The 461,373-nt window shown below is 71.7% G+C and carries 406 protein-coding genes, 7 tRNA genes, 3 rRNA genes, 5 pseudogenes and 1 riboswitch (2 of these 422 running past the window's edge); of the genes and pseudogenes, 157 read left to right on the forward strand and 264 right to left on the reverse strand.

From position 1 onward, the window contains the following. The 3 genes from OG899_RS09815 to OG899_RS09825 form a co-directional block, all read right to left on the reverse strand. On the reverse strand, positions 1-641 hold the 5' end (the start) of the coding sequence (locus tag OG899_RS09815) for an XRE family transcriptional regulator (protein ID WP_125496785.1). The gene continues 658 nt to the left of window position 1, outside the view; only the first 641 of its 1,299 coding nucleotides appear in the window; it begins with the start codon at positions 639-641; its stop codon lies off the left edge, out of view. 434 nt (positions 642-1,075) lie between these two features. Then, positions 1,076-1,495, reverse strand: coding sequence for a DUF3017 domain-containing protein (locus tag OG899_RS09820; protein WP_125496784.1), 420 nt, complete (start codon positions 1,493-1,495; stop codon positions 1,076-1,078). Positions 1,496-1,544: 49 nt separating this feature from the next. After that, on the reverse strand, positions 1,545-2,399 hold the full coding sequence (locus OG899_RS09825) for a bifunctional methylenetetrahydrofolate dehydrogenase/methenyltetrahydrofolate cyclohydrolase (RefSeq protein ID WP_125496783.1): 855 nt from the start codon (positions 2,397-2,399) through the stop codon (positions 1,545-1,547). A 244-nt stretch (positions 2,400-2,643) separates the two neighbouring features. On the opposite strand from OG899_RS09825, the gene OG899_RS09830 reads away from it, so the two are divergent. From OG899_RS09830 to OG899_RS09845, 4 genes are all read left to right on the forward strand, one after another. Next, entirely contained in the window at positions 2,644-3,309 is a 666-nt protein-coding gene (locus tag OG899_RS09830; RefSeq protein WP_125496782.1) for an RDD family protein, read from the forward strand. 154 nt (positions 3,310-3,463) lie between these two features. Continuing rightward, on the forward strand, positions 3,464-4,198 hold the full coding sequence (locus OG899_RS09835; protein ID WP_168131402.1) for an FHA domain-containing protein: 735 nt from the start codon (positions 3,464-3,466) through the stop codon (positions 4,196-4,198). Then, positions 4,195-5,784 (forward strand): protein kinase domain-containing protein, encoded by a 1,590-nt coding sequence (locus OG899_RS09840; protein WP_125496781.1) that lies wholly within the window; start codon positions 4,195-4,197, stop codon positions 5,782-5,784. The genes OG899_RS09835 and OG899_RS09840 overlap by 4 nt, the downstream gene beginning before the upstream one ends. A gap of 174 nt (positions 5,785-5,958) precedes the next feature. After that, positions 5,959-6,318: a hypothetical protein gene (locus OG899_RS09845; RefSeq protein ID WP_125496780.1), complete on the forward strand. Its 360-nt coding sequence runs from the start codon at positions 5,959-5,961 to the stop codon at positions 6,316-6,318. Between the two features lie 220 nt (positions 6,319-6,538). On the opposite strand, the gene purH is transcribed toward OG899_RS09845, so the two are convergent. After that, positions 6,539-8,101 carry a bifunctional phosphoribosylaminoimidazolecarboxamide formyltransferase/IMP cyclohydrolase gene (purH, locus tag OG899_RS09850; protein WP_406310994.1) on the reverse strand — a complete coding sequence of 521 codons (1,563 nt, stop codon included), beginning with the start codon at positions 8,099-8,101 and terminating at the stop codon, positions 6,539-6,541. Next, positions 8,098-8,727 carry a phosphoribosylglycinamide formyltransferase gene (purN, locus tag OG899_RS09855; RefSeq protein WP_125496778.1) on the reverse strand — a complete coding sequence of 210 codons (630 nt, stop codon included), beginning with the start codon at positions 8,725-8,727 and terminating at the stop codon, positions 8,098-8,100. Before purN ends, purH begins: the two co-directional genes overlap by 4 nt. Before the next feature lie 307 nt (positions 8,728-9,034). Between purN and OG899_RS09860 the strand changes: the two genes are divergently transcribed. Next, complete coding sequence (locus tag OG899_RS09860) at positions 9,035-9,844, forward strand: hypothetical protein (RefSeq protein ID WP_125496777.1); 810 nt, start codon at positions 9,035-9,037, stop codon at positions 9,842-9,844. A gap of 76 nt (positions 9,845-9,920) precedes the next feature. Here the strand turns inward: OG899_RS09860 and OG899_RS09865 are convergent, their stop codons facing one another. Then, positions 9,921-11,837: a DUF6350 family protein gene (locus OG899_RS09865; protein ID WP_406310995.1), complete on the reverse strand. Its 1,917-nt coding sequence runs from the start codon at positions 11,835-11,837 to the stop codon at positions 9,921-9,923. Between the two features lie 202 nt (positions 11,838-12,039). On the opposite strand from OG899_RS09865, the gene OG899_RS09870 reads away from it, so the two are divergent. Beyond that, positions 12,040-12,942: an RNA polymerase subunit sigma-70 gene (locus tag OG899_RS09870; RefSeq protein ID WP_306467615.1), complete on the forward strand. Its 903-nt coding sequence runs from the start codon at positions 12,040-12,042 to the stop codon at positions 12,940-12,942. 192 nt (positions 12,943-13,134) lie between these two features. Here the strand turns inward: OG899_RS09870 and sucD are convergent, their stop codons facing one another. From sucD to OG899_RS09895, 5 genes are all read right to left on the reverse strand, one after another. Continuing rightward, positions 13,135-14,022, reverse strand: coding sequence for a succinate--CoA ligase subunit alpha (gene sucD / locus OG899_RS09875; protein ID WP_125496776.1), 888 nt, complete (start codon positions 14,020-14,022; stop codon positions 13,135-13,137). A gap of 21 nt (positions 14,023-14,043) precedes the next feature. Next, positions 14,044-15,225, reverse strand: coding sequence for an ADP-forming succinate--CoA ligase subunit beta (sucC, locus tag OG899_RS09880; RefSeq protein ID WP_125496775.1), 1,182 nt, complete (start codon positions 15,223-15,225; stop codon positions 14,044-14,046). A gap of 580 nt (positions 15,226-15,805) precedes the next feature. Beyond that, positions 15,806-17,080, reverse strand: a complete 1,275-nt coding sequence (locus OG899_RS09885; protein WP_229814493.1) for a VWA domain-containing protein — start codon at positions 17,078-17,080, stop codon at positions 15,806-15,808. 56 nt (positions 17,081-17,136) lie between these two features. Beyond that, entirely contained in the window at positions 17,137-19,761 is a 2,625-nt protein-coding gene (locus tag OG899_RS09890; protein WP_221886884.1) for a DUF5682 family protein, read from the reverse strand. A gap of 169 nt (positions 19,762-19,930) precedes the next feature. Then, on the reverse strand, positions 19,931-21,163 hold the full coding sequence (locus OG899_RS09895; RefSeq protein ID WP_168131401.1) for an AAA family ATPase: 1,233 nt from the start codon (positions 21,161-21,163) through the stop codon (positions 19,931-19,933). A gap of 132 nt (positions 21,164-21,295) precedes the next feature. Here OG899_RS09895 and OG899_RS09900 point away from each other — a divergent pair, with 132 nt between their 5' ends. Together OG899_RS09900 and OG899_RS09905 are read left to right on the forward strand one after the other, a co-directional pair. Then, complete coding sequence (locus OG899_RS09900; protein WP_125496773.1) at positions 21,296-22,645, forward strand: SWIM zinc finger family protein; 1,350 nt, start codon at positions 21,296-21,298, stop codon at positions 22,643-22,645. Between the two features lie 276 nt (positions 22,646-22,921). Beyond that, positions 22,922-24,538: a DUF5691 domain-containing protein gene (locus OG899_RS09905; RefSeq protein ID WP_189428007.1), complete on the forward strand. Its 1,617-nt coding sequence runs from the start codon at positions 22,922-22,924 to the stop codon at positions 24,536-24,538. 207 nt (positions 24,539-24,745) lie between these two features. On the opposite strand, the gene OG899_RS09910 is transcribed toward OG899_RS09905, so the two are convergent. Beyond that, positions 24,746-25,162: a cobalamin B12-binding domain-containing protein gene (locus OG899_RS09910; RefSeq protein ID WP_125496771.1), complete on the reverse strand. Its 417-nt coding sequence runs from the start codon at positions 25,160-25,162 to the stop codon at positions 24,746-24,748. Positions 25,163-25,809: 647 nt separating this feature from the next. Between OG899_RS09910 and OG899_RS09915 the strand changes: the two genes are divergently transcribed. Beyond that, a complete protein-coding gene (locus tag OG899_RS09915; protein ID WP_125496770.1) occupies positions 25,810-26,676 on the forward strand; it encodes a triacylglycerol lipase in 867 nt (288 codons plus the stop codon). 236 nt (positions 26,677-26,912) lie between these two features. Next, positions 26,913-28,562: a M23 family metallopeptidase gene (locus OG899_RS09920; RefSeq protein WP_168131398.1), complete on the forward strand. Its 1,650-nt coding sequence runs from the start codon at positions 26,913-26,915 to the stop codon at positions 28,560-28,562. A gap of 67 nt (positions 28,563-28,629) precedes the next feature. Here the strand turns inward: OG899_RS09920 and pcrA are convergent, their stop codons facing one another. Next, positions 28,630-31,104, reverse strand: a complete 2,475-nt coding sequence (pcrA, locus tag OG899_RS09925) for a DNA helicase PcrA (protein WP_406310996.1) — start codon at positions 31,102-31,104, stop codon at positions 28,630-28,632. A 573-nt stretch (positions 31,105-31,677) separates the two neighbouring features. Between pcrA and OG899_RS09930 the strand changes: the two genes are divergently transcribed. Continuing rightward, entirely contained in the window at positions 31,678-31,860 is a 183-nt protein-coding gene (locus OG899_RS09930; RefSeq protein ID WP_229814072.1) for a hypothetical protein, read from the forward strand. Here the strand turns inward: OG899_RS09930 and OG899_RS09935 are convergent. Then, complete coding sequence (locus OG899_RS09935; RefSeq protein ID WP_125496767.1) at positions 31,838-32,191, reverse strand: hypothetical protein; 354 nt, start codon at positions 32,189-32,191, stop codon at positions 31,838-31,840. The genes OG899_RS09930 and OG899_RS09935 overlap by 23 nt on opposite strands. Positions 32,192-32,598: 407 nt before the next feature. Here OG899_RS09935 and OG899_RS09940 point away from each other — a divergent pair, with 407 nt between their 5' ends. Then, positions 32,599-33,654, forward strand: coding sequence for a C40 family peptidase (locus OG899_RS09940; protein WP_125496842.1), 1,056 nt, complete (start codon positions 32,599-32,601; stop codon positions 33,652-33,654). 66 nt (positions 33,655-33,720) lie between these two features. Here the strand turns inward: OG899_RS09940 and OG899_RS09945 are convergent, their stop codons facing one another. Together OG899_RS09945 and OG899_RS09950 are read right to left on the reverse strand one after the other, a co-directional pair. After that, a complete protein-coding gene (locus OG899_RS09945; protein ID WP_125496766.1) occupies positions 33,721-34,443 on the reverse strand; it encodes a response regulator transcription factor in 723 nt (240 codons plus the stop codon). Beyond that, entirely contained in the window at positions 34,443-35,729 is a 1,287-nt protein-coding gene (locus OG899_RS09950) for an ATP-binding protein (protein WP_125496765.1), read from the reverse strand. The genes OG899_RS09945 and OG899_RS09950 overlap by 1 nt, the downstream gene beginning before the upstream one ends. 210 nt (positions 35,730-35,939) lie before the next feature. On the opposite strand from OG899_RS09950, the gene OG899_RS09955 reads away from it, so the two are divergent. Next, positions 35,940-37,469, forward strand: a complete 1,530-nt coding sequence (locus OG899_RS09955; protein WP_125496764.1) for a PspC domain-containing protein — start codon at positions 35,940-35,942, stop codon at positions 37,467-37,469. Then, positions 37,456-37,701 carry a hypothetical protein gene (locus OG899_RS09960; RefSeq protein WP_125496763.1) on the forward strand — a complete coding sequence of 82 codons (246 nt, stop codon included), beginning with the start codon at positions 37,456-37,458 and terminating at the stop codon, positions 37,699-37,701. The genes OG899_RS09955 and OG899_RS09960 overlap by 14 nt, the downstream gene beginning before the upstream one ends. Positions 37,702-37,760: 59 nt before the next feature. Here OG899_RS09960 and OG899_RS09965 read toward each other — a convergent pair whose 3' ends face one another. Both OG899_RS09965 and OG899_RS09970 read right to left on the reverse strand, forming a co-directional pair. Beyond that, entirely contained in the window at positions 37,761-38,252 is a 492-nt protein-coding gene (locus OG899_RS09965; protein WP_125496762.1) for a DoxX family protein, read from the reverse strand. Between the two features lie 268 nt (positions 38,253-38,520). Beyond that, a complete protein-coding gene (locus OG899_RS09970; protein WP_406310997.1) occupies positions 38,521-39,798 on the reverse strand; it encodes a hypothetical protein in 1,278 nt (425 codons plus the stop codon). Positions 39,799-40,300: 502 nt separating this feature from the next. Here OG899_RS09970 and OG899_RS09975 point away from each other — a divergent pair. Next, positions 40,301-40,777 carry a pyridoxamine 5'-phosphate oxidase family protein gene (locus tag OG899_RS09975; RefSeq protein WP_125496760.1) on the forward strand — a complete coding sequence of 159 codons (477 nt, stop codon included), beginning with the start codon at positions 40,301-40,303 and terminating at the stop codon, positions 40,775-40,777. Positions 40,778-40,796: 19 nt separating this feature from the next. On the opposite strand, the gene guaA is transcribed toward OG899_RS09975, so the two are convergent. Further along, a complete protein-coding gene (guaA, locus tag OG899_RS09980; protein ID WP_125496759.1) occupies positions 40,797-42,377 on the reverse strand; it encodes a glutamine-hydrolyzing GMP synthase in 1,581 nt (526 codons plus the stop codon). Between the two features lie 524 nt (positions 42,378-42,901). Here guaA and OG899_RS09985 point away from each other — a divergent pair. Further along, complete coding sequence (locus OG899_RS09985; protein WP_125496758.1) at positions 42,902-43,246, forward strand: chorismate mutase; 345 nt, start codon at positions 42,902-42,904, stop codon at positions 43,244-43,246. A gap of 166 nt (positions 43,247-43,412) precedes the next feature. Here the strand turns inward: OG899_RS09985 and OG899_RS09990 are convergent, their stop codons facing one another. The 8 genes from OG899_RS09990 to OG899_RS10025 form a co-directional block, all read right to left on the reverse strand. Then, positions 43,413-44,288, reverse strand: coding sequence for a hypothetical protein (locus OG899_RS09990; RefSeq protein WP_406310998.1), 876 nt, complete (start codon positions 44,286-44,288; stop codon positions 43,413-43,415). A 1,058-nt stretch (positions 44,289-45,346) separates the two neighbouring features. Then, a complete protein-coding gene (locus tag OG899_RS09995; RefSeq protein ID WP_125496459.1) occupies positions 45,347-47,152 on the reverse strand; it encodes a GMC oxidoreductase in 1,806 nt (601 codons plus the stop codon). A 154-nt stretch (positions 47,153-47,306) separates the two neighbouring features. Further along, positions 47,307-48,920 (reverse strand): succinic semialdehyde dehydrogenase, encoded by a 1,614-nt coding sequence (locus OG899_RS10000; protein ID WP_406310999.1) that lies wholly within the window; start codon positions 48,918-48,920, stop codon positions 47,307-47,309. Positions 48,921-49,061: 141 nt separating this feature from the next. Beyond that, positions 49,062-50,891 carry a serine/threonine-protein kinase gene (locus OG899_RS10005; protein WP_189428004.1) on the reverse strand — a complete coding sequence of 610 codons (1,830 nt, stop codon included), beginning with the start codon at positions 50,889-50,891 and terminating at the stop codon, positions 49,062-49,064. A 112-nt stretch (positions 50,892-51,003) separates the two neighbouring features. Beyond that, positions 51,004-52,701, reverse strand: coding sequence for a serine/threonine-protein kinase (locus tag OG899_RS10010; RefSeq protein ID WP_229814068.1), 1,698 nt, complete (start codon positions 52,699-52,701; stop codon positions 51,004-51,006). 125 nt (positions 52,702-52,826) lie between these two features. Beyond that, the gene (locus OG899_RS10015; protein WP_356848727.1) at positions 52,827-55,376 is read right to left on the reverse strand and encodes a serine/threonine protein kinase; all 2,550 of its coding nucleotides are present in this window, start codon (positions 55,374-55,376) and stop codon (positions 52,827-52,829) included. 200 nt (positions 55,377-55,576) lie between these two features. Next, positions 55,577-57,574: a serine/threonine-protein kinase gene (locus OG899_RS10020; RefSeq protein WP_125496464.1), complete on the reverse strand. Its 1,998-nt coding sequence runs from the start codon at positions 57,572-57,574 to the stop codon at positions 55,577-55,579. A 225-nt stretch (positions 57,575-57,799) separates the two neighbouring features. After that, the gene (locus tag OG899_RS10025) at positions 57,800-59,506 is read right to left on the reverse strand and encodes a glycerol-3-phosphate dehydrogenase/oxidase (RefSeq protein WP_125496465.1); all 1,707 of its coding nucleotides are present in this window, start codon (positions 59,504-59,506) and stop codon (positions 57,800-57,802) included. Between the two features lie 288 nt (positions 59,507-59,794). On the opposite strand from OG899_RS10025, the gene OG899_RS10030 reads away from it, so the two are divergent. Next, positions 59,795-61,003: a nucleotide sugar dehydrogenase gene (locus tag OG899_RS10030; RefSeq protein WP_125496466.1), complete on the forward strand. Its 1,209-nt coding sequence runs from the start codon at positions 59,795-59,797 to the stop codon at positions 61,001-61,003. Positions 61,004-61,209: 206 nt separating this feature from the next. Here the strand turns inward: OG899_RS10030 and OG899_RS10035 are convergent, their stop codons facing one another. The 4 genes from OG899_RS10035 to OG899_RS10050 form a co-directional block, all read right to left on the reverse strand. Next, positions 61,210-62,334: a GuaB3 family IMP dehydrogenase-related protein gene (locus tag OG899_RS10035; RefSeq protein ID WP_125496467.1), complete on the reverse strand. Its 1,125-nt coding sequence runs from the start codon at positions 62,332-62,334 to the stop codon at positions 61,210-61,212. A gap of 318 nt (positions 62,335-62,652) precedes the next feature. Continuing rightward, positions 62,653-64,158 (reverse strand): IMP dehydrogenase, encoded by a 1,506-nt coding sequence (guaB, locus tag OG899_RS10040; protein ID WP_125496468.1) that lies wholly within the window; start codon positions 64,156-64,158, stop codon positions 62,653-62,655. A gap of 169 nt (positions 64,159-64,327) precedes the next feature. After that, the gene (locus tag OG899_RS10045) at positions 64,328-64,915 is read right to left on the reverse strand and encodes a sigma-70 family RNA polymerase sigma factor (protein ID WP_125496469.1); all 588 of its coding nucleotides are present in this window, start codon (positions 64,913-64,915) and stop codon (positions 64,328-64,330) included. A 475-nt stretch (positions 64,916-65,390) separates the two neighbouring features. Beyond that, positions 65,391-66,002 (reverse strand): response regulator transcription factor, encoded by a 612-nt coding sequence (locus tag OG899_RS10050; RefSeq protein WP_003948568.1) that lies wholly within the window; start codon positions 66,000-66,002, stop codon positions 65,391-65,393. A 383-nt stretch (positions 66,003-66,385) separates the two neighbouring features. Here OG899_RS10050 and OG899_RS10055 point away from each other — a divergent pair, with 383 nt between their 5' ends. After that, on the forward strand, positions 66,386-66,721 hold the full coding sequence (locus OG899_RS10055) for a WhiB family transcriptional regulator (protein ID WP_125496470.1): 336 nt from the start codon (positions 66,386-66,388) through the stop codon (positions 66,719-66,721). 154 nt (positions 66,722-66,875) lie between these two features. On the opposite strand, the gene OG899_RS10060 is transcribed toward OG899_RS10055, so the two are convergent. Next, the gene (locus OG899_RS10060; RefSeq protein WP_125496471.1) at positions 66,876-67,778 is read right to left on the reverse strand and encodes a LysR family transcriptional regulator; all 903 of its coding nucleotides are present in this window, start codon (positions 67,776-67,778) and stop codon (positions 66,876-66,878) included. An 82-nt stretch (positions 67,779-67,860) separates the two neighbouring features. Between OG899_RS10060 and OG899_RS10065 the strand changes: the two genes are divergently transcribed. Together OG899_RS10065 and OG899_RS10070 are read left to right on the forward strand one after the other, a co-directional pair. Next, positions 67,861-68,529: an MOSC domain-containing protein gene (locus OG899_RS10065; protein ID WP_125496472.1), complete on the forward strand. Its 669-nt coding sequence runs from the start codon at positions 67,861-67,863 to the stop codon at positions 68,527-68,529. Between the two features lie 205 nt (positions 68,530-68,734). Next, positions 68,735-69,508 (forward strand): SDR family oxidoreductase, encoded by a 774-nt coding sequence (locus OG899_RS10070; protein WP_125496473.1) that lies wholly within the window; start codon positions 68,735-68,737, stop codon positions 69,506-69,508. Positions 69,509-69,621: 113 nt separating this feature from the next. Here OG899_RS10070 and groL read toward each other — a convergent pair whose 3' ends face one another. From groL to OG899_RS10085, 3 genes are all read right to left on the reverse strand, one after another. Beyond that, positions 69,622-71,247 carry a chaperonin GroEL gene (gene groL, locus OG899_RS10075; RefSeq protein ID WP_125496474.1) on the reverse strand — a complete coding sequence of 542 codons (1,626 nt, stop codon included), beginning with the start codon at positions 71,245-71,247 and terminating at the stop codon, positions 69,622-69,624. Positions 71,248-71,356: 109 nt separating this feature from the next. Further along, entirely contained in the window at positions 71,357-71,665 is a 309-nt protein-coding gene (gene groES / locus OG899_RS10080; protein ID WP_009190181.1) for a co-chaperone GroES, read from the reverse strand. A 242-nt stretch (positions 71,666-71,907) separates the two neighbouring features. Then, positions 71,908-72,858, reverse strand: coding sequence for a polysaccharide deacetylase family protein (locus tag OG899_RS10085; protein WP_189428003.1), 951 nt, complete (start codon positions 72,856-72,858; stop codon positions 71,908-71,910). Positions 72,859-72,969: 111 nt separating this feature from the next. On the opposite strand from OG899_RS10085, the gene OG899_RS10090 reads away from it, so the two are divergent. Both OG899_RS10090 and OG899_RS10095 read left to right on the forward strand, forming a co-directional pair. Further along, positions 72,970-74,169: a class I SAM-dependent methyltransferase gene (locus tag OG899_RS10090; RefSeq protein WP_189428002.1), complete on the forward strand. Its 1,200-nt coding sequence runs from the start codon at positions 72,970-72,972 to the stop codon at positions 74,167-74,169. Between the two features lie 236 nt (positions 74,170-74,405). Then, positions 74,406-74,831, forward strand: coding sequence for an MscL family protein (locus tag OG899_RS10095; protein ID WP_260604040.1), 426 nt, complete (start codon positions 74,406-74,408; stop codon positions 74,829-74,831). 118 nt (positions 74,832-74,949) lie between these two features. Here the strand turns inward: OG899_RS10095 and OG899_RS10100 are convergent, their stop codons facing one another. Then, positions 74,950-75,981 carry a LacI family DNA-binding transcriptional regulator gene (locus OG899_RS10100; RefSeq protein WP_125496477.1) on the reverse strand — a complete coding sequence of 344 codons (1,032 nt, stop codon included), beginning with the start codon at positions 75,979-75,981 and terminating at the stop codon, positions 74,950-74,952. A 171-nt stretch (positions 75,982-76,152) separates the two neighbouring features. Between OG899_RS10100 and OG899_RS10105 the strand changes: the two genes are divergently transcribed. From OG899_RS10105 to OG899_RS10120, 4 genes are read left to right on the forward strand one after another with little or no spacing between them, the layout of a single operon-like run. After that, the gene (locus tag OG899_RS10105) at positions 76,153-77,463 is read left to right on the forward strand and encodes an extracellular solute-binding protein (RefSeq protein ID WP_189428001.1); all 1,311 of its coding nucleotides are present in this window, start codon (positions 76,153-76,155) and stop codon (positions 77,461-77,463) included. Further along, positions 77,460-78,356 (forward strand): carbohydrate ABC transporter permease, encoded by an 897-nt coding sequence (locus OG899_RS10110; protein WP_125496479.1) that lies wholly within the window; start codon positions 77,460-77,462, stop codon positions 78,354-78,356. The genes OG899_RS10105 and OG899_RS10110 overlap by 4 nt, the downstream gene beginning before the upstream one ends. Before the next feature lie 4 nt (positions 78,357-78,360). Beyond that, positions 78,361-79,266: a carbohydrate ABC transporter permease gene (locus OG899_RS10115; RefSeq protein ID WP_168131390.1), complete on the forward strand. Its 906-nt coding sequence runs from the start codon at positions 78,361-78,363 to the stop codon at positions 79,264-79,266. Between the two features lie 44 nt (positions 79,267-79,310). Then, positions 79,311-81,623 (forward strand): glycoside hydrolase family 3 N-terminal domain-containing protein, encoded by a 2,313-nt coding sequence (locus tag OG899_RS10120; RefSeq protein ID WP_189428000.1) that lies wholly within the window; start codon positions 79,311-79,313, stop codon positions 81,621-81,623. 119 nt (positions 81,624-81,742) lie between these two features. Here the strand turns inward: OG899_RS10120 and OG899_RS10125 are convergent. From OG899_RS10125 to tsaB, 5 genes are all read right to left on the reverse strand, one after another. Further along, a tRNA-Gly gene (locus OG899_RS10125) sits at positions 81,743-81,812 on the reverse strand. 76 nt (positions 81,813-81,888) lie between these two features. Continuing rightward, entirely contained in the window at positions 81,889-82,146 is a 258-nt protein-coding gene (locus OG899_RS10130; protein ID WP_125496482.1) for a hypothetical protein, read from the reverse strand. Then, on the reverse strand, positions 82,143-83,267 hold the full coding sequence (gene tsaD, locus OG899_RS10135) for a tRNA (adenosine(37)-N6)-threonylcarbamoyltransferase complex transferase subunit TsaD (protein WP_125496483.1): 1,125 nt from the start codon (positions 83,265-83,267) through the stop codon (positions 82,143-82,145). Before tsaD ends, OG899_RS10130 begins: the two co-directional genes overlap by 4 nt. Positions 83,268-83,272: 5 nt before the next feature. Continuing rightward, positions 83,273-83,776, reverse strand: coding sequence for a ribosomal protein S18-alanine N-acetyltransferase (gene rimI / locus OG899_RS10140; RefSeq protein WP_125496558.1), 504 nt, complete (start codon positions 83,774-83,776; stop codon positions 83,273-83,275). Between the two features lie 41 nt (positions 83,777-83,817). Continuing rightward, complete coding sequence (tsaB, locus tag OG899_RS10145) at positions 83,818-84,471, reverse strand: tRNA (adenosine(37)-N6)-threonylcarbamoyltransferase complex dimerization subunit type 1 TsaB (RefSeq protein WP_125496484.1); 654 nt, start codon at positions 84,469-84,471, stop codon at positions 83,818-83,820. Positions 84,472-84,606: 135 nt separating this feature from the next. Between tsaB and OG899_RS10150 the strand changes: the two genes are divergently transcribed. Beyond that, the gene (locus OG899_RS10150) at positions 84,607-85,170 is read left to right on the forward strand and encodes a hypothetical protein (RefSeq protein ID WP_168131389.1); all 564 of its coding nucleotides are present in this window, start codon (positions 84,607-84,609) and stop codon (positions 85,168-85,170) included. Between the two features lie 494 nt (positions 85,171-85,664). On the opposite strand, the gene tsaE is transcribed toward OG899_RS10150, so the two are convergent. The 6 genes from tsaE to glmS form a co-directional block, all read right to left on the reverse strand. Then, positions 85,665-86,219 carry a tRNA (adenosine(37)-N6)-threonylcarbamoyltransferase complex ATPase subunit type 1 TsaE gene (gene tsaE / locus OG899_RS10155; RefSeq protein ID WP_125496486.1) on the reverse strand — a complete coding sequence of 185 codons (555 nt, stop codon included), beginning with the start codon at positions 86,217-86,219 and terminating at the stop codon, positions 85,665-85,667. Beyond that, positions 86,185-87,501 carry an alpha/beta fold hydrolase gene (locus OG899_RS10160; RefSeq protein ID WP_168131388.1) on the reverse strand — a complete coding sequence of 439 codons (1,317 nt, stop codon included), beginning with the start codon at positions 87,499-87,501 and terminating at the stop codon, positions 86,185-86,187. The genes tsaE and OG899_RS10160 overlap by 35 nt, the downstream gene beginning before the upstream one ends. Before the next feature lie 164 nt (positions 87,502-87,665). Beyond that, positions 87,666-88,886 (reverse strand): alanine racemase, encoded by a 1,221-nt coding sequence (alr, locus tag OG899_RS10165; RefSeq protein ID WP_189427999.1) that lies wholly within the window; start codon positions 88,884-88,886, stop codon positions 87,666-87,668. Between the two features lie 78 nt (positions 88,887-88,964). Then, positions 88,965-90,428, reverse strand: coding sequence for an NAD(P)H-hydrate dehydratase (locus OG899_RS10170; protein WP_125496488.1), 1,464 nt, complete (start codon positions 90,426-90,428; stop codon positions 88,965-88,967). 93 nt (positions 90,429-90,521) lie between these two features. After that, complete coding sequence (locus tag OG899_RS10175) at positions 90,522-90,893, reverse strand: holo-ACP synthase (protein WP_125496489.1); 372 nt, start codon at positions 90,891-90,893, stop codon at positions 90,522-90,524. Between the two features lie 67 nt (positions 90,894-90,960). After that, positions 90,961-92,808, reverse strand: coding sequence for a glutamine--fructose-6-phosphate transaminase (isomerizing) (gene glmS / locus OG899_RS10180; protein WP_189427998.1), 1,848 nt, complete (start codon positions 92,806-92,808; stop codon positions 90,961-90,963). Positions 92,809-93,010: 202 nt separating this feature from the next. On the opposite strand from glmS, the gene coaA reads away from it, so the two are divergent. Further along, a complete protein-coding gene (coaA, locus tag OG899_RS10185; RefSeq protein ID WP_168131430.1) occupies positions 93,011-93,979 on the forward strand; it encodes a type I pantothenate kinase in 969 nt (322 codons plus the stop codon). 63 nt (positions 93,980-94,042) lie between these two features. Here the strand turns inward: coaA and glmM are convergent, their stop codons facing one another. From glmM to rplM, 3 genes are all read right to left on the reverse strand, one after another. Then, positions 94,043-95,401: a phosphoglucosamine mutase gene (gene glmM / locus OG899_RS10190; protein WP_125496492.1), complete on the reverse strand. Its 1,359-nt coding sequence runs from the start codon at positions 95,399-95,401 to the stop codon at positions 94,043-94,045. Between the two features lie 273 nt (positions 95,402-95,674). Beyond that, positions 95,675-96,187 carry a 30S ribosomal protein S9 gene (gene rpsI, locus OG899_RS10195; RefSeq protein WP_125496493.1) on the reverse strand — a complete coding sequence of 171 codons (513 nt, stop codon included), beginning with the start codon at positions 96,185-96,187 and terminating at the stop codon, positions 95,675-95,677. Between the two features lie 42 nt (positions 96,188-96,229). Continuing rightward, the gene (rplM, locus tag OG899_RS10200; RefSeq protein ID WP_125496494.1) at positions 96,230-96,673 is read right to left on the reverse strand and encodes a 50S ribosomal protein L13; all 444 of its coding nucleotides are present in this window, start codon (positions 96,671-96,673) and stop codon (positions 96,230-96,232) included. A gap of 348 nt (positions 96,674-97,021) precedes the next feature. Here rplM and OG899_RS10205 point away from each other — a divergent pair, with 348 nt between their 5' ends. Further along, positions 97,022-97,897, forward strand: coding sequence for a hypothetical protein (locus OG899_RS10205; protein WP_125496495.1), 876 nt, complete (start codon positions 97,022-97,024; stop codon positions 97,895-97,897). Positions 97,898-98,057: 160 nt separating this feature from the next. Here the strand turns inward: OG899_RS10205 and truA are convergent, their stop codons facing one another. The 33 genes from truA to OG899_RS10370 all read right to left on the reverse strand — a co-directional run bounded on the left by truA (position 98,058) and on the right by OG899_RS10370 (position 116,467). Continuing rightward, on the reverse strand, positions 98,058-98,912 hold the full coding sequence (gene truA / locus OG899_RS10210; protein ID WP_125496496.1) for a tRNA pseudouridine(38-40) synthase TruA: 855 nt from the start codon (positions 98,910-98,912) through the stop codon (positions 98,058-98,060). A 75-nt stretch (positions 98,913-98,987) separates the two neighbouring features. Beyond that, entirely contained in the window at positions 98,988-99,494 is a 507-nt protein-coding gene (gene rplQ, locus OG899_RS10215; protein WP_125496497.1) for a 50S ribosomal protein L17, read from the reverse strand. Between the two features lie 133 nt (positions 99,495-99,627). Next, on the reverse strand, positions 99,628-100,650 hold the full coding sequence (locus tag OG899_RS10220) for a DNA-directed RNA polymerase subunit alpha (RefSeq protein ID WP_125496498.1): 1,023 nt from the start codon (positions 100,648-100,650) through the stop codon (positions 99,628-99,630). Positions 100,651-100,811: 161 nt separating this feature from the next. Then, the gene (gene rpsK, locus OG899_RS10225; protein ID WP_125496499.1) at positions 100,812-101,216 is read right to left on the reverse strand and encodes a 30S ribosomal protein S11; all 405 of its coding nucleotides are present in this window, start codon (positions 101,214-101,216) and stop codon (positions 100,812-100,814) included. 67 nt (positions 101,217-101,283) lie between these two features. Then, on the reverse strand, positions 101,284-101,664 hold the full coding sequence (gene rpsM, locus OG899_RS10230; protein WP_067397078.1) for a 30S ribosomal protein S13: 381 nt from the start codon (positions 101,662-101,664) through the stop codon (positions 101,284-101,286). Between the two features lie 195 nt (positions 101,665-101,859). Then, positions 101,860-101,973: a 50S ribosomal protein L36 gene (gene rpmJ, locus OG899_RS10235; protein WP_003974245.1), complete on the reverse strand. Its 114-nt coding sequence runs from the start codon at positions 101,971-101,973 to the stop codon at positions 101,860-101,862. A 79-nt stretch (positions 101,974-102,052) separates the two neighbouring features. Then, positions 102,053-102,274 (reverse strand): translation initiation factor IF-1, encoded by a 222-nt coding sequence (gene infA, locus OG899_RS10240; RefSeq protein WP_003948620.1) that lies wholly within the window; start codon positions 102,272-102,274, stop codon positions 102,053-102,055. A 151-nt stretch (positions 102,275-102,425) separates the two neighbouring features. After that, positions 102,426-103,262 (reverse strand): type I methionyl aminopeptidase, encoded by an 837-nt coding sequence (gene map / locus OG899_RS10245; RefSeq protein ID WP_168131386.1) that lies wholly within the window; start codon positions 103,260-103,262, stop codon positions 102,426-102,428. Positions 103,263-103,422: 160 nt separating this feature from the next. Next, entirely contained in the window at positions 103,423-104,085 is a 663-nt protein-coding gene (locus OG899_RS10250) for an adenylate kinase (RefSeq protein WP_125496501.1), read from the reverse strand. Then, positions 104,085-105,398, reverse strand: coding sequence for a preprotein translocase subunit SecY (gene secY, locus OG899_RS10255; protein ID WP_125496502.1), 1,314 nt, complete (start codon positions 105,396-105,398; stop codon positions 104,085-104,087). The genes OG899_RS10250 and secY overlap by 1 nt, the downstream gene beginning before the upstream one ends. A 183-nt stretch (positions 105,399-105,581) precedes the next feature. Continuing rightward, the gene (gene rplO / locus OG899_RS10260; RefSeq protein ID WP_125496503.1) at positions 105,582-106,037 is read right to left on the reverse strand and encodes a 50S ribosomal protein L15; all 456 of its coding nucleotides are present in this window, start codon (positions 106,035-106,037) and stop codon (positions 105,582-105,584) included. Between the two features lie 2 nt (positions 106,038-106,039). After that, positions 106,040-106,222 (reverse strand): 50S ribosomal protein L30, encoded by a 183-nt coding sequence (gene rpmD, locus OG899_RS10265; protein WP_125496504.1) that lies wholly within the window; start codon positions 106,220-106,222, stop codon positions 106,040-106,042. Between the two features lie 2 nt (positions 106,223-106,224). Next, positions 106,225-106,830, reverse strand: a complete 606-nt coding sequence (rpsE, locus tag OG899_RS10270; RefSeq protein ID WP_014674381.1) for a 30S ribosomal protein S5 — start codon at positions 106,828-106,830, stop codon at positions 106,225-106,227. A 42-nt stretch (positions 106,831-106,872) separates the two neighbouring features. After that, positions 106,873-107,256, reverse strand: coding sequence for a 50S ribosomal protein L18 (rplR, locus tag OG899_RS10275; protein WP_125496505.1), 384 nt, complete (start codon positions 107,254-107,256; stop codon positions 106,873-106,875). Between the two features lie 3 nt (positions 107,257-107,259). Beyond that, on the reverse strand, positions 107,260-107,799 hold the full coding sequence (rplF, locus tag OG899_RS10280; protein ID WP_125496506.1) for a 50S ribosomal protein L6: 540 nt from the start codon (positions 107,797-107,799) through the stop codon (positions 107,260-107,262). 24 nt (positions 107,800-107,823) lie between these two features. Continuing rightward, positions 107,824-108,222 (reverse strand): 30S ribosomal protein S8, encoded by a 399-nt coding sequence (gene rpsH / locus OG899_RS10285; RefSeq protein ID WP_028420766.1) that lies wholly within the window; start codon positions 108,220-108,222, stop codon positions 107,824-107,826. Between the two features lie 210 nt (positions 108,223-108,432). Further along, a complete protein-coding gene (locus OG899_RS10290; RefSeq protein WP_003956452.1) occupies positions 108,433-108,618 on the reverse strand; it encodes a type Z 30S ribosomal protein S14 in 186 nt (61 codons plus the stop codon). Between the two features lie 5 nt (positions 108,619-108,623). Then, positions 108,624-109,184 (reverse strand): 50S ribosomal protein L5, encoded by a 561-nt coding sequence (gene rplE, locus OG899_RS10295; RefSeq protein ID WP_125496508.1) that lies wholly within the window; start codon positions 109,182-109,184, stop codon positions 108,624-108,626. Next, positions 109,184-109,507: a 50S ribosomal protein L24 gene (rplX, locus tag OG899_RS10300; protein WP_125496509.1), complete on the reverse strand. Its 324-nt coding sequence runs from the start codon at positions 109,505-109,507 to the stop codon at positions 109,184-109,186. Before rplX ends, rplE begins: the two co-directional genes overlap by 1 nt. 2 nt (positions 109,508-109,509) lie before the next feature. Further along, positions 109,510-109,878 (reverse strand): 50S ribosomal protein L14, encoded by a 369-nt coding sequence (gene rplN, locus OG899_RS10305; RefSeq protein WP_003998823.1) that lies wholly within the window; start codon positions 109,876-109,878, stop codon positions 109,510-109,512. 98 nt (positions 109,879-109,976) lie between these two features. After that, positions 109,977-110,261: a 30S ribosomal protein S17 gene (rpsQ, locus tag OG899_RS10310; protein WP_125496510.1), complete on the reverse strand. Its 285-nt coding sequence runs from the start codon at positions 110,259-110,261 to the stop codon at positions 109,977-109,979. Continuing rightward, the gene (rpmC, locus tag OG899_RS10315; RefSeq protein WP_007494763.1) at positions 110,261-110,485 is read right to left on the reverse strand and encodes a 50S ribosomal protein L29; all 225 of its coding nucleotides are present in this window, start codon (positions 110,483-110,485) and stop codon (positions 110,261-110,263) included. The genes rpsQ and rpmC overlap by 1 nt, the downstream gene beginning before the upstream one ends. After that, on the reverse strand, positions 110,485-110,904 hold the full coding sequence (gene rplP, locus OG899_RS10320; RefSeq protein ID WP_125496511.1) for a 50S ribosomal protein L16: 420 nt from the start codon (positions 110,902-110,904) through the stop codon (positions 110,485-110,487). The genes rpmC and rplP overlap by 1 nt, the downstream gene beginning before the upstream one ends. Positions 110,905-110,909: 5 nt before the next feature. Then, complete coding sequence (gene rpsC / locus OG899_RS10325; protein WP_125496512.1) at positions 110,910-111,734, reverse strand: 30S ribosomal protein S3; 825 nt, start codon at positions 111,732-111,734, stop codon at positions 110,910-110,912. Beyond that, positions 111,734-112,081, reverse strand: a complete 348-nt coding sequence (gene rplV, locus OG899_RS10330) for a 50S ribosomal protein L22 (protein ID WP_125496513.1) — start codon at positions 112,079-112,081, stop codon at positions 111,734-111,736. Before rplV ends, rpsC begins: the two co-directional genes overlap by 1 nt. A gap of 40 nt (positions 112,082-112,121) precedes the next feature. Beyond that, on the reverse strand, positions 112,122-112,403 hold the full coding sequence (rpsS, locus tag OG899_RS10335) for a 30S ribosomal protein S19 (protein WP_125496514.1): 282 nt from the start codon (positions 112,401-112,403) through the stop codon (positions 112,122-112,124). 12 nt (positions 112,404-112,415) lie between these two features. Further along, positions 112,416-113,252, reverse strand: a complete 837-nt coding sequence (gene rplB, locus OG899_RS10340) for a 50S ribosomal protein L2 (protein ID WP_125496515.1) — start codon at positions 113,250-113,252, stop codon at positions 112,416-112,418. 39 nt (positions 113,253-113,291) lie between these two features. Then, a complete protein-coding gene (gene rplW, locus OG899_RS10345; protein ID WP_125496516.1) occupies positions 113,292-113,711 on the reverse strand; it encodes a 50S ribosomal protein L23 in 420 nt (139 codons plus the stop codon). Continuing rightward, on the reverse strand, positions 113,711-114,370 hold the full coding sequence (gene rplD / locus OG899_RS10350; protein ID WP_125496517.1) for a 50S ribosomal protein L4: 660 nt from the start codon (positions 114,368-114,370) through the stop codon (positions 113,711-113,713). Before rplD ends, rplW begins: the two co-directional genes overlap by 1 nt. Before the next feature lie 8 nt (positions 114,371-114,378). Beyond that, positions 114,379-115,023, reverse strand: a complete 645-nt coding sequence (gene rplC / locus OG899_RS10355) for a 50S ribosomal protein L3 (RefSeq protein ID WP_125496518.1) — start codon at positions 115,021-115,023, stop codon at positions 114,379-114,381. Positions 115,024-115,041: 18 nt separating this feature from the next. Continuing rightward, complete coding sequence (gene rpsJ, locus OG899_RS10360) at positions 115,042-115,350, reverse strand: 30S ribosomal protein S10 (protein WP_003948644.1); 309 nt, start codon at positions 115,348-115,350, stop codon at positions 115,042-115,044. Positions 115,351-115,908: 558 nt separating this feature from the next. Further along, positions 115,909-116,052 (reverse strand): hypothetical protein, encoded by a 144-nt coding sequence (locus tag OG899_RS10365; RefSeq protein WP_229814064.1) that lies wholly within the window; start codon positions 116,050-116,052, stop codon positions 115,909-115,911. A 286-nt stretch (positions 116,053-116,338) separates the two neighbouring features. After that, positions 116,339-116,467, reverse strand: coding sequence for a hypothetical protein (locus tag OG899_RS10370; protein ID WP_268245753.1), 129 nt, complete (start codon positions 116,465-116,467; stop codon positions 116,339-116,341). On the opposite strand from OG899_RS10370, the pseudogene OG899_RS10375 reads away from it, so the two are divergent. The 3 genes and pseudogenes from OG899_RS10375 to OG899_RS10385 form a co-directional block, all read left to right on the forward strand. Next, positions 116,466-116,900, forward strand: a pseudogene (locus OG899_RS10375) (toxin glutamine deamidase domain-containing protein); the annotation flags it as partial. The gene OG899_RS10370 and the pseudogene OG899_RS10375 sit on opposite strands and share 2 nt — an antisense overlap. A 47-nt stretch (positions 116,901-116,947) precedes the next feature. Next, on the forward strand, positions 116,948-117,622 hold the full coding sequence (locus tag OG899_RS10380) for a YrhB family protein (RefSeq protein WP_168131384.1): 675 nt from the start codon (positions 116,948-116,950) through the stop codon (positions 117,620-117,622). Between the two features lie 204 nt (positions 117,623-117,826). Then, the gene (locus tag OG899_RS10385; RefSeq protein WP_168131383.1) at positions 117,827-118,753 is read left to right on the forward strand and encodes a S41 family peptidase; all 927 of its coding nucleotides are present in this window, start codon (positions 117,827-117,829) and stop codon (positions 118,751-118,753) included. A 110-nt stretch (positions 118,754-118,863) separates the two neighbouring features. Here OG899_RS10385 and OG899_RS10390 read toward each other — a convergent pair whose 3' ends face one another. Then, positions 118,864-119,328, reverse strand: a complete 465-nt coding sequence (locus OG899_RS10390; protein ID WP_168131382.1) for a hypothetical protein — start codon at positions 119,326-119,328, stop codon at positions 118,864-118,866. A gap of 599 nt (positions 119,329-119,927) precedes the next feature. Between OG899_RS10390 and OG899_RS10395 the strand changes: the two genes are divergently transcribed. The 10 genes from OG899_RS10395 (at position 119,928) to OG899_RS10440 (ending at position 130,992) form a co-directional block, all read left to right on the forward strand. Next, positions 119,928-120,665, forward strand: a complete 738-nt coding sequence (locus OG899_RS10395) for a DUF6668 family protein (protein WP_308427052.1) — start codon at positions 119,928-119,930, stop codon at positions 120,663-120,665. Further along, positions 120,662-120,934: a hypothetical protein gene (locus OG899_RS10400; protein ID WP_168131381.1), complete on the forward strand. Its 273-nt coding sequence runs from the start codon at positions 120,662-120,664 to the stop codon at positions 120,932-120,934. Before OG899_RS10395 ends, OG899_RS10400 begins: the two co-directional genes overlap by 4 nt. Positions 120,935-121,010: 76 nt before the next feature. Then, entirely contained in the window at positions 121,011-121,280 is a 270-nt protein-coding gene (locus tag OG899_RS10405; RefSeq protein WP_168131380.1) for a hypothetical protein, read from the forward strand. Positions 121,281-121,292: 12 nt separating this feature from the next. Further along, positions 121,293-122,036: a hypothetical protein gene (locus OG899_RS10410; protein ID WP_229814062.1), complete on the forward strand. Its 744-nt coding sequence runs from the start codon at positions 121,293-121,295 to the stop codon at positions 122,034-122,036. A 1-nt stretch (position 122,037) separates the two neighbouring features. Next, positions 122,038-123,276 (forward strand): hypothetical protein, encoded by a 1,239-nt coding sequence (locus tag OG899_RS10415; protein WP_406311000.1) that lies wholly within the window; start codon positions 122,038-122,040, stop codon positions 123,274-123,276. Between the two features lie 120 nt (positions 123,277-123,396). Further along, complete coding sequence (locus OG899_RS10420; protein WP_168131378.1) at positions 123,397-124,890, forward strand: SCO6880 family protein; 1,494 nt, start codon at positions 123,397-123,399, stop codon at positions 124,888-124,890. A 47-nt stretch (positions 124,891-124,937) separates the two neighbouring features. After that, positions 124,938-126,440, forward strand: a complete 1,503-nt coding sequence (locus tag OG899_RS10425; RefSeq protein ID WP_168131428.1) for an ATP/GTP-binding protein — start codon at positions 124,938-124,940, stop codon at positions 126,438-126,440. Next, positions 126,437-128,212 carry a type IV secretory system conjugative DNA transfer family protein gene (locus OG899_RS10430; protein WP_168131377.1) on the forward strand — a complete coding sequence of 592 codons (1,776 nt, stop codon included), beginning with the start codon at positions 126,437-126,439 and terminating at the stop codon, positions 128,210-128,212. Before OG899_RS10425 ends, OG899_RS10430 begins: the two co-directional genes overlap by 4 nt. 841 nt (positions 128,213-129,053) lie before the next feature. Next, positions 129,054-129,395 (forward strand): DUF4913 domain-containing protein, encoded by a 342-nt coding sequence (locus OG899_RS10435; RefSeq protein WP_229814084.1) that lies wholly within the window; start codon positions 129,054-129,056, stop codon positions 129,393-129,395. Between the two features lie 331 nt (positions 129,396-129,726). After that, positions 129,727-130,992, forward strand: a complete 1,266-nt coding sequence (locus tag OG899_RS10440) for a DUF418 domain-containing protein (RefSeq protein ID WP_229814060.1) — start codon at positions 129,727-129,729, stop codon at positions 130,990-130,992. Positions 130,993-131,325: 333 nt separating this feature from the next. Here the strand turns inward: OG899_RS10440 and OG899_RS10445 are convergent, their stop codons facing one another. Beyond that, entirely contained in the window at positions 131,326-132,468 is a 1,143-nt protein-coding gene (locus tag OG899_RS10445) for a CHRD domain-containing protein (RefSeq protein ID WP_229814058.1), read from the reverse strand. Between the two features lie 416 nt (positions 132,469-132,884). Here OG899_RS10445 and OG899_RS10450 point away from each other — a divergent pair, with 416 nt between their 5' ends. Then, on the forward strand, positions 132,885-133,373 hold the full coding sequence (locus OG899_RS10450) for a hypothetical protein (RefSeq protein ID WP_168131376.1): 489 nt from the start codon (positions 132,885-132,887) through the stop codon (positions 133,371-133,373). Between the two features lie 352 nt (positions 133,374-133,725). On the opposite strand, the gene OG899_RS10455 is transcribed toward OG899_RS10450, so the two are convergent. After that, positions 133,726-134,757, reverse strand: a complete 1,032-nt coding sequence (locus tag OG899_RS10455; protein WP_168131375.1) for a hypothetical protein — start codon at positions 134,755-134,757, stop codon at positions 133,726-133,728. 307 nt (positions 134,758-135,064) lie between these two features. On the opposite strand from OG899_RS10455, the gene OG899_RS10460 reads away from it, so the two are divergent. Then, positions 135,065-136,111: a ricin-type beta-trefoil lectin domain protein gene (locus OG899_RS10460; RefSeq protein WP_373296047.1), complete on the forward strand. Its 1,047-nt coding sequence runs from the start codon at positions 135,065-135,067 to the stop codon at positions 136,109-136,111. Here OG899_RS10460 and OG899_RS10465 read toward each other — a convergent pair. Then, on the reverse strand, positions 136,089-136,646 hold the full coding sequence (locus OG899_RS10465) for a sigma-70 family RNA polymerase sigma factor (RefSeq protein ID WP_229814056.1): 558 nt from the start codon (positions 136,644-136,646) through the stop codon (positions 136,089-136,091). The genes OG899_RS10460 and OG899_RS10465 overlap by 23 nt on opposite strands. 538 nt (positions 136,647-137,184) lie before the next feature. Between OG899_RS10465 and OG899_RS10470 the strand changes: the two genes are divergently transcribed. Next, positions 137,185-137,478, forward strand: a complete 294-nt coding sequence (locus OG899_RS10470; RefSeq protein WP_168131373.1) for a WhiB family transcriptional regulator — start codon at positions 137,185-137,187, stop codon at positions 137,476-137,478. A 78-nt stretch (positions 137,479-137,556) separates the two neighbouring features. Here OG899_RS10470 and OG899_RS10475 read toward each other — a convergent pair whose 3' ends face one another. Further along, complete coding sequence (locus tag OG899_RS10475; protein ID WP_168131372.1) at positions 137,557-138,105, reverse strand: sigma-70 family RNA polymerase sigma factor; 549 nt, start codon at positions 138,103-138,105, stop codon at positions 137,557-137,559. An 859-nt stretch (positions 138,106-138,964) separates the two neighbouring features. Next, positions 138,965-140,005, reverse strand: a complete 1,041-nt coding sequence (locus tag OG899_RS10480) for a C40 family peptidase (protein ID WP_189343459.1) — start codon at positions 140,003-140,005, stop codon at positions 138,965-138,967. Positions 140,006-140,243: 238 nt separating this feature from the next. Between OG899_RS10480 and OG899_RS10485 the strand changes: the two genes are divergently transcribed. Beyond that, positions 140,244-141,161, forward strand: coding sequence for a hypothetical protein (locus OG899_RS10485; RefSeq protein WP_168131371.1), 918 nt, complete (start codon positions 140,244-140,246; stop codon positions 141,159-141,161). Positions 141,162-141,647: 486 nt separating this feature from the next. Here OG899_RS10485 and OG899_RS10490 read toward each other — a convergent pair whose 3' ends face one another. From OG899_RS10490 to OG899_RS10505, 4 genes are all read right to left on the reverse strand, one after another. Next, positions 141,648-142,961, reverse strand: a complete 1,314-nt coding sequence (locus OG899_RS10490) for a chitinase (RefSeq protein WP_240955538.1) — start codon at positions 142,959-142,961, stop codon at positions 141,648-141,650. Between the two features lie 929 nt (positions 142,962-143,890). Beyond that, positions 143,891-144,622 (reverse strand): zf-HC2 domain-containing protein, encoded by a 732-nt coding sequence (locus OG899_RS10495; protein ID WP_168131369.1) that lies wholly within the window; start codon positions 144,620-144,622, stop codon positions 143,891-143,893. Next, complete coding sequence (locus OG899_RS10500; RefSeq protein WP_168131423.1) at positions 144,619-145,179, reverse strand: sigma-70 family RNA polymerase sigma factor; 561 nt, start codon at positions 145,177-145,179, stop codon at positions 144,619-144,621. Before OG899_RS10500 ends, OG899_RS10495 begins: the two co-directional genes overlap by 4 nt. An 83-nt stretch (positions 145,180-145,262) precedes the next feature. Then, the gene (locus OG899_RS10505) at positions 145,263-145,778 is read right to left on the reverse strand and encodes a sigma-70 family RNA polymerase sigma factor (protein ID WP_168131368.1); all 516 of its coding nucleotides are present in this window, start codon (positions 145,776-145,778) and stop codon (positions 145,263-145,265) included. Between the two features lie 677 nt (positions 145,779-146,455). Here OG899_RS10505 and OG899_RS10510 point away from each other — a divergent pair. Together OG899_RS10510 and OG899_RS10515 are read left to right on the forward strand one after the other, a co-directional pair. After that, positions 146,456-147,577: a serine protease gene (locus OG899_RS10510; RefSeq protein ID WP_168131367.1), complete on the forward strand. Its 1,122-nt coding sequence runs from the start codon at positions 146,456-146,458 to the stop codon at positions 147,575-147,577. Positions 147,578-147,943: 366 nt separating this feature from the next. Next, positions 147,944-149,497, forward strand: a complete 1,554-nt coding sequence (locus tag OG899_RS10515) for an LCP family protein (protein WP_406311001.1) — start codon at positions 147,944-147,946, stop codon at positions 149,495-149,497. Between the two features lie 2,042 nt (positions 149,498-151,539). Here the strand turns inward: OG899_RS10515 and OG899_RS10520 are convergent. Further along, entirely contained in the window at positions 151,540-154,437 is a 2,898-nt protein-coding gene (locus OG899_RS10520) for a BTAD domain-containing putative transcriptional regulator (protein WP_168132489.1), read from the reverse strand. Between the two features lie 217 nt (positions 154,438-154,654). Next, complete coding sequence (locus tag OG899_RS10525; RefSeq protein WP_189343519.1) at positions 154,655-155,242, reverse strand: anti-sigma factor; 588 nt, start codon at positions 155,240-155,242, stop codon at positions 154,655-154,657. A gap of 1,578 nt (positions 155,243-156,820) precedes the next feature. Here OG899_RS10525 and OG899_RS10530 point away from each other — a divergent pair. Then, positions 156,821-157,090, forward strand: coding sequence for a hypothetical protein (locus OG899_RS10530; RefSeq protein ID WP_168131558.1), 270 nt, complete (start codon positions 156,821-156,823; stop codon positions 157,088-157,090). 441 nt (positions 157,091-157,531) lie between these two features. On the opposite strand, the gene OG899_RS10535 is transcribed toward OG899_RS10530, so the two are convergent. Next, positions 157,532-158,842 (reverse strand): ThuA domain-containing protein, encoded by a 1,311-nt coding sequence (locus OG899_RS10535; RefSeq protein WP_168131557.1) that lies wholly within the window; start codon positions 158,840-158,842, stop codon positions 157,532-157,534. A 75-nt stretch (positions 158,843-158,917) separates the two neighbouring features. After that, positions 158,918-159,106: a hypothetical protein gene (locus OG899_RS10540; RefSeq protein ID WP_189428141.1), complete on the reverse strand. Its 189-nt coding sequence runs from the start codon at positions 159,104-159,106 to the stop codon at positions 158,918-158,920. A 132-nt stretch (positions 159,107-159,238) separates the two neighbouring features. Between OG899_RS10540 and OG899_RS10545 the strand changes: the two genes are divergently transcribed. The 4 genes from OG899_RS10545 (at position 159,239) to OG899_RS10560 (ending at position 163,819) form a co-directional block, all read left to right on the forward strand. After that, a complete protein-coding gene (locus OG899_RS10545) occupies positions 159,239-160,168 on the forward strand; it encodes a lytic transglycosylase domain-containing protein (protein WP_229814194.1) in 930 nt (309 codons plus the stop codon). A 436-nt stretch (positions 160,169-160,604) separates the two neighbouring features. Continuing rightward, positions 160,605-161,357, forward strand: a complete 753-nt coding sequence (locus OG899_RS10550; protein WP_168131556.1) for a hypothetical protein — start codon at positions 160,605-160,607, stop codon at positions 161,355-161,357. Positions 161,358-161,390: 33 nt separating this feature from the next. Next, positions 161,391-162,347 (forward strand): hypothetical protein, encoded by a 957-nt coding sequence (locus OG899_RS10555; RefSeq protein WP_168131555.1) that lies wholly within the window; start codon positions 161,391-161,393, stop codon positions 162,345-162,347. Between the two features lie 788 nt (positions 162,348-163,135). Then, the gene (locus OG899_RS10560) at positions 163,136-163,819 is read left to right on the forward strand and encodes a hypothetical protein (protein WP_168131554.1); all 684 of its coding nucleotides are present in this window, start codon (positions 163,136-163,138) and stop codon (positions 163,817-163,819) included. Between the two features lie 512 nt (positions 163,820-164,331). Here OG899_RS10560 and OG899_RS10565 read toward each other — a convergent pair. Then, positions 164,332-164,826, reverse strand: coding sequence for a MarR family winged helix-turn-helix transcriptional regulator (locus OG899_RS10565; RefSeq protein WP_168131553.1), 495 nt, complete (start codon positions 164,824-164,826; stop codon positions 164,332-164,334). A gap of 355 nt (positions 164,827-165,181) precedes the next feature. On the opposite strand from OG899_RS10565, the gene OG899_RS10570 reads away from it, so the two are divergent. Next, positions 165,182-166,699: an MFS transporter gene (locus tag OG899_RS10570; RefSeq protein WP_168131552.1), complete on the forward strand. Its 1,518-nt coding sequence runs from the start codon at positions 165,182-165,184 to the stop codon at positions 166,697-166,699. A 90-nt stretch (positions 166,700-166,789) separates the two neighbouring features. On the opposite strand, the gene gdhA is transcribed toward OG899_RS10570, so the two are convergent. The 17 genes from gdhA to OG899_RS10655 form a co-directional block, all read right to left on the reverse strand. Continuing rightward, positions 166,790-168,148 (reverse strand): NADP-specific glutamate dehydrogenase, encoded by a 1,359-nt coding sequence (gdhA, locus tag OG899_RS10575; RefSeq protein WP_168131551.1) that lies wholly within the window; start codon positions 168,146-168,148, stop codon positions 166,790-166,792. A 287-nt stretch (positions 168,149-168,435) separates the two neighbouring features. Then, entirely contained in the window at positions 168,436-171,573 is a 3,138-nt protein-coding gene (locus OG899_RS10580; RefSeq protein ID WP_168131550.1) for a glycosyl hydrolase 115 family protein, read from the reverse strand. Positions 171,574-171,786: 213 nt separating this feature from the next. Beyond that, complete coding sequence (gene tuf, locus OG899_RS10585; protein ID WP_125496524.1) at positions 171,787-172,980, reverse strand: elongation factor Tu; 1,194 nt, start codon at positions 172,978-172,980, stop codon at positions 171,787-171,789. A gap of 166 nt (positions 172,981-173,146) precedes the next feature. After that, entirely contained in the window at positions 173,147-175,273 is a 2,127-nt protein-coding gene (fusA, locus tag OG899_RS10590; protein ID WP_189428142.1) for an elongation factor G, read from the reverse strand. 39 nt (positions 175,274-175,312) lie between these two features. Continuing rightward, complete coding sequence (gene rpsG, locus OG899_RS10595; RefSeq protein ID WP_125496526.1) at positions 175,313-175,783, reverse strand: 30S ribosomal protein S7; 471 nt, start codon at positions 175,781-175,783, stop codon at positions 175,313-175,315. A 2-nt stretch (positions 175,784-175,785) separates the two neighbouring features. Next, positions 175,786-176,157: a 30S ribosomal protein S12 gene (gene rpsL, locus OG899_RS10600; RefSeq protein WP_003948652.1), complete on the reverse strand. Its 372-nt coding sequence runs from the start codon at positions 176,155-176,157 to the stop codon at positions 175,786-175,788. A 1,035-nt stretch (positions 176,158-177,192) separates the two neighbouring features. Then, entirely contained in the window at positions 177,193-181,092 is a 3,900-nt protein-coding gene (locus OG899_RS10605) for a DNA-directed RNA polymerase subunit beta' (RefSeq protein WP_125496527.1), read from the reverse strand. A gap of 93 nt (positions 181,093-181,185) precedes the next feature. Further along, the gene (gene rpoB, locus OG899_RS10610; protein WP_189428143.1) at positions 181,186-184,671 is read right to left on the reverse strand and encodes a DNA-directed RNA polymerase subunit beta; all 3,486 of its coding nucleotides are present in this window, start codon (positions 184,669-184,671) and stop codon (positions 181,186-181,188) included. 662 nt (positions 184,672-185,333) lie between these two features. After that, positions 185,334-185,726: a 50S ribosomal protein L7/L12 gene (gene rplL, locus OG899_RS10615; protein WP_125496529.1), complete on the reverse strand. Its 393-nt coding sequence runs from the start codon at positions 185,724-185,726 to the stop codon at positions 185,334-185,336. Between the two features lie 111 nt (positions 185,727-185,837). Continuing rightward, positions 185,838-186,368: a 50S ribosomal protein L10 gene (rplJ, locus tag OG899_RS10620; RefSeq protein WP_125496530.1), complete on the reverse strand. Its 531-nt coding sequence runs from the start codon at positions 186,366-186,368 to the stop codon at positions 185,838-185,840. Positions 186,369-186,668: 300 nt separating this feature from the next. Beyond that, positions 186,669-187,547, reverse strand: coding sequence for an LppX_LprAFG lipoprotein (locus OG899_RS10625; RefSeq protein ID WP_168131549.1), 879 nt, complete (start codon positions 187,545-187,547; stop codon positions 186,669-186,671). 245 nt (positions 187,548-187,792) lie between these two features. Next, complete coding sequence (rplA, locus tag OG899_RS10630) at positions 187,793-188,518, reverse strand: 50S ribosomal protein L1 (protein ID WP_125496532.1); 726 nt, start codon at positions 188,516-188,518, stop codon at positions 187,793-187,795. A 94-nt stretch (positions 188,519-188,612) separates the two neighbouring features. Then, on the reverse strand, positions 188,613-189,047 hold the full coding sequence (gene rplK / locus OG899_RS10635) for a 50S ribosomal protein L11 (protein WP_125496533.1): 435 nt from the start codon (positions 189,045-189,047) through the stop codon (positions 188,613-188,615). A gap of 255 nt (positions 189,048-189,302) precedes the next feature. After that, complete coding sequence (locus tag OG899_RS10640) at positions 189,303-190,994, reverse strand: phosphodiester glycosidase family protein (protein ID WP_251504324.1); 1,692 nt, start codon at positions 190,992-190,994, stop codon at positions 189,303-189,305. 171 nt (positions 190,995-191,165) lie between these two features. Next, the gene (gene nusG, locus OG899_RS10645; RefSeq protein WP_125496535.1) at positions 191,166-191,993 is read right to left on the reverse strand and encodes a transcription termination/antitermination protein NusG; all 828 of its coding nucleotides are present in this window, start codon (positions 191,991-191,993) and stop codon (positions 191,166-191,168) included. 81 nt (positions 191,994-192,074) lie between these two features. Further along, entirely contained in the window at positions 192,075-192,362 is a 288-nt protein-coding gene (gene secE / locus OG899_RS10650; protein ID WP_125496536.1) for a preprotein translocase subunit SecE, read from the reverse strand. A 106-nt stretch (positions 192,363-192,468) separates the two neighbouring features. After that, a tRNA-Trp gene (locus tag OG899_RS10655) sits at positions 192,469-192,541 on the reverse strand. Positions 192,542-192,950: 409 nt separating this feature from the next. Between OG899_RS10655 and OG899_RS10660 the strand changes: the two genes are divergently transcribed. Both OG899_RS10660 and OG899_RS10665 read left to right on the forward strand, forming a co-directional pair. Then, positions 192,951-194,177: a pyridoxal phosphate-dependent aminotransferase gene (locus OG899_RS10660; RefSeq protein WP_406311002.1), complete on the forward strand. Its 1,227-nt coding sequence runs from the start codon at positions 192,951-192,953 to the stop codon at positions 194,175-194,177. A 127-nt stretch (positions 194,178-194,304) separates the two neighbouring features. Further along, positions 194,305-195,336 (forward strand): adenosine deaminase, encoded by a 1,032-nt coding sequence (locus OG899_RS10665; protein ID WP_125496538.1) that lies wholly within the window; start codon positions 194,305-194,307, stop codon positions 195,334-195,336. A gap of 6 nt (positions 195,337-195,342) precedes the next feature. On the opposite strand, the gene OG899_RS10670 is transcribed toward OG899_RS10665, so the two are convergent. The 7 genes from OG899_RS10670 to OG899_RS10700 form a co-directional block, all read right to left on the reverse strand. After that, entirely contained in the window at positions 195,343-196,071 is a 729-nt protein-coding gene (locus tag OG899_RS10670; protein ID WP_125496539.1) for a thioredoxin domain-containing protein, read from the reverse strand. A gap of 119 nt (positions 196,072-196,190) precedes the next feature. Next, positions 196,191-197,246, reverse strand: coding sequence for a UDP-N-acetylmuramate dehydrogenase (locus OG899_RS10675; protein ID WP_125496540.1), 1,056 nt, complete (start codon positions 197,244-197,246; stop codon positions 196,191-196,193). 94 nt (positions 197,247-197,340) lie between these two features. Next, positions 197,341-197,769, reverse strand: a complete 429-nt coding sequence (locus OG899_RS10680; protein WP_125496541.1) for a MaoC family dehydratase — start codon at positions 197,767-197,769, stop codon at positions 197,341-197,343. An 8-nt stretch (positions 197,770-197,777) separates the two neighbouring features. Then, complete coding sequence (locus tag OG899_RS10685; RefSeq protein WP_125496542.1) at positions 197,778-198,230, reverse strand: MaoC family dehydratase N-terminal domain-containing protein; 453 nt, start codon at positions 198,228-198,230, stop codon at positions 197,778-197,780. A 107-nt stretch (positions 198,231-198,337) separates the two neighbouring features. Beyond that, complete coding sequence (gene rpmG, locus OG899_RS10690; RefSeq protein WP_125496543.1) at positions 198,338-198,502, reverse strand: 50S ribosomal protein L33; 165 nt, start codon at positions 198,500-198,502, stop codon at positions 198,338-198,340. 90 nt (positions 198,503-198,592) lie between these two features. After that, positions 198,593-198,665, reverse strand: a tRNA-Met gene (locus tag OG899_RS10695). A 43-nt stretch (positions 198,666-198,708) separates the two neighbouring features. Continuing rightward, positions 198,709-198,781: transfer RNA gene (locus OG899_RS10700), tRNA-Thr, on the reverse strand. A 371-nt stretch (positions 198,782-199,152) separates the two neighbouring features. On the opposite strand from OG899_RS10700, the gene OG899_RS10705 reads away from it, so the two are divergent. Both OG899_RS10705 and OG899_RS10710 read left to right on the forward strand, forming a co-directional pair. Next, entirely contained in the window at positions 199,153-200,460 is a 1,308-nt protein-coding gene (locus OG899_RS10705) for a hydrolase (RefSeq protein WP_189428144.1), read from the forward strand. A gap of 187 nt (positions 200,461-200,647) precedes the next feature. After that, positions 200,648-201,304: an SDR family oxidoreductase gene (locus OG899_RS10710; protein WP_125496545.1), complete on the forward strand. Its 657-nt coding sequence runs from the start codon at positions 200,648-200,650 to the stop codon at positions 201,302-201,304. Positions 201,305-201,353: 49 nt separating this feature from the next. Here OG899_RS10710 and OG899_RS10715 read toward each other — a convergent pair whose 3' ends face one another. Together OG899_RS10715 and OG899_RS10720 are read right to left on the reverse strand one after the other, a co-directional pair. Beyond that, entirely contained in the window at positions 201,354-201,566 is a 213-nt protein-coding gene (locus OG899_RS10715; RefSeq protein ID WP_125496546.1) for a hypothetical protein, read from the reverse strand. A gap of 355 nt (positions 201,567-201,921) precedes the next feature. Further along, a tRNA-Tyr gene (locus tag OG899_RS10720) sits at positions 201,922-202,000 on the reverse strand. A gap of 318 nt (positions 202,001-202,318) precedes the next feature. Between OG899_RS10720 and OG899_RS10725 the strand changes: the two genes are divergently transcribed. After that, positions 202,319-203,107 (forward strand): NUDIX domain-containing protein, encoded by a 789-nt coding sequence (locus OG899_RS10725; protein WP_086792948.1) that lies wholly within the window; start codon positions 202,319-202,321, stop codon positions 203,105-203,107. On the opposite strand, the gene OG899_RS10730 is transcribed toward OG899_RS10725, so the two are convergent. After that, the gene (locus OG899_RS10730) at positions 203,091-204,098 is read right to left on the reverse strand and encodes a regulator (RefSeq protein WP_086792954.1); all 1,008 of its coding nucleotides are present in this window, start codon (positions 204,096-204,098) and stop codon (positions 203,091-203,093) included. The genes OG899_RS10725 and OG899_RS10730 overlap by 17 nt on opposite strands. 822 nt (positions 204,099-204,920) lie before the next feature. Between OG899_RS10730 and OG899_RS10735 the strand changes: the two genes are divergently transcribed. From OG899_RS10735 to OG899_RS10805, 15 genes are all read left to right on the forward strand, one after another. Continuing rightward, positions 204,921-205,184 carry a DUF6284 family protein gene (locus OG899_RS10735; protein WP_406311003.1) on the forward strand — a complete coding sequence of 88 codons (264 nt, stop codon included), beginning with the start codon at positions 204,921-204,923 and terminating at the stop codon, positions 205,182-205,184. A 67-nt stretch (positions 205,185-205,251) separates the two neighbouring features. Beyond that, positions 205,252-205,674, forward strand: coding sequence for an RRQRL motif-containing zinc-binding protein (locus tag OG899_RS10740; RefSeq protein WP_086792945.1), 423 nt, complete (start codon positions 205,252-205,254; stop codon positions 205,672-205,674). Next, entirely contained in the window at positions 205,658-206,776 is a 1,119-nt protein-coding gene (locus OG899_RS10745; RefSeq protein ID WP_067398691.1) for a hypothetical protein, read from the forward strand. Before OG899_RS10740 ends, OG899_RS10745 begins: the two co-directional genes overlap by 17 nt. 231 nt (positions 206,777-207,007) lie before the next feature. Continuing rightward, a complete protein-coding gene (locus OG899_RS10750; RefSeq protein ID WP_067398688.1) occupies positions 207,008-207,508 on the forward strand; it encodes a hypothetical protein in 501 nt (166 codons plus the stop codon). A gap of 10 nt (positions 207,509-207,518) precedes the next feature. Next, positions 207,519-207,794, forward strand: a complete 276-nt coding sequence (locus tag OG899_RS10755) for a hypothetical protein (RefSeq protein ID WP_067398686.1) — start codon at positions 207,519-207,521, stop codon at positions 207,792-207,794. Beyond that, complete coding sequence (locus tag OG899_RS10760) at positions 207,791-208,351, forward strand: hypothetical protein (protein WP_067398684.1); 561 nt, start codon at positions 207,791-207,793, stop codon at positions 208,349-208,351. Before OG899_RS10755 ends, OG899_RS10760 begins: the two co-directional genes overlap by 4 nt. Beyond that, positions 208,352-210,502: a hypothetical protein gene (locus tag OG899_RS10765; protein ID WP_301476695.1), complete on the forward strand. Its 2,151-nt coding sequence runs from the start codon at positions 208,352-208,354 to the stop codon at positions 210,500-210,502. It begins immediately after the preceding gene. A gap of 171 nt (positions 210,503-210,673) precedes the next feature. After that, positions 210,674-211,120, forward strand: a complete 447-nt coding sequence (locus tag OG899_RS10770) for a hypothetical protein (protein ID WP_067398680.1) — start codon at positions 210,674-210,676, stop codon at positions 211,118-211,120. Positions 211,121-211,135: 15 nt separating this feature from the next. Then, a complete protein-coding gene (locus OG899_RS10775; protein ID WP_067398678.1) occupies positions 211,136-211,810 on the forward strand; it encodes a hypothetical protein in 675 nt (224 codons plus the stop codon). A 23-nt stretch (positions 211,811-211,833) separates the two neighbouring features. After that, entirely contained in the window at positions 211,834-212,280 is a 447-nt protein-coding gene (gene ssb, locus OG899_RS10780) for a single-stranded DNA-binding protein (RefSeq protein ID WP_067398675.1), read from the forward strand. A gap of 89 nt (positions 212,281-212,369) precedes the next feature. Further along, positions 212,370-213,290, forward strand: a complete 921-nt coding sequence (locus OG899_RS10785) for a bifunctional DNA primase/polymerase (protein ID WP_406311004.1) — start codon at positions 212,370-212,372, stop codon at positions 213,288-213,290. After that, entirely contained in the window at positions 213,287-213,661 is a 375-nt protein-coding gene (locus OG899_RS10790) for a hypothetical protein (protein WP_406311005.1), read from the forward strand. The genes OG899_RS10785 and OG899_RS10790 overlap by 4 nt, the downstream gene beginning before the upstream one ends. Then, complete coding sequence (locus tag OG899_RS10795) at positions 213,658-214,914, forward strand: DUF3631 domain-containing protein (RefSeq protein ID WP_067398671.1); 1,257 nt, start codon at positions 213,658-213,660, stop codon at positions 214,912-214,914. The genes OG899_RS10790 and OG899_RS10795 overlap by 4 nt, the downstream gene beginning before the upstream one ends. 167 nt (positions 214,915-215,081) lie before the next feature. After that, positions 215,082-215,291: an AlpA family transcriptional regulator gene (locus OG899_RS10800; protein ID WP_067398669.1), complete on the forward strand. Its 210-nt coding sequence runs from the start codon at positions 215,082-215,084 to the stop codon at positions 215,289-215,291. After that, complete coding sequence (locus OG899_RS10805; RefSeq protein WP_406311006.1) at positions 215,288-216,652, forward strand: tyrosine-type recombinase/integrase; 1,365 nt, start codon at positions 215,288-215,290, stop codon at positions 216,650-216,652. The genes OG899_RS10800 and OG899_RS10805 overlap by 4 nt, the downstream gene beginning before the upstream one ends. Before the next feature lie 154 nt (positions 216,653-216,806). Here the strand turns inward: OG899_RS10805 and OG899_RS10810 are convergent. Next, a tRNA-Tyr gene (locus tag OG899_RS10810) sits at positions 216,807-216,888 on the reverse strand. A gap of 235 nt (positions 216,889-217,123) precedes the next feature. Here OG899_RS10810 and OG899_RS10815 point away from each other — a divergent pair. After that, positions 217,124-217,612, forward strand: coding sequence for a YajQ family cyclic di-GMP-binding protein (locus OG899_RS10815; protein WP_125496547.1), 489 nt, complete (start codon positions 217,124-217,126; stop codon positions 217,610-217,612). 290 nt (positions 217,613-217,902) lie between these two features. On the opposite strand, the gene OG899_RS10820 is transcribed toward OG899_RS10815, so the two are convergent. The 13 genes from OG899_RS10820 to OG899_RS10880 all read right to left on the reverse strand — a co-directional run bounded on the left by OG899_RS10820 (position 217,903) and on the right by OG899_RS10880 (position 230,252). Then, positions 217,903-218,169: a GlsB/YeaQ/YmgE family stress response membrane protein gene (locus tag OG899_RS10820; RefSeq protein ID WP_125496548.1), complete on the reverse strand. Its 267-nt coding sequence runs from the start codon at positions 218,167-218,169 to the stop codon at positions 217,903-217,905. A 129-nt stretch (positions 218,170-218,298) separates the two neighbouring features. Then, a complete protein-coding gene (locus OG899_RS10825; RefSeq protein ID WP_125496549.1) occupies positions 218,299-218,691 on the reverse strand; it encodes a YccF domain-containing protein in 393 nt (130 codons plus the stop codon). Beyond that, positions 218,688-219,551 carry a zinc metalloprotease HtpX gene (gene htpX / locus OG899_RS10830; protein ID WP_125496550.1) on the reverse strand — a complete coding sequence of 288 codons (864 nt, stop codon included), beginning with the start codon at positions 219,549-219,551 and terminating at the stop codon, positions 218,688-218,690. Before htpX ends, OG899_RS10825 begins: the two co-directional genes overlap by 4 nt. Before the next feature lie 347 nt (positions 219,552-219,898). Beyond that, complete coding sequence (locus tag OG899_RS10835; RefSeq protein ID WP_168131547.1) at positions 219,899-221,419, reverse strand: NADH-quinone oxidoreductase subunit N; 1,521 nt, start codon at positions 221,417-221,419, stop codon at positions 219,899-219,901. Next, on the reverse strand, positions 221,416-222,990 hold the full coding sequence (locus tag OG899_RS10840; RefSeq protein ID WP_125496552.1) for a NuoM family protein: 1,575 nt from the start codon (positions 222,988-222,990) through the stop codon (positions 221,416-221,418). Before OG899_RS10840 ends, OG899_RS10835 begins: the two co-directional genes overlap by 4 nt. A 6-nt stretch (positions 222,991-222,996) precedes the next feature. Next, the gene (locus OG899_RS10845) at positions 222,997-224,991 is read right to left on the reverse strand and encodes an NADH-quinone oxidoreductase subunit L (RefSeq protein WP_168131546.1); all 1,995 of its coding nucleotides are present in this window, start codon (positions 224,989-224,991) and stop codon (positions 222,997-222,999) included. Then, entirely contained in the window at positions 224,988-225,383 is a 396-nt protein-coding gene (gene nuoK / locus OG899_RS10850; RefSeq protein WP_125496554.1) for an NADH-quinone oxidoreductase subunit NuoK, read from the reverse strand. The genes OG899_RS10845 and nuoK (OG899_RS10850) overlap by 4 nt, the downstream gene beginning before the upstream one ends. Beyond that, the gene (locus OG899_RS10855) at positions 225,383-226,069 is read right to left on the reverse strand and encodes an NADH-quinone oxidoreductase subunit J (RefSeq protein WP_125496555.1); all 687 of its coding nucleotides are present in this window, start codon (positions 226,067-226,069) and stop codon (positions 225,383-225,385) included. Before OG899_RS10855 ends, nuoK (OG899_RS10850) begins: the two co-directional genes overlap by 1 nt. Continuing rightward, positions 226,066-226,581 carry a 4Fe-4S binding protein gene (locus OG899_RS10860; RefSeq protein ID WP_125496562.1) on the reverse strand — a complete coding sequence of 172 codons (516 nt, stop codon included), beginning with the start codon at positions 226,579-226,581 and terminating at the stop codon, positions 226,066-226,068. Before OG899_RS10860 ends, OG899_RS10855 begins: the two co-directional genes overlap by 4 nt. 110 nt (positions 226,582-226,691) lie before the next feature. Continuing rightward, positions 226,692-227,660, reverse strand: coding sequence for a complex I subunit 1 family protein (locus OG899_RS10865; RefSeq protein WP_125496556.1), 969 nt, complete (start codon positions 227,658-227,660; stop codon positions 226,692-226,694). Then, positions 227,657-229,135 carry an NADH-quinone oxidoreductase subunit C gene (locus OG899_RS10870; protein ID WP_189428145.1) on the reverse strand — a complete coding sequence of 493 codons (1,479 nt, stop codon included), beginning with the start codon at positions 229,133-229,135 and terminating at the stop codon, positions 227,657-227,659. The genes OG899_RS10865 and OG899_RS10870 overlap by 4 nt, the downstream gene beginning before the upstream one ends. After that, a complete protein-coding gene (locus tag OG899_RS10875) occupies positions 229,132-229,845 on the reverse strand; it encodes an NADH-quinone oxidoreductase subunit B (protein WP_189428146.1) in 714 nt (237 codons plus the stop codon). Before OG899_RS10875 ends, OG899_RS10870 begins: the two co-directional genes overlap by 4 nt. After that, positions 229,836-230,252: an NADH-quinone oxidoreductase subunit A gene (locus tag OG899_RS10880; protein WP_229814196.1), complete on the reverse strand. Its 417-nt coding sequence runs from the start codon at positions 230,250-230,252 to the stop codon at positions 229,836-229,838. Before OG899_RS10880 ends, OG899_RS10875 begins: the two co-directional genes overlap by 10 nt. Positions 230,253-230,783: 531 nt before the next feature. Between OG899_RS10880 and OG899_RS10885 the strand changes: the two genes are divergently transcribed. The 6 genes from OG899_RS10885 to rarD all read left to right on the forward strand — a co-directional run bounded on the left by OG899_RS10885 (position 230,784) and on the right by rarD (position 239,210). Further along, complete coding sequence (locus tag OG899_RS10885) at positions 230,784-232,016, forward strand: sensor histidine kinase (protein ID WP_168131544.1); 1,233 nt, start codon at positions 230,784-230,786, stop codon at positions 232,014-232,016. Positions 232,017-232,160: 144 nt separating this feature from the next. Beyond that, positions 232,161-233,618 carry a sensor histidine kinase gene (locus OG899_RS10890; protein ID WP_168131565.1) on the forward strand — a complete coding sequence of 486 codons (1,458 nt, stop codon included), beginning with the start codon at positions 232,161-232,163 and terminating at the stop codon, positions 233,616-233,618. Positions 233,619-233,850: 232 nt separating this feature from the next. Then, positions 233,851-234,510 carry a response regulator transcription factor gene (locus tag OG899_RS10895; protein ID WP_308293323.1) on the forward strand — a complete coding sequence of 220 codons (660 nt, stop codon included), beginning with the start codon at positions 233,851-233,853 and terminating at the stop codon, positions 234,508-234,510. A 383-nt stretch (positions 234,511-234,893) separates the two neighbouring features. Continuing rightward, entirely contained in the window at positions 234,894-236,819 is a 1,926-nt protein-coding gene (locus tag OG899_RS10900; RefSeq protein ID WP_125500412.1) for a 2-oxoacid:acceptor oxidoreductase subunit alpha, read from the forward strand. Continuing rightward, on the forward strand, positions 236,812-237,885 hold the full coding sequence (locus OG899_RS10905; RefSeq protein WP_125500411.1) for a 2-oxoacid:ferredoxin oxidoreductase subunit beta: 1,074 nt from the start codon (positions 236,812-236,814) through the stop codon (positions 237,883-237,885). Before OG899_RS10900 ends, OG899_RS10905 begins: the two co-directional genes overlap by 8 nt. A 272-nt stretch (positions 237,886-238,157) precedes the next feature. Beyond that, on the forward strand, positions 238,158-239,210 hold the full coding sequence (gene rarD, locus OG899_RS10910; RefSeq protein WP_125500410.1) for an EamA family transporter RarD: 1,053 nt from the start codon (positions 238,158-238,160) through the stop codon (positions 239,208-239,210). Positions 239,211-239,363: 153 nt separating this feature from the next. Here the strand turns inward: rarD and OG899_RS10915 are convergent, their stop codons facing one another. The 5 genes from OG899_RS10915 to OG899_RS10935 all read right to left on the reverse strand — a co-directional run bounded on the left by OG899_RS10915 (position 239,364) and on the right by OG899_RS10935 (position 245,419). Further along, the gene (locus OG899_RS10915; RefSeq protein WP_168131543.1) at positions 239,364-240,743 is read right to left on the reverse strand and encodes a tetratricopeptide repeat protein; all 1,380 of its coding nucleotides are present in this window, start codon (positions 240,741-240,743) and stop codon (positions 239,364-239,366) included. Positions 240,744-240,943: 200 nt separating this feature from the next. Beyond that, positions 240,944-241,834, reverse strand: a complete 891-nt coding sequence (locus OG899_RS10920; protein WP_125500408.1) for an ABC transporter permease — start codon at positions 241,832-241,834, stop codon at positions 240,944-240,946. Then, positions 241,821-242,792: an ATP-binding cassette domain-containing protein gene (locus OG899_RS10925; protein WP_406311007.1), complete on the reverse strand. Its 972-nt coding sequence runs from the start codon at positions 242,790-242,792 to the stop codon at positions 241,821-241,823. The genes OG899_RS10920 and OG899_RS10925 overlap by 14 nt, the downstream gene beginning before the upstream one ends. 34 nt (positions 242,793-242,826) lie before the next feature. After that, positions 242,827-244,053 (reverse strand): DUF2092 domain-containing protein, encoded by a 1,227-nt coding sequence (locus tag OG899_RS10930; protein WP_356848764.1) that lies wholly within the window; start codon positions 244,051-244,053, stop codon positions 242,827-242,829. 355 nt (positions 244,054-244,408) lie between these two features. Next, positions 244,409-245,419 carry a polyprenyl synthetase family protein gene (locus OG899_RS10935; protein ID WP_125496940.1) on the reverse strand — a complete coding sequence of 337 codons (1,011 nt, stop codon included), beginning with the start codon at positions 245,417-245,419 and terminating at the stop codon, positions 244,409-244,411. A gap of 605 nt (positions 245,420-246,024) precedes the next feature. Further along, positions 246,025-246,213: riboswitch (cyclic di-AMP (ydaO/yuaA leader) on the forward strand. 4 nt (positions 246,214-246,217) lie between these two features. Here OG899_RS10935 and OG899_RS10940 point away from each other — a divergent pair. After that, positions 246,218-246,703 carry a transglycosylase SLT domain-containing protein gene (locus tag OG899_RS10940; RefSeq protein ID WP_125496941.1) on the forward strand — a complete coding sequence of 162 codons (486 nt, stop codon included), beginning with the start codon at positions 246,218-246,220 and terminating at the stop codon, positions 246,701-246,703. A gap of 60 nt (positions 246,704-246,763) precedes the next feature. Here OG899_RS10940 and OG899_RS10945 read toward each other — a convergent pair whose 3' ends face one another. Next, positions 246,764-247,570 (reverse strand): HAD family hydrolase, encoded by an 807-nt coding sequence (locus tag OG899_RS10945; protein WP_168131541.1) that lies wholly within the window; start codon positions 247,568-247,570, stop codon positions 246,764-246,766. Between the two features lie 161 nt (positions 247,571-247,731). Next, positions 247,732-248,979, reverse strand: coding sequence for an ATP-grasp domain-containing protein (locus tag OG899_RS10950; protein WP_125497021.1), 1,248 nt, complete (start codon positions 248,977-248,979; stop codon positions 247,732-247,734). Between the two features lie 370 nt (positions 248,980-249,349). Between OG899_RS10950 and fahA the strand changes: the two genes are divergently transcribed. Next, on the forward strand, positions 249,350-250,561 hold the full coding sequence (fahA, locus tag OG899_RS10955; RefSeq protein WP_168131540.1) for a fumarylacetoacetase: 1,212 nt from the start codon (positions 249,350-249,352) through the stop codon (positions 250,559-250,561). Between the two features lie 310 nt (positions 250,562-250,871). Next, entirely contained in the window at positions 250,872-251,810 is a 939-nt protein-coding gene (locus tag OG899_RS10960; protein ID WP_125496944.1) for a M56 family metallopeptidase, read from the forward strand. Positions 251,811-251,905: 95 nt separating this feature from the next. On the opposite strand, the gene recQ is transcribed toward OG899_RS10960, so the two are convergent. The 15 genes from recQ to OG899_RS11035 form a co-directional block, all read right to left on the reverse strand. Next, entirely contained in the window at positions 251,906-253,933 is a 2,028-nt protein-coding gene (gene recQ / locus OG899_RS10965; RefSeq protein WP_229814198.1) for a DNA helicase RecQ, read from the reverse strand. Positions 253,934-254,283: 350 nt separating this feature from the next. Then, positions 254,284-255,933, reverse strand: coding sequence for an NADH-quinone oxidoreductase subunit NuoN (nuoN, locus tag OG899_RS10970; RefSeq protein WP_125496946.1), 1,650 nt, complete (start codon positions 255,931-255,933; stop codon positions 254,284-254,286). Then, entirely contained in the window at positions 255,930-257,543 is a 1,614-nt protein-coding gene (locus OG899_RS10975; protein WP_125496947.1) for an NADH-quinone oxidoreductase subunit M, read from the reverse strand. The genes nuoN and OG899_RS10975 overlap by 4 nt, the downstream gene beginning before the upstream one ends. Positions 257,544-257,548: 5 nt before the next feature. Next, on the reverse strand, positions 257,549-259,447 hold the full coding sequence (gene nuoL, locus OG899_RS10980; protein WP_125496948.1) for an NADH-quinone oxidoreductase subunit L: 1,899 nt from the start codon (positions 259,445-259,447) through the stop codon (positions 257,549-257,551). A gap of 15 nt (positions 259,448-259,462) precedes the next feature. Beyond that, positions 259,463-259,762: an NADH-quinone oxidoreductase subunit NuoK gene (gene nuoK / locus OG899_RS10985; RefSeq protein ID WP_125496949.1), complete on the reverse strand. Its 300-nt coding sequence runs from the start codon at positions 259,760-259,762 to the stop codon at positions 259,463-259,465. Next, positions 259,759-260,598 (reverse strand): NADH-quinone oxidoreductase subunit J, encoded by an 840-nt coding sequence (locus OG899_RS10990; protein ID WP_125496950.1) that lies wholly within the window; start codon positions 260,596-260,598, stop codon positions 259,759-259,761. Before OG899_RS10990 ends, nuoK (OG899_RS10985) begins: the two co-directional genes overlap by 4 nt. After that, positions 260,595-261,236 carry an NADH-quinone oxidoreductase subunit NuoI gene (gene nuoI / locus OG899_RS10995; protein WP_189428151.1) on the reverse strand — a complete coding sequence of 214 codons (642 nt, stop codon included), beginning with the start codon at positions 261,234-261,236 and terminating at the stop codon, positions 260,595-260,597. The genes OG899_RS10990 and nuoI overlap by 4 nt, the downstream gene beginning before the upstream one ends. After that, complete coding sequence (gene nuoH / locus OG899_RS11000) at positions 261,229-262,593, reverse strand: NADH-quinone oxidoreductase subunit NuoH (RefSeq protein ID WP_125496952.1); 1,365 nt, start codon at positions 262,591-262,593, stop codon at positions 261,229-261,231. The genes nuoI and nuoH overlap by 8 nt, the downstream gene beginning before the upstream one ends. After that, a complete protein-coding gene (locus OG899_RS11005; RefSeq protein ID WP_189428152.1) occupies positions 262,590-265,094 on the reverse strand; it encodes an NADH-quinone oxidoreductase subunit G in 2,505 nt (834 codons plus the stop codon). The genes nuoH and OG899_RS11005 overlap by 4 nt, the downstream gene beginning before the upstream one ends. Beyond that, a complete protein-coding gene (gene nuoF / locus OG899_RS11010; RefSeq protein ID WP_125496954.1) occupies positions 265,091-266,443 on the reverse strand; it encodes an NADH-quinone oxidoreductase subunit NuoF in 1,353 nt (450 codons plus the stop codon). The genes OG899_RS11005 and nuoF overlap by 4 nt, the downstream gene beginning before the upstream one ends. Next, entirely contained in the window at positions 266,440-267,357 is a 918-nt protein-coding gene (gene nuoE, locus OG899_RS11015) for an NADH-quinone oxidoreductase subunit NuoE (protein ID WP_168131535.1), read from the reverse strand. The genes nuoF and nuoE overlap by 4 nt, the downstream gene beginning before the upstream one ends. Next, the gene (locus OG899_RS11020) at positions 267,354-268,685 is read right to left on the reverse strand and encodes an NADH-quinone oxidoreductase subunit D (protein ID WP_168131534.1); all 1,332 of its coding nucleotides are present in this window, start codon (positions 268,683-268,685) and stop codon (positions 267,354-267,356) included. The genes nuoE and OG899_RS11020 overlap by 4 nt, the downstream gene beginning before the upstream one ends. Next, positions 268,682-269,464 carry an NADH-quinone oxidoreductase subunit C gene (locus tag OG899_RS11025; RefSeq protein WP_125496957.1) on the reverse strand — a complete coding sequence of 261 codons (783 nt, stop codon included), beginning with the start codon at positions 269,462-269,464 and terminating at the stop codon, positions 268,682-268,684. The genes OG899_RS11020 and OG899_RS11025 overlap by 4 nt, the downstream gene beginning before the upstream one ends. Then, positions 269,461-270,015 (reverse strand): NADH-quinone oxidoreductase subunit B family protein, encoded by a 555-nt coding sequence (locus tag OG899_RS11030; protein WP_125496958.1) that lies wholly within the window; start codon positions 270,013-270,015, stop codon positions 269,461-269,463. Before OG899_RS11030 ends, OG899_RS11025 begins: the two co-directional genes overlap by 4 nt. A gap of 13 nt (positions 270,016-270,028) precedes the next feature. Next, a complete protein-coding gene (locus OG899_RS11035; protein WP_125496959.1) occupies positions 270,029-270,388 on the reverse strand; it encodes an NADH-quinone oxidoreductase subunit A in 360 nt (119 codons plus the stop codon). Positions 270,389-271,265: 877 nt separating this feature from the next. Here OG899_RS11035 and OG899_RS11040 point away from each other — a divergent pair. Together OG899_RS11040 and OG899_RS11045 are read left to right on the forward strand one after the other, a co-directional pair. Further along, positions 271,266-272,885: an ATP-binding cassette domain-containing protein gene (locus OG899_RS11040; RefSeq protein ID WP_356848752.1), complete on the forward strand. Its 1,620-nt coding sequence runs from the start codon at positions 271,266-271,268 to the stop codon at positions 272,883-272,885. 393 nt (positions 272,886-273,278) lie between these two features. After that, on the forward strand, positions 273,279-274,103 hold the full coding sequence (locus tag OG899_RS11045) for a C40 family peptidase (protein WP_125496961.1): 825 nt from the start codon (positions 273,279-273,281) through the stop codon (positions 274,101-274,103). Between the two features lie 202 nt (positions 274,104-274,305). Here OG899_RS11045 and OG899_RS11050 read toward each other — a convergent pair whose 3' ends face one another. Beyond that, positions 274,306-275,598, reverse strand: a complete 1,293-nt coding sequence (locus OG899_RS11050) for a geranylgeranyl reductase family protein (RefSeq protein ID WP_125496962.1) — start codon at positions 275,596-275,598, stop codon at positions 274,306-274,308. A gap of 97 nt (positions 275,599-275,695) precedes the next feature. Between OG899_RS11050 and OG899_RS11055 the strand changes: the two genes are divergently transcribed. Further along, on the forward strand, positions 275,696-276,220 hold the full coding sequence (locus OG899_RS11055) for a GNAT family N-acetyltransferase (protein ID WP_406311008.1): 525 nt from the start codon (positions 275,696-275,698) through the stop codon (positions 276,218-276,220). 82 nt (positions 276,221-276,302) lie between these two features. Then, complete coding sequence (locus OG899_RS11060) at positions 276,303-276,665, forward strand: PASTA domain-containing protein (protein WP_125496964.1); 363 nt, start codon at positions 276,303-276,305, stop codon at positions 276,663-276,665. On the opposite strand, the gene OG899_RS11065 is transcribed toward OG899_RS11060, so the two are convergent. From OG899_RS11065 to OG899_RS11080, 4 genes are all read right to left on the reverse strand, one after another. Next, entirely contained in the window at positions 276,655-277,347 is a 693-nt protein-coding gene (locus OG899_RS11065; RefSeq protein WP_125496965.1) for a demethylmenaquinone methyltransferase, read from the reverse strand. The two genes, OG899_RS11060 and OG899_RS11065, sit on opposite strands and share 11 nt — an antisense overlap. Before the next feature lie 124 nt (positions 277,348-277,471). Further along, complete coding sequence (locus OG899_RS11070; RefSeq protein WP_125496966.1) at positions 277,472-277,918, reverse strand: imidazolonepropionase-like domain-containing protein; 447 nt, start codon at positions 277,916-277,918, stop codon at positions 277,472-277,474. An 11-nt stretch (positions 277,919-277,929) separates the two neighbouring features. After that, positions 277,930-279,129 (reverse strand): cyclic dehypoxanthinyl futalosine synthase, encoded by a 1,200-nt coding sequence (gene mqnC / locus OG899_RS11075; RefSeq protein ID WP_125496967.1) that lies wholly within the window; start codon positions 279,127-279,129, stop codon positions 277,930-277,932. 378 nt (positions 279,130-279,507) lie between these two features. Next, positions 279,508-280,356 (reverse strand): menaquinone biosynthetic enzyme MqnA/MqnD family protein, encoded by an 849-nt coding sequence (locus tag OG899_RS11080; protein WP_125496968.1) that lies wholly within the window; start codon positions 280,354-280,356, stop codon positions 279,508-279,510. 362 nt (positions 280,357-280,718) lie between these two features. On the opposite strand from OG899_RS11080, the gene OG899_RS11085 reads away from it, so the two are divergent. Together OG899_RS11085 and OG899_RS11090 are read left to right on the forward strand one after the other, a co-directional pair. After that, the gene (locus OG899_RS11085; protein WP_125496969.1) at positions 280,719-280,922 is read left to right on the forward strand and encodes a cold-shock protein; all 204 of its coding nucleotides are present in this window, start codon (positions 280,719-280,721) and stop codon (positions 280,920-280,922) included. A gap of 252 nt (positions 280,923-281,174) precedes the next feature. Next, positions 281,175-281,852, forward strand: coding sequence for a class I SAM-dependent methyltransferase (locus OG899_RS11090; RefSeq protein WP_125496970.1), 678 nt, complete (start codon positions 281,175-281,177; stop codon positions 281,850-281,852). Positions 281,853-281,915: 63 nt separating this feature from the next. Here the strand turns inward: OG899_RS11090 and OG899_RS11095 are convergent, their stop codons facing one another. After that, positions 281,916-283,871, reverse strand: a complete 1,956-nt coding sequence (locus tag OG899_RS11095; protein WP_125496971.1) for a long-chain fatty acid--CoA ligase — start codon at positions 283,869-283,871, stop codon at positions 281,916-281,918. Between the two features lie 344 nt (positions 283,872-284,215). Then, the gene (locus OG899_RS11100) at positions 284,216-285,508 is read right to left on the reverse strand and encodes an acetyl-CoA C-acetyltransferase (protein WP_168131532.1); all 1,293 of its coding nucleotides are present in this window, start codon (positions 285,506-285,508) and stop codon (positions 284,216-284,218) included. A gap of 98 nt (positions 285,509-285,606) precedes the next feature. Here OG899_RS11100 and OG899_RS11105 point away from each other — a divergent pair, with 98 nt between their 5' ends. Then, on the forward strand, positions 285,607-286,908 hold the full coding sequence (locus tag OG899_RS11105) for a 3-oxoacyl-ACP reductase (protein ID WP_168131531.1): 1,302 nt from the start codon (positions 285,607-285,609) through the stop codon (positions 286,906-286,908). Between the two features lie 3 nt (positions 286,909-286,911). Beyond that, complete coding sequence (locus OG899_RS11110) at positions 286,912-287,820, forward strand: MaoC/PaaZ C-terminal domain-containing protein (protein ID WP_168131530.1); 909 nt, start codon at positions 286,912-286,914, stop codon at positions 287,818-287,820. A gap of 52 nt (positions 287,821-287,872) precedes the next feature. On the opposite strand, the gene OG899_RS11115 is transcribed toward OG899_RS11110, so the two are convergent. The 6 genes from OG899_RS11115 to OG899_RS11140 form a co-directional block, all read right to left on the reverse strand. Next, entirely contained in the window at positions 287,873-288,196 is a 324-nt protein-coding gene (locus tag OG899_RS11115) for a DUF4229 domain-containing protein (protein ID WP_125496975.1), read from the reverse strand. A gap of 309 nt (positions 288,197-288,505) precedes the next feature. Further along, positions 288,506-289,669 (reverse strand): aminofutalosine synthase MqnE, encoded by a 1,164-nt coding sequence (gene mqnE / locus OG899_RS11120; RefSeq protein WP_125496976.1) that lies wholly within the window; start codon positions 289,667-289,669, stop codon positions 288,506-288,508. A 48-nt stretch (positions 289,670-289,717) separates the two neighbouring features. Then, positions 289,718-290,173: an Lrp/AsnC family transcriptional regulator gene (locus OG899_RS11125; protein ID WP_125496977.1), complete on the reverse strand. Its 456-nt coding sequence runs from the start codon at positions 290,171-290,173 to the stop codon at positions 289,718-289,720. A gap of 132 nt (positions 290,174-290,305) precedes the next feature. Continuing rightward, positions 290,306-290,977, reverse strand: coding sequence for a UbiX family flavin prenyltransferase (locus OG899_RS11130; protein WP_125496978.1), 672 nt, complete (start codon positions 290,975-290,977; stop codon positions 290,306-290,308). Between the two features lie 61 nt (positions 290,978-291,038). Continuing rightward, positions 291,039-291,941, reverse strand: a complete 903-nt coding sequence (mqnP, locus tag OG899_RS11135) for a menaquinone biosynthesis prenyltransferase MqnP (RefSeq protein ID WP_125496979.1) — start codon at positions 291,939-291,941, stop codon at positions 291,039-291,041. Continuing rightward, a complete protein-coding gene (locus OG899_RS11140; RefSeq protein ID WP_125496980.1) occupies positions 291,938-293,389 on the reverse strand; it encodes a menaquinone biosynthesis decarboxylase in 1,452 nt (483 codons plus the stop codon). The genes mqnP and OG899_RS11140 overlap by 4 nt, the downstream gene beginning before the upstream one ends. A 151-nt stretch (positions 293,390-293,540) precedes the next feature. Here OG899_RS11140 and OG899_RS11145 point away from each other — a divergent pair, with 151 nt between their 5' ends. Then, positions 293,541-293,747 carry a hypothetical protein gene (locus tag OG899_RS11145; RefSeq protein WP_125496981.1) on the forward strand — a complete coding sequence of 69 codons (207 nt, stop codon included), beginning with the start codon at positions 293,541-293,543 and terminating at the stop codon, positions 293,745-293,747. Between the two features lie 56 nt (positions 293,748-293,803). On the opposite strand, the gene OG899_RS11150 is transcribed toward OG899_RS11145, so the two are convergent. From OG899_RS11150 to hemL, 8 genes are all read right to left on the reverse strand, one after another. Beyond that, entirely contained in the window at positions 293,804-294,217 is a 414-nt protein-coding gene (locus tag OG899_RS11150) for an SRPBCC domain-containing protein (protein ID WP_125496982.1), read from the reverse strand. Between the two features lie 176 nt (positions 294,218-294,393). Continuing rightward, the gene (gene ccsB, locus OG899_RS11155) at positions 294,394-295,506 is read right to left on the reverse strand and encodes a c-type cytochrome biogenesis protein CcsB (protein ID WP_125496983.1); all 1,113 of its coding nucleotides are present in this window, start codon (positions 295,504-295,506) and stop codon (positions 294,394-294,396) included. Next, entirely contained in the window at positions 295,503-297,368 is a 1,866-nt protein-coding gene (locus OG899_RS11160; RefSeq protein WP_168131527.1) for a cytochrome c biogenesis protein ResB, read from the reverse strand. Before OG899_RS11160 ends, ccsB begins: the two co-directional genes overlap by 4 nt. A gap of 3 nt (positions 297,369-297,371) precedes the next feature. Then, positions 297,372-298,133 (reverse strand): cytochrome c biogenesis CcdA family protein, encoded by a 762-nt coding sequence (locus OG899_RS11165; RefSeq protein ID WP_125496985.1) that lies wholly within the window; start codon positions 298,131-298,133, stop codon positions 297,372-297,374. A gap of 6 nt (positions 298,134-298,139) precedes the next feature. Continuing rightward, positions 298,140-298,796, reverse strand: a complete 657-nt coding sequence (locus tag OG899_RS11170) for a TlpA disulfide reductase family protein (protein ID WP_168131525.1) — start codon at positions 298,794-298,796, stop codon at positions 298,140-298,142. A 66-nt stretch (positions 298,797-298,862) separates the two neighbouring features. After that, on the reverse strand, positions 298,863-300,152 hold the full coding sequence (locus tag OG899_RS11175; protein WP_125497022.1) for a hypothetical protein: 1,290 nt from the start codon (positions 300,150-300,152) through the stop codon (positions 298,863-298,865). A gap of 153 nt (positions 300,153-300,305) precedes the next feature. Beyond that, positions 300,306-300,998, reverse strand: a complete 693-nt coding sequence (locus tag OG899_RS11180; protein ID WP_125496987.1) for a histidine phosphatase family protein — start codon at positions 300,996-300,998, stop codon at positions 300,306-300,308. Then, positions 300,995-302,311 carry a glutamate-1-semialdehyde 2,1-aminomutase gene (gene hemL, locus OG899_RS11185; RefSeq protein WP_125496988.1) on the reverse strand — a complete coding sequence of 439 codons (1,317 nt, stop codon included), beginning with the start codon at positions 302,309-302,311 and terminating at the stop codon, positions 300,995-300,997. The genes OG899_RS11180 and hemL overlap by 4 nt, the downstream gene beginning before the upstream one ends. A 425-nt stretch (positions 302,312-302,736) precedes the next feature. Here hemL and OG899_RS11190 point away from each other — a divergent pair, with 425 nt between their 5' ends. Continuing rightward, a complete protein-coding gene (locus tag OG899_RS11190) occupies positions 302,737-303,390 on the forward strand; it encodes a hypothetical protein (RefSeq protein ID WP_125496989.1) in 654 nt (217 codons plus the stop codon). 72 nt (positions 303,391-303,462) lie between these two features. On the opposite strand, the gene OG899_RS11195 is transcribed toward OG899_RS11190, so the two are convergent. After that, on the reverse strand, positions 303,463-304,005 hold the full coding sequence (locus tag OG899_RS11195; RefSeq protein ID WP_125496990.1) for an MOSC domain-containing protein: 543 nt from the start codon (positions 304,003-304,005) through the stop codon (positions 303,463-303,465). Between the two features lie 197 nt (positions 304,006-304,202). Here OG899_RS11195 and OG899_RS11200 point away from each other — a divergent pair, with 197 nt between their 5' ends. Further along, positions 304,203-304,619 carry a hypothetical protein gene (locus OG899_RS11200; RefSeq protein WP_229814202.1) on the forward strand — a complete coding sequence of 139 codons (417 nt, stop codon included), beginning with the start codon at positions 304,203-304,205 and terminating at the stop codon, positions 304,617-304,619. A gap of 96 nt (positions 304,620-304,715) precedes the next feature. On the opposite strand, the gene OG899_RS11205 is transcribed toward OG899_RS11200, so the two are convergent. From OG899_RS11205 to OG899_RS11225, 5 genes are all read right to left on the reverse strand, one after another. After that, the gene (locus OG899_RS11205; RefSeq protein WP_125496991.1) at positions 304,716-306,263 is read right to left on the reverse strand and encodes a HAMP domain-containing sensor histidine kinase; all 1,548 of its coding nucleotides are present in this window, start codon (positions 306,261-306,263) and stop codon (positions 304,716-304,718) included. Next, positions 306,264-306,992 carry a response regulator transcription factor gene (locus OG899_RS11210; RefSeq protein ID WP_125497023.1) on the reverse strand — a complete coding sequence of 243 codons (729 nt, stop codon included), beginning with the start codon at positions 306,990-306,992 and terminating at the stop codon, positions 306,264-306,266. 178 nt (positions 306,993-307,170) lie between these two features. Continuing rightward, a complete protein-coding gene (locus OG899_RS11215) occupies positions 307,171-308,253 on the reverse strand; it encodes an LLM class flavin-dependent oxidoreductase (RefSeq protein ID WP_125496992.1) in 1,083 nt (360 codons plus the stop codon). Positions 308,254-308,370: 117 nt separating this feature from the next. Continuing rightward, the gene (locus OG899_RS11220; RefSeq protein WP_356850016.1) at positions 308,371-309,660 is read right to left on the reverse strand and encodes an MFS transporter; all 1,290 of its coding nucleotides are present in this window, start codon (positions 309,658-309,660) and stop codon (positions 308,371-308,373) included. Positions 309,661-309,843: 183 nt separating this feature from the next. Then, a complete protein-coding gene (locus OG899_RS11225; RefSeq protein ID WP_189343480.1) occupies positions 309,844-310,611 on the reverse strand; it encodes a TetR/AcrR family transcriptional regulator in 768 nt (255 codons plus the stop codon). Positions 310,612-310,725: 114 nt separating this feature from the next. On the opposite strand from OG899_RS11225, the gene OG899_RS11230 reads away from it, so the two are divergent. From OG899_RS11230 to OG899_RS11245, 4 genes are all read left to right on the forward strand, one after another. After that, the gene (locus OG899_RS11230; protein WP_229814204.1) at positions 310,726-311,286 is read left to right on the forward strand and encodes an ester cyclase; all 561 of its coding nucleotides are present in this window, start codon (positions 310,726-310,728) and stop codon (positions 311,284-311,286) included. A gap of 88 nt (positions 311,287-311,374) precedes the next feature. Next, entirely contained in the window at positions 311,375-311,716 is a 342-nt protein-coding gene (locus tag OG899_RS11235) for a YnfA family protein (protein ID WP_125496996.1), read from the forward strand. A 50-nt stretch (positions 311,717-311,766) separates the two neighbouring features. Further along, positions 311,767-312,540: an SDR family NAD(P)-dependent oxidoreductase gene (locus OG899_RS11240; protein ID WP_125496997.1), complete on the forward strand. Its 774-nt coding sequence runs from the start codon at positions 311,767-311,769 to the stop codon at positions 312,538-312,540. A gap of 3 nt (positions 312,541-312,543) precedes the next feature. Then, the gene (locus tag OG899_RS11245; RefSeq protein WP_168131522.1) at positions 312,544-312,702 is read left to right on the forward strand and encodes a hypothetical protein; all 159 of its coding nucleotides are present in this window, start codon (positions 312,544-312,546) and stop codon (positions 312,700-312,702) included. 311 nt (positions 312,703-313,013) lie between these two features. Here OG899_RS11245 and OG899_RS11250 read toward each other — a convergent pair whose 3' ends face one another. Further along, positions 313,014-314,207 (reverse strand): RtcB family protein, encoded by a 1,194-nt coding sequence (locus OG899_RS11250; RefSeq protein WP_168131521.1) that lies wholly within the window; start codon positions 314,205-314,207, stop codon positions 313,014-313,016. Positions 314,208-314,434: 227 nt separating this feature from the next. Here OG899_RS11250 and OG899_RS11255 point away from each other — a divergent pair, with 227 nt between their 5' ends. From OG899_RS11255 to OG899_RS11265, 3 genes are all read left to right on the forward strand, one after another. Then, positions 314,435-315,247, forward strand: a complete 813-nt coding sequence (locus OG899_RS11255; RefSeq protein ID WP_168131520.1) for a DUF3558 domain-containing protein — start codon at positions 314,435-314,437, stop codon at positions 315,245-315,247. Between the two features lie 131 nt (positions 315,248-315,378). Further along, positions 315,379-316,299 carry a DUF3558 domain-containing protein gene (locus OG899_RS11260; protein WP_406311009.1) on the forward strand — a complete coding sequence of 307 codons (921 nt, stop codon included), beginning with the start codon at positions 315,379-315,381 and terminating at the stop codon, positions 316,297-316,299. Positions 316,300-316,423: 124 nt separating this feature from the next. Beyond that, positions 316,424-317,815, forward strand: a complete 1,392-nt coding sequence (locus OG899_RS11265) for a DUF2637 domain-containing protein (RefSeq protein WP_229814515.1) — start codon at positions 316,424-316,426, stop codon at positions 317,813-317,815. A gap of 224 nt (positions 317,816-318,039) precedes the next feature. Here OG899_RS11265 and lysS read toward each other — a convergent pair whose 3' ends face one another. Then, entirely contained in the window at positions 318,040-319,794 is a 1,755-nt protein-coding gene (gene lysS / locus OG899_RS11270; RefSeq protein ID WP_125497001.1) for a lysine--tRNA ligase, read from the reverse strand. A gap of 259 nt (positions 319,795-320,053) precedes the next feature. Between lysS and argS the strand changes: the two genes are divergently transcribed. The 3 genes from argS (at position 320,054) to OG899_RS11285 (ending at position 324,196) form a co-directional block, all read left to right on the forward strand. Then, positions 320,054-321,823, forward strand: a complete 1,770-nt coding sequence (gene argS, locus OG899_RS11275; protein ID WP_125497002.1) for an arginine--tRNA ligase — start codon at positions 320,054-320,056, stop codon at positions 321,821-321,823. A 373-nt stretch (positions 321,824-322,196) separates the two neighbouring features. Beyond that, complete coding sequence (locus tag OG899_RS11280) at positions 322,197-323,168, forward strand: peptidoglycan-binding protein (RefSeq protein ID WP_168131518.1); 972 nt, start codon at positions 322,197-322,199, stop codon at positions 323,166-323,168. Beyond that, positions 323,165-324,196, forward strand: a complete 1,032-nt coding sequence (locus tag OG899_RS11285; protein ID WP_406311010.1) for a DUF2690 domain-containing protein — start codon at positions 323,165-323,167, stop codon at positions 324,194-324,196. The genes OG899_RS11280 and OG899_RS11285 overlap by 4 nt, the downstream gene beginning before the upstream one ends. 82 nt (positions 324,197-324,278) lie before the next feature. Here OG899_RS11285 and OG899_RS11290 read toward each other — a convergent pair whose 3' ends face one another. Beyond that, positions 324,279-325,871, reverse strand: a complete 1,593-nt coding sequence (locus tag OG899_RS11290) for a helix-turn-helix domain-containing protein (RefSeq protein ID WP_406311011.1) — start codon at positions 325,869-325,871, stop codon at positions 324,279-324,281. Positions 325,872-326,092: 221 nt separating this feature from the next. Here OG899_RS11290 and OG899_RS11295 point away from each other — a divergent pair, with 221 nt between their 5' ends. Together OG899_RS11295 and OG899_RS11300 are read left to right on the forward strand one after the other, a co-directional pair. Next, positions 326,093-326,791 carry a DUF4232 domain-containing protein gene (locus OG899_RS11295; protein WP_125497006.1) on the forward strand — a complete coding sequence of 233 codons (699 nt, stop codon included), beginning with the start codon at positions 326,093-326,095 and terminating at the stop codon, positions 326,789-326,791. A gap of 29 nt (positions 326,792-326,820) precedes the next feature. After that, positions 326,821-327,141, forward strand: a complete 321-nt coding sequence (locus OG899_RS11300; protein WP_125497007.1) for a hypothetical protein — start codon at positions 326,821-326,823, stop codon at positions 327,139-327,141. Here the strand turns inward: OG899_RS11300 and hemB are convergent. The 4 genes from hemB to OG899_RS11320 all read right to left on the reverse strand — a co-directional run bounded on the left by hemB (position 327,105) and on the right by OG899_RS11320 (position 330,379). Continuing rightward, positions 327,105-328,097, reverse strand: coding sequence for a porphobilinogen synthase (hemB, locus tag OG899_RS11305; protein ID WP_125497008.1), 993 nt, complete (start codon positions 328,095-328,097; stop codon positions 327,105-327,107). The genes OG899_RS11300 and hemB overlap by 37 nt on opposite strands. Before the next feature lie 97 nt (positions 328,098-328,194). Next, positions 328,195-328,395: a hypothetical protein gene (locus tag OG899_RS11310; protein ID WP_125497009.1), complete on the reverse strand. Its 201-nt coding sequence runs from the start codon at positions 328,393-328,395 to the stop codon at positions 328,195-328,197. A 101-nt stretch (positions 328,396-328,496) separates the two neighbouring features. Further along, on the reverse strand, positions 328,497-329,624 hold the full coding sequence (locus OG899_RS11315) for a helix-turn-helix domain-containing protein (protein WP_251504270.1): 1,128 nt from the start codon (positions 329,622-329,624) through the stop codon (positions 328,497-328,499). Between the two features lie 227 nt (positions 329,625-329,851). Beyond that, positions 329,852-330,379, reverse strand: a complete 528-nt coding sequence (locus OG899_RS11320) for an ATP-binding protein (RefSeq protein WP_373296706.1) — start codon at positions 330,377-330,379, stop codon at positions 329,852-329,854. Between the two features lie 159 nt (positions 330,380-330,538). On the opposite strand from OG899_RS11320, the gene OG899_RS11325 reads away from it, so the two are divergent. Together OG899_RS11325 and OG899_RS11330 are read left to right on the forward strand one after the other, a co-directional pair. After that, positions 330,539-331,372, forward strand: coding sequence for a helix-turn-helix transcriptional regulator (locus OG899_RS11325; RefSeq protein ID WP_125497010.1), 834 nt, complete (start codon positions 330,539-330,541; stop codon positions 331,370-331,372). Beyond that, complete coding sequence (locus OG899_RS11330; protein WP_125497011.1) at positions 331,369-331,563, forward strand: DUF397 domain-containing protein; 195 nt, start codon at positions 331,369-331,371, stop codon at positions 331,561-331,563. Before OG899_RS11325 ends, OG899_RS11330 begins: the two co-directional genes overlap by 4 nt. A gap of 57 nt (positions 331,564-331,620) precedes the next feature. Here OG899_RS11330 and OG899_RS11335 read toward each other — a convergent pair whose 3' ends face one another. The 4 genes from OG899_RS11335 to OG899_RS11350 form a co-directional block, all read right to left on the reverse strand. After that, positions 331,621-334,269, reverse strand: a complete 2,649-nt coding sequence (locus tag OG899_RS11335) for a ParA family protein (protein ID WP_406311191.1) — start codon at positions 334,267-334,269, stop codon at positions 331,621-331,623. Next, entirely contained in the window at positions 334,166-334,714 is a 549-nt protein-coding gene (locus OG899_RS11340) for a hypothetical protein (RefSeq protein WP_406311012.1), read from the reverse strand. Before OG899_RS11340 ends, OG899_RS11335 begins: the two co-directional genes overlap by 104 nt. Positions 334,715-334,976: 262 nt before the next feature. After that, the gene (locus tag OG899_RS11345; protein WP_125497013.1) at positions 334,977-335,825 is read right to left on the reverse strand and encodes a peptidoglycan-binding protein; all 849 of its coding nucleotides are present in this window, start codon (positions 335,823-335,825) and stop codon (positions 334,977-334,979) included. A 219-nt stretch (positions 335,826-336,044) separates the two neighbouring features. Beyond that, positions 336,045-337,745, reverse strand: a complete 1,701-nt coding sequence (locus tag OG899_RS11350; RefSeq protein WP_125497014.1) for a GH25 family lysozyme — start codon at positions 337,743-337,745, stop codon at positions 336,045-336,047. Between the two features lie 206 nt (positions 337,746-337,951). Between OG899_RS11350 and OG899_RS11355 the strand changes: the two genes are divergently transcribed. The 4 genes and pseudogenes from OG899_RS11355 (at position 337,952) to OG899_RS11370 (ending at position 341,767) form a co-directional block, all read left to right on the forward strand. Beyond that, positions 337,952-339,193 carry a DUF2690 domain-containing protein gene (locus OG899_RS11355; protein ID WP_168131512.1) on the forward strand — a complete coding sequence of 414 codons (1,242 nt, stop codon included), beginning with the start codon at positions 337,952-337,954 and terminating at the stop codon, positions 339,191-339,193. 408 nt (positions 339,194-339,601) lie between these two features. After that, entirely contained in the window at positions 339,602-340,582 is a 981-nt protein-coding gene (locus OG899_RS11360; RefSeq protein WP_406311013.1) for a Kelch repeat-containing protein, read from the forward strand. Positions 340,583-340,818: 236 nt separating this feature from the next. Beyond that, positions 340,819-341,145, forward strand: a pseudogene (locus tag OG899_RS11365) (nucleic acid/nucleotide deaminase domain-containing protein); the annotation flags it as partial. Between the two features lie 13 nt (positions 341,146-341,158). Beyond that, positions 341,159-341,767 carry an SUKH-4 family immunity protein gene (locus OG899_RS11370; RefSeq protein WP_168131510.1) on the forward strand — a complete coding sequence of 203 codons (609 nt, stop codon included), beginning with the start codon at positions 341,159-341,161 and terminating at the stop codon, positions 341,765-341,767. Between the two features lie 102 nt (positions 341,768-341,869). Here OG899_RS11370 and OG899_RS11375 read toward each other — a convergent pair whose 3' ends face one another. The 5 genes from OG899_RS11375 to OG899_RS11395 form a co-directional block, all read right to left on the reverse strand. After that, entirely contained in the window at positions 341,870-343,573 is a 1,704-nt protein-coding gene (locus OG899_RS11375; protein ID WP_125500315.1) for a bifunctional uroporphyrinogen-III C-methyltransferase/uroporphyrinogen-III synthase, read from the reverse strand. Continuing rightward, complete coding sequence (gene hemC / locus OG899_RS11380) at positions 343,570-344,580, reverse strand: hydroxymethylbilane synthase (RefSeq protein WP_125500314.1); 1,011 nt, start codon at positions 344,578-344,580, stop codon at positions 343,570-343,572. Before hemC ends, OG899_RS11375 begins: the two co-directional genes overlap by 4 nt. Then, positions 344,577-346,346, reverse strand: coding sequence for a glutamyl-tRNA reductase (locus OG899_RS11385; RefSeq protein WP_125500313.1), 1,770 nt, complete (start codon positions 346,344-346,346; stop codon positions 344,577-344,579). Before OG899_RS11385 ends, hemC begins: the two co-directional genes overlap by 4 nt. Continuing rightward, on the reverse strand, positions 346,343-347,116 hold the full coding sequence (locus OG899_RS11390; protein WP_189428164.1) for a redox-sensing transcriptional repressor Rex: 774 nt from the start codon (positions 347,114-347,116) through the stop codon (positions 346,343-346,345). The genes OG899_RS11385 and OG899_RS11390 overlap by 4 nt, the downstream gene beginning before the upstream one ends. Positions 347,117-347,446: 330 nt before the next feature. Further along, positions 347,447-347,731 carry a glutaredoxin family protein gene (locus OG899_RS11395; RefSeq protein WP_125500311.1) on the reverse strand — a complete coding sequence of 95 codons (285 nt, stop codon included), beginning with the start codon at positions 347,729-347,731 and terminating at the stop codon, positions 347,447-347,449. A gap of 130 nt (positions 347,732-347,861) precedes the next feature. Between OG899_RS11395 and OG899_RS11400 the strand changes: the two genes are divergently transcribed. The 3 genes from OG899_RS11400 (at position 347,862) to OG899_RS11410 (ending at position 351,895) form a co-directional block, all read left to right on the forward strand. After that, complete coding sequence (locus tag OG899_RS11400) at positions 347,862-348,788, forward strand: HAD family phosphatase (RefSeq protein ID WP_125500310.1); 927 nt, start codon at positions 347,862-347,864, stop codon at positions 348,786-348,788. A gap of 797 nt (positions 348,789-349,585) precedes the next feature. After that, entirely contained in the window at positions 349,586-350,425 is an 840-nt protein-coding gene (locus OG899_RS11405; protein ID WP_125500309.1) for an ECF subfamily RNA polymerase sigma factor, BldN family, read from the forward strand. 231 nt (positions 350,426-350,656) lie between these two features. Further along, a complete protein-coding gene (locus OG899_RS11410; protein ID WP_125500308.1) occupies positions 350,657-351,895 on the forward strand; it encodes a DUF5667 domain-containing protein in 1,239 nt (412 codons plus the stop codon). A gap of 270 nt (positions 351,896-352,165) precedes the next feature. Here OG899_RS11410 and OG899_RS11415 read toward each other — a convergent pair whose 3' ends face one another. The 12 genes and pseudogenes from OG899_RS11415 to OG899_RS11470 form a co-directional block, all read right to left on the reverse strand. Continuing rightward, positions 352,166-353,296 carry a lysophospholipid acyltransferase family protein gene (locus tag OG899_RS11415; protein WP_125500307.1) on the reverse strand — a complete coding sequence of 377 codons (1,131 nt, stop codon included), beginning with the start codon at positions 353,294-353,296 and terminating at the stop codon, positions 352,166-352,168. Positions 353,297-353,307: 11 nt separating this feature from the next. Next, positions 353,308-354,375: an NAD-dependent epimerase/dehydratase family protein gene (locus OG899_RS11420; RefSeq protein WP_125500306.1), complete on the reverse strand. Its 1,068-nt coding sequence runs from the start codon at positions 354,373-354,375 to the stop codon at positions 353,308-353,310. 237 nt (positions 354,376-354,612) lie between these two features. Then, the gene (locus tag OG899_RS11425; RefSeq protein ID WP_003948845.1) at positions 354,613-354,711 is read right to left on the reverse strand and encodes a 30S ribosomal protein bS22; all 99 of its coding nucleotides are present in this window, start codon (positions 354,709-354,711) and stop codon (positions 354,613-354,615) included. A gap of 165 nt (positions 354,712-354,876) precedes the next feature. After that, a complete protein-coding gene (locus OG899_RS11430) occupies positions 354,877-355,089 on the reverse strand; it encodes a helix-turn-helix domain-containing protein (RefSeq protein ID WP_168131507.1) in 213 nt (70 codons plus the stop codon). A gap of 129 nt (positions 355,090-355,218) precedes the next feature. After that, entirely contained in the window at positions 355,219-356,034 is an 816-nt protein-coding gene (locus OG899_RS11435) for a phosphatase (protein WP_125500304.1), read from the reverse strand. A gap of 227 nt (positions 356,035-356,261) precedes the next feature. Next, complete coding sequence (locus OG899_RS11440) at positions 356,262-357,434, reverse strand: acetoin utilization protein AcuC (RefSeq protein ID WP_125500303.1); 1,173 nt, start codon at positions 357,432-357,434, stop codon at positions 356,262-356,264. Then, positions 357,385-358,686 (reverse strand): annotated as a pseudogene (locus tag OG899_RS11445) (MFS transporter); the annotation flags it as partial. The gene OG899_RS11440 and the pseudogene OG899_RS11445, both read right to left, overlap by 50 nt. Position 358,687: 1 nt before the next feature. Then, a complete protein-coding gene (locus OG899_RS11450) occupies positions 358,688-359,377 on the reverse strand; it encodes a VC0807 family protein (RefSeq protein ID WP_125500301.1) in 690 nt (229 codons plus the stop codon). A 106-nt stretch (positions 359,378-359,483) separates the two neighbouring features. After that, positions 359,484-360,128: an HAD family phosphatase gene (locus OG899_RS11455; protein WP_168131505.1), complete on the reverse strand. Its 645-nt coding sequence runs from the start codon at positions 360,126-360,128 to the stop codon at positions 359,484-359,486. A gap of 67 nt (positions 360,129-360,195) precedes the next feature. Further along, positions 360,196-360,312: ribosomal RNA gene (gene rrf / locus OG899_RS11460) — 5S ribosomal RNA — on the reverse strand. Between the two features lie 75 nt (positions 360,313-360,387). Next, positions 360,388-363,512: ribosomal RNA gene (locus tag OG899_RS11465) — 23S ribosomal RNA — on the reverse strand. A gap of 301 nt (positions 363,513-363,813) precedes the next feature. Further along, positions 363,814-365,341, reverse strand: a 16S ribosomal RNA gene (locus tag OG899_RS11470). Together the 16S, 23S and 5S rRNA genes form the textbook arrangement of a ribosomal RNA operon. 859 nt (positions 365,342-366,200) lie before the next feature. Here OG899_RS11470 and trpS point away from each other — a divergent pair. Next, positions 366,201-367,196, forward strand: coding sequence for a tryptophan--tRNA ligase (trpS, locus tag OG899_RS11475; protein ID WP_125500598.1), 996 nt, complete (start codon positions 366,201-366,203; stop codon positions 367,194-367,196). Between the two features lie 58 nt (positions 367,197-367,254). On the opposite strand, the gene proC is transcribed toward trpS, so the two are convergent. From proC to OG899_RS11495, 4 genes are all read right to left on the reverse strand, one after another. After that, a complete protein-coding gene (gene proC, locus OG899_RS11480) occupies positions 367,255-368,064 on the reverse strand; it encodes a pyrroline-5-carboxylate reductase (RefSeq protein ID WP_125500597.1) in 810 nt (269 codons plus the stop codon). Between the two features lie 221 nt (positions 368,065-368,285). Next, complete coding sequence (locus OG899_RS11485; RefSeq protein ID WP_125500596.1) at positions 368,286-369,077, reverse strand: class I SAM-dependent methyltransferase; 792 nt, start codon at positions 369,075-369,077, stop codon at positions 368,286-368,288. A gap of 75 nt (positions 369,078-369,152) precedes the next feature. Further along, entirely contained in the window at positions 369,153-369,656 is a 504-nt protein-coding gene (locus OG899_RS11490; protein ID WP_125500595.1) for an EamA/RhaT family transporter, read from the reverse strand. 42 nt (positions 369,657-369,698) lie between these two features. Continuing rightward, complete coding sequence (locus tag OG899_RS11495; RefSeq protein WP_168132457.1) at positions 369,699-370,031, reverse strand: SH3 domain-containing protein; 333 nt, start codon at positions 370,029-370,031, stop codon at positions 369,699-369,701. 169 nt (positions 370,032-370,200) lie between these two features. Between OG899_RS11495 and OG899_RS11500 the strand changes: the two genes are divergently transcribed. After that, the gene (locus OG899_RS11500) at positions 370,201-372,741 is read left to right on the forward strand and encodes a protein kinase domain-containing protein (protein ID WP_406311014.1); all 2,541 of its coding nucleotides are present in this window, start codon (positions 370,201-370,203) and stop codon (positions 372,739-372,741) included. A 108-nt stretch (positions 372,742-372,849) separates the two neighbouring features. On the opposite strand, the gene ilvD is transcribed toward OG899_RS11500, so the two are convergent. Beyond that, the gene (gene ilvD, locus OG899_RS11505) at positions 372,850-374,703 is read right to left on the reverse strand and encodes a dihydroxy-acid dehydratase (RefSeq protein WP_125500593.1); all 1,854 of its coding nucleotides are present in this window, start codon (positions 374,701-374,703) and stop codon (positions 372,850-372,852) included. 162 nt (positions 374,704-374,865) lie between these two features. Next, entirely contained in the window at positions 374,866-375,690 is an 825-nt protein-coding gene (locus OG899_RS11510) for a sugar phosphate isomerase/epimerase (protein ID WP_125500592.1), read from the reverse strand. Between the two features lie 289 nt (positions 375,691-375,979). Between OG899_RS11510 and OG899_RS11515 the strand changes: the two genes are divergently transcribed. Beyond that, positions 375,980-376,774 (forward strand): hypothetical protein, encoded by a 795-nt coding sequence (locus OG899_RS11515; protein ID WP_125500591.1) that lies wholly within the window; start codon positions 375,980-375,982, stop codon positions 376,772-376,774. Between the two features lie 251 nt (positions 376,775-377,025). On the opposite strand, the gene OG899_RS11520 is transcribed toward OG899_RS11515, so the two are convergent. Beyond that, the gene (locus OG899_RS11520) at positions 377,026-378,741 is read right to left on the reverse strand and encodes a hypothetical protein (RefSeq protein WP_189427868.1); all 1,716 of its coding nucleotides are present in this window, start codon (positions 378,739-378,741) and stop codon (positions 377,026-377,028) included. Between the two features lie 314 nt (positions 378,742-379,055). Between OG899_RS11520 and radA the strand changes: the two genes are divergently transcribed. After that, positions 379,056-380,465: a DNA repair protein RadA gene (gene radA, locus OG899_RS11525; protein WP_125500092.1), complete on the forward strand. Its 1,410-nt coding sequence runs from the start codon at positions 379,056-379,058 to the stop codon at positions 380,463-380,465. A gap of 131 nt (positions 380,466-380,596) precedes the next feature. Next, on the forward strand, positions 380,597-381,721 hold the full coding sequence (gene disA / locus OG899_RS11530) for a DNA integrity scanning diadenylate cyclase DisA (protein WP_125500091.1): 1,125 nt from the start codon (positions 380,597-380,599) through the stop codon (positions 381,719-381,721). A gap of 181 nt (positions 381,722-381,902) precedes the next feature. On the opposite strand, the gene OG899_RS11535 is transcribed toward disA, so the two are convergent. Further along, on the reverse strand, positions 381,903-382,715 hold the full coding sequence (locus OG899_RS11535; RefSeq protein ID WP_189427867.1) for a hypothetical protein: 813 nt from the start codon (positions 382,713-382,715) through the stop codon (positions 381,903-381,905). Between the two features lie 203 nt (positions 382,716-382,918). On the opposite strand from OG899_RS11535, the gene OG899_RS11540 reads away from it, so the two are divergent. The 5 genes from OG899_RS11540 to cseC all read left to right on the forward strand — a co-directional run bounded on the left by OG899_RS11540 (position 382,919) and on the right by cseC (position 387,673). Beyond that, positions 382,919-383,857 carry an A/G-specific adenine glycosylase gene (locus tag OG899_RS11540; protein ID WP_125500089.1) on the forward strand — a complete coding sequence of 313 codons (939 nt, stop codon included), beginning with the start codon at positions 382,919-382,921 and terminating at the stop codon, positions 383,855-383,857. A 341-nt stretch (positions 383,858-384,198) separates the two neighbouring features. Beyond that, entirely contained in the window at positions 384,199-384,738 is a 540-nt protein-coding gene (locus tag OG899_RS11545; protein ID WP_125500088.1) for a SigE family RNA polymerase sigma factor, read from the forward strand. After that, the gene (locus tag OG899_RS11550) at positions 384,726-385,400 is read left to right on the forward strand and encodes a hypothetical protein (RefSeq protein ID WP_373296035.1); all 675 of its coding nucleotides are present in this window, start codon (positions 384,726-384,728) and stop codon (positions 385,398-385,400) included. The genes OG899_RS11545 and OG899_RS11550 overlap by 13 nt, the downstream gene beginning before the upstream one ends. Before the next feature lie 116 nt (positions 385,401-385,516). After that, a complete protein-coding gene (gene cseB, locus OG899_RS11555; RefSeq protein WP_125500087.1) occupies positions 385,517-386,218 on the forward strand; it encodes a two-component system response regulator CseB in 702 nt (233 codons plus the stop codon). Between the two features lie 12 nt (positions 386,219-386,230). Continuing rightward, the gene (gene cseC / locus OG899_RS11560; protein WP_125500086.1) at positions 386,231-387,673 is read left to right on the forward strand and encodes a two-component system sensor histidine kinase CseC; all 1,443 of its coding nucleotides are present in this window, start codon (positions 386,231-386,233) and stop codon (positions 387,671-387,673) included. A gap of 202 nt (positions 387,674-387,875) precedes the next feature. Here cseC and OG899_RS11565 read toward each other — a convergent pair whose 3' ends face one another. Continuing rightward, positions 387,876-389,459: an MDR family MFS transporter gene (locus OG899_RS11565; RefSeq protein ID WP_125500085.1), complete on the reverse strand. Its 1,584-nt coding sequence runs from the start codon at positions 389,457-389,459 to the stop codon at positions 387,876-387,878. 148 nt (positions 389,460-389,607) lie between these two features. Between OG899_RS11565 and OG899_RS11570 the strand changes: the two genes are divergently transcribed. Next, positions 389,608-390,207 (forward strand): TetR/AcrR family transcriptional regulator, encoded by a 600-nt coding sequence (locus OG899_RS11570; RefSeq protein WP_125500084.1) that lies wholly within the window; start codon positions 389,608-389,610, stop codon positions 390,205-390,207. Between the two features lie 321 nt (positions 390,208-390,528). Here the strand turns inward: OG899_RS11570 and OG899_RS11575 are convergent, their stop codons facing one another. Next, complete coding sequence (locus OG899_RS11575) at positions 390,529-391,110, reverse strand: M23 family metallopeptidase (protein ID WP_125500083.1); 582 nt, start codon at positions 391,108-391,110, stop codon at positions 390,529-390,531. Between the two features lie 916 nt (positions 391,111-392,026). Then, positions 392,027-394,552 (reverse strand): ATP-dependent Clp protease ATP-binding subunit, encoded by a 2,526-nt coding sequence (locus tag OG899_RS11580; protein ID WP_168132063.1) that lies wholly within the window; start codon positions 394,550-394,552, stop codon positions 392,027-392,029. A gap of 440 nt (positions 394,553-394,992) precedes the next feature. Between OG899_RS11580 and OG899_RS11585 the strand changes: the two genes are divergently transcribed. Further along, positions 394,993-395,601, forward strand: coding sequence for an SCO3374 family protein (locus tag OG899_RS11585; RefSeq protein WP_189427864.1), 609 nt, complete (start codon positions 394,993-394,995; stop codon positions 395,599-395,601). A 60-nt stretch (positions 395,602-395,661) separates the two neighbouring features. Here OG899_RS11585 and OG899_RS11590 read toward each other — a convergent pair whose 3' ends face one another. The 12 genes from OG899_RS11590 to OG899_RS11645 all read right to left on the reverse strand — a co-directional run bounded on the left by OG899_RS11590 (position 395,662) and on the right by OG899_RS11645 (position 406,781). Further along, positions 395,662-395,997, reverse strand: coding sequence for an Lsr2 family protein (locus OG899_RS11590; protein ID WP_125500080.1), 336 nt, complete (start codon positions 395,995-395,997; stop codon positions 395,662-395,664). A gap of 205 nt (positions 395,998-396,202) precedes the next feature. Beyond that, a complete protein-coding gene (locus OG899_RS11595) occupies positions 396,203-396,736 on the reverse strand; it encodes an amino-acid N-acetyltransferase (protein ID WP_125500079.1) in 534 nt (177 codons plus the stop codon). 9 nt (positions 396,737-396,745) lie between these two features. After that, complete coding sequence (locus tag OG899_RS11600) at positions 396,746-397,369, reverse strand: BlaI/MecI/CopY family transcriptional regulator (protein ID WP_229813942.1); 624 nt, start codon at positions 397,367-397,369, stop codon at positions 396,746-396,748. A 312-nt stretch (positions 397,370-397,681) separates the two neighbouring features. Continuing rightward, on the reverse strand, positions 397,682-397,864 hold the full coding sequence (locus tag OG899_RS11605) for a hypothetical protein (RefSeq protein ID WP_125500077.1): 183 nt from the start codon (positions 397,862-397,864) through the stop codon (positions 397,682-397,684). 150 nt (positions 397,865-398,014) lie between these two features. After that, positions 398,015-398,752 (reverse strand): hypothetical protein, encoded by a 738-nt coding sequence (locus OG899_RS11610; RefSeq protein WP_229813929.1) that lies wholly within the window; start codon positions 398,750-398,752, stop codon positions 398,015-398,017. 157 nt (positions 398,753-398,909) lie between these two features. Next, positions 398,910-399,707: a type III pantothenate kinase gene (locus OG899_RS11615; RefSeq protein ID WP_125500076.1), complete on the reverse strand. Its 798-nt coding sequence runs from the start codon at positions 399,705-399,707 to the stop codon at positions 398,910-398,912. 9 nt (positions 399,708-399,716) lie between these two features. Next, entirely contained in the window at positions 399,717-400,697 is a 981-nt protein-coding gene (gene nadC / locus OG899_RS11620) for a carboxylating nicotinate-nucleotide diphosphorylase (protein ID WP_125500075.1), read from the reverse strand. 5 nt (positions 400,698-400,702) lie between these two features. Continuing rightward, positions 400,703-402,436: an L-aspartate oxidase gene (locus OG899_RS11625; protein ID WP_168132065.1), complete on the reverse strand. Its 1,734-nt coding sequence runs from the start codon at positions 402,434-402,436 to the stop codon at positions 400,703-400,705. Then, complete coding sequence (gene panC / locus OG899_RS11630) at positions 402,433-403,500, reverse strand: pantoate--beta-alanine ligase (protein WP_406311015.1); 1,068 nt, start codon at positions 403,498-403,500, stop codon at positions 402,433-402,435. The genes OG899_RS11625 and panC overlap by 4 nt, the downstream gene beginning before the upstream one ends. Next, positions 403,497-404,426 (reverse strand): Rossmann-like and DUF2520 domain-containing protein, encoded by a 930-nt coding sequence (locus tag OG899_RS11635; protein ID WP_125499558.1) that lies wholly within the window; start codon positions 404,424-404,426, stop codon positions 403,497-403,499. The genes panC and OG899_RS11635 overlap by 4 nt, the downstream gene beginning before the upstream one ends. A 433-nt stretch (positions 404,427-404,859) precedes the next feature. After that, positions 404,860-405,519 (reverse strand): response regulator transcription factor, encoded by a 660-nt coding sequence (locus tag OG899_RS11640; protein ID WP_125499560.1) that lies wholly within the window; start codon positions 405,517-405,519, stop codon positions 404,860-404,862. Further along, complete coding sequence (locus tag OG899_RS11645; RefSeq protein WP_125499561.1) at positions 405,507-406,781, reverse strand: sensor histidine kinase; 1,275 nt, start codon at positions 406,779-406,781, stop codon at positions 405,507-405,509. Before OG899_RS11645 ends, OG899_RS11640 begins: the two co-directional genes overlap by 13 nt. A gap of 272 nt (positions 406,782-407,053) precedes the next feature. Between OG899_RS11645 and OG899_RS11650 the strand changes: the two genes are divergently transcribed. Continuing rightward, on the forward strand, positions 407,054-407,305 hold the full coding sequence (locus tag OG899_RS11650) for a hypothetical protein (protein ID WP_125499563.1): 252 nt from the start codon (positions 407,054-407,056) through the stop codon (positions 407,303-407,305). 562 nt (positions 407,306-407,867) lie between these two features. Here OG899_RS11650 and OG899_RS11655 read toward each other — a convergent pair. Continuing rightward, on the reverse strand, positions 407,868-408,803 hold the full coding sequence (locus OG899_RS11655) for a CPBP family intramembrane glutamic endopeptidase (protein WP_308293340.1): 936 nt from the start codon (positions 408,801-408,803) through the stop codon (positions 407,868-407,870). 176 nt (positions 408,804-408,979) lie between these two features. On the opposite strand from OG899_RS11655, the gene OG899_RS11660 reads away from it, so the two are divergent. Then, a complete protein-coding gene (locus OG899_RS11660) occupies positions 408,980-410,245 on the forward strand; it encodes a low specificity L-threonine aldolase (protein WP_125499565.1) in 1,266 nt (421 codons plus the stop codon). On the opposite strand, the gene OG899_RS11665 is transcribed toward OG899_RS11660, so the two are convergent. Continuing rightward, positions 410,238-410,486, reverse strand: a complete 249-nt coding sequence (locus OG899_RS11665) for a hypothetical protein (protein WP_125499567.1) — start codon at positions 410,484-410,486, stop codon at positions 410,238-410,240. The genes OG899_RS11660 and OG899_RS11665 overlap by 8 nt on opposite strands. Before the next feature lie 261 nt (positions 410,487-410,747). Here OG899_RS11665 and OG899_RS11670 point away from each other — a divergent pair, with 261 nt between their 5' ends. Beyond that, positions 410,748-411,854, forward strand: coding sequence for a DUF5937 family protein (locus OG899_RS11670; protein ID WP_125499569.1), 1,107 nt, complete (start codon positions 410,748-410,750; stop codon positions 411,852-411,854). Positions 411,855-411,928: 74 nt separating this feature from the next. Here the strand turns inward: OG899_RS11670 and OG899_RS11675 are convergent, their stop codons facing one another. The 3 genes from OG899_RS11675 to OG899_RS11685 form a co-directional block, all read right to left on the reverse strand. Next, positions 411,929-412,561, reverse strand: coding sequence for an AAA family ATPase (locus tag OG899_RS11675; RefSeq protein ID WP_125499571.1), 633 nt, complete (start codon positions 412,559-412,561; stop codon positions 411,929-411,931). A 41-nt stretch (positions 412,562-412,602) separates the two neighbouring features. Continuing rightward, positions 412,603-413,274 carry a response regulator transcription factor gene (locus OG899_RS11680; RefSeq protein WP_125499573.1) on the reverse strand — a complete coding sequence of 224 codons (672 nt, stop codon included), beginning with the start codon at positions 413,272-413,274 and terminating at the stop codon, positions 412,603-412,605. Between the two features lie 141 nt (positions 413,275-413,415). Then, entirely contained in the window at positions 413,416-414,615 is a 1,200-nt protein-coding gene (locus OG899_RS11685; protein ID WP_125499575.1) for a sensor histidine kinase, read from the reverse strand. A 163-nt stretch (positions 414,616-414,778) separates the two neighbouring features. On the opposite strand from OG899_RS11685, the gene OG899_RS11690 reads away from it, so the two are divergent. Beyond that, complete coding sequence (locus OG899_RS11690; RefSeq protein WP_373296034.1) at positions 414,779-415,849, forward strand: SAM-dependent methyltransferase; 1,071 nt, start codon at positions 414,779-414,781, stop codon at positions 415,847-415,849. Here OG899_RS11690 and OG899_RS11695 read toward each other — a convergent pair. After that, the gene (locus tag OG899_RS11695) at positions 415,814-416,965 is read right to left on the reverse strand and encodes an NADH-quinone oxidoreductase subunit D (RefSeq protein ID WP_125499578.1); all 1,152 of its coding nucleotides are present in this window, start codon (positions 416,963-416,965) and stop codon (positions 415,814-415,816) included. The genes OG899_RS11690 and OG899_RS11695 overlap by 36 nt on opposite strands. A 408-nt stretch (positions 416,966-417,373) precedes the next feature. On the opposite strand from OG899_RS11695, the gene OG899_RS11700 reads away from it, so the two are divergent. The 6 genes and pseudogenes from OG899_RS11700 to OG899_RS11725 all read left to right on the forward strand — a co-directional run bounded on the left by OG899_RS11700 (position 417,374) and on the right by OG899_RS11725 (position 423,792). Then, the gene (locus OG899_RS11700) at positions 417,374-419,884 is read left to right on the forward strand and encodes a hypothetical protein (RefSeq protein WP_406311016.1); all 2,511 of its coding nucleotides are present in this window, start codon (positions 417,374-417,376) and stop codon (positions 419,882-419,884) included. Beyond that, complete coding sequence (locus OG899_RS11705; protein ID WP_125499582.1) at positions 419,865-420,509, forward strand: pentapeptide repeat-containing protein; 645 nt, start codon at positions 419,865-419,867, stop codon at positions 420,507-420,509. Before OG899_RS11700 ends, OG899_RS11705 begins: the two co-directional genes overlap by 20 nt. A 205-nt stretch (positions 420,510-420,714) precedes the next feature. After that, a pseudogene (locus OG899_RS11710) lies at positions 420,715-420,813 on the forward strand (DUF397 domain-containing protein); the annotation flags it as partial. Positions 420,814-420,984: 171 nt separating this feature from the next. Beyond that, a complete protein-coding gene (locus OG899_RS11715) occupies positions 420,985-421,836 on the forward strand; it encodes an immunity 49 family protein (RefSeq protein ID WP_406311017.1) in 852 nt (283 codons plus the stop codon). 96 nt (positions 421,837-421,932) lie between these two features. Beyond that, positions 421,933-422,793, forward strand: a complete 861-nt coding sequence (locus OG899_RS11720) for an immunity 49 family protein (RefSeq protein WP_189427860.1) — start codon at positions 421,933-421,935, stop codon at positions 422,791-422,793. A 132-nt stretch (positions 422,794-422,925) separates the two neighbouring features. Then, the gene (locus OG899_RS11725; RefSeq protein WP_125499586.1) at positions 422,926-423,792 is read left to right on the forward strand and encodes an immunity 49 family protein; all 867 of its coding nucleotides are present in this window, start codon (positions 422,926-422,928) and stop codon (positions 423,790-423,792) included. A gap of 35 nt (positions 423,793-423,827) precedes the next feature. Here OG899_RS11725 and OG899_RS11730 read toward each other — a convergent pair whose 3' ends face one another. Next, positions 423,828-424,247, reverse strand: coding sequence for an ATP-binding protein (locus OG899_RS11730; protein WP_406311018.1), 420 nt, complete (start codon positions 424,245-424,247; stop codon positions 423,828-423,830). A 235-nt stretch (positions 424,248-424,482) separates the two neighbouring features. Here OG899_RS11730 and OG899_RS11735 point away from each other — a divergent pair, with 235 nt between their 5' ends. Beyond that, positions 424,483-425,334 carry a helix-turn-helix transcriptional regulator gene (locus tag OG899_RS11735; protein WP_125499589.1) on the forward strand — a complete coding sequence of 284 codons (852 nt, stop codon included), beginning with the start codon at positions 424,483-424,485 and terminating at the stop codon, positions 425,332-425,334. Positions 425,335-425,342: 8 nt separating this feature from the next. Further along, on the forward strand, positions 425,343-425,558 hold the full coding sequence (locus tag OG899_RS11740; protein ID WP_125499592.1) for a DUF397 domain-containing protein: 216 nt from the start codon (positions 425,343-425,345) through the stop codon (positions 425,556-425,558). Between the two features lie 52 nt (positions 425,559-425,610). Here the strand turns inward: OG899_RS11740 and OG899_RS11745 are convergent. Beyond that, positions 425,611-426,183: pseudogene (locus OG899_RS11745) on the reverse strand (ATP-binding protein); the annotation flags it as partial. Between OG899_RS11745 and OG899_RS11750 the strand changes: the two are divergent. Together OG899_RS11750 and OG899_RS11755 are read left to right on the forward strand one after the other, a co-directional pair. Continuing rightward, positions 426,109-426,561: a PH domain-containing protein gene (locus OG899_RS11750; protein WP_373296037.1), complete on the forward strand. Its 453-nt coding sequence runs from the start codon at positions 426,109-426,111 to the stop codon at positions 426,559-426,561. The pseudogene OG899_RS11745 and the gene OG899_RS11750 overlap by 75 nt on opposite strands. Before the next feature lie 11 nt (positions 426,562-426,572). After that, on the forward strand, positions 426,573-427,925 hold the full coding sequence (locus tag OG899_RS11755) for a PH domain-containing protein (RefSeq protein WP_229813923.1): 1,353 nt from the start codon (positions 426,573-426,575) through the stop codon (positions 427,923-427,925). Between the two features lie 125 nt (positions 427,926-428,050). Here OG899_RS11755 and OG899_RS11760 read toward each other — a convergent pair whose 3' ends face one another. Both OG899_RS11760 and OG899_RS11765 read right to left on the reverse strand, forming a co-directional pair. Beyond that, the gene (locus OG899_RS11760; protein ID WP_125499594.1) at positions 428,051-429,091 is read right to left on the reverse strand and encodes a hypothetical protein; all 1,041 of its coding nucleotides are present in this window, start codon (positions 429,089-429,091) and stop codon (positions 428,051-428,053) included. A 180-nt stretch (positions 429,092-429,271) separates the two neighbouring features. Beyond that, entirely contained in the window at positions 429,272-430,399 is a 1,128-nt protein-coding gene (locus OG899_RS11765) for an esterase family protein (protein WP_125499595.1), read from the reverse strand. A 219-nt stretch (positions 430,400-430,618) separates the two neighbouring features. Between OG899_RS11765 and OG899_RS11770 the strand changes: the two genes are divergently transcribed. The 6 genes from OG899_RS11770 (at position 430,619) to OG899_RS11795 (ending at position 435,885) form a co-directional block, all read left to right on the forward strand. Beyond that, entirely contained in the window at positions 430,619-432,427 is a 1,809-nt protein-coding gene (locus OG899_RS11770) for a phosphatidylglycerol lysyltransferase domain-containing protein (protein ID WP_125499597.1), read from the forward strand. A 185-nt stretch (positions 432,428-432,612) separates the two neighbouring features. Next, positions 432,613-433,515, forward strand: coding sequence for a dihydropteroate synthase (folP, locus tag OG899_RS11775; RefSeq protein WP_125500183.1), 903 nt, complete (start codon positions 432,613-432,615; stop codon positions 433,513-433,515). After that, a complete protein-coding gene (locus OG899_RS11780; RefSeq protein ID WP_125500184.1) occupies positions 433,512-434,024 on the forward strand; it encodes a nuclear transport factor 2 family protein in 513 nt (170 codons plus the stop codon). The genes folP and OG899_RS11780 overlap by 4 nt, the downstream gene beginning before the upstream one ends. A 288-nt stretch (positions 434,025-434,312) precedes the next feature. Next, the gene (gene folB / locus OG899_RS11785; protein WP_125500185.1) at positions 434,313-434,672 is read left to right on the forward strand and encodes a dihydroneopterin aldolase; all 360 of its coding nucleotides are present in this window, start codon (positions 434,313-434,315) and stop codon (positions 434,670-434,672) included. Next, the gene (gene folK / locus OG899_RS11790) at positions 434,669-435,280 is read left to right on the forward strand and encodes a 2-amino-4-hydroxy-6-hydroxymethyldihydropteridine diphosphokinase (RefSeq protein WP_125500186.1); all 612 of its coding nucleotides are present in this window, start codon (positions 434,669-434,671) and stop codon (positions 435,278-435,280) included. The genes folB and folK overlap by 4 nt, the downstream gene beginning before the upstream one ends. 113 nt (positions 435,281-435,393) lie before the next feature. Beyond that, positions 435,394-435,885, forward strand: coding sequence for a DUF3180 domain-containing protein (locus tag OG899_RS11795; protein WP_125500187.1), 492 nt, complete (start codon positions 435,394-435,396; stop codon positions 435,883-435,885). 67 nt (positions 435,886-435,952) lie between these two features. Here OG899_RS11795 and folE read toward each other — a convergent pair whose 3' ends face one another. From folE to dacB, 6 genes are all read right to left on the reverse strand, one after another. Then, positions 435,953-436,558: a GTP cyclohydrolase I FolE gene (folE, locus tag OG899_RS11800; RefSeq protein ID WP_125500188.1), complete on the reverse strand. Its 606-nt coding sequence runs from the start codon at positions 436,556-436,558 to the stop codon at positions 435,953-435,955. Positions 436,559-436,680: 122 nt separating this feature from the next. Next, entirely contained in the window at positions 436,681-438,708 is a 2,028-nt protein-coding gene (gene ftsH, locus OG899_RS11805; protein WP_125500189.1) for an ATP-dependent zinc metalloprotease FtsH, read from the reverse strand. A gap of 185 nt (positions 438,709-438,893) precedes the next feature. Next, positions 438,894-439,454, reverse strand: a complete 561-nt coding sequence (gene hpt, locus OG899_RS11810) for a hypoxanthine phosphoribosyltransferase (protein ID WP_125500190.1) — start codon at positions 439,452-439,454, stop codon at positions 438,894-438,896. A 112-nt stretch (positions 439,455-439,566) separates the two neighbouring features. Then, on the reverse strand, positions 439,567-440,715 hold the full coding sequence (gene tilS, locus OG899_RS11815) for a tRNA lysidine(34) synthetase TilS (protein WP_168132072.1): 1,149 nt from the start codon (positions 440,713-440,715) through the stop codon (positions 439,567-439,569). Between the two features lie 193 nt (positions 440,716-440,908). Further along, positions 440,909-442,006, reverse strand: coding sequence for a zinc-dependent metalloprotease (locus OG899_RS11820; protein ID WP_251505660.1), 1,098 nt, complete (start codon positions 442,004-442,006; stop codon positions 440,909-440,911). 162 nt (positions 442,007-442,168) lie between these two features. Further along, positions 442,169-443,767: a D-alanyl-D-alanine carboxypeptidase/D-alanyl-D-alanine-endopeptidase gene (gene dacB, locus OG899_RS11825; protein WP_125500191.1), complete on the reverse strand. Its 1,599-nt coding sequence runs from the start codon at positions 443,765-443,767 to the stop codon at positions 442,169-442,171. A gap of 79 nt (positions 443,768-443,846) precedes the next feature. Between dacB and OG899_RS11830 the strand changes: the two genes are divergently transcribed. Together OG899_RS11830 and OG899_RS11835 are read left to right on the forward strand one after the other, a co-directional pair. Then, positions 443,847-444,338, forward strand: coding sequence for an inorganic diphosphatase (locus OG899_RS11830; RefSeq protein ID WP_125500197.1), 492 nt, complete (start codon positions 443,847-443,849; stop codon positions 444,336-444,338). 472 nt (positions 444,339-444,810) lie between these two features. Next, on the forward strand, positions 444,811-446,445 hold the full coding sequence (locus OG899_RS11835) for a threonine/serine exporter ThrE family protein (protein ID WP_251505657.1): 1,635 nt from the start codon (positions 444,811-444,813) through the stop codon (positions 446,443-446,445). Positions 446,446-446,503: 58 nt separating this feature from the next. Here OG899_RS11835 and OG899_RS11840 read toward each other — a convergent pair whose 3' ends face one another. The 4 genes from OG899_RS11840 to OG899_RS11855 form a co-directional block, all read right to left on the reverse strand. After that, the gene (locus tag OG899_RS11840) at positions 446,504-447,613 is read right to left on the reverse strand and encodes a DedA family protein (RefSeq protein WP_168132074.1); all 1,110 of its coding nucleotides are present in this window, start codon (positions 447,611-447,613) and stop codon (positions 446,504-446,506) included. A 188-nt stretch (positions 447,614-447,801) separates the two neighbouring features. Further along, positions 447,802-448,569, reverse strand: a complete 768-nt coding sequence (locus tag OG899_RS11845; protein WP_406311019.1) for a MerR family transcriptional regulator — start codon at positions 448,567-448,569, stop codon at positions 447,802-447,804. 111 nt (positions 448,570-448,680) lie between these two features. Continuing rightward, positions 448,681-450,141 (reverse strand): aldehyde dehydrogenase family protein, encoded by a 1,461-nt coding sequence (locus OG899_RS11850; protein WP_125500194.1) that lies wholly within the window; start codon positions 450,139-450,141, stop codon positions 448,681-448,683. A 147-nt stretch (positions 450,142-450,288) separates the two neighbouring features. Next, positions 450,289-451,113 carry a helix-turn-helix transcriptional regulator gene (locus tag OG899_RS11855; protein WP_125500199.1) on the reverse strand — a complete coding sequence of 275 codons (825 nt, stop codon included), beginning with the start codon at positions 451,111-451,113 and terminating at the stop codon, positions 450,289-450,291. A gap of 388 nt (positions 451,114-451,501) precedes the next feature. Between OG899_RS11855 and OG899_RS11860 the strand changes: the two genes are divergently transcribed. Beyond that, entirely contained in the window at positions 451,502-452,017 is a 516-nt protein-coding gene (locus OG899_RS11860) for an ATP-binding protein (RefSeq protein WP_125500195.1), read from the forward strand. A 95-nt stretch (positions 452,018-452,112) separates the two neighbouring features. Here OG899_RS11860 and OG899_RS11865 read toward each other — a convergent pair whose 3' ends face one another. Next, positions 452,113-452,382: a DUF397 domain-containing protein gene (locus OG899_RS11865; protein ID WP_125500805.1), complete on the reverse strand. Its 270-nt coding sequence runs from the start codon at positions 452,380-452,382 to the stop codon at positions 452,113-452,115. Positions 452,383-452,712: 330 nt separating this feature from the next. On the opposite strand from OG899_RS11865, the gene OG899_RS11870 reads away from it, so the two are divergent. Together OG899_RS11870 and OG899_RS11875 are read left to right on the forward strand one after the other, a co-directional pair. Continuing rightward, entirely contained in the window at positions 452,713-453,336 is a 624-nt protein-coding gene (locus tag OG899_RS11870; RefSeq protein WP_229814458.1) for a hypothetical protein, read from the forward strand. A 100-nt stretch (positions 453,337-453,436) separates the two neighbouring features. Continuing rightward, complete coding sequence (locus tag OG899_RS11875; protein WP_125500804.1) at positions 453,437-454,006, forward strand: DUF4232 domain-containing protein; 570 nt, start codon at positions 453,437-453,439, stop codon at positions 454,004-454,006. Between the two features lie 81 nt (positions 454,007-454,087). Here OG899_RS11875 and OG899_RS11880 read toward each other — a convergent pair whose 3' ends face one another. Continuing rightward, positions 454,088-455,248, reverse strand: a complete 1,161-nt coding sequence (locus OG899_RS11880) for a DUF2786 domain-containing protein (protein WP_125500803.1) — start codon at positions 455,246-455,248, stop codon at positions 454,088-454,090. A gap of 156 nt (positions 455,249-455,404) precedes the next feature. Here OG899_RS11880 and OG899_RS11885 point away from each other — a divergent pair, with 156 nt between their 5' ends. The 4 genes from OG899_RS11885 (at position 455,405) to OG899_RS11900 (ending at position 459,508) form a co-directional block, all read left to right on the forward strand. Beyond that, entirely contained in the window at positions 455,405-456,199 is a 795-nt protein-coding gene (locus tag OG899_RS11885; protein WP_406311020.1) for a Clp protease N-terminal domain-containing protein, read from the forward strand. A 48-nt stretch (positions 456,200-456,247) separates the two neighbouring features. Then, positions 456,248-457,933 carry a bifunctional 3'-5' exonuclease/DNA polymerase gene (locus OG899_RS11890; protein WP_406311021.1) on the forward strand — a complete coding sequence of 562 codons (1,686 nt, stop codon included), beginning with the start codon at positions 456,248-456,250 and terminating at the stop codon, positions 457,931-457,933. 80 nt (positions 457,934-458,013) lie between these two features. Next, entirely contained in the window at positions 458,014-458,973 is a 960-nt protein-coding gene (locus OG899_RS11895; RefSeq protein WP_356846963.1) for a D-2-hydroxyacid dehydrogenase family protein, read from the forward strand. A 160-nt stretch (positions 458,974-459,133) separates the two neighbouring features. Then, the gene (locus tag OG899_RS11900) at positions 459,134-459,508 is read left to right on the forward strand and encodes a hypothetical protein (protein WP_125500697.1); all 375 of its coding nucleotides are present in this window, start codon (positions 459,134-459,136) and stop codon (positions 459,506-459,508) included. Positions 459,509-459,731: 223 nt separating this feature from the next. On the opposite strand, the gene OG899_RS11905 is transcribed toward OG899_RS11900, so the two are convergent. The 3 genes from OG899_RS11905 to OG899_RS11915 form a co-directional block, all read right to left on the reverse strand. Continuing rightward, a complete protein-coding gene (locus tag OG899_RS11905) occupies positions 459,732-460,016 on the reverse strand; it encodes a hypothetical protein (protein ID WP_189427855.1) in 285 nt (94 codons plus the stop codon). A 290-nt stretch (positions 460,017-460,306) separates the two neighbouring features. After that, a tRNA-Thr gene (locus tag OG899_RS11910) sits at positions 460,307-460,383 on the reverse strand. Positions 460,384-460,489: 106 nt separating this feature from the next. Next, a protein-coding gene (locus OG899_RS11915) for an alpha/beta hydrolase (protein WP_125498026.1) crosses the window boundary here: on the reverse strand, positions 460,490-461,373 show its 3' portion. The gene runs 796 nt beyond the window's last position; only the last 884 of its 1,680 coding nucleotides appear in the window; its start codon lies off the right edge, out of view; it ends in the stop codon at positions 460,490-460,492.

Consider the following 461,373-nt stretch of genomic DNA (forward strand, 5'->3'; position numbering starts at 1 on the left):
CGGTCGGGTCGTTGGCCGTCGGGCCGTGCGACGTCCGGTGTGCCCGCGGCGGCCCGCGGCGCGGGCGTCCGATTCTCCGGGGCTGTCGCCTCGTGCGGCGTCCTGCCGGTTGCGCCGGTGCGTTCGCGGGCGTCGGCGTCACCGGCCGACGGCTGCGCGGGCACCGTGGGGAACACCCCCGCCGGGCCGGCGATCGGCAGGACGGACGAGCCGGGCGCCTTGGCCGAGCCCTCACGCGGCCCACGGCCCGGGTCCACGGCGGAGCCGGCCGGGTCCGGTCCGGTGCCGGCCGTCCCGTGGTCCGCCGGGCCGAGCGCGGCGCGGGCCCGGGCGATACGGATGGCCTCCATGGTCCGGTCGTGGCGCAGTTCCGCGCGGCTCCAGGCGCGTTCGGCCAGCTCCCACATCGTGGTCAGATGCACCGGGTCGGTGCCGGTGACCTCGGCCAGCGCGACGACCGCCCCCTTGGGCGCCAGCAGCCGGCCGCCCAGATACCGCTCCCAGGAGGTCTTGCTGTAACCCGTGCGGTCGGCGAGCGCGGCGATCCCCATCCCGCTGCGGTCGACGAGCCGCCGCATCTGCACGGTGAACTCCTTGACCTGCGGATCGAGTTCGTCGGGCAAGGCCTTCCAACGAGGCATTGCTGCTTCCCCCTCTCCCCCGGACACTGTCGGCTGTGCCACTGACGGCCACGCTAGCCGGGCCACCGGGAGACGTCGTCCCGCATCGCTTTTTTGTCCACAGATCGACACAGCACCGGCGCAAACGGGATCGCTCACGCCACACGGATGTTCGACGCATCCTGGCGCATCCGGGGGAGTGCGCGGTGCGGAGCGGGCGCGCGACTGTGGCAGGGCGACGACAGACGTCGCGAGACGGTCACCGGCGTGCGACAGCGCGCGGACAGCTGTTGATCGGTGCGAGCACCGTGCAGCAGGCTGAACGGCGACGGCGGCCCGTCCTGCTCGGGGGAGAGGACGGACCGCCGTCGTGAACGGACGCCCTGAAGACGACCCGAAGACGCCCTGGAGGAGACGCCTTCACGAAAGGACGCCGACCGCGCGCTGCCGGGGCGTCAGCCGCGGATGGTGAAGTGCAGCGCGTCGTCCAGGAACGGGATCTCCAGCCACGGGTCGGGCTGGGCCATCAGCGCCAGCAGCACGATGGCCACGCCGAGGACGCCGTAGGTGGCTATGTCGGTGAAGCGGGAGCGCACGGCCAGCATGCCGACGCGGGGCAGCAGCCAGCGCAGCGTGGCCCCGCCGAGCATGGCGGCGCCGATCAGCAACAGCCCGACACGGAACGCGTCGAGCGCGGTCACCAGCAGTCCGATGCCCGCCGTGGCCAGCACGGCGAGCAGCGGCCACTGCCGCACCAGCGCCGAGGTGTCCCACGGTCCGATCCGGCCACCGCCCTCGAGGCGGCGCAGCGCGTCCTTCAGCGCCGGCGCCACGCGGCGCAGCGGACCGAGAAAGGGGCCGTGAACGTTCCGCATCCGCACGTGGGGCTTCGCGCGGGCGGATCCCCGCGCGGAGCCGTCCGTCTCAGCCGACACTGCGCTCCGCCGCCTCCACCACGTTGACCAGCAACTGGGCCCGGGTCATGGGACCGACACCGCCGGGGTTCGGGGACAGCCAGCCGGCCACCTCGGCGACGTCCGGGTGGACGTCACCGACGATCTTGCCCTCGGCGTTGCGGGAGACCCCGACGTCCAGGACGGCCGCGCCCGGCTTGACGTCCTCAGCGCGGATCAGGTGCGGGCTGCCGGCGGCGGCGACGATGATGTCGGCGCGCTTGAGGTGGGCGGACAGATCACGGGTGCCGGTGTGGCACTGGGTGACGGTGGCGTTCTCGCTGCGCCGGGTGAGCAGCAGCGGCATGGGGCGGCCGATGGTGGTGCCGCGGCCCACGACCACGACCTCGGCGCCCTTGATCTCCACGCCGTAGCGGCGCAGCAGGGTCAGCACGCCGTTGGGGGTGCAGGGCAGCGGTGCCGGCTCGTTGAGGACGAGACGGCCGAGATTCATCGGGTGCAGGCCGTCGGCGTCCTTGTCCGGGTCCATCAGCTCCAGGATGCGGTTCTCGTCGATGCCCTTGGGCAGGGGCAGCTGGACGATGTACCCGGTGCACGCCGGGTCCTCGTTCAGCTCCCGGACGACCGCCTCGATCTCCTCCTGGGTGGCGGTGGCGGGCAGCTCGCGCTGGATGGAGGCGATGCCCACCTCGGCGCAGTCGCGGTGCTTGCCGGCGACGTACTTGCGGCTGCCGGGGTCGTCCCCGACGAGGATCGTGCCGAGACCGGGCGTGACCCCCTTCTCCTTCAGCGCCGCCACGCGGGCGGTCAGATCGGACTTGATCGCGGCTGCGGTGGCCTTGCCATCGAGAATCTGGGCGGTCATGGCTCCATCCTCCCGGATGGAGGGGCCCGGGTTCCAATCAGGGGCGCCGCTGTCGCCGTGCCGTGGCGGGCGGGATTGCAGGTGCACAACGCCTCGCTGTCCGGACTGGACAAGATCTTGCCGTGTCTAGAACGATGCATTGCGCAAAAGCGCGGTTCGTTTCGGGGGGGCGAATCCGCTCAGATGTGTCGCTCCTCCGCATGTTCCGCACCGTCCCCACAGACGTCGACGGAGGAATCCGGCCATGAGTTTCGGCTCGCCCCAGAATCCCTACGGGGCGCCGCAGAATCCGCAGCAGAGCTACGGCTACCCCCAGGGGCAGCCCGGGTACGGTCAGCCGCAGCCCGGGTACGGGCAGCCTCAGCCCGGATACGGCTACCCGCAGCAGACCGGCTACCCGGGCGGTGCGGGCGGCCCCAACCCCCGGATCGCCTCGATGGGCCGCCGCCTGGGTGCCCGTCTGATCGACGGCCTCATCCTGGCCGTCGTCTACACCATCCTGGTGTTCATCGGCCTCGTCGGCGCCTTCTCCGCCGCGAGCGACTGCGGTGACCCGGGCAGCATCGGCTACGACGCCTGCATCAACGACGCGGGTTCCGACTTCGCGCAGCAGTTCGGTGCCATCCTCGGCGGCGTGTGGGTCCTGACCCTGCTGTACGAGTGGCTGATGATCGGTCTGGTGGGCCGCACCCTGGGCAAGATGGCCGTCGGGCTGCACGTGGTGAACGCCGAGACGGGGGCCAAGCCGGGCCTCGGCAAGTCCTTCATACGCTGGATCGTCACGATGATCGGCAGCGTGGCGTGCGGCATCATCACGCTGCTGGTCTACCTGTCCCCGTTCTGGGACAAGTCGGGCCGCCAGCAGGGCTGGCACGACAAGGCCGCCGGCACCATGGTGGTCATGAACTGACAGCCGGCTGCTTCCGCCCGGACGCTGCGCCCCGGACGGAACAGTTCAGGCCATTCGACACGACAGGGCCGTGTCTCACCCGTCCAGGGGGACACGGCCCCGTCGTGTCCCCCTACTCTGGCGAAGGCAGCCGTCAGGCACGGGGAGACGCACCTTGTACAGCATCATCGTGATACCTCCGCCGACCACGGAGGACGAGCGGCCCGGCGAGCGCTTCGAACTGGCCCCCGGCGAGCGCCTGGCCTTCGGGCGCAGCACCGGCAACGATCTGGTGATCGCGCACGACGGGGTTTCGCGGCGGGCCGGGGAGATCACCGCCCAGGGGGCGTTCTGGCTGCTCAGCAATCTCTCCGCCCACCAGACCTATGTCGTGGACAATCCGGAGGGCGCGGGCGAGCACGTCAAGATCGGGCCGGGCCGGCTGGACGCGCCGATCCCTTTCGAGTTCTCCCGGATCGTGCTGCCCGCGGCCGGTGACCTGCTGCCCATCGAGGTGTGGGCGCCGCGGCACGACTATCTGTGCGGCCCGCACGGAGCCGAGGGCGACCCGACCGCGCCCGCCTTCTGCCTGGACCGCAGCAAGCGCTACTACGCGGTGCTCACCGCGCTGTGCGAGCCCCGGCTGCGCGGCGACCCGCACGCCCCGCTGCCCACCGTCGACCAGGTCGTGGAGCGGTTGCGCCCCACCTGGCCGGCCGCCTCCCGGACGTCGGTGCAGTGGAACATCGACTATCTGGCCGTGAAACTGCGCCTGAAGCCCGCACCCGAGTCCGCCGAGACCGGGCCGCGCCTGAACGGCAAGAAGGAGGCGCTGGTCTCCCTGGCGCTGCGGTTCGACCTGGTGCGCGAGGACGATCTGGCGCTGCTGGCCGCCCGGACGGTGCGATGAGCGAGCCGTACGCCGTGCCGGTGCCCCGCGGGTACCGGGTGGGGGTCTGGGAGGTGCGCCGGCCGCTGGCCACCGGCGCGTTCGGCAGCGTGTACGAGGCCCGGCGCACCGGCGAGGCCACCCGCTCGCCGGACGGCGTCGACCTGCCGGACACCGTCGCGCTGAAGTTCCTGCCCACCGGCACCGGCACCCCGCGCCGCCTGAGCCATCTGCGCGAACTCGTCGAACGCGAGGTGGAGCTGCACCGGCGGCTGCGCCGCCCGCGGCTGATCCGGATGTACCAGACGCTCACCGTCGACGACCCGGAGCAGCCCGGCCTGGACGGTGCCACCGTGCTCGTCCTGGAGAAGGCCGAGGGATCGCTGGACGCCCTGCTGGACGACGACCCGCGGCCCGCGGCCGGGCCCGTGCTGCTCGCCCACATCTGCGAGGGCCTGGCCCAGCTGCACCGAGCGGGCTGGGTGCACGGCGACCTGAAACCCGCCAACGTGCTGCTGATGCGGGACGGTTCGGCCCGGTTGGCCGACTTCAACATGGCGGCGGAGCTGGAGGGCACGCACGCCTACTCCCCCGCCTTCTCCACGCCCGACTACACGCCGCCGGAACTGCTGTGGACCGAGATCGGCACACGCGGCCGCCGGATCCGCCCGTCCGCCGACGTGTGGGCCTTCGGCGTGCTGGCGCACCTGGTGCTCACCGGCTCCTTCCCGCTGCCCGGCGGCACCCCGAGCGCCCGCCGCGACGCGGCCGTCGCCTACGCCCGCGGCACACAGGAGCTGCGGCTGTCCCCCGAACTGCCCGAGCCGTGGCAGGAGATCGTCCGCGCCTGCCTGGCCCCCACCCACGCCGACCGCATCGGCACCGAGGCCCTGCTGCGCCGGGTGGAGGCGGTCGCGGGCACCGGGCGCACCTCCCGGTCGACGCGTCCCCTGTTCCGGCGCGGCCCCCGGTCCGGGCTGCGGCCTCCCCGTGCGCTGCGCAGCCGCCGTGCGGCGGTCGTGGCGGCCGCGGCCGGCACCGTCGCCGTGGCCGCCCTCGGCTACGGGATCGGTCTGCCGTCCGGCGGCGGAGGGGACGGCGACGACAAGGTGCCGGCCACCTACGGGGCCGCGGACCTGAGGACGGACAAGGACATCCCGGTGCGCTACCGCCGGCTCATCGTCGACGCCGCTCACCACTGCCCCCGGCCCGGCGTCACGCCCGCGCTGATCGCGGCGATGCTGAAGGTCGAGAGCGACTTCGACCCCGACCTCGCCGATCCCGGCCACCAGGAGTACGGCATCGCCCGCTGGACCCCCTCCGTGCTGCGCTGGTGGATGCGCGACGACGGCATCCCCGCCTCGGCCACTCCCACGCCGCCCCTGTCGCCCTCGGTGTCCATCCCGGCGATGGGCCGCTACCTGTGCTTCATCGAGAGCCGACTGGAGCCGGACCTGCCGGGTGACAAACGGCTGCTGATCGCGGCCGGTTACCGGACCTCGTACAAGAAGGTGAACGAGGCCGGCGGCGTTCCCCCTGGGTACCGGGGCTACTGCGCCCGGGTCGAGCACTACCTCAAGGAGTACACGCCCACGGGCGCCAGGTGACCCTGAGAGTTCTGAGGTACCGCGCGGGCCGGAACCAGGGCACGGTGGAGACGTCCACAGCGGACGGCAGGACCAGGGGTGTCCGGCTCGTTCGGGGGAGAGCCGGACACCCCGCCGCCCGCACCGTCTCCCCCGTGCACCACCGAAGCGACACCTGTTCAGGGGGAAAGACTGATGACCGTCTTCGGCAAGGCCCTGGCTCTGACCGCTGCTGCCGCCACCGGTGTGGCCGCGCTGACCCTCTCCGCCGCCGGCAGCGCCCAGGCCGCCAACCCGTGCTGGAAGAGCGGCTCCGTGTGGTACTGCAACAACGCCACCGGCGCGAACGTCTACGCCAGCACCAACACCAGCAGCGGCGTGGTGGGCCGCATGTACTCCAACCCGTCGTTCTTCGTCTGCAAGTTCGACGGCGGCCAGAACCACGGGGGACCGCACCCGACCCGCTGGGTGTGGACGCAGGCCGACAACGGCAAGTGGGGCTGGATGAGCGACAACGACATCGCCTCGGAGACCAACCCGCTGCCGTCCTGCTGAGGCTGACGCCGGATCACCGGCTGAGGACTGTGCGGACTCCGGAGCCGTCGGGCTTCCGGTGACAGGGAACACGGCCTCCGGCCCCTCTTGCGCGGGAGGGGCCGGAGGCCGCCGTGCTGTGCGGCCGGCGTCCTGCGGCGCAGGTGCCCGGCCCGTCGGCCGCCGTGCTCGGTGACACGTGTGCTCCGCGGGAGCGCCGTGCTCCGTGGGAGCGCCGTGCTCAGTGGAAGAAGTGCCGGGCGCCGGTGAAGTACATCGTCACACCCGCCTTGCGCACGGCCTCGACGACCTCGGCGTCGCGGATCGAGCCGCCCGGCTGGACGATGGCCTTCACCCCGGCCTCGATCAGGATCTGCGGGCCGTCGGGGAAGGGGAAGAAGGCGTCCGAGGCGGCGTAGGAGCCGCGCGCCCGCTCCTCGCCCGCCCGCTCGACCGCCAGCTTGCAGGAGTCGACCCGGTTGACCTGGCCCATGCCGACGCCGACCGAGGCGCCGTCCTTGGCGAGCAGGATCGCGTTGGACTTCACCGCCCGGCAGGCCTTCCAGGCGAACGCCAGCTCGGCCAGCTCCTCCTCGGACAGGGCCTCGCCGCAGGCGAGCGTCCAGGCGGCCGGGTCGTCGCCCTCGGCGTGCAGCCGGTCGGCCACCTGCACCAGGGCGCCGCCGTCGATCGGCTTGACCTCGAGGGACTGCGCGGGGCCCTCGGGGCAGCGCAGCACCCGGATGTTCTTCTTCCGGGTGAGGACCTCCAGGGCGCCGTCCTCGTAGTCCGGGGCGACGACGACCTCGGTGAAGATCTCGGCGACCTGCTCGGCCATCTCCTTGCTGACGGGACGGTTCACGGCGATCACACCGCCGAACGCGGACAGCGGGTCGCAGGCGTGCGCCTTGCGGTGCGCCTCGGCCACGTCGGCGCCGATCGCGATGCCGCACGGGTTGGCGTGCTTGATGATCGCCACGCACGGCTCGGCGTGGTCGTACGCGGCACGGCGGGCGGCCTCCGTGTCCGTGTAGTTGTTGTACGACATCTCCTTGCCGTGCAGCTGCTCCGCCTCGGCCAGGCCGCCGGTGCCCGCGGTGTACAGGGCGGCGGGCTGGTGCGGGTTCTCGCCGTAGCGCAGGGTGCGCGACCGCTCCAGGCCGGTGGCGAGGAACTCGGGGAACGGGGAGTCGTCGGCCGGCGCGTAGGACGAGGCGAACCACGAGGAGACCGCGATGTCGTACTCGGCGGTGTGCCGGAACGCCTCGGCGGCCAGGCGCTTGCGGGCGGCCAGATCGAACCCGCCGTCCTTCACCGCGGCGAGGACGTCGGCGTACCGCTCGGGGCTGGTGACCACCGCGACCGACGGGTGGTTCTTCGCGGCGGCGCGCACCATCGAGGGGCCGCCGATGTCGATCTGCTCCACGCACGCGTCGGGGTCGGCGCCGGAGGCGACCGTCTCCCGGAACGGGTAGAGGTTCACCACGACCAGGTCGAAGGGCTCCACGCCCAGCTCGGCCAGCTGCCGCCGGTGGTCCTCGAGGCGCAGGTCGGCGAGGATGCCCGCGTGCACCTTGGGGTGCAGGGTCTTGACGCGGCCGTCCAGGCACTCGGGGAAGCCGGTCAGCTCCTCGACCTTGGTGACGGGCACACCGGCCGCGGCGATCTTCGCGGCGGTGGAGCCGGTGGAGACGAGTGCGACGCCGGCCTCGTGCAGCCCGCGCGCCAGCTCCTCCAGGCCGGTCTTGTCGTAGACGCTGACGAGCGCGCGCCGGATGGGCCGCTTGTTGCTCTCGGCGGTCACTGGATTACTACCTTTCGTCCCTCGATGCGATGGCCGTGGCGGGCGAGCCGCCCCACGACCTCGACGAGCAGCCTTCGCTCGACTTCCTTGATGCGCTCGTGCAGTGCGCTCTCGTCGTCCTCGTCCCGGATCTCCACCGCGCGCTGCGCGATGATCGGCCCGGTGTCGACGCCGTCGTCGACGAAGTGGACGGTGCAGCCGGTGACCTTGACGCCGTACGCGAGCGCGTCACGGACGCCGTGGGCCCCGGGAAAACTGGGCAGCAGGGCGGGATGCGTGTTGACGATGCGCCCGCCGAACCGTGCGAGGAACTCCTTGCCCAGGATCTTCATGAACCCGGCGGAGACGACGAGGTCGGGTTCCCAGGCGGCCACGGCCTCGGTGAGCGCCGCGTCCCACTCCTCGCGCGTGCCGTGGTCCTCGATGCGGCGGACGAAGGTCGGCACCCCGGCGCGCTCGGCGCGCGCCAGCCCCTCGATGCCGTCACGGTCGGCGCCCACGGCGACGATCTCGGCGCCGAAGGCCTCGGCGCCCGATGCGGCGATCGCGTCGAGGAGCGCCTGCAGATTGGTGCCGGATCCGGAGACCAGCACGACGAGGCGCTTGACCACGGGCTTGGCGGCCACGACGGGGCCCTTTCTCGGGGAAGCCTGTTCGGTACGGTCGACGCGTTTGTACGGTCGTACGAATGCTTCGTGCCCTCCGATACGGGGAAGCCTACGAAGCGGCCGACCGTCAGCAACGATACCGGCACCGCCGACGGCCCCCATGGGACGGGGGCGGGGCCGGAGGGTAGCGTCGGGGAGGAAGGGACTCGGGAACGCGGCCGCGCCGCGGCGCGTTCTCGCTGTGACAGCTTCGTCCGGCCCATGCCGGCCGGGTGCCCGTCAGCAGTCTCGTCAGCCGTAACCACAAGGGGAAGACGCTTACTCGATGCCGGACCGCAGCCTGCGACTCCTCATGCTCCCTCCGCAGTCGGCGCGGGGAGGGGAGCGCGGCACCGTGTTGCTGCGGGAGCGCCCCTCCTCGCCGCCGGACGGGAAGGACACCCGGGGCAAGGACGCCGACCCGAACAACTCCGGCCGGCCGGGCGCCGGGACGGACGACAACCCGTTCGCGCCGCCGCCCGAGGGCGCCCCGGACCGCCCCTGGCAGCCGCGGCGCCCCTCGGGGGGCGATGCCTCCGGCGAGGAGGGCCGGGGCGAGGGCGGCGACCGCTCGCCCTGGGGCCGCTGGAGCGACCGGCAGCCCGACCGCTCCCCCGGCGGCTTCGGCGAACGCCCGCAGCTGCCGGGCGCCGGCGGCGAGGGCCCCGGCCGACGGCCCGGCCCGGGCACCCGCTGGGACCCCACCGATCCCGCGCAGCGCCGGGCGCGCTACGCGCTGCTGTGCGGCATGTGGGCGTTCTTCTTCGTGCTGTTCGGCTGGCCCTATGTGGCGCTGCTGCTCGGCGCGCTCGCCCTGTACTGGGGCATCAGCTCGCTGCGGTCCGCGCCGCGCCGCCCGGATCCGGACCGGTCGGCCGCACCGCAGCCGCAGGGCCGCCCGCAGGCCACGGCGGCGGTCAGCGGCCTGGTCACCGCCTCGCTGGCGCTGGTGCTGGTCGCGTCGGGCTTCGCCGCGCAGTTCGTCTACCGCGACTACTACGCGTGCGTGGACGACGCGCTCACCCATCAGGCCAGACAGTCCTGCGACCAGCATCTGCCGCAGCAGCTGCGGGGGCTGCTGGACGCGGACGGCTGAGGTCCGCGGGCGGTTCAGGCGGCCTCGGCGCTCGGGCGGCCGGGGTCGTGCCGCCCGGGCGGCCGGTGGCCCGTGGTCAGCCGGGCCCGGGTGTGCTGCCCGGAGCGGGTGCGGCATCGGGGTCGTCCGGAGCGGGTGCGGTTGTGCGATCGCCCGGTGTGACGCCTGCCGTGCCGGGCCGGGGGACGGTTCCGGTGTCGTGCGGGTCCTGCGGCGCGGGTGGTGGGACGGCTTGCGGTCCGGGACGGGGCCGGGGGGCCGTCGGCAGGTGCGCCGGCCGGGACGAGGACGACGGCGGCACCGGGGCCGGCTTCTGCTCGCGTCCGGCCCGTCCCTCCTCCCCGTCCTGTTCGTCCGCCGCACGGCCCGGCTCTCTCTGGGGTGCCCGCGGTTCCGGCGCCGGGTCGGCGTCCTTCGGTGACCACGGGGTGTGCGGGAGGCCCGGCCGGTGCGGGCGGTGTGCGGCGTGGTCGTCGGGCCAGGCGGTGGGGTCGCTCACGGCCGGATCGAGGGGCAGCGCGTCGTACGGCTCGGCGGAGGCGTCGTCGTAGCGCGGGGGCACCCGCACCGCCGCGGCCTGCGCGGGCCCGGCCGGCTGCGCGTCGCCGTGGCGCGGCCCGACGGTGTCGCCGTGGCGCGGCCCGACGATGCGCACCGCGCTCCGGGCGCGCCGGAACAGGCGGCTCGCCCAGCGCCGCCACACCCAGACCAGCAGCGCCGTCGGCACGGCCACCGGTACGGTCCACAGCACCGCGGCCCCGGCCACCTGCCAGCCGGCCGGACCGAACCGCGCGAGCACGCCGTGGCCCAGCGCGCCACCCGCCAGCTGCGCGGCCGCACCGAGGCCGAGCGCGCACACCAGGCAGGCCAGGGCGGCACCGCCCGCGGTCCGCCGCCAGGACCAGGCCCGGCCGTCCCCGTCGGCGTCCCGCACCTCGCCGGTCGCGGCGTCGGCGACGAACCAGCCGATGGTCGCTCCGGCCGCCACCGGCACCGCCGCGCACGCCCAGTGCAGCCGGGTGCCGGGGCCCGCGTCCGGCACGGCCGCGAGCAGCGGGAACGGCGGCAGCAGCGGCGCCGGTGCGGAGCCGACCGGGGTGACGAGGTGACCGGCGCCGAGCTGGAACCCCGGCCCGAGGGTGTAGGCCACCGCCCACAGCACCGCGTTGGGCAGCAACGCCAGGCACAGCAGCAGCACCGCGAACCGGCCCGCCCAGCCCTCCGTCAGCCGGACGAAGCCCGCCTGGGCCGCCCCGGAGTGCCACACCAGGGACACCCCGAGCACCAGCGCACCGCCTCCGGTGAACATCAGCGCACCGGCTCCCGCGGCCCGGGCCGAGGGCCCCAGCCGCGCCCGCGGGCCCGGCATGAGGAGCAGACGGCGCACGCCCGGCGACAACCGGCTCAGTGCCCGCTCGAGCGGCGCGCGGGGACAGCCGTACGCCGCCCAGACGCCGCTGCCCGCCGCGACCGCGGTGACCAGCGGCACCCACAGCACGGCCCAGGGCCAGGAGGGGCGCAGCGGCCCGTCCTGGGCGTATCCCGCGGCGGCGCCGACCACGGAGAGATAGCCGGCGACGACACCGCTCCAGGCGGTGCGCGGCGGGACCAGCGGGCCCCCGTCGCCGGGGTCGGTGGCGTCCCGGCCCGCCCGGTGCAGCAGCACCGTGGGCAGCAGGAGCAGCAGCAGCGGGGTGACGCCGAGGGGGACGTCCGCGCCGGTGAGTGTGCCGGTGCGGACCAGTTCGGCCCCGTGCGCCAGCAGCCACAGGGCGGCGGCCACGCGCAGGGCGCTGCCCGGTGAGCCGTCGGGGTCGGGGGAGCTGATCCACAGGACGATGACGAGGACGGCGGTCGCACCGAGGCCGAGGCCCGCAGCGACCGCGCCGCCCAGGAGACCGGCGCCGAATCCGGGCGACCGGGAACGCAGACGGGCGGGCGGGGAGGCGAGCGGCGGTCGTCGACGGTTCTTCGTCTGGATCACGCCCGCCATGCTCCCAACGTCACTCGCTTTCCGGGCGTAACGGGCGCTTCTCCGTAGTGTCGCTCAAGATACGCTTATGCGACGGTTCATGCGGAGGGAGGACGCGGAGGGAGGCACGGTGCCGGACAGCCGCGCGACTCCTCTGCCTCCGCCGCCGCACCGCCGGTGTCCGGGGGCTCTCGCAGGCCTGACAACCGCTCAGGAGGCGTACGTGTCCGGGGTGGAGACCGAAGGCAGGGGCGGTTCCGGAACGAGGGGCGGGGCCGGAGCCGGGGCACGGAACGGTTCCACGCGCGCCGTCGGCCGTCGGGCCGGGGCGCGACCGACTCCCGCTCAGGCCTTCGACGCGCTGCACGCCTACTGCGCCCCGGCACTGCAGCGCCAGGCCTATCTGCTCACGGGCCGTCACGACCACGCGCGCGACGCCGTGGCGCGGGCCTTCCGGCTGGCCTGGCAGCGCTGGCCCGAGGTCGCCCGCGACCCCGACCCGCCGAGCTGGGTGCGTGCGGCGGCCTACGATTGCGCCCTGTCCCCCTGGCGGTCGGCCCTCCGGGTCGGCCGGCGCCCCGATGTCCCGCCCGATCCGGCCGACCGGGCGCTCCAGGCGGTGCTGCTCCGGCTGCCGCCGTGCTACCGCCGCACCCTCGTCCTCCACGACGGCGTGGGCCTGAACCTGCCCGACACGGCCGCGGAGACCGAGGCGGGCACGGCCGCGACGGCGAACCGGCTGCTGCACGCCCGCGAGGCCGTGGCGGCCCTGCTGCCGGACCTCGCCGACCCCGCCGAACTGCACCGGCGGCTGGTGAGCCTGGGCTCCGCGGAACGCGGTCCGGTGCCCGCGGCGAAGGACCTGCGCGCCGCCGGGGAACACGGAGTCCGGCTGTGGACCCGGTCCGCCCTCGCGCTCACCGCGGCCGTCACCGGGGCGACCGCGCTGACCTGGCACACCGCCCCCACCCACTACGAGGCGCCGGTGTCGCCCGGCCACGCCGTGGAGGGACTGCCGGTGCCGGGCACGCTCGGCCCGGTGTCCCGCGACGCCCTCCGTCCGAGCACCAAGCTGCGCAAGGGGCCCTTCGCCGGCCCGGAACGGCTTCTGCCACTGGCGCGTTAGCGGCCGACGCCCGTGACACGAGCCGGCACCCCCGTCGTCCGGCATCGCCGGTCACCCGTGTGACCCGTCGTCGAACGGGCCCGAGAACGGCGGTGGGCCCGCCCCTGGTGCAGGGGCGGGCCCACCGGCCGAGCGCCGTGCGGCGGATCGGCTCGCGCTTCGGAAGGCTCGGAAGGCGACGAGACCGGTCGCTCAGGAGGCGGCGAGGATCTCGCGCGCCAGCTTGGCCGTCTCGGTCGGGGTCTTGCCGACCTTGACGCCGGCGGCCTCGAGGGCCTCCTTCTTGGCCTGGGCGGTGCCGGAGGAGCCGGAGACGATGGCGCCGGCGTGGCCCATGGTCTTGCCCTCGGGGGCGGTGAAGCCCGCGACGTAGCCGACGACCGGCTTGGTCACGTTCTCCTTGATGAAGGCCGCGGCCCGCTCCTCGGCGTCGCCGCCGATCTCGCCGATCATGACGATCAGGTCGGTCTCGGGGTCCTCCTGGAACGCCTTCAGGGCGTCGATGTGGGTGGTGCCGATGATCGGGTCACCGCCGATGCCGACGCAGGTGGAGAAGCCGATGTCCCGCAGCTCGTACATCATCTGGTACGTCAGCGTGCCGGACTTGGAGACCAGACCGATGCGGCCCGGCTTGGTGATGTCGGCCGGGATGATGCCGGCGTTCGACTGGCCCGGGGTGATCAGGCCGGGGCAGTTCGGGCCGATGATGCGGGTCTTGTTGCCCTTCTTGCCGGCGTACGCCCAGAAGGACGCCGTGTCGTGGACGGCGATGCCCTCGGTGATGACGACCGCGAGCGGGATCTCGGCGTCGATGGCCTCGATGACCGCGTCCTTGGTGAACTTCTCCGGGACGAAGATCACGGTGACGTCGGCGCCGGTCTTCTCGATGGCCTCCTTGACGGTGCCGAAGACCGGGATCTCGGTGCCGTCGAAGTCGACGACCTGGCCCGCCTTGCGCGGGTTCACGCCACCGACGATGTTCGTGCCGGAGGCGAGCATGCGGCGGGTGTGCTTCTGACCCTCCGAGCCGGTCATGCCCTGGACGATGACCTTGGATTCCTTGGTGAGGAAGATAGCCATGGTGTTGTGTGACCTCGTCCCTTACTTCGCGGCAGCAGCCAGCTCGGCGGCCTTGTCGGCCGCGCCGTCCATGGTGTCCACCTGCTGGACCAGCGGGTGGTTGGCGTCCGTCAGGATCTTGCGGCCCAGCTCGGCGTTGTTGCCGTCGAGGCGCACGACCAGCGGCTTGTTGACTTCTTCGCCCTTGCTCTTGAGCAGGTCCAGGGCCTGCACGATGCCGTTGGCGACGGCGTCGCAGGCGGTGATGCCGCCGAAGACGTTGACGAAGACCGACTTGACGTCGGGGTCGCCCAGAATGATCTCCAGGCCGTTCGCCATGACCTCGGCCGAGGCACCGCCACCGATGTCGAGGAAGTTGGCGGGCTTCACGCCGTTGTGCTTCTCACCGGCGTAGGCGACCACGTCCAGGGTGGACATGACCAGGCCGGCGCCGTTGCCGATGATGCCGACCTCGCCGTCGAGCTTGACGTAGTTGAGGCCCTTCGCCTTGGCCGCGGCCTCGAGCGGGTTGGCCGCCGCCTTGTCGTGCAGCGCCTCGAACTCCGGGTGGCGGAACTCGGCGTTGTCGTCCAGGGAGACCTTGCCGTCCAGCGCGATGACGTCACCGGAGGCGACCTTGGCGAGCGGGTTCACCTCGACCAGGAGGGCGTCCTCCTCGACGAAGACCTCCCACAGCTTCACCAGCACGTCGGCGACCTTGTCGGCGACCTCGGCCGGGAACTTCGCGGCGGCGACGATCTCCTGGGCCTTCGCCTTGTCGACACCGTCGATCGGGTCGATCGCGATCTTGGCGACGGCCTCGGGACGGGTGGCCGCGACCTCCTCGATCTCCATGCCGCCCTCGACGGAGGCGATGGACAGGAAGGTGCGGTTCGCACGGTCGAGGAGGAAGGAGACGTAGTACTCCTCGACGATCTCCGGAGCGGTCTCGGCGATCATGACCTTGTGGACCGTGTGGCCCTTGATGTCCATGCCGAGGATGTCCGTCGCGCGAGCGACCGCCTCGTCCGGAGTGGCGGCCAGCTTCACACCACCGGCCTTGCCGCGACCACCGACCTTCACCTGCGCCTTGACGACCGACTTGCCGCCCAGCCGCTCGGTGATTTCGCGCGCCGCCTCAGGCGTGTCGATGACTTCACCGGCCAGCACCGGTACACCGTGCTTGGCGAAGAGGTCCCTCGCCTGGTACTCGAACAGGTCCACGCGCTTCCGTCCCTATCAGTGATCTAGCGGTTCGTTGAATGCGTGGGCGTGCCGCGAAGGGCAACGTGACGTCCGCTTGTCACAAGGGAGGCGCACACGGTGTCCGAGCGCGCGGCATGTCCACCTCGCAGGTTATCGCCGCCCGCGGGAGCGCCCTAAATCCGGGGTCACACCCGAGCGGTGATACCTGTCACATGATGCCGCGCCTCTGGCACGGCGTGCCAAGAGGGGGCCGGTCCGTGCGAGCCCCCGGGCCGGGGCTCGTCCCCGCGCGACCTGCCGGAACGGCCGCGCCGTTCCGGAGCGGCCGGTCGCCGGGCCGCGACGGCCGGCGGAGCGCCCGACGGTGACCGTCCGTGCGCCGGAGCGGTGGACCGGCACTGACGGACCGGTGGCCGAGCGCCCGACGGACCGACCGGTGGCCAGGCGCCGACGGGCCGGTGGCCGGGTGCCTCGGGACCCGCGCCGGCCACCGGAGGCAGCCCGTTCGCCAGGCGGCCCGCGCGCTGTCGCCCGTGACCCGCTGTCACCTCACCCGGCCTGCGGGCGCCCGGCAGGCGGGCTGCCTCCGGTCCGTGTCTCATGCGGCGTCCGGCACCGGCAGGGGTCGCTTCTGCAGCGCCGCCGCCATCACCTCGGGGAACAGGTCGGGGGTGCAGGCGAACGCCGGTGCGCCGAGGGCCGCGAGCGCGGCCGCGTGCTGCCGGTCGTAGGCGGGGGCGCCCTCGTCGGACAGCGCGAGCAGCGCCACGAACTGCACCCCGGACGCCTTCATCGCCGCGACCCGCTTGAGCATCTCGTCGCGTATGCCGCCCTCGTACAGGTCGCTGATGAGAACGACGACCGTCTCGGAGGGCCGGGTGATCTGCGACTGGCAGTAGGCCAGCGCGCGGTTGATGTCGGTGCCGCCGCCGAGCTGGGTGCCGAAGAGCACGTCGACCGGGTCGTCCAGCTGGTCGGTGAGGTCGACGACCGAGGTGTCGAACACGACCAGCCGTGTGTCGAGGGACCGCATGGACGCCAGCACCGCGCCGAACACCGAGGCGTACACCACGGACGCCGCCATCGACCCGGACTGGTCGATGCAGAGGATGACCTCCTTCTTCACGGACCGGGAGGCGCGGGCGTAGCCGATGAGCCGCTCGGGCACGACCGTCCGGTACTCGGGCAGATAGTTCTTGAGGTTGGCCGCGATCGTGCGGTTCCAGTCGATGTCGTGGTGGCGGGGCCGGTTCACCCGGGCGCTGCGGTCCAGGGCGCCGGCGAGGGCGGACCGGGTGCGGGTGGCGAGCCGCTTCTCCAGGTCCTCGACGACCTTGCGGACGACCGCGCGTGCCGTCTCCTTCGTCGTCTCCGGCATGGCCTTGTTCAGCGACAGCAGGGTGCCGACGAGATGGACGTCCGCTTCCACCGCCTCGAGCATCTCCGGTTCCAGCAGCAGGGTGGACAGGCCCAGCCGATCGATGGCGTCCCGCTGCATGACCTGGACGACGGAGGAGGGGAAGTAGGTCCGGATGTCCCCCAGCCAGCGGGCCACCGAGGGTGCCGAGGCACCGAGTCCGGCGGACCGCTCCCGGCTCGCCCGTCCCGCCCCGGCCCCGCCGCCTCCGTAGAGCGCGGTGAGCGCCGCGTCCATGGCGGCGTCCCGGCCCGACAGCACGCACCGGGTGCCGTCCGCCCCTTCCTCACCGCCGAGCACCAGCCGCCAGCGCCGCAGCCGCTCCTGGGCCGGATCCTGCCCCTCTACCTCGTGCCGGTCCTGCGCCGGATCCTGCCCCCGTACCTCGTGCCGGTCCTGCGCCGGATCCTGCCCCCGTACCTCGTGCCGGTCCTGCGCCGGGTCCTGCACCCGCATCTCGTGTCGCTCCTTCCCGGACGCCGTCACGTCCCCCGTCGGTTCACCGGACGCCATCACGCCACCCCCGCCGGTTCGCCGTCCGCTGCCCGGGCCCGCGCGCCGGCCGCGGAACCGGACGGGCCGGCCGCAAGAGGCGTCCTCGGGTCGTCCAGCCCCAGCAGCAGCCGCACCACCGGCAGCACCGCGTCGGCCCGCTCCCGGTCGAGCTCGGCGGCGAACCCCGCAGCTCCGGCCGTCCCGGCCGCGGCGTCGCCGGCCTGTCCGGGACCGCGCCGCACCAGCTCACCGAGCGTCCGGCGCACCCCCGGCTCGTACGTCGAGAAGGTGCGCCGCAGCAGCGGCAGGACATCCTCGAACGCCTCCGCGGGCACCCCGGTCAGCCAGGTGTCGACCAGGCCGAGCAGCCGCTCGTCGTGCACGAGCAGCATCCCTCCCCCGCCGCCGGCGAATCCCTCGATCCATGCGGCGGCGTCCGCGGGCGGTGTGCCCGGGGAGAGCGCCAGGCCCATCAGGCGCGCCGCCTGTTCCTGCTCGAGGCTGCCGTCGTCGAGCAGGAGCCGTGCCGCGCGTCCGCGCAGCAGCCCGGGCACGGTGTCCCGGCCGGACAGGGTGCGCAGCACGCCGTGCCAGCGGGCGCGCAGCTCGTCGCGGCGGTCCGGGAGGGTGTCGCCGAGCATCCCCGTGGCGGGGTGCACGGCGTCCAGATGGCGCCGCATCTGTGCGGCACCGTCCGCGTCGAGCACGGCGCAGGCCGGCGGCAGGCCGACGAAGATGCGTTCGGCCAGGCCCGCGGCGACCTCGGCCAGCGCCTCGGTCGCCGTGCCGCGCACGTCGCCGTAGCGCAGCGAGCGGACCAGGGCCGGCAGCGCCTGGGCGAGGTGCCCGACGTCCGCGTCGAGCGCGGCCTTGTCGGCCAGCACCTGCATGACCACGGGGAGCGCCGCGGGCAGCTGGGCGAGCAGGCAGTGCTCGGCGAGCGCGGTGACGTCGGCGAGGGTGGCGGCGCCGAGGGCCTCCGCCTCCGCCTTGGCGGTCGCGGCGGCCACGACGGTCGTGCCCCACGCCCCGGCCTCGGCGACCCGCACCGACAGCTCCGGCTCCCAGCGCAGCCACCAGCTCTCCCGGAACGTGCCCGTGCTGCCGGGGGCACCGGCCGGCTCGCCCCAGTTCACGCCCAGCAGCCGCAGCCGGTGCAGCAGACGGCTCCGCTCGGCGTCCGTCTCCTTGCGCAGGTCCAGGTCGACCCTCCGTTCGTGCGCCTCCGGCTTGAGCCGCAGCCGCCGCTGGAGGCGGGTCAGGTCCCGCTGCAGGGGCACCGCGGGCGCCGCGTCGGGCACCTCGCCCAGCTCGTCCCCGACCACCAGCCGGTCGTGCACCAGCGCCAGCGGGACGTCGGATCCCTCGCACATCACCGCCCGTGCGGCGTCCAGGGTCTCGCCCAGTCCGGGCAGCGGGCGCCCGCGCATGGCGGCCAGTGTCTCGGCCAGCCGTACCGCCTCGATGACGTGCGCGGTGGAGACGGTCCGGTCCTCGGCGCGCAGCAGTGCGGCCACCTTGGTCAGCCAGCGCTCGACCGGCCGGTCCGGCGCGTCGAACAGATGCGCGTACCAGCCGGGTGCGTCGATGCCCGCGCCGTAACCGCCGGCCCGGGACAGCCGCCGGTGCGTCCAGGGCACCCACGTCATGTCGGTCTTGACCTTGGGCAGCCCTTTCAGCAGGGCGCGGTCGGCGGTGACGGTGGCCTTCCGGCGCAGTGCGGGCACATGCCACGCCCCGCACACCACGGCCACGCTCCCGCCGGACTCGCGCCGCGCCGCGCGGATCTTCAGGCGCATGTGGGCCTCGCGCACGAGATCCCGCTCGTCGTCGCGGTCCGCGTACGTCTCCCGCAGCGCGGTCATGGCCTCCTCCAGCACCGTGAACGGCGCCAGCGGGTCCCCCTGTCCGGCGCCCCGGTGCTCGACCACGTCCTCCCACCAGCGCTCCGGGTCGTCGTAGCCGGCGGCAGCGGCGAGCGCGGCGAGCGGATCGACGCGCACGTCGTCGCCGGCCGGGTGCCCGGTGGCCGGCTGTGCCCCGTCCGGGTGCCCGGCTTCGGGTGCTCCCCCGGCTGCCGGTGCGGGCGCGTGCGGGCCGGCGGCCTCCGGTGGCTCCTGGGCGGGACCCGGGCCGGCGGCGCCGGTTCCGGCGGGTCCGGAACCGGTCGCCACCGTCGCCTCCGCTCCGGTCCCGGCCGGCGGCTCCGCGGTCCCCTCCCCCGCGGAGCCCCGGCCGTCACCGGGTCCCTGGTCCGCCTTCCCGGAAGCGGTCCGGTGCCGGTCCCACGCCAGGGTGTGCGCGGCCGGCAGGTCGATGAAGCGGACCTCGGCCCCGTGCTCCAGGGCCCACCGGACGGCCACCCACTCCGGGGAGAAGGCGGCCAGCGGCCAGAACACCGAGCGGGCCGGCTCGTCCACGGCGTGGGCGAGCAGCGCCACGGGCGGCCGCATGCCCTCGTCCGCGGCGAGCGGGAGCAGCGCATCGGCCTCCGGCGGGCCCTCGACGAGCACCACGTCCGGCCGGGCCGCGTCGAGCGCGGCCCGCACCGCGCGCGCCGACCCGGGGCCGTGGTGCCGCACTCCGAGCAGCAGCGGCTCCGCGGCCCTGCCGCGGCCGCCCGCCCTGTCAGCTCCGGTCACACCGTCCCCCTCGCCGTCAGCCGTTCCCGCCCCGCGTGCCGTCCGCACCGCGTGAGCCGTCCGCCTTTTCCGCCCGTCCAGCTGGGCTCCTCGCCGGAGCGGGCCCGCACCGCCCCGTCGCCGCGCACGGGCACCGTCCTCCGTCTCTCGTCCGTCCTGGCGCAGCCGGTCATGCGCTCACCTCCCGGCAGGCGCGGTAGAAGTCCTTCCAGCCGTCGCGTTCGCGCACCACCGTCTCCAGGTACTCCTGCCAGATGACGCGGTCGGCCGCCGGGTCCCGGACGACGGCGCCGACGATCCCGGCGGCGACGTCACCGGCGCGCAGCACTCCGTCGCCGAAGTGGGCGGCGAGGGCGAGACCGTTGGTGACGACCGAGATGGCCTCCGCCGTCGACAGGGTGCCGCTGGGCGACTTCAGCTTGGTGCGGCCGTCGGTCGTGACGCCGTCCCGCAGCTCGCGGAAGACCGTCACCACCCGGCGGATCTCGTCGATGCCGTCCGGCACCGCCGGCAGGTCCAGCGAGCGGCCGATCTGCTCGACCCGGCGCGTGACGATGTCGACCTCCGCGTCCGGGGACTGAGGCAGCGGCAGCACCACTGTGTTGAAGCGCCGGCGCAGAGCGCTGGACAGGTCGTTGACGCCGCGGTCGCGGTCGTTGGCCGTGGCGATCAGGTTGAACCCGCGGACCGCCTGCACCTCTTCGCCCAGCTCCGGTATGGGCAGGGTCTTCTCCGACAGGATGGTGATCAGCGTGTCCTGCACGTCGGCGGGGATGCGGGTCAGCTCCTCCACGCGCGCGGTCATGCCCTGCGCCATGGCCCGCATCACGGGGCTGGGCACGAGGGCGTCACGGCTCGGACCGTGCGCGAGCAGCTGCGCGTAGTTCCACCCGTAGCGGATCGCCTCCTCCGGCGTGCCCGCCGTGCCCTGCACCAGCAGGGTGGAGTCGCCGCTGACCGCCGCCGCCAGGTGCTCCGACACCCAGGTCTTGGCGGTGCCGGGCACGCCCAGCAGGAGCAGCGCACGGTCGGTGGCGAGGGTGGTGACCGCGACCTCGACGACGCGGCGCGGCCCGACGTACTTCGGCGTGATCACCGTGCCGTCCGGCAGGGTGCCGCCGAGCAGGTAGGTGGCGACCGCCCACGGCGACAGCTTCCAGCGGGCCGGCCGCGGCCGGTCGTCGTGTGCGGCCAGTGCCGCCAGCTCGTCGGCGAAGGCGTCCTCGGCGTGCGGACGCAGCGCCTGCCCCTCCCCCTGCGCGGACGTGGTCGCGGTGTCGGTCCGCTCGCCGTTCGCGGGCGCGGACTGCTCGGTGTTCACGGGCGCGGACTCCTCGGTGTTCGCGGACGCGGAGCGCTTGCGGCGCGGTGCGGCGGACGTCGTCCCGACGGAAACAGACATGGCTGAGGCCCCCTCCAGCTCGGCCGGTGCGAATGTGGTCCCACCGTGCACCACCCCACTGACAATCCGTTCTGACCTGCGGAAATGCCGTCTCGGGGCCGATTGTCAGTGGGGGGACCTACCGTCGACGGCATGACTCAGCAGGGGGTGCGCTGGAGCGCGGACCAGGTGCTGGCACTGGCGCCTGACGCCGCGTCGCGCAAAGCGGGCAGCAAACTCGGCACGGCGGGGCCGTGGTCCGAGACGGGTAGTTCGACCGAGGGAGCGGTGTGGGGGCTGTGCAAGGGCAGCGGCAGGACGCCGTACCGCACGGTGGCCGACATCGGGGACGCGTCCGGGCCGGCGTACTCGTGCACGTGTCCCAGCCGCAAGATTCCGTGCAAGCACGCGCTCGGGCTGCTGCTTCTGTGGTCGGCCGGCCCGGACGCGGTGCCGGAGGGGACGGCACCGGAGTGGGCCGAGCGGTGGCTCGAGGGCCGCAGGAAGAGGGCCGCGGGGAAGCACACGAAGGCCGCGGCCCGTTCCGCCTCCGCCGACCCGGAGGCGGCGCGGCGCCGGGCGGAGCGCCGGGCCGAGCGGATCACGGCGGGGGCGACGGAGCTGGAGCAACGCCTGGCCGACCTGCTGCGCGGCGGCCTGGCGCGGGCCGAGCAGGCGGGCTACGGGCTGTGGGAGGAGATGGCGGCCCGCATGGTCGACGCGCAGGCCCCGGGGCTGGCGGCACGGGTGCGCGACCTGGGGTCGGTGTGCGCGTCGGGACCGGGCTGGCCGGTGCGGCTGCTGGAGGAGTGTGCCCTGCTGCATCTGCTGGACCAGGGCTGGCTGCGGCGTGAGCAGTTGCCGGAGGAGCTGGCGGCCACGGTCCGTTCCCGGGTCGGTCTGCCCGGCTCCGCGGACGGCCCCGCGATACGGGACCACTGGCTGGTGCTCTCCCAGCACGACACCGTGACCTCGCGGCTGACCACCCGCCGCATCTGGCTGTACGGCACGGACACCGGCCGTACGGCGCTCGTGCTCTCCTACGGCGCCGCCGGCCGCGAGCCCGAGCAGTCGCTGCCGGTGGGCCTGCTGATGGACGCGGAGGTGTCCGCGTACCCGGGTGCCGGCCAGGCACGGGTGGCCCTGGGCGAGCGGTTCGGCCCGCCGGCTCCCACGCTGCGCCGCCCGCCCGGCGTGACGACGGCCGAGGCGGCCGCGCGGTACGGGGAGGCGCTGCACGAGGACCCGTGGCTGGAGTCGGTCCCGGTGACACTGCGGGCGGTCGTCCCGGTCCCGGACGGCGACTCCTGGCAGCTGGCCGACGCCGACACCGACACGGCGCTGCCCCTCAGCCTCTCGGCCCACTTCCGTCCGGGGCTGTGGCGGCTGGTCGCGCTGTCCGGCGGCAGGCCGGTCACGGTGTTCGGCGAGTGCGGTCACCGCGGTTTCACCCCGCTGACGGCCTGGCCGCAGCACGAGGCCCCGGCGGTGGCCCTGTGCTGACCGGTCCCTGCTCGGCCGCACAGCCTGGCCGCCGGCACGGGCGGACCGCCGGCCCGGCACGCCGCACCGGAGCACGGAGCCGGACGGGCACGTCCCGGCCTCCCGCTTCACCCGAACGGCGGACACCACGGTGCGGCCGCGGTGCACCCGCCGGCTGCCGTCCCGTCCGCCCCACCCGACTGTTCCGTCCCGGGCGAACGCCGACCCGGGTGGCCCTCCGGCCGCCCGCAGGCACCCTGCAGCAGCCCGCAGGCACCCGGCTAGGGAAAGGAAGCCATGGTCATGACCTCCGCCCCGGTGGGGGCGTCCGGCTCGGGCGTCTGGCAGGAGCTGGTCACCACCGCCCTGCTCGGCACGGACCGGCGTGCGCTGCCCGACGGCGTCGGCGACGGTCCGGCTGCGACGGCGCTCCTGGACACGGCCGCCGTGGAGACCGTCCGGCGGCGGGCGGGGCTGCTCCCGGCACCGGCGGCGCAGCGTCCCCGACCGGCACCCGAGGATCCCCGCCCGGCCCTGCCCGCGGCAGCGGCCCGCCGGCTCGCGATGCTGCTGGCCGACCGGTCCGGCACGGACCGTGGCGCACGCCGGGGCCCCGTCCCCGACCTGAAGGGGCTGCTGCCCCAGTGGCTCTCCCTGGCGAACGCCCACGGCTACGCCCCGCCGCCGGAGACGCTGCCCGCGCTGCTGGACGCCGCCCGGGCCCACACCGACCTGCGGCCCGCCGCACTGACGTTCGCCGGTCCGCGCGCCCGGTGGCTGGCACAGCTGAACCCGGAGTGGCGGTTCGTCCTGCGGGAGGCACCGGCCGGTGCCGCGGGCCTGCCCGGCCCGGACGACACGGACCGCATCCGGCAGCTGTGGGAGGAGGGCCTGTTCGGCGAGCGGGTCGCGCTCCTGACGGCGCTGCGCGACCGGCGCCCCGCCGCCGCACGCGAGCTGCTCGCCTCCGGCTGGACGCGTGAGCGGGCCGAGGACCGGCTGCTCTTCCTCGACGTGCTGCGCACCAACCTGGGCCCGGACGACGAGCCGTTCCTGGAGCAGGCCCTCGGCGACCGCAGCCGCAACGTCCGGACCACCGCCGCGCAATTGCTGTCGGCGCTGCCGGGCTCGGCACTGGCCGCGCGGATGGCCGAGCGGGCGGCGGCCTGCGTGGCCGTCGACCGCACGAGCGGCACGCCGACGCTCGTGGTCGAGGCGCCGCACGAGTGCGACGCGGGCATGCAGCGCGACGGCGTGGTGCCCCAGGCCCCCTCGGGACGGGGCGAGCGGGCGTGGTGGCTGGGCCAGCTGCTGGAGGCGGCCCCGCTGAGCACCTGGTCCGGCAGGCTCGGCGGGCGGACACCGCAGGAGATCGTGGCGCTGCCGGTGGCGGACGACTGGCGTCAGGAGCTGCACGCCGCCTGGTGCCGTGCGGCGGTGCGGCAGAAGGACGCCCGGTGGGCGCGGGCCCTGCTCGGCGCGCCCGAGTCCGGCGGGCCGGGCGCGCTGTCCCTGGCCGAGCGGTCCCGTCTGGTCGAGACCCTGGGCCCCGACGAGCGGGCCGAGTGGGTCGCGGGCTTCGTCGCGGCGCACGGGCTGGACGAGGCGTTCCAGCTGCTCGAGGTGTGCCCGGTTCCGTGGGCCGCACCGCTGGGGCGGGCGGTGGTCGACGCGCTCGAGATCGCCCGGGACGCGGGGAGCTACCCGTGGAGCTTCAGCGGGGTCATGGGGCTGGCCGACCGGTGCCTGGACCCCGCGGAGGCGGACCGGTTGGAGAAGCTGGTGGCGGTGCGGGAGGGGGCGCAGGACGCCACCTCCGCCCGCGTCGAGGAGCATTGGGCCGGGGAGTTCCAGCGTCTGGTGGCGACCTTGCGGGTGCGGTCCGCGATGGCCGAGGAGCTGCGCGGCGGCTGAGGCGGCGGTCCCCGCCGGGCCCGGCCCCGGCAGCGGCGGCCGCCGGGGGCTTCCTGCTGCCGCGGTGCCCCGGTCCGGGCGTCCGTGGCACGCGCCGGGCCGGCTCGCCAGAGCCTGCGCGACGGGCCGGGCCGGACCGCAGGGCCTTCACGACGGGCCCTGCGGCTCCGGCCCGCTGCGGCGGGCGGCCCGGCCGGGTCGAGCGGGTCAGGCCTGAGCGGGCTGGCGGACGTTCGCCCGGACCCAGTCCACGATCGACTGGGTGGTGGCACCGGGGGTGAAGATCTCCGCGACGCCCTTCTCCTGCAGCGCCGGGATGTCCGCCTCGGGGATGATGCCGCCGCCGAAGACCACGATGTCCTCGGCGTCCCGCTCCTTGAGCAGGTCGATCACGGCGGCGAAGAGCGTGTTGTGGGCGCCGGAGAGGATGGACAGGCCGATCGCGTCGGCGTCCTCCTGGATCGCCGTGTCCACGATCTGCTCGGGGGTCTGGTGCAGTCCGGTGTAGATGACCTCCATGCCGGCGTCGCGCAGCGCCCGCGCGATGACCTTCGCACCCCGATCGTGGCCGTCGAGCCCCGGCTTGGCCACCACCACGCGGATCGGACCGGCTGCCACACCCATCACTGCCTCCATGAAGCGACTACATCCATCCGTACCGACAAGTACCGCACAGGTCGAGCACGGGGCCTGCCGGGCGTCCCGGACACCCCCTGCGCTCCGCCGCCCACCGCACCGGGTGCGCCGCCCCGCGGCGGACACCCAGGACCGCGCCACCCCGGGAAGTGAACGAACGTTATCGCCAGCATCCCCCACCCGGCAGTTTCACGGTGCGGACAGAGGGGGAAATCACACGGTGAGACATTTCCCCGGAAGCCCTCGGGCCGAAGGGGACCCCGGTGCCGGGCACCGACCGCCTCGACACGGCCCGCGTGGCCGCCCCACCACCCCGGCACGGGGGCCACAGCGGGAACGAGCGTCATGGGAGCCGCGAGAAGGTCACCGCATCCCCGCCGCACACACCGGGCGCCGCGGCGATGCGATGCACCGGCGAGAGCACGAAGGACACACGGGCACGGACGAGGGACGACACCGGCCCGCACCGCCGCACCGGCGGGCGCAACCGCCTGCCGCCCGGTGCGCACCGCCAGATCCCCGGATTCCGGCCCTCGTGCCCCGCTCGAGCTCGGCCGTCCGCCTTCACCGCGAGCCGTCCACACGAGCACACAGGGGACGCCGCCGTCCCCCGGGGTGCGGACAGGAGGCCGGCCATGAAGGTCACCAAGGTCGCAGACCCCATCCTTCCGCTCTGCCGACGCCTGCTCGCGGTACGGATCGCCGGACTGTCGCTGGGCCTGCTGAAGGCGACCGCACTGGAGCTGGCGATCCTCGCCGGGCACGTCCTGCTGTACCCCTCCGGGATCGTCCAGGAGCGCCCCGGCCCCGACGGCGCGATCGACACGCCCGACGGCACCGCCCGGCTCCCGCAGGAGGCCAAACCCCCGGTGGTGCTGCTGCACGGGTTCATCGACAACCGCTCGGTGTTCGTCCTGCTGCGCCGCAGCCTCGCCCAGCACGGCCGGCACCGCGTGGAGTCGCTCAACTACTCACCGCTGACCTGCGACATCCGCACCGCCGCCGAACTGCTCGGCCGGCACATCGAGCAGATCTGCGAACGCACCGGCAGCGACCGCGTCGACGTCGTCGGACACAGCCTCGGCGGCCTGATCGCCCGGTACTACGTGCAGCGGCTCGGCGGCGACCGCCGGGTCCGCACCCTGGTCACCCTCGGCACCCCGCACGCGGGCACCCGCGTCGCACCGCTGGCCAACGCCCACCCGATCGTGCGCCAGATGCGTCCCCGGTCCGATCTGATCCAGGAACTGGCCCAGCCGGCCCCGGGCTGCCGCACCTACTTCGTCAGCTTCTGGAGCGACCTCGACCATGTGATGGACCCGCTGGAGTCGGCGTGCATCGAGCACCCGGACCTCAAGGCGGAGAACATCCGGGTCAGCGGGATCGGTCATCTGGCCCTGCCGCTCCACCCGGCCGTCGCGCACGGCATACGGCAGGTGCTGGACACCGTACGGCCGGGCGACGCGACCGGCGCGCACACCGGCGGCCTGACCGTGGCCTGACCCGGACCGCACCGACCGGGTGTGCGACGGCGGCGGGACACCGCCGGCTCGGCGCCCACACTCGAATCCCGCCTCGAACACAACACCAAGGCCGAGTCCGTGATCCGCCGGAACCAGGCCGATTGCCCGCTTCCCCTGTGAGGGAAACATGCAGAAGATTGTCGCGCCCGCATACCGCCGGGTACAGTCGCCGCACTGCTCTGGCAGCCCCTGTAGTCGAGGCGAAAGAGAAGTCGGTGAACGACCGTCAACCGTCGGGGACCGCGACCACCCCGGCTCCGGCCTCCGATGACGCCTCGGTGCCCTACGCGCCGTACGGCGCTCAGGGTGCCGCTCACGGCGGTTTCACCACGCTCGGCGGCCACGACCCGCACACCGGCACCACCACGGCCTTCGCGGCCGACTCCCTCCCCGGTGCCCCGGCCGCCGACGGCGCGCACACCACCGGCTCCTGGGACACCGGGAGCTGGGACACCGGTTCCTGGCCCACCGACGGTCACGGGACACCGGCCCACGGCACCTGGGCGACGTACCCGGCCCAGCACCCCGCCGCCCACGACACCAGCACCTACGACACCGGCGCCTGGGCCACCGGCTTCCAGGAGCCGGTGACCTCCGCCGAGGCCACGGGCCGGCGGGACACCACGGCCTGGCCCCAGCCCGGTGCGGCGGACGCCGCCGACCGGACCCAGCAGTGGAACTGGGACACGCAGACCTTCGACACCTCGGCCTTCCCCGCCGGCACCTTCGACACCGGCTCCTTCTCCACGACCGCCTTCGACACCACCGCCCTCGACACCGGTGCCGTCGCCACCACGGCCTACGCCCCGGCGGTCCACGACACCGGCGCCTGGGACGCCACCCAGTGGAACACCGGTGCGCAGGACGGCGGTGCGTCCGCCGCGACCGGCCAGTTCCCCGGGCCAGCCTCGCAGGACGAGTCCGAGACATGGCAGGAGACCCACGAAACCGGCCGGACCGGCGCTCTCGGCGAGAACGAGGGCGGTGACGACACCGGCGACACCGGCCCGGCGCACCCGGCGGACGACGCCCCGGCCACGGACGACACACCGGCGGCCGCACCCCTCCAGGAGCCGGACGCGGCGGCGCCCGGCGTTCCAGCCCCGCGCGCGGCCTTGCGCAGTGCGGGCCGTTCGCGTCGGCGTGCGCCGGCACGGCGTTCGGCGCTGCTGACCGTGGCCGTGCCCTCGGCCTGTGTGATGGGGGTCGCCGGGATCGCCGCCGGCTCGGTGGGTGTCTTCGGCGACGACGGCTCGGACGCGACGGCGTCCGCGGCCAATGTGCACCCGGTGCAGCCGGCCGCCGCCAACAACCAGCTGGACAGCCAGCTGCAGAGCCTGTCCGCCGGCGCCGACGACTTCGCCGACCGGGCCAGCCGCACCCAGGAGCGCATCGACCTCGAGGCGCAGAAGGAGGCCGAGCAGCGGAAGGCGGCGGAGGAGGCGGCCCGCAAGGAGCGGCTGCGTCCCAAGTTCCTGCTGCCGGTCGCGCAGAGGGGGCTGAGCGCCTACTACGGTCAGGCCGGGGTGAACTGGATGTCGGTGCACACCGGCATCGACTTCCCCGTCGCCTACGGCACCACGGTCATGGCCGCGACCGACGGCACGGTGCGCACCCAGTGGAACAGCGCCTACGGCAACATGATGATCGTGACCGCGAAGGACGGCACGGAGACGTGGTACTGCCACCTCTCCAGTTACCGGGTGCCGTCCGGTACGACGGTGAAGGCCGGTCAGCCCATCGCGTACTCCGGGAACTCCGGCAACTCCACCGGCCCGCACCTGCACTTCGAGGTCCGGCCGGGCGGCGGGGCGCCGATCGACCCGCTGCCGTGGCTGCGCAGCCACGGTCTCGACCCGACCTGAGCGACCGGCGGGAGCGTTCCTGACCGGCGTGCGCCCCGGCGGGTGAGCCGGGCGCGCACGCCGTGCGTCAGAGCTTCTCCACCGGCGCGTACCGGAGCAGCAGCCGCTTGGGCTTGTCGTCGCCGAAGTCGATGGTCGCCTCCGCGTTGGCGCCCGAGCCCTTGACCGCGACGACCGTGCCGAGCCCGAACTGGTCGTGGGTGACCCGGTCACCGACCGCGAGGGACACCGCCGGCTTCTCCTGGGCGCGTCGCGTGGCGAAGCCCGAGGCCCCGGACGCGGAGGAACGGGAGCGGGACGAGGACAGCGAGGCCGCCACGGCCGAGGCCGGACCCGAGGAGGCCGGTGCGGATCCGCCCGTCCGCCTCCAGTCCAGGTGCACCGGCGGGATCTCCTCCAGGAACCGGGAGGGCGGGTTGTACGCCGGCTGCCCCCAGGCGCTGCGCATCACCGCGCGCGTCACGTACAGCCGCTCCCGGGCACGCGTGATGCCGACGTAGGCCAGGCGCCGTTCCTCCTCCAGTTCCTTGGTCTGGCCGAGGGCCCGCAGGTGCGGGAAGACGCCGTCCTCCATGCCGGTGAGGAAGACCACCGGGAACTCCAGGCCCTTGGCGGTGTGCAGCGTCATCAGCGTGACGACCCCGTCGCCCTCGTCGGGGATCTGGTCGGAGTCGGCGACCAGCGCGACCTGTTCCAGGAAGTCGGCGAGCGTGCCCTGCTCGCCCTCACCGTGCTCCTGCTCGAACTCCAGGGCGACAGCGGCGAGTTCCTGCAGGTTCTCGATGCGGGTCTCGTCCTGCGGGTCGGTGGAGGACTGCAACTCGGCGAGGTAGCCGGTGCGTTCGAGCACGGCCTCCAGCACGGTGGCCGGGCCGGCACCCGACTCGACGACGGTGCGCAGTTCCTCCATGAGCGCGTTGAACCGCTTGACGGCGTTGACCGACCGGGCGGCCATGCCGTACGCCTCGTCGACCCGGCGCAGCGCCTGCGCGAAGCTGATCTTCTCCCGCTGGGCGAGGGCCTCGATCATCGCCTCGGCGCGTTCGCCGATGCCCCGCTTGGGCACGTTGAGGATGCGCCGCAGCGGAACGGAGTCCTCCGGGTTGGCCAGCACCCGCAGGTAGGCCAGGACGTCCCGGACCTCCTTGCGCTCGTAGAAGCGGACCCCGCCGACGACCTTGTAGGGCAGGCCGACCCGGATGAAGACCTCTTCGAAGACACGGGACTGGGCGTTGGTGCGGTAGAAGACGGCGACGTCGCCGGGCCTGGCCTCGCCCGCGTCGGTCAGCCGGTCGATCTCGTCGGCGACGAACTGCGCCTCGTCGTGCTCGGAGTCGGCGACGTAACCGGTGATGCGGGCGCCCGCGCCCGCGTCGGTCCACAGGTTCTTCGGGCGGCGCGACTGGTTGTTCTCGATGACCGCGTTGGCGGCGGACAGGATCGTCTGCGTGGAGCGGTAGTTCTGCTCCAGCAGGATCGTGGTGGCGTCCGGGTAGTCCTCCTCGAACTGGAGGATGTTGCGGATCGTCGCCCCGCGGAAGGCGTAGATCGACTGGTCGGCGTCACCGACCACGCACAGCTCCGCGGGCGGCACGTCCGGCTCGCCCTGCTGGTCGCCGGCGCTCCCCGCGGTGCCCACGAGTTCGCGGACGAGGGCGTACTGCGCGTGGTTGGTGTCCTGGTACTCGTCGACCAGGACGTGCCGGAACCGGCGGCGGTAGTGCTCGGCCACGTCCGGGAAGGCGCGCAGCAGATGCACCGTCGTCATGATCAGGTCGTCGAAGTCGAGCGCGTTGGCCTCACGCAGCCGCGACTGGTACAGGGCGTAGGCCTGGGCGAGGGTCTTCTCGAAGCCGTCCGTGGCCCGGGCGGCGAAGTCCTCCTCGTCGATCAGCTCGTTCTTCAGATTGCTGATCTTGGCACTGAACGACTTGGGCGGGAACCGCTTGGGGTCGAGGTCCAGGTCGCGGCAGACCAGGGCCATCAGACGCTTGGAGTCAGCGGCGTCGTAGATCGAGAAGGAGGAGGTCAGGCCGAGCTTCTTCGCCTCGCGGCGCAGGATGCGCACGCACGCGCTGTGGAAGGTCATCACCCACATCGCGTTCGCGCGCGGGCCGACGAGCTGCTCGACGCGCTCCTTCATCTCGCCCGCGGCCTTGTTGGTGAAGGTGATCGCCAGGATCTGGCCGGGGTGGACGCCGCGCTCGGCCAGCAGGTAGGCGATGCGGTGGGTGAGCACCCGGGTCTTGCCGGAGCCGGCGCCGGCCACGATGAGCAGCGGTGAGCCGGAGTGCACGACGGCGGCGCGCTGGTTGTCGTTCAGCCCTGCGAGCAGGGCGGCGGAGTCCACGACCGGGCGGGGCGCCCCGTCGCGGTAGTAGCCTTCCCCGCTGTCCGGGGGCAGGTCGAACTTCCCGCCGAACAGATCGTCCGGAACCGGCTCCGGTACGTGGTCGTCCTCGGGCGGCGGCGGGGGCTCCTCCTCGGGGCCGCGGGAGGCCTGGAGGTCCGCCAGGAAGCTGTCGTCAAAGAGGCTGCTCATCGCTCTCCGAGTCTAGGGCGCCCCACCGACAGCCCGGGCCGCCTCGGTCGGCCGGCCCCTGCGCCCGTCCGGCGGGGGTGCATGCCGGGGCCCCGCCGCAGCGGGCGAGCGGACGGGCGGGTGCGGGTCCCCGTCGGCTCGAGGGCCCGGCCGGCCCCTCCTCGCAGCCAGGGGGAAGCCTCCTCGGGACCAGAGGGAATGCTGCTCGCAGGGCCCTCGCAGGGCCGGGGAACCGCCGGGCGCCGGAGGGCAGGCGGGACCGTGCAGACCCGGCCCGGCATCGGGTCATGCCCCCTCCGGTTCCGGTGCCCGGGGTACCTGGCCGGTGCGGCGCCCGCCGGCCGCGGGAACCGCCTCATGGCGACCGGCATCCTCGCGGTCGGTCTGGAGACGGCGGGCCACCTGCTGCGGCTCTGGCCGCCCTGACGATGGCCTGCCTGTCCTGACCGGCGCCGGCCGTGGACTTCGCCGCCCGGCTGCTGCGGGAGCCGCGGCGCTGGAGGAGGGAGGCCGGGACGCCCGGGGCGTTGGCGGGGGTCGCCGCGACCGCGGTGCTGGGCGACGGTCTTCCCGATGGGCATGACCGCCGCGGCCGCGTTGTCGGTCGCCCCCGTGCTGGACGTCCCCGAGCTGACGGTGCCCGGGGAGGCGCTGCTGTGGGTGGCGGTGGCGGCGTGGCCGGCCGTCGCCGTCCGCGCGGTCGCCCGGGCGCGGGCGGAGGTCAGGTCCGAGGTCAGGTCCAGAGCACCGCGATGAAGATGTTCACCATGGTCAGCAGGCCCACCAGGCCGAACATGCCCTTGTCGACCTTCTCCTCGTCACGCTTCACGTAGACCAGCGCGAGGATCACGATCAGCACCGCCAGCTTGATGCCGATCTTGATGTTGTTGACGTGGGCGCCCTGGGCCTCGTTGAGGCCGACCAGGGCGACGCCGGTGACCAGCATGGTGAGCGCGCCGTGCAGCATGCCCGGCACGAAGCGGGCGGTGCCCTGACCCATGGCCTTCATCTGGCTGAGGAAGCCGCCGAGCAGTGCGGCGATGCCGATGATGTGCAGGCCGACGAAGATGTGGAGGAGTACGTCCATGGGGCCGGAGCCTAACCACCGGGTCCTGGGCCTTCGGACACCGGCCCGGGCGACCGGCACCGGCCGACGGCGGGTGGATGTGCCGCACGGTGTCCCGGTGGACTCCTCTGCCCCTCCGTCGCCCGCCGGAAGAGCCGTTCGATCATCACGGAACGTGAAGACGCAGATCCTCTGTGTGACCGATGGTCACAAACGGTCACGAGATGATCCTGTGGCACCAGTTTCGTACATGAGGTCACTCGGTCGGCCCGACCGGGCCTAGCGTCCTCGCCCAGGTGCCCGGACTCCCGTCGCCCACCCGACCGGGAGCGCCGGCACCACCGCCAGAAGTCCGGAGGCGGTCCGTGTCTGCCGCACGGGCGCCGCCGGACACCCCCGTGGTCGGACGAAGGGACGTGACCCTCCAGGTGGCAGTGCACCGCAAGCCCCGACAGCGCTCGCTCGGCGCCGGTACGACCCGCGCGGCCGTCACGATCGTCCTCGCGGGCGCCGCGACCGCGACCGCCCTGGACGGCACCGGGCAGGCCGCCCCCGCACCGACCTCCGCGCAGGTGCAGGCCCGGGTGGAGAAGCTGTACCGGGAGGCGGAGGCCGCCACCGAGAAGTACAACGGCGCCAAGGAGCAGGCGGACGCGGCCGCGCGGCGGCTGCGGACGCTCGGCGAGGAGGCCGCGCGCCGACAGCAGAGGCTGAACCAGGCCCGGGACGCGCTGGGCTCGCTCGCCGCCGCGCAGTACCGGCAGGGCGCGATCGATCCCACGATGGCCTTGGTGCTCTCCGGCGACCCGCAGCGGTTCCTGGACGACGCCGCCCTGGCCGAGCAGGCGAACGCCCGGCAGACGGCCCAGGTGGCCGAGGCGCGCCGCCAGCTGAGGGAGATCGAGCAGCTGCGCGGCGAGGCGCGCGTCACGGCGGCGTCCTTGCGCGACCGGCAGGCGGAACTGCGCCGGCAGAAGCGGACGGTCACCGGCAAGCTGGCCGAGGCACGGCGGCTGCTGTCCCGGCTCACCGCACAGCAGCGCCAGCGGCTCGGCGTGGACGAGGGCCGGCCCTCCCGCAAGGCCGCCGCCGCGCCGGAGACCCGCGCCGCCCGCAGCGCTCCCCCGGCGCCCACCTCCCGGGCGGCGGCCGCCGTCGCCTACGCCTACCGCAAGATCGGCAGCCCGTACGTGTGGGGCGCGACCGGCCCGAACGCCTTCGACTGCTCGGGGCTGGTGCAGGCGGCCTACCGCGCCGCCGGGATCCAGCTGCCGCGCACCAGCTACGCCCAGATCGGCGCCGGGCGCCGGGTGCCGCGGTCCGAGCTGCGCCCCGGCGACCTGGTGTTCTTCTACCGGGGCATCAGTCACGTCGGCATCTATGTGGGCAACGGGCAGATGATCCACGCCCCCCACCCCTCGGCCCGGGTGCGTCTGGCGCCGGTCGACTCGATGCCCTTCGCGGGCGCGGTGCGGGTGGCCTGAGCGGACACCCGCGGCCGGGGCCGGCCGTGCGGGGCACGCCGCCACAGGCGCCGTCACGGCACCGTGTCACACCAGCCGTCGTGCCGTCGCCCAGCGGGTCAGCTCGTGGCGGTTGGACAGCTGCAGCTTGCGCAGCACCGCCGAGACATGGGACTCGACCGTCTTGATGGAGATGAACAGCTGCTTGGCGATCTCCTTGTAGGCGTAGCCGCGGGCGATGAGCCGCAGCACCTCGCGCTCGCGCTGGGTGAGCCGGTCCAGGTCCTCGTCCACCGGCGGGGCGTCGGTGGAGGCGAACGCGTCGAGGACGAATCCGGCCAGCCGGGGCGAGAACACGGCGTCGCCCTCCTGGACCCGGTAGATCGAGTCGACGAGATCCGCGCCGGTGATCGTCTTGGTGACGTAGCCGCGGGCGCCGCCGCGGATCACCCCGATCACGTCCTCGGCCGCGTCGGAGACGGACAGCGCGAGGAAGCGCGTGGGCCGCTCGGGGTCGGCCATCAGCGCGGCGCAACGCCGCAGCACCTCCACTCCGCCGCCACCGGGCAGGTGCACGTCGAGCAGCACCACCTCGGGGCGGGTCGTGGTGATGACCGTGACCGCCTGGTCGACGTCCGCGGCCTCGCCGACCACCTCGACGCCGGTCTCCTCGGTCCGGCCGATCTCCGCCTGCACGCCGGTGCGGAACATGCGGTGGTCGTCGACGAGGACCACGCGCACGTGCCGCTTCCCGGCGTCGCCGGCCGTCTCCGTCCCCGCCGTGCCGTTCGTCTCGGTCGGGTCGCTCATCACGTGTTCTCCGCCCTCTCCATCTCCAGCTCGACCTCCGTGCCGCCGTCGGGCACCGCGCGCACCCGGGCCGTGCCCCCGTTGCGCTCCATGCGGCCGATGATCGATTCTCTGACGCCCATGCGGTCGGCGGGTATCGCATCGAGGTCGAAGCCGGGGCCGCGGTCCCGGACGGACACGAACACCGTCCGGCCCTCCACTTCCGCGTACACCTGCACGGGGCCGCCGTCGCCACCGTACTTGGCCGCGTTCACCATCGCTTCCCGCGCGGCCTGCATCTGCGCGCCGATCCGTTCGTCGAGCGGGCAGTCGCCGACCACGACCACCTCGATCGGGACGCCGTGCTTGTCCTCCACCTCGGCGGCGTTGCGCTTGACCGCCTCGGCGAGGGTGGCCGGCTCGTCGTCGTCCTTGCCGCTGCCCTGGGGCCGGTACAGCCAGGCGCGCAGGTCGCGCTCCTGGGCGCGGGCCAGGCGCCGCACCTCGCCCGGGTTCTCCGCGTTGCGCTGGATGAGCGTGAGGGTGTGCAGGACCGAGTCGTGGACGTGGGCGGCGATCTCGGCGCGTTCCTGGGCGCGGATGCGCATCAGCCGCTCCTCGGACAGGTCCTGGGTCATGCGCACCAGGTACGGGCCGGCCAGCAGCGTGATCCCGACCAGGACGGCGAGGGCCGCCTGCAGCACGGAGCCGAGGTGGGCGGCGGAACCCTGCAACACGAGGAGCGTGGACACCCCGGCCGTGACCAGCAGCACGCCCGCGCCGGCCCGCAGCAGCGTGAACATGCGCACCCGGCGCCCGGCCTCGACCCAGCGGGCGCGGCGGGCGTTGTCCGCCTGGCGCCAGACCACGGCGACACCGGCGGCGACGAGCACCGCCGGCAGCAGGTAGATCTTGGCCCCGGCGCCCAGGTTCACGTTGCGGACGAAGACCATCGCCACGACGATCATCAGGAGCAGGGCGACACTCTGGCCCTTGTCCGGTCTGCGGGCGACGATTCTGCGGCGGCCGTCGGACGAGACCTCGGTGGTGACGAAGGAGGGCGGTCTCTGCCCGCTCACCCCGCCCACCCCGAGCGGGACGAAGAACCAGAAGGCCGCGTACAGCAGAGCGCCGAGGCCGTCCGCCATGATCAGACCGGCGAAGACCAGCCGTACCCACACCACGGGCAGGCCGAGGTGCCCGGCCAGGCCCCGCGCCACTCCGCCGAGCCAGCGTCCGTCGCTGCTGCGGTAGAGCTTGCGCGGCGGCCGCGGGTCGTCGAGGGGCAGTGCTGCGGCGTCCGGCATGCCATCGATGGTCACATGTCCGCCGGGAAGGGTCATCAGGGTCCGCCCCGGAGACGCCCCTGATCTTCCATGTGGCTCGACGACGGCCCTGTCCGGCGGGATGCCCGGGGCCGGTCGAACACATCCCCGGCTCGTGATCAGGGGCGAATCAGGGTTCGGCCAGGGTCGTCCCGGCTGCCGCCGCGTCGGCGCGCCCGTCACCATGGACGCATGTCGAATCACGAGCACGCCGCGACGGGGCCGGGTCCGGAACCGGGCCCGGGCCGCTCCACGGGCGCCGGACCGGAGGACTCCGTGCCCGGCCCGGGTGCGCACCCGGGCGCCTCCGGCACGGGCGCGACGGCAGCGGGGGCGGCGGAGAACGGCTCCCCGGCCGCCGGCGCCGGACCCACCGCGTCCGGCGGCTCCACGGCGACCCCGGGTACCGGCACGGACGGCGCGGACGGCGCATCCGGTGGCCCGGCGGCCCCCGGGGCGCCCTGGCGGTTCCGCCGTGACCGGCGGCACAAGCTGATCGCGGGCGTCTGCTCGGGCCTGGGCCGGCAGTGCGACATGGACCCGGTCGTGTTCCGGATCACGCTGGCCGTGCTCGCCGCCACCGGCGGTATCGGCCTGCTGTTCTACGGCTTCACCTGGCTCTTCGTCCCGGTCGACGACGAGGACGAGAACGAGGTGCGCAAGCTCCTCACCGGCCGGGTGGACGGCCATGCCTTGACGGCCGTGCTGTTCGCGCTGGTCGGCTGCGGCGCGTTCCTGTCGATGCTGAACAACGGCAGCGTGCTGACCTTCGGTGTCGTGCTGTCCTTGCTGCTCGCGGGGGCCGGCTACTGGTCGCAGCACCGCCGTGCCGCCACCCCGGACCCGCTGGCCGCCCAGGCCGTGGCCGACGCCCCGCCGGAGGCCCAGGCGCCGCCGGTGCCGGCCTCCTACCCCTCCTGGTGGCGTGACCCGATCGTCAAGGACGGCACGCATGTCGGCGGCACCGGGTATCTGTGGGGTCCCCCGGACCCACGGGACCGGGACATCGCGGCAGCGGTGAACATCGGCAGGGGGATCCCCGGCCGCACGGCGGAGTCCGTGCCGCGGCGTGAGACACCGCGTCCGCGCGGGCCGCGCTCGATCGGCGGCTGGGTGTTCCTGCTCGCGCTGGTCGCCGGTTTCCTCGGGGTGCGCGCCACCTTGCCGGGCCACTCGTTCGGTACCGCGCTGCAGACCGGTCTGGCCTGCGCGCTCGGTGTCTTCGGCGTGGGCATAGCGCTCAGTGCCTTCCTGGGCCGGACCGGCGCCGGATCGGTCTTCCTGGCCCTGGTCACCGCGGCTCTGCTCACCGCGTCGGCGGCCCTTCCGCAGGACGTCACCGCCCACTGGTCGCACCCGTCCTGGCGGCCGGCCTCGGTGGCGGACGTCCACCGGAGCTACCGGGTGGGCACGGGCGACGGCACCCTCGACCTGTCCCGAATACGCCCCGGCGACAACCGGACGGTGACGGCACGGGCGCACGTGGGAGTGGGACGGCTGACAGTGATCGTCCCTCCGGACGTGACCGTGCGGGCGACCATCGACGTGGGGGTCGGCGACATCCAGTTGCCGGGCGACGACACCGAGGACGTGGACGTGGCGCCGGGCAGGCACGAGCGCGTGGTCCTGCCTCCGGTGACGGACCGCCCGAGCGGCGGCACCCTGTCCCTCGACCTGCACGTCGGCATCGGACAGGCGGAGGTGAGCCGTGCTGCGTCATGAGTTCCAGCCGGGGAGGCTGGTGGGCGGTCTGTTCCTGATCGCCGCGGGCATCGTGTACGCGGGTGACGCCCGCGGCCTGTGGCACACACCGTGGTTCGTCAGCGGACCCCTGGTCGTCGGCGGGCTCGTCCTGGCCGGCGCGGTCTCGGTCCTCTGCCGGGCCGTACGGCGGACCAGCCGCCGTGCCGGTCAGGGCGAGCACCGGCCGCCGCGGGCCGACGAAGCGGGCTGAGCCGGACCGCGGCCGGGCCGGCGCGGGTCACGACAGCCGCGCCCGCCGCGCCCCGGCGGTCAGTGCCTGCGCTGCCGCAGCAGCGCGTCCACGGACAGCAGCGGAGTGCCGGCGAGGACGAGGGGCAGCCAGGCCATCAGGTAGGCGAGATCGTTGCCGTAGTAGTAGGGGGTGGAGGACCAGCTGACGGTGAGCCACAGGCTGAGGGAGATCAGCGCGCCGCCGAGCGCGGCGACGCGGCCCAGCAGGCCGATCAGGATGCCGATGCCGACGGCGAGTTCTCCGAGGGAGATGGCGTAGCCGAAGCCGACCGGGCTCTTCAGGGCCAGGTCGACGAGGGCCGGGACGGCGCAGGAGTCGCGGACCGCACGCATGGTCTCGCCGATCGAGCCGGCTCCGGTGGCCCGCAGGAAGGTGCTGTCGGTGAGTTTGTCCAGGCCCGCGTAGACGAAGGTGACGCCGAGGAAGATCCGCAGGGGAAGGAGGGGGTAGCGGGCGATCATGTCCCGCCAGGTGCTGCTCCGGTCGACGTACGAGGTCCGTGTCCCCATCCGAAGGCCTTGGGTCATCGCTGCTCAGCCGCCTCTCCACCGTGCCGTTCACGCCTCGACAGGACGATACGCAGAGGGGAAACGTCCCGTTCAATCCAGCCGGGCCGTTTTGCGCAGCGCATTCCGACTTTCGTGCGACCTTGCCCTCGTCGGCGGGAAGGTCGTCGCACGGTGCGGGAGGCGCGCGGGGCGTGACGGCGGCGCGAGCGGCGTCGGGCGGCGTCGGGCGGCGTCGGGCGGCGAGGTGAGGGCCCCGGACGGGCGCCCCTCACTCCGTCACGTCGATGGTGTACCGGTTGGTCTCCACGCCCGCGGCGGTCACCAGTTGCACCTCGACCCGGCCGGGCTCCACATCGGCGGGCACGGGAACGGTCAGCGCCGTGTCCGTCGGATTGCTGAAGCCGCCGGGGACCGGGACGAGGGGGACGTGGACGTGGACGGTGCCGATGCGGACCACCATCCGGGCGAGCCGGTCGGCCCGCTGTGCCCCGGGCGGGACGAACCCGGCACCGCGGATCTCGATGTCGTCGCCGGTACGGATGGCCGCGTCCAGGTCACCCGCCTCGCGGGAGCGGACCACCGACAGGATCACCGGCTGGCCGCCCTCGGCGTACTTGCCCGCCATGTAGGTCGCCGCGGACACCAGCACCAGCACCGCGAGCCCCCAGGGCAGGTCGGGCAGCTGGTCGGGCCGCCGGGCCAGCCGCACCGCCGCGTACACCAGGGCGGCGGTGCTGACCACGACGTACTGGATGTCGGTGAAGGTTCCGCGTCCGGCGTCGTCGGTGAGCAGGTCGGCCGCGCGGGGCCGCTCGGCCCGCACCTTCTGCAGCCGCTGCCCGAGCACCCGCAGGGCGACCACCCGCCGCACCAGCACCGCGATGCCGCACACCACGGCGAGCACGGTGACGATGCCCGCACCCCGGGCCAGGTCCAGGCCGGCGATCAGCGCGTCCCGCTCGACGTGGTCCGAGGCGGCGGCCAGGCGGCCGGCCAGGACGAGCACCGCGTACACCACGAACAGCACCCAGCTCGCCGCGACCGCACGCGAGGTGGACAGCCGGTTGTCCTCGCCGATCACCGGGGCCAGCGCACCGCCCCGGGCCCGGTGGAACCAGGAGGCGGCCGTCAGCCCCAGGCCGACCACGGCCGCGGCCAGCAGGCCCGCGGTGCGCGCGGCGGTCCAGCCCGCGCCGATCGCGGTCAGCGCCTGCACGAGCAGCAGCAGGACGACCGCACCCCACACCGCGTACATCGTCCAGCGCCCGACCCGGCGCAGCCACACCTCGCCCTCGGCCCGTGCCCGGGCGGCGACTTCCTCCGCGGTCTGCGTCAGCTCTTCCGAGATCCACTGCCGGGAGGCCGACGCCGAGTGGGCCACGGCCGCCGGCAGGCCCTGGCCCGCGGCGAACTCGTCCCGTTTCGCGAGGAACTCGGCCACGGCCCGCCGGTGCCCGGCACGCGCCCCGTGCGGGCAGTCCCCGCACGTGCAGCCACCCGCGTGGGCGCCCGCCGTCACGTTGTCCCTCGCTTCCTGCACTGCCACGCCCGATGCCGCCTTCCCCGCCGGTCCGCCGCTGTCCGGCGGACAACACCCGTACGCCGACTGCGAATTGTGCCCCAATCGGCCCTCTCCGCGTCTGCCCGGCCGCATGCTCTGGTCAGTGCGAGTGACGGATGTGAAGCCGTGTTGACTCCACGGCGGCTGCGCGCAGCGGGCTCCCTGCCGTCCGGTGTTGCGGAAGGTGCAGGTGAACGGCTCGAGGGCAGAGCACCGGCCGGCCGACCGGTCCGCTGCGCGCCGTGGAGGGACGGCTGAAATCGGACGCTCGGCGGCGACCGGCGGATGGCCGAAACCGTTCCGTTCCCACATCCACGGCACGACGGACGGCGCCGCCACCCCGCGCGCACCCGCGCCCCGGCGCCGGTCCCAGCCGGCTGCCGAGCCGGCCCCGGCCGCAGGCGCAGCCCGGTCGGCGCCGGGATCGGGTCGGCCGACGGCGGCAATTCGCTGGAGACCGTCCCGTTCCGGCGGGACACTCACGGGCATGACGACGAATTGGGCGGCGTTCGCCGCGGCGGAACCGGAACTGGCCGGCATCGTGGAGCAGCGCTTCGGCGCCTTCCGGCACCACGTGCTGGCGACCCTGCGCAAGGACGGGTCGCCCCGCACCAGCGGTGTGGAGGTGCAGTTCCTGCTCGGCGAGCTGTGGTGCGGGATGATGCCGGGCTCGCTCAAGGCGCTCGATCTGCACCGCGACCCGCGGTTCGCGCTGCAGGCGAACCCCGGGGCCGGCACGGACATGGGCGGCGGTGACGTGCGGATCTCCGGACGGGCGGTGGAGGTGACCGATCCCGCGCTGAAGGGCGCGTATGTGAAAGAGGTGGAACCGCCGGAGCCGTTCCACCTCTTCCGCACCGAGCTGACACAGGTCGTGCGGACGACCTACGTCGAGGACGACCAGTTCCTGGTCGTCCAGGTCTGGAAGCCCGGAGAGCCGGTGCGCACTCTCCGGCGGACCTGACCCGGAACCGTGTCCGGGGTCACTCCCACTCGATGGTCCCCGGCGGCTTCGAGGTGACGTCGAGGACGACCCGGTTGACGTCCCGGACCTCGTTGGTGATCCGGGTGGAGATCCGGGCGAGGACGTCGTACGGCAGGCGCGACCAGTCGGCCGTCATGGCGTCCTCGCTGGACACCGGGCGCAGCACGATCGGGTGGCCGTAGGTGCGGCCGTCGCCCTGGACGCCGACGGAGCGGACGTCGGCGAGCAGCACCACCGGGCACTGCCAGATGTCCCGGTCCAGGCCGGCCGCGGTCAGCTCCTCGCGGGCGATGGCGTCGGCCTCGCGCAGCAGGTCCAGGCGGTCCTTGGTGACCTCGCCGACGATGCGGATGCCCAGGCCGGGGCCGGGGAAGGGCTGGCGGTGGACGATCTCGTCCGGCAGACCCAGTTCCTGGCCGACCATGCGGACCTCGTCCTTGAACAGCTTGCGCAGCGGTTCGATCAGCTTGAACTCGAGGTCTTCGGGCAGGCCGCCGACGTTGTGGTGCGACTTGATGTTGGCGGTGCCGGTGCCGCCGCCGGACTCGACCACGTCCGGGTACAGGGTGCCCTGCACCAGGAACTCCACGGCCGGGCCCTCGTCGGCGATGATCTCGGCCTGGGCCTGCTCGAAGACCCGGATGAACTCGCGGCCGATGATCTTCCGCTTCTCCTCGGGGTCGGTGACCCCCTTGAGGGCGGTGAGGAAGCGCTCCTCGGCGTCGACGACCTTCAGCTGGACGCCGGTCGCGGCCACGAAGTCCTTCTCGACCTGCTCGGTCTCGCCCTTGCGCATCAGGCCGTGGTCGACGTACACGCAGGTCAGCTGGTCGCCGATGGCCTTCTGCACCAGGGCGGCGGCCACCGCGGAGTCCACGCCGCCGGACAGGCCGCAGATGGCGCGCTTGTCGCCGACCATCTCGCGGATGGCCTGGACCTGCTCGTCGATGACGTTGCCGGTGGTCCAGTTCGGCTCCAGGCCGGCGCCGCGGTACAGGAAGTGCTCCAGCACCTGCTGGCCGTGCGTGGTGTGCATGACCTCGGGGTGGTACTGGACGCCGTAGAGCCGCTTCTCGTCGTTCTCGAACGCGGCGACCGGGACGACGTCCGTGGAGGCCGTCACGGTGAAGCCCTCCGGCGCGGCGGAGCAGGCGTCGCCGTGCGACATCCACACGGACTGCTCGGCCGGGGTGCCCTCGAACAGGGTGGAGGACGGCTTGCTGACCGTCAGCGGGGTGCGGCCGTACTCGCGCGCCCCGGTGTTGTCGACGGTGCCGCCGAGGGTCTGGGCCATCAGCTGGAAGCCGTAGCACATGCCGAAGACCGGGATGCCGGCCTCGAAGATCTCGCGGTCCAGACGCGGCGCGCCCTCCTCGTACACCGAGGACGGGCCACCGGAGAGGATGATCGCCGCCGGTTTCCTGGCCAGGATCTCCGACACCGGCATGGTGCTCGGGACGATCTCGCTGTAGACCCGGGCCTCGCGGACACGGCGGGCGATGAGCTGGGCGTACTGCGCGCCGAAGTCGACGACCAGGACGGTGTCGGGGGCGGCGGCAGCGGAGGGCGCAGATGACACGGGTTGCCTTCCGGCGGCTGGGCGGGGGCTTGCTGCTGTCCGATTCTACCGAGGTGCCGCACCGGCCCGGCCCGCGCCGCCGGTGCGCGGGCCCCACCGTCGCGCATCTCACGCCGTGCCGTCGCGCTCCTCACGTCTCGCCGTCGCGCATCTCACGCCCGCAGGTGTGCACCTCACGCCTCGCCACCGTCGTGCCTCTCACGCCCCGCCGTTGCGTACTTCACGCCCCGCCGTCGTCGCGCATCTCACGTCGCCCCACGGGCCGCCGCACGTCTGCGACGTCTCGGACGTCTCAGGATCCGAACCGGATTGGACGCCCGCACCGGGCAGGGCATACTGAGGGCATGCTCCAGCACCCGACCTACCTGTTTACCTATGGCAACCGGCCCGCCGGCTGCCATGGTCGTGCTGCTTGAGCACCTGACAAGCGACTTCCCTGGCGCCCCGGGCCGATACGGTCCGGGGCGCCAGGCGTTTTCCGGACCGTGCCGTTCCGGGGCACCCCGTGTGACGAGGAGCCCCTGATGACCGTGATCACCGACGCGAGTGCCGACCGCAGCAGCGCCTCCGGCCCGGAGGCCGACCGCACCGCGGGCCTGGACGCCACCGGTGCGCGCACGCCCGAGGCCGCCGGTGTGATCACCGACGCCCGCCGGCGCATCGACGAGCTCGACGACCGGATCATCGGACTGATCCAGGAACGCATGGCCGTCTCCGCCGTGATCCAGCAGGCCCGGATCGCCTCCGGCGGGCGGCGGGTGAACCTCTCCCGGGAGAACGAGATCCTCTCCCACTACCGGGACGCGCTCGGCAAGTCGGGCACGACCCTGGCGATGACCCTGCTGGAACTGTGCCGCGGCAAGATCTGAGCCGCCTGTGAGCCCGGCGCACGGCCGGCACGCAGGTACGGCCCGCACAACCGGCCCGCACAACCGGCCCGCACGTGCGGCCCGCGCACGCGGCCCGTACGGCCGGCCGGGCCACCCCCCGGCCCCGCGCCCCGCCCGCTCGCCGCCGCCGTTCCCCTCCCCGCCGTCAGCGGGCGAGGGAGGAGGCGTCGCCCATGACGACCACCGGGTGCAGTGCGGGGTCGAGGGCGCGCAGCAGTGCTCTCATGGCGTCCTTCTTCAAGGCCACGCAGGCGTGGGTGGGGCCGCCGTGGTCGACGTGCAGCCAGATGTTGCCGCCCTTGGCCGCGCCCTGCGGCTTGGTCTGGTCGAGGGGGGAGGTGCCGGGCACGCGGTTGTAGTCGATCGCCACGACGTAGTCGAAGGCCCCGGCGAGCGGTTCGCCGTCGAAGCCGGTGCCGGAGGCGATGAAGCTGTGCGACTGGTGGTACGGCAGCTTGGTGCCGGGGTCGGGCAGCAGTCCGCCGGCGTCGGTGAGGGTGAACACACCGACGGGAGAGCGGAGGTCGTCGAGGTGGTGGTCGTCGGTCCAGCCCCTGAGGGCATTGCGGGCCGGCCACGTCGCCTTCGGCTGCCACCCTTCACCGGTGCGCTCGTACAGGGCCACCTGGGAGTCGGAGGAGTTCTTGTCCCGGCCGGTGACCAGGACCACCTGGCGGGTGTCCGCGGGGATCTCGGCCTCGGTGTGCGGGCCGAGGCCGGGCAGGTGGGCGAGGGCCTGCGCGGCTGCGGACGGCGCGGCGCCCGCCGCCGGGCGGCCGGGCGCGGCCTGAGTGGTGCGGGAGGCCGCGGCCTGATGGTCCGTCGTCGCGGTGGTGTCCGGCCCGGAGCCCGCGCACCCGGCGAGGGCGAAGGACAGGGCCAGTGCGGCGGTGGGCAGGCCCAGCCGACGCGGGTCCGGGCGGAAGGCGGCCGCTGTCCGGGAGGTGGCGGAGGTCCGGGCGGCGTCGCGGCCGGTGGTGGCGGACGGCGACTGGGACCTGGAGCGCTGTCGTGGGGTCATGATCCTCAGAGTGCACGAGAGTTATGAGGATTCTGTCAGGACGTCGCCCGCTCCTCGGACTCGGCGGTGCCGGCGGCCGGCGCGGCGGGCAGCCGCAGGGTGCAGCCACTGCCCCGGCCGCGTTCACTCGTCGCGGTGACCGTGCCGCCGTGCGCGGTGGCGAGGCCGTCCCCGAGTCCTGACCACCACTCGCCCGTCCGCTGTCCTCACCGACCGCCGTCCTCACCGACCGCCGTCCTCACCCGTCCGGTGTCCTCACCCGTCCGGCGCGTGACCGGCCCCTGCGCCGCGTCGTTGGTCCCGGTGTCCGTGCCAGCCAGGGGCGGGCTCGACAGCCACGCGTGGCCCTCTGGAGCGTGTGGCGCACGGGTCGTGCCGTGCGTCGTGGGACCGCGCTCCAGGGACAGTGACCGGACGGCAGGGGACAGCAGCCCGGTCACCCGGAAACGGCCGGTCCCGGGGACGCCCGGGGCCGGCCGGCGGAGCCGGCACACCGGCACGACGGCGCCCGGCCTCCACACCGACAGCACCGCGACCAAGTGCGCGACACCCGCCGTCGCCCCGCACCGGTCCCTGGCCGCGCCTCGCACAGAACACCCGCACCACCCGGCGCGCGCCCGACACCCGCCCCCCGATCCGTCCCGAACGTCGGCCCTCGACGGCCACCGTCCCAGGGATGTCGGCGCCACCGTCCCGGAAACTCTCGCATCCCCCGTCCCGGGAACCGCCCGAAACCCCTCCCTCACCGGCCGCCACCACCGTCGTGTGACGCAGCGCACATCAGTTCCCGTCGGCATCCGTGCAACCGTGCGTCGGCGCGCCGTGTCCCAACCCCTGGATCCTCCGTCCCGCCCGCCTCGTCGCGGTGGGGACGGCACGGGACGCCGTCGTCGGCGCCGGGGTGCTGTGTGCCGCCCGGTGCCGCCGCGGTGGCGCGACGCGCCGTGCGCTGCCTCGCCCACCGCACGAAAAAGGGACCTGCGTCGGGAGGGGGGCGCAGGTCCCTCTCGTGTCGTGCCGGGCGGCGGCGGAACGGCGGACGCGCTCCCGCCGCGGCCCTACTTCTTCGGCGGCACCGTCGGCATCCCCAGGAACGGCAGCCGCAGCGCCCCGAACGCGTCCGCCGGGACCACCGGATTGCGGGGCTCGACCGGCGTCAGACGCCGGTAGGGCGTGCCCTGCGGCGGACGCGGGTCCTCCTCGCCCTTGTTCGGCCAGAACGACATCGCCCGCTCGGCCTGTGCGGTAATGGTCAGCGAGGGGTTCACGCCCAGGTTGGCGGAGACGGCGGCGCCGTCGACGACCGAGATGCCCGGGTGGCCGTACAGGCGGTGGTAGGGGTCGATGACCCCCGTCTCCGGCGAGTCGCCGATCGGGCAGCCGCCGAGGAAGTGCGCGGTGAGCGGGGTGCCCATCAGTTCGCCCACGTTGGAGCCGGCGAACCCGTTGATCTCGGCCGCCAGCGCGGAGGCGCCCTCGGTGGCGGCGCGGATCTGCTTGGGGTTGGGCGAGCCGTGGCCCTGCCGGGCGGTGAGCAGCCCCTTGCCGATGCCGTCGGGCTTCAGATACGTCGTCAGGGAGTTGTCCAGGGACTGCATCACCAGGCCGATGATGGTCCGCTCCGACCAGCGGCGGTTGGACAGCGACCGCAGCATGAGCAGCGGGTGCCGGGCGACGTTGGCCAGCCAGGCCGCGATCCGGGAGCCCCCGTCCACGTACGGCACCTGAAGGATCGACAGGCCGCCCATGGCGTTGGAGCCTTTGCCGTAGCGGACCGGTTCGATGTGGGTGTTCTCGTCGGGGTGGATGGAGGAGGTGATGGCGACCCCGCGGGTGAAGTCGGCCTTCGGTGCGCCGGTCGCCTTGCGGTAGCGGCGGTTGTCGGTCTGGGCGCCCACCAGCGCCTCGGAGTTGGTGCGGGTCAGCTCGCCCAGTCGCGGCGAGAGATAGGGCAGCTGCCGGTTCTCCTTCATCCGGTGCAGCAGCGTCTGGGTGCCGTAGGTGCCCGCGGCCAGCACCACCCTGCGGGCCCGGAACAGGCGGCCCCGGCCCTTCTTCCGGTTGTCGGTCGGCACCGTGGCGACCGCATAGCCGCCGCGGGAGTCGTCCGTGACGGAGACGACCGTCGTCATGGGGTGGACGACCGCGCCCGCCTTCTCCGCGAGATACAGGTAGTTCTCGTTGAGGGTGTTCTTCGCGCCGTGCCGGCAGCCGGTCATGCACTCGCCGCACTCGATGCAGGCCCGGCGCTCCGGTCCGGCCCCGCCGAAGTACGGGTCGGGCACCTTCGTGCCCGGCTCGGCCGTGACCGTGCCGTCCGCGTCCTTGCCGTCGCCGAAGAACACGCCCACGGGCGCCATGTGGAAGGTGTCGCCGACGCCCATGCGCTCGGCGGCGCCCTTCAGGTGCACGTCGGACGGTGTCATCGTCGGGTTCAGCCGCACCCCGAGCATGCGCTTGGCCTGGTCGTAGTACGGGGCCAGCTCGTCCTGCCAGTCGGTGATGTCCCGCCACTGCGGGTCGTCGAAGAAGGCCTTCGGCGGCACGTAGAGGGTGTTGGCGTAGTTGAGGGAACCGCCGCCGACGCCGGCACCGGCCAACACCATGACGTTGCCCAGCAGATGGATGCGCTGGATGCCGAACAGGCCCAGCTTCGGCGCCCACAGGTAGTTCTTCAGGTCCCAGGAGTTCTTCGGCAGGGTCTCGCGGGTGAAGCGTCGGCCCGCCTCCAGCACACCGACGCGGTAGCCCTTCTCGGTCAGGCGCAGGGCGGAGACGGACCCGCCGAATCCCGAGCCCACGACGATGACGTCGTAGTCGTACCCGTCCTCGTCCCGGGTGTGGTCGGACTTCTGCTGTGACACGTGCTCTCCTCGTTGCGAACGGTCGCGCTGCGGACGGGGGCTGACACAAGCGGGGGCCGGTATCCGGGCCGTGCCGTCGCCCGGCCGCCCGCACCGCCGCCCGAGGGCGGACGGCGCGGCGGCGGCGCACCGGCCCGACCGGTGAACGAGAGACCTAACGGAAGCGGAAGGCCTTCAGCAGCCTCAGGCTGCGGCTCATGAACGCCGCGTACGTCTCGTCGTCCATGCCCAGCGAGGGGGCCATGGGCAGCACCCGCTGGTGGGCGATCGTCTGGGCCTCGGTGTACTTCAGGATGCCCTCGGAGCCGTGCCGGCGGCCCAGACCGGAGTCCTTCATGCCGCCCATCGGCGCCTGCACACTGCCGTAGGCGGGCGCATAGCCCTCGTTGATGTTGACCGTGCCGGTGCGCAGCCGGGCGGCGACCGCACGGCCCCGGCGGGCGTCCTTCGTCCACACCGAGGAGTTCAGACCGTACGGCGTGGCGTTGGCGCGGTCGATCGCCTCCTGCTCGGAGGAGAAGCGGTACACCGACACCACCGGGCCGAAGGTCTCCTCGGTGCACACGGCCATCGGCGCCTGCACGTCGTCGAGGACGGTGGGCTCGAAGAAGTACGGTCCGGCGTCCGGGCGGGCGACCCCGCCGGCCAGCACCTTGGCCCCCTTGGCGACGGCCTCCTCCACGTGCCGGGTGACGGTGTCCAGCTGCCGCGGGCCCACGAGGGAGCCCATGTCGGCGCCGTAGCCGAGGAAGGCGCCCAGGCGCAGTGCCTTGGTCCGGGCGACGAACCGCTCCAGGAAGGCGTCCGCGATCCTGTCGTGCACATACAGCCGTTCGACGGAGATGCACAGCTGCCCGGCCGAGGAGAAGCAGGCCCGGACCGCGCCCGCCGCGGCCTTCTCGACGTCGGCGTCCTCGAGGACCAGCATGGCGTTCTTGCCGCCGAGTTCCAGGGAGACGCCGACCAGGCGGGCGGCCGCACCCTGGGCGACCTCCCGGCCGGTGCGGGTGGAACCGGTGAAGGAGACGTAGTCGGCGTGCCGGACGACCTCGGGGCCGACCACCGGCCCGTCGCCGATGACGACCTGGAACACGTCGGCGGGCAGCCCGGCCTCGACGAGCAGGTCACGCGCCCACAGCGCGGTCAGGCAGGTCTCGGTGTCCGGCTTCATCACCACCGCGTTGCCGGCGGCGAACGCCGGGAGCGCATCACCGACCGACAGCTCCAGCGGGTAGTTCCACGGGGCGATCTGGCCGACCACGCCCCGCGGATGGCGCAGCTCGGTGACCTTGGTGAGCACCGGGATCGCACCGGTGTGCCGCCGGGGCCTGAGATGGGAGGAAGCCGTACGGCCGTAGTAGCGGGCGGCCACGGCGACGGCCTGCACCTCCTCGTGCGCGTGCAGCCGGGCCTTGCCGGTCTCCAGCTGGATCAGGTCCAGCACCTCGGCCTGGCGGCGCAGCACGAGGTCGTGGAAGCGCAGCAGCACCGCGGCACGCTCCCTCACCGGGGTGCGCGCCCAGTCCTCCTGCGCGGCACGGGCCCGTGCGAACGCGGCGGCCACGTCCTCGGGGGTGGACTCGGGCAGATCGGCGAGCTTGTCCCCCGTGAAGGGGGTGTGGTTGGCGGTCCTGCCCGAGCCGGTGACGTCCCGGGTCAGCCGGGCGATCAGCTCCGGGGTCACCACGTCGGAGGCGGTGCGGACCCCCGCGGGAGCGGGGACCAGAGGGTTGGTGCCGGTCTGGGCCGGGGCCTGCGCGTCCGTCATGCAGCGCAGGGTATGCCGCGGACCACGGTTTGTGTACCCGTCGGTAACAGGGATTCACGGACCGCTCACACCCCGCCAGTGGCCGCTGGCAGCAAACGCGCTGATCAGCGAGGATGCGCCGAGCGCAGGCCCCGGAGGCGACTACAACTCGTCCACGTCCAGGTTGGCGATGGCCACCTCGGCCACCTCGCGGCCGCGCCGGGTGAAGTCGCCCTGCCCGGGATAGCCGATGGTGAGCTTGTACATGTCGCCGGCGGAGTTCTTGTAGTACAGGATGCGCAGCTCGCGCGGCAGCGGGGCGTCCGTGTCGTCGGTCTTGTACACGATCGTGTTCCCGGCGGCCTTCCTGCCGTGGAAGGTCACGTTCCCGTCCGGCTCGGTCCGGGGCTGCGGCGTGGAGGGCATGTCGAGGTGGTAGTCGCCCCGCTGCTTGTACACGGCGTCGTCCTCGTACATCTCGGCCGCCGCCGAGTCCGCGATGTCGTGGCCGGTGTCCTCCGCCTTCCGCTCGACCGACAGGGTCACCCAGACGCTGCCGCTCGGGTCGGTGTAGGTGACCCAGTGGCCGTCGTCCCGCTCCGGGTCCGGCACCGAGCGCGTGTACTGCCGCGGCACGGCGATCGTGGCGGTGACGTCCTTCTCGTGGTGCGTGGTCCACCCTTTGGGCAGCGGGCCCGCGAAGGGCTGCGCGATCAGCAGATACGCCCCCACCGCCGCCGCGACGACGGCCGCGCCCAGCACCGTCCAGGCCCGGCGGCCCAGCCGCGGCCGGGGCCTGCCGGCCCGGTCGGCGGGCACCGCCTGCACGACCGGCGGCGGAGGAGGCGGGGCCGCCGCCTGCTGCAGCAGCGCGCGGACCCGGGCGGCGTCCGGCCGGTGGGCGGGGTCCTTCTGCAGCAGACCGGTGATGACCTCGGCGAGCGGACCGGTCGCGGCCGACGGCGCGGCGGGCGTGGCGTTGAGCACCGACTGCAGGGTGGCCGGGGTGTTGCTGCGACGGAACGGCGAGACACCCTCGGTGGCCGTGTACAGGACCACGCCGAGCGACCACAGGTCGCCGGCCGGGCCGGGATGCCGGCCCAGGACCCGCTCGGGCGCGATGTACTCCGGGGAACCGACGAAGCCGCCGGTGTCGGTCAGGCGGGTGTCGCCCTCGATCCGGGCGATGCCGAAGTCGGTGAGGACGATCCGGCCGTGCGGGCCGAGCAGGATGTTGCCCGGCTTGACGTCCCGGTGCAGCACGCCCGCCGCGTGCGCGGCCTCCAGCGCGCCGAGCACCTCCAGGCCGATCCGGGCGGCCTCGCGCGCCTCCAGCGTGCCCTCCTGCAGGACGCTGCCGAGCGAACGCCCCCGCACCAGCTCCATGACGATCCACGGCCGGCCGTCCACCACGGCCACGTCGTGCACGGTGACCACCGCGGGGTGGTCGAGCCGGGCCGCGGCACGGGCCTCGCGCCGCATCCGCTCGTAGGCGTTGGCGCGCTCCCGCTCCGGCAGGCCCTCGGGCAGGCGGGGCTCCTTGACGGCGACCTCGCGGTCCATCGTCTCGTCCTTGGCGCGCCACACGGTGCCCATGCCACCGTGCCCCAGCCGGGCCAGCAGCCGGTACCGGCCGGCGATCAGGCGTCCGGCGCCGGCATCGGACGCGTCCGGCTGCGGCGGGACGGCCGCGGCGGGCGGCTGGGCGGCCTGCGCGGCCTGCGGCTCGCCGATGGCCTGCGGCGAGGGCTGCGAGGCCTGCTGCGGAGGCGACTGCGGATGCCGCTGCGGCTGCTCGTGGCCGGGCCGCATCTCCGGCGGGCCGGCCGGCCCGGACGGGGCCGCCGCGCCGGGCCGGTCCTGCGGGACACCGGCCGCCTCGGTGGCGTAAGGGTTCTGCGGAGACGGGACCCGAGGCTGCGGGGCCGGCGGCGGCAGCAGATAACTCGTCGGCTCACCGGCGCGGTCGCGAGGTCCCCCGTTGTCGTTCATGCGTCCATGCATAGCGTGACCGGTGCTTCCGCTTCCACCGAGGGCGCCGTGCGGTCATGAAGCCGTGACCTGACGGCACGATGCACGCGGCGCACCGGCGGCCGCCGCCCGGTCAGTTCCCGTCCGGCTGCCAGCTCATGAGGACCTGCTGGAACTGCTGCTCGGTGACCGTCCAGTCGTCGGCGGGCCCGGACATGTAGATCGCGTACTCGACGTTGTCGCGCGAGTAGTACATCTCCTCGACGGCGCGCCGCGGCCCCGCGAAACCGTCCTTCGGCAGCGACGTCCAGGTGTACTCCCACCGCGATCCCGGCCGGTCGCGGAAGGTGTTGGCCTTCAGGGTGATGCGCTGGTAGTCGACCAGCCGGTGCAGCTGCTCCTCCAGGTCGAGCTGGTGGTCGTGCGGGGTGGGGAAGTCCGGCGAGTCGTCGACGGCGATGCGGATGAAGTGCCGTCCGCCGTCCGGGGTGTAGTCGACCTGGCGGAGATCCGGGTCGGACACCACCCGCTGCCAGTTCTCGCCGGGTACGGCGATGCTGAAGCCGAACGGGTCGTGCCGGCGCACCCAGCCTGCCGGGAGGTCGCTCGTGGCGTCCCCGCCGGGCGTGGCGGCCGTGCCGGACGCGGAGGACGCACCGGACGGTGAGGTGGCCGCCGTCCCCGGCGTACCGTCCCGGCCGTCCTGCCACTTCAGCACCGCCACCGCGGTTCCCCCGCCGAGAAGGGCGGCCAGCACGAGGGCGAGGACGACATGGCGTCTGCGGCGGCGCCCGGGCACGGCGGTGCCGGACGGCACGGGCTCCGGATGGTAGGGCGTCGTGCCGCTCACGAACCGCCGGCCGGTTGCGTCGGGCCGCGTCGGGCCGTCGTACGGGAAGGTCTCCCCGCCGGCCGGGGCGGCGCCGGAGTGCGGCGCGGGCGCCGGCTCGGTGCCGGTGGGCCGTGCGGGTACGGACGCCCGGGGCTCGCCCGGACTGCGTCCCTCGGCGGCCTCGGCGAGCATCCGTTCGGCCGTCGCCGCGTCCGGGCGCGCCGTCGGGTCCTTGCGCAGCAGCGCGGTGATCACGGGGCCGAGCGGGCCGGCGTGCCGTGGCTCGGCGGGTTCCTCGTCGACGACCGCCTGCATGGTGGTGAGCGGTGAGGTACGGCGGAACGGCGACAGGCCCTCCACCGCGGTGTAGAGCGTGGCGCCCAGCGCCCACAGGTCGGAGGCGGGCCCCGGGTCGTGGCCGCGGACCCGCTCGGGAGCCAGGTAGTCGACGGAGCCGACGACCTCGCCGGTGCGGGTGATGGTGGAGTCGCCCTCGATCTGCGCGATGCCGAAGTCGGTGAGCAGCACGCGGCCGTCCCGGGCCAGCAGGACGTTGGCGGGCTTGACGTCACGGTGCAGGACCCCGGCCCGGTGGGCGGCGCGCAGGGCACGCAGCACCCACAGCCCGACCCGGGCGGCCTCGGCGGGCTCCACCCGTCCCTGGTCCTTGATCGCGTCGGCCAGGGAGCGGCCCTCGACCAGTTCCATCACGATCCACGGACGGTTGTCGTGCTCCAGCACGTCGTGCACCGTGACCACGGCGGAGTGGTTGATCCGCGCCGCGGCGCGGGCCTCCGCCCTCGTGCGTGCGAGAAGAACCGCCTGGTCGCTCTCGGACACGTAGAGAGCGGCGGTCAACTCCTTGATGGCGACCTCGCGGTGCAGCACCTCGTCGTGTGCGCGCCACACGCGCCCCATGCCGCCGCTGCCGATGGACTCGGCGAGCCGGTAGCGGCCCGCGAGCAGCAGGCCCTGCGTCTGATTCACGTTGCCCCGCATAGTTCTTGACAGGGTCAGCGTAAGGACCGGTGTGCCGGCGGGGAACCGGCGGGGTCCCATGGAGACAGCACTGTGACGGACGGGCACGGTGTCACGGGCCGTGCGCGGCGCGGCCGTTGAGTCGGTCAGCCGGTGAACCGATAGGTGCTCTGGGCCTGTTCGTACAGGCTGTTCACCTCGTCGCGCTGGGTCTGGGGGCCGCGTACCTGCACCACGTGGTAGCGGCCGTCGAGCAGGATGGCCGCGTTGCGCACGAACAGCTCACGGCCGTCGCTGCCCGTCCAGGTGAACTGGCCCTCGGCCATGGTGGTGTCGCCGACCTTGATGGTCCGCAGGCCGGAGGAGGTGGCCCAGCTGGATTCGCGGTAGGGGCGCAGCTCACCCTCCTTCTCCCGCTGGTAGACCATCGGGTCGCTGCCGTACTCGGCCGCGCTGTCCCGCCCCGGGACCACGATCAGCCGGAGGTCGCCGTGGGCATAGACCACCTGGTCCGGGCCGCTGCCGGGGGTGCGCTCGAAGTTCTCGGGCAGGGCGATCTGGAAGCCGGCGGGGTCCTCGCGCAGGGCGTATCCGTGGGCGAGTTCGGTGCCGGTGCTGCGGGCCTGGGCGGAGTGCGAGGACCGGACCGCGCCGCTTCCTCCGGGTGCGGCTGCCGCGTCGTTCTCGCCGTCGGGCCCGGAGGACGACGGGACGGGGCTCGCCTGCCCGGCGCTGCCGACGGGGCCGGCCGCGCCGTCCTGTCCGGCCTTGGGCATGAACAGCATCGCGTAGGCGAGGGCCCCGGCCACCAGCAGCAGGATCAGCAGAAGCAGGACGCGGCCGAGGCGGCGCGGGGAGCCTGCCGGGCGTCCGGCCCGCTTGTGCCGGCCGTGGTGGGCGGGCACCTGGGCGCGCCGGCGGCGCACCAGCTCGCCGCGCCGGCGCACCACGGGCAGCCGGCCCGTGGCCTCGGGCGGCGGCGCGGCGACCACATGGGTGCCGGCCTCCGGCTCGGGCGCGGACCGCACCAGCGAGCGCAGCCAGCCCGCGAGTTCCTCGACGTCCGGGCGTTCGGTGGCGTCCTGGCGCAGCAGCGACTCCACGACCGGGCGGAGCGGGCCGCACTCCTCGGCGAACGCGGGCGGCTCGGCGCACACCATCTGCACCAGCTCGGCGGTCGACTCCTCCGGGTAGGGCGGGTGGCCCTGCACGGCCCGGAAGAGCAGCGCGCCCAGCGCCCACAGGTCGGTGGCGGGTCCGACCGGGGCGGCGAGCTGCCAGTTGGCGTGCACGGGGCCGGCCTGCTCCGGGGCCCAGCGTTCGGTCACCGGTCCCACCACGGTCATGCGGGCCTGGCGCGCCCGTTCGGCGTCCAGCGCGGTGGCCGGGCCGCGCCGGGCCGGGGCGCCCGCGCGGTCGCCGGCGGGCGCGGGCCGCGGTGCGGGGACGCCGTACTGCGCGGCGGGGGCGCCCTCCACGACGGTGTCCGCGGTGCCGTGACCGGCGGCGCCCTGCGGGCGGGGCGCGGCGGCGCCCGGTGCGGCCTCGCGTCCCGCGGCGGGAGCAGCCGCCCGGCGGGGTCCGGCGGCCTCCCGGACGCCGTACGGGTCGGTGATCCGGCCCGGCGGTACGAGGCGGGGGTCGTCCTCGGCGGGCTGCCGGGCTCCGGGGACGGCCGGGTGCCCGGCCTGCCGGGCCGCCTGGGCGCGGGCCGCGGCGCGGGCGCCCTCGCGGTAGGCGGCGATGGCGTCGGCGCGGGCCGCGCGGACGTCGCTGCTGTGCGGCGGGACTCCCGCGACCGGGCCCGGTTGCTGCCCCGGGCCGGTGCGGCCGGGGGCCGGCGGCAGCGCGTCGGCCTGGTGTGCCTGGATCGCGGACCGCCGCACGCCCTCGGGGTCCGTCGCGACGGGGGCGGGGCCGGACGGGTGTCCCGGCTGCGGTCCGGTCTCCCACGGGGCGTGGCCGGCTTCCAGGGGACCACCGGCCGCCGGACCGTCCGCGGGCCGCCCGTGCCCGGCCGGGTCGCCGACAGGGTCGCCGGTCCGGTCGTCCGGCACGGGGTCGTATCCGCACAGGGCCTCCTCGGCCGCGCCGACCGCGAGGCCGCTGAGTATCACCCGGCCGTCGTCGCAGACCAGGACGGTGCGTGGGGTGATGTTGCGGTGCACCCAGCCGTGGCCGTGCAGCACCCGCAGCGCCATGAGGAGATCCGAGGCGACCTCGGCCGCCCGGTACGGCGTCAGCGGACCCTCGTCGAGCAGGGCCGCCAGCGGGCGCGCGGGGACCAGTTCACTGGCGATCCACAGCGAACCGCCCTCCGTGAACACGTCGAAGACCTGGTCCAGCCGGGGATGGTCGGGGATCCGGGCGGCGGCCTGCGCCGCCTCGACGGCCCGCCGCACGGCCGGATCGGCGGGCTGCCGGGGCGCCGGGCCGCGCCGTTGCGGCACGGCCGTGTCCCGGGCGGGTGCGGGAAGCCGCCAGGTGGCGCCGTCGCGGGCGGTGAAGCCGTCGGGCAGCCCGTCGGCGTCGAGCACCTCCGCCTCGACGACCTCCGGCAGCGGCACCTGCCGCAGCATGACCTCCTGCCCGCTGTAGGTGTCGAAGGCGCGGGTCTCGGTCAGTTCGTACGCGTCGGACGAAGGCAGCGGCAGCCGGTAGCGGCCGGCGAGCACCCGGCCCGCGTAGTCGTCCACGTCGCCCTCCCCCGGTGCCGCACGGCCGGTCGGTTCCTACTCCCCATGCGCCCCGTTTCCCACGTGCTCACGGTGCGCAATCCCTCACGATACGTGCCGAGGCGGTCCCCCACCGCCGGGTTGCCGTATCTGGCCAGGACCCGCGCCCGGTGTCCCGAGCGCCCGAGCCCGGAGTGTCCTCGTCGCCCGCGCCCGGTGTCCTACTTGCCCGCACCCTTGGGCCGGAACGACTCCGTGAGCGTGCGCCAGGTGTCGCGCCGCAGGTCGTCGTCCCAGTCGTCGGCCCTGGCCGTGTACATCAAGGCGTAGCCCTGATGGTCGTCGACCACGAAGCCCCGGTCCACGGTGCGGTACTCGGTCCCGCCGTCGACGTAGGTGAACTCCCAGTCGGCCGTGTTCCAGCCGCGGTAGTCGGTCTTCTCGATGCGGATGCGGTGGTACTGCTTGCGGACCATGTAGCGCTCCTGGTTCTTCCAGTCGGCCACAGGGTCGTCCTTGGGCGTGGAGGTCCAGGCGACGAGCAGTTTCTGCCCCCGGGGGCCGGTGAAGCGGTCCCCGGCGGAGTCCGACTCGGCGTACGACCAGCCCTCGGGCAGTCCGATGGAGTAGCCCTGGGCGCCGCGGTGGGTGCGTACGCCGTCCTCCGCGTCGCCGTCCGAGGCCTCCTCGTCGGACTCCTGGTCCGGGGCGGCGGCGGACGAGGCCGCGGCGGTGAAGCCCTGCGCGTCGCCGGTCGCCGTCGCGGGTGTGCCGGCCCGGCCGTCGGGGTGGCTGCCGCCGGCCTTGTCCTCGGTGGTGGCGCCGGCGGAGGCGACGGCCGCGGTGGGGGCGGCGCCCTTGTCGCCGCCCTCGTCGTCCCCGCCGTCGAGGGTGAGGGCGAGCACCGTGCCGATCACGGCGAGCACCACGACCACGGCGACGGCCACCAGGGTCCGCTTCGGCACCACGTCGGACAGCGGCGCGCGGGGTGCCGGCCGCGGCGGCAGGTCCAGGTCCGGCGGCGGCACCACGGGCCATCCGCCGCCGCTGCGGCCGGTCTGCGTGCCGCCCGCGGAGGCCGTACGCGTGCCGGTGCCGCCCTTGGTCGCGGCGGAGGTTGCCGCCCCGGCCACCGCCGCCGCCTCGTCGCGTTCGCGGGTGGCGGTGCCGGACGCGGCGGCTGCCTTGCGCACGGAGCGCAAGGCGCCGCGCAGCCGGTCGGCCGCCTCCTCGCTCCGCCCGCCGGCGGCAGCGGTGCCCGTGCGGCTCTCGTCGTCGCGCGGCTCCGGTTGCGCGGGCAGCGGCACCATCTTGGTGGCGTCCGCGGCCGGCTTCGGTCCGGGCTCCGCCTCGTCGGGCGCGTCGATGACGGCGTTGAGCAGGGCCCGGGCGCCGGCGTCGTCGAGACGCTTGGCCGGGTCCTTGGTCAGCAGGCCGCAGATCACGTCGCGCAGCGGGCCGGCGTTCTTCGGCTCCACCAGCGGCTCGGTCATCACCGCCGTCAGCGTGGCGATCGCGGACCCCTTGTCGTAGGGGGGCACGCCCTCCACGGCCGCGTACAGCAGGCCGCCGAGCGACCACAGGTCGGCGGCCGGGCCGGGCTTGTGGCCGCGGGCGCGCTCCGGGGCGATGTAGGAGGGCGCGCCGACCAGCATGCCGGTGGAGGTGATGGACGGGTCGCCCTCGACCTGGGCGATGCCGAAGTCGGTGAGCACGACCCGGCCGTCGTCGGCGATGAGCACGTTGGAGGGCTTCACGTCACGGTGCAGGATGCCCTGGCGGTGCGCCGACCGCAGCACGTCGAGGACGGCGAGGCCGACCTCGGCGGCCCGCCTCGGCTGAAGGACGCCGTCCTCGCGGATGACCTCGGCGAGCGACTTGCCCTCGATCAGCTCCATGACGATCCACGGCCGGTCGTCCTCGTCGACGACGTCGAAGACGGTCACCGCGCTGGTGTTGCGGATCCGGGCGATCGCCTTGGCCTCGCGCAGCGTGCGCGTGATCAGGCGCCGCTTCTCCTCCTCGTCGATGTTCGACGGGAACCTCAGCTCCTTGACGGCCACCGTCCGGCCCAGGGTCTCGTCCTCGGCACGCCACACCGTGCCCATGCCGCCGCGGCCGAGTACGTCCTTCAGCCGGTACCGCCCGGCGAGAAGACGCTCGGTGGTGTCCTGACGAGTGTCCTGACGGGTGGTCCCCGCCCGCTCCGCCTCCGACATGCGTCCCCTCATGCAACCCGCCCTGACAGAGCCTCCATTGTCTCTCACGCGACAAGTGCTCGGCGCCCAGGGTGGCCCTCGGGACACCTCGGGTGTCCGCTGAACAGCCCACACACGGCGGGTCGGTGAGGTTGCGTCGGCTGCGCGGCGGCACTGCGGGCACAGGTCCCGGTGAGGCCCGGGCCGGGTCCGGGACGCCCCTCTGCGCACACCCTCGGCGGCGGCCTACAGCGGCACGATGTCCGGCGCGCCCAGACGTGCGGCGTCGGCGGTGAGGTCGTCGGGCTGGCGCTGCGACTCCCGCTCGGCCTCGACGCGCTTGTGGTAGTGCTCCACCTCGCGCTCGACCTGGTCCGCTTCCCAGCCCAGCACGGGCGCCATCAGCTCGGCGGCCTCGCGGGCACAGCGCGTGCCCCGGTCGAAGGTCTCGATGGATATGCGGGTGCGCCGGGTCAGGACGTCGTCGAGGTGGCGGGCGCCCTCGTGGGAGGCGGCGTAGACGACCTCGGCGCGCAGATAGTCGTCGGCGCCCTGCAGGGGGTCGCCCAGCGACGGGTCCTCGGCGACGAGGTGGAGCACCTCCGGCACGGCCGAGCCGTACCGGTTGAGCAGGTGTTCGACGCGCACCACGTGCAGGCCGGCGCGGGCGGCGATGCGGGCCCGTGCGTTCCACAGTGCCCGGTAGCCCTCGGCACCCAGCAGCGGCACCTCCTCGGTGACGCAGTCGGCGACCCGCATGTCCAGGCCGTGCACCGCCTCGTCGACGGCGTCCTTGGCCATCACCCGGTACGTGGTGTACTTGCCGCCGGCCACCACGACCAGGCCGGGCACGGGGTGGGCCACGGTGTGCTCGCGGGAGAGCTTGCTGGTGGCGTCGGACTCGCCGGCCAGCAGCGGCCTGAGCCCCGCGTACACGCCCTCCACGTCGTCCCGGGTCAGCGGCACCGCGAGCACCGAGTTCACCCGGTCGAGCAGGTAGTCGATGTCGGCGCTGGAGGCCGCGGGGTGGGCCTTGTCCAGGTCCCAGTCGGTGTCGGTGGTGCCGACGATCCAGTGCCGTCCCCAGGGGATGACGAACAGCACGGACGTCTCGGTGCGCAGGATGAGCCCGGTGGAGGAGTTGATGCGGTCACGGGGCACGACCAGGTGGATGCCCTTGGAGGCGCGGACGTGGAACTGGCCGCGCTCGCCCACCATGGCCTGGGTGTCGTCGGTCCACACCCCGGTGGCGTTGACGACCTGCTGGGCGCGGATGTCGTAGTCCTCGCCGGTCTCCACGTCCTGCACCCGGGCGCCGACGACCCGTTCGCCCTCGCGCAGGAAGCCGGTGACGCGGGCCCGGTTGGCCGCCTTGGCGCCGTAGGACACGGCGGTGCGCACCAGGGCCACCACGAAGCGGGCGTCGTCCACCTGCGCGTCGTAGTACTGCAGGGCTCCGACGAGGGCGTCCTTCTTCAGGCAGGGGGCTATGCGCAGGGCGTGACGGCGGGTCAGATGGCGGTGCAGGGGCAGGCCGCGGCCGTGTTGGCGGGCCAGCGACATCGCGTCGTAGAGGGCGACGCCCGAGCCCGCGTACAGCCGCTCCCAGGCGCGGTGCCGCAGCGGGTACAGGAACGGCACCGGCCTGACCAGGTGCGGCGCCAGCCTCTCCAGCAGCAGGCCGCGCTCCTTGAGGGCCTCGCGCACCAGGGCGAAGTCCAGCATCTCCAGGTAGCGCAGTCCGCCGTGGATCAGCTTGCTGGAACGGCTGGAGGTGCCCGCGGCCCAGTCGCGGGCCTCGACCAGCCCGGTGTTCAGACCGCGGGTCGCGGCGTCCAGGGCCGTGCCCGCGCCGACCACTCCGCCGCCCACGACCAGGATGTCCAGCTCCTGTCCGGCCATGTCCGCCAAGGACGCGGCGCGCTGCGCCGGCCCGAGTGTCGCTGTCCTCACTGCCGCCTCCCGCTGTGTGCCGCGCCGGCCGCACTCGTCGGACGAGGCCCGTCCCTGTCCAGGACGGGCCCGCGTTTCCCTCCTGTCCTGATTGTCACCGCCTTGCCCGCCTTCAGCCACCAGTCGCACCGGGGCTGTGGACAACTCGGGTCGGTTCACCCGGAAACACGCAGGTCAATGCCACATAACGGTCATATTTACTCCTAGTCTGACAGTGCACTCGCTCGCCCTGCCGTCAGGGCTTGCGCGCCTGCCCCGCCTCGGTCACTGGGAAGGACGGCCCACGCCATGCCCGCAGATCTCGCCGTCATCGGACTCGGTCCACTCGGCCTGCCCCTGGCCCAGGCCGCCGTCAGCGCCGGCATCCCCACGCTCGGCTACCACACCGGGGAGGAGCCCGGTGCCCTCAGCCCCGCCGAACTGCGCCGGATGCTCGCGGGCGGCTTCCGGCCCGCCACCGACCCGGCGGCGCTCGGCCGGGTGCGCACCGTCGTGATCTGCGCGCCCACCCCGCCCGCCGCCGACGGCGGCCTGGACCTGAGCCAGCTGGAGACGGCCGCCCGCGCGCTCGCCGGGCATCTGCGCCCGCACACCACGGTGATCCTGGAGTCACCCGTGCTGCCGGGCACCACCGAGACCTTCCTGCGGCCGCTGCTGGAACAGGGTTCGGGCCTCGTCGCGGGCCGGGACTTCCACCTCGCCCACTCCCCCAGCCGCGTCGACCCCGGCAGCCGTGCCTTCACCCCGGCCAACACCCCGAAGGTGATCGGCGGCCTCACCCCCGCCTGCACCGAGTCGGCCGCCGCGTTCTACGGCCGGCTCACCGACAAGGTGGTCCGCGCCCGCGGGCTGCGCGAGGCCGAGACCGTGCAGCTGCTGGAGACCAACTACCGGCACGTGAACATCGCCCTGGTCAACGAGATGGCCGTGCTCTGTCACGAGCTGGGTGTGGACCTGTGGGACGTGGTGCGCTGCGCGGAGACCAAACCGTTCGGCTTCCAGGCCTTCCGGCCCGGCCCCGGCGTCGGCGGCCACGGCGTCCCCCAGGACCTGTCCGGTCTCACGGGCCGCGGCCTGCGCATGGTGGAGCTGGCCCGGAAGGTCAACAGCCGGATGCCGCGCTATGTCGTCCAGCGCGCCGCCGCGCTCCTGAACGAGCACGGCAAGTCCGCGCGCGGCGCCCGCGTCCTGCTGCTCGGCGTCACCTACAAGCCGGACCTCGCCGACCTGCAGGGCACCCCCGCCGAGGAGATCGCCGAGCGCCTGACCGGCCTGGGCGCCTCGGTCAGCTACCACGACCCGTACGTGCCCACGTGGAGCATCGGCGACCGCCCCGTCCCGCGCGCGGACGCACTGTACGAGGCGGTCGCCGAGGCCGACCTGACGATCTTGCTCCAGCACCACCGCACCTACGACCTGCAGGGACTGTCGGTGAAGGCCCAGCTGCTCCTGGACACCAGGGGCGCGGCACCGCAGGGGGCGGCGCACCGGCTGTAGCGGGGCGCACCGGCTGTAGCGGGGCGCACCGGCTGTGGCGGGGCGGCACGCCCGCGGTCGCAGGGTCGGCTCACCGGCTGCCCCAGGGCGCGGACGGGCGTGGATCAGGGCGGTCGACGGCGCGACGCCCGGACACGCGGCCTTCCGGGTGGAGGACCGGCCGTGTCCGGGCGTCGCTCGTCGCTCGCTTCAGTGGCTGCGGCAGCTCACCGCTTGTGCTGCGAGTCGGCCACCGTCACCTCGACCCGCTGGAACTCCTTCAGCTCGCTGTAGCCGGTGGTGGCCATGGCGCGGCGCAGGGCGCCGAAGAAGTTCATCGAGCCGTCCGGGGTGTGGGACGGGCCGGTGAGGATCTCCTCGATGGTGCCGACCGTGCCCAGGTCGACCTTCTTGCCGCGCGGCAGTTCGGCGTTGACGGCCTCCATGCCCCAGTGGTGGCCCTTGCCCGGCGCGTCGGTGGCGCGCGCCAGCGGGGAGCCCATCATCACCGCGTCCGCACCGCAGGCGATCGCCTTGGGCAGGTCGCCGGACCAGCCGACACCGCCGTCCGCGATCACGTGCACGTACCGGCCGCCGGACTCGTCCATGTAGTCGCGGCGGGCCGCCGCCACGTCCGCCACCGCCGTCGCCATCGGCACCTGGATGCCCAGCACGTTGCGGGTGGTGTGGGCGGCGCCGCCGCCGAAGCCGACGAGGACGCCCGCGGCACCGGTGCGCATCAGGTGCAGGGCCGCGGTGTAGGTGGCACAGCCGCCGACGATCACCGGGACGTCCAGCTCGTAGATGAACTGCTTCAGGTTGAGCGGCTCGTGCGAGGAGGAGACGTGCTCGGCGGAGACCGTCGTGCCGCGGATGACGAAGATGTCCACGCCCGCGTCCACGACCGCCTTGGAGAACTGGGCGGTGCGCTGCGGGGAGAGCGCGGCGGCGGTGACGACACCGGCGTCGCGGACCTCCTTGATGCGGGCGCCGATCAGCTCCTCCTTGATCGGCGCGGCGTAGATCTCCTGCAGGCGCCGGGTCGCGGACTCGGCGGGCAGCTCGGCGATCTCGTCGAGCAGCGGCTGCGGGTCCTCGTAGCGGGTCCACAGACCCTCGAGGTTGAGCACGCCCAGGCCGCCCAGCTCGCCGATGCGGATGGCGGTGGCCGGGGAGACGACCGAGTCCATGGGGGCGGCCAGGAACGGCAGCTCGAAGCGGTAGGCGTCGATCTGCCAGGCGATCGAGACCTCCTTCGGGTCCCGGGTACGGCGGCTCGGAACGACGGCGATGTCGTCGAACGCGTACGCCCGGCGGCCGCGCTTGCCGCGCCCGATCTCGATCTCAGTCACGTTGGTGGCCTTTCCCTGATGCGTTTCAGCGTCTTCCAGTATCGCCGACGCCCCTGGCGAGCGGCCGACCCCCAGGGCCCGCGCCGCCGACGGACGCCGGACCGGACGCCCGACGGACGCCCGAGAGACACCCAGGAGCACCCGAGGGAGCACCCACAAGGGGGCACCCACGGAAAGCACCCGGCAGATGTCCAGGAGGACGCCCAGGGACGTCCCACGGACGCACGGAGACACCCGAGGGGCGCCACGAACAAGGCGGCCCCGGAGGATCCGGGGCCGCCCTGGGACGTCCTCAGACGTGCGCCGCGCTCGCGCGGCTCACTTCTTGCTGTAGTTCGGCGCCTCGACGGTCATCTGGATGTCGTGCGGGTGGGACTCCTTCAGACCCGCCGAGGTGATCCGCACGAACTGGCCCTTGGCCTGCAGCTCGGGCACGGTCTTGCCGCCGACGTAGAACATCGACTGGCGCAGGCCGCCGACCAGCTGGTGGACGACCGAGGCCAGCGGACCGCGGTAGGGGACCTGGCCCTCGATGCCCTCGGGGATCAGCTGCTCGTCGGAGGCGACGCCCTCCTGGAAGTAGCGGTCCTTGGAGAAGGACTTGCGGTCGCCGCGGGACTGCATGGCGCCCAGCGAACCCATGCCCCGGTAGGACTTGAACTGCTTGCCGTTGATGAACAGCAGCTCGCCCGGCGACTCCTCGCAGCCCGCGAGCAGCGAGCCCAGCATCACCGTGTCGGCGCCGGCGACCAGGGCCTTGGCGATGTCGCCGGAGTACTGCAGGCCGCCGTCGCCGATGACCGGCACACCGGCCTCCTTGGCGGCCAGCGAGGCCTCGTAGATGGCGGTGACCTGCGGGACGCCGATGCCGGCGACCACGCGGGTGGTGCAGATGGAGCCCGGTCCGACACCGACCTTGATGCCGTCGGCGCCCGCGTCGATCAGCGCCTGGGCACCGGCCCGGGTGGCGACGTTGCCGCCGATGACGTCGACGCCGGAGTGGTTCGACTTGATCTTGGCGACCATGTCGCCGACCAGCTTGGAGTGGCCGTGCGCGGTGTCCACGACGATGAAGTCGACACCCGCCTCGATCAGCGCCTGGGCGCGTTCGAAGGCGTCACCGGCCACGCCGACCGCCGCACCGACCAGCAGGCGGCCCTTGGCGTCCTTGGCGGCCTTGGGGTACTGCTCGGCCTTGACGAAGTCCTTGACCGTGATCAGGCCCTTGAGGATGCCCGCGTCGTCGACCAGCGGCAGCTTCTCGATCTTGTGGCGGCGCAGCAGCTCCATGGCGTCCGCACGCGAGATGCCGACCGTGCCGGTCACCAGCGGCATCGGGGTCATGACCTCGCTGACCCGGCGGGACCGGTCGGTCTCGAAGGCCATGTCGCGGTTGGTGACGATGCCCAGCAGCTTGCCGGACGGGTCGGTGACCGGGACGCCGCTGATGCGGAACTTGGCGCACAGCGCGTCGGCCTCGGCGAGCGTGGCCTCCGGGTGGATGGTGATGGGGTCGGCCACCATCCCGGACTCGGAGCGCTTGACCAGGTCGACCTGGTTGGCCTGGTCCTCGACGGACAGGTTGCGGTGCAGCACGCCGACGCCGCCCTGGCGGGCCATCGCGATGGCCATGCGGGACTCGGTCACCTTGTCCATCGCCGCCGACACGAGCGGGATGTTGAGCCGCACGTTCTTGGAGACGTACGAGGTGGTGTCGATCTCGTCGGGCGCCATGTCCGACGGGCCGGGCAGCAGCAGCACGTCGTCGTAGGTCAGCCCGAGTGTCGCGAATTTCTCGGGCACTCCGTCGACGTTGGCAGTCATGACACCTTCTCCACATGGCCTTGATCGGTGCGGACGTCCATGCTAACGGGAAGCGGAGGCGTCTCATTCCACGATCACGGACGCCTTCCCGCTTCGTACGTTCCTCCCAACGTCCTTCCGATGCCGGTGCCCCACCCCTCGGACCTGCCAAGTGGCGGGCGCGGGGCGGCTACTGCTCGGCCAGGGCCCGCAGACGGCTCAGGGCCCGGTGCTGGGCGACCCGGACCGCTCCCGGTGACATTCCCAACATCTGTCCGGTCTCCTCAGCGGTCAGGCCGACGGCGATGCGCAGCAGCAGCAGTTCGCGCTGGTTCTCCGGGAGGTTGGCCAGCAGCTTCTTGGCCCACTCGGCGTCGCTGCTGAGCAGGGCGCGCTCCTCGGGGCCGAGGGAGTCGTCGGGCCGCTCGGGCATCTCGTCCGAGGGGACGGCCGTGGACCCGGGGTGGCGCATCGCCGCTCGTTGCAGGTCGGCGACCTTGTGGGCGGCGATGGCGAAGACGAACGCCTCGAAGGGGCGGCCGGTGTCCCGGTAGCGGGGCAGGGCGAGGAGCACGGCCACGCACACTTCCTGGGCCAGGTCCTCGACGAAGTGACGCGCGTCGCCCGGCAGCCGGGACAGCCGGGTGCGGCAGTAGCGCAGCGCCAGCGGATGGACCCGGGCGAGCAGATCGTGGGTCGCCTGCTCGTCGCCGTCGACGGCGCGGTGGACCAGCGCACTGATCGCACCCTCGGCACGTGCCGCCTCGTCGTCGAACATCGGTCCATCGTGCCTTGGTGTCGTGTGCTCCGTGGCACCCCCGTCACGGTTGTGCACCGAAGCGTTATGAGCGGATGCGCCGGAACCCATCCCCTGCGCCCTCCCATTCCGCTCGACCGACTCGTTCCCGAGGAACTCCACACCCTCAAGGATGCGGCATCCGCCGGAAAACGAGCAGCGGGCGATCGGCGGACCCTCCGGCCGTCCGGCGACGGCCGGTCCACGGGGCCACCGGCCCGTGGCCGGGCACGCGGGCCGTGGCCGGGCACGCGGGCCGTGGCCGGGGCCGGCCGCGAGGGCCGGGGTCCGCGCCGGTTTCTCTTTTCCCCCGCGGCACGCGGCGACCGGTGGGGCGCCCGCCGAGGAGAGGGCGGGGCGATGGACGCGAAGCGACCGCACCGCTGCCCCGGCGACGGTGCCGCCGGCGGCAGCGGTGCCACACCTGGGCGGGGCGGGCCTCCGCCCCGCGCGCGAGCTAGCGGACCAGGCCCCACCGGAAGCCCAGGGCCACCGCGTGGGCACGGTCGGAGGCGCCGAGCTTCTTGAACAGCCGGCGGGCGTGCGTCTTGACGGTGTCCTCGGAGAGGAACAGCTCACGGCCGATCTCCGCGTTGGAGCGGCCGTGGCTCATGCCCTCCAGGACCTGGATCTCCCGCGCGGTGAGCGTGGGCGCGGCGCCCATCTCGGCCGAGCGGAGCCGCCGCGGGGCGAGCCGCCAGGTGGGGTCGGCCAGGGCCTGCGTCACCGTCGCGCGCAGCTCGGCGCGGGAGGCGTCCTTGTGCAGGTAGCCCCGGGCGCCGGCGGCGACGGCGAGCGCCACGCCGTCCAGGTCCTCGGCGACCGTCAGCATGATGATGCGTGCACCCGGGTCGGCGGACAGCAGCCGCCGGACGGTCTCGACACCGCCCAAACCGGGCATGCGCACGTCCATGAGGATGAGGTCCGAGCGGTCGGCGCCCCAGCGGCGGAGGACTTCCTCGCCGTTGGCCGCCGTCGTCACACGCTCGACGCCGGGCACGGTCGCGACCGCGCGGCGCAGCGCCTCTCGGGCAAGCGGGGAGTCGTCGCAGACGAGGACGGATGTCATGGCCGCCCTCCGCAGCTGATGCGCGTCACCTTGAGCCTCCAGGCTGGTACGAAGTCGTCACCTGTGCGGTCGACCGTCTCGGACGCCTGCCCGAGCACTGGTGGTTTTCAACCGCCTCCGCACTCTCAACGACGGTCACTCGAAAGAGTTACGGGGCCGTACGCCGTTTTCGGCACTCTACGTGAGGGACCGGACACGGCGCAGACACAGACGTCATACCCTCAACTTTTCATCACAAGCTATGCCCCGTTCAGCCCCTTTTCTTCCCGTTTCACGGTGTCTCGGGATAGATTCGCAATGAGTCATATTTTCATCTCCTTAGATCGGAGATGTACGGTCGTTGGCACCGTATCCGCCACCGAACGGCTACAAGGGGTCACGCAATGGCAGATTTCTCCCGCCTTCCAGGACCGAATGCGGACCTGTGGGACTGGCAGCTGCTGGCTGCCTGCCGCGGGGTGGACAGCTCGCTCTTCTTCCATCCGGAGGGCGAGCGCGGGGCGGCTCGGAGCGCTCGAGAGAACTCGGCCAAGGAGGTCTGCATGAGGTGCCCGGTCCGTGCGGAGTGTGCGGCGCACGCCTTGGCGGTGCGCGAGCCGTACGGAGTGTGGGGAGGCCTGACCGAGGACGAGCGCGAGGAGCTCATGGGGCGCGCGCGCAACCGGCTGGTGTCGACCTCCTCGTCCGGCCGCCGGGAGTCCGACGCCCAGGACGACTGAAGGAACGTTTCTTCACGTCGCCGCACCGACCGACGCAGGACACAGAGATCATCCCGAAGGGCACGCAGGAGGCGTGCCCTGCGCGTGTGCGGGCCGGCACGCAGGAGGCGTGCCCTGCGCGTGTGCGGGCCGCCCCTGCTGCGCGACGGTCCGCTCAGCGGGCCGCCTGGACCAGCTCGTCCAGCGTGGCCGCGACCGCCGGCACCCGGGCCAGGTCGGGCAGGGTGAGGGCGACGATCTCCCGCCGCACGGCCGGTTCGATCTCCACGATCCGCGTGCCGCGGGGGCGGACGGACTCCACGGCCAGCTGGGGCAGGACGGCGACCCCCAGTCCCGCGCCCACCAGGCCGACCACCGCCGGATAGTCGTCCGTGGCGAAGTCGATGCGGGGGCTGAAACCGGCACCGGCGCACACCTCGACCAGCTGCCCGCGGCAGCGCGGACAGCCCGCGATCCAGGGCTCGTCGGCGAGATCGGCGATGCCGATCCGGCCGGCGCCGGCCAGCCGGTGGCCCGCCGGCACCAGCCCGACGAGCCGGTCGGTCAGCAGCGGCCGTACCTCGAGGTCCTCCCACTCCCGCGCGTCCTGGGCTCCCCCGGCGCCCTCGTAGCGGAAGGCGAGGGCCACGTCGCAGTCGCCCTGGCGCAGCAGCTCCACCGAGCGGGGCGGCTCGGCCTCCTCCAGGAAGACCCGGGTGCCGGGGTGGGCGGCGCGCAGCGCGGCCAGCGCGGTGGGCACCAGCGTCGAGCTGCCGCTGGGGAAGGAGACGAGCCGGACCCGCCCGGCCCGCAGCCCGGCGAGGGCGGCGACCTCCTCCTCGGCGGCGGTGAGCTGGGCGAGGATACCGCCGGCGTGCCGCACCAGGGCCTCGCCGGCCTCGGTGAGCCGCATCTCGCGGCCGGTGCGGACGAGCAGCGGGGTGCCGACGGAGGTCTCCAGGGCCCGGATCTGCTGGCTGACGGCGGGCTGGGTGCAGCCCAGTGCGCGGGCCGCCGCGGAGAAGGAACCGCCGACGGCCACGGCGCGCAGCACTCTGAGATGGCGGGCCTCCAGCACGCTGCAAGCATAAGTGACGCTTGGGGTGATCATCGGAAAAGCCGTCGACGCTTTGATGCCCCCTCGCCTACCGTGCGGCGGCATGAAGCTTCTCTCCGTCAACCTGGGCCGCCCCGTCGCCGTGCCGTACACCGACCAGCCCGAGGGGGTGACCGGCATCGCCAAACGCCCGGTGGACCATCCCGTGCGGGTGACGGCACCCGGGCCGAAGGGGGTCGGCGGGAGCGGTCTCGCCGGGGACGCGGTGTGCGACAGGCGGCACCACGGCGGCGACGACCAGGCGGTGTACGCGGTGGCCCGCGAGGATCTGGACGAGTGGGAACGAGAGCTGGGCCGCACCCTGCCCAACGGCTCGTTCGGCGAGAACCTGACCACGTCCGGCCTCGACATATCGGGTGCGTTGATCGGCGAGCGCTGGCGCATCGGGGAGTCGGTGCTGCTGGAGGTGACCAGCGGGCGCATCCCGTGCCGCACGTTCCAGGAGCATCTGGGCGAGCCGGGTTGGGTGCGGCGGTTCACGCTCCGGGGTGCGCCGGGCGCGTATCTGCGGGTGCTGGAGCCGGGCGAGATCCGGGCCGGCGATCCGGTCGAGGTGGTGCACCGGCCGGACCACGACGTGACCGTCGCCCTGGAGTTCCGGGCCTCCACCACGGAGCGTGCGCTGCTGCCGCGGCTGCTGGCGGCGGGCGCCGCGCTGCACCCGGAGTCGCTGGCCTCGGCGCGGGCCTACGCGGCCGCCCACGGCGGATGACGGCGGTGCGAGCCGTCCGTCCGGCGGGGCGGGCTGTGCCGTCCGGCGGGGCGGGCTGTGCCGTCCGGCGGGCGCCGGGCCCGGTGGCGGGCCCTCACCACAGTCCTCAGGCAGGCCCTCAGCCGGGTCCTCACCAGGTCGTCACCGATTTGCGGGCCTGGTGCAGAGATCGGGGACGAGCGGTTCAAACCCATAATCTTTCGCCATGACAACGGCTCTGATTACGGGATCGACGGCGGGCCTCGGCGCCGCGTTCGCGCGGCGGCTGGCGAGGGACGGGCACGACCTCGTGCTGGTGGCGCGCGACGCCGAGCGGCTGGCGGAGCAGGCCACCGAGCTGCACGACCGGCACGGCATCGAGGCCGAGGTGCTCTCCGCGGACCTGGCCACCGACGAGGGCATCGAGGCCGTGGCGACCCGGCTGGGCGACCGCCGCAACCCGGTCGACCTGCTGGTCAACAACGCCGGTTTCGGCAACAAGGGCCGCTATCTCGACGTCCCCCTGGCCGACGAGCTGCGGATGATCAAGGTGCATGTGGAGGCGGTGCTGCGGCTGACCTCTGCGGCGACCGGGACCATGCGCGAGCGCGGCCGGGGCGGGGTGGTGAACGTGGCGTCGGTGGCCGCGTTCGTGCCGCGCGGCACCTACGGCGCCTCCAAGGCGTGGGTCGTGCAGTTCACCCAGGGTGTGGCGCGGGACCTGGCCGGGAGCGGGGTGCGGCTGATGGCGCTGTGCCCCGGTTTCGTGCGCACCGAGTTCCACCAGCGGGCCGGGATGGGCACGGACAACATCCCGGGCTGGATGTGGCTGGACGCGGACGACGTGGTCACGGCGGCGCTGTCGGATCTGGCGCGCGGCCGGAGTCTGTCGATCCCCGACCCGCGGTACAAGGCGCTGATGGGTCTGGCGAAGCTGACGCCGCGGAGTCTGCTGGGCGGGATCTCCTCGAAGGCGGGGCGCAAGTACGGGCCGCGGTGACCCGGGGGAAGCGGCACCGCCCCGGGCGGTGCCCGCCCGTACGCACGCCGGTGCCCGGCTCCCCGTGACGGGGTGCCGGGCACCGGGTGTTCCGCTCAGGTGGAGGCTGCGGGTCAGTGGGCGTGGCCGTGGCCGCCCGCCGCGGGAGCCTTCTCCTCCTCTTCCTTCTTCTCGACGACCAGGGTCTCGGTCGTCAGCAGCAGGGAGGCGATGGAGGCGGCGTTCTCCAGGGCGGAGCGGGTGACCTTGACCGGGTCGATGACGCCGGCCTTGATCAGGTCGCCGTACTCGCCGGTGGCGGCGTTGTAGCCGTTGCCCTTCTCCAGCTCCTTGACCTTGGAGACGATGACGTAGCCCTCCAGGCCCGCGTTCTCCGCGATCCAGCGCAGCGGCTCGACGACGGCGTTGCGGACGACCGCGACACCGGTGGCCTCGTCGCCGGTCCGGCCGAGGTTGCCCTCCAGGGCCTTGGAGGCGTGGACCAGGGCGGAGCCACCACCGGAGACGATGCCCTCCTCGACCGCGGCACGGGTCGCGGAGATGGCGTCCTCCAGGCGGTGCTTCTTCTCCTTCAGCTCCACCTCGGTGGCGGCGCCGACCTTGATCACGCACACGCCGCCGGCCAGCTTGGCGAGGCGCTCCTGGAGCTTCTCGCGGTCCCAGTCGGAGTCGGTGGTCTCGATCTCGGCGCGGATCTGGGCGACGCGGGCGTCGACGTCCTCCTTCTTGCCGGCACCGTCGACGATCGTGGTGTCGTCCTTGGTGACGGTGACACGGCGGGCGGAGCCGAGCACGTCCAGGCCGACCTGGTCGAGCTTGAGGCCGACCTCCTCGGCCACCACGGTGGCGCCGGTGAGGATCGCCATGTCCTGCAGCATCGCCTTGCGGCGGTCGCCGAAGCCGGGGGCCTTGACGGCGACGGCGTTGAAGGTGCCGCGGATCTTGTTGACGACCAGGGTGGACAGGGCCTCGCCCTCGACGTCCTCGGCGATGATCAGCAGCGGCTTCGAGGAGTTCGCCTGGATGATCTTCTCGAGGAGCGGCAGCAGGTCCGCGATGGCGGAGATCTTGCCCTGGTGGATCAGGATGTACGGGTCGTCGAGGACGGCCTCCATACGCTCCTGGTCCGTGACGAAGTACGGCGACAGGTAGCCCTTGTCGAAGGCCATGCCCTCGGTGAAGTCCAGCTCCAGACCGAAGGTGTTGGACTCCTCGACGGTGATGACGCCGTCCTTGCCGACCTTGTCCATCGCCTCGGCGATGAGCTCGCCGACCTGCTGGTCCTGGGCGGACAGCGCGGCGACGGCGGCGATGTCGGACTTCTCGTCGATCGGGCGGGCCGAGGCGTGCAGGTCGTCGGAGATCGCCTTGACCGCGGCGTCGATGCCCTTCTTCAGGGCGGCCGGGGAGGCGCCGGCGGCCACGTTCTTCAGGCCCTCGCGCACCAGCGCCTGGGCGAGCACGGTGGCGGTGGTGGTGCCGTCACCCGCGATGTCGTTGGTCTTGGTCGCCACCTCCTTCACCAGCTGGGCGCCGAGGTTCTCGTAGGGGTCCTCGACCTCGACCTCGCGGGCGATGGTGACACCGTCGTTGGTGATGGTCGGGGCGCCGAACTTCTTGTCGATGACGACGTTGCGGCCCTTGGGACCGATCGTCACCTTGACCGTGTCGGCCAGCTTGTCGACGCCGCGCTCGAGGGCGCGACGGGCGTCCTCGTCGAACTTAAGGATCTTCGCCATGGCAGCGGGAGCCCTCTCGGAAACGTGGTGAACGGCACTGCGCCCCGGGCGCCCGGTGTCTCAACGGTCGCGGGGGCCAGGGGCGCAGCTCGGAGCAGGTATCGAGGTGTTACTTCTCGATGATCGCGAGGACGTCGCGCGCCGAGAGAACGAGGTACTCCTCGTTGTTGTACTTCACCTCGGTGCCGCCGTACTTGCTGTAGAGCACGACGTCGCCGACCTTGACGTCGAGCGGAAGGCGGTTGCCGTCCTCGAAGCGGCCCGGGCCCACGGCCAGGACGACACCCTCCTGGGGCTTCTCCTTGGCGGTGTCCGGAATGACCAGGCCAGAGGCCGTGGTCTGCTCGGCGTCCAGCGGCTGGACCACGATGCGGTCCTCGAGCGGCTTGATGGCAACCTTGGAGCTGGCGGTCGTCACGATCCGACCTCCCCCTTCGGAGATCTCACGGGGTCAACTGTCTGAGGTGGCGACCAGGTCGATCCGTCGTCGCGGGTGCCGGACCTGCCCGTCGCATTGTTGGCACTCTCCCTGGGGGAGTGCCAGAGCCGAGACTATGACCGTCGTTAGCACTCGGTCAAGCGGAGTGCCAATTGCCGCGCGCCGCGTCGACGGCGCGCGGCTGCGGCGCGCGACAGGCGGCGACGGCCCTGGCCAGGGCCTTACGCATCGTCCTCCAGCCGGTCCTCCAGATAGTCCTCCAGGCGCGCCACCGCGAACCCGTGGGCGGTGACGTGGTCGAGGAACCGGCGCATGTCGTCGACCATCGTGCCGTTCCACTCGCGGCGGCCCCGGAAGTGCGTGAGGACGATGTCGCCGGGGTGCAGCCGCTGGTCGGCCTCGCGGAACTCCCAGTGGTCGACGAAGACCTCCGCGTTCCAGATGGGGGCGTAGCGGATGCCGCAGGAGCGGGCGGCGCGCAGGGTGTTCTGGTCGTACGCGCCGTAGGGCGGGCGGAACAGCCGGGGGCGGGTGCCGAACTCCCGCTCCATGACGTCCTGCATGCCGCAGATCTCGCGCTCCTGCTCCTCGTAGGGGCGGCCCCGCAGGTAACGGTGGTGCAGGGTGTGGTTGTTGAGGGTGACTCCGGAGTCCTGCACGGCCCGGAAGTAGTCGTAGTCGTCCCGGACGAGGTAGTCGCTGAGGAACGTCGAGTACGGGATCTTCAGGTCCTTCATCATCCGCAGGAAGGCGGGGTCCTTCTCGGCGCCGTCGTCGATGGTAAGGAAGACGACCTTGTCCCGGGTGGGCACCGTGGTGAAGACCGGCGGCAGGTCCCAGTCCTCGTGGTGCTGCACCTCGAAGCCGGGGCGGGTGCGGATGCGGGGCTTGTCGGCGGGCGGGGCCGGAGGCGGCAGCGGGACCCGTTGCAGCCCCCAGCGGCGGGCGGCGGCCGCCCGGGCCGTGGTGGCGGCGCGCAGCCGGTCCGCGTAGTCCTGCAGGGCCTGGGCCGGGGGTGCGAGGTAGAGCTGCGGACCCTGTGCCGGCCCGGGCACGGCGTTGGGACGGGAGCAGCCCGCGGCGAGCACGGCGGCGACCAGGGCGAGCACGAGGACCCGGGGGCCGGACCCCCACTTCGCACCCTTTTTATCGTTTTGTACGACTGTGATCATGGCGCCGGATCCTCGCAGCCCGGCGCCCCGCACCCGTGCCGACACCACCGCACACCGCCGGCCGTCCCACCGACTGGCCGACACCGGCGGGCGGTGGCCGACAATGAGCCGGTGAACGACCCACAGGCACCGCCGGACGCCCTCGACTCCTTCGCCGCCCTGCTCACCGACGAGGGCCGCGCCCTCCTGGAGGAGGTGCACGGCACCGCACCCGCCGACGAACTCGCCGTCGCCACCCGCCTGCGCCGCACGCACCCGCCCGCGCTGGTGTCGGCGGCGCTCGCGCAGGCCCGGCTGCGGCAACGGGCGGAGGCGAAGTTCGGTGCCGAGGACGCGCGGCGGATGTTCTTCACCCCCCACGGCGTGGAGCAGTCGACCCGCGCGAGCGTGGCCGCCTACCGGGCGGCGCGGATGAAGGAGCTGGGCGTGACCTGCCTGGCCGACCTGTGCTGCGGGATCGGCGGCGACGCGATCGCCCTGGCCCGGCAGGGCATCCGCGTCCTGGCCGTGGACCGGGACCCGGTGACGGCCGCCGCGGCCCGGGCCAACGCCCGGGCGCTGGGGCTCGACGAGCTGATCGAGGTGCGTGAGGCGGACGTCAAGGACGTGGACGTCTCCGCGTACGACGCGGTGTTCGCCGACCCGGCCCGGCGGGGGCGCGGCGGCCGGATCTTCGACCCCGAGGCCTACTCGCCGCCGCTGTCCTGGGCCGTGGCGACCGCGCGGACGGTGCCGCACGCGGCCGTGAAGATCGCGCCGGGCATCCCGCACGAGGCCGTCCCGGCGCAGGCCGAGGCCGAGTGGATCTCCGACGGCGGGGACGTGAAGGAGGCGGTGCTGTGGTTCGGCACCGAGCCCGCGACGGTGCGCGCGACCCTGCTGCCCGGCCCGCGCACCCTGCGCGGCCGCGGCCTGCCCGACCCGGCGGTCCGGCCGGTCGGCCGGTACCTGTACGAGCCGGACGGTGCCGTCGTCCGCGCCCATCTGGTCGCCGAGGTCGCCGAGGAGCTGGACGGCGGGCTGATCGACCCCACCATCGCCTATGTCACCGCGGACGAGCTGCGGCCCACCCCGTACGCCACCGCCTACGAGATCACCGACCACCTCCCCTTCCACGTCAAGCGGCTCAAGGCCCTGCTGCGCGAGCGCGAGGTCGGCACGCTGACCGTGAAGAAGCGCGGCTCGGCCGTCGAGCCGGAGGAGCTGCGGCGCAAGGTGCTGCCCCGGCCGCACGGCCGCGCGACGGTCACGGTCTTCCTCACCCGGGTCGCGGGCGCCCCGGCGATGCTGCTCGGCCACCCGGTGCCCTGACCGGCCTGCTCACCGGCGCACCGGAGGCCGACGCACGCGGCGCGCGCCGCTCACCCGGACGGTCGAGCGCACTCCGGCCGGGTCCGGCCGCTCTCCCCCGAGCGGTGGCGCTCCGCGTGCGACCCGCCCGCGGCGCCGCCGAGAGTGGGGCGAGAAGCGGACGGGCACGTGCCGCCGGTGAGCCGGTGTGCCCGGTGAGCCGGTGAGCAGGCGCGTGCGGAGGCGAGGAGATCGAGGTGCGGGGCTTCAAGAACTTCCTGATGCGCGGCGACGTGGTCGTCGTGGCCGTCGGCCTGATCGTGGCCCTGGCGTTCAGCACCCTGATCAAGGCGTTCACCGATTCCGTGATCAACCCGCTCGTGGCCCGCGCCCAGGGCGGCAAGTCGCCGGGGCTGGGCTGGCAGCTGGGCGATCCGGGGAACAAGGCGACCTATCTGGACATCGGGGCGTTCATCTCGGCGCTGATCTACTTCCTCATCTTCATGGCGGTCGTGTACTTCCTGATCGTCCTGCCCTACAAGCACTTCCAGGCGCGGCGCGGGGTGGCGGCCTTCAAGGACCCGGTGCCGACGAAGACCTGCCCGGAGTGCCTGTCGGACGACCTGCCCGAGCCCGCGTCCAAGTGCCGCTACTGCGGCTCCGCGCAGCCGGCCCGCGGCTGACCCGCCTCCGCGTCGACGGCGACGCGGTGACCTGACGCCCCGGCCGCCGTGACGCGCGTCCGCGCCGCCCGCCGGACGAGGGGCGACGAACGTTCCGGCTGAGGCTGCGGAGCCGGGCTCAGGCGCGTGCCGGGGCGGCCGTGCTGCTGCGCACCACCAGGCTGGTGGCCAGTTCCACGCGGGTGGCCGCGGTGGTCTCGTCGTCGCGGCCGAGGTCGAGCACCAAGCGGGCGGCCGCCTCGGCCATCTCGGTCAGCGGCTGGCGCACCGTGGTCAGCGGCGGCCCCACCCAGCGGGCCACCGGCAGATCGTCGAAGCCGACGACGCTCAGGTCCTCCGGGATGCGCAGCCCCAGCTCGCGTGCCGCCTCGAACACGCCGAGCGCCTGCAGGTCGTTGCCGGCGAACACGGCGGTCGGCCGGTCCTCGCGGCGCAGCAGCTCGAGGCCGAGGCGGTACCCGGCCTCGTGGTGGAAGTCGCCGGTGACGATCAGCGAGGGGTCGACCGGCAGGCCCGCGGCCTCCAGGGCCGACCGGTAGCCGTCGACACGGGCGCGGGCGCACATCATGCGGGACGGCCCGCTGATCGCGCCGATCCGGGTGTGCCCCAGTTCGAGCAGGTGCCGGGTGGCGGCGAGCCCGCCCTGCCAGTTGGTCGCGCCGATCGAGGGCACGTCGGCGCCGGGGTCGCCCGCCGGGTCCATCACCACGAACGGGATCGAACGGCTGGTCAGCAGGGCCCGCTGGGACTCGTCGAGCTCGGACAGCACCAGCACCACGCCGTGCGGGCGGCGGGCGGCGACCTGGTCGGCCCAGGTCCGCCCCGGGGTGAGCCGGCCGGCGCTCTCGGAGAGCACCACGCTCAGGCCCGCGTCCCGGGCGACGTTCTCCACCCCGCGGATGACCTCCATCGCCCAGGCGCTCTCCAGTTCGTGGAAGACGACGTCGATCAGCGGGGACCGGGTCGCCTCGGCCCGCCGGCGCCGGTAGCCGTGGGCGCGCAGCAGGTGCTCGACCCGGCTGCGGGTCGCCGGGGCGACGTCGGCACGGCCGTTGAGGACCTTCGAAACAGTCGGAGCCGACACACCGGCCTCTCGGGCGATCTCGGCAAGTGTGGCGGTGCGGGTTTCTGCGGTCTTCGTCGGCTTCATGGTCCGGATCGTATCTCTGCACGACCCCTTGACGAAGACCCCGAGGCGCCTTACGTTCCCGGAACATTCGACATCACATGCGAAACATTCGGGTCGACGCTCGAGGTGTCCCGGCGTGCTCGCCGCACGGTTCGAGCAAGGCCCGACCGACTTGTGAGAGGTGCCGTCACGATGCAGTCCTACAGCAGGCGCTGGTTCCTCGGCGCCGGCGCCACCACCTTGATCTCGGCCGCCGGTCTGACCGCCTGCGGGTCCGGCAGCGGCTCGGGCGGCTCGGGCGGCACGATCACGGCGATGGTGTACGGCGACGACGCGGTGAAGGTCCAGGACAAGGCCGCGTCCCGGTTCAACGCCTCGGCGGAGGCGAAGAAGGCCAACGCCAAGGTCAAGATGGAGCGGATCCCGGCCTCCGACTACCCGGCGAAGCTGCGCACCGCCATGGGCTCGCCCAACGCCCCGGACATCTTCTTCAACTGGGGCGGCGGCTCGATCAAGGCCTACAAGGAGGCCGGCCAGCTGGTCGACCTGACCGACGTCATCAAGTCCGACGAGGTGCTCAGCACCGGCTTCCTGCCGTCCGTGGTCGCCGCCGGATCCCTGGACGGGCACGAGTACGGCATCCCCATGCGCGGCATGCAGCCGGTGCTGCTCTTCTACAACAAGTCGGTGTTCGCCGAGCACAAGCTGACCCCGCCCACCACCTGGGACCAGATGCTCGACAACGTCGCCAAGCTGAAGAAGGCGGGCGTGACGCCCTTCGCGCTGGGCGGTGTGGAGATCTGGCCGGAGCTGATGTGGCTGGAGTACCTGGTGGACCGCATCGGCGGCCCGCAGGTCTTCGACAAGATCAGGAACGGTGACGCCTCGGGTTGGGGCGACCCGGCCGTGCTGAAGGCCGCCCAGACCGTCAAGCAGCTCGTCGACGAGGGCGCCTTCGGCAAGGGCTTCAGCTCGGTGTCGTACAACAACGGCGGCGCGCCCGCCCTGCTCGCCAAGGGCAAGGCCGGCATGCACCTGATGGGCTCCTGGGAGTACTCCACGCAGCTGGGGAAGTTCCCGGACTTCGCCAAGAAGGACCTGGGCTGGTGTGCGTTCCCGTCGTTCGAGGGCGGCGCCGGCGACATCCGCAACGTGGTCGGCAACCCCTGCAACTACTGGTCCGTCAACGCCCGTACCGGCAACAAGGACGGTGCGATCGCCTTCCTGCGCGACTGCGCGTCCGAGGCGTACACCAAGGACCTGATCGACAACGGTGACGTGCCGACCACCACGATCGCCGAGAACATGCTGGACTCCTCCCCCAACCCGGAGTTCGCCAAGTTCCAGTACCAGCTGGTGCAGAAGGCCCCCAACTTCACGCTCAGCTGGGACCAGGCGGTGGACCCCGACTGGCAGCAGCCGATGCTGACGGAGATCAACAAGCTGTTCGTCGGGAAGTCCTCGCCGGAGCAGTTCGTCTCCGCGCTCAAGGGGCTGAAGTGACCAAGAGCACCACCGCGGTGCGCAAGGGCAGGACCGGTGAGAGTGCGCGGACGGGCCGTCCGCACACCGCCTGGGTCCTGCCCGGCGTGCTGTTCTTCGCCTTCTTCGCCGTCGCGCCGATGGCGCTGGCCTTCTATCTGTCGTTCACCAAGTGGAACGGCCTGGGCGACCCCGAACCGGTGGGTCTGGCCAACTGGGAGAAGCTGCTCCAGGACCCGCGGCTGACCCAGTCCCTGACGGTCACGGTGCTGCTGACGGTGGTCAGCTGGGCCTTCCAGACCGTCGTCTCGCTGCTGCTGGGGGTGTGGGCGGCGGGACGCCAGCGCAACCGCGCGTTCCTGTCCGCGGTCTTCTTCGTGCCGTTCCTGCTGTCCTCGACGGCCATCTCGCTGCTGTTCTACGCGCTGCTCGACCCCAACTTCGGCATCATCCGCCGCGACACGCTCGGCACCACCTCCGGTGCGTTCCTCGCCATCGTCTTCGTCGGCGGCTGGCAGTTCATCCCCTTCCACACCCTGATCTACCAGGGCGGGGCCCGGCAGATCCCCGAGGTGCTCTACCAGGCGGCCGCGATGGACGGCGCCGGGCGCTACCGGCAGTTCTTCTCCATCACGCTGCCGCAGCTGCGCAACACCATGACCACGTCCAGCGTGCTGATGATCGTCGGCTCGCTGACGTACTTCGAGACGGTGCTGATCCTCACCCAGGGCGGCCCCGGCACGGACACCGCGATCCTGCCGTACCTGATGTACGAGGCGGGGTTCAAGAGCTACGACTTCGGCTACGCGAGCGCCCTCGCCTCCTTCCTCGTGGTGGCCGCCACCGCGCTGTCGCTGCTGCTGGTGCGGCTGTCCGGGTTCGGCGCCATGCGCAGCACCAGGGAAGGGATGTGACGGCATGGCACACGACACCCTGCCGCGTCCGCACGACGTGAAGCGCGCCGAGCCGCCCGCCTCCCCGGGCCCCGCGCGGCGCCGCCGCCACTGGAGCAAGCGCCCCAACCCGCTCGCCGGCCTGGGCTCGGTGCTGTGGCTGGCGGTCGTGATCATCCCGATCTACGCGATGATCTCGGCCTCGCTGACCCGCCAGGACGAGGCGCTCGGCCACAACGCGCTCAAGCCGCCCTCCGAACCCACCCTGGAGAACTACAACACCGTCCTGCACAACGGCTTCGGTCATCTGCTGCTCAACACGGTGATCGTGGCCGCGGCCGTGGTGGTGATCGTGCTGGTGCTGTGCGTGCCGCTGGCCTATGTGGCCGTGCGCTCGCGCACCTTCTGGGCCGGCTCGGCCTTCCGGCTGTTCCTGCTGGGCGTGGCCATCCCCGCGCAGGCGGTGGTGGTCCCGCTGTACCTGCTGATCTCCAAGCTGAACCTGTACGACAGCCTGATCGCGATCATCCTGCCGACGGCGGCCTTCGCCATGCCGGTGTCGGTGCTGATCCTCACCGGCACCATGCGGGACATCTCCGAGGAGATGTACGAGGCCATGGCCCTGGACGGCGCCTCCACCACCCGGATGCTGTTCCAGCTGGTCATCCCGATGACCAAGGGCGGCATCAGCACGGTCGTCATCTACTCGGCGCTGCAGGCCTGGAACGGCTTCCTCTTCCCGCTGATCTTCACCCAGTCCGACGGCCCGCGCGTGCTGACGCTGGGCCTGTTCAACTACGTCAGCCAGTTCGGGGTGAACATCCCCGCCCTGCTCGCCTCGGTCGTCCTCTCCGGCATCCCGATCTTCGCCGTGTACCTGGTGGCCCGCCGGGCCCTGGTCAACGGCCTGATGGGCGTGGGCGGCAAGTGAACGACGCGACGGCCCCCTTCCCCGACCCCACTGACAGGAGCTACATGACCACCGCCCCCTGGCAGGATCCCGCCCTGCCCGCCACCGCCCGGGTCGACGATCTGCTGGCCCGCATGACCCTCGAGGAGAAGACGGCCCAGCTCTACGGCGTGTGGGTGGGTGCCTCCACGGACGGCGACGGTGTCGCCCCGCACCAGGAGCAGATGAACACCGACTACGACTGGGACGAGCTGATCACCCGCGGTCTGGGCCAGCTCACCCGGTCCTTCGGCACCGCCCCCGTGGACCCGGCCGTCGGCGCGCGGGCCCTGGCGAACGCCCAGCGGCGGATCGCCGAGGCCGGCCGCTTCGGCATCCCCGCCGTCGCCCACGAGGAGTGCCTGGCCGGTTTCACCGCCTGGGGCGCCACCGCCTACCCGGTGCCGCTGGCCTGGGGGGCGACCTTCGACCCACAGCTGGTCGAGGCGATGGCCGCGCGCATCGGCCGGGACATGCGGTCGGTGGGCGTGCACCAGGGCCTGGCGCCGGTCATGGACGTGGTCCGCGACCTGCGCTGGGGCCGGGTGGAGGAGACCATCGGCGAGGACCCCTACCTGGTCGGCACCATCGGCAGCGCCTATGTGCGGGGCCTGGAGTCGGCCGGGATCGTCGCCACGCTGAAGCACTTCGCCGGCTACGCCTCCTCCGCGGGCGCCCGGAACCTGGCCCCGGTGCGGGCCGGCGTCCGGGAGTTCGCGGACATCACCCTGCCGCCGTTCGAGATGGCCCTGCGCGAGGGCGGCGCCCGCTCGGTGATGGCCGCCTACACCGAGACCGACGGCGTGCCCGCCTCGGCCGACCCGCGGCTGCTGACCGAGCTGCTGCGCGAGCAGTGGGGCTTCACCGGCACGGTGGTCGCCGACTACTTCGCCATCGACTTCCTGCAGACCCTGCACCGGGTGGCCCGGAGCACCGCCGAGGCGGGCCGCCTGGCGCTGGCCGCCGGGATCGACGTGGAGCTGCCCACGGTGAAGGCGTACGGCGACGAGCTGGTGGCCGCCGTCCGCTCCGGCGAGGTCCCCGAGGAACTGGTGGACCGCGCGGCCAGGCGGGTGCTGCTGCAGAAGTGCGAGCTGGGTCTGCTGGACGCCGACTGGACGCCCGAGGTGCCGGAGGGCCCCGTCGACCTGGACTCGGCGGAGAACCGGGCGGTGGCCCGGCGCCTGGCCGAGGAGTCGGTGGTGCTGCTCGCCAACCCGGACGGTGTGCTGCCGCTGCCGGCCGACGGCCGGATCGCGGTGGTCGGGCCGCGCGCCGCGGACGCCCTGGCCATGCTGGGCTGCTACTCCTTCCCCTCGCACGTGGGCGTGCAGCACCCGGACGTCCCGATGGGCATCGAGATCCCCACGGTGCTGGACGCGCTGCGCGCCGAACTGCCGGACGCCAAGGTGACGTTCACCGAGGGCTGCGGGGTGTCGGACGAGGACACCTCCGGCTTCGCGGAGGCCGTCGCCCGCGCCCGGGAGGCGGACGTGTGCGTGGCCGTGCTCGGCGACCGCTCCGGCTTGTTCGGCCGCGGCACCTCCGGCGAGGGCTGCGACGTGGCCGACCTGAACCTGCCCGGGGTGCAGGGCGCGCTGCTGGACGCACTGGTGGACTCCGGCACCCCGGTGGTGCTGGTGCTGCTCACCGGCCGGCCCTACGCGCTGGGCCGGTGGGCGGACCGGCTGGCCGCGGTGGTGCAGGCGTTCTTCCCCGGCGAGGAGGGCGGCCCGGCGGTGGCGGGTGTGCTCTCCGGCCGGGTCAACCCCTCGGGCCGGCTCCCGGTGAGCGTGCCGCGACTGCCCGGCGGCCAGCCGTGGACGTATCTGCAGCCGCCGCTGGGCCTGGCCGGCGAGGTGAGCAGCCTGGACCCGACGCCGCTGTACCCGTTCGGGCACGGCCGGTCGTACACGTCGTTCCGCTGGGAGGACTTCGAGGGCTCGGGCGACGGGCGGATCGGCACCGACGGCTCCTACGAGCTGTCGCTGACGGTGCGCAACACCGGTGACCGGGCGGGCGCGGACGTGGTGCAGCTGTATCTGCACGACCCGGTGGCCTCGGTGACCCGGCCCGACGTGCGGCTGATCGGCTATCAGCGGGTGCAGCTGGAGCCCGGCGAGGCCCGTCGGGTGACGTTCCGGTTCCACACGGACCTGTCGGCGTTCACCGACCTGTCCGGCCGCCGGGTGGTCGAGCCGGGCGAGCTGGAGCTGCGGCTGGCCGCCTCCGCCGCGGACGTGCGCCACACCGCGCGGCTCACCCTGACGGGCGAGGTGCGGCAGGTGGGACACGACCGCCGGCTGCGCTGCGAGACGGAACTGTCCACCGCGGACTGAGCGGTTGTCGCGGGCCCGTCCCCGGCCGGGGGCGGGCCCGCCGCCCGACTCCGCTCGACGGCGGACGCCCGCAACGCGAAGACCCCGCTCCGGGCGACCGGAACGGGGTCTTCTCATCGAGCGCCGGGCAGGCCTTGCACCTGCATCTCCCCGCAGGAAGCGGGGCGTCTTGCCTTAGACCACCAACGCATTCGCTCGCCGGGCTGTCCTGCCCGCTTGCGTGTGATGATCATAGCGCACCCGGCGGGCGGTGTGCCACACGCGATCAGTCCTCGCCCGCGGACTCGAACCGCCAGCGGTGCACCGCCCGGGTGACCAAGTCCGGGTCGGGGTCCGGCAGTTCGGGCAGGTCGGCGTCGTAGGGGGCGTCCCACCAGGTGATGACGAGGACGCGGTCCTCCGGGGCGCGGAAGGTCTCACGGCGCAGGGGCCGCCGGGACAGGGTCTGCGCGCGGGCCCAGGACAGCAGTTCCTCGCCGCGGCCGGCGACCGCGCGGGCCTCCCACATCAGGGCGACGGTCACGAGTACAGGTTCTCCTTGCTCGTCTCGTGGACGTGGTCGTGGGAGTGGCCGTGGTGGTGCGGCGGCTGTTCGGCCGGGACGTGCGAGGCGGTGACCGGCAGGGAGGAGTCCGCCGACAGGTCCCAGGCGGAGGCCGCCCGGTCGCGCCGGACCATCTCGGCGCCGAGCGCCGCCACCATCGCGCCGTTGTCCGTGCACAGCTTGGGCCGCGGGACGCGCAGCCGGATCCCGGCCTTCTCGCAACGTTCCTGGGCCAGGGCGCGCAGGCGGGAGTTGGCCGCCACACCGCCGCCGATCATCAGGTGGTCCACGCCCTGGTCCTTGCAGGCGCGCACCGCCTTGCGGGTGAGCACGTCCACGACGGCCTCCTGGAAGGAGGCGGCCACGTCGCGCACCGGGACCTCCTCGCCGGCCGCCCGCTTGGCCTCGATCCAGCGGGCCACCGCGGTCTTCAGACCGGAGAAGGAGAAGTCGTAGGCGGCGTCGCGGGGACCGGTCAGGCCGCGCGGGAAGGCGATCGCCTCCGGGTCGCCCTCGCGGGCGTAGCGGTCGATGACCGGGCCGCCGGGGAAGCCCAGGTTCAGCACGCGGGCGACCTTGTCGAAGGCCTCGCCGGCCGCGTCGTCGATGGTGGCGCCCATGGGACGCACGTCGGAGGTGATGTCGGCGGACAGCAGCAGCGAGGAGTGCCCGCCGGAGACCAGCAGGGCCATCGTCGGCTCCGGCAGCGGGCCGTGCTCCAGCTGGTCCACGCAGATGTGCGCGGCCAGGTGGTTGACGCCGTACAGCGGCTTGCCGAGCGCGTAGGCGTACGCCTTCGCCGCGGAGACGCCGACCAGGAGGGCGCCGGCCAGGCCGGGCCCGGCGGTGACGGCTATGCCGTCCAGGTCCTTCGCGCTCACCCCCGCCTCCTTCAGGGCGCGCTCGATGGTGGGCACCATCGCCTCCAGGTGCGCCCGCGAGGCGACCTCGGGGACGACGCCGCCGAAGCGGGCGTGCTCGTCGACGCTGGAGGCGACCGCGTCGGCCAGCAGGGTGGTGCCGCGGACGATGCCGACGCCGGTCTCGTCGCAGGAGGTCTCGATGCCGAGGACGAGCGGCTCGTCCCGCATGTCAGCCATGGGTGTCAGGTTCCTTGTACGCCGTTGACGGGGGGTTGCGGGGCGGCGGGGGCCGCCGGGTCGGACAGGCGCATCACCAGCGCGTCCACGTTGCCCGGCTGGTAGTAGCCGCGGCGGACGCCGATGGGCTCGAAGCCGAAGCGCTCGTAGAGCTTCTGCGCGCGGACGTTGTCCACCCGGCACTCCAGCAGCACCTCGGTGCACTCGAAGGCGGTCGCGGCCCGCAGCAGCTCGGCCAGCAGCTTCGAGCCGAGGCCGGTGCCCCAGTGGTCGCGGGCCACCGCGATGGTCTGGACGTCGCCCTGTCCGCCGGAGGCGACGAGACCGGCGTAGCCGACGATCCGGTCGGTGCCCTGCTCGTCGCGGATCTCCGCGACGACGTACCGCCGGGTGGCCTCCGGGCCGCGGGAGTGCGCCAGCTCCGACCAGAACATGCCCCGGGACCAGGCGTCCTCGGGGAACAGGTCCTTCTCCAGCTCCAGCACCGGGTCGATGTCCCACCAGCGCATCTCCCGCAGCACGGGGGTGGGCCCGGTCGTCGTCCGCCCGCTCACCGAGGGGTGACCACCTTGTAGTTCTTGGGCACCTGCGCGTCGGGGCGGCGCAGGTACAGCGGCCGGGGTGCGGGCAGCTCCTCTCCGGCGGCGAGCCTCTCGGCGGCCAGCGAGGCCAGCGCGGCGGCGGACACGTGCTCCGGCTCGTGGGCCTGCGGGAACACCTCGGGGTACAGCAGCGCCCCCGCGCCGACCGCGGGCAGCCCCTTCACCTCGTCGGCGATGTCGGCGGGCCGGTCGACGGCCGGGCCGCTCACCCGGGTGCGGGAGTCGGCGTACCGCGCCCAGTACACCTCCTTGCGGCGCGCGTCGGTGGCGACCACGAAGGGACCGGGCAGGTCGGAGGCGTAGGCGAGGGCGTCGAGCGTGCACACGCCGTGCACGGGGACGCCGAGCGCGAGGCCGAAGGTGTCGGCGGTCATCAGGCCGACCCGCAGCCCGGTGTAGGGGCCGGGGCCGGTGCCGGCCACGATGCCCGTGACGGCGTCCAGGCCCAGCCCGGCCTCGGCGAGCACCCGGTCGACGGCCGGCAGCAGCAGCTCTCCGTGCCGGCGCGCGTCCACCTGGCTCAAGGAGGCGATGACGGCCTCACCGTCGTGCAGCGCGACGGTGACGGCGGGGGTGGCGGTATCCAGAGCGAGCAAGAGCACGCAAACAGCCTACGGCTCCGGCGTCCGCGGCACGTGCGCCCGGGGGCGGGGCCGCCCGGCTGCTACCGTCGCGCCTGCGGGGGCAGCCCCCTGACGACAGCCCTGCACCAGCGACCGGGACAGAGGTGGGCGAGCGTGGCGAGAAGCAGTTCGGTGTGCGTGGCCGCCCTCACCGCCGCCGCCGTCGCCACGGTGGGCTTCCTCGCCTACCGGGCGCAGGCGACCGTGCCGCCGGATCTTCGGGGCAGGCCGGGCGCCACGGCCTCGGCGGTGCCGAGCCCGAGCAGCGCCCCGCGCGAGGCGGGCGACCCGCGCGCGCTGCCCCCGGGGTCGGGCACCGGCGAGCGGGTGGTGTACTCGCTCGGCGCCGACCGGGTGTGGCTGGTGAGCGCGGGCGGCCGGGTGGAGGCCACCTTCCCGGTCGCTCCCGGCACCGTCGATCCGCCTCCGGGGACCTACGCGGTCACCTCCCGGTCGAAGGCGGTCACCGGCACCGACGGCGTGCCGGTGGAGCACGTGGTGCGGTTCACCAGCGTGGACGGGGTGGTCATCGGGTTCAGCGCGGCGGTGGACGGTGCCACTCCGGAGCCGGGCGCGGACACGGCGGTGAAGACGGGCGGCATCCGGGAGTCGCAGGCCGACGGCGTGACGATGTGGACGTTCGCCACGATCGGGCAGAAGGTCGTCGTGGTGCCCTGAGCCGGGGTCGGGCCGGAACCGGTCGCCGTGGCGGCGGACCTCCTGCGTCACCGTCGGACCGCCGCCTTTCACACGTCCGGGTGAGGCTGCGTCGCGCCGCCCTTCCTCCGTTCGGGGCTCGGTTCCAGGCCCGGTCAGGGCGCCGAGCGCGACGCGGGCGGGCTGGACGCCGGTGACGGCGTCCGGCCAGCCGGGTCCGGTGTCGTCCGGCGGTCGGCCCGCGGTGTCACGGGCTCGGCGTCCGGGGCACGCGGCGGGCGGGAGACGGCTGCCGCCGCGGCACAGGAGGCCAGCAGCTCGCTCATGCACACACCCGCGGCCCGGTGCGGCCGCGACGACGGTCCGGTGGCCGGCATGGACGCCTCCAGAGAGTCGAAGCTGGCAAGGTTAGGCAAACCTAACTGCAAAGCGCGACTCCATGGGAACACGTCCAAGGCGTCCGGCGCAATCGCCCGACCGAGCCCGTCTGCGTCCGGCCGGTTGACGGCCGTCCCTCACCGAGCGAGGACCTTCAGGTCCACGTCCTGCCACCGGCGGCCGATGCCGGTGACGACCACCTGCCGCACCTCGTCGGCGTCCGGTGCCCCGGAGACCTCCGATGCGTCGGGCGCCGTGCCCAGCGAGCGGTGGATGCGGACCTGGAGCCGCTCCTCGGTCAGCTCCTCGACCTTGCCCTCGCCCCACTCCACGACGACCACCGACTCCGGCAGCGACACGTCGAGGTCCAGGTCCTCCATCTCCTCCAGGCCGCCCGACAGCCGGTAGGCGTCGACGTGGACGAGCGGCGGGCCGTCGCCGAGGGACGGGTGCACCCGGGCGATCACGAAGGTCGGGGAGGTGACGGCGCCGCGCACGTTCAGGCCCTCGCCCAGGCCGCGGGTCAGGGTGGTCTTGCCCGCGCCGAGTTCGCCGCTGAGCATCACCAGGTCGCCCGCGCGCACGAGCGCGGCCAGGCGCCGGCCCAGCGCCCGCATCTCCTCGCTGGAGGCGACGGTGATCTCGACGGACACGGAATCAGCCGGGCTGTGCGGTGCTGCTGGTACGTCCATAACCGCCCACGGTAGTGCCTGCGGGAAGCGCGCCCGCACGGGTGAGCAGCGCGGCGAGCCAGCCGGTGACGGCATCGGGGTGCTCCAGCATCACCAGGTGCCCGGCGTCCGGGACCAGCACCAGCTCCGCCTCCGGCAGCAGCCCGGCGATGGCCTCGCTGTGCGAGCCGGGCGTGATCAGGTCGTCGGTGCCGGCCAGCACCAGCACCGGCAGGCCGCGGAGGCGGGCCAGCGCCTCGGTCTTGTCGTGGTCGGTGAAGGCCGGGTAGAACTCGGCGACCACGTCGATCGGGGTGGACTCGATCATCCGCTCGGCGAACCGGGCGACGGCCGGGTCGACGTCCCGCCCGGCGAAGGAGTACCGCTTGACGATCCCGGCGAAGAGGTCGGCGGTGGCCCGCCTTCCCTTCTCCACCAGCTCCGCGCGCCGGCCCAGCGCCTTCAGCACGCCCGGCAGCACCCGGCGCACCGCGTTGACCCCGGCGACCGGCAGCCCGAAGTCGACCTCGCCGAGCCGCCCGGCGGAGGTGCCGACGAAGGCGGTGGCCACGACCCGCTCCCGGATCAGCTCGGGGTACTGGGCGGCCAGCGCCATCACGGTCATGCCGCCCATGGAGTGCCCGACGAGCACCAGCGGGCCCTCGGGGGCGGCGGCGTCGATGACGGCCTTCAGGTCACGGCCGAGCTGGTCGATGTCCAGCGGCTCGGCGCCCTGCAGCTGGGCCACGCCCCGCCCGGAGCGGCCGTGGCTGCGCTGGTCCCAGTGGACGGTGCGCACCACACCGCGCAGCGCCGCGCGCTGGTAGTGCCAGGAGTCCTGGTTGAGGCAGTAGCCGTGGCTGAAGACGACGGTGACGGGCGCGGAGCCGGGGCGGCGGGCGAGCCCGGCAGAGGAGCCGTCCCCCGTACCGGAGCGGGGACGCGGGATCAGATCGCCCGGGCCGGCTTCGGGCATGGGGTCCTCGAGAGCCTCGGGGGCCTCGGGGGCCTCCGGGTCGGCCGGGGCGTCGGCCTCGTCCACCTCGAAGTACAGCTCGGTGCCGTCGTCGGCGACGGCCCGGCCGGGCGTGCCGCGCAGGGTGCCGAAGGGAGCGGCGGCGTCCAGGGCGAGCCGGGCCTGGCGGCGCACGTCCCGGCCGACGGTCATCCGTTCGACGGCGACGGTGGCGGCAGCACCGGCCGCCACCAGACCTATCGCGGCGCCCGCTATGCCGGTGGCCCGGCGCAGCCCGCCGATCGCGTCGACGACGGCGGCGAGCCCCGTCGCCCTGCTCTCGCTCACGTAGCGCTCCTTCTCGTCCCGTCCCTCCGCGCACCGGACGGCGCCGCGGCGGGTCGGTGGCCCGGCGGGGGTGCGGGGCACCGGCAGCCGCCGTCTGCCGGTCCCGTTCCCGTTTCTGCTGCGTCCACCCCCTGCAGAGCGTCTCCGGCGCGCGTCCCGCGCGGCTAGACGCCCCGGTTCTCGCGCCCGTCGTTCTCGGCGTACTCGGTGTTCTCGGCGTACTCGGCGTCGCGGTAGACCCGGGGGACGCGGGAGCCGATGCGGGTGACGATCTCGTAGGCGATGGTGCCGGACGCCTGCGCCCAGTCCTCCGCGGTCGGCTCCCCCCGGTCGCCGGGCCCGAAGAGCACCGCGGGCGCACCGACCTCGGGCTCGTCACCGCCCAGATCGACCACGAACTGGTCCATGGCGATCCGTCCCGCCACGGTCCGCCACTTGCCGCCGACCAGCACGGGTCCGGTGCCGGAGGCGTGGCGCGGGATGCCGTCGGCGTAGCCCACGGGCACCAGTCCCAGGGTGGTCTCGCCCGGGGTGACGTAGTGGTGACCGTAGGAGATCCCGTGCCCGCCACGGACGTGCTTGACCAGCGCGAGGGACGCCGAGAGCGTCATCACCGGGCGCAGCCCGAAGTCCGCGGGGACGCCCAGCGCGGGGCTGGGCGACAGCCCGTACAGGGCGATGCCGGTGCGGACCAGGTCGAAGTGGCTCTCGGGCAGCGTGAGCGTGGCGGGCGAGTTGGCGATGTGCCGTACCTCGGGACGCACGCCCTGGCCCTCGGCGTACCCGGTCATCTCCCGGAAGCGGTCCAGCTGGGCGGCGACGGACGGGTGCCCGGGCTCGTCCGCGCAGGCGAAGTGGGACCACAGCCCGGTGATCCGCACCAGCCCCTCGGCCTGGGCGCGCAGCGCCTCGGCGACCAGTTCCGGCCAGTCGGTGGGCTGGCAGCCGTTGCGGCCCAGGCCGGTGTCGGCCTTCAGCTGCACCCGGGCCGGCCGGCCGGCCCTCCGCGCCGCCTCGCGCACCTCGGCCAGCGCCCACAGCCCGCTCACCGAGACGTCGACGTCCGCCTCGATGGCCTCGCGCCACGGCCCGCCGGGGGTCCACAGCCAGCACATCACCCGTGTCTGCTCCGGGGACAGCCCGGCCGCGCGCAGCGCCAACGCCTCCTCGGGCGTGGCCGTGCCCAGCCAGGTCGCCCCGGCGGCCACGGCGGCACGCGCGCACGGCACGGCCCCGTGCCCGTAGGCGTCGGACTTCACCACCGCCATGAGCTGCGCCCCGGGTGCCCGGTCACGCAGGGCCCGCACATTGGCCCGCAGTGCGGCCAGATCGATCTCGGCGCGGGCGCGCAACGGGGCCGTCCGCGGGTGAGCTGTCTCGTTCATCGCGCCCAGTGTCTCAGAGACCACCGGCGGCCCCACGGCACCGTGAGGCCCACCTCACACCCGCACGGCGCCGGCACCTCACGCCCGCACGACGGCCTCCGGCACGCTCTCCCGCACGTCCCGCCACGCCCGGGGCAGCTGGTCCGCCACGTCGTGGGCGCCGGCGGGGGCACCGTGGGCGGCGTGACGGCCGGCCAGACCGTGCAGGTAGGCGGCGACACTGCCGGCGTCCAGGGCGGACAGGCCCGCGGCGAGCAGGGAGCCCGCCAGGCCGGACAGGACGTCGCCGCTGCCGGCCGTGGCCAGGTACGGGGTGCCGGTCGGGTTGACCCGCACGGGACCAACGTCGGGGCCGGCGACGAGCGTGGTGGAGCCCTTGAGCAGCACGGTGGCGCGGTAGCGGGCGGCCAGTTCCCGCACCGACGCCAGCCGGGCCGCCTCCACCTCCTCGCGGGCCACGCCGAGCAGGGCCGCGGCCTCCCCGGCGTGCGGGGTCATCAAGGTGGGGGCGGTGCGGGAGCGCACGGCGTCCGCGTCGGCCAGGCGCAGGCCGTCCGCGTCGAGCAGCACCGGCACGTCCGCCCGCAGCACCTGCGCCACGGTGTCGGCGTCGTCGCCGACGCCCGGCCCCACCACCCAGGCCTGCACCCGGCCCGCCCGGTGCGGTCCCTGATCGGAGACCAGGGTCTCGGGGAACCGGGCGATCACCGCCTGCCCGGCCGGGCCGACGTAGCGGACGGCGCCCGCGCCGCCGCGCAGAGCGCCCGACACGGCGAGCACCGCGGCCCCCGGGTAGCGGGCGGAGCCGGCCGCGATGCCGACCACGCCCCGCCGGTACTTGTCGCTCTCCGGGGTGGGCACCGGCAGCAGCCGGGCCACGTCCGCGTGCTGCAGGGCCTGAAGGTCCGGCTCGGCGGGCAGCTCGGGTCCGAGGCCGATGTCGACCAGGCGGACGGTTCCGGCGTGCGTGCGGGCCGGGTCGACGAGCAGCGCCGGCTTGTGGGTGCCGAAGGTCACCGTGACATCGGCGCGCACGGCGGCACCGCGCACCTCGCCGGTGTCGGCCTCCACCCCGCTGGGCAGGTCGACGGCGACGACGACGGCGTCCGAGCGGGCCGCCCGTTCGGCCAGCGGGACCGCGGCCGGGCGCAGTCCGCCGCTGCCGCCGATGCCGACGATGCCGTCGACCACCAGGTCGGCCCGGTCGATCAGCCCCTCGGCCGTGTCCGGAGGGGCGACGGTGCCGCCCGCCCGGCGCAGCGCGGCGAGTCCGCCGGGGTGGGCGCGGTCCGGTGCGAGGAGCACCGCGGCGACCCCGGCGCCGCGGCGGGCCAGCCGGGCTCCGGCGTACAGGGCGTCACCGCCGTTGTCGCCGCTGCCGACCAGGAGCACCACCCGGCTGCCGTAGACCCGCCCGAGCAGACCGGCGCAGGCCGCGGCGAGCCCGGCGGCGGCCCGCTGCATGAGGGCTCCGTCGGGCAGCCGCGCCATCAGGGCACGTTCGGCTGTTCTGACCGTCTCGACGCTGTACGCGGTACGCATGCCGTCGAGTCTGCCCCGCACGGTGCGCCGCCCGCACGACGATCGGTCACCGGTCGGTCGTTTCACGCCCGCAGAGGCGACCGCGCGGGCACCTCATCCCTCGGCGATCACCACGGCCGAGGCCACGCCCGCGTCGTGGCTGAGCGAGACGTGGAAGGTCCGCACCCCCAGCTCGGCCGCCCGTGCCGCCACCGTGCCCTTCACCCGCAGCCGCGGCCGGCCGCTGTCCTCGACGTACACCTCGGCGTCCGTCCACAGCAGCCCCGCCGGTGCGCCGAGGGCCTTGGCCAACGCCTCCTTCGCGGCGAACCGGGCGGCCAGCGAGGCCGCGCCGCGCCGCCCGCCGCCGGGCAGCAGCATCTCCTGCGGCACGAACAGCCGGTCGGCCAGCTGTGGCGTCCGCTCCAGCGACGCCGCGAACCGGTCGATGGCGGCGACGTCGATCCCGACCCCGATGATGCTCATGCGCAGCACCCTACGGCGGGCGCACCGGCGGCCCGCCCGCCCCGGGCGGTGCGTCCGGCGAGCGGCCCTACTCCACCGTCACCGACTTCGCCAGGTTGCGCGGCTGGTCCACCGCGTTGCCGCGCACGGTGGCCAGTTCGCAGGCGAAGACCTGCAACGGCACCGTGGCGACCAGCGGCTGCAGCAGCGTCGGGGTCGGCGGGATGCGGATGAGGTGGTCGGCGTACGGGACGACCGCCTCGTCGCCCTCCTCGGCGATCACGATGGTGCGGGCGCCGCGGGCACGGATCTCCTGGATGTTGGAGACGATCTTGTCGTGCAGCAGGGACCGGCCGCGCGGCGACGGCACCACCACGACCACCGGCAGCCCTTCCTCGATGAGCGCGATCGGCCCGTGCTTCAGCTCCCCGGCGGCGAAGCCCTCGGCGTGCATGTACGCCAGTTCCTTCAGCTTCAGGGCACCTTCGAGCGCCACCGGGTAGCCCACGTGCCGCCCCAGGAACAGCACGGTGTTCCGGTCGGCGAGCGAGCGGGCCAGCTCCCGCACCGGCTCCATGGTGTCCAGCACCCGCTCCACCGCGCCGCCGATCTGCGCCAGGTCGCGCACGACCGCCCGCACCTCGTCGCCCCACTTGGTGCCGCGAACCTGCGCCAGGTACAGCGCGACCAGGTAGCAGGCGACCAGCTGGGTGAGGAACGCCTTCGTCGAGGCGACCGCGACCTCCGGACCGGCGTGCGTGTAGAGCACGGCGTCGGACTCGCGGGGGATCGTGGCACCGTTGGTGTTGCAGATGGCCAGCACCTTGGAACCCTGCTCGCGGGCGTGACGCAGCGCCATCAGCGTGTCCATGGTCTCGCCGGACTGGGAGATGGCGACGACGAGGGTCTGCGCGTCCAGGATGGGGTCCCGGTAGCGGAACTCGCTGGCCAGTTCCACCTCGCAGGGGATCCGGGTGAAGTGCTCGATGGCGTACTTGGCGATGAGTCCGGCGTGGAAGGCCGTGCCGCAGGCCACGATGACGACCTTGTCCATCTCGCGCAGCTCGGAGGCGGAGATGCGGACCTCGTCGAGGGTCAGGTCGCCCTCCGCGTCGATCCGGCCCAGCAGGGTGTCGGAGACCGCCTTGGGCTGCTCCGCGATCTCCTTGAGCATGAAGGAGGCGTAGCCGCCCTTCTCGGCGGCGGCCGCGTCCCAGTCGACGGTGAAGGCGCGGGGCTCGGCCGGCCGCCCGTCGAAGCCGGTGACCGTGACGCCGTCCCGGCGCAGCTCCACCACCTGGTCCTGGCCGAGCTCCAGCGCGGAGCGGGTGTGCGCGATGAACGCGGCGACGTCGGAGGCGAGGAAGGCCTCACCGTCCCCGATGCCCACCACCAGCGGTGAGTTGCGGCGGGCGCCGACCACCACGTCGGGCTCGTCGGCGTGCATCGCGACCAGCGTGAACGCGCCCTTCAGCCGCCGGCACACCAGGCGCATGGCCTCGGCGAGGTCGGCGGTCGCGGAGAACTCCTCGGCGAGCAGATGGGCGACGACCTCGGTGTCGGTCTCCGAGGCCAGCTCGTGCCCGCGCTCCGTCAGCTCGCCGCGCAGCTCGGCGAAGTTCTCGATGATGCCGTTGTGGACGACGGCCACGCGTCCGGCGTTGTCCAGGTGCGGGTGGGCGTTGGCGTCGGTCGGGGCGCCGTGGGTGGCCCACCGGGTGTGCCCGATGCCGGTCCAGCCGGCCGGCAGCGGCCGCTCCGCCAGCTCCTTCTCCAGGTTGACCAGCTTGCCCGCCTTCTTCGCCGCCGCCAGCTGACCGTCGGCGAGCACGGCGACACCCGCCGAGTCGTAGCCCCGGTACTCCAGCCGCTTCAGCCCGGCCATCACGACGTCGAGCGCCGACTGCGACCCCACATACCCCACGATTCCGCACATGATCCGCAGCCTACGGGCCGGACGGCGCCCGAAGCGGGCGTTGCGTGCCCGATATCGGAAATTCCCACCGGGGTACGAACGGTGCGGCGGGCGGGCCGGGGGACGGGGGTGACGCACCGTCGGGGACGAGGGTGACACATCCCACCCTCCGGCCCGTTCGTACTCCGTTCACAATAAAACGGTGATCTCTCCGGTCCCCTCGATGCCCCGGAGCGCCCACCGGTCCCGGCCGGAGGCGACTCCTTACGTCGATCTCACCCGTGCCGAGTGGAGCAGGCTGCGCGACAAGACGCCGCTGCCGCTGACCGCCGAGGAGGTGGAGCGGCTGCGCGGCCTCGGCGACGTCATCGACCTCGACGAGGTGCGCGACATCTACCTGCCGCTGTCGCGTCTGCTGAACCTCTACGTCGGCGCCACCGACGGGCTGCGCAACGCGCTGAACACCTTCCTCGGGGAACGGGGCTCCCAGTCCGGCACGCCGTTCGTCATCGGCGTGGCCGGCTCGGTGGCGGTGGGCAAGTCCACGGTGGCCCGGCTGATGCAGGCGCTGCTGTCGCGCTGGCCCGAGCATCCGCGGGTGGAGCTGGTGACGACCGACGGATTCCTGCTGCCCACCAAGGAGTTGCAGGCCCGCGGCCTGATGTCCCGCAAGGGCTTCCCCGAGTCCTACGACCGGCGGGCGCTGACCCGGTTCGTCGCCGACATCAAGGCCGGCAAGGCCGAGGTGACGGCGCCCGTCTACTCCCACCTGATCTACGACATCGTCCCGGGCGAGAAACTCACCGTGCGCCGCCCGGACATCCTCATCGTCGAGGGCCTGAACGTGCTGCAGCCCGCCCTGCCCGGCCGGGACGGCCGCACCCGGGTCGGGCTGGCGGACTACTTCGACTTCAGCGTGTACGTCGACGCCCGCACCGAGGACATCGAGCGCTGGTACCTGAATCGTTTCCGCAAGCTGCGCGAGACGGCCTTCAAGGACCCGTCGTCCTACTTCCGCAGGTACACGGAGGTGTCGGAGGAGGAGGCCCTGGACTACGCGCGCAGGACGTGGCGGACCATCAACCAGCCCAATCTGGAGGAGAACATCGCCCCGACCCGCGGGCGGGCCACGCTGATCCTGCGCAAGGGCCCCGACCACAAGGTGCAGCGCCTCAGCCTGCGCAAGCTCTGACCCCCACCGCCGGTGCGGGCGCGAGGCGGGCCCGGACCGGACCCGCCCCCGCACACCCTCCGCTCAGCCCAGCGCCGACTTCACCACGTCGGCCAGCCGGCCGGCCACCGCCTTCGCCTGCTCCAGGTCCGCGGCCTCGACCATGACCCGCACCAGCGGCTCGGTGCCCGAGGGACGCAGCAGCACCCGGCCGGTGGTGCCCAGTTCGCGCTCGGCCTCGGCGACCGCGGCCGTCACGTCCGCGGAGTCGCGCACCCGGGACTTGTCCACGTCGGGCACGTTGATCAGGACCTGCGGCAGCCGCTCCATCACCCCGGCCAGCTCCTTCAGCGAGCGTCCGGTCCCGGCGACGCGGGCGGCCAGCAGCAGGCCGGTGAGGGTGCCGTCGCCGGTGGTGGCGTGGTCGAGGACGATGACGTGGCCGGACTGCTCGCCGCCCAGGGCGTAGCCGTGGGCCTTCATCTCCTCCAGCACGTACCGGTCGCCGACGGCGGTCTGCACCACCTGGATGCCCTCGCGCTCCATGGCCAGCTTGAAGCCCAGGTTGGACATCACGGTCGCGACGACGGTGTCGGAGCGCAGTGCGGAACGCTCCCGCATCGCCAGCGCGAGCACGGACAGGATCTGATCGCCGTCGACCTCCTCGCCCGTGTGGTCCACGGCCAGGCAGCGGTCGGCGTCGCCGTCGTGCGCGATGCCGAGGTCGGCGCCGTGCTCGACCACGGCGGCCTTGAGCTTGTCCAGGTGGGTGGAGCCGTAGCCGTCGTTGATGTTGAGGCCGTCGGGCTCCGCACCGATGGTGATCACCTCGGCGCCGGCCCGGGCGAAGGCCTCCGGCGACACCCGGGAGGCCGCACCGTGCGCCTCGTCCAGGACGATCTTCAGCCCGTCGAGCCGGTTGGGCAGCACGCCGACGAGGTGGGCGATGTACTGGTCGAAGCCCTCGGCGTACTCGTGCACCCGGCCCACGCCCGCGCCGGTCGGACGGTCCCAGGGGGCACCGGTGCGGTGCTCCTCGTAGACCGCCTCGATCCGGTCCTCCAGCTCGTCGGCGAGCTTGTGCCCGCCGCGCGCGAAGAACTTGATGCCGTTGTCCGGCATGGCGTTGTGGCTGGCCGAGAGCATCACGCCGAGGTCGGCGCCGAGCGCGCCGGTCAGGTACGCCACGGCGGGCGTCGGCAGCACGCCCACGCGCAGCACGTCCACGCCCGCGCTCGCCAGGCCCGCGACCACCGCGGCCTCCAGGAACTCCCCCGACGCCCGCGGGTCCCGGCCGACCACCGCCTTGGGCTTGTGGCCGGCGAAGGTGCCCGCCTCGGCCAGCACGTGTGCCGCGGCCACGGACAGGCCGAGGGCCATCTCGGCGGTCAGGTCCGCATTGGCGACGCCGCGCACGCCGTCCGTGCCGAACAGTCGTCCCACTTGTCCTCCTGAGAAAGCGTCGGTGCGTGGACGCGCTGCGCCGGCACCGGCCGGGGCCCGTCCACTGTTCGCTTGTTCGCTGGGTTGGATGTCCTCGGCGCGCCTGCGGGGTGAGGGACCGGGCAACAGCGGACGGACCTGGCATCCGATCGGATCAGCCGTCCGTCACCTTGTGCCGTTATACGCCAGGCACCTGTGATACACGAACGCCCCGACGGCACACGGGCGTGCCGCCGGGGCGTTCGAGGGAGCCTGCCCGCAGGCAGCTGCGCGTCAGCGCTTGCTGTACTGCGGAGCCTTGCGGGCCTTCTTCAGACCGGCCTTCTTGCGCTCGACGGCACGGTCGTCACGGCGCAGGAAGCCGGCCTTCTTCAGCGGGCCGCGGTTGTTGTCGACGTCGGCCTCGTTCAGGGCACGAGCGACACCCAGGCGCAGGGCACCGGCCTGACCGGAGACACCACCGCCGGAGATACGGGCGATGACGTCGTAACGGCCTTCCAGCTCCAGCACCTTGAAGGGCTCGTTGACCTCCTGCTGGTGCACCTTGTTCGGGAAGTAGTCCTCGAGGGTGCGGCCGTTGATCTTCCACCGGCCGGTGCCCGGGACGATCCGGACGCGGGCGATGGCGTTCTTGCGACGGCCCAGGCCGGCGGCCGGCTGCGGCTCGCCGAAGCGGGAGGCCAGGGACTCCGAGGTGTACTCGCCCTCGACGGGGACCTCGGACTCGGTGGTGTAGCTGTCGATGTCAAGCTCTTCGAGCGGCTGCTCGGCAGTGGTCTCGGCCACGATTCTCCTCAGCTTCTCTTCAGTCTTGGGGGGTGGCCGGACTTACTGCGCGACCTGGGTGATCTCGAACGGCACCGGCTGCTGAGCCGCGTGCGGGTGCTGGTCACCCTTGTAGACCTTCAGCTTCGAGAGCATCTGACGGCCCAGCGAGTTCTTCGGGAGCATGCCCTTGACGGCCTTCTCGATGGCCTTCTCCGGGTTCTTGTCGAGCAGCTCGTCGTAACGGACGGAGCGCAGACCACCCGGGTAGCCGGAGTGCCGGTAGGCCATCTTCTGGGTCCGCTTGTTGCCGGAGAGGTGCACCTTGTCGGCGTTGATGATGATGACGAAGTCACCGGTGTCGACATGCGGCGCGTAGATCGGCTTGTGCTTGCCCCGCAGAAGGGAAGCGGCGGTGGACGCCAGACGGCCCAGGACGACGTCCTGGGCATCGATGACGTGCCACTGGCGCGTGATGTCGCCGGGCTTGGGGCTGTACGTACGCACGGTTCGTAGCCTTCGCTTCTTCAGTGAATGGTCCTGACAAGGTCACCGAAGACGATCACGACAGCCTTGACCCACGGCGGTGACGCAAGCCGCGTACGTGGGGTCGCTGGTCATCGGCCCGGTGGACCGGTGTAAGGGCCCGTCCCGTGAGAATGAGCAAGCCAATACACAACGAACAAGCAGAATACCCACGGCGCCCACCCCAGGCAAAACGGGGGCGGCGGCGCTGTTTCATGCCTGTTCCGTCTCCCAGTGTACGGCCGTGCGGCGCCCCGGCGGGCACGGCCCCGGGCCCCGCCGCCCGCACGCCCGGCGGGTGTGAGACCGGCCACCGTTAAGATGCGCGGCATGAGTCATGGGCAGGGGGGCTCGCAGTCCCAGTGGGATCCGTGGACACCGCAGTCCCAGCAGGCGTGGACCGGCGAGGGCGCCAGCCGGACCCCGGACTGGGAGGCGCTCGCCGAGGCCTCCGAGGCACGTGCCAAGCGGCGTCGGCTGCTCTTCGTCGGCGGGGGCGCGCTGGCCACCGTCGCCGTGGGTACGGCCGTCGCGGTGGCCGTGATGAACGCCGGCGGGGGCGGCACCCCCGACGGACCGCCCTCCGGGCTGCCCTCCACCGCCGCCCTGCCCAGCAGCTCGGCCACCCCGTCCTTCGCGCCCACCAGCGCCCCGCCGCCGCTGGACCCGAAGGACTTCATATCCAGTGCCACGAAGGACACCGCCCCGCTCGGCCCGGACACGCTCTTCCCGGGCACCCGGGTGACCATGGGCTCCGCGCAGTACGCCAAGGGCCCCACGGCCGACACCACCGACTGCGCCTCGGCCGTCCAGGGCACCCTCGGCACGGTGCTCACCTCCAACGGCTGCACCCGGGTGATCCGCGCGACCTACACCCAGGACGGCATCGCGGTCACCGTCGGCGTCGCCGTCTTCGACACCGAGGCCCAGGCCACCAAGGCCAAGGGCCAGGCCGACACGAAGAGCATCGTCAAACCGCTCTCCGGCAGCGATGTGCCCGCCTTCTGCACCGGCGCGGTGTGCCGCTCCACCACCAACTCCTACGGCCGCTACGCCTACTTCACCCTCACCGGCTTCACCTCCGGCAAGGACGTGACCACCAAGGACACCGCGGCCTTCCGCACCGGCGACGATCTGGCCGCGTTCACCTTCCAGCAGATCCGCCGACGCGGCGAGGCCCAGGCGTCGGCGGCGGCGAACCAGTAGGCGGCCCGGCGGGCACGGCGGGCCGGCCGGACCGGCGGCCGCCGCCGACCGGAAACCGGAGCGGCAGGCACGAGGCGAGGCGCGCGCCTGACCGGCGGCCGCGGAAAACCGCCGGGCCGCACCCGCACCCCCACCCGGCGCGACGGGCCGCAGGCGGTGCTCAGCAGCAGCCCTCCGACGGCAGCGAGCGCTTGTTGCGCGCCTGCCGGCTGCGCTCGGCCAGCAGCTCGTCGGCCGGATAGCCGACCTCCTCCAGGGTCAGCCCGTGCGGCCGGACGACGTGCACCGCCGAGTCCCGCACCCGCGCCGCCAGCACCTGGCCGGGCCACTCGGGCGGGCGGTGGCCGTCGCCGACGAACAGCAGCGCGCCGATGAGCGAGCGCACCATGTTGTGGCAGAAGGCGTCGGCGCGGACCGTGGCGGTGATGATCCCGTCCTCGCCCCGGACCAGGCTCAGCTGCTGCAGGGTGCGGATGGTGGTCGCGCCCTCGCGCTTCTTGCAGTAGGCGGCGAAGTCGTGCTCGCCGAGCAGATGCCGGGCGGCCTCGTTCATGGCGTCCACGTCCAGCGGCCGGTCGTGCCAGAGCACATGGCCGCGCAGCAGCGGGTCGACGCCGCCGGGGTTGTCGGTCACCCGGTACGCGTACCGGCGCCAGATCGCCGAGAAACGGGCGTCGAAGCCGCTGGGGGCCGGGCGCAGCGCCCACACCCGCACGTCCTTCGGCAGCCGCCCGGCGAGCCGCTTGAGCAGCTTCTCGTGGTGCTCGCGCCACACCTCCTCCGGCAGGTCCACGTGCGCCACCTGGCCGCGCGCGTGCACGCCGGCGTCGGTACGCCCGGCCACCGTCAGCTCGAAGGTCTGCCGGGACCGCGTGACCGTCCGCAGCGCGTCCTCGATCTCCTGCTGCACGGTGCGCCGGCCGCCGGGCTGCTTGGCCCACCCGTGGAAGTCGGTGCCGTCGTAGGACAGGTCGAGGCGGATACGGACGTGCCCGGGCTGTACTTCGTCACTCACGGGGACATCCTCTCAACCGACGCGAAAGCGGGTCCGCCCCCTCGGGGGCGGACCCGCTCAGCGCGAGGGGGTGCCTCAGGCGTCCTTGGACTCCTCGGCGCTCTCCTCGGCCTTGGCCTCGGTGGACTCCTCGGCCTTCGCCTCGGCGGCCTTGGCCTCCTCGGCCTCCTTGACCGCACGCTTGGTGGCGGCCTCGGCCTCGCCCACGGCCTTCTGCTGCACCGTCAGCGCCTCGACCAGCTCGATGACCGCCATGGGCGCGTTGTCGCCACGGCGGTTGCCGATCTTGGTGATGCGGGTGTAGCCACCCGGACGGTTCTCGTAGCGCGGGCCGATCTCGGTGAAGAGCGTGTGGACGACGCTCTTGTCCGTGATGACCTGGAGCACCTGGCGGCGGTTGTGCAGGTCGCCCTTCTTCGCCTTGGTGATCAGGCGCTCGGCGTACGGGCGCAGGCGGCGGGCCTTCGCCTCGGTGGTGGTGATGCGGCCGTGCTCGAACAGCGACTTCGCGAGGTTCGCGAGGATCAGCTTCTCGTGCGCGGCGCTGCCGCCCAGACGGGCACCCTTGGTGGGCTTCGGCATGGTTCTTCTCCTGTGTGTCTGCCCCGGCCGTATCAGGTACCGGGGTCAGTATCTGAGCAGACGGTTGTCTGTCAGAGATCCGGGGCCCGCGGTGCGGGCCCCGGAAGTACGGAGACCTGTCCGTACTGCTCGGTCAGTACTGCTCGGTCTCCACGAAACCCGAGTCCGCGTCGTCGTCCGTGCCGAAGGCGTCGGCGGCGGCGGTCGGGTCGAATCCGGGCGGGCTGTCCTTCAGGGCCAGGCCCATGCCGGCCAGCTTCGCCTTGACCTCGTCGATGGACTTCGCACCGAAGTTGCGGATGTCCAGCAGGTCCGCCTCGGAGCGGGCGACCAGCTCACCGACGGAGTGGATGCCCTCACGCTTGAGGCAGTTGTAGGAGCGGACGGTCAGCTCCAGCTCCTCGATCGGCAGGGCCAGGTCGGCGGCCAGGGCGGCGTCCGTCGGGGACGGGCCCATGTCGATGCCCTCGGCGTCGACGTTCAGCTCGCGGGCGAGACCGAACAGCTCCACCAGGGTCTTGCCGGCCGACGCCATGGCGTCGCGCGGCCGCATGGCCGGCTTGGTCTCGACGTCGACGATCAGCTTGTCGAAGTCGGTGCGCTGCTCGACACGCGTGGCCTCGACCTTGTAGGTGACCTTGAGCACCGGCGAGTAGATGGAGTCGACCGGGATGCGGCCGATCTCCTGGCCCACCTGCTTGTTCTGCATGGCGGAGACGTAACCGCGACCGCGCTCGACGGTCAGCTCCATCTCCAGCTTGCCCTTGCTGTTCAGCGTGGCGAGGACCAGGTCGGGGTTGTGCACCTCGACACCGGCCGGCGGGGCGATGTCGGCGGCGGTGACCACACCCGGGCCCTGCTTGCGCAGGTACATCACGACCGGCTCGTCGTGCTCCGAGGAGACGACCAGCTGCTTGATGTTGAGGATGAGGTCGGTGACGTCCTCCTTGACGCCCGGCACGGTGGTGAACTCGTGCAGGACGCCGTCGATCCGGATGGACGTGACGGCGGCACCCGGGATCGAGGACAGCAGGGTACGGCGCAGAGAGTTGCCGAGGGTGTAGCCGAAGCCCGGCTCCAGCGGCTCGATCACGAACCGGGAGCGGAACTCGTCGACGACCTCTTCGGTCAACGAGGGACGCTGAGCGATCAGCATGAGTGGATCAGATCCTTCAGTCGGGGGCGCCCGCTATATGACGCCCGACTCAAGCCGCACCGCGGACAAAAGGTGCGGATACTGCAAGGGTACGGGCGATACGGCCACAGCGGCCGTACCGCCCGGATCCTTGTCGAGAGCCGTTGCCTCGCGGCCGCGGGTCAGACGCGGCGGCGCTTCGGCGGACGGCAGCCGTTGTGCGGGGTCGGGGTGACGTCCTGGATGGAGCCGACCTCGAGACCCGTGGCCTGCAGGGACCGGATCGCGGTCTCACGACCGGAGCCCGGGCCCTTGACGAAGACGTCGACCTTGCGCATGCCGTGCTCCTGGGCGCGGCGGGCGGCCGACTCGGCGGCCATCTGCGCGGCGAACGGCGTGGACTTCCGGGAGCCCTTGAAGCCGACGTGGCCGGCGGAGGCCCAGGAGATCACGTTGCCGCTCGGGTCGGTGATCGAAACGATGGTGTTGTTGAACGTGCTCTTGATGTGAGCGTGGCCGTGAGCGACGTTCTTCTTTTCCTTGCGGCGCACCTTCTTGGTCGCGCCCTGACGTCCCTTGGGGGGCATGTCTGAAACTCCTGTGGGAGGTGGTCGGTCCTGACAGCGAAGACCGCGGGCCGGTGTCCGCTGCGGACTACTTCTTGCCCGGCTTCTTCTTGCCGGCGATGGCGCGGCGCGGACCCTTGCGGGTACGAGCGTTCGTGCTGGTGCGCTGACCACGGACGGGCAGACCGCGGCGGTGACGCAGACCCTGGTAGCAGCCGATCTCGACCTTGCGGCGGATGTCGGCCTGGATCTCGCGACGGAGGTCACCCTCGGTCTTGATGTTGTTGTCGACGTACTCGCGGATCGCGACGAGCTGCTCTTCGGTCAGGTCGCGGACGCGGGTGTTCGGGTCGACGCCGGTGGCGGCCAGCGTCTGCTTCGAAAGGGTCCGGCCGATGCCGAACACGTAGGTGAGGGCGACCTCCACGCGCTTGTCGCGCGGGATGTCGACACCGGAAACGCGTGCCATTCAATGGCTCCTGGTGATCTTCGGAGGTCTTCCACAGGACCGGATCCCAGCCGCCGTACGAGGTACGAACTGGGTCCCCGGCCTCCGAACCGGGGGTGTCTCGCGATCGCCCGCGAGGGCCCTGCTTATGAACATTTCAGCTCGCGTCGCGCGAATCTCTGCGAAGACGGTGCAGAGGGTGCGGTCGGTCGTGCGTCAGCCCTGGCGCTGCTTGTGGCGCGGGTTGTCGCAGATGACCATGACCCGGCCGTGGCGGCGGATCACCCTGCACTTGTCGCAGATCTTCTTGACGCTCGGCTTGACCTTCATGGGATGTGAGGTTCTCCGGGTCAGTTGCCGGCGGCCCCGTGCACCGCCTGGCGGCACGCACACGGGACGTGGGCAAGATCTACTTGTACCGGTAGACGATCCGGCCACGCGTCAGGTCGTACGGAGACAGCTCCACCACGACCCGGTCGTCAGGGAGGATACGGATGTAGTGCATCCGCATCTTGCCGCTGATGTGTGCCAGGACCTGGTGGCCGTTCTGGAGCTCGACCTTGAACATGGCGTTCGGCAGAGACTCGACGACAGTGCCTTCGATCTCGATGGCACCTTGCTTCTTGGCCACGCTTCGCCCTTCGAATCGACTACCTTGATCGACTCCCCTGCACCGCGTCTGGGTGCATGCGGACATGCGGGTGCACAAGAGCCGACGCGTCAGTCTACGTCGACGCACCGCGAAAGGCGAATCGAGGAAGTCTGCCCTCCCGGGCGGAGCGCTATGCCAGCGGGTCGGGCGCGGCCGTGATGCCGTACTCGGCGAGCTTGGCCTTGCCGCCGTCCGGGGCGGTGAGGACCAGCGGGCCCTGCTCCGTCAGGGCGACGGAGTGCTCCCAGTGGGCGGACCAGGTGCCGTCGAGGGTCACGACCGTCCACTCGTCCTGCAGCACCCGGGTCTTCGGCGTGCCCAGGGAGACCATGGGCTCGATGGCCAGGCACAGGCCGGGGACCAGCTTGGGGCCCTTGCCGCGGCGCCGGTCGACGTAGTTCAGCAGGTGCGGGTCCATGTGCATCTCGGTGCCGATGCCGTGCCCGCCGTAGTCCTCGATGATCCCGTAGCGGCCGCCGCCCGGCTTGGGCTGGCGACGGATGTAGGACTCGATGGCCTTGGAGATGTCGACGAGCCGGTTGCCCTGCTTCATCGCCGCGATGCCCGCCCACATCGACTCCTCGGTCACCCGGGACAGCTCGATCAGCCCCGGGGCGTGGCCGGAGCCGACGAAGGCGGTGTAGGCCGCGTCGCCGTGCCAGCCGTCGACGATCGCGCCGCAGTCGATGGAGATGATGTCCCCGTCCTTGAGGACGACGTCCTCGGACGGGATGCCGTGGACGACGACCTCGTTCACGGAGGTGCAGATGGTGGCCGGGAAGCCGCCGTAGCCGAGGAAGTTCGGCTTGGCGTTGTGCTCGGCGAGCACCTTGCGGGCCACCTCGTCCAGGTCCTTGGTGGTCGCCCCGGGCACGGCCGCCTCCCGGGTGGCCGCGTGGATGGCGGCGACGACCAGCCCCGCCTGACGCATCTTGGCGATCTGCTCGGGGGTCTTGATCTGCACCATGGGGAATGCGGCCTTTCTGGACCGGGGCGTGTGCTCCGACGGGGGCTCGGGTCCCCGCGGGCGGGCGGACTCATTCAACGATACGGGGGCCGCGGGTGCCCCCACGCCGCAGCCGCGGCCCCCTCGGCCAGGGGACCGCGGCTGCGGGCGGCGCTCGAGGCTACTGCGCGGCGTCCTCGCGCTTCAGGGCGCCCAGCGCGCGCTGGGTGACCTCGCCCACCGGGCCCATCGAGGAGATCGTCACGACCAGCCCCTGGGCCTTGTAGTAGTCGATGATCGGCTCGGTCTGCGAGTGGTAGACCTCCAGCCGCTTGCGGACGGTGTCCTCGCTGTCGTCGTCCCGCTGGTACAGCTCCCCACCGCACACGTCGCACACGCCCTCGGTGCTCGGAGCGTTGTAGCTGACGTGGAAGACGTGGCTGGAGTCGTTGCGGCAGATGCGCCGGCCGGCGATCCGCTTGACCACCTCGTCCTCGGGTGCCTCCAGGTCCAGCACCGCGTCGAGCCGGATGTTCTCCTCCTGCAGCAGCCGGTCCAGCGCCTCGGCCTGGGCGACGGTGCGCGGGAAGCCGTCGAGCAGGAAGCCGTTCTCGGCGTCCGGCTGCTCCATGCGGTCCTTGGCCATGCCGATGGTGACCTCGTCGGGCACCAGGTTTCCGGCGTCCATGTAGGACTTCGCCAGCTTGCCCAGTTCGGTCTGCCGGCTGATGTTCGCACGGAACAGGTCGCCGGTGGAGATGTGCGGGATACGCAGCTTCTCGGCGAGCCGCACGGCCTGCGTTCCCTTACCGGCGCCCGGCGGGCCGACGAGGACGATTCGCATCAGCGGAGGAACCCTTCGTAATTGCGCTGCTGGAGCTGGCTCTCGATCTGCTTCACCGTCTCGAGGCCCACACCCACGATGATCAGGATGCTGGTGCCGCCGAAGGGGAAGTTCTGGCTCGCGCCGAAACCGACCAACGCCATTGTCGGTACGAGGGCGATCAGACCCAGATACAGCGAACCCGGCCAGGTGATCCGGTTGAGCACATAGGACAGGTACTCAGCGGTCGGTCGGCCAGCCCGGATGCCCGGGATGAAGCCACCATACTTCTTCATGTTGTCGGCGACTTCCTCGGGGTTGAAGGAGATCGCCACGTAGAAGAACGCGAAGAAGACGATGAGCAAGAAGTACAAAGTGATGTAAATCGGGTGATCGCCCTTGGTCAGGTTCTGCTGGATCCAGGTCTTCCACCCGGAATCGCCCCCGGAGAACTGCGCGATCAGCGCCGGGATGTAGAGCAGGGACGAGGCGAAGATGACAGGGATCACACCTGCCTGGTTCACCTTGAGCGGGATGTAGGTGGACGTACCGCCGTAGGACCGACGGCCGATCATCCGCTTGGCGTACTGGACCGGGATCCGGCGCTGCGCCTGCTCCACGAAGACGACCAGGCCGACCATGACCAGGCCGATCAGGATGACGGTGCCGAACTCGATCCAGCCGTCCGCCAGGGTGCCCTGCTTCTTGATGGCCCACAGCGCGGACGGGAACGTCGCCGCGATCGAGATGAACATCAGGATCGACATGCCGTTGCCGATGCCGCGGTCGGTGATCAGCTCGCCGAGCCACATCACCAGCGCGGTGCCGGCGGTCATGCAGATCACCATGACGATGGTGTTGAAGATCGCCCGGTCCGGGACGATGCTCTGCGCGACGGTGCACCCGGAGAACAGGGCACCGCTGCGGGCGGTCGCCACCAGGCCGGTGCCCTGGAGGATGGCCAGCGCGATCGTCAGGTACCGGGTGTACTGGGTGATCTTGGCGGTGCCGGTCTGCCCCTCCTTCTTCAGGGCCTCCAGGCGCGGGATCACCACGGTGAGCAGCTGGAGAATGATGCTCGCCGTGATGTAGGGCATGATGCCCAGCGCGAAGACCGTGATCTGGAGCAGCGCGCCGCCGCTGAACATGTTGACGAGACCGAACAGGCCCTGGTTGCCGGAGGCCTCGGTCACGCACTGCTGGACGGCCTTGTAGTTGACGCCCGGGATCGGGATGTGGGTGCCGATGCGGTACACCACGATGATGCCGAGCGTGAAGAGCAGCTTCTTGCGCAGGTCGGGCGTCCTGAACGCCCGGGCGAAGCCGGTGAGCACGGTGCCTCCTGCGACCCCCGCGCAAGTGCGTCAAGGGTGACGGTCTTGAGGTTCGACTATAAGGACAGCGCAGGCCACCTTACCGGCGACAGCGCCTCCCGTGGAACGACCGACCGGGGATACCTCATACGAGAGGTATCCCCGGTCGGGATGCCTACGTCATCGAGACGCGGTCCACAGGACTCAGACGAGCTCGGTGACGGAACCGCCGGCGGCGGTGATCTTCTCCTTGGCGGAGGCGGAGACGGCGTCCACCTTCACCTGCAGCGCCACGGAGACCTCGCCCTGGCCCAGGACCTTGACGAGGCTGTTCTTGCGCACAGCGCCCTTGGCCACCAGGTCCTCGACCGTGACCTCGCCGCCCTCGGGGTACAGCGCGGCCAGCTTGTCCAGGTTGACGACCTGGTACTCCGTCTTGAACGGGTTCTTGAAGCCCTTCAGCTTCGGGAGGCGCATGTGCAGCGGCATCTGGCCGCCCTCGAAGCGCTCCGGAACCTGGTAACGGGCCTTCGTACCCTTCGTACCACGACCGGCCGTCTTACCCTTCGACGCCTCACCACGACCCACACGGGTCTTGGCGGTCTTGGCGCCCGGGGCGGGACGGAGGTTGTGGATCTTGAGCGGGTTCTGCTCCGCCATGATCAGTCGACCTCCTCGACCGTCACGAGGTGGCGGATGGACTGCACCATGCCGCGGAACTCCGGACGGTCCTCCTTGACGACCACGTCGCCGAGCTTCTTCAGCCCGAGCGTCCGCAGGGTGTCACGGTGGTTCTGCTTGCTGCCGATGTAGGACTTGACCTGCGTGATCTTCAGCTGAGCCATGATTACGCACCCACCCCGGCACGAGCGCGCAGCAGGGCCGCGGGGGCGACGTCCTCCAGCGGCAGACCGCGGCGGGCCGCGATCTCCTCGGGACGCTGCAGGCCCTTGAGGGCCTCCACGGTCGCGTGCACGATGTTGATGGCGTTGTCGGAGCCGAGCGACTTCGACAGCACGTCGTGGATACCGGCGCACTCGAGCACGGCACGCACCGGACCACCGGCGATCACACCGGTACCCGGGGAAGCCGGCTTGAGCAGCACGACACCGGCAGCCTTCTCACCCTGGATCGGGTGCGGGATGGTGCCCTGGATCCGGGGGACCTTGAAGAAGTGCTTCTTGGCCTCCTCGACGCCCTTGGCGATGGCGGCCGGCACCTCCTTGGCCTTGCCGTATCCGACACCCACGGTGCCGTCACCGTCGCCCACCACGACCAGCGCGGTGAAGCTGAAGCGACGACCACCCTTCACAACCTTGGCGACGCGGTTGATCGCGACGACGCGCTCGACGTACGCGGTCTTCTCGGCGGCAGCAGCGCCGCCGTCACGGCCCTTCCGGTCCCGCCGCTCGCCGCCACCGGCACCGCTGCCGCGGCGCTGGGGTCCAGCCATTGGAATTACCTCTCTCTGTTTCCGCTAGCTAACGGAACCGGCTCAGAACTTGAGCCCGGCCTCGCGGGCGGCGTCCGCCAGGGCGGCGATGCGCCCGGCGTACTGGTTGCCACCACGGTCGAACACGACGGCCTCGACACCCGCGGCCTTGGCACGCTCGGCGACCAGGGCGCCGACCTTCTTGGCCTGCGCGGACTTGTCGCCCTCGCCCCCGCGGATCGAGTTGTCCATGGTGGACGCCGACGCCAGGGTGTGCCCCTTGAGGTCGTCGATCACCTGGGCCACGATGTGCCGGTTGGAGCGGGTCACGACCAGACGGGGACGCTCCGCCGTACCGAAGACCTTCTTGCGGATCCGGATGTGACGGCGCTTGATCGCGGCGCGCTTGTAGGCGTCGCCCTTGAGGATCTTCTGCCCGTATGCCATGGCTTACTTACCCGCCTTTCCGACCTTGCGGCGGATGACTTCGCCCTCGTACCTGACGCCCTTGGCCTTGTACGGGTCGGGCTTGCGCAGCTTGCGGATGTTGGCCGCCACCTCGCCGACCTTCTGCTTGTCGATGCCCTCGACCGAGAAACGGGTCGGGGACTCGACCTTGAAGGTGATGCCCTCGGGCGCCTGCACGGTGATCGGGTGGCTGTAGCCGAGCGCGAACTCCAGGTCCGAGCCCTTGGCCGTCACGCGGTAACCGACACCGCTGATCTCGAGCTTCTTCACGTAACCCTGGGTCACGCCGGTGATCATGTTCGCCACCAGCGTGCGGGACAGGCCGTGCAGAGCCTTGTTCTGACGCTCGTCGTTGGGGCGGGTCACCCGCAGGGTGCCGTCCTCGCCCTTGACGACCTCGATCGGCGCCGCGACGGTGTGGGTCAGCTCGCCCTTGGGGCCCTTGACCTTGACCGTACGGCCGTCGATGGTGACGTCCACGCCGGCGGGAACCGCGATGGGGAGCTTGCCGATGCGCGACATAGCTGTTTCCTCCGTTCCCTTCCGTTACCAGACGTAGGCGAGGACTTCCCCACCCACGCCCTTCTTGCCGGCCTGCTTGTCGGTGAGGAGACCGTGCGACGTGGAGATGATCGCCACGCCCAGGCCGCCGAGCACCTTCGGCAGGTTGGTGGACTTCGCGTACACCCGGAGACCGGGCTTGGAGATCCGCTTGATGCCCGCGATGGAGCGCTCGCGGTTCGGGCCGTACTTCAGCTCGAGAACGAGGTTCTTGCCGACCTCGGCGTCCTCGGTCCTCCAGCCGGTGATGAAGCCCTCCTGCTGGAGGATCTCCGCGATGTGCGACTTGATCTTCGAGTGCGGCATGGTCACGGTGTCGTGGTATGCCGAGTTCGCGTTCCGCAGACGCGTGAGCATGTCTGCGATCGGATCAGTCATGGTCATGAATTGGCCTTGGGCCTCTCTCGCCGGGGTTTCCTGGTGCGCCATCCCTCTCCCCGATCCGAGACGGGACGGGTGCGGCGCGGTGGACCTACGGCGTAGTAAGTCGTACGGGCGGCGGCAGGCGCCCAACCCCCCAAGCCTAAGCCATGGGAGCTGGGCGTCTGACCGCCCTGTCTGCTTACCGAGAGCCCGGTGAATCCCTGCCCGGGATTACCAGGAGCTCTTGGTCACGCCCGGCAGCTCGCCGCGGTGGGCCATCTCACGAAGGCACACACGGCACAGGCCGAACTTGCGGTACACGGAGTGGGGACGGCCGCAGCGCTGGCAGCGGGTGTACGCGCGCACACCGAACTTCGGCTTGCGAGCGGCCTTCGCGATGAGAGCCTTCTTCGCCATCTCGCTCACGCCTCCTTGAACGGGAAGCCGAGGTGACGGAGAAGGGCACGGCCCTCTTCGTCGTTGGTCGCCGTGGTCACCACGGTGATGTCCATACCCCGGACGCGGTCGATCTTGTCCTGGTCGATCTCGTGGAACATGACCTGCTCCGTGAGACCGAACGTGTAGTTGCCACGGCCGTCGAACTGCTTGGGGGACAGACCGCGGAAGTCGCGGATGCGCGGCAGCGCCAGCGACAGGGTGCGGTCCAGGAACTCCCACATGCGGTCGCCACGGAGCGTGACGTGGGCACCGATCGGCTGGCCCTCACGCAGCTTGAACTGCGCGATGGACTTGCGGGCCCGGGTGACGGCCGGCTTCTGGCCGGTGATCGTGGCGAGGTCGCGCACGGCGCCCTCGATCAGCTTGGAGTCGCGGGCGGCGTCGCCCACACCCATGTTGACCACGATCTTGACCAGGTTCGGAACCTGCATGACGTTGTCGTACTTGAACTCGTCACGCAGCTTCTGGACGATCTCGCCCTTGTACTTCTGCTTCAGACGCGGAGTCACGGTGGTGGTCGTCATCAGATGTCCTCACCCGTCCGCTTGGCAACGCGGATCTTGTTGCCGTTCTCGTCGAAGCGGTAACCGACGCGCGTGACGACCTTCTTGCCGTCCTTCTCCACGACCAGCATGACGTTGCTGACGTGGATCGGGGCCTCGGTGGTCACGATGCCGCCGGCCTGCGAGCCGCGGGCGGTCGGCCCGGCCTTGGTGTGCTTCTTGACCCGGTTGACACCCTCGACCAGGACGCGCTCCTCGCGCGGGTAAGCGGCAATGACCTTGCCCTGCTTGCCCTTGTCCTTGCCGGTGATGACCTGGACCAGGTCGCCCTTCTTGATCTTCATGCTCACAGCACCTCCGGCGCGAGGGAGATGATCTTCATGAACTTCTTCTCGCGCAGCTCACGGCCGACCGGGCCGAAGATACGGGTGCCACGAGGGTCGCCGTCGTTCTTGAGAATGACAGCGGCGTTCTCGTCGAAGCGGATGTACGAGCCGTCCGGACGGCGGCGCTCCTTGACGGTGCGAACGATGACCGCCTTGACGACGTCACCCTTCTTCACGTTGCCACCGGGGATCGCGTCCTTGACGGTGGCGACGATGACGTCACCGATACCCGCGTAGCGGCGACCGGAGCCGCCGAGCACACGGATGCAAAGGATCTCCTTCGCCCCCGTGTTGTCGGCGACGCGCAGTCGCGACTCCTGCTGGATCACGTCTATCTCCTGATCGTCTGCCGGTTCCCCGGGGGCCGCTCATCCCGAGCGGACCCCCGGAGCCTGGCGGAACTGACCTGCGGGTTTGCCCGCAGGAATTACTTGGCCTTCTCGAGGATCTCGACGACGCGCCAGCGCTTGGTCGCGGACAGCGGCCGGGTCTCCATCAGGAGAACGCGGTCGCCGACACCGCAGCTGTTCTGCTCGTCGTGCGCCTTGAGCTTGTTCGTACGGCGGATGACCTTGCCGTACAGCGCGTGCTTGACGCGGTCCTCGACGGCGACGACGACGGTCTTGTCCATCTTGTCGCTGACGACGTAACCCTCACGGGTCTTGCGGAAACCGCGCTCGGTCTTCTGCTCAGTCACGTTGTTCTCGCTCATCAGGCGTTCTCCACCGTCTCGATGCCGAGCTCACGCTCACGCATGAGGGTGTAGATCCGGGCGATGTCCTTGCGGACCGCCTTGAGACGGCCGTGGTTCTCGAGCTGGCCCGTCGCCGCCTGGAAGCGGAGGTTGAACAGCTCTTCCTTGGCCTCGCGGAGCTTGGCGAGAAGCTCCTCGTTGCCCAGCTCGCGCAGCTCGGACGCCTTGGTACCGGCCGACATCACGCTTCACCTGCCTCGCGCTTGACGATCCGGCACTTCATCGGCAGCTTGTGGGCCGCGCGGGTCAGCGCCTCACGGGCGATCTTCTCGTTGGGGTACGACAGCTCGAACATGACGCGTCCGGGCTTGACGTTGGCGACCCACCACTCCGGAGAACCCTTACCGGAACCCATGCGGGTCTCGGCCGGCTTCTTCGTGAGCGGACGGTCCGGGTAGATGTTGATCCAGACCTTGCCGCCACGCTTGATGTGACGGGTCATGGCGATACGGGCCGCCTCGATCTGGCGGTTGGTGACGTACGCCGGGGTCAGCGCCTGGATGCCGTACTCGCCGAACGCAACCTGCGTGCCACCCTTGGACAGACCGGTGCGCTTCGGGTGGTGCTGCTTGCGGTGCTTGACCCTACGGGGGATCAGCATGTCGGTCAGGCCTCCGTTCCGGTGCTCTCAGCCGGAGCGGCAGCGGTCTGGGCCTCGGCCTTGGGGGCCTCGGCGGCCTGAGCCTGCTGCTGCTGCGGCTTGCGACCGCGCCGGTCACCGCGACCGCGCGACGGGCGGTCGGAGCCACCGCGGGACGGGCGGTTGCCCGCACGAGCGGCGGCGTTCTCGGCGCGGACCTCGGCGATGTTCTTCACGTCGCCCTTGTAGATCCAGACCTTCACACCGATGCGGCCGAAGGTCGTCTTGGCCTCGAAGAAGCCGTAGTCCACGTTCGCGCGGAGCGTGTGCAGGGGCACGCGGCCCTCGCGGTAGAACTCCGAGCGGGACATCTCGGCGCCGCCGAGGCGGCCACCGCACTGGATCTTGATGCCCTTGGCGCCGGCCTTCATCGCCGACTGCATGCTCTTGCGCATGGCACGGCGGAAGGAGACGCGGGAGGAGAGCTGCTCGGCGACGGCCTGGGCGACCAGCTGAGCGTCGGTCTCGGGGTTCTTCACCTCGAGGATGTTCAGCTGCACCTGCTTGCCGGTGAGCTTCTCGAGGTCGCCGCGGATGCGGTCGGCCTCGGCGCCACGGCGGCCGATGACGATGCCCGGACGCGCGGTGTGGATGTCCACGCGGACGCGGTCACGGGTGCGCTCGATCTCGACCTTGGAGATGCCGGCGCGCTCCATACCGGACGTCATCATCCGACGGATGGCGACGTCTTCCTTGACGTAGTCCTTGTACAGCTTGTCGGCGTACCAGCGGCTCTTGAAGTCGGTGGTGACACCGAGCCGGAACCCGTGCGGGTTTACCTTCTGGCCCATTACCGGGTTCCTTCCTTGCTGCTGACGACCACGGTGATGTGGCTGGTCCGCTTCCGGATCCGGTACGCGCGGCCCTGAGCGCGCGGACGGAACCGCTTCAGGGTCGGCCCCTCGTCGACGTACGCCTCGGAGACGTACAGGCTGTCGACGTCCGTGTGGTCGTAGTTGTGCGCGGCGTTGGCGATGGCGCTGTCGAGCACCTTGCCGACCGGCACGGAGGCTGCCTGCGGAGCGAATCGCAGGACGGCCTGGGCCTCCGTGGCGCTCATGCCACGGATGAGGTCCACCACGCGGCGGGCCTTCATGGGCGTGACGCGGATGTACCGCGCCTGGGCCCTGGCTTCCATGGTTGTCCCTTCAGTTACTTGCGTCTCTGTTGCGATCCGCTTAGCGGCGCTTCGACTTCCGGTCTTCCTTGACGTGGCCCCGGAAGGTGCGGGTCGGCGAGAACTCGCCGAGCTTGTGGCCGACCATCGACTCGGTGATGAACACCGGGATGTGGGTCTTGCCGTTGTGCACCGCGATCGTGTGGCCGAGCATGGCCGGGACGATCATCGAGCGGCGGGACCAGGTCTTGATGACGTTCTTGGTGCCGGCTTCGTTCTGAGCGTCCACCTTCTTCATCAGGTGGTCGTCGACGAAGGGCCCCTTCTTCAAGCTACGAGGCATCTCAACCCGTCCTTAGCGCTTCTTGTTCGTCTTGCGGCGGCGGACGATGTACTTGTTGCTCGCCTTCTTGGGAGAACGAGTACGGCCTTCCTTCTTGCCCCACGGGGACACCGGGTGGCGGCCACCGGAGGTACGGCCCTCACCACCACCGTGCGGGTGGTCGACCGGGTTCATGACCACACCACGCACGGTCGGGCGGACGCCCAGCCAGCGCTTGCGGCCGGCCTTGCCCCAGTTGATGTTGCTCTGCTCGGCGTTGCCGACCTCGCCGACGGTGGCGCGGCAGCGCACGTCGACCAGACGGATCTCACCGGACGGCATGCGCAGGTGGGCCATCGTGCCCTCCTTCGCGAGCAGCTGCACCGAGGCACCGGCGGAGCGGGCGAACTTGGCGCCGCCGCCCGGCCGCAGCTCGATGGCGTGCAGCGTGGTACCGACCGGGATGTGGCGCAGGGCGAGGTTGTTGCCCGGCTTGATGTCGGCCCCGGGACCGTTCTCGACGCGGTCGCCCTGGTTCAGGCCACGCGGCGCGAGGATGTAGCGCTTCTCGCCGTCCGCGTAGTGCAGCAGCGCGATGCGCGCGGTGCGGTTGGGGTCGTACTCGATGTGCGCGACCTTCGCCGGCACGCCGTCCTTGTCGTGACGACGGAAGTCGATCACGCGGTAGGCGCGCTTGTGGCCACCGCCCTGGTGGCGGACGGTCACACGACCGGAATTGTTACGGCCGCCCTTGCTGTGCAGGGGACGGACCAGCGACTTCTCCGGCGTGGACCGCGTGATTTCGACGAAGTCGGCGACGCTGGCGCCTCGACGGCCAGGAGTCGTCGGCTTGTACTTGCGGATACCCATTTCTCAGTCCTCGTCCGATATCGGACGGTCAGGCCGCCGTCAGGCGGTCGGACCGCCGAAGATGTCGATACGGTCGCCCTCGGCGAGGGTCACGATCGCGCGCTTCGTCGCCGCGCGCTGGCCGAAGCCGGTGCGGGTCCGCTTGCGCTTGCCCTGACGGTTGATCGTGTTGACCCCGGTGACCTTGACCTCGAAGACCGCCTGGACGGCCTCCTTGATCTGGGTCTTGTTGGCACGCGGGTCGACGATGAACGTGTACTTGTTCTCGTCGAGAAGCGCGTAGCTCTTCTCCGAGACGACCGGCTTGATCAGGACGTCACGGGGGTCCGTGTAGGCCTTGCTCAGCGGGGTCTCGACAGTCTTCTTGCCCTCGGTGGCGTGACGGCGCGCCTTCGCGAGACGCGCGGCCTTGGCGGCCTTGGCAGCCTTGGAGGCGATGGAGGGGTGACGCGCAGCCATCAGGCCTCGCTCCCTTCGGTGTCGTTGGCCTTGTTCGGGCCGGCGACGAAGGACTCGAAAGCGGCCTTGGTGAAGACCACGTCGTCCGAGACGAGAACGTCGTACGTGTTCAGCTGGCCCGGCTCCAGGATGTGGACCTGGGGCAGGTTGCGGGCGGACAGCCACGCGGCCTCGTCGGAGCGCTCGGCGACGAGCAGCAGGTTCTTGCGCTCGCTGATCTTGCCGAACAGCGCCTTGGCGGCCTTGGTGGACGGGGTCTCGCCCTCGATCACGCCGGTGACGACGTGGATCCGGTTGTGGCGGGCCCGGTCGGTGAGGGCGTGGCGCAGGGCCGCGGCCTTCATCTTCTTCGGGGTCCGCTGCGAGTAGTCGCGCGGCACGGGGCCGTGCACGACGCCACCGCCGGCGAACTGCGGCGCGCGGGTCGAACCCTGGCGGGCACGACCGGTGCCCTTCTGGCGGTACGGCTTCTTGCCACCACCGCGGACCTCGCCGCGGGTCTTGGTCTTGTGCGTGCCCTGACGGGCCGCGGCCAGCTGCGCGACGACGACCTGGTGGATCAGCGGGACGCTGATCTTCTCAACGCCGAAGATCTCCGCGGGGAGCTCGACGGAACCGGCCTTCTCGCCCGCCGGCGAAAGGATGTCAACAGTGCTCATCGGTTACCTCAGGCCCCCTTGGCCGCGGTGCGGACCAGGACGAGGCCGCCGTTCGGACCGGGAACCGCGCCCTTGATGAGCAGCAGGCCCTTCTCCGCGTCAACGGCGTGGACGGTCAGGTTCTGGGTGGTGACCCGCTCGTTGCCCATGCGACCCGCCATGCGGAGGCCCTTGAACACACGGCCCGGGGTGGCGCAGCCGCCGATGGAGCCGGGCGAGCGGTGCTTGCGCTGGGTACCGTGCCCGGCGCCGAGGCCACCGAAGTTGTGGCGCTTCATGACACCGGCGAAGCCCTTGCCCTTGCTCTTGCCGGTCACGTCGACCTTGGTGCCGGCCTCGAACACCGCAGCGGTGATCTCCTGGCCGAGCGTGTACTCGGAGGCGTCCGACGTGCGGATCTCGACGAGGTGACGACGCGGGGTGACGTCGGCCTTCGCGAAGTGGCCCTTGAGGGGCTTGTTCACCTTGCGCGGGTCGATCTCGCCGAAAGCGAGCTGGACGGACTCGTAGCCGTCGCGGTCGTTCGTACGGATCTGGGTGACGACGTTGGGCCCGGCCTTGACGACGGTGACCGGGACGACACGGTTGTTCTCGTCCCAGACCTGCGTCATACCGAGCTTCTCGCCCAGGATGCCCTTGATCTGCTTAGCCATCTCTTCAGATCACCGGCCTCAGAGCTTGATCTCGATGTCGACACCGGCCGGGAGGTCGAGTCGCATCAGAGAGTCAACGGTCTTGGGGGTCGGGTCGAGGATGTCGATCAGGCGCTTGTGCGTACGCATCTCGAAGTGCTCGCGCGAGTCCTTGTACTTGTGCGGCGACTTGATGACGCAGTACACGTTCTTCTCAGTGGGCAGCGGCACCGGGCCCGCGACCGACGCACCGGTCCGGGTCACCGTCTCGACGATCTTCTTCGCCGAGGAGTCGATGACCTCGTGGTCGTAGGCCTTGAGCCGGATGCGGATCTTCTGTCCCGCCATGGCTACTTCGTAGTCCTGTCTCTTCTCACGCTCTGGAACCCGGCGGTTTCCGTTGCCCTCTCCTCCGACCCACGCGGTCGGGCGTGTCGCGCCTCCGCTGACACAGATGTCCCTTGCTCGAACATCCCTGCGGGATTGCGACGGCCCCTACCGGAACCGCGGACCGGGAGCAAAAGGCCCACCGGGTGCCTGGCCGGTGCCGCGCCCACGCTTCCCGGAAGATTCCCGTACTTCCAACCCACGCAAGGTTGACGAGTACCGTGGGACTCGCTTCCGGTCCTCCCGGCGGGAGGCGCGCAGCATCAACACTCGACCGAGCAACTCGGACAGTCTGCCATAGGGGACCGGGCACTGGCCAATCGGAGTCGAAGAGATTACCCCGCTGGGGGTCTTGATCAAACTTCGCGCCGCCGGAGGACGAGGACCGATGCAGACGTCTCGGCCATCGGCTCTCCTGTGACCGCCGGAAGGCGGCCGGGCCGAGACCGCGCGCGTGGCGCGGGACCCTCCCGCTGCGTCCTGCGCGATCACCTGGCCCGCCGGCGGCCGGCTCCGGCGTCAGGTGAGCGAGAAGAAGATCGTGTCCTGGCTGTACCAGTCGAGGTCCCGGGTGCATGTCACCCACTCGTCGTGCTCGAACTCCAGCTTCTCGATCAGTATCCCGAGGTCGTAGCGAAAGTCGGGATCGATCCGGTCGAGCACGGCACGGTAGGCGTCCGCGGCCGGCCCGGCCTCGGACAGCGTCAGGTGGCCGATGGCCGGGTAGCCGTCGACCGAACAGGGCAGGAACGGGAACTCCGGCGGCAGGCCTCCGTAGAGATAGCGGCCGGGCAGCAGGCCGGCCGGAACCCCGGCGCGACTCAGCTCCTGGTCCAGGAGACCGAAGAAGGTCGCCGGCTTCGAGTAGACGCTGAGGTCGGCCGGGTCGCTCGCATTGCTGTCGATGATGTGCTGCAGCGCTGCGTGGTAGGCGTTGGCGGCGGGCCGCTCACTGGCTGAACGCCACGTACGGCGGCCTGGTGCAGCTGGCCGCGCCGCAGCCGGTGCACGAGACCGCGGCGGCCTGGCTCATGGCCTGCCGGCCCCTGCCCCAGCCGGGGTATCCGGACACGCCCATGCTCGCGTCGTCCGTCGTGGTGCCGAAGGACGGCGGCTCCCCCTACCACCCGGCACCGAGCGCCCCGCTCGCGGACCTGGAACCGGTCCCGCCTCAGGAATCCGCCGCGCGCGCCGCAGGCCAGGGCCGCCGGATCAACGCGCGCGGCTGCGTGATCGCCGTGCACTCCGGCATGCAGGGGGCGCCGTCCGCCGTCCTCCCCTGGCGTCCCTCCGACGAGGCTCCCGGCTGGTGGGACCGGCTCCGCCACCGCTACTTCCCGGAGTTCGAACAAGTCGCCGTCAGCGACTGGGACGACGTCGTCAAGGCGATCGGCGAACCAGGTCCCGGCACCCGCGGAGTGATCTGGGTGCGCCGCGAGATCGGCGGGCACGAGGCCACCGGCAACCTGCTGTACGGGACGAACGACAAGGGCCGGGTCGTCTTCCTCGACGGGCTCACGGGCTCACGGGCTCGCTCGCCCGGCTCGACACCGCCCCGTTGCTGCGCGAACTGGTCGTCCTCCGTGCACTTCCCAGCGCGCCGGCGCCCCAGCGCGCCCCCTGGGAGCGGCCCGCGCCCGACTTCGCCACCGCGGTGCAGAAGGCCCAGCTCTGGCTCGACGCGTTCTATCGCGGCCAGGTCGTCCTGGGCAGGCCCACCGCCCATGACGAGACCCGGCGGGGCTGGGTCTTCTCCTGCAACAGCAGGCGCTTCCTCGGCGGAGGGGCCTGGCAGGACGCCATGCTGGACGCGACGGTGGTCGTGCCGAAGGACGACACGGCGCCCTTCGGCCTGCCGAACTCTGACCCGTGGGCCTGGTTCCACCGCTGGGACAACGGCGAGAACTTCGGCACCCCCACGATGCCCCCGCCTCCCGCACCGGGTCACCCGTCATGGTTCGAGCCCACGCTCGCCCAGCTCGGCCCGGTGCTGTCCGTCTCCGAGCACGCGGACTGGCCCACGACGATGAACGCCGTGTCGGTGCTCCCCATCGGTGCCCGGGCCCTGGTCTGGATCCGCCGCACGGACGGACGGGGCCGCGAGGCCGTCGGCCTGCTGGTGAACGCGGTGCGGCTGCAGGACAGGGTCGTCGTCATCGACGGCTCCTCGGACAAGCCGTTCGCCTTCGACCCGACGAGCGTCCACCGTCTGCATGTCATCCGGTATCGGTGAGCCACGGGAGCCATGGGGATCCCCGGAAACCAGCCCCCTTCACCGGACGATCACACACGATTAGCGTGGCCTGCCGTGGCAGGAGACGGGAGATGGACGGGACGGGGACGTTCCCGGCGAGTGCCGGTGTGCGCGGTACTGGCAGGGGTCGTCCTCGCGGCAACGGGGTGCACAAGTGGCGCGCGGGACTCGGCCGGCGACGGCATGGCTCCTGCGGCGCGGACGTATCTGTCGAAGGCGCTGGACATCATGGAGGAGCACTCCCTGCTCCGCCATCGGATCGACTGGTCCGGCCTGCGCGACAAGGCGTTCGCGCAGGCTCACGGAGCACAGAAGCCCGCGGACACCTACGACGCGATCACATCGGCACTGGACGCTCTGGGCGACCGGCACAGCACCTTCTGGGAACCGGCCCAGGCCAAGGAGGCGATGGACACGCCCGCGTCGTCCTTCGACGGGCTGGAGGGCCGTCGGCTGAAGGGCGGGATCGGTTACCTCTCCCTGCCCGGCGTGAACGGCTCGTCCCGGACGTACGACGCCTACATACGCCAGGGCAGGCAGGCCGTGGCGAAGGCGAACGGGGCGGGGGCCTGCGGCTGGGTCGTGGACCTGAGGCAGGAGACCGGCGGCGGCATGTGGCCGGCGCTCGCCGTGGCGGCGCCGATCCTAGGAGACGGCACGGTGGGCGGGTTCGTCGACGCGGACGGCAAGAAGTCGACGTGGACGATCAGGAACGGCGTGCCGTATCTGGACGGCGAAGCGCAGGGCGGCGACGCCACCCGTCCTCTGGGCGGCGGCAGGCTGCCGGTGGCCGTGCTCATCGGCCGGCGGACGGCCAGTGCCGGCGAGGCAGTGGCGGTGGCCTTCCGCGGACGGCAGGACACACGGTTCTTCGGGGAACCGACGAGCGGCGTCCCGACAGGAAACGCCACCTACCGTCTGACCGACGGCGCCCTGCTCATCCTCACCGAGGTCAGGGACGCGGACCGCACAGGCCGGACGTACGACAAGCCGATACCGCCGGACGAGGAGGTCCTCAAGGATCCCCGGCCGTCGGCCCGCACGGAGGACGCCGTCCTGGACGCCGCCCACAGCTGGCTGCTCCGGCAGGATGCGTGCCGCGCGAGGTGACCGGCTGTGCGCTCGGATTCCGCGGGCCGCCGCCGGACGCCCGGCCGGCAGGCCGCCGGGTCGTAGCAGCGACACCGTCCGGGACGGGCGGGCCGACCGGTCCGCGCCCTTCAGGGGGTCAACGGCGAGGTGCCCGCGACGTCCCGGAAGAGGGTGACACCGCTCACTCCCAGGGCTGCGGCGAGGCCTCGCTTCGTGTTGGCGACGACACCGTTCTGGGCGATGTAGGCACCGTCCGTGGCGCCGCCGTTGTACAGGGCGGCGTGAGGAAGGTGCGCCTGGAGGTAGGCCGTGGTGCCGGCAACGGAACCACCGATGAGAGAAATGTTCCACCCGGCCCCCGTGCCGATCTCCTGAGCGACCCTTCTGATGCCGGTGATGAGGTCCGTCGCACCCTTTCCGTGGGTGCCGGTGGAATCACTGTGGATCATGAAGGTCTTGTTCCCCTTCTGCCCGCAGACGGCGACGCAGGGGGCCAGGTCGGACGTGTAGAGAACGGCATCCCTCCTGTCGTTGACCCGGCCTTTCATGTTTCCCTGTTCGACGTAGATCCCGATAAGAGGAAGATCAGGCATCTCTTGCTCCTCAGTGTGAATCGATCATTTTCCTCGACACCCGAGCACGGGAAATCCAAGGCTGGGCGCCTTTCCCTTCCCACGGTCTTCAACGTGTTCTGAGCGACGAGGGTTCGATTGGTTTCGTCGACGGGATTCGGTCGCCGGTCTGCCCCGCCCCGGCGGCTCGCTGGTCAACCGATGGTGTCCCGCGGGGAGGGCGGCATGGGTGCGGCGCAGAGCGCATCACCTCGCGGCACACCGGCCCTCGGTGCGAAGCGGACGCCGGGACGGACCGGCGGGCGCGGGCGGGCCGGCGCTGCGGGCGTGTGACGGCACACCACCCCCTTTCGGAGACGGTTCACGGGGGCCGGCAGTTCACTTCGGCGCACCGGAAAAAAGCAGTGAACTGTTTCGTTCGGGGGGCCGTTGTGGTGGCTGGAAGCCTCACGGCCGGTCGACCGGTTCCGTGGCTCTCCCGGCGTTCGCAGAACCTGAAGAGACGCCGTTCGCGGATACGTCACGTGTGCACGGGCAGTGCGTCGACGGCGTTCGGCCATCCGGTCGCGGACCGTGCCGGGGCACGGCAGAGCCCATCAGCCAAGGGAGGAGACAACCCGATGACCGATCCTGCGGCGGCCTCCAGCGGGTGGGTGCGTGGTCCGGTGGCCGTACGTCCGGACGATCCGCCGCGACGATCCGGTTCCGCGCCCGCCCATCCGCCCGAGCAGCCGTCCGCGGGCTCCTGGCCGCCGCCTCCTCCGCGGCGTTCCGGCGCCCCCGCTCAGGAGCCGCCGTCGTACCCGGCCGAGAACCCCGGGGAGGGCGGTGCGGGTTCGTGGTCACCGCCGGAACGGCGGCGGCATGGAGCCGAGGGGTGGGAGCACGGCGGCCACGGCGACGCGGGGCCCGGCCCGGGTCCGTCCCTGCCCATCAGCTGGGTCAACGCGCATGGCGGCGCGGGGGCGACGACCTTCGCAGCCACCCTCGGCGGGTTCGACGCCGGCAACCGGTGGCCGGAAGTCAGCAGGGAGCAGCCCGGGAACATCTTCCTCCTGGCACGGACCCACGCGGCGGGTCTGCGATCCGCCTCCCGCGCTTTGAAGGCCCTGCACACCGGCAAGCACCCGGCAGGAATCACCTTGATCGCGCTCGTTCTGGTGGCGGACGCCCCCGGCCGTCTGCCGCTGCAACTGTCCAGGCGGGTGCGGGTGCTTCGCTCCGCCGTCCCGACCTTCACCGTCCCGTGGATCCCGGCCTGGCGCCTCGGTGAACCGGCCACCAAGCCCCCGCGGGCAGTCACCGACCTGGCCGCGCTCATCCGGTCCGGGTCAGCTGTTCAGGGAGAGAAACGATGACCGCGCAGGCCACGTTCAGCACGCTCGCCGACACCTTCACCCCCGGTTCCGACGCCGACTTCCTGCTCGGAGTCCTGTCCTGGTGTGCGTCGGCGGCCGGAGTCGCGGGAGTGCTCATCACCGGAATGCTCATGGCACTGCAGCTGCGCCACGGCGAGATGGGCGAGGGCGCCTCGTACATGCGGGGGCTGTTCTTCGTGATGCTCGGATGCATCCTCGCGACGACCGCGGGACCCATCGTGAAGTTCCTCGGTCCTCTGACCCTTTGACGACGGCTGCTGCCGACGAGCCACCGTCCTTGCTCCACCCCCTCTGTACCTCATCACCCCCTTCTGGAGATGTGTCATGCTCACCATGTTGCTGGCTGCTGCCGTTCCCAACCCCAGTCGTCAGGCACCGGCCGAGCTCACCAACAAGGTCGACCTCGTCCTCGGCATCGCGGCCTGGGCGGGCACCGCAGCGGGCGTGGCCGGGGTGCTGGTGACCGGGGCCATGATGGCGATCTCCCTGAAGCGGGGAGAGGGATCCGAGCACATGAGCCGGCTCGGCATGGTTCTCGGCGGCTGTGTGCTGGTGGCGACGGCCGGACCGCTGGTCCAGTTCGTGTTCAACTGACCGGGCCGGGCCATGGCGATGTTCACACGTACGGACGACGGTGGCGGCGAGACACGTTTCTGGCAGCGCGGCCGGCTGCTCTCCGCCGGCTTTCTCGCCGCTGCACTCGGCATCTCGTTGGTCTCGTTCCTGACCGGCGGACACGACGAGGAGCAGCGGCCCGCTGCCCTCACGGCCCTGGGACCGCTGGCCCAGGGCCCGGACAAGGCCACCGGACGGCCGCCCGGCTGTCACACCGACGATGCCTCGGACGCGCTGCCCAAGCGCGCCCCCTCCGATGTGACGTGGCGGATGGTGGGCGGCACCCGTGTGCCCACCTCCGCCTCGGCCGGACCCACACGCGCCGCGGGCCCGGTGCTGTGGTGTTTCGCCCACACCCCGATGGGAGCGGTGATGGCGGCGCACGTCATCCCGGCCCAGATGACCGGGCCCGCCTGGCGCGAGGTCGTCGACGAGCAGGTCGTCGCCGGCTTCGGCCGGAACCTGTTCGTCTCGCAGCGGTCGTCCCTCGACGACGCCGAACTGGAGTCGCAGCCGACCGGGAGCTACGCCGGCTTCACGCTCGAGGACTACGACAAGGACAGTGCGGACGTCGGCATCCTGGTCAAGAACGCGCAGGGGGGCCTCCTGAGCAGCACGATCAGACTCCGCTGGAGCGGTGGCGACTGGAAGGTGGTGCCGGGCAGCGACGGCGGACTGCACTCGCAGGTGAGCGCGGCCGACGGAACCGACGGCTACATCCAGTGGGGGGTGTGAGATGGCGTGTCCGTCCGGTAACCCGGTCAAGGACTTCGTGGTCGGCTTCTTCAGTTTCCTCGGCGACCCGATCGGCACCATCATCAAGGGAATCGCCAACCAGGTGCTGGCCGGTGCCATCTCCGTGTTCGGCGACCTGGCCACCAACATCCCCACTCTGGTCACCGACGGCTCGGCCAAGGACGTCAGCGCCGAGACCCAGTGGGTGGTCGTCTACACCGCCGTCGGCTCACTGATCTTCGCCGCCGGGCGCATGGCCCTGGAACGCAGAGGCGAGGCGGGGACGGTGGCCCTGAAGGGCCTGATGCGCGTCCTGCTCGTGGCCGGTGGCGCGACGGCCGTGATGACCGCCCTGGCCAGCCTCTCGGACCGCTACGCGGACCACCTCTTCGCGTCCGGCGCCCAGAAACAGCTCACCAACGTCGGGTGCAGCAGCGGCGGAAACGGGATCGAGGCGTTCCTGCTGCTCGTTCTCGCCTTCCTGCTGCTCATCGCCGCGATCGTGCAGACCGTCCTGCTCTATGTGCGGCTCGGCGTGATGATCGTCCTGCTGGGCACCCTGCCGCTCGCGGCGGCGGCGTCCATGACGGAGTGGGGCAGCGGCTGGTGGCGCAAGCACATCGGCTGGATGATCGCCTGGCTGCTGTACAAACCCGCGGCGGGTCTCGTCATCTACGCCGGCGCGGCGATGATCTCCACAGGCAGTGACAGCGGCATCCACGAGAAGATCGCGGGCATCGGCGTCCTGCTGCTCTCCGCGCTGGCGCTGCCGGCACTGCTCAAGCTCGTCGTTCCGGCGACGGCCGCGCTGGGCAGCGGCGGGCAGGGCGCCACGGCGGCCGCCGCCGGCTCGATCGCCTCCGGCGCCAGGTCCATCGGCACGTCCGCGCTGTCCGGCGGGGGCGCGGGCGGCGCCGCCGGACGCTCCGGGGCTGCGGGCGCCCCGGGGCCGTCCGGCTCCCGGGGCGGATCCGGAGGCGGCGGCGCGTCCGGCCCCACAGGTCCCGGCGGCGGCGCGTCCGGACCCACAACTCCCGGAGGCTCAGGCGGCTTTGGACCCATGGGCGGCCAGGGCGGACCCGGAGGCGGCGGTCCGTCCGGCGCCGGGGCCCGCGCAGCGGCAGCCGCGGGACCGGCAGGTGCGGTCGTCAGTGCCGCGGTCACCGCGGCCAAGGCGGCCGGAAACCTGGCCACCGGCGCGGTCGAGGGTGCGGACGGCAGTCGCGGCCACAACACCTGACCGCCGGGGCGCCGGGCCTGACCGGTCCGGCGCCCCCACACGCGGCACCGGGGCCGCTCCTCGCGGCCCCGGATTCCCCCCGGCACCAGACGTCCACTGAAGCGCAGAGAGAGGAAACCCATGTCCACAGAAGTGGCCGCACGTCCCACCTATGGGAACTGGCGGCGTCCCCGCCGCCCGGGGCTCGGGCCGTTCGGCCTCGTCGGCACGTTCGGTGTCTTCGGCGGGCTCGTGCTCACTCTGCTGGTCTCGCTCATCTCCCTGCTGGCCGCGCTCACCGTCATCGTCCCGCTCGCCTTCCTGCTCGTCCCGCTGATGGTGCGCACGCAGGACGGCCGCAACCTCTACCAGCTGCTCGCCCTGCGCATCGGCTGGTTCCGGCGGCGGGCCAAGGGCGCACACGTGTATGTCTCCGGTCCGCTCTCGCAGCGTCCCGGCGGACGGTTCCGTCCTCCGGGACTGCTGAGCCGGGTCACCATGGACGAAGGGCGGGACGCCTACGACCGGCCCTTCGGCGTGCTGCACCACCCCGGCCGCAATCTCTACACCATCGTGCTGGGCTGCGAACCGGACGGCGGTTCCCTGGTCGACCCGGACCAGGTCGACGTCTGGGTGGCGGCGTGGGGCCAGTGGCTGGCACGGCTGTCCCACGAACCGCAGCTGCGCGGGGCCGCCATCATCGTGGAGACCGCTCCCGACACCGGCACCCGGCTCGCCAACGAGGTGCTTCCCCGTATCAAGGAGGACGCACCGGCCGCCGCCAAGGCCGTGATGCGGGAAGTGGTCGAGCGCTACCCTTCGGCATCCTCCGAGATGCACACCTACATCGCGCTCACCTACGGAGTGCCGCCGGGGCAGAAGCGGAAGCAGAGCGACATCATCACCGAGCTGGCCATCCGCATTCCCGGTCTGCTCGCCGGACTGGTGGGGGCGGGCGGCGGCTCGGCGTACCCGTTGTCGGCCGAGCGCATCGCGGAGGTGGTCCGCGTCGCCTATGACCCGGCCGTCGCGGGCGAGGTGCTCAGCCTGCGCGCGCAGTACGGCGGGACCGGCCTGGAATGGGAGGACGCCGGGCCCGCCGCCGCCTACGAGGCGGTCAACGCCTACCAGCACGACTCCGGTGTCTCCCGCACATGGCTGCTGACCCTGGCCCCGCGCGGCACGGTCGGCTCCAATGTGCTGCGCGGTCTGCTGGAGGCCGCGCCGGGCACCCGCCGCAAGCGCGTCGCGCTGGTCTACCGGCCCATCGACCCGGCCACCTCCGCCCGCATCGTCGAGGCCGACCGCCGCGCCGCCCAGTTCATGGCCAACTCCGGCCGGGGCATGGTGCAGGCCAGGGCCGCTTCCGAAGTGCAGGCCGCCGAACAGACCGCGGCGGAGGAGGCCGCGGGCGCCGGCCTGGTGGAGTTCTCCCTGATGGTCACGGTCACCGTCGACTCCCCGGATCAGCTCAGCGACGCCACCGTGACCATACGCAACCTCCAGGCGGCGGCCCGCCTCTCCTTGCGTCCGGCCGACCGGATGCAGGCCGCGGCCTTCACCTGCACGCTCCCCGTCGGTCTCCTGCCGTGGGAGCACACCTTCGTCCCGCAAAGCCTGCAGGAGGCGCTGTGAGCGACAGGAAGCTCAAGAAGAACGACAGACAGCTCAAGAAGGACGCCCTGAAGCAGGCGCGCGCCGCGTCCAAGGCCGCTGCCGGAGCACGCGGCTGGCCGGGGCCGGGCGGCGGTGAGGTCGGTCATCTGGATCCGCCGACCATGTGGCGTGCGACCACCGTGCAGGCCTGCGGCCTGTGGCCGTTCGCGGCGGGGTCCGGTTCCCCCATGACGGGTGTGCCGCTCGGCCAGCACCTGGACACCGGGGCGACGGTGTGCGGGGACCCGATCTCCTGGTTCACCCGGGCCCGTTACATCTCCAACCCTTCGCTGTTCATGCTCGGCATGCCCGGCCTGGGCAAGTCCACTCTCGTCAACCGCATGCTCATCGGGCTGTCCGCGACCGGGGTCGTGCCGCTGGTGCTGGGCGACCTCAAACCCGACTACGCCGACACGGTGCGTGCCCTGGGCGGGCAGGTCATCTCCATCGGGCGCGGCGTCGGCGGCATCAACGTCCTGGACCCGGGAGCCATGGGTGCCGCCGCGGCCAGGATCGGCGGCGAGGCCGGGCGGGCACTGGCTGCCGAGACGCACGGCCGGGTGCTGAACATGGTGGCCGCCCTCATCTCCGTCGTCCGCAGCCGTCCGATGGACGATCATGAACAGTCGGTACTCTCGGCCGCCCTGCACCACTTGCGCGAACGCACCCCCGCGGGCCGGGCGCCGTTGCTGCCCGATCTGCTCGCGGTGCTGCACGAAGGGCCCGACCGGGTACGCGCGGTCACCCTGGACCGGGGCGACGACACCCGCTACCGGGAGGCGGTCGATCCGCTGCACCGGTCTCTGCTCGGCATCCTGGACGGACCTCTCGGCGACACCTTCGCCTCCGAGACCTCCACCAGGATCGACCCCAGCGCCCCCGCGGTGTGCATCGACATCTCCCGTATCGGCGAGGCCGACACCCAGCTCACCGCCGCGGCGATGCTCGCGGCCTGGTCCGACGGACTGGGCACGGTCGCCGCCTCGCACGCCCTCGCCGACGCCGGACTCATCCCCCGGCGCTGGTTCTTCGCCGTGCTCGACGAGCTGTGGCGGCCGCTGCGGGCCGCGTCCGGCATCGTCGACCGCATCGACGCGCTCACCCGTCTGAACCGGTCGCTCGGCCTGGGGGACGCGAAGATCACTCACACGTTGAAGGACGCGGAGGCCCTCGGCAGTGAATCCGACCGGGCCAAGGCGCGCGGCTTCGTCGAGCGCGCCGGCATGGTCGTGTGCGCCGGTCTGCCCCGTACCGAGATGGAGGAGCTGGGCCGGGTGGTCGGCCTGTCCGCGCGGGAGATCGACCTGGTCTCGTCCTGGTCGTCGCCGCCCGGCTGGGCGGTCAGCGGCCTGCAGGAGGAGCCGCCTGGACGCGGCCGCTTCCTGATCAAGGTCGGCGGCCGGCCGGGCATTCCCATCAAGGTCGCCATCACCGACACCGAGCGGGAGCTGCACGACACCAACAGCCGTTGGCTGGCCGGCGCCCCGGAGCCGAGGGCGGCCATGGGCGGCTGGGAGGGGGCGGCGTGAGCACGGCGCGGCCCGGATCGCGGATCTCCGGCAGTGACCTCGCGCCATGGGCGATCGTCGCCGTGGCCGCGGCGGCCCTGGTGGTCTTCGGGGTGGTGTGGCTGGGCGGGACGGTCGGCGCCGCGGTGTCGGGAGCGGGCTTCGATCCTCCGCCGTTCGCGCTGTCGTCCTTCGCCGGCCTGGTCAGCCACGGCCCGGGGCACCTGTGGCCGGGCGCCCCCGCCGTGGCGGTCTTCGGCGGCATCGCGGCCGTGCTCGCCCTCGTCACGCTGCCCGTCGTGCTCGTGCTGAACGCCGTGCGCCGGCGCCGTCCGAAGACGAAGGGACTGGCCGGCGTGCGCGAGCTGGCGGCCCTGGCACCCGAGGGCATCGCCCAGCGCGCCCGGGACCTGCGCCCGACGCTGAAGGGCGTGAAGGATCTCGATCCCGACGAGACCGGCAATCTGCTGGGCGATCTGGATCCCCACGGGCCCGAACTGCGCTCCTCCTTCGAGGACGTGGAGCTGGACCTGATGGCACCGCGCGCCGGGAAGTCCACCGGCATCGCCATTCCCCGTGTGCTGCGGGCGCGCGGTGCCGTGCTGCTCACCTCCAACAAGTCGGACGTGTACGCCGTCACCCGCGCCGAACGCGAAAAGGTCGGCCATGTGTGGACCTTCGACCCGCAGGGCATCGCCCACGCCCCGCGTGAGATGTGGTGGGACATGCTCGCCGACTGCGTCACCATCGAGGGCGCCCGTCGGCTGGCCGGTCACTTCGTGGCCTCCGTCAACGACGACGCGTCGAAGAAGGACTTCTGGATCTCGGCGGCGCAGAACACGCTCACCGCGCTCTTCCTCGCCGCGGCGGGCGGCCGGGCGTCGGTGACGGACCTGCTGGCCTGGCTCGCCGACCCGGCCGACCGCACCCCCATCGACCTGCTGCGCGACATGGGTATGTCCGCCCTGGCCGAACAGCTGCAAGGCACGGTGCGCGGCGCGGTGGAAACCCGCGACGGCATCTACGAGACCGCCCGTCAGTGCGTGGCCTGCCTGCTCGACCCCGAGATTCTGGCCTGGGTGACACCGGACCCCTACCGGGCGGAGTTCCGGCCCCATGAGCATGTGCTCTCCCGGGACACGCTCTACCTGCTGTCCAAGGACGGCGGTGGCTCCGCGGCGGGTGTCATCGCCGGTCTCGCCGACGCCACCATGCGTGCCGGTGTGGTGGCCGCCGAACGCATGGGCGGCCGGCTCGATCCGCCCATGACGGCCGTGCTCGACGAGGCCGCCAACGTCTGCCGCATCTCCGACCTGCCCGACCTGTACAGCCACTTCGGCTCTCGCGGCATCAACGTCGTGACTCTTCTGCAGAGTTACCGGCAGGGCAGCCGGGTGTGGGGCGAGGCGGGCATGGACGCGCTGTGGAGCGCCGCGACGATCAAGCTGCTCGGCGCCGGTCTGGACGACGCCGACTTCGTCGACAAGATCTCCAAGCTCGTGGGCCAGCACGACGTGAGCACCGTCAGCCTCTCCAAGAGCCGGGACGGCACCTCCCGTTCCGTCTCGTACCGCCTCGACCCGATCCTCCCGCCCGACCGCATCCGCGCCCTGCCCAAGGGCACCGCGCTGCTGCTGGCGACCGGGGTGAAGCCGGCTCTGATCCGCCTGAGGCCCTGGTACAAGGAGCCCGGCGCGGCCGCGATCTCGGCAGCGGCGAAGAAGGAGACCGAGGCCATCACCCAGCGTGCCGCACAGAAGTGGTCAGCACATGCCGCCGATCAACGCATATAACAACGGCGACCGGCACCGTGCCGGGTACGGCCCTGGTGCCCTGGGCGACAGCGGGTCTTCCGGCGGGCCGTACCCACCGCCGGGAGCGGACCCGGAATACGGCTCGTATCCGCCGGACACCGGTTCCGCGACCGGCATGTACGGGCGGCCCGGGGCGGCCGAGGACGACGACGCATGCCCGCCGGCCGGCTGGGGCCGTGCGCTCTACGCCCCTGCTGCGGAGGCGGCCGCGCACGGCCCGCATCCCGGACCGTCCGGCGGCGGCCTCCCCCGGGTGACGGCCCCAGTGCCTGCGCCCGCTGCCGTGCGACCGCCCGGTGCGCAGGCCGAGGCCCCCGGCGCCCCGTACGACGGCTCGGCGGTGCCGGCCGCGGACCTCGCCGCCGGGCCGCCGGCGGCGGCGCGGGCGCCGGAACAGCCCGCGCCGGGGCTTGCCGACGGCTCCTGGGAGCGTGGCACGGAGGGCGGGGCCGGTCCGCGGGAGCCGGCTGCCGCGACGGGTCCGTACGACGCGGCCGGCCCTTCCGGTCCGCTCTCCCCGCCGCCGCACCCCGGCCCCTCCGGCGCGCCCGCCGGCCCTCCCTCAGTGCCTGCCCCCGAGCGCTCCGCGCCCGTCGGGCCGGACGAGGCGCCGCAGGGCACAGCGGCCCCCTCACCGCCACCGGAGCCGGAGCCGGTTGACGCCGGTGCGCCGGACGACCGGCCGCAGCCGCCGGCCGGCACGGCCGCCCCTGCGCAACCGGACGGTACTGCGCCGCCCGACGCCGACGACGGGGAACCGGCCGAGCAGCCCTCCACCACCGACCCGGCGCCCGAGGACGACGACGCCTCACCGCCGTTCATCCTCTACAAGGCGGGCGAGGAGTTCCTGAGCGCTCTGCAGGAGCTGACCCTGTGGGTCGACGGTCTGCTGCTGCCGGTCTACGGCAGGGAGGTGACCTCCACGGCCCCCTGGTGTCCCCGGTGGTGGGAACACCTGGAAGCGGTTGCGCAGCTCTACGGTCTGTGGATGGCCTGGCAGGAGATGACGGGTCCCGGCTCACCGCTGTCCGGCCCGGCCGCCTGGCACCGGGACTGCCTGGGACCGGTGATGGCGTCGTTGCGTGATCCCGCGGGCCCGTTCGCCGGCTGCAAGCCCGGCAGTCACCGTGCGAAGGAACCGCCGCAGAGCGAGCAGCTGTGACGATGCGGCGCTGCCCCTTCCGGGGCGGCGCCGCGGTCCTCCGCGGGCGGAACCCCGATGGGCCGGCCCGCCCGTGTGTCACGAGGTGCCGTGAGGCCGGCGGGCATCCCTCCGACGCCGGTCACCGGCGGCCGGGCGAGCACGCACGGGAAGCCGGCCCGGATCGACCGGCCGGCACATGTCCGCCCCTTGGGCCGGGCGCGTTCGCCCAGTCCGCATCCGGCCCGAAGCAACCAGGAAGCAGTCTCGTGCAGCACTTCACGTCTCCGGTTCGGCGCCGCGGCACCTGTGCCCGGCGCGTCGCTCGCCCCTTTGCGCACGGAGCGGCCCGGTGAGCCGCTCCCCAGCCACCGCGTCCCGGGTCCCGACGCCCGAGCAGCCCGCGGGCGACGCCCCGGCCCGGACGGCGGCCACCCGGATCTCGGAGATCGACGCCCTCCGGGGCTTCGCCCTGCTCGGCATCTGCATGGTCAACGCCCCGGTCCTCGCCGGTGCCTCCGACCTGGGTACACAGCCGGGCGCCCCCCTCGCCGACCACGTCGCGGCCTGGCTCGTGACGGCGCTGTTCACCACCAAGTTCTACCTGATCTTCTCGTTCCTGTTCGGCTACAGCTTCACCCTCCAGATGCGGGCCGCCGAGCGGGATCATGTCCCCTTCGCGAGCCGGCACGGCCGCCGTCTGCTGGGGCTGTTCCTGCTCGGCCTCGCGCACGCGGTCCTGCTCTATGCCGGCGACATCCTGATGACCTACGCGGTGCTGGGCCTGGTGCTGTTCGCCGTACGCGGCCTGCGGGCACGCACGGCACTTCGTGCCGCGGCGCTCCTCGTCGTGTTCCTGGCAGCCGTCTTCCTGGCTGTCGGCGTCTTCGTCCTGACCCTGCACGCCCCCGAGCGGAGCGCCGCGGGTGTGTCGGCGGCGCGCGAGGCGGCGGCCTTCCGGGGCGGCCCGCTGTCCGTCGTGCAGGCCAACGTGCGTGCGTACCGGGACACGCTGGGCGGCGCGATACTGTACTCCGCACATCTGTTCGCAGCTTTTCTGGTGGGGCTCGCCGCGGGCCGGCACCGGCTGCTGGAGCGTCTCGACGAGCCCACGCAGCGGACCCGCCTGGTCATCAGGCGCCTGCTGAGGACCGGTGTGCTGGCAGGAGTGCCGGGCGGCGTGTTCACCGCCATGTGTGCCTACGGCCCGCTCGACAGCCGCCTGTACTACCTCGGCCAGGCCGTGGACCTTCTCACGGCGCCCGCCCTGGCCACCGCCTATGTCTGCGCCGTTGTGACGCTGCTGCAGGGCCGGTTCGGTCCGAGGCTGCGCCGGGCCCTCGCGCCGGCCGGGCGCATGTCGCTGTCCAACTATCTCTCGCAGTCCCTCGTCCTGGCCCTGATCTTCACCGGCTACGGACTGGGGCTGTACGGCAGGGTGGGCCCCGCCGCGCTCGTCGCGGTGTGCCTCGGCCTCTACGCCGCGCAACTCGCCTTCAGCGCCTGGCTCATGGCCCGCTCCCGCTACGGCCCCGCCGAACTGCTGCTGCGCCGCATCACCCTGGGCCGCCACGCCTGGCGTACGGCCCGCGGCCTCGTCCCGCACCGCGAGGGGTGAGCCGAAGCGGTGTGACCGGCCGGACGGCCCAGGTCTCACCGCGCGCGTGGGCGACGACCCGTCCCGCGCAGGAACGCGACACTCCCCCAGCCGGGTGTCGCCGCATGCTCGATGCCGCCCGCACATCTCCGCGCCGGACCGTGCCGGACCGTGCCGGCTCGGCCCGAGCGCCGGTTCACGGAGCTGAGGCCACCGCACACGCCGCGGTGCCCACAAGCCGGTCCAGGCCTGGAGAAAGACCTCCAGGCCTGGACCGGCCGGTGCGGCGCCTGCACGACGCCTGCACGCCGGCCGGGACGCTCATACCCGCATCACGTCCCGGCCGGCGTCCCGTCACACGTCGCCGAAGAAGACGGACGAGATCTTGTTGTCGAAGTTGACCGTCGAGAGGTCGTCGGTGGACTTCTCGATCACCAGGGACTCACCCGTGCAGCCCTTGCCGGACCACACCTTCACGGGCTTGTCGGTCTGGATGCCGGAGGCCACTCCCGGGCGGAACACATCGACGCAGCCCTGACCGGAGATGCCCTGCGAGGCGTTGTTCTCGGAGAAGTCACCCGGGTCGTCGAAGAGCGTCACGCTGCCCTGCCGCGGCGTGGCCTGCGCCCCGCCGCCGGTGGTGTCCTGGCCGTTGCCGCCGTTCTGGCCGTTGCCGGCGTTGTCCTGGCCGTTGCCGCCGTTCTGCCCGCTGCCGCCGCCCCGGGAGGGGCCGAAGAGCTGGCCGCGCACCGCACCGTCGGGGAATTCGGAGGTGTGCAGGTTGGAGTAGAAGTCGGCGGGGTCGTCCTGCAGCTGCTTCACCACCGCCGGGTCCTGGTTCGTCGCCGTGCCCGAGATGGCGAAGATGCCGTCGGGGACGGGCGTGGTGAACAGCGGCACCTTCACGTCGCCGTTCTTGCCGAAGGGGGCCTCGTGGATGTGGCCCAGGGTCGGGGCGGGGATGTTGACCCAGGCCATCGAGTAGCCCACGGAGGTTCCCCGCGGGTGCAGGAAGGTGATGGCGTGACCGTCCGGGTCACCCACCTTCTTGCCGGGGGCCTGTACCTCCTGGTCACCGTCCATGAGGGAGCGTTCGGACCCGCCCTCGACGATGCTGAGCGGGTTCACCTGGCCCCGCACCGGCTTGAGCTGGCCGCGCACCGCTCCGCCCGGGAACTCCTTGCTGTGCAGGTTGACGTAGAAGTCGGAGGGGTGCGCACGCAGCTGCCGGGCCAGTGAGGCGTCGGTGACGGTCACCTGACCGGCGGCGGCGTCCACGGTGTCCGGCATCGCCGTGGTGAACAGCGGAACCTTCACATCGCCGTTGACTCCTGCTGCGCCCTGGTGGATGTGCCCCAGGGTGGGCGCACCGATGCCGCGCCACTTCAGGGCGAAGGTGACACGGTCCCCCTTGACCTGCACCAGGGCCTGAGCGGAGCCGTCACGGTCGCCGACGGCCGGGCCGCCGGCGACGGGCACCTCCTGGTTTCCGGTCATGGTCGCGACGAACGACGCCGACGGCCCACGGGCCGGGGCAGTGGGCGCATGGTCCGCCGCCGCCCCACCCATGTTCATGCCGCCATGGGCACCGTTACCCGTGTGGGCGAAGGCCGGGGCAGCTGTACCCATGCCGACCGTCACGGCCGCGGCGGCGAGGACGAGAGAAATCTTGCGCACGTCTTCCCAACTTTCCGTTCGGAGTGTTGCCATTTCGGGATCCCGGCAACGTGTCCTACGGAGCAGGCCTCAGGGGAGTTCTGTGCCGGACGACACACTTTTTTTTCGCATCCGCGCGAACGGAACACGCGGTCGCTGCGTATGCCACGGATGACATCATCGGCCGCCGCGGCGTCCTCGCCATGCCCTCGCCGGGCAACGCCGGCCACCGTCTCGACCGAAGGACTTTCCTTTCCATGCGCACCCGCAATCTCGTGCTGGCGGCCACTGCCGTCTCCACCGCTGTGTTCACCCTGTCCGCCTGCGGCGGGAATGCGTCCGAGAAGGGGCAGCATGCGGCCGGGGCACCACGAAACACCACATCCACTGTCTCGGTGAAGCTCGCCGACTCGGAATACGGGCGCATTCTGGTGGACCAATCGGGGCGCACCCTCTACGCCTTCACCAAGGACAAGGACGGCGCCAGCAATTGCAGTGCAGACTGCATCGCGGTGTGGCCCGCCCTGACGACCGGATCGCAGCCTCAGGCAGGATCCGGCGCGCAGCGGCCGCTGCTGGCGGAAACGCAGCGCACCAAGGGCGTAGCCCAGGTGACATACAACAACTGGCCGCTGTACTACTACGTCGGGGACGCGGTGGCCGGCGATGCCAACGGCCAGGGAATCGACGGCCAGTGGTTCGTGGTCTCCGCGGACGGCAAGCTGGTGAAGAAGCCCGCGAACTGAAACCGCCGGCTTCGGGGATCGGAAGGCGGGGTGCGAGAGCTGTGCCGGCGGCCGGAGAGGCCTCGTCTCCCGCCCTCTGCGCCCCGATGCGGCCGTCTGCCGCGGGTCCGGGCGTCGTCCACGGCCCGGACCCGCGGCAAGCGGCCGCATCTCCGGCAGGTCTGCGCGTACGGCGCCCGGCGAGGGGCCGGCCGCTGCCGGCGGCACGGCGAGCCGGCCATCTGTCCCGTGGGACGTCGACGGCCGGGGATCCGCTCCGGCGGGGAACGCGGCGCGGCTGCTCGCCGCGGTGTCGCCTGCCGGCAGGCCGGGCACCTCGGCCGGAGGTGACCCGGCGGGGGCCGTCAAGCTCTCATCGACGCGGACCTCGGCCGGTGCGGGCGGATGCGGTGTACGCCTGGGATCCGACCGCGCGGGTGATCGCCGCAGTGCCGGAGGAGTTCGTGTTCCCCCTGCCGGAGCCGGCCGCTTGCCGGCTTCCGCGGATACTCAGGGACGCCACCTCCGCTCTGGTGTAGCTCTGTGCGGCGGAGGAGGCCGACGCCGCGCGTCGGCGCACGGCCGGCTCCTGCTCTCGGCGGGTACGCTGCCCTTCCGCTCCCCTGTCCGGCGCGAGCCGGGGAACCGTGGACGCCACCGCACTCGCACGGGACGGCGCATCGGGCTGCCGGTCGAGCGCCTTCAGCGCCAGCCGGGCTCCCTCGGCCGTCAGACGCCCCACCGTGGCGCCCAGCCCCGCCCCGGCGAACGCCCCCACCAGACCTGCGGGCGCACCTATCGCAAGCCCCACCCCGGCACCGACCATCATGGCCCCGCGAGGGTTGTTCGCGATGTACCTCAATACGGGAACGGCAAGCGCCTTGGCCTTGTCCAGCACGGCGCCGAACCGTTTCCTCGCGGAGGAGTCCGTGGATTCCGGCACCGATGTCCTCGCATTCGTCTCCTCGGCGAGGCGGTACTGCGGCCTGAGGGGGACATCCCAGAACGGCTCCTGGCGTGCACTGTGATCATGGGGTGGCGCACCGGAAGTCGAGGCGTTCGCCGTCAGCTTGTCCAGCGCCCCCTGAAATGCCATGATCCGCTCGGCCGAATGGTCCCCGGGAAGCCCCCAAGGGTTGCTCACGCGCGATGCGCGAGCCGACGGCACGGAGGCATAGGACAACCAGTCTCCGGAATCTCTCCGGCCGGCGGACTGCACGAAGTCCCGGTCGTCGGTATCCCATTCTTGCTGTGATTCGACGCCTGTCCGGTCCTGTCTGCGCGCCAGGCGCTCATACTGCTCCTGCTGCGCGAGCAGATAATTGTCCAAGCCGCCGCTCTCGTTGATCTCCTGGCCCAGTCCCTCAGCCCAGCCCGGCAGCCCGCCCTGCGGTGTATCAGCCATCTCTACCTTTTCTTTCGGCCTTTTCCCTCCTCCCCTCACCTACGTAAGGCGCTCGGTGACAGTTCACCGTGCACAGTGCACCGCCCGAGGCGGCACGGTGCTGCCGCGCAGCGCCCTCGGCCGCTCACACCGCAGTGCCAGGGCAGTCCGGCGGATGCAGGTCCCGGCGGCGCCGGGCGCGACCAGGGCTCTTGCGCCCGGCGGCGCCCCGGGTACCCGACGGTCCCCGCGATGTGAACTGTGCGCGGACGCCTTACGTAGCACGGGCGACAGCTCGTCTCAGTACCGCTGCTACGGAGTACCCGCTTTGACCACAGGCATCCAGCCCGACCGTCTCCGCCGCGCGGCCGGCACCGCTCTCGCCGCCGTCACACTGGCCAGTCTCACTGCCTGTTCCGGCTCCTCCCCCACGAACGATCCGGCCGCCCGGGCGCACACCGACACGTCGGTGACACGCAGCACGGCCGGCTACCGGAACGAGGCCGCGCCCGACGGCGCGCCGGGCGTCTTTGCCGTCCAGGCCGCGACCGGCCGCATCACCGGCCTCGCCGGCCAGTGCCTCGACGCGGCCGGGTCCGGTGACGGCGCCCCCGTGCGCATCCACGGCTGCAACGGCACCGCGGCCCAGGAGTGGACCGTCGAACCTGACGGCACCATCCGCGCTCTGGGCAAGTGCCTGGACGTCACCGACGGGTCCACCGCCGACGGCGCCACGGTCCAGTTGTGGACCTGTACCGGCGGCGCCCATCAGAAGTGGACGGTCAACACGGCCCACGACATCGTCGACCCGGCGGCGGACAAATGCCTGGACGTCACCGATCGCAACCCCGCCGACGGCACCCGCGTCCAGATATGGAGCTGCACCGGCGGCGCCAATCAGAAATGGACGGTCAACACAGCCCACGACATCGTCGACCCGGCCGCGGACACATGCCTGGACGCCACCGACCGCAACCCCGCCGACGGCACCCGGGTGTGGAGCTGCACGGGCGGAGGGGACCGCAAGGGCAGCGCACCGGCCGGACAGTCCGGAGACACCTGCTGGGCGACCCACTACGGGCCGGAGCCGGCCGGCGCCCTGACAGCCAGCGGCGAACTCTACGACGGCGACGCCGACACGGCCGCGACCTCGCTGAGCCGCCGGCCCCAGCTGCCCTTCGGTGCCCGGGTGCGGGTCACCAACGTCGCCAACGGCAGGTCGCTGGTGGTCCGTATCAACGACCGGGGCACCTATGCCTGGACCGCGCAGGAGCCCAAATGTCTCGACCTCACCGACAGCGCCTTCAGACGGCTCGGCGGACGTCTCGATCCCGACGACGGTCACATCGTCGTCACCGAGAAACTGCTGGACTGACCGTCGTCCGCCGGCCCTGTGACGTCACCGTGTCCTGCCCGGCGACCTCCAGCCGGGCCCGGAGCTTGCGCAGGGCGTAGTGCTGGCGGGACTTGACCGTCCCCGTGGGCACACCCAGCAGCTTGGCCGTCTGTTCGAGCGTCTGGTCCCGCATGTACGTGTGCACCAGCACCTCGCGATGCTCGGCCGACAGTGCGCGCAGCAGGCGCACGGAATCCATCGCGGCCAGCACCTCGTCCACATGGTCGCGGACCACGGGTTCGGCGAAGTCCATGGACACCGACTCCCTGCGGACGGCCGCCCTGCGCTGCCGGTCGATGACCAGGTTGCGGGTCACCGTCAGCAGCCACCCCCGCACGGATCCCCGGGTGGCATGGAGCCGCTCCACATGGGGCAACGCGCGCACGAAGGTTTCCTGGACGATGTCCTCGGCCAGGTGAGGGTCGCCGAGCAGTTTCTCCGCGTACGCCACCAGGGACCTGCGATGGCCGGCGACGAACGTCCTCGCCAGCTCGTCGAACGCACGGCTGGACACCGGGAGTCCGTGCACATCAGACGTCTGTGTCAACGGGTTTCCTACAAGAAGATGGGCAGTGGGGACCGTTCCGGTCGAAGCCGGCTGTCGGATGCCTGACCGTAGGCAGACCCGTGTGCCGAATCACTGCCGTCGCTGTGCCGTCCGTCGTCAGTCGCTCGGCACCATGGGCATCCGGCCCGCTCCCCCGGCTCCCGCGTGACGCTCGCGCTGAGGGCCTCCCGGTGCCCGCACACCACCTCTGCCCCGTCTCGGCACCTGCCACACCTGCTCTCAGCCGTCCGGCCGGACGCGCGCGTACCCCGTGCCCGGCGGCAGGTCCTCGGGGCCCGAGCCCCGGCGGACCGGACGTGCCGCGACAGCCACGAGACACCTGCAGGAGCCACGTGTGCTCACACCACAGCACCCCGGACTCTCCCCCTCACGGGTCCCCGGGTTCGCAGCACGGGCCCGGTCGCAGCACGTGAACTCGACACCTGCGACACACGTATGAGGTGTGGGAGACCACCTCGGCAGTGACAGGGAAAGGGGACGAAGGGTGCTGGTACTTTCCGGTTGGAGCAGCCGAGCAGCGTGCACGTCCGGCAATGCGGAGGCACTCTTCGCGGATGATCCCGTCCAGCGAGCGGCCACTGCGGTGTGCGCGGACTGTCCGGTGCGCACCGAGTGTCTTGCCTACGCTCTGGACAACCGCATCCATCACGGCGTCTGGGGCGGCATGACGGAACGAGAGCGTCGCGCGCTGCTGCGCAGCCGTCCTGCGGTGCCCTCCTGGCAGCGCCTCCTGGACACGGAGCATGCCGCGGACACACCTCTGCCGCGCGTGAGTTGACGCGGCATCGGAGGCCGAGCACGCCCGGCCTGGTGCCGGTCAGGGCCCTGCCCCACCTCGTCCTCCGATGCGGTCGTGTCACAGGGATGCGAGCTCTGCCTGTGCCTGCAGTTCCTCGCGAAGCGCCCGCAGGGCGTAATACATACGGGATTTGACCGTCCCCACCGGCACACCCAGCACTTCAGCGGCCTCTTTGATCGTCTGCCCCATGAAGAACGTCTCGTACAGCACTTCTCTGTGGGCCTGGGACAGATGTTTCATGGCCTCGTTGACGACGACGCCCGAGAGGGTCTGGTCGACACCGTTGTCCTCCGACGGTGTGAACTCGAGGACTTCGGGCACCTCGACCTCACGCGGCCGGACGCTCCGTTTCCGGTAACCGTCGATGACCAGGTTCCTGGCCACCCTGAAAAGCCACGGGCGAAGGTTTTGCCCGTGTCCCGGCAGCTGCTTCTCCCAGCAGCGCAGAAGCACCTCCTGGACGATGTCCTCCGCCAGATGACGGTCTCCGCCCACCAGTCGTGCCACATACCGCAACAGGTCCGGAGCCACCTCGTCGTATGTCGACTTCAGCAACCGCTCCCTGTCACTGAGCGATCCGTTGGAGCCCGATGTGACGTCACTCAAGGCAAGACCCCTTTCATCGCTTCGGCTTGACCCGGCTGGTACACCTGGCCGACGCGTCGGGCGGACAACGCCCGTTCGCTCAGTGCAACGGGTCTCGGCGACGCGCAGTTCACTGATCCCTCGGTGTGGTCGCCGGCATCAGGCGGCGGGCCGGAGAACGAGCGGATGCGGGATCCGCATGTGTCGGCCGCGCAGCACCGCCGGGCGGTGTTTCCGGCGGCGGCCGGTCGCGGCCCACAGTGCGCGCCCGGCGCAAGAGCACCTGAGGAAACTGCTCACCGCGGCCCGAGGAACCACTTACGGCTGTCATACGTAGAAAGAAGAGTGAGAGTGGACCAGCTTGATGGAGTGCCGCATGAGTGCGATCGATCCGGACAGAAGCGAGTCGGCATCAGGGCCGTCGAGCAGCAGGGAAGACAGTGAGATGCAGGTCTGGGAGGAGATCGAGAAGACCGCTCAGGAATATGAGAAATGGCTGGAGCACGGCCGGAAGCGGCCGGTCTCATCGGCGGCGGAAGGAATCAGCCGCATCCACGATTTTCTGCAGCACGGTGCCAAGCCGTCCCCGCCGGCTCCGAGCGGGCTGAAGTTCGTGGCGTCTCGGCCCGTCCCCGGGACTACGGCCGCACCCAGCAGCCGGCCTCAACAGCAGGCGCAGCGGGGCCGGGCTGCCGTGCCGAACAAGCCTGCGTCCCCGCGGAGGCGTGCGGCCCCCTGAGCCGCGCCAAGCGGAGCTGGGTCACGCCCCTCGGGCTCGGCGACCGTCGACGACGTTCCCGTCGACGACGCCAGGCGTGCGCCCGACCGATGGCGAGGCCGAGCGCACGCCTGGTGTGCGCTGCTGGGCAGGGGCCGGCCGTCATCGACCGGGCCGCACCACCCCGAGGATCTGCATGGAGGCAACCGGCGCCGTGGTGACCGTGCGGCCCGGCCTGGGCGCATGCACGATCTCTCCGCCGCCGATGTACATGCCGACATGGCTGGCGTCGGTGAAGTAGATGACGAGATCACCCGGCCGCATCTGGTCCATGTTCACATGCGGCAGCTGGCGCCACTGCTCCTGGGACGTGCGGGGAATGGGATGTCCGGCCGCGGCCCAGGCCTGTGAGGTGAGCCCCGAGCAGTCGAAGGAGTTCGGACCGGCAGCGCCCCAGACATACGGTTTGCCGATCTGCGCCGTGGCAAAGGCGACTGCCTTTTTGCCGGCCGCGCTGGTCGCACTGCCGAGCTTCTTGAGGATCCCCGAACTCGCCCATTGTGCCTGCGCCTTGGCGGCGCTTTCCGCCTCACGCTTCTGCAGGCTCTTCAGCTGCTCGGCCGCCAGATGCTCCTCGATGGCGTGCGCCTTCGCTATCCGGTCCTCAATCGTGCGCTTGGCCTCACTTTTCTTCTGCTGCACCGCTCGCAGTTCGCGCAGGCGCCGTGCGGCCTGCGCCGACTTGGTCTGCAGGGATTTCTTCTCCGCGTCCACCGAGGAGATCAGCTGTACGACACCCAGCTGGATCTGGTTCGTCTGGGCGGCGTTGTCGAGCGTGCCCTGCGGATCGGAACCCAGAATCAACTGGATCTCGGGCGGCAGCCCCGCACCGCTGTACTGAGCGCGCGCGGCGGCGCCCGCCTGGGCGGTGAGCTGCTGCAGCCGTGACTTGCTGCGGGCCATCTGTCTCTGCAGAGCGGTCACGCTGCGAGACTGCTGATCGGCCTTTTGCTTGGCGGCGTTGTAGGCATCCGTGGCGACTTCGGCACTGTGGTACAGGCCGTCCAGCTCTTGCTGCACCTGTTCGAGAGTGGCCGGTTGATTTCTGGTGGCGGGTGAGGCCCACGCCTGAAGCGGTGCCGCAACGGAGACGACGCAACTGATGGCGACAGTGGTGAGCAGCCGGTGGTTGTTGCTGAGCACCTTCCACCTCTCAAGGACGAGCAGGAGCAGGAATCAGGTGTGCCGAGACCGGCCCAGAAACGGGCAGGACGGCATCCGTGTCATGAAACGGCGCTCCCGCGCACCTGGTTCACACCGAAGGCGATTGAACCGATGTCCGCCGTCGTCCGTTCTGCTTCTCGAGACGTCCGACTGCCCCGCTTCCCGGATGTTCAGTGCGGTCGGTGAGCGTACTGATCGGTGCCTGATCGGAGTTGATGTGTCACTGTTCGGCCAGCTGAAGGTGTCGAAGCGAAGCGGAAACACGCCGCACGCCGGCACAGCCGCACCGAGGCGCACAGAAGTCCTCGTCCCCGACGTCGGCCCGGCGATGGTCGACGGGCAGCCGCTGTCGGTCGAGGGGCACCAGACGGCCCAGGACGCTGTGCTCGACCACCTGCACCGCCATGCCGCGGCTCTCGGAGGGACCGTGGAGGCCCGAGTGGTCGACAACGCTGCACAGGTCGTGCTGGAGCTGTCGGTGGCGCCGGACGGCTCCAGCCGCATCATCAGCGCCCGGCCCTCCCCTGCACCGGACCGTTCCTCTCGTCCTCCCGTCCGGCAGGCGGCTGCCGGCGAAGCACGGCCTGCTCCCCTGCCCCGCCGACCGGTGCAGCGGCGACGCGCGCCCGAGCGCAGGGGCACCGCTGACGCTCCCCTTCCCGAGGTGCTGGCCCCGCAGATCGGTGAGATCAACCGGCTGATCGAGGCGGGGCTGCTGCACGAGGCCCGCGAGAAGTGCAGTGCCCTGCGCGAACAGCTCACCTCCGAAGAAGGGGACAGCCACCCGCACGCCCTGGAGGCACGCTCCCTGGAGGCCTACGCCAGCTATCTGACGGGAGATCATCAAAGCGCCATCATGCTGGCCCTGGGGGTGGCCCGCGTGCGGTGCAGCCAGCAGGATCCGAAAGCGGCGGACGAGGTCGCGCGGGCCGTCGCGATCTGGCAGCAGCTGCCGGACAGCCAGGCGATCGCGGTCCGCGGAATGGAACTGCAGAACATGTGGACCCGCCTGGCCGAGACCGGCGCACTCAGCAGCGAGCACGCCAGGCTGGCCGCCTATGTCGACCAGCGTCTGCGTTCGCTGCGTGAGCGGAGTTACGCCCTCGGCGGAGCCCTCAGTCCCTTCACCGGCTGACCACGCCCGCGACGGGCGGGGTCCCTCCTCCTGGTCGGCGTCGACCGGAACCGCCGGAGGCCGGTCGGGGAACCGCGGCCGCACGGTGCGCGTCCGGTCCCGCCGGCCCGGCGCTTCCGCCTGCCTGATCCCAGGAACCGAGCAGGCCGGCCACCGCCTCCGCCGGAACGGATGCCGTGGCCGGCCCTTGCGCGCAGACGTCCGACGCCGCCACGGACGCCGCGTGCCGTCGTGGTCCGGTCTGCCGCGCACCCTGCCCCTCCGCCGCCATGGGGATGCCGGTCCGCTGCCGAGCCTCCCGCTTCAGCCGGCGCACTGATCGCCGGGCCGGGCAAGGGGCAGGACCGGGTGGGGGCGGCCCCGTCCGGGACTCGGCGTCAGCGCCGGACAGGCGCTCGGCCGGCCGACACAGCAGCCCTGCCGAACGCCTGTCCGTGAGGTGACGCAGCCGTGGCAGGGTGACGGGCCAGGGCTGCGTCGTTCTGGTCACTGCCGGTGGGTACAGGTGCCTCGCGAGGGGTCACCGTCGAGGTCGTTGCAGTCGAAGGAGTTGTGCGGACCCGTGTAGGTGCCGGTCATGTTCTCGCTGGCCCAGCTGGCGGGGGTGCCGCCACATCCGATGTGCAGGGAGTACCGCTCGTTCTTGGGGAGATCGGTCCACCAGTCGGCCGTGGAACCGTCTCCGAGGCCCCGCCACGCGGCGAACCGCGAGTCGGAAGCGGTGCCGGTCTGAACCCACACGCCTACGATCGGCCGTCCCGATTCGCACCGCACCTGGCCCGTGATGTGGTAGGGGCCGCTGCCGGTCGAGGCCGGGTTGCTGGTCCTGGCGCTCGGCTTGGCGTTCGGCTTGGTGCTCTGCTGCGGCTTCGGGTTTCCGGTGGACTTGGCCGGTGCCGACGGGGTGTGCGTGGGCGTGCTCGTCGCGTCGCCGGGCGACGGTGAGGAGACCGACGCATCGGTGACGCCGTTGATCTCCTTGGAGAACTGCCACTTCGCCTGCGACACACCGCTGCAGTCCGCAGCGCTGTTCCCACCGGATCCGCACTGCTGGTCACGGCCCAGCGCCCAGAAGGAGAGCTGCTGGATCCCGTGTTCGCGTGCGAACTGGGTGAGCGTCTGCGCGTCGTCCGACGAAAACACCTCGCTCTTGATGTCGTTGACCCCGATCATCGGGGTGTTGCCTTCCATCCGCCACAGTTCGGAATCCGACTTCTGCGGCCAGATCTGCTTCAACTGCTGGTGGACCGCGTTGGCGGCCTTGACGGCCGCATCACCCATGTCTTCCGGAGGGCCGTAGTCCATGGTCATGATGTTGACCAGGTTGACATCGACTCCATGGGCCCTGGCGCTCTTCAGCAGGTCCACGGCATTTCCCGGAAGTCCGGTGGGGTCTACCGGAAGGGTGTAGTTGACGTCCAGGTTCTTGCCCGCCTTGGCGTACTCCTGCTGGAGCCCGGCAATCGCTTCGTTCCGCCGGTCGACGGAGGCCTTGTCGCTCAGCGAGGCGCCCTCGATGTCGAAGTCGACACGCGTGAGCTGCAACGTGTCTATCACCCTCTTGTACTGAGCCTTCAACGAGTCGGCCGACTTGCAGGCCACGCCCAGCTCGGTGCCGTCGGCGCCGCCGAACGAGGCGATGACGTCTCCGCCTGCGGCCCGGTCCTCGTTGATGGCAGAGATCCACTGCGGGTCCGACACGTCCGTCTGCCCGTTGAATTTCGCCGTGCACCCGCCTCCGTCGAGGATGAAGGCGAGATTGAAGTACTTCACTCCGGAGGCGCGCCGCGCCTCCGCCATGTTCGACGGCGGCTTCCACGTCTCCACGTAGGGCGCCGCGTAACTCGACGGAAAGCCTGATCCGCCTCGGACGGAGTGGTCCTCACCGCTGAGGACCAAAGAGCTGCTGCCTATGAACTCGGACACGCCGGCCGATGTGGGACCCGCATCCAAGCCGTGGCCTTCTGCTGAGGGACTCTGAGATGCGGAAGAAGCACACGCGGAAAGCAACAAGGCGCTGCATCCCGTGGCGACCACCAGTGCGATCCGGTTTCTCATTCAACCTCTCTCTTTCTCGCGCCAGGCGTCCATCACGGCGTCGCCGGTTCCCGGCTCCCTGAAGGCTCTGCGTCAGGTTCCGGCACATCGGCATCCATCAACACCGTTACGTCCGCCAGCCGATGACTGGTGCGTCTCTCAAGCAGCAACGGGACGGAGAGGAGAACAGTTCAACCGGTCAGAAAAAAATTGCCGGCCTTGGGAAGAGCGCCACAGCCAAGGGTGCCTGCTGCGCGAAGAAGCCGTACACAACGGAAGAATCAGACGCACTCGGCGTGCCTCGCACCACGGACACGATGTCCCGGGTCTCCGCCGGACGGCACCGATGCCGCAGGGCGGTCACGGCCTGCGGCGCACGCATGAACGACCGGCACCGGTCTTGTGGCTCGGCATGCGGACCCCACGGAGTCCGCATGTCTCCTCGCACCGCACGAGCACACGCCCTGACCGGTCACGAGCCGGGGCGGCCTGTCCCTCCGCGCCGAGCCGCCGGCCGGCTCGGCCGCCGGCAGTGCGGCAGCTCGGGGCAGCCGGCGGCGACGTCCGCCCCGGCACCGGTGACACCGTCCCGTCGGGCTGGGGTGTCGCCATGGGAGCGCGTCAGCTCCCGGCGGTGCCCGCGACGGGACAGGGTCCGCCGGAGTGACGCTCCGGACGATGGAGGCCGGCCGTCACAGGGACACGGACACGTACTGTTCGCCTTCCTCGTTGACGATGGCGACGGACTGCACGTGGTTCGGAGCGATGGCCGCGGAACCCTCGAGTTCGGTGTCCTTGCCCTTGCCCGGGTCCTGTGTCGCTCCGGGAGGGACCACCCAGCTGCCGGCGGTCTCCCGCTCGCCGTTCTCGCCGACGACCACCAGTCGGCAGTGTTCGCCCACGGGCACCCCGCCGACCTTGGCGCTCAGACGGACCCATCCGGAAGCCGGGGTGAGCCGCACCGTCATCCGGGCTTTGGTAGCCGCGTCCGTGGCCGATACGACCCGGACACTCGCCTGCGAAGCGGACGCCGACACCGCCGGAGAGTCGGCCGCCTCCGTGTTTGCACCGGACGTACCCTGCTGACCGGCCAGGTAACCGCCCGCGAACAACACCGCCGCCGACGCCGCCACCCCCAGACCGATCCTCACCGAGCGCCGCCGCCACACCGCCGTCTGTTCGTCCCGGGCACGCCGCAGCACGCGTTGCAGCAGCAGATCGCCGCCCTCGGGAGGACCGTCGAGGAACATCTCGGGCGGCACCTCACCCAGCGCCGCCTCCATCTCCCGCAGATCCGTCAGCTCTCGCCGGCACACCTCGCACACATCGGTGTGCCGCTCGACCTCCGTCCGCTCATCAGGATCGAGGATGCCCAGCACGTACCCGCCGAGCAGCTCACCCTGCGGATGCTGCCGCGTGCTCACACCGCCACCTCCTTCAAACCCTGCCCACGGACGGATGTGCCGGCGTACACCTTCCGCAACGCCTTGAGAGCATGATGCGCCCGCGACTTTACCGTACCCTCCGGTATGCCCAGCCGGCCCGCAGCTTCCGAGGCCGTCCGCCCCCTGTAATAGATCTCCACCAGCACATCCCGGTGCTCGGGTTTCAAGCGCTCCAGCGCATCCAGGAGCACCACCGAATCGACCACCGATTCCGCATGGTCGCGCTCGACCGGCGCCGTCGACTCCGTCTCGGCCACCTCCGTCGGCCGCGCGGCTCTGGCCCGGTAGCGGTCGGTGACGATGTTCCGGGCGACCGTCATCAGCCAGCCGCGCAAAGAGCCCTGAGGGTTCGCCACGACCTCCGGATGCCGCCAGGCCCGGATCAATGTCTCCTGAACGACGTCTTCCGCGGCCAGTCGGTCCCCGGTCAACCGTGTCGCGTACGCCAGCAAGGCCCGCCCGTGCTCGGCGTATATCGCACGTATCAGCGCTTCATGACTCATGGCCTGCCTGGCCCGAGACCGTGGCATCGCCACCACCCACTCCCCGTCCTTCTTCGATTCCGTGAGGAACACGAGAAGCCGGAAATCGATGGTTCAAGGTTCAAGTGTGTCGGATGTCACGTCCCGGCGGGCAGGCGCGGCACCTGCACCTGGACGCCGCGTCGCGCCAGCGCCGTCCGCAGCGCGCGCAGTCCGTAGTGGACGCGCGACTTCGTGGTGCCGACGGGGATCCCGAGGATCCGGGAGGCCTGCTGGAAGGTATTGCCGAGGAAGTACGTCACATACAGGGCCTCGCGATGGGGGACCGACAGCGTCTTCATCGCCTGGACGACCACGACCGACGTCAACAGCGGCTCGGTCTCGTCCAGGTCCGTGCTCCCCTGGTCGAGCCAAGCGGTACCGTCCACCTCCCTGGGGCGGGCCTTCCTGCTCCGGTGCGCGTCGACGACCAGGTTTCTCGCCACCGTGAACAGCCATGGCCGCAGCTGCGCGCCGGCGGTCGCCCCGAAGGAGCGCCAGCAGCGGAACAGCGCCTCCTGCACGATGTCCTCCGCCCGGTGCCGGTCGCCTCCCAGCAGCCGGGTCACATAGGTGTGCAGTGCGGATACGTGCTCCTCGTGCTCCGCTGACATCCCTGTGCTGCGTGCGGGCGATGACACATCAGGTCCGGGGGTGATCCGGCTCATAGGGCTCCTTGCGTCTTCCCGGTTCACATGGCCGGCACCTCGTGTCCACGTGCGCCGTGCTGTCGGTTCGAACGGTCCGCGCTGCCGCGCACCGGCCGAGCCGGAAGGCGCGGGCGGCCGGCGGGCCGTGCCGCGCGGCTCGGCCGGACCGGGAGGGCGACAAGGGCAGAGGGCGCCATCGACCGGGTCCCCGGCCCACCCGGTTTTCCGCCTCGACGCCCGCGGGCGGGCACCGGTCAGCCGGCACCCGGCGCACTGCCGCACGCACGTACTCCCGTGCACACCTCTCCGCCGGCGAACGCCGCGTGCAGACCTGCGCCGGGACGATCCGATGTGCCGAGCCCGCCGGGCACCGTGCCGGGCCCCTCCTGATACGGGCCACGGTCCTCGATGCCGCTGCCCGTCCGTGCCACCCGGGGCTACGAGCGCGAGCACCCGGGCGGTTCACGATGACGCCGGGGAATTTTCCGGCCCGCCCGACCGCGCCCTGTGCCGGCCGGCCACCGCGAGCCGCGACGGCGCGCCGCTGCCGTACGTGAACTCTCCTGTCACCCAGGGGCGTATGTCTCCACAGACCGTCGTCGAGCACCTCCACCCCATACAGAGATTCGGAATGCCCTCTGATGCCCACGTCCCGACGCATCGTTCACGTCGTCGCACTCTCGGTCGCCGTCCTGGTGGTCGCGGCTGTGTCCTTCTGGCTGCTACGGGACCCCGAGGGCCCCGACGCGGTTTCCAAGCCGTTGCAGACATGGCTGTCGAGAGGCTGGAAGGACTGGAGCCCGGCCACATGGCGCAGCAAACCGGGCGATTTCTACAACCCGGCGATCAAGGGTCACTGGAGCTCCAGCCGGATGTCGGACTCCACCGACCCCAACGTGTCCCTGGACGCCGGAGACCCTGAACCAGGGGCATCGGACCCGGAACCGCGTCCGATCCCGGCGCTCCCGGTCGCCACGCCCTACCACAGCACCGCGGCGGTGATAGGGAAGGTGTTCTTCGACTCCCCCAACGGGCCTAAGGTCTGTACCGGCACGGCCGTGCAGGACCCTGCCGCGCCGGGAAAGTCGAATCTGGTCTGGACGGCCGGGCACTGTGTGCACGCCGGAGCGGGCGGCGGCTGGTACCGCAACATCGTCTTCGTCCCGTCGTACAACAATGACGGCTCCTCGGGAACGGCCGGGAACCAAGCGCCGCTGGACGAGGTCGCGCCCTACGGCACCTGGTGGGCGGACTGGGCAGAAACCTCCCCCCAGTGGATCTCCGAGGGGTCGGACACCGGTGGCAAGGGATCCGCGTTCGACTTCGCCGTGCTGCACGTGCGTCCGCCGTCCGGTGACGCCTCGTTGCAGGAGACCATCGGCGCCGCGGCACCCGTGCGCTTCGATGTCCCGTCGGCACAGTCCCTCCTGACCGCCTCGGTATGGGGGTATCCCGCGGAGAGTCCCTTCGACGGTGAGACGCTCTTCTCGTGCCAGGACCGGCCTGGTCGCCTCTCCGTCGACAAGGACGCGCCCACCATGTACCGGGTCGGCTGCACCATGACGGGCGGCGCCTCCGGCGGCGGCTGGTTCGCCCCGGGCCCCGACGGCTCCCTGGCGCTGGTCAGCGACACGTCCATCGGCTCGACGTCCCACACCTGGCTGGCAGGCCCGTCCCTGGGCAAGCAGGCGGAGAAGGTGTACGACGCGATCAGCCGGCGCTTCGCAGGGCAGAAGAACGGCACCGGCACCCCGGCCTCGTGACGACACTCGGTCGCCTGTGGCACGGACAGACGACGCACCCGCGCCGCGTGGCTCACGCGGAGTTCCGCACCCGCCCCCGGTGCCGTGTCCGCGGCAGCGGGCGGCGCATGGCCCGGGAAGCCCGGGTGACCCGGAACGACCTTGCCGTGCGTGTAGCAGGTTGCACAGCAGCCGGTTCGTGGAGGCAGGGAAGTGGCGCACAACGGCGCGTACAGGTCAGAACCGCACTCAGGCATCCGGCAAGCTCATGATCCGCACTGGTCGGACTGGACGGAGGCGCTGAAGGCGAAGAACGCCGAGGCCGCGGCAAGGACTGTCCGGTCAAGGCGGGACGGCCGGCCGAGCCACGGCCACGGACCCAACGGCGTGCGGCGTGGCGGCAGGGGAAGGCGTCCCAGATGGCGGGTGCTGCGCTGGTCGGCGACGGTCCTGGGACTGGTGATACTCAGCACCGCCGGTGCCGGTTACCTGTACTACGCCCACCTGAACGGCAACATACGCACCGGGCTGCGCAACATCGGCAGCGACTCCAAGGCGCACCGGACCAAGCCCAACGCGGCCGGCCAGACCCCGGTGAACATCCTGCTGATCGGCTCCGACAGCCGTAACTCCGACGAGAACGTCGCACTCGGCGGCAGCCGGGAGAACCGCGGCAACCCGCCGCTGGGCGACGTGCAGATGCTCATCCACCTCTCCGCGGACCGCAAAAGCGCCGCCGTGGTCAGCATCCCGCGCGACACCCGCGTCGACATCCCCGCCTGCACCGACCCCGCGACCGGCAAGCACTACCCACCGGTCAACACGATCATCAACGAGTCCCTGGCCCGCGGCGGCCCCGGCTGCACCCTGGCCACCTGGCAGAACCTCACCGGCGTCTACATCGACCACTGGATGACGATCGACTTCGCCGGCGTGGTGAAGATGGCCGACGCCATCGGCGGCGTCGACGTGTGCGTGAAACAGAACGTCTGGGATCGCCCGCTGCCCGGCGTGCCCGGCGGATCCGGACTCAAACTGACCGCCGGCACCCACACGGTCAAGGGCAAGCAGGCCCTGCAGTGGCTGCGCACCCGGCACGCCTGGGGCAGCGACCTGCTGCGGGCCCGCGCCCAGCACATGTACCTGAACTCGATGATCCGCACGCTCACCGCCCAGAACATCTTCACCGACACCGGACGCCTGATGGACCTGGCGGAGGCCGCCACCCAGTCCCTGCAGGTGTCGCAGGAGATCGGCACGGTCAAGAAGCTGTACGACCTGGCGATGCAGCTCAAGACGGTCCCGGTGGACCGCATCACCATGACGACCATGCCCAACGTCCCGGACCCGCAGAACAAGAACCACGTCGTCCCGGACGGCGCCAACGCCGAGAAGATCTGGCAGATGCTCCGCGACGATGTGCCCTTCGACTCCCACGGCGCAACCACCGGCACGAAGAACACGACCGGACACACCCCGCAGCCCGGGACCGGGACCGCTCCGGCGACGGCACCTCCCGTGCGCCCGGACGGTGACATCGATGTCCTGGTGCAGAACGGCACCCGCACCTCCGGCCTCGCCCCGGTCGACCACCGCGCGAGCGAGATCAGCCAGGTCCTGGCACAGAAAGGTTTCACCAGGGCCACAGCAGACCCGTCCGTGCAACTCTCCCTGGAGGAAAGCGTCGTCCGCTACCCCAGCACCGCACTCGAAGACGACGCCGAGCGCGTGGCCGCGGCGCTGGGCATCCCCGCCGGCGCGGTACAGAAGTCCACGGACGTCAGCGGCGTGACCGTGATCGTGGGCGCCGACTGGCGCTCGGGCACCAGCTACCCGCGGCAGAACACACCGAAGGCCGGCGACATCCCAGAGAACTCCGACGCCATCAACGGCGCCGACACCAGCCAGTGCATGGACGTCTACGCCCCCTACCGCTGGTGAGGCCCTGCAGCACAACGCCACGCATGGCCCATGCCTCGGCCGTCCCGGCCTTTGCGCCGGCTCGGGTCCGTCGGCCTGCGTCTGTCCGTCGTCACCGCCGGACAGGGCAGCGGCCCCGCCTCCGCGACGTCTCATGGAGGCGGGGCCGCCTTGGACCGCACCGGCATACCAGTCGGGGGAGCCGGTAGCCGGTGCGGGGGGACGAGGCCGCCCTCAACCGGGGAGTGGTCACCAGGACAGCCGTCCCTCTCCCCCGCTGCCGAGGTCACCGGACAGCGGGAGCCTTCCACTGCAGACAACGGGGCGACGCGGGAAAGAGTTCACCGGGGTCGGGGCAGTCCTCCTGCGCAGGCCCGCCACCGGCTCAGAGGTTCCCGGAGATCACGGGCCGAGCGAAGCCGGAACGACGAACCGCACCGCAAGACGGTTCCAAAGTGAACTCGATGGGCCGATGCGCCGTAGTACTTCCCGAAGGGGCTCTTCCCCAGCAGCACGCTGGGACAGGAGAGAACAGTCGCCCGACCTGTGACACTCGGGCCGGCTGCCCCTTGCTCGATCGGCTCGCCCAGGTGCTGCGAGCCGGCCGAGCAGCAGGGGTCAGTGCCGTGCGCGGCGTGACCCTGCTGATGTCCTACCTCTCCTGCACCGGAGGCAGGACGTGGCCGGCACGGCCGTCTCGGACAGGACGGCTGCCCGGTCCGCTTCTCGCCCGCTCTGCTGCCGTGGGGGGTGGCAGAGTGCGCGAGAAGCGGACCACCACCGCAGCACGGTGAAGGAAAGCGACGTGCGGCGCCGAGGATCTCAGACAGCAGCATCTCGATCACCCAGGGCCTGTCCTGACGCCCTCGCGTCTCTTCGCGCCGGCCTGCCGCTGGATGACGCCTTTCGCGCGCCGCCCAGCCGGCCGCTGCGCCGGCCGCCGGTCCCTGCAGCGTCGTTGTGATCAGCGAGACAACCGGACGTGAACGAACCGGCGCAGAAACACGTAGGACCACGTGACGCCCTCGGAGACGTACACATAGACAGGACAAAGAAATGGCACCTGCTCAGCCCGGCGAAAACGACCACGACGAAAACGGCCTGGACAGCCTGCTGCATTCCTCCATACGTCACCATGTCCCACTCGCGGGCAGAACCCCGCGAGAGAACATAGAGTATGTGGCGTCACGGACAGAAGCAGGCTGGCCCATCCCCGAGACGGTGCAAGTCCACGCGACGATCGACGTCTCTTCCGAGCGGGACTTCCGGCTCGGCGGTACGCGTACGCCCGGCGGAGACCCCGGTATCTCGTCACCCGACCTGGCAGGGAACGGCTCCTCGTTTCCCGCGCGGCACGCTCCGGGCAGAGTCGCGCCCTTCCCTGTTCGTCCGGTTCAGCGATCTCAGGCAGCGCACGACGACCAGAGGAAAGAATTTCTTCCGTCTCCTCGCTTCAGCGGAGTCCCGCTGTCGCAGAAAATCGCGGACCACATGCTGTCCAGGATGGCCGAGGCCGCGGCTCGTCGCGTTCCGGGCACAGCCGCACTTCCCACGCCGCACACAAGCGAGGAGGCCGACAATGCGCTGATGCTGAGGGCAGCCAACCAGGCGCGGGTCAACCGAGGGAAGCCGGGACATTCGCCCAGCGGACCCAGGCGGTGACCCGGACTCCGTATGTCACGCCCCCGCATGCGGTGTCCGAGGGCCCAGCCGGCCGCACCGTCGGCGGCTCTCCCGGACGGCAGCCCAGGCGGATGCCCAGCCCGCCGGTGCCACGGCACATCGTCGCCGACAGAGGTTGAACCATCGGCGGCTCCCGTGCGTCGTTGTTGTTGGAGTGCGGGCAAACCCGGCCGTGGACAAGGCGGCTGCCCGATGCAAGGGAAGGACGCGCACTCCGCCGGCCTCTGCACCTCCGCCGCGCATCACTGCCGTCGAGCAACCGACGTGGGTGAGGGAGCCAGGACGCGGCGGAGGTGTGCCTGACTCCGGGTGATCGGCTCCGATCGGGTTCCGTCCGCCCGGATCGCGGGGCGGGAAGAGCAGGAGTGGACCACGTGGCCTCAGGCTCCCAGCCGCTCCGTGTCGGCGTCCCCGGCCGCCGCGTGCCTGAACAACATCTCACGGACCTGGACGACGCGTGGATGACCGATCACTTGGAGGATGCTCAGTGCTTGGCTCCAGGCCAACGTCGCTCGTGCGCGGTGTCCGGCCGCGTGGTGGGTGGTGCCCATGTGCACGAGCGTGTCGGCCTCCAGGTAGCGGTCGCGGATCTCCCGGTACAGCCTCAACGCGCGGTCGTAGCAGCGGATCGCCCTGACATGGTCCTGCAGATGGTGGTATGCGTACCCCAGGCTGTCCCAGGCCGCTGCCTCGCCATGGCGCTCACTGGCGTCCCGGTGCAGGGTGATGGCGCGACGGCATGCATCGAGGGCCTCGTCGTAGTTGCCCATGAGGATGAACGTCCAGCCGATCTCGTTATACACACTCGCCTCGCCGCTGGGCCTGTCGGCCGCGCGGTAGAGACGGCACGCCTGCGCATAGCGTTCGAGGGCCGCCTTGTAACGGCATTGCTGATTGGCCAGGTAGGCGAAGTAACGATGGACCCGTGCCTGACCGATCGGGTCTGCGAGCTCGACGAACAGGTGCTGCGCTCTCGTCAGGTGTTCCGCTGCCTCGTCCCAGCGCTTGAGACGGCCGTTGGCGAAGCCGAGTGCGCGGTGTGCGTGCGCCTGACCCCGTATGTCGCCCAGTCGCTGCGACGTCGTCGTAGCCGTGGTCTGCACGACGAGTTGCTCCTGCCATCGGCCGTTGCGCTCCAGATACGTTTCCAGAAGCACCGCCAGCTGCCAGCTGTACCTGCCGTCGCCGCACCTGGCGTCCTGCTCGATCGCAGACAGAAGGGCGGGACGGTTCGCCTCCAGCCACTCCACCGCCTCGGCCGCATCGGCGAACTGCAGTACCGTCACACCGGTTGCGTGGGGATGCAGTTCGACGCGTTCTCGTCCGGGTGCCAGAACACTGTCCGCGGCATGGGCGGTGTGCAAGTAGTGCTCCAGCATCCGGCGGCGGGCCGTGCGCCTCTCGTCCGCCACGCCGTGGTCACGGACAAGCTCCGCGCCGTAGGCACGCAACAGTTCATGACAGGAAAACCGGCCGGGTGTGTGCTCGGAGACCAGGTTCGCCCGCACCAATTCCGTCATCACCGGGCGAATCCGTCGCGGTTCCTGTCCCGCGAGACTCGCCACGGCCGCGAGTGAGCAGTCGGAACCCGGATGCAGTCCCAGCAGGCGGAAAACGCGTGCGGCTTCCGGTGTGAGCAGCCTGTACGACCAGAAGAACGCACTGCGCGCATCGGCGATGGGCGCCTCTCCGGAGAACGCGTCCAGACTGCCCTGGCTTTCGCGCAGCTCAGCCACGATGGAAGCAAGCGGAAACGTCGGGTTCATCCCGGCACGGGCGCTGACGACGGCAAGCGCAAGCGGCAGGTGCCCGCACAACGCGACGATGTCCGCGGCCGCGTCGGGCTCGCGCATGATCCGGTTCCTGCCGAGCCGCTGAGAAAGGAAGTCCAGCGACTCCGCCTCATCGAGCAGGTCCAGCGTGACAGAGTGTGCGCCTCCGCCGGCCACCAAGCCGTAGAGCTGACTGCGGCTGGTGACGATGACCAGGCATCCCGCCGCTCCGGGCAGCAGCGGCCGGACGTGCTCGCTGTCGCGCGCGTTGTCCAGGACGATCAGCATGCGACGGTCGGCCAGCAGACTGCGGTAGAGTGCCGACTGCGCGTCCAGCCCGGACGGAATCCGGTGTGAAGGAACGCCGAGAGCGTCGAGAAAGAGCCGTATCGCCTCGCCCGCGTTCATGACGGAGCCGGAGGGGTGGAAGCCCCGCAGATCGACGTACAGTTGCCCGTCGGGGAAGCTGTCTGCCACTTGGTGGGCCCAGTGCACCGCCAGCGCCGTCTTGCCCACACCGGCCATGCCGCCTATCACACTGACCATCGAGGTCGGTGGCTTTCCGTCCTCGGCGGGCACGAGAGCGCCGAAGGCGTCCAGTTCGCTGCGTCGGCCTGAGAAGGTGGCCAGATCCGCCGGGAGTTGGGCCGGGCGCAGTTCCGCAGCGGTCCCGGGCGGCGTGTCGCGCGCATCGATCACCTCGGCGGTGACGCCGGCCGGCAGCGCCGGCTCCGCCGGAGGAGCCGAGACGGTGTGCCTGAGCACCTGCTGCTGCGCCGCGTGGAGCTCGGGGCCCGGTTCCACACCCAGGTCCTCCGTCAGCCGCGTGCGTACGGCGCGGTAGACGTCCAGGGCCTCCGCCTGGTGGCCGGTGGCCGCGAGTACCAGGATCAGTTTGGACTGCAGCATCTCGTCCAGCGGGTGGTGAGCCGTCGCCTGTCTGAGTGTCACCAGCACCCGCGCGCCGAGACGCGGACCGGCACGCAGCGCGTACTCGGCGGCTTCCTTGACCGTGGCCAGGTGTTCGGCGTCGACCGCGGCGAAAACGGGATGGGATCGGACATCGGTGGGGATACCCGAGGCCGTAGGGCCACGCCACAGTTCCAAGGCTTCGATCAGCAGCTTGGTGGCCTCGATCACGCATCCGTCGTCCGCCAGCCGACGCGCCTGCTGCCGCAGCGAGCGGAAGTGCAACAGGTCGAGGCCCTCGGCCCCGACGTCCAAACGGTAACCACCCGATCCACGCTTCAGCCAACGGGAGGCGTCCCTGGAGGGCAGGTCGGGCTCGAAAAGCCGACGCAGTTCGCCTATGTGACGTTGGACCACGTTGACCGCGCTGTCCGGGGGATTCTGCCCCCACAGCACATCGATGATCTCATGAGCGGTGACCGGGTGCCCTGCGCGAATGAGAAGCAACGCCAGGACCACTTGCCGCTTGGGCGGCCCCAGCTTCAGCTCAGCGTCACCGCGCCATGCTCTGACCGGCCCAAGAACGGCAAAACGCATACGCACGCGGCATCACCACTTACACACATCATGCACCCGACGAGCCCAGCACCTCGCGCGGTGCGGCTGCCGAGCATACGTCGCGCACCGGTCCCACGGCATCCGCTCGGCTCTCCGTCCACGCCTATCACTGCCGTCCGTCGCAGACCGAGCAAGCGGAGCCGCCCACTGCCGGATGATCGTGCCGCAGCGCCATCAGTGATTTACCTGGTGTGCCTCATACAACCACAAAACGGCCCGAGACATCGACCACGTCGCCCAGCGCCGGGTCCTGGAGAGCGGGGTTCACTTCGCGCCAGAGGACAGGAAGGACGCCTGCCACGAGGACTTCCGCAGCCTGCCGGCCGGACGGTGCCTGCGACCGGTCGGGAGCGGCTGGGGACCGGAGGGGTGCCGGTACCCGGTGGACGGGGCGGTCGCAGCCCGGTGACCAGGGCGCTGACGCGGAGGCGGGTGACGTGCGGAAGAGTTCGGCTGCCCCGATGACCTCCGGCTCGGCAGCGGTCGCAGCAGTCCGCTGCCCCGTCCTCACCGAGCGTCGTTGCCGCATCGCCGCCCACTCCTCCCGAGCACGCCGCAGCACGCGCTGCAGCAACAGATCACCGCCGTCGGGAGGACCATCGAGGAACATCTCGGGCGGCACCTCACCCAGTACCGCCTCCGTCTCCCGCAGATCTCTCAGCTCACGCCGGCACACTGCGCACACGGCGGCATGCTTCTCGAGCTGCGCCCGCGCATCACGAGCGAGATCGCCCAGAACATACCCGCGGAGCAGCTCACCGTGCGCATCCTGCCGCGTGCTCACGCGGCCGCCTTCTTCGCTTCCAGCACACGCGCCACTTCGCGCGTTCTGGTCCCGCAGCTGCCTCGTCCCTGCTGCCTCGACGCCCACCTTGCACCTTCGCTGTATTCCGTGTCCGAGATGTCACAGGAAGGCATCCGATGCCGCTCGATGCCGTCATGGCCGACGCTGCGAAGAGATGAGCCGGAGCGGCACGGAGCACTTCCACGCCTACTACGGATCCGGCCCGCAGACGGATGAGTTCTGCTGAGGAGAATCGATGGACTCATCCTGGGCGCACACAACGGGCGCAGTCGGGCACCGTGCCGGAGACCGCTGCGACGGCAGGCCTGCGGGTGCGATGCCCCCTCGTCCAGGCCGGCCGCTGCATGGTCCCCCTTGGCAGGCTGAGCATCCCGTGGATTCACGCATCTATCGGACCAGCCGGGCCGTACCCTCCGGCGGTCCGGTCAACGTCCACGCGTACTGCTTCTGACAGACTCCGAGCCGGCCATGGACCTCGGCGGGAGATAAGACGTCGGCCTGGACGAAACACTGCCGGCCCGCGGTGACGTCATGGCTGACACACGACTGAAGTCCTGATACGTCCCGTACTGAGGAGACGCGAAGCCGGGCGCTACGGGACTTGTGCCGTAGCGAGGCGAACCCACACTGCCCGGAACGGGAGAGCGGGGAAAATCAGACCCCACACTCGGCGCCACAGAACCCGGCCGGAACTGACCCGAAACCACACTCCCCGGAACCGGAGAACGCGGAAAATCAGACCCCACACTCGGCGCCACAGAACCCGGCCGGAACTGACCCGAAACCACACTCCCCGGAACCGGAGAACGCGGAAAATCAGACCCCACACTCGGCGCCACAGAACCCGGCCGGAACTGACCCGAAAATACACTGCGCGGATAATCGGAGGGCACACTCGGAGGTGCGGGGTACGGGGCCTGGTTCATGGGCGTGCTCCGGGAGGCGGGGTTCCCGTGATGGTGCCCGGACCGCCCCTGGCCGGGCATCACGACCTTGGCGCTGAATCTGAAAGTGGGCTCGCCGTGGTCCTGCAGGTGCGTCGGTTTTATGACCTTCTCCTGCAGAAGCAGATTGAATTGCTTCTTGAAGTCACTGCTCGAAAGTCCCCGCACCCTTTCCCTGAGCTGGTCCTTGGTGAAAGCTATGTACTGCGTCCCCCCGTCGGGCGCCATCTGCACGAACTGAGGGATGACGCCGAGCACGGCGACATCCATCAACGGGTCCGCATTCTGCGAAATCCCCATGGCCTTCTTGATGGTATCCATGACAATCCGATCTCTTCGGCGGTCGATTTCAGAAGCCGGAGTCAGGGCGAGCGCCCTCACATCGGCAGCGACGCCCTCAGCGAGCACCTCTCGCCCGGTTCTTCCGCTTCGTCGCCGCGGAGGCTGGGCTCCTGGCCGTTGTCCTGTACGAGACGGAAGGAGCGACGACATTCGCCCCAGGAGGAAAGCGCCGCGCCGCTCTGGAGACGGCATCCATCTCCGCTACTAGACCCTGGACACGGCCCTGAGGAACACTGTCGAGCAGAGCTGCGATGTCAAGGCTTCGCTGCACATGTCTGTCGCCGATCTCCTCCGACTGCAGCAACGCATCGTGCACAGCGGCTGCCTGCTGCCGGACGAGATCCGCTTCTTCCGGGCTCGGCGACTGCATTTCCAGGTGGTCCAACTCGGCCAGCCGGTGTCTCAGCCGCCACTCCAGAAGCGATTCCTGATCCTGGATCGCTTCTTCGGTGCGCAGCAGATCACGCAGCTCATCCGATGGATCGAAGGCGTAAGAAGCGTGGTACTCACCCTCAGGCACACCATTCACTACGGCCGATGACGCATGAAGGTTCAGGTCTCGTGCCGGACTTCACCATGAGCGGTCACCGGCTTTTCACTAGGCCGGCCGGTCGGGCGCAAAGGACGCGACCGCGGTGGCCGTCGGCGGGCAGGGGCACCGGCACACCGACGATCGTCCTGACGAGTCGCGGCGCCTCCCCTCGGCACGGAGCGGCGAGAACTCGGGGCCACGTCCTGGCGCGGCCGCGGTGGCGTCGGGCGGCGACGCCGGTCCTTTCCCGGGCGAGGCCGGACTTGACGAGGACGCCTCACAGATCCGCCCCCGCAGCCCGCCCCCGCGCCCACAGACACCCGCGCCCACAGACACCCGCGCCCACAGACCCGGGGCGGACGGGGCACCAGGCGGAAGACCGCGGTGTGAACCGCCTGCCTCCTCCCGGTGCCGCTCAGTTCATGACCGTGGCTGCGCAAGGCGCCGCTCTCAGGCAGGCAGGTCCCACTTCTGGTTGTCCGCTCCGGTGCACGACCAGATCTGCAACCGGGTGCCGTTGGCCGAACTGGGTCCGGTGGCGTCGAGACATTTGCCGGACTGCGGGTTGACCAGAGAGCCGTTCGGGCCCGGCCGCCAGACCTGCGATCCGGTCCCGTTGCAGTCGAACAGCTGCACCTTGGTGCCGTTGGCGGTGCCGGCCCCCGTCACGTCCAGGCACTTGCCGAGCGCGGTCAGCGTGCCGGCGTCGCTCCTGGTCCACCGCTGCGCCGCGGTGCCATTGCAGTCGAAGAGCTGCACCGCCGTGCCGTCGGCGGCGTTCGCCGCCTGGACGTCCACACATCTGCCGCCGTAGCCCCGCACGGTCCCGGTGGCACCGCCGGACGGCTCGACCTGCCCGGACCGGCCCGCCGCCCACCTGATCTCCTGGAGCAGCAGCTGGTTCTGCTGGTCACTCGCGAACGTCGAGGATGTCCGGGTGTTGGCCGAGTAGTTCATCGCGTTGTGCCCGAAATTGTTGTACACCATCCGGTAGTGCCGGTTGGTCCACACGATCGGGTAGTAACCGCTGCGCCACGTCTGACTGGGGTCGGTGCCGATGGGGAAGGTGGACGGATCCATCGACGCCAGGATGTCGATGTCAGGGTTCTGCCGCAGATCCTTCTGCCAGCTGTACCACTCGCTGACCGAGGACGTGAAGGTGCCCGGCAGCTTCGCGGTCACCGCGTGGCCGTGGTCCTCGATCTTCAGCTTCTCCGACGTCGGCCCCCAGGAGTTGCTCCGGAACTCGCCGGTCCCCAGGAAGGTGTTGTGGTACCAGGGCCAGTCGCCCGAGTCGCTGTTGAAGGCCGAGGAGTGGAAGCCGATGAACCCGCCGCCGTCGCTGACGTACTTCTGGAAGGCGGACTGCTGCGCCGCGTTGTGCGGGTAGTCGTCGAGGAACATCACCACCTGGTAGTCGGCCAGGTCCGGGCTGGTGAGCCTGTTCCAGTCCGTGGTCGCGGTGTACGTGAACCCGTTGCGCCCTCCGGCCTGCGGGAACCAGTCGTTCGCTTCGTGATCGAAGTCCACGTGCGCGGCGTCGTAGGTGCCGTTGTAGAAGGCGAGCACCTTGAAAGACCCTGACCGCTTCGAGCCTCCGGCCTCTGCGTCACCCGCGCGTGCTTCGATGCCGGCGCCGCGCTGGCTGCCGGTCCGAGCGGCTGTCTTGGTGCCCTGGCCGGGGGTGTGTCCGCCGGCACAGGCGGAGAGCAACAGCACACCGGCGACTGCGGCAGCGGCGGCACCTGTCCTGTATCGCATGCAACTCCTGTCGTTCGTCCGGGCATCGGCACGTCCGACCCCGCCCCGTGACAACGGACCGCGAAGGCGGAGAGATCAATCGTTCTTGTGCCGGTCGGTGTGATGAACCGGCGCGTGCACTACGTCCACAGGACGCGGCAGGCGGCAGGCGGCAGGCGGCAGGCGGCAGGCGGCAGGCGGCAGGCGGCAGGCGACCGAGCCCACACCGGCCGGCCGGGCGGTATCACCGGCCTCGACGGGGTGATCGCCGGTCACTGCGGTCATGGCGGGGCGCTCCCTCGTGCCGTCCACGGCCGGCAGCGGTCGGGCACGGCCCGCGCGAGATGTTGAACCAGCCGTACCGCAGCCTCGTAGTGCCGAGCGAGAGCGGTGGCGTCCAGCGCCCGGAGCGATGCCATGACGACGATGGCACGGGCGGAGGAGGGGACCCGGATGACGAGCGGCATGAAGCCCAGCACGATGGCCGTGGGGGCGGCAGGTGGTTGCGGATGCCTCGCCCTTCCTGTCGGAGTGACGCTGACGGCAGCGGTTCTCCTCATCGTGGGCGGACTCGGTGTGCTGCTGCTCCCCCTTGTCATCATCTTCATGATCTTCCACGGGCTCTCGCTCTCCGGTCTCGGAAGCATCGGTCATGTCAACGACGACCTCACGCCGGTCGAGCAGCTCTGCGAGAATGCGGAGCGTCAGCGTGACCAGTCCGACCAGCAGAACGCGGAAGATGTCGGCGCGATCGCCACCGGCGACGGACTCGGACAACTGGAGTTGTCACCCCCGGACGCCGATGGCAACAACGGCAACCAGCCCTGCACGGTGCCGGAAAATCTGTACAAGTCCATCGAGGACGCCGGTGGTATATGCGATGTCATCGGTCCGGTGATCATCGCCGCACAGATTCAGTACGAATCCGGGTTCGATCCGAAATACGTAGGCTCCAACGGAGCCGAGGGTATCTCGCAGGTGCCCCGCGACGTCTTCACGAAACTGATGGGGAACGACGCCGATCCCTTCGATCCGAAGCAATCGATCAAGGCGCAGGGCACCTACTTGTGCGAACTGGCAGGACAGGTGAAGGACCTGGAAGACCGCAACATGGTCACGGGCAATGTCCTCGATCTCACACTGGCCGCGTACGACGTCGGTCTCGACGCGGTCGAGCAGGCGAAGGGCGTGCCGGCGACCGACGAAGCACAGCGCTACATCACCGGTGTCCGGACATGGTTCGCACCGATGGAGGGCATCGGGCCGCCTCCGCGCAAACTGGCAGACATACCGGACCTCCGGCACAACGGTGGAGTCGGGCCGAGTGCGAGTTCCAGTCCGAGTTAGGGTCCGTCGTCCCGCCGCATCCTGCCCGAAGCAGGCCGGCCTGCGGCCGCACTGGTGGGTCGTCAGGCCACACCGTACCCGCTGAGGAAGCAATTGACGGTGGCGTCCACTCCTGCGACGCCGCCTTCCTGTACCGTCAGCAGCCGAGTCCGCCGCTCGCCCCTTTTCCGCCCTCGGCGACCACCTCATCGACCGGCTCCGCGGAAGCGCCGCGTCAGCCCCAGCGCGATCCGAACCGAACCGACAACCGGCCTCCCCGGCGACCTCCCCTGCCTCGGCCTCCCGCCGCGCACCCGGCCGAAAGCCACCCAACGCACGGTATGGCGTCCGCATCGGGTCTTCGGCCTTGGTGACGAAGCACAGCTGAACCTGCCCCTCGGCCGCAGCCGTTGTGATGGTGAAGCCGCGGCCCGCCGGGCCAGGCACAGGTAAGAGGGTGGTGTTCGTGCAGGCATCCCACATCGAAGAGCTGCACAAGCTCTACTTTGTGATCGAGAACAACGAAGGGCGAGCAGGATGGGATTTCGATGACCAGAGGCTCTCGAAGGTTCTGGCGCAGGCGTCAGGGGTGGATCTCCACGACGTCGAGAAGTACCTTCCGGTTCTCCGTTCGGCTTCCGGCAATCATCAGAGCCGGGATCTGACTGCCCACAGGAATGCGGTCCTGATGGCGCAGTACTACAGAGAAAATGGGTACAGCGAGAGGAACAGGGCGGAGGCAGAACAAGTCATCGCCCATGTAAGCCGCTACGAAGCACGGATAGACAACGCCGCGAAGAGGTACCCTGCGGCCACACACTCCCACGAAGGGGTGCACGGGATGGCCCACCATCATGACGCAGCCCCTCAGTACTACGGTGACACGCGACGGCCGGATGCGCCCGGGTATCACCATCCGCAGCAACCTGGAGCAGCTCAGGCGCGGTTCGGCACCGAACGCTTCCCCTATGCGCCGCAGTACCCCTCCCAGCCATCACCTTACGCAAACGGACAGCACGCGCATTACCCGTACCCCGCCGTGAATTATCCCGCTTATCCACAGGTATCCGCTGCCGCGTCCCGTCATCCGCAGCCCATGCAGTATCCAGGGTCCTACCATCACGGCTATGTTTCTGGCGGCCAGCCTGCTTATCCACATGCCTCCATGCCGCAGAACTACCCGGCGTCCGGCAGAGGCCGCACCAGGTAGCGATCAGCACCGATGGACGGTAAGCCGCCCACCATGATCCACGGAACAGGGAAGAACGGAATGAGAACGGAACCCACATCGCACAAGTCCGGCGTCGCCTCCGCGCAGACACACACTCATCGCACGCACACGCCGAGCGAGGTCAGCAGAGGCAAGCAGAAGCAGCCGGGACGTTCAGGTGCGTACGACAGCGACTCCGGACAATCGGATACGAGCGTCTCCTCGGCAAGCTCGATGTATTCCGTCGCGGAAGAACGAGCGGAAGGCCGCGGAAAGCGACTCTACGTCCACAACAAGCTCCGGGAGGGGCCGACGTACCCGCCACACACCGAACACGGCATATACAACCAGACGAACGGCACCTTCTATGCGCGCTTTGCGGACGCCGAGGTCGCCGAGTGGAGGGCACATCAGCAGCAGTGGAAGCAGGTCCAGAACGCTGCCGTGAGGAACATGGTTCTTGAAGCGGTTCCCCTGCTCGTACAGGGAGCGGGCAAGCTTGTCCCGCCGCCCGTCGGACCTGTGCTGTATGCCGCCGGCGTGGGGCTGTCGGGCGTGAAGGGCCTGCACAATGCCGCAGACGAGGCCTACAAGGCATACCGAGGGGAAGAATACAACCTGGCCAAGGGGCTCGGCGCCGCCATCGAGGCTGTCGGGGCTGCTGCCTACGGCGTGGGCAACGGGCCGACGCTCTCCACATCTGCCGCCAATGCGCTGCAAGGTGCTGGGGCGACGGCGATGGGCCTGGGAAGTGCGATGCAGTCGGCGGCCCCGCTGTTGCACAGCCGACCGCCCGGCACATTTCTGACCCCGAGCTCTTACACAGCACCCGCGGACAGGTATGACATGAGGAGCTATCCCGTGCGGCACCCGCAGGGTACGGCGGACGGCGTGCGCACGGAAGCGACCGCCACGCAGGCTGCGCGGCATCGGCCGGCACAGGGCGCGCCCAGCTCCTCGTCGAGGACCACGAACTCCCGCACACGGTAGTCACCGGATCGTGGTCTCCCTCACCCGCTGAGAGGGGACCGGTCTCCGCGGCTGCTTCACGAACGCCCGCCTGCAGTCGCCGGCTCGGCCCCGGCGGTTCGCGGACCACCTGAGACAGGCGCCCCGGCACGGTCACGAAGACCCGTGCCGGGGCGCCTGTGCGGTCTCCGGCAGGGTGAGAGGCCGGGGCGAGCGAGGCGTCCTGAGCGCCGTGGGCCGTCCCGGCGCGGCACCACCAGCTGCCACTCGCCCCGACGGCGACAGCCGGCACCGTCGGGCCCCGGCGTCCTCGCAGCGGCACGCGAGATCGTCGATCAGGGAGGACGGCACTCCGACGCGACTCGTGCCGATCTTCGGTCGCAGCATCCTTGACCGCTGGTGTCGCGTCTTCTTCTGCCGCTCCCGGCACACCGCCCACCGGGAGCGAGGGCCGGCGAACCGGCTTGATCCCACCAGCTGAGAACGCATGAATCCTGCGGGCAGATCCACCTGATAAGCGGGGGCGGGCCGGGGCTGAACCTCTGACTGCTCCTCTGCGTAGGTAATGGTGTATTGCTCATCTCTCCGGCGATGAAATCCGGAACAGGAACGAGATGCCGGTTCATCATCTGACCCCTGTCGCCGCAGACAGCACGGTGAGCAAGAAAGCCCGACCCGGCAACGCATGAAATGCACAGTGAGCTGTGACCGAACAGCTCGGAACCAGAACGCAAGAAGGAAGGCGAGCAACAATGCCTCAGGGTAGCAACGGTCAGCCGCCGCAGGACCGGCACGCGTACGAGCAGTGGGTGAAGCAGCAGCAGCAGCTGGCGTACCAGCAGCAGCAGATGGCGTACGAGCAGCAGAGGCAGCAGCAGCTGGCGTACCAGCAGCAGATGCAGCAGCAGAAGCAGAAGCAGTACCCGCCGCAGCCCAGCCTCCCCACGGCCGCAGCCAATATCATCGCACTCAATAGGGAACCCGTGTCGGAACACAGTTCCCGGCAGCGATCCGCCGCCTACATCCAGAACTACCTCGAAAATTCGGGATCGCATCACCACCCTACGGTGGGCGGGGAGACGCGAGACGCCAACGCCATGTTCGCCACCTTTGCAGGGGAGCATGGTTCCTATGACAGTTACAAGGCGTTCGAGCGGCCGGAGAACCATCCGTACTATTCGACGCCATCGAATCACCCTCAAGCCCCGTATGCGCGTGAGCAGATTGCCGCCTACGAGAACGCACAGTGGGACAGGATCTATCAGGAGACCTCCTCGAAGGGCGCGGACTTCGCGCGCAATCTTTCTCCGGAGCAGCGGGCGAAGTACATGGCGACCATCGGCCACGTGGCAGAGACCGCACGGAGCATGACACGGCACGCGCCGACCCAGATGAATCCCGCGGGCCTCTCGACAACGCCGCCGAAGGACACGAAGCACACCTACACCCACAGCGCAAGCTCCAGCAGCAAGACCCACGGAAAGGGGCGCTGACGGCTTCCGCCATCACTCGGCGCCAGGAGGATCTCGCTGAGGGATCACGGCGTCGTGGACAGTGCTCACGGCATCCGAAACGTCGATCCATGGTCGGCGCGTGACGTGAGAAGGGCCGCACGGGCTGGTGAGTTGTGATGCTCACCTGTCCCGTGCGGCCCTGTGCCATGTCCTGCCCTGTCCGGGGTCTCTCGCGCGCATCTCGGCGCCTTGCTCGAAGAACTCGCCCCGAAGTGGCAGGCCGCCCGAGAGCCGTCAGCGACAAGCAGGGCGAGCAGGGCTTCCGCGGTTCCGTCACGGTGGTGAAGCGTCCAGGCCTCCGGCCGCACCGTGATGCGGGCGGTGCGGACACGCAGGGGGCGCCAAAGCCGGCGGCCCGGCGGTGAAGGTCCCGGACGGGGATCGCCGGCGCCACGCCTCGGGGCGAGGGGACGGTGACGACGCTCACACCTCAGGCCAGCGGAGGCGACACGAAGATCGTCCGACCGGGCGTCATCGAACCCGCGCCGGGATCAGTCCGGCCGGCCGCAGTGCAACCGGCCCGCCGGGAGCATGCTGCCCGCGGCCTTACGGGCGCGGTAGATCGCCTGGAGGGCCTCGGTCAGGGCGCGGGCCGAGGCGGCGTCCAGGGGGGCGAGGAAGTCGCGTTCGACACGTTCGCGGGCCTGGTCCGCCTCGCGGAGGCAGGTGAGGCCTTCCGGGGTGAGGGTGACGACGTTGCGGCGGCGGTCACGGTCGCTGCGCCGGCGTTCCACGTAACCCTTCTTCTCCAGGGAGTCGATGACGCCGACCATCGTCGTGCGGTCCATGCCGATCTGTGCGGCGATCTCCAGCTGGGACGGCTGCTCCCGGGCGGCGTCGATGACCGTCATCACGGCCAGTTCGCGCGGGATGACGCTGAAGGGCGCGAGCGCCTCCTCCATTGCGCCCGCTATGCCGGCGTAGGCGTGTTTCAGCAGATACCCGAGCCTCCCGGCCAGGACATCGGGGAGACACACGTCCTTCATGGCCGCAGGCTACACTAGATGTACCATCAGCATTACTGACGATCTATGAGCATGACGGATCGGGGGGTCCGTTTGGCGTGCCGGGAGACGGGAGACCCGGCGCACCTCAGGCCGGCATGACGCCGGAGAGAAGTCCGCGGCAGGAGTCCGGCGGCTTCTCACCACCACGCACCACCACAACCACTCTTCGACGCGGGAGCAGCGACGCGCCCAGCGCCATCGCGCGCCCGGAGAGCGGCGTCCGTGCGCCCTCGCCCGGGCCACGACGGCATGCCGGGCGAGGGCGCCGTATGCCCCGCGCACCGACACAGACACGTACGCACACCCTCGTGACCAAGGAAGTGACGTCAACTTCATGACTGATTCGCCCACGGCCGCCCCGATACGGACGGCACCGGCCACCGACGCCACCGGTGGCGCCGCTCCCGACCCCCGCCGCTGGTGGGGGCTGGTGATCATCGCTCTTGCCCAGCTGATGGTCGTGCTCGACGCAACCATCGTGAACATCGCCCTGCCGTCGGCGCAGAAGGCGCTCGGCATGACCGATGGCAACCGGCAGTGGGTCATCACCGCCTACACCCTGGCCTTCGGCGGTCTGCTGCTGCTCGGCGGGCGCATCGCGGACCTGGTCGGCCGCAAGCGCACGTTCCTCATCGGCCTGATCGGCTTCGCCGTCGCCTCCGCGATCGGCGGTGCCTCGCAGAGCCCCGGCATGCTCTTCGGTGCCCGCGCCCTGCAGGGCGTCTTCGGCGCGGTGCTGGCTCCGTCGGCGCTGTCGCTGATGACGACGACGTTCACCGATCCGCGGGAGCGCGGCAAGGCGTTCGGCATCTACGGCGCGATCGCCGGCGCGGGCGGCGCGATCGGCCTGCTGCTGGGCGGCGTGCTGACCTCGTACGCGAACTGGCGCTGGTGCCTGTATGTGAACATCCCGATCGCGATCGTGGCCGTGATCGGCGCCGCGGTCCTGCTGCGGGACCGGCCGGGCCACAGCGACGTCACGCTGGACGTGCCCGGCGTGATCCTCGGCTGCGGCGGTCTGGTCGCCGTGGTCTACGGCTTCTCCGAGGCCGAGCCGCGGGGCTGGAGCGACGGTCTGGTGCTGAGCCTGCTGGCCGGCGGCGTGGTGCTGCTGGCGGCGTTCGTCCTGTGGCAGACGAAGGCGACGTCGCCGCTGCTGCCGCTGCGCATCCTCGCCGACCGCAACCGCGCCGGCTGCTTCCTGACCATGGGCCTGGCCACGATCGGCATGTTCGGGCTGTTCCTGTTCATGACCTACTACCTGCAGGACATCCTCGGCTACTCGCCGGTGCGCAGCGGTCTGGCGTTCCTGCCGATGTCCGCGTCGATCATCATCGGCTCCACGCAGATCTCCGCCCGGCTGCTGCCCCGCACCTCCCCGCGGCTGCTGATGGTGCCCGGCATGCTGCTGGCCGCCGCCGGTCTGGTGGTGCTGACCCGGCTCGGGGTCGACTCCGCCTATGTCACGCATGTGCTGCCGGCCGAGATCCTGCTCGGTCTGGGCATGGGCCTGACCTTCATGCCGGTGTTCTCCACCGCAACCCACGGGATCCGCCCGCAGGACGCCGGTGTGGCCTCGGCGATGGTCAACACCTCGCAGCAGGTGGGCGGTTCGCTGGGCACGGCGCTGCTGAACACCATCGCCGCCTCGGCCACCACGACGTATGTCGGCAGCCACCTGACCGACCCCTCCCGCAGGACGCAGGTGCTGCGCGCGGGCATCGTGCACGGGTACACCCAGGCCATCTGGTGGGGTGTGGCCGCGATGCTGATCGCCGCTGTGGTCTCGGCCGTGCTGATCGTCGCCCGTCCGGCCCGGGGCGGCGCGCCGATGGCGGCTTCCGCCCACTGACGGCCCGTCGGGACGGCACTACGGCCGCGCCCCGCTTCGTGCTGCTGCGGAGCGGGGCGCGGCCGTCGCGCAAGACGACGAGGCGGGCCGTCAGATGACGCCCTGGGCGATCATCGCGTCGGCCACCCGCTCGAAGCCGGCGATGTTCGCGCCGGTCACCAAGTCGCCGGGGACGCCGTAGCGCTCGGCGGTCTCCTGGCAGGTGCGGTGGATGTCGCTCATGATGCGCGCCAGCTCCTCCTCGACCTTCTGGCGCGGCCACGCCGTGCGGGAGTGGTTCTGCGCCATCTCCAGGGCGCTGACCGCGACACCGCCGGCGTTGGCCGCCTTGCCGGGGCCGAAGGCGACCCCTGCCTGCCGCAGCAGGCGCACGGCACCGGGCGTGGTCGGCATATTGGCGCCCTCGGAGACCACCTTCACGCCGTTGCGCACCAGCGTGGCGGCGTCCTGCTCGCCCAGCTCGTTCTGGGTGGCCGAGGGCAGGGCGACATCGGCGGGCACCTCCCAGACCCGGCCGCCGGGCACGAACGTCGCGGAGGCGCCGCGGCGTTCGGCGTAGTCGGACACCCGGCCGCGCTCGACCTCCTTGACCTGCTTGAGCAGCTCGACGTCGATGCCCTTGTCGTCGACGACATAGCCGCTGGAGTCCGAGCAGGTCAGCGGGTTGGCGCCGAGGGCGAGCAGCTTCTCCATCGTGTAGATCGCCACGTTCCCGGAGCCGGAGACGGCCACCGTCTGCCCCTCCAGGTCCTCGCCGCGCTCGCGCAGCATGGCCGCGGCGAACAGGACGTTGCCGTAACCGGTGGCCTCGGGACGGACGGCCGAGCCGCCCCAGCCGGTCCCCTTGCCGGTGAGCACGCCGGCCTCCCAGCGGTTGGTGATCCGCCGGTACTGCCCGAACAGGTAGCCGATCTCCCGTCCGCCGACGCCGATGTCACCGGCCGGCACGTCGGTGTGCTCGCCGAGGTGCCGGTGCAGCTCGGTCATGAACGACTGGCAGAACCGCATGACCTCCGCGTCGCTGCGGCCGTGCGGGTCGAAGTCGCTGCCGCCCTTGCCGCCGCCGATGCCCAGGCCGGTCAGGGCGTTTTTGAAGATCTGCTCGAAGCCGAGGAACTTGATGATCCCCAGGTCGACGGAGGGGTGGAAGCGCAGGCCGCCCTTGTACGGGCCGAGCGCGCTGTTGAACTCGACCCGGAAGCCGCGGTTGACGTGGACCCGTCCCTGGTCGTCCTGCCACGGCACCCGGAAGATGATCTGCCGTTCCGGCTCCACCAGCCGCTCGACGAGCCCGGGGTCGGCGTACTCCGGGCGCGCGGCCAGCACCGGGGCGAGCGTGTCCAGCACCTCGCGCACGGCTTGGTGGAACTCCGGCTGAGCGGGATTGCGGCGCTCGATCTCGTCACGGAGGGCGTCGAGCCGGGCCTGGATCTCGGTTCGCGTCGTCACATGGCCCCTTTCTGGCACGGTGGGGTGTCGGCGCTCGGCGCCGTTGCCGCGCGCGGGGACGTCCTAGTGTTACCCGCGTGCAAACGCCGAGCCCACACCGGGTGTTCCGTGGCCTCCGTCATGGAGACGCAGCTCTCCCAGGGCACAGACGTCGCTTCCCCTGGGCCCGGGACCGGCCCGGCGTCCGCTCCGCGCTGGCCGCGCCGTCCCCTCCCCCGCCCGAGAGCCCGGCCCGTCCGCCCGCGGCGCGCCGGCCGGGCGGCCCCCTCCGCCGCCCGGCCGCGCCGTCAGCGGATCCGCCGGCTCTCCGCGGGCCCCAGGTACGTCTCCGGCAGCCCGCCCGTGTCGATCAGCAGGCGCTGCACCACCACCGTGGGGTCCACCGCCCAGAAGACCAGGCGGTGGGTGCCCGGGCCGGTCAGCCGGTGCCGGGTCGCCGTGCGGTTGACGTTGTCGGAGGTGTTGCGCGCCCACTGGATGTTCATGGCCCCGTCGTCGGAGCCGGTGGCGGCGATGATGTCGACGGTCTGCGGCGGCGCGTCGTCGAACGAGACCGCGTAGCGCAGGGCACCGCCGGTCGGCAGGACCGGGTTGCGCGGGGACAGCTCCGCCCAGACGGTGACCTCGTCGCCCGGTGCCACGGTCAGCAGCGTCACCTCGTACTCCAGGCGGGGCGCCATCTTCCGCCCCGGGACCTGGGTCGGTGCCGTCACCGGCCACAGGGTCATGCCCGAGGTCGTCCGGCCGATGCCGTCCAGGCGGCGCCAGGTGCCCACCGCGCGGTCGTGGTGCTCGGCGTCGACGGCGACATAGCCGCCCGCCTCGACGAAGCCCTTCAGGCCCCGTCGGGAGGGGGTGCGGGCCGTGCAGGTCACGGTCACCGACTCGCCGGCGCCGGTGACGGTCAGGGTGGCCCGTGCGCCGTCGTGCGGGACGCGGTCGAAGTCGGCGCGGACCTCCAGGCGCACCTGCTGCCGCACCCGGCCGCGGGGCCGGTCCACCGACAGCCAGGGCGCGGAGGTCTCCACCCGGTAGTCGAAGGGGGTCCGGCCCCGGTTGAAGAGCTCCACGTACTGCTGCGGGCAAGTCTGGTACGGGCTGAACTCGGGCAGCTCGGCCCGCCTGCCGCCGGCTCCGCCCGGCCACCACAGGCCCGCGTCCTCCGCGCCGTCCACGGACACGCCGAGCGCGGCCGCCTCGGGCACCTCGATCCGCCGCACCGCCGGGAACAGCACGTCCGGCAGGGCCACGCTGTCCTTCTCCGGCTGCTGCCAGCCGGCGTCGGGGCCGTAGCGGTCCACGTCGCCGTAGTCGATGTGCGGCTGGGTCTGGAAGCCCTTCCATTTGCCGCCGGCCACCTGCTCGTTGAAGCGGCCGGCGAGGGCGAAGTCCCGCTGCAGCCCGTCCTCGGCCTGCTGGGCGAGGTCGTTGGTGGCGGCCCGGCCCTGGCGGGCGTAGAGGAGATTGGTGAACTCCGCCTGGCGCAGCGCGTACAGGTTGGCGGTGGCCTCCACCTCGTAGCCGACCAGCTCGAACCAGGCGTCCTGGAGCCGGCCGGGCAGCCGCCGCGCCACCCGGTCCGCCTTCTTCTTCAGGTCCTGCCACTCCTCGGTCACCCGTTCCAGCTCACGGTGGGCGAAGTAGTACGGCGTCTGCTGGTCGTCGTAGACGACCTCGCCGTCGCGCAGGGTGATGCGGCGGTTGAGCAGCTCCGGTTTGCGGCGGGCCTGGAGCCGGCCGTAGGCGGACAGGATCCCGGCGATGTCCTCGGCGGCCGTGTCGCCGAAGTTCTGCCGGGCGTAGCGCCGTTCCCACTCGGTGAGCCGGTCCTGCGGCCAGCGGTCGGGGTCCCAGGCGTAGGTGAGGAAGAACTCGGTGGGCAGTTCGTTGCCCTTCAGGTCGCCGACGTTGGCCACCCACAGGCCGTGGTTGCCGTAGGCGTGGGCCTGGTGCAGCTGGTCCCAGACGTTGGTGAGGTTGGCGGTGTCGACCCACTTGTAGTTGCGGCCGACGCCGACGTAGTCGAAGTGGTAGTACAGGCCGTAGCCGCCGCGGCGGGCCGGCTCGGCGGGGTCGGGGTGCTTGCGGATGTTGCCCCAGTTGTCGTCGGTGAGCACCACGGTGACGTCGTCGGGGACGCGCAGGCCGCGGTCCCAGTAGCGCTGGACCTCCTTGTACAGGGTCCACACCTGCGGGGTGCGGTCGGCGGGCTTGCCGGTGACCTCCTCGATGATCCGGCGCTGCGCCGCGATGATCTCCTGCATCAGCTCGATGCCGTCGCCGTCGGGCAGGCTGGTGTCGCCGTTGCCGCGCATGCCGAGGGTGACCACCCCCTCGAAGCCCTGGTCGACCATGCGCTGCATGCCGTCGCGCCAGTACTTCTCGATGGCCGCGGCGTTGCGGACGTAGGACCACTCGCCGGTGCCGCCGTAGGGGTCGTGGCCGGGGGTGACGATGGCACCGGAGGAGTCGCGCACGGCGGGCGTCGCGTGCCGGTTCCACTCCTCGATGCCGCGCATCATCGGCGCCTCGTGGGAGGTGCCCATGACGATGCCGTACTCGGAGGCGCGCCGGTGGTTGTCGGGGTCGTCCTCGGCGAAGGCCCGGCCCCACACGGCCGGCCAGAGGTAGTTGGCCTTCAGGCGCAGCAGCAGCTCGAAGACCTTGGCGTAGAAGTCGGCGGTGAAGCCGCCGGGGTAGCCCTCGGCCTTGCCGGGGCCGAAGTAGGCGGGTGCCCAGGTGCCGAGCGCCGGGTTCTCGTCGTTGATGAAGATGCCCCGGTACTTCACCGCGGGGGTGCCCTGGGTGTGGCGGCCCGGCAGGATCCAGATGCGGTCGCGGTGGACGGGCGGCACGTCGTCCCACCAGTACCAGGGGGAGACGCCGATGCCGTACGAGACGTCGTAGGCCCCGAAGATGGTGCCGCGCGGGTCGCTGCCCGCGATGACCAGGGCCTGTTCGACGCCGGGCATCGGGTGGTCCACGACGGTCTGCAGCGAGGTCTCCCAGCTGCCGCGCACGCCGCTGACATCCAGCTTCCCGGAGCGGACCAGGGCGTCGACCAGCGGGCTGCGGCCGATGGTCCCGACGAGGACGGCGCGGCGGGCGATCGTCCTGCCGGGCCGTACCCCGGTGACCCGGGCGATGTCGGCGCGCAGGTCCTCGGCGGCCCGGACGACCCCGGGATGGTCGTCGTCGCTCACCAGGACCGGGGCGCCGACCAGCGGAAAGGCGCCGGGGTGCGGGCGGTGGGCGGCGAAGGAGACGTACGCCCCCCAGTCCGTCACCCGCAGCCCGCCGGCCTGCTCCCGGCCGGTCTCCTCCCCCGCCGCCCACGCGGTTCCTCCCGCGGCCAGGGACGACATCGTCGGCACCGCGGCCAGACCGGCTCCCAGGACGGCTCTGCGGCTGACGTGCGCAGGCATGGCAGACCCCTCTCACCCGAATTTGGTCAGCGGCATGACAAATAGTGAGGGCAGTGACGCACGGGGACCAGGGGTCGGAGGAGTCGAATAGTTTCGAGACGCCGCCGTAAGACGCCGCCGTGCCCGCAGGCATGTGAAAGGGCCCGTACGACCGGGGTCGTACGGGCCCTGACAGGTGCTCGCAGGAGCGACCGGGTTTCAGACCGTCAAGGATTACTTGATGATCTTGGTGACCTGGCCGGCGCCGACGGTCCGGCCACCCTCACGGATGGCGAACTTCAGGCCCTCCTCCATGGCGACGGGCTGGATGAGCTCCACCTTCATCTCGGTGTTGTCACCCGGCATGACCATCTCGGTGCCCTCGGGGAGGCTCACCACACCGGTCACGTCCGTCGTACGGAAGTAGAACTGCGGGCGGTAGTTGTTGAAGAACGGCGTGTGGCGGCCACCCTCGTCCTTGGAGAGGATGTAGGCCTGCGCCTCGAACTCGGTGTGCGGGGTGACCGAGCCCGGCTTGATGATGACCTGGCCGCGCTCGACGTCCTCGCGCTTGACACCACGGAGCAGCAGACCGACGTTCTCACCGGCCTGGCCCTCGTCGAGCAGCTTGCGGAACATCTCGATGCCGGTGACCGTGGTCTTGGTCTTCTCCGGCTTGATGCCGATGATCTCGACTTCCTCGTTCACCTTGAGGACACCGCGCTCGATACGGCCGGTGACGACCGTACCGCGACCGGTGATGGTGAAGACGTCCTCGATCGGCATCAGGAACGGCTTGTCGACGTCGCGCTCCGGCTCCGGGATGGCGGTGTCGACGGCGTTCATCAGGTCCAGGACGGACTGGGTCCACTTCGGGTCGCCCTCGAGCGCCTTCAGGGCCGAGACCTTGACGACCGGGACGTCGTCGCCCGGGAACTCGTACTCGGTGAGCAGCTCACGGACCTCGAGCTCGACGAGCTCCATGATCTCCTCGTCGTCCACCATGTCGGCCTTGTTCAGGGCGACGACGATGTACGGAACGCCGACCTGGCGGGCCAGGAGCACGTGCTCCTTGGTCTGCGGCATCGGGCCGTCGGTGGCGGCGACCACCAGGATCGCGCCGTCCATCTGGGCGGCACCGGTGATCATGTTCTTGATGTAGTCCGCGTGACCCGGGCAGTCGACGTGGGCGTAGTGACGCGCCTCGGTCTGGTACTCGACGTGCGCGATGGAGATGGTGATACCGCGCTGGCGCTCCTCAGGAGCCTTGTCGATGTTGTCGAACGGGGTGGCCTCGTTCAGCTCCGGGTACGCGTCGTGCAGCACCTTGGTAATGGCGGCCGTGAGGGTCGTCTTACCGTGGTCGATGTGACCGATGGTGCCGATGTTGACGTGCGGCTTAGTCCGCTCGAACTTCGCCTTCGCCACTGGGGTCCTCCTGTGGAGTGGTTCTGTACGCCTTACTTCATCGGCGCCAGGTGATCTTTGCTGGATGGCCCGGAGTCGGGGGGCATTCCGGCCGCTTCCTCACGGTTCGGGCCGGAATGCCCCACGAGGCTCCGGAGTCAAGCCTAAGGGCTGGAGACCGGGTGGGTTACTCGCCCTTGGCCTTCGCGATGATCTCCTCGGCGACGTTCCGCGGAACCTCGGCGTAGGAGTCGAACTGCATCGAGTAGCTCGCGCGACCCGACGTCTTGCTGCGGAGGTCTCCGACGTAGCCGAACATCTCCGAGAGAGGCACGAGGCCCTTCACGACGCGGGCACCCGCCCGCTCCTCCATGGCCTGGATCTGGCCACGGCGGGAGTTGATGTCGCCGATGACGTCGCCCATGTACTCCTCGGGCGTGGTGACCTCGACGGCCATCATCGGCTCGAGGAGAACCGGGCTGGCCTTGCGCGCGGCCTCCTTGAAGGCCTGCGAACCGGCGATCTTGAACGCCAGCTCGGAGGAGTCCACCTCGTGGTAGGCACCGTCGAGCAGCGTCACGCGGACACCGGTCATCTCGTAGCCGGCGAGAACGCCGAACTGCATGGCCTCCTGGCAACCGGCGTCCACCGAGGGGATGTACTCCTTCGGGATGCGGCCACCGGTGACCTGGTTGACGAACTCGTAGGCCGTGTCGCCGCCCTCGATCGGCTCGATCGAGAGGATGACCCTACCGAACTGACCGGTACCACCGGTCTGCTTCTTGTGGGTGTACTCGACCTTCTCGACCGCCTTGCGGATGGTCTCGCGGTACGCGACCTGCGGCTTGCCGACGTTGGCCTCGACCTTGAACTCGCGCTTCATGCGGTCGACGAGCACCTCGAGGTGCAGCTCGCCCATACCGCCGATGACGGTCTGGCCGGTCTCCTCGCTGGTGTGCACCTGGAAGGAGGGGTCCTCCTCCGCGAGCCGCTGGATGGCGACGCTCAGCTTCTCCTGGTCGCCCTTCGACTTCGGCTCGATGGCGACCTCGATCACCGGCGCCGGGAAGTCCATGGACTCCAGGATCACCGGGTTCTTCTCGTCGCACAGCGTCTCACCGGTCGTGGTCTGCTTCAGACCCATGACCGCGACGATGTCGCCGGCGCCCACCGAGTCGATCTCCTCACGCTTGTTGGCGTGCATGCGGTAGATCTTGCCGATGCGCTCCTTCTTGCCCTTGACGGAGTTCAGCACGGCGGTGCCGGACTCCAGGCGGCCGGAGTACACGCGGACGAAGGTGAGCTTGCCCAGGTGCGGGTCGCTCATGATCTTGAACGCCAGGGCGGCGAGCGGCTCGTCCTCGGACGGCTTGCGCTTGATGACCTCCTCCGGGTCGTTGACAGCGTGGCCCTCGATGGCCTCGATGTCGACCGGGGACGGCAGGTAGCGCACGACCGCGTCGAGCAGCGGCTGCACACCCTTGTTCTTGAACGCGGTGCCGCAGAAGACGGGGGTCACCGTGGTGCCCTCGCCCTTGCCGGAGGCGATGGTGATGCGGCGGATGGCCGCGTACAGCTGCTCCTCGGTGGGCTCCTGGCCCTCGAGGTACAGCTCCATCATCTCCTCGTCGTTCTCGGCGACGGCCTCGACGAGCTTGCCGCGCCACTCCTCGGCGGCCTCGGCGTGCGTGTCCGGGATGTCGACGACGTCGTACATCTCGCCCTTGGCCGCCTCGGCGGACCAGACCAGGGCCTTCATGCGGACCAGGTCGACAACGCCCCTGAAGTCCGCCTCGGCGCCGATCGGCAGCTGCATGACCAGCGGCTGCGCGCCCAGACGGTCCTTGATCATGTCGACGCAGCGGTGGAACTCGGCACCGGTGCGGTCCAGCTTGTTGACGAAGCAGATACGCGGCACGCCGTAGCGGTCCGCCTGACGCCACACCGTCTCGGACTGGGGCTCGACGCCGGCGACGCCGTCGAACACCGTCACGGCACCGTCGAGCACGCGCAGGGAACGCTCCACCTCGACGGTGAAGTCGACGTGACCCGGCGTGTCGATGATGTTGATGGTGTGGTCGACGTTGTCCAGCGCCCAGTGACAGGTGGTGGCAGCAGAGGTGATCGTGATGCCACGCTCCTGCTCCTGCTCCATCCAGTCCATGGTGGCAGCGCCGTCGTGGACCTCACCGATCTTGTACGAACGACCGGTGTAGAACAGGATCCGCTCGGTGGTGGTCGTCTTGCCCGCGTCGATGTGGGCCATGATGCCGATGTTGCGCACCCTGGCCAGGTCAAGTGAAGTGGTAGCCATAAGGCTTCAGTCTTCTCTCGGTTCTCGATGGGGAAGCGACTACCAGCGGTAGTGCGCGAAGGCCTTGTTGGACTCGGCCATCTTGTGGGTGTCCTCGCGCTTCTTCACAGCGGCACCGAGGCCGTTGGACGCGTCGAGGAGCTCGTTGAGCAGACGCTCGGTCATGGTCTTCTCACGACGAGCGCGGGCGTAGCCGACCAGCCAGCGCAGCGCCAGCGTGTTGGCACGGCCGGGCTTGACCTCGACCGGCACCTGGTAGGTGGCGCCACCGACACGGCGGGACTTGACCTCGAGGGTCGGCTTGATGTTCTCCAGCGCGCGCTTGAGCGTGACGACCGGGTCGTTGCCGGTCTTCTCGCGCAGGCCCTCCATGGCGCCGTAGACGATGCGCTCGGCGGTGGAGCGCTTGCCGTTCAGCAGCACCTTGTTGATCAGGCTGGTCACCAGAGGAGAGCCGTAGACCGGGTCGACGATCACCGGGCGCTTCGGGGCGGGGCCCTTACGAGGCATTCTTACTTCTCCTTCTTGGCGCCGTAACGGCTGCGAGCCTGCTTGCGGTTCTTGACACCCTGGGTGTCGAGCGAGCCACGGATGATCTTGTAGCGAACACCCGGCAGGTCCTTCACACGGCCGCCGCGCACGAGCACGATGGAGTGCTCCTGCAGGTTGTGTCCCTCACCCGGAATGTAGGCCGTGACCTCGATACCGCTGGTCAGACGCACACGCGCGACCTTGCGGAGGGCCGAGTTCGGCTTCTTCGGGGTGGTCGTGAACACACGCGTGCAGACGCCCCGGCGCTGAGGGGACCCCTCGAGTGCGGGCGTCTTGTTCTTCTCGACCTTGTCCTGCCGGCCCTTCCGGACCAGCTGCTGGATCGTAGGCACTACTTCTCCGGTTTCTGTGTGCCGATGGGTACAGCTAACCTGGAACTTCGCCGACCCACGCGGTCGGGTGTGTCGAATCCCGCTGAACTCCCGCCGCTAGGCAGAAAGAAGGCGCAGATTGCGGTGGCCAATACAGGCTCTCCGGCGGTTTCAGGCACGCACGGGAGCCAGGGCACACCCCAGGCACAAGGTCTGAGCGTACCTACCTCATTCGCTGTGGTCAAAACAAATGGGTCTGCCCCTCCAGGCCGGATAGCCCACTCAGCGTCCCTCGATTCATCCCGACTTGTCCAGGGTCCCACGGATGACTGAATCGTGCTTGTTCCGGCCGCGTCGACTTGCCTTTGCACCCGCGACTCATCCATGACTTTCGTCACTTCGTGTGCGGTCGAGCCGCCGGCCGGCGCTCCGGCCGGTCCTCGAGGAGGCGGCGCACGGTCCTGACCGTGCGCCGTTCCCCCGGCTCCCCTGCCCCGCTCCTGCGCTGCTCAGCCGACGGCCGACCCTTCGGGCCCTGCCCCGCCCCGGCCGCGGCCCGCCGGTCGCAAGCCGTTCCGCACGGGACCGTCCAGCCCCCTCCGGCGGCCGGTCCACGGCGGCGGGGCACGGTGGACCTCCCGAGGCCCGTCCAGCCGCCCGAGAGCGCCTGCACGACGGGGCCGGGCCCGGTCGGGCAGGCAGGGAAACAGGGACTGCCATCACCCCGTTCATACCCTCCCGGAGCCGTGGAGCCGGCAGGTCTGCGGGGCGCCGGCGGGAGGCGCCCGGGGGGAGCCCCGCGCAGCACCCCCCGAGCGCTGCGGCGGACGAGACCTGCGGCCGGTGCGGCGCCGCACCGACCGTGAGGCGGGCAGCACATCGCAGCAGGACCGGACAGCGCTCCACCAGAGTCAACTACCGCTCGCTGTAAGCGAGTTGATCGCGGGGATGGACGCGGCGCAGGGACGGACACGCTCCCCTGAACCTCGGCGCCTCCCCGCGAACACGCCGAAGGGCGGCCACCCCAGGGTGACCGCCCTTCATGCTGCTGCTCGCTTACTGGTTGTACGGACCGTAGTCGTAGTCCTCCAGCGGCACGGCCTGGCCGGAGCCGGTGCCGAACGGCGAGTAGTCGATGTCGTCGTAGCCGACGGCCGAGTACATCGCGGCCTTGGCCTCCTCGGTCGGCTCGACCCGGATGTTGCGGTAGCGGGACAGACCCGTACCGGCCGGGATGAGCTTACCGATGATGACGTTCTCCTTCAGGCCGATGAGGCTGTCGGACTTGGCGTTGATCGCCGCGTCCGTCAGAACTCGGGTCGTCTCCTGGAAGGAGGCGGCCGACAGCCAGGACTCCGTGGCCAGCGAGGCCTTGGTGATACCCATCAGCTGCGGACGGCCGGAGGCGGGCTGGCCGCCCTCCTGGACCACACGACGGTTCTCCTGCTCGAACTTCGAGCGCTCGACCAGCTCGCCGGGCAGCAGCTCGGCGTCGCCGGACTCGATGATCGTCACGCGGCGCAGCATCTGCCGGATGATGATCTCGATGTGCTTGTCGTGGATCGACACGCCCTGCGAGTTGTAGACCTTCTGGACCTCCTGGACCAGGTGGACCTGGACGGCCCGCTGACCCAGGATGCGCAGCACGTCGTGCGGGTTGGTGGCACCCACGGTGAGCTTCTGGCCCACCTCGACGTGGTCGCCCTCGTTGACCAGGAGACGGGCGCGCTTCGAGATCGGGTAGCTGGTCTCGTCGCTGCCGTCGTCCGGCGTGATGACGATCTTCTTGGTCTTCTCGGTCTCCTCGATGCGGACCCGGCCGGCCGCCTCGGAGATCGGGGCGACACCCTTCGGGGTACGGGCCTCGAAGAGCTCGACGACACGCGGCAGACCCTGGGTGATGTCGTCACCGGCCACACCACCGGTGTGGAAGGTACGCATCGTCAGCTGGGTACCGGGCTCACCGATGGACTGGGCGGCGATGATGCCGACCGCCTCACCGATGTCGACCAGCTTGCCGGTGGCCAGCGAGCGGCCGTAGCACATCGCGCAGGTGCCGACCGAGGACTCGCAGGTCAGGACCGAGCGGGTCTTGACCTCCTCGACGCCCTGCAGGATCAGCTCCTCGATGAGCACGTCACCCAGGTCGGTGCCGGCCGGGGCCAGCACCTTGCCGTCGACCACGATGTCCTCGGCGAGGCAGCGCGCGTACACGGACGTCTCGACGTTGTCCGCCTTGCGCAGCACGCCGTTGGCGTCCCGCTCCGCGATCCTCAGGCGCAGGCCGCGGTCGGTGCCGCAGTCCAGCTCGCGGATGATGACGTCCTGGGAGACGTCCACCAGACGCCGGGTGAGGTAACCGGAGTCGGCGGTCCGCAGAGCGGTGTCGGCGAGACCCTTACGGGCACCGTGCGTGGCGATGAAGTACTCCAGCACGGACAGACCCTCACGCAGCGACGACTTGATCGGCCGCGGGATGGTCTCGTTCTTCGCGTTCGACACCAGACCACGGATACCGGCGATCTGGCGCATCTGCATCATGTTTCCTCGGGCACCCGAGTTGACCATCATGAAGATCGGGTTGGTCTTCGGGAAGTTGCCCGCCATGGCCTCGGCGACCTCGTTGGTCGCGTTGGTCCAGATGCCGATGAGCTCCTGGCTGCGCTCGTCCTTGGTGATCAGACCGCGCTCGTACTGCTTCTGGACCTTCTCGTCCGCCGCCTCCCACTTGGCGATGATCTCCGGCTTCGCCTCGGGGACGATGACGTCGGAGATGGCGACGGTGACGCCGGAGCGGGTGGCCCAGTAGAAGCCGGCCGCCTTCAGGTTGTCGAGCGTGGCCGCCACGACGACCTTCGGGTAGCGCTCGGCGAGGTCGTTGACGATCTCGGAGAGCTGCTTCTTGCCGACCTCGAAGTCGACGAACGGGTAGTCCTCGGGCAGCAGCTCGTTGAAGAGCGCACGGCCCAGGGTGGTGCGCAGGCGGAAGGGGTCGCCCTGCTGCCACTCCGGCTCGCCCTCCTCGCGGGCCGGCGGGGTCCAGCCGCGCGGCGGGATGGTGCCCACCGGGAAGCGGATGTCGACCGGGGCCTGCAGGGACAGCTCGCCCGCGTCGAAGGCCATGATGGCCTCCGCCACGGACGCGAAGGAGCGGCCCTCGCCCTTGACGTCCCGGCCCTCGTGGTCGGTGGTGAGGAAGTACAGACCGAGGACCATGTCCTGGGTCGGCATCGTCACCGGCCGGCCGTCGGCGGGCTTGAGGATGTTGTTCGAGGACAGCATCAGGATGCGGGCCTCGGCCTGCGCCTCCGCGGACAGCGGCAGGTGCACGGCCATCTGGTCACCGTCGAAGTCCGCGTTGAACGCGGTGCACACGAGCGGGTGGATCTGGATGGCCTTGCCCTCGACCAGCTGCGGCTCGAAGGCCTGGATGCCCAGGCGGTGCAGGGTGGGCGCACGGTTCAGCAGCACCGGGTGCTCGGCGATGACCTCTTCGAGGACGTCGTACACGACGGTGCGGCCGCGCTCGACCATGCGCTTGGCGCTCTTGATGTTCTGCGCGTGGTTCAGGTCGACCAGGCGCTTCATCACGAACGGCTTGAACAGCTCCAGCGCCATCGCCTTCGGCAGACCGCACTGGTGCAGCTTCAGCTGCGGACCGACGACGATCACGGAACGCGCCGAGTAGTCGACACGCTTGCCGAGCAGGTTCTGGCGGAAGCGGCCCTGCTTGCCCTTGAGCATGTCGGACAGCGACTTCAGCGGACGGTTGCCGGGGCCCGTGACCGGGCGGCCGCGGCGGCCGTTGTCGAAGAGCGCGTCGACGGCCTCCTGGAGCATGCGCTTCTCGTTGTTGACGATGATCTCGGGCGCACCGAGGTCGAGAAGCCGCTTCAGGCGGTTGTTGCGGTTGATGACACGGCGGTACAGGTCGTTCAGGTCGGACGTCGCGAAGCGGCCACCGTCCAGCTGCACCATCGGACGCAGGTCCGGCGGGATGACCGGGACGCAGTCCAGGACCATGCCCTTGGGGCTGTTGTTGGTGGTCAGGAACGCGGAGACGACCTTCAGCCGCTTCAGGGCACGGGTCTTCTTCTGGCCCTTGCCGGTGCGGATGATCTCGCGGAGCTTCTCGGCCTCGGCCTCCAGGTCGAAGGACTCCAGGCGCTTCTGCAGCGCGGCGGCGCCCATCGAGCCGTCGAAGTAGGTGCCGAAGCGGTCGCGCAGCTCGCGGTAGAGCAGCTCGTCACCCTCGAGGTCCTGGACCTTGAGGTTCTTGAACCGGTTCCAGACCTCGTCGAGGCGGTCGATCTCGCGCTGGGCACGGTCGCGCAGCTGCTTCATCTCGCGCTCGGCGCTCTCGCGCACCTTGCGGCGCACGTCGGCCTTGGCGCCCTCGGCCTCCAGCTCGGCCAGGTCGGCCTCGAGCTTCTTGGCGCGGGCCTCGAGGTCGGCGTCGCGGCGCTGCTCGATCTGCTGGCGCTCGACGGAGACCTGGGCCTCCAGCGAGGGCAGGTCGCGCTGCCGGCGCTCCTCGTCGACGTACGTGATCATGTACGCCGCGAAGTAGATGACCTTCTCCAGGTCCTTCGGGGCGAGGTCGAGCAGGTAGCCCAGGCGCGACGGGACGCCCTTGAAGTACCAGATGTGGGTCACGGGCGCGGCCAGCTCGATGTGGCCCATCCGCTCACGGCGCACCTTGGCGCGGGTGACCTCGACGCCGCAGCGCTCACAGATGATGCCCTTGAAGCGGACGCGCTTGTACTTGCCGCAGTAGCACTCCCAGTCCCGGGTGGGGCCGAAGATCTTCTCGCAGAAGAGGCCGTCCTTTTCCGGCTTGAGGGTGCGGTAGTTGATGGTCTCGGGCTTCTTGACCTCGCCGTGGCTCCACTGACGGATGTCGTCGGCGGTGGCCAGGCCGATCCGCAGCTCGTCGAAGAAGTTGACGTCGAGCACTATGCGTCAATCCCTCTCAGGGTCGTAAGTCTTTCGGTCTGTCGGGGGTCGCCGGGGTCGGCGGGCCGTGGGACCGGGCCCGCCGGGCTCCCGTCAGACCTCTTCGACGCTGCTCGGCTCGCGCCGGGACAGGTCGATGCCGAGCTCCTCCGCTGCGCGGAAGACGTCCTCGTCGGTGTCACGCATCTCGATGGACATACCGTCGCTGGACAGCACCTCCACGTTCAGGCAGAGCGACTGCATCTCCTTGATGAGCACCTTGAAGGACTCGGGGATGCCGGGCTCGGGGATGTTCTCGCCCTTGACGATCGCCTCGTAGACCTTGACGCGGCCGGTGACGTCGTCGGACTTGATGGTCAGCAGCTCCTGGAGGGCGTAGGCGGCACCGTAGGCCTCGAGTGCCCACACCTCCATCTCACCGAACCGCTGGCCACCGAACTGCGCCTTACCACCCAGCGGCTGCTGGGTGATCATCGAGTACGGACCGGTCGAGCGGGCGTGCAGCTTGTCGTCGACCAGGTGGTGCAGCTTCAGGATGTACATGTACCCGACCGAGATCGGGTCCGGGAACGGCTCACCGGAGCGGCCGTCGAACAGCCGGGCCTTGCCGGACGGGAGGACCAGGCGGTTGCCGTCGCGGTTGGGCAGGGTGTTCTCCAGCAGACCGGCCAGCTCGTCCTCGCGGGCACCGTCGAAGACCGGGGTCGCCACGTTGGTGCGCGGCTCGACCCGGTCGGCGCCGATGGCCTGCAGCCGCTTGGCCCACTCGTCGGAGAGGCCGGAGACGTCCCAGCCCTGGCTGGCGAGCCAGCCGAGGTGGATCTCCAGGACCTGTCCCGGGTTCATGCGGGACGGGACGCCCAGCGGGTTGAGGATGATGTCGACCGGGGTGCCGTCCTCCAGGAACGGCATGTCCTCGACCGGCAGGATCTTGGAGATGACACCCTTGTTGCCGTGGCGGCCGGCGAGCTTGTCACCGTCGGTGATCTTGCGCTTCTGCGCCACGTAGACGCGGACCAGCTGGTTCACGCCCGGCGGCAGCTCGTCGCCCTCCTCGCGGTCGAAGACGCGCACGCCGATGACCTTGCCGGTCTCGCCGTGCGGCACCTTCAGCGAGGTGTCACGGACCTCACGGGCCTTCTCACCGAAGATCGCGCGGAGCAGACGCTCCTCCGGGGTCAGCTCGGTCTCACCCTTCGGGGTGACCTTGCCGACGAGGATGTCACCGGCGACGACCTCGGCACCGATACGGATGATGCCGCGCTCGTCGAGGTCGGCGAGGACCTCCTCGGAGACGTTCGGGATGTCCCGAGTGATCTCCTCGGGGCCGAGCTTGGTGTCACGGGCGTCGACCTCGTGCTCCTCGATGTGGATCGAGGAGAGGACGTCGTCCTGGACGAGGCGCTGCGACAGGATGATCGCGTCCTCGTAGTTGTGACCCTCCCACGGCATGAACGCCACGAGCAGGTTCTTGCCGAGGGCCATCTCGCCGTTCTGGGTGGCCGGGCCGTCGGCCAGCACCTGGCCGGTGACGACGCGGTCGCCCTCGTTGACGATGACCTTCTGGTTGACCGAGGTGCCCTGGTTGGAGCGGGCGAACTTGGCCAGGCGGTAGGTGATGTACGTGCCGTCGTCGTTGGCGGTGGTGATGTAGTCCGCGGAGACCTCCTGGACCACACCGGGCTTCTCGGCCTTGACGACGTCGCCGGCGTCGACGGCGGAGCGGTACTCCATGCCGGTGCCGACGAGCGGGGCCTCCGCCTGGATCAGCGGAACGGCCTGGCGCATCATGTTCGCGCCCATGAGGGCACGGTTGGCGTCGTCGTGCTCCAGGAACGGGATCATGGCGGTCGCGACCGACACCATCTGGCGCGGCGAGACGTCCATGTAATCCACGTCCTCGGGGCTGACGTAGTCGACCTCGCCGCCCTTGCGCCGGACCAGGACGCGGCTCTCGGTGAAGCGCAGGTCGTCGCTGAGGGTGGCGTTGGCCTGCGCGATGACGAAGCGGTCCTCCTCGTCGGCGGTCAGGTAGTCCACCTGGTCGGTGACCTGGCCGTCGACGACCTTGCGGTACGGGGTCTCGACGAAACCGAACGCGTTGACGCGGCCGTAGGTGGCGAGCGAGCCGATCAGACCGATGTTCGGGCCTTCCGGCGTCTCGATCGGGCACATGCGGCCGTAGTGCGAGGGGTGCACGTCACGGACCTCGAAGCCGGCCCGCTCACGGGACAGACCGCCGGGGCCGAGCGCGGACAGGCGCCGCTTGTGCGTCAGACCAGACAGCGGGTTGTTCTGGTCCATGAACTGCGACAGCTGGCTGGTGCCGAAGAACTCCTTGATGGAGGCGACGACCGGCCGGATGTTGATCAGGGTCTGCGGCGTGATCGCCTCGACGTCCTGGGTGGTCATGCGCTCGCGGACGACGCGCTCCATGCGGGCCAGACCCGTGCGGACCTGGTTCTGGATGAGCTCGCCGACGCTGCGCAGGCGGCGGTTGCCGAAGTGGTCGATGTCGTCGGTCTCGACGACCACGGTCTGGCCGTTGTCACCGACCGTCTCGGTCTCGCCGGCGTGCAGCTTCACCAGGTACTTGATCGTCGCGATGATGTCCTCGACGGTCAGGATGCCCGCGTCCAGCGGGGTGTCCGTACCCAGCTTCTTGTTGACCTTGTAGCGGCCGACCTTGGCGAGGTCGTAGCGCTTGGGGTTGAAGTAGAGGTTCTCCAGCAGCGTCTGCGCGGCCTCACGCGTCGGGGGCTCGCCCGGGCGCAGCTTGCGGTAGATGTCGAGCAGCGCGTCGTCCTGGCCCTGGGTGTGGTCCTTCTCCAGGGTGGCGCGCATCGACTCGTACTCGCCGAACTCCTCGAGGATCTGCTCGTTGGTCCAGCCGAGCGCCTTGAGCAGGACGGTGACGGACTGCTTGCGCTTGCGGTCGATGCGGACGCCGACCATGTCGCGCTTGTCGATCTCCATCTCCAGCCAGGCACCCCGGGACGGGATGATCTTGGCGGAGAAGATGTCCTTGTCGGAGGTCTTGTCGACGGTGGAGTCGAAGTAGACACCCGGGGAACGGACCAGCTGCGACACCACGACACGCTCGGTGCCGTTGATGATGAAGGTTCCCTTGCTGGTCATGAGCGGGAAGTCGCCCATGAAGACCGTCTGGGACTTGATCTCGCCGGTCTCGTTGTTGGTGAACTCGGCCGTGACGAAGAGCGGCGCGGCGTAGGTGAAGTCGCGCTCCTTGCACTCGTCGATCGAGTTCTTCGGCGGCTCGAAGCGGTGGTCACGGAAGGTCAGGGACATCGACCCCGAGAAGTCCTCGATCGGGGAGATCTCCTCGAAGATCTCTTCGAGGCCGGACTTGGTGGGGACGTCCTGACCCTTCTCGAGAGCCTCCTCGACGCGAGCCTTCCACGCGTCGTTGCCGAGCAGCCAGTCGAAGCTCTCGGTCTGGAGCGCGAGAAGGTTCGGAACCTCGAGGGGCTCCTTGATCTTTGCAAAGGAGATGCGCAGCGGGGCGGTGCTGGCGCCGTTGTTCGTATTCGCGGTCGAGGCAGTGCGCGAGGCGGCCAAGAGGGGGTCCTTCCGAGGGCTCGGACTCACTACGCGCGTACCGGCCCCTCCCCCGCTCACCGGGACGGACGGTGTCCGAAATGGCGAAACGCCAGGTCAGACGCAGGTCGGTCGTCGATGCTCGAGTGAGGGCATGCCCCTGGTGACGGGCAGGGGACAGCTAACAGGCAGCGCAAAGTGACACTGTAGCCACTTGGCCCGCTGATGTCCAGTGCGGGGTGTTTGAGAACCTCGTCGTCGTCACCGCCTGCGGCAGGTCGCCCTCAATGCACGTTGATACTGCCCTCTTCGCCGTCGATCCATGCCTCGGATTCGGATCCTTGTGACGACGCGTCCTGAGAATTGCGCGCTGCGTGCAGTTCCGTCAAGGCCCCCTGTGTCCGAGCCGGACACCGCCGTCGTCACCTGCGGTTCGTCCACCGCGGCCCTCCGGGGGCACGACGAAGATCACCTTACCCCGCCCCGGCACCGGTGCAAGGCCGCCACAGCCACCCCCCGGAACGCCGAAGAGCGACCACCCGGATGGATGATCGCTCCTCGGTGCGTTCGCGTTACAGCCCCGGCGCGGTGTTTCTCCGCGCCCGGGCCGTCAGCACGCGGGAGTCCGTGACGGACCCGTCGAAGGCCGTGGGGCCCGTGCCGGTCGGACGACCGGACAGGTCTTACTTGACCTCGACGGAGGCGCCGGCGCCCTCCAGGGCCTCCTTGGCCTTGTCCGCGGTCTCCTTGTTGACCTTCTCGAGGACGGGCTTCGGGGCACCGTCGACCAGGTCCTTGGCCTCCTTCAGGCCCAGGGAGGTCAGCTCACGCACGACCTTGATGACCTGGATCTTCTTGTCACCGGCGCCGGCGAGGATGACGTCGAACTCGTCCTTCTCCTCGGCGGCGGCGGCCTCGCCGCCACCCTGGCCGGCACCACCGGCGACGACGACCGGGGCGGCCGCGGCGGCGGTGACGTCGAACTTCTCCTCGAAGGCCTTCACGAACTCGGAGAGCTCGATGAGGGTCATCTCCTCGAACTGGGCAAGCAGCTCGTCCTGGGACAGCTTCGCCATGATGGCGGTCCTTCCACTCAAGTCGGCAGGTGCCGGATGTACTGGTTGAGGCGGGCGTACGTCGGCCCGCTGCGACCCGTGCCGTGGGGCCGGGTCAGAAAGCGAGCCGAATTACTCGGCACCGCCCTGCTCGGCCTGCTTGGCGCGCAGCGCGTCCACGGTACGGACGAGCTTCGACGGCAGCGCCTGGAAGACGGAGGCAGCCTGGGACTGCTTCGCCTTGAAGGCACCGGCCAGCTTGCTGAGCAGAACCTCGCGGGACTCCAGGTCCGCGAGCTTCTTGATCTCGTCGGCGGAGAGGGGCTTGCCCTCCAGGACACCGCCCTTGATGACGAGATTCGGGTTGTCCTTGGCGAAGTCACGGAGACCCTTCGCCGACTCCACCGGGTCACCGGTGACGAAGGCGACAGCCGTCGGACCGTTGAACAGGTCGTCCAGCGTCGTGATCCCGGCCTCGTTGGCCGCAATCTTGGTCAGCGTGTTCTTCACCACGGCGTACTGGGCGTTCTCACCGAGCGAACGACGCAGCGTCTTGAGCTGCGCCACGGTGAGACCGCGGTACTCGGTCAGCACGGCAGCAGACGAGTTGCGGAACTTGTCCGTCAGCTCGGCAACCGCGGCAGCCTTGTCGGGCCTCGCCATAGAGCCTCGGCCTCCTTCCGGGTGATTCGGACCGCGCGGACCCGAAGGAGGACTGGGGAAAACGAAACGCCCCGGCGCAGGCGCACGGGGCGGACTCGACCGGCGGCACGCACGACACGCGGACGTACGTGTTCCGGGAGTTCTTCCACTGTCACCTGCGCGGGCCGTCCGCATGTTCAGCGGATCCTTCGGCCACCGCACGCACTTACGAGCGCACGGCAACGACCAGCGGTCTTTGGCTTCGGACAGGAAGAGTACGGGAACGGGGCGGGCCGGAGCAAATCCGCCCCGTTCCGGGGATCACTGCAGGCCGGAGCCCTCGGCGCCCTCGGCGGAGCCCATCAGCAGCTCCTCCAGCTTCGCGGTGTCCGAGGCCGCCGGGGCGGCCACGTCCACGGGCTTGTTGTAGTCGAGGAAGGTGAAGGTCATGTCGAACGGGCCCTCGTCGGCGTCGCCGCGCATGCGGAACTGCTTGGCGCGGTCCTCGCCGTCGACCCACAGGTCCATGGTGATCTTCTCGACGCCCAGGTCCTCGAACTGCTTCAGGCTCTGCTGGTGCTGCTCGCGCAGCGTCGCGTCCTTGTCCTTGTCCTGCTCCTCCATGGCCGTGCGGAGCTCGTCCAGGGTGGCGGTGCCCTGGTAGTGGGTGGTCTTGACGCCGTCGACGGTCTCGGTGCCGACCTCCTTGGTGTCCTTGGCGCCGGTGAGCATGCTGGTGTCCGCCGCCGGGTTCTGCTGGGCCTGGGCGGAGGCGCTGCTGAGCTGGTCCAGCTGCTCGCCGGCCTGGGTCCCGGACAGGTCGAACTTGACCCAGTGCTTGCCGTTCAGCTCCTTGGCGGCCTCGGCGCCGCCGTTGATGTACATGACCTTGTCGACGAGGCGGACCTCGGCGCTCTGCTGGGCGCCCTGGTCGGTCCCCGTCATCTTCATGCTCATGGCAATTGAAGGCTTGATCCGCATCGCGGCCTCGGCCGTGAACCGGCCCTGCTGCGGAACCTGGCCGGTCATGCGGTAGTGGGCGGAGGTGATGTCCTCCGCGTGGGAGGCCGCCTTGGCCACCGCGGCGGCCGCCGGCGACATCTTCGGCTCGTCCTCCCCCTTGCCGCAGCTCACCGCGCCCGCGGCGAGCAGCAGCGCGGCCAGACCGGCACCCCCGGCTCTGCGTACAGAAATCCCCACGGTCTCCCCCCTAAGGAAACAGACAGGCTGTACCTAGCAACGGCCTTAATCTATCCGAACATGATCGAAAATTCAGGAAGAATCCTTGACCGATGCATACCGCCCGTTGGTGAGGAGCGCGCAGGACAGGGTGCTGAGGACCGGGCACAGGGCGTCGCAGCAGGCCGCGGGGCCGCCCGGGAACGGGACGAGCCCCGCACCGGAAGAGGTGCGGGGCTCGTCGCCGACTGCCGGTGAGCCGTGACTCAGACCGCGGCCGGGTCCTCCTCGACGAGGAGGTTGCGGGTGCGGTTCGGGTCGACCGGGATGCCGGGGCCCATCGTGGTGCTGATGGCGGCCTTCTTGATGTAGCGGCCCTTGGCGGCGGACGGCTTCAGACGGAGGATCTCCTCCAGCGCGGCGCCGTAGTTCTCCACCAGCTTGGTGTCGTCGAACGACGTCTTGCCGATGATGAAGTGCAGGTTCGCGTGCTTGTCGACACGGAACTCGATCTTGCCGCCCTTGATGTCGGAGACGGCCTTGGCCACGTCGGGGGTGACGGTGCCGGTCTTCGGGTTCGGCATCAGACCACGCGGGCCGAGGACGCGGCCGAGACGGCCGACCTTGCCCATGAGGTCCGGGGTGGCGACGACGGCGTCGAAGTCCAGGCGGCCCTTCGACACCTCGTCGATCAGCTCGTCGGCGCCGACGATGTCGGCGCCCGCGGCACGCGCGGCCTCGGCACGGTCGCCGGTCGCGAAGACCAGGACCCGGGCGGTCTTACCGGTGCCGTGCGGAAGGTTCACGGTGCCACGGACCATCTGGTCGGCCTTGCGCGGGTCGACACCCAGACGGAAGGCGACCTCGACGGTGCCGTCGAACTTGGTCGTGGAGGTCTCCTTGGCGAGACGGACGGCCTCGAGCGGGGCGTAGAGCTTGTCCCGGTCGATCTTGGCGTCCGCAGCGCGGAGAGCCTTGCTGCGCTTGCTCACAACTGCTCCTGTGGGTTCTGAAAGGAGTCGTGGTACGGGCCGAGCAGACCCTCCCACGTGCGGCCCGGTCCGGCCGCGGGAGTGCTTCGGGGGCTCAGGCCTCGATGGTGACGCCCATGGAGCGGGCGGTGCCGGCGATGATCTTCTCGGCGGCGTCCAGGTCGTTGGCGTTGAGGTCGGGCATCTTGGTCTGGGCGATCTCGCGGATCTGCTCGCGCGTGATCTTGGCGACCTTGGTCTTGTGCGGCTCGCCGGAGCCCTTCTCCACGCCCGCGGCCTTGAGGATCATCTTGGCGGCCGGCGGCGTCTTGGTGATGAAGGTGAAGGAACGGTCCTCGTAGACCGTGATCTCCACCGGGATGACCCACCCGCGCTGCGACTCGGTCGCGGCGTTGTAGGCCTTGCAGAACTCCATGATGTTGACGCCGTGCTGACCCAGCGCCGGACCGACCGGCGGGGCCGGGTTGGCGGCGCCGGCCTGGATCTGGAGCTTGATGAGCCCCGTGACCTTCTTCTTCTTGGGAGGCATGTGCTCTCTCCGGGTCCTAGTGAGAGTGGTCGGCCTCCGGCGGGCGGTCCCGGATCGTCGTCCCGGATCCTCCGGACGGAGGCATACCGCACAACGATAACGGGTAGGCCGTTCGCTCCCCAAACCAGCAGGTGCCCCGGTACCGGGCCCCTGCGCGGGGCACCGGCCGGGGCCGCTGCGGGAGGCCGGGGTGCGGGGGCGGGGCCGCAGGGAGACCGAAGTGCGAGGGTCAGGGCCGGTGGCGGCCGGCGCCGGTCACGGGCGGCGCTCCGGCGGCAGCACCACCACCGCGTCACCGACGGGCCTCTCGCCCGCGGCGTCGGAGGGGTGCCCCAGGACCTGTCCGTGGACCGCCATGGCCGTCGAGCCCCCGCCGTCGAGGTTGACGGCCTCGACCAGTCCGAGCGACCGGGCCACGTCGGCGGCCTCCGGGATGCTCAGGCCCAGGTCGTCGGTGGAGCGCCCGTCGACGGTGACCAGCACGGTGCGCCCGTACACGTCCGTGCCGGCGATGGTCCGGGGGTTGCGTTTGGCCACCCAGCCGTAGGCCCAGCTGGGGTCGCCCGCGTGGTCCATGCCGTCCCGGCGCTGGGTGATCTCCTCCTGTCCCCGGTGCATGAGCTGGGGTCCGCCGTTGACGATCGTGGTGCGGCGGCTCACGGGCCGCGGCCTGCCGGTCGCCGCATCGGTCAGCTCGGTGTGCACCGGCACCCGGTCGCCGGCCCGGACGCCCGCGAGCAGGTCCGCGGCGGCGCCGGTGGCCTGCACGGAGGTGGTGCCGGGGGCGAGCGCGGTGCCGCGCGCGGCGGCCACGGAGATCACCCGCTGGTGTGCGTCGAGAACGATCTCGCGGCCGGGGCCGGACGGGGTGCGGGCGCCGTACTCGGGGGTGAACAGGACCAGTTCGCTGTCGTCGGTGCAGGTGATGTCGTGCAGGGGCCGGGACGTCGGGCGGTCGGTCGCGTCGCCGCCGCAGTTGCGGATCAGGCCGGGCACCCGGTTGATGCCGTCCAGCGGCACCGAGCGTCCGCCGAGCCGCACGCTGCCGCGCCAGGAGAGCCGTTCGACGCTGCTGCCGCCGTGCTCGTCCAGCACCAGCGCGGGGCGGTCGCCGACCGGCTCGGAGAGCAGTGCGCCGTCGTAGACGCCGACACCGGCGGGGTCGCCGGGTGCACCGGAGGCGGGGTCCAGGACGAAGAAGCCGGCGTTCACGGCGACCGTGGCGCCGGTCGCCCGGGCGAGCGCGGACGTGGTCTCGCGGCCCTGGAGGTCGGGGCCGAAGGCGGCGTCGAGCCGGCCGGTGAACAAGCGGGGGTCGATGGTGACCACGTCGACGTGCCAGGGTCCGCGCGCCGAGCGGTCGCCGTCCCAGCCGGTGTAGACGGCGGAGGCGGACTCGCCCGCCGCGGCCATCCGGGCGCGTTCCTGCTCGGCCTCGGCCCGGGTGCGCCAGGAGCCGACCCGGACCCGGTAGCCGAGCGTCCCGGGCGCCATGTCGGCGGCCCGGGGCCGGGCCACGGCCTCGACCCGGGCGTCGAAGCCCTCGGCGCGCAGCCGTTCGCTCTCCGCCCGGGCGTCGGCCTCGCCGGACAGCGCCAGGGGCGGCGCGTCCGGGTCGGGCGAGGAGGTGTCCGGGATCTGCACCTCCAGCGTCCAGAACAGGGCGTCGTCGGTGCCGCCGCGGGTGATCCGGGTCAGGCGCACGCCGGGCTGCAGCGTGGTGGTGGTACGGGTCTCCGGCAGGTCGGCGGGGCCGAGGTCGAGCCGGCCGGCGAGGACCGGGTCGGCGCCCGGGCCGGGACGGGCGGCCGCTTGGGTCGCGGCCAGGGCGTCGGGCTGCGCGAGCCCCGCCCAGACGAGCGCCAGCAGGGCGCCCGCGCGGAGCAGGGGAACGGCACGTCCGCGGCGAAGGGAAACGGCACGTCTTCGGGATGCGCGCTGTGTCATGTACGGGACGGTAGGGCGCCCGGGGGGCTTCCGACAGAGCACCGTACGGCGCGCGGGTGACGTCCGGCCGTCCTCACGGTGACGGCGGCCGCGGCCCCGCGCCCCTGGAGACGGCGAAGCCCCCGCCCGCGGGCGACCGCAGGGCAGGGGCTGAGCCGGACGGATACGAGGTCAGTTCTTCTGGATCTGGTCGAAGGACAGCTCGACCGGCGTCTCGCGGCCGAAGATCTCGACCAGGCCCTTGACCTTCTTCGAGTCGGCGTTGATCTCGTTGATGGTGGCCTGCAGGGTGGCGAAGGGACCGTCGGTGACGGTGACCGAGTCGCCGACCTCGAAGTCCAGCACCTGGACCTCGACCTTGCGCTGCGGCACGGGACGGCCCTCGGCCTCGGCGGCCTCGCGGGCGGCCCGCTCCTCGGCCTCCGGGGCGAGCATCTTCACGACCTCGTCCAGGGACAGCGGGTACGGGTCGTAGGCGTTGCCGACGAAGCCGGTGACGCCGGGCGTGTTGCGCACGACGCCCCAGGACTCGTTGGTCAGGTCCATGCGCACGAGGACGTAGCCGGGCAGCTTGTTCTGCCGGACGGTCTTGCGCTCGCCGTTCTTGATCTGGACGATCTCTTCCTCGGGGACCTCGGCCTGGTAGATGAAGTCCTCGACGTTCAGCGAGACGGCACGCTGCTCCAGGTTGGCCTTCACGCGCTTCTCGTAGCCGGCGTAGGTGTGGATGACGTACCACTCGCCGGGCAGGCTGCGCAGCTCCTCGCGGAGCTTGGCGACCGGGTCGAGCTCGGGCTCGGACTTCTCGGCCTCGCCGTCCTCACCCTCGGTGGCCTCGTCGCCGTCCTCGGCACCGGAGGCGGCCTGCTCGGCCGACTCGTCCGCCGCGGCCGGTGCAGCCTCGGCCTTGCCGCCCTCGTCCGCACCCTCGACGGTGTCGAGCTCGTCAGCCACGGACTCGGTCGGCTCGATGGCGTCGTTCAGGTTCGGGTCAGACACGGTGGCTGCTTCTTCCTGGTTACATAGGGGTGGAACATGCGAAAACGGGCGCCGGTCACCACGGCGCCCTTCGCTCGTGACTCAGCCGAAGACGTACTTGGCCGCGTGGTTGAGCCCATAGTCAATCACGGTCACCAGGGCGATCATGACGGCGACGAAGAAGATCACCACGGTGGTGTACGACGTCAGCTGGTTGCGCGTGGGCCAGACGACTTTGCGGAGTTCGGCGATGATCTGCCGGTAGAAGAGCGCAAGCCGCTTCAGCGGACCCTTCTTGGCCCGCTTGCCGCCCTTGCGCGGCTTCTTCTTGGACTCCGACACCTCGTCCCGGGCGTCAGGCGTGTCGAGGGAGCCCACGGCGTCCGTCATGCATCCTCACCTGATTCCCGGGTCGTGGCCGTGCCGCGCCCGGTCGAGCCGCACGGCGGTGCAATTGCAGTACGTACATGCGCACACATCCTGGCGGTGTGTGTAGCAGGGCCGGAGGGACTTGAACCCCCAACCGCTGGTTTTGGAGACCAGTGCTCTACCAATTGAGCTACGACCCTTTGTGTTCCCCCAACGTACCGCATCCGGCCAGATGCCCGGCGTGCACCGATGTCCGGCGCGGCTGCTGAAGGCCAACGAGGTGAGAGTGTACGTGCTCAACGGCCGGGCGTCGAACGGGAAGCGCACTTCGGTTTCCTCGAGGTGTCCGAAAGCCCACGGGTGAGGGGTCCAAAACGGGCGAGGAGCGGCCCGGAGGACGGCGCGCCCACGGCCGCCGCATGCGCCGTGGCAGGCACGCTGGGCGAGGGCGGGACGGCCCCGGCGGGCCCGGTGCCACGGGGCGCTGCGCAGGCCGGCGACGCGGCCGGCCCCGCGCGGGACCGCACGCGTGTTCACGGCGTAGGCCGCTTCCGCCCGCTTCGTGAAACCCGTGTGTCCCGGTGACCGGCTGTCTGGAACGATGGCGGTATGAGCGCTGCAACCCCTCCCACCGAGCGCCGGGTCTCCGCCCGGATCGGGGCGATCTCCGAGTCCGCCACCCTCGCCGTGGACGCAAAGGCCAAGGCTCTGAAGGCCGCCGGACGTCCGGTGATCGGCTTCGGCGCCGGTGAGCCCGACTTCCCGACCACGGACTACATCGTCGAAGCCGCGGTCGAGGCCTGCAAGAACCCCAAGTACCACCGCTACACCCCGGCCGGCGGCCTGCCCGAGCTGAAGGCCGCGATCGCCGCCAAGACGCTGCGCGACTCCGGCTGGGAGCCGGACGTCTCCCAGATCCTGGTCACCAACGGCGGCAAGCAGGCCATCTACGAGGCCTTCGCCGCGATCCTGGACCCGGGCGACGAGGTCATCGTGCCGGCGCCGTACTGGACGACGTACCCGGAGTCGATCCGCCTGGCCGGCGGTGTCCCGGTGGAGGTCGTCGCGGACGAGAGCACCGGCTACCGGGTGACGGTCGAGCAGCTGGAGGCGGCCCGCACGGAGAAGACCAAGGTCGTCCTGTTCGTCTCCCCCTCCAACCCGACCGGCGCGGTCTACTCCGAGGCCGAGACCGAGGCGATCGGCCGCTGGGCGCTGGAGCACGGCCTGTGGGTGCTCACCGACGAGATCTACGAGCACCTGGTGTACGGCGACGCCGTGTCGGTGTCGCTGCCGGCGCTGCTGCCCGAGCTGCGTGACAAGTGCATCGTCGTCAACGGCGTGGCCAAGACCTACGCCATGACCGGCTGGCGGGTGGGCTGGATCATCGGCCCGAAGGACGTGGTGAAGGCCGCGACCAACCTGCAGTCGCACGCCACCTCCAACGTCTCCAACATCTCCCAGGCCGCCGCCCTGGCCGCCGTCTCCGGTGACCTGGAGGCCGTGGCCGAGATGCGCGAGGCCTTCGACCGCCGCCGCCGGACCATCGTGCGGATGCTCAACGAGATCGACGGCGTGGTCTGCCCGGAGCCCCAGGGCGCGTTCTACGCCTACCCGTCGGTGAAGGCGCTCATCGGCAAGGAGATCCGCGGCAAGCGCCCGCAGAACTCCGTCGAACTGGCCGCGCTCATCCTGGAGGAGGCCGAGGTCGCGGTCGTCCCGGGTGAGGCGTTCGGCACGCCGGGCTACCTGCGGCTGTCCTACGCCCTCGGCGACGAGGACCTGGTGGAGGGCGTGAGCCGGATGCAGAAGCTGCTGGCGGAGGCCCGGGACTGACCCGTCCCGCTCCCCCTCGGGTGGCATCCGGGCACGACCCCGGGTGCCACCCGTTCGTCTGTGCGGGCAAGCCCCCGTACGGGGAAACGGCTACCGGGAGGCGGGGGGCGTGCGGCAGGATCCTCGGATGGAGCACGTACGCGATCTCTCCGAGCTGCCGAAGGCCCATCTGCACCTGCACTTCACCGGGTCGATGCGGCCCGGCACCCTGCTGGAACTGGCCGACAAGTACGGCGTGCGCCTGCCGGAGGCCCTGACGGACGCCCTGGTCAGCGGGGAGCCGCCGAAGCTGCGGGCCACCGACGAGCGGGGCTGGTTCCGTTTCCAGCGGCTGTACGACGCGGCGCGGTCCTGTCTGCGGACGCCGGAGGACATCCGGCGCCTGGTGCGGGAGGCGGCCGAGGAGGACCTGAGGGACGGCTCCGGATGGCTGGAGATCCAGGTCGACCCGACCTCGTACGCGCCCCGGCTGGGCGGCCTCATCCCGGCCCTGGAGATCATCCTGGACGCCGTGGAGACGGCCTCGCGGGACACGGGGCTGGGCATGCGCGTCCTGATCGCCGCCAACCGCATGAAGCACCCCCTGGACGCCCGCACCCTGGCCCGTCTCGCGGTGCGCTACCGGGACAGGGGGGTGGTCGGCTTCGGGCTGTCCAACGACGAGCGGCGGGGCATGGCGCGGGACTTCGACCGGGCGTTCGCCATCGCCCGGGCCGGCGGCCTGTTCGCGGCCCCGCACGGCGGTGAGCTGACCGGCCCGGCCTCGGTCCGCGACTGCCTGGACGACCTCCACGCCCACCGCGTGGGCCACGGGGTACGGGCGGCGGAGGACCCCGCCCTGCTGCGCCGCCTGGCCGAGCAGGGCGTGACCTGCGAGGTGTGCCCGGCGTCCAATGTGGCCCTGGGCGTGTACGACAAGCCGGAGGACGTGCCGCTGCGCACCCTGTACGAGGCGGGCGTCCCGATGGCGCTGGGCGCCGACGACCCGCTGCTCTTCGGCTCCCGGCTGGCCGCGCAGTACGAGATCGCCCGCCGGCACCACGGCTTCACGGACGCCGAACTGGCCGAGCTGGCCCGCCAGTCCATCCGTGCCTCGGCCGCCCCTGAGGGCGTCCGGGAGAAGCTGCTGGCCGGGGTGGACGACTGGCTGGCGGGCTGAGCCGGCTCAGTCGCGGGCCAGGGCGCCGATCACCAGCGGCAGCGTGCTCTTGTCGAAGATCTGGTTCAACCGCGCCCCGTCGACGAAGGTGCCGTCGACCTTCATCGCGGGCGTGCCGGTCGCTCCGGACCGCTCGAAGGCCTGCTCGGAGGCGGTCACGAAGGACCGGTACTTCATGTCCCTCACCGCCGCGTCGAACTCCTTGCTGCGCAGGCCCTTCACCTGGGAGGCCAGGTCCAGCAGGAAGGCGTCGGTGAATCCGTCGACGCTCTCCTCGGGCTGGTGGGCGTAGAGCACGTCGTGGTACTCGGCGAACTTGCCCGCGTCCAGGGCGGCCCTGAGGGCGTTGGCGGCCTTCTCGGAGCCGTGGCCGCCGAGCCGGTCGTCGAGGAAGGAGGCCAGGGTGTACTCGGCCCGGACCTGTCCGGAGCGGACCAGCTCGCGCAGGGCCTCGCCGCCGCCCTGTGTCTCGAACTGCCGGCAGACCGGGCAGCGGGCGTCCTCGTAGACGTGGACGACGGTCTTGGCGTCGGGCGAGCCGACGCGGACGGTGGTGCCGTCGGGTGCGAGCGACTCGGTGACGTCCGCCGCCGCCGACGCGCGGGCGGTCGGTTTCCCGTCGGCTTTCCCGTCGCCGCCGTCGTGGGCCGCCGAGCCGCAGCCCGTGGCCAGGGCGCCCAGCAGCACGCTCGCCACCGCCATCGCGGCCGCGCGGCCGGCTCGTCCACCTCGCATGGTCTTCCCCTCCTTGTCGGACGGGCACCGACCCTACGCGATCTTCGCCGGTGTCCTCGCCCACCGTCCGGAGCGGGGGCGGGGCGAGGCGGCGCGGGGCAGCCGGCCGGGCGGCCGGCCTACAGGTCGATGCCGACCGTGACCGGCTCGTTGACCAGGGTGATGCCGAACGCCTCGCGGACTCCGGCCACCACCTCGCGGGCCAGCGCCAGGAGGTCCTCGGTGGTGGCACCGCCGCGGTTGGTCAGGGCGAGGGTGTGCTTGGTGGAGATCCGGGCCGGGCCGGTGCCGTAGCCCTTGGGGAAGCCCGCCTTCTCGATCAGCCAGGCCGCGGAGGTCTTGGTCCGCCCCGGCCCCGCCGGATAGGCGGGCGGCTCGACGTCCGCGCCCAGCCGCTGGTGCACCCGGTCGCGGAAGGCGGCGAAGTCGGCGTCGGTGAGGATCGGGTTGGTGAAGAACGACCCGGCGGACCAGGTGTCGTGGTCCTCGGGGTCGAGCACCATGCCCTTGCCGGCGCGCAGCTTCAGCACGGTGTCCCGGGCGGCGGCGAGGGGGACGCGCTCGCCGGGCTCGACACCGAGGGCGCGGGCCGTCTCCGCGTACTTGATCGGGCCGGACAGGCCGCCGGCGTCCTCCAACCGGAACCTGACCCGGAGCACGACGTACCGGCCGGGGTCGGCCTTGAAGCGACTGTGCCGATAGGAGAAGGCGCACTCCTCGTTGGTGAGGGTGACCGTCTCGCCGGCTTCGCGGTCGTAGGCGACGACCTCGGTGATGGTGCTGGAGACCTCCTGCCCGTACGCCCCGACGTTCTGGATGGGGGTGGCGCCGGCGGAGCCGGGGATCCCGGCGAGGCATTCGATGCCGGCCAGCCCGGCCTCCACGGTGCGGGCGACGGCGTCCGTCCACACCTCGCCGGCGGCCAGCTCCAGCGCCGTTCCGCGCAGCTCGACGCCTCGGGTGGCGATGCGCAGGGCGGTGCCGTCGAAGCCCTTGTCACCGATGACCAGGTTGGAGCCGCCTCCGATGACCAGCAGCGGGGTGCCCGCGGCGTCGGCCTCGCGGACGGCGTCGATCACCTCGGCGTCGGTCTCCGCGGTGATCAGCCGGTCGGCGGGGCCGCCCAGCCGGAAGGTGGTCAGCGGGGCCAGGGGCGCGTCGTGGAGTTCCTGCACGCGCCCAAGACTACGAGACCTTGCCGACCGGGCCGCCGAGGACCATGCCGGCCGCCCGGCACGGCGGCCGGGCGGCCGTCGGTCCGTGTCGCCGTCAGGCCAGGCGCACGAGGGCGCGGGCCATGCCGAGGACCTTCTGCCCGGCGCTGACCGCGGTCAGGTCCACCCGGACGGTGCGGTCGTCCAGCTTGGCCGCGACCTTGCCGGAGACCTCGATGGTGGCCCCCTTGTCGTCGTCGGGGACCACGACGGGCTTGGTGAAGCGGACGCCGTACTCGACGACCGCGCCCGGGTCGCCCGCCCAGTCGGTGACCACCCGGATCGCCTCGGCCATGGTGAACATGCCGTGCGCGATCACGTCCGGCAGCCCGACCTCCTTGGCGAACCGTTCGTTCCAGTGGATGGGGTTGAAGTCCCCGGAGGCGCCCGCGTACTGGACGAGCGTGGCCCGGGTCACGGGGAAGGTCTGTGCCGGCAGCTCGGTGCCGACCTCGACGTCGTCGTAGGCGATGGTCGCCGTCATGTCGTTCCTCACGCCTCCTCGGCCGCGCGGGCCACGAGCTTCATCCAGGTGGTCGCCACGTGCTCGCCCGCCTCGTCGTGCACCTCGCCGCGGACGTCCAGGATGTCGTTCCCGGCCAGCGACTTGATCGCGTCGATGGTGGAGGTGACGGTCAGCCGGTCACCGGCGCGCACGGGACGGGTGTAGGCGAACTTCTGGTCGCCGTGCACCACCCTGCTGTAGTCCAGGCCCAGCTGCGGGTCCTGCACGACCTGCGCGGCGGCCTTGTATGTGATCACGAACACAAAGGTCGGCGGGGCGATCACGTCCGGGTGGCCGAGCGCCTTGGCCGCCTCGGGGTCCGTGTAGGCGGGGTGGGTGTCGCCCACCGCCTCGGCGAACTCCCGGATCTTCTCCCGGCCCACTTCGTACGGGGCGGTGGGCGGGTAGGACCGCCCCACGAAGGACTGGTCGAGCGCCATGGGCGCGGCACCTCCTGGTGTCATGCGTCTGGTGTCATGCGTCGGTCGGGTGCAAACAGCATGAGGCCGCCCCCTGCTGTGGGGACGGCCTCATGGCTGCGTCTGATTTATCGCGTCTCGCGGTGCGTGGTGTGCGCGTTGCAACGCGGGCAGTGCTTCTTCATCTCCAGACGGTCCGGGTTGTTACGCCGGTTCTTCTTGGTGATGTAGTTCCGCTCCTTGCACTCCACGCAGGCCAGCGTGATCTTCGGGCGGACGTCGGTGGCAGCCACGTGAGTGCTCCTTGACGAACGGTGGACTAGAAATAACGCACATGAAGAGTAGCCGATCGACGGACCGACCCGGCAATCGGCTACTGAGAGTAGCGGTGACCGGACTTGAACCGGTGACACAGCGATTATGAGCCGCTTGCTCTACCGACTGAGCTACACCGCTGCGATGCGATCAGAACGCCGGAGGCGGATACCTCTCGCATCAGAGCCCCAAAACGGAATCGAACCGTTGACCTTCTCCTTACCATGGAGACGCTCTGCCGACTGAGCTATTGGGGCGAGCGATGAAGACATTACACGGTCCGCCGCCGTTCGCCCAAATCCGTTTCCGGCATCCCGCCCGCGTGCCGCCCTCGGGCCGTCGCGCGGGGGCCGTGGCACCCGGTCCGGACACGGCTCGGCCCCCTCGCCGCTCCCGTCGTCGCTCCGGGCTTCGCGGGCTTCCCGGCGGCGCCGGTGACCCGCGCTACCGGGCACACCTGCCCGGCCACACCGGTACGACTATTGCGCTCCTCCGCGGTCCCGCGCGGCACCGACCCTAGGCTCGTCCGCACCCGCGCGCGATCGTGTGTGCGCGTCCGTCCTTGCGTCCTGCGTCCGCGTCCGTCCGCAGTCCCGCCGTCCCTGCCGTGCGTCACAGCTGGAGTGCGATGCCTCCCGGTCAGCAGCAGCCGCCCCCGCCGTCCTCCTCACCGGGTGCGCCGGGTCCGCCGGAGCCGGGCGTGCTGCTGCTGACCGGTGCCCGTCTGACCGACGGCCGCACGGTCGACGTGCGCCTGGCCGGCGGCCGCATCGAGGCGGTCGGCACGGCGGGCAGCCTGGCCCCGGCCCGGCGCACCGGCCGGCGGGGCGCGGGTCCGCGGGGCGGGGCGCGCGAGTCCGGCGACGGCTCCCGCGTCGACCTGAGCGGCTATCTGCTCCTGCCGGCCCCGGCCGAGCCCCACGCCCACGCCGACACCGCCCTGACCGGCGACACCGACGGACCGGTGTCGTACGCCCCCGAGGACGTCCAGCGCCGGGCCGTGGAGGCCGCGCTGCTGCAGCTCAGCCATGGCGCCACCGCCCTGCGCGCCCATGTGCGCGTGGGCGACGCCCGGGGGCTGGGCGCCCTGGGCGCGGTCCTGGAGGCGCAGCGGGCCCTGCGCGGGCTGGCCGAGCTGACGACGGTGGCGGTGCCCCGGGTGCTGACCGGGGCCGCCGGCGCGGAGGGCCTGGCGGTGCTGCGGGACGCGGTGGAGCTGGGCGCCGAGGTGGTCGGCGGATGCCCGGACGGGGACCCCGACCCCACGGGCCACCTGGAGGCCGTGCTGGGCCTGGCCGCGGAGCACGGCCGCGCGGTCGATCTGCACACCGACGGCACGGATCCGGCGCGGCTGGCCCGCATCGCGGCCATGGCGGGCGACCTGCGGACCGGGGTGGCGCTGGGACCGTGCGGCGGCCTGGAACTGCTCCCCGTCGACGTGGCGGCCCGCACGGCGGACCAGCTGGCGGCGGCCGGGGTGACCGTGGTGTGCCTGCCGCAGGGCGGCTGCGCGGGCGCCGAGGGCCTCGGCACGGCCCCGGTACGGCTGCTGCGGTCGGCCGGGGTCCGGGTGGCCGCGGGCAGCGGGGCCCTGCGGGACGTGGCGAACCCGGTGGGCCGCGGCGATCCGTTGGAGGCCGCCTATCTGCTGGCCGCCCGGCACGGCTTGGGACCGGAGGAGGCCTACGACGCGGTGAGCGCCTCGGCCCGGGCGGTGCTCGGCCTGCCCGAGGTGCGTGTCGAGGCGGGCTTCCCGGCGGATCTGCTCGCGGTGCGCGGCGAACGGCTGGCGGGCGCGCTGTCGCTCGGCTACAGCCGCGTGGTGGTGCACCGGGGGCGCGTGGTGGCGCGCACCAGCGCGGTACGGGAGTTCTGCGACACGGCGGCCTCGGTAGCCCTGGGGCTGCCCCGGCAGGGGCGGGGGGAGCTGCCGTAGCGAGCGCCGGGCGGCGGCGCCGGAGGCCGGGGATCACCTGGTGACGGACACCGGGCGGCTCTCCGACGGCCGGTCAGGCTTCCATGTGCCGTACGACGTTGTGCGCCAAGCCGTGAGGCACGGCACCGGGTGTGCCGGGTGACCCGTCGTGCGGCGGATGGGGCCGTCCGGGCGTACGGTCGGAAACATGCGGATTGTCATTGCTGGTGGTCATGGCCAGATCGCGCTGCGGCTGGAGCGGCTGCTCGCCGCGCGCGGGGACGAGGTGGCGGGCATCATCCGCCGCTCCGAGCAGGCCGAGGATCTGCGCGCGGTCGGAGCCGAACCGATCGTGCTGGACCTGGAGTCGGCCTCGGTGGAGGAGGTCGCGGAGCGGCTGCGCGGCGCGGACGCCGCCGTGTTCGCGGCCGGTGCGGGCCCGGGCAGCGGCGCGGCCCGCAAGGACACCGTGGACAAGGGCGCGGCCGTGCTCTTCGCCGACGCCGCGGTCCGGGCGGGCGTGCGGCGCATGCTGGTGGTCTCCTCGATGGGCGCGGACGCCCAGCACGAGGGCGACGAGGTGTTCGACGTGTATCTGCGCGCCAAGGGCGCGGCCGACGACTACGTACGCGCCCAGGAAGCCCTGGAGTGGACCATCCTGCGTCCCGGCGCGCTGACGAACGACCCCGGTACCGGCCTGGTCCGTCTGGAGGCCCGCACGGGCCGTGGTTCGATCCCCCGCGACGACGTGGCCAAGGTGCTGGCCGAACTGGTGGACACCCCGGCGACCGCCGGCCTGACGCTGGAACTCATCGGCGGCTCCACCCCGGTGTCGGTGGCGGTGAAGTCGGTGGCGGGGAACTGAGCGCCCTGCGGCCCCGATCACGGTGGCCGTCCGGATGCACGGTGACCGTCTAGAAGAGCGGAAGCTGACCCGGGAACGGGGGCACCACGTACCCGTCCAGGGTCGGCTGCGCCGCGTCCGACGGCACCGTCCGCCGCGAGCCCGGACAGGAGGTCAGCTCGCCGTTCTCCCGTGCACCCGGAGGGTCGTGACGGGCGAACCGCCCGGCGACGACAGCGATCTCCCGGCGGCACTCGGGGCAGTGTCTGCGACGCGAGGACATGAAGTCAGTGTGCACCGCGGCACTGACAGCGGCGGGGGGATCGCGCCGACCTGTGCACGCGGGCGGGCGGGGGGACTGAGTCTCCGTGGGGCCGGGGCGAGCCGGGCCCGCCTCACCGGGGCACACCTGGGGGACGGCGCTGGTCGGACGGGGAGTCCGGCAGGGATCTTCCGTGCACCGCCGACGGGCCGTGACCCGCTCCTGCCCCACGGATGCCCCGCAAGCGCTGGTCGGCGCGTGATCCAGGTCGAGAAGGCAACGGGCCGAGCCACACGTCACGACGCTCCCGTCACCCGACACGACAAGACCCCCTCCGCTCTGCGTTGCCGCAGTTCGGAGGGGGTCTTCCCCAGTGTGGCGGCGCTAGGATTCGAACCTAGGAAGGCTGAGCCGGCAGATTTACAGTCTGTTCGTCGCCACATCAGCAGATCACCTTTGACCTGCTGCTTTACACGGCTGCATGCAGGAGCAACTGCTTTCCGTCCACGCCTCGTCCTCACACACGGCTCTCCGAGAGGCCGAAACGGGGCACCTCGGGATATGGCGCTAGATGCCAGACTTCACCCTATATAGCCGATTCGCTCCATCCTTTTGGAAGACTCAGCCCATCAGGAAATTCCCAGCACTCTTCCTGGGGATCAGGATCGTCTTTGGTGATCTCATGCGCATACGCATCGTTGTAGCCACGCAGCGCTGTGTGTGCGGCCCGCTACGCTGGTACGCACCACGTCAGAACGGGGAGTGCTCCGCGGATGGGACCCAAGACGAGCAAGGTCTACGAGACGCTACGTGCACGGCTCGCTGCCGGCGAGTACGCGCCCGGGGACAAGTTCCCCTCGGAGCGCACGCTCGTCGAGGAGCTGGGCATCGGGCGGACGGCGCTGCGGCAGGTGCTTGCCCGGCTCGTGGCCGAGGGGGCACTGGAAGTGCGCGGGCGCAGCTCGTATCGGGTTCCGGGTGCTGTGAGCGTGAAGACGCCCGAGGGGCTGAAGCCGTGGACGATCCACGGTGAGCGGGATCTGTACGACAACCGCTGGGTCAAGCTCCAGCTCTGGGACGTCGAGCCCCCGGGCGTCGAGCGGTTCGAGCATCACGTGGTGAAGCTCCACCACGTCGCCATTACGGCTGTGGTCGACGACCGGGACCGCGTGCTGATGATGTGGCGGTACCGGTTCGTCCCACAGCAATTCGGGTGGGAGCTGCCCGGCGGCATCGTCGACGAGGGCGAGGATCCTGCCGAAACCGCGCTGCGCGAAGTCGTCGAGGAGACGGGCTGGCGGCCGAAGTCGCTGGAACACGTGGTCACCTATCAGCCCATGGTCGGCATGGTCGACTCGCCGCACGAGATCTTCGTGGGCTACGGCGCCGAGCAGGTTGGCAAGCCGACCGACCTGGAGGAGGCCGGCCATATCGAGTGGGTACCGCTGGCCGATGTTCCCGGTCTGATGGCTCGCGGGCAGCTCATGGGGTCCGGCACGCTCGTGGCCCTGCTGCACATCCTGGCGAGCCGCGGGAAGCAGGGCGTCACAGCTTCGAGCTGAGCATGTCGATGCGCCGCCGCTGCCGCACCGATCCGGTGCGGCTCGCCAGCAATCGAGCCTGCTGCAGGTGGGTCCGCGCATCGTCGTACTCGGCCCGGATCAGGTGTGCCTGGGTCAGGTCGGCATGCAGACCGGCCCGAGCCCGGACGAACGTCGGGTCCATCACTTCCAGTGCGTTGTAGAGGCTGGTCACCGCTTCTTCGTCACCGAGCAGAGCGAGCACATTGCCCCGCCACCGGGTGAGGTGAGCACCGTTCAGGAAGATGCTCACCATGTCCGGGTCTCGGTCCTCAGCCCCCGGAGGAATCTCGTTCATGGCCGCATCGAGGGCACGGCGGCAATCATCCGGCATGCCAGCGTGAGCGCATAGCTCTGCCTCTGCTGCATGGAGCCACGCTCGAAGCCGAGGCGAGCCGGCCTGCCCCAAGGTGCGCTGAGCGTCGCGCACCAGCTCGACACCGAGCGCCGGTCGTCCGGCCTCGCACAGGACGTACGCCTGCTCACCCATCGCGTGCGCCAAGTACATCGGTGCCTCAGCATCACGCGCGGCCCGCTTCGCAAGCTCGTAGTGCCGCCATGCCCGTTCGACCGCCCCTGAGTCGATCGCCTGCCACGCTGCGAGGGTCGACGCGCCAGCCAGCGCGAGGGCAACCGGCCGGCGAGCGGAAGGCAGGACGGCGAAGTTCAACGCCTCCTCCAGCGCCGCAAGGTGGCCGGTCATCTGGTCGACGAGGCCCGCGGCGCCCATCTGGCGATCCATGGTGCGCAGGAGTTCGGTCTGGTCGTTGAACGCCTTCACCATGGACGCGCTGACACTGCTGGCGGAGTCGATCCTGCTGAGCAGTTCGCCGTAGCCGTCTGCCATCGGTACGGCCTGAGCAGGGCCGGTGTCCCTCAACTCTGCGTCCGTAACGCCCAGGAGCCGCCGCAGGATGGCCGCGTAGCGATCCGAGATGACCCGCTTGCCGTTCTCCCACTCGGACACGTACACGCGCAGGCTGGCCTTCGACGCCACGTCGACGAGGTTCCGTCGGGCGTACTGCTCGATTTCGCGAACCAGTCGTTCCTGGGACCACCCGCGCGCCGTACGCGCGTTCCGAAGTCCTGCGTTCACAGGCCACCGTCCGGCGTTCGTTCCCTCCACTGACCTGCCCAGCATGCACGACATTGCCGCAGGTCAACAGGGGTTAACAGGCCGGAAGTTAAGGACTGTTGGCTACCGACGCCCCTGTCTCGAACGGTGTCCTGGAAGTGCGCCGCAGCGGGCGACAGCCCATCCGAACCGGCGAACCAGCCTTGACTCTGGTGCGCACCAGATGCACTCTACTGGTGCGCACCAGATTGGGTCGCTGGTCGGCCAGCTGTGCGCGTCACGAACGGGAGTCGTGTCTCCAGGACATGGCTTCAAGGGGCCCGGGACAGAGCGGGCCGAGGGCGCACCCGACCCTGGTCATTCGGGAGGGCTTAGACCGAAAGGTCACGTCTCCATACGCCTAAAACGGGAGCACGCTCCCGAAGGAGACACCTGAACCGGTCACTCAGCGACTCGAAGGAGTGACTGTGATCCGTCGACATCTCAAGGCGTCGTCCGTGCTGGACCGGCACGGCGACTACGCCCATTGAGTCACTCTCCAACCTCTCCCGCGGCTCTCTGCTGCGGCCGGTTGCCTCCTCCGCCCGTCCGGTCCGCGCACCGCGCGGCGCCCGTACGGGCGGAGTGTGGGGAGCCGGATCTACCGACTTCAACAACCGCGCGGCCCCGGTGTCAGTCCACCGGGGCCGCCGCCGTTTCCGTCTGAGAGGAACACGATCGATGAAGTCCGTCCGTGCACTTCAAGCCGTTGCTGTCGTCGACGGGAACGACCGCGAACCGACGGATGCCGAGCTGGACGCCATCGCACGCGAGACGCCGCTCATCACGGCGGAAGTCGAGTTGCTGGACGTCCAAATCGCCCTTTTGGACCGGCCTCTGTCGGAGCTGGACGAGCGCCGGCTGCGGCGGGCTCACCGCAGGGTGCTGGCCGCACGGCGTGAGCTGACCAACGAGAGGCCCACGACGACGGGTATCGGCGCATGAGCGCGAGGCTGGAGCCGGCGGCCAACGCCGACATCCCCGCCCCGACAAAGGCAGGGGTGGAGGTCTGATGTCGGGAGCGTTCGGCAAGTGCTTCGATCCGACCGGCGCCCGTTACGGCGTCCCGACGTACCCGTGGCGTTACGCCCCCGAGGGGCTGGCCACTCGGCGTCAGCTTCGCGCCCGCGGGTTACGGCCCGGTGGACAACCGGTCGCGGCACAAGTCATGCGGGTCAACCGGCGCACCGGCGGAGTGCAGGTCAGTTACCTGTACCGGATCGACCGGGCGAAGCCGGTACGGCCGATGACGTCGCGGAAGTGGGGTGCGCTGGCGTTGGCGATGCTGGCCCGCCGCACGTGCCCCGAGTGCGGGATCACCTACAGCTACTGCCTGCCGACCTCACTCGGCATGTGCCTGCTGTGCGCCCACGGCGGCGCGCAGCAGGCGCCTGAACCCTTCGAGGACAGGAGATTCGATGAACAACATCCCTGAGAGGTCCCTGAGCAGGGGCCAGGCAGCCGTACTGGGGGCCGCCGCGGTGCCCATGGTTGCCTTCGGCGGCCTGGGCGCGTGGGGCACCTACAGCAACATCACCTCCGTCTTCCACCGGTCGGCCACCGCACTGGGCGTGGTGGCCGCAGGGGAGGGCGCCACGCTGGTGCTGGCCCTGGTCCTGGTCGGACTGACCATGCTGGGACAGTCCGCCCCGGCGCCCGTGCGGGTCGGGCTGTGGACGCTGCCGGCGGTGGCGTCCCTGACCGGCGCGACGGTTGCCAAGAACCTCACCGAGGCGGTGGTGTTCGCCGTGACACCCATGGCCATGTGCGTGTCCGCAGAGGGCATGGGCCTGCTGGCGCGCCGCATCGTGGTCTACCGCACCGGTGTGGACGCCGAGGCACAGCGTCGCAATGCGACCGTCATGCAGCGGCTCGCCTACCACCGAGCCCGCGCCGCGAACCACCCCGACGCGGGCGCCCGCAAGGCGTCCGAGCTGGCGTCGTGGAAGCTGGCGAGGAAGGTCGGCACGGGGGATGCGCTGCTCGGGGCGCACCTGGTCGACGTCCAGCGCGAGCGGATGACGGCCGGCGCGGATGCCGCTCTGGCGAGCATGTTCGCCCTGCCCGTCACACCCCCGGTCGCCGAGGCGGTGGCCACCATCGCACAGCCTGCCGTCGGCAGCGGTGCCGAGGCAGGCGTCACACCCCCCGTGACGGCGGAAGACACGCAGGTCAAGGGCAGCATTGACAAGGCTGCGTCGGAGCGCGTCACGGCCGTCACGCCCGAGCCAGAACCCGCCGTGACGCCTGCCGCCGACGGCGGCGTGCTGGTGGAAGACGAACCGTCCGGGCGTGACGGGGGCGTGACGCTGGAGGAGATCGCGGCCGTGGCAGGTGTGCCGACGCCCGTGACGGGCGAGCCACTGAGCGACGCCCAGCTTCTCGTGGTCCTGCGCCACCTGCGCTACGCCGAGGATCCGCCGCTGTCCTACCGGCAGGCGGTGGCCGCCTTCCGCGAGGCGGGCTTCGTCGGCGGTGAGCAGCGGGTGCGCCGCGCGTGGGGCGCGCTGATGTCCCACGAGGAATCCGGCGCGTAAGCAGCGTCCGGCACCACCAGTGAGGGCCAGCCCAGGGGTAGTGGGCTGGCCCTCGTTGCGACTGCCGGAAGCAGTCGACCGCACCAGTGAAGCAGACCCGGTGAGCCCCGGTGAGCGGTACTCACGCAGACCCGGCGTGCAGACCCGGTGAGCTTGCCTCGGCACCCGCGAAGCGGACGTGCCGGGAAGCAGCACACCGCCTTAATCACCCCTTCGTCCAAGGAGTTCGCTGTGTCCAGCCGTATCCGCACTCGCGGCGTGAAAACGGCCGCCGGTGTCCACACCGTCCATATTCCGCGTCAGCGTGGACGCCGCGGCATGCAGCCGTTCGTGGTCGTGGTGCCCGAGCGCCCGTCGCTGGCATGGGAGTTATTCGGTTACCTCGTTCGGTTGCTGTGGGAGCACCGCGGCCGTCTGGCGCCGTTCGCCCTGGCCGTGACGGCGCTGGCCGTCACGGCGGTTCTGCACTGGTGGGCGTGGTGGTCCGGGCTGATCCTCGCTCCGGCCGCTGTGGCGCCGCTGGTGTGGCTGCTCATCGTGCAGCGTCGTCGTCCGGTCGGCCGCTCGGTCATCTGGTGGCGGATCGGCCTGACGGTGCTGGGCACCGTCGGCCTGGTGTGGCTGGCGCTGGCCGCGGCGTTCGGTCCGCTGGCCGGGCCGCTGCCGGTGCTGTGGCTGCTCGTCACCCTGGCCGCTCAGGTCGGGTGGCTCGTCGTCCGCCGCCGCGGCTGAGGGACGACTCGTGTTCGGCGCGCGCCGCGCCGCCTTGCTGGACCGCTCGTTCGCCTTCGGGCAGCGGGCGGCCCAGTGGGCGGGCGCCCTCATCCACGCTGCCGCCGGCCAGTTTCGGTGGCGTCCCACTGACCTGTACGCCGCGGCCGTGGTGGCACGGTTCGCGGCTTCCCATCGGCTCATCGAGCAGGCGGCCGACGCCGTCGACGACGGTTGGACCGTCGACCGCATCGTCACGTCGCCGCTGCTCGGGTCCGTCATCGTCTTCGAGGAGGACGACTCGTGAGCACTCCCCCCAACGGCGCTCCCGTCGGCGGTTCCATGGGCGGTGGCCCGTCCGGCGGCCGGACCCGGCACACGCACAAGGAACGCACCTGGAACGTCAACTTCACCACCGCCAACGGCGGCCCCGGCGGAGGCGCCGGCTTCAACGGCGCAGCCGGTGACGGCGGGGCGGCGGACCGGCACCAGGGCGACCGGCTGATCCACGCAATCGAGCGGATCGAGTTCCGCTCGGACAAGGACATCCTGGCGCTGGCCAAGGCCGTCAACCACCTGGGACGTGAGCTGTACCTGATCCTCGGCATGCGCGCCGAGGAGCTGAACGGCGTCCTGTCGCAGTACAAGGGCCGGTGGTACACCTTCGGCGCCCAGTCCCGCATCAAGGCCCGCCTGGTCTCCGCTCACCTCAAGGTGTCCGCGGAGGCGGCCAAGGCACTGGGCGTGGGAGCGCTGAAGATGGCGCATGCCTTCGACCGGCACTTCGTCAAGCCGGAGCGCGAGGCCAGGCAGCAGCGCGGTGGGAAGCACGCGCGCCCGACGTTCACGATCGGGGAGGACTGAATGGCCCGCCGCGACCGCGACCACTTCCCCGCACTGCACAGCCACGACGGCTATGCCCTGGCTGCCCTGCCCGCCGGGCGGGGCGGCATCCTGTCCACCATCGGCAACCACCTGGCGGCCAAGGCCGCGCCGTACCTGCCCCCGTGGATCGGCGCCGCCGTCCTCCCCCCGGTCGCCGGATGGGGAGTGCACGAGATGTGGGGCGGCTCTGCTCTGTCCGCCGGGCTCGCCTCCGCCGGCCTGGGCGTGGGCGGCGTCCTGCTGTCCGCCGTGACCTGGGCCGTCTCCGGGGGCAGCAACAAGTTCCGCCGCTACCGGCGCGCCCAGGCCACCGCCAGCGTGGCCGCTGGCATGGGCTGGCTGACCTGCGCCGTCTCCGCAGGTCCCTTCGGGCATCCGATGACGGATCTGTGGCTGCTCGGGGGCGGGCTGTTCGCCGCGTCGTGGAACGTGCGGCAGATCATGCGCAACGCCCACGACGAGACCGAGGAGACCGACTCCACCGGCCTGGCCAAGCTCGCCGAAGCAGTCGGCCTGGAGAAGGTGCAGGTCAAGAACGTGCGCGGCAACGGCAAGGGCATGGTCACCGCTGAGGTGGTCGTCCCGCCCAGCAAGACCATGGACGACGTGCAGACGGCCGCCCCCAAGCTCGCGGCTGCGCTGCACGTGCCGCCGTCCGCGGTCACCATCGGCAAGGACTCCGACAACGCCGCCCGCGGCACGCTCTCCGCCCGCGTCGCCGACCTGCTCAAAGACGGCGTCCCCTTCTTGCCGCCGAAGGAGCTGGGGCTGCTGCCCACCGAACCGATCCCGGCCGGCCAGTACGCCGACGGCGAGACCTGGTGGATCAACCCGTTCAAGGCCGAGATCCTCCAGCACCTGCTGGTCATGGGCGTCACCGGCTCCGGCAAGTCGGAGTTCGCCCGCACCGTGCTGGCCCACCTGATGACCCGCCGCAAGCTGTCGATCTGGCTGATCGACCTGGCCAAGGGCGAGCAGACGGTCGGGCACATGAAAGAGGGCATCGACTGGTTCGTCGACCGCAAGCGCGGCGGCACCCGCGAGGCCAAGGCCATGCTGCGCTGCCTGCCGGCCGTGATCGCCGAACGGGGCACCGCCCTGGCTGCGGAGGGCCTGGACCAGTGGACGCCCCAGTCGAAGCTCAACGCCATGGTGGTGTGGATCGAAGAGGCCGCCGACGTCGCCGACTTCTCGGTCCTGGACGAGATCGCCCGCAAGGCCCGCTCCGTGGGCATCTGGCTGGTGATCAGTCTCCAGCGCGCCACGTGGAAGAACCTCGACACCGACGTGCGCGCCAACCTCCAAGCCGCCGTCTGCTTCGGCGTGGACGAAGCCTCCGACGCGGCGTTCTGCCTGCCCGATCGGGTCACCGAATCCGGTGCCGTCCCGGACTGGGGCGCGGACCGGCCTGGCTACGCCTACGCCACCGGCATGGGCATTCCGGCCAAGCGGTGGACCACCGAAGTGCGCGGCTGCCTGACCAAGACGGTCAAGGAGCAGATCCGGGAGATGGTGCTGGCCGCCACCGCGGTCCGCGACCCGCTGGACGACATCTCCGCACGGGCCGCTGGCCTGGCCTACGAGCGGCGCACCCACCGCGGCACCAACCGCCTCGACCCCGGCCAGGAACTGGAACAGGCACCCGTCACCGCCCTGCGCGCCGTGCACGGCCCCGCACCCGCCTGGGACGTCCCGGACGGCGAGGAGACGGACGAGACGGACGCCGTAGACCCGGCGGCAGAGGAGGCCGCAACCATGGAACTGCAGGACGCCTACGAGGAGGTCATGGCGCAGATCCCGGCGGACCCGGAGCCGGACGCCCCCTACGCCCGCCTCCGCCTGGAGGACGACGTACCCGACACCGACCCGGACACGGACCTCACCTTCGAGCAGACGGCCAAGCCGTCCACCGAAGAGGCCCGCGCCATCCTCTACGGCCAGATCGACGCCTGGGCCGCACAGGACCGGCTCACCTTCGAACCGGGCGACCTGATCCCCGCCGCCGTGAAGGCCGGCCGCTCCCGCCCCTGGCTCCAGGGCGAGCTGAAAAAGCTCACCGAACAGGGCGTGCTCAGCCGCGACGGACAGGGCGAGTACACCATCGTCCGCCCGGCCTCCATCGCCGCCTGACACTACCCACCGTGACGCCCTGACTGTCAGGGCCGCGCTCTGACTCTGACAGTCAGGGCGCGGCCCGGCCTATAGGAAAGTCAGGGATTTCCGGCCTGACAAAGCCCCTGACACCTCGTCTGACTGTCAGAGCCGCACCCTCTGACAGTCACGATCCGTGATCGGAGACCGATCGTGACCCACCCCGAGCAGACCACACCACTCCCGGTGCACCGCCCCCAGCCGCTCACCCCCCACACAGTGGCACCGCTCGTGCCCGTCCAGCCGGGCAGCGTCCCGACGGTGGCGAGCGTCGTCCTGCCCGATGGCAGGGTCGTCACCGGCTACGCCATCGAACCCGCCAAGCCCGACCCGGCCGCCGTCAAGCCGCCCGTCTCCCGCACGGCGGTGAACATCGCCCTCGGCGGCGTCGGCTTCCTCGCCGTGTGCGGCGGGCTGTTCCTGCTGACGGCATTCATCACCGCCCTCACCGCACTGATCACCCAGCTCATCATCCTCGCCGCCGTCATCTTCGGCGGCTGGATTGCCGCACAGGTGTTCACCGCCAGCGGCCACAAGGGCGGGACCACGGTCCACATCCGCAAAGCCGTCATCAAACGCAGCCACTTCCACAGCTGAGAAAGGAGACCCCTTATGACGACCGTCCGCATGTGGTTCGAATCGCTCACCGACAGCGTGTTCGCGCTCGGGGCCGCAGCCCGTGAGACGCAGCGCGCGGCCCGTACCGCCGAGCTGGAGCACGCCGCCTACGACCCCGACCGCATCCGCCTGCTCGACGCTGCCGTCCACATCGACAACGCCCCCAGCTCCGTGCCGTTCCGCCCCCACGACGCCGCCGTGTTCACCATCGGCGACACGCTCAGCAAGACGGTCCGGGTACTGCGTGAGCTGTACCTGAACACCGCTCTGGCCTACGGCTACGGCACTGCATGGGCAATCGGACAGGTACTCGACGGCCAGCAGCCCCAGACGGTCAAGCTGGGCCGCACTGGCGACGGCCACTACAAGCTGCCCGCTGACCTGTGCCCGGTCCCGCCGGCCATGCCCGCGCTGGAACAGTGGAGCGGCTACCGCAAGTTCGAGCAGGCCCGCGCCCGCCTGCTCGACATTGAGGACGCCGGCAACGTTGCTGAGTACCTGGACCAGCAGCCATATCTCAGCGATCGCGACGCCACCGACCTGCACGCCGCCCTGGACATCGTGGCCGGGCACGCGGACGCCGCCTACGCCTACGGCGTCCTTGCCGAATCCGCCCTGCACTTCGTGCTGCTCAATGCCAAGGCCCAGCACACCCACACCCGGGCCTAACACCAGCAAAGAGGAGATACAGCATGTCGCTCGGAGAAACCCCGGTCACCATCATCGGCAACCTCACCGCCGACCCGGAGCTGAAATTCACCGCCTCCGGCCAGGCCCTCGCGCGCTTCACAGTCGCCTCCACACCGCGCGTGTTCGACCGCGAGGCGAACCAGTGGAAGGACGGCACCTCCACGTTCTTCCGCTGCGCCGCCTGGCGCACCCTCGCCGAACACGTCGCCGACTCCCTGGTGAAGGGCTCGCGCGTCGTCGTCTTCGGCCGCATCCGCCAGCACGACTGGCAGACCCCGGAGGGCGAAAACCGCTCGATGCTCGCCGTCGAGGCCGACGAGATCGGTGCCTCCCTGCGCTTCACCACCGTGACGATCAACGGCAAGCGCACCAACGCCGCTCCGGTCCGCGACGACATGTGGAGCACCGCCGACAGCTCCGCAGAGCCGGGCAACGAGCCGCCGTTCTAACCACGCCTGGGGCGACCGCCCATCTCGCCAAAGATCCGCGGTCGCCCCAGCCCAACCAGTCCGCAACAGACCTGTTGGAGGCATCCAGCATGACCCATCACCCCGCCGCCCGGCGAGCACGCCTGCTCGCCGCCGCCCTGGATGCGGCGGCTCGCGGCTGGCACGTCCACCCGCTGCGCCCCGGCGGCAAGGCGTCCGCCCTGCACGGCGAACGCACCTGTCCCGGCACCGGCGACTGCGCCAACGGACACCGCAAGTGGGAGCAGCGGGCCACCACCGACCCCGACCGCATCCGGGCCGCATGGAGCGCGGGCGCGTTCAACGTCGGCATCGCCACCGGTCCATCCGGCCTGGTCGTCGTCGACCTGGACATGCCCAAGGACAAAGGCAGTAGTTCGGACGCGCCTTGCGGCGCGGCCGTCTTCTTGGCGCTCTGCGAGCGCGCCGGCGAGCCGTGGCCGACCACTTACACGGTGCGGACGCCCTCCGGCGGCATGCACCTGTACTTCACTGCCCCGCCCGGGGTGGAACTGCACTGCACCGCGCGCACCGTCGCCCCGAACGTCGACACCCGCGCGTGGGGCGGCAACATCGTGGCCGCTGGCAGCATCACCCCGCACGGCGCCTACGAGGCCGTGAACACCAGCCCGGCGGCGCCGCTGCCTGTCTGGCTCCTGGAGCGGCTCCGACCGGCACACACGGCCCGTACGGCGCTGGCGCCGGTTATCGTCTCCGGGCCGATCACCCGCCGCGCCCAGGTGGCCCTGGAGCGGGAGACGGCCGCCGTCGCCGCCACGCGGGAGGGCGGCCGGAACAACCGGCTGCTGGCTGGCGCCCGTGCCCTGGGCCGGTTCGTCGCCTGGGGCGAGATCCCGCGCGACGTGGTGGAGGAGGCTTTTCAGGCGGCCGGAGAGGCGGCCGGACTCCCGCCGGGCGAGTGCCGGGCCACCATCCGCAGCGCCCTGAACTGGTCAATCCGCACCGCCCGCCCACGCGAGGAGGCGGCATGACCACCTCCCCCGCCCGCTGCAACCTGAAAAGCCCTCCTGACGCCCCGCCGCATCCCGGCCCCGCCGTCGCCGCGGCGGCCCCGGCTCCCGAGCGCGGCCGAGAAGAGGCCGCCCGTCAGGGCGTCCTTTCATCCCCTCTCACCGACCGGAACCCGAGTCGCCCGCTGGCCGGTGACGACCGCTTCCCCATGGCGTGGCTCCACGTCTGCGCACCGCGCGGCTCCACCCCCACCGCCACCTCGAAGTGCATGTGCGGCCGGGACAAAAGCGCCGTCGGTCGGCATCGGGTGCTCGCCCTGATCAAAGATCACGAAGCCCACCGCGACCTCTGCCCACTGCGCACCACTCAAGAAGGGAGGAACGCCGCATGACGCCCACTCAGGTGCCCGCGCCGTCCATCGACGGCGCCGCGCTGCTGGACGAGGTGGAAGCGTTCCACCGCCGTTTCAACGTCTTCCCCACCGAGGCCGCCTATGTGGCCGTCACCCTGTGGGACGCCCACGCTCACCTGCTCGACGCTTTCGACTCCACCCCCCGGCTCGCCTTCCTCTCCCCCGAGCCCGGGTCCGGAAAGTCCCGCGCCCTGGAGATCGTGGAAACCTTGGTGCCGCAGCCGATGGTCGCCGTCAACGCGTCCGCCGCCGCCCTGTTCCGGGCCGTCTCCGGCACCGAGGGACGCCCCACCATCCTGTTCGACGAGATCGACACCGTCTTCGGCCCCAAGGCCGGCGACAACGAGGAGCTGAGAGGCTTCCTGAACGCCGGACACCGGCGCTCTGGCGTCACCTACCGGTGCGTGGGCGACGGCTCCAGCCAGAGCGTGCAGGCGTTCCCCTCCTACTGCGCGGTCGCCATGGCCGGGCTCGGTTCCCTGCCGGACACGATCCTGACCCGCTCGGTCATCATCCGCATGCGCCGCCGCGCCCGGAACGAGAAGGTGGAGCCCTACCGGCAGCGCGTCCACGAGAAGGAGGGCCGCGCGCTGCGCGACCGGCTCGCGAAGTGGGCCGATACCGTCCGCGACGCCGTGGAGGGCGCCTGGCCGGCGATGCCCGAAGGCGTCACCGACCGGCCCGCCGACGTGTGGGAACCCCTGCTCGCTGTTGCCGACGCGGCCGGCGGCGCCTGGCCGGAGCGCGCCCGGGCCGCCTGCGTGGAGCTGGTGGCCGCCGCCGCACAGGACGATGAGGCGTCGCTGGGCGTGCGCCTGCTCACCGACCTGCGCGACACCGTGTTCTGCGGCGCCGACCGGATGCCCACCGCCGCCATCCTGGAATGCCTGCTCGCCATGGACGACGCCCCCTGGGTCGACATCGGCGGCAAGCCGCTCACCTCCCGCGGCCTGGCCCGGCTGCTGAGCCAGTACGTCACCGCGGCCAACAAGCCCATCAAACCGCGCCCCATCCGCACCCCGGGCGGCGCGGTCCCGCGCGGCTACTACGCGGAGGACCTGGCCGACGCGTGGGCCCGGTACTGCCCCCCGCCCCCCGTCAGATCCACTACATCCGCTACAGCCGCTACACCGCAGGTCACTAGGGGCGAATCCGTAGCGGATGGCCTCCCCGGCATCCGCTACACGCCCGCCGAAACCGCTACGTCCGCCACCGGCGGCGGCCCGGCGTAGCGGCACCGAGCCGCTACACGCCACGCATCCGCTACAGAAAACATGCCCCTGACCTGGGCTGTAGCGGACGTAGCGGATGTAGCGGATTCCTGGGAGGGGCCAGGGGCCCAAACACCCCTGGCCCCCTTTCGCTCTGTCCCTCCTCCTGCTCAAAAGGAGACCCAGGCATGGCAACCCCTTCTCGTCGACGGCGCACCCCCAAGGACCCGCTGGTGCCCCTGAGCGATGCCCTGGAAGAGATCGGCATCAGCCGCGCCACGTGGTATCGCTGGCGTAACCGCGGCTACGGGCCGGAGGCGCGGCGCACGCCGACCGGCCGCATCTGTGTGCGCCGAAGTGACCTGGACGCCTTCATCGACGAACTGGAAGCCGCGTGACTGAGTGGAGCTACACCGTACGCATCTGGGCTATCCGCAAGCGTGACTACCGGAAGCCCTACCAGCTCCGGTGGAAGGTGGGGAACCGCTCCCATTCGGAGTCTTTCCTGACGCTGGGCCTGGCGGAGAGCCGCCGGGCCCAGCTCATCACTGCGGCGCGTCAGGGTGAACCGTTCGATGTCGACAGCGGACTACCGAAGTCCCTGCTCACCGAGAAACGGAACACCACCTGGTACGAGCACGCCCGCCGGTACATCGAGATGAAGTGGCCGCACTCCCCGGCCTCCACCCGCAGGACTCTCGCTGAGGCCATGGCGACCGTCATGCCGGCGCTCGTGAAGGACACCAAGGGAATGCCGGACCCGAGAAACGCGCGCGCGGCCCTCTACGGCTGGGCGTTCAACAAGAACCGGTGGGACGAGGAACCGCCCCCGGAGGTCGGGAAGATTCTCCGCTGGTTCGAACGCAACTCGGTGCCCGCATCCGCGCTGGCCGACCGGATGCGCGTCCGGGCCGCCTTGGACCTCCTCACCAGGAAGTTGGACGGTACGACGGCCGCAGCGTCCACCATTCGCCGTAAGCGGGCCATTTTTCACAATGCGCTCGCGTACGCGGTGGATGCCGAACTGCTGGCGGAGAACCCTCTTCACAAGATCCAGTGGAAGGCACCTGAGCAGGTTGAAGAGGAGGTGGACCCGGCTTGCGTACCTGATCCTGCCCAAGCGGCGAAACTGTTAGCGGCCGTACGGGATCAAAGCGCCCGGGGACGTCGTCTGGTCGCCTTCTTCGGCTGTATGTACTACGCCGGAGCACGGCCGGCGGAGGTCATCGGCCTGCGCCTCCAGGACTGCGACCTGCCGCGACGCGGATGGGGCATGCTGCGGCTCCGAGAGACACGACCGCGCTCCGGCACCGCATGGACGGACAGCGGCGACGCCCACGACAGGCGAGGACTCAAGCACCGGCCGCGGAAAGCGGTCCGGCAAGTTCCCATACCGCCGGAACTCGTGTCCCTGCTGCGCTGGCACGTCATGGCGTACGGCGTCGCCCCGGACGGTCGGCTGTTTCGTACCCAGCGCGGCGGGCTGATCCAGGACACCGGTTATGGCGAAGTCTGGGCTGAGGCCCGGGCGCGGGCTCTCACTCCTTCGCAGTACGCGTCTTCGCTGGCCAAGCGTCCCTATGATCTTCGTCACGCCGCCGTGTCCACGTGGCTCAGCTCTGGTGTGGAGCCTCAGCTTGTGGCGAAGCGTGCCGGCCACAGTGTCGCCGTACTGTTCCGCGTCTACGCAAAGTTCCTGAGCGACGGAGACGAAGCGGCGAACGCGAAGATCTCGGCACGCCTGAACGGGTACGGCTGAGCGCTGTGGACGGCCGTCCACAGCCCGTCCACACAGCCCGAGACGGAGCGTTCCAGGACGAGATGCAGCGAGACAGTGCGCTGCTCTCTCAGCTACACGACTAAGGCCCGGTGACCTGCTGCTCTCGCAGGTCACCGGGCCCCGGTCGCTCGTGTGGCGGCGCTAGGATTCGAACCTAGGAAGGCTGAGCCGGCAGATTTACAGTCTGCTCCCTTTGGCCACTCGGGCACACCGCCTGGGATGCTGCAGGTCGCCCGCCTTTCGGCGTCGCTCCCTGGCAACGACGTAAACAATACCTGATGCCGAGGGGTGCTTCGCCACCTGATCGATCCACGCCCGGAGATCATGGGGGTGGCTAGGCTGGTCCGGATGCGCCCGGGACCCGGACACCGGACTCGGCGGCGGACTCCGGTGGACGCCGACACGCAGCTGGAACCCACCTCGACATCACGCAACAAGGAGCCACAGGACATGGCCGACTCCAGTTTCGACATCGTCTCGAAGGTCGAGCGGCAGGAGGTCGACAACGCCCTCAACCAGGCCGCCAAGGAGATCTCGCAGCGCTACGACTTCAAGGGCGTGGGTGCCTCGATCTCGTGGTCCGGTGACAAGATCCTCATGGAGGCCAACTCCGAGGACCGGGTGAAGGCTGTCCTCGACGTCTTCCAGTCCAAGCTGATCAAGCGCGGCATCTCGCTGAAGGCGCTGGACGCCGGCGAGCCCCAGCTGTCCGGCAAGGAGTACAAGATCTTCGCCTCCATCAAGGAGGGCATCTCGCAGGAGAACGCCAAGAAGGTGGCGAAGATCATCCGTGACGAGGGTCCGAAGGGCGTGAAGGCCCAGGTGCAGGGTGACGAGCTGCGCGTCAGCTCCAAGAGCCGGGACGCCCTGCAGGCCGTCATCGCGCTGCTGAAGGGCAAGGAGTTCGACTTCGCGATGCAGTTCGTGAACTACCGGTGACCCCTCCACGCCGCTGAGCGGACGGCACAGGGCACGACGGGGACCCATCGCCGGGAGTTCCGTCGGTGGGCCCGCGTTGTGCTCTTGTCGTCCGGTCGCTCGGGCGGGTCCCCTCACGGCGCCGTGCGGCCATCGCGACGGACGTCCTGGGCATGCCGTCGGGTTCGCCAGCGCGGTGACCGGCCGGTCCTGCGCCCCGGTTGCCGTTCCGTTCGACCGTCACCGCGTAGCCGTGTTTCTCGGTCGATCCGCTTCCTGTCGCACAGACACGGCGGCGTCCGGACCCGCCCTCAGTCCCGCGAGTTGCCGAACAGGATCCGGTAGACGATCAGCAGCACCAGGGAGCCGCCGATCGCGGCGGCCCAGGTGGCGCCGTCGTAGAAGTCGCGGGAGATGGGGTGGTCCAGCCAGCGGGCCGAGATCCAGCCGCCGATGAACGCCCCCGCGATGCCGATGAGCGTGGTGCCGATGAGGCCGCCCGGGTCACGGCCCGGCAGCAGGAATTTCGCGATGGCTCCCGCCAGCAGCCCCAGAAAGATCCATGCGATGACACTCATTGCCTGACCTGCCCTTCCCCGGCCGACGGTCTGCGCGGTCGCGGGTGCTCCGCGCGCTCGGGCCGTGTCGGTGCGAAGGACGCCATGACGGCGTGCCACGGTTGCCTGCCGGGCGGGAACGGGCTGGAGTCAGCGGGTCGCGAAAGGCTGGTCGGTGGGGACGATCTCGCGGCCCAGCGGGAACAGCGAGACCGGGATCAGCTTGAAGTTCGCGATGCCGAACGGGATGCCGATGACGGTCAGGCAGAGCATGACGCCGGTGACGATGTGGCCGAGGGCCAGCCACCAGCCGGCCAGGACGAGCCAGAGGACGTTGCCGATGCAGGAGGGGGCTCCGGCGTCGCGGCGTTCGACGGTGGTGTAGCCGAAGGGCCACAGGGCGAAGCGGCCGATGCGGAAGGCCGCTATGCCGAAGGGGATGCCGATCACGGTGATGCACAGCAGCACCCCCGCGAGGAGGTAGCTCAGGAACAGCCACAGACCGCTGAGCAGCAGCCAGATGATGTTCAGGATCGTCTTCACAGGGTGCGACCTGCCATCTGCTCGAGCCGGGCGATGCGCTCCGCCATCGGCGGGTGGGTGGAGAACAGCTTCGCCATCCCCTGGCCCGGGCGGAACGGGTTGGCGATCATCATATGGCTGGCGGTCTCGATCCGGGGCTCGGGCGGCAGCGGCAGCTGCTGAGCGCCCGCCTCCAGCTTGCGCAGAGCGTTGGCCAGGGCCAGCGGGTCGCCGGTGAGGCGGGCGCCGGACGCGTCGGCCTCGTACTCCCGGGAACGGCTGATGGCGAGTTGGATGACGGTGGCCGCCAGCGGGCCCAGGAGCATGATCAGCAGCATGCCGAACAGACCGGGTCCCTCGTCGTCGTCGGACCGGCCGATGGGGATCAGCCAGGCGAAGTTGACCAGGAACATGATCACGGAGGCCAGGGCGCCGGCGACGGAGGAGATCAAGATGTCGCGGTTGTAGACGTGGCTGAGCTCGTGGCCGATGACGCCGCGCAGCTCGCGTTCGTCGAGGATGCGCAGGATGCCCTCGGTGCAGCACACGGCGGCGTTGCGCGGGTTGCGGCCGGTGGCGAAGGCGTTGGGTGCCTCGGTCGGGGAGATGTACAGGCGGGGCATCGGCTGGCGGGCCTGCATGGACAGCTCACGGACCATCCGGTACAGGCCCGGGGCCTCGAACTCGCTGACCGGGCGGGCCCGCATGGCGCGCAGGGCGAGCTTGTCGCTGTTCCAGTACGCGTACGCGTTGGTGCCCAGGGCGACCAGGACGGCGACGACCAGCCCGGTGCGGCCGAAGAAGCCGCCGATGACGATGATGAGGGCGGACAGTACCCCGAGGAGTACTGCGGTCCTGAGCCCGTTGTGCCGGCGGTGCACGGTACGCCCTCCAAGTGGTGCGGCAGGGGAACCCTTCGCTTGCTGCGGACGCCACTGGACGTGACGTCCTCGTGGTGTCACGTCCAGTGACCCCTTTCGTCACTGGTCAACGCCGGGCGGTCGCCGAGGGTTCCCGGGTGCGGGGGGGCGGGGGCGGCCCGTCCGGGTGAGCGGTGCCGGGCAAAGGCCCGCGCGGGGTGGGGTGCGGACCTCCGCGGGCGTCCGCCGCCCGCGGAGTGCCGGTCCGCGTGGGTGGGCTGCCGTAACGAAGCGCCGGTCCCCGTGGGTGGGCTGCCGTCACGAAGCGCCGGTCCGCAGGGGTGCCCGCCGCCCGCGGGACGCCGGTCTCAGAAGAGGCTGCCGCCTGCGAAGCGGAGGACCAGCTGGGGAGCACCGGACAGGGCGACGGCCAGGACCGCGGTCAGGGCGATCGCGGCGGTGACGGGCGCGGGGACGCGCAGCCGTACGGGTTCGCCCTCGGGGGCGCGGAACAGCAGGGCCGTCCACTGCAGGTAGTAGTACAGGGCGACGACGACGTTGACGGCCATGACGACGGCGAGCCAGCCGAGGCCGGCGTCGACGGCCGCGGAGAACACGACGACCTTGGCGAACAGGCCGATCACGCCCGGCGGGAGTCCGGCCAGGCACAGCAGGAAGAAGGCCATGACCAGGGCGGTGAGGGGGCGGGAGGCGTACAGGCCGCGGTAGTCGGCGACGCGGTTGCGGGTGCGGCTGCGGCCGACGAGGGCGGCGACCGCGAAGGCGCCGAGGTTGACCGCCGCGTACATCAGGGCGTAGGCGACGGTGGAGCCGATGGAGGTCTGCGGGTCCTCGGCGTAGCCGGCGGCGGCGATCGGGACCAGCAGGTAGCCGGCCTGTCCGACGGAGGACCAGGCGAGCAGGCGGACGGCGCTGTGGGTGCGGGTGGGCTGCTGGCGCAGTGCGCCGACGTTGCCGACGGTCATGGTCAGGGCGGCGAGCACGGCGAGCGCGGGGCCCCAGGCGGCGGAGTAGCCGGGGAACGCGACGACGGTGACCAGGATCAGGCCGGTGAAGCCGACCGCCTTGCCGATGACGGACAGGTAGGCGGCGATCGGCAGGGGGGCGCCGACGTAGGTGTCGGGGACCCAGAAGTGGAAGGGGGCGGCGGCGGTCTTGAAGGCGAAGCCGACGAGGGTGAGGACGACGCCGGTCTGGGCGAGGGTCTGCAGGCTGCCGTCGACGTGCTGGATGCGGGCGGCGATCTCGGTGAGGTGGAGGGTGCCGGTGGTGGCGTAGACGAAGCTGACGCCCATCAGGCTGACGGCGGTGGCGGTGACCGAGGACAGGAAGAACTTCAGGGCGGCGTCGGTGGACCGGGCGTCGCCGTGCCGCAGGCCGACCAGGGCGAACGCGGGCAGGGAGGCGACCTCCAGGGCGACGATCAGGGTGGCCAGGTCGCGGGCGGCGGGCAGCAGGGCGGCTCCGGCCGCGGAGGACAGCAGCAGGAACCAGTACTCGCCCTCGGGCAGCCGGCCGCGGGCGTCGGTGAGGGCGGTGACCGACAGCAGGGCCGTCAGCAGGGCGCCGCCGAGCACCAGGAACTGGACGATCAGGGCGAAATGGTCGGCGGTGTAGCTGCAGACGCCGGGGTGGCCGGGGACGCAGAAGGTGCTGTGGTCGCCGTGGCGCAGGGGCAGCAGCAGGACAGCGGAGGCGGCGAGTGCGGCGACGGCCACCCGGCCGAGGAGGGGTTTGCGTGCCCGGGGCAGGAACAGGTCGGCGACGAGGACGGCCAGGGCGGCGAGCGCGGTGAGGGCGGGCGGGGCGACGGCGAGCCAGTCGACGGACTGGACCAGCGACGCGGCCGGCTGGGCCAGGGTGCTCATCGGGTGCCTCCTGCGAGGAACTGCTGCACGGCCGGGTCGGTCAGTCCGAGCAGGGCCTTGGGCCACAGCCCGGCGAGGACGGTGAGGACGACGAGCGGCGTCCAGGCCGCGAACTCGAAGCCGCGCACGTCGGGCAGGCGGGGTGCCTGTGCGGGTGCGGCGCCCATGCAGACGCGGCGGACCACGACGAGCAGGTACGCGGCGGTCAGCAGGGTGCCGAGGGCGCCGATGGTCATGAAGGTGAGGAAGGCGGGACGGCTCAGGCCGGCGGCCGGCCGGAAGGCGCCGAACAGGGCGAGCATCTCGCCCCAGAATCCGGCCAGGCCGGGCAGGCCGAGGGAGGCGACGGCACCGAAGGCGAGCAGGCCGCCCAGGCGTGGGGCGGTGCCGTACAGCGCGGCGCCGGTGTCCTGGGCGAGGGTGTCGAGGTCGGTGGTGCCGGTGCGGTCCTTCAGGCCGCCGACCAGGAAGAACAGCAGGCCGGTGATCAGGCCGTGGGCGATGTTGGCGAACAGGGCGCCGTTGACGCCGGTGGGGGTCATGGTGGCGATGCCGAGCAGGACGAAGCCCATGTGGCCGACGGAGGAGTAGGCGATGAGCCGTTTGAGGTCTCCTCGGGCGCCGCGCCGGGCGAGGGCGAGGCAGGCGAGGGATCCCCAGACGATCCCGACGACGGCGAAGGCGGCGAGGGCGGGCGCGAAGGTGCGGAAGCCGTCGGGGGCGACCGGCAGGAGGATGCGGACGAAGCCGTAGGTGCCCATCTTCAGCAGGACCCCGGCGAGCAGGACGGAGCCGGTGGTCGGGGCGGCGGTGTGGGCGTCGGGCAGCCAGCTGTGCAGGGGCCACATCGGGGACTTGACCGCGAGGCCGATCCCGATCGCCAGCACGGCGACGACCTGCACGGATGTGGTCAGTGACCGGCCGTTGTCAGTGGCGAGTGCCACCATGTCGAACGTGCCCGCCTCGATGCCGACGAGAAGGAGGCCGAGCAGCATGACGACGGAGCCGAGCAGGGTGTAGAGGACGAACCGCCAGGCGGCGGCGCGGCGTCCCTCGCCGCCCCAGCGGGCGATGAGGAAGTACATCGGGACGAGCACCGTCTCGAAGGCGAGGAAGAACAGCACGAGGTCGAGGGCGGTGAAGGTCGCGAGGGTGCCGGTCTCGAGCAGGAGCAGCAGCGCGACGTAGGCCTTCGGGGCGGGGCCGGTGGGGGGCTTGAAGTAGGAGTACAGCGCGCAGAGGAAGGTCAGCAGCGCGGTCAGCACGACGAGGGGGAGGGAGATGCCGTCGATGCCGAGGTGGATGCGCACATGGAGTGCGGGGATCCAGCTGACGTTCGTCGTGGCCTGCATCCTCGACGGGTGGGCGTGGTCGAAGCCCGCCGCGAGGGCGATCGCGGCGAGGAGCACGACGCCGGTCACGGTCACGCCGTGCCGGAGCACGGCCTGCTCGGGGGTCTTTCCCTTCAGTCCGGGCGGCGCGGGCAGCAGGGCGGCCAGCGCGCCCAGGAGCGGGGCGGCGACGACGAATGCCAGAAGGAACTGCATCACGGACTCGCTGATATCGATCACGCCTGCTCACGCTCCCGTGGCGACGAGGACGGCGGCGACCGCCAGGACGACGGTGCCGGCGAGCAGCGCGCTCACATAGGTCTGCACATTGCCGGTCTGGGCGCGCCGGACGGCGGCCCCCAGCAGCCGGGGCACGGCTCCCGCGCCGCGCACGTAGGTCTCCACCACCTCGCGGTCGAGGAACCGTACGAGGCTCGCGCCGGCCGTCACCGGGCGGACGAACACGGCCCGGTAGAGGGCGTCGAGGTGGAAGCCGGCGGCGGCGTGGCGGTGCAGCGGGCCGAGCAGCAGCCGTCCGGGGTCGGCGGGGTCGGGTGCGGAGGCGATGGAGCCGTAGGCGGGTTCGTGCCCGGCGATGGCCTCCGCCTCGACGAGGCCGGCGTCGGCCTGCGGGTGGGCGGCGACCGCGCCCAGGGGGGTGCGTGCGGCGCGGGCGGTGGTGTGCCGCCAGGCGCCGTAGGTGAGGACGCCGCCGGCCAGGGCCAGGCCGGTGCCGAGCACGGAGGTGGTCAGAGCGGGGGCGAGGCTGCCGCCGCCCAGCCAGTCGGGCAGGAGACGGTAGGTCAGTCCGCCGAAGGCGAGGGACGGCACGGCGAGCACCCACAGCACGGTGTTCATGGCCACCGGCTGCCGGCCGTGGCCGGGGGCGTCGGCGCCGCGGCCGTGGAAGGCGAGCAGCCACAGGCGCAGCGCGTAGGCGCCGGTGAGCAGCGCGGTGACCAGGCCGGCGACGAGCACCGTCCAGCCGGCCGCGGCGGGGACGTGGGGGGTGTGGCCCGTCGCGGCGTGCTCGGCCGCGGCCAGGACGGTCTCCTTGGAGAAGAAGCCGCTGAAGGGAGGGATCGCGGCGAGCGCGAGCAGCGCGACGGTCATCGTCCAGTAGGCGTCGGGGACGCGGTCGCGCAGGGTGCCCATGCGGGACATCGCGGCCAGCGAGTTGGTGCCGGCGACGTGGATGACCACGCCGGCGGCGAGGAACAGCAGCGCCTTGAAGGCGCCGTGGGACAGGAGGTGGAAGACGGCGGCACCGCGGTCGCCGGCGGCGAGGGCGCCGGTCATGTAGCCGAGCTGGCTGATCGTGGAGTAGGCCAGGACGCGTTTGATGTCGTCCTGGGCGAGGGCGGCGAGCGCCGACCCGGCCATGGTGACGGCGGCCATCACCGCGAGGACCGTCATCGCGGCCGCGGAGGCCTGGTAGACGGGCAGGAGCCGGGCGACGACGTAGACACCGGCGGCGACCATGGTCGCGGCGTGGATCAGCGCGGAGACGGGGGTGGGGCCGGCCATCGCGTCGGGCAGCCAGCTGTGCAGCGGGAACTGCGCCGACTTGCCGGCCACGCCCGCGAGGAGCAGCAGGGCGGCGAGGGTCGGATGGTGCAGTCCGCCTGCGGCCACGGTGCCGAGGACGGTGGTGATGCGGAACGAGCCCGCGTCGCCGGCCAGCACGAACAGGCCGATGAGGAAGGGGACGTCGCCGAGCTTCGTCACCAGGAACGCCTTGAGGGAGGCGGCGCGGGCCTGGGGGGTCTCCCAGTAGTGGCCGACCAGGAAGTAGGAGCAGATGCCCATGACCTCCCAGCCGACCAGCAGCACGATCAGGTCGCCGGTGTAGACGACGAGCAGCATCGCGGAGGTGAACAGGGAGACCAGCGCGGCGTAGGAGGGGTAGCGCGGGTCGTCGCGCAGGTAGCCGGTGGAGTAGATCTGCACGCAGGTCGCGACGACGCCGACGAGGACGGCGACGAGCGCGGCGGTGCCGTCGATGTGCAGGGCCAGTTCGACGGGGACCGAGCCGGTGGGGGTGAGCTGGGTGGCCGCGTCGACGGCGGGGCCGCCGCCCTGGTCCGCGGCGACGAGCACCGCGAGGACGAGGGAGGCGAGCGTCGGCAGGACGGCCAGCGGGCGCACGAACCCGGGGGCGGTGCGGCCCAGCAGCAGCCCGGCGACGGCGGCGAGGAACGGCAGGAGGGGGACGAGAACGGCGTTGGTGGTCGTGGTCACGCGGTGGCCTCAGCCTTCTCGGCACCGGGCACGGTGCTGTCGGAGCCGGCGGAGTCGTCGGAGCCGTCACCGTGGCCCTCGGCGGCGTCGCGGAGCCGGTCGATGGCCGAGGTGCCGCGGTTGCGGTAGACGGCGAGGATGATCGCCAGGCCGATGCCGATCTCGGCGGCGGCGATGGCGATGGTGAACAGGGTCAGGGCCTGCCCGGAGTGCAGGGTGTCGCGGGCGGCCTTGCTGAGCCAGACGTCGAAGGCGACCAGGTTGAGATTGACCGCGTTGAGCATCAGCTCGACGGACATCAGGACCAGGATCGCGTTGCGGCGGGCGAGGACGCCGTACAGGCCGGTGCAGAACAGCAGCGCGGACAGCACGGCGGGGTAGACCAGGTGCATCAGTGCTCCCCCTCCTCGGCGGACTGCCGCCCGTCGCGGGCCGCCGGGCCCTGCGGCGCGGCGCCGGCCGCCCGGACCCGCTGCGCGGCGGCGGCAGCCCGGGCCTGTCGCTGCGCGGCGTCGTCCGCCTTGGCCCTGCGGGACAGCACGATCGCGCCGACCAGGGCGGCGAGCAGCAGGACGGACAGGGCCTCGAAGGGCAGCACCCAGTTCTGGAACAGGCCGGCCCCGGTGACCTTGGTGGAGCCCGCGGCCGGGCCGTCGAGGTCGATCCAGGTGGTGCGGAACGCGTCGACGACCACCCAGACCAGGGTGACGGCCGCGGCGACGGCCACCAGCAGGGCGGCCCAGCGGTTGCCGGAGTCGGCGTCCGGGGAACGGCCGATGGGCGCCTTGGTGAGCATCAGCCCGAACAGCAGCAGCACGACGACGGAACCGACATAGATCAGCACCTGCACCCAGGCGATGAACTCGGCGGTCAGCAGCAGGTACTCGACGGCGAGGCCGCCGAGGGCGACCACCAGCCACAAGGCGGCGTGCACCAACTGGCGGGTGGTGACGGTGACGAGGGCGGCGCCGAAGGTGACCAGGCCGACCAGGAGAAAGGTGATCTCGACGCCCGTCGGCGACAGGAAACCGTGCTCGGCCGCGGCCGCGGCGGACACGGCGGCGTGGGAGGGGGTCACGCGTCGCCCTCCCGCGGTGCCGCCGGCCCGTCCTGGGCGGCGGCCTGCTGGGCGGCCAGCTTCTCGGCGCTGCGGCGGGCGGCGGCCAGCTCCTTCGCCTCCTCCGCGCCCGCGTCCAGGGCGGGCGGGGCCGGCACGGTCCACATCCACGCGCGCAGCTTGTCGCGCTCGTGGGTGAGGTCACGGATGTCGGTCTCGGCGTACTCGAACTCCGGCGACCAGAACAGCGCGTCGAAGGGACAGACCTCGACGCAGATGCCGCAGTACATGCACAGCGAGAAGTCGATCGCGAAACGGTCGAGGACGTTGCGGCTGCGCTCGCGGCCGCCCGGGGTGGCCGCCGGGATCGTCTCCTTGTGCGAGTCGATGTAGATGCACCAGTCCGGGCACTCACGGGCGCACAGCATGCAGACCGTGCAGTTCTCCTCGAACAGGCCGATGACCCCGCGGGTGCGGGGCGGCAGCTCGGGCTGGACGTCCGGGTACTGCTCGGTGACGGTCTTCTTCGTCATCGTGCGCAGCGTGACGGCCAGCCCCTTGGCGAGACCCGAGCCGGGGAAGGAGGCGCGGGGCCGCCCGGAGGGCGTCGTTGCGGGGCGGTGGCCCGGCGTGGGGCGGGACACTAGGAGATCACCACCTTGACGATGCCGGTGAGGGCGATCTGGGCGAGGGACAGCGGCACGAGGAGGGTCCAGGACAGCTTCTGCAGCTGGTCCTCGCGCAGCCGCGGGTAGCTGACACGCAGCCAGATGACGACGAAGGCGAGCACGGCCGTCTTCAGCAGGGTCCACAGCCAGCCGAGGCCGTCGGCGCCCCACGGCCCGTGCCAGCCGCCCAGGAACAGGACGGTGGTCAGGCCGCTCAGGACGACGATGCCGGCGTACTCGGCGAGCAGGAACAGAGCGAAGCGCAGGCCGGTGTACTCGGTGTACGCGCCGAAGATGATCTCCGAGTCGGCCACCGGCATGTCGAACGGCGGGCGTTGCAGTTCGGCGAGACCGGCCACGAAGAAGACGAAGGCGCCGACGATCTGCCAGGGCACCCACCACCAGTGGAAGGCGTCCAGGATGCCCACCAGCGACACCGTGCCGGCCGCCATGGCCACGGAGGCGGCGGCGAGCAGCATCGGCAGCTCGTAGGCGAGCAGCTGGGCGGCGGTGCGCAGACCGCCGAGCAGGGAGAACTTGTTGGCGGAGGCCCAGCCGGCCATGAGGGAGCCGAGGACGCCGACGCCCATCACGGCGAGCACGAAGAAGATGCCCGCGTCGACGACCTGCCCGACCAGGCCCGAGCCCGGCCCGATGGGGACGGCGAGCAGCACCAGCAGATACGGCAGCAGGGCCACGGCCGGGGCGAGCTGGAAGACACGGCGGTCCGCGCCCGCGGGCACCACGTCCTCCTTCTGCGCGAACTTCACTCCATCGGCGACGAGTTGAGCCCAGCCGTGGAAGCCGCCGGCGTACATGGGGCCCAGACGGCCCTGCATATGGGCCATCACCTTGTGCTCGGTCTGCCCGACGAGCAGCGGGAGAACGAGGAACGCCACGAAGACGGCAAGGAGCCGCAGGGCGACGTCGGCCACGCCGTTCACTGCGTGTCTCCTTCCGGTGCTGCGGGGGCTTCGGGGCTGTCAGGGGGTTCGGGGGCCTCGGCGGCCTCGGGCGCCGGGGAGGCCTCAGAGACCTCGGGGACCGGGGATCCCTGAGAGACGTCGGGCCGCGGCCGCTCCTCGGACTTCGGCTGCCGCCGCTCCTCGGTCTGCGGTTCCGTGCGCTTCTCGGGCTTCGGCTCCGACCGCTTGGCGGACTCCGGCCGCGCGTGGCCTTCGGGCTTCGGCCGTTCGGGCTTCGGCTCCGGCCGCCTTTCGGGCGCCGGACGCCGCTGCTGCTCCGGTTCGTCGAAGGCGGGGCGGGCGTGGTGCCAGGGGGCGTCCGGGCTGCGGGGCGCACGGCTCGCCGGTGGTTGGGCGGCCGCCCGCTGGGAGGCCGAGCCCTCCGACGCACTGCGCATCCGGCGCGGCCCCGCCGTGCCGGAGACACCGCCGCCGCGCTGCGACGCCGAGCCCTCCGACGCACTGCGCAGACGCCGAGGCCCCGCCGCCGTACCAGGGGCACCGCCGGCCCGCTGGGACGCCGACCCCTCCGACGCGCTGCGCATCCGGCGTGGGCGTGCCGGGGGCGCGGCGGGCGGCTGTGCGCCCGGTGCACCCGGTGCGTTCGGTTCATGGGCCACGGAGGCCTCGCCGGCCGGGCCCTCCCCCGCCGGAGCGGACGGCGCGGACGGCGCGGACCGCGCGCTCTGGCTCACCGAGCCCTCGGAGGCCTTCCGCATCCGGCGCGGCCGGGTGGCGCCGGCACGACCGGTGGTGTCCTGCGGCGCCCCCGCCGTGGTCTCCCCCGCCCCGGCGGTCTCGGTCCCGGCCGCCGTGCGGCGGCGCACCGGGCCGCCCGCGCGCCCAGCGCCCGCAGCCCGCGCGCCGCGGGCCGGGGCGGCCGGGAGCTGTCCCTTGAGGGGACCCCACTCGTTGGGGTCGGGTACGCCCGGGGGCAGCATCTGGCGGCGCCGGGGTCCGCCGTGGTCCGACTCGCCCGGTTCCTTGGCGCCGGGCCATGCCTTGGCGACCCGCGCGGCCAGCACGAAGTCCTTGCGCAGCGGGTGGCCTTCGAAGTTCTCCGGCAGAAGCAGATGCTCCAGGTTGGGGTGGCCGGTGAAGTCGACCCCGAACATCTCGTGGGTCTCCCGCTCGTGCCAGGCGGCACCCGGGTAGACGTCGACCGCGCTGGGCAGGACGGGCTCCTCGTGCGGGACCGTGGTGCGCAGCAGCAGCCGCCGCACCGGGGCGAGGGCGGCGACATGGGCGCAGACGCGCAGGCCCAGACCCGGTTCGTCGACCGCGCTGAGCCAGTCGAAGTAGGTGCAGCCCAGCTCGTCGCGGGCGGTGCGCAGGGCGGCGAGCCATGCGGTCGGGGGTACGTCCACCGTGAGGACCTCGTAGGACTCCTCGGCCGTGGCCTCGGGTCCGAACAGGTCCTCGGTGGGCGCGGGCAGCCAGCCGGCCCCGCTCATCGCGCGCTCCCCTCGCCCGCGGGTCCGGTGCCGCCCGGCCGGCCGGAGCCGTCCTCGGCCCGGTCGTCGCCGGCGGTCCGGTCGCCGTCCGCCGTCCCGTTCTCCCGCGCGCCGTGCGGCGCCGGAGGCTTCACCAGGTCGCTTCGCAGCGCCGCCACCGAGGCGCGGGCGGGTGCGCCGTAGCGTTCGCCCAGCGACTCGCGGGCGATCTTCTCCTGGAGCTTGAGGATGCCCTGGAGCAGCGCCTCGGGGCGCGGCGGGCAGCCGGGGACGTAGACGTCGACGGGAATGATCTGGTCCACGCCCTTGGTCACGGAGTACGAGTCCCAGTACGGGCCGCCGCAGTTGGAGCAGGCCCCGAAGGAGATGACGTACTTCGGCTCGGGCATCTGCTCGTACAGGCGCTTGACCGCCGGGGCCATCTTGTCGGTGACGGTGCCGGACACCACCATCAGGTCGGCCTGGCGCGGTCCGGGAGCGAACGGGATGACGCCGAGGCGGATGAAGTCGTGCCGGGACATCGACGCGGCGATGAACTCGATCGCGCAGCAGGCGAGACCGAAGTTGAACACCCACAGCGAGTAGCGGCGGCCCCAGTTCAGGACGACCTTCATCGGTTCGGGAGCGAGCCGGGACAGGGCCCCCAGGCGCTTGGGCTCGGGGAGCGGGACGGGGCCGGCGGCCGGCGGAGTCGAGGCGTTCACGTCCATGCCAGGACTCCCTTCTTGTAGGCGTAGAGCAGACCCACGGCGAGGAAGCCGAGGAAGAGGAACATCTCCACCAGCGTCGCCGCGCCGTAGCCGGGGGCGGCGAAGACGGTCGCCCAGGGGAACAGGAAGATCGAGTCCACCGCGAAGATCACGTAGAGGAAGGCGTACACGTAGTAGCGGACCTGGGTGTGGGCCCAGCCCTCACCGACGGGGTCGACGCCGCACTCGTAGGTCAGCAGCTTCTCGGGGGTGGGCACCACCGGGCGCAGCAGCCGGCCCGCGCCGAAGGCGACCGCGACGAAGAGCACGCCCACGACCGCGAGCAGCCCGACGACCGAGTAGGCGTGGAAGTAGTCGGCCGCGACGACGGTCGACCCCCGCACCGTGTCCGGCAACGTCTCAGGCACCGTCCCTCGCTCCCTGGTCTCGTGCTGTCGCGTGCTCCGTACGGATGTACGGACGGATGCGCACCTTGTGTACGCACGGGAGTCTAGGCCCTGATAAAGAGAGGGTAAGCGGCCCCGTCGCCCCGGGGACGAGGCGGCCGCGCATGTGAGACCACGGGGTCCACGCCTGTGCGGCCGGAGGCATCAAGCATGCGCATGACCAGGGAGCCGTGCACGACGACCAGACGGTCTGCGCACGTCCGACCGGAGGTGCCCGCGCGCGTACGACCAGAGGTGCCCGCGCACGTACCACCAGACGGTCCGCGCACGTACGACCGGAGGCGTGCGCACTGGGCCACCAGACGGTCCGCGCAACGTACGACCGGAGGCGTGCGCACTGGCCACCAGACGGTCCGCGCAACGTACGACCGGGGGCGTGCGCACTGGGCCACCAGAGGGTCCGCGCACGCTCGTCGAGGTGGGGTTTTCCCCCGCTCGCCGGGGCGGTCGACCTCATGGCGCCACCGCCCGCCGCGCGGCACGCTGAACCCTATGACCGCACGCACCCCTGTGACCGGCCGTGCCGCCGCCGGCGCCGAGGACACCGACCGCGACCGGCTGCCGAAGCCCGGTTTCGCCTTCCCGGCGGCCACCTGGAAGGAGATCGCCCACCTGCTGACGAACCTGCCGATGTCGACGGTCGGGTTCGTCTACGTGGTGACCGTGCTGAGCACCGGCGCCGGCATGGCCGTCACCGTGATCGGACTGCCGCTGCTGGCGGCCGGGCTGTGGGGTCAGCGGCAGCTGGGCAGGCTGGAGCGGCTGCGGGTCCGGGCACTGCTCGGGGTGCGGATCGACGAGCCGAGCCCGTTGCCGCTGCGCGGCCAGGGCGGCGGGCTGAGCGGGATGTGGCTGGCGCTGAAGGACCCGGTGGCCTGGCGCGGGGTGCTGTACGACGTCATCCGGTTCCCGTGGGGCGTCTTCACCTTCTCGGTCACCCTCACCTCGCTGTTCGTGCTGTGGCCGGTGCTGCCGTTCCTGGCGCGGGGCATGGCGAACGTGGACCGGGCGATGGCGCGGGCGCTGCTGTCGCCCTCCGACGAGCTGGAGCGGCGGATCGCCGAACTGGAGTCCGACCGGGGCGTGGTGGTGGACGCGGCCGCCGCCGACCTGCGGCGCATCGAACGCGATCTGCACGACGGGGCACAGGCCCGCCTGGTGAATCTGGCGATGGGGCTGGGCCTGGCCAAGGAGAAGCTGCTGGAGGACCCCGACGCCGCCGCGGCGATGGTGGAGGAGGCGCACGGCGAGGTGAAGCTCGCCCTGCAGGAGCTGCGGGACCTGGCCCGGGGCATCCATCCGGCCGTGCTGACCGACCGGGGGCTGGACGCGGCCCTGTCGTCGGTGGCCTCCCGGTGCACGGTGCCGGTGAAGGTGACCGTCGACCTGGACTCGCGTCCGGCGGAGGCCGTCGAGGGCATCGCCTACTTCACGGTGTCGGAGCTGCTGCAGAACGTCAGCAAGCACAGCGGGGCGTCGCAGGCGTCGGTGGACGTGTGGCGGTCGGGGGACCGGTTGATGCTGCAGGTCGTGGACGACGGTGTGGGCGGGGCCCGGCTGGACGGCGGGTCGGGGCTGCGCGGGCTGGCCGAGCGGCTGGACGCCGTGGACGGGCTGTTCGTCGTGGACTCCCCCGAGGGCGGCCCGACGACGGTCACCGCGGAGCTGCCCTGGCGGGACCGTGGTGCTCCGGCCCGGCGGGCGGGGGGCCGTCGCCGCCGCTGAGGTGGGGGAAACCCCCGGTGCGAGACGCCGACGCGCTCCATGGTCCGGCAGCCCGTTCCCGAGGAGCCTTGAAGACACGGCGGGGAACCGCAGGAACACGTGCACGACGAGGGGAACGAGGGGAACGGGACGACGCCGATGACCATGCACGACCGATCACCCGAGACAGCGCCGCACGCGCCGGGCACCGGCGCCCGCGGCCACGGCCACCGCCTCGGACACGGACACGGACGCGGACACGGACTCGGAGACGGACACGGCCCCGGAGAAGGACACGGACCGGTACAGGGACACGGGCTCGGCGTCGCGCCGGACCGGCGCCTCCGGCTGCCGGCGGGACTGCGGGCGCCGGTCGAGGGCCGCCACTGGCGTGAGCTGGGCTATGTGCTGCTCAGCCTGCCGGTCGCCGTCGCGCTGTTCACCTACGCCGTGACGATGGTGTCGCTGGGGGCCGGCCTGCTGGTGACGTTCCTGGGCATCCCGGTGCTGGCGGCGGCGCTGGCGGGGTGCCGCGGGTTCGGCGCGCTGGAGCGGGCACGGGCCCGGGCGCTGCTGGGCTGCGAGGTGGCCGACCCCGAGCCGGTGCGGCCGCGCACCGGCAACGGCCCGCTGGCCTGGTCGGGGGCGGTGCTGCGCAGCGGCGCCTCCTGGCGGGCGCTGCTGTACACGCTGGTGCAGTTCCCGTGGGCGGTGTTCTCGTTCTGCGTCGCGGTGACCTTCTGGGCGGCCGGCTGGTCGCTGCTGACGTACCCGCTGTGGTTCTGGGCCTTCCCGGTGTGGGGCGGGCAGGACGGCATCCAGCTCTACGGGGACGGGCAGCACGCGTTCTATCTGGACAACCCCTTCGAGATCGCCGTGACGGCGCTGGTGGGCCTGCTGATCGTGCTGGCCACCCCGTGGGTCGTGCGGGCGCTGACGACGGTGGACCGGCTGCTGGTGCACGGGCTGCTCGGTCCGTCGCGGCTGTCGGCGCGGGTGTCGGAGCTGGAGTCGGACCGCGGGGTCGTGATCGACACGGCCGCCGCCGACCTGCGGCGCATCGAGCGCGATCTGCACGACGGGGCGCAGGCCCGCCTGGTCAACCTGGCGATGGAGCTGGGCCTGGCCAAGGAGAAGCTGGCGGAGGATCCGCAGGCGGCGGCGCGCATGGTGGAGGAGGCGCACGGCGAGGTGAAGACCGCGTTGCAGGAGCTGCGGGACCTGGCGCGCGGCATCCATCCGGCCGTGCTGACCGACCGGGGGCTGGACGCGGCCCTGTCGTCGGTGGCCTCCCGGTGCACGGTGCCGGTGCGGGTGGACGTGGACCTGCCGGAGCGGCCCGCCCCGGCCATCGAGGGGATCGCCTACTTCACGGTGTCGGAGCTGCTGCAGAACGTCAGCAAGCACAGCCGGGCCCGGTCGGCGTCGGTGGAGGTGTGGCGGTCCGAGGACCGGCTGATGCTGCAGGTCGTGGACGACGGTGTGGGCGGAGCCCGGCTGGACGGCGGGTCGGGGCTGCGCGGGCTGGCCGAGCGGCTGGACGCGGTGGACGGGGTCCTGGTGGTCGACTCGCCGCCCGGCGGACCCACCCGGGTGACCGCGGAGCTGCCCTGGCGGCGCTGACGGCATACCGACGACCGATGGCGGCCTGCGGGCCGCGGCGTCACGGCCGCGGCCCGCAGGCCGGAACATGTGCGGGCGCCCCTGGTGCCGCGGGCTCCGCTCTCGGTGCGACACGCCGTCGTGCCGATGCTGGGATGCTGGACCCTGCCGCCACCGCCGTCACCGGCGTGCCGGCGGCCGTGGGAGGAGCGAGGCAGCGAGCACGTGGGGGCCGAGAATCGTGGAGGACAGGGTGCGGGTGGTCATCGCCGAGGACTCGGTGCTGCTCAGGGAGGGCCTGACCAGGCTGCTCACGGACCGCGGGCACGAGGTGGTGGCGGGCGTCGGGGACGCCGAGGCGCTGGTGGCCACCATCACCGGGCTGCACCGTGAGGGGAAGCTGCCCGATGTCGTGGTGGTGGACGTGCGGATGCCGCCGACCCACACCGACGAGGGGGTGCGGGCGGCGGTCCAGCTGCGCAAGGCGCACCCGGACCTCGGTGTGCTGGTGCTGTCGCAGTACGTGGAGGAGCGGTACGCCACCGAGCTGCTGGCGGGCTCCAGCCGCGGGGTCGGCTATCTGCTCAAGGACCGCGTGGCCGACGTACGGGAGTTCACGGACGCGGTGGTGCGGGTGGCGCGCGGCGGGACGGCACTGGACCCCGAGGTGGTCGCGCAGCTGCTCGGGCGCAGCCGCAAGCAGGACGTGCTGGCCGCACTGACCCCGCGCGAGCGGGAGGTGCTGGGCCTGATGGCCGAGGGCCGGACGAACTCGGCGATCGCCCGGCAACTGGTGGTCAGCGACGGCGCGGTGGAGAAGCACGTCAGCAACATCTTCATGAAGCTCGGCCTGGCACCGAGTGACGGGGATCACCGGCGTGTTCTTGCCGTCCTCACTTACCTCAACTCCTGATCCGTCGACACTGTGTCAGTAAGGCGTGTCGTCACGACGGCGCGCCACGGGTGCGCCGCGGGTGCGCCGGGTCCGGGCCGCTCTGCGGCGGGCCGGACACCGGCCGGTGCGGCGCGCCTGCCACCGGGCACGCCCGGGCGCACGCAGGGGCGCGGGAAGGATCGGGATCGCGAGGGAGGTGCACCAGGCCGGACGCGGGCGGAAACGCCCGCCGCGGCAGGACGAAGCGGGACGAGACAACAGGGACACCGGACCGTCTCATGACTGCGTCCACCATGCGAACGGCAGGCGGACGGCGATCGGGACGGTCGTAGGGTTGAAGCCGGGAAAGGTCTTCGGGGAAGGCCGCTCCCCCACAGCCGCCTCGAAGGAGGTCCAGTTCAGTGACCAGCCAGGTCAGCAGTCCAGCGGAGCAGGCCGACGGAGCCGTCGCGGGAGAGCAGCGCAGGGCGGGGACGAAGGACGTCCGCCGCCTGAACCGGGTGATCATCCGGTTCGCGGGCGACTCGGGTGACGGTATGCAGCTCACCGGCGACCGTTTCACCTCCGAGACCGCGTCCTTCGGCAACGACCTGTCGACGCTGCCGAACTTCCCCGCCGAGATCCGCGCCCCCGCAGGGACCCTGCCGGGCGTGTCCTCGTTCCAGCTGCACTTCGCCGACCACGACATCCTCACCCCGGGTGACGCGCCGAACGTGCTGGTGGCGATGAACCCGGCCGCGCTGAAGGCGAACATCGGCGATCTGCCGCGCGGTGCGGAGATCATCGTCAACACCGACGAGTTCACCAAGCGCGCGATGCAGAAGGTCGGCTACGAGACCTCCCCGCTGGAGGACGGCTCGCTGGACGGGTACAACCTGCACCCGGTGCCGCTGACCACGCTGACGGTGGAGGCGCTGAAGGAGTTCGACCTGTCCCGCAAGGAGGCCGAGCGCAGCAAGAACATGTTCGCGCTGGGCCTGCTGAGCTGGATGTACCACCGGCCCACCGAAGGCACCGAGAGGTTCCTGCGGACCAAGTTCGCCAAGAAGCCCGAGATCATGAAGGCGAACCTCGCCGCGTTCCGGGCGGGCTGGAACTTCGGCGAGACCACGGAGGACTTCGCGGTCTCCTACGAGGTCGCCCCGGCGGCCAAGGCGTTCCCCGTCGGCACCTACCGCAACATCTCCGGCAACCTCGCCCTGGCGTACGGGCTGATCGCCGCCTCCCACCAGGCGGACCTGCCGCTGTTCCTGGGCTCGTACCCGATCACCCCGGCCTCGGACATCCTGCACGAGCTGAGCCGGCACAAGAACTTCGGTGTGCGCACCTTCCAGGCGGAGGACGAGATCGCCGGCATCGGTGCCGCGCTCGGTGCCGCCTTCGGCGGCTCGCTGGCCGTGACCACGACGTCCGGCCCGGGTGTGGCGCTCAAGAGCGAGACCATCGGTCTGGCCGTGGCGCTGGAGCTGCCGCTGGTGATCGTGGACATCCAGCGCGGCGGCCCGTCGACCGGTCTGCCGACCAAGACCGAGCAGGCGGACCTGCTGCAGGCCATGTACGGCCGCAACGGCGAGGCCCCGGTCCCGGTGGTCGCCCCGCGCACCCCGGCGGACTGCTTCGACGCCGCCCTGGACGCGGCCCGGATCGCGCTGACCTACCGCACCCCGGTGTTCCTGCTCTCCGACGGCTATCTCGCCAACGGCTCCGAGCCGTGGCGCATCCCCGAGCTGGACGAGCTGCCCGACCTGAGGGTGCAGTTCGCGCAGAGCCCCAACCACACCCTGGCCGACGGCACCGAGGTCTTCTGGCCGTACAAGCGCGACCCGAAGACCCTCGCCCGCCCGTGGGCCATCCCCGGCACCCCGGGCCTGGAGCACCGCATCGGCGGCATCGAGAAGCAGGACGGCACGGGCAACATCTCCTACGACCCGGCCAACCACGACTTCATGGTCCGCACCCGCCAGGCCAAGATCGACGGCATCGAGGTCCCGGACGTGGAGGTCGACGACCCGGACCAGGCGCGCACGCTGGTGCTGGGCTGGGGCTCGACCTACGGTCCGATCACGGCGGCCGTGCGGCGGCTGCGCACCGAGGGCCTGCCCATCGCCCAGGCGCACCTGCGCCACCTCAATCCCTTCCCGAAGAACCTGGGGGCGGTGCTCGAGCGGTACGAGCGCGTGGTGATCCCCGAGATGAACCTCGGCCAGCTCGCCACCCTCGTCCGCGCCAAGTACCTGGTGGACGCCCACAGCTACAACCAGGTCAACGGCATGCCGTTCAAGGCCGAACAGCTCGCCACCGCTCTCAAGGAGGCCATCGATGCCTGAGACGTCCACGCAGGGCGCGGTCGAGGCGCTGTCCCTGGTGCCGAAGGCCGAGGCCCGGCAGACCATGAAGGACTTCAAGTCCGACCAGGAGGTGCGCTGGTGCCCGGGCTGCGGTGACTACGCGATCCTCGCGGCCGTGCAGGGCTTCCTGCCGGAGCTGGGCCTGGCGAAGGAGAACATCGTCTTCGTCTCCGGCATCGGCTGCTCCTCCCGCTTCCCGTACTACATGAACACCTACGGGATGCACTCCATCCACGGCCGCGCCCCGGCCATCGCCACCGGTCTGGCGACCTCGCGGCGGGACCTGAGCGTGTGGGTGGTCACTGGTGACGGCGACGCGCTGTCCATCGGCGGGAACCATCTGATCCACGCGCTGCGCCGCAACGTCAACCTGAAGATCCTGCTGTTCAACAACCGGATCTACGGTCTGACCAAGGGCCAGTACTCGCCGACCTCCGAGCTGGGCAAGATCACCAAGTCGACGCCGATGGGCTCGCTGGACGCGCCCTTCAACCCGGTGTCGCTGGCGATCGGCGCGGAGGCGTCCTTCGTGGCCCGCACCATCGACTCCGACCGCAAGCACCTCACCGAGGTGCTGCGGCAGGCGGCCGCCCACCCGGGCACCGCGCTGGTGGAGATCTACCAGAACTGCAACATCTTCAACGACGGCGCCTTCGAGGTCCTCAAGGACAAGCAGCAGTCCCAGGAGGCGCTGATCCGCCTGGAGCACGGGCAGCCGATCCGCTTCGGCGCCGACGGCAGCCGCGGTGTGGTGCGCGACCCGGCCACCGGCGATCTGCGGGTGGTGGACGTGACGCCGGAGAACGAGGCCGACATCCTCGTCCACGACGCCCACGCCGCCTCCCCGACCACGGCGTTCGCGCTGTCCCGGCTCGCCGACCCGGACACCCTGCACCACACGCCCATCGGTGTGTTCCGCTCGGTGGAACGGCCGGTGTACGACACGCTGATGGCGGACCAGCTCGACTCCGCGGTCGAGCAGCGCGGCAAGGGCGACCTGGCCGCCCTGCTGGCCGGCGGCGACACCTGGACCGTCGTCGGCTGACCGCCGCGAGGAAGCGCCGGCAGCACTCGGAAGGCCCGGGACCCCGTGTCCCGGGCCTTCGCGCGTACCGGGACGGTCCGGCGGCGAGGCGAGCCGCCACCGAGAAGGCGCTGCCGCCGCGCTGAACACCTGAGCCGGCCGTCCAGCCGCGTCCACCGCACCGGTGTCCCGCCGAGCGCCGCGCCTGTCATGACCGTATACCGGTACGGACATGACACGCGCGGCGCTCGGCGCTACCTTCGTGGAGGCAGTCACGACGTGGAGGAGGGCCCGTGGGCGGGACATCGAAGGGTGAGCAGCGCATAGGCCTGCTGAACGGCATAGCGGCATACGGGATGTGGGGGCTGTTCCCCCTCTTCTTCCCTCTGCTGGAGCCCGCCGGCGCCGGTGAGGTCCTCGCCCACCGGATGGTGTGGTCCTTCGTGATCGTTGCCGTCGTGCTGCTGTTCGTCCGTCGCTGGCAGTGGGCCGGGGAGCTGCTGCGGCAGCCGCGCCGGCTGGGGCTCGTCGCGGTGGCCGCGGCCGTGATCAGCGTCAACTGGGGCGTCTACATCTGGGCCGTGAACAGCGGGCACGTCGTCGAGGCCTCCCTCGGCTACTTCATCAACCCGCTCGTCACCATCGCCATGGGCGTGCTCCTGCTCAAGGAGCGGCTGCGCCCGGTGCAGTGGGCCGCGGTCGGCGTCGGCCTGGCCGCCGTCGCCGTCCTGACCGTCGGCTACGGCCGTCCGCCGTGGATCTCCCTCGTCCTCGCCCTGTCCTTCGCCACCTACGGCCTGATGAAGAAGAAGGTCAACCTGGGCGGCGTGGAGTCCCTGGCCTCCGAGACCGCGATCCAGTTCCTCCCGGCCCTCGGCTATCTGCTGTGGCTGGCCGCGCACGGCGACTCGACGTTCACCACCGAGGGCTGGGGCCACAGCGTTCTGCTCGCCACCACCGGCGTGGTCACCGCCCTGCCCCTGGTCTGCTTCGGCGCCGCCGCGATCCGGGTGCCGCTGTCCACGCTCGGCCTGCTGCAGTACCTCGCCCCGGTGTTCCAGTTCCTGTGCGGGATCCTGTACTTCCACGAGTCGATGCCCGCCGAGCGCTGGGCCGGGTTCGGCCTGGTGTGGATCGCGCTGATGATGCTGACCTGGGACGGGCTGCGCACGGCACGCCGGACCGCCCAGCAGCGGGACGCCCTGGCCCGGGCCGCCGCGGCGGCAGGCACGCGGCAGGGCGCACCGGCGGCGTCCGCGTCGGGCGGGGCGGTGGCCTCCGGTCCGGCGCGGGCGGCACAGCCGGCGGCCGAGCCGGTCGAGGCCCAGCGGGGTCCCGAGGCCTGACCCCCGCCGCCTCCCTCCGCCTTCCTCCGCCCTTCTCCGCCCTTCTCCGCCTTCCTCCGCCCTTCTCCGCCTGAACCGTTCCGTTCCTCCGGCACCGGACCGGACCGCCGGGCATCGCCCCGCCCGGCCGGTCCGGTCCGGTGCCGTTCGGCGTCAGTGGTCCGCCGGGGACGTCCGCGCGCCGGTCCGGGCGGCGAGGCGCTCCAGGCGGGCGCGGACGGCGTCGAGCCGGTCCTGGTCGTCGGCGGCCGGGCCGTCCTGACCGGCGAGCCGACCCCACACCGCGAGCAGCTCGCCGCCGAGGCGCAGCCCCTGCTCCGGTTCCCTCACCGCCCGCCAGGCCGTGACCGCGCTCAGCACATCCCCGTACGCCCCCCGGGCGTCCCCGTCCTGGAGGCGGGTGCGGGCCAGGTCCAGCAGCAGGGTGCAGGCCCGCAGCGGGTCGCCGTCCAGCCAGGCCAGGTAGGCCAGCAGTTCGCGCAGGTACAGGACCTCGGCGTGGTCCGGGCCGAGCGCTGCGGAGGCGTCGGCGGCGGTGCGCCCGGCGAGGTCCGCCGCCTCCTGGACGCGTCCGTCCCGCACGGCCGCGTGGACCGCCGTGACAGCCTCGGCGAACGCGGCCGGGCCCGCGCCGCCGGTCACGGCCCCGGGGTCCTCCCCGAGCACCGCCTCGGCCACGGCGTCGAAACCGCACACGGGTGCGGGGGCGGTGTCCGGGTGCGGCTTCGGCTCCTCGTCGGGAAGGGGGCCGACGGAGGCGAGGGGGCCGGTGACGGGGGCCGTCTCGGAGTCCTCGGCACCCTCGGACGTCTCGGAGACCTCGGAGACCCCGGTGGCCGAGGGCGTCGGCGCGGGCCGGGCGACGGGACCGACGGCGGGACCGGCGAAGGGACCGGCCTGGGCGGGCCGGGTGTCCGCGGCGGCCGCCGGGCCGTCCATCACCGGCGGCGGCCCGAACTCGCCCGTCGGCGGTGCGACGGTGCCGGGAGCGTGCGCCGTACCGGTCGTGACCGGGGCCGGTGGGACGCGCAGCACCACGGTCGGGTCGGTGGCGCCGGGCGTCTCCGGCGCCGCAGGCGGCATCGCGGGCATGCGGCCCTCGCCGGTGCTCCCGGCCCCGGTGGAAGCACCGCCCTGCGCCGCTCCCGGACGGACGGCCCCGGACGAGGTGGCGGCCGTGATGCGCACCGGCTCCGCCGTGAAGGTGCTGGAGCCGTCGCAGTGCACCCGCAGGGGCACCACATAGCCGCTGCGTTCGTCGGTGACCGTGGCGTGGACGGGGTGGCCGGCGGCCCGGGCCATGCGGTGCAGATGGTCCAGGACGGCCTGCTGGATCTCCTGGCCGGGCGCCGACCGCACCGGAACGCCGTCGACCAGCGCCCACGCTCCGGTCGCGGAGCCGGAGCCGGTGCCGTCCGGGGCGCCGGCCGCGGTGGCCGGTACGCGTACGGCGATCGGGGTGGTCCGGGCGAGGACCGTGGTGCGCTCGGCGCCGTCCTGGTCCGGGTTCTTCTCGCGGCTCGGTCGAGACATCGGCTCCCTCGCTCGGATGCGTGCCATCCGGTCGTCGTGGTCGTACGGAGAGTCTCGCCGCTCGACCGCGCCGTCCGCGTCACCGCGGCGTCACAGCCTCGCACCAGGAGCCGTCCCGGACGTCGCCCAGGTCACATCCGCAGCTCGTGACCGCCGGCCCACGTGCGCCCTGCCGGCCCGCCGCCCGCGCACACCGTCTGTCAGACGGTCACGTCCCGTGTGGTGAACCGCGCCCAGGCCGCCGAGCCGAACACGGCCGCGTACAGCGCCTGCAGCTCCAGGTTCTTCACCACGTCGTCCCAGAGGACCGGCTCGCGCATCAGATCGGCGAAGGACAGCCAGTAGTGGGACACGAGGAAGGGGTGGACGGCGTGCAGCTGGGGGATCTGGTCGACGATCTGCACGCCGATCAGCAGGCCCACGGTCGTCGCCATGGCCGCGATGCCGCTGTCGGTGAGAGTCGAGACGAACAGGCCGAGCGCGGCGATCCCGACCAGTGACGCGGCGACCACGAGCGCGATCAGCAGGGCCCGCCACAGCCCTTCGCCGAACCCGATCCGGACCCCGGAGATCGTCGTCGGATCGCCGAGCGGGAACAGCACCGCGCCCGCGGCCAGCGCCACCACGGCCACCGTGAAGGTGGCGGCCAGACAGAAGGCGAGCACGACGGCGGCCTTGGTGAGCAGCAGCCGGGTACGGCCGGCCGGGGCGACCAGCAGATAGCGCAGGGTGCCCGCGCTCGCCTCGCCCGCGATGGCGTCGCCCGCGACGACGCCCACGGCCATCGGCAGGAAGAACGGCAGGGTCGCCGCGAGCGCGGTGAAGACCAGGAAGAGGCCGTTGTTGCTGACCTGTGCGATGAACGGCGGCCCCTCGCCGCCGACCGGGGAGCCGTCCCGGGTCTCGATCCGCACCGCCACCCCGACGAGGACCGGCACGGCGGCCAGTACCCCGAGCAGCACACCGGTGCGCCGGCGCCGGAAGGTGGTCGCCAGCTCGCTGCGCAGCAGCCCGAGCGTCCACAGCGGGTGCGGGGCGGCCGAGGAGTCCGTCGTCCCGGCGGCCGGTCCGGCGGTCTCAGCCCGCGACATCGAACCCCTCCCCGGTCAGGGCCACGAACGCGTCCTCCAGCGAGGCACGTTCGACGCCGAAGCCCCGGACCCGCACCCCGGCGGTGACCAGGGCGGCGTTCACCTCGGCCAGGTCCCGCTCCGGCACCTGCCCGCTCACCCGGTCACCGGTGACCACCAGGTCGCCCACGCCCTGCTCCTTCAGCACCCGGGCGGCCTCCCCCGCATCGGGCGTGGTGACCACGAGCCGGCCGCGCACCCCCGTGGCCAGCTCGGGCACCGGGCCCTGGGCGACGAGCCTGCCGTGGGCCATGACCGCGGCGTGCGTGCACATCTGCTCGATCTCGTCGAGCAGATGGGAGGAGACGAAGACGGTCGTGCCGTCCGAGGCCAGCTGCCGCACCAGGGAGCGGATCTCCCGCATGCCCTGCGGGTCCAGGCCGTTGGTCGGCTCGTCCAGCACCAGCAGTCTGCGGGGCCGCAGCAGCGCGGCGGCCAGGCCGAGCCGCTGCTTCATGCCCAGGGAGTACGCCGTGGCCTTCTTGCCCGCGGCCGCGGTCAGGCCCACCCGGTCCAGGGCGGCGTCGACGCGGGCCGTGCGGGTGCGCGGGTCGGCGGTCGGGTCGGCGGCGTCGTAGCGCAGCAGGTTGTCCCGGCCGGACAGGAAGCCGTACAGGGCGGGGCCCTCGATGAGGGCGCCGACCTGCGGCAGCACGGTGCGGGCGGCGCGGGGTACGGGACGGCCCAGGACGTGCGCGGTGCCGGAGGTCGGCTCGATCAGGCCCAGCAGCATGCGGATGGTGGTGGTCTTGCCCGAGCCGTTCGGGCCGAGGAAGCCGAAGACGCTGCCCTCGGGGACCGTCAGGTCCAGTCGGTCGACGGCGAGCTGTCCGCCCCGGTAGCGCTTGGTCAGCGCATGGGTGCGGATGACGCCGTCCACCATCTCCGGCTGCCGCGTCGCGGCGGGCGCCTCGTCCATCGGCTCCCTCGATCCGTCGTGCCCCGAGCGGGGCTCACCGTGCCTCGTTCGCCGCCTTCACCAGCGTGTCCTTGGTGACGGCACCGGCATAGACCGTGCCGTCGTCGGTGACCAGGGCGTTGATCAGGCGGGTGGAGAACACCGTGCCCGTGCCGAACTTTCCGCCGACCTGGTCGCCGAGCGAGCCGAGGAAGCCGCTCGCGGCGCCCTGCCCGGAGGACGGCCGGGTGCCGCCGCCGAGGCCGGTGTCGAAGCGGACGACGGAGTTCCAGCCCTTGCCGACGACCCGCACACCGTCCTTCGCCGTCCCGTCGCCGGCGGCCTCGCCCGAGGGCAGCAGCCCCTCGGGGAAGGCGCCGAAGGGCAGGGAGTGCTCGCCGGCGTCCTCGCCCTCGGTGACCTTCGCCCCCTCGGGCGGGGTGAAGCGGAACGTGGAGGCGGCCGGTTGCGCGAAGCTGATCCGGGTGAAACCGGCGTCCACGACGGCGGGTCCGCCGCCGGCCGGGGTGAGCGTGAACTTCAGCGGCAGGCCGGTCGCGGAGTCCACCGCGATGGTGATCACGCCGACCGTGGTGCCGGAGGCGTGCCGGGGCGTGACGACCAGCCGGTAGGCGTCCCGGCCGGCCACCCGGGCGGTGCCGTCGACCTTCACCGAGGTGGTGTCGTCGACCGCCGCGAGGACCTTGTCGGCGAAGTCCTGGGGCGTGCCGGGCACCTGCTCGCGGTGCTGTGCGCCGTGCCGGGACGCGGTGGTGTGGTACACCTCGCCGGAGGCGCTGTCGTAGCCCCAGACGTCCTTGCCGTTGTGGACGATGCTGTACTCGGCGGCCTTCTCGACCAGCGAGACCTTCTGCCGGTCGGGGCCGTCGGCCGCGATCCGCAGCGTGTGCGTGCCCGAGGCCAGCTCGGCCAGGCGGGACGCCGGGTCGGCCGACCCCCCGTCACCGTCCTTGCCGGCGCCGGAGGCCAGACCTTCCGCCAGGCCGCCGAGGTCGGGCAGGCCGAGGTCGGTGCTGATCCGGACCGTGCCGGACAGCTGCTCGACGTCGGACGCGGCCATCGTGGCGAGGAGCTGCCGGGCGCTGACGTCGGGCAGGTCGGGATCGCCGGAGTCGGCGAGCGCGGGGACCAGTCCGATGGTCGCCGCGGCCACCCCCATCACCGCCACGGGGACGACGTACCGGGCGGCCTTGCGCCGCACCGGGTGCGGCACGCGCGTCTGCCCGGGGTCCGTGGTGCCGTCGGATGCGTACGGTGCCATGTGTGCCTTACCTCCGTCGTCGGCGGCGGCTCCCCTGTGCGCTGTTCCCACCCGAGCCGCCATTCTCACCCGAAACGGTGAGGAGTGGTGTGGTCCGTGTCTCCATCTGACCAGAACCGCACCCCGAAGACGTCAGACCTCGGGTCCACCCCCCGGTACGCCTGCGGTATGACGCGCCGGGCGACTCTCCCCCCGGGACCCGTAGGGGATGCCGGGGGCGGGGCTCAGGGCGACGGGCAGCAGGCAGGACCGGCCGACGGGCGGGCGGGACCGGCCGATGCGCGGGCCGGACGGCAGGACCCGGCCGACGGGCGGGCCGGACGGCAGGACCCGGCCGGTGCGCGTGTGCGAGGGGTCAGCCGGCCCGGTGCACCACGGCGTCGCACAGGTCGATCAGCGCGGCCTTGGCGTCGCAGTCCTCCAGCGGGGCGAGCGCGGCCCGGGCGTCCTCCGCGTACCGCACGGTGTCCCGGCGCGCCTGCTCCAGGGCCGGGTGGGCGCGCAGCGCGGCCAGCGCCTCGGCGTGCCGGGCGTCGTCGCTGAGGTCGGAGTCCAGCAGCTCGCACAGCGCGACGTCCTCGGCCAGGCCGAGCCGCGCCACCCGCTCGCGCAGCCGCAGCACCGGCAGGGTCGCGATGCCCTCGCGCAGGTCGGTGCCCGGGGTCTTGCCGGACTCGTGGGTGTCGGAGGCGATGTCCAGCACGTCGTCGGCCAGCTGGAAGGCGACGCCCAGCCGTTCGCCGTACTGGGTGAGCACGTCCACGACGGTCTCGTCGGCCCCGGACATCATGGCGCCGAACCGGCAGGAGACGGCCACCAGCGAGCCGGTCTTGCCGCCGAGGACGTCCAGGTAGTGGTCGACCGGGTCCCGGCCGTCCTGGGGGCCCGCGGTCTCCAGGATCTGACCGGTGACCAGCCGCTCGAAGGCCAGGGCCTGCACCCGGACCGCCTCGGGGCCCAGGTCGGCGAGGATCTGCGAGGCACGGGCGAACAGGAAGTCACCGGTGAGGACGGCCACGGAGTTGCCCCAGCGGGTGTTGGCGCTGGCCACGCCGCGCCGCACCGCGGCCTCGTCCATGACGTCGTCGTGATACAGCGTCGCCAGGTGGGTCAGTTCCACCACCACCGCCGAGGGGACCACGCCCGGCGCGTACGGGTCGCCGAACTGCGCCGCGAGCATCACGAGCAGCGGCCTGAACCGCTTCCCGCCGGCCTTGACCAGGTGCTGCGCGGCCTCGGTGATGAAGGGGACCTCGCTCTTGGTGGCTTCGAGCAGCCCTTCCTCGACAGCCGCCAACCCGGCCTGGACATCGGCTTCGAGAGCCTGGCCCCGCACGCTCAGCCCGAACGGCCCGACGACGGTCACGAGGGGTCTCCTGTCTGCTGGTGTCTGCTGGCGATTACACGGTTTGTCGATAGGTCGCTGCCATCACTCAAGTCAGCGTATCCGGTCATGTTTCGATCACCGATAGCGCCCACCGTTCCAGGCCGGGCGCTATCGGGTATCGCTCGATACGGCGCCGAATGCGACATATGTACAGATATGTGCCGTCTTGGTACCCCCTGCCAGAGGTTGCCCGCGCCCGCCATGCGTGCCCACCCATACACACGTTCACACTGGCCATAACGTCACCCGGCGTGACGATCGTCACGCCACGGCGCCCCACACCTCCCTTCATCGCCCGATTCAACCCTATTAGCACCCCAATTCCTGTTAGCCGTGAATACCCCTGCCCGGCGGGCGACCGTGAGGTGTATCACGTCCACGCCGGGCATACATCGCGCCACCCGCTCTTTATTCCCGCTTCACGCAGGCAAGTTGACCCTTGGCGGACGCGAAGGATCAAGCCCCTCATAAGCCCTTGATCATGGAATATCCGGGCGATGCGGGCGACGAGGACTTGTTCCGGACATGTGCTGTCGCATAGCTTCCCGCCACGCCGGGCGGAACGCCGAATCCTGCCGCCGCCCGGAACCCATCGACCGAACCCTCACGGCAGGAGCGGGGGACCCAGGTAAGTCGCCGGGCCGGAGCACCGGACGTCACCGGACGTCAGGCCGCGCCGGAACGGCTAGGGGTGAAGCCGCGCCCTTCGGGGCCGGCCGGGCACCTTTCCGCCCGAACCCGACAGCTCACCTCGCAGGCGGCGGAGAGGAAGAACCCATGTCTGTCCACGGACGTCCTACCCGTCGCAGCGCTCGACTGATGCGGGCCCTCGCCGTCGGCGGCGCGAGCGCCGCCGTTCTCGCCCTGCCTCTCGTGGGCGCCACCGGCGCCGTCGCGGCCACCCCGGCGGCGGCGCAGACCACCGCCACCGCGGTGAGCTACTCGGACAACCTCGACGGCTGGATCCGCGAGTCGCTCGCGATCATGCGGGAGCACGGCATCCCCGGCTCCTACAACGGCATCTACCGCAATGTGATGCGCGAGTCCTCCGGCAACCCCAAGGCCATCAATCTGTGGGACTCCAACGCCGCCAAGGGCATCCCGTCCAAGGGCCTGCTCCAGGTCATCCAGCCCACGTTCGACGCGTACCACGTGCCCGGCACCTCGTACGACATCTACGACCCGGTCGCCAACATCACGGCCGCCTGCAACTACGCGGCCGACCGGTACGGCTCCATCGACAACGTCAACGGCCCGTACTGACCGGCGCCCACGGCGCGTACCGGTGAGCGGTCGGCCGGCCGGGACCCGGTCGGCCGACCACTAGCCAAACAACCGTTCGAGGACGACGGCGACTCCGTCGTCCTCGTTCGACACGGTGACCTCGTCGGCCACCGCCTTCAGTTCCGGGTGGGCGTCGGCCATCGCCACCCCCCAGGCGGCCCACCGGAACATCGGGATGTCGTTCGGCATGTCCCCGAACGCCAGAGCGGCGCTCCGGTCCAGGCCCAGGTGCTCGGCGGCCAGCGCCAGCCCGGTCGCCTTGGTGATGCCGCGGGGCTGCAGCTCGACCGTCCCCGGGCCCGACATGGTGACCGTGGCGAGACAGCCCACCACGCCGCGGGCCGCCGCCGCCAACGCGTCGTCGGACAGCACCGGATGGCGCAGCAGCACCTTGGTGATGGGCTTGTGCCACAGCTCGTCGCGCCGCTGCACCCGGTGGGCGGGCAGGGTCGGGTGCGGCATGCGGTAGCCCGGCTCGATGAGCGTCAGCCCGTCCACGCCGTCCTGGTCGACCGCCGCGTACACCTCGCCCACCTCGGCCTCGATCTTGCCGAGCGCCACCTCCGCGGTCTCCCGGTCCAGGGTGACCGACGCCAGCAGCCGGTCCGCGCCCGCGTCGTAGAGCTGGGCTCCCTGCCCGCACACCGCGAGCCCGGTGATGCCCAGGGACGCCAGCAGCGGCTTCACCCGCGGCGCCGGCCGGCCGGTGACGACGAGATGGCGGGCGCCGGCCGCCGTCGCCCGCGCCAGCGCGGCTCGGGAACGCTCGGACACGCTGTCGTCGCCGCGCAGCAGCGTCCCGTCCAGATCGGTGGCGACGAGGGCGTAGGCAGGGGGTGCGGGCATGAGCGAAGAATACGGACCGTGCACCGTGCCGGGCCTGCCGCCCGTCCGAGGCACGCGCACCGGCCGCCGGGCGTGTCGCCGACGGCGGGTCAGCCGCAGGCAGCTGCCTCGACGCAGCCGCGGGTCCTTGCCGCGACCCGGCCGCGGCTCGTCGTTTCGGCTCAGCCGCGGGCCGAGGTGGCGCTGCCGCGGCGGTGGGTGCGCCACAGCTGGTAGAGGTGCTTGACGCCCGGCCGCACGAAGCGGGCGAGCATGGTGACGAACGGCAGCGGGTCGTCGGCCGCCAGCCAGGCCAGCTCCGTCCCGGTCGCCCGGGCCGGGGCGTGCGGCGTGGTGTAGCCGCTGCGGCGGTAGGCGAGCAGGGCGGGCAGGTCGATGTTCTCCACGACGAAGCGGTGACCGGAGCGCTGCTCCCCCGCCGGGACGGGACGCCCGGTGAGGTCCAGGTGCAGGGCGCGGACCACGTCCACGCCCGACTCGCTCTCGAACAGCCGGAACTGCGCGCCCATCCGCGGATTGAAGTCCAGCAGCTTGTACTGCCCGTCGCGCCGGTCGTAGCGCAGGTCGAGGTCGACGATCCCGGTGAAGCCGATCTGCTTGACGAACCGCTCGGCCAGATCGGCGAGTTCCGGATTGTCCACGACGTAGGCGTGCGCCGTCATGCCCGCGTGGGGCGGCCAGGAACGGACCTTCACCCCGGTGAACAGCGCCTGCGGGGTGGCGTCCTGGGCGAAGTAGGCGTGCACGATCCAGTCCTCGGCCTGCTCCCGCGGCAGGTACTCCTGCAGCACCACCCCCGGCCGCTCGCCCCAGTCACGGGCCAGGGTGAGCAGGCCCTCGCGGGTGGTGATCCGCGTGGTGCCGTTCACCGCCGGGCGGCTGCGGCGCACGAACGCCTCGCGGTTCTTCGCCACCACCGGGAAACGGGCCTGCTCGGCGAAGGCGACGACGTCCTCGTAGGTCTGCGGGAAGGACGTCGCGGGCGCGGGGACGCCGTGCTCCACGCACAGCTCGTACAGCCCCTGCTTGCTGGCCAGCTGCCGGGGCAGGCCGGGGGCCACCCGCGGGAAGAGGAACGGGCCGGCGAGCGCGTCCTGGTGCTCGGCGATCAGGACGGCGGCCTCCTCGTCGGTGGGCACCAGCACGGTGGGCCGGCCGATCCGGCGGCCGATCCGCAGCAGGCCCTCCACCAGATGGCCGGCGTCCTCGGTGCCCCGGGTCCGCCAGACGAAGGCCCGTGTGAGATAGCGGGAGCAGGCCGCGGGGGTGTAGGCGTCCTCGGTGATCGCGTACATCGGCACGCCGAGCCGGCCCAGGCTGCGGATCGCTCCCACCCCGCCGTGGTGCAGCGGATAGTCGCCGAACTTCACGATCAGGGCCGGCACATCGCGGTCGGCCTCGAACGGCACACCGGCGACTCGACTGCCCACGGGTCCCCCCACGTGTCCCCCTCCACGGAGCGGAGCGGACCCACCCCGTCCGCGTCCCCCGAACGACGCTAAGCCGGAACCGGAGACTCCCACAAGACGATTTCGGACATTACAAACTCTTTAGGCACTGCCCGACCAGGCGGCACCGCCGTAACGTGTGCCGCGACCACAGGACCGTGCGGCCGTCCACGGTCTTCCGTGCCGCCCGTACACGGCCTTTCGTGGGGTTCGCGCCGGTCAGGAAGATCGACCGGTGCCGTGCCGGACGATGACCGGGCCCGGGAACCGGGCATGATCCCCACGACACCCTCCAGGAACGCACGGCACACGACTCGGAAGGCAGTACCCCATGACCCCCTTCGAGGTCCCCGAGGGCGATCCCTTCGGTCCGCACAACCTTCCCTACGGCGTGTTCTCCCCGGCCGGATCCGACCACCGGACCGTGGGCGTCCGGCTCGGCGATCATGTCCTGGACGCGGGCGCCGCGGCCCACGCGCTCGGCTCCCCGTACGCCGCCCTGCTCGCCCGGCCGACCCTGAACCCGCTGCTCGCCGCCGGCCGCACCGCCTGGTCGGACGTCAGGCGCGCCCTGACCGCCTGGGTGACGGTGCCCTCCCACCAGGAGACCGTGGCACCGTTCCTGCATCCGCTGTCCTCGGTGACCCTGCATCTGCCGTTCGAGGTCGCGGACTACGTCGACTTCTACGCCTCCGAGCACCACGCCCGCAACGTCGGGCAGATCTTCCGCCCGGACGCCGCGGACTCCCTCACCCCCAACTGGAAGCATCTGCCGATCGGTTACCACGGCCGGGCCGGGACCGTGGTGGTCTCCGGAACGGACGTGGTCCGGCCCTCGGGACAGCGCCGGGTGCCCGGCGAGGACGCGCCGGTGTTCGGGCCGTCGGTGCGCCTGGACATCGAGGCCGAGGTCGGCTTCGTGGTGGGCGTGCCCTCGCGGCTCGGGCGGCCGGTGCCGATGACGGACTTCCGGGAGCACGTCTTCGGTCTGTGCCTGCTCAACGACTGGTCGGCGCGCGACATCCAGGCCTGGGAGTACGTCCCCCTCGGGCCCTTCCTCGGCAAGTCCTTCGCCACCTCCGTCTCGGCGTGGATCACTCCCCTGGACGCGTTGGAGGAGGCGCGGGTGCGGCCGCCCGAGCGCACCCACCCGCTGCTGCCGTACCTGGACGACTCCGAGGAGGAACCCGGCGGCTACGACCTCAGGATCTCCGTCGCCGTCAACGGGCACGTGGTGTCCGAACCACCGTTCTCCACCATGTACTGGACCGCCGCCCAGCAGCTGGCCCATCTGACGGTCAACGGCGCCGCTCTGCGCACCGGCGACCTGTACGCCTCGGGCACGGTGAGCGGCCCCGAGCCGGGCCAGCGCGGCTCGCTGCTGGAACTCACCTGGAACGGCCGCGACCCGCTGGAACTTCCCGAGGGCAAGCGGACGTTCCTGGAGGACGGAGACGTGGTGACCCTGTCGGCCTGGGCTCCGGGCCCGCACGGGACCCGGGTGGGCCTGGGCGAGGTGACCGGACGGATCGTGGCCGGCTGAGCCACCGGCCGTCCGGGCACGGGACCGTTCGGGCGCGGTGCTGCCGGTCCACCGGTGTCGGTGGGCTGCCGGTGGCGGCGGGCCGCCGGTGCCGACGGGCTTGTGGTGGCGGCCGGGTGCGGGTGCCGGTGGTGCGGGCCGGGTGTCGCGCGGCAACCGGTCGCCGCCGGGCGCTGACGTGAGGCGTCCACCGCCGTCATACTGAGGCTGGCCGTGTGCGCGGACCGTCCGCCGGGCGCCGCACGGCCCGCCGCACCACCGCACGACCCGACACCCGCCGACCTCCGATCAGGATCCCGGAGTCCGTGGCATGACCGTCTGTCTGCTCCTGCTCTGTGCCGTCGCGCTGACGGCCGCCCTGCCGGTGCCCCGCGCTCTGACCCGGGCGGCCTGGCCCGAACGGGAGCCCGTGGTCGCGCTGTGGGTGTGGCAGTGCCTGGTCGCCACCGTTCTGCTCTGCTTCCTGGCCGCCCTGGTGCTGGGCGCCGCCGCCCTCTTCGGCACCGTCCGCGACCGGGTGTTCGCCCCGGCACCGGAGGCCGTGGCCGCCGCCTACGACCTGTCGGCCACGCCCGCCTGGGCCGCCGTGCTCACCCTGCTGCTGGCCCTCGGCGCCGCCTGGACCACGGCGATGCTCGCCCGCGAGCTGGCCGACGCCCGCCGGCGCCGTCTGCTGGCCCGCGCGCATCTGCGCGAGCGCGCCCCCGAGCTGCCGGCCGGTCTTCCCGCCGCCCGCGGGCCGCTGCTGGTGCTGGAGGACGAGTACCCGGACGCCTGGTGGATGCCCGGCCACCCGCCGCAGCTCATCGTCACCACCGGCGCCCTGCACCGTCTGACCGGGCATCAGCTGGAGGCGGTGCTCGCCCATGAGCGCGGGCACGCCCGCGCACGCCACGACTGGCTGCTGCACCTGTCGACGGCGCTGGCGACCGGCTTCCCGCACATTCCGCTGTTCGCGCACTTCTGCGAACAGACCCGCCGCCTGGTCGAGCTGGCCGCGGACGACACCGCCTCCCGCCGCCACGGTCACCTCACCACGGCGCTGGCCCTCATCGAGCTGAACCAGCACCGCGGTGTGCTGTCCTGCGCCAACAGCCGTCGTCTGCTCGGCGAGCGCGTCGACCGCCTGCTGGAGCCCCCACCCCGGCTGGCCCGCCGGCGCCGTGCCCTGACCACGGCCGCGGCGGCCCTGGTCCCGCTGGTGCCGCTGCTGATCACCTTCGCACCGGGGCTGTCGGCACTGACCTGAGCGGCCCGGCCGGGCGGAGGCCGGCCCCGTGCGCCGACGGACGGCCGACGACGCACGCCGCGGTCACCCCGGTGGGCCGGTGACGCGCGGCCCGTTCACCACCGGTCGGCTGGTTCCGGCTCGGCGTCGTACCCGGGGTCGGTGGCGCACCCGAGGTCATCGCCGCGCCCAGGGTCCGAGGCGTACGGCTCGGCGTCCGCTGCGGGGCCGTCCCCGAGGTCCGGCTGCGCACCGGGCGCCCCGTCCAGGGAGGCCAGCACCGCCAGCACCCCCTCCCCATAGGTCGCGAGCTTCTTCTCGCCGACCCCGCTGACCGAGCCCAGCTGGGCCAGGGAGGCCGGGCGGGCCGTGACGATCTCGCGGAGTGTGGCGTCGTGGAAGATGACGTAGGCCGGGACGCCCTGCTCCCGGGCCCGCTCGGCACGCCAGGCGCGCAGCGCCTCGAACGCGGGCATCAGCTCCTCGGGCAGCTCGGCCGCCGCGGCCCTGGGCCTGGACCGCCCCGGCGCGGAGGACGCGGAGGATCCCGCGCGGGAGGCCGCGTGCCGCTTGGGGTCCTTGCGCAGCGGCACCGTCCGCTCGCCGCGGAGCACCGAGGCGCTGGCCTCGGTCAGCACCAGGGTGCCGTACTCGCCCTCCACCCCGATGAGGCCCTGCGCCAGCAGCTGCCGTACGACGGCGCGCCACTCGCCCTCGGTCAGCTCCTGGCCCTTGCCGAACACCGACAGCTGGTCGTGGTCGAACTGGATGACCTTGCCGGTGCGCCGGCCGAGCAGGATGTCGATGATCTGTCCCGCACCGAACTTCTGTCCGCGCTCACGCTGCAGCCGCACCACCGTCGACAGCACCTTCTGGGCTGCGACGGTGCCGTCCCAGGTCTCGGGCGGGGTCAGGCAGGTGTCGCAGTTGCCGCAGCCGGCCGGGTCCGGTTCCTGGCCGAAGTAGGCGAGAAGACGACCGCGGCGGCACTGCGCGGTCTCGCACAGCGCGAGCATCGCGTCCAGGTGGGCGGCCGCCCGGCGGCGGAACGCCTCGTCGCCGCCGCCCGACTGGATGAGTTTGCGCTGCTGGACGACGTCGTTGAGGCCGTAGGCCATCCAGGCCGTCGACGGCAGGCCGTCCCGGCCGGCGCGGCCGGTCTCCTGGTAGTAGCCCTCGACCGACTTGGGCAGGTCCAGGTGGGCGACGAAGCGCACATCGGGCTTGTCGATGCCCATGCCGAAGGCGATGGTGGCGACGACGACCAGGCCGTCCTCGCGCAGGAAGCGGGACTGGTGCGCGGCGCGGGTGGCCGCGTCCAGGCCCGCGTGGTAGGGCACCGCCTCGATGCCGTTGCGGGTCAGGAACTCCGCGGTCCGCTCCACCGAGCTGCGGGACAGGCAGTAGACGATGCCCGCGTCCCCCGGGTGCTCCTCGCGCAGGAAGGCCAGCAGCTGCTTCTTCGGGTCGGCCTTGGGCACGATCCGGTACTGGATGTTGGGCCGGTCGAAGCTCGCCACGAAGTGACGGGCGTCCGGCATGTTCAACCGCCGGGTGATCTCCTGGTGGGTGGCGGGGGTGGCGGTCGCGGTCAGCGCGATCCGCGGCACGTCCGGCCAGCGCTCGCCCAGCAGGGACAGGGCGAGATAGTCCGGGCGGAAGTCGTGACCCCACTGGGAGACGCAGTGCGCCTCGTCGATGGCGAAGACGGAGATCTTGCCCCGGGAGAGCAAGTCGAGCGTGGCCTCCAGCCGCAGCCGCTCCGGCGCCAGGTAGAGCAGGTCCAGCTCGCCCGCGAGGAACTCGGCCTCGACGACGCGGCGCTCGTCGAAGTCCTGGGTGGAGTTGATGAAGCCGGCGCGCACGCCGAGCGCGCGCAGGGCGTCCACCTGGTCCTGCATCAGCGCGATCAGCGGTGAGACCACGACGCCGGTGCCGGGCCGGACCAGGGCGGGGATCTGGTAGCACAGCGACTTGCCGCCGCCGGTGGGCATGAGGACCACGGCGTCGCCGCCGGCCACCACATGCTCGATGACCGCTCCCTGCTCGCCCCGGAAGGCCTCGTACCCGAAGACCCGTCGCAGCGTGGCCAGCGCCTCGCTGTCCGTCACTGGCATGTCGGTGACACCGCCCGTCCCGCCCATCGTCTCGTCCCCCGTGCGTCTGCTTCGACCATTTCCTCCACGATAGGGGGCTCCGCCGACAGCCCCGGAGTTGTCCACAGGCCGGGACGCAGGCACCGCCGGCAGGGACCACCGGCAGGCACCGCTCCGGCCCCGCGCCATGGACGCAGCGGTCGCTCACCCGCCCGCCGCACCGAGCGACAGTGACCACCGGGAACGCAGGAACGCAAGGATGCGGGAATGCGGGAGCACGGGAGCACGGCGAAACACGGAAGCACGGAAACGCGGAAACGGGGAAACGCGGAAACGCGTCTGCCCGGCACCCCCGCTCGCAGGGTGCCGGGCAGACGCGTGCCGCGCGGTCGGCGGGCTCAGCGGACGAAGACCGCGGCCTGGTCCGCCAGGTCGAGGAAGTACTGCGGGGCCACACCGAGGGCGATGGTGACCGCCACACCGACGCCGATCGCGGTCACGGTCAGCGGTGAGGGCACCGCCACCGTCGGGCCCTCCGGCCGCGGCTCGTTGAAGAACATCAGGACGATGACGCGGATGTAGAAGAAGGCCGCGACCGCCGAGGCGAGCACACCGACGACGACCAGCGGGGCCGCGCCGCCCTCCGCCGCCGCCTTGAACACGGCGAACTTTCCGGCGAAGCCGCTGGTCAGCGGGATGCCGGCGAAGGCCAGCAGGAACACCGCGAAGACCGCGGCCACCAGCGGCGAGCGCCGGCCGAGACCGGCCCACCGCGACAGGTGCGTCGCCTCGCCGCCCGCGTCGCGCACCAGCGTGACCACGGCGAAGGCGCCGATCGTCACGAAGGAGTACGCGGCCAGGTAGAACAGGACGGAGGAGACGCCGTCCTTCGAGGTGGCGATCACACCGGCGAGGATGAAGCCCGCGTGGGCGATCGACGAGTACGCCAGCAGACGCTTGATGTCGGTCTGGGTGATCGCGACGATCGCACCGACCACCATGGTCAGGATCGCCACGCCCCACATCACCGGCCGCCAGTCCCAGCGCAGGCCCGGCAGCACCACGTAGAGCAGCCGCAGCAGCGCACCGAACGCGGCCACCTTGGTCGCCGCCGCCATGAAGCCGGTCACCGGGGTCGGGGCGCCCTGGTAGACGTCGGGCGTCCACATGTGGAACGGCACCGCGCCCACCTTGAACAGCAGCCCCATCACCACCATGGCGGCGCCGATCAGCAGCAGCACGTCGTTGCCCATGGTGTTGGCCAGCGCCGGGTCGACGGTGCTCACCTTGCCCTCGACGACCTGCGCGATCGTGCCGTACGAGACCGAGCCGGCGTACCCGTACAGCAGCGCGATGCCGAACAGGGTGAACGCGGAGGCGAACGCGCCGAGCAGGAAGTACTTCACCGCGGCCTCCTGCGACATCAGCCGCCGACGGCGCGCCAGCGCGCACAGCAGGTACAGCGGCAGCGAGAAGACCTCCAGGGCCACGAACAGGGTCAGCAGGTCGTTCGCCGAGGTGAACACGAGCATGCCCGCGACGGCGAAGAGCAGCAGCGGGAAAACCTCGGTGGTGGTGAAGCCGGCGCGCACCGCGGCCTTCTCGCTGTCGCTGCCGGGCACGGCGGAGGCCTGCGCGGCGAAGGAGTCGACGCGGTTGCCGTGCGCGGCCGGGTCCAGGCGCCGCTCGGCGAAGGTGAACAGGCCGACCAGGCCGGCCAGCAGAATGGTGCCCTGCAGGAACAGTGCGGGGCCGTCGACGGCGACCGCGCCCATCGCGGCGACATGCGCCCGGGTGGTGCCGTACCCGCCCGCGGCGAGGGCGACGACCGCCGCGAACGCGGCGCACAGGGCCACCACGGAGACGAACACCTGCGCGTAGTACCGGGACTTGCGCGGGACGAACGCCTCGACCAGCACCCCGACGAGCGCGGCGCCCGCGACGATCAGGGTGGGCGCCAGCTGCCCGTATTCGATCTTCGGCGCCTCGATCTTCGCGATCGGGTCGGCCACGGTTGTCCACAGGCTGTGGACGGCTGCTGTGCTCACTTGGCCGCCTCCACCTCGGGCCGGGGATCGGTCGTGTGTACGTCGGACAGGGTCTGCTTGACCGCCGGGTTGACGATGTCCGCCACGGGCTTGGGATAGACGCCCAGGAAGACCAGCAGCACGATCAGCGGGGTCACCACCACCAGCTCACGGACCCTCAGGTCCGGCATCGCCGAGACCTCCGGCTTGACCGGGCCGGTCATCGTCCGCTGGTAGAGGACCAGCGTGTACAGCGCGGCCAGGACGATGCCCAGGGTGGCGAGGACACCGATCACGGGGTGGCGGGTGAACGTGCCGACCAGGACCAGGAATTCGCTGACGAACGGCGCCAGTCCGGGCAGCGACAGCGTCGCCAGACCGCCGATCAGGAAGGTGCCGGCGAGCACCGGTGCGACCTTCTGCACGCCGCCGAAGTCGGCGATGAGCCGCGAGCCGCGCCGGGAGATCAGGAAGCCGGCGACCAGCAGCAGCGCGGCCGTGGAGATGCCGTGGTTGACCATGTACAGCGTCGCACCGGACTGGCCCTGGCTGGTCATGGCGAAGATGCCCAGGATGATGAAGCCGAAGTGGGAGATCGACGCGTACGCCACCAGACGCTTGATGTCCCGCTGGGCCACCGCGAGCAGCGCGCCGTACAGGATGCTGATCAGGGCCAGCACGAGAATCACGGGCGTGGCCCAGCGGCTGGCCTCCGGGAAGAGCTGGAGGCAGAAGCGCAGCATCGCGAAGGTGCCCACCTTGTCCACGACCGCGGTGATGAGCACGGCGACCGGGGCGGTGGCCTCACCCATGGCGCCCGGCAGCCAGGTGTGCAGCGGCCACAGCGGGGCCTTCACCGCGAAGGCGAGGAAGAAGCCGAGGAACAGCCACCGCTCGGTGCTGGTCGCCATGGTCAGGGAGCCGTCGGCACGGGCCCGGGCGATCTCCGTCAGCGAGAAGGACCCGGCGACCACGTACAGGCCGATGACCGCGGCCAGCATGATCAGACCGCCGGCCAGGTTGTACAGCAGGAACTTCACCGCCGCGTACGACCGCTGGGCCGACGCCTTCTCCTCGCCGTGCTCGTGGGCCCGGTCTCCGAAGCCGCCGATGAGGAAGTACATCGGGATGAGCATGGCCTCGAAGAAGATGTAGAAGAGGAAGACGTCGGTGGCCTCGAAGGAGATGATCACCATCGCCTCGACGGCCAGGATCAGTGCGAAGAAGCCCTGAGTGGGCCGCCAATGGTAAGGGCGGCCGGTCTCCTTGGGGCCTCCCCTGCTCGAACGGAGTTGAGAGCTCGGAGAAGGGTCGGCGTCGTGCCAGCCGGCCAGGATCACGAACGGGATCAACAGGGCGGTCAGGCCGATCAGCGCCACCCCGATGCCGTCCACGCCCAGCTGGTAGCGCACCCCGAAGGCGGAGATCCACGCGTGGGACTCGGTGAGCTGGTAGCGGGCGCCGTCCGGGTCGTACCGCACCGCCACCGCGACGGCCAGGACGAACGTCGCGAGCGAGACCAGCAGGGCCAGCCACTTGGCGACCGTGCGCCGAGCGGCCGGGACGGCGGCCGTGGCGACGGCCCCGACGGCCGGCAGCACCGCCGTCGTTGTCAGCAGAGGAAAGGACATCGGTATCAGACCGCCCTCATCAGCAGGGTCGCGGCGATCAGGAGCGCCGCACCGCCGAACATCGAGACCGCGTAGGAGCGGGCGAAGCCGTTCTGCACCCGGCGCAGCCGCGCGGACAGGCCGCCCATCGCGGCCGCCGTGCCGCCCACCGCGCCGTCGACCAGGTGGTGGTCGACGTACACCAGGGAGCGGGTCAGGTGTTCACCGCCGCGGACCAGGACGACGTGGTTGAAGTCGTCCTGGAGCAGGTCGCGCCGGGCGGCCCGGGTGAGCAGCGACCCGCGCGGGGCGACGGCCGGGACCGGCTTGCGGCCGTACTGGGCCCAGGCGACGGCCACCCCGATCACCAGGCACACCAGGGTCGCCGCGGTGACCGTGGCCGCGCCGACCGGCGGGTGGCCCTCGCTGTGCCCGGTGACCGGCTCCAGCCAGTGCAGGAAGCGGTCGCCGACGGAGAAGAACGCACCGCCGAACACCGAGCCCACGGCCAGCACGATCATGGGGATCGTCATGACCTTCGGGGACTCGTGCGGGTGCGGGGTGCCCTCCGGGGTCGTGCGGTGGCGCCAGCGTTCCTCGCCGAAGAACGTCATCAGCATCACCCGCGTCATGTAGAACGCGGTGATCGCGGCACCCAGCAGGGCCGCGCCGCCGAGGATCCAGCCCTCGGTGCCGCCCTTGGCGAAGGCCGCCTCGATGATCTTGTCCTTGGAGAAGAAGCCGGACAGACCCGGGAAGCCGATGATCGCGAGGTAGCCGAGGCCGAAGGTGACGAAGGTGACCGGCATGTACTTGCGCAGGCCGCCGTAGGCGCGCATGTCGACCTCGTCGTTCATGCCGTGCATCACCGAGCCCGCGCCGAGGAAGAGCCCGGCCTTGAAGAAGCCGTGGGTCACCAGGTGCATGATCGCGAAGGCGTAGCCGATCGGGCCGAGGCCGGCGGCCAGCACCATGTAGCCGATCTGCGACATGGTCGACCCGGCCAGCGCCTTCTTGATGTCGTCCTTGGCGCAACCGACGATCGCACCGAACAGCAGGGTGACCGCGCCGACCACGGTGACGGCCAGCTGCGCGTCGGGGGCGGCGTCGAAGAGGGCGCCGGAGCGGACGATGAGATAGACGCCCGCGGTCACCATGGTGGCGGCGTGGATGAGGGCCGACACCGGGGTCGGGCCCTCCATGGCGTCGCCGAGCCAGGACTGCAGCGGCACCTGGGCCGACTTGCCGCACGCGGCGAGCAGCAGCATCAGCCCGATCGCGGTGAGCCTGCCCTCGGAGGTGTCCCCGACCTGGTCGAGGACCGGCCCGAAGGCGAAGGTGCCGAAGGTGGTGAACATCAGCATGATCGCGATCGACAGGCCGACGTCGCCCACGCGGTTGACCAGGAAGGCCTTCTTCGCCGCGGTGGCCGCGCTGGGCTTGTGCTGCCAGAAGCCGATCAGCAGGTACGAGGCCAGGCCGACGCCCTCCCAGCCGACGTACAGCAGCAGGTAGTTGTCGGCGAGGACGAGCAGCAGCATCGCCGCGAGGAAGAGATTGAGGTAGCCGAAGAAACGGCGGCGACGCTCGTCGTGCTCCATGTAGCCGACGGAGTACAGGTGGATCAGCGAGCCGACGCCGGTGATCAGCAGCACGAACGTCATGGACAGCTGGTCCAGGCGGAAGGTGACGTCCGCCTGGAAGCCGGCCACCGGGATCCAGCTGAACAGGTGCTGGGTGACGGTGCGGTCGTCGGCGCCCCGGCCCAGCAGACCGGCGAAGAGCACCAGGCCGATGACGAAGGAGACCGCGGCGAGCAGGGTGCCCAGCCAGTGGCCGACGGCGTCGAGCCGGCGGCCGCCGACGAGAAGGACGGCCGCTCCGAGCAGAGGCGCCGCGATCAGCAGCGCAATCAGGTTCTCCACGATTCTTCCGACCCCTTACAGCTTCATCAGGCTGGCGTCGTCGACCGAGGCCGAGTGACGGGTACGGAACAGCGACACGATGATCGCGAGCCCGACCACGACCTCCGCCGCGGCGACGACCATCGTGAAGAAGGCGATGATCTGGCCGTCGAGGTTGCCGTGCATCCGGGAGAAGGCGACGAACGCGAGGTTGCAGGCGTTGAGCATCAGCTCGATGCACATGAAGAGCACGATGGCGTTGCGCCGGATGAGCACACCGGTGGCGCCGATCGTGAACAACACGGCGGCGAGATACAGGTAGTTGACGGGGTTCACTGCGACGCCTCCTCGGTCCGCTTGAAGGTCGCCGGGATCTGGGGGCGCTCCAGGCGCTCGGCGGCGCGCCGCTCCAGGGCCTTCAGGTCGCTCAGCGCCTCGGCCGAGACGTCCCGGATCTGGCCGCGTTCGCGCAGGGTCCGGTTGACGGTCAGCTCGGACGGGGTGCCGTCGGGCAGCAGGCCCGCGATGTCGACGGCGTTGTGCCGGGCGTACACACCGGGGGCGGGCAGCGGCGGCACATAGGTGCCCTCGCGCACGCGCCGCTCGGACAGCTCGCGCTGGGTCCTGGCCCGCTCGGTGCGCTCGCGGTGGGTGAGGACCATGGCGCCGACGGCCGCCGTGATGAGCAGGGCGCCGGTGAGTTCGAAGGCGTAGACGTACTTGGTGAAGATGACGGACGCCAGCCCGGCGACGTTGCCGTTCGCGTTGGCCCGGCCGGTGCCGGCGAAGTCCTTCAGGGAGGCGTTGGCGATGCCCGCGAGCAGCAGGACGCCGAAGCCCAGACCGCACAGCGCGGCCAGCCAGCGCTGGCCCTTGATGGTCTCCTTCAGCGAGTCCGCCGCGGTGACACCGACGAGCATCACCACGAACAGGAACAGCATCATGATCGCGCCGGTGTAGACGACGATCTGCACGATGCCGAGGAAGTACGCGCCGTTGGCGAGGTAGAACACCGCCAGCACGATCATGGTGCCCGCCAGGCTCAGCGCTGCGTGCACGGCCTTCTTCAGGAAGACGGTGCACAGGGCGCCGATCACCGCGATGGTGCCCAGGATCCAGAACTGGACGGCCTCCCCGGTGGACGTGGTGTAGGCGGCGAGCTGTGCGGTCATCGGCTGATCACCTTCTTCGGCGCCTGCTCGTGACCGTCGGCGGCGGACGCCTCCTCGGGCGGCACCTCGCCCTGGGAGACGGCGACCTGACGCACCGTCCCCGGGGCGGCCTCGGTCACCAGGCCCCGGTAGTAGTCCTGCTCGTCGGTGCCCGGGTACATGGCGTGGGGCGTGTCGACCATGCCCTCCTCCAGGCCTGCGAGCAGCTGCTCCTTGGTGTAGATGAGGTTCGCGCGGCTGGTGTCGGCCAGCTCGTACTCGTTGGTCATGGTCAGCGCGCGCGTGGGGCAGGCCTCGATGCACAGGCCGCACAGGATGCAGCGGGCGTAGTTGATCTGGTAGACGCGGCCGTAGCGCTCGCCCGGGGAGTAGCGCTCCTCGTCGGTGTTGTCGGCGCCCTCGACATAGATGGCGTCGGCGGGGCAGGCCCAGGCGCACAGTTCGCAGCCGACGCACTTCTCCAGGCCGTCCGGATGGCGGTTGAGCTGGTGCCGTCCGTGGAAGCGCGGAGCCGTGGGCTTCTTCTGCTCCGGGTACTGCTCGGTCAGCCGCTTCTTGAACATGGCCTTGAAGGTCACGCCGAAGCCGGCCACGGGGTTGAGGAAACCGGGCTTGGTCTCCTTGGGCTCCTCAGCCATCGGACGCCTCCTTTCCCTCCGTAGGTCCGTCGTGGACGGTGTCGGGCCCGCCGCTGACGATCAGCTCGCGGTCGCGGCGGGGACGGCGCCGGGGCACCGGCGGCAGTTCCTGGCCGGGCAGCGGCGGGACGGGGAATCCGCCGGCCATCGGGTCGAAGACGGCGGGCTGGGGGGCGGGCTGCTCGGCCCGCCTGGCCTTCTCGCGGAACAGGTCGGCGACGAAGGAGATGAGCAGCAGCGCCAGGACGGCGCCGACGACATAGAGGGCGATGTCGGTGAAGCCGTAGTTCTCGTTGCGCAGGGTGCGCATGGCGGCGACGAGCATCAGCCAGGTCACGGAGACCGGGATGAGCACCTTCCAGCCGAGCTTCATCAGCTGGTCGTAGCGGACCCGGGGCAGGGTGCCGCGCAGCCAGATGAAGAAGAACAGCAGCAGCTGCACCTTGACGACGAACCAGAGCATCGGCCACCAGCCGTGGTTGGCGCCCTCCCAGAAGGTGCTGATGGGCCACGGGGCCCGCCAGCCGCCGAGGAAGAGGGTGGTGGCCACGGCCGAGACGGTCACCATGTTCACGTACTCGGCGAGCATGAACATCGCGAACTTGATCGACGAGTACTCGGTGTTGAAGCCGCCCACCAGGTCGCCCTCGGACTCGGGCATGTCGAACGGGGCGCGGTTGGTCTCGCCGACCATCGTGACGATGTAGAGCAGGAACGACACCGGCAGCACCACGATGTACCAGCGGTCGTGCTGCTGCTCGACGATCGCCGACGTCGACATCGACCCGGAGTACAGGAACACCGAGGCGAACGCGGCACCCATGGCGATCTCGTAGGAGATCATCTGGGCGCACGAGCGCAGGCCGCCCAGCAGCGGGTAGGTGGAGCCGGAGCTCCAGCCGGCCAGCACGATGCCGTAGATGCCGACCGAGGCGACCGCGAGGATGTACAGCATGGCGATCGGCAGGTCGGTCAGCTGCATCGCGGTGCGCTGGCCGAAGATCGAGATCTCGTTGCCGGCCGGGCCGAAGGGGATCACCGCGATCGCCATGAACGCGGGGACGGCCGCGACGACGGGCGCGAGGACGTAGACCACCTTGTCCGCGCGGCGGACGACGATGTCCTCCTTGAGCATCAGCTTCACGCCGTCGGCCAGCGACTGCAGCAGGCCCCAGGGGCCGTGCCGGTTGGGGCCGATGCGCAGCTGCATCCAGGCGACGACCTTGCGTTCCCAGACGATGGCGAACAGCACGGTCAGCATCAGGAAGGCGAAGCAGAACACCGCCTTGACGACGATCAGCCACCACGGGTCGGTGCCGAACATCGACAGGTTCTCTGCGGCGAGGTACGGGCTCACGCCTCCACCTCCTTCGGGGCCTCGGTGGCGCGGGGCGCCGGGCCGATACGGACCAGAGAGCCGGGCAGCGCGCCGGTGTCGGAGGCGACGCCGGAGCCTGCGGAGTTCAGCGGCAGCCACACGACCCGGTCGGGCATGTCGGTGACCTGAAGCGGGAAGTGCACCGATCCGGCGGGACCGGTCACGGCGACGGTCTCGCCGTCCCGCACGCCCGCCTCGGCGGCCGTGGCGGGCGACAGGCGGGCGCAGGCCGCGTGCCGGGTGCCGGCGAGCGCGTCGTCGCCCTGCTGCAGGACGCCCTGGTCGAGCAGCAGCCGGTGTCCGGCGAGCACGGCCTCGCCGGCGGCCGGCCGGGGCAGGGCGGCGGCGCGCTGCTCGGGGTCGGCGGCGCGCGGCCCGGTCCACACCCCGAGCCGGCCCAGCTCGGCGCGGGCGGTGCGCACGTCCGGCAGGCCCAGGTGGACGTCCATGGCGTCGGCGAGCATCTGCAGCACCCTGAGGTCGGACGGGTTGAGCCGGCGGGTCATCTGGTCCGGTTTCAGCGCGGCCTCGAACGGCCGCAGCCGGCCTTCCCAGTCGAGGAAGCTGCCGGCCTTCTCCGCGACGGCGGCGACGGGCAGCACCACGTCGGCGTGCTCGGTGACCTCGCTGGGCCGCAGCTCCAGCGACACCAGGAAGCCGACCTCCGCCAGGGCGGCCCGGGCCCGTGCCGGGTCGGGCAGGTCGGCGACCTCCACACCGGCCACCAGCAGCGCCTGCAGCTCGCCGGTCGCGGCGGCCTCGAGGATCTGGCCGGTGTCGCGGCCGTAGGCGTGCGGGAGCGCGGCCACGCCCCAGGCGGCGGCGACCTCCTCCCGGGCCCGCGGGTCGGTGGCGGGGCGTCCGCCGGGCAGCAGCGACGGCAGCGCGCCCGCCTCGATCGCGCCGCGTTCGCCGGCCCGGCGCGGGATCCACACCAGCCGTGCGCCGGTCGCGGTCGCGGTCCGCACGGCGGCGGTCAGTCCGCCGGGCACGCCGGCGAGCCGTTCGCCGACCACGATCACGGCGTTCTCCTCGCGCAGCGCGACCGCGGCGCGGGCACCGTCGCCCTCCAGGCCGACGCCGCCGGCCAGGGCGTCCAGCCACTTCGTCTCGGTGCCGGGCGCGGCCGGCAGCAGGATGCCGCCCGCCTTCTGAAGGCCCCGGGTGGCGTGCGTGGCCAGGGCGTAGACCGTCTGGCGGTGTTTGCGCCAGGCCTTGCGCAGCCGCAGGAAGACCGCCGGGGCCTCCTCCTCGGACTCGAATCCGACGAGGAGGACGGCCGGCGCCTGCTCCAGGGCGGTGTAGGTCACGCCGGTGCCGTCGAGGTCGCGGCCGCGGCCGGCCACGCGGGCGGCCAGGAAGTCGGCCTCCTCGCCGCTGTGCGCGCGGGCGCGGAAGTCGATGTCGTTGGTGTCGAGCGCGACCCGGGCGAACTTGCTGTAGGCGTAGGCGTCCTCGACGGTGAGCCGGCCGCCGGTGAGGACGCCGGTGCGGCCTCGGGAGGCGAGCAGGCCCTGGGCGGCGATCTCCAGCGCCTCCGGCCAGGACGCGGGGACGAGGTCGCCCTCGGGATTGCGCACCAGCGGGGTGGTGAGCCGGTCCTTCAGCTCGGCGTAGCGGAAGGCGAACCGCCCCTTGTCGCAGATCCACTCCTCGTTGACCTCGGGGTCGTTGCCGGCGAGCCGCCGCAGCACCTTGCCGCGCCGGTGGTCGGTGCGGGTGGCGCAGCCGCCCGCGCAGTGCTCGCACACCGACGGCGAGGAGACCAGGTCGAAGGGGCGGGAGCGGAAGCGGTAGGCGGCCGAGGTGAGCGCGCCGACCGGGCAGATCTGGATGGTGTTGCCGGAGAAGTACGACTCGAAGGGGTCGCCCTCGCCGGTGCCGACCTGCTGCAGCGCGCCCCGCTCGACCAGGTCGATCATCGGGTCCCCGGCGATCTGCTGGGAGAAGCGGGTGCAGCGGGCGCACAGCACGCACCGCTCCCGGTCCAGCAGCACCTGCGAGGAGATCGGGATCGGCTTCTCGTAGGTGCGCTTTCTTCCCTCGAAGCGGGACTCGGCGTTGCCGTGCGACATGGCCTGGTTCTGCAGCGGGCACTCGCCGCCCTTGTCGCACACCGGGCAGTCCAGCGGGTGGTTGATGAGCAGCAGCTCCATCACACCCTTCTGGGCCTTCTCCGCGACCGGGGAGGTCAGATGGGTCTTGACGACCATGCCGTCGGTGCAGGTGATGGTGCACGAGGCCATGGGTTTGCGCTGGCCCTCGACCTCCACGATGCACTGGCGGCAGGCCCCGGCCGGGTCGAGCAGCGGGTGGTCGCAGAACCGGGGGATCTCGATGCCGAGCTGTTCGGCGGCCCGGATGACCAGGGTGCCCTTGGGCACGCTGATCTGGATGCCGTCGATGGTCAGCGTGACCAGGTCCTCCGGCGGGACGGCCGCCGCGCCGCCCTGGGAGGGGGCGTTGGTGGTCACGGTCATGCGAGCACCTCCGTGTGCTTGTCCGCCCAGGCCGTCGACTTGGCGGGGTCGAAGGGGCAGCCGCGGCCGGTGATGTGCTCCTCGTACTCGGCGCGGAAGTACTTCAGGGAGGAGAAGATCGGCGAGGCGGCGCCGTCGCCGAGGGCGCAGAAGGACTTGCCGTTGATGTTGTCGGCGATGTCCTGCAGCTTGTCGATGTCGGCCTTGCTGCCCCGGCCGGCCTCGATGTCCCGCAGCAGCTGCACCAGCCAGTAGGTGCCTTCGCGGCAGGGGGTGCACTTGCCGCAGGACTCGTGGGCGTAGAACTCCGTCCACCGGGTCACCGCCCGCACCACGCACGTGGTCTCGTCGAAGCACTGCAGCGCCTTGGTGCCGAGCATGGATCCGGCGGCGCCGACGCCCTCGTAGTCCAGCGGGACGTCGAGGTGTTCCTCGGTGAACATCGGGGTGGAGGAGCCGCCGGGCGTCCAGAACTTCAGCCGGTGCCCGGGGCGCATGCCGCCGCTCATGTCGAGCAGCTGGCGCAGGGTGATGCCGAGCGGGGCCTCGTACTGGCCGGGGCGGGCGACATGGCCGGAGAGGGAGTAGAGCGTGAAGCCGGGCGACTTCTCGCTGCCCATCGACCGGAACCATTCCTTGCCGTTGCGCAGGATGGCGGGAACCGAGGCGATGGACTCGACGTTGTTCACCACCGTGGGGCACGCGTACAGGCCGGCGACCGCGGGGAAGGGGGGACGCAGCCGCGGCTGGCCGCGGCGCCCTTCGAGGGAGTCCAGCAGGGCGGTCTCCTCGCCGCAGATGTACGCGCCGGCGCCGGCGTGCACGGTGACGTCGAGGTCCATGCCGCTGCCGAGGACGTTCCGGCCGAGGTAGCCGGCCGCGTAGGCCTCGCGGACGGCGTTGTGCAGCCGCCGCAGCACGGGGACGACCTCGCCGCGCAGGTAGATGAAGGCGTGCGAGGACCTGATGGCGTAGCAGGCGATGACGATGCCCTCGATGAGGGCGTGCGGGTTGGCGAACAGGAGCGGGATGTCCTTGCAGGTGCCGGGCTCCGATTCGTCGGCATTGACCACCAGGTAGTGCGGTTTGCCGTCGCCCTGGGGGATGAACTGCCACTTCATGCCGGTCGGGAAGCCGGCGCCGCCGCGTCCGCGCAGACCGGAGTCCTTGACGTAGGCGATGACGTCGTCGGGCGCCATGGCGAGGGCCTTGCGCAGTCCTTCGTAGCCGTCGTGTTTCCGGTAGACGTCGAGCGTCCAGGACCGGTCCTCGTCCCAGAAGGACGACAGCACCGGGGCGAGCAGCTTCTCCGGGCTGGAGTCCTTCAGTTCGGCTGCCAAGGTCATCACTCCCCCTCCTTCGCGTCGGGTGCGGCCCCGCCGGACGTGCGGGGTGCGTCCCCTTCGTCCCGGACGGCGGGCGACGGGTGGTGCGGGTCGGAGGCCGAGGTGGGCCGCGGGCTGTCGTGGGAGCTGAGGTGCTCCGCGGGCGACGGCTCGTGCACGGTGCCGTGCGGGACGTCGTCCGGGCCGGTCTCGCGGGGGTGGACGACGCGTGCGGGGGCGGTCTGTCCCTTGGCGAGGCGCAGGCCCGCGAGCGAGGCCTCTCCCGCGCTGCCGCCGGCCTCGGTGGCTCCGGGCCGTTCGTCGGGGAAGCCGGCCAGGATCCGGGCCGTCTGCTGGAAGGTGCACAGCGGTGCGCCGCGCGTGGGGGTGACGGTCCGGCCCGCGCGCAGATCGTCGACCAGGCGCTTGGCGCTCTCGGGGGTCTGGTTGTCGAAGAACTCCCAGTTGATCATCACGACCGGCGCGTAGTCGCAGGCCGCGTTGCACTCGATGTGCTCCAGGGTGATCTTTCCGTCGTCGGTGGTCTCGCCGTTGCCGACACCGAGGTGGTCCTGCAGCGCCTCGAAGATCGCGTCTCCGCCCATGACCGCGCACAGCGTGTTGGTGCACACCCCGACCTGGTAGTCGCCGGAGGGTTTGCGCCGGTACATGGTGTAGAAGGTGGCGACCGCGGTGACCTCGGCCGTGGTGAGGCCGAGGACGTCGGCGCAGAACCGGATGCCGGTGCGGGTGACGTGGCCCTCCTCCGACTGCACCAGGTGCAGCAGCGGCAGGAGGGCGGACCGGGAGTCGGGGTAGCGGGCGATGATCTCCCGCGCGTCGGCCTCCAGCCGGGCGCGGACGTCGTCCGGGTAGCCGGGGGCGGGCAGCTCGGGCATGCCCAGGCTGACGGCCCGCTCCGAGGAAGGGGTGGTCACCGGTCGACGCCTCCCATCACGGGGTCGATGGACGCGACGGCGACGATGACGTCGGCGACCTGGCCGCCTTCGCACATCGCCGCCATGGTCTGCAGGTTGGTGAAGGACGGGTCGCGGAAGTGGACCCGGTAGGGGCGGGTGCCGCCGTCGGAGACGACGTGCACGCCGAGTTCTCCCTTGGGCGACTCCACCGCCGTGTACGCCTGTCCCGGCGGGACCCGGAAGCCCTCGGTGACCAGCTTGAAGTGGTGGATCAGGGCCTCCATGGAGGTGCCCATGATCTTCTTGATGTGGTCGAGGGAGTTGCCGAGGCCGTCCGGGCCCAGGGCGAGCTGGGCGGGCCAGGCGATCTTCTTGTCGGCGACCATGACCGGGCCGGGCTGGAGCCGGTCCAGGCACTGTTCGATGATCCGCAGCGACTGGCGCATCTCCTCCAGCCGGATCAGGAACCGGCCGTAGGCGTCGCAGGTGTCGGCGGTGGGGATGTCGAAGTCGTACGTCTCGTACCCGCAGTACGGCTGGGCCTTGCGCAGGTCGTGGGGCAGGCCGGTGGCCCGCAGGATGGGGCCGGTGGCGCCGAGGGCCATGCAGCCGGCCAGGTCGAGGTAGCCGATGTCCTGCATGCGGGCCTTGAAGACGGGGTTCCCGGTGGCGAGCTTGTCGTACTCCGGGAGGTTCTTCTTCATCTTCTTGACGAACTCGCGGATCCGGTCGACCGCGCCGGGCGGCAGATCCTGGGCGAGTCCGCCGGGGCGGATGAAGGCGTGGTTCATCCGCAGCCCGGTGATCAGCTCGTAGAGGTCCAGGATCATCTCCCGGTCCCGGAACCCGTAGATCATGATCGTGGTGGAGCCCAGCTCCATGCCGCCGGTGGCGATGCACACCAGGTGGGAGGAGAGCCGGTTCAGCTCCATCAGCAGCACCCGGACGACCGTGGCGCGCTCGGGGACCTGGTCCTCGATGCCGAGGAGTTTCTCCACGGCGAGGCAGTAGGCGGCCTCGTTGAAGAAGGACGTCAGGTAGTCCATGCGCGTCACGAACGTGGTGCCCTGCGTCCAGGTGCGGTACTCGAGGTTCTTCTCGATGCCGGTGTGCAGATAGCCGATGCCGCAGCGGGCCTCGGTGACCGTCTCCCCCTCGATCTCCAGGATCAGCCGGAGCACCCCGTGGGTGGAGGGGTGCTGCGGGCCCATGTTGACGACGATGCGCTCGTCGTCGGCGCGCGCCGCGGACTGGACGACCTCGTCCCAGTCGCCGCCGGTGACCGTGTAGACGGTGCCTTCGGTGGTTTCGCGCGGGGTCGCGGACGACGGGGTGTGCGTGCTCATGAGTACGACCTCCGCTGGTCCGGAGCCGGGATCTGGGCGCCCTTGTACTCGACGGGGATGCCGCCGAGGGGGTAGTCCTTGCGCTGCGGATGGCCCTGCCAGTCGTCCGGCATCATGATCCGCGTCAGGGCCGGGTGGCCGTCGAAGACGATCCCGAAGAAGTCGTAGGTCTCGCGTTCGTGCCAGTCGCAGGTCGGATACACGGCAAACAGCGACGGGATGTGCGGGTCGCGGTCCGGGACGCTGACCTCCAGCCGGATCAGCCGGTTGTGGGTGATGGAACGCAGGTGGTAGACGGCGTGCAGTTCGCGGCCCTTGTCGTGCGGGTAGTGGACGCCGCTGACGCCGGTGCACAGCTCGAAGCGCAGCGCCGGGTCGTCGCGCAGGGTGCGGGCGACGCGCACGAGGTGTTCGCGTTCGATGTGGAAGGTGATCTCGCCCCGGTCGACGACCGTCTTCTCGATGGCGTTCTCGGGCAGCAGGCCCTGTTCCTCCAGGGCGCCTTCCAGTTCGTCGGCGACCTCGTCGAACCAGCCGCCGTAGGGCCGGCTCGCCGGTCCCGGGAGCCGGATGGAGCGGACCAGGCCGCCGTAGCCGGAGGTGTCGCCGCCGTTGTTGGCGCCGAACATGCCGCGCTGGACGCGGATCTCCTCCCCGCCCTCGCCGCGCCGGCCGGGGAGGTTGGCCGCGGCGAGGTCCTTCTCCGGGTTCACCCCGTTCGCCGCGCCGTTCACGGCGTGGGGCCCGTTCGCCTTGCTGGTGCCGTTGGCGTCGCTCACCGCAGCAGCCCCTTCATCTCGATCGTGGGCAGGGCCTTGAGCGCCGCCTCCTCCGCCTCGCGGGCCGCTTCCTCGGCGTGCACACCGAGCTTGCCGGCGCGGATCTTCTGGTGGAGCTTGAGAATGGCGTCCATCAGCATCTCGGGCCGGGGCGGGCAGCCGGGCAGATAGATATCGACGGGGACGACGTGGTCGACGCCCTGGACGATCGCGTAGTTGTTGAACATGCCGCCCGAGGAGGCGCAGACGCCCATGGAGATCACCCATTTGGGATTGGGCATCTGGTCGTAGACCTGGCGAAGGACCGGCGCCATCTTCTGGCTGACCCGACCCGCCACGATCATCAGGTCGGCCTGCCGGGGCGAGCCCCGGAACACCTCCATGCCGAAACGCGCCAGGTCGTAACGGCCGGCGCCCGTGGTCATCATCTCGATCGCGCAGCAGGCCAGGCCGAAGGTGGCGGGAAAGACGGACGCCTTGCGCACCCAGCCCGCGGCCTGCTCGACGGTGGTCAGCAGAAAACCGCTCGGCAGCTTTTCTTCGAGTCCCATGTCAGTTGGCCCCTCAGTCCCATTCCAGGCCGCCGCGCCGCCAGACGTAGGCGTAGGCGACGAAGACGGTGAGCACGAAGAGCAGCATCTCGACGAGCCCGAACACACCGAGGGCGTCGAAGGTGACGGCCCACGGATAAAGAAAGACGATCTCGATGTCGAAGACGATGAAGAGCATCGCCGTCAGGTAGTACTTGACGGGGAAGCGCCCGCCGCCCGCCGGCGTGGGGGTCGGCTCGATGCCGCACTCGTAGGCCTCGAGCTTGGCGCGGTTGTACCGCTTCGGTCCGATCAGCGTGGCCATGACCACGGAGAAGATCGCAAAGGCTGCCCCGAGGGCTCCCAGTACGAGGATGGGCGCGTACGCGTTCACCGCTCCTCGCTCCTCTCAGTCGGCACTGACTGCTGGCGGTTGCGTGGACTCACGGCCGTCTCATGTGTCCCACCACCCCCGCTTGTCCCGGCGAAGATCGAGAACATGTGAAGCAGGTCACAAGCCCAACTGCAGGGCATCTTATGCCCGACACTCTGTGATCTGCGACACGGGGTATCGCACAAGCTTTGTGATCTTTGCCACCTGACGAACGATCACCAAGGCGGATCAGCGGTGATCTTCGCACGTGAAGCACCCGAGCGATCACTACTGGTCACATTTTACCGCGTCTTTGCCGGTAAAAGGCGGTCTGCATTATCAGATGACTGCCGTCCGGCGCAAAGTGGCGCTGGACGTCAAGACCTTGATATAGGGCTGCTTTTCACACCCGGGGACGAGGACACGGCGCGATGTGGACGTGTTCACACATTCACAAGCGTGCGGGGCGGTGCGGCGGCTCGATCGCTCCGGTCCGCAGGGGCGTTGTCATGGACTGCTTCGGTCCCGGAACCGGCCGCTCCCCGAGGGGCACGGCGACACGGCCCGGGGCGCCGGCGAGCGGGACGCGGGCGCGGGCAGGGGAGACGAAACGGGTGCCGGCGGCCGGTGCCGGACGCTACCGGGCCGTGGACCGCCACCCCGCTGCCGGGACGGTGGCCGCCCACCGCCGAAGACCGCCGACTGAGCGGAAAATCCTTTGACCTTCGGCGAGTTGGGTCCGAAAGTAGCGACCGCACCGCCCGCATCCCTGTCCCGGCCGCTCCCCTGCCGCCCGTCGGACGAACCGCCGCGAGGCCCGTGCCCGTCCCCGCGACGGGCCCGCACCGCGGCCGCGGGGCCCGCACACTCACCCGCCCACGGACAAGGACGCGCAGCGATGGGACACCTCGAAGCCTCGCACCTCGAGTACCGCTTGCCGGACGGGCGGGTGCTGCTCGACGACGTGTCGTTCCGGGTGGGCGAGGGAACGGTGGCGGCCCTGGTCGGCGCCAACGGCGCCGGCAAGACGACCCTGCTGCGCCTGCTGTCCGGCGAGCTGAAGCCGCACGGCGGCACGGTGACCTCCAGCGGCGGTGTCGGGGTGATGCGGCAGTTCGTCGGGTCGGTACGGGACGCGAGCACGGTCCGCGATCTGCTGGTGTCGGTGGCGCCGCCGCGCATCCGGCAGGCCGCCCGCGCCGTCGACGCGGCCGAGCACCGGGTGATGACGGTGGACGACGAGGCCGCCCAGATGTCCTATGCCCAGGCCCTGGCCGACTGGGCCGAGGCGCGCGGCTGGGAGGCGGAGACGGTGTGGGACATGTGCACCGTGGCCGCGCTCGGCGTGCCGTACGACACGGCGCAGTGGCGCGAGGTGCGCACCCTGTCGGGCGGCGAACAGAAGCGGCTGGTGCTGGAGGCGCTGCTGCGCGGCCCGGACGAGGTGCTGCTGCTGGACGAGCCCGACAACTACCTCGACGTCCCGGGCAAACGGTGGCTGGAGGACCGGCTCGCCGAGACCGGCAAGACGGTGCTGTTCGTCTCGCACGACCGGGAGCTGCTCGCCCGTGCCGCCGAGCGCATCGTCGCGGTGGAGCCGGGACCGGCCGGTTCCGAGGTGTGGGTGCACGGGGGCGGCTTCGGCACCTTCCACGAGGCGCGGCAGGAGCGCTTCGCCCGGTTCGAGGAGCTGCGCCGCCGCTGGGACGAGAAGCACGCCCAGCTGAAGAAGCTGGTGCAGGACCTGCAGCAGTACGCCGCGCGCAGCGACGACATGGCCTCCCGCTACCAGGCGGCGCGGACCCGGCTGCGCAAGTTCGAGGAGATCGGGCCGCCGCCGGAGCCTCCGCGCAAGCAGGACATCCGGATGCGTCTGCAGGGCGGGCGGACCGGGGTGCGGGCCGTCACCTGTGAGCAGCTGGAGCTGACGGGGCTGATGAAGCCGTTCTCGCTGGAGATCTTCTACGGCGAGCGGGTGGCGGTCCTCGGCTCCAACGGCTCGGGCAAGTCGCACTTCCTGCGGCTGCTGGCCGGGGAGGACATCGCCCACTCGGGAGTGGTGAAGCTGGGCGCGCGGGTGGTGCCCGGGCATTTCGCCCAGACCCATGCGCACCCGGAGCTGATGGGCCGCACCCTGGTGGACATCCTGTGGACAGAGCACGCCCGGGACCGCGGCGCGGCCATGTCCGCGCTGCGCCGCTACGAACTGCACCGCCAGGCGGACCAGACCTTCGACCGGCTCTCCGGCGGCCAGCAGGCCCGCTTCCAGATCCTGCTGCTGGAACTGGCGGGCACCACCGCGCTGTTGCTGGACGAGCCGACGGACAACCTGGACCTGGAGTCGGCGGAAGCCCTCCAGGAGGGCCTGGAGTCCTACGCGGGGACGGTGCTGGCGGTCACCCACGACCGCTGGTTCGCGCGGTCCTTCGACCGGTTCCTGGTGTTCGGCAGCGACGGCCGGGTACGCGAGAGTCCGGAGCCGGTGTGGGACGAACGCCGGGTGGAGCGTGCCCGGTGACGGGACACCAGGGACACAGCGGGGCAGAAGCCGTCGTCGCCGCCGGCGCGCAGGCCCGCCGACCGTCGCCCCCTCCACGGCGCGGCGGCCGGCGGGGGGTGGCCGCACGCACGGACGCCCCGGCCGCAGTGACCGTTCCGTGACCTTAGCCACACCCGCGAGAAGCGCACGGAAAGCGGGCTTGGCCAACGATCCCGACCGGTGGTAGGCGCGGAACAATTCGGGCGTAATGACGAAAGCCCATGATCACGCCCATGATCACTCCGGTCCGCCATGTCCGTTGTGGCGTCAATAAAGGCCCCCACACCCGGGCTTCACGGCCCTGACCGAGCAAATGTGGCGCATCACACGTTTGTTGAAGATCCGGAGGAGGCCCTGATACCGGTTGTTCCCATGTCCCACACCGCTCACATACGCAGCCACCGGAAGCCCCGCCGTAGCGCGTCCACGTTCGCGATGCGGGCCGGGGTTGCCGGTGGGGTTCTCGGCACGCTGGCAGTGACGGGCGCGTCGGCCTCCTCGGCGAACGCCGCCGAGCCGGTCACCCAGACCCTCGAACTGCCCACCCTCTCCGACGACCTGGCCGCCCAGGTCGCCCGGTCCGCGGACGCCACCGCTCTGGCGGCCGCGGCCTACGAGCTGCAGGCCGAGCGTGACGCGGCCGCCGCCAAGGCCGCACGGCAGGCCGAGGCGGACCTGGCCGAGGCCAAGAAGAAGGCCGAGGCCGAGAAGAAGAAGGCCGAGGAGGCCGCCCGCAAGGCCGCCGCCGAGCGTGCCTCGCGCAGCAGTGCGCGGACCGTGCTGGCCGCCTCGGTGAGCACCGGCTCCGGCGTCTCGGTGTCCACCGGTTCCTCCACCGCCACCGGTTCGGTCGCCGCCGTGATCTCCTTCGTCAAGGCCCAGGTCGGCAAGGCGTACGTCTCCGGGGCCACCGGTCCGTCGGCGTACGACTGCTCGGGGCTGGTGCAGGCCGCCTTCAAGCAGGTCGGTGTGGACCTGCCGCGTGTCTCCCAGGACCAGTCCACCGCGGGCACGCAGGTGTCGCTGTCGAACCTCCAGCCGGGCGACATCCTGTACTGGGGCGGCGCGGGCAGCGCGTACCACGTGGCCGTGTACGTCGGCGACGGTATGTTCGTCGGCGCGCAGAACCCCTCCTCCGGTGTCGTGGAGAAGCCGCTGTCGTACGACCCGCCGTCCGGCGCGGTCCGGGTGCTCTGACGGCACCGCGCACGCCGTACACGACGAAGGGCCGCAGCCGCTCGGGGGCTGCGGCCCTTCGGGCGTACGGAGCGGGCCGACGGCGCGCCGGTCCGCGCGGTGCCGCCGCGCCCGGCGCGCGCCCTCGGCGTGCTCGGCTTTCGGGGTCCGCTCGGGTCCCCAGGGTCCGCTCAAGCCGTCGGCTCGAACCCTCGGGCCCCGCTCAGGCCTTCGGCGCCACCTTGGACAGGCCGTTGATGATGCGGTCCATGGCGTCGCCGCCGGTGGGGTCGGTGAGGTTGGCCAGCAGCTTGAGGGTGAACTTCATCAGCACCGGGTGGGTCAGGCCGCGCTGCGTGGCGATCTGCATGATCTTCGGGTTGCTGATGAGCTTCACGAAGGCGCGGCCCAGCGTGTAGTAGCCGCCGTAGGTGTCCTTCAGCACCTGCGGGTAGCGCCGCAGGGCGAGTTCGCGCCGGGCGGCGGTGCCGCGGGCGTGCGCCTGGACGATGACGTCGGCGGCGATCTGGCCGGACTCCATCGCGTAGGCGATGCCCTCGCCGTTGAACGGGTTCACCAGGCCGCCGGCGTCGCCGACGAGCAGCAGCCCGCGCGTGTAGTGCGGCTGGCGGTTGAAGGCCATCGGCAGGGCGGCGCCGCGGATGGGGCCGGTCATGTTCTCCGGGGTGAAGCCCCAGTCCTCCGGCATGGAGGCGCACCAGGCCTTGAGGACCTCGCGCCAGTCCAGCTCCTTGAAGGAGGCGGAGGTGTTGAGCACGCCCAGGCCGACGTTGGAGGTGCCGTCGCCCATGCCGAAGATCCAGCCGTAGCCGGGCAGCAGCCGGTCCTGCGGGCCGCGCCGGTCCCACAGCTCCAGCCACGACTCCAGGTAGTCGTCGTCGTGCCGGGGCGAGGTGAAGTAGGTGCGGACGGCCACACCCATGGGCCGGTCCTCGCGGCGGTGCAGCCCCATGGCCAGGGACAGCCGGGTGGAGTTGCCGTCGGCGGCGACGACGAGCGGGGCGTGGAAGGTGACCTCGCGCTTCTCCTCGCCCAGCTTGGCCGTGACACCCGTGATGCGGCCGGTGCGGTCGTCGACGATCGGGCCGGAGACGTTGCAGCGCTCGAACAGCCGCGCACCGGCCTTCTGCGCCTGCCGGGCGAGCTGCTCGTCGAAGTCGTCGCGCTTGCGGACGAGGCCGTAGTCGGGGAAGGAGGCCAGTTCGGGCCAGTCCAGCTGCAGCCGCACCCCGCCGGCGATGATGCGCAGGCCCTTGTTGCGCAGCCAGCCGGCCTCCTCGGAGACGTCGATGCCCATGGCCACGAGCTGCTTGACGGCCCGCGGGGTCAGGCCGTCGCCGCACACCTTCTCGCGCGGGAACCGGGTCTTCTCCAGCAGCAGGACGTCGAGTCCGGCACGGGCGAGGTGGTACGCGGTGGTCGACCCCGCCGGCCCCGCGCCCACGACGATGACGTCGGCGGTGTTCTCGGAGAGGGGCTCAGTCACGACGGTCACGGCGGGATCTCCCCAAGTTCGGTTGCTGCGTGCCGAACGGCACTGGACATGGGCAGTCTATGCAGCGGTGCTGATCAACCGACCGAAGGGCTGTCCCGTGATGCGCGCACTTCCCGTGGTACGGCTGCGTGTTCCCACCGACGAGGACGCCGTCGCCTGGCACCGGGTCTTCCACGACCGTGAGGTCATGGAGTTCCTCGGCGGCGAGATCGCCGGCCTGTCGGTGTACGAGGAGCTGACCGCCCGCCAGCGCCGGCACGACGCCGAGCGCGGCTTCTGCCTGTGGACGGTCCTCGACGCCGAGGACCGGGTCGTCGGTTTCACCGGCGCCCAGCCGTGGGAGCGCGACTGGGGGCCCGAGGGCGAGATCGAGATCGGCTGGCGGCTCGGCCGGGCCCACTGGGGCCGAGGACTGGCCACCGCCGCCGCCCGGCTCACCCTCGAACGGCTGCGGGCGGCCGGTGTGCCGCGCGTGGTGGCCGTGGTGGACGCCCGCAACGCACGGTCGGCCGCGGTCGCCCGGCGCCTCGGCATGCACCAGGCCGAGAGCTGCCGGGAGCCGGTGTCCCGGCGGGAGCACCACTGCTACCGGCTCGACCTGCGAGGCGTTCACTCACGGTAGTGAAAAGTCATGGAAAGACACCGGACGCTTCCTGGCGGCACACCTGACGGCTACTCTGCCAGTACCGCTGGGGGTGACGCCCGTGTACCCGACACCCAAGACACCCGAAGTCCGTGTGCCGCGTCTGGTGGGGCTGATGGCGGTGGACGCCCGCGAGATCGCCCGGGCGCGGGGCCTGTGGCTGAGCGCCCCGGACCGGCCCGATGTCCACCGCACCGTCGTCGACCACGTCGTCCGCCAGTATCCGCAGCCCGGGGAGGAGGTGCCCCGGGACTCGATGGTGTACGTCTGGTTCGACTTCGGGCCCGGCGAGGGCGCCGGAGGCGTCCGCGAACCGCGCGTCCCGCCACCGCCCTCGGACGGCCTGCACCGTGCGCTGGACGAGCCGGGTGAGCCGTGCACCGTCGGCCCCGCCCGAGACGCCCGGGACCGCGTCAGTCCTTGAAACCCCGGTGCAGGGCCACGATGCCGCCGCTGAGGTTGCGCCAGGCCACCTGCGACCAGCCGGCCTGCTGCAGCCGTGCGGCCAGCGCCGCCTGGTCGGGCCAGGCGCGGATGGACTCGGCGAGGTAGACGTAGGCGTCCGGGGCGGAGGACACCGCCCGCGCCAGCGGCGGCAGGGCGCGCATCAGGTACTCGGTGTAGACGGTGCGGAACGGCGCCCAGGTGGGGTGGGAGAACTCGCAGATGACCACGCGCCCGCCGGGCCGGGTCACCCGGTACATCTCGCGCAGGGCCGCGTCGGTGTCCTGCACGTTGCGCAGCCCGAAGGAGATGGTGACCGCGTCGAAGGTGTCGTCCTTGAACGGCAGCCGGGTGGCGTCGCCGGCGGTGAACGGCAGCCAGGTGTGCCGCCGCTTGCCGACCTGGAGCATCCCGAGCGAGAAGTCGCAGGGGACGACGTAGGCGCCGGTGCGGGTGAAGGGCAGCGAGGAGGTGGCCGTGCCGGCGGCGAGGTCGAGGACCTTCTGCGCCGGGCGGGCGTCGACGGCGCGGGCGACCTCCCTGCGCCACCTGCGGTCCTGTCCCAGGGACAGCACGTCGTTGGTCAGGTCGTACCGTTCCGCCACGACGTCGAACATCGAGGCGACTTCGTGCGGCTGCTTGTCCAGGGATGCGCGGGTCACGGGCCCATTGTGGCAGGCGGCCGCACGCCGCCCGCCGGGCGCCTCGGCTTCCCGCACCGCCGCGTCCTGACCTGCCGTTCCGTCCGGCGACGGCACACAGGAGGGGACGGCGGCGTCCCCGGGGTCACCGACGGCGGTGGACCAGGCGTCCGGCGCACACGGTCGCCAGGCAGGTGCCGTCCGCGTCGAACACGGCGAGGTCCGCGCGCCCGCCCGGCACCACGGCCGCGGCCCGCACCGCCGGGAGCACGGCGACGTCGGTGCGCCGGGCCGCGTCCCGCAGGTCGGGGGTGTCGACGGCCGCGGCCAGCACGGCCGCCGCGCCGAGCTTGAGCACCGCGTGGACACGTTCCCGCGGGCTCGGCGCCTCGGGCAGCGGCCCCTCGTGCACCCGGGCGGGCCCGAGCACGCCGGGCCAGTGCCGCTCCCGTGCCCCCGGGAACCGCTGCCGCAGCTCGGCCGCCGGGCCCACGGCCGCGACCCGGGTGCCCTCGACGGCGACACCCGCGCCGGTCAGCGGGGCGGCGTCCCACGCGGTGCGGACGGCGTCGGCGAGGTGAAGCGTCAGCATGCGACGTCCCCTCAGTCGGCGGCGAGCAGCTTCAGTTCCGGGTGCGCGGTCCCGCCCTCGATCGCGGTGGAGGAGATGTGGGACATCACGCGGTCGTCGACCGGGTCGTGCGCCGGGTCGTCATGGACGACGAGGTGCTCGTACGTCGTGGACCGCTGCGCCGGGACCCGGCCCGCGGCGCGGATCAGCTCGATGATCTCCATCCGGTTGGAGCGGTGCTTGGCGCCGGCGGAGGAGACCACGTTCTCCTCCAGCATGATCGAGCCGAGGTCGTCGGCGCCGTAGTGCAGGGTCAGCTGGCCCACGTCCTTGCCGGTGGTGAGCCAGGAGCCCTGGATGTGCATGACGTTGTCCAGGAAGAGCCGGGCGATGGCGATCATCCGCAGGTACTCGAAGATCGTCGCCTGCGTGCGGCCCTTGAGGTGGTTGTTCTCCGGCTGGTACGTGTACGGGATGAACGCCCGGAAGCCGCCCGTGCGGTCCTGGACGTCCCGGATCATCCGCAGGTGCTCGATGCGCTCGGCGTTGGTCTCGCCGGTGCCCATCAGCATGGTGGTGGTGGACTCCACGCCCAGCCGGTGCGCGATCTCCATGATCTCCAGCCAGCGCTCGCCGGACTCCTTCAGCGGGGCGATGGCCTTGCGGGGCCGCTCGGGCAGCAGCTCGGCGCCGGCACCCGCGAAGGAGTCGAGACCGGCGTCGCGGATGCGGGTGATGGCCTCCTCGACCGACACACCCGACACCCGGGCCATGTGCGCGACCTCGGAGGCGCCCAGCGAGTGGATGACCAGCTGCGGGAACGCCTCCTTGATGGCGCGGAAGGCCCGCTCGTAGTACTCCACGCCGTAGTCCGGGTGGTGACCGCCCTGGAACATGATCTGGGTGCCGCCCAGCTCCACGGTCTCCGCGCAGCGCCGCAGGATGTCGTCCAGGTCCCGGCTCCAGCCCTTCTCCGTGTCCTTGGGAGCGGCGTAGAAGGCGCAGAACTTGCACGCCGTGACGCACACATTGGTGTAATTGATGTTGCGCTCGATGATGTACGTCGCGATGTGCTCGGTGCCGGCGAACTTCAGCCGGCGTGCGGCGTCCGCGGCGGCGCCCAGCGCGTGCAGCGGGGCGTAGCGGTAGAGATCGAGGGCTTCCTCGGGGGTGATCCGCCCGCCCGCGGCGGCACGGTCGAGAACGGACTGGAGGTCGGCCTTCTCGGTCACCGGCGTCCCCTTCGCTGGACTTCGCTGGATTCGTCAGGGTTGTGGACGGACCCGGCCAGCCTACGCCAGCGGTTCTTCCGAGCCGACGTCAGCCCGCCTCCGTCGGGCGGCAGGTCCGGGCGCGGTGCGGGGCGCGGTGCGGGGCGCGGTGGGGGACGCAGTGGGGGACGCGGTGCGGGGCAGGGGCGCCGGCAAGGGTGCGACGGCGCAGACGTGACGGAGACCGGCGGCCGGGTCCGGGCCTGGCGCGGCCCGGACGAGGGTGCGGAGGATGCCGGCGGTGCGGGGCGTGCGGGGATCGGGACGTGCGGGGATGTCGCACGGCCACGCTCCCCCCCCCCGGCCCCGGCCCGGACCCGGCCGCGGGTAGCCCTGCGGCTACGGCTGCAGCAGCTCCACCTTCACGTCCGCCGGGAAGCCCGTGGTCGGTCCGACCCGCCGGGCGAACTCCGCGACCGCGGACAGCTGCGGGGCGCCGAAGCTGAAGTCGAGAGTGGTGAAGTACTGCTCCAGCACCTTCTCGTCGAACGCCTCCCATCGCGCCGCCTGTTCGGCCACCTTGCCGACCTCCTCCAGGGAGAGGTTGCGCGAGGCCAGGAACGCCTCGTGCACCTGGCGGGTGATGACCGGCTCCCGCTCGAGGTAGTCGCGGCGCACCGCCCAGACCGCGAAGACGAACGGCAGGCCCGTCCACTCCTTCCACAGCTGCCCGAGGTCGTGCACATCGAGGCCGTAGCGGGGACCGTCGTGCAGGTTGGCGCGCAGGGCGGCGTCGCCGATGAGCACCCCGGCCTCCGCCTCACGCATCATCAGGCCCAGGTCGGGCGGGCAGGTGTAGTAGTCCGGCGTCACCTCGAACCGCTCGGCGAGCAGCAGCTGGGCGAGGCGGACGGAGGTGCGGGAGGTCGAGCCGAGGGCGACGCGGGCGCCGTCGAGCCGGTCCAGGGGGACCTGGGAGACGATCACGCACGACATCACCGGTCCGTCGCAGCCCACGGCGATGTCGGGGAAGGCGACCAGCTCGTCCGCGTGCTTGAGGAACTCGACGAGGGTGATGGGGCCGATGTCGAGATCGCCCCGCACGAGCTGCTCGCTGAGCTTTTCCGGGGTGTCCTTGGTCAGCTCGAAGTCGAGCAGCGTGCCCGTTCTCGCGAGACCCCAGTACAGAGGCAGGCAGTTCAGGAACTGAATGTGGCCGACACGCGGCCGGGAGCGAGAATTGTCCACATCGCGAGACTAGACCCCGGCCCGTCCCCGGCCGCCCGGACCCCCTCCCGGAGCCCGGCGCGCGGCCCGGCCTCACCCGACCGGCCGCTGCGTCAGCCTTCGCGTTGCGATTCCACTCGGTCAACCTCTGCCCAGAGCCTTCAAACATCCGGGTGACGTGATCTTGATCCCTCTTGCTTTCCGGGGCCCGCATGCTACGCTCGCAGCAAGTTGCAGTTTTGGTTTCCCTTGCAGTACAGAGCCTGCGGAGCATGTGACCGCGGGCTCTGGTCGTTTTCAGACCGTATGCAGTTGTGCGGCGATTTCGTTTCCACATTTGCAGGTTCTGGAGCAGGGCGACCCTTTGGGCCCAAGGAGGGCTTATGGCTACCGGAACCGTGAAGTGGTTCAACGCCGAAAAGGGCTTTGGCTTCATCGCCCAGGAAGGCGGAGGCCCCGACGTCTTCGTCCACTACACCGCGATCAACGCGACCGGTTTCCGCTCTCTCGAAGAGAACCAGCAGGTGAGCTTCGACGTGACCCAGGGCCCGAAGGGCCCGCAGGCGGAGAACGTCACCGCGCTCTGAGTGCAGTACCCAAGGAGCCCCGCGCCGTCAGGCGACGGGGCTCCTGCCCTTCCCGCCCCGCCCACGGACCGCCCCGCGGTACCGGTGCCGCGGGGCGGTGCTGTCCCGGCCCGGACGGGCGGTTTCCGGCCATTTCCCGGACGCGTACATCGCCGTGCACCCCTTCCCGGACGCGCCGAACGGCCGTTTCCCGGACACACACGCCTCCGCGTCCCGCAGCGGCGCCGGTGTCCTCCCTTAGGGTGCACCCCCATGTCGGACACCGCCGAAGCCACCGGCTTCCTGCACGCCACCCGCGCCTTCTACGACGCCATCGCCGAGGACTACGCCGAGCACTTCCGCGGGGACCTGGACCCCCGGCCGCTGGAGCGTGCCGTGCTCACGGCCTTCGCCGAGCAGATCGCCTCGGACGGCCTCGGCGGCGAGGTGGCCGACCTCGGCTGCGGTCCCGGACGGGTCACGGCCCTGCTGCACCGGCTCGGCCTGCCCGTGTTCGGGGTGGATCTGTCCGCGTCGATGCTCGCCGTGGCCCGCCGGGAGAACCCGCATCTGCGCTTCGAGCAGGGCTCCATCCTCGAGCTGGACCTTCCCGACGGGGTGCTCGCCGGCGCCCTGTCCTGGTACTCCTCCATCCACACGCCCGAGGACCGGTTGCCCGGCCTGTTCGCCGAGTTCCACCGGGTCCTCGCCCCCGGCGGGCGGCTCCTGGTCGCCTTCCAGGCCGGCGAGGCGCCGCTGCGCCTGGAGCGGCCCTTCGGCCGCCCGGTCACCCTCGACTTCCAGCGGCGGCGTCCCGAGCACATCGAGGCGCTGCTCACGGCGGCCGGCTTCGCCGTGCAGGCCCGGCTGGTGCGCGAACCGGACGAGACCCTCGGCGAGACCGCGCCCCAGGCCTTCCTCACCGCCCGCAAGCCGCCCGCCACCGCCTGACCCGGCGGCCCGCGCACCGCCCGCCACCCGTCGCCCGCCGGGCCCGGTCCCGGCTCGCGCCTCTCAGCTGCTGTAGAGCTCCTCGACCTGCCGGGCGAAGTCCCGCAGCACGGCCTCGCGGCGGAGCTTCATGGACGGGGTCAGATGCCCGGCCTCCTGGGTGAAGTCCACCGGCAGCACGGCGAAGCGGCGGATCGACTCCGGACGGGAGACCAGCTTGTTGGCCTCGTCCACGGCGCGCTGCAGCACGGCCAACAGCTCCGGGTCGTCGACCAGCAGCTCCGGCGGCACCGGATGCTTGCCGTTCATCCGGCGCCAGTGGGTGATGCCGTCCGGGTCCAGGGTGATCAGCGCGGAGATGTAGGGGCGGCCGTCGCCCAGCACCATGCACTGGGAGATCAGCGGGTGGGAGCGCAGCCAGTCCTCCAGCGGGGCCGGGGCCACGTTCTTGCCGCCCGCGGTGATCAGGATCTCCTTCTTCCGGCCGATGATCGTCAGATAGCCGTCGTCGTCCAGGTGACCGAGGTCGCCGGTCGGGAACCAGCCGTCGCGCGCCGCCGGGACGACGCCCCCGGCGTGCGGGTCCCAGTACCCGCGGAACACATGGTTCCCGCTGAGCAGCACCTCGCCGTCGGCGGCGATGCGCACCTTGGTGCCAGGCAGCGGCCAGCCGACCGTGCCCATGCGGGGCCGCTGCGGCGGCGTGACGGTCGCGGCGCCCGTCGTCTCCGTCAGGCCGTAGCCCTCGTAGACGGAGATGCCCGCCCCGGTGTAGAAGGCGGCCAGGCTCCGGCCGAGCGGCGAGCCGCCGGTGACGACATGGCGCAGGCGGCCGCCGAGCGAGTTGCGGATGCGCCGGTAGACGAGGGGGTCGTACACGGCGCGGGCCGCCTTCAGGGCGCCGCCGGGGCCGGGGCCGGAGCCGTCCCGGCGTGCCTCCATGGTCTCGGCCCAGCGGCGGGCCACCTGCGCGGCACGGTCGAAGGCGGGGCCCCTGCCGCTGCGCTCGGCGGCCGCGCGGGCGCTGTTGTAGACCTTCTCCAGCATGTACGGGATGGCCAGCAGGAAGGTCGGCCGGAAGCTCGCGAGGTCGGCGAGCAGGTCCTCCGACTTCAGGCTCGGGGCGTGGCCGAGGCGCACCCCGGCGCGGACGCAGGCGACGGCCACCATCCGCCCGAACACGTGCGACAACGGCAGGAAGAGCAGGGTGGCCTGTTCCTCGCCCGGCTTGCCCTTGAACACCGGGTGGAGCAGTTCGACGGCGTTGTCCACCTCGGCGAGGAAGTTGCCGTGGGTCAGGGCGCAGCCCTTGGGCCGGCCGGTGGTGCCGGAGGTGTAGACGAGGGTGGCGAGGGTGTCGGGACCCATGACGCCGCGGCGCACGTCGATCTCCTGGTCCGGGACGGTGGCGCCGCGCTCGGCCAGCCGGTCCAGGTGGCCCTGGTCGAGGACCCAGACGTGGCGCAGGTCGAGCAGCCGCTCGCGCTCCGGTCCGACGGCCGCCGCCTGGGCGGTCGTCTCGGTCACCAGGGCGACCGCACCGGAGTCCTGCAGGATCGCGCAGGTCTGGTAGAGGGAGGACGTGGGGTAGACGGGCACGCTGACCAGGCCCGCCGCCCAGGCCGCGAAGTCGAGCAGCGTCCACTCGTAGGTGGTGCGCGCCATGACCGCGATCCGGTCGCCGGGGACCAGCCCCTCCGCGATCAGCCCCTTGGCCAGGGCCGTGACCTGTGCGGCGAACTCGGCCGCGGTCACATGCGTCCACGTCCCGTCCTCGCCGCGGCGGCTGAGGACGTGGCGCTGCGGGTCCGCCTCCGCGTTCTCGAACGGCAGGTCGGCCAGCGACCCGTGGGTGACCTGCGGCACCAGCGGGGGCACATAGGCCTCCCGCACCACACCGTCCAGCCGCCGGATCTGCGGGGGCACGAGCGGCGGGGGAGCACCGGGATCGCGGTCGTCCTCCCCGGCGGCCGGCACCGGGAACGCGGACGGCGACGAGGACGAGTACTTGATGGGCATGGCAGCTCCTGGGGCCTGCAGCGGTGTGCTGCTGTGCTGCGCACGTACGCGCCGTGCGTACCGATGTGCTCTCCGGTGGTGCGAACTGTACGGGCTTGGGTGTTACCGCCGGTCGCAAGCGGGATCGTACGGCGCGCTCGTGAGGAATCCGTGCGGTTCCGGGGCAGATCGGGCGATGGTCCGGGGCCGGGTGTGTGCACGTGCACGGACGTCGGCGGACCGGCCCACGGGGGCCGGCCGGACGCCTGCGGCCGGGGCCGCTCCCGCACCCCCGTTCCCGACCCCGTTGCCGCCGCCGGGCCCGCCCTCTCCGGGGCGGACGCGGCGGCTCGCCGGACACGCCCTCAGTACCGTTCCAGGATCGCCGTCACGCCCTGCCCGCCGGCCGCGCACACGGAGATCAGCCCGCGGCCGGGACCGCCGCGCTCGGCGAGCAGCTTGGCCAGGGTGGCCACGATCCGGGCGCCGGTGGCGGCGAAGGGGTGCCCGGTGGCCAGGGAGGAGCCGGCGACGTTGAGGCGGGAGCGGTCGACCGGGGCCAGGCCGCGCTCCTGCCAGGCCGCCAGGGTGGCCAGCACCTGGGAGGCGAAGGCCTCGTGGATCTCGACGAAGTCGAAGTCCTCGATGCCGAGCCCGGCCCGCTCCAGCATCCGCGGCACGGCGTAGGCGGGTGCCATGAGCAGCCCGTCCTCGCCGTCGGCCACGTCCCCGTGCACGAAGTCGACCGCCGCCGTCTCGCAGGCCGTCAGATACGCCAGCGGTTCCAGGCCGCGCTCGCGCGCCCAGTCCTCACTGGCCAGCAGGACGGTGGCGGCGCCGTCCGTGAGCGGGGTGGAGTTGCCCGCGGTCATGGTCGGCTCCGGCTGGTCCAGGCCGAACACGGGCTTGAGCCGGGCCAGTTTCTCCACCGTGCTGTCGGGGCGGAGGTTCTGGTCGCGGGTCAGGCCGCGGAAGGGGACCACGAGGTCGTCGAAGAAGCCGCGTTCGTAGGCGGCGGCGAGCCGCTGGTGGCTGGCGGCGGCCAGTTCGTCCTGCGCCCGTCGGCCGATCCCCCAGGCGCGGGCGGTGACGGCGGCGTGCTCGCCCATCGACAGGCCGGTGCGCGGCTCGGCGTTGCGGGGGATGTCGGGGATCAGGTGGGCGGGACGGATCCGCGCCAGCGCCTTCAGGCGCGCCGCGGCCGTCCTGGCCCGCCGGGCCTGGAGCAGGATGCGGCGCAGCTGGTCGTTGACGCCCAGCGGGGCGTCGCTCGTGGTGTCGGTGCCGCCGGCGACCGCGGACTCGATCTGCCCCAACGCGATCTTGTTGGCGGCGGCGATCACCGCCTGCAGTCCGGTCCCGCAGGCCTGCTGGATGTCGTACGCCGGGGTGCGCGGGTCCAGGCGCGAGCCGAGGACGGTCTCGCGGGCGAGGTTGAAGTCGCGGCTGTGCTTGAGGACGGCGCCGGCGACGAACTCGCCGACCACGCCCGGCCCCGTCAGGTCGAAGCGCTCGACCAGGCCGTCCAGGGCGGCGGTGAGCATCTCCTGGTTGGAGGCGGTGGCGTAGGGGCCGTCGGAACGGGCGAACGGGATGCGGACACCGCCGACGACCGCCACCCGGCGCACCGGCCGGGCCGTGGGCTGAAGGGGACTCATCTCGACCTGCTCCTCACCCGTCTGTAGGCTTACCGCCGGTAACAGTAACGCAGCGCACGCGTTTCGCAGCACCTGTCGACCCGTGGGAGACGGACATCATGGCCGACCGCTACCTCCGCTTCACCGCCACCGCGCCCGGCCGCTTCCTCACCCGCCGCCTCGGCCTGCCCCAGCCGGCCACCCTGCGCCGCTGGTCACCGGAGCATCCCGGGCTCGACGGCCCGCTGCTGCACCTGACCGCGGGCACCTCCGCGCTCGATCTCGCGCCCGTCCTGGACCGCACCGGGCTGCCCGCCGGGGACCGCGACCCGGCCGCCGTGGTGCTGGACGCCACCGGGGTGCGGGACGTCGCCGCGCTCGCCGAGGTGCACGCCGCCCTGCACCCGGTCGTCCGGTCCGTCCGGGCCGGCGGACGGGTGGTCGTCCTCGGTGCCCCGCTCGATCCCGACGACCACCACCAGTCCGCCGCCCAGCAGGCGCTGGAGGGCTTCACCCGCTCCCTCGGCAAGGAGATCGGCCGGGGCAGGACCGTCAACCTGGTGCGGCTCGACGACGCCCGCGCCGCCGAGTCCACCCTGCGGTTCCTGCTCTCTCCGAAGTCGGCGTACGTCAGTGGCCAGGTCGTCCACGTCGCCGGTCACGAACCGACCGCGCCCGAGGACTGGTCGCGCCCGCTGGCCGGCCGCACCGCCCTGGTCACCGGCGCCGCCCGCGGCATCGGCGAGGCGGTCGCCACCACCCTCGCCCGCGACGGCGCCCATGTCGTCGTCCTGGACGTGCCGCAGGCGGAGGCGGACGCCCGGCGCGTGGCCGAACGGCTCGGCGGCACCGCGCTGCTGCTGGACGTCACCGCCGCCGACGCGGGCGCGCGGATCGCCGCCGCCCTGCCCGACGGGCTGGACGTCCTCGTCCACAACGCGGGCATCACCCGGGACCGGCGCCTGGTCAACATGCCCGCGGAGCGCTGGAGTCCCGTGCTGGAGGTGAACCTCGCGAGCGTCCTGCGCATCACCGACGAGCTGTTCGCGGCGGGCACCCTGCGGCCCGGCGGCCGGGTCGTGGCCACCGCCTCCATCGCGGGGCTCGCCGGCAACGCCGGGCAGACCAACTACGCGGCGAGCAAGGCCGGGATCGTCGGCCTGGTGCGTGCCCTGGCCCCGCGTGCGCTGGCCGAGCACGCGGTCACCGTGAACGCGGTCGCCCCCGGCTTCATCGAGACGGCGATGACGGCCGCGATCCCGTTGTTCATCCGCGAGGCGGGCCGCCGGATGAACTCCCTCGCCCAGGGCGGGCAGCCCGTCGACGTCGCCGAGACCACCGCCTGGCTCGCCCACCCGGCTTCCGGCGGCGTCAACGGCCAGGTCGTCCGCGTCTGCGGCCAGAGCCTGCTGGGGGCCTGAGAGATGACCGGCACCGACCCCCGCCGTTCCACGTCCGGACCGGCCCCGACCCCCGTCGTCCTCGGCCGGCCGCCGGCCCTCGCACCACTGCTGCTGCGGGGCGCACTGCGCTCGCCGCTGCGGCGGCCCCGCCCCGACGCCCCCTGCCCGCGCACCCGGCTGGTGCTGCCCTCCGTCCGGGCCGATACGGCACGGCTCGCCGCCTACCGGAGCATCTGCGGCTTCCCCGAGGACGGCACCCTGCCCGTCACCTATCCGCATGTGCTCGGCTTTCCGCTGGCGATGCGGCTGATGAGCGGCCGGGACTTCCCGTTGCCACTGCTCGGCCTGGTCCACACCTCGATCGGGATCACCCGGCACGCCGCCCTGCCCGCCACGGACGCCTACGAGCTGGCCGTGCACGTCGCCGGACTCGCACCGCACCGGCGGGGCACCGAGGCCACCGTCGTCACCGAGCTGCGCGCGGACGGCACCGTGGTGTGGGAGTCGGCGAGCACCTATCTGGCCCGCCACCGCACCCCGGACGGTGCCGCACCCGCCGCCGGCGGGTCCGGCGCGCACTCCGCCGCGCGGACGCCGCTGCCGGAGGTGGACCGGTGGACGCTCCCCGGCGACCTGGGACGTCGCTACGGTGCCGCGTCCGGGGACCGCAACCCGATCCACCTGCACCCGCTCACCGCTCGCCTGTTCGGCTTCCCGCGGGCGATCGCGCACGGCATGTGGACCGCGGCCCGCTGCCTGGCCGCGCAGGGCACACCCGAGGCCGCCGACGTGCGGGTGGAGTTCAAGGCCCCGGTGCTGCTGCCGGGCACGGTCGTCCACGCCGCCGACGGCACCGGACGCTTCGCGCTGCGCTCGGCCGACGCGTCCCGCACCCACGTGGTGGGCGAGGTGCGCGAGCTGTCTGTCTGAGCAGGGGGGTGCGGGCCGCTCGGTCCCGCCGTGAGGATGTGGACGCCTCGCGTCAGGACGCCTTGGACGCCTCGGAGCGTGCCGCCTCGGCCTCGCTCCGGGCCTGCTCGTCCGCCGCGTCCTCGACGCCCGCGCTGGCCCGCATGTTCGCCTTCATACGGTCCACGCGCTCGGCGACCTTCATCGAGGCCCGGTCGCGTTCCTTGCGCAGGACGACGAAGCTGATCGGCGCGGAGATCACCAGGGCCAGCAGCAGGACCCACCAGCCGTTGGAGCCGTTGCGGCCGGACGGGAAGATGCCGGAGTAGACGAGTCCCCAGACCACCACGAGGCAGCCCAAGAAGATCCCGAGGCGCATCAGCGTGTAGCGGAGCATCTCAATCCACTCTTCCGTTCCGTGGGGGGACGGCCCCTTGCGCGCGCGGCCGACCGGAGGTCCCGAAGGGCACTGTCCAGTGAAGCACGCCCGTCCGCGGGCCCCGCAGCGGGGTGGCGAACGACCCATCGCGGGACACACGGCCCAGGTCCGGCACGACATACGCCGCCGCCTGGGTGTTCCCGCGCCCGGTGCCCGCGCAACGGCCGTGCCGGGCCGGTGCGCACCCGGCACGGCGTGCGGTCCTTCTCACACCCGCCGGGGCCTTCTCGCACCCGCGGGGCTCGCCGGCCTCACGGCCTCGCGGCCTCACACCCGCATGGGCTGCGGGGCCTCGCGGCGGTCGGGGTCCGGGCCGTCGTACTCCCGGACGACCTCGTAGCGCGTGTTGCGCTCCACCGGGCGGAAGCCCGCGTCCCGGATCAGCTCCAGCAGGTCCTCGCGGGTCAGCTTGTTCGGGGTGCCGAAGTTGTCCGCGTCGTGCGTGATCTTGTACTCGACGACCGAGCCGTCCATGTCGTCCGCGCCGTGCTGCAGGGCCAGCTGGGCGGTCTGCACCCCGTGCATCACCCAGAACACCTTCACGTGCGGGACGTTGTCGAACAGCAGCCGCGAGACCGCGAACGTCTTCAGCGCCTCCGCACCGGTCGCCATCCTGGTGCGGGCCTGCAGACGGTTGCGGATCTTGCCGTCCTTCATGTCGACGAAGTCGTGCTGGTAGCGCAGCGGGATGAAGACCTGGAAGCCTCCGGTCTCGTCCTGGAGTTCCCTGAGCCGCAGCACGTGGTCGACCCGGTGGCGGGGTTCCTCGATGTGCCCGTAGAGCATGGTGCACGGGGTCTTCAGACCCTTCTCGTGCGCCAGCCGGTGGATGCGGGACCAGTCCTCCCAGTGGGTGTCGTGGTCCACGATGTGCTGCCGGACCTCCCAGTCGAAGATCTCGGCGCCGCCGCCGGTCAGCGACTCCAGGCCGGCGTCGATCAGCTCGTCGAGGATCTCGCTCGCGCTCAGCCCGGAGATCTTCTCGAAGTGGTGGATCTCGGTGGCGGTGAACGCCTTCAGCGACACACCCGGCAGGGCCTTCTTCAGCTCCCGCAGCGAGCGCGGGTAGTACCGCCAGGGCAGCGTGGGGTGCAGGCCGTTGACGATGTGCAGCTCGGTGAGGTTCTCCCCCTCCATCTCCTTGGCGAGCCGCACCGCCTCCTCGATGCGCATGGTGTACGCGTCCTGCTCGCCCGGCTTGCGCTGGAAGGAGCAGTAGGCGCACGACGCCGTGCACACGTTGGTCATGTTGAGGTGCCGGTTGACGTTGAAGTAGACGACGTCGCCGTTCTTCCGCGTCCGCACCTCGTGCGCCAGGCCGCCCAGCCACGCCAGGTCGTCCGACTCGTACAGCGCGATGCCGTCCTCACGGGTCAATCGCTCCCCGGAGCGGACCTTCTCCTCCAGCTCGCGCTTGAGCCCGACGTCCATGCGAACACCTCTTTCTCAACAGACTGGGACCACCGTACGCCTGGCGGCTCAGACCTCTTCGGGCAGATCGCCCACCCGGTTCTCCCACTTGGTGGACAGCACGATGGTGGTGCGGGTCCGCGAGACGCCCTTGGTGCCCGACAGCCGCCGGATGATGCTCTCCAGGCCGTCCACGTCCGTGGCGCGGACCTTGAGCATGAAGGAGTCGTCGCCGGCGATGAACCAGCAGTCCTCGATCTCCTGAAGGTCCTTCAGCCGCTGGGCCACGTCCTCGTGGTCGGCGGCGTCGGACAGGGAGATGCCGACCAGGGCGGTGACGCCCAGGCCGAGCGAGGCGGCGTCCACGGTGGCCCGGTAGCCGGTGATGACGCCGGCCGCCTCCAGCCGGTTGATGCGGTCGGTGACGCTCGGTCCCGACAGGCCGACGAGGCGTCCCAGCTCCGCGTAGGAGGCCCGGCCGTTCTCCCTCAGGGCCTGGATGAGCTGCCTGTCCACCGCGTCCATGCGTTCGAAGCCTTCCGCTGAAGAGATCCGGTGAGAGATCTGAGAGATGTCTGGAGGTGTCTGGCTGGAGGGGTCCGGGATCCTCGGTCCGAGGCGCTGCCCCCGGGTGCGCCGCCGCCGTCCGCGGCCGGCTCACGCACTCCGGGCGCCGCCCAGTGCACCCTCCCAGCGGTGGTAGAGGCGGTGGGGCACCCCCACCGCGTCCAGAGCACGGCCGGCGACGAAATCCACCAGGTGCTGGATGTGCGTCGCGCCGGCGTAGAAAGCGGGCGAGGCGGGCAGGACGGTGGCGCCCGCGTCGTCCAGCGCAACCAGCTGCCGCAGCGTCTGACCGTTCAACGGGGTCTCCCGAACGGCCACCACGAGCGGCCGGCCCTCCTTCAGGGTCACGCTCGCCGCCCGCTGCAGCAGGTCCTTCGACAGCCCGAGGGCGACCCCCGCCACACAGGCCGTGGAGGCCGGCACGATCAGCATGCCCTTCGCCGGGTACGACCCGGAGGACGGCCCGGCCGCCAGGTCACCGGCGGTCCAGTAGCGCACGCCGGTGACGTCCGCGTCGAAGGTGCCGGGCTTGCCGTCGGCTCCCCGGGACAGCCACTCCCGCAGATCGTCCTGCCAGTGGCCGTCCCGGAAGGAGATGCCGGTCTCGTCGCGCAGGGTGAGCCGCGAGGCACGGCTGACCACCAGGTCGACGCTCTCCCCCGCCTCGAGCAGCGCCCGCAGCACGGCAGCCGCGTACGGGGTGCCGGACGCGCCGGACACCCCCACGATCCAAGGCGTGCGCTGCGTTTCTCCTGCGTTCACATCTTGAGCGTACCGGTGCGGGTACGGCTCTCCGGACCGGTGGGCCGTCCCGGGGCCACGGCTACACCGTCAGTCCGCGCACCAGCAGGTCGATCAGCGCACACACGAACAGGGCGATGCCGATGAAGCCGTTGACGCTGAAGAACGCCCGGTTGAGGCGGGTCAGGTCGTGCGGGCGGACGATGGAGTGCTCGTAGACGAAGGCACCCGCCACGATGACCAGGCCCAGCCAGAAGAACGCACCGGCGTCGGTGGCCAGGGCGTACCAGACGAACAGGGCCGTGGTGACGGTGTGGCAGACACGGGCGCCCCAGATCGCGGCGGGGATGCCGAAGCGGGCCGGGACCGACTTCACGCCGATGCGGCGGTCGGTCTCGACGTCCTGGCAGGCGTAGATCAGGTCGAAGCCGCCGATCCAGATGCCGACGGCGAGACCGAGGATCACGGCGGTCCAGGACCACGCGCCGCTGATGGCGAGCCAGCCGCCGACCGGGCCCATGGCCTGCGCGAGACCGAGGATGGCCTGCGGGAAGTTGGTGAACCGCTTGCCGTAGGGGTAGACCACCATCGGGACCACCGCGACGGGCGACAGGGCCAGGCACAGCGGGTTGAGCAGGCCCGCGGCCACCAGGAAGACCGCGAGGGCGATCAGCGCGCCGGTCCAGGCGTGGCGCACGCTCATCGCGCCGGTGACCAGCTCGCGGTGGGCGGTGCGCGGGTTCCGGGCGTCGATCTCGCGGTCGATGATCCGGTTGACGGCCATCGCGAAGGTGCGCAGGCCCACCATGCAGATGGTCACCAGGAGCAGCCGGCCCCAGTGGATGTTCCTGTCCCACTCGTACATCGCCGTCAGGGAGGCGATGTACGCGAAGGGCAGGGCGAAGACGGAGTGCTCGATCATCACCAGGCGCAGGAACGCCTTGGTGCGCCCCGGCCGGGGGATCGCGGCGGATGCGGAACTCACAGCCCGTACTCCTTCCACCGGCGGTCGACCTTCGCCGCCGTCTCCGGGTCGGAGACCACCATCTCCGGCCAGCCGCCGTCGCGGGTGTAGCCCTCCTCCGGCAGCTTCCTGGTCGCGTCGATGCCCGCCTTGCCTCCCCAGAACTGCTGGTAGGAGGCGTGGTCGAGGTGGTCGACGGGGCCTTCGACGACCGTGAGGTCGCGGGCGTAGTCGGTGTTGCCCAGGGCCCGCCAGGCGACCTCGTGCAGGTCGTGCACGTCGCAGTCGGCGTCGACGACCACGATCAGCTTGGTCAGGGACATCATGTGCGCGCCCCAGATGGCGTGCATGACCTTCTGGGCGTGCTTGGGGTACTTCTTGTCGATGGAGACGATCGCGCAGTTGTGGAAGCCGCCCGCCTCGGGCAGGTGGTAGTCCACGATGTCCGGCACGATGATCTTCAGCAGGGGCAGGAAGAAGCGCTCGGTGGCGCGGCCCAGCGGGCCGTCCTCCGTGGGGGGTCGGCCGACCACGATCGACTGCAGCAGCGGGCGCCTGCGCATCGTCACGCAGTCGATGGTCAGCGCGGGGAAGGGTTCCTGCGGGGTGTAGAAGCCGGTGTGGTCGCCGAAGGGGCCCTCCGGCAGCATCCTGCCGGGCTCCAGCCAGCCCTCCAGGACGACCTCGGCGTGCGCCGGGACCTGCAGCGGCACGGTCTTGCAGTCGACCATCTCGATCCGCTTGCCCGCGACGAACCCGGCGAACAGGTACTCGTCGATGTCCCCGGGCAGCGGCGCGGTCGCGGCGTAGGTGACGGCGGGCGGGCAGCCGAAGGCGATGGCGACCGGCAGCCGCTCGCCCCGGCGGGCCGCGACCTGGTAGTGGTTGCGGCTGTCCTTGTGGATCTGCCAGTGCATGCCGATGGTGCGCCGGTCGTGGCGCTGCAGCCGGTACAGCCCGAGGTTGCGGATGCCGGTCTCGGGGTCCTTGGTGTGGGTCAGGCCCAGGTTGAAGAAGGAGCCGCCGTCCTTGGGCCAGGTGAACAGCGCGGGCAGCGCGTTCAGGTCGACCTCGTCACCGCGCAGGACGACCTCCTGGACGGGGGCCTCCTTGACCTTCTTCGGCGGCACGTGCGCCATCGCGCCGAGCTTGCCGAAGGCGTCCCGCACACCGACGAAACCGTGCGGCAGCTCGGGCCGCAGCAGTCCGCCGATCTTCTCCCCGATCTCGTCGTAGGAGGTCAGGCCGAGCGCCTTCAGCAGGCGGCGGTCGGTGCCGAAGACGTTCATGGCGAGCGGCATGGCCGAGCCCTTGACGTTCTCGAACAGCAGGGCCGGTCCGCCGGACTTCTGCACCCGGTCGACGATCTCACCGACCTCCAGGTACGGGTCGACCTCCACCTTGATGCGCTTGAGGTCGCCGTCGCGCTCCAGTGCCCTGAGCAGCGAGCGAAGATCGTCGTAAGCCATGCGTCCCAGTATCGGCCACGCCCCGCGCCCGCCGCGGCACCGGGGCCCCGCCTCGCCGTGACGGCGTCTCGCGGTCAACACCCTGTGTACAGAACCGGATTGGACCGTGCACACAGAGCGACACGTGCACGGATGAGAAGCCGTCAGTGATGTGCGTCACCCGCACCCGGCATCTCAGGGGCCCCTGGAACGGACCGAACCGCCCGGGCAGTACGGCCTCCCGCCGCCGCCCGGGGTGCCGCCGCAGCAGCGGCACCGGGCCCTGACGGCCGTGGCGGGCATCGCCGCGACGGTCGGTGCGGTGGGCCGACCGGTGGCCGAGGCGGTCGACCGGGTGCTGTCCCTGATCCCCTCCTGATCCGCCGGCGCGTTCCACGGGTCCTCAGCGGGGCCGGGCGGGCGTCGTTGCGCGCGTCAGTCCGGGCGTCCCTCCCCGCCCAGCTGCTCGATCAGCCGCTCGAAGCGGGCCCGCCAGCCCGCCTCCGAGGAGGTCTCGCCCCGGAACTCGTGGGTGAAGCGCAGCACGCAGGCGGTGTCGCCGTCCCGTTCCAGGTGGAAGCGGAGGCGGCTGCCGTCCTCCAGGGTGTACTCGGCGATCCGGTCGACGTCCCAGGCGGTGACCCGGCCGCTGCCCAGGCCGCGCAGCGTGACCGTGCCGCCGAGCCGCGGCTGGAGCTCCTCGGCGACGGTGAACCACGTCGCGAGCCCGTCGGGGGTGGACAGCGTCGGCCAGACCGCCTCCATGGGGCGGGGAAGCCGCACCAGGAAGTGGAGCAGGTGGGTGTTCCCGTGGACCTGGCTGGTGCCCTGTTCGACGGATCCGGTCATGACACCAGCGTGCCGCGCCCCGCTCCGGCGCGCACATGTGCGGCACCCGCACCGGCACGCGCACGTGTGCCGTATGTGCGGCGGGCCGGTCCCGCCCCCGCCTGCGGTGCGGGGGCGGGACCGGCCCGTCCGCCGGGCGCACCGGGCGCCCGGCGGGTGTCACACGCCGTGCGGGATCACACGCCCGCGTAGGAGTGCTTGCCGCCGACGAAGATGTTCACGCCGTAGTAGTTGAACAGCCAGCAGGCGAAGGCGACCAGCGCGATGTACGCGGCCTTGCGGCCCTTCCAGCCGGCCGTGGACCGGGCGTGCAGGTAGCAGGCGTAGGCGACCCAGGTGATGAAGGCCCAGGTCTCCTTGGGGTCCCAGCCCCAGTAGCGGCCCCAGGCGGACTCGGCCCAGATGGCGCCCGCGATGATCGTGAACGTCCACAGCGGGAAGACGGCCGCGTTCACGCGGTAGCAGAACTTGTCCAGGGTCGCCGCGGCGGGCAGCCGCTCCAGCACCGAGGAGGCGAAACGGCCGGGGGTGCCGCCGGAGGCCAGCTTGTTCTCGTAGGAGTCCTTGAACAGGTACAGCAGGGTGCCGACCGCGCCCACGTAGAACACCGCGCCGCACAGGATCGCGGTGGAGACGTGGATGTACAGCCAGTACGAGTGCAGCGCCGGGACCAGCTGGTCGCTGGCCGTGTACAGGACGGTGACCGCGAGGCCGAGGTCGAGCAGGACCGTGGTGGTCAGGAACAGGCCGAGCCAGCGCACGTTCTTCTTCAGGGCGAGCAGGGCGAGGTACACGCCCACCGCGACCGTGGAGAAGGTGATGTTGAACTCGTACATGTTGCCCCACGGCGCCCGCTCCACGGACGCCGCGCGGGCGACGACGCCGGCCGCCTCCACGACGAAGGCCAGCGTGGTCAGGGAGATGGCGATGCGCCCGTACAGGTCGCCCTGCTCGTCGCCGCCGTGCGCACCGGGGCCGTCGGGCACGTCCCGGGAGCCGGCCGCGGACCGGACGACGACCTTGGGCCGCTCCAGGACGGCGGTGCCGCCGGCGGACTTCACCGTCACCGCCGGGCCCTGCGCCGCGGCGGCCGTCTCCTGCTTCTTCGGCGCGGTCAGCGCGGCGGCGGTGCGGGCCACCTTGCTGCGGCTGCCGAAGAGCCATTCCGCGATGTACGCGAAGAACGCCAGCGTGTAGACGGCCATCGCGGAGTAGATCAGCGTGTTGCTGATCTGCGCGAGTTGCTCGTTGACCGTGGCGGCCAACTGGATGGGTGCGGCGAGTGTCACTTCTTCTGCTCCCCTTCGGCGGGTACGGGGGTGGCGGCGTCCGGCCTCCGGTCGGGGGCGGCGTCGGAGCCGGAGCCGGCGTCGGGGTCGGTGGCGGCGTCGGAACCGGCCTCGGAACCGGAGCCGGCCTCGGCGTCGGTGCGGGTGGGTGCCGTGTCGTGGACCAGGGCGGCCAGGTCGCCGATCTCCTCGGGCAGCTTGGCGGACTCGCTGCGGCCCAGGCCGGCGACCTCGACGACCGTCACGCCGTCGGCGCCGGGCACGGCCCGCACCCACACGCGGCGCCGCTGGATGAACAGCGAGCCGGCCAGTCCGGCGAGGGCGGCGACGGCGCCGGCCAGCGCCCAGCCCTGGCCGGGCTGCTGGACGATCTGGAAGCCGGCCCACTCCTTGATGTCCTTGTCGAAGGTGATGGAGCCGGCGCCGCCCGGCAGCTGCATGGTCTCGCCGGGCAGCAGGCGGGCCTTGAGGATGTTGCCCTTGTCGTCCGTGAACGGCTTCAGCTTCGGGTTCTTGGTGTCCAGCTGGTAGACGTTCTGCGGCACGCCCGCGTCCACGCCCAGGTCGCCGTGGTAGGCGCCCAGCGCCAGCACCGGGAAGTCCAGGCCGGGGAACTGCGAGAACATCGAGTCCTGGCCGACGCCCCCGAAGGTGGGCACGAAGAACGCGGCGAAGCCCAGCTGCTCCTTCTTGCCCTGGGGGTCGGTGTAGCCGTCCATGACCTTGATCGCGCCCTGCGAGGTCGCGTTGGCGTCGAGCGGCAGCAGCGGCACGGCCTGGTGGTAGATCACCTTGCCCTTGCCGTCGCGGACGGTGACGGTCGGGGCGTACCCGTGGCTGACCAGGTAGACCTTGGCGCCGTCGACCTCCAGCGGATGGTTGACCTTGATGGTCTTGTGCTGGGGCTTTCCGTCGGCGCCCTTGCTGTACTCGACGTCGGCCTCGAAGGTGCGCGCGGTGCCCTTGTTGGGGCCGCTGCGCTCGTAGGTGCCGGTGAACTTCTTCAGGGTGAAGCTGAACGGCACCAGACTGTCGTCGTCGAACAGGTTGCCCGACTTGAAGTCGTCGTACTGGGTGAGGGTGTTGGCGAAGCCGTCGCCCTCGACGATCAGCTTGTTGCCCTCGGTCTTGTACAGCTGACCGCAGGCGAAGGCGACCAGCATCACGATGAGGGAGACGTGGAACAGCAGGTTGCCGGCCTCGCGCAGATAGCCCTTCTCGGCGGCGACGGCGTCACCGGCGGTGTGGGCGCGGAACCGCCGCTGCTTGAGGATCCGCAGCGCGGCCTCGCGCACCTGCTCGGGTGCGGCGTCGGTGCGCCAGGTGGCGTACGCGGGCAGCCGGTTCAGCCGGCGCGGGGCCCTCGGCGGGCGGCTGCGCAGCTGGCCGACGAACTGCCAGGTGCGCGGGATGATGCAGCCGATGAGCGAGACGAACAGCAGGATGTAGATCGCGGAGAACCACACCGAGCTGTAGACGTGGAACAGGCCGAGCTTGTCGTAGATCGGCCCGAGGGTCGTGTGGGCCTGCTTGAACTCCTCGACCTTCAGCGCGTCGCTGCCGTTCTGCGGGATCAGCGAACCCGGGATGGCGCCGAGGGAGAGCAGGAACAGCAGCAGCAGTGCGACCCGCATGGAGGTCAGCTGCCGCCAGAACCAGCGCGCCCAGCCGATGGTCTCGCGCACCGTCCAGGCGAGCCGGCCGGCCGGGCCGGGGGCGCGGTTGCCGCCGAAGGAACCGGGGACCGCCGTCTCGGTGGGGGCGGTGGACAGCTGCGCGCCGGCCGCGTCCAGGTCGTCCGCGCCGGCGGGCGCGGTGGCCGGGTTCTGCTCGGCGCCGGTGTCCGGTGTCGTCTTGCTCATGGATCAGATCCCCACAGTGAAGCCGGTGGACCAGGTCTGCATCTGTTGCACCAGCCGGTCCCAGACACCGGTCAGCAGCAGCAGGCCGGTGACGATCATCATCGTGCCGCCGAGGCGCATCACCCAGACGTAGTGGCGCTTGACCCAGCCGAAGGCGCCGAGCGCCTTGCGGAAGGCGACCGCGGTGAGCACGAACGGTATGCCGAGGCCGGCGCAGTAGGCGACGGTCAGCAGGGCGCCGCGCCCGGCGCTGGCCTGGTTGGAGGACAGGGCCACGACGGAGGCGAGGGTGGGGCCGATGCACGGGGTCCAGCCGACCCCGAACAGGGCGCCGAGCACGGGGGCACCGACCAGTCCGGTGGCGGGGCGCCGGTGCAGGCGGAACTCCCGCTGGCTGATCCAGGGCAGCGCCCCCATGAAGAACAGCCCCATCAGGATCATGATCACGCCGAGGACCTTGGACAGGACGCCCTTGTAGTCCTGCAGGGTCTGGCCGAAGTAGCCGAACAGCGCGCCGCCGGAGACGAACACCACGGTGAAGCCGAGCACGAACAGCGCGGCACCGGTGGCCATCCGCCCACGCCGGGCCTCGGCCAGGTCGGTGCCGGTGACCCCCGTCACGTAGGACAGATAGCCGGGCACGAGCGGCAGCACGCAGGGCGAGAAGAACGACACGAGCCCGCCGAGCAGCGCGATGGGCAGCGCGAGCAGGAGGGCTCCGCTGAACACCGTCTGGTTGGGGTCAGTGGCTGCGGCCAGTAGCACGACGGCTCACTTCTCCGCGACGACCGGGTCGAGCATCTTGTGCAGCTTGTCCTCGCTGAGCGCCTGCAGCGCGCGGGCCGCGATCCTGCCGTCCCGGTCGATGACGAGCGTGCTCGGGATGAGCTGCGGGTTGAGCGTGCCCTTCTTGAAGCGGAGCATCAGCTTGCCCGTCGGGTCGTACAGGCTCGGGTACGGCACGTCGAAGTTCTTCTCGAACTCCCGGGCCGGCCGGGTGCTGGTGTCGCGGGTGTTGATGCCGACGAACTGCACCCCCTGGGACGCGGTCTCGCGGGCGACCTTGGCCAGGTTCGGTGCCTCGGCCCGGCAGGGCGCGCACCACGAGCCCCACACGTTGAGCACCACGACCTTGCCCTTGTAGGAGGCGAGGTCGAGGTGCTTGCCGTCGATGGTGGTGCCGGACAGGTCGGGTGCCGGCTTGCGCTCGTCCTTCTTCACCGTGGCGATGCCGTCGGAGCCGGTGATGAAGTTGGTGTTGCCTCCGCCGCCGGAGGTGCCGCCGGAGCCGCACGCGGTCAGGACGAGTGCCGCGACGGCTGAGCCGACGGCGAGCAGGGCGGCCCGGCTGCGGGCACGGGCGGTGCGCGGACGGAGCGAACGGTCTGCCCGGTTCGAACGCTCAGGGGCGCGGCATGCGGCACTCATGTGAAAAGTTTCGCATGCCCCATCCGGGGATCTTGGGCGCCCCCCTGCCGGGCGGAAAAGCGCATTTCAGGCGGTGTTTCGCGCCCCTTGTGCCCCGGTGGAGCCAGTGACCTGCGTCTCCTTGAGGAACTCTTTCCAGCCACCGGCCGGCTCCTGCCCGACGTCGAGGGTGCGCAGTTTGGCGAGCACCTCGGGCTTCTGCACGTCCAGCCAGTCGACGAGCTGCCGGAAGGAGACCAGGCGCACATCCGCGCCCTGCTCCTTCTTGCGCGCGATGTAGCGGACGGCCTCCTCCACGGCGTCCATGTAGATGCCGCCGTTCCACTGCTCGAAGTGGTTGCCGATGAAGAACGGCGCCCGGTTGGTCCGGTACGCGCGCTCGAAGCCCGCGATGTAGGCGCGGGCGGACTGGGTGCGCCAGTCGGGGTAGTGGTAGCTGGGGGCGTTGGTGGAGTTCACCGACTGGTTGGCCAGCATGTTGTAGTCCATCGAGAGGACCTCGAACGAACGGCCGGGGAAAGGTATCTGCTGCAGCGGGAGGTCCCAGATCCCCATCCGCTTCACCGGCCACACCTGGCGGCCGCCGGGCGAGGAGGCGTCGTAGCGCCAGCCCAGCTCGCGGGCGGCGGGCAGCAGCTGGTCCTGGCCGAGCAGGCAGGGGGTGCGGCCGCCGACCAGTTCCTTGTCGTAGTCGAACGGCAGGGCGGGCAGGTCGTGCCAGCCGGTGTGGGTCCGCCACTGCTTCACGAACGACTTCGCCTGGTCGATCTCGCTGCGCCACTGCGCCGGCGTCCAGTTCGCCACCGAGCCCGAGCCGGAGCAGAAGTGGCCGTTGAAGTGGGTGCCGATCTCGTGGCCCTCCAGCCAGGCGCGGCGGACGTTGGCCAGCGTGGACTTGATGTGCTCGTCGGTCAGGTAGCCGATGTCGGAGGCACCGCGCGGGTTGTTCGGCGGGTCGTACAGGCGCTTCTTCGACTCCGGCAGCAGGTAGAGCCCGCTGAGGAAGAAGGTCATGCTCGCGCCGTGCTCCTTGGCGAGGTCCAGGAAGCGCGGGAAGAGTCCGTTGCCGACCTCGCCGGCCCCGTCCCAGGAGAAGACGACGAACTGGGGCGGGGCCTGGCCCGGCTCCAGCGGCACGGGCGCGGCGGGCTGGTGCGGCTGCCGACCGGTGTACTCCGTCGAGCCGTCGCCGATCGGCCGGGCCGGCTGCACCGTGGGCGTGCCGGTCGCACCGGCGCCGGAGGTGCCGGTGCGACCGGATGCGCCGGTGGCGTGCAGGCTGCCGCAGCCCGCGAGCCCGGCGGTGGCGGCCGCCGCGCCGAGCCCGAGCATTCCCCTCCGGGTGAAGGTGCGCATGAGATCCCCGATCGTCGCGTCCTCTGCAGTGGTCACCCACACAGAGGACGCGACGAGGGCAGCGGTTGACCCGCTGATGTACGGAGATCGTAACGATCACGGGGTAGCCATGCGACGGTGACGCCGGGTGCATCGTCCCGTCACGGTGCGCGGCTACGCCCCGAACGCCTTGCCCTGGCCCTTCACCGGCTTGGCGCCCGCCAGCAGGTGGGCGGGCACCAGGTCGCGGGCCGGCTCGGTGTAGCCGACCGAGACGATCCGGTCGCCCTGGTACGTGAACGTGGTCAGCGAGGCCAGCGTGCACTGCCGCTTGCGCGGGTCGTGCCACAGCCGGCGCCGCTCCACGTAGGAGCGCACGATCCAGATGGGCAGCTGGTGGCTGACCACCACCGCCTCGTGCCCGCGCGCGGCGTCCTTCGCGGCGTTCAGCGCGGCGGTCATCCGCACCACCTGGTCGATGTACGGCTCGCCCCAGGACGGCTTGAACGGGTTGACCAGGTACTTCCAGTTGGCGGGCCGGCGCAGCGCGCCGTCGCCGACGCCGAAGGTCTTGCCCTCGAAGACGTTGGCCGCCTCGATCAGCCGCTCGTCGGTGGCGACGTCCAGGCCGTGCGCCTTGGCGATCGGCGTCGCCGTCTCCTGCGCCCGCTCCAGGGGCGAGGCCACCACATGGGTCACGTCCCGGGAGGCGAGGTGGTCGGCGACCCGCTCGGCCATCCGCCGGCCCAGGTCGGACAGGTGGTAGCCGGGCAGCCGCCCGTACAGGATGCCCTCGGGGTTCTCCACCTCGCCGTGCCGCATCAGGTGGACGACGGTGATGTCCTGGTTGTCCTTCTGCGCGCTCATGCCGTCGCCTCCGCTGCCGCCCGGGCCGCCGCCGGCAGGGCGTCGGCGATCCGCTCCAGGGCCCGCTCGTCGTGCGCGGTGGAGACGAACCAGCACTCGAAGGCGGACGGCGGCAGGTAGACGCCGTGCGCCAGCATCGCGTGGAAGAACGCGGTGTAGCGGTGCGTGTCCTGCGCCTTGGCGTCGTCGTAGTCGCGCACCGGACCGTCGGTGAAAAACACCGAGAACATGTTCGAGGCGTTCTGCACGGTGTGCGCCACGCCCTCCTTGGCCAGCGCCTCGGACACCATGGCCCGCAGCTTCTGCGAGACGTCGTCGAGGTGCGCGTACGCCGCGTCGTCGAGCAGGCGCAGCTGGGCGAGGCCGGCGGCGGTGGCCACCGGGTTCCCGGACAGGGTGCCCGCCTGGTAGACGGGGCCGGCGGGCGCGAGGTGCGCCATGACGTCGGCGCGCCCGCCGAACGCCGCGGCCGGGAAACCGCCGCCCATCACCTTGCCGAAGGTCATCAGGTCGGGCTCGACGCCGTCCACGCCGTACCAGCCGGCCCGGCTGGTGCGGAACCCGGTCATGACCTCGTCGGAGATGTACAGCGCGCCGTTGTCCCGGCACAGGTCGCGCAGGCCCTGGTTGAAGCCGGGCAGCGGCGGCACCGCGCCCATGTTGCCGGGCGAGGCCTCGGTGATCACGCAGGCGATCTCGTCCGGGTGCGCGGCGAAGGCGGCACGCACCGCGTCCAGGTCGTTGTACGGCAGCACGATGGTGTCGCCGGCCTGCGCACCGGTGACCCCGGGCGTGTCCGGCAGGGCGAACGTGGCGACGCCCGACCCCGCGGAGGCCAGCAGCGCGTCGACGTGCCCGTGGTAGCAGCCGGCGAACTTGATCACCTTGCTGCGCCGGGTGAAGCCGCGGGCCAGCCGGATCGCGGACATGGTGGCCTCGGTGCCGCTGGAGACCAGCCGCACCTGCTCCAGCGGTGCGACGCGGGCGACCATCTCCTCGGCGAGCGCCACCTCGCCCTCACCGGCGGTGCCGAAGGACGTGCCGCGGGCGACCGCCTCCTGCACGGCGGCGATCACCTCCGGGTGGCTGTGCCCGAGGATCATCGGCCCCCAGGAGCACACGAGGTCGACGTACTCCCGCCCGTCGGCGTCCGTGAGGTACGCGCCCTTGCCGGACACCATGAACCGAGGCGTACCGCCCACGGCGCCGAAGGCACGCACCGGGGAGTTGACACCACCGGGTGTGACGGCCGCCGCACGGTCGAACAGCGCCTGCGAGGCGGGGGCTTCGTATGGGTATGGCAGTTCGCTCATGACCTGCGACTTCTCCGATTCCTCGGGATTTCCTCGGGATGGTCCCGGACGACGTGCATCCGCCGGTGGGCAGTGACCCAGTTCAGGGTAGGCCAGCGGGGTCCGGGAGCCGGGAGCGGAGTGGGTGGGGGATGTGCCGCACGGGGGTGTCCGGCGGAGATCCGGCCGACGCCCGGCGCACGTCGGGCGGACGTTTCCCGGATGTGCGGAAGCACGGCGGAACCAGCCAATTCCCCGGTCCCATCTGAGAAACTGGACGCCGCGTACGTATGACAGGGCGAAGGGTCGTGTCGAGGGCCGCGCGGGTCCCCGTGGCGAGTTGCGGTGAGGCACGTTTCGGCGTGCGACCGCGGGGGAGGTCACTGACACGATGATCAGGTTGCGCGGCTGAGGGCACGCACCTAGAACAGCAGTCGGGTGGAGATATGCATCGCGGTGGCGGACTGGGCGGGGGGACTGACGACCTGGGTCCTCGACGTGCCCGGCGGGGAAGACACCGGCGCGACGCGGGGGGCTCGGCCGAGGCACGACAGGAACAGCAGGGCGCACCGAACGAGCCCGAGCGGCTCGACCGGCGGATCGAACACCGGACCGATCACCGGCTGGACCGGCTCGGAGCAGGAAGCAGGCATGGTGGTCGGGTGGGGGTGACGTACAAGTACTTCGGCGCGCCGGACGGCGCGACCGCGGCACGTGTCCCGCTCTCGATGCGCCCCGAGGAACTCGGCGGCGACGAGCTGGGCATGAACGGCATGTTCACCCGGATCAAGCCGGAGACCATGGCGGCGATGGTGCTCACCGGCATCGAGGGCGTCCCTCTGCACCGGGTTCCCCCGCTGGAGCTGGTCGTCCTGCACCCCGACTACGCGGTGGTCAAGCTGCCCATGACGGTCGTCGACCCGCTGCGCGGCATCGGCGAGGAGGCCGTCGGCGCGGCCGCCTTCATCTGGTCCACGGTCCCCGACCGGGGCGGCCCCCGCGACGCGTTCGACGTCTACCGGCTGCTGCGCGAGTGGCGGGACTTCAGCCGGCGGCTGCACGAGGCGGGGCACCAGCCGTACTGCCTGGTGTGGCCCTGAGCGGAGACGGCCCACGGCCCGGGGTGCGCGGACCGGCGGCGGTGAGCCGCGGCGCCCCGGCAGCCCGGGCGGTCAGACCCGCTCGAGCGGGCGGTGCGGCCCCTCGGGCAGCTCGGCCCGGACGGTGTCGCCGGGGCGGACCTCGCCGCCGCGCACGACGACGCCCATGACGCCCGCCTTGCGGACGAGCGTGCCGTCCTCCTCGCGGCGCAGCACCTGCTTGAGCAGTCCCGGCTGGAACGCGTCGATCTGCCGGCAGGGGTTGCGCAGCCCGGTGACCTCCACGACCGCCTCCGCACCGAGGTGCAGCAGTGTGCCCGTCGGCAGGGCGAGCAGGTCGATGCCGCTGGTCGTGATGTTCTCCCCCAGATCCCCGGGGGACACCGCGAATCCCGCGCGGGCGACCTCGTCGAAGAGTTCCTCGTGGATGAGGTGCACCTGGCGCAGATTGGGCTGAGTGGGGTCCTGGGCGACGCGGGAGCGGTGCTTGACCGTCACCCCGGCGTGGACGTCCCCCGCCACGCCGAGCCCCGCCAGCAGGGTGATGCTGTCCCGGTTCGGTTTGGTGAACGAGTAGGTGCCGTTGCTGCTGACCGCTGTGACGACAGCGCTCATGGGGTCCCCCTCATCGGCTCGCGGGCAGATGTGCCCGCGTCGATCCTATGTGCGGATGTGCGGCGGGGTACGGCGTTCCTGGGGGCGGCAAGGAGGGGATCCCGTGTCCGGCGGACGACGGCCGGTTTCACCCTTGGATGGGCTACTACGTACTGTAGGGTCCGGCTCGCCGTCATCCGTGAACGGGGGATCGAACCATGCAGGAAGCTCCGTGTCCGCCCCCGTCCTCCTCGTCCGACGAGGAGGACGGCATCGGGGTCGGTCCGACCGTCGCGATCCTGGTCGTGAGTCTGGTCGTCGCGGCCGTCGGCGTGCACGAGCTGTGCGGATTCGGCCTGCACGCCCTCGATCCGCGGCCGCGCCTGTTCACCAACGGCTTCACCACCGCGGGCGTGATCGTGGCCACGGTGGCGGCGGGTGCCGCCGTCGGCAACCTCGCCTGGCTGCTGACGGCGTCCCGCAGACGCGCCGCGGGCACCGCCCGGGACGGCGGCACCGGTGACCGGAACGGCACGGGACCGGACGGCACCGAGCGGGAGGCGGAACCCGCTGCCGTGCGCGGAGTCCCGTCCGCGGTCGGCGCGGTCGCCTCCTCGGCCGCCGCCGAGGACTGAGCGCCCCGCCTCGTCCGCCCTCTCCCCTTCTCCCGGCCCCGTTCCCGTCGGCTCCGTCGGTTCTGCCGGTGGCCGGGTCGGGTTCCCCCGGCTCTCTCAGCCCCCACGGGCCGCGTCGGCTGTCCCGTCGCTCTCACGCTGCCCCCGGTGCACCCGGTCCGCACCTGCCGCGCGCGGACGGTCACGGACGGCCGTCCCGTCCCCCTCGGCGCCGCCGTCCCGGCCGCCGTGCTGGTCCGGGAGCACGCCCACCGTGAAGCCGATCACCGCACCGCCTCCCTCGCGCCGGGAGGCGAACGGCACCCCGCCGTGCGCCAGGGCCACCTCCCGCACGATGGACAGCCCCAGCCCGGAGCCGGGCTGGGCGCGGGCGTCGGGGGCGCGGTAGAAGCGGTCGAAGATGCGCAGCAGATCGCCCGCGGCGACACCGGGGCCCCGGTCGAGGACCTCGACGCGGACGGCGCCGGGCAGCGCGGGCCCGGAGACGGCGATCTCGATGGGTGCGGTGCCGCCGGGGTCGAACTTGGCCGCGTTCTCGACCAGGTTGGAGATCGCCCGTTGCAGCCGGCCGGGCCGGCCGTCCGCCGTGGTGTCGCCGCTCGCCCGCACCACGATCTCGCGGCCGGTGCGGCGGCGGGCACGGACGGCCACCTCCTCGGCGATCTCGGCCAGGTCGACCCGCTGCGGCGGCTCGGTGTCGGACTGCCCAGCGGCCAGGTCGACCAACTCGTTGACCAGATCGGTCAGTTCGCGCGCCTCCTGGGTGAGGTCGGCGACCAGTTCGTCGCGGGTGGCGGGCGGCAGCTCGTCGATGCGGCGCAGCAGGGTGATGTTGGTCCGCAGCGAGGTCAGCGGGGTGCGCAGCTCGTGCCCGGCGTCCTGGACCAGGCGGCGCTGGTCCTCCTCGGACTGGGCGAGCCGCCCCAGCATGCGGTCGAAGGCCCGGCCGAGGCGCCCCACCTCGTCGGAGCCGGTGACGGGCACCGGGACGCCGAGCTGCCGGGTGCGGGCGACGTTCTCGGCGGCGGAGGTGAGCGCCACCAGCCGGCGGGTGATGCGCCGGGCCAGCCACCAGCCGCACAGTCCGGCCGCGACCACCACGATCGCCATCAGCACGAGGGTGCGCCGCTGCAGCTCGTGCAGGAGGTCCTCGGTGTCGCTGAACTCCTGGGCGATCTGGACGGCGCCGCGGCCGTCGCCGAGCGAGACGGTGGCGATCCGGTACATGCCGTCGCCGACGACCACGTCCGTGTGCTGCACGGTCCGCCCGGCCGCACGGGCGGCGGCGACGGCCCGGTCGGCGTCGGTGACGGGCAGCTGCGGGCTGCCGTGGTCCACGATCTGCCCCTGCGCGCCGAGCACCTGCACGTCGGTGCGGGCGGGCCTCACCACCTCGTGGCCGGGGCTGGTGGAGGAGAAGTCCACGGGATGCCGGTCGTAGCGCCGTACCTCGTTGCGGACGTCCTGCACGACCTGGGTGAACACCGACTGCTGGTCCACGCGCACCAGGCGGGCGGCGGAGTCGTAGGACAGGATGCCGACGACGACCGTGACGGCGGCCGTGACCAGGGCGAAGGTCACGGCGAAGGTGGTGCGCAGCGACGACAGCCGGGGGCGGGCGAACAGCCGCGCCGGGCGGCCCACTCAGGCCTCCCGGAGCACGTATCCGACCCCGCGCACGGTGTGGATGAGCTGCGGTGCGCCCGGCTCGTCGAGCTTGCGGCGCAGATAGCCGACGTACACGGCGAGGTTCTTGGAGCCGGGGCCGAAGTCGTAGCCCCAGATGCGGTCGTAGATGGTGGAGTGGTCCAGGACGATACCGGCGTTGCGGACCAGCAGGTGCAGCAGTTCGAACTCGGTGCGGGTCAGCTCGATCTCGCGGCTGCCCCGCCACACCCGGCGGGCCTGGACGTCGATGCGGATGTCCGCGGCCTCCACGTGCCGCCGCTCCGGTGCCGGCGCCTCCCGGGCGGCGGCCTCCTCCGCCGCGCCCGCCGGGGCGGCGGGAACGGCGGCGGGGCCGGTGCGGCGCAGCAGGGCGCGCAGCCGGGCGAAGACCTCCTCCACGTCGAACGGTTTGACGACGTAGTCGTCGGCGCCGGCGTCCAGGCCGGCGATCCGGTCCGCGGTCTCCACCAGGGCGGTGAGCATCAGGATCGGGGTGCGGTCGCCCTCGGCGCGCAGCTCCCGGCACACCTGCAGTCCGTCCATGCCGGGCATCATCACGTCCAGGACGAGGACGTCCGGCGGGTTCTTGTGCGCCTGCGCCAGCGCCTCCACTCCGTCGGCGACCGCCGTCACCGCGTAGCCCTCCAGGGTCAGCGCCCTCTTCAGTGCGTGGCGGATGGCGCGGTCGTCTTCGGCGAGCAGCACAGTCTGAGGCACGCGTCCAGTCTGCCAAGGCGGCCGCGCTCCCAGCAGGGCCCCGGTGGCTGCCGTGCGGCCGTTTCACCGGCCTTGCACCGGCCGTGACGGCGGGGCCGGGACGACGTGAGGCGGGCAGAGGACGACGGGGCGCCGTGTCCCGCGGGACGGGGGACGCGCCCCGGCGTCACTCGGCGTCGGCCCGGGCGGCCAGCCGCGAGGCGTGGGTCGGTGCGTCGGGCACACCGGCCGGGCGGGCCTTGGCGAACTCCTCGCGCAGCACCGGCACGACCTCCTCGCCGAGGATGTCCAGCTGTTCCAGCACGGTCTTCAGCGGCAGCCCGGCGTGGTCCATCAGGAACAGCTGGCGCTGGTAGTCGCCCGCGTACTCGCGGAAGGTCAGCGTCTTCTCGATGACCTGCTGCGGGGAGCCCACGGTCAGCGGGGTCTGCGCGGTGAACTCCTCCAGGGAGGGGCCGTGGCCGTAGACCGGTGCGTTGTCGAAGTAGGGGCGGAACTCGCGGACCGCGTCCTGGGAGTTCTTCCGCATGAACACCTGCCCGCCCAGGCCGACGACGGCCTGCTCGGGTGTGCCGTGCCCGTAGTGGGCGTACCGGGTGCGGTACAGCTCGACCATCCGCTTGGTGTGCTCGGGGGGCCAGAAGATGTTGTTGTGGAAGAACCCGTCGCCGTAGTACGCGGCCTGCTCGGCGATCTGCGGGGAGCGGATGGAGCCGTGCCAGACGAAGGGCGGGACGCCGTCCAGCGGGCGCGGGGTCGCGGTGAACCCGCGCAGCGGGGTGCGGAACCGCCCCTCCCAGTCGACGACGTCCTCGCGCCACAGGCGGTGCAGCAGGGCGTAGTTCTCGATGGCCAGGTCGATGCCCTGGCGGATGTCCTGCCCGAACCACGGGTAGACGGGGGCGGTGTTGCCGCGCCCCAGCATCAGGTCGACCCGGCCGTCCGCGAGGTGCTGGAGCATCGCGAAGTCCTCGGCGATCTTCACCGGGTCGTTGGTGGTGATCAGGGTGGTGGCGGTGGACAGGATCAGCTTCTCGGTGCGCGCGGCGATGTAGCCGAGCAGGGTGGTCGGGGAGGACGGCACGAACGGCGGGTTGTGGTGCTCGCCGGTCGCGAAGACGTCCAGGCCGACCTCCTCGGCCTTCAGCGCGATGGCGACCATGGCCTTGATCCGCTCGCGCTCGGTCGGCGTCCGGCCGGTGGTGGGGTCCGGCGTGACGTCGCCGACGCTGAAGATCCCGAACTGCATGGTCACCCGTCCTCTACTTTGTTCACTCTTCAACTTCGCCGGGGAACCATCCTCGCACCCGGGCGTATTCCGCGCGGCCGGCACCGCCGGCGGACGCCACGGGAGACGCCCCGCTCGTCATGCCGCCCGGGGCGCCCCGCCTCCCCGTGCCGCCTCCGCGGCCGGCGCGGACCGGTCGTCCGGCCCCGGTGTCGTGTGCCGGCGCCAGGGCAGCAGCAGCGGTGTGACCAGCAGAAGCAGCCCGGCCCATCCGATCGCGGTGCGCGGGGTGGTGAGCGCGGCCAGCAGACCCCACAGCGCGGTCAGCAGCGCGGTGGTCGCCTTGCCCGTGAGCGACCAGGCCGACAGCGTTCGGGCCACCCAGTCCGCGGGGGTCTGCTCCAGCCGGTGGGCCGCGAGCACCGGGTTGAACACCGCACAGCAGAAGATCAGCACCAGCTCGACCGCCATCACCAGCACCAGTCCGGGCACACCCGGCCGGACCAGGACCAGTCCCACCGGCCAGCACACGCGCAGCACACCCGCGGTGAGCAGCACCCTGCGCTGCCCGTACCGCGCGACCAGCCGCCGCGCCAGCCGCGCCCCGGCCAGGCCGCCCAGGCAGGGCACGGCGAAGGCCAGTCCGTACTGCCACGGCGCGAAGTGGAGCGGGCCGAGCATCAGCACGGCCAGCAGCGGCGAGGACACCATGATCAGGGCGTTGACCAGAAGGGTGTTGAAGAACAGCGGGCGCAGTTCGCGATGGGCGAAGATGAACCGCCAGCCCGCGAGCAGATCACCGGCCCGCAGCCGCGTGCGCTGACGGCCCGTGGCGGCCGGTGCGGGCTCGCTGCCGCCGATCGCACGGATCGCCGCGGCCGAGAGCAGATAGCTGACCGCGTCGGCCGCCACCGTCGCCACCGGCCCGAGCCCGGCGACCAGCGCACCCCCGGCCGGCGGCCCCAGCACGCTCGCCGTCCAGGTCGTCGACTCGAAGCGGCTGGACGCCACCAGCAGACCGTCGGACGGCACCAGGCTCTTGAGATACGCGCCGCTCGCCGCGGCGAACGCGATGTCCGCCGCGGCCACCACCACCGACACCGCCAGCAGCTGACCGACGCCGAGGCCGCCCAGCGCGAAGGCCACGGGCACGCTCACCAGCACGGCGCAACGTACGAGGTCGGCCGCGATCATGACCGGGCGTTTGCGCCGGAACTCGATCCACGGCCCGAGCGGCACGGCCAGCAGCGCGCCCACCGCCGGTCCGGCCGCGGCCAGCAGCGCCACCTCGGCCGGGCCGGCGTGCAGCACCACCACGGCGATCAGCGCGAACGCGTCGAAGGCCAGCCAGGTGCCGAACGTGCTGACCGCATAGGCCGTCCACAGCCATCCGAACTGCCGTCCCGGCATCCGCCGCGCCGCCGTCATCCGTACCTCGTTCCCTGCCGGCCGGGCCCGGCTGCCGTGCCGGACGGCGCGTGGCGCGCACCGCCGGGCGAGAGACCGACGGTAGCCCGGCACCCTCCGACGGCCGTGTTCCTGCGCCGAGCCCGGCGACCGGTCCGCGCGCCCGCCCTGGTCGGGCGGCACCGGCCGTCACCGTGCGGCGGGTCAGCCTCCGCCGTCGCCGCACCGTGCGTCGTGACCGGATCCCACGTCACCGCCTGAGCCCGCGTCACCCCTCGAGCCCGAGCGGCCGCCTGAGCCCGCGTCATCGCCCGAGCCCGGGCCCGGGCCGCCGCCTGAGTCCGCGTCACCGCTCGAGCCCGCGTACAAGGTCGCGGCCGCGGTACGGCGCAGGAACGCCTCCGCGGCCGGCCAGGACCAGCCGTTGTCGACGACGAGGGTGCGCCAGCTCGACGGGCCGAACCAGAACCACAGGGCGTCCGCGGTCTCCTGCTCCGTCAGCACGGGACGCGGCGTGAGCCGGTGAAGGCGGCGGGCCGCGGCGGCGAGCGCCTCCCGGTAGGCCTCGGTCGCCCGCCGCCACAGGGCCTCCCCGTTCTCGTGGACCGGCAGGGCCTTGTGGATCACCTGGTGGACGCGGAAGTGCGTCTCGTTGCCGGCGCGGGTGCCGCTCGCCAGGACGTCGAGAACGGCCGCGGGTGTGTTCTCGCCGAGGATCCGCCGCACAGCCTCCTCGTGCCCGGACGCCCCCACGCCCCGGTCCACGATCCGGTCCAGCAGGTCGCTCTTGCTGCCGACACTGGCGAACACCGTCTTCGGGGAGACCCCGGCGGCGGCCGCGATGTCGGCGACGGTCACCCGGCCGTATCCGCGCTCCGCGAACAGCTCGGCGGCGCAGTCCATGATCCGCTCACGGGTCTGCACGGCGGCCTGCTCTCTCAGCGGGGAGTGGTACGAGCGCTTGGCGGACATGGCGCCCCACCCTACGTGCTGCACAGGCCACGCATTCATTAGGTACTCTCTCACCTCAATGAGCCGCCCCGTCCGGAGGCCGGCGCCGACGAGAGGCATGTACACACCATGGGGATGGACATCGACGTCCTGGGCCGAGAGCTCTTCCGCGTCCTGGAGACCACCGATCCCGATCTGGCGGCCCGGGTGGTCGACGACGGCTTCCACAACCGGGAGGCGGCGGTGGCCCCGCCCGCCTGCGCGACCCCGGGGCCCGCCGGGGTGCTCGCCTCGTCCGCCTGGATGCGCTTCGCCTTCGACGACCTGCACTTCGAGATCCTCGGCGCGGCGCGCAACGCCGATCAGCTCTGGCTGCGGCTGCGCATGCAGGGACGTCACACCGGCCCCTTCGTCCGCTTCCGCGAGGGCGTCCTCGACCAGGCCCTCCCGCCGACCGGCCGCAGGATCGACTTCGAGCAGATCCATGTGCTCGGGGTACGCGACGGGAAGGTCGTCCGCCACGAGGCGGTCCGCGACGACATCACGATGCTGGGCCAGCTCGGCGTCTTCCCGCCCGCCCCGGCGGCCCTGCGGAGGGTCATCGGCTGGAAGCTGACCGGGCGGGCCGGCCGTGCGGCCGCTCAGGTCGCCGAGGAAGCGGCCCGGGCGGCGAGCCTGGCCGGCGCCGCGTCCTGACGGCGCGCGGCCAACGGGCCGGTGGCCCGCGCGGCGCACGGGCCGGTGGCCGTCCGGGCGGCCGCGGGCCCGTGCGAGGCTGTGGGGCATGCCTGTGCTTCTCCGCTCCGCCGCGCTGTTCGTCCTGGCCGCGCTCTTCGAGATCGGCGGCGCCTGGCTGGTGTGGCAGGGCGTGCGCGAACACCGCGGCTGGCTGTGGATCGCGGGGGGCGTCCTCGCCCTCGGCGCCTACGGCTTCGCGGCCACCTTCCAGCCCGACGCCCACTTCGGCCGCATCCTCGCCGCCTACGGCGGCATCTTCGTGGCGGGCTCCCTCCTGTGGGGCGTGGTGGCCGACGGCTACCGGCCCGACCGCTGGGACATCACCGGTGCGCTGGTCTGCCTCGCGGGCATGGCCCTCATCATGTGGGCCCCGCGCGGCAACGGCTGAGGTTCGCCTACGCTGGGCGGAGCCGACCGCCGACCGACGAGGAGTCCCGCATGGCCACCGTTCCGCCCGCCGCCTCCCGGATCGCCGTCGTCACCGGAGCGAGCAGCGGGATCGGCGCCGCCACGGCTCGGCAGCTCGCCGAGGCCGGGTACCGGGTCGTGCTGACCGCCCGCCGCAAGGACCGCATCGAGGCGCTGGCCGAGGAGATCAACGCGGCCGGCCACTCGGCGACGGCGTACCAGCTGGACGTCACCGACCGGGCCGCGGTCGACGAGTTCGCGACCGCCTTCACCACCGTCGGCGTGCTCGTCAACAACGCCGGCGGCGCGCTCGGCGCCGACCCGGTCGCCACCGGCGACCCCGCCGACTGGCGCACCATGTACGAGACGAACGTCATCGGCACCCTCAACCTCACCCAGGCGCTGCTGCCCAAGCTGATCGCCGGCGGCGACGGCACCGTGGTGGTCGTCTCCTCCACCGCCGGCCACGCCACCTACGAGGGCGGCGCCGGCTACGTCGCCGCCAAGCACGGCGCCCATGTGCTCGCCGAGACCCTGCGCCTGGAGATCGTCGGGCAGCCGGTGCGGGTCGTCGAGATCGCGCCCGGCATGGTCAAGACCGAGGAGTTCGCCCTCACCCGTTTCCGCGGCGACGCCGAGAAGGCGGCGAAGGTCTACGAGGGCGTCGCGGCACCGCTGACCGCCGAGGACGTCGCCGACGCCATCACCTGGGCGGTCACCCGCCCCAGCCATGTCAACGTCGACCTGCTGGTCGTGCGCCCGCGCGCCCAGGCGTCGAACACCAAGGTCCACCGGGAGAAGTGAGCCATGACAGCGGACGACGAGGCTGCCCGGGCAGCCGAACGCGAGAACCTCGCCCTGGAGAAGAAGCGCGAGCGGTACGTCTGGTACTACCTCGGCTACTTCCTCTTCGGCATCCACATCGTCGCCTTCGTCATGATCTACGCGGTGCGGCACGCCAAGTGACGCGTGCCGCAGGCGCGAGGACGCGGACGGCACACCGCACCCCGCGTGCCGTACGACGCACACCGCGTGCCGCATGACACGCACCCGCATGCCGTACGACGCACCCCGCGTGCCGCATGACACGCACCCGCGTGCCGTACGACGCACACCGCGTGCCGCATGACACGCACCCGCATGCCGTACGACGCACCCCGCGTGCCGCATGACACGCACCCGCGTGCCGCATGACGCGCACGACACGGGCAGCAACCGCGCGACGGGCCGGACACCCCCGTGCGGGACCGTGCGGGAGGCGCCCGGCCCGTCGGGCGTCAGCCCTTGACGCACACGAACTGCTTCAGCCGCGCCACGACCTCGACCAGGTCCCGCTGCTGCGCCATGACCTGCTCGATGTCCTTGTAGGCCTGCGGGATCTCGTCCAGCACACCGGCGTCCTTGCGGCACTCCACGCCCCGCGTCTGCTCCTGCAGGTCCTCCACGGTGAAGCGGCGCTTGGCCGCGTTGCGGCTCATCCGCCGGCCCGCCCCGTGGGAGGCGGAGTTGAACGCCTTCTCGTTGCCGAGGCCCTTGACGATGTACGAGCTGGTGCCCATCGAACCGGGGATGATCCCGTACTCCCCGTGGCCGGCCCGGATCGCGCCCTTGCGGGTGACCAGCAGGTCCATGCCGTCGTAGCGCTCCTCGGCCACGTAGTTGTGGTGGCAGGAGATCTCCGGCTCGAAGACCGGCCGGGCCCCGGCGAACTCCCGGCGCACGACGTCCTTGAGCAGGGCCATCATCAGCGTCCGGTTGTACCTGGCGTACTCCTGCGCCCAGTACAGGTCGTTGCGGTAGGCGTCCATCTCCGGGGTGCCGGCCAGGAACACCGCGAGGTCGCGGTCGACCAGCCCCTGGTTGTGCGCCAGCGAGCGGGCGACACCGATGTGGTGCTCGGCCAGCTCCTTGCCGATGTTGCGGGACCCGGAGTGCAGCAGCAGCCACACCGCGCCGTCGTCGTCCAGGCAGCACTCGATCATGTGGTTGCCGGATCCGAGCGTGCCCAGCTGCGCCGCGGCCCGCTCCCGGCGGAAGCGCACCGCCTCGGCCACCGTGTCGAACCGGCGCCAGAAGTCGTCCCACCCGGCCGTCGCCATCCCGTGCACCGCCCGGGGTTCGACGGGCTCCTCGTGCATGCCGCGCCCCACCGGGATGGCCTGCTCGATCGCCGCCCGCAGCCGGGACAGATCGTCCGGCAGGTCGTTCGCGGTCAGCGAGGTCTTCACCGCCGACATCCCGCAGCCGATGTCGACACCCACCGCCGCCGGACACACCGCGTCCCGCATCGCGATGACGGAGCCGACCGTGGCTCCCTTCCCGTAGTGGACGTCGGGCATCACGGCCAGACCCTGGATCCACGGCAGGGCCGCGACGTCCCGCAGCTGCCGCATCGCCGCACCCTCGACCGTCGCCGGGTCGGCCCACATGCGGATGGGCACGCGCGCGCCCGGCACTTCCACGTACGACATGTCGGCCTTCGCCCCCCCGTGAATCAGAAAAACAAGAACAAACGTGAGGAAGCGCAATACCGGCGCCAGGGACGACGAAACAGGACAACGGACCGGCGCTCACGGCAGCGCGTGCGATACACATTGTTCTCGGCACACGCCGTCGCCCGGCAACCGATTTACCGGCGGGGACCTGCGATCACTCACGCACGACCACCGTCGAACCGTTCGACGAGAGGAGCCCGTCCGTGCTGCGGAAGGCCTACGGATCCGGCGCATCCGCCCTGCTCGCGGCCCTGCTGCTGACCGGTTGCACGGGCGGCTCGTCGGGCGCCGGCACCACCGACGGCGCCAACCCGGACGGTGTGGGCGCCGCGCGGACCCAGGCGCAGCCGGGCAAGTACCGCACCCTGCCAGAGGCCTGCAACACGGTCGGCCACAGCACCCTCGACTCCCTGCTGCCGGGGATCCGGCAGATCGCGGACCCGGGGCAGCGCGACAAGGCCTACGAGGGCGAGAACACCCTCACCTACGACACCGACCGCAAGGTCGGCTGCCGCTGGACGGCGGACTCCGCCCAGGCCACCGACCATCTCTCGATCGACTTCGAGCGGGTCGTCTCCTACGACAACACGGTCAGCGACGCCGGCCAGGCGGAGTCGGTCTTCGCCGCCAAGCTGAAGGCGGCCGGCCTGTCCGGGGCGTCCACGGGCGGGGGCGCCGGCCAGACCTCCGACGGCCTGTCCGCCGACGGGACCGTCTCCCCCTCGGATTCCTCCACCCCCACCGCGCCGTCGTCCCCGTCGTCCTCCACGACCGACCTGCAGTCCCGCACGCTCGACGGCCTGGGCGACGAGGCGTTCCTCGACGACCGGCTCGGCAGCTCGGGTTCGACGGCCCGGCAGCGCACGGTGACTGTGGCGTTCCGCACGTCCAACGTCATCGTGACCGTCGTGTACGAGGAACAGCCGGCGGTCGTCGGCATGGTCCCGGACAGCGAGGAAATGCAGGACAAGGCCCGGAAAGTCGCGGCGCAGCTGGCGGATTCGCTGGGCGCCTGAGCCGTTGCCACCCGCCCCGCGCCCGGGTACGCACCGACGGATCAGTACGACCATGTGAGCGGCGCAGCGCGTACCGTGGCCCCGCGGATCTGTTCCGACCGCAGGAACCATTCGCAGGAACCACGAGTGTCATGAGTGAAGGAACCATGCAGCGAGCAGCTCACCGAGACCAGCGTGACCGGCGCCCTGTGCCAGGCAAGCGGCGGGGCCGTGTCCTTGTGGGTGCGGCGGTCCTCCCCGTCCTGCTGCTGGCCGCGGCCTGCTCCTCGGACTCCGGCTCGGGCGACAAGGCCGACGCGACGCAGTCCCGGACGGCGAGCGCCTCGGCGAGCCCCGGCGCGAGCGCGTCGCCGACGGTGCAGCCGGCCCGCTACGCCAAACTGCCCGAGGCCTGCAAGGTCCTGTCGGACAAGACCCTGGACGACCTGGTGCCCAAGGCCGACGACTCCGGCAAGGAGGGCAAGTCCAGCGACCTGTCCCGGCGGGCCAGCTGCTCGTGGGACAGCCTGGAGAACCACGGCGTGGACGGCTCCCAGTTCCGCTGGCTGAACGTGTCGTTGCTGCGCTTCACCTCCGAGCAGACGCGGGGCACCGGTGAGGAGCAGGCGCACGAGTTCTTCCTCAAGCAGGTCCAGGACGCGCAGTCCACGGACGGTGCGAAGAACACCGCCACCCAGCAGGTGTCGGCGACCGGCGACGAGGCGACCGCGGTCCGCTACGACCTGAAGAAGAAGGAAGGCACCTTCAAGCAGCAGACGGTCGTGGCGCGGGTGGCGAACGTCGTGGTCACGGTGGACTACAACGGTGCCGGCCTGGCCGGGGACAAGACCCCGGACGCCGACGAGCTGGTGAAGCAGGCCGAGAAGGCCGCCGCGGAGGCGGTGGCGTCGGTGGCGAAGGCCAACGGCGACACCCTCACGTCGGATCCGTCCGACTCGGGTTCCTCGTCGGACACGGCGTCGCCCTCGAAGGACGCCGAGGGCGGCACGGACAAGACGGACGGCTCGGCGAGCCCGTCGCCGTCCGACTCCGCCTCCTCGTCGGACAACTGATCCATCGGTTCGCCGGAGAACCGATCCGCCGGTGAACGGTGGGGGCATCCGGTCCGGACATCATGAGTCGCACAAGTGTGCCACCCTGGTGCGCGCAACAACACGCACTGGGAGGGGAGTACGAGTGGCCGCGCCACTGCAGCTGACTCGGATGCACCGCGTGCTCATCGGCGTGGTCGTGTCGGGCGCACTGATCATCGCCGGGATCGGCTTCGCGGGTTCGTACGCGGCGGTGCGCACACTGGCCGTCAAGAAGGGCTTCGGCACCTTCAGTTATGTGTTCCCGATCGGTATCGACGCGGGTATCTGTGTGCTGCTCGCAGTGGACCTGCTGCTGACCTGGATCCGGATGCCCTTCCCGCTGCTGCGTCAGACGGCGTGGCTGCTGACCGCGGCGACGATCGCGTTCAACGGTGCGGCCGCCTGGCCCGACCCGCTGGGAGTGGGCATGCACGCGGTGATCCCGGTGCTGTTCGTGGTGGCGGTGGAGGCCGCCCGGCACGCCATCGGGCGGATCGCGGACATCACGGCGGACAAGCACATGGAGGGGGTGCGGCTGACCCGCTGGCTGCTGTCCCCGGTGCCCACGTTCCTGCTGTGGCGGCGGATGAAGCTGTGGGAGCTGCGCTCCTACGACCAGGTGATCAAGCTGGAGCAGGAGCGGCTCGTCTACCAGGCGCGGCTGCGGTCCCGGTTCGGGCGGGCCTGGCGGCGCAAGGCTCCGGTGGAGTCGCTGATGCCGCTGCGGCTGGCCCGGTACGGGGTGCCGCTCTCGGAGACGGCCCCGGCGGGTCTGGCCGCGGCGGGCATCGAGCCGGTGCTGATCCCGTCGGCCCCGCAGACCGGACCCTCCACGGCCGAGCACACCGCCGTGCCGGCCGCAGCGGCACCCGCCGGCTCCCGGCAGCCGCAGCTCGGCCCCGCCCCGGCCGCCGGGCAGCAGGCGGCGGAGCCGGAGACGAGCCCCTGGTTCAACGCGCCGCGCCAGATCGAGTACCGCGGCGACTACGACCCCACCTACGACCCGGCCGAGCAGTACGCGCACTGGTACGAGGAGCAGCGGCAGGCCGAGCAGTACCGGGACCAGTACGAGGAGGAGCCGCCGCCGTACGAGCCGGCCCCGGAGGAGACGGGCAGCTTCCCGATCCCCCCGGAGTTCCACCAGCAGGTCCCGCAGGAGGCCCACCAGGCCCACCAGGCCCAGCAGCAGAACCAGGCCCACCCGCAGGTCCCGCAGGAGGCAGCGCAGCAGCCGCAGATCCCGCAGCAGCGCATGGCCGCCGGCCCCGAGCAGCAGGCCGAGGGCGAGGTGCCCGCGCAGGCGGAGCCGGACGAGGAGGAGCTGTACCGCCTCTTCCGGGAGTCGGTCGGTGACACCCTGCCCACGCCGGGCGAGTTCTCCAAGGTGCTGGAGGCGGCCTACGGCCTGGCCCTGCCGGTCCGCGAGGTCGCGCGCATGGTCAACCGGTTCGGCAACCGCTTCAACGCGGAGATGACCGAGGACCACATCTCCTGACGTCCGCGATCGCTGACGTCCGCGATCTCCGCGATCTCCTGACGTCCGCGATCTCCGCGATCTCCTGACGCCGGCGATCTCCTGTCCCCCGCGGACGTCACGCATCACGAACCGCACGAGAAGGCATGAGCAGAAGGGGGGTGCCCGGTGTCACCGGGCACCCCCCTGTCGGCTGTCCGCGTCTTCGTGCGCGCCCCGTGCGGGGCGCGGTCCGCGCGGTCTCCTTACGCGCCGAGCAGCGTGCGGACCCGCTCCTGGCCCACCGCGAGCAGCAGGGTGGGCAGCCGCGGACCGGTGTCACGGCCGACGAGCAGGCGGTACAGCAGCGCGAAGAACGACCGCTGAGCGGTCTTGATCTCCGGCGGCAGCTCCTTCGGGCCGGCGTCGGCGGAGAACCCGGCCTGGACCTTCGGTACGCCGTAGACGAGGTGGGTGAGCCCGTCCAGCGACCAGTGGTCGGCCAGACCGTCGAGCAGCAGCGTGATGGACTGCCGGGACGTCTCGTCGAGCGACTTCAGCAGCTCGGTGTCCGGCTCCTCGCGGACGATGGTCCGCTGGTCGGCGGGGACGTGGGTGTTGATCCACGCCTCGGCCTTGTCGTACCGGGGCCGGGCCTCGTCCAGCGAGGTCAGCGGGTTGTCCGGGTCCAGGTCGCGCAGGATGCGCAGCGCCTGGTCCTGGTGGCCGGCGGTGATGTCGGCGACGGAGGCCAGCGTGCGGTACGGCAGCGGGCGCGGCGTCTTCGGCAGCTCGCCGGAGGCGGTGCCCACGGCCCGCGTGTAGGCCGCGATGTCACCGGGGAGCGCGGTGCCGGCGGCGACCTTGGCGGTGAGCCGGTCCCACTCGTCGTACAGGCGCTGGATCTCCTGGTCGAAGGCGATCTTGAAGGACTGGTTGGGCTTGCGCCGGGCGTACAGCCACCGCAGCAGCTGCGGCTCCATGATCTTCAGCGCGTCGGCCGGGGTGGGCACGCCGCCCCGCGAGGAGGACATCTTCGCCATGCCGGTGATGCCGACGAAGGCGTACATCGGGCCGATGGGCTGCTTGCCGCCGAAGATCGGCACGATCTGCCCGCCGACCTGGTACGAGGAGCCCGGCGAGGAGTGGTCCACACCGGACGGCTCGAAGATCACGCCCTCGTAGGCCCAGCGCATGGGCCAGTCGACCTTCCACACCAGCTTGCCGCGGTTGAACTCGCTGAGCCGGACGGTCTCGGAGAAGCCGCACGCGCTGCACGCGTACGTCATCTCGGTGGAGTCATCGTCGTAGGAGGTGACGGTGGTGAAGTCCTTCTCGCAGTTGCCGCAGTACGGCTTGTACGGGAAGTACCCGGCGGAGCCGGCCGAGCCGTCGTCCTCGGCGGCGGCACCCGACCCCTCGGCGGCCTCCAGCTCGGCCTCGTCGACCGGCTTGGTGCGGGCCTGCTGCTTCTTCTGCTCGGCCGGCTTGGGCTTGGTGCGGTACTGGGCCAGGATCGCGTCGATCTCGGCGCGGTGCTTCATCGCGTGCAGGATCTGATCGCGGTAGGCACCGGAGGTGTACTTCTCGGTCTGGCTGATGCCGTCGAACTCCACGCCCAGCTCGGCCAGCGACGCGATCATCGCGGCCTTGAAGTGCTCGGCCCAGTTCGGGTACTGCGAGCCACGGGGCGCGGGCACCGAGGTCAGCGGCTTGCCGATGTGCTCGGCCCACGACTCGTCGATGCCCTCGACCCCCGCCGGAACCTTGCGGTAGCGGTCGAAGTCGTCCCAGGAGATCAGGTGCCGCACCTCGTACCCGCGGCGGCGGATCTCGTCGGCCACCAGGTGCGGGGTCATGACCTCGCGGAGGTTGCCGAGGTGGATGGGGCCGGAGGGGGACAGACCGGACGCGACGACGACGGGTTTGCCCGGGGCGCGGCGCTCCGACTCCTCGATGACCTCGTCCGCGAAACGGGAGACCCAGTCGGTGGTCTCGGTGCTCTGAGCCACGATCGGCACGTCCTCTGTGTCTGAAAGGTTCTCGGTAGGTGGCCGCGGCAGGCGTCCGGCTCCCCGCGGGCGCCCGGCGGGCCACCCGCCGGCCACGGCCTGGCCGGTGCCATTGTCCCAGGCGCCCCGACTTCCACGAAAACGCCATTTCACCGGCGGGGCGAGCCGCCCGGGGCAGGGCGGGCACCGGACGAAAAAACTCGCTTTGCCCCCCGTGGGATACTGGGCGCGTCTATCCATCCCCACGAGGAGAACGGCACCCATTCCTATGGCCTCGGTCACGTCCCTCACATCCGCCGTCCACCAGCGCCTCGCGAACGCCCTCACGGCCGCCCTGCCGGAGCACGCCGACGCGGACCCGCTGCTGCGACGCAGCGACCGGGCGGACTTCCAGGCCAACGGCATCCTGGCGCTGGCGAAGAAGGCGAAGGCGAACCCGCGGGAGCTGGCGACGCAGGTCGTCGAGCGCGTCGTCTCCGGTGACGTCGTCCAGCAGGTCGAGGTCTCCGGCCCCGGCTTCCTGAACATCACGGTCACCGACAAGGCGATCATGGAGAACCTCGCCGCGCGCGCCGCGGACCCGGCCGGCCGGCTGGGCGTGCCGCACGCCGAGCGCACCGGCACCACCGTGATCGACTACGCGCAGCCGAACGTCGCCAAGGAGATGCACGTCGGCCACCTGCGCTCGGCGGTGATCGGCGACGCGGTGGTCAAGCTGCTCGAGTTCACCGGCGAGAAAGTGATCCGCCGGCACCACATCGGCGACTGGGGCACCCAGTTCGGCATGCTCATCCAGTACCTGGACGAGCACCCGCACGAGCTGGACCACAAGGCCGACACGGTCAGCGGCGAGGAGGCGATGTCCAACCTCGACCGCCTCTACAAGGCCGCGCGCAAGCTGTTCGACTCCGACGAGGAGTTCAAGACCCGCGCCCGGCGCCGCGTGGTGGACCTCCAGGCCGGCGACCCGCACACGCTGGCCATGTGGCAGAAGTTCGTCGACGAGTCGAAGATCTACTTCTACTCCGTCTTCGAGAAGCTGGACATGGAGATCCGCGACGCCGACATCGTCGGCGAGTCCGGCTACAACGACATGCTCGCGGAGACCTGCCGGCTGCTGGAGGAGTCCGGCGTCGCGGTCCGCTCCGAAGGCGCGCTGTGCGTGTTCTTCGACGACATCAAGGGCCCCGACGGCAAGCCGGTCCCGCTGATCGTGCAGAAGTCCGACGGCGGCTACGGCTACGCCGCCACCGACCTGTCCGCGATCCGCGACCGCGTGTTCAACCTCAAGGCGGACACCCTGCTGTACGTGGTGGACGCCCGCCAGGCGCTGCACTTCAAGATGGTCTTCGAGACCGCCCGCCGGGCCGGCTGGCTCGGTGACGGCGTCCGCGCCCACCAGCTGGCGTTCGGCACCGTGCTCGGCAAGGACGGCAAGCCGTTCAAGACCCGTGAGGGCGAGACGGTCAAGCTGGAGGACCTGCTCGACGAGGCGGTGGAGCGGGCCACGGCCGTGGTCCGGGAGAAGGCCGAGAAGGTCGGCCTGTCCGAGGAGGAGATCGTCGAGAACGGCCGGTACGTCGGCATCGGCGCGGTGAAGTACGCCGACCTGTCCACCTCCGCCGTGCGCGACTACAAGTTCGACCTGGACCAGATGGTCTCGCTCAACGGCGACACCTCCGTCTACCTCCAGTACGCCTACGCCCGGATCCAGTCCATCCTCCGCAAGGCCGGCGACGCCCGCCCGGTCGCCCACCCGGAGCTGGAGCTGGCCCCGGCGGAGCGGGCGCTGGGCCTGCAGCTGGACCAGTTCGGCGAGACGGTCCTGGAGGTCGCGGCCTCCTGGGAGCCGCACAAGCTGGCCGCCTACCTGTACCAGCTGGCGACGCTGCTGACCGCGTTCTACGACCAGTGCCCGGTGCTGAAGGCCGACACCCCCGAGCAGGTGGAGAACCGCCTGTTCCTGGTGGACCTCACGGCCCGCACCCTGCACCAGGGCATGGCCCTGCTGGGCATCCGGACGCCCGAGCGCCTCTGATCCGTCACTTCCGCATCACTCATCACCCGACATCACTCATCACCACGGCGCAGGGCGGTGTCCTCCCCCGCAGGACGCCGCCCTGCGCCGTGTCCGGCTGCCGCGGCCGGCTCCCCGCGAACGAGACTGCACCAGGGCCGGTCCGGCCCGCCACAGCCCGGCGCCGGATGACGGCCGAACGGGACGTCCCACGCGCTGACCAGCGCAAACGCCACCTGAGGAGACGGCACGGCGGGACGGCGGGCACGGCGCCGGATGGCCGAATTCGCCCCGGTACGGGAACCACGAACCGGTACGAGCCTTCTCAGCCGGGGCAGTATCCGTACAGGTCCGGCACCGGGACACCGGGACCACAGGACGCGAGTGGGGGAACATGTCGCGTTGGAGTCAGCTGCCTGCCGATCTGCATCCACGGGTCCGTCAGCTCGTGGTGGCCCTGCGACGGCTGAAGGACCACAGCGGGCTGAGCCTGCGGCAACTGGCGGCGAAGACGGGATACAGCGCGAAGTCGTGGGAACGGTATCTCGGCGGCCGGTCGCTGCCGCCGAGGGACGCCGTCGAGGCCCTCGCCAGGATCGGCGCCGGCGACCCGACCCGGCTGCTGGCCCTGTACGAGGTCGCCGCGGACGCGTGGCAGCACGCCCGCGGGCGTACCGGCGCACCCCAGGAGACGGCCGGAGACCGGGCCGCACCCGACGCGGCACCGCGGGGCGGGACGGACGGCACCGCTGCCGTGGGCGCGGGCGCCGGCACCGGGACCGTGCTCACGGACAGCGCTGCGACCGTGGGCACGGACGGCTCCGCGACCGTGCTCGCGGACAGCGCTGCGACCGTGAGCGCGGACGCCGGCACGGGCCTGCCGGACGACGTGCTGACGGCACCGGCACCGCGGCGTCCGCATCCCCGCGGCCGCGCCCTGCCCATCGCGGCCGTGGCGGCGGTGGTCACCCTGGTGCTGGCCGTCTCCTCGGTGATCCTGGTGCTCACCCGGTACTCCGGCGCCGACGACCCCGAGAGCGCGGTCACCGCCGCCTCCACCCCCGCCTTGCAGGCGGCGGCATCCTCGCCGTCCCGGCCCACGTACACCTGCCGGTTCCAGCGGCACGACGGTGCGTGGTACGCGGGCAACAGCCGCACCCAGGACGCCATCCTCGACACCGGCCTGGCCGGTCCGGACATCGCCGAGGCCCAGTGCCTGCTGCGCCGGGCCGGGTTCGACCCCGGCGAGGTGGACGGCATCTACGGGCCGAGAACGCAGGGCGCCGTCAAACGCCTCCAGCAGCAGGCCGGGCTGGTGGTGGACGGCATCGTCGGCCCCCACACCTGGCGGGTGTTGCGGGGATGACGGCACCCGGCCGGCCGGCACCGCCGTCCCGCTCCTCGTCCGCCGCGTCCGCGCCGTCGCCGTCCCCGGAGCTGGCCCGGCTGACCGCCGCGCTCCGTCAGCTGCGGCAACGCACCGGCCTGAGCCTGGCGGCCCTGGCACAGCGGACCACCTACAGCAAGTCCTCCTGGGAGCGCTATCTCAACGGCAAGACGCTGCCGCCGCGTCGCGCCGTGGAGGACCTGTGCCTGCTGGCCCGCGAACCGGCGGGACGCTGTCTGGCGCTGTGGGAGATCGCGGAGTCCGAGTGGTCCCGCCGCTCGGCCGCGCCGCCCGCGACGCCGGCACCGACCCCGGCCCCGGCCACGGCCACGGCCACGGCCAAAGCCACCGCACCGCCGCCGTCCGGCTCCGCTGATGCGGCCGTCGACACGACCGCCGATAGGACCACGACCGCGGACACGGCCGCCGAAGGCGCCTCGGCCGACGGACCCGCCCGGCCGCAGCGGTCCGGGTGGTTCCGGCGGCGAGGGGGTGCGGCACTGGCCGTGCTGGTGTCGGTGTGCGCGGTGACCGTCGGCAGCCTGGCCGCCGCGCTGGCGGTGCTCCCGCACCGGGAGGCGCCGCCCCGGTCGTCGCCGTCCGCACCGCCCGTCGTGTCCAAGGCCCGCTGCCGCGGCGCGTCCTGCGAGGGCCGGGACCCGATGCAGCTGGGCTGCTCCCTCCACCTGGTCACCGTCGCCTCGTACCGCACGGCCACGGACGCCCGCCTGGAGCTGCGCTACCACGAGCAGTGCCGGGCCGGCTGGGCCCGGATCTGGCACTCCCGGATCGGCGACCGGCTCACCGTGACCGCGGGCGGGCCCACCCGCACCGTCACGGTGCTCGACAGCATCGACGCCGCGTCCTACGTGTACACCCCGATGACCGCGGCCGGCCCCGGCACGCTGCTGCGCGCCTGCTTCCACCCGGCGGACGGCGGCAGGACGGAGTGCTTCACCGGCCGGGTTCAGCCCGCGGCCTCGCACACACCGCCGACGACGGAGTGACACCGGCGCAGGGTCCCCGGTCCCCGCTGCGGACGCGGCACGCCCCCTGCGGCCCCGCACCCGGCGACCGGCCCCGGCAGGTTCAGAAGTCCTCGATCAGCTCCCAGTCGCTCTGCCCCAGCGGCATCGCGTAGTACGCCTTCCCGGAGGCGCTGGTGCGGAAGGGCTTGCCGTGGTCGTCGATCCGCACGGTGCCGTGCCGATCGCCGCTGGACCAGTCCAGTTCCAGGTACCAGCGCACGTCGTGCCCGCTGGTGTGGGCCTTGACGTAGAAGACCTCCGGGTCGGACTCGCTCACCTTGTACGGGAACGGACGCTGCCCGGCGACCGGCTGGACCAGCGGGTTGCCCGCGTCGAGCGCGATGTCGAAGGCCGCGGTGTCCACACCGCCGCCGCAGCCGTTGCCCATCGCGTACTTGTTCCACGTCAGCGGGGCGCTGCTGCCGACCACCCGCACATGCAGGTCCTGCAGTACGACGGTCTGCGCGCCGGTGCCCTGGACGGTCAGCTTCACCGTCTGGTGGTCGGCGGCGACCGCGCCCATCGCGGCGGCCCAGCCCTCCGCGTCCTGCTGCACCGGCGGCGGCGGCACGTTCTGCGGGCTGCGGTCGACCAGCATGCTCTGTTCGCAGGGCACGTCCCAGTAGTAGGGCGTGGTGTTCACCGTGACGGGCACCGCCGGCACCTGGTCCGCGTCGGCACCGCCGGCGGCTCCGGCCGGACCGCTCCCGCCCGCCCCGGGAGTCCGGTGCGCACGGTCGGACGCGGTGGCGGTCGGCGTGCTCCCGTCCGTCTCGGAGGGGGACGCCGAAGGGCCGGTCGAGGCGCTGTGCGAGCCGCTCGCGTGCGCGGCGGACGCGGTCACCGCCGCGTCCCGCACACTGGCCGCCCGGTCGGAGTCCCCCGGCACCAGGTTCACCACGAGGGCCGTCGCCGCGGCCACGGCCACGATCCCCGTCCCGGCGAGGACCGCCGTGGACCACTTCTTCCGGCCCCGCCGCGCGGGTCCCGCCGCGTCCCCGGGCCGTCCACCGGCCACGGTGGCCACCTCGACGGCCGCCTCGACGGCCGCCTCGGCGGCCGGCTCGCCGTCACGCTCCGGGTCCTCCGCCTTCCCGGTACCGTCGCCCGCCGCAGCACCGTCGGCGGCGATCACACCACCGCTGCCGGCGGCCGCGCCTGCGCTGCCGGCGGCCGCGTCGTCGCTCGCCGCGTCGCCGGCCGCCCCGCGGCTCTCCTCACGGCCCGTCCCGCCGTCTCCGGCGGTCCTCTCGCCCGTCTGCTCACCGTCCGTGCCGCCCGCACCGACGGGGTCCGCCTCACCCGCCGTGGCCCCGCCGGCTGCGGACTCGGCCGCCGTGCCGCCCTGCCGCGGCTGGGCGGCCACCGCCCCGCCCGAGGCCGGAGCGCTCTGCTCCTTGGCCGACCGTTCGACGCCCCGCAGCGCGTCCGCACGGACCCAGCGGCGGTGCAGTTCGACCAGTTCCTCGGGTGTCGCCCGGCAGATGCGGGCCAGCCGCTCGACGGGGGCGTACTCCGTCGGTACGACGTCCCCGTTGACGTAGCGGTGCACCGTGGACGCACTCATGTGCAGCCGTTTGCCGAGCGCGCCGTAACTCAGACCGGACCGCTCTTTCAGCTCGCGCAGAAGCTCGGCGAACTCCTCCCCCGCCACCCTTTTCTCCCTCCCCCCGTCTCACGCCCGCATTCCAGGCGGACCGTGTTTTCCCAGGTCAGAGCCATTCCAGCGTTCCAGCGTCCCGCATATCGCGTCGCTGCTGGCAGCTGGGACGGATCCTCCCACAAGCTGTTGGCCATCGAGGACGCCGCCTCGGCCAACCAACCGAACGGCACCTCACCGACCACATTTCCTTCACACGACCCGGGGGATTTCCCATGTCTGTTCGCACCGCACGCCGCATCACCCGCACCCGTCTCTTCGCGACCGCCGCGCTCTGCGCCGCCACCCTGTCCCTGACCGCCTGCGAGAGCGGGACGGACAACGCGGGCAGCGACGCCACCCCGACGGCCGCCACCGCGCCCGCCTCCTCCGGCGGCTCGGTCACGCAGACCAGCGCGGGCACGGCGGGCAAGGGCGCGGCCAACGCCTCCGACGGAACCGACGGCGCCAAGGGCAGCACGAGCAGCGGCGGCTCCGCCGTCCAGGGCGGCAGCGACGACTCCGGCAAGCCGGCCCAGTGCACCGCCGGCACCACGAAGATCAAGGCGACCGTGGTGTCCCGCCCGATCAACCACCTGCTGCTCACCGCGACCAACACCGGCTCGGCGGCGTGCGTGCTCCCCCAGTACCCGGCGGCCCGCTTCGGCGACGCCCAGTCGGTGCCGCCGGTGGCCGAGTCCACCAAGCCGCAGTCGCTGACCGTGATCGAGCCGGGCAAGTCCGCCTACGCCGGTGTCCTGCTGTCGGCCGCCGACGGCAGCGCCGACCACGGCCACACCGTGAAGTCCCTGACCATCCCGTTCGACGACGATTCCATCGCCACCGTCGACCTGCCCTCCGACGGTGTCTACGTCGACGACAGCCTGACGGTGACGTACTGGCTGCCGTCGATGGACAAGGCCCTGGAGTACTGAGCCGGCGCACGGAACGTCAGGGGAGCACCATGCCCGCGCACTGTGCCGACAGCCACGATGTCCGCACGCGCACCCGCGCCCGGTCCGGCTCGCACGCCCGTCTGCTCACCGCGACGGCGTTCGTGCTGGTCACGGGCGCGGCCCTGACCGGCTGCTACGACGGCCAGGGCCTGCGGGACGAGGGCCCGTCCACGGTGTCGGTGTCCCGGTCCATGGCGCGCTGGTGCCCCGCGCCCTCGGATGCGGCGGCACCGCGGCCGGACACCGACCGGCGCGTGGAGCGCGCCGAGCACCCTCGGCGCGCCCTCGAGCCTCAGTGCAGCTTCCGCGCGACCTCGACGGCCCAGTAGGTGAGGATGTTCCGCGCACCGGCCCGCTTGATGCCGGTCAGCGTCTCCAGGATGGCCCGGTCGCGGTCGATCCAGCCCTTCTCGGCCGCGGCCTCGATCATGGAGTACTCGCCGGAGATCTGGTAGGCCGCGACGGGCACGTCCACGGCGTCGGCGACCCGGGCGAGGATGTCCAGGTAGGGACCGGCCGGCTTGACCATCACCATGTCGGCGCCCTCCTCGAGGTCGAGGGCCAGCTCGCGCAGCGACTCCCGCAGGTTGGCGGGGTCCTGCTGGTAGGTCTTCCGGTCGCCCTGCAACGAGGATCCGACGGCCTCGCGGAAGGGGCCGTAGAACGCGGACGCGTACTTGGCGGTGTAGGCGAGGATCGCGACGTCCTCCCGCCCGATCTGGTCCAGAGCGTCACGGATCACACCGATCTGCCCGTCCATCATCCCGCTGGGGCCCACGACGTGGGCCCCGGCGTCGGCCTGCACCTGGGCCATCTCGGCGTACCGCTCCAGCGTGGCGTCGTTGTCCACCCGCCCCTGGGCGTCCAGCACACCGCAGTGCCCGTGGTCGGTGAACTCGTCCAGGCACAGATCCGACATGACGAGCAGGTCGTCGCCGACCTCGGCACGCACGTCGCGCAGCGCGACCTGCAGGATCCCGTCCGGGTCGGTGCCGGCCGTCCCCACGGCGTCCTTCTTGGACTCCTCCGGCACGCCGAAGAGCATGATCCCGGAGATCCCGGCCTCCACCGCCTCGGCGGCGGCCTTCTTCAGGCTGTCGCGCGTGTGCTGCACGACCCCGGGCATCGCCTCGATCGGCACCGGCTCGCTCACACCCTCCCGCACGAACGCGGGCAGGATCAGGTCCGCCGGGTGGAGCCGGGTCTCGGCGACCATGCGACGCATCGCGGGCGTGGTGCGCAGCCGACGAGGACGTGTACCGGGAAAGGATCCGTACTTCGTCATGACTTCTACGCTACGCCCGCACACCGTGTGCATTTGCCGACGCGACGTCGGCGTCCGGGGCCTCCCGGGTGCCGCTCGCCAGGTCGCTCGGCGGTCCTCACTCCGGAGGCGGAAGCGGACGTCCCTCGACGGCCGCCCGTATGTGCTCGGGCCGCAGTGCGTCCTCGCCGTACCGCTCGGTGAACGCCCGTACGCGACCGAGAGGCGAGTCCGGCGCGGGCCGCTCGTCGCTGATCGTGACGCCCAGCATCTGCGCCCAGAACGCCGCGTCGACGTCCTGCGGGTTGTCCATGTCCATGGGGCAACGGTAAGGGGAGGGTCTGACACTCCGGGTCTGCCGCTTCTCGGCCTTGGCTCCACGGCCGTCGACCACCGAACGGTCGCACCCTGAGCACCGGTTCACGCCGCGCACGCGGCCCCGCCCCTCGCCGCTCTCTCCGCGCGGCAGTCACGGCACATCCCGGGATGCGGGGCGCGGAAGGCGCGTTCGCAGCCGTCGCAGGTCTGGAACGGGTCCGGCCGACGCGGCACCTGTCCCGGCACGGCGCCGTCCGACGGCGGCGCCGGACGGGCGGGGAGTGGCATCGGCAGCAGTTCGGCCAGGCGGTAGGCGATCAGCTTCGCCGGGTTCCTCAGGTCGACGGGCAGGCCACCGGTGAGGGCCTGTTGGATCACCGCGGTCGTCGCCCCGCTGTCGAACCACGCGGTCACGGCCGGCACCAGCCGTTCCACGTCCCGGCGGGACAGGATGAGACGCTCGTCCGCACGCCGCAGCCCGGCGAGGAGAGCGACCGCCTTGTCGTACCGGCGATCACGAGGAGCCTGCTCGTGCGGGGGCTGGGGCGGAGGCTCGGCCTCCGCCGACGTCGCTGGTACGGCCTGGGGTGTCTGTGGTGCCGCTGCTGTTGATGGTGCTGGTGCTGCCGTGGGTGCAGGCGGCAGTGCCGCTGGTTCCGACGGCGCCGGAGCCGGCGGTGACGCCACCGGCACCGGCTCCTCCGGTTCGGACGGCGACAGCTGCGAGCACGGCGACGGGTCGTCCTCCTCGGGCGCCGCCGGAGGGTTGGCCTCCGTACCGGCGGCCTGCCGCTCGGCCCTGCGACCGCCCGCCGCAGGGCGTACGGCCACCCGCAGCGGCACAGCTGCGGCCGCGGCAGCATCGTCAACGGGCACGTGATGCACGTACGTTCGCGTGATCAGCCGGCCCGCGCCCGTGTGCTCACGGACCCGTTCGAGATACCCGTGCGCCTCCAGCTCGCGCAGCGCCGCCGCGATCCGGTCCCGCCCCTCGGGGAAGCGTTCGGCGAGGCTGCGGATGTCGACCGGGGTGCCCTCGGGCACCGACATCATGTGGGTCGCCAGCCCGATGGCGGTCAGCGACAACTGGCGGTGCTGGGCGAGGTGGTTGCCGACGATCACGTACTGCCCGGACTGGTACGTGCGTACGTGGGTGACACCGGAGTGGGTGGTGGATCGCCGAAGCGCCTGAAGCGGGCGCAGGGCAGCGCTAATCTTCTGCTCAGCCATGGGGAAGGTTTGGCTTCCTCGTCGGTCAGGCCCTCGCATCGGGAATGCCGCTCCCTGCGGGGGCCGATTTGCGTCTGGGGTCGTGAGTGCGGTGAGCGCCGTGAGCGCGATGCATATGCCTCGCCGCCTCGGGGGTGAGCCTGCACGCCCCGACCACCGCCCCGCCACCCGGTCCACCCACTTTCACCCGCCCGAGCGACGGATGCCAGGTTTGGTGGGTTGGTTGGTTATTTCCCCCGGTTCTTTGGTCTTTTACCGCCCGCGGCCCCGGCCGCAGCACCACCGGGTCCCCCACTTCCGGGCTCCGGTGCGACGTGCACCGACGCCCGGGCGAGGTCGAGTTCCGCCCACACCGTCTTGCACGGCACCGGACCGCTGCGCACACCCCACCGATCGGCCAACTCCTCGACGAGCAGCAGACCGTGACCGGATTCCACCGGCCCGACGACAGCGCGCCGACGCGCCGGGAGGACCTCACCGCGCGCGTCGGTGACCTCGATGCACAGGACACCCCGAACGGTCACCGAGAGACCGAGCCGGAAACTGCGCCCCGGAACTCGCCCGTGCAGCACGGCGTTCGCGGCCAGCTCCGCGACGATCAGGTCGGCCGGCTCCACCGGCAGCCCCCAGGCACGCAGACGCTCGGCGGCGAGCAATCGAGCGAGCCGGGCCCCACGACGGGTGGCGGACAGCGGTACGGCGAACTGGTGCAGGGGCGCCTGCACGGTGACGGTGCGCTGGTCATGCTGATTCACATCACTCACCGTGTCCGATCCGACGCTCATCGTGAAGAATGGCCGCCTGTGCGGTTGCTCCTTGTCCGCATCGCGTCCGTTCCCGTCCGGGCTGTACGGGGTGACCGGTCGCGAAGCGTGGGAGTTGGACCGGAAGGGACGCGGCGGGAGGGCGCGGACATGAGCATCGAAGGCGTGAACCCGGAGGACGAGGAAGCGGGCGCGGTGGTACGAGCGGTCGCCCGCCAGCTCAAGCTGTGGCGGGAGGCGGCCGGCCTCACCCAGTCGGAGTTCGGTGCGGCCATCGGCTACGGCGAGGAACTCGTCTCCTCCGTGGAGCGGGGCCGGCGCATCCCCCGGCCCGAGTATCTCGACGCGGCGGACAAAGTCCTGGGAGCGAACGGCAAGATCGCGGCGATGAAGCAGGACCTGGCCGAGGTCCGGTATCCGAAGAAGGTGCGGGATGTGAAGCGCCTCGAGGCCGAAGCCGTCCAGATCTGCTCGTACAACAACGTGGTCGTGGATGGCCTGCTCCAGACCGAGGAGTATGCCCGATCCGTCTTCGGTTCCCGACGGCCACCCTTCACACAGGAGGAGTTGGAACAGCAGGTGGCCGCGCGGCTGGCTCGCCAGGAGATCCTGACCAGCGCGCCCGCACAGCCTCTGTTCAGCTTTGTCCAGTGCGAGTCGACGCTACGACGGCTGATCGGAGGCAGGAGGGTGATGCGCGCACAGCTCGACCGGCTGTTGGAGATGGCCCGGTTGCCTCATGTCGACCTGCAAGTGCTCCCGTTCAGCAGTGAGGAGAACTCGGGAATCGACGGCCTCTTCCGATTGCTCAAACTCAAGGACGGTACGACCGTGGGTCTCAGCGAAGCGGCACTCATCAGCCGTGTTCTGAGCGACCCTGCGGAAACCACCGTCCTCGACATGCGTTATGGGATCATCCGAGCGCAGGCCCTCACGCCACGGGAGTCCTTGGCCTTCATCGAGCGACTGCGAGGAGAGACATGAGCCTCAAGCCCAACTCCCAGCTGCAGTGGATAAAGAGCAGCTACAGCACCGCCGACGGCCCGTCCTGTGTCGAGGTAGCGGCACTCCCGCAGCACATCCTCGTCCGCGACTCCAAGAACCCCACCGGCCCCCGCCTCACCCTCACCCCCACCGTCTGGGCGGCGTTCCTCGCCCACGCCGCCGATCACTGACACACCCTGAACGGCGGCCGCGCCCTCTGCCGGGGGCAGGGGAGCGACCGCCGCCCTTCAAAGACCCTTGACCACTCGAGCCCTTCCCTGGGTGCGGAAGCCCAGGGCGTGGCGATAGATCTCGGGCATGCGGTACCGCCCGTCGGCGTCCCGGGCCAGAGCCCCCCACTCCTCCAAGGCTTCCACGTCATCGGACTTCAGCCCCACAGCGGACGCCTCGAACGGCATCTTGACCTTCTCCGAGAAGCTCTCCATCTCCTTGAACAGCTTGCCCAGCCGGGGATTCTCCTGGTTGATCTCCTCGACCTTCGCCCGGCTGCACTCGCCCAGCGCCTTGCGCATCGCGGCCGGGGTGAGAACACGGTCGGTCCAACGGCTGTCCCCCACCGACGCCTTGGCCGCCTCGCAGAGGAAACGGACGACGTCCCGTGCCTGGATCTGCTTCTTGAAGTCGCCGAGCGCCGCCGGGACCCACCGCTCGGTCCATGCCTCCCGTGAGGAGTCCGTGCCCAGCTTCGCCCCCCACAGGGGGAGCAAGGAGCGGACGATCTCTTCGAAGCCCATGTCCGCGATCGGTGTGTCCGGCGCGGACACCGCGCCGGCGTTGACCGCCACCCACAGAGACAACCGCAGCGCGTCCTCGGTGTCCCAGCGCAGCTCGTAGGGCGAGTAGCGGTACAGGAACTGCCCGAGGTTCTGCCGGATCGCCGCACGGACGAGGTCCTGCCGCACGAAGACCACAAGTCCGAGCGAACGGCTGCGCAGCCGCCGCAGCCAGTCCGGGACCTCCCTGAGCAGCACACGCAGGGCGATGCGTTTGGCCTCGGAGTCCACCGTCTCCAGCCAGTCCTCCAGTCCGTCGACGACGAACAGGGTGCCCTCTCGCTTCTGGTTGACGTTGATGAGGAACGCCTCGGCGGGCTCGCCCTCAGCCGCTCCCGCCGCCCTGGCCAGGCACTCCAGCCAGCGGCTCCGCCAGAACTCCTCGTCCTCGGCGCGCTCGTGACGCAGTCCGGCGTTGAGATGGGTGCGGATCTCGTCGGCAGTGATGCCGTGTCCGTCGGCCGCCGCGTCACGCAGTTCCTGGGGTGAGGGCACACCCGGCCGGGGCTCCGACATGTTGGCAGGGTCGAGTACGGGCACGACACGCGCCTGGCGTCGAACGTGCTGGCCGTTCTCCGTGGCGAAGGCCTGCCAGGTCTTCTGCGCGCCCAGGCGCGCGAAGGTGAACGTCTTCCCCGACCCCTTCGCACCCACCACGACCGCGACAGGCAGGTCGGTACTGTGGTCGGCGATGAGCCGCCGGACCGGTTCGGTGGTCAGGAACGTCAGGCCGACGTCCATGCCTCGTTGCTCGGCATAGACCAGACGGTCCGCACTGCGCTCCAGACCACGCCGGCGGTCGTCCAGCGTCTCGGGCTCCTCCTCACAACCGCCGGCGAGCACCGTGCCGGGAGCGAACTCCTCCAGCAGGTCGGGCAGACCGCACCGGCGTACCACCTCCACCACGGCGTCCCAGCTCTCCGGCAGGGCCAGCAGTTCCTCACGGAAGCGGCTGAGCACCGGCTCGGTGAGCACCTGCTCGTCGACGGCCAGATCGTCGGGGTCGGCGGCACCGTCCGCGGCCTCCGGCGGCACGGTCAGCATCGACGACAGCGCGTCGGACAGCCGTGCCCGCGCCTGTTCGGCGTGGCCGTCGTGCACGTCCGGCCGGTACTGCGTGATGACGGCACCCGGCGCGGGATCCACCCCGGCACGGGCCGGTGACTGGGAGCCCAGCTGGCGGATCAGTTTTTCGGTGCCGTGGAGGGACTGGCTGCTGATCGTGGTGACGAAGACACGCATGACGCGCGGATCGAGCAGGATCGGCGCGGCAAGCTCCGACGCACCGGCACGGAGGTCGAGGACCACGGTGTCCGCTTCGGCCGCCACCGCGAGCTGAGCGAGTGATTCGCTCAGGAAGTACGGCGAGCGGTCCTCGGTCAGCAGGTCGGCAGGAGCGATCCGGGGCGGACCGAACCGGGCGCGACGACCGGCGGGCAGCACCGTCACACATCCGGTGCCGGGATACCTGGACACCCGCTGATTGGGCAGATAAGCGGCGGCGATCCCCACCGCCTCTGTCGCGTCTCCTTCCTGAGCGGAGTGCAGAAGAGCGAGCAGATCCTCGTACGCGATGTCACAACGGCCGCGCTGCGCCTGGTACATCCAGGTGATGCCCGGCGCCTCGAGGTCGGCGTCGACGAGAAGCACGTGCTGCCCGCGCTGCGCCAGGTGATCGGCCAGCGCTACGGCGTGCAGGGTGCGCCCCACACCGCCCTTGAAGGAGTGGAACGCGATCATCTGCCTGCCGCCGGGGAGTTCATCGCTCTCCGGACGCGGCAGCAGCTCCCCCAGTTCGCGGACGATCCGCCGCTCACCGAGCCGGGGACGCCGTGCGACGCGCGTGCGCCGGCTCTCCTCGATCAGCCGCACTTCCAACGCAGCAGGATGGTGAGAGGACGGCCGGTCGAGTGCCAGTTCGAGGACTCCCTCCTCTTCGGAGACGGAACCAAGTCCGAACAGACCGTCCAGCCATTCCCGGACCTCGGCCCGGGTGGTGTCAGGATGGACGAACAGCTCCAGGCCGTCCCACCAGGCATCGGCCTCCATCAGCCACGCGGGCCACCTGCCGTCGGCCGCGGACTGCGCCAGGCGGGCATCCACATCCGCCCAGGTGAAGAGCTTGTCGGCCACCCCGCTCACCTCCCCTGGCATCGTCCAGAAGCGCTTTCAGCGATTCCAGCGCCGCCTTCTGATCTTCCGCACGCAGTTCCGCACCATAACGCCAGGCTTCGTGCAGCTCACGGCACTCGATCCAGCCGCCGCCTCTGCGCCGCCGGCACCGCAGCGGGTCCGCCGCCTCGGGCGCCTTCAGCTTCAGCGCCTTGGCCAGTCGCCGCAGGTCGTGCGACCGCAGGTCACTGGGCAACCCGGACGTGTCGTTGCGGTGCAGAACGCCGCGCAGCAACTCCGCCTTCAGAGCGCACTCCACCGCGTAGAACAGCAGCAGCCCGCTCGTCGCCGGCCCCCCCGCGCCCTCGGCGGCCTTCGCCTGCCTCTCCAGTCTGTCGCGGCTGCGACGCAGCTCGCTCACCCCCACCTCGACCATGCCGCGAGAGTAGCCGGGGGCACTGACACCGCCGCGTGACCGGCGTCCGGGCTCCCGTAGCGGAGGACATGCTGTACCGGGCCGCAGCCGGGCAAGTCGCCGTGGCCTGGGCCGAAGCGGCTCGGCGCCCGACAGGTTGATGGTGCGGTCGCGACAGGTCCGTCCGTTCCGCGCCGTTCCCCCCCGTCCGAGCCGTCCCGCGCCGTCCCGCGTCGTCCCGCGTCGCCACGGCCGTCGCATGTCCGGCGCCGGGAGCGGCACCCTACGCCCCCTGCTGCCGCTCCTGGGCGGGGGTCACCAGCGCGGACCAGGTGTCCGGGCCGACGACGCCGTCGGGGGTGAGGGCGTGGGCGGTCTGGAAGGCGGTGACCGCCTGGGCGGTCGCGTCGTCGAAGGTGCCGTTCGCCGGCACGGGGTGGCCGTGGACGGTGAGCAGGCGCTGCACGGCCGTCACGGCCGGTCCGCGCTCGCCGGCGCGGACGGTGACGATCAGGGCGTGCCAGGTGTCGGGGCCGGTGATGCCGTCGTCGCTGAGGGAACGGTCGCGCTGGTAGACGGTGACCTGGCTCTTCGTCGCCGGGCCGTAGACCGCGTCGGCGGAGGTGCGGTAGCCGTGGGCGGTCAGGAGGAGCTGGATCGCGGCGACGGTCTCCCCGCGGTCGCCGGGCTTGACGACCGGCCAGCTGCGGCGGCCGGTGCCCGGCGTCTGCGCGTTCCCGGTGCCCGGGTCGGCGGACGCATCGTCTGTCCCGGGGCCGGGCGATGCGCCGGATGCGCCACCGGTCGTGCCGGGGTCCTGCGGGACGTCCGTCGGGTCGGCGGTCGGCGCGGGATCCTGCGTGTCCTGGGTGCCCCCGGTGGGATCGGTGGGATCGGTGGGATCCGGGTCGCCGAAGCCGTTCACGTTCTCGGGGCCGCAGGCGTCGTACGACACGCAGTCCTCTGCGGGTGCCGCCGGGAGCGGTGGGCTGTCGGCGCGGCCTTGGGCGTTCTGGTAGGCGGAGGCCGCCATGGTCAGGGCGGCGATGACGAAGATGGCCAGCACCAAGGGGCGGCTGCGGAGCCAGTCGGCCAGCCGCCGTGCGGCCGAGGCGGGGGCGTTGCCGGTCATGCGGTCCTCGGTCCTCTCCTGTGCGATCAGGGGCCGTGCAGGGGCCTGAAGCGGCCGTCCGGCCGGTAGGCGTGAAGGGGCCGTTGGGGGCCGTTGGGGGTTGGGGCCGGTAGTGGCCATACGGAACGGGGCGGGGAGGAACGAGGCGGGGCACCGGTGCGTGTGCGCGGTGCCCCGCCCGTTCATGTGCGAGATGTGGTCAGTGCTGCTGGAGACCGGTCACTTCCAGGCGCAGTGGACGTGGGTGCTGTGGCCCTTGTCGCCCGGGCCGAGGACCTCGGTCGCACCGAGCTTGCGGCAGGCCGCCATGAACGCGCTGTGCGGTGCGCCGCTGCCGACGTGGATGCCGTTGATCTCGTTGACGTCGAAGGCGAGACCCCGGTAGTGGCGGGAGTTCTTGCTGTGGACGCCGCCCACGAACTCGCTGATGTTCATGCGGTACCCGTAGGAGTTGCGCAGGGTCAGCAGTCCGCGCAGCATCCGCGGGTCGAGCTGGACGCGCTTGGCTCCGACGTGGCTCTGCGGGCTGGTCAGCGCGCCCTTGCCGGCGGCCATGTCGACGATGTTGGCGTAGGCGGTGGAACCGCTGTGCTGGGTCTCGGAGTGCGCCCGGGCGAAGGTGACGCCCGAGGTGTTCAGCAGCTGCTTGGCCAGGGCGACGGCGTCTCCCGTGGCGGGCGTGCCGGACCCGCCGCCGCTGCGGTCGGTGAGCAGGGCGCTCCACGTCCGGGGACCGGCGATGCCGTCGGTCTGCAGACCCTTCGCGCTCTGGAAGGAACGGACGGCGGCCGCCGTGCCGGATCCGAAGATGCCGTCGGTGCGCAGCTGGGCGCCGGAGTCGTTGAGCTGGTGCTGCAGGGCCGTGACCGCCGGGCCCCGGTCGCCCTGCTTGAGGGTGACGATCAGGGCTCCCCAGGTCTTCGGACCGACCATCCCGTCGGCGTCCAGACCGTGGGCGGACTGGAAGGACTTCACCGCGGCCACCGTCTTCGGACCGTAAATGCCGTCGGCGTCCAGGCGCGCTCCGGCGGCGTTCAGCAGCAGCTGCGCGGTGACGACGTCGGTGCCGCGGCTGTTCGTCTTCAGCACGGGCGCTCCGGTGACCGGTGCCTGAGCGGACGACGCGGTGCCGCCGCCGTTTCCGCTCAGGTGGGCGAGCCGGCGCAGTTCGGCGAGCGATCCACGGAAGACGTTCAGGTCGACGTGGCCGTCGGAGGGGATGCCCGGCACGCTGCCGGTCTCCGTGTACTGCCAGATCTTCCAGCCCTGCCCGGCACCCGGCACCGGCGCGGGCTCGTTGGAGCCGCTCTTGTACCTCGGCTGCCACATCACATGCCCGGCGAACACCGAGCCGTCGCCGCCCATGCAGGCGTCCACGAACCCCTTCGTGGTGTAGATGATCGGCTTCACGCCGAGCTGCGAGGTGACGGTGTCGATGAAGGTGCGCACACCGGCGGTGCTGAAGTTGGCGGGGCACTTGCCGTTCGTCTGCTCGAGGTCGAGCACCGGGGGCAGTTCGCCCGCCGCCTTGCCCGTGTAGCCGGCCGCCTTCACGGTGCTGATGAAGTTGCGGGCCTGGTCGGCCGCCGGGGTGCGGCCGTAGAAGTGGTACGGACCGTGGGGCAGGCCGGCCTGCCGTGCGCCGCGCAGGTCACGGGCGAACCACGGGTCCTGCACGTCGGCGCCCTCGGTGGCCTTGATGAAGGCGAACTGCTGGCCGGAGGAGCGGACCTTGTTCCAGTCGATGGCGCTGCCGTTGCTGTGGTTGTGGTGGCTGACGTCGACGCCCTTGACCGCGTACGAGGAGGGCGAGGCGGCGTCCGCGGGGAGCACGGTCATGCCCGCGAAGATCATCCCTCCGCTGGCGACCACGGCGCTCGCCCATCCGGCGGTCTTCTTCTTCCTGCTCGTCCAGTTCACGTCTCTTCCTCTCGTCGGCCCGCCCGGACACCCGGCCCAAGGGCCGTTGTCAGGGGACTGGTTGAGGTCGGTTCGCCGCGGTCCGTGCGGCTCGGAAGAGGAAGATGACCGTCCCGCTGTCCCAGCGCTAGAGTCTCGGTGAAAGTGGGTCACATTGGGACACACGAGTCTTTGACCAGCGTATTTCTGATGTGATGGGGGGATTCGTGGGACAGTTCGGGACGCCCGCGGGACAGGACGGGCCGGGTCAGGACGGGCCGGGTCAGGACGCGATCGACAACGGGACGGCCGACGGCACTCGGGACACCATGGCCGACGAGCCGTTGCCGGAACTCGTCGAACTGATCGCCGCGATCCGCCGGTGCATGGCCGAGCTGAGCTGGTCGTACCACGTGCTGGGCCGCAAGACGAACGCCTCCTCCAGCACCTGGAACCGCTGGTGCACCCAGACCCGGCTGCCGCGCCGCGACGCCCTGGTCAGCTTCGCCGAGGCCGCCCCCGAAGTCGTCGGCCGCCACCGGCTCCTCGCCCTGTGGGATGCGGCCCTGGCCGCGCAGGAGTCCGCACGGAGGACGGAGACCTCCGCGCGGAAGACGGAGATGTCCGCAGGCGAGCCGAAGACGGCCGCACGGCATACGGAGACGGCCGCACCACATACAGAGACGGGCACACGGCATACGGAGACGTCCGCACCATCTACAGAGACGGGCGCACGGCATACGGAGATGTCCGCGCGGGAGACGACCGCACGGAGCACGGACCCGCGGGCGGCATCACCGTCAGCGGCGCAGACCGCGCCCGCTCCCCCGCAGCCCTCCTCGCCCCCTCCGGCCACCCAGGCCGTCCCGGCTGCCGCAGCCACCCCGGCCGTCCCGGCTGCCGCAGCCGCCCCGTCGGCTCCGGCCGGCCGCCACTTCAGCCTCGGGTCGCTGCTGCTGGGCGCCGCCGGTGTGCTCGCTCTGGGAGCAGGGCTCACGGTGTGGATCATGAGCGCGAACGCCGACGACACGACCGGCGCACCGCCGGCCGCACCGCCCACCACGACGGCCGCGCCGATAACCGTCCAGCCTTCGCCCACCATCAGCTGCCACGGCACGACCTGCGCCGGGCTGGACCCGGCCCGCACGCACTGTGCCGACGACGCGGTCACCGCCTACAGCGGCCAGAAGTACGGGGCCACGATCGAGCTGCGGCACAGCCCGTCCTGCGGGACGGTCTGGGCGAAGATGAGCCGCACCTTCGCCGGCGACCGGGTCACCGTCACCCACCGGGACGGCCACTCGGAGGAGTACCGCCAGCAGTACGGCCGCGACGCCCACACCCTGATGCTCGTCGTCGACTCCCCGGAGGACGCGAAGGCCTGCGCCATCATCCAGGACCGCGGCACCTTCTGCGCCACCCACCGGGGCCCCGTGACACCCGCCGCCGTCGCGGCGACGAGCAGCTGAGGCGACGCGTCGCTTCGGGGCCCCACAGTGCGGTGCGCCGCGGGCGCCGTCACCGTCTCCCTGACAAGACCGGCACGGTCACTCGCCGCACACGGGCACCGGACGCCGACGGCGGACACCGGCCACGATCGTGGCCCGCACCCCGGCTTCCTCTCGGACAGGGGTGCGGGCCACACGTTCCTCAGCCAGCCCAGTCGGCGAATCAAACGTGTACGCGTCACATTCACTCACCGTTCACCTGACGCCGTGTCACATCAATCACGGTTGCAGAGCAGGGAGTCGGTGAAACACTCACCACAGGCGGGCAGAACAGCCCGACACCATCGCCCCTCTCCCGCCTCCTGAACTGCGCGATCGTGCACTCACACCTGCATTCCGCCGAGGAAAGGGAACCCTCCCGTGCGTCCCGTGAACCGCCTCCGCAGCGCCCGCTCACTCGCCGTCGGTGCCGCAGCCGGCGCTGCCGTCCTCGCCCTGACCGGGGCCGCCCCCGCCATGGCCGCCGACACGCAGGCCGCAGCCTCATGGTCCACCCTGCCTGCCTATCCGACCCCGATCGAGGACAACGTTGTCGGCATCCACGACGGGACCCTGTACTCCGTGTCCGGCACCACCGGCACCGCACGCACAACCGCCATGTTCGCCTACACCCCGGGCAGCGGCTGGACGCAGCGGTCCGGCATCCCGGTGTCCCGGGAGAACGCCTCGGGCGCCTTCATCGGCGACAGGTTCTACGTCACCGGCGGCTGGGACCTCTCCCTCCAGCCGACGGGCACGACCAACGTCTACGACCCGGCCTCCGACACCTGGAAGACCGCCGCGACCAACCCCGCCCCGGCCGCAGCAGCCGGGACAGCGGTCGTGAACGACACGCTCTACACGATCGGCGGCTGCACCGACAGCACCTGCACGATGACCGACACGGTGACCGCGTACGACCCGGCCACCGACACCTGGACCAAGAAGGCCGCCTACCCGGTCAAGGCCGCCTTCATCTCCTGCGCAACGCTCGCGGACAAGATCTACTGCGCCGGCGGCGACACCCGCACCTCCGTGCTGAACAGCGCCTACTCCTACGACCCCGCCCAGGACACCTGGTCGCCCATCGCGGATCTGCCCGCGAACACCATGGCCGCGGCATCCGGCGCGGTGCACGGCCGGTTCCTGGTCCAGGGCGGCCTCGCCGGCACCGGCCTGAGCTCGGTGACGCATCAGGGCTGGTCCTACGACCCGGCGACCGACACCTGGTCCGCCCTGCCCGCCTCGCCGGCAGCCGAGGCCCGCGGCGGCTCCACCAGCGACGGCTCCGCTCTCTACGTCGTCGGCGGCCGCCCCACGCCGACCGCCGACCGGATCTCCGACACGACGCAGGTGCTGCGCGCCGGCTGACGGCCAAGGTGACGGCGTGACACCTGCACACGGGGCGTGCCCGACAGCACGCCCCGCCTTCGCGGATCGGTGGCTCCGCAGCGGTCCCATCCAGACGAGGTCAGCGACCTAGCTGACGCTGTCCAACTGGCCCGCTACGCCAGGAAAGATTGCAGCGGAAGAAACTATGCTGCCGCTCACTACGTCGATTCCAACGGTGAACCTTTCACCCTTATCGGCCGCAGCGAAAGCAGCACTCCGAACGTGTAATCGGTTACCCCATACTCAAAGACGGAAATCCGGCCGGAGTGCAATCCGTCTATACCGAGCGTCAACCATGCCAGGACCGAACCTCATGGTGTGATCAGCGGCTCGCCTCGATGTTCAGGCCGAATTCTGAGGTGACACACTCACATAGCTACGATCAAACCCCGGGTCCTGACGGGAAACAAGACCCCAACAAGGACCGTGAGCACAAGGCATACATCAGAAACTTGCGAAAATGGCACAAACAGCATGCTCTCAACGCCGGAATGATGACAGAATCCGACGGAGCGGCTCTAAAGGCTGTCAGAAAAAGGTGAGCGAGGCCATCACATGCTCTTCGACATCACACACGACGGCCTGGTGAGCGTAGCCCCAATGACGCCCGTGCGCGTACCAGAGGCAACAGCCCGCCAGTACGGCTTCACAGGCGAAACATTGGACTTCCTCGTCCACGTCGGGCTCCCCAATGCCCCTGGGTCCTCATTCCCATTCAATCTGCCCGATGAATTCGACCCTCAACGCTTTTGGTACCGTGCGGCAGGAACGATAGAAGGTTGGAGAATCCCCGACGGAGCCGAGAATTTCGTATCAATCGGTTGCTTCCCGGTCAACGCTGCACTCATCGACCCGGAAACGGGAATAATCTATCAGCACACCTACGCCACTCGTGAGGCCATCCCAATCCACAGAGACATCTCGTCACTCACGAAAACGATAACCTCTTACCTCGATTTTATCGAATCACACAGAAATGAAGACGAAGATGAAGACGATGATGAGGACGCCGACGTCTACTACGAACTCTACTACGAACGCCTCAGGGGCGAAGTACGAGCTTTGAAGGAAGAGATTCAAAGCGTCGATCCCCTGCCCTTCGCCCATGAATACAGCGAGTGGGTCGGTCTGTTCGAAGAACTCGCAGACGGTATCCACATCTGACACCCGCCGAAGGACACAGCCCCCGCAACGCCCCACCCACCCCCACCCACACAAAAGCGGGGCGCGCCTCCCGGCACGCCCCGCCTCCCGGGTCCCGTGGTTTCACGTCGTCGTCGACCGCCTCCTGCGGGCGCCGGCCCGCCGTTCGCTGGGGCGGGTCACCGGCTCGCCGGCCTCCAGGGCGGCGGCACGGCGGCGGGCACCGAAGTCGGCCAGGGCCTCGGCGAGCTTGTGGACGGAGGGCTCGGGGGCCATGACATCCACGCGCAGGCCGTGTTCCTCGGCGGTCTTGGCCGTGGCCGGGCCGATGCAGGCGATCACCGTGACGTTGTGCGGCTTGCCCGCGATGCCGACCAGGTTGCGGACCGTGGACGACGAGGTGAACAGCACGGCGTCGAAGCCGCCGCCCTTGATCGCCTCACGGGTCTCCGCCGGCGGCGGAGAGGCGCGCACGGTGCGGTAGGCGGTGACGTCGTCGACCTCCCAGCCCAGCTCGATCAGGCCGGCCACCAGGGTCTCGGTGGCGATGTCGGCCCGGGGCAGGAAGACACGGTCGATCGGGTCGAAGACCGGGTCGTAGGGCGGCCAGTCCTCCAGCAGGCCCGCGGCTGACTGCTCGCCGCTCGGGACCAGGTCGGGCTTGACGCCGAACGCGATCAGGGCCTTGGCGGTCTGTTCGCCGACCGCGGCGACCTTGATGCCGGCGAAGGCGCGGGCGTCCAGGCCGTACTCCTCGAACTTCTCGCGGACGGCCTTGACCGCGTTGACCGAGGTGAACGCGATCCACTCGTAGCGTCCCGTGACCAGGCCCTTGACCGCGCGCTCCATCTGCTGCGGGGTGCGCGGCGGCTCCACGGCGATGGTGGGCACCTCGTGCGGCACGGCGCCGTAGGAGCGCAGCTGGTCGGAGAGGGACGCGGCCTGCTCCTTGGTGCGCGGCACGAGGACCTTCCAGCCGAACAGCGGCTTGGACTCGAACCACGACAGCTGATCGCGGCGTGCGGCGTCACCGCACTCGCCGACCACGGCTATGACCGGGCGGTGGCCCTCCGGGGAGGGCAGGACCTTGGCCTGCTTCAGGGTCTGCGCGATCGTGCCGAGCGTGGCGGTCCAGGTGCGCTGGCGGGTGGTGGTGCCGGCGACGGTGACCGTCATCGGGGTGTCCGGTTTGCGGCCCGCGGAGACCAGCTCGCCGGCGGCCGCGGCCACCGAGTCGAGGGTCGTCGACACCACGACCGTGCCGTCGGAGGCGCCGACCTCGGTCCAGCAGCGGTCGGTGGCGGTGCGGGCGTCCACGAAGCGGACGTCGGTGTTCTCACCGTCGCGCAGCGGGATACCGGCGTAGGCGGGCACGCCGACGGCGGTGGCGATGCCGGGGACGACCTCGAAGGGCACGCCCGCGGCGGCGCAGGCCAGCATCTCGGAGGCGGTGTCGGTGTCCAGTCCGGGGTCACCGCTGACCGCACGGACGACCCGCCTGCCGCCCCGCGCGGCCTCCATGACAAGATGTGCGGCATCCCGCGCAGCGGGAGCGCCGGTGGTCGCCGACGTGCCGTCGACGACCGTCAGTTGAGGCGTGCCCGGAGCGGCGTCGGACGACGGGTCCGGGTCCGTGTGCACCACGGCGACGCCCTCCCGGGCGTGCGTGCGGACGACATCGAGCACCTCGTGCTCGGCGACCAGAACGTCGGCGTTCGCCAGCGCCTCGACGGCGCGCAGGGTCAGCAGTCCCGGATCTCCGGGTCCGGCACCGAGGAAGGTGACGTGCCCGTGTTCCGAGCCGGCGGTAAGGGTGGTGGGGCTCAATGTGCTCGCTCCCCCATCAGACCGGCCGCGCCCTGGGCGAGCATCTCGGTGGCGAGGTCGCGACCGAGTGCCGTCGCCGCGTCATGCGTGTCGGGCACGGGACCGGTGGTGGACAACTGCACCAGCGTGGTGCCGTCGGGCGTACCGACGACGCCGCGCAGGCGCATTTCCTTGACAATCTGCCCGTCGGCATCGTGGTTCCGTCGCTCGAGGCACTCGGAGGACGGAGGAAGGTCGGCCAGCGCGCCCACAGGGGCGCTGCAACCGGCCTCCAGGGCGGCGAGCAGTGACCGCTCGGCGGTCACGGCGGCCCGGGTGACCGGGTCGTCCAGCTCCGCGAGCGCTGCGATCAGCTCCGCATTGTCCGCGGCGCACTCGATCGCCAGGGCCCCCTGGCCGGGGGCGGGCAGGACCGTGTCGACCGACAGGAAGTCGGTCACCTCGTCGCTGCGGCCGATCCGGTTCAGTCCGGCCGCGGCCAGCACGACCGCGTCCAGTTCCCCGTTGCGGACGTATCCGATGCGGGTGTCGACGTTGCCCCGGATCGGGACCGTCTCGATCTCCAGGCCGTGGGCGCGTGCGTACGCGTTGAGCTGGGCCATGCGGCGCGGGGCGCCGGTGCCGATGCGGGCGACTTTGTTCGGGGAGGACGCCACGAGGTCGCTCAGCTTCAGTCCGTCCCGGGCGACCAGGACGTCCCGCGGGTCCTCGCGCGGGGGTATCGCGACCAGGACCAGCCCCTCGGGCTGGGCGGTCGGCAGATCCTTCAGCGAGTGGACCGCGAGGTCCACCTCGCCCCGCAGCAGCGCCTCCCGCAGCGCCGCGACGAACACGCCGGTGCCGCCGATCTGCGCCAGGTGCTCGCGGGAGGTGTCGCCGTAGGTGGTGATCTCGACGAGTTCGACGGGCCGTCCGGTCACCCGGCGCACAGCGTCCGCGACCTGCCCGGACTGGGCCATGGCGAGCTTGCTGCGCCTGGTTCCCAGCTTCAGTGGGTTCTCACTCATGCCGGCCCTCGGTTCTTGCCGTTCTTCTTCGGGTCGTCGTCGGCCTGGGAGACGGAGGCCACCGTCTCCGGGTCGAGGTCGAACAGGGTGCGCAGCGCGTCCGCGTACCCGGCGCCGCCGGGCTCGGCCGCGAGCTGCTTGACCCGGACGGTCGGCGCGTGCAGCAGCTTGTCCACGACACGCCGCACGGTCTGCGTGATCTCCGCCCGGTGTTTGTCGTCCAGGCCGGGCAGCCGCCCCTCCAGCCGGGCGATCTCGCTGGCCACGACGTCGGCGGCCATGGTGCGCAGGGCGACCACGGTCGGTGTGATGCGCGCCGCCCGCTGGGCGGCCGCGAAGTCCGCGACCTCGTCCGCCACGATACGGCGGACCTGGTCGACGTCGGCGGCCATCGGCGCGTCGGCGGAGGCCTCCGCGAGGGACTCTATGTCCACCAGCCGCGCCCCGGCCAGCCGGTGCACGGCGGCGTCGACGTCTCGCGGCATGGCCAGGTCCAGCACGTACAGGACCGGCTCGGGGCGCGGGGCGACGGCGACCGGTTCGGGCTTGCGCAGCTCGGGCACGCGGCCGGCGCTGGCGGCGGTCGCGGCGAGCTGGCTGATCAGTTCGGCGTCGGCGTCGGTGATCTGCTCGGGCTGCTCCCGGCGGTCCGTCCCGGGCCCGCCCTCCAGCAGGCAGGTGCCGCCGTCCACCCAGGCGCCGTGCTGCTCCAGGGTGGCCGCGTCGATGCCGGCGACCGCGGACTCGCCCAGCAGGGAGAAGCCGGGCTCCACGGCGGCCAGGTCGAGCGGGCAGCCGTCCTCGGCGACGGTGGCGGGCGGCAGCGGCGTGTCCCGGGTGTCGGTGCGCGCGGCGGGCTTGGCCGCGGTGCGGCGGGCCTGCGTGTCGGGGCGGTCGCCGGTGACCTGCGCGGCGGGCGCGCCGGTACGGCCCTCCACGGCGGCGGCGATCATGTCGGCGGTCAGGACCAGTCCGGTCGCGCCGGTGCAGGAGACGGCGACGTCGGCCCGGGCGAGTTCCGCGGCCACGGCGCTCATCGGAACGGCGCGGGCGCGCGGGCCCGTGCCGTCGGTCTTGTCGAGGCTCTTCGCCAGGCGCTCGGCGCGCTCCTGGGTGCGGTTGGCGATGACGATCTCGGCGACCCCGGCCCGCGCGAGCGTGGCCGCGGCCAGCGACGACATCGAGCCGGCGCCGATGACCAGGGCCTTCTTGTCGCGCGCCCAGTCGCCGACGGCCTCGCCGGCGGCCAGCTGCTCCAGGCCGAAGGTGACCAGGGACTGCCCGGCGCGGTCGATGCCGGTCTCGGAGTGGGCGCGCTTGCCCACCCGCAGGGCCTGCTGGAACAGCTCGTTCAGCAGGCGCCCGGCGGTGTGCAGCTCCTGGGCGCGGGCCAGGGCGTCCTTGATCTGGCCGAGGATCTGGCCCTCGCCGACGACCATCGAGTCCAGGCCGCAGGCCACCGAGAACAGGTGGTGGACGGCCCGGTCCTCGTAGTGGACGTACAGGTAGGGGGTGAGCTCCTCCAGGCCGACGCCGCTGTGCTGGGCGAGCAGCGTGGACAGCTCGGAGACACCGGCGTGGAACTTGTCCACGTCGGCGTACAGCTCGATGCGGTTGCAGGTGGCCAGCACGGCGGCCTCGGCGGCCGGCTCGGCGGCGACGGTGTCCTGCACCAGCTTGGCCTGGGCGTCCACGGTGAGCGAGGCGCGTTCCAGGACGCTGACCGGTGCGCTGCGGTGACTCAGTCCGACGACGAGCAGACTCATGCCGGCATCACGGCGGGGACGTCCCCGTCGGGCCCCTGGTCTGCGGACACCTGGTCTGCGGACTGCTTGCGCACGGCGGCGGGCAGCGCGGTGTCGGCCGCGGCCTCCTCGCCGGCCTTGCGCTGCTCGTGGAAGGCGAGGATCTGCAGCTCGATGGAGAGGTCGACCTTGCGCACGTCCACGCCGTCCGGGACGTTCAGCACGGTCGGTGCGAAGTTCAGGATGGAGGTGACGCCGGCGGCGACGAGACGGTCGCAGACCTGCTGGGCGGCGCCCGCGGGGGTCGCGATCACGCCGATGGACACGCCGTTGTCCCTGACGGCCTGCTCCAGGTCGTCGCTGTGCTGCACCGGGATCCCGGCGACCGGCTTGCCGGTCAGGGCGGGGTCGGCGTCGATGAGCGCGGCGACCCGGAAGCCGCGGGAGGCGAAGCCGCCGTAGTTGGCGAGAGCGGCGCCGAGGTTACCGATACCGACGATCACAACCGGCCAGTCCTGGGTGAGCCCCAGTTCGCGGGAGATCTGGTACACGAGATACTCGACGTCGTAGCCCACCCCGCGGGTCCCGTAGGAGCCGAGGTAGGAGAAGTCCTTGCGCAGCTTCGCGGAGTTGACCCCAGCGGCGGCTGCGAGCTCCTCGGAGGAGACCGTGGGGACCGAGCGCTCCGACAGTGCGGTCAGCGCGCGAAGATACAGCGGAAGCCTGGCGACCGTGGCCTCGGGAATTCCTCGGCTACGGGTCGCCGGTCGGTGAGTTCGGCCAGTTGCCACGGTGCTCCTGCGGGTAGAGCGGGACTGTGGACGGTCGTGTCTCCCCTGACCGCCCCGTCGACAGCAGGCTATGTCTTTGTGAACGCGTGCACAAAGATGGTGTCCGATTTGTCCGGCCAACGTGACCGGGCTCACGCACCTTTGACGTGTTCCCGTGGAACCGACGCGTTCACACCGTCGTTCCTTATTTGTTGGGGGCAAAATCGCACACGCTCCTCTACGATCCCCACCCCCGAGACCAGAACGCCATCGATCCTAAGCCACTTTCGGCCACTTTGGACCGCCCGGTCAGTTCGCCGACGCCCCCCGCGAACCGCCGGCACCCCCTGGTCAGCCGCCCAGCGCCGTGCGCAGCCGCTGCTCGTCCACCCGCCAGAAGGTGTGCTGCTCGCCGTCGACGAGGACCACCGGAATCTGTTCCCAGTAGCGGTCGTACAACTCCCGGTCCTCGGTGATGTCCTTCTGCTCCCAGGGCACGCCGAGATCGGCGCACACCTTCTCCACGACGGCCTGTGCGTCGTCGCACAGATGACAACCGGGCTTGCGGACGAGAGTGACGAGCCGGTCCTGCGGCGCGGCCGGCCTGCGACGGAAGAGGGGACTCATACCGGCCATTCTCGCCCCGCCCTCGCGTCGGCATCCACGGCCGCGCTGTGCACCGCCGCATCCGGCCGTCACCCGGAGTTCACCCCGTTCGAACCGGGCGACGTAAGGAACTTGCGAACAAACTGGCTATGCTCACGCCATGGCCGCTCTCGGATGGCTCACCCACCGTAGGCGCTCCGCCACGGCGCGGAGCGTGTTGGCAGGCGAGGCCGCGGCTCAGGCCGCGCGCACGTCCTCACAGGATCAGGAGGCAACCGCTCCGCCGGAGCAGGAGCCGGAGTTCCCGGTCCGCGGCGACGACCGCGCCGCCGCGTTCTTCGACCTGGACAACACCGTCATGCAGGGCGCCGCGCTGTTCCACTTCGGGCGGGGGCTGTACAAGCGGAAGTTCTTCAACACCCGGGACCTGGTCCGGTTCGCCTGGCAGCAGGCATGGTTCCGGCTGGCCGGGGTCGAGGACCCCGAGCACATGCAGAACGCCCGCGACTCCGCTCTGTCCATCGTCAAGGGCCACCGGGTCGCCGACCTGAAGGCGATCGGCGAGGAGATCTACGACGAGTACATGGCCGAGCGGATCTGGCCGGGCACGCGCGCACTGGCCCAGGCACACCTGGACGCCGGCCAGAAGGTGTGGCTGGTCACCGCCGCCCCGGTGGAGATCGCCCAGGTCATCGCCCGCCGCCTGGGCCTGACCGGGGCCCTGGGCACGGTGGCCGAGTCCGTCGACGGCGTGTACACCGGCCGCCTGGTCGGCGAACCGCTGCACGGCCCGGCCAAGGCCGAGGCGGTCCGCGCACTGGCGGCAGCCGAGGGCCTGGACCTGTCCCGCTGCGCCGCCTACAGCGACTCCGCCAACGACATCCCCATGCTGTCGCTGGTCGGCCACCCCTACGCCATCAACCCCGATGCCGCGCTGCGCCGTCACGCCCGGGAGATGGACTGGCGGCTGCGCGACTACCGCACCGGCCGCAAGGCCGCCATGGTCGGCATCCCCGCCGCGGCCGGCGTGGGTGCGGTGGCCGGCGGCACCGCCGCCGCGATCGCCCTGCACCGCCGCCGCCGGTGACAGCCCGGCGGAGACAGCGACCGCAGCCCCGGGCGGCCGCCGGTGACACACGCGGCCGCCCTGCGCCGCGGCTGACGCATGGACCTCGGGTGACGCCCGCATCCCCGCGCCACGGGTGACGCCCGGGGCGGTCGCGCCGTCCCCGAGAGTCCTGCGGGTCTTCTGCGGCGCCATCCGCCACCGGCGGCAGGGGCACCTCCTCTGCCCGTCGCCTTCCGCGCGCCGCCTTCCCGCACACCGCCTCCCGCGCGCGGCCCGTCGCCGCCGGTTCGCCGCCGCCCGGATGCCGCCCGGATGCCGCCCGTCCGCCGGGACGTCGGCCGCCCACCGCCGCCGAACCCCCGCCGCATCTCCGCACGCCCCGGAGCCCGCCGGACTCCCCGCACACCCGGAGGCCGTCGGCCGTCCGGTCCTCGCGTCCGCTCGCGGAGGTCCGCCGGCCCCAGCCCCGGCACGGGCGCCGGGTCCGGGCCGCGCGCGACACCCGAATCAGCGGTCAAACGACGGAACGTACCCGGACGTCACTCCAGCCACTCCTCTTGGCGGTACACCGCCATAAGACGCCCGCGTTCCACACCGAGAGCGAACCAGTTCGATCAGCAAATGGTCACTCTCTGCCGTTCGACCGCACGCTATTCGGTTACGGAAGCGACGTAATCGATGATTTGAGCAACTCGGTGTAGCAGCGCCTGTACGAAGCGTTATTCTCCTCAGACGCAAACCGGTACCCCTCCGTCGCCACGACGGGTGAACGGTTCCGCTCTGCACGTGATGGAAGCTCTGCCTCTGGGAGTCCCGTGTACCCACACGTCGGGGTTGACGCCTCGGGCCTGGCCACGCTCCGCGCCACGGTCCTGGACCTGCTGCGCGGCCTCGTCCCCGCCGCGTACGCCGGTCCCGCACTCGCCACCGCCGCCCCCGCAGGCCGGTCCGTCCCCCAGCCCTGTTACGCGCTGGCCGAGAGCATGCCGCAGGGGCCGGCGCGCAGCGCCGTCGTCGACGGGCGACGGTCGGGCGAGGGGCGCACACTGGGGCGGCGAGGCCGCCCGTCCGCCTCGACGGCCGTGCGCCGGCCGGCGGCGGACAGCGACAGCGCCCGGATGATGGACCTCGTCGAGCGTGCCCAGGCCGGCGAGGCGGAGGCCTTCGGGTGCCTCTACGACCAGTACAGCGACACCGTGTACCGGTACATCTACTACCGCGTCGGCGGCAAGGCGACCGCCGAGGACCTGACCAGCGAGACCTTTCTGCGGGCGCTGCGCCGCATCGGCACCTTCACCTGGCAGGGCCGCGACTTCGGCGCCTGGCTCGTCACCATCGCCCGCAACCTGGTCGCCGACCACTTCAAGTCCAGCCGGTTCCGCCTGGAGGTCACCACCGGCGAGATGCTCGACGCCAACGAGGTCGAGCGCTCCCCGGAGGAGTCCGTCCTGGAGTCGCTGTCCAACGCCGCGCTGCTGGACGCCGTCCGCCGGCTCAATCCCCAGCAGCAGGAGTGCGTCACGCTCCGCTTCCTGCAGGGCCTGTCCGTGGCGGAGACCGCCCGGGTGATGGGCAAGAACGAGGGCGCCATCAAGACCCTGCAGTACCGGGCCGTGCGCACCCTGGCCCGCCTCCTCCCGGACGACGCCCGCTGAACCGCTCACCCGCGCGGTCCCAACTCACGCTGAAAAACGGCTCGTTGACCTCCGGCACGGATGCCGGTCCGTCCGTAACCGAAGTGCCGAGCCGCTCGTTGTGCGGGATACAGGCTCCCTGTGGTCACGCCTTGGCCCATGCTCCTCACTCGTCCGAGTGGCAGCGGCCGGGACGTGCAACCCTCAGGTCCCCTGGGGAGTCGACCGTCTTGACGAGAGGAGGTGCCGCCAGTGATCGCGAACGTATCGGCGCACCGGCGGACGAACGCCTTCGCCCAGGCCCTGGAGGAGCTGTCCGACCGGGGCGCGGCGGCCGAGCAGTCCGAGGGACCGGCGCCGGCCCAGGCAGCGGCGGACGAGACCGAGCAGGGCCGGCTGGTGGCCCTCGCCGCCGGTCTGAGCGCCCTGCCCAGACCGGAGCTGGATCCTCAGGTCAAGGTCGTCCAGCGGGCCCGCCTGGTGGCCGCGATGGAGGCCATGCTGCAGGAAGGCACCGCACCGGGCGAGGCAGACGATGCCACCGTGCCCGGGCAACGGGGCGCCAAGCGCGGCCACCGAGCGAGCGGCCTGGGGAAACTGCGGCCGCGCACACGGCTGACCAAGGGCCTGGCCGCCGGCGGGCTCAGCGTCGGCGTGGCCGCGGGCGCCTTCGGCGGGGTGGCCGCGGCCAGCTCCGACGCCCTCCCCGGTGACTCGCTGTACGGCCTCAAGCGCGGCATCGAGGACTTCAAGGTCGCCTACCTGACCGACGGCGCCGACGAGCGGGGCAAGGCCTACCTGGACCTGGCCGCCACCCGGATGCACGAGGCCCGCCGGCTGCTGGAGCGCGGCCGCGGCGGCCACCTCGACCACGAGTCCCTGGGCGCGATCCGCCGCACCCTGACCGGCATGCAGCAGGACGCCGCCGAGGGCCACCGGCTGCTGCACGAGGCGTACGAGCAGGATCCGGACTCCCTGGGGCCCATCCAGACCCTGTCCACCTTCTCCCGCACCCACCGGCAGGCCTGGGGCGCCCTGCGCGAGAAGCTGCCGGTGCAGCTCGGCGACGTCGGCGACCAGGTGTCGTCCGTGTTCGACGCCATAGACGAAGAGGTGGGCCCGCTGCGGTCGCTGCTGCCCCAGCACCCGGACCACACGGGCGGCAGTACGCGGCAGCCCGGCGCCGAACCCGGTTCCAGCCCCGGCTCCTCCGCCACCGGTCCCTCCGCCCGGCCCGGCAGCGGCACGCCCTCGACCGGTGACGCGTCCAGCAGCGGCAGCCCCAGTGCCTCGGCGGACTCCACCCAGCACAGCGGTGACGGCCTGCTCGGCGGCACCACCGGCGGTCTGCTGGACCCGCCCCGGATCGGCGGCAGCAGCGCCGCGCCGTCCGAGTCCAAGCCCCCCGCCGGGCCCCCGGACGTCACCGTCCCGCCGCTTCTGCCGGGCCTGCTGCCCGGCCTCGGCATCGACAGCGAGGACGCCAGGTAGAGGACGCGGAAAGGACGCTGGGAGCCGTACGACGACGGGGCGCCCCTCCGGCACAGGAGGGACGCCCCGTCGCTTCTGCGCGATGTTCCGGCGGGCGACGCGACGTGACGTTCCGGCGGGCGACGGGCGCCGTGCGGAAGACCACAGAAGACGCCGTGCGGAAGACCTCAGAAGACTCGGAAGACCGCAGACGAGAGGACCGCTGGAGCGAAGAAGACCGCGGGAGCGAAGAAGACCGCGGGAGAGACGACCGCAGCCGGGCGGAAGCTCTCAGAAGAACACGGAACGGCGCTGCACCAGCAGCTTGTACAGCGTGTGCTGGATCTCCTCGCGGACCTGGTCGGTCAGGTTGAACATCAGCATCGGGTCGTCGGCGGCCTCCGCCGGATAGCCGTCCGTCGGGATCGGCTCGCCGAACTGGATCGTCCACTTCGTCGGCAGCGGGATCGCCCCGAGCGGCCCCAGCCACGGGAAGGTCGGGGTGAGCGGGAAGTACGGCAGGCCGAGCAGCCGGGCCAGGGTCTTGGCGTTGCCGATCATCGGGTAGATCTCCTCCGCCCCGACGATCGAGCACGGAACGATCGGCACCCGCTGCCGCAGGGCCGTGGAGACGAACCCGCCCCGGCCGAAACGTTGGAGCTTGTAGCGCTCGCTGAACGGCTTCCCGATGCCCTTGAAGCCCTCCGGCATCACACCGACCAGCTCCCCCTGGCCCAGCAGCCGTTCGGCGTCCTCGGTGCAGGCGAGGGTGTGGCCGAGCTTGCGGGCCAGCTCGTTGATCACCGGCAGCACGAAGACCAGGTCGGCGGCGAGCAGCCGCAGATGACGCCGGGCGGGATGCCGGTCGTGCACGGCGACCTGCAGCATCAGGCCGTCCAGCGGCAGCGTGCCCGAGTGGTTGGCGACGATCAGCGCACCGCCCTCTTCCGGGATGTTGTCGATGCCCTTCACCTCGACCCGGAAGTACTTCTCGTACAGCGGCCGCAGCAGCGACAGCAGCACCTGGTCGGTCAGCTCGGCGTCGTAGCCGAAGTCGTCGACCTCGTACTCCCCGGTGAGGCGGCGGCGCAGGAACGCCAGGCCGCTCGCGATGCGCCGCTCCAGCCCGCCGTCGTCCTCGGCCGTGCCCCGTTCCTGCGGCGTGTCCTGTCGGGCCGCGTCCTGCTCCGCTTCCGCGCCCCGTGCTTCGGCATCCCGTGCTTCCGCGTCCCGTGCTTCCGCGTCCCGTCGCGGGGGCGCGCCCGGGGTGTCCCGGCTCGTGGCGGCCGGCAGCGGGTGCACGTCCCCGGCGCCCGAGGACTCGGCGCCGGCACGCCGGGAGCCCCGGCGGCGTGCCGGCCGCCCTGCGGAGCCCGACCGGGACCGGTCGTCGTCGAACGGAATGACCTTGGCGTCCGCCATGGCTGCGCTCCTCAGGTGGCGCTCTGCGTCGGAAGGTGGCCGCTGCCGCCGCCCCGCGGGGCCAGTGCGGCGATCCGGTCGACGGCCCTGGCAAGGGCCTCGGGCGGGAGCAGTCCGGTGCCCCGGCTGCGGGCGAAGTCCGCGAACGTCTCCGCGGTCGTGTACCGGGGGGTGAAGCCCAGGGTGCGCCGCATCTCGTCCGTGGCCACCACCCTGCCGTGGGTGAGCAGCCGGATCTGCTCGGGTGAGAAGTCCGTCATTCCCAGCGTACGCACCAGGGAGCCGGCCCAGGTGACCGCCGGAAGCAGCAGCGGCACCGTGGGGCGGCCCAGCCGCCGCGCGCACTGCGAGAGCAGCAGCACCCCGTCGCCGGCGATGTTGAACGTGCCGCTGTTGAAGGTGGAGCGGCGCGGTTCGTGCGCGGCGATCCGGAGCGCCTCGATCACGTCGTCCTCGTGCACGAACTGCAGCCGCGGGTCGTAGCCGAACACCGTCGGCAGCACGGGCAGCGAGAAGTAGGAGGCGAGCGGGGTGTCCGCGGTGGGGCCGAGGATGTTGGCGAACCTGAGCACGCACACGGCCACGTCCGGCCGCCGCCGGGCGAAGCCCCGCACATACCCCTCGACCTCCACGGTGTCCTTCGCGAAGCCGCCGCTGGGCAGCGACTTGGCCGGGGTGGTCTCGGTGAACACCGCCGGGTCGCGGGAGGCCGAACCGTAGACGTTGGTGCTGGACTTGACCACCAGCCGTGTCACGCTCGGGGACTTCTGGCAGGCGCCGAGCAGCTGCATGGTGCCGATGACGTTGGTCTCCTTGACCGTGGCCCGGCTGCCGCCGGCCAGCGCGGTCCCGGTGACGTCGAGGTGGACGACGGTGTCGGCGCCGGACTCGGCGAGCACCCGCGCGATGGCGGGCTGCCGGATGTCCGCCTGGACGAAGTCCGCGCCGCCGAGATGATGCTCGGGCGGCACCGCGTCCACGGCGACGACACGTTCCACCTGCGCATCACGCTGGATCCGCCGGACGAACCGGCCCGCGAGCGAGCGGGCCGCCCCGGTGACGAGCACGACCTGTCCCACGACCAGCGCCCTCCTTCCCGGCCAGGACCGCGTTCCCCGTGTGCGGCCAACCTATCGGGTCGGCGTCGCCCTGCGGCGACCGTCGGCTGCATGGCGTGACGTTCCAGCCGAAGGCCGGAGCCGGGACGCTCGGCGCCCCGCTGCCCGGGCCGGAACGCATGTGGCCCCCCACCTCACCGGGTGGAGGGCCACGGACACGCTCTCGCGGTGTCGCGCACTAACGAGTGGCGACCGGCGTCACTTCTTGTTGCGACGCTGGACGCGCGTGCGCTTCAGCAGCTTGCGGTGCTTCTTCTTGGCCATCCGCTTCCGCCGCTTCTTGATAACAGAGCCCACGACTTACCCTCGCTCACTTCTCTTCTGTCGGTGTTTGGGCGCCATGGGCCCACACGACCTTCGAGGGGTTAGCCTACCCGCCCGAGGGCCGAGGTCGTTAATCGAGGGACCGGGAGGGACCCGAACTGTCCGCACTTGCCCGATTCGGATCCCTCCTGATCGTCGTCAGGCGGACTCCACCCCCACATAGCTGTCGCGGAGGTACTCGTGCACCGCCTGTTCCGGGACGCGGAAGGACCTCCCCACCCGGATCGCGGGCAGATGACCGCTGTGCACCAGGCGGTACACGGTCATCTTCGACACTCGCATCACCGAGGCGACCTCCGCCACGGTGAGGAACTGAACCTCGTTCAGAGGCCTCTCGCCAGCTGCAGCCATGTCACACCTGCACCTTCCGCACTCGACGGCCACCGGCTTCCCCTTCCGGTGACTCTTCGTCGCTGCGTGCTCACTCCCCAGACTAGGGGCGGGTGATGCAAGTGGGGAAGAGGTGCACCCATCACCCGCTTACCGTGACAGACACGCTCGATCGAGTACGTAGCGGATGAGCGGACGGTAGTAGTCGGCCCGCACACCGTCATCAAGCGGAACGACGACGGACACGCGCCCCTCCGCCTGCCCCACGAACAGCGCGGGGTCGTCCGTATCTCCCAGACCCATGGCCTCGAACCCCAGTTGACCTGCTCCGCAGACCCATCCGTGGTCCCCGATCACCAGGGCCGGCAGCGGCCCGCCGGCGTCCGCGGCCGCCTGCAGCGCCAGCCGAACCGGGAGCGGCGAATGCGTGTGTGCGCCGGGCTCACAACCGGTGCGTCCGGGGCCGTGCGGCCGCACGAGGGCCACTCCGCGGACGTAGTCGATGACGAACGTGCGTAGACCGAAACGGGTCGTTATGTCGACACAGCGACCCTGCGCCGGGGTGAGGACGCCACATCCCGCCGCCGACAGCGCCCCCGCCAACGCGGCGTAGAAGCCGAGCAGCCGGTGCGGGTGGCCGGTGCCCAACAGCACGGGCCCGCCGCTGCGGGCGACCGTACCGAGGCGGTCGGCGAAGGCGTCCAGGGCGGCCAGCGTCAGCTCCGGATCGATCACATCCTGGCCGGAAGTGTGCCGCGGATCGGCCGAGACGCCGCACTTCTGCGCCATCAAAGCGATCACATCGCGTTGTGTCCAGGCCCATTCGGGATCGAGTCCGATCAGCAGGCGTGGGTCCCGGGCCGCGAACAGCCGGTAGCTGCGCAAACTCGTCTCCCGTGGCGTCGCCACGGTCCCGGCGAGACCGGCCCGCAGCAGATGCGCGCGCAGCGCAGCGGTGCTCATCACGGGCCGATGGTGGCGGACCCGGCACGCGCCCGGGACGGAAACCGCACAACACCGCCCGGTCGGCGTAACGGGCACGGCAACGCCCCCGCTCACGGCACCTGGCGCCCTCCGCCAACGGCACCCCTCGACCGCCGTTCTTCCGCACCCTCGACCGCCGTTCTGCGACACCCCTCGACCGCCGACTTCGGCACCGCACGGCCCGCGGACCCGGCCGCCGTGAGGGAGTGTCAGGCCAGCAGCCCCCGCTGCGGGAACACCGCCCGCCGCGTCGCCAGGATCGCCTGGTCCAGCCGGTCCGCGGGGTCGTAGCCCGCCTCCCAGTCGGCCCAGGCGACCGGCCACCGGCCGTCCGTCATCCGCAGCGGCCCCACCCGCCGGGTGCGCGCGTACACCTCCTGCCGCCAGCTCTCCGGGATCACCGTCTCCGGCTCGACCGGCCGGCCCGCGGCGATGCCCACCAGGTGCGTCCACGACCGCGGCACCACGTCCACGACCGCGTATCCGCCGCCGCCGAGCGCGACCCACCTGCCGTCGGCGCACGCGTGGGCCAGGTCGTGGCAGGCCAGTTGCACCGCCCGCTGCGCGTCCAGCGACACCGCCAGGTGCGCCAGCGGATCCTCGAAGTGGGTGTCCGCGCCGTGCTGGGTGACCAGCACCTGCGGCCGGAAGTCGGCGAGCAGTTCGGGCACCACCGCGTGGAAGGCCCGCAACCAGCCCGCGTCCCCGGTCCCGGCCGGCAGCGCCACGTTCACCGCCGACCCTTCCGCGTCGCCCGCCCCGGTCTCCTGCGGCCATCCCGTCTGCGGGAACAGCGTCCGGGGGTGCTCGTGCAGCGAGATCGTCAGCACCCGCGGGTCCTCCCAGAACGCCGCCTGCACTCCGTCGCCGTGGTGCACGTCGACGTCGACGTACGCGACCCGCTCGGCGCCCAGCTCCAGCAGCCGCGCGATCGCCAGCGCGGCGTCGTTGTAGACGCAGAAGCCCGAGGCGGCCCCCGGCATGGCGTGGTGCAGGCCGCCGGCGAAGTTCACCGCGTGCAGCGCCTCCCCGTGCCACACGGCCTCCGCCGCCGCCACCGACTGGCCCGCGATCAGGGCGGAGGCCTCGTGCATCCCGCGGAACGCCGGATCGTCCAGGGTGCCCAGCCCGTACGACGTGTCCGCCGCGCCGGGATCGGCGGACGCGGCCTTGACCGCCTCGATGTAGTCGGCCCGGTGGACCAGTTGCAGCGTCGACTCCCCCGCCGGCCTGGCCGCCGCCAGGTGCACCTCGCGGTCGAGCCCGAGGGCACCGATCAGTTTCCGGGTCAGGGCGAGACGGACCGGATCCATCGGATGGCCCGGGCCGAAGTCATACTCCGTCACCGCCTCGTCCCACATCAGCTGTGCGCGGCCGCTCATGCCCGCCACCGTATCGGTCCGGCCGCACCGCGAACGACCTGGCGCACGCCAGCGTCACCAGCACCAACGTCATCGGCACCAGCATCGCCCCGCGGTAGCTCCACGCATCCCCCAGCGCACCCACCAGCGGCGAGCCGACCAGGAAACCCACGTAGTTGAAGACGTTCAGCCGTGCGATCGCCGCGTCCGACGCCCCGGGCCCGCCGGCGTCCAGCGCGTGCCGTCCGGCCGCCGCGAAGGTCTGCGGCACCAGCACGCACAGTCCGAGTCCCAGCAGTGTGAAGCCGAGCATCCCCGTCCAGGGTCCCGGCGCCCCGGCCACCACCGCGAAGCCGAGCGCCGCCACCAGGGCGCCCAGCCGTACCACGGCCACCGCCCCGAACCGCCGCACCCCCAGGTCGCCGATGGACCGCCCCAGCAGCGTGGTGACCATGTACACGTTGTACGGCACCGTCGCCAGCTGTTCCGAACTGCCCAGCGTGTCCTGCAGGTACTTCGCGCTCCAGTTCGACACGGTGGAGTCCCCGATGTACGCGAACGTCATCACCAGGCACAGCGGCAGCAGCAGCCGCGCCCCGACGCCCGCGCCGCTCACCGCCCGGCCGTCCGCGCCGGGCGCGGCGCCGCCCCGCCCGTCGACGTACCACCGGCTGCCCACGAGCGTCGCCGGCAGCAGCACCGCCACCACCGGCAGGTACGACACCCACAGCGTCAGGTGCCAGTGGGCACCTGCCCAGGCCAGTGAGGCGCCCAGGATGCCGCCGAGGCTGTAGGCCGCGTGGAAGCCGAGCATGATGCTGCGGCCGTAGGCGTGCTGCAGGCTCACTCCGAGCATGTTCATCGCCGCGTCCAGCGCCCCGACGGCCAGCCCGAAGGCGGCCATCAGCGCGGCCAGGTGGGCCATCCGGTCGCCGGCTCCGGCACCGACCAGCGCCAGCATCGCCACCGGCTGGGACCAGCGCAGCACACGGCTGGGCCTCACCCGCTTGACCAGGTGTTCCGTGGCCACGCTGCCGATGCCGGCCAGCACGGGCACGGCGGCCAGGAACACGGGCAGGACGGCGTCCGAGACGCCGTAGCGGTCCTGGACGGCGGGGATGCGTGTGACGAGCAGCGCGAAGACGCAGCCCTGCGCGCCGAACGCGAACGCCAACGAGGCCCTGCCGCGCCGCAGCACATCCGTCATGGCGGCGAGCGTAGGGCCCCGGGAGCACCGGTGAACAGATCCGGTCGCGGACGTATCGGGCCGGTTCTCACCCGGCGTTCGCGGGCGTGCCGGCCACGGGGGAGGCCGTGGTGCGGGCGGCCTCGGTCTCCGCGATGACCATCCGCGCCATGGGGCGGGCGGCGATCGCGCCGCTGACGAAGAAGGCGAGCGCCATCGACACCGCGAGGATCACGGTGCCCAGCCACACCATGGTGTCGACCGGCAGCGTGTAGGCGCCCACCACGCGCACGACGCACTCGCTGAGCAGTGCCACGCCCCACACCAGGGAGAACGTCCGCTCCGCCCGGCGGAACGGCACCGAATGGGCCCTCAGCCGCCGCCAAGCGGCGTCGCGTTCGGCATCGCCCTGCACCAGCCAGGGCTTCATCACCTCGGACATCATCGGCCTGCCCAGCATCACCGAGACGAGGACGCCGATGCCGATGGCGCTGCTGACGCCGCTGTCCTTGGCGAGCATCAGCCGCGGGTCCCCGGTGACCGTGCTGAGCAGCACCCCGACCACGTTCACGAAGAGGATGAGCGCGGCGAGCGCGTTGAGGGTGCGCTCCCGCACCGCGCTCCACACGATCCGCAGGGCCGGCACCGCACTGCTCCAGCCGAGGGCGGCGAGCGTGCTCAACCCGACGGCGTCCTTCAGCAGGTAGTACCCGCCGACCGGCACCGCGACGTCCACCAGCAGAGGGACGAGGTTTCCGCGCTTCCTGTTCGTCGTCATGCTCTCAGGGTCGCGCCCGAGAGGGGTCCCGCAGTAGAAACGATCGTCCGGAGTACCGCATGACAAATGTCAATACGCCCGTCGTGCGGCCCGTCATGACGTGGTGTCAGGCCAGCAGGCCGGGCAGCTCGTGCATCTGTGAGAAGAAGTGACGCGCGCCGGTGAGGCGGGCCTCGGGTGTCATGGCGGTGAAGGCGAGCACGTCCATCCCGGCCGCCACGCCCGCCTGCACGCCCAGTGGTGAGTCCTCCACGACGACGCACCGCTCGGGGGCCACGCCCATCTGCCGTGCCGCGTGCAGGAAGAGGTCGGGCGCCGGCTTGCCCCGGCCCACGTCCTGGGCGCTGAAGATCCGGGTGTCGTCGAACCACCGGTCGAGGCCCGTGGTCCGGTGCCCGACCCGGATGCGCTCATGACTGCCCGAGGACGCGACACAGTACGGCGTCCCGTCCGCCGCCAGCTTCTCCAGGACGGCCTCGACGCCGGGCACGGGTTTCAGTTCCCGCTGGAACGCGGCGAACACACGGGCGTGGAAGACGTCGTCGAAGTCGTCCGGGAGACGCTTCCCGGTGCGCTCGAGCACGAGATCGTGGACCCGGTGCAGTGCGGACCCCATGTAGTCGCGGATGGAGTCCTCGTACGAGGTGGGGTGCCCCAGCTCGGTGAGGTAGGCGGCGAGCAGCCGGTTGGAGATGGGCTCGCTGTCGACGAGGACACCGTCGTTGTCGAATATCACGAGGTCGTAGCGCACGGACTCAACCCTAAGGGCTGAATGCAGAAAGGCCCACACCGTACGGTGTGGGCCTTTCCCAAAAATAGTCCGGCGGCGTCCTACTCTCCCACAGGGTCCCCCCTGCAGTACCATCGGCGCTGTAAGGCTTAGCTTCCGGGTTCGGAATGTAACCGGGCGTTTCCCCTACGCTATGACCACCGAAACACTATGAAACAATCAACCAACCAGCCATCGGCTGTTCATTGCTTCAGAACCAACACAGTGAACGCGAGCACCTGAGGACAAGCCCTCGGCCTATTAGTACCGGTCACCTCCACCAGTCACCTGGCTTCCAGATCCGGCCTATCAACCCAGTCATCTACTGGGAGCCTTACCCCATCAAGTGGGTGGGAGCCCTCATCTCGAAGCAGGCTTCCCGCTTAGATGCTTTCAGCGGTTATCCCTCCCGAACGTAGCCAACCAGCCATGCCCTTGGCAGAACAACTGGCACACCAGAGGTTCGTCCGTCCCGGTCCTCTCGTACTAGGGACAGCCCTTCTCAAGACTCCTACGCGCACAGCGGATAGGGACCGAACTGTCTCACGACGTTCTAAACCCAGCTCGCGTACCGCTTTAATGGGCGAACAGCCCAACCCTTGGGACCGACTCCAGCCCCAGGATGCGACGAGCCGACATCGAGGTGCCAAACCATCCCGTCGATATGGACTCTTGGGGAAGATCAGCCTGTTATCCCCGGGGTACCTTTTATCCGTTGAGCGACGGCGCTTCCACAAGCCACCGCCGGATCACTAGTCCCGACTTTCGTCCCTGCTCGACCCGTCGGTCTCACAGTCAAGCTCCCTTGTGCACTTACACTCAACACCTGATTGCCAACCAGGCTGAGGGAACCTTTGGGCGCCTCCGTTACCCTTTAGGAGGCAACCGCCCCAGTTAAACTACCCATCAGACACTGTCCCTGATCCGGATCACGGACCCAGGTTAGACATCCAGCACGACCAGACTGGTATTTCAACGACGACTCCACCCGAACTGGCGTCCAGGCTTCACAGTCTCCCAGCTATCCTACACAAGCCGAACCGAACACCAATATCAAACTGTAGTAAAGGTCCCGGGGTCTTTCCGTCCTGCTGCGCGAAACGAGCATCTTTACTCGTAGTGCAATTTCACCGGGCCTATGGTTGAGACAGTCGAGAAGTCGTTACGCCATTCGTGCAGGTCGGAACTTACCCGACAAGGAATTTCGCTACCTTAGGATGGTTATAGTTACCACCGCCGTTTACTGGCGCTTAAGTTCTCAGCTTCGCCGGCCCGAAAGCCAGCTAACCGGTCCCCTTAACGTTCCAGCACCGGGCAGGCGTCAGTCCGTATACATCGCCTTACGGCTTCGCACGGACCTGTGTTTTTAGTAAACAGTCGCTTCTCGCTGGTCTCTGCGGCCAACCCCAGCTCCGAGCGCAAGGCCCATCACCAGGACTGGCCCCCCTTCTCCCGAAGTTACGGGGGCATTTTGCCGAGTTCCTTAACCATAGTTCACCCGAACGCCTCGGTATTCTCTACCTGACCACCTGAGTCGGTTTAGGGTACGGGCCGCCATGAAACTCGCTAGAGGCTTTTCTCGACAGCATAGGATCATCCACTTCACCACAATCGGCTCGGCATCAGGTCTCAGACTCAATGGCATGCGGATTTACCTACACACCGTCCTACACCCTTACCCCGGGACAACCACCGCCCGGGATGGACTACCTTCCTGCGTCACCCCATCACTCACCTACTACCAGCTCGGGCCACCGGCTCCACCACTCCCACCAACAGCAAAGCTGAAGACGGGCGGCTTCACGGGCTTAGCATCACTGGATTCGATGTCGGGCGCTTCACAGCGGGTACCGGAATATCAACCGGTTATCCATCGACTACGCCTGTCGGCCTCGCCTTAGGTCCCGACTTACCCTGGGCAGATCAGCTTGACCCAGGAACCCTTGGTCAATCGGCGCACACGTTTCTCACGTGTGAATCGCTACTCATGCCTGCATTCTCACTCGTCAACCGTCCACAACTCGCTTCCACGGCTGCTTCACCCGGCAGACGACGCTCCCCTACCCAACCCAGCACCCGTTAAGGCTTCACGCTGGATTGACACGACTTCGGCGGTACGCTTGAGCCCCGCTACATTGTCGGCGCGGAATCACTAGACCAGTGAGCTATTACGCACTCTTTCAAGGATGGCTGCTTCTAAGCCAACCTCCTGGTTGTCTCTGCGACTCCACATCCTTTCCCACTTAGCGCACGCTTAGGGGCCTTAGTCGATGCTCTGGGCTGTTTCCCTCTCGACCATGGAGCTTATCCCCCACAGTCTCACTGCCGCGCTCTCACTTACCGGCATTCGGAGTTTGGCTAAGGTCAGTAACCCGGTAAGGCCCATCGCCTATCCAGTGCTCTACCTCCGGCAAGAAACACACGACGCTGCACCTAAATGCATTTCGGGGAGAACCAGCTATCACGGAGTTTGATTGGCCTTTCACCCCTAACCACAGGTCATCCCCCAGGTTTTCAACCCTGGTGGGTTCGGTCCTCCACGAAGTCTTACCTCCGCTTCAACCTGCCCATGGCTAGATCACCCCGCTTCGGGTCTTGAGCGTGCTACTCAAACGCCCTCTTCGGACTCGCTTTCGCTACGGCTACCCCACCCGGGTTAACCTCGCAACACACCGCAAACTCGCAGGCTCATTCTTCAAAAGGCACGCAGTCACGACTGACGGGAAAACCCGCCAGCGACGCTCCCACGGCTTGTAGGCACACGGTTTCAGGTACTATTTCACTCCCCTCCCGGGGTACTTTTCACCATTCCCTCACGGTACTATCCGCTATCGGTCACCAGGGAATATTTAGGCTTAGCGGGTGGTCCCGCCAGATTCACACGGGATTTCTCGGGCCCCGTGCTACTTGGGAATCACTCAAGCGAGCCGCACAGATTTCGACTACGGGGGTCTTACCCTCTACGCCAGGCCTTTCGCATGCCCTTCGCCTATCCATACGGTTTCTCACTCGCCCCACGGCCGGCAGACCGTGGAAGAGCAACCCCACAACCCCGCATACGCAACCCCTGCCGGGTCTCACACGCATACGGTTTGGCCTCATCCAGTTTCGCTCGCCACTACTCCCGGAATCACGGTTGTTTTCTCTTCCTGCGGGTACTGAGATGTTTCACTTCCCCGCGTTCCCTCCACACTGCCTATGTGTTCAGCAGCGGGTGACAGCCCATGACGACTGCCGGGTTTCCCCATTCGGACACCCCCGGATCAAAGCCTGGTTGACGACTCCCCGGGGCCTATCGCGGCCTCCCACGTCCTTCATCGGTTCCTGGTGCCAAGGCATCCACCGTGCGCCCTTAAAAACTTGGCCACAGATGCTCGCGTCCACTGTGCAGTTCTCAAACAACGACCAGCCACCCACCACCCCGAACACAACCGTTCGAGTTCACCGGGGCCGGCACTGAGGAAAACCTCGTTCCCTCAGGACCCAACAGCGTGCCCGACATCCCCAGCCCTCACACCCGCGTTCCACGCCCCGAAGAGCAGTACTAACCGTGCAAGCAAGCCACGAATGCCGAATAGTCAACGTTCCACCCATGAGCAACCAGTGCGAGACACTCGCTCACATACTGGCCTCTGGACTGCCGAAGCAGCCAAGAAGTGCTCCTTAGAAAGGAGGTGATCCAGCCGCACCTTCCGGTACGGCTACCTTGTTACGACTTCGTCCCAATCGCCAGTCCCACCTTCGACAGCTCCCTCCCACAAGGGGTTGGGCCACCGGCTTCGGGTGTTACCGACTTTCGTGACGTGACGGGCGGTGTGTACAAGGCCCGGGAACGTATTCACCGCAGCAATGCTGATCTGCGATTACTAGCGACTCCGACTTCATGGGGTCGAGTTGCAGACCCCAATCCGAACTGAGACCGGCTTTTTGAGATTCGCTCCACCTCACGGTATCGCAGCTCTTTGTACCGGCCATTGTAGCACGTGTGCAGCCCAAGACATAAGGGGCATGATGACTTGACGTCGTCCCCACCTTCCTCCGAGTTGACCCCGGCGGTCTCCCGTGAGTCCCCAGCACCACAAGGGCCTGCTGGCAACACGGGACAAGGGTTGCGCTCGTTGCGGGACTTAACCCAACATCTCACGACACGAGCTGACGACAGCCATGCACCACCTGTACACCGACCACAAGGGGGCACCCATCTCTGGATGTTTCCGGTGTATGTCAAGCCTTGGTAAGGTTCTTCGCGTTGCGTCGAATTAAGCCACATGCTCCGCCGCTTGTGCGGGCCCCCGTCAATTCCTTTGAGTTTTAGCCTTGCGGCCGTACTCCCCAGGCGGGGCACTTAATGCGTTAGCTACGGCACGGACAACGTGGAATGCTGCCCACACCTAGTGCCCACCGTTTACGGCGTGGACTACCAGGGTATCTAATCCTGTTCGCTCCCCACGCTTTCGCTCCTCAGCGTCAGTATCGGCCCAGAGATCCGCCTTCGCCACCGGTGTTCCTCCTGATATCTGCGCATTTCACCGCTACACCAGGAATTCCGATCTCCCCTACCGAACTCTAGCCTGCCCGTATCGACTGCAGACCCGGAGTTAAGCCCCGGGCTTTCACAACCGACGCGACAAGCCGCCTACGAGCTCTTTACGCCCAATAATTCCGGACAACGCTTGCGCCCTACGTATTACCGCGGCTGCTGGCACGTAGTTAGCCGGCGCTTCTTCTGCAGGTACCGTCACTTGCGCTTCTTCCCTGCTGAAAGAGGTTTACAACCCGAAGGCCGTCATCCCTCACGCGGCGTCGCTGCATCAGGCTTGCGCCCATTGTGCAATATTCCCCACTGCTGCCTCCCGTAGGAGTCTGGGCCGTGTCTCAGTCCCAGTGTGGCCGGTCGCCCTCTCAGGCCGGCTACCCGTCGTCGCCTTGGTGAGCCGTTACCTCACCAACAAGCTGATAGGCCGCGGGCTCATCCTGCACCGCCGGAGCTTTCCACACAGAGGAGATGCCTCCCTGTGTCGTATCCGGTATTAGACCCCGTTTCCAGGGCTTGTCCCAGAGTGCAGGGCAGATTGCCCACGTGTTACTCACCCGTTCGCCACTAATCCACCCCCGAAGGGGCTTCATCGTTCGACTTGCATGTGTTAAGCACGCCGCCAGCGTTCGTCCTGAGCCAGGATCAAACTCTCCGTGAATGCCTACCGGTGATCCGGTTCACACACACGGGAGCGGAACCAGAGGAAGGAATAATCCCTCCGGTTCACAGCGTCCTCGCTGTGTTTTCAAAGGAACCCAGTCACCGAAACCGAAGTTTCGGCAGACGGGGCATCAACATATCTGGCGTTGACTTTTGGCACGCTGTTGAGTTCTCAAGGAACGAACGCTTCCTTCGTACTCACCCTCTCGGGCTTTCCTCCGGGCGTTTTCCCTTCGGTGTCTCCGACTCTATCAGATCTTTCCGATCCGATGTCCTCGGTGCTTTCCAGGTTCCCGCTCTCGCGTTTCCCTTTCCGGCGTTTCTGACTCTATCAGATCTCTTTCGAGCTGATCCCCGGTCAGCGGGGTTCGTCCTCGCGGCCTTTCCGGCCGTTCCGACGTCGTGAGACTTTAGCGGATTCCGTGCTCCCGAGCGAATCGGGGGCCGCGTTTCACGCACGCGGATTCCGGCTCATTCCGTGATTGCACACGCCGACGACACGACGACAGACGGACAGAACGACTGCGGTCGTGTGGAGGGTGGTGCTTACGGAGTGGCTGTCCGGGGACCGACCGGAGTCGGCTCTCACGTCGGACAACTCGGAGAACCTTACGGATGCCGTCGACGTGTGTCAACTGGCGGTGCCAGGGGTGTTCCGGTGTTCCGCACACCCGTTTCCTGGGCGTACCGTGTCGGGCATGACGACGCGTACGTGCATCCAGCTGTGGTGGCCCGCCTGACGGCGGCCGCCTTCCACACGTACGCAGACGACGGCCGCCGCCCCGGCGGCCGTTTCTCGTCTCTGCTCCTCCTGACGCGGTGGCCGGCCGGGCGGCGGCATCTGAGGAAGGAGCGAGATGACACGGGTCTTCAGCGGGGTCAAGCCGACCGGGCACCTGACGCTCGGGAACTATCTGGGTGCCCTGCGGCAGTGGGCGGAGATCGACCAGCACCGGGCGGATGCGCTGTTCTGCGTGGTGGACCTGCACGCCCTGACCGTGCACCACGATCCGGCGCGGGTGCGCAGGCTCACCCGGCAGGCGGCCACGCTGCTGCTGGCCTCCGGCCTCGACCCCGAGCTGTGCACGGTGTTCGTGCAGAGCCATGTGGACGAGCACACTCGGCTGTCCTACCTGCTGGAGTGCGTGGCCACGGACGGCGAGATGCGGCGGATGATCCAGTACAAGGAGAAGTCGCCGCGCGAGCGGGCGCGGGGCGGCAGCGTACGGCTGTCGTTGCTGACGTATCCGGTGCTGATGGCCGCCGACATCCTGGCCTACGGCACGGACGAGGTGCCGGTGGGCGACGACCAGACGCAGCATGTCGAGCTGGCGCGAGACTTGGCGGTGCGGTTCAACCACCGGTACGGGCACACGTTCACGGTGCCGAAGGCGACCGCGCCGAAGGTCGCGGCGCGGGTGATGAACCTGCAGGACCCGACGTCCAAGATGGGCAAGTCCCAGGACGCGGGGCCGGGCGTCGTCCATCTGCTCGACGAGCCCGACGTGATCCGCAAGAAGATCATGCGGGCGGTGACCGACAGCGAGGAGGACGTCGTCTACGACCGGGGAAGTCGTCCGGGCGTGGCGAACCTGCTGGAGATCCTTGCCGCCTGTCGGGGCGAGGAGCCCGAGGCGCTGAGCGGTGGATACGACTCGTACGGGGCGTTGAAGAAGGACACCGCGGAGGCCGTGATCGAGATGCTCAGGCCGGTGCAGCAGCGGCACAGGGAGCTGTGCGCGGATCCGGGTGCGGTGGACGCCGTGCTGCGTGAGGGCGCGGAGCGGGCCCGGGGGATCGCCCGGCCGCGGGTGGACGCGGCGTACCGGGCGATCGGGCTGCTGCCTGCGTGAAGGGACCGTACCGTCCGGCGCGCCGCTCCAGATGCGGGGCGGCGGCCGGGCGGGGGCGTCAGTTGCTGCCGGAGGCCAGTTCGCGGCTGCGGTCGCGGGCGGCCTCCAGGGCGGCGATGAGGGCGGCCCGCACGCCGTGGTTCTCCAGTTCGCGGATGGCACTGATCGTGGTGCCGGCGGGCGAGGTGACGTTCTCGCGGAGCTTCACCGGGTGCTCGCCGCTGTCGCGGAGCATGACGGCGGCGCCGATCGCGGACTGCACGATGAGGTCGTGGGCCTTGTCGCGGGGCAGGCCGAGGAGAATGCCGGCGTCGGTCATGGCCTCGACCAGGTAGAAGAAGTAGGCCGGGCCGGAGCCGGACAGGGCGGTGCAGGCGTCCTGCTGGCTCTCGGGGACGCGGAGGGTCTTGCCGACGGCGCCGAAGATCTCCTCGGCGTGGGCGAGGTGGTCGTCGGTGGCGTGGGTGCCGCCGGAGATGACGGACATGGCCTCGTCGACGAGGGCGGGGGTGTTCGTCATGACGCGGACGACCGGGGTGCCCGGGGCCAGGCGCTCCTCGAAGTAGGAGGTCGGGATGCCCGCCGCGCCGCTGATGATGAGGCGGTCGGCGGGGACGTGCGGGGCGAGTTCGCCGAGCAGGGTGCCCATGTCCTGGGGTTTGACCGTGAGGATCAGGGTGTCGGCGGTCTTCGCCGCCTCCGCGTTGCTGGCCGGGGTGACGCCGTGGCGCGCGCGGAGTTCCTCGGCGCGCTCGGGGCGGCGGGCGGTGACCAGGAGGTCGGAGGGCGCCCAGCCGGCCCGGATCATCCCGCTGAGCAGGGCTTCGCCGATCTTGCCGGTGCCGAGGACTGCGACTTTCTGGCTCATGGGTTCATCCTTGCACCGGGGGACCTCCCGGCGGCCGGTTGTCCGGCAGGCGGACGCGTCGCGGTGTCGTACGCGGCCGGGTGCGTCGTAGGCGTCGGGTGTCGTGGGCGTCGTGGTGTCGTGGGCGTCGTGGTGTCGTGCGCGCCGTCGGGCCTACTCTGCGCCGTTGCCGCGTGCCGGTCGTGTCGCGCCGGGGCGGTCCGGATGTGCCGCCGTCGTGCTCAGGGTCTGGGGGCGACGAGCAGGAGGACGTCGTAGGTCTCCTCGACGACGCCGTCGGGGAACACCGTCAGCAGGTGGTCGCGCTCCTGGGCGAGGAACGCGGCCCTGCGGTCCTCGGGGGCGGTCAGCAGCAGCGAGTGGCTGGCGAGGTTGGCGAGGTGGGTGTCCACAGGGACACGGCGGCTCCAGCGGATCGTGCGGCGGGTGAAGGCGAGACGGCCGGACGGATCGGCCCGTTCCGCGCGGGCCTCCCACTTCTGCTCGACAGGGGCGTCGACGCCGAAGAAGCGGGCGGTGCGGCGCCGGGACTCGGTGATCCACTCGATGTCGAAGGCGTCGGTGTTCCACCACAGGGCGATCGCCCCGCCGGGACGCACCACGCGCAGGGCCTCCGGCACCGCGCGGGCGGTGTCGGTCCAGTGCCAGGCCTGGGCGTAGGTGAGCAGGTCCGTGGTGGCGTCGGCGAGGGGCAGGGCGTTGCCGTCGCCGCGGACCAGGGGGATGTCCGGGTGGGTGCGGCGGAACTGGGCGGCCATGCCGGGGCCGGGTTCCACGGCCAGCACGCGGGCTCCGCGCTCGTGCAGGAGTGCGGTGGCCATGCCGGTGCCGGCACCGGCGTCCACGACCCGGGCACCGGCCAGCGGGCGGCCGGACAGCTCCTCGATGGCGTCGAACAGGGCGGGCGGGTAGGAGGGGCGGTTGGCGGCGTACTGGGCGGCTGCGGCGTTGAAGGAGTGCGCTCGTGCGCGCACGGCATCGGGCTCCGCGGCGGGCGGGAGGGACGCGGTCATGCCGCCCATCATCGCGCGCGGCCGTGCGGGTGTGCCGGGGCGTTGGGGGGCCGCATCGGCCGGCCCGTCGCCGGGTCAGCGGCGGCGGCGCTTCTTCGTGGGGTTGCCGGAGCGGCGGGTGGTGCGGCGCTCGTGCTGCTCGACGGCCCGCCGGTACTCCTCGCGGTGCAGGGTCTCGCCGGGGGCCTCGGTGAGGGAGCGGACGAAGTAGGCGAGGAGGGAGCCGACGAAGCCGATGGCGAGCAGGCCGCGCAGGGAGGCCTGACGGTCGGGGTCGGGGCGCCGGGAGAAGCTCTCCCAGGTGTGCCGGAAGGCCAGCACGCTGCACACCGCGAACATGACGACGACCAGGCCGGTGACGAAGGGGCCGGAGTCCGCGATCTGGAGGCCCTGGTAGGCGACGGCGAGCACGAAGCAGGCGGCCGCGGCGGCGAGCAGCGAGCCGACGGCCACGCCGATGCGCCGGGCCGCGTAGCCGTGGTCGTGGTGCACCCAGGTCGTGCCGAAGAAGCGCAGCGGCTCGGGCCGGGGTCCGGCGGAGCCCGCGCGGGTGTCCGGGGTGCCGTTGTCGTCGCTCACCCGACGATTATCGCCCCCGACGGTGCGCGGGCTCCGGCGGGCTCAGCTGCAGCGGGGAGCGATGTAGCCGTCGCTGCCGGTGTACACGTACGCGTCGGAGACGTACTCGCCGTTGCCGATGCAGTCCCAGATGTTGGAGGTGCCGTAGTAGCCGGAGACCGTGGTGCCGGGGGCCTGGCAGCTGATCGGGACGTGGATCCCCTCGGGCAGGACCCGGATGATCCTGTAGCCGGTGCCGGGGCCGCTGCGGACGTTGAGCCGGACGCCGGGAGCCACCGGGTAGGTGCGTGCGGCGGCGGTGTTCGCGGACGCTGCGGTGGCGGCCGGTTCCTGGCCGGCGTCGTTTCCGGTGGTGCCGGCGTGGTCGGTGGTCATGGTGCGTTTCCCTCCCCGTTCCGGTGCGAGCGCCGAGGCTCGCACGTACCTGTGCGACACGCGTGTGCGGGCGCGAGGCCGCACGCTAGCAAGCCTCCTCGGGCCCCATCGAGTCGTCGATTAGGCTCCGTGCGTCGCGCGCGCGGACGAACAGCACGGGGGTGGTCCCATGACGCCACAGCGCAACGCCGGCCCGGGCGCGGAAGCGGAACTTCCGGAGTATGCCGGGCACTACCGCTTGGAGGCCTGTCTCGGCTCGGGCGGCATGGGCGTTGTGCACCTGGCCCGCAGCACCTCGGGGCTGCGGCTCGCGGTGAAGGTGGTGCATGCCGAGTTCGCGCGGGATCCCGAGTTCAGGGGCCGGTTCCGGCAGGAGGTGGCGGCCGCGCGGCGGGTCAGCGGGGCGTTCACCGCGCCGGTCGTGGACGCCGATCCGGACGCCGAACGGCCGTGGATGGCCACGTTGTTCATTCCCGGTCCGACCCTGTCGGAGCAGGTCAAGCGGAATGGTCCGCTGGCCCCGGCGCAGCTGCGTCGGCTGATGGCGGGGCTGGCCGAGGCGCTGCGCGACATCCACCGGGTGGGTGTGGTCCACCGCGATCTCAAGCCGAGCAATGTGCTACTCGCCGAGGACGGGCCCAAGGTCATCGACTTCGGCATCTCCCGGCCGAAGGACAGCGAACTGCGCACCGAGACCGGCAAGTTGATCGGTACGCCGCCGTTCATGGCGCCGGAGCAGTTCCGCCGGCCGCGGGAGGTCGGGCCGGCCGCCGACATCTTCGCGCTGGGCTCGGTGCTGGTGCACGCGGCGACCGGGCGGGGGCCGTTCGACTCCGACAGCCCGTATCTCGTCGCCTACCAGGTCGTGCACGACGAACCGGATCTGACCGGGGTGCCCGAGGAGCTGGCGCCGCTGGTGCAGCAGTGCCTGGCCAAGGAGCCCGAGGACCGGCCGACGCCGGACGAGCTGATGCGCGCACTGCGGTCACTGGCGGCCACGTACGACACCCAGGCCTTCATACCGGCCCAGCGGACGCGGGAGCCGTCGCCGCTGTCCTCGTCCGGTGCCCGAGCAGGCGGCGGGCACGGGGACGCGGACGATCCCGGGGCCCGGGAGCGCGACGGATCCGAGGCCCGGGACCGGTGGAGCAGCACGGACGAACCGGGGGCTTCGGAACAGCCGGTGCAGACACCGGACGAGCCGGACGCCGTGACGTCGGCGGACGCCCCTGCCCCGGCAGCGCAGTCCCGGAACCCGGCGGAGGACCGGGCCGGGGACCGTGCGGCGGTGGCGGCGCGGGACACAGACGCGCACCGGGACGGGGACGGGGATCAGGGCGCGGACGCGGACCGGGACCGGGACGGGGATCAGGGCGCGGACGCGGACCGGGACCGGGACGCGGACCGGGACCGGGACGGGCTCCGGGCGGAGCAAGAGGAGCAAGAGGAGGAAGAGGAGGAAGAGGAGGATACGGCGGCGCGGCGGTCCGGGGCCGCGTCGGGCGAGCGGGGGCGGGCGTCCGTGAGGCGGTTCCGGCTGCGTGCCGGGCTGGTGGCCGGGGCGGTCGGTGTGCTGGTGGCCGGCGGGTTCGGGGCGGTGCAGTGGGTGGGGCGGCCCGGGGCGTCGGGGGGCGGTGCGCACACCGCTGCCGCCGCGTTCGAGGCGTGGGCGGTCGAGCCGGTGCCCGGCTCGGCGGCGGTGCCGCAGTGCTCCTGGGGCGGTTCCTCCGGCGGCGCGGGCAGCAGCGCTCCGGGTGCGGGGCTGTTCTGTGCGCAGTCCGGTCAGGTCGTCGCGCTCGATGCGGCCGACGGTTCCGTGCGGTGGCGGCGTGCGGTGGCCGGGGCGGGCGACGAGACCCCCGTGGTCTCGGGCGGCCTGGTGTACGTGCCCACCGCGGACGGCCGGCGTCTGCAGGCGCTGGACGCGGCCTCGGGGCACCCGCAGCCGGAACTCGAGCTGCCCGCGCAGGGCGGGTGGCACATCGTGGGCGGCACGCTGGTGGTCGCCGGGGCCGACGGCACGGTCACCGGCGTGGACGGCGCCTCGGGCGGGACGCGGTGGAGCCGGCGGATCGCCGGGTACAGCCTGCCGACTCTCGCCTCGTTCCCCGTGGACGGCCTGGCCTGGGTGAGCAGTTCCTCCGCCGACGGGGAGCACACCCGGATCACCGCGCTCGACCCGGCGACGGGAGCGGTCCGCCGGGACGTCACGCTGCCCGGATACCTGCGGCTCGTCGGGGTGCAGGACGGCGACGTCTTCCTGCTGGGCCTCGATCCGGTCTACGGCGACGCCACGTCGGTGGTCCGCCACAGCGGCGGGTCGGGGGCGGTGCGCAGGGTGGCGCTGCCGGCGCGGCTGCAGAGCCCGCAGGCCGTGGTGCGCGGCGCGGTCGTCCATCTGCTGGGCGACGGCGGGTCCCTGCAGGCCGTCGACATGGCCGCGGGCCGGCCGCTGTGGCAGCTGGAGACGGCCGTGAGCAAGGCCTCGGCGCCGGCGTGCGACGGCCGGTACGTGTATCTGACCGCCGCGGACGGCCGGCTGCTGGCGGTGGACGCGCGGACGGGCCGGCTCGCCGGGCAGACCCGGCCGCGGATCGGCGGCAGGCCGGGCACGCTGGCCGCGCCGGTGGCGGCCGACGGCCGTGTCTTCGCGGGCGCGCCGGACGGCACCGTCTTCGCCGTGGACGCACGGGACCCGTCGGCGTGGTGACGTACCCGTCGGCGTGGTGACATGCCGAAGGGCCGCCCCTCGGCAGCGGCCCTTCGGTGGTCTCGGCCGGGCGGCGGACCCGCGGGTCCGGCCCGGGTTCTGCCCGGTTCAGCTCAGCTTCGTCACGTCCCGCACCGCGCCCTTGTCGGCGCTGGTGGCCATCGCCGCGTAGGCGCGCAGGGCCAGGGAGACCTCGCGGTCGCGGTTCTTCGGGGCCCAGGTGCCGTTCAACGCCTGCTCGCGACGGGCCAGTTCCGCCTCGTCCACCAGCAGTTCGATGGAACGGTTGGGGATGTCGATGCGGATCCGGTCGCCGTCCTCGACGAGCGCGATGGTGCCGCCGGAGGCCGCCTCCGGGGAGATGTGGCCGATGGACAGGCCGGAGGTGCCGCCGGAGAAGCGGCCGTCGGTGATCAGAGCGCAGGCCTTGCCCAGGCCGCGGCCCTTGAGGTACGAGGTCGGGTACAGCATCTCCTGCATGCCGGGGCCGCCCTTGGGGCCCTCGTAGCGGATGACGACGACGTCGCCCTCCGTGACCTGCTGGGTCAGGATCTTCTGAACGGCCTCCTCCTGGGACTCGCAGACGACCGCGGGGCCCTCGAAGGTCCAGATGGACTCGTCGACGCCGGCGGTCTTCACCACGCAGCCGTCCACGGCCAGGTTGCCCTTGAGCACCGCCAGGCCGCCGTCGGTGGAGTAGGCGTGGGCGACGCTGCGGATGCAGCCGTTGACCGCATCGGTGTCCAGGGCCTCCCAGCGTTCGGACTGGGAGAAGGCCTCGGCGGAGCGCACGCAGCCGGGAGCGGCGTGCCACAGTTCGACGGCCTCGGGGGACGGGGAACCGCCGCGCACGTCCCAGGTCTTGAGCCAGTCGGCGAGGGACGGGCTGTGCACCGCGTGGACGTCCTCGTTGAGCAGGCCGGCCCGGTGCAGCTCGCCGAGCAGGGCGGGGATGCCGCCGGCCCGGTGCACGTCCTCCATGTAGTAGGTGCGGTCCTTGGCGACGTTCGGCGCGACCTTCGCCAGGCAGGGGACGCGGCGGGAGAGCTGGTCGATCTGCTCCAGGCCGAAGGGGACGCCGGCCTCCTGGGCGGCGGCCAGCAGGTGCAGGATCGTGTTGGTGGAGCCGCCCATCGCGATGTCCAGGGCCATCGCGTTCTCGAACGCCTGGAAGGTGGCGATGCTGCGGGGCAGGACGGAGTCGTCGTCCTGCTCGTAATAGCGGCGGGTGAGGTCCATGACCGTGCGGGCCGCGTTCTCGTACAGGGCGCGGCGGGCGGTGTGGGTGGCCAGGACGGAGCCGTTGCCGGGCAGGGCCAGGCCGATCGCCTCGGTCAGGCAGTTCATCGAGTTGGCGGTGAACATGCCGGAGCAGGAGCCGCAGGTCGGGCAGGCGTTCTCCTCGATGCGGAGGATGTCCTCGTCGGAGACGGAGCTGTTGGCGGCCTCCGACATGGCGTCGATCAGGTCCAGGGTGCGGACCGTGCCGTCGACCAGGGTGGCGCGGCCGGCCTCCATGGGGCCGCCGGAGACGAAGATCGTCGGGATGTTCAGGCGCAGCGCGGCCATGAGCATGCCCGGGGTGATCTTGTCGCAGTTGGAGATGCAGATCAGCGCGTCGGCGCGGTGGGCCTGCACCATGTACTCGACGCTGTCCGCGATCAGGTCGCGGGAGGGCAGCGAGTAGAGCATGCCGCCGTGGCCCATGGCGATGCCGTCGTCGACGGCGATGGTGTTGAACTCGCGCGGGATGCCGCCCGCCTCGCGCACCGCGTCGCTGACGATCCGGCCCACCGGCTGCAGGTGGGTGTGGCCGGGGACGAACTCGGTGAAGCTGTTGGCGATCGCGACGATGGGCTTCCGGCCGATGTCCGCACCGGGTACACCGGAGGCACGCATGAGGGCGCGGGCGCCCGCCATGTTGCGGCCGTGGGTGACTGTGCGGGACCTCAGCTCGGGCATCGTCGCTCGCTCCTTCGGAGAGTTCTGACGCCTCGAGCGTACGCCGGTCATCCAGGAGGCGGGACGACTTGTCCGCGATGCGGGACGGGCGGCCGGGGCGCCCACAGGGGAGGACGGCGGCCGGGGCGGGTCAGCGGGGGAAGACGGCGCGGCCGGGGCGGGTCAGCGGCCGGGGATCTCGGCCGGGGCGGCCAGGTGGAGGCGGGCGAAGGCCAGGGCCTCGGCGAGGTCGGCCTCGCGCTCGGCACCGGACATGGCGCGGCGGGTGTTCACCTCGACGACGATGTGGCCGTCGTAGCCGGAGGCGGCGAGCCGTTCGAGGACTTCCGCGCAGGGCTGGGCGCCGCGGCCGGGCACCAGGTGCTCGTCCTTCGCCGAGCCCTTGCCGTCGGCGAGGTGGACGTGGCCGAGGCGGTCGCCCATGCGGTCGAGCATCCGCAGCGCGTCGGTGCGGGCGGTGGCCGCGTGACTGAGGTCGATGGTGAAGTGCCGGTAGTCGTCGTTGGTGACGTCCCAGTCGGGGGCGTAGGCGAGCATCTCGCGGTCGCGGTAGCGCCACGGATACATGTTCTCCACGGCGAAGCGCACGTCGGTCTCGTCGGCCATCCGGTGGATGCCGGTGACGAAGTCCCTGGCGTACTGGCGCTGCCAGCGGAAGGGCGGGTGGACGACGACCGTGCTCGCGCCGAGCCTCTCCGCGGCGGTGCGGGCGCGCTGCAGCTTGGTCCAGGGGTCGGTGGTCCACACCCGCTGGGTGATGAGCAGGCAGGGGGCGTGCACGGCGAGGATCGGTATGCCGTGGTAGTCGCTGAGCCTGCGCAGCGCGTCGATGTCCTGGCTGACCGGGTCGGTCCACACCATGACCTCGACCCCGTCGTAGCCGAGGCGCGCGGCGATCTCGAAGGCCGCTGCCGTCGACTCCGGATACACCGAGGCCGTGGACAGGGCGACCTTCGCTTCCGGGACTCGCACGACGGGTTGCACCACGAGGACAGGTTACGAGGTGCCACGGGCGGCTGCGGGGCGTGTCCCATCAGGTGTGGCGTTCGTCATGACGGGCGCGGGCGCGGGAGTGACGGGAAAGGTGCGGGCGCGGGCGGCCGGGGCGCCCTCCCGCGGCTGCCGCGCGTGTCGGGCCGTCGGCGGCGGCTTCGAGCGGTCCCGGCCGGACCGGTGGGCGTCTTACCCTGGACGCGTGCCAAAGACGAAAAAGGCGAATGCCGACATTACCGGCGATTCCGGCGCACCTGGCGAATCCACCGGTGCCGTGCCGGCCGTGACGTCGTCCCCGGGGCCAGGGCCGCAACGGGCACCGCAGGCCGAGGAGCCCGACGAGCAGGGCCTCGACTTTCCGCGCGCGTGGGTGGAGTTCGTGGACCCGGCGGACGAGGAGCAGGTCTTCCGCTGCGACCTGACCTGGCTGACCTCCCGCTGGAACTGCATCTTCGGCAGCGGATGCCAGGGCATCCAGGCCGGCCGTGCCACGGACGGCTGCTGCACGCTGGGCGCCCACTTCTCCGACGAGGACGACGAGCGGCGGGTCGCCGAGCACGTGGCCCGGCTCACCCCGGACATCTGGGAGAACCACGCCGAGGGCACCGCGAACGGCTGGGTGACCGAGGACGAGGAGGGATCCCGGCAGACCCGCCCGTACAAGGGGTCGTGCATCTTCCAGAACCGGCCCGGCTTCCCCGGCGGCATGGGCTGCTCGCTGCACATCCTGGCGCTCAAGGAGGGCCGGGAGCCGCTGGAGACCAAGCCGGACGTGTGTTGGCAGCTGCCGATCCGGCGCACCTTCGAGTGGATCGACCGGCCCGACGACACCCGGGTGCTGCAGGTGTCGATCGGCGAGTACGACCGGCGCGGCTGGGGCCCGGGCGGCCACGACCTGCACTGGTGGTGCACCTCGGCGAAGTCGGCGCACGGCGCGGGTGAGCCGGTGTACGTCTCCTACCGGGCCGAACTGACCGAGCTGATGGGCAAGGCCGGCTACGACCGCCTGGTCGAGCTGTGCGAGGAGCGGCTGGCCGCGCAGCCGCTGCTGGCACCGCACCCGGCGGACCCGGCGTGACACGACCTGATACGACCTGATACGGCCTGACACACCTGACTCCGGACCTGGCCCGGCCCGGCCCCTCATGATCCGGACCCGGCCGGATCCGACCGGGTCTGGCAGGCCTGGCGGGCCTGGCGGGCCCGGCCCGACCTGAGCCTCACCTGCCCGGTGTCCGACCCCGTCGGACGCCGGACCCTGCTCCTCCGGTGCGCCGTGACCGGTGACGGACGCCGTCGTCCGGCACCGGGGCCGACGTCCGGCGCCGGTCACGGACCGGCCGTGGCACCGCCCGGTCCCGCGCCGTCGTCGCCCGGCGGCCCGGAGGTGCCGCCGCCGGTGCCGGACGACGGTGTGGGGTCGGGCGGCGGCGTGGTGCCGTCACCGGGGGTTCCACCGCCCGGCGGGTCGGCGGGGGTGTGCGTGGGCCGCGGGGACACCGAGGGGTGCGGGCGCGTGCCGGCGGGCGGGGTGACCCGGTGCGTCGGTGTGGAGGGGGCGGGTACCGGGCCGTGACCGCTGATGGTGATCACGGCGCCCACCGGGCCGACGGTCACCTGGGCGCGCCAGCGGCCGGCGGGTTCGCGCAGCGGGTCGACGTGGATGCGGACGGTCGTCGAGGCGCCCGGCTGGAGGGTTCCCGACGAGCGGTTCGGGTACAGCCATGCGACACCGGTGGTCACCGACCAGTGGACGGGGTCCGGCCCGGAGGCGGTCAGGGTGACGAGCGTGGTGTCGCCGCTGCCGGTGGCGACGACGGTGAGCCGTCCGCCGCCACGGCCGGCCTCGTCGGCGTCACTGACCTGCACGGACACCTCGCCGGCGGTGACCGGCCCGCTGTCCGCGGAGGCACGCGCGGTGTCGCCGCCGGTGCCGGGGCCGGCGTTCCGCCGGCCGTCGGTCCCTTCCCCGGCCGGCACCCCGGGGCTGGGCGCCTCGCGGGCGGTGGCCGGCACACCGTCCTGTTCCCGGCCCGCCGGGCCGGAGCGGTGAGCGGCCCACAGGGCGAGCGCGGGGGCGGTGACCACGGTGGCGACGACGGCCGTGGTGACGGCACGGGTGCGCAGCCGTGCCCGGCGCGCGGCCCGGTGTCCGGGGTCCATCGGGAAGCCGCGCCGGTCGAAACGCGGGCCGCCGGTCCACGGCCGCGGGTGACGCGTCAGAGCGGCGCGCAGGTCCGCGCGGGGCGCGCGGAGCACGGGCAGTTCGGCCGGGGTGACCGAGGAACCGGGCCAGCGGCCGGGGACGGCGCGCTGAGCGCTGCGGCGGCAGCGCGGGCAGTCGTCGACATGGCGGACGAGTTCGTTCCGCAGGGCAGGGGTGAGCACGACAGGACGGTCACCGGTGAGCGCGGTGGTGCCCGGGCAGCCGCCGGCCTCGGCGACGACGAGCGCGGCGCGGGTGCGCTCCACCTCGCACGCCGCGGAGGCGAGCAGCTCCCGGGTGGCCACGGGATGCCGGCCGAGGACGGCGGCGACCTCCGCGGCGGTGAGCTGGTGGCGGACGGCGAGTTCGAGCGCCTCGCGCTGCTCGGGGCTGGTGCCCGCCGCCTCCGGCCAGGCCAGCCGGGCCAGTTCGCCCTGCCGCTGCTGCCGGACGTCCTCGGGCACGGCTGCGGGACGGCCGCCGGGCCGGGCGGCCCGCGTTCCGCCGTGACGGCCCGGGTGCGCGGCCCTGCGTCCGCGCCGGTGGCCGGCCAGGATGCGCAGGCAGGACCAGCGGGCCAGCGCGTACAGCCAGGCGCGCCGGCCGGCCGCGTCCGGTCCGGGGCGCCGGCCGCGCCGCTCGGCCACGACCAGGGCGTCCGCCAGGGCGGTGACGGCTTCGTCGTGGTCGCACAGCACGGACAGGCAGTAGGTGAACAGGCCGTCGAGATACGGCTCACAGGGCAGCGGCGGGTGCACGGCAGCACGGTCGTGCGCCTCGGGGTGCGCCCGGCGTGCACCGGTCGTGCGGGTCGAGGTCTCCGGACTGCTGGTCGTCACCTGTGTGACCGTAGGGGTGAGGGGTCGTCGCTTCTCACCCGTTCGGGCAATTTAATCCGTACGGGTGAAACGATCCCGCAGAGAGAAGTGGGCGCCTTCTGCCCGGTAAACGGACAGCGCCGGACAAGCAGGTGACCACGTTCCGCAGCCGACGGAGCGACACCGAACGGACACACCCGCACCCGAACGTACGGACGGACCGGCATCCGGCCGGCCGACCGCACCGGCGCCCTGCTCCACGGACGCCCGCCCAGGCCGGCGCCCCCCGACGGCCCCCGGCGGCGGTGTCGGTGCCGGGGGCTACGGTTTCCCCCATGGCTGCGCGCACCAAGACCTCCAAGGACCGGCCGTCCTACCGCTGCACGGAGTGCGGCTGGCAGACGGCCAAGTGGCTCGGCCGCTGCCCCGAGTGCCAGGCCTGGGGCACGGTCGAGGAGTACGGCGCGCCCGCGGTCCGCACCACGGCGCCCGGCCGGGTCACCGCCTCCGCACTGCCCATCGGACAGGTCGACGGCCGCCAGGCCACCGCCCGTTCCACCGGCGTGCCCGAGCTGGACCGGGTGCTCGGCGGCGGCCTGGTCCCCGGTGCCGTGGTCCTCGTCGCGGGCGAGCCGGGCGTCGGCAAGTCCACGCTGCTGCTCGACGTCGCCGCGAAGGCCGCCGACGCCGAGCACCGCACGCTGTACGTCACCGGCGAGGAGTCCGCGAGCCAGGTCCGGCTGCGCGCCGACCGCATCGGCGCCATCGACGACCACCTGTACCTCGCCGCCGAGACCGACCTGTCCGCCGTCCTCGGCCATCTGGACGCGGTCAAGCCCTCGCTGCTGATCCTGGACTCGGTGCAGACCGTCGCCTCCCCGGAGATCGACGGCGCACCCGGCGGCATGGCGCAGGTGCGGGAGGTGGCGGGCGCCCTCATCCGCGCCTCCAAGGAGCGCGGCATGTCCACGCTGCTGGTGGGTCATGTCACCAAGGACGGTGCGATCGCGGGCCCGCGCCTGCTGGAGCACCTGGTGGACGTGGTGCTCCACTTCGAGGGCGACCGGCATGCGCGGCTGCGCCTGGTCCGGGGCGTGAAGAACCGCTACGGAGCCACCGACGAGGTGGGCTGCTTCGAGCTGCACGACGAGGGCATCACGGGCCTGGCCGACCCCAGCGGACTGTTCCTCACCCGCCGGGACGAGCCCGTGCCCGGCACCTGTCTGACGGTCACCCTGGAGGGCCGCCGCCCGTTGGTCGCCGAGGTGCAGGCGCTCACCGTGGACTCCCAGATCCCCTCCCCGCGCCGTACGACGTCGGGTCTGGAGACCTCCCGGGTGTCGATGATGCTGGCGGTGCTGGAACAGCGGGGCCGCATCAGCGCGCTGGGCAAGCGGGACATCTACTCGGCGACGGTCGGTGGTGTGAAGCTGTCCGAGCCGGCCGCCGACCTCGCCGTCGCTCTCGCGCTGGCGTCGGCGGCCAGTGACACCCCGCTGCCGAAGAACCTCGTCGCGATCGGCGAGGTGGGGCTGGCGGGCGAGGTCCGGCGGGTCACCGGGGTGCAGCGCCGCCTCGCGGAGGCGCACCGGCTGGGCTTCACGCACGCCCTGGTGCCGGGTGACCCGGGGAAGATCCCGCCCGGGATGAAGGTTCTGGAAGTGGCCGACATCGGGGAGGCGCTGCGGGTCCTGCCGCGTTCCCGGCGTCCACAGGCCCCGCGGGAGCAGGAGGAGCGCCGGTAGACTTTGCCCTGGTCTCGCCCGTCCGCATGACCGAGTGTGCGAAAAGGGAGCGCCAGGAGAGCACGGTCGGCCTCGCGACACCGGCTTGGAGCGCCCCGGAGGCGAACGAGCATCCAAAGCGGAGGAGTGCAGTGGCAGCCAACGACCGGGCAGCGACTCCCGGAAAGTACGGCGGGAGTTCCGGCGCCGACAGCCTGATGCGCGCCTCACTGAGCGCCGTGGCGCCCGGCACCCCGCTGCGGGACGGCCTGGAGCGGGTTCTGCGCGGCAACACCGGCGGGCTGATCGTGCTCGGCTCGGACAAGACCGTGGAAGCGATGTGCACCGGCGGCTTCGTCCTGGACGTGGAGTTCACGGCGACGCGGCTGCGGGAGCTGTGCAAGCTGGACGGCGGCATCGTGCTCTCCTCGGACCTGTCGAAGATCCTGCGGGCGGGCGTGCAGCTCGTCCCGGACCCGACGATCCCCACCGAGGAGACCGGCACCCGGCACCGCACGGCGGACCGCGTGAGCAAGCAGGTCGGCTTCCCGGTGGTCTCCGTCTCGCAGTCGATGCGCCTGATCGCCCTGTACGTCGACGGCCAGCGCCGGGTGCTGGAGGACTCGGCGGCGATCCTCTCCCGCGCCAACCAGGCCCTGGCCACCCTGGAGCGCTACAAGCTGCGCCTGGACGAGGTCGCGGGCACGCTGTCGGCGCTGGAGATCGAGGACCTGGTCACCGTCCGGGACGTCGCGGCGGTCGCGCAGCGCCTGGAGATGGTGCGCCGTATCGCCACCGAGATCGCCGAGTACGTCGTGGAGCTGGGCACCGACGGCCGGCTGCTGGCGCTCCAGCTGGACGAGCTGATCGCCGGCGTCGAGCCCGAGCGGGAACTGGTCGTGCGGGACTACGTCCCCGAGCCCACGGCCAAGCGCTCCCGCACGGTCGAGGAGGCCCTCGCCGAGCTGGACAAGCTCACCCACGCCGAGCTGCTGGAGCTGACCACCGTCGCCCGTGCCCTGGGCTACACCGGCTCCCCCGAGGCGCTGGACACGGCGGTGTCCCCGCGCGGCTTCCGGCTGCTGGCCAAGGTGCCGCGGCTGCCCGGCGCGATCATCGACCGTCTGGTCGAGCACTTCGGCGGGCTGCAGAAGCTGCTCGCCGCGGGCGTGGACGACCTGCAGACGGTGGACGGCGTGGGCGAGGCCCGGGCCCGCAGCGTCCGCGAGGGCCTGTCGCGGCTGGCGGAGTCGTCGATCCTGGAGCGGTACGTCTGACGGATGCCGGGCGGACGGGGATCCCGGACGACACGTCATGCCCTCGGCAGTCCGTCAGGCACCTCGGATCACCGGCACGCGGCCGACACCGGTGCCCTGCCGGCAGGCGTGCCCTGCCCGCCCGCGCCGATCGGACGCCCACATCGGTCCCGGGACCGTACAGTCCCCGGACGGCACGGCCTCAGTCCTCGGACAGCACGAACGACGTGGGCAGCTTGTCGTAGCCCGGCACCTTCCACTCCACCAGGTAGGTGCCGGCGCCGGCCGAACCGTGCGGCGGCGTCGCGCACTGCGGTGCGCTCGGCTTGCGGTCCCAGCGCACCGTGTGGGTGATGCTGCTGTCGCCCGGCACCCGGTACCACTGGCTCTCGGACGTCTTCGGGCAGTCCGCGGACGACCAGTACGGGGTGGTGCTCCCCGCCTTGCTGATCGTCAGCACCGCGGTCTTCGGACCGAGGTCGATCTTGCAGTCGTGGGCGGAGGTGTTCTTCGCGACCAGCCGGATGGCCGGGGTCTCGGTGGGGGCGTAGGTGTTGTGCACGCTGCCCACGGACAGCGTGACCGTGCCGGCGGTGCAGTCGGGCAGCGTGGAGCCGGCCGGCAGCGCCGCGCCGGTGGTGTCGCCGTCCTGGGTGCCGGTGCCGGCTCCCCCGGCGGAGGGCGAGGAACCGGCGGCGGTGCCGCCGTCGTCCGTGCCGGACGAGGAGTCGTCGTCGCCCGAGGGGGATCCGGACGCGCCGGACTCGTCACGGCCGCCGGGGTGTTCGCTGATCGCGGGTCCCGACTCGGACGGGCCCGGGGTGATGGTGGACGGAGTGGGATGCTTGCCGTCGGAGGGACCGGCGGTGTTCTTGTGGTCGCCGCCACCGCCGAACGAGGTGACCACCCAGACGATCAGCAGGGCCACCAGAGCGATCACGGACAGCACGACGATCCTCCGTCGCCAGTAGATGGACGACGGGAGCGGCCCGACCGGATTGCGCAGAGATCCCACGCCCAAACTTTACGAGAGACCGCCGCCTTCACCCTCCCCACCCGCCGCTCGGAGCACAACTTTTCCGGATCATCATTCCGGCAACCCCCGCTTTCCGGACGGCTGTTGTGACCGTCGTGAGCGGACGGACACGCTCGGCGACGACACCGCCCCGCGCCGGATCACACGGGCGCCGACTCCCGCATGGCAGGATCGGAAACGCCATGACTGCGCCCACACTGCCCCCGCACAGCAGCACCACCGCACCCGACGCTCCCGGCACCCCGCTCGCCGAGACCCTGCACAGCCTGGTCATCAGCTGGTTCGACGACAACGCCCGCGACCTGCCCTGGCGGCGCCCCGACGCGGGCGCCTGGGGCGTGATGGTCAGCGAGTTCATGCTGCAGCAGACCCCGGTCAGCCGGGTGCTGCCCGTCTACGAACAGTGGCTCAAGCGCTGGCCCCGCCCCGCCGACCTCGCCAAGGAGGCGCCCGGCGAGGCCGTGCGCGCCTGGGGCCGGCTCGGCTACCCGCGCCGCGCCCTGCGCCTGCACGGCGCCGCGGTCGCCATAACGGAACGGCACGGCGGTGACGTGCCCACCGAGCACGCGCAGTTGCTCGCGCTGCCCGGCATCGGCGAGTACACCGCCGCCGCGGTCGCGTCGTTCGCCTACGGGCAGCGGCACGCCGTGCTGGACACCAACGTCCGCCGCGTCCTGGCCCGCGCGGTCACCGGCGTGCAGTACCCGCCGAACGCCACCACCGCCGCCGAACGCCGGCTGGCGCGGACCCTGCTGCCCGAGGACGCGCCGACCGCGGCCCGCTGGGCCGCCGCCTCCATGGAGCTGGGCGCGCTGGTGTGCACGGCGAAGAACGAGGCCTGCCACCGCTGTCCGATCGCCGCGCACTGCGCCTGGCGGCTGGCGGGCAAGCCCGAGCACGACGGGCCGCCGCGCCGGGGACAGACGTACGCCGGCACCGACCGGCAGGTGCGCGGCAAGCTGCTCGCCGTGCTGCGCGAGGCGCACACCCCGGTGCCGCAGGCGGTGCTGGACCGGGTGTGGCACGAACCGGTGCAGCGCGCACGGGCGTTGGACGGGCTCGTCGCGGACGGCCTCGTCGAACCGCTGCCCGGCGGGATGTACCGGCTTCCGCTGACCTGACACCCCTTTACTTCACGCAGTCTCACCGTGCTGTCGCGGCGGCGGCCGCGGGAGGTGACACACCCGTGTCACATGTCCCGGGTCGCCGCCGACCGGACATATCGCCTCGGAACGGGGCGACTTCGGGCGGCGTTCTGTCCGTTTTCTTCCTTCGTTACACAACCGACGGACAGCCGCGCGCCGACCGCAGGCCGGCTCGGACAACCCCGTGACAACCGCTCCCTACCGTCGATCCCGTGCTGCGACGAAGGCGGCACCGGGCGGCTGTCGACCACAGTCGCCCGTATGTGAGGCAGGACCCGGCGCGGCGGGCCGGGCCACGGGGACGGAGGCGGTCGATCATGGCGCAGGACGAGGTGCTCGAGTTCGAGGAGTACGTGCGCACCCGGCAGGACGCCCTGCTGCGCAGCGCACGCCGGCTGGTGCCGGACCCGGTCGACGCCCAGGATCTGCTGCAGACCGCACTGGTGCGCACCTACGGCCGCTGGGAGGGCATCGCGGACAAGCGGCTCGCCGATGCCTATCTGCGCCGGGTCATGATCAACACGCGGACCGAGTGGTGGCGGGCCCGCAAGCTGGAGGAGGTCCCCACCGAGCAGCTGCCGGACGCCTGCGTGGACGACGCCGCCGAGCAGCACGCCGACCGGGCTCTGCTGATGGACGTCCTGAAAGTTCTCGCTCCCAAGCAGCGCAGTGTCGTGGTGCTGCGACACTGGGAGCAGATGTCCACGGAAGAGACGGCCGCGGCCCTGGGCATGTCCACGGGCACGGTCAAGAGCACGCTGCACCGGGCGCTCGCCCGGCTCCGCGAGGAGCTTCAGGCCCGCGATCTGGACGCACGCGCGCTGGAGCGTGAGGAGCGGGAGCGTTGCGCGGCCTGAGCGGCAGGGCCGGTTCCGGCCCGAAGACCCCGTCACGGGGACCCCTGGCGGCGGTGATCACGGCGGCGGCCGTGCTCGCCGCCTCGGGCGTGTTGCTGTCCGGCTGCGGCACCGGCGGCACCGGAGCCCGCGACGAGGGGCCGGCCGACGCCAGCTCGGTGGCGGTGCCGCCCGCCGCCTCCTCCCCCGGCGCCGACGAGAGTCCGCAGCCGGCGGTGAACGCGGTCCGGCTGATCAAGGACGATCCCAAGGTGTCGGCCTCGGTCAAGCGGAGCCTCAAGCCGTGCGCGGGCGATCAGTACCCGGTCGACGTCTCCTACGGCAAGCTGACCGGCGGTTCCGTCGACGACGTTGTGATCAACGTGCTGACCTGCGACGACGCGGTCGGGATGGGGTCGTATGTGTACCGTGAGCACGGTGGCCGGTACGAGAACGTCTTCCGTGCCGAGGAGCCGCCGGTCTACGCCGAGATCGACCGCGGCGATCTGGTGGTGACCAAGCAGGTGTACGAGAAGGGCGACCCCGTCTCGAACCCCTCGGGCGACGACGTGATCACCTACCGGTGGTCCGGCACCGCGTTCGTCGAGATCTTCAGCACGCACAACGAGTACAGCAAGGCCGTCGGCGGGAGCCCCACCGTGACCCCCGCACCGGTCGGCTGAGCCGGGGGACCGCCGCCCGGCCGCGTCCCGCACCCGCCGCTCGGCCCCCGCCCCGGCGGCCGGCACCCCGCCGTCACCCGCAGCACCGAAGCAGACGAGGATCGGAAAACACCGGGATGGCAGAGCAGACCCATGTCCTGTTCGTCGAGGACGACGACGTCATCCGCGAGGCCACACAGCTCACCCTGGAGCGCGACGGCTTCGCGGTCACGGCCATGCCCGACGGGCTGTCGGGCCTGGAGGCGTTCCGGGCCAGACGGCCGGACATCGCGCTGCTGGACGTGATGGTGCCCGGCCTGGACGGCGTCAGCCTGTGCCGCCGGATCCGCGACGAGTCGACGGTTCCGGTGATCATGCTGTCGGCGCGCGCCGACTCCATCGACGTCGTCCTGGGCCTGGAGGCGGGCGCCGACGACTATGTGACCAAGCCGTTCGACAGCGCCGTTCTGGTCGCCCGCATCCGCGCGGTGCTGCGCCGGTTCGGGCACGCCGCGGGCGCCCGGGGCGAGGCCGGTCCCAAGGCGGCGGCCGGCGGGGTGCTCACCTTCGGGGACCTCCAGGTGGACACCGACGGCATGGAGGTGCGCCGCGCCGGGCAGCCGGTGGCGCTCACCCCGACGGAGATGCGGCTGCTGCTGGAGTTCTCCGCCGCACCGGGCACCGTGCTGTCCCGGGACAAGCTGCTGGAGCGGGTGTGGGACTACGGCTGGGGCGGCGACACCCGCGTCGTCGACGTCCATGTGCAGCGGCTGCGGCAGAAGATCGGCCAGGAACGGATCGAGACGGTCCGCGGCTTCGGCTACAAACTGAAGGGCTGACGGGGCGCCGCGATGCGAGGCACCACACGACTGCTGTCCGGGCGCCTGGAGCGCATGCGGGTGCACACCGGGGTGCGGTGGAAGCTCAGCGCGGCCATCGCCCTGGTCGGCGCACTGGTCGCGATCGCCCTGAGCCTGGTGGTGCACAACGCCGCCCGGGTGTCGATGCTGGACAACGCGCGGGACCTCGCCGACCAGCGGCTGCAGCTCGCGCAGGCGATCTACGACCGTCCGGGCCGCCGCCCGGCCAACGGCACCTACAAGATCGACGACCCGGCGCTGCCCGCCGCGCTGCGCGAGAAGGTGGAGCAGGGCCGGCGGGCCACCTATGTCACGGACCGCCCGGACGGCGTGCCGGACATCTGGGCCGCCATGCCGATCCGGGGCGGGCATGTGCTGTCCCTGCACACGCATGTCACCGACCGCAGCACCGACGTGCTGCGGGACCTCGACCGGGCGCTGGTCATCGGGTCCATCGCGGTGGTCCTGTGCGGCAGCGCGCTCGGCGTGCTCATCGGCGGCCAGCTCTCACGCCGGCTGCGCAAGGCCGCCGCGGCCGCGAACCAGCTCGCCAAGGGCGAGGCGGACGTGCGGGTGCGGGACGCCATCGGCGGCGTCGTCCGGGACGAGACGGACGACCTGGCGCGCGCGGTGGACGCGATGGCCGACGCGTTGCAGGAGCGCCTGGAGGCGGAACGGCGGGTCACCGCGGACATCGCGCACGAGCTGCGCACCCCCGTGACCGGGCTGCTCACGGCCGCCGAGCTGCTGCCGCCGGGCCGGCCCACGGAGCTGGTGCTGGACCGGGCCAAGGCGATGCGCACCCTGGTCGAGGACGTGCTGGAGGTCGCCCGGCTCGACGGCGCCTCGGAACGGGCCGAGCTGGAGGACATCATGCTGGGCGAGTTCGTCACCCGGCGGGTGGCCGCGAAGGACCCCGACGTCGAGGTGCGGGTGGTGCACGAGTCGGAGGTCACCACCGATCCGCGGCGCCTGGAGCGCGTGCTGTTCAACCTGCTCACCAACGCCGCCCGGCACGGCAGGCCGCCCGTCGAGGTGACCGTGGAGGGCCGGGTCGTCCGGGTCCGGGACCACGGCCCCGGCTTCCCCGAGGACCTGCTGGCCGAGGGCCCCCGACGGTTCCGTACCGGCAGCGCGGACCGGGCCGGCCGCGGTCACGGCCTGGGCCTGACCATCGCCGTCGGGCAGGCCCGGGTGCTCGGCGCCCGGCTGACCTTCCGCAATGTGCGGCCCCCGGGTGCGCCCGCGCACGTACCGGCGGAGGGCGCGGTCGCGGTCCTGTGGCTGCCCGAGCACGCGCCGACGAACACCGGCAGCTACCCGGTGCTGCCCAGCCAGCCCGGCCCGTCCGGCCCGTCCGGCCAGGGCGACGGTGCCGCCGGGAAGCCCGCGTCGCGGGCGAGGTGGTGGCGCCGAGTCCGTGAGCGTCCGTGAAAGGCCGTGAGCGGAGGCGCTGAGTCGGGGGCGGGGCGGGCCGCTCGGCCTCCGGGGGGCGGGTCCGCGATCCGGGCGGGCGGGTCCACGTCCGAGACGGGGCCGCAGGCGGCGGGCCGCGAGCGGGCAGGCGAGAGGCCCGGCACCGAGAGTGCCGGGCCTCTCGCGGTGCGGTGCGGGCGCCGGGGTTCGCCCGGATCGCTCAGACCGTCTGCTCGCGGACCGCCGCGCCGCTCTCCGGGCTCTGCGCCGCCGGGGCCACACCCGTGCCGCGCAGCGGGACCTCCTTGATGAACAGCGCCGCCACCAGCACGATCACCGCCACCACCGAGCCCAGCAGGAACGCCGCATGGGTCCCGGCCGACACCGCGTGCTGGTAGGCCTCGCGGACCGCGGCCGGCAGCTGCTGCAGGCTCTTGGCGTCCAGCTGCGCCGACTGCTCGGTGATCTTCGACCCCAGGGCGCCGGCCCGCTGGGCCATCACGTCCTGCACCCGGTGGTTGAACAGCGCGCCCATGACCGAGACACCGAAGGAGGAGCCGAGCGTCCGGGCGAGGGTGGTGGTCGAGGAGGCCACACCGATGTCCTTCAGCTCGACGCTGTTCTGCGCGACCAGCATGGTGATCTGCAGCAGGCAGCCCATGCCCGCACCGAGGACCGCCATGTACAGCCCGGAGGTCAGGCGGGTGGTGCCGGTGTCCATCAGGGACAGCAGATACAGGCCGACGACGATCAGCACGCCGCCGACCAGAGGGAAGACCTTGTACCGGCCGCTGGCGGTGGTGACCCGGCCGGCGATCAGCGACACGACCATCATCGCGCCCAGCATCGGCAGGAGCAGCAGGCCGGAGTTGGTCGCGGAGGCCCCCTGCACCGCCTGCTGGTACAGCGGCAGGAACAGCACCGCACCGAACATCACGAAGCCGGTGATGAAGCCGATCAGCGACATCAGGGAGAAGTTCCGGCTGCGGAAGATGTGCAGCGGCACGATCGGCTCGGCGGCCCGGGTCTCCCAGAAGAGGAACCCGATCAGCGCGACCACGCCGATCACGATCAGCTCCAAGATCCGTGCGGAGGTCCAGGCGTACTCAGTGCCGCCCCAGGTGGTGACGAGCACGATGGCGCAGATGCCGAGGGTCAGCAGCGCGGCGCCCAGGTAGTCGACCCGTGCCCGGGCGCGCTTCTTCGGCAGGTGCAGCACGGCGCTGATCGCGGCGAGCGCCACCGCGCCGAGCGGCAGGTTGATGTAGAAGGCCCAGCGCCAGCCCCAGTGGTCGGTGATGGTGCCGCCGACGAGCGGGCCGCCGATCATGGCGAGGGCCATGACGCCCGCCATCATGCCCTGGTACCGGCCGCGCTCGCGCGGCGGGACGAGGTCGCCGATGATCGCCATGACGCCGACGATCAGACCGCCCGCGCCCAGGCCCTGCACGGCCCGGAAGCCGATCAGCTCGCCCATGTCCTGCGCCATGCCGCTGAGCGCCGACCCGGCCAGGAAGATCACGATCGAGGTCATGAAGGCGCCCTTGCGCCCGTACATGTCGCCGAGCTTGCCCCACAGCGGGGTGGCCGCGGCGGTGGCCAGGGTGTAGGCGGTCACCACCCAGGACAGGTGCTCCAGACCGCCGAGTTCGCCGACGATCGTGGGCATCGCCGTGCCCACGATCATGTTGTCGAGCATCGCGAGCAACATCGCGATCATCAGAGCGAGCAGGACGACCCGCACGCTCCTGGGCTGGGTGCCGGACGAGCCGGCCTGTGTCGTTTCTATGTCTGCTTGCGTCATCCTCGTGCCTCCCCCTCGGTACGGAACCCCCACTTACTTGCCGCCCGGCAAGTTCGACTCGACGGTAGGTGCTTACTAGCCGGTCGTCAAGTAAGTTTGCCGACCGGTCGGCAGGTCAGTTTTTGGAGTGAGCGCAAGGAGGACGAGGATGGGCGTCACGATGGACGGCACCAAGCAGCAGCGCCGCGGGAACACCCGCCAGCGCATCCAGGACGTGGCGCTCGCGCTCTTCGCCGAGCAGGGCTACGAGAAGACCTCCCTGCGAGAGATCGCCGAGCGCCTGGGCGTCACGAAGGCGGCCCTGTACTACCACTTCAAGAGCAAAGAAGAGATCATCGTCAGTCTCTTCGAGGACCTGACCCGGCCGCTCGGCGAGCTGGTCGAATGGGGACGGCAGCAGCCGCCCACCCTGGAGACCAAACAGGAGATCATCCGCCGCTACAGCGCCGCCCTGGCCGCCGCCGCGCCCCTGTTCCGCTTCATGCAGGAGAACCAGGCCACGGTGCGGGAGCTGCGCATCGGCGACACCTTCCGGCAGCGGATGATGGGCCTGCGCAACATCCTCATCGACCCGGACGCACGCCTGGCCGACCAGGTCCGCAGCGTCAGCGCCCTGTTCACCCTGCACGCCGGCATGTTCGTCCTGCAGGACATCGAGAGCGACCCCGAGAAGCGGCGCGAGGCCGTGATGGAGGTCGCGATCGACCTGATCACCCAGGCGCACCAGGGCACCCGCGACCGGGACTGAGACTCCGGCTCTCCGACTCTCCGGCTCTCCGACTCTCCGGCTCTCCGGCTCTCCGGCTCTCCGGCTCTCCGGCTCTCCGGCTCTCCGGCTCTCCGGCGGGACGTTACCGGCGGATGCACGACCCCTGCGGAGCCCCCTGCCGGACAGACCTTCTGCCGGAGGGCCCCGCCGACGGCACCCTCCGGCGACTTCTGCCCGGAACGCGACGCACCGCCGCCCGCTGCGCGGGCAGCGGGCGGCGGTGCGGGGGCGGTGCCGGCGAACGGCCTCCGGGCGGCGTACGCCTCATGGGGCGGACGTCCCGGACGGACGAACCCTCGGTCAGACCTTCACGCCGTGGGCGCGGAGGAAGGTGACCGGGTTGACGGCCGAGCCGTAGTTGGGGGTCGTACGGACCTCGAAGTGCAGGTGCGGGCCGGTGCTGTTGCCGGTGTTGCCGGAGAGGCCGATGTGCTGGCCGGTGGTGACGACCTGGCCGACCTTCACGTCGACGCGGGACAGGTGGGCGTACTGGGTGTACAGCCCGTTGCCGTGCTTGATGACGATGGCGTTGCCGTAGGCGGGGCCGTCACCGGCGCCGTTCGGGCCGGCCTTGACGACGGTGCCGCCGTGGGCGGCGACGACGTTCGTGCCGATCGGCACGGCGAAGTCCTGACCGCTGTGCTTGTGCGCCCAGTGGCTGCCGCCCTGGTTGAAGGACGCCGACAGCGAGTAGTGCTGCACCGGGTCGACCCAGGTGGCGGCCGTCTTGGCAGCGGCGGCGGTGGGGGCCGCCGTGGTCTCGGCGGCGTTCGCAACTCCCGCGCCCACCGCGGCCGAGACCCCGAGGCCGGCGGCGAGAACGGCGGCACGGACACGGAGCTTGGTCGCACGGGTGGAACGGGACGTGGCGCGCTGGAACATCGAAACCTCTGCGTGTGGGGGACATGGGAGCCACCCGGGCGCTGTGCGCTCGCCGGGCGGCCCAACCTTGGTAACCCGGCCGGTCATCGCCCCTCAAACACCCCTTCTACGAACCAAAGTCGTAACAGGGGTCAGTGACGCAGATCTCTTGACAGCACGCCCATTCGAGACAAAACACCTACTCAACGCCCAATTTCCGACATTGCCTGCGATGGAATGTCGGGTTTATCGGGCCATGTCCGTCACTAAGGCGCTTAGTACCCGGTCGGGCGCCTGTGCCGCATGTCACCGACGCGGCCCCTTCAGCGGGGGTGACGTGTGACCGGGCTCATGTGGCGCCCGTCTCAGGGGAGTTGGTCCCGGCGGGGTTCCGGGCCTGCTGTCGCGCCTCCCGATGCCGGGGCTCGCCGAGACCCTGGCCCCGGCGCCCCTGTGCCGGACAGGAGGATCCGGCGCCGTCGTCGGACAGGGAGGCTCAGGCGCCGTCGCAGTCGGCTTCAGGAGCGCCGTCCAGACGGCTTCAGGCGGCCCAGGGACGGCCCCAGGGCCGGGGCCAGGTCGGCCGGGGACCGCCAAGGCCCCCTGACGGCCACGGAGGCGGCTCAGACGGCTCAGATGCGCCCTCGGCACAGCTCCAGGCCACGCCCGGCACGTGACCCCGTGCACGTGGTCCCACAAGCGCCGCCACGGCGTCCTGTCGCCCCGCGGACACAACGCACGCCCCACGGACGGGCCGCCCCGCGGACACAACGCACGCCCCACGGACGGGCCGCCCCGCGGGCGAGGCACACCACGGACACAGCGGGCGCACCACGGACAGGCCGCAGGGCGTCCGCACGGGCCCGCAGGGCGTCCGGACAGCCCGAAGGGGCCGGTGCTCGCAGCACCGGCCCCTTCGGGGTGCGTATCAGGGCGCTCAGGCGTCCTTGATCAGGTTCGGACCGGCGCCGCCGGCCGCCTGTTCGATCGGCGGGACGTCCGGCAGGGCCGACTTCTCCTCGCCGCGGAAGGTGAAGGTGCGCTCCTCGCCCTCGCCCTCCGTGTCGACGACCACGATGTGGCCCGGACGCAGCTCGCCGAAGAGGATCTTCTCCGAGAGCGTGTCCTCGATCTCGCGCTGGATGGTCCGGCGCAGCGGCCGGGCGCCCAGCACGGGGTCGTAGCCCTTCTTGGCCAGCAGCTCCTTGGCGGACTGGGACAGCTCGATGCCCATGTCCCGGTCCTTCAGGCGCTCGTCCACCTTGCTGATCATCAGGTCGACGATCCGCAGGATGTCCTCCTGCGTCAGCTGCGGGAAGACCACCACGTCGTCCACACGGTTGAGGAACTCGGGCCGGAAGTGCTGCTTCAGCTCGTCCTGGACCTTGTTCTTCATCCGCTCGTAGTTGGTCTTCGTGTCGCCCTGCGCCGCGAAGCCCAGGTTGAAGCCCTTGGAGATGTCCCGGGTGCCGAGGTTGGTGGTCATGATGATGACCGTGTTCTTGAAGTCCACGACCCGGCCCTGGGAGTCGGTCAGGCGACCGTCCTCCAGGATCTGCAGCAGCGAGTTGAAGATGTCCGGGTGGGCCTTCTCGACCTCGTCGAAGAGGACCACGGAGAACGGCTTGCGCCGCACCTTCTCCGTCAGCTGGCCGCCCTCCTCGTAGCCCACGTAACCGGGGGGCGAACCGAAGAGACGGGAGACCGTGTGCTTCTCGCTGAACTCCGACATGTCGAGGGAGATCAGCGCGTCCTCGTCACCGAACAGGAACTCCGCCAGCGCCTTGGACAGCTCGGTCTTACCCACACCGGACGGGCCGGCGAAGATGAACGAGCCACCCGGACGCTTCGGGTCCTTCAGACCCGCACGGGTACGGCGGATCGCCTTGGACAGCGCCTTGACGGCGTCGTCCTGGCCGATGACCCGCTTGTGCAGCTCCTCCTCCATGCGGAGCAGGCGGCTGGACTCCTCCTCGGTGAGCTTGAAGACCGGGATGCCGGTGGCCGTGGCCAGGACCTCGGCGATCAGCTCGCCGTCGACCTCGGCGACGACGTCCATGTCGCCGGCCTTCCACTCCTTCTCCCGCTTCGCCTTCGCGGCCAGGAGCTGCTTCTCCTTGTCACGCAGGGAGGCGGCCTTCTCGAAGTCCTGCGAGTCGATCGCGGACTCCTTGTCCCGGCGCACCGCGGCGATCTTCTCGTCGAACTCGCGCAGGTCCGGCGGCGCGGTCATCCGGCGGATCCGCATCCGGGAGCCGGCCTCGTCGATCAGGTCGATCGCCTTGTCCGGCAGGAAGCGGTCCGAGATGTACCGGTCGGCCAGGGTGGCGGCCTGGACCAGCGCCTCGTCGGTGATGGAGACACGGTGGTGCGCCTCGTACCGGTCGCGCAGGCCCTTGAGGATCTCGATGGTGTGCGGCAGGGACGGCTCGGCGACCTGGATGGGCTGGAAGCGGCGCTCCAGGGCCGCGTCCTTCTCCAGGTGCTTGCGGTACTCGTCCAGGGTGGTGGCACCGATGGTCTGCAGCTCGCCGCGGGCCAGCATCGGCTTGAGGATGGAGGCCGCGTCGATGGCGCCCTCGGCGGCGCCCGCCCCGACCAGCGTGTGCAGCTCGTCGATGAACAGGATGATGTCGCCGCGGGTGCGGATCTCCTTGAGCACCTTCTTCAGGCGCTCCTCGAAGTCACCGCGGTAGCGGGAGCCGGCCACCAGGGCGCCGAGGTCCAGGGTGTAGAGGTGCTTGTCCTTGAGGGTCTCGGGCACCTCGCCCTTGACGATGGCCTGCGCGAGGCCCTCGACGACGGCGGTCTTGCCGACACCGGGTTCACCGATCAGGACCGGGTTGTTCTTGGTACGGCGGGACAGCACCTGCATGACCCGCTCGATCTCCTTCTCGCGCCCGATGACCGGGTCGAGCTTGGACTCGCGGGCCGCCTGGGTGAGGTTCCGGCCGAACTGGTCGAGGACCAGGGACGTCGAGGGGGTGCCCTCGGCAGGCCCGCCGGCGGTGGCGGTCTCCTTGCCCTGGTAACCGGAGAGCAGCTGGATCACCTGCTGCCGCACGCGGTTGAGATCAGCGCCCAGCTTGACCAGGACCTGGGCGGCCACGCCCTCGCCCTCGCGGATCAGGCCGAGCAGGATGTGCTCCGTGCCGATGTAGTTGTGGCCCAGCTGGAGTGCCTCGCGGAGCGACAGCTCCAGGACCTTCTTGGCACGGGGAGTGAAGGGGATGTGACCGGACGGCGCCTGCTGGCCCTGGCCGATGATCTCCTCCACCTGCTGGCGGACCGCCTCGAGCGAAATCCCGAGGCTCTCAAGGGCCTTGGCGGCGACACCCTCACCCTCGTGGATCAGGCCCAGGAGGATGTGCTCGGTGCCGATGTAGTTGTGGTTGAGCATCCGGGCTTCTTCCTGAGCCAGGACGACAACCCGCCGCGCGCGGTCGGTGAACCTCTCGAACATCGTTAATCGCTCCTCAGAGCGGTCAGGCAGTAAGGGGAACTTCCCCTCCCTGTCCTTCCGCAGCTTAGTCCCGCAAGCGGGGACCGCTCATTCCAACTGCCGACACCGTCGATGGCCTCCTGACCCCGAACGCCGACATATGCTCCAACCCGATGGTGCGAGACGATGTTCCCGCAGGCCAGGCAGTTACCCCAGTCGCCAGTACGCCGTTGGCGAACGTGGGGCTCCGCTGCCCGGGTGCGGCCTGCGCGTCAACCCCTCCCACTAGGGATGTCTTACCCGCCGGCACCGACACTCCATGCGGCGCGCCCCGCATCCCTCCGCTATGGGCGAACAACCTTGCGCCCCTCGCAGTCCCCGGACGGAGCCATTTCCAGCACTCTCCGCATCCGAAACAGCACGCGGAGTAACCGCACTCCGTCTCGTCCGTTGCACCGGTCATGGTCGGCAGCCTCTCCACGCTCCCCCTCCCGGTCCCCGCGCCGCGCCGGCCGAGCGGCCCGGAGCGGTGGATCCGGAACTGGTACGAGAACGAACTGGGCTGGGCGACGGTGCCCGGGCGACCGGTGCGCCTCGTCGTGGGCCGCCGCTTCGACGTCCTGGACGTCCCGGCCGAGGCCGGGCGGGCGGCGCTGCGCCACCTCGGGCCCGCCTCCCCGGTGGCCGCCCAGGGCGGCCGGATGCGGCTGCTGGTGGCCGCGGGCAGCGCTCAGGAGCTGCCGGGCCTGCTGCGCTGGCTGGAGTGGGACGGGGCCGACCTGGACCTGGTGGCGCTGGGCGAGGGCGCGCTCATGGAGGCGCCGCCGCCCGGTGCCGGGGCGGCCGGAGCACGGCCGCCCGCCCGGGACCGTTCCGTCTCTCAGGGGGCCGCCGTCTGGGTGCGGCCCCCCGGGCCAGGATGCGAGGTCGAGGCCTCGCTGCCGACGCTGTCGGCCTTGGGGGGCACGGGTGGCTCCCCCGATCTCGCACGAGTCGTGGACACGGTGGCAGCTCAGTGCCACCGGCTCCGGCTGCGGCGCGTGTGCGGCCGTCGGCCGGATCGCTCGTAGCCGTGCGCCGTCCGCCTGCCGTCGGCCGGGCGGCGGCCGTCGGTCGTCACCGGACTCGCGTCAGGCGTTGGCCTTCTCGTAGGCCTCGCGGATGCTGGCCGGCACCCGGCCACGGTCGTTCACCTCGTAGCCGTTGGCCTTCGCCCAGGCGCGGATCTGCGCGGTGTCCTGGCTGCTGCTGGACGAGGAGCGGCCCCTGCCGCGGCCGCCGGAAGCGCGGCCGCCGGTACGGCGTCCGTTCTTGACGTACGGCTCGAGAAGGCCGCGGAGCTTCTCCGCGTTGGCGGTGGTGAGATCGATCTCGTACGTCTTGCCGTCCAGCGCGAACGTCACGGTCTCGTCCGCCTCGCCGCCGTCGAGGTCGTCGACAAGAAGGACCTGAACCTTCTGTGCCACCGGATTTCCTTTCATCGATAACGTGAGGGCCGGGGTCGGGCGGCTTCCGCCGTTTCGCAGCCCCCTGTTATATGCAGTACTGCAGTACGTCGGAAAGCAAACCGCTTTTGCCGGAAAAACACAAACCCTTGGCCGCACCCGGGCCCGCGCCGCCCGCCCGGAAACATCGCGTTTCGGACATAGGCCCCCTCCGGAGCCCGGTCGTTCACAGATGCAGAAGCATCCGGCTGTTGCCCAGGGTGTTCGGTTTCACTCGTTCGAGGCCCAGGAACTCCGCGACACCCTCGTCATAGGAACGCAGCAGCTCGGCGTACACATCGGTGTCGACGGGCGTCTCGCCGATCTCCACGAAGCCGTGCTTGCTGAAGAACTCCACTTCGAAGGTCAGGCAGAATACGCGGCGAACGCCCAGCCAGCGCGCGGTCTGCAGCAGCTTCTCCAGCAACTGGTGGCCGACGCCGGCGCCCTTCAGGCCCGGCTTCACCGCGAGGGTGCGCACTTCCGCCAGGTCTTCCCACATCACGTGCAGCGCGCCGCAGCCGACGACCTCGGCGTTGTCGTCGCGTTCGGCGACCCAGAACTCCTGGATGTCCTCGTAAAGCGTCACCGTCGGTTTGTCGAGCAGGATGCGCTCGCGGGCATAGGTGTCCAGCAGCCGGCGCACGGCCCGGACATCGCTGGTCCGGGCCCGTCGGACGGTGACGGCTTTTGCGGTGACTTCGGGATGCTCTGCGGACATGAGCGGACGCTATCGCCCACGGCCGCCCGGTGCCGAGCCGGGGTTCTGCTCGCCGGTTTCGGCAGCACCGGCGGTTTCACCGGCCGGGGCGCCGCCGGCGCTATCGGCAACTTCACCGGCGTCTTCGCGCCCGGCCTCGCCCGCATTGACCGCGGGGCCTTCCCCGCTGTGTTCCCCGCGGCCTTCCCCGGCGTCTTGTGGGGTGCCTTGTGCGGGGGGTTCGGACGGACCTGGTGAGGGTTCCCGGGAGCGTTCGGCGGCGGTGTCTTCGGCGGTGCGCGCACCGGTGCCTTCGGTGCCGGATCCGCGGGTGCCTTCGACGATGCGCACGGCATCACGCAGGGCCTGCCGCTGTTCCTCGCTCATCATTCCGAAGAAGGCCACGAGAGCGGCGGCCGCGTTGTCGCTCTGCGACCAGGCGTCGTTCATCAGCGCGGCGGCATAGGCGGCCCGCGTGGAGACCGCCTCATAACGATAGGCGCGGCCCTCGGCCTCGCGGCGCACCCACCCCTTCTGATGAAGGTTGTCCAAAACCGTCATCACCGTGGTGTAGGCGATGGACCGCTCCCGCTGGAGGTCTTCCAGGACTTCCCGGACGGTCACCGGGCGGTTCCACTTCCACACCCGCGTCATGACCGCGTCTTCGAGTTCTCCCAGAGGGCGAGGCACAACTCAGACAATAGTGGGAAAATCCGCTCATGGCGTGCCGACGTGGCCCGCGTCAGGGGAGAAGGGGGCGGGAAAGGCGTACGGGACGACCCGGACGTGCGGCGGCCAGGACGCCTGGCGGTCGGGACCGCGACAGCCGGGACGCGCGGCGACCCGGACGTGCGGTGGACCGGCCTCGTCCGCCGCCCGCGCGGGACGTGGCACGCGCCCGACGCGGTGGCCGGGCGGGGGGCACGGAGCGTCGGCGGGAGTGCTCCGGAGGCGCTCAGGCGGCGCTCAGGAGGCGTCGGTGGGCGCTCCGCCCGCGGCGTTCGGACCGTGCGCACGCGTCATGGCGTCCACAGCGGCGTCCTCCTTCGCCTTGGCTGCGCCGCCCTGCGTCTTCACGATCACCCTGACCAGGGCGATGAAAAAGGCCGCCATCACGACGGGCGGAACGAGTGCGGAGACGTAGTCCATGCGACCAGAGTAGCCACGGAGGCGGGACAAACAGGGGCGGGGTGCGTGCAACGGCCCCTCGCCCGGATCAGGGAGGCGTGATCCGGACCAGGGGCCGTGACGACGTCGCAGGCGGGTGCCGGGAACGGGATGGCGCCGCGCGCCGCCGCGCTACACCGCGAGCCGCTGCTGCCGCTGCGGATCGCCCGCCGGCGGGGTGGGCCGGCGGCGCGGGAACACCTCGCCGGGGGTGGGGATGGGCCGGCGGCCCGGCTTGGGGGCCGGACGGGGCTGAGCGGGGGCCGGCCGCTCGGCGGGCTGCGGTGCGGGCTTCTCGGTGGGCTTGTCGGTCTCGTCGCCCTCCTGGGCGCCCCGGGCGCCGGGCAGACCGCACCGCAGGCTCGTCAGACCCCGCAGGCCCTCGGGGGGCACCCGGACGGCGTGCAGAGGGCTGCGGGAGGCCGGCACGACCGGCGCGGCGGCGGCCGCGACGACGGTGGCCGCGGTGCGGGGCGCGGGCGGGGCGGGCGCGGGCGGCTCCTCGGGGACGCCCAGGCGGCGCAGCAGGGCGGCGGCGGCCGGGTTGCCGCGCAGGGCCCGCAGTGCCGCGAGGTCGTCGGCCACCGGCTGGTACCCGTCGTCCAGGGCCTGCCGCAGCAGGGTGCAGTAGCCGACGGCCGTGCCGGGCAGGGCTGCGCGATAGCGGGCGAGATCGGCCACCAGGAACGCGCGCAGCCGGTCGCCTTCGCGCATGGCCTCGTCGAGCGCCTCGGCGAGGCGGAGACAGTCCTGCACGTCCTTCGCGCTGGCGGGGCGGTCATGAAGGGCAACGGCGAGGGCGCGGCGGAGCACGCGCAGCTCCTGTGCGCCGAACACCATGGCGCCGCGGGTTCCGTATGGCGTGGGCATGGCCCGACGATACGCGCTAATCGGACAAATTCGACACATGACGCGGCCTTGTGGCGCGCCGTTCCGCGCGGACGCAGGAACCGGAAGGGACGCCGGCAGGGGCAGCCGGGAGCGGGTGGCGGGGCCGCCGCCTCGGCCGGGCGGCGGCCCCGCGCGGTCAGAGCCGGGAGACGTTGCGCTCGTAGACCAGGCGCAGGCCGATCAGGGTCAGCCAGGGCTCGTGCTCGTCGATCACGGAGGACTCGCCCAGCACCATCGGCGCCAGGCCGCCGGTGGCGATGACCGTCACCTCGTCCGGGTCGTCGGACAGCTCGCGGGCCATCCGGTCGACCACCCCGTCGACCTGCCCGGCGAACCCGTAGACGACGCCGGCCTGCATCGCCTCGACGGTGTTCTTGCCGATCACGCTGCGCGGCCGGGCCACCTCGATCTTGCGCAGCTGGGCGGCCCGCATGCCGAGGGCCTCCACGGAGATCTCGATGCCGGGCGCGATGACCCCGCCGACGTACTCGCCGCGCGCGGAGATCGCGTCGAACGTCGTCGCGGTGCCGAAGTCGACGACGATCGCCGGGCCGCCGTACAGCTCGTTGGCGGCGACCGCGTTGATGATGCGGTCGGCGCCGACCTCCTTGGGGTTGTCGAACAGGATCGGCACGCCCGTCTTGACGCCGGGCTCGACCAGCACGGCCGGCACGTCGCCGTAGTACCGCCGGGTGACCTCGCGCAGTTCGTGCAGCACGGAAGGCACGGTGGCGCAGATCGCGATGCCGTCGATGCCGTCGCCCAGCTCGTCGCCGAGCAGCGGGTGCATGCCCATCAGGCCCTGCATCAGCACGGCCAGCTCGTCCGCGGTGCGGCGCGCGTCGGTGGAGATGCGCCAGTGCTCGACGATGTCCTCACCGTCGAACAGACCGAGGACGGTGTGCGTGTTGCCCACATCGATCGTCAGCAGCATCGGCGGTTCCTACTCCCCCGGTTCGCGCAGGTCGAGTCCGATGTCCAGGATCGGCGAGGAGTGGGTGAGGGCACCCACCGACAGGAAGTCCACGCCGGTCTTGGCGTAGGCGTGTGCCCGGTCGAGCGTGAGCCCGCCGGAGGCCTCCAGCAGCGCCCGGCCCCCGGCGATCGCGACGGCCTCCTCGCACTCGCCGGGCGTGAAGTTGTCCAGCAGGATCAGGTCGGCACCGGCGTCCACGACCTCGCGCAGCTGGTGCAGGGTGTCGACCTCGACCTCGATCGGCACGTCCGGGAAGGCCTGCCGCACCGCCCGGAAGGCCGCGGCGACGCCGCCGGCGGCGACCACGTGGTTGTCCTTGACCAGGGCGGCGTCCGACAGGGACATGCGGTGGTTGACGCCGCCGCCGCAGCGCACGGCGTACTTCTCCAGGCTCCGCAGGCCGGGTGTGGTCTTGCGGGTGTCGCGGACCTTGGCCTTGGTGCCCTCCAGGGCGTCCGCCCAGGCCCGGGTGGCGGTGGCGATGCCGGACAGGTGGCACAGCAGGTTCAGGGCGCTGCGCTCGGCGGTCAGCAGGTCGCGGGTGCGGGTGGTGACCGACAGCAGCTTCTGCCCCGCCTCGACCCGGTCGCCGTCCAGGACGTGCCGTTCGACCTCGAACGCGTCGGTGCACACGACCGACAGCACCGCCTCGGCGATGTGCAGACCGGCCACCACGCCGGCCGTGCGTGCGGTGAAGTCGCCGGTGGCCACGGCGTCCTCGGGGATGGTCGCCACGGTCGTCACGTCCACGCCGCCGGCCAGGTCCTCCTGGACGGTGAGGTGGGCGACGTCCTCGACCTCCACCGGGTCGAGGCCGGCGTCGGCCAGCAGCTGGGCGAGCGCGGGATCGAGCCCGCACTCCAGGTAGTCGTCGTCGCCCTCCGCGCCGCAGGCGCAGCCGTCGCCGCAGCCGGCGGACGGCACGAGGGGAAGATCGTCGGTGCTCACGGGTGTCACTGCTCCTGACGGGGGCGGGGCGCGGGGGCCTCGGGGCGGGTCGGGGGGAAGTCCGCGCTGTCCGTGGTGTGCACGGCCAGGCCGCGGTCCGGATTCAGACGTACCACGATGTGGCGGCGCCAGTGGGCGTCGTCCCGGTCGGCATGGTCCTCGCGCCAGTGACAGCCACGGGTCTCGGTGCGCATCCGGGCGGCGGCGACCAGGACGCGGGCGACGCACAGCAGATTGGTGGCCTCCCAGGCGTCCACCCCGGGCTCGGCGGTCTTGCCGTCGCCCTCCAGGGCGCCGAGGGCCTCGGCGTGCAGGCGTTCCAGCTGCTGTGCGGCGGTGGCGAGGGAGGCGTCGGAGCGGAGCACGCCCGCCCCCTCGGTCATGATCCGCTGGATGGTGAACCGGGTCTCGGGCGCGAGCAGCGGCTCGGCGGGCCGGCCGGTGTCCGGCAGCGGCCGCGGCGCACGCGGGGCGAGGGTGCCGTCGGCGTGTTCCCGGACGATGTCGGCGGCGATCCGCTCGGCGTAGACCAGGCCCTCCAGCAGGGAGTTGGAGGCGAGGCGGTTGGCGCCGTGGACGCCGGTGCAGGCGACCTCGCCGCAGGCGTACAGGCCGGGCACGGTGGTCCGGCCGTGGGAGTCGGTGCGGACACCGCCGGAGGCGTAGTGGGCGGCCGGTGCGACCGGGACGGGCTCGGTGACCGGGTCGATGCCGTGGGCACGGCAGGCGGCCAGGATGGTCGGGAAACGCTGCTCCCACATCGCGGCCCCGAAGTGCCGGGCGTCGAGGTACATGTGCTCGGCGTCCTGCTCCAGCATGCGCCGCAGGATGCCCTTGGCGACCACGTCGCGGGGCGCCAGCTCGGCCAGTTCGTGCCGGCCGGCCATGAAGCGGACGCCGTCGGCGTCGACCAGGTGGGCGCCCTCGCCCCGCACGGCCTCGGACACCAGCGGCTGCTGGCCCTCGGCGTCCGCGCCGAGGAAGAGCACCGTCGGGTGGAACTGCACGAACTCCAGGTCGGCCACCTCCGCGCCGGCGCGCAGGGCGAGCGCCACCCCGTCGCCGGTGGACACGGACGGGTTGGTGGTCGCGGAGAACACCTGGCCCATGCCGCCGGTGGCCAGCACCACGGCGGGCGCGTGCACCGCGCCCACCCCGTCGTGCCGGCCCTCGCCCATGACGTGCAGGGTGACGCCGGCGGCGCGCCCCTCGGCGTCGGTGAGCAGGTCCAGGACGAGCGCGTGCTCGATGGTGCGCACCCCGTGGGCGCGGACCGCCTCCACCAGGGCCCGGGAGATCTCGGCGCCGGTCGCGTCGCCGCCGGCGTGGGCGATGCGGCGGCGGTGGTGGCCGCCCTCACGGGTGAGGTGGATGCCGCCCGCCTCGTCGGTGTCGAACTGCGCGCCGGTGGCCATCAGCCGCCGCACCGCGGCGGGGCCCTCGGTGACGAGGATCCGCACGGCCTCCTCGTCGCACAGGCCGGCACCGGCGACCAGGGTGTCGTCCAGGTGCTGTGCGGGGGTGTCGCCCTCGCCGAGGGCGGCGGCGATACCGCCCTGCGCCCAGCGGGTGGAGCCGTCGTCGAGCCGGGCCTTGGTGACGACGACCGTGCTCAGCCCGGCGTCCTGGCAGCGCAGCGCGGCGGTCAGCCCGGCCACACCGGAGCCGACGATCACCACGTCGGCGTCGACGGACCAGCCGGGGGCGGGGGCGTGCAGCCGTATCCCGGTGCCGGTCACGAGACGGCTCCGGAGGCCTCGCCCGCTCCCCGGTGGGCGCCGAGAGAGCCGGGCTGCCCGGCGGAGTCCGGGGTGCCGGGGGCTCCGAAGGTCAGCGGCAGATTGTCGATCAGCCGGGTGGTGCCCACCCGGGCGGCCACGGCGATGATCGCCTCGCCGGTGTAGTCGTCGTCGATCTCGGTGAAGTCGGCCGGGTCCACCAGGGCCAGGTAGTCCAGCTCCAGCGGCGGGTCGAGCCGGGCGGCCTCGTCCAGGACCAGCCGGGCCGCGGCACGGACGGCGTCGGCGACCCCGGGGGACGCCTTGGCCACCGCGGCGGCGTCGGCGGCCGCGCGGGACTCCCCGAGGGCGCTGAGGGCCTCGGCCCGCGCCTGCGAGGACGGCACCTCCCGGGCCCGGGCGCGCAGTGCCTCCTGGGCGGCGAGCCGGTCCCGGCCCGCGAACAGGGCGCGGGACAGGGCGAGCGCGGTGCGCCGCTCCTGCGGGGACAGGTAGCGGTTGCGGCTGGACAGGGCCAGGCCGTCGTCCTCGCGGACGGTGGGCACGGCGACGATCTCCACGCCGAAGTTCAGGTCGCGCACCATGCGGCGGACCAGCGCCAGCTGCTGGGCGTCCTTCTGTCCGAACAGGGCGGCGTCGGGGCGGGTGAGGTGGAGCAGCTTGGCGACGACGGTGAGCATGCCGTCGAAGTGCCCGGGGCGGGAGGCGCCCTCCAGGCGCTGCCCCATGGGGCCCGCGGTGATGCGGACCTCGGGCTCGCCGCCCGGGTAGACCTCCTCGACGGAGGGCGCGAAGACCACGTCGGCGCCGGATATCCCGGCGAGCTTCACGTCGGCGTCCAGGGTGCGCGGGTAGCGGTCGAGGTCCTCGCCCTTGCCGAACTGCAGCGGGTTGACGAAGACCGTGACGACCACCTCGCCCTCGGGTCCGGCGATCTCGCGGGCGGTGCGGATCAAGGTGGCGTGCCCCTCGTGCAGCGCGCCCATGGTCATCACGACGGCCCGGCGGCCGGTGCGTGGGCGGGCGTGCAGGTCGGCGGCGGTGTGCAGGACAGTGGTGGTCATCGGGCGTCTCCCTCGGCGCCGTCGGTCCCGTTGGCGAGTACCCCGAGGAGATCCTCGGCGAGTTCCGGTTTCAGCAGCCCGTGGGCGAGCGCGCGGTCGGCGGTCGCGCGGGCCATCGCCAGGTATCCGGCGACGCTCTGCGGCGCGTGCCGGCGCAGCTCCCTGATGTGCGCGGCGACCGTGCCCGCGTCGCCGCGTGCGACGGGGCCGGTCAGGGCGGCGTCGCCGGAGCGCAGGGCGTTGTCGAGGGCGGCGCCGAGCAGCGGGCCGAGCATCCGGTCGGGGGCGGCGACGCCCGCCGAGCGCAGCAGCTCCATGGACTGGGCGACCAGGGTGACCAGGTGGTTGGCGCCGAGTGCGAGGGCCGCGTGGTACAGCGGACGCATCTCCTCGGCGATCCACTCCGGTTCGCCGCCCATCTCGATGACGAGGGCCTCCGCGGCCAGCCGCAGCTCCTCGGGGGCGGTGACGCCGAAGGAGCAGCCGGCCAGGCGCTGGACGTCGACCGAGGTGCCGGTGAAGGTCATCGCCGGGTGCAGGGCCAGCGGCAGCGCGCCCGCGCGCCGGGCGGGGTCGAGCACCTGCGTGCCGTACCGCCCGGAGGTGTGCACGAGCAGCCGGCCCGGGCGGACCGCGCCGGTCTCGGCGAGCCCGCGGACCAGGCCGGGCAGGGTGTCGTCGGGGACGGTCAGCAGCACCAGCTCGGCGCGCTGCAGCACCTCCGCGGGCGGCACCACCGGCACGCCGGGCAGCAGCTGTTCGGCCCGCCTGCGGGAGGCGTCGGAGACCGCGGAGACCGCGACCGGCCGGTGCCCGGCGAGCTGCAGGGACGCGGCCAGGACGGGGCCCACGCGTCCGGCGCCCACGACGCCGACGGTGAGCCGCGCGGGACGGTCCTGGGGATCTGGCTGTTGGCTTGTACTCACGCGACGGCGGCCTTCCCGTTCCAGTCCGCTTCGGGTACCGGACGATTTCTCGTCATGTTAACGCGAATTCCCGGGAGGCGATCCGGCCGTCCACAGGCTGTGGGTCGTCACGCGGGTGAAGGACGGCGGTCCGGTCGCGGGGAGGGACGCGGTCCGGTCGCGGGGGCGTCGCGGGCCGGTCGCACGGCGGGCCGCATTCCGGTCGCATGACGGGCCGCATTCCGGTCGCGCGGGGGGCGTCGCGGGCCGGTCGCACGGCAGGCCGCATTCCGGTCGCACGGGGGCCGCATTCCGGACGCATGACGGGCCGCATTCCGGTCGCGCGGGGGGCGCCGTGGTCCGGTCGCACGGCGGGTCGGTGGGGCGTGCGTCCTGCCGTGCCCGTCTCCGGTGACCGGGGCGCCTCCTGCGACCGGGGGTCCGGGCGGCTCGCTCACACCCGCCGCCGGCCCTCCTCCAGGTAGCGCAGGACGGCGGCAACCCTGCGGTCCACGCGATCGGTGGGGGCGAGGTCGAGCTTGGCGAAGATGTTGCGGATGTGCTTGTGGACGGCGCCCTCGGTGACGACGAGGCGCTCGGCGATGGCCGCGTTGCCCAGGCCCTCCGCCATCAGTTCCAGAACGTCGCGCTCGCGCGGGCTGAGCCGGTCCAGGCCGGAGTCCTGCCGGGTACGGGTCAGCAGCTGAGCCACGACCTCGGGATCGATCGCGGTGCCGCCGTCCGCCACGCGCCGCAGCGCGGTCAGGAACTCCTCGACCCGGCCGACGCGCTCCTTGAGCAGGTAGCCGAGCCCGTCGACCCCGTCGCCGAGCAGATCGGTGGCGAAGCTCTGCTCCACGTACGCGGACAGCACGAGCACAGGGAGCCCGGGGCGCCGCCGCCGGGCCTCCACGGCCGCGCGGATGCCTTCGTCGGTGTGGGTCGGGGGCATCCGCACGTCGAGGATGGCGACGTCCGGCCGGTGTTCCTCGATGGCCGCGAGGACCCCGTCGGGGGTGTCCGCGGTGGCCGTCACTTCCATGCCCTCGGCCCGCAGCAACAGGGCGAGACCCTCGCGCAGCAACGGGTCGTCCTCGGCGATCACGATCCGCATGGAAGTTCCACCTGAAGGGTTGTCGGGCCGCCCGGCGGGCTGGTCAGGGAGAGGGTACCGTCGTGCGCGGCGACCCTGCGGCGCATCCCGGTCAGCCCCGAGCCGCCGTTCTCGTCGGCGCCGCCGCGGCCGTCGTCCTGCACCCGCAGCCGCAGCCGGCCGCCCGCGCTGCGCACGGTGACGGTGGCCAGGCTCGCCCCGCTGTGCTTGGCGATGTTGGTCAGGGCCTCCGCCACGACGAAGTACGCGGTCGCCTCCACCGAGGCCGCGCACCGCTGGGGTACGTCGACGTCGATCCGGCAGGGCACCGCGCAGTTGGCGGCGAGCGCGGACAGGGCGCCCTCCAGGCCGCGGTCGTCCAGGACCGGCGGCAGGATGCTGCGGGAGACCGACCGCAGTTCCGCGAGGGCCTGTTCGGCGGCGGACTGGGCGCGCTCCAGCAGTTCCTCGGCGCCGGCCGGGTCGCGGGCCAGCATGCGGCGGGCGGCGCCCAGCAGCACGGTGACGCTGACGATGCGGTTCTGTGTGCCGTCGTGCAACGCCCGCTCGATACGGCGCAGTTCGACCGCGTGGGCGTCGAGCGCGGCCGCCCGGGTCGCGGTCAGCTCCGCCACCCGCCGCGACAGGTCGACCTCCGGCCCGGCGACCAGCAGCCGGCGTCCGGGCCGGGCCTGCACGCGGGCCATGCCCGGGGTGAGCCCGAGCGAGATGAGGACCCAGCTCACGCCGAGCAGCGACACGGACAGCGCGTCCGGCCAGGAGTGCGCGGTGCCCAGACCGATCGACGTCGCGGTGGCGTCCTCGGGTGCGAGGGGCCAGTACAGCGGGAAGGTGAGGTCGCGGACGGCGGCCGCGGGCAGCAGGGCACCGATCAGCCCCAGCAGCAGGCCCAGGGTGGCGTGCCGGACCAGCCAGCGCAGCTCCCGCCGGGTGGTGGGGTCGGCGAGCGCGGCCCGCAGCTCGGTGGGCGGCGGGTCGGGGGCGATGACCTCCTCGCCCCAGCGGCCGAGCCGGGCGCGCTCCCGGCCGGCCAGGGCGTGCAGCGCGCGCAGCACGGACGGCGCCATCAGCAGGCCGATCCCGACGAGGCTCGTCACGGCGGTCACGGCCACCCACAGCACCAGCAGCAGTGCGAGCAGCCCGGTGGACAGCCCGGAGGTGAGCTGCGCGATCCCGGCGCCGGCCCGCTGCATGGTCTGCAGGACGCCGTCCTTGAGCCCGGCGCCCTCGCCGGCCGGCGGGGCGTCCTGACGGGTGGTCATCGGTCTCCTTCCGTGGGGTCGCGTGGCGGGGCATCGGCGCCGCGGCTGTTGTGCGGGGGCGCCGGGTGCCGGGGCTGTCGTGCGGGGGCGGCCGCGCAGGCGGTGTCCGTGCCGACCCTAGGGCGCGCTCCCGTCCCCGGTCAGGGCCGAAGGGGCAGAAGTACAGCCTGCTGTACCCGGTCCGGGCGGCCTGCGGGATCGGAACGGAGCCCCGCGCGATCTAGCGTCGAAGACGTCACGAGACACCGCTCGGTTCGACAACGGAGGCTCTGATGACCGCGACCGACCCGTACCGCATCGCCGACCCCGCCCTCTCCTGCGCCGGCACCCGCCCGAACGCCGACGCCCCGGCCCGGACCGACGTGCTGCGCCTGGTGCTGTGGACCCTGGTCGTCATCAGCGCGGTCGGCAACATGGCCGCCTCGATCATGAACGCCGCCCTGTGGACGCACCTGCTCAGCGGCGTCGTCACCCTCGTCTGCGGGGGGACGCTCGTGGCACGGAGCGTGCGAGGACGCCGGTGACCTGGGCGTACTCCCGCCGAAAATCCACTTCCCCGCCGAACGGCGGGGTTTTTTCGTGCCCGGCTCGTGCCCGGCTCGTGCCCGGCTCTCGTGCTCGGCTCGTGTCCGGCCGGAACGTGCCCGCGGCGCGGCTGCTCCTGTCGCGCCTGACCACGTGGGCCGGGACGAACGACCGCCTCGGCACGATCGCGCGGGCAGCGGGCCGCGGTGCTGCCCGGGCCAAGCATCACCGACCGCCGCCCACGCGATGGGCGGCCCCTGCCCCGGCGACCCCGGACAGCCGTGGAAACACCCCGGACGGCCGGGACAGCCGGGAGACCCCGGACAGCTGTGCGGCCCCCGGACAGCCGGGAGAACCGACCGCAGCGCGGACCGGTCGGCGTGAACGACCGCAGCGCCGACCGGTCGGCGTATCCGTTCCCTCCGACCGGTCGGCGCGAGCACCCGGAGCCGAACGACGCGAGCACCCCGAGCCGAACAAACAGACGACGCAACGCCCGCGGGGAAGGGGAACGGCCGGAGCGACCGCATTCCCCTTCCCCGCGGGCGAGGTGCAGGAAGGTCACCGCAGGGGCGTCGCGCGCCCCGTCCCCAGGCGGCCCCGGGTGGCCACCAGGATGATCAGCGCCGCGGCGAAGGAGCTGACCAGGAAGGCGTGGGAGCCGTAGGCGGCGTCGGTGTGCGGGAACATGTCCGACCAGGCCGTGGAGATGAAGTTGTTGACGCTGGTGTGGGTCAGCATGACCAGCGGCATGCTCTCGCCGGTGCGGTTGAACACCCACGTCATGACGAAGCTGAAGGCGAGGGTGGTCGCCATGAACTCGGCCACCGGGGTGATGCCGTGCGCCGGGCCGCCCCAGTCGGTCAGGAACAGGGGCAGGTGCCAGGCGCCCCACAGGACGCCGACGACGACGGTGGCGAGCAGAGGACCGTAGCGGCGCTGCATCCGGGGCATCGCGAACTCGCGCCAGCCGGGCTCCTCGGCCAGACCCGTGGTGATCATCTGCAGCACCAGACCGGGCAGGAAGGCGGCGAGGACGGCCGCGGACGGCATGACGGGCGACTGCTCGGTCAGGGCGGTGGTGGCCAGGGTCAGCGCGGCGGGCACCGAGACGACGACCACGAGGTACCAGAACCAGCCGACCTTGAACCGCATCATGCGCCGGCGCCAGCTGCGCAACCCCTCACGGCCTTCGCATGCCACGGTCACCGTGAGCGCCGAGGCGATCGGTCCGAGATAGGCGCCCGGCAGCACGCCGAGCAGCTGACTGCCCAGGTCCCCGCCGGGGAAGGTGACGTTCCAGGCGCCGATGCCGTTGTGGGACAGGATGTACGGCGTCCAGGCCAGCCAGCTGAGCGCGAAGGCCAGCACGAAGAAGGAGACCAGCGGGGCCCGGCGGAGCAGGGCTCCCGGCCCGCGTCCCGGCTCCTTCCGCCCGGGGTGCTGGTGCGGGGCGAGCGGACGGGCGGCCTCGACAACGGTGCTCTGCGGGTTCACCGGAACTCCTTCAAGACGTCTCGCTTGACGTTCAACTGACGGAAAAAGCACACCAGTTGAGCCGCTCGAAGTCGCTGCCGCGCACACCCCGATTCCAGGTACAGCAGGCTGTACGCCGGGCCTCCCGCCCTCGGGAATCCCCAGGTGGACCATGGCCCGCGCCGGGCGGGGAAGGCATGATCCCCGTCATGAGCGACGGCACGGAACAGACCGGCACGGCGGAACGGAACGGCATGAACGGGGCGGCGGAGCCGGACGGGCCGGCGTCCCGAGACGCACCGCTGAGCGAGAAGGAGCGACGCATACGGCTGGGGGAACGGCGCAAGGCCGCGCAGCGCGAGGCGCGACGGGTGCTGGCCCGCCCCGGGACCCAGGCGACGCTGCGTGAACGTCTGGCCCTGCTGGAGCAGGCGCAGGACGTCCACGACCTGGACAAGCCCGCGGACGTCTACGGCGACGGCGTCGTCGCGGCCCTGGAGGAGAAGGTCGCCGCGCTGCTCGGCAAGGAGGCCGCCGCCTTCTTCCCGACGGGCACGATGGCCCAGCAGGTGGCGCTGCGCTGCTGGGCGGGCCGGACGGGGAACCGGGCCGTCGCGCTGCACGCCCTGGCCCACCCCGAGGTGCACGAACGCAACGCCTTCAGCGAGGTCAGCGGTCTGCGCCCGCTCCGCCTCACCGCCGAGGAGCGTCCGCCGACCGCCGAGGAGGTGCGCGACCTCGAGGAACCCTTCGGCACGCTGATGCTCGAACTGCCCCTCCGGGACGCCGGTTTCGTGCTGCCGACGTGGGAGGAGCTGACCGCCGTCGTGGAGGCGGCGCGCGAGCGGGAGGCGGTGGTGCACTTCGACGGCGCCCGCCTGTGGGAGTCCACCGTCCACTTCGGCCGCTCCCTCGCCGAGATCGCGGACCTGGCCGACAGCGTGTACGTGTCGTTCTACAAGTCCCTGGAGGGCTACGGCGGTGCCGCGCTGGCCGGTCCGAGGACGCTGATCGAGGAGGCGACCGTCTGGCGGCACCGGTACGGCGGCCAGGTGTACCAGCAGTTCCCCACAGCCCTGTCCGCGCTCGTCGGCCTGGAGCGGCAGCTGCCCCGGCTGCCCGAGTACGTGGCGCACGCCCGCGTGGTGGCCGCCGCACTGCGGGAGGGGCTGGCCGAGGCCGGCCTGCCGTGGGTGCGGGTGCACCCCGAGGTGCCGCACACCCACGACTTCCAGGTGTGGCTGCCGTACGACGCCGACGAGGCGGCCGAGGCGGCGGTGCGCACGGCCGAGGAGACCGGGACCCTGCTGTTCTCCGGCAGCTGGCGCCGCAAAGGCCCGGGGGTGTCCGTCACCGAGGTCATGGTGCGGGCCGCGGGCCTGGAGTGGACGCCGGCGGACGTGAAGGAGGCGGCCGCGCAGTTCGTCGCGCGGTTGCGCGGTGCCGGTCCCGGCATCAGGTAGCTCCGCTCCGGCGGCCGCTGCCGTCCCGGTGGGCGGCCCGGCTGGGCAGCAGCCACCGCCAGGTCCGGGCCGGCCGCCTCCGTCGGCGGACCGGGCGCCCCGCGACGACCGCATCGAACTCCCGGCGGTCCCGCCACTCGCGGACGAGCTGCCACTCCTCGGTGCCGGGCGCGGGCGGGGCGGGCTCGCCCCGGCACTGCGCCCGGTAGGCGTCGAGAAGGTACTGCTGGGTGAGATTCATGGCGTCTCCTGGGCGCCCGTGCCGGGCACGGGTCGACGACCTGGGGGTGGGGTGTGCGATGCGGGACGGTGCGCAGGTGCGCAGTGCTCAGGTGCGCCCCGTGCACAGGTGCGCACAGGGACGGCCGCGGATCCGGGAGCCGGTCGGCGCGGCTGCCCCGGTCGTCCCAGGCTGCGCCGGCGGGGCCGGGAACGTCGCGTCGATTGACGGGCGCCGTCAATCGACGGCCGGGGTGCCGGTGACACCGTGCACCATGGGGCCATGAGCGTCACCATCGACGTCACGGGGCTGCGCCCGGAGCGGGTCGCCGTGGCGCCCTCGCCGCTGGCCGAGCTCGGCATGGCGCTGCACACCCTGTCCGAGCCGGGCCACCACCCCCGCCTGCAGGGCTGGGTGGCGGGCGTGACCGCACGGCTCGACCCGCACCTGGCCGACCGGATGTGCGAGGCCGAGTTCCTGTGGCGGACGACGTTCTCCGATCTGTTCCTGGCGTGCGCGGGCCTGCCGGGCGGCGCCCCGCTGCCGGGCCGGACCCTGGCCGCGGACCTGGACCTGCTCGACAAGCTGTCCGACGAGCAGTTCGTGGCCGCCGCGTTGGAGTTCACCAGCGCCCTGCCCTGCGACTCCCCCGGCCCCGGCCCGCTGGCCGACGCCGGGCTGCGCCGCCGCGCCCTGAAGCTGGCCGCGGCGCGCGGGCCGCGGCAGCTGCGCTTCAGCGAGCGGCTGCTGGCCGAGCCGCCGAGGATCCGGGCCTGGCTGCGGGAGTTCCTGCTCGACTGCGACGAGGCGTTCTTCGCCGAGAGCTGGTCCCGGCTGAGCGGGCAGCTCGCCGCGGACGCCCGCCACAAGACGGAGCTGCTGCGCCGCAAGGGCCTGGCTCAGGCGCTGTCGGCGGTCTCCCCGGCGGTGACGCTGGACGAGACGGCCGGGCGGATCAGCGTCGACAAGATCAGCGGGGGCCGTACGGCCACCGGGGACGGCGGCCTGCTGCTGGTGCCCACCCTCCTGGGGTGGCCTCATCTGCTGGTGGTGCACCGGTGGGGCTGGCAGCCGGTGCTGCACTACCCGGTGGGCGCGCCGGACCTCGCCGCCCCGCCCTCGGTGGAGCAACTGACCCTGCGGATGACCGCACTGTCCCACCCGGTGCGGATGCTGCTGTGCCGCAGCCTGGCCCGCAGCGCGTTCACCACCAGTGAGCTGGCCCAGGCGCACGGCATGACGGCGCCGGAGGTGTCCCGGCACCTGGGCGTGCTGAGGAAGGCGGGCCTGGTGACCACCCGGCGTCGGGGCCGGTACGTCCTGCATCAGCTGGACGTGGCGATGGTGGCCCGGCTGGGCCACGACTTCCTGGAGGGCGTGCTGCGCTGAGCGCGACGGCTCCCGCGGGCCGGAGGATCGACGGGCCGCCTGGCGGGCCGCCCGATGCGGTGTCCGACCGTCCGTCAGTCGATCCGGATGTGCCGGACGCCCACCGCCGCCTGCCGCAGGCGGGTGCGCACCCGGCCCTCGTGGTTGGGGCGCAGCGTCAGTCCGGCCAGGACCGCTATCCGGTCGGCGGTCTTCGGCACCGTGAAGCCGTCCGTCCACAGATGCTCGGCGAACTCCGGCTCCCGCAGCCGCCGCAGGCAGTGGTCGAGCTGCCGCACCGCCCAGCTGTCCCCGCCGGTGCCGGCGCCCTTGCCGGTCACGGCGCGCACGGCACGCCCGAGCCGGCGTTCCCTGAGCCGCCTCAGCACCGTCTCGCGCTCGGCGAGCAGGGTGAAGTGGCGTACGTCGTGGCCGAGCTCGCGCAGCCGGCCCACGGTCTCGGCGAAGCAGTCGGAGTCGGTGACGGTCATCGGGGCGATCACCACGCCCTCGTGCCGGGTGAGGACCAGGTCGAGCACCTCGACCACGCCCTGCCGCCAGGCGGCCAGGTCGCGGAAGTCGCCGCGCAGGGCGGGCGGCAGCATGCGGTGCAGGCCGAAGCCTGCGTGCTCGGGATCGCAGATCACGCTGCCGGGCAGCCGGCGGTGGATCTCGTGTGCGGTCTGTGTCTTGCCGCCCCCGAAGGGGCCGTTGATCCACAGGAGCATGCGCGAACCCTACCGACGGCGCCCGGCCCGGCACAGGCCCTTCAGCCGCGGCCGCCCACGCGCACCAGGCCCGTCTCGTAGGCCATCACCACCACCTGCACCCGGTCCCTGAGGCCCAGCTTGGTCAGGATGCGGCCCACGTGGGTCTTCACGGTCGCCTCGGACAGCACCAGCCGCGCGGCGATCTCACCGTTCGACAGGCCCTGCGCGACCAGCACCATCACCTCCCGTTCGCGGTCGGTGAGCCGCTCCAGCTCCTTGTGCTGGGGTTCGCGGCCCGTGGACGGCAGCATCGGCGCGAACCGGTCGAGCAGCCGCCGGGTGGTGGACGGGGCGACGACGGCGTCCCCGCTGTGCACGGCACGGATCGCGGCGAGCAGGTCGCCCGGCGGCACGTCCTTGAGCATGAACCCGCTCGCGCCCGCCTTCAGGGCGGAGAAGGCGTACTCGTCGAGGTCGAAGGTGGTCAGGATCAGCACCTTCGGCGCGTCCGGATCCGCGCAGATCCGCCGGGTGGCCTCCACCCCGTCCAGCTTGGGCATGCGGACGTCCATCAGGACGACGTCCACGTCCGTGGTCGTGAGCGCCTGCAGGGCCTCGACGCCGTCGCCCGCCTCCGCGACGACCTCCATGTCGGGCTGGGCGGCGAGCACCATCCGGAAGCCGGTGCGCAGCAGCGCCTGGTCGTCGACGAGCATCACGCGGATCGTCATCGAGGTCCTTTCCGTCGTGTCGTGCGCGGGTCACGGTCGACGTGACAGGCGCCGACAGGGTCGCAGGGGTCGCACGGGGTGTGCGGCGGGCGTCTCGGTGGGGCGGTTCGAGGCGTCTCGGCGCTCGGGGTCGGGAGCATCTCAGTGCACCGGTTTGAGCGGCAGCAGGGCACTGATGCGGAAGCCTCCCCCCGGGCGGGGGCCCGCGTCCAGCGTGCCGCCGACCATGCCGACGCGTTCCCGCATGCCGATCAGCCCGTGGCCCTGACCGTCGAGACCGCCCTCCTGGTACAGCTCCTGCGGGGCGCCCTTGCCGTCGTCCTCCACGAGCAGGCCGAGCCCGTCGTCGAAGTACACCAGCCGCACGCTGGCCCCCACGTCGGGACCGCCGTGCTTGCGGGTGTTGGTCAGGGCCTCCTGCACGATGCGGTACGCGGTCAGCTCCACGCCGCTGGGCAGCGGGCGCGGGGTGCCCTCGATCCGGAAGTCGACGGACAGCCCGGAGCCGCGGCACTGCTCGACCAGGTCCTTGATCTGCGCCACGTCGGGCTGCGGCACGTACTCGCCGCCCTCCTGGTGCTCGCCGGTGCGCAGCACGCCCAGCAGCCGGCGCATCTCGGCGAGGGCCTGCCGGCCGGTGGAGGAGATGGTCGCCAGGGCCTTCTTCGCCTGGTCGGGAGCGGTGTCCAGGACGTAGGCGGCGCCGTCGGCCTGCACCACCATCACCGACACGTTGTGCGCCACCACGTCGTGCAGCTCGCGTGCGATCCGGGCACGTTCGGCGGCCACCGCCACCTTGGCCTGCGCCTCGCGTTCCTTCTCCAGCCGGGAGGCCCGCTCCTCCAGCTGCGCGAAGTAGGCGCGGCGGGTGCGCATCGAATCGCCCAGCACCCAGGCCAGGGCGAACGGCACCGTCTGGAACAGGGCCATCGCGATCTGTCCGGCGGGGGTCACGTCCTGCTGCGGCCAGCGGATCTGCGCCACGGTGGCCGCGCACAGCCCGCCGCCCAGCGCCAGTCGTGAGGCCCAGCGGGCCCCGATCGCGGCGGCCGTGTAGATGATCACCAGCAGCGCGAAGTCGGCGACCACCGCCCCGATGTCGAGGACCAGCTGTGCCAGCCCGGTCGCCGCCGCGAGCAGCACCATCTTCTCCGGCATGCGCCGGCGCAGCGCGACGACCACGCACAGCACGAAGGACACCCCGACCGCGCCCCACCCGTGCCGGCCCGGTATCCCCTCCAGGCTCCACGCCGTCATGCAGGACAGCCCGAGCAGCACGAGGGCCCAGAAGCCGTCGACCCACGTCGGGTGCCTGCGGAGGAACTCGTAGAGGCGCTGCACGTCACCCAGCGTAGGGAAGCGCGCCGGGCACCGGGGTCAGCCGGAGGGCCGATCCGGGTCCGCCGCTCCTACTCCGCAAGGTGGAGGCGGCCGCCCGCCGCACGCCCCCGGGCGGGGGCGAGCGGACGACACGGCGTCCGGGACGCCGCCTAGGCTGGTCGCCGTGGCGGTGAGCAGCGAGGACGGCGAACGGCGCGGCTGGCGGGCGGCGGCCGAGGAGGCGCTGTACGGGCCGGAGGGGTTCTACCGGCGGCCGGAGGGGCCTGCCGCGCACTTCCGCACCTCGGTGCACGCCTCGCCGCTGTTCGCGGGCGCGGTGGCGCGGCTGCTGTGCCGGGTGGACCGGCTGCTGGGCCGCCCGGCCCACCTGGACTTCGTGGACATGGCGGCCGGGCGGGGCGAGCTGGCCACCGGGGTGCTGGCCGCGCTGCCCGGCGAGGTGGCCGCCCGGGTGCGGGTGCACGCCGTCGAGATCGCCGGCCGGCCGGCGGGCCTCGATGCCCGGATCGCGTGGCGCGAGAAGCCGCCGGAGCGGATCCGCGGGCTGCTGTTCGCCAACGAGTGGCTGGACAACGTGCCGGTGGACGTGGCGGAGACGGACCGGGACGGTGTGCCCCGGCGGGTGCTCGTCGGACGGGACGGCAGCGAGCGGCTCGGCGAGCCGGTGGCGGGCGCGGACGCGGACTGGCTGGAGCGCTGGTGGCCGCTGCCCGCCGAGCCGGGGCTGCGGGCCGAGATCGGCCTGCCCCGGGACACCGCCTGGGCCCGGGCCGTCTCCCGGCTCGGCCGGGGGCTGGCGGTGGCCGTGGACTACGGGCACGTCCGTGGTGCGCGGCCCCTGTACGGCACGCTCACCGGCTTCCGGGACGGGCGCGAGACGGCGCCGGTGCCGGACGGCTCCTGCGACATCACGGCGCACGTCGCCCTGGACGCCTGCGCCGCCGCACCGGCCGGCCTGACCGGTGCACGCCTGCTCACCCAGCGGGAGGCCCTGCACGCCCTCGGCGTCACCGGCGCCCGCCCGCCGCTCGCCCTCGCCACCGAGCGCCCGGCGCAGTACGTGCGTGCCCTGGCGCGCGCCGGTGAGGCGGCGGAACTCACCGCTCCCGGCGGCCTGGGCGACTTCGGATGGCTGCTGCAGCCGGTCGGGCTGCCGGACGGCGCCGAGGTGCTGCCGGACACCGACGACGGGGCGAAGCTATTTGTCGATGTCCCCGACGACGAAGAACAGTGAGCCCAGGATCGCCACCATGTCCGCCACCAGTGTCCCCGGCAGCAGCTCGGTGAGCGCCTGGATGTTGTTGAACGACGCCGAGCGCAGCTTGAGCCGGTACGGGGTCTTCTCGCCCTTGCTCACCAGGTAGTAGCCGTTGATGCCGAGCGGGTTCTCGGTCCAGGCGTAGGTGTGCCCCTCGGGTGCCTTGAGCACCTTCGGCAGCCGCTGGTTGACCGGGCCGGGCGGCAGCTCGGCCAGCCGGTCCAGACAGGCGTCGGCCAGGTCGAGCGCATTGTGGGTCTGCTCCAGCAGGCACTCGAAGCGGGCCAGGCAGTCGCCCTCCTGCCGGGTGACCACCCGCAGCACGTCCCCCAGCTCCCCGTAGGCCAGGTACGGCTCGTCGCGCCGCAGGTCGAAGTCGACCCCCGAGGCGCGCGCGATGGGCCCGCTGACGCCGTAGGCGTGCACGGTCCCGGCGTCGAGCACGCCGACGCCCCGGGTGCGCCCGCGGAAGATCTCGTTGCCGAGGACCAGGTCGTCGAAGACGTCCATGCGGGAGCGCACGGCGGCCACCGCGGCCCGCGCCCGGGCGGGCCACCCGGCGGGCAGGTCCTCCTTCAGGCCGCCGACCCGGTTGAACATGTAGTGCATCCGGCCGCCGGAGACCTCCTCCATGACGTTCTGCAGGACCTCCCGCTCCCGGAACGCGTAGAAGACCGGCGTGATGCCGCCCAGCTCCAGCGGATAGGAGCCGAGGAACATCAGATGGTTGAGCACCCGGTTCAGCTCGGCGAGCAGCGTGCGCAGCCACACCGCCCGCTCGGGCACCTCCATGCCGAGCATCCGCTCCACCGCCAGGACCACGCCGAGCTCGTTGGAGAACGCCGACAGCCAGTCGTGGCGGTTGGCCAGCACGATGATCTGCCGGTAGTCGCGGGCCTCGAACAGCTTCTCCGCGCCGCGGTGCATGTAGCCGATCACCGGCTCCGCCCGCGTGATCCGCTCACCGTCCAGCACCAGCCGCAGCCGCAGCACCCCGTGCGTGGACGGGTGCTGGGGCCCGATGTTGAGCACCATGTCGGTGCTCTCCGCGGCGCCGCCGATCCCGACCGTGGTCTGGGTCGTAGGAGTCATGTACCCAGTTTCTCGTACGTACGCTTGGCCTGTGGAAACGGGGAGCCTCCAGGCGGGGCGGACACGTGAGGACCAGCCGGTGTGGCAAGCGTTGCCGCCGGGACTGCTGAGGATGCGCCGGTTGCTGCTGGTGCTGTGGGCGGCGCTCGCAAACAGGACGTCCGCACCCACGGAAACCCGTACGCCGAGGCGGACGCGCACACCCCCGGCACCGCGGGCGCACTCCGCGGCGGAATCCTCCTGCCCGGCCCCTCCCCCACCGGCGCCGCACCGAGCTACGGCGGCCCCGGAAAGCGCAAGCGCCGCGCCCCGCACGCCAGCTGACGTTCCATAACCCCGTTTGTATGATGGTCCGATCTTGAGCAGGTCGGTCCGGATCAGCAGACGGACAAACGGGGGCAGTGAGACGTGATCAAGCCGGAGGAGATTCCGCAGTTCACGGGGGATCTGGAGCTGCTGGAGCAGGATTACGCGGCGCTGAAGGCGGATGCGGGTCATGTCCGGGACACGGGCCGGGATGTCCACAACCGTTTCCAGGGATTGTCGGCGTACTACACCGCTCCGGAGGCGGAGCAGCTGTTCGCGACGACGAAGCCGGTCAAGGACCGCGCGGACAGTTTCGCGGACGGTCTGGAGACCGTCTCGGGGGCGCTGGCGGGGTATGCGACGGAGATCCGTCCGCTGGTGAAGAAGCTGGAGCAGCTGAAGCAGGAAGCGACGACCTTCGTCAATTCCGTCAAGGACGATGACGACTGGGAGTACGACGGGGACAAGGTCGCGCATCACAACCGGATCCGGGACGAGGTCACGCGGACGGTGGCGGCGTTCTGGGCTGCGGAGCGCACCTGCCACAACAAGATCACCGCTCTGTGGCACGGTACGCAGATGGTGGCCGGGGACGGTTCGGACAAGAAGAACCAGTACGGCTTCGACGCGGAGGACCTGAAGAACGCCAAACTCCCCTGGGGTGACCCGGTGGAGGAGAAGCATCACTGGTACGAGGTCGGCCACTGGGTCAAGTCGTTCGTGTGGGACGGCCTGATCGTGGACGGAGTGTGGGGGACGATCAAGGGCCTGGGGACGCTGGTCGGTTTCGGTGGCTGGGAGGCGATGGGGCAGGCGTGGAAGGGCCTGGCCCAGCTGGCCACGGGGCTGGCGATCTCGTCGATCCCGGGTGTGGGGGCGATGTTCTGGGCACTGCCCGACGACAAGCTGCCCTCGTGGATCCGTGACTCGCGCACCGCGATGAAGGAGACGGGCAAGGCGCTGGTGGCGTGGGACGAGTGGGGCAAGAACCCCGCCCGCGCCGCGGGCGCGGTCACCTTCAACGTCCTCACCACCGTCTTTACCGGTGGTGCGGGGGGTGCTGCGTCGGGTGCGGGCAAGGCCGGCGCGGTCGCGAAGGTGCTGTCCGCGGCGGGCAAGGCCGGCAAGGTCATCGACCCCATGACCTACGTCAGCAAGGCCGCCGGAGCCGGTCTGTCGAAGATCGGTGACATCGCCAAGGGCCTGAAGGGCATCGGCAAGATCGACATCCCCAAACTGCCCGACAACGCGATCACCCTGCCCGAGGGCTCGCTGAAGCTCCCGGACGGCACGGTCCACCTCCCCGAGGGTGCCCCGATCCCCGAGGGCGCGACCAAGCTCCCGAACGGCACCATCGAGCTGCCGCACGACACCCCGGTGCTGCCCGAGGACACGACGAAACTGCCGAGCGTGGACGGCTCCCCGGCCCAGTACATGGACCCGCACGGCAACCTCCTGGACCACCAGGGCAACCTCGTCCAGCACGCCGACCAGGCCCCCACCGACATCGTCGACAAACCCCACCCGGACGCGGACACCCCGGCCGCTGGTACGGACACCCCCCACACCCCGTCCCCGGCCAAGGAACCGGCCCTGGTCGGTGCCGGCACCCACACCGCCGAACAGGCCGGTGAGCACATACGCCTGGGCGACAGCACCGGTGGCGACCTGGGAGACGTGGGCCGCACGGCGGACACAGGAGCGGTGCACGTGGGTAGCGATGTACCAACGGTTCACGCCGGGGAAGACCACGTCCCGACGGTCCACGCAGGCGGCGGCGACGGCCTGCCCGGAGGCCGCCACACAACCGAACACGTCCCCGGCGGGCACGCAGGCGACCACCTGCCAGGCGGCAGCGCCCACGAACACGGTGCAGGTCCCTCCGCCAGCCACGAAGCCCCGTCAGGAGGGACCGACGAGCGTACGGATGCACCGGGGAGCGGGGGCCATGAGAGTCACAGCAGCGGACAAAGCGGTTCTGAAACTTCAGGTGGCAACTCGGAAAGCACGACTGGCAGCGGCGACACGGTAGGCGCGCACAATGGCGTCGAAGGTCACGATGCCGATGGCCTGATCGGATCGGACGGACCTTCAGGGATACGCGAGAACCAACCTCTGCCGGAGTTGACGCCAGAGGAGAAAGCCGCTCACTGGGAGCACCTGGACGAGGTGGAGCGGCGGCATCCCGAAGACTTCGACCAAATGCAGCGCGATCCGGACAAGAACGGAGGAATCTCCGAACCCTCAAAGGATGAGGCCCGCGTGGGCTTGGACCTGCGCGAACAGGGGCGCCTTCCGGACGATATCCGTCGACCGCCAGCTCCCGACATGGGAGAGTTCTACTCGCCAAGTACAGGACAACACTACGATATTAAGGGTGTCCACTCGGACTGGCCCCCCTTCAATAACGTGCGGGACAAATCTCAACCGTTCCGAGGCGCATATAATCCCGCCAAAAACCAGCGGTGGGTGAATAAGCTCGCTGAGCAAATCGTAGACAAAGGAAGAACTGTTATCCTGGACGTCAGAAACGCGAACCAGGCAGCGATTGACGACATCAAATCAATCGTCGAAAAGAACGGCTGGGAAGACAATGTCATCTGGTACCCGTAAGGGATGGGCGCCGACAAGGTTCCCTACTCATGCAGCTGCAATTGAGCGCCTACGTGAGTGGATCGAAGTCGGGGAAGGTGGCCTCGACGCGGTAGGCCTCGACTTCAGCGAGGCGGATCTGTCAGGCGGCGACTTCGCAGAGTCATGGTTCACCGACGCCAATTTGAAAAACGTGCGGCTTGTACGTGCAGAGCTTTACCGTTCGGACATGCAAGGGGCCGATCTAAGCGGAGCCGATCTTACAGAGTGTTCGCTTGTGCGGGTGAACCTCGACGACGCGATCCTGCGGAACGTCACGCTGGACGGTGCCAACCTGGTAAAAGCATCGCTCTATGATGTCGACGCCGTAGGGGCCAAATGTCGAGGGACCCAATTTATGGGGTCGTCCCTCATTGGTGTCGACTTTCGCCACGCAGACCTAAGCAACTCAGTATTCGATCATAATTCTTTCCGGGTGACGCTGGACAAGGAGACCAAGCTAGAGGGCGCTTTGGGCTCTGTTATCGGCCCCGTCGCGCTCGTTCACGAGGGTTCTTCTCGCGAGTTGGGCGGTCCGGAACTCGAGCAATGGATCAGGAGCCGGGGCGGGAGTATTCAAGTTGTAAGCCCGGCCCGCCAGGGATAGGCTATCGAATCCCTTTCACGGGTCTCGGCGTCGCCTGCCTCGATGGGGCTCTCTTGCCGTAGAGAAGGACAGCGATATACCACCGGACAAACCGGCAGCCCTGCATCGCTCTATGGCGGCGCCAGCCCAGGGCGCTCCTGGAATACGCCTGGATAGGTGAGATCGTGTACTGACACCACCTCGCGAACGAGGAGGACAACGGGACTCCCACATAGCCGTCCGCGACTCCAAAACCCCCGCCCGCGCCACCCTCACCTTCCTGGCACACGCCTTCACCGCCTTCATCGGCACACTCAAGAATCCCCCCGTCGAAGGATGCCCTTGCGCACCCGCATTGACCGCCACGCGTTCCGTCCGGGGTCGTGGGTGGGCGAGTACGACACCTGAGCCGCGCAGGCGAGCAGCGCCGCCGGTCCATTTCCCATACCGGATCAGCGCCCTTCACCATCCAGCAGACGTTCCGAGGAGCAACGCTTTGGCCGCGATCATCCCCCGCCACCCTTTGCCGACGGAAAAGGCGGAAGAAGGAATCGCCGTACTCCAGGAGAGCACCGAGGAGTTGATCGACGGCCTGGAGGAGGACTCCACCGAGCTCGGTGACGCGCAGCGCACCACCCTCACCTTGGCCAAAACGAGGTGTCTACTGGATCCCAGAGCTGCGATCTTTCCCACATGGGATGCCTGGGTGAATGCGATGCAGGTCGGCTCTGCTGTGTTCGCCGCCGCGACCACGACCGAAGGGCACGTCCGGTGCCGCATCGCCCACAAGGACCGCACGCTGCAGGCCACCGGGCCGCAGTGGTACGTGACCCCGGCCGCTTGGATCAACGCCTTCTACCTGGCCGTGGTCTGCCGAGAAAAGGACAGGATCAGCGCTCTGTGCCATGTGCCCGTTTCCCTGCTCCGGGAGAACGGCTCACGTTTCGAGGAGCATCACTACGCCTGGATCGAGACGCTTCAGGCGTATTGGCGGGGGGACCAGGATCTCGTCCAGAAGCTGGTGGCGGCGGTCGACGGCACCGACCCGCAATCCGTCGCCGATCCGGAGACGGTGAGCAAGCTGCTCTACCCGCCCATGGAGATGTTCCACCGCTTCATCCGCAAGGACAACGACGGCTTCAACCAGGCGCTCGCCAATGCCATCAAGTGGCACAAGGAGTACTGGAGCGAGGAAAGCCGGGCCTTCCAGGCTTCAGGTTTCGTGGCGCTCGGCCCCCTTGCCATGGTCTGCTTCGCCTACGACGCAGGCATGCCCATCGAGGTCGAGTCCGACTACCTGCCCGCCGTCCTCATCAAGCGAAACTGGTGCGGGGAGTTCCCCACCTGAGCAAGGCGCCTTCACGACACCACACGCGCTCTCTCGGGCGGACGAGGAGGACAGTCGAAGGCCGTGTGGGAGCTGCGTCCCTCACGGAGACAAGTCATGAGCGTTGCCATTCCCCGCCACAGCTCCCCGGGCCCTGACGACGAGGGCTATGCGGAGGATCTGGGCCGCGACGTGCTCGAGGACGTCGAGGACCTCCAAAAAGCGCCGGGCTCCATCGACTTGATGCTGAGCACGGCCGTGCTCCACGTTCATGCGCGCTGCGCCGTGGACCCGCGGGCGGCCAGGCTGGAGACCTGGGAGGCGGTGGTCACCGCCCTTCAGATCTACTCCGCCCTGTTCGCGGTGACCGGCACCGATGAAGGCAGCGTCGAGTGTTGTATTGCCCACAAAGTGTGGACCCTGCCGGTCATCGGGCCGCGCCCTTACGCCGACGCCGGGAACTGGCTCACCGCCTTCTGGCTGGCGGTCATCTGCCGCGACCAGAAGCGCCTCACCCAGCTCTGTGAAGTACCCCTGGACCGGCTTCGCTCGCCGGAAGGGGGTTACGACGACTACGTCTACCACTGGGTCGCAGCGCTGCAGGCCTACTGGCTGCAGCGTCCCGGACTGGTGGAAGAACTGACGGCGGCGCTTCGGGGTTCCCACCCGGATGTCGCCCGGATCGCTCCCCGGGACCTGCTGCAGCACATCCTGTATCCCCCGATCAACCTCTTCTACCGCTTCCTGCGCCAGGACGGCCCCGGCTTCAACCAGGCCCTCGCGGAAGCGGTGGAGCTGCACAAGGCCTACTGGACAGCGGACGAGGACAGGACGGACGACCCGTCCGGCATGGTCGCCCTCGCACCACTGGCCATCGCCTGCCTCGCCTACGACGGCGACCTTCCGATCGATGTGCAGACCGACTACCTGCCCAAACACCTGCTGGAGCGGAGCTGGCTCGGTGAGTTCAAGGTCTGAATTTTCGCGGCGGCGGTGTCGGAGTGCAAGGGAGTCGACGGGGCGAGGTGAGGTCCTTCCGGCCACGAGACCGAGTGCGCCGTAACGCGGATCGGAGTGTCGTCCCAGGTGACATCGACGTCTGATCAGCACATGCCCCTTGCCCGCATCGATCGCCACGAGTACCCCACGGACGAGGTCCCGGACACCCTCGACGCCCTCACCGAGACCACCGACTGGATCCTCGACGAGTTCGCCGGCTCGCCTGTCCTGCGTCCCCAGGCGCTGAGCACGACGCTCGCCCTGGCGCAGCAGCACTGTGCCGTCGACCCGCAGGCCGTGCGGTTCGAGACCTGGGAAGCCTGGGTCACGTCCATGCAGACCGGGTCCGCCCTCTTCGCCGCGGCCACCGCGCCCGAGGGCACGCACGTCACCTGCCGGATCGGGAAGCGGGAGCACATCCTTCCCGCGACCGGTCCCGAGTCCCATCTCAACGCGGGCACATGGGCCACCTCCTTCTACCTGGCGATGATCTGCCGCGACAACGACCGCCTGCGCCGGTTGGCCGAGGTGCCTGTGTCCTTGCTGCGTGCCTCCGGCGCGGTGTTCGACGAGTACGCCTACTCCTGGGTGGAAGCACTCCAGAGCTTCTGGCTCGGCCGACAGGACGTGGGCGACAGACTCGTCGCGGCCGTCGACGGCACGAGCCCGGAGGCACTGCGGTACGCCGACACGGACCTGGTGTCGAAGGTTCTCTGTCCACCGATGATCCTGCTCTACCGTGTCATCCGCCGCGACGCCGTGCGGTTCGGCACAGCACTGGCCGACGCACTGCGCCTGCACAAGGCCTACTGGACCGCCGACGAGGACCGGGCGACCAGCGCCGACGGACTCGTCGCCCTCGGCCCCCTGGCCATGGCCTGCCTCGCCCGGGACCAAGGCATCACCGTGGATGTCGAGTCCGGCTACCTGCCCCGGGCACTCCTGGAACACGCCTGGATCGGTGAGATCGCGTACTGACCTCTCCCCGCGAGGACCAGGTCGAGGCAAGATGCCTACGCGGCCCCCAGCTCGCACCACACGACCTTCCCCCGGTTGCCCTCCCGTGACAGCGGCTGCCACCCCCATAGGTCGGCGCACGCCTTGACGAGGGCCAGCCCTCGCCCCTCCTCCAGGTCCACCACCTGCTCCAACGGCACCGGAGGCTCCGGCGGTGCGGGGTCGGCGTCCCACGCGCCGATCCGTAGTACGCCGGCCGACCAGCGGACACGGAGCGCGGCGGGCCCCTGGGTGTGACGTACGGCGTTGGACACCAGCTCGGTGGCGAGGAGTTCAGCCAGGTCCACCAGGCGGATCAGCCCGTGCATGGTCAGGATCAGCCGGAGGGTGCGCCGGCTGACCGTGACGGCGCGGGGATCGTTGGGGATGTACAGGCAGTACTCCCAGGGGGCGGCGGTGACGTCGGTTCCAGGCATACGTCATCTCCTGTCGGTGTGATCGGTGAGGGAGAAGCGCGGCTGTCGCCGGGCGGTGGCCTGCCGCAGCCGTCATGGCAGGACGGTGCGGTGCGCTTCCGGTACCCCGACATTCCGCAGCGTGTGCGTCGCGTCACCGACAGTAGGTCTAATTGTTCATGTCGAGCAAGCCGATCGCGTAATCTGCCCCCGAACGGTGCGCGCACGTATGGCGCGTCGAGGGGAGGAGCAGTCGATGGCTTTGCGGCGGGAGCCCACAGCACGTCAGTTGCGCCTGGCTGCCGAGCTGCGCAGACTCCGCGACGCCGCCGGCCTCACCGCCAGGGAAGCGGCGACTCTGCTCGGGGTGAGCCCTGTCCAGATCAGTCACATCGAATCCGGTCTCGCCGGGGTGAGCGAGAGCCGGCTGCGCAGCCTCGCCGCCCACTACGCCTGCACGGACCGGCAGTTGGTCGAGGCCCTGGTGGCCATGGCGACGGACCGGACACGCGGCTGGTGGGAGGAGTTCCGGGGACTGCTGCCCACTCCGTTCCTCGACTTGGCAGAACTGGAGCACCACGCCACGTTCCTGCGGGAAGCACAGTTCCTGTATGTTCCCGGTCCACTCCAGACCGAGGACTATGCCCGCGCCGTGTACGCCTACCGGGTCCCGGAACTCCCTGAACACGAGGTCGAGTTGCGAGTCCGGCACCGTATGCGCCGCAAAGTCATCCTGGAGAGGCCCACTCCCACGCCCTACGAAGCCGTCGTCCACGAGGCCGCACTGCGCATCATGGTGAGCGACCGAGCGACGTCACGGGCCCAGTTGGCTCGCGTCCTGGAGCTTTCCGAAGCGGAGCACGTCACGGTCCGGGTCGTGCCGTTCGATCTGGAGGGCTTCGCCGGTGCAGGCAGCGCCATGACCTACGTGGGAGGCGCTCTGCCCAAACTGGATACCGTCGTAAGGGACGGCCCGCACGGCGCGGCATTCATCGACTCGGAAGCCCAGCTCGGCGCCTTTCGAACGCTCTTTCATAAGGTGGAGGATGTGTCACTCGATCCCAAACGGTCACGTGACCTCATCCACAGGTTGGCGAAAGAGCTGTGAGGCGTTTCATGGACATCCCCGGCACCTGGCGGAAATCCTCTTATTCGGGGCCCGGAGACGGTGACTCCTGCGTGGAGATAGCGCTCCGGGACACCCACATAGCCGTCCGCGACTCCAAAACCCCCGCCCGCGCCACCCTCACCTTCCCGGCCCACGCCTTCACCGCGTTCATCGGCGCACTCAAGAAGACCGCGCCGCGGGATGCCCTTGTTCACCAGCGTTGACCGCCACGCGATCCCCGGGCTGGTGGGCCGAGACGCGTCCCTCCCTTCGAGGTCAGAACAGGCTCAGCAGCGCCTCCGCCGGATCGGTCAGCGGGTTGTCGCCGTCGGGGAGCGGGAGTTCGAACCAGACCGTCTTGCCGCGCGGTGTGCGGCGTGAGCCCCAGGCCGCGCTGAGGAGGCCGACGAGTTGCAGGCCGCGGCCGCTCTCGTCGGTGTCGCGGGCGCGGCGGCGGCGGGGCTGGACGAGACCGGCGTCCCAGACCTCGCAGACCAGCGTGCGGTCCAGGAGCAGGCGGAGCCTGATCTCGCCCTCGCCGTAGCGCAGCGCGTTGGTGACCAGCTCGCTGACCAGCAGCTCGGTGGTGTCGACCAGCGGTTCCAGGTCCCAGGCGAGCAACTGCTCGCGGGCCAGCTCGCGGGCGCGGCCGACGCTGCGGGGTTCGCGCGGCAGGGTCCAGTCGCCCACGGACTCGGCGGGCAGTCCCTGCACGCGGGCCATCAGCAGCGCGATGTCGTCCTCGCCGTGGTGGCTGCCGAGGGTGTTGAGGACGTGGTCGCAGACGTCCTCCAGGGGGCGGTTGGGGTCGGTGAGGGCGCCGACGAACGCCTGCAGGCCCTCGCCGTCGCGGTGGGGGTGCCGCTGGGCGTGCTGCTGGCGCCCGCCTGGGCGGCGTGCGCGCTGCTGCCGGTCGCCGCGGCGGTGTGGGGCTGGGTGCTGCTGGGCCGCAACTGGCGTTCCTGGCGGTACGCCGAGCGCGCCGACGACCTGCTGATCAGCCGGGGTGTGCTGTGGCGGGAGGAGACGGTGGTGCCGTACGGGCGGATGCAGCTGGTGGAGGTCACCTCCGGGCCCGTGGAGCGGCGTTTCGGGCTGGCCACGGTCCAGCTGCACACGGCCGCCGCCGCGACGGACGCGACCATACCCGGCCTCGACCCGGCCGAGGCGGAACGGCTGCGCGACCGGCTCACCCGGCTCGGCCAGGCCCGATCGGCGGGGCTGTGACGGCGCCGGGCGTGGGCGCCGGGCAGGACGGCGGCGAGCGGCGGCTGCACCCGGTCACGCCGCTGCGCCGGGCGTGGGCGCCGCTGGCGGTGATCGTCGGGTGGGCGGTGCACGACCCCGACCAGGCGCACCGGCAGCTGTCCCGGCTGACGCCGGGCATGCTGGGCCTGGCTCTCGCGGTGCTCCTCCTGGCGGCGGCCGTGTACGGGGTCGTCTCGTGGTGGTACACGCGCTACGCGGTCACCGACGAAGAGCTGCGCATCCGCACCGGTTTGTTCTTCCGCCGCACCGCGCACATACGGCTGGAGCGCATCCAGGCCGTCGACGTCACCCGCCCGCTGCTCGGCCGGCTCGCGGGCGTGGCGAAGCTGAAGCTGGACGTGATCGGGGCACGGAAGAAGGACGAACTGGCCTTCCTCGGCGAGACGGAGGCCCGTGCCCTGCGGGCCGAACTGCTCGCGCGGGCGGCCGGTGCCGCACCCGGCGCGGCGCACGAAGCGGACAAGGCGCCGGCGCGGCAGCTGGTGCGGGTGCCCTGGGGGGTGCTCGCGGCCTCGCTGCTGCTGCTCGTGCCGACCTGGGCCAAGCTGGCCGCGTCGCTCGTCGTGCCGGTGCTGCTGTGGCTGCTCACCCACCAGCCGTGGCCGGTGCTGGCCACGGCGGTGCCGCTGGTCGGCGGCGCGGTGACGAGCACGGTGCAGCGGTTCGTCGGCGCCTGCGACTGGACGCTGAGCGAGTCCCCGGACGGGCTGCGCATCGACCGGGGTCTGCTGGACCGCACGCACGAGACGGTGCCGCCGGGGCGGGTGCAGACGGTGCGGCTGGTGCAGCCGCTGCTGTGGCGGCCGCTGGGCTGGGTGCGGGTGGAGCTGGACGTGGCCGGGTCGTCGAACTCGCTGCTGCTGCCGGTGGTGCCCCGGCACATCGCCGAGCCGGTCGTCGCCCGGGTGCTGCCCGGGGTGACGCCTTCGGCGGACACGGAGCTGCTGCGGCCGCCGCGGCGCGCCCGCTGGTGCCTGCCGCTGTGGTGGCGGGGTCAGGGGATCGCGGTCACGGACACGGCGGTCGCCGTCCGCAGCGGTCTGCTGCACCGCCGGCTCGCCCTCGTCCCGCACGGCAAGGTGCAGAGCGTGCGGCTCACCCAGGGGCCCTGGCAGCGGGTGTGGCAGCTCGCCGCGCTGCGCCTGGACACCGGCGCGAACCGGACGGTGACGGCGCGGCTGCGGGACGCCGAGGAGGCGGCCGGGCTGCTGCAGGCCCAGGCCGTGCGGTCCCGGACGGCGTGCCGCGCGGCGCGGCAGGACGACCGGACGGCGCAGCCCCCGGAGTCCGGGACGGCGGGGGACGGCCTCGGACAGCGGTGACGCGGGACGGCCTCGGACATGGGTGAGGGGTGCGGCCCGGTGGACCGCACCCCTCGGTGCTGCACCCCTGCGGGGTTCGCGGGCGAGCCCTGCCGGACTCGCCCGCGGGACGTGTCCGCCGGCCCTCAGGAGGCCGCGGACCGCAGTTGCTGGACGTCGATCTGTTCGGTCTCGTCGTGCGCGGTCAGGTCGATGACCTGCCCCGCGGCCACCGGGCCCGCGCCGGTGGGCGCGGAGTTGGACTCCGACTCGGCCTGGTGCGCGGCGAGCGCCTCCTCGCCCACGACGTCGGCCAGGTCCTCGTCCTGGACGGCCTCCAGGGCGGCGGCCGGCGCCTTCTTCCGCGTGCCCTTCGCCGTGCCGCTCTTGGTGCCGAAGAAGTCGAAGCCTCCCTCGGTCACCGGGCGCGGCGCGGGCGCGGCCGGGACGACGGCCACCGCGGGCGGCACGGTGAGGTGCCCGCCCGGCGGCTGCACCCGGCCGCCGGATCCGGCCACGGCGTCCCGCGCACCGGCGGCCGCGGGGGCCCGGTCCGCGGGGGCGGCCTGGGCGGCGGTGAGCCGGGCCAGGGCGGCCCCGGCCCGCCGGAACAGTTCGGCGCCCTCGGGAGAGGACAGGGCCACACGGCCCGCCGCGGGAGCGTCCGGCGTGCCCGCCGGTGCCGTGCCCGGCCGGTCGGCCGCGGCGGCCGGCAGGGCGCGGGCCTCGTGGCCGGCCTCCAGCTGCAACTGACGGCGGCCCTCCAGGGCGCTGGCGCGCTCGGTCTCGGCGGTGGCGTACCGGCGCAGCAGCGCCGCGTGCTCGTTGCGCAGGCCGGACAGCTCGGCCCGCTTGGCGCGCAGCTTGTTCTCCAGGCGGGTCCGCAGCTCGCGCGATTCCTCCAGGTCCGCCTCCAGTTCGGCGAGGCGTTCCTCGAAGCGCCACTCGTCGCTCGTCCGCGCGCGGGTGAGTTCGGCGACCTTCCGGCCGGCCTGGGCGTCCCAGCGGCGCATGACGACCGCCCCGGTGACCGCCGTGGCCGCGGCGGCCAGGGAGAGCAGGCGCAGCACCACCGGCGCGGTGGTCACCCACGGGCCCAGGGCGCAGACGAGGGAGACACCGGCGATCGCCGAAGGCGGCAGCAATCTGTGCAGGGGTGGGGAATGGCGGTGACGTCCACGTGGCATGGCCAGAAACCTACCGCGCTCCGGTGTTTCGCGGTGGCCCGCCCCGCGAAATGGCAGCCATACCGAAATCTTCACGAAGCATCAGCCGTCCGGGGCACCCGCCGCACGCCGGGGAAACGGAGTTGCGGCTCCTTTCCCGGGCATCTCGCGGGGCTCCCGGACGGTGTTTCATGATCATTTTCAGCTCTCGGCCAGACGGCCGCTCATCCACTCCAGAGCCGGGGGGATCTCCCGCTTCCAGGTGGTGAAGTTGTGGCCGCCGCTGTCCAGGATGATCGAGGAGATACGCGTCGTGTTCGTGGCCTTGACCGCGTCGATGAACTCCAGGGTGGATTTGTAGTCCCGCTCGCCGTGCCGGCTGCTGGTGACCAGCAGTGAAGTCCGCGGTGCGGGAAGGTGTTTGATGCACCACATCAGGTCCGCGCGATGGCGCAGATTCGTGTTCCCATGGAAGAGATCACCGGTCGTCGGATCGATCGGCGCCTTGTAGTACGCCGACAGGCCGACCCCCACGGTGTACCGCCCGGGGTGGTGCATGGCGAGTTTCAGCGCACAGTAACCCCCGGTGGAATCGCCGATGACGCCCCAGCTGCCCGCTGACCTGCCGACCCGGTAGTGCGACAGGACGGCGTCCGGCAGATCCTCGGCGAAGAACGTCTCGGTCTGCGGGCCGCCCGGGACGTCCACGCACTCGGTGTCCCTGGGCGGCGCCAGGGTCGGCCGCAGCATCACCAGGACCATCGGCTGCATCCGGCCCTTCTCGACCAGGTCGTGGGCCGTGCGCGGGTACTCCAGCTTGCTGATGAGCGACTGCGCCGTGCCCGGATAGCCGGTGAGCACCACCGCCACCGGGAAGGTCCGCCTCCGGTACTGCGGCTGGAAGTACTCCGGGGGCAGGTACACGTAGGCGGGCGTGACGATGCCGGTCCTGCGGCCCTCGATGGCGACCTTCTGTATCAGCCCGCTCAGCCGCGGCAGGGACGCACCGGCCGTCATGACCTTCTGGGTGCCGACCACCTGCAGCCGGGTGTCCGCCGCCCCGTCGGCCGTGTGCTCGACCACCACGCCCTCGTCGGTCTGCTGTCCGAACAGGTCCGCCCAGTCGGCGTAGAAGCCGAAGGCCCGGTTGACGGCGAGCCCGACGCAGACGAAGAGCGACAGCTGGGTGGCCAGCAGCATGACGACGCGTCCGGCGACGGCCCGCCGGCTGCGGCGGGCCAGGCGCGGCCACAGCCACACCGTGGCGACGAACAGCGCGACGGCGCACAGCACCGCCAGTGCCAGCACTTTCCTGCTCGTGAGACCCATGGGCTCTTCCCTGCCTGCACTTGTCCTGGAACGCCCCCGGCCGCGGTGGGCTCGCCCGGGCCCGAAGCCGGCCTTGCCCCGGCTTCACGGTGACGAGTGAACCTGCTTGCCCCGGACTCCGTCCTAGAGAGCGCAATGTCGCCGGTTGCCCGGTAGGCACCGGACCCACGGTCTCTCGCGCAACGACGGGATGCGATGTCTGTCAGAACAGAGGGGGAAATGTCGGGCCAGGTTCCGGATCGGTCCAGCCGACTGCGGCGCGTGCTGCGCGGGCCGCGCCCCGAGTCCGTCCCCACGCTCGTCGGCCGGGCGTGCGCGGTCGTCGGGCTGCTGGACATCGCCGCAGGAGTCTTCCCGCGCTTCCGGCACAGCCGGATGCACGCCCTCGCCGAGGTGCTGCCCGGCTCCTTCGGCCCGTTCGCCGCGGCGCTCTCGCTCAGCGCGGGCGTGCTGTTGCTGCTGCTCGCGCACGGCCTGAAACGGCGCAAACGGCGTGCGTGGCGGGCCGCGGTCGCCCTGCTGCCCTTCGGTGCGGCGGCCGAGTTCCTCTACCGGCACTCGGTGGCCGGTGTCGTCATCGCGCTGGCGCTGCTCGGGCTGCTGCTGGCGCACCGCAAGGAGTTCGCGGCGCTGCCGGATCCGCGCAGCCGGTGGCGGGCGCTGGCCAACTTCGTGCTGATGAGCGCCGGTTCGATCGCGCTCGGCCTGGTCATCGTCAGCGTCCACGCCCGCCGGATGGTCGGCGACCCGAGTTTCGCGGACCGGCTGACCCACGTCGTCTACGGGCTGGTCGGCGTCGAGGGCCCCGTCGACTACCAGGGCAACACCTCCTGGACGGTGGCCTTCTGCCTGGGCGCCCTGGGCTGGCTCACCGCGGCCACCACGATCTACCTGTCCTTCCGGCCCGAGCATCCGGCCGCCCGGCTCACCGAGGAGGACGAGGCCAGGCTGCGCGCGCTGCTCGCCAAGCACGGCCGCCGCGACTCCCTCGGCCACTTCGCGCTGCGCCGCGACAAGGCGGTCGTCTTCTCCCCCAGCGGCAAGGCGGCGATCACCTACCGCGTCGTCTCCGGGGTGATGCTCGCCAGCGGCGACCCGATCGGGGACGTGGAGGCCTGGCCGGGCGCCATCGAACGCTTCATGGACGTGGCCAGGTCCCACTCCTGGACCCCGGCCGTGATGGGCTGCTCGGAGACCGGCGGCCAGGTGTGGACCCGGGAGACCGGCCTGAACGCCCTGGAGCTGGGCGACGAGGCGGTGGTGGACGTCGCGGATTTCTCGCTCGCCGGACGCGCGATGCGCAATGTGCGCCAGATGGTCAAGCGCATCGAGCGGGCCGGCTACGAGACACGGGTGCGGCGCGTGGCTGACCTGGGCGACGCCGAGCTGGACCGCATCCGGCGGGCCGCGGACGCCTGGCGCGGCACCGACACCGAGCGCGGCTTCTCCATGGCGCTGGGCCGCATCGGCGACCCCGCCGACGGCGACTGCCTGATCGCGACCGCCCACAAGCAGGACGCCGAGCCCGGCGAGTTCGGCGATCTGAAGGCGATCCTGCACTTCGTGCCGTGGGGCCCGGACGGTGCCTCGCTGGATCTGATGCGGCGCGACCGCACGGCCGACCCGGGGATGAACGAACTGCTGATCGTCGCGGCCCTGCGGTCCGCCGGGAAGTTCGGCATCACCCGTGTCTCGCTGAACTTCGCGATGTTCCGCTCGGCACTGGCGCGCGGCGAGAAGATCGGCGCGGGTCCGGTGCTGCGCGCCTGGCGGCGGGTGCTGGTGTTCCTCTCCCGCTGGTTCCAGATCGAGTCGCTGTACAAGTTCAACGCCAAGTTCCAGCCGCGCTGGGAGCCGCGGTTCGTCGTCTACCGCGCCTCCGCGGACCTGCCGCGCATCGGCTTCGCCGCGATGCAGGCGGAGGGCTTCCTCGACCTCGCGCTGCCGCTGCCGCGCGTCCTGCGCCGCCGCGCCGCCGCCCGCCCGTGCGCCCACGCACTGGGCGAGCGGACCGTCCGCGCGGCCTGAAGCCCGCCGCCGGCGCCCTCTCCCCCGGGGGGCCGGCGGCGGTCCGCCCCGCCCCGCCGCACCACCCCCCGGCGGCGGGGCGGGCACCCACGAGCGACCTCCTCCGGGTCGCACAGACCGGTCGGTCGGGCCGGGCGGCCGACCGAGGCAGGCAGGCCCCTCGGGGCAGGCCCTAGGCTGAACATATGAGCAACCACAACGGCCGCGTGGCGGGCCTGCCGACGTGGGACCGGTGCGCGGTCATGGGGGTCGTGAACGTGACCCCCGACTCCTTCTCCGACGGCGGCCGCTGGTTCGACACGGCCACCGCGGTCAAGCGCGGCCTGGACCTGATCGCCCAGGGCGCCGACCTGGTCGACGTCGGCGGCGAGTCCACCCGGCCCGGCGCGCCCCGCGTGGACGAGGCCGAGGAGCTGCGGCGGGTGATCCCCGTGGTGCGCGGTCTGGCCGCCGAGGGCGCCACGATCTCCGTGGACACCATGCGGGCCAAGGTCGCCGAACAGGCCCTCGCGGCCGGTGCCGCCCTCGTCAACGACGTCAGCGGCGGACTCGCCGACCCCGCGATGGTCCCGGTGGTCGCGGACGCGGGCGCCCCGTTCGTGGTCATGCACTGGCGGGGCCTGTTGCAGGGCCCGGCCGTCCGCGGCGTCTACGGCGACGTCGTCACCGAGGTCGTCGACGAGCTGCGGGCCCGGGTGGAGGCCGTGGTGGAGGGCGGCGTCGGCGCCGACCGCATCGTGATCGACCCGGGACTGGGCTTCTCCAAGGAGGCCGAGCACGACCTGGCGCTGCTGGCCCGCCTGGACCGGCTGCGCGACCTCGGCCTGCCCCTGCTGGTCGCCGCGTCCCGCAAACGCTTCCTCGGCCGGGTGCTGGCCGGGCCCGACGGCACGCCGCCGCCCGCCCGGGAACGCGACGCGGCGACGGCCGCCGTCTCCGCGCTCGCCGCGCAGGCCGGCGCGTGGGCGGTGCGCGTGCACGAGGTGCGCGCCACGGCGGACGCGGTACGCGTCGTGCGTGCCATCGAGGAAGCGCGTGCGCTCGCGGACGCGCCGCTCCGCGCGCAGGCAGCCGAGGACGTCCGGTGAGCGCCCCGCACACCGACGTCGCGGAGGTGGAGGCCGCGAACACCGCCTACTACGAGGCACTGGAGCGCGGCGACTTCGAGGAGCTGGCCTCGCTCTGGCTCACCCCCTCCGACGTGGGCGTCGACGAGGAGTACCACGACCCGGCCGACGCCGGTGTGATCTCCTGTGTGCACCCGGGCTGGCCGGTGCTCACCGGGCGCGGCGAGGTCCTGCGCTCCTACGCGCTGATCATGGCCAACACCGACTACATCCAGTTCTTCCTCACCGACGTGCACGTCTCGGTCACCGGCGACACGGCGCTGGTGACCTGCACCGAGAACATCCTCAGCGGCGGCCCGGCGCCCGAGGACGGCGAGGGACCCGGGCCGCTGGTCGGCCAGCTGGTCGTCGCCACGAACGTCTTCCGGCGCACCCCGGCGGGCTGGAAGCTGTGGTCGCACCACGCCTCCCCGGTCCTCGCCGAGAGCGAGTCGGACGACGAGGAGCCGCCGGACGACACCCCGGCCTGAGCGACCACGCCCGGACGAAGACGCTCGAACAACGGCGTCCGCCCGCCGCCGACCGGCCCGCGGCGGACGTGGCCGGAATCACGCGGGTGCCGCCCCGGGGCGGTCACCGCCCCGCACCTGCCCGCGTTCTCCTGCGAAAACGCCCGGTCGGTGGTCACCCGACCGCCCGGTACGGCCGTGCTGGGGGCCTGGCGCTGTCGGTGGTCGCAGGTAGATTCGTTCGAGGCCGGGGTACTGCCCGCACGCGGCGGGCACCGGCCCCGACCGACGACTGCAGGAGTGATTCGCGTGGATCGTGTCGCGCTGCGCGGCCTGAAGGCCCGCGGGCACCACGGGGTGTTCGCCAAGGAACGCGAGGAGGGCCAGACCTTCCTCGTGGACCTCGTCCTGGGCGTGGACACCCGCCCGGCCGCCGCCGACGACGACCTGGCGAAGACCGTGCACTACGGCATCGTGGCCGAAGAGGTCGTGGCCGTGGTGGAGGGGGAGCCCGTCAACCTGATCGAGACGCTCGCCGAGCGCATCGCCGACACCTGCCTCAGGCACGAGGCCGTGCAGGAGGTCGAGGTGTGCGTGCACAAGCCGGACGCGCCGATCACGGTCCCCTTCGACGACGTGACCGTCACCATCACCCGGAGCCGAGCATGACCGCATCTTTCAGCCAGGGCCCCACCGATCCGATCGTCCAGCCGGTGCCCGCGTCCGTCACCGAGAAGGTCGACGCGGCCGACACCACCCTGCAGAACCCGAAATGGGCCGTGCTTTCCCTCGGCTCCAACCTGGGCAACCGCCTGGAGACCCTGCAGGGCGCGATCGACGCCCTGGAGGACACCCCCGGCGTGCGCGTCAAGGCGGTCTCCCCGGTGTACGAGACGGAGCCGTGGGGCGTCGAGCCGGGCAGCCAGCCCACCTACTTCAACGCCGTCGTCCTGCTCAAGACGACGCTGCCGCCGTCCTCCCTGCTGGAGCGGGCCCACGCCATCGAGGAGGCCTTCCACCGGGTGCGGGACGAACGCTGGGGCCCGCGCACCCTCGACGTCGACATCGTCTCCTACGCCGGCGTCGTCTCCGACGACCCGCAGCTCACCCTGCCCCACCCCCGCGCCCACGAGCGTGCCTTCGTGCTGGCGCCGTGGCACGACGTGGACCCCGAGGCGGAACTGCCCGGGCACGGCGCCGTGGCCGGGCTGCTCGACACCGTCACCCGGGCCGGCGTCGCCCCGCGGGCGGACCTGGAACTCAGGCTCCCCGAGTAGTCGTTAAGGTCGAGAAGATCCTTACGACATTCAGCGGCACGACCAGCCCCCGGCGGGGGCCGGACCGGGCCGGCCACACCCCGGCCGCGGTCCGGGGGAGCTGAAGGGACACCGTGAAAGAGCTGCGCATCAGGGTGCTGATCGGCGTGTTCGTCGTCGCGGGCGTGCTGTCCTGGGCGGCCGCCCGGCTGTGGAACTCGGTCGGGACACTGCCCAGCGTTCCCCTGGCCGCCCCGATCGTGCTGGCGCTGATCGCGGCGGTGCTGCTCGCCACCGCGCTGTCCCTGCGCAGCCGCCTGAAGGCCCAGCGCGAGCGGCGGCCGGACGCCAAGGGCGTGGACCCGCTGATGGCCGCCCGCGCGGTCGTCTTCGGCCAGGCCAGCGCCATCGTGGCCGCCCTGGTCGCCGGGATGTACGGCGGCACGGGCGTGTTCCTGCTGGAGCTGCTCGACATCCCCAGCCGCCGCGACCAGGCGTTCTACTCCGGTTTCTCGGTCCTGGCCGGGCTTGCGGTGATAGCGGCGGCCCTGTTCCTCGAGCGCGTCTGCAAGCTGCCCGAGGACGACGACGACCACAACCACGGCACCGCCGCACCGGCGGCCTGACGCGCCTGCGGCCCACCGCACCGGCCGGTGTGCCGCCGACCGTCCCGGCCGGCCGTGACGCGTCCGGTCAGCGCGCCATGATCAGGCTCATCGCCTCGTTGCGGGTCGCCACGTCGCGCAGCTGACCGCGCACCGCCGAGGTGAGGGTCTTCGCGCCGGGCTTGCGGATGCCCCGCATCGACATGCACATGTGCTCGCACTCCACCACCACGATCACCCCGCGCGGCTCCAGGATCTCCATCAGGGAGTCGGCGATCTGCGTGGTGAGTCGTTCCTGCACCTGCGGGCGGCGGGCGAAGACGTCCACCAGCCGGGCCAGCTTCGACAGACCGGTGATCTTGCCGCTGGCGGACGGGATGTAGCCGACGTGGGCGACGCCCCGGAACGGCACCAGGTGGTGCTCGCAGGTCGAGAACACCTCGATGTCCTTGACCAGCACCATCTCGTCGTGCCCCAGGTCGAACGTCGTCGTCAGCACGTCCTCGGGCTTCTGCCACAGCCCCGCGAAGATCTCCTTGTACGCCCGCGCCACCCGGGCCGGGGTGTCGCGCAGCCCCTCACGGTCCGGGTCCTCGCCGACCGCGATCAGAAGCTCGCGCACGGCGTTCTCGGCGCGCTTCTCGTCGAACTCGCCGATGGTTCCCTCGCCGTCCAGCGTCACGGGGTCGGTCATGTGAAGCCTCGTTCCTGTGTATCTCAGCCACGACGTACAAAAGCCGCGCCCCCAGGCTAGAACCAGGGGGGCGCGGCGGACATTCCGGGGCCGGGGCCGTGGGCCCCGCCCAGCGGACCGGGTCAGGACTCCGGACGGTCCTCCGGGGTCTGCTCCTTCGGGGCGTCCGCGGTGGTGGACTTCACCGTGCTGACCGTCGAGCCGTTCGCCCCGTTGGTGAGCGCCAGCTCCTTCGGGGAGAGCACCGGCGGGCGGGTGGACGGGGTCCGGCGGGAGGAGCCGGTCCACGCGGGCCGCGGCGGCCGCTTGACGACCGGGGCGAAGATCTCGGCGATCTCCTCCTTGCCCAGGGTCTCCTTCTCCAGCAGGGCCAGGACGAGGTTGTCGAGCACGTCGCGGTTCTCGACCAGGATCTCCCAGGCCTCGTTGTGCGCGTTCTCGATGAGCTTCTTGACTTCCTCGTCGACCAGCGCGGCGACCTCCTCGGAGTAGTCGCGCTGGTGGCCCATCTCCCGGCCGAGGAAGGGCTCGGAGTTGTCGCTGCCGAACTTGATCGCGCCCAGGCGCTCGGTCATGCCGTACTGGGTGACCATCGCCCGCGCCATGGCCGTGGCCTTCTCGATGTCGTTCGCGGCACCGGTGGTCGGGTCGTGGAAGACCAGCTCCTCCGCCGCGCGCCCGCCGAGCATGTAGGCCAGCTGGTCCAGCATCTCGTTGCGCGTGGTGGAGTACTTGTCCTCGTCCGGCAGGACCATCGTGTAGCCGAGGGCACGGCCGCGGGACAGGATCGTGATCTTGTGGACCGGGTCGGCGTTCGGAGAGGCCGCCGCGACCAGGGCGTGGCCGCCCTCGTGGTACGCGGTGATCTTCTTCTCCTTGTCCGACATGATCCGGGTCCGCTTCTGCGGTCCGGCGACGACGCGGTCGATCGCCTCGTCCAGCATCTTGTTGTCGATCAGCTTCTTGTCGCTGCGGGCCGTGAGCAGCGCGGCCTCGTTCAGGACGTTGGACAGATCGGCACCGGTGAAGCCGGGCGTGCGGCGGGCGACGGCGGCCAGGTCGACGTCGGGCGCGACCGGCTTGCCCTTCTGGTGGACCTTGAGGATCTCCAGGCGGCCCTGCATGTCGGGGCGGTCGACGGCGATCTGCCGGTCGAAGCGGCCCGGACGCAGCAGCGCCGGGTCGAGGATGTCCGGCCGGTTGGTGGCGGCGATCAGGATGACGCCGCCCTTGACGTCGAAGCCGTCCATCTCGACCAGCAGCTGGTTCAGGGTCTGCTCGCGCTCGTCGTGACCGCCGCCCAGACCGGCGCCGCGGTGGCGGCCGACGGCGTCGATCTCGTCGACGAACACGATCGCCGGGGCGTTCGCCTTGGCCTGCTCGAACAGGTCACGGACCCGGGAGGCACCGACACCGACGAACATCTCGACGAAGTCGGAACCGGAGATCGAGTAGAACGGCACCCCGGCCTCGCCGGCGACGGCCCGCGCGAGCAGGGTCTTGCCGGTGCCGGGCGGGCCGTAGAGCAGCACACCCTTGGGGATCTTCGCGCCGACGGCCTGGAACTTCGCCGGCTCCTGCAGGAACTCCTTGATCTCCTGCAGCTCCTCCACGGCCTCGTCCGCGCCCGCGACGTCCGCGAAGGTCGTCTTGGGGGTGTCCTTGGTGATGAGCTTGGCCTTGGACTTGCCGAAGTTCATCACCCGGGAGCCGCCGCCCTGCATCTGGTTCATCAGGAACAGGAAGACGACGACGATGAGCACGAAGGGCAGCAGGGACAGCAGAACGCCGACGAAGGGGTTCTGCTTGGACGGCGAGACGGTGTAGCCGTCCGGGATCTGCTTGTCCTGGAACTTGGTCTGCAGCGTGTTGGCGATGGTCACGCCCTGGTCGCCGATGTAGCTCGCCTGGATCTTCGAGCTGCCCTCGACCTTCTGACCGTCCTTGAGCTCGACCTTGATGGTCTGCTCGTCACCGGTGGTCAGCTTGGCCTGCTTCACCCGGTTGTCGTTGATCGCTGCGACGACCTGGCCCGTGTCCACCGTCTTGTAGCCGCCGGAGGACCCGACGACCTGCATCAACACGACCACGGCAAGGACGGCCAGCACGATCCACATGACCGGCCCACGGAAGTATCGCTTCACGTCCATCCATACGGAGCGGTGCCGCCCCGTCCCTCCTGCCATAGTGAGTTTGATAAGACAGTTCTTCCGACGGTACCCCAGCACGGTGGCTCGTGGCCGCACGGGAGGGCTGACGTCCCCGTCTGCATCCTCCAACGCCCGCGACCGCGCGGGGGTTCCCGATCACGGCGGCGCAGGGCCGCCGTGTGGGTTCAGCCGCCGTAGACGTGGGGCGCCAGCGTCCCCACGAACGGCAGGTTGCGGTACTTCTCGGCGTAGTCCAGGCCGTAGCCGACGACGAACTCGTTGGGGATGTCGAAGCCGACCCACTCCACGTCGATGGCGACCTTGGCGGCGTCCGGCTTGCGCAGCAGCGTGCACACCTTCAGCGACGCGGGCTCGCGCGAGCCGAGGTTGTTGAGCAGCCAGGACAGGGTCAGGCCGGAGTCGATGATGTCCTCGACGATCAGGACGTGCTTGCCCTTGATGTCGGTGTCAAGGTCCTTCAGGATCCGCACCACGCCGGAGGACTGGGTGCCCGCCCCGTAGGAGGACACGGCCATCCAGTCCATGGTCACCGGGGTGGACAGCGCCCGGGCCAGGTCGGCCATGACCATGACGGCGCCCTTGAGGACCCCGACGATCAGCAGGTCCTTGCCCGCGTACTCCGCGTCGATCTTGGAGGCCAGCTCGACCAGCTTGGCGTCGATCTCTTCCTTGGTGATGAGCACCTTCTCGAGGTCGGCACCCATGTCTTTCGCGTCCACCCGCATCACTTTCGGTCGGTCGTCCCACCGGCTGCCGCGGCCCGCCCCGGCTGGGAGGACCGGTCACCGAAACCCTCCCCCGCGGGGGAGACCGGCGCCTTCCCCGCGAGGGAAGGATTCAGCCTTGCCGAATCACCAGTCTGCCACCCTGCCGCTGGGCCACGACTTTGCCGGGCAGATTGATGGCTCCCTGACCGCGCCAGCCGGTGATCAGCCGGTCCATCTCCTCGATGTGGCGGGCGAACAGCGACCCGGCCGGAGCACCGGCCGCGATGGCGGCGCGGCGCAGGATGCGGCGGCGCACGGCGGGCGGCAGGGCGTACAACTTGGCGCATTCCAGCCGTCCGTCCTCGTCGCGCACGGCGGCCTCGGCCTGGCTGGCCCAGGCGTCGAGCGCGTCGGCGTCGTCGCGGGAGAGCTGGGCGGTGCGGGCGAGGGCCTCGACGACGCCCTTGCCCAGCGCCTTCTCCAGGGCGGGCAGACCCTCGTGGCGCAGCCGGGAGCGGGTGTAGGCGGGGTCGGCGTTGTGCGGGTCGTCCCACACCGGCAGGGCCTGGACCATGCAGGCCTTGCGGGCGGTCTGGCGGTCGATCTGCAGGAAGGGGCGCCGGTAACGGCCGCCGGCCCCCGAGACCGCGGCCATGCCCGACAGCGAGCGGATCCCGGAGCCGCGGGCCAGGCCCAGCAGCACCGTCTCGGCCTGGTCGTCGCGGGTGTGGCCGAGCAGGATCGCGGCGGCGCCGTGGCGTTCGGCGGCGGCGTCGAGGGCGGCGTAGCGCGCGTCGCGGGCGGCGGCCTCGGGGCCGCCCTCACGGCCCACGCGGACGGCGACCGCCTCCACGGGGTCCAGGCCCAGGTCGCGCAGCCGCTGGGCGACCTCCTCGGCACGCCGGTCGGAGCCGGCCTGCAGGCCGTGGTCGACGGTGACGCCGCCGGCGCGGACGCCGAGCCGGGGGGCCTCGAAGGCGAGGGCGGAGGCGAGCGCCATGGAGTCGGCACCACCGGAGCAGGCCACCAGCACGAGCGGTGCCGAGGGGTCCACGGCGGAGGCGCGGCGCGTGCGGAAGGGGGCCGGCACCCCGGCCGGGGGCGGGGCGGCGGGCGGCGCGGGCGGCGCGAGAGGGGCGCCCGGCGGGGCGTACGGGGCGGGCGCGGGGGCGGGGGTCCGCGCGGCGTACGGAGGCTGGGAGGTCCGTTCGTTCAGGATGTCGTGGAGCACGCGGCGAACCGCCAGGCGTATCGCCGCGACCGCAGGATGGGGACCCATGTCCGGTTCCCTTCACGAAGGTTCGTCGGGGGGTGAGCCCGAGTCGGTCACTCAGAGTGTGTCGATGGTGACAGAAACGGGCCGTTCCCCGAGCATTGCACGCTTACCCATCGGCCACGGTCCCTCGGACGGGTGATTGGCGGGGCGTTCGTCTGCCGTAGGCCGGATCCGGTTCACCACCTGGGCCGGCCGTTCACGACTCCGCCGTGCGGTGCACCCGCGCGATCCAGTCCGCCGGTTTGGCGATCTCCGCCTTGGTGGGGAGGGTGTTGGGCGAGGTCCACACCCGGTTGAAGCCGTCCATGCCGACCTGGTCGACGACGGCGCGCACGAACCGCTCCCCGTCGCGGTACTGCCGCAGCTTGGCGTCCAGGCCGAGCAGCTTGCGCAGGGCGGTGTCCAGGCGGGAGGCGCCCTTGGCGCGGCGCTGCTGGAACTTCTCGCGGATCTCCGCCACGCTCGGCACCACGTCCGGTCCGACGCCGTCCATGACGTAGTCGGCGTGCCCCTCCAGCAGGGACATCACGGCGGTGAGCCGGCCGAGGATCGCCCGCTGGGCCGGGGTCTGCACCAGCTCCACCAGAGAGTGGCCGGAATCGTCCTCCTCAGCCTCGGGACGACCGCCGACCAGCGACTGGGCGGCCTCGCGCAGCCGCTCCAGGAAGGCCGCCGGGTCGACGTCGGTCTCGGCCAGGAAGGCCTGGATCTCGCCCTCGAGGTGGTCGCGCAGCCAGGGCACCGCGCTGAACTGCGTGCGGTGCGTCTCCTCGTGCAGGCACACCCACAGCCGGAAGTCGTGCGGCTCGACGTCCAGCTCGCGCTCGACGTGGACGATGTTCGGGGCGACCAGCAGCAGCCGGCCGCCGCCGTCGCCCGCGGGCAGGTCGCGGGAGGCGGGGGCGAACGTCTCGTACTGCCCGAGCACCCGGGAGGCGAGGAACGACAGCAGCATGCCCAGCTCGACGCCGGTGACCTTGCCGCCCACGGCGGACAGGACCGCGCTGCCGGGGTTGCTGCCGCGCCGCCGCTGCATCTTCTCCAGCAGCGGTCTGAGCAGCTCGCGGAAGCCGGCGACGTTCGCCTTGACCCAGCCGGGGCGGTCCACGACGAGGACGGGCGTGTCGTGGCCGTCGGCGGTGCCCAGCCGGGTGAAGCCCCGGACGTGCTCCTGGGAGGCCTCGGCATGGCGGCGCAGCTCCGCGACGACGGCGCGGGCCTCCTCGCGGGTCACCTCGGGGCCCGGCCGAAGAAGCCGGGTCGCGGTCGCCACCGCGAGATTCCAGTCGACCATCCCGGGAGTTGCGGCACCACCGATGCTCGTCATGCGTCAACGGTACGTGAGCAGGGCTGCCTCGGGCAGGCCGTGGCGTGTCCGCCGGTGCGGGCCGGGCACGGCGCGGGCGCCCGGCCTGTCGGGATGCGGGCGCCCGGTCCGGCGGGGTGCGGGAACGGTTCAGCGGCAGCCGCAGCCCGCCAGCGCGGTCGCCGCCCGGTCCAGGGCGGACTGGGCCGCCTGGGGGTCGGTGGTCCCCTCGGCGAGGAAGGCGAAGGCCAGCAGCCGGCCGTCCCGGTCGACGACGGTGCCGGCCAGCGTGTTCACCCCGGTGAGGGTGCCGGTCTTGGCGTGCACGATCCCGGCCGCGGCCTGGCCGGTGTAGCGGTCGGCCAGCGTCCCGGTGAACCCGGCCACCGGCAGTCCGGTCAGGACTGGGCGCAGCCCGGGGCGGGCGGGGTCGGCGGCGGTGCGCAGCAGCGCGGTGAGCAGGTCCGCGGTGAGCCGGTCGGAGCGGTCCAGGCCGCTGCCGTCGTGGAAGGAGGCACCCTTCAGGGGCAGTCCCAGCTGCGCCAGCTGCCGGGTGATCGCCCGGGCGCCGCCGGCGAAGTCGGGCCGCTCGCCGGTGGCGAGAGCCGTCTGCCGGGCGAGGGTCTCGGCGATGTCGTTGTCGCTCTCGGTGAGCATGCGCTCGACCACGTCGGACAGCGGCGGGGAGGAGACGGACGCGAGGGTCTGCGCGCGGCCGGTCGCCGTGGCCCCGGCGGGCTCGCCGGTGCGGATGCCGTGGTCGTGCAGGAAGCCGGCGAAGGCGCGGGCCGCGGCGGCCGCCGGGTCGGCCTCGCGCGGGGCGGGCCCGCTCGTGGAGCCGTCGGTGCGGCCCTCGTCGGCGGCCAGGGCGGTGACCCGGGCCAGGTTGTCGTTGACCCCGATGGGGTGCATGCCGTCCCCGGCGAACAGGCTCGTGTCGTACGCCAGCGTCACCTCGTGCAGGCCGCGCCGGGTCAGTGCGGCGGCGGTCCGCTCGGCCAGGGTGCGCAGGCTCGCCCGCCCGTCCGCGTCGGCGCGGGCGGTGAGGGTGGGGTCGCCGCCTCCGACGAGGACCAGCCGGGTGGTGCCGGGCTCCAGGGCGGTGCGGGTGGTGAAGCGGTGGTCCGGGCCGAGGGCGGACAGCGCGGCGGCGGCGGTGGCGATCTTGGTGGTGGAGGCCGGGGTGAGTGCCGCGTCGGCGTTCCGCCCGTAGAGCCGGTGTCCGTCGGTCAGGTCGACGACGACCGCCGCGGGCCGGTCGCCGAGCGCGGGGTCGCGCAGCAGCGGGTCCAGCACACCGGCCAGGCGCGGGGCGCCGCCCTGCGGCCTGGCCAGGCTCGCCAGCACCGGCGGGGCGCTGGGCGCGGGCACCGGACCGTCGGCGGACGTGCCGGAGGCCACGCCGTGATCTGCGCCACCCGCGGCCTCCAGAGCGGCGGCACGGTCCCTCTCGGCCGTACGCTGGCCGGAGGAGTCCCAAGGACCGGCGGCGGTCACCACCGCGGCGGCCAGCGCCAGACCGGCGGTGGCGGCGCCCGCGGTGAACTGCCAGGTGCGCGGCCCGCCGGCCGGCCGCGTCCCGGCGGCCGCCGCGAGCCGTGCGATCCGCAGCGCCGCGGAGCGTGCGGCACCCGCCGGAACAGGCCGTGCGGCCCGCGCCAGCCGTGCCAGACGCGGTCGTGCGGCCCGTGCCAGGCCTGTCAGACGTGGTTTCGCGGCCCGCCAGGCATTCGGTTCCCGCACGACCACCAGCCCCTTTCGCGATCACACACCTGCGTGGGGGACACTTAATCACCAGAACTATGTGCTGATCATGGAGGAGCCACCGGTGGAGTTCGACGTCACGATCGAGATTCCCAAGGGTTCGCGGAACAAGTACGAGGTGGACCACGAGACCGGTCGTATCCGCCTGGACCGTCGACTCTTCACGTCGACCAGCTACCCGGCGGACTACGGCTTCGTCGAGAACACCCTCGGTGAGGACGGCGACCCGCTGGACGCTCTGGTCATCCTGGACGAGCCGACGTTCCCCGGCTGCCTCATCAAGTGCCGTGCGATCGGCATGTTCCGGATGACGGACGAGGCCGGTGGCGACGACAAGGTGCTGTGCGTGCCGGCGTCCGACCCGCGTGTGGAGCACCTGCGGGACATCCACCACGTGTCGGAGTTCGACCGTCTGGAGATCCAGCACTTCTTCGAGGTCTACAAGGACCTGGAGCCCGGCAAGTCGGTGGAGGGCGCCAACTGGGTCGGCCGCGCCGACGCGGAGGCGGAGATCGAGCGGTCCATCAAGCGCTACCAGGAGCACGGCGGTCACTGACCCACGATTCGGAAGGGCCGCGGCCACCCCGGCGGGTGACGCGGCCCTTTCCGTATCGGGCGGGATCCGGCCGCCGCGCATACTGAGCCCACGGAACGCGAAGTTCAGGGAGCGTTGCCCAGTGACGGATGCGGACAACCGCGCGCCTGCGGACGACCGCAAGCCGCAGTCGGACGAGGCGAGGGGTGTCTTCGGGGACCCCGCGGACTCGTCGGTGACGCAGGCGACGCACGAGAACGACGTGCCGCGTGCGGCGCGGAAGAAGCAGAAGAAGCAGACCCCGAAGGCCCAGAAGAAGCAGAACCCCGAGACGGCGGGGACCCGGCAGGCGGATGCGGGAGACCGGGCGGCCGCGACCGCCACGGTCCCGCCCTCGCCGCGCCCGGCGAGACCGGTGATCCCCCGGCCCGCCGCGCCCCTCGGGACGGACGGCGAGTCGTCCACGACGTCCGAGTTCGCCCTCCCGAAGGGGCTGGCCCTGCCCCGGACGGCCGAGTCCGAGACCACCTCCGAGTTCGCGGTCCCGGACGGCCTGGCCGTCCCCCGGAACGATGCCGAGACCACCTCCGAGTTCGCCGTCCCCGACGGCCTGGAGGTGCCCGAACCGTCGGCCGCGGAGCGCGAGGGCTCGGCGTTCGGCCCGCCGAGCATCTACAGCCCCCTGGCACCGGCCGCCTTCACCCCGCCCTCCGGCACCCCCGCGGTCAGCCTGACCAAGGACATCCCCTGGCAGGACCGGATGCGCACGATGCTGCGCATGCCGGTGGCCGAGCGCCCGGCTGTGGAAACGATCCAGCGGACGGAGGACGAGGGCGGCCCGGCCGTGCCCCGCGTCCTCGACCTCACTCTGCGGATCGGCGAGCTGCTGCTGGCCGGCGGCGAGGGCGCCGAGGACGTGGAGACCGCGATGTTCGCGGTGTGCCGCGCCTACGGCCTGGACCGCTGCGAGCCGAACGTCACCTTCACCCTGCTGTCGGTCTCCTACCAGCCGTCCCTCGTCGACGACCCGGTGTCGGCCTCCCGCACGGTGCGGCGCCGGGGCACCGACTACACCCGGCTCGCGGCCGTCTTCCAGCTCGTCGACGACCTGAGCGACCCGGACACCCATGTCTCGCTGGAGGAGGCCTACCGCCGGCTCGCGGAGATCCGCCGCAACCGGCACCCCTACCCCGGCTGGGCGCTGACCGCGGCCGCGGGTCTGCTCGCGGGTGCGGCCTCCCTGCTCGTCGGCGGCGGGGACCTGATCGTGTTCGTGGCGGCCGCGGTGGGCGCGATGCTCGGCGACCGGCTGGCCTGGCTCTGCGCGGGCCGCGGGCTGCCGGAGTTCTACCAGTTCACGGTCGCCGCGATGCCGCCGGCCGCGCTCGGTGTGGCGCTGACCCTGGCGCACGTCGAGGTGAAGGCCTCCGCCGTGATCACCGGTGGGCTCTTCGCGCTGCTGCCCGGACGGGCTCTGGTGGCGGGCGTGCAGGACGGCCTGACCGGCTTCTACATCACCGCCTCCGCGCGTCTGCTGGAGGTCATGTACCTCTTCGTCGGCATCGTCACCGGCGTGCTGACCGTCCTGTACTTCGGCGTGAAGCTGGGGGCCCCGCTCAACCCGGACGCGGCCCTCGCCGTCGTCAACCGGCCGGTGACGCAGATCTTCGCCTCCATGCTGCTGTCGCTGACCTTCGCGGTGCTGCTGCAGCAGGAGCGGTCGACGGTGCTGCTGGTGACGGTCAACGGCGGCATCGCCTGGGTGGTGTACGGGGCGCTGCACTACGTCGCCGGGATCTCCCCGGTGGCCTCCACGGCGGTCGCCGCGGGCCTGGTGGGTCTGTTCGGGCAGCTGATGGCCCGCTACCGCTTCGCGTCCGCGCTGCCGTACACGACCGCCGCGATAGGGCCCCTGCTGCCCGGTTCGGCGACCTATTTCGGGCTGCTGGCGATCGCGCAGAACCACATCGACAAGGGGCTGGTGTCGCTGGCCAAGGCGGTCTCGCTCGCCATGGCCATCGCGATCGGCGTCAACCTCGGCTCGGAGATCTCCCGGCTGTTCCTGCGGGTGCCCGGCGCGGGCAGCGCGGCGGGCCGCCGGGGCGCCAAGCGGACGAGGGGCTTCTGACCGGCCCGTGCGCACGGCGCGGGCTCAGCGTCGGCCGGCCGGTGTGCACGGCGCGGGCTCAGCGCCGGCCGGCCTCGCCGCCGCCGTCGGGGTACCCGGCGCCGGAGTTCCACTGCCGGCGCGGGTCCGGAGTCGGCGCCTGGGCGTACTCGCCCGCCGGTGCACCGTAGGACTGCGGCTGCTGCGGGTGGGGCTGCTGGGGGTACTGCCGCGCGCCGTAGCCGCCGTACTGCTGCTGCCCGTCGCCCGGCGCGCCGTGCGGCGGGTTCTGCGGGCCCTGCGGCGGGTTCGGCCCGGCGTACGGCCCGGGCTGCCCGTACTGACCGGGCTGCCCGGGCTGCCCGGGCTGCCCGGGCCGGCCGTACTGACCGGGCTGCGCCGGCTGCCCCGGCTGCCCGTACTGCTGCTGGTGCGGCGGTTCGATGCGGCGCAGGCGGGTCGTGGCGTCGTCCATGACCGGCTGCTGCGGCTGCGCGGCGTACGGCTGCGGGTACGGCTGCTCCCCCTCGGTCTGCTCACCGGCCCCGGCGGGGGACTGTGCCTCCTGCTTGCTCTTGCCCCGTGCCCGGAGCACCTCGACGGCGACCGGGATCACCGAGACGAGGACGATCAGCACGAGGATCGCCTCGATGTTGTCCTTGACGAAGGCGATGTTGCCGAGCCAGGAGCCCAGCAGGGTGACGCCGGCCCCCCACAGGACACCGCCGATGATGTTGAAGATCAAAAACGAGCGGTACCGCATTCCGCTGACGCCCGCGATGATCGGCGTGAAGGTGCGCACCACGGGCACGAAGCGGGCCAGCACCAGCGACTTGGGGCCGTGTTTCTCGAAGAACTCGTGCGCCTTGGTGACGTTCTCCTGCTTGAACAGGCGCGAGTCCGGACGCTTGAACAGGGACGGTCCGACCTTCCGGCCGAACATGTAGCCCGCCTGGTCGCCGAGGACGGCGGCGAGCGCGATCAGCACGACGGCCGCCGACAGCGGGAAGTCCATCTGGCCGGAGGTGATCAGCAGACCGCAGGTGAACAGCAGGGAGTCGCCCGGCAGGAAGAACCCGATCAACAGACCCGACTCGGCGAAGACGACGAGGAGCAGACCCCAGATGCCGAAGGTGTCGAGGAGGTAGTTCGGATCGAGCCAGCTCGGGCCGAGGGCGAGCGTCGTCACGGTACCGGGCTCCTGAGGGGTGAGGACGGACGGCGGCGGTTTCGGCCTCCGTGGTGCTGCCGCACAAAACTATCAACGCATGGTGTGCAGGTCGCGTTCCACGGGGCCTGTGCGCCCGCCCGCCGGGTCCGCCCTCACCCTCCCGGTCCGGTCGCCCTCCGGGAGTCCGGTCGCCCTCCGGGGTGCGGTCACACTCCGGCGGTGCGCCGCTCGGCGTTGGCGAGGATCGCCTGGCGCAGGTGCGCCGCGAACCCGGGCTGCAGCCCGTCGTAGTACGCGGTGAAGCGCTCGTCGGAGACGTACATGTCGGCGAAGCACCGGTGCATTTCGTACGGCACCTCGAAGTACCACCGGCTGATGTGCTGCCGGTGCTCCTCGGCGAGGTCCATGGCCGTCTCGCCGGACGCCGGCTCACCGGCGGCCACCACCGCGGCGTACCGCTGCTGCCAGTCGTCCATCTCGGCCTTGATGCGCTGCCAGTCCTGCTTGGTGTAGGAGGCCGCGCGGCGCCGCGACTCGGCGTACGCCTCCGTGTGCCCCCAGCGCTGCTCGGTCTCCTCCTCGTACTGCGCCGGGTCCCTGTCCCCGAAGACCTCGAAGCGCTCCTCGGGGGTGAGATCGATGCCCATCCTGCGTGCCTCCATGGCGTGCTCCACGGCCGCGGCCATCTTCTGCAGCTTCTCGATCCGGGCGGTGAGGTCCGCGTGCAGACGCCGCAGGTGTTCCTGCGGGTCGGCGTCCGGGTCGTCGAGCAGGGCCGCGACCTCGTCGAGCGGAAAGCCCAGCTCCCGGTAGAACAGGATCCGCTGCAGCCGCTCCAGGTCGGCGTCGCTGTAGCGCCGGTGGCCCGCGTGGCTGCGCTTGCTGGGCACGAGCAGACCGATGGCGTCGTAGTGGTGCAGCGTGCGCACCGTCACCCCGGCGAACCCGGCGACCTGTCCCACCAAGTAGCCCACTGCTCCGCTCCCTTCTCGGTACGCACTCCACGGTCGGCCCTCACGTCACGTGAGGTGCAAGTCCGCAAGCGTAAGAAGGGGCGGGGCCGCAGGAGCGGAGAGCCGGGACCGTCAGAACGGAAAACTGCCGCGTCCGTGCCGGACGGAGATCCACTGCAGGGTGGTGAAGGCGTCCACGGTCGACTCGCCGTTCAGCCGGCCGAGCCCGGAGTGCTTCTCGCCGCCGAAGGGGACGTGCGGCTCGTCGTGGACGGTGCCGTCGTTCACGTGGAACATGCCGGTGTCGATGCGCCGGGCGAAGGCGACACCGCGCTCGACGTCCGCGGTGTGGACGGCGCCGCTCAGTCCGTACGGGGTGTCGTTGACGATCCGGACCGCCTCCTCCTCGCCGTCGAACGGTACGAGGAGGACGACCGGGCCGAACACCTCCTGCCGCAGCAGGGGCGAGTCGGCGGGCAGCCCGGTCAGGACGGTCGGCTCGACCAGGTTGTCCCGCACCGAGCCGTGCACCAGGGCCGTCGCCCCGGCGGCGAGCGCCTGCTCGACGGCGGCGGTGACGGCGGCGACCTGCGCGGAATTGATCAGCGGGCCGACGACGGTCTGAGGGTCGCGGGGGTCGCCGCACTTCAGCGACCGCACTCTGGCGACGAACTTCTCGGTGAACTCCTCGGCGACCGAGCGGTCCACCAGGACGCGGTTGGCGGCCATGCACACCTGGCCCTGGTGGACGAACCGGCTGAAGACGGCCGCGTCGACGGCGTGGTCGAGGTCGGCGTCGTCGAGGACCACGAGGGCGCTGTTGCCGCCCAGTTCGAGCACCACGCGCTTGAAGTGCCGGGCGCAGACGGTCGCGACGTGCCGGCCGACGGCGTCGGAGCCGGTGAAGGAGATGACCTTGGGGACGGGATGCTCGAGGAAGGCGTCGCCGATCTCGTCGATGTCGGTGACGACCACATTGAGCAGCCCGGCGGGCAGTCCGGCGTCCTCGAAGATCTTCGCCACCAGGGTGCCGCCGGTCACGGGCGTGTTCGGGTGCGGCTTGAGCACCACGGCGTTGCCGAGCGCGAGGGCCGGGGCGACCGACTTGAGCGACAGCAGGAAGGGGAAGTTGAAGGGGCTGATCACGCCGACGACACCGACCGGGACGCGGTAGACGCGGTTCTCCCTGCCCTCGTCCGGGGACGGCAGGACCGTGCCCTGCGCACCGAGCGTCAGCCGGGCCGCCTCGCGCAGGAACTCCTTGGCGAGGTGCAGCTCGAAGGCGGCCTTGAGCCGGGTGCCGCCCAGCTCGGCCGTGATCAGCTCGGTGATCTCCGGCTCGCGCTCCTCGACCAGGCGCAGCGCCTTCTCCAGCACCGCGCGGCGGGCGTAGGGGCTGCCCGCGGCCCACGGCTGCTGGGCGCGGGCGGCCGCCCGGTAGGCCTGATCCACCTCGTCGGCCGTGGCTATGGTGATCGCGGCCAGCTTCTCGCCGTTGTACGGGTCGAAGTCGATGAGGTCCCAGGAGCCGGTGCCCGGACGCCACTCGCCGTCGATGTACTGCTGGGCCAGGTCGGTGAAACAGGTCGGCATGTGTTCCCTCGCATCCCGGGCTCGCGGTGGCCGATCGGGCCGTCATCGTACGTGCGAGCGAGGGGAGTTGGGGGATCTTGACCGTTTTCGGAAGAGCCGGTTCCGGAAGAGCTGGTTCCAGGGGAGCCGGTTTCAGGAGAGCCGGTTTCAGGAGAGCTGCAGCAGTCCGCGCAGCAGGTCGCGGCTCTCCTTGGGGCCGGGGCTGTCGCGCTGCAGCTCCGTGAGCGCCTTCTCGTACTGGGCGACGTCCTCGGGCTTGTCCAGGTACAGAGCGCTGGTCAGCTGCTCGACGTAGACGATGTCGGCCAGATCGGACTCGGGGAAGCTCAGCAGGGTGAAGGCGCCGGACTCGCCGGAGTGGCCGCCGAAGCTGAACGGCATGACCTGCAGCCGCACATTGGGCCGTTCGGACATCTCGATCAGATGCTGCAGCTGGCCGCGCATCACGTCGCGGTCCCCGTAGGGCCGGCGCAGGGCTGCCTCGTCCAGGACGATGTGCAGCTCGGGCGCGTGCTCGGACACGAGGTACTTCTGCCGCTCCAGCCGCAGGGCCACCCGCCGCTCCACATCGGCCTCGCTCGCGTCCCGCATGCCGCGCCGGACGACCGCGCGGGCGTACTCCTCGGTCTGCAGCAGCCCGTGCACGAACTGCACCTCGTAGACGCGGATCAGCGAGGCGGCGCCCTCCAGGCCCACATAGGTGGGGAACCAGCTGGGCAGGACGTCGGAGTAGCTGTGCCACCAGCCGGCCAGGTTGGCCTCCTTGACCAGGGACAGCAGCGCGGCGCGCTCCGCCTCGTCCGTGACGCCGTAGAGCGTCAGCAGATCCTCCACGTCCCGGGTCTTGAAGCTCACCCGGCCCAGTTCCATCCGGCTGATCTTCGATTCCGAGGCGCGGATCGCGTATCCCGCCGCCTCCCGGGTGATCCCCCGCGCTTCCCGCAGTCGCCTGAGTTGCGCGCCGAGCAGCATCCGCCGCACCACCGATCCTGACTCTCCCGCGCTCACGTCCGTCAGCCTCCCCGACTCCTTCGAACGCCGAAGTCTGCCACCAAATCACTCCGAGCAGTACTCGACCGGTTACAGATCCGCGGTCCCCCGGGCACCGCCCTCGGGCCCCGAACCGCACGGCGACGGCGGGACGGGCGGCCCTGAGCAGGCGCACGGCGGACGAGAAGACGGCGGAAAAATGACTCGGAAGCGGTACGGGAAGCCGCATTCCGGTCCCGTGCACGTGCATCTGCTCTTGCATCCGCCCGGTGCTTCGGAAACCATGGTTCCCGCACCACCGCTCCATCGCAACGCTCTGCTGCGCACCGATCTGCCTCGCAACGACCGCGATAACCCGGGAGTGCCTCGCATGGGGACGAATGGATCGACCATGCTCGAGCCGTCACGGCAGGGCCTTCCGCCATGGGATCCCGCGGCGGTGTCCGATGCCGCCTGCTGCGCCCTCTCCGCCGGTCACGAGGCGGTGCGCGAGGCCCGGCACTTCACCCGGGGCGCGCTCGAGGCCTGGGGCCTCGCGGAACGCTTCGACGACGTCTGCCTGGTCGTCTCGGAACTGGTCACCAACGCCCTGCGGCACGCGCTGCCGGCCGCGCGTCCCCACGGGCCGGCCCTCGACGTGGGCCCGGTGATACGGCTGCATCTGCTGCGCTGGACCGGGCGCCTGGTGTGCGCGGTGCGCGACCCCGGCCGGGACCGCCCCGTCGTCCGGGACGCGGACGCCCTGCCCGACGACCGGGCGGAGTCGGGCCGCGGTCTGTTCCTCGTCGCGTCCTTCAGCGACGGCTGGGGCTGGCATCCGCTCGCGGGCCCGCTCGGCGGCAAGGTCGTCTGGGCCCAGTTCCGGCTGGCGGACGAGGGCGGCTAGCGCGCATCGATGCGCCGGGGACGTCACGACGTCCTGGCGCTCCACGCGTCGCTTCACCGCTTGCCCCGCGGCGCCGCGCCGCCGGTGACACCGGGTCAGCCGGCCACCAGGTGGTCGAACTCGCCGTCCTTCGCGCCCCGCAGCATCGCCTCGATCTCCGCGCGGGTGTAGACCAGCGCCGGTCCCTCCGGGAAGCGCGAGTTGCGCACCGCCACCTCACCGCCCGGCAGCCGGGCGAACTCCACGCAGGATCCCTGCGAGTTGCTGTACCGGCTCTTCTGCCAGGAGACCCCGCGCAGCTGCGTGGCCGCCATGCCGTTGTACACGCCGCACTCCCCGTACCCGCCGTCGACGTCGTGGTCCACAGGTCGCTCCCCGATGGTGCACTGGCTGTGTGGCCATGATGCGTTGGTCAACTGCCTCGGATCATAGCCGGTTCATGTGCAGCTGCTCAGGCATATGCACGTGCACGTTGCCTCGACGTCACCACCGAACCTCCCGGGCGACGAGCGCCGACCATCCGGACGACGATCGGCTTCGACACGTCCTTCACCGATCGGCCCCCGGCTTCTGCCCCGGAACGCACCGGGCATGCGGCCGGTCGCCCACCGCCTCCCCGGTGCTCCTGCGGGTTGGTAGCGTGCCGGGGACCGGTCGGCCGCCGGGGGCCGCCGCTTCCGACAGGGAGGCTCGCAGTGACCACGGCAACGACGGAATCGGACGCGCCGCGGACGCCGGAGACGGGATCGGCCGCCCCGCGGACACCGGACACGGAATCGGCCACCCCGCGGACGCCGGACGCCGCGGCCTCGGGCACGACGGCGCGGACGGCGACCGGGATCGCGGCCGTCGCGCTGGCGGGCGCGCTCGTCCTGACGGCGTGCGACAGCGGCGGCCCGGACCCGCAGACGTCCCGCTCCGGCGCACCGTCCGCCTCCGCCTCCCCGCACGGCACCTCTCCGGCACCCGGTGGGTCGCCGGGCGCCGGCGGCACCACCCGCGCCGAGAACGCCCCGGCGGTGGACGGCAGCTGGCTGACCACCCGTGACGGCGCCCTGGTGGTGCTGACGGTCGAGGACGGCCGGGCGGCTCTGTTCGCGACGGACCGGACCGTGTGCGCGGGCACCGCGCCGCAGCGCGACGGCAAGCGGCTCGTCCGGCTGACCGGCTGCGGCAGGCGCACCGTCGGCACGGTGGACTCGGTCAACGCCACCACGCTCCGGGTGACCTGGGAGGGTGGACTCGGCACGGAGACGTACACCAGGTCCGAGGGCGGAGCGCTACCGTCGGGGCTGCCCACGGCGAGCCTCGGCTCCTGACGTTCGCACAAGGCCGGTGCCGGTGGCGGGGCGGGGAACCGCGCCGCCCGCTCGTACGTGATGAGCCTCAGCATCGTCACGACCCAAGGACCTCCCGCTCATGCGTGCCCTCCCGATCCGCGTCGCCGCCCTCGCCGCCGCCCTGACCGCCGCCCTGGCCCTGACCTCCTGCGGCCACGACGGCGGCACCGAGGACAGCCACCGCGACACCGGCGACAGCGGCGACACCGGCAGCAAGAACACCGACGTCGCCGCCTGCCGCCCCGACGACGTCACCCTGACGGCCGGACCGGTCAGCGCCGCACCTGCCGCCGGGGACACCGGCCAGGTGCCCGTGACCCTGACCAACCGGGGCGCCCGGTGCTCCCTGCGCGGCTTCCCGGTCGTGCGGCTGAAGTCCGACAGCACGACGTGGGCCGTACCGGCCGACCGCACCAGCACGCCCCGGGACCTGACCCTCGCCACGGGCGACGCCGCCCTGTTCACCCTCACCTATGTGCGGGGGCGCGAGGGGGACGGGACGAGCCTGCCGGCCACCTCGCTGACGGTCGCGCTGCCCGGGACGGCGCACGGCACGTCCTTCTCGTGGTCCTACGGGCCGGTGGGGGCCACGGCGACCGCGGGCACACCGGACGCGTCGGTGACGGCGTTCCAGCTGGCCGGGGACTGAGCCGTCGCACCGGCGGCCGCTCCGGGGCCGCACCGGCCCGCTCCGACCCGCGCCTGCGGCCGGCACCCCGCCGTCCGCGTCCTACGGCAGCGGCCGACGCTCCGTCATCCGCGCCCGGTCGGCAGCCTCGGCGCCCTGCGCCCAGCCGGCCGCGTCGCTCACCCCGCGCAGACGGGTGGTGGTCGTCTCGGGGAACATGCGCTCCACCCGGTCGGCGACCGCGACGTCCCGGCTCGCCAGCACGGGCAGCAGATCCTGCGTCACCTGGCTCTCGGCGGCGACCGCGAGACGGGTGCCGACGCGGTGGGCATAGGCGGCGAGGAAGGACTGCCGGAAGGTCTTGGTGCGTCTGCGTCCGCCCGCCCGCTGGGCGGCCTCGGCCTTGGTCATCGCCGTCGTCGCCTGGACCAGGAGCGAGGTGTACAGCAGTTCCACGGCCTCCAGGTCGGCCTCGAAGCCGACGACGGTGGAGAAGCCGAGGGCTTCGTTCCACACGGCGCGGCAGTGGTTGGCCGTGGCGACCGCGTCCAGCAGGACGGCCTTGGCCTGCTCGTAGGGCGGGTCGACGCCGATCCGGCAGGCACCGGGCGCGTCGGGGGACGGATCCTGCGCGGCGAGCCGTGCCTCGTCGACGCTGTGCCGTGCCATCAGCTCCTGCGCCTTGGCGCTCAGCGCCTCCGCCTCCTGCGGATACCCGGTCGCCTCGGCCTTGGCGAGCAACGCCCGTATGCGGCCCAGCACCCGGGACTCGCCGGGCGCGGCGGGCCGCCGTCCGGCCGGGCCGGGGGCGTCCAGCGGTTCGAGAACGGGCAGTCGCAGCAGCAGCCGGTACAGCTCCAGGACGGCGGTGGCGTGCGTGAACCGGTCCGTTCGGGCGGACGCCCGGCCGGAGGACTCCAGCAGCCGGCCGGCCTCGTCGAGCTGCCTGGTCCACCGCCGCCCGCGGGGCCGGTCGGCGGCGGCCTGCGTGCGGATCAGCTCCGCCGCCAGGCGCAGGTGCGGCTCGTCCAGCTCGCGCCGCACCAGGCGCAGGACGTCGGCCGGCTCCCACCCGCGCCGCCAGGCGGCCGCCATCAGCTCCTCCCCGCGCCGGGCCAGCTCGGCGTCGGCGGCCGGATCGGCGGCGAGCAGGGAGGCACCCGTGTCGAGCGCGGTGTCGTCGGCGGTGTGCAGCGCGGCCGCGAAGGCGCGGTCGACGGTGCCGGCCGCACCGGACGGGCCGGAGGTGCTGGTCGTGGTCACGCACCGATCGTGCCACGAACGGCCGCACGACCCCCGGCCGCATCCACAGCCTGTGGACAACCCTCCCTGCGCCCTCCTCTCCCCTCGGTCGCCACACCCCGGACAACTGTCAACCGACGGTTGACGACCCCGCACTGTCAACCTACGGTTGTCAGCATGACGAACCTCACCTTCAGGTCGTCCATCCGTCTCGACGACCTCATCAACGCGATCAAGAAGGCCCACCAGGAACCGCTCGAGCAGCTGCAGGACGGGGTGCTCGCCGCCGAGCACCTCGGCGAGCTGGCCGATCACCTCATCGGGCACTTCGTGGACCAGGCCCGGCGCTCCGGCGCGTCCTGGACCGACATCGGCCGGAGCATGGGCGTCACCCGGCAGGCCGCGCAGAAGCGGTTCGTGCCCAAGGAGTCCACCGATCTCGACCCGAGCCAGGGCTTCAACCGCTACACGCCGCGCGCCCGCAAGGTCGTGATGGCCGCCCACGACGCCGCCAAGGCCGCCCGGAACTCCGAGGGCCTGCCGGTGCACCTCGTCCTCGGACTGCTGACCGAGCCGGAGGCCCTGGCCGCGAAGGCCATCCAGCACCTGGGCGTCACCCTGGAGGCGGTCCGCGAGGCCGCCACCGCCGCCCTGCCGCCGTCGTCCGCCGACGCCCCGGAGCTGATCCCCTACGGCCCGGCCGCCAAGAAGGCCCTCGAACTCACCTTCCGCGAGGCCCTGCGCCTCGGCCACAACTACATCGGCACCGAGCACATCCTGCTGGCGCTGCTGGAGCAGGAGAACGGCGAAGGCCTGCTGAGCGGGCTCGGCCTGAACAAGGCCCGGGTCGAGGAGTACGTCACCACGACACTGGCGGCCCTGCTCGAAAACTCCTCCTCCCAGGCCCCGGCACCGCGACGGGACCAGACGGCGGAAGCGGGGAGTGCACAGGAGGAGCCCGAGGGCGCCTGACGGTCCGTCTCCGGCCGGACGTCAGACCCTGCTGCCAGACTCGTACGCATGACCGGTCGGTGGGCTCTCGCTCCGGCCGAGGACGGTGGCGCCGACCTCGCCCCCCTCGGCCCGGACGGGCTGCCCGCCGGCCCGGTCCGCCGGGAGGCCGACCTGGCCGAGGCGGTCCGGAGCAGACCGCAGGTCACGCGCTGGGTCTGGCGGTCCACCGCCGAGGTCGCCCCACAGCTGCTCGCCGCGGGCGTCCCTGTGGAACGCTGCTACGACATCGAGTGCGCCGAAGCCCTCCTCCTCGGCCACGAGGGCCACCACGGCGAACCCCGCTCCGCGGCCGCCGCGCTCGCCCGGCTGCGCGGCGCCCCCGTCCCACCGGACCCGCCCCCGCCCTCCGCCGTCCCCGAAGCCCAGTCCCCGCTCTTCGAACCACCCGCCGTCCCCCTCCCCCTGCAGGACCTGATCGCGGTCTACGCCGAGCAGCAGCGCCGGCACGAGCGGGCCGAACACCCCGACCGCATGCGGCTGCTGACCGCCGCCGAATCGGCCGGCACCCTCGTCGCGGCCGAGATGAACCACGTCGGCCTGCCCTGGCGCGCCGATGTGCACCGCCAGGTGCTGCACGACCTGCTCGGCGAGCGGTACGCGGGCGGCGGAGAGCCGCGCCGCCTGGCCGAGCTGGCCGACGAGATCTCCGCCGCCTTCGGCCACCGGGTGCGCCCCGACCTGCCCGCCGAGGTGATCAAGGCGTTCGCCGGCGCCGGCATCACGCTCCGCTCCACCCGCCGCTGGGAGCTGGAGTTGGTCGACCACCCCGCCGTCGGGCCCCTGCTGGAGTACAAGAAGCTGTACCGGATCTGGGTCGCCCACGGCTGGACCTGGCTGCAGGACTGGGTGCACGACGGCAGGTTCCGGCCGGGGTTCCAGGCCGGCGGCACGGTCAGCGGCCGCTGGGTGACGCACGGCGGCGGCGCCCTGCAGATCCCCCGGGTGATCCGGCGGGCCGTGATCGCCGACCCCGGCTGGAAGCTGGTCGTCGCCGACGCCGACCAGATGGAGCCCCGCGTCCTCGCGGCGATCTCCCGCGACCCCGGCCTGATGGAGGTGGCCTCCCGGGACACCGACCTGTACCAGGCCGTCTCCGACCGCGCCTTCTCGGGGGACCGCGCCCAGGCCAAGCTCGCCGTGCTCGGCGCCGTCTACGGCCAGACCTCCGGCGACGGACTGAAGAACCTCGCCGCCCTCCGGCGCCGTTTCCCACGGGCGGTCGCCTACGTCGACGAGGCCGCCCGCGCCGGTGAGGAGGGCCGCCTGGTCCGCACCTGGCTGGGGCGCACCTCTCCGCCGGCCGCCGGCACCGGCGACGACCCGCCCGGCGAGGCCGGCCTGCCCCAGGACGGCGGGCCGGAGCCCGGCCACGACCGGCCGCCCGGCCGCCTCACGGCCGACGCCCGCGCCCGTGGCCGCTTCGCCCGCAACTTCGTCGTCCAGGGCAGCGCCGCCGACTGGGCCCTGCTGCTGCTCGCCGCCCTGCGGCGCGCCTGCCGTGACCTGTCGGCCGAGCTGGTGTTCTTCCAGCACGACGAAGTGATCGTGCACTGCCCCGAGGCCGAGGCGGACACCGTCGTCGACGCCATCCGGGAGGCGGCGGCACTGGCCGGGCGACTGACCTTCGGCGACACTCCCGTACGATTCCCGTTCACCACGGCGGTGGTGGACTGCTACGCGGACGCCAAGTGAACGGCCGACGACAAACGAGCCCGGTGAGCACGGGGCCCGACCCGGTGCCTGCGAGCCGGGCGGGCCGGACGAGCCCGGCCATGCGACTGCGCTGTGCCGTACTCGACGACTACCAGAACGCCGCGACCACCGTCGCCGACTGGTCACCACTGAGCGACCGGGTCGAGGTGGTGTCGTACCGCGACCACTTCACCGACGAGGACCAGCTGGCCGCAGCGCTCGCCGACGCCGACATCGTCGTCACCCTGCGCGAACGGGTCGCCTTCCCCGCCTCCCTGATCGAACGGCTCCCCCGGCTGAAGCTCCTGATCGCCTCCGGCATGCGCAACTCGGTGATCGACTACGCCGCCGCACGGAAAGCCGGGGTGACCGTGTGCGGCACGGAGAGCTCCTCCACACCGCCGGTGGAACTGACCTGGGCCCTGCTGCTGGGCCTGGCCCGCGGGATCGTCCCGGAGAACAACGCCCTGCGCAGCGGCGGCCCGTGGCAGTCCACCGTGGGCGCCGACCTGCACGGCCGCCGCCTCGGCCTGCTCGGCCTGGGCAAGATCGGCAGCCGGGTGGCCCGGGTCGGCCAGGCCTTCGGCATGGAGGTCATGGCGTGGAGCCAGAACCTCACCCAGGAGCGCGCGGACGAGGCCGGCGTGTCCCTGGCCGCCTCCAAGGAGGATCTGCTGGCCACGGCCGACTTCGTCTCCGTCCACCTGGTCCTGAGCGACCGCACCCGCGGCCTGATCGGCGCGGAGCAGCTGGCGCTGATGAAGCCGACGGCGTACCTGGTCAACACCTCGCGCGCGGCGATCGTCGACCAGGACGCCCTGCTCACGGCCCTGCACGAGGGCCGCATAGCCGGCGCCGCCGTCGACGTCTTCGACACCGAACCGCTCCCCGCCGACCACCCCCTGCGCACCGCCCCGCGCCTGCTGGCCACCCCGCACCTCGGGTACGTGTCCCGCGCCAACTACGAGCGCTACTACGGCCAGGCGATCGAGGCCATCGAGGCCTACCTGAACGGCGAGCCGATCCGGGTGCTGGGCTGAGAGCCGTCCGCCTCACCCATCCGGCCTCCCCCGGGCTCCGGCTCCGGGGGAGGCCGCCGCTTCCAGCCGTCGGCACGGACCCGTGCGCGGCACCCGCCGGAATCTCGCACTCCGCGTCGCGCGGACACAGAGGTCGCAAGCGCGCATAGGATGACTTTTCATGCCGAACGCTGATGACCTGCTCGTCGCCGTCGCCTCCCTGGTGGAGTCGGAGCCGAGCAACCAGATGTCGCTGACGGTGGTCGTCGGCGGTGCTGTGCTGACCGGCCGGCTGGCGCCCGAGGCCATGTGGCGGCAGCGGGTCGCGGAGGTCCTCCGGGACTCGGACCGCCTCGCCCCCTTCGCCGAGGTCTTCGCCCACGACGCGCGCGGGGACACGCCCGATCGCACCGAACCCCCCGCGTATCTGCACTTCCACCTCGCCCGGATCCTGCAGGGCAATGTCGGCATCCCGGAGACGGGCGGCATGTACCGCGTCGCGATCAAGGACGTCAGCGCCTGGACCGTGGGCGACGTCAGCTACTCGGACCGGTGAGGTGACTCCGGCGCGGGTGCCGGCGGCGGTCCGTCCGGCTCAGCGGGAGCCTGCTCGATGGACCTCGCGCACCACCTGGATCCGGCCGACGACAGGGGCGTCGAACTCGTCCGGCTCCTCGGCCGGCAGCCGACGGTAGCGACAGCTCCGGTACGGCGGCCGGCGAGTCGCGGGCTGCGCTCGGTGACTGCCGCCGGCAGCCGCGAAGCGGCGGCCGGGGCGTTCAGGTCACCCATCGGCCCCGCTCGGCGGCGTCGAGCACGCGGCTTCGGCGCCGCCCGGCCGGGCTTCCCTCGCGCAGTACGTTGCTGCGCAGATGCCCCTCGGTCAGGTGCAGTCGCCGGGCCAGCTTCGCCACGTCCACACCTCTGCCGTGTGCTGCCCTCAGCAGTCTGTTCCGGTGGGCCAGCCATCGGGCGCGAGCCTCGTCGCTCGTCATCCGCCGATGCAGCTGTGCCGCCAGCCGTACCAGAAGCTCGCCCGCCAGGTCGTCCCACCGATGCCGCATACGGTCTCCTTGCCGTCGTGCACGACCACGCAGGACCACGGTCAGCGGGCCGCGGCACAGCGACAAGGGCGCGAACCGGTCGCGCGGGAAGCTCTCGGCCCGCGTGGTGGTGAGGGAGGGCGGCGAAGGCGAGCGGGTGCGCATCCTGGATCGCGGGCCCCCGGGCGTTCTCGCCTGCGGGAGCGCTCGACGGGCCGACCGGTCGGCCGGGAACACGGTCGACCGAGACCACGACGGAGACCGGGCGGGAAGCAGAACAGCGGCTTCCCGGAGGAAACCGCTGTTCGGAGTGGAGCCGCTTTCGGGATTCGAACCCGAGACCTACGCATTACGAGTGCGTTGCTCTGGCCATCTGAGCTAAAGCGGCCTGCTGCCTGCACCATGGTGCGGGCGGCAACGTGCGTAAGTCTACACAGTTTCCCGGGGTGCTTCGTACCCGCCCCGGCGGCGCCCGGCCCGGGGCGGGTGCGGGGCTACGAGCAGCGCTTGCCCTCGGCCGGCGGGGTGCCCTCCAGCAGGTAGGTGTTGATCGCGTCGTCGATGCAGCGGCTCCCGCGGCCGTAGGCGGTGTGGCCGTCGCCGTCGTAGGTCAGCAGGCGGGCCGAGGAGAGCTGGGCGGCCAGGGACTCGGCCCAGCGGTAGGGGGTGGCGGGGTCGCGGGTCGTGCCGACGACCACGATGGGCGCGGCGCCCCTGGCCTCGATGCGGTGCGGCTCCCCGGTGGCCCGCACCGGCCAGTACCCGCAGTTCAGGGCCGACCAGGCCAGACTCCGGCCGAAGACCGGGGAGGCCTTCTCGAAGGCGGGCAGGGCCTTGGCCACCTCGTCGGGGCTGCTGAAGGCGGGCGGCATGTCCAGGCAGTTCACGGCGGCGTTGGCGTACATCAGGTTGGCGTAGTGGCCCTTGGTGTCGCGCTCGTAGTAGCTGTCGGAGAGCGCGAGCAGGGCGGAGCCGTCGTGCCTGGTCATCGCCGCGGTCAGGGCGCCCCGGAGCTGGGGCCAGGCCCCCTGGTCGTACATCGCGGCGATCACCCCGGTGGTGGCGAGCGCCTCGCCGAGCCGGCGGCCGTCGGGGTCGCCGGTGGGCAGGGGGCGGGCGTCCAGTTCGCGGAAGAACGCGGCCAGGCGGTCGCCGGCCTGCCGCGGTGTGGTGCCGGGGCCGCCGAGCGGGCAGTCGTCGTGGCGGACGCAGTCCCGCGCGAACGACTGGAACGCCGTTTCGAAGCCGGCGGTCTGGTCGAGGTTCATCCGGCGGGCGGACAGGGACGGGTCCACCGCGCCGTCCAGGACCAGCCGGCCCACCCGGTCCGGGAACAGGCCCGCATAGGTGGCGCCGAGATAGGTGCCGTACGACGCGC

Origin of the sequence: Streptomyces thermoviolaceus (assembly GCF_045209695.1) — a bacterium.
In the GTDB taxonomy this organism is placed as follows: Bacteria; Actinomycetota; Actinomycetes; order Streptomycetales; family Streptomycetaceae; genus Streptomyces; species Streptomyces thermoviolaceus.

Bases quoted from the DNA above. Each gene is read 5' to 3' on its own strand.
- OG899_RS11115 (WP_125496975.1), bottom strand. From the start codon at position 288,196: ATGCTCCGCTACACGCTGATGCGCCTCGGGATCTTCTTGGGCTGCCTC.
- OG899_RS10570 (WP_168131552.1), top strand. From the start codon at position 165,182: ATGACTGATTCGCCCACGGCCGCCCCGATACGGACGGCACCGGCCACC.
- OG899_RS11005 (WP_189428152.1), bottom strand. From the start codon at position 265,094: ATGACCGTGACCACCAACGCCCCCTCCCAGGGCGGCGCGGCGGCCGTC.
- OG899_RS10725 (WP_086792948.1), top strand. From the start codon at position 202,319: ATGGGACCCAAGACGAGCAAGGTCTACGAGACGCTACGTGCACGGCTC.
- OG899_RS10250 (WP_125496501.1), bottom strand. From the start codon at position 104,085: ATGCGAATCGTCCTCGTCGGCCCGCCGGGCGCCGGTAAGGGAACGCAG.
- rpsE (WP_014674381.1), bottom strand. From the start codon at position 106,830: ATGGCTGGACCCCAGCGCCGCGGCAGCGGTGCCGGTGGCGGCGAGCGG.
- OG899_RS11765 (WP_125499595.1), bottom strand. From the start codon at position 430,399: ATGGGTCTCACGAGCAGGAAAGTGCTGGCACTGGCGGTGCTGTGCGCC.
- OG899_RS09955 (WP_125496764.1), top strand. From the start codon at position 35,940: ATGTCGAATCACGAGCACGCCGCGACGGGGCCGGGTCCGGAACCGGGC.
- rpmC (WP_007494763.1), bottom strand. From the start codon at position 110,485: ATGTCGGCCGGTACCAAGGCGTCCGAGCTGCGCGAGCTGGGCAACGAG.
- OG899_RS10100 (WP_125496477.1), bottom strand. From the start codon at position 75,981: ATGAAGCCGACGAAGACCGCAGAAACCCGCACCGCCACACTTGCCGAG.
- pcrA (WP_406310996.1), bottom strand. From the start codon at position 31,104: ATGAGCAGCCTCTTTGACGACAGCTTCCTGGCGGACCTCCAGGCCTCC.
- ftsH (WP_125500189.1), bottom strand. From the start codon at position 438,708: ATGGACGTGAAGCGATACTTCCGTGGGCCGGTCATGTGGATCGTGCTG.
- OG899_RS10490 (WP_240955538.1), bottom strand. From the start codon at position 142,961: ATGGCGGAGGCGCGGCGCGCCTCCGGAGTGAAGTACTTCAATCTCGCC.
- OG899_RS09865 (WP_406310995.1), bottom strand. From the start codon at position 11,837: ATGGCGGGCGTGATCCAGACGAAGAACCGTCGACGACCGCCGCTCGCC.
- OG899_RS09905 (WP_189428007.1), top strand. From the start codon at position 22,922: ATGGTCATGACCTCCGCCCCGGTGGGGGCGTCCGGCTCGGGCGTCTGG.
- OG899_RS11190 (WP_125496989.1), top strand. From the start codon at position 302,737: ATGCATCGCGGTGGCGGACTGGGCGGGGGGACTGACGACCTGGGTCCT.
- OG899_RS11720 (WP_189427860.1), top strand. From the start codon at position 421,933: ATGAGCGTTGCCATTCCCCGCCACAGCTCCCCGGGCCCTGACGACGAG.
- OG899_RS11575 (WP_125500083.1), bottom strand. From the start codon at position 391,110: ATGTTCCAGCGCGCCACGTCCCGTTCCACCCGTGCGACCAAGCTCCGT.
- proC (WP_125500597.1), bottom strand. From the start codon at position 368,064: ATGAGCCAGAAAGTCGCAGTCCTCGGCACCGGCAAGATCGGCGAAGCC.
- OG899_RS11500 (WP_406311014.1), top strand. From the start codon at position 370,201: ATGACGCCACAGCGCAACGCCGGCCCGGGCGCGGAAGCGGAACTTCCG.
- OG899_RS11760 (WP_125499594.1), bottom strand. From the start codon at position 429,091: ATGCCACGTGGACGTCACCGCCATTCCCCACCCCTGCACAGATTGCTG.
- ilvD (WP_125500593.1), bottom strand. From the start codon at position 374,703: ATGCCCGAGCTGAGGTCCCGCACAGTCACCCACGGCCGCAACATGGCG.
- rplB (WP_125496515.1), bottom strand. From the start codon at position 113,252: ATGGGTATCCGCAAGTACAAGCCGACGACTCCTGGCCGTCGAGGCGCC.
- OG899_RS10545 (WP_229814194.1), top strand. From the start codon at position 159,239: ATGACGACGATGGCACGGGCGGAGGAGGGGACCCGGATGACGAGCGGC.
- OG899_RS11370 (WP_168131510.1), top strand. From the start codon at position 341,159: ATGCTCTTCGACATCACACACGACGGCCTGGTGAGCGTAGCCCCAATG.
- OG899_RS10030 (WP_125496466.1), top strand. From the start codon at position 59,795: ATGCCCGCAGATCTCGCCGTCATCGGACTCGGTCCACTCGGCCTGCCC.
- OG899_RS09860 (WP_125496777.1), top strand. From the start codon at position 9,035: ATGCCGGACCGCAGCCTGCGACTCCTCATGCTCCCTCCGCAGTCGGCG.
- OG899_RS09915 (WP_125496770.1), top strand. From the start codon at position 25,810: ATGAAGGTCACCAAGGTCGCAGACCCCATCCTTCCGCTCTGCCGACGC.
- trpS (WP_125500598.1), top strand. From the start codon at position 366,201: ATGACACGGGTCTTCAGCGGGGTCAAGCCGACCGGGCACCTGACGCTC.
- OG899_RS09900 (WP_125496773.1), top strand. From the start codon at position 21,296: ATGACTCAGCAGGGGGTGCGCTGGAGCGCGGACCAGGTGCTGGCACTG.
- OG899_RS10290 (WP_003956452.1), bottom strand. From the start codon at position 108,618: ATGGCGAAGAAGGCTCTCATCGCGAAGGCCGCTCGCAAGCCGAAGTTC.
- OG899_RS11200 (WP_229814202.1), top strand. From the start codon at position 304,203: ATGCAGGAAGCTCCGTGTCCGCCCCCGTCCTCCTCGTCCGACGAGGAG.
- OG899_RS11585 (WP_189427864.1), top strand. From the start codon at position 394,993: ATGGTCGGCAGCCTCTCCACGCTCCCCCTCCCGGTCCCCGCGCCGCGC.
- OG899_RS09830 (WP_125496782.1), top strand. From the start codon at position 2,644: ATGAGTTTCGGCTCGCCCCAGAATCCCTACGGGGCGCCGCAGAATCCG.
- rplQ (WP_125496497.1), bottom strand. From the start codon at position 99,494: ATGCCGAAGCCCACCAAGGGTGCCCGTCTGGGCGGCAGCGCCGCGCAC.
- OG899_RS11860 (WP_125500195.1), top strand. From the start codon at position 451,502: ATGGGGACGAATGGATCGACCATGCTCGAGCCGTCACGGCAGGGCCTT.
- folE (WP_125500188.1), bottom strand. From the start codon at position 436,558: ATGACCGACCCCGTGACGCTGGACGGCGAGGGAACCATCGGCGAGTTC.
- OG899_RS10045 (WP_125496469.1), bottom strand. From the start codon at position 64,915: ATGTTCGACGACGAGGCGGCACGTGCCGAGGGTGCGATCAGTGCGCTG.
- OG899_RS09845 (WP_125496780.1), top strand. From the start codon at position 5,959: ATGACCGTCTTCGGCAAGGCCCTGGCTCTGACCGCTGCTGCCGCCACC.
- OG899_RS10395 (WP_308427052.1), top strand. From the start codon at position 119,928: ATGACCGATCCTGCGGCGGCCTCCAGCGGGTGGGTGCGTGGTCCGGTG.
- OG899_RS10055 (WP_125496470.1), top strand. From the start codon at position 66,386: ATGGCAGATTTCTCCCGCCTTCCAGGACCGAATGCGGACCTGTGGGAC.
- OG899_RS11160 (WP_168131527.1), bottom strand. From the start codon at position 297,368: ATGAGCAAGACGACACCGGACACCGGCGCCGAGCAGAACCCGGCCACC.
- OG899_RS11325 (WP_125497010.1), top strand. From the start codon at position 330,539: ATGAGCATCGAAGGCGTGAACCCGGAGGACGAGGAAGCGGGCGCGGTG.
- OG899_RS10975 (WP_125496947.1), bottom strand. From the start codon at position 257,543: ATGTCCTTTCCTCTGCTGACAACGACGGCGGTGCTGCCGGCCGTCGGG.
- rplP (WP_125496511.1), bottom strand. From the start codon at position 110,904: ATGCTGATCCCCCGTAGGGTCAAGCACCGCAAGCAGCACCACCCGAAG.
- OG899_RS11850 (WP_125500194.1), bottom strand. From the start codon at position 450,141: ATGCCGACCTGTTTCACCGACCTGGCCCAGCAGTACATCGACGGCGAG.
- OG899_RS10415 (WP_406311000.1), top strand. From the start codon at position 122,038: ATGGCGTGTCCGTCCGGTAACCCGGTCAAGGACTTCGTGGTCGGCTTC.
- OG899_RS11430 (WP_168131507.1), bottom strand. From the start codon at position 355,089: ATGGCTGCAGCTGGCGAGAGGCCTCTGAACGAGGTTCAGTTCCTCACC.
- OG899_RS09935 (WP_125496767.1), bottom strand. From the start codon at position 32,191: ATGGACGTACTCCTCCACATCTTCGTCGGCCTGCACATCATCGGCATC.
- OG899_RS10540 (WP_189428141.1), bottom strand. From the start codon at position 159,106: ATGACCGCAGTGACCGGCGATCACCCCGTCGAGGCCGGTGATACCGCC.
- OG899_RS10000 (WP_406310999.1), bottom strand. From the start codon at position 48,920: ATGACGGACGCGCAGGCCCCGGCCCAGACCGGCACCAACCCTCTGGTC.
- OG899_RS11385 (WP_125500313.1), bottom strand. From the start codon at position 346,346: ATGAGTCTGCTCGTCGTCGGACTGAGTCACCGCAGCGCACCGGTCAGC.
- OG899_RS10005 (WP_189428004.1), bottom strand. From the start codon at position 50,891: ATGAACGACAACGGGGGACCTCGCGACCGCGCCGGTGAGCCGACGAGT.
- OG899_RS11260 (WP_406311009.1), top strand. From the start codon at position 315,379: ATGAGTGAAGGAACCATGCAGCGAGCAGCTCACCGAGACCAGCGTGAC.
- tsaD (WP_125496483.1), bottom strand. From the start codon at position 83,267: ATGGCTGACATGCGGGACGAGCCGCTCGTCCTCGGCATCGAGACCTCC.
- OG899_RS11175 (WP_125497022.1), bottom strand. From the start codon at position 300,152: ATGCGCACCTTCACCCGGAGGGGAATGCTCGGGCTCGGCGCGGCGGCC.
- OG899_RS11820 (WP_251505660.1), bottom strand. From the start codon at position 442,006: ATGGTCGACTGGAATCTCGCGGTGGCGACCGCGACCCGGCTTCTTCGG.
- OG899_RS10715 (WP_125496546.1), bottom strand. From the start codon at position 201,566: ATGTCCTCGCGTCGCAGACACTGCCCCGAGTGCCGCCGGGAGATCGCT.
- argS (WP_125497002.1), top strand. From the start codon at position 320,054: ATGGCCTCGGTCACGTCCCTCACATCCGCCGTCCACCAGCGCCTCGCG.
- rplL (WP_125496529.1), bottom strand. From the start codon at position 185,726: ATGGCGAAGCTGTCCCAGGACGAGCTGCTTGCCCAGTTCGAGGAGATG.
- rpsM (WP_067397078.1), bottom strand. From the start codon at position 101,664: ATGGCACGCGTTTCCGGTGTCGACATCCCGCGCGACAAGCGCGTGGAG.
- cseC (WP_125500086.1), top strand. From the start codon at position 386,231: ATGCGAGGCACCACACGACTGCTGTCCGGGCGCCTGGAGCGCATGCGG.
- OG899_RS10535 (WP_168131557.1), bottom strand. From the start codon at position 158,842: ATGCGATACAGGACAGGTGCCGCCGCTGCCGCAGTCGCCGGTGTGCTG.
- hemL (WP_125496988.1), bottom strand. From the start codon at position 302,311: ATGAGCGAACTGCCATACCCATACGAAGCCCCCGCCTCGCAGGCGCTG.
- recQ (WP_229814198.1), bottom strand. From the start codon at position 253,933: ATGGGCGGGACGGGCGGTGTCACCGACATGCCAGTGACGGACAGCGAG.
- OG899_RS10175 (WP_125496489.1), bottom strand. From the start codon at position 90,893: ATGAGCATCATCGGGGTCGGGATCGACGTCGCCGCCATCGACCGGTTC.
- OG899_RS11890 (WP_406311021.1), top strand. From the start codon at position 456,248: ATGACCGGTCGGTGGGCTCTCGCTCCGGCCGAGGACGGTGGCGCCGAC.
- OG899_RS11095 (WP_125496971.1), bottom strand. From the start codon at position 283,871: ATGCCCATCAAGTACTCGTCCTCGTCGCCGTCCGCGTTCCCGGTGCCG.
- OG899_RS10940 (WP_125496941.1), top strand. From the start codon at position 246,218: ATGTCTGTCCACGGACGTCCTACCCGTCGCAGCGCTCGACTGATGCGG.
- OG899_RS10745 (WP_067398691.1), top strand. From the start codon at position 205,658: ATGAACAACATCCCTGAGAGGTCCCTGAGCAGGGGCCAGGCAGCCGTA.
- secE (WP_125496536.1), bottom strand. From the start codon at position 192,362: ATGACGGACGCCGTGGGCTCCCTCGACACGCCTGACGCCCGGGACGAG.
- OG899_RS10085 (WP_189428003.1), bottom strand. From the start codon at position 72,858: ATGATCACAGTCGTACAAAACGATAAAAAGGGTGCGAAGTGGGGGTCC.
- rplO (WP_125496503.1), bottom strand. From the start codon at position 106,037: ATGGCGGAGCAGAACCCGCTCAAGATCCACAACCTCCGTCCCGCCCCG.
- rimI (WP_125496558.1), bottom strand. From the start codon at position 83,776: ATGCGCTGGTGGGACATCGACCCGGTGCTGGAGCTGGAGAAGGACCTG.
- panC (WP_406311015.1), bottom strand. From the start codon at position 403,500: ATGACCACCACTGTCCTGCACACCGCCGCCGACCTGCACGCCCGCCCA.
- OG899_RS11285 (WP_406311010.1), top strand. From the start codon at position 323,165: ATGACGGCACCCGGCCGGCCGGCACCGCCGTCCCGCTCCTCGTCCGCC.
- OG899_RS10405 (WP_168131380.1), top strand. From the start codon at position 121,011: ATGCTCACCATGTTGCTGGCTGCTGCCGTTCCCAACCCCAGTCGTCAG.
- rplK (WP_125496533.1), bottom strand. From the start codon at position 189,047: ATGCCTCCCAAGAAGAAGAAGGTCACGGGGCTCATCAAGCTCCAGATC.
- OG899_RS11395 (WP_125500311.1), bottom strand. From the start codon at position 347,731: ATGGCCGGTATGAGTCCCCTCTTCCGTCGCAGGCCGGCCGCGCCGCAG.
- OG899_RS10930 (WP_356848764.1), bottom strand. From the start codon at position 244,053: ATGGCACCGTACGCATCCGACGGCACCACGGACCCCGGGCAGACGCGC.
- OG899_RS11875 (WP_125500804.1), top strand. From the start codon at position 453,437: ATGCGTGCCCTCCCGATCCGCGTCGCCGCCCTCGCCGCCGCCCTGACC.
- rpsG (WP_125496526.1), bottom strand. From the start codon at position 175,783: ATGCCTCGTAAGGGCCCCGCCCCGAAGCGCCCGGTGATCGTCGACCCG.
- rpsK (WP_125496499.1), bottom strand. From the start codon at position 101,216: ATGCCCCCCAAGGGACGTCAGGGCGCGACCAAGAAGGTGCGCCGCAAG.
- rplV (WP_125496513.1), bottom strand. From the start codon at position 112,081: ATGGAAGCCAGGGCCCAGGCGCGGTACATCCGCGTCACGCCCATGAAG.
- OG899_RS10455 (WP_168131375.1), bottom strand. From the start codon at position 134,757: ATGGCTGATACACCGCAGGGCGGGCTGCCGGGCTGGGCTGAGGGACTG.
- OG899_RS10510 (WP_168131367.1), top strand. From the start codon at position 146,456: ATGCCCACGTCCCGACGCATCGTTCACGTCGTCGCACTCTCGGTCGCC.
- OG899_RS11090 (WP_125496970.1), top strand. From the start codon at position 281,175: ATGTCGGACACCGCCGAAGCCACCGGCTTCCTGCACGCCACCCGCGCC.
- OG899_RS09910 (WP_125496771.1), bottom strand. From the start codon at position 25,162: ATGGGTGTGGCAGCCGGTCCGATCCGCGTGGTGGTGGCCAAGCCGGGG.
- OG899_RS09825 (WP_125496783.1), bottom strand. From the start codon at position 2,399: ATGACCGCCCAGATTCTCGATGGCAAGGCCACCGCAGCCGCGATCAAG.
- OG899_RS09965 (WP_125496762.1), bottom strand. From the start codon at position 38,252: ATGGGGACACGGACCTCGTACGTCGACCGGAGCAGCACCTGGCGGGAC.
- OG899_RS10640 (WP_251504324.1), bottom strand. From the start codon at position 190,994: ATGACACAGCGCGCATCCCGAAGACGTGCCGTTTCCCTTCGCCGCGGA.
- OG899_RS11170 (WP_168131525.1), bottom strand. From the start codon at position 298,796: ATGAGTGCCGCATGCCGCGCCCCTGAGCGTTCGAACCGGGCAGACCGT.
- OG899_RS11570 (WP_125500084.1), top strand. From the start codon at position 389,608: ATGGGCGTCACGATGGACGGCACCAAGCAGCAGCGCCGCGGGAACACC.
- OG899_RS11400 (WP_125500310.1), top strand. From the start codon at position 347,862: ATGGCCGCTCTCGGATGGCTCACCCACCGTAGGCGCTCCGCCACGGCG.
- OG899_RS09895 (WP_168131401.1), bottom strand. From the start codon at position 21,163: ATGTCTGTTTCCGTCGGGACGACGTCCGCCGCACCGCGCCGCAAGCGC.
- OG899_RS11610 (WP_229813929.1), bottom strand. From the start codon at position 398,752: ATGCCCACGCCATACGGAACCCGCGGCGCCATGGTGTTCGGCGCACAG.
- OG899_RS11615 (WP_125500076.1), bottom strand. From the start codon at position 399,707: ATGCTGCTGACGATCGATGTGGGCAACACGCACACCGTCCTCGGTCTG.
- OG899_RS10220 (WP_125496498.1), bottom strand. From the start codon at position 100,650: ATGCTGATCGCTCAGCGTCCCTCGTTGACCGAAGAGGTCGTCGACGAG.
- OG899_RS11640 (WP_125499560.1), bottom strand. From the start codon at position 405,519: ATGCGGATCGTGATCGCCGAGGACGACCCGTTGCTGCGCGAGGGTCTC.
- OG899_RS11770 (WP_125499597.1), top strand. From the start codon at position 430,619: ATGTCGGGCCAGGTTCCGGATCGGTCCAGCCGACTGCGGCGCGTGCTG.
- OG899_RS10450 (WP_168131376.1), top strand. From the start codon at position 132,885: ATGCGCACCCGCAATCTCGTGCTGGCGGCCACTGCCGTCTCCACCGCT.
- OG899_RS09950 (WP_125496765.1), bottom strand. From the start codon at position 35,729: ATGCCGGACGCCGCAGCACTGCCCCTCGACGACCCGCGGCCGCCGCGC.
- fahA (WP_168131540.1), top strand. From the start codon at position 249,350: ATGACCCCCTTCGAGGTCCCCGAGGGCGATCCCTTCGGTCCGCACAAC.
- hemC (WP_125500314.1), bottom strand. From the start codon at position 344,580: ATGAGTGAGAACCCACTGAAGCTGGGAACCAGGCGCAGCAAGCTCGCC.
- OG899_RS11415 (WP_125500307.1), bottom strand. From the start codon at position 353,296: ATGGCGGACGCCAAGGTCATTCCGTTCGACGACGACCGGTCCCGGTCG.
- OG899_RS11730 (WP_406311018.1), bottom strand. From the start codon at position 424,247: ATGCCTGGAACCGACGTCACCGCCGCCCCCTGGGAGTACTGCCTGTAC.
- OG899_RS10815 (WP_125496547.1), top strand. From the start codon at position 217,124: ATGGCCGACTCCAGTTTCGACATCGTCTCGAAGGTCGAGCGGCAGGAG.
- folP (WP_125500183.1), top strand. From the start codon at position 432,613: ATGAGCAACCACAACGGCCGCGTGGCGGGCCTGCCGACGTGGGACCGG.
- mqnE (WP_125496976.1), bottom strand. From the start codon at position 289,669: ATGGACGTCGGGCTCAAGCGCGAGCTGGAGGAGAAGGTCCGCTCCGGG.
- OG899_RS11660 (WP_125499565.1), top strand. From the start codon at position 408,980: ATGATCCCCGTCATGAGCGACGGCACGGAACAGACCGGCACGGCGGAA.
- OG899_RS10820 (WP_125496548.1), bottom strand. From the start codon at position 218,169: ATGAGTGTCATCGCATGGATCTTTCTGGGGCTGCTGGCGGGAGCCATC.
- cseB (WP_125500087.1), top strand. From the start codon at position 385,517: ATGGCAGAGCAGACCCATGTCCTGTTCGTCGAGGACGACGACGTCATC.
- OG899_RS10555 (WP_168131555.1), top strand. From the start codon at position 161,391: ATGATCCACGGAACAGGGAAGAACGGAATGAGAACGGAACCCACATCG.
- OG899_RS10945 (WP_168131541.1), bottom strand. From the start codon at position 247,570: ATGCCCGCACCCCCTGCCTACGCCCTCGTCGCCACCGATCTGGACGGG.
- OG899_RS11295 (WP_125497006.1), top strand. From the start codon at position 326,093: ATGTCTGTTCGCACCGCACGCCGCATCACCCGCACCCGTCTCTTCGCG.
- OG899_RS10920 (WP_125500408.1), bottom strand. From the start codon at position 241,834: ATGTCGCGGGCTGAGACCGCCGGACCGGCCGCCGGGACGACGGACTCC.
- rpsH (WP_028420766.1), bottom strand. From the start codon at position 108,222: ATGACCATGACTGATCCGATCGCAGACATGCTCACGCGTCTGCGGAAC.
- OG899_RS10740 (WP_086792945.1), top strand. From the start codon at position 205,252: ATGTCGGGAGCGTTCGGCAAGTGCTTCGATCCGACCGGCGCCCGTTAC.
- OG899_RS11240 (WP_125496997.1), top strand. From the start codon at position 311,767: ATGGCCACCGTTCCGCCCGCCGCCTCCCGGATCGCCGTCGTCACCGGA.
- OG899_RS10875 (WP_189428146.1), bottom strand. From the start codon at position 229,845: ATGGACGTGAACGCCTCGACTCCGCCGGCCGCCGGCCCCGTCCCGCTC.
- OG899_RS11310 (WP_125497009.1), bottom strand. From the start codon at position 328,395: ATGGACATGGACAACCCGCAGGACGTCGACGCGGCGTTCTGGGCGCAG.
- OG899_RS11125 (WP_125496977.1), bottom strand. From the start codon at position 290,173: ATGGACGCGGTGGACAGGCAGCTCATCCAGGCCCTGAGGGAGAACGGC.
- OG899_RS09975 (WP_125496760.1), top strand. From the start codon at position 40,301: ATGACGACGAATTGGGCGGCGTTCGCCGCGGCGGAACCGGAACTGGCC.
- OG899_RS11140 (WP_125496980.1), bottom strand. From the start codon at position 293,389: ATGGCTTACGACGATCTTCGCTCGCTGCTCAGGGCACTGGAGCGCGAC.
- OG899_RS10960 (WP_125496944.1), top strand. From the start codon at position 250,872: ATGACCGTCTGTCTGCTCCTGCTCTGTGCCGTCGCGCTGACGGCCGCC.
- OG899_RS11895 (WP_356846963.1), top strand. From the start codon at position 458,014: ATGCGACTGCGCTGTGCCGTACTCGACGACTACCAGAACGCCGCGACC.
- OG899_RS10385 (WP_168131383.1), top strand. From the start codon at position 117,827: ATGGCTCCTGCGGCGCGGACGTATCTGTCGAAGGCGCTGGACATCATG.
- OG899_RS11070 (WP_125496966.1), bottom strand. From the start codon at position 277,918: ATGCTGACGCTTCACCTCGCCGACGCCGTCCGCACCGCGTGGGACGCC.
- coaA (WP_168131430.1), top strand. From the start codon at position 93,011: ATGCCCCGGAGCGCCCACCGGTCCCGGCCGGAGGCGACTCCTTACGTC.
- fusA (WP_189428142.1), bottom strand. From the start codon at position 175,273: ATGGCTACCACTTCACTTGACCTGGCCAGGGTGCGCAACATCGGCATC.
- OG899_RS11580 (WP_168132063.1), bottom strand. From the start codon at position 394,552: ATGTTCGAGAGGTTCACCGACCGCGCGCGGCGGGTTGTCGTCCTGGCT.
- sucD (WP_125496776.1), bottom strand. From the start codon at position 14,022: ATGGCTATCTTCCTCACCAAGGAATCCAAGGTCATCGTCCAGGGCATG.
- OG899_RS10705 (WP_189428144.1), top strand. From the start codon at position 199,153: ATGCCTCCCGGTCAGCAGCAGCCGCCCCCGCCGTCCTCCTCACCGGGT.
- OG899_RS10170 (WP_125496488.1), bottom strand. From the start codon at position 90,428: ATGCGTACCGCGTACAGCGTCGAGACGGTCAGAACAGCCGAACGTGCC.
- OG899_RS11565 (WP_125500085.1), bottom strand. From the start codon at position 389,459: ATGACGCAAGCAGACATAGAAACGACACAGGCCGGCTCGTCCGGCACC.
- rpsC (WP_125496512.1), bottom strand. From the start codon at position 111,734: ATGGGCCAGAAGGTAAACCCGCACGGGTTCCGGCTCGGTGTCACCACC.
- OG899_RS10685 (WP_125496542.1), bottom strand. From the start codon at position 198,230: ATGGCGCTCGACCAGTCCTTCGTGGGGCGGTCCTACCCGCCCACCGCC.
- OG899_RS11450 (WP_125500301.1), bottom strand. From the start codon at position 359,377: ATGACGACGAACAGGAAGCGCGGAAACCTCGTCCCTCTGCTGGTGGAC.
- nuoK (WP_125496554.1), bottom strand. From the start codon at position 225,383: ATGCACCTGGTCTACCCCGCCGTGCTGTCCGCGCTGCTGTTCTGCACC.
- OG899_RS11740 (WP_125499592.1), top strand. From the start codon at position 425,343: ATGGACATCCCCGGCACCTGGCGGAAATCCTCTTATTCGGGGCCCGGA.
- OG899_RS10925 (WP_406311007.1), bottom strand. From the start codon at position 242,792: ATGGACGAGGCGCCCGCCGCGACGCGGCAGCCGGAGATGGTGGACGGC.
- OG899_RS11225 (WP_189343480.1), bottom strand. From the start codon at position 310,611: ATGTCCGCCAAGCGCTCGTACCACTCCCCGCTGAGAGAGCAGGCCGCC.
- OG899_RS11105 (WP_168131531.1), top strand. From the start codon at position 285,607: ATGGCCGACCGCTACCTCCGCTTCACCGCCACCGCGCCCGGCCGCTTC.
- OG899_RS10520 (WP_168132489.1), bottom strand. From the start codon at position 154,437: ATGCGTTTTGCCGTTCTTGGGCCGGTCAGAGCATGGCGCGGTGACGCT.
- guaB (WP_125496468.1), bottom strand. From the start codon at position 64,158: ATGACTGCCAACGTCGACGGAGTGCCCGAGAAATTCGCGACACTCGGG.
- OG899_RS10800 (WP_067398669.1), top strand. From the start codon at position 215,082: ATGGCAACCCCTTCTCGTCGACGGCGCACCCCCAAGGACCCGCTGGTG.
- OG899_RS10370 (WP_268245753.1), bottom strand. From the start codon at position 116,467: ATGGGCGTGTCCGGATACCCCGGCTGGGGCAGGGGCCGGCAGGCCATG.
- OG899_RS11600 (WP_229813942.1), bottom strand. From the start codon at position 397,369: ATGACGCGGGTGTGGAAGTGGAACCGCCCGGTGACCGTCCGGGAAGTC.
- OG899_RS10790 (WP_406311005.1), top strand. From the start codon at position 213,287: ATGACCACCTCCCCCGCCCGCTGCAACCTGAAAAGCCCTCCTGACGCC.
- OG899_RS11725 (WP_125499586.1), top strand. From the start codon at position 422,926: ATGCCCCTTGCCCGCATCGATCGCCACGAGTACCCCACGGACGAGGTC.
- OG899_RS11150 (WP_125496982.1), bottom strand. From the start codon at position 294,217: ATGACCGGATCCGTCGAACAGGGCACCAGCCAGGTCCACGGGAACACC.
- OG899_RS11900 (WP_125500697.1), top strand. From the start codon at position 459,134: ATGCCGAACGCTGATGACCTGCTCGTCGCCGTCGCCTCCCTGGTGGAG.
- folK (WP_125500186.1), top strand. From the start codon at position 434,669: ATGACCGCATCTTTCAGCCAGGGCCCCACCGATCCGATCGTCCAGCCG.
- OG899_RS10445 (WP_229814058.1), bottom strand. From the start codon at position 132,468: ATGACCGGAAACCAGGAGGTGCCCGTCGCCGGCGGCCCGGCCGTCGGC.
- OG899_RS11695 (WP_125499578.1), bottom strand. From the start codon at position 416,965: ATGACTCCTACGACCCAGACCACGGTCGGGATCGGCGGCGCCGCGGAG.
- OG899_RS10795 (WP_067398671.1), top strand. From the start codon at position 213,658: ATGACGCCCACTCAGGTGCCCGCGCCGTCCATCGACGGCGCCGCGCTG.
- OG899_RS11315 (WP_251504270.1), bottom strand. From the start codon at position 329,624: ATGGCTGAGCAGAAGATTAGCGCTGCCCTGCGCCCGCTTCAGGCGCTT.
- OG899_RS11680 (WP_125499573.1), bottom strand. From the start codon at position 413,274: ATGACGATCCGCGTGATGCTCGTCGACGACCAGGCGCTGCTGCGCACC.
- rplE (WP_125496508.1), bottom strand. From the start codon at position 109,184: ATGACGACCACCACCGTGACTCCGCGTCTGAAGCAGAAGTACAAGGGC.
- OG899_RS10870 (WP_189428145.1), bottom strand. From the start codon at position 229,135: ATGAGCGGGGCCGGCTGGCTGCCCGCGCCCACCGAGGACCTGTTCGGA.
- OG899_RS11735 (WP_125499589.1), top strand. From the start codon at position 424,483: ATGGCTTTGCGGCGGGAGCCCACAGCACGTCAGTTGCGCCTGGCTGCC.
- OG899_RS11245 (WP_168131522.1), top strand. From the start codon at position 312,544: ATGACAGCGGACGACGAGGCTGCCCGGGCAGCCGAACGCGAGAACCTC.
- OG899_RS10400 (WP_168131381.1), top strand. From the start codon at position 120,662: ATGACCGCGCAGGCCACGTTCAGCACGCTCGCCGACACCTTCACCCCC.
- OG899_RS10420 (WP_168131378.1), top strand. From the start codon at position 123,397: ATGTCCACAGAAGTGGCCGCACGTCCCACCTATGGGAACTGGCGGCGT.
- rpsQ (WP_125496510.1), bottom strand. From the start codon at position 110,261: ATGAGCGAGAACAACGTGACTGAGCAGAAGACCGAGCGCGGTTTCCGC.
- OG899_RS10390 (WP_168131382.1), bottom strand. From the start codon at position 119,328: ATGCCTGATCTTCCTCTTATCGGGATCTACGTCGAACAGGGAAACATG.
- OG899_RS09930 (WP_229814072.1), top strand. From the start codon at position 31,678: ATGGGCATGACCGCCGCGGCCGCGTTGTCGGTCGCCCCCGTGCTGGAC.
- OG899_RS11440 (WP_125500303.1), bottom strand. From the start codon at position 357,434: ATGAGCGGCCGCGCACAGCTGATGTGGGACGAGGCGGTGACGGAGTAT.
- rplJ (WP_125496530.1), bottom strand. From the start codon at position 186,368: ATGGCGAGGCCCGACAAGGCTGCCGCGGTTGCCGAGCTGACGGACAAG.
- OG899_RS11495 (WP_168132457.1), bottom strand. From the start codon at position 370,031: ATGACCACCGACCACGCCGGCACCACCGGAAACGACGCCGGCCAGGAA.
- OG899_RS11085 (WP_125496969.1), top strand. From the start codon at position 280,719: ATGGCTACCGGAACCGTGAAGTGGTTCAACGCCGAAAAGGGCTTTGGC.
- OG899_RS11040 (WP_356848752.1), top strand. From the start codon at position 271,266: ATGGGACACCTCGAAGCCTCGCACCTCGAGTACCGCTTGCCGGACGGG.
- rplR (WP_125496505.1), bottom strand. From the start codon at position 107,256: ATGGCATACGGGCAGAAGATCCTCAAGGGCGACGCCTACAAGCGCGCC.
- OG899_RS11650 (WP_125499563.1), top strand. From the start codon at position 407,054: ATGACCGCGACCGACCCGTACCGCATCGCCGACCCCGCCCTCTCCTGC.
- OG899_RS10860 (WP_125496562.1), bottom strand. From the start codon at position 226,581: ATGACGAAGAAGACCGTCACCGAGCAGTACCCGGACGTCCAGCCCGAG.
- OG899_RS09990 (WP_406310998.1), bottom strand. From the start codon at position 44,288: ATGACCCCACGACAGCGCTCCAGGTCCCAGTCGCCGTCCGCCACCACC.
- OG899_RS09820 (WP_125496784.1), bottom strand. From the start codon at position 1,495: ATGCGGAACGTTCACGGCCCCTTTCTCGGTCCGCTGCGCCGCGTGGCG.
- OG899_RS11485 (WP_125500596.1), bottom strand. From the start codon at position 369,077: ATGACCGCGTCCCTCCCGCCCGCCGCGGAGCCCGATGCCGTGCGCGCA.
- OG899_RS11855 (WP_125500199.1), bottom strand. From the start codon at position 451,113: ATGCTGCTCGGCGCGCAACTCAGGCGACTGCGGGAAGCGCGGGGGATC.
- OG899_RS09885 (WP_229814493.1), bottom strand. From the start codon at position 17,080: ATGCGGGTGCAGGACCCGGCGCAGGACCGGCACGAGGTACGGGGGCAG.
- OG899_RS10580 (WP_168131550.1), bottom strand. From the start codon at position 171,573: ATGCCTGCGCACGTCAGCCGCAGAGCCGTCCTGGGAGCCGGTCTGGCC.
- OG899_RS10835 (WP_168131547.1), bottom strand. From the start codon at position 221,419: ATGAGCACCCTGGCCCAGCCGGCCGCGTCGCTGGTCCAGTCCGTCGAC.
- ssb (WP_067398675.1), top strand. From the start codon at position 211,834: ATGTCGCTCGGAGAAACCCCGGTCACCATCATCGGCAACCTCACCGCC.
- OG899_RS11605 (WP_125500077.1), bottom strand. From the start codon at position 397,864: ATGGACTACGTCTCCGCACTCGTTCCGCCCGTCGTGATGGCGGCCTTT.
- rpsJ (WP_003948644.1), bottom strand. From the start codon at position 115,350: ATGGCGGGACAGAAGATCCGCATCCGGCTCAAGGCCTACGACCACGAG.
- OG899_RS10530 (WP_168131558.1), top strand. From the start codon at position 156,821: ATGTCTGTCGCCGATCTCCTCCGACTGCAGCAACGCATCGTGCACAGC.
- OG899_RS10120 (WP_189428000.1), top strand. From the start codon at position 79,311: ATGACCACCGCCCCCTGGCAGGATCCCGCCCTGCCCGCCACCGCCCGG.
- OG899_RS10775 (WP_067398678.1), top strand. From the start codon at position 211,136: ATGACGACCGTCCGCATGTGGTTCGAATCGCTCACCGACAGCGTGTTC.
- OG899_RS11595 (WP_125500079.1), bottom strand. From the start codon at position 396,736: ATGTCCGCAGAGCATCCCGAAGTCACCGCAAAAGCCGTCACCGTCCGA.
- OG899_RS11280 (WP_168131518.1), top strand. From the start codon at position 322,197: ATGTCGCGTTGGAGTCAGCTGCCTGCCGATCTGCATCCACGGGTCCGT.
- OG899_RS09985 (WP_125496758.1), top strand. From the start codon at position 42,902: ATGACCGTGATCACCGACGCGAGTGCCGACCGCAGCAGCGCCTCCGGC.
- OG899_RS11045 (WP_125496961.1), top strand. From the start codon at position 273,279: ATGTCCCACACCGCTCACATACGCAGCCACCGGAAGCCCCGCCGTAGC.
- rpmD (WP_125496504.1), bottom strand. From the start codon at position 106,222: ATGGCTCAGCTGAAGATCACGCAGGTCAAGTCCTACATCGGCAGCAAG.
- OG899_RS10410 (WP_229814062.1), top strand. From the start codon at position 121,293: ATGGCGATGTTCACACGTACGGACGACGGTGGCGGCGAGACACGTTTC.
- OG899_RS09945 (WP_125496766.1), bottom strand. From the start codon at position 34,443: ATGAGCGACCCGACCGAGACGAACGGCACGGCGGGGACGGAGACGGCC.
- OG899_RS10565 (WP_168131553.1), bottom strand. From the start codon at position 164,826: ATGAAGGACGTGTGTCTCCCCGATGTCCTGGCCGGGAGGCTCGGGTAT.
- OG899_RS10890 (WP_168131565.1), top strand. From the start codon at position 232,161: ATGCACGACCGATCACCCGAGACAGCGCCGCACGCGCCGGGCACCGGC.
- tsaE (WP_125496486.1), bottom strand. From the start codon at position 86,219: ATGGACGTACCAGCAGCACCGCACAGCCCGGCTGATTCCGTGTCCGTC.
- OG899_RS11330 (WP_125497011.1), top strand. From the start codon at position 331,369: ATGAGCCTCAAGCCCAACTCCCAGCTGCAGTGGATAAAGAGCAGCTAC.
- OG899_RS11675 (WP_125499571.1), bottom strand. From the start codon at position 412,561: ATGCTCCTGTGGATCAACGGCCCCTTCGGGGGCGGCAAGACACAGACC.
- rpmJ (WP_003974245.1), bottom strand. From the start codon at position 101,973: ATGAAGGTCAAGCCGAGCGTCAAGAAGATCTGCGACAAGTGCAGGGTG.
- hpt (WP_125500190.1), bottom strand. From the start codon at position 439,454: ATGCGGGTGGACGCGAAAGACATGGGTGCCGACCTCGAGAAGGTGCTC.
- OG899_RS10070 (WP_125496473.1), top strand. From the start codon at position 68,735: ATGACAACGGCTCTGATTACGGGATCGACGGCGGGCCTCGGCGCCGCG.
- OG899_RS10505 (WP_168131368.1), bottom strand. From the start codon at position 145,778: ATGTCAGCGGAGCACGAGGAGCACGTATCCGCACTGCACACCTATGTG.
- OG899_RS10710 (WP_125496545.1), top strand. From the start codon at position 200,648: ATGCGGATTGTCATTGCTGGTGGTCATGGCCAGATCGCGCTGCGGCTG.
- OG899_RS10205 (WP_125496495.1), top strand. From the start codon at position 97,022: ATGAGTCATGGGCAGGGGGGCTCGCAGTCCCAGTGGGATCCGTGGACA.
- OG899_RS11905 (WP_189427855.1), bottom strand. From the start codon at position 460,016: ATGCGGCATCGGTGGGACGACCTGGCGGGCGAGCTTCTGGTACGGCTG.
- OG899_RS09840 (WP_125496781.1), top strand. From the start codon at position 4,195: ATGAGCGAGCCGTACGCCGTGCCGGTGCCCCGCGGGTACCGGGTGGGG.
- OG899_RS11645 (WP_125499561.1), bottom strand. From the start codon at position 406,781: ATGACCACCCGTCAGGACGCCCCGCCGGCCGGCGAGGGCGCCGGGCTC.
- tilS (WP_168132072.1), bottom strand. From the start codon at position 440,715: ATGGGTCCCCATCCTGCGGTCGCGGCGATACGCCTGGCGGTTCGCCGC.
- OG899_RS10680 (WP_125496541.1), bottom strand. From the start codon at position 197,769: ATGACGGCGACCATCGCCTACGACGACGTCGAGGTCGGCACCGAGCTG.
- OG899_RS11230 (WP_229814204.1), top strand. From the start codon at position 310,726: ATGGACATCGACGTCCTGGGCCGAGAGCTCTTCCGCGTCCTGGAGACC.
- OG899_RS11110 (WP_168131530.1), top strand. From the start codon at position 286,912: ATGACCGGCACCGACCCCCGCCGTTCCACGTCCGGACCGGCCCCGACC.
- nuoI (WP_189428151.1), bottom strand. From the start codon at position 261,236: ATGGCTGAGGAGCCCAAGGAGACCAAGCCCGGTTTCCTCAACCCCGTG.
- OG899_RS10020 (WP_125496464.1), bottom strand. From the start codon at position 57,574: ATGTCGGAGGCGGAGCGGGCGGGGACCACCCGTCAGGACACTCGTCAG.
- OG899_RS10665 (WP_125496538.1), top strand. From the start codon at position 194,305: ATGGAGCACGTACGCGATCTCTCCGAGCTGCCGAAGGCCCATCTGCAC.
- OG899_RS11100 (WP_168131532.1), bottom strand. From the start codon at position 285,508: ATGAGTCCCCTTCAGCCCACGGCCCGGCCGGTGCGCCGGGTGGCGGTC.
- OG899_RS10050 (WP_003948568.1), bottom strand. From the start codon at position 66,002: ATGACATCCGTCCTCGTCTGCGACGACTCCCCGCTTGCCCGAGAGGCG.
- OG899_RS10065 (WP_125496472.1), top strand. From the start codon at position 67,861: ATGAAGCTTCTCTCCGTCAACCTGGGCCGCCCCGTCGCCGTGCCGTAC.
- rplC (WP_125496518.1), bottom strand. From the start codon at position 115,023: ATGGCTAAGCAGATCAAGGGCATCCTGGGCGAGAAGCTCGGTATGACG.
- OG899_RS11180 (WP_125496987.1), bottom strand. From the start codon at position 300,998: ATGAGCGCGCAGAAGGACAACCAGGACATCACCGTCGTCCACCTGATG.
- OG899_RS10990 (WP_125496950.1), bottom strand. From the start codon at position 260,598: ATGACCGCACAGCTCGCCGCCTACACCACGTCCACCGGGGAGGCCGTC.
- OG899_RS11195 (WP_125496990.1), bottom strand. From the start codon at position 304,005: ATGAGCGCTGTCGTCACAGCGGTCAGCAGCAACGGCACCTACTCGTTC.
- rplW (WP_125496516.1), bottom strand. From the start codon at position 113,711: ATGGCTGCGCGTCACCCCTCCATCGCCTCCAAGGCTGCCAAGGCCGCC.
- rpsS (WP_125496514.1), bottom strand. From the start codon at position 112,403: ATGCCTCGTAGCTTGAAGAAGGGGCCCTTCGTCGACGACCACCTGATG.
- OG899_RS11885 (WP_406311020.1), top strand. From the start codon at position 455,405: ATGACGAACCTCACCTTCAGGTCGTCCATCCGTCTCGACGACCTCATC.
- glmS (WP_189427998.1), bottom strand. From the start codon at position 92,808: ATGTGCGGAATCGTGGGGTATGTGGGGTCGCAGTCGGCGCTCGACGTC.
- OG899_RS10105 (WP_189428001.1), top strand. From the start codon at position 76,153: ATGCAGTCCTACAGCAGGCGCTGGTTCCTCGGCGCCGGCGCCACCACC.
- OG899_RS10735 (WP_406311003.1), top strand. From the start codon at position 204,921: ATGAAGTCCGTCCGTGCACTTCAAGCCGTTGCTGTCGTCGACGGGAAC.
- OG899_RS11540 (WP_125500089.1), top strand. From the start codon at position 382,919: ATGACTGCGCCCACACTGCCCCCGCACAGCAGCACCACCGCACCCGAC.
- OG899_RS11705 (WP_125499582.1), top strand. From the start codon at position 419,865: ATGTCATCTGGTACCCGTAAGGGATGGGCGCCGACAAGGTTCCCTACT.
- hemB (WP_125497008.1), bottom strand. From the start codon at position 328,097: ATGACGAAGTACGGATCCTTTCCCGGTACACGTCCTCGTCGGCTGCGC.
- OG899_RS11300 (WP_125497007.1), top strand. From the start codon at position 326,821: ATGCCCGCGCACTGTGCCGACAGCCACGATGTCCGCACGCGCACCCGC.
- OG899_RS11670 (WP_125499569.1), top strand. From the start codon at position 410,748: ATGAGCGTCACCATCGACGTCACGGGGCTGCGCCCGGAGCGGGTCGCC.
- OG899_RS10905 (WP_125500411.1), top strand. From the start codon at position 236,812: ATGCCTGAGACGTCCACGCAGGGCGCGGTCGAGGCGCTGTCCCTGGTG.
- OG899_RS11020 (WP_168131534.1), bottom strand. From the start codon at position 268,685: ATGAGCACGCACACCCCGTCGTCCGCGACCCCGCGCGAAACCACCGAA.
- OG899_RS11250 (WP_168131521.1), bottom strand. From the start codon at position 314,207: ATGTCGTACGTGGAAGTGCCGGGCGCGCGCGTGCCCATCCGCATGTGG.
- OG899_RS10115 (WP_168131390.1), top strand. From the start codon at position 78,361: ATGGCACACGACACCCTGCCGCGTCCGCACGACGTGAAGCGCGCCGAG.
- OG899_RS10785 (WP_406311004.1), top strand. From the start codon at position 212,370: ATGACCCATCACCCCGCCGCCCGGCGAGCACGCCTGCTCGCCGCCGCC.
- map (WP_168131386.1), bottom strand. From the start codon at position 103,262: ATGGTGCAGATCAAGACCCCCGAGCAGATCGCCAAGATGCGTCAGGCG.
- OG899_RS10885 (WP_168131544.1), top strand. From the start codon at position 230,784: ATGACCGCACGCACCCCTGTGACCGGCCGTGCCGCCGCCGGCGCCGAG.
- OG899_RS11235 (WP_125496996.1), top strand. From the start codon at position 311,375: ATGCCTGTGCTTCTCCGCTCCGCCGCGCTGTTCGTCCTGGCCGCGCTC.
- OG899_RS10660 (WP_406311002.1), top strand. From the start codon at position 192,951: ATGAGCGCTGCAACCCCTCCCACCGAGCGCCGGGTCTCCGCCCGGATC.
- OG899_RS11030 (WP_125496958.1), bottom strand. From the start codon at position 270,015: ATGGGACTCGAAGAAAAGCTGCCGAGCGGTTTTCTGCTGACCACCGTC.
- OG899_RS11340 (WP_406311012.1), bottom strand. From the start codon at position 334,714: ATGGTCGAGGTGGGGGTGAGCGAGCTGCGTCGCAGCCGCGACAGACTG.
- OG899_RS11665 (WP_125499567.1), bottom strand. From the start codon at position 410,486: ATGAATCTCACCCAGCAGTACCTTCTCGACGCCTACCGGGCGCAGTGC.
- alr (WP_189427999.1), bottom strand. From the start codon at position 88,886: ATGAACGAGACAGCTCACCCGCGGACGGCCCCGTTGCGCGCCCGCGCC.
- OG899_RS10915 (WP_168131543.1), bottom strand. From the start codon at position 240,743: ATGTCTCGACCGAGCCGCGAGAAGAACCCGGACCAGGACGGCGCCGAG.
- OG899_RS11345 (WP_125497013.1), bottom strand. From the start codon at position 335,825: ATGACCGGCAACGCCCCCGCCTCGGCCGCACGGCGGCTGGCCGACTGG.
- OG899_RS11220 (WP_356850016.1), bottom strand. From the start codon at position 309,660: ATGACGGCGGCGCGGCGGATGCCGGGACGGCAGTTCGGATGGCTGTGG.
- rplD (WP_125496517.1), bottom strand. From the start codon at position 114,370: ATGAGCACTGTTGACATCCTTTCGCCGGCGGGCGAGAAGGCCGGTTCC.
- OG899_RS10765 (WP_301476695.1), top strand. From the start codon at position 208,352: ATGGCCCGCCGCGACCGCGACCACTTCCCCGCACTGCACAGCCACGAC.
- OG899_RS10670 (WP_125496539.1), bottom strand. From the start codon at position 196,071: ATGCGAGGTGGACGAGCCGGCCGCGCGGCCGCGATGGCGGTGGCGAGC.
- radA (WP_125500092.1), top strand. From the start codon at position 379,056: ATGGCTGCGCGCACCAAGACCTCCAAGGACCGGCCGTCCTACCGCTGC.
- rplX (WP_125496509.1), bottom strand. From the start codon at position 109,507: ATGAAGATCAAGAAGGGCGACCTGGTCCAGGTCATCACCGGCAAGGAC.
- groL (WP_125496474.1), bottom strand. From the start codon at position 71,247: ATGGCGAAGATCCTTAAGTTCGACGAGGACGCCCGTCGCGCCCTCGAG.
- rplF (WP_125496506.1), bottom strand. From the start codon at position 107,799: ATGTCGCGCATCGGCAAGCTCCCCATCGCGGTTCCCGCCGGCGTGGAC.
- OG899_RS11545 (WP_125500088.1), top strand. From the start codon at position 384,199: ATGGCGCAGGACGAGGTGCTCGAGTTCGAGGAGTACGTGCGCACCCGG.
- OG899_RS11215 (WP_125496992.1), bottom strand. From the start codon at position 308,253: ATGCAGTTCGGGATCTTCAGCGTCGGCGACGTCACGCCGGACCCCACC.
- OG899_RS10010 (WP_229814068.1), bottom strand. From the start codon at position 52,701: ATGCGGGGCAACGTGAATCAGACGCAGGGCCTGCTGCTCGCGGGCCGC.